Consider the following 461373-nt stretch of genomic DNA (forward strand, 5'->3'; position numbering starts at 1 on the left):
GGCGTGTATAGCGGTCGCATCATTGATGCCGTCGCCGAGAAAGCCGACCGTAAAACCCCGCATGCGCAGCGCTCTAACGATCCGTCCCTTCTGCTCGGGGGAAACACGTACGAAAAGATCATTGCTCGACACCTTCTCGATCAGTGCGACTTCGGAGATGCCGTCGAGGTCTTCACCGGACATGATGCCCTGCGCCGGCAGATCGAGCTGCTTGACGAGATTGAGCACGACCGGCGCGGCATCTCCTGAAATGATTTTTACCGCGACGCCCGCGCCTCGGAGCTTTGCGACGGCCGCCGTCGCCGAGCTTTTGGGGGGATCCAGGAAGGACGCGCAGCCGACAAAGGTCAGGTCCGTTTCATTCTCAGGCCGGGTCGTCGTGCACTCTGGACCAACGTCGCGCCGGGCGACACCGAGCAATCGCAACCCTTGGTGAGACTTGGCTTCGAATAATCGATCAAGCTCGGACCGGCGCGCTGCGTCGAGCGGATGCACCGTGCCGTCCGCAAGCTCAACTTGCGAGCACCGCGCCAATAACATCTCGGGCGCGCCCTTGGCGATGATTTGAGGTTTGCCATCGTGCGCGACAAGCACCGATGAACGGCGGCGCTCGAAGTCGAATGGTGCATCATCCAGAAATGTCCAGCTTGCGTCGGCAGGCGGCAGAGCGGCTATCACCGCGTCGTCGAGATTGCTCCGAACGCCGCTGGCAAATTGGCTGTTGAGTCTGATGAGCTTCGCAGCAGCCTCGCTGTGGCTGCCATCGATTCCGATGCTCTCGACCAACGCGATCTTGGCTTCTGTCAGCGTCCCGGTCTTGTCCGTGCAAAGCACGTTCATGGCGCCGAGATCGTGGATGGCTGAAAGCCGCTTGACCACGACCTTTTGCTTCGCCATGCGCAAGGCACCGCGCGCGAGCGTTACCGTCATGATCATCGGCAGCAGTTCCGGCGTCAGCCCGACGGCGAGCGCTACCGCGAACATGAAGCTTTCGAGTGACAGCCCGTGCAGCACCAGCTGCGTCAGGAGCACGAAGAGCACCAGAAATGCCGTCAGTCGGAGAATGAGAGTCCCGAGCCGATGCACGCCGCGTTCGAACGCCGTCATCGGTTCGCGTGCCTCGACCGAAGCTGCGATGGCGCCAAACATTGTCGCCCCGCCGGTTGCCATCACGAGCATTGTCGCCTCACCCGAGACAACACTGGTTCCGGCAAATAGCGCGTTATGCGCTTCCGCGATCAGCACGCTCGTACATGTGGCAGCGCACTTTTCACACGGATAGGGTTCTCCCGTCAGACTGGCTTCGTTCGTCAGAGCGTTGCGGCTGGCAATAACGATGCCGTCGGCCGGCACAAGGTCTCCAGCGCGCAGCTTCACGACATCGCCGCGAACGATATCCTTGACCGGCATCTCAATCGGCCGCCCGTCGCGCAGCACGGTCGCCGTGACGGCAACAGACTTCTTCAACGCGTCGATGGCCCTCTCGGCTTCGCGCTCTTGATAAAGGTCCAATGCAATCGACAGCGCGACAATCAGAACGATGATGAAAAAGCTTTGCCAATCGCCGGCCGTTCCGGAGACCGCCGCAGACAGCAACAGAATGGCCGTCATCGGTTCGCCGACGCGTCGGAGTGCTTTCACAAGGAGGCTTGGGTGGCCGCTGATGCCGATGAGATTTGGACCGTCCTTCGCCAAACGCTCTGCAGCTTCGCCAGTGTGAAGACCTGTCGGCCTGCTCGCCAACGATTGGATTGCCGTTTCGACCGGCTCTGTCCAGAAAGGATGAGGGCGAGTTGGAACGCTCATATTTGCGAAACTCTCACTGTAGCGCATCGCAGATCGCAAGCGCACATGGTGCAGGGCTTGCGGGTCTTACGCAGCACCGTCCATGCGGACAGAGATCTACATCGTCAAACTTCGCTTTCTCCAACTTTGCGCAAGGTCAATGTTGCCCCATGCAACTTGCGGCGATTGTGATTGTGCACCGAGCCGCGCAGAGCCGAGTGCCTGCCGCTTCTAATAGTAGATAGCGGCAACTAACTTGAGAGTTTCACCCACAGCGACGCCGCCTCCGCGTCGGCTGACACTGAGCGGGCGCCTCGAAGTCCATCCCCCGGCCGAGGCGCCTGCATTTTTGCGAGGAGCAGGCAGTGACGCTCGACGAGTTGCAGAGAAATGAGCGTTTGCTGATGCGATTGGCCTTCGAGAGGGCCTGTGCGATCGCTGGCCTGTCTCTGAATGTGGACGAACTACTTGATGACGGCGCCTACGCCCGCGTGGCGGCGGCCGTCCAAATTCAAGTCGAGCGCGGCGTTTCCGATCTCGACATCATCGCGGGCAATGCGGCTGTCGCTATGGCGGAAAATGATTCAGGAAGCGCCGCCCGGGCGGGGGATTGACACCAGCGAGTTTCGACCCTGCTCGACGCAGCCTCGCGAATCACGTTTTGTGGCATGTGAACGGGACTCGGCGCAGAGCAGGGATTTTTGCGCGTTTCCGGACGGGGGAAGGGCGACGAATTATGAAGATATTTCAAATACTTATAGCGGGAATTTTTTGTCTTCTCGGCGCCTCCTCCGCCTATGCCGGCGGTGATCTGACGGACTATGCCTATACGCCGCCCCCGGCTGCAAACTCCTGTGGCGGCCCTTTCTCGGGCTTCTATGCCGGCGGCCTGATTGGCTTTGGCGGTGCAAGCACGAAGACCAACGTGGGCATCGAGCTCAAGGACAACGATAGAGGTTTCACCGGCGGCGGCGTCGCCGGCTATAACTGGCAGTGCAACGGTTGGCTGCTCGGCGCTGAAACCGACATCAACTATTTCAACGCCGATATGACCACGGGCATTACGTGCCCGACGTGCGGCGGGTCACTGACGTTCGGGTCGGAAATCAATTGGTACGGCACGGTGCGCGGACGCGTCGGCTTGGTCGGTAACGAGAACTTTCTCATCTTCGCGATGGGTGGTTTGGCCTATGGCGGAGTCGATCATTCCATCAACAGCAATGCCTTCAATGGCGTGACGTTTTCCGGAACCCAAAGCGATACCGCGGTTGGCTGGACCGCGGGCGGCGGTATCGAATACCTCCTCAACGACAACTGGGCCTTCCGCGCCGATGCATCATACATTGATTTCGGCTCTACGGATGACACGTTTACGGCTAATGGCGGCGGCTGCGTAGGGACCTGTACGGCGCGTGTCGGTTACGACGACAGCTTCTGGGTTGCGCGCGTCGGTCTGACCTACCTCTTTGGTGCGCCAGCAGCTGCTCCTGCTCCTGCGCCTGCTTACGAGCCGATAAAATAAGAATTCGTCGATCTTTGAGACGATCCCAGCCGGGGCTTCACACCGTGAGGCTCCGGCTTTGTTTTGCGACCTGTCCAATCCGATAATTACGTATCTACAAGCTCGATCTTAAATTGGTTCTCACGGACCAGAAGCTTTCATGCGTCCGTATTTCCGAGCTTGTCAGAATGGCGAAGCACGAAAACGCTGCGCCACAGAGCAAAAACGATACGGCATCGCCGACTGCTCGTCCGACGATCCAACCTGGTCTTTGCCGAACGACATCATCGCTTTAAAATCGATGTCCGGCACATACTGAATGAGCGGGCCACTCGTTGACCCGCTCATGTTCTTTTCGCGAACTTTCGGATATTGGCCGATTAAGCCGCCGTCGCCGGCGCTTCCGGAACTTCCTCTTCGCATTTGGCGACCGCGAAGGCGGCAGCTGAAAGGCTGCTCAGATACGTCGTCGACGCGTGCCCTGACTGGAACAGGGCATCGACCGCAGCGGCCTCTGCCATCATCTCGGCAATGTCGTCCGCCGAAAGATCCGCATAGATCTCGGCAGGTTTGATGTTCGAAAACTCGTTACTCATGACGCACTCAACCCCGATTGAGAAATGTGTTCGCCGTCCCTGCGTTTTCGCTTTTTGGGTGCCGGCGCGTATCCAAGGGTATGAGCCTGAATTCCTAAAAATTGCGGAGTTTCAAAGCGCTGGCTGTTGTTCTGCTTAATATGCCGTTAGCATCGGCTCGTATTGGAGCATTAACGCTGTTTCAACGTCCGATTCCGCGCGCGGGCCTGATCGGCGTCAGGCCGCTCCGGCATCGAGTGCGGCTTCCAATCGGTTAAGAAAATCCATTTGGCTCTTGAGAATTTTTCGGCGCGCGGTCGCGAGATCGAACCAATTCGCGCGATCAATCTCCGGAAACGTCGCGGTCCGCCCCGAGCGCGGCGGCCATTCGATGCTGAATTGATTGCTAACAAGGAATGCCGGATCCCAGTCATTTTCCACGGCCCAGACGTAAACCAGCTTGCCGCCGCTCTGCCGCAGCGAGCCGAGCGAAAGTGTCTTGCCGTGGGGACGCAATCCGGTCTCTTCTTCGAATTCCCGGAACGCCGTCGCGTATGGATCTTCTTCGCCGTGAATTTCACCTTTTGGAACGGTCCAGGCGCCGTCGTCCTTGTTCCGCCAGTAGGGACCGCCCGGATGTGCAAGAAGGACTTCGAGGTCTTGCTGGCGGCGATATAAAAGCAGTCCTGCGCTCTCCGGCGTTTTCACGTGGGCTCTTTCGACGTAAATGGAATTGTCATGTCGCCTCCGAAAACACCTCTGCTCACCGTCGATTGTGTCGTTGTCGATCCCGCCCGCGGTGTGCTTATGGTTCGCCGGAAAAATCCGCCCTTCAAGGGAGAATACGCTTTGCCGGGAGGTTTCGTCGAAATCGGAGAGACTGTGGAGGACGCAGCCAAGCGCGAGTTGATGGAAGAAACGAGCATCAACGCCAAGACGCTGAGTTTGGTCGGCGTCTATTCCAAACCGGACCGCGACCCCCGCGGCCACACCTGTTCCATCGCCTTTCTCGTTCGTGCAGAAAACCAAGAAGCCAAAGCCGGAGACGACGCCGAGGCCGTGGCCTGGATCAAGAATTTCGACGGCATTGAAATCGCCTTCGACCATCGAAAGATTATCACTGACGCGCTGAACCTTATCCGATGATGTGAGAGCCAATGGAATTCAAGGACTACTACAAGATTCTCGGCGTCGAGCGCGGCGCAACACAGGACGACATCAAGAAGGCTTATCGTCAACTCGCGCGCAAGTTCCATCCCGACATCAACAAGGAAGCGGGCGCTGAGGCGAAGTTCAAGGAAATCGGCGAAGCCTATGAAGCGCTCGGCGATCCTGAAAAGCGCGCCGCATACGATCAGCTTGGTAAGGACTGGAAGGCGGGGCAGGAATTCAGACCGCCGCCGAATTGGGATGCCGGTTTCGAATATTCCGGCGCACCCGAAGGCGCAGATTTCAGCGATTTCTTCAGCAGCATCTTCGGCGCGGCGGCGCGCGGCGACAGAGCATCGCGAGGCGGCCGCACGCGCACCACTTTCAATATGCGCGGCGAGGATCACCACGCGTCGATCGTCATTGATTTGCGTGATGCGCTGGAAGGCGCCACGCGGACAATCACGCTGCGCATGCCGGAGATGGATGACAGCGGACACGTCCTGGTTCGCGATAAAAACCTCACCGTGCAGATCCCGAAGGGCGTGACCGAAGGCCAGAGCATTCGCCTCAAGGGGCAAGGTTCTCCGGGCATGGGCGACGCGCCGGCGGGAGACCTTTATCTCGAAGTCCGCTTCAAGGCTGACGCGCTTTATCGTGTCGTCGGCAAAGACTTATATCTTGAGCTTCCCGTGGCACCTTGGGAAGCCGCGCTCGGCGCGAGCGTCAAGATGCCGACGCCGTCCGGCGCCATTATGCTGAAGGTGCCCGCGGGTTCGGCCAACGGCCGCGAGCTTCGCATCCGCGGACGCGGCATTCCCGCCAAGGAACCGGGCGATTTGTACGCGGTACTCAAGATCGTCTGGCCTCCGGCGACGGATGAAAAGGCCCGCAAGATCTATGAAGAAATGGCGAAGGAATTGGCGTTCGATCCGCGTGCAGGTCTTGGAGTTTAAGCGATGATAGAGAAAAGCACCGGCGCGGTATCGGCAGAAGAAATCGGCACCGAACCCATCTATTCGCTCGAAGAGCTGACCGGCATCTGCAAAGTCGAAGCCGCCTGGGTCGTCGAGCTCGTTGAGCATGGCATCATCGAGGCACGCGGCGCCAGCGTCTCCGAATGGCGCTTTTCGAGCGTCAGCGTCGTGCAGTTGGCGAAAGCCAAACGCTTCGACCGTGATCTCGGCGTCAACCCGGCTGGCATCGCCGTAGTCTTCGACCTCTTGAATGAGATTGATCGGCTCAAAGCCCGTCTCCATGTCTTGACGAGCGCGCACTCCTCGCTCGTCGACCGTTCGAGCGACGATACCCGGTAGACCTGCTTCCATACACAGTGAGTGATGCACATGGCCGGCAAACACATCATTGCCGTCGGACACGCGGCGCTCGACTACGTCTACCGAATAGACGCATTTCCGAAGACGGCAACGAAACTGCGGGCGACCGATCATGTCGCGAGCGGGGGCGGCATGGCTGCGAATGCTGCCGCCACGATCGCGCGTCTCGGTGGAGAGGTATCGCTGTGGGCGCGGATCGGCGATGACGCGGCCGGGGGAATTATCCGGCATCAGCTTAGAACTGCCGGCGTCGGGATAAGCCACGTTCGTGCCTTCGAAGGCGTTTCGTCGGCGACGGCCGCGGTGATCGTCGACAAGCGTGGCGAGCGCCTCGTCATCAGCGAGGACGATCATGAATTTCCGCTCGCCGCCGATTGGTTGCCGGTCTCGCATGTCGAGACGGCACATGTGGTCCTCAGCGATTTGACGTGGCTTGAAGGCACGCTGGCGCTGTTCCAGGCCGCGCGTGATCGCGGCGTGCCGACCGTGCTCGATATCGACTTGAACGGCGGTCCACTGCTCGACAAGGTCATCGGCTTGGCCGATTACGCGATCTTCTCGGCCCCCGCATTTAAGCAGTTCACCCATGGCGGCAGCGACGAGGACCGCTTGGCACGGCTGATCCGATCGGGCATTCGCCACGCTGGCGTAACGAGCGGCGAACGCGGGTATCTCTGGGCATCGCAGAGCGGAGAGCATGGCCGGCAACCCGCCTATGCGGTCGACGTAGTCGATACGACGGGCGCGGGCGATGCCTTCCACGGAGCGTTTGCCTGGTGCGTCGCGCGGAACGAGACGGACGCCGACTGCGCCCGGATCGCTTCGGCCGTAGCCGCATTGAGCTGTACGGGTCTCGGGGCCCGCGCCGCTCTTCCGACGTATGATGAAGTGGAAAGCTTTCTTTCGCAGCGACCACGGCAGAGAAATTGAACGTCGCGAGCAATCGAGAGATTTCTTCCTTCAAACCGGGCCGTTTTGAGAAAATCCGCGTTTTCTGCTGCACCGCCGTAGGTGCAGCGCAAAGAAATCCTGATCGGCTGTCGATCAATCCTTGAGACAGCACGCTCCCTTAATGCCGTGTACGGACTGGTCGAATTGGCATCGACCCGCATGGCGGGCCAGCTGCTCCATTTTGTGCGGCGCGAACCCAGATGCAGATCAGACGTGTATTTGCTGCAGGCGGTACTGGCATTCCGGCGAATATCGGGGTCTCATTGAACAATAACAAATAAGAGGATGTGCAATGCCCGATTCTGCTTACACCATGATCTTCGCCCTTGAAGGGCTCCTCATTTTGGGAGCCGTTGGAACGGGGCTGCTGCTTTTCTATTCCAGCCGCCACCATCGCAATAACAGCAAGCTTACAAGTCGCAGCGAATAGCCTTCGCCGGAAGCAGAACCACACGAAGAAATGTGCGCCGATAGCTCTATCCGGCGCACCTCCTCACGCGCATCCTGTCATCTCTGGCGGGAAATTTTTGCGTGTGCCTAAACTTAGGTTTAGCCGGTTAACCGAACGCAGAGGCCCATAAATGGGCGCTGTTCGAAGTTCGCATCGCGGCTCGTTCCCGATTTCATCGGTTTGATCATACCCACAGATAATGGGGCCGGCCACGACAGGCGCCTATCTTTGTGGTGCGGCTTTCAACAAGCGCCGCCCACACAAACGGGGGCTGCCGGCGCAAAGAGATGAATGGAGAATGACAATGAAGATCGCTGTCCTTGCTACGATGTTGCTGGTTTCTGGCGTCTCTGGCGCATTCGCTGCTCCTGCCTGCACGGGCAACTTCAAGACTGCTGGCGCTGCTTGCGACGTCACGAAGTAATAAATCAATCGTAAAAAAGTTCGAAGAATGGGGCGCCTCGCGGCGCCCTTTTTTTGTGCCGAAAAACGAGCAGCGGATTTTGTGGGCAAGGCATCGAAATGACGTCACCCAGAACTGCGTTTCAATCACGACACATTTTCAAAACGCTCGAAACGCCAGGAAATACGGGCATTTTTCGATGTAACGAATGTCTTGCCCACAAACGGATTGGCCATCTCCTCATACCTAGAGATGAAATGTTTTGTGGGTCGAAGAGCGTATGTAGTGCAGGCGGCTTTCATTAAGCGCCGCCCTGAAAACCAGGGCTGCCGCCGGTGCAAACGAGATGAATGGAGAATGACAATGAAGATCGCTGTCCTTGCTACGATGCTGCTGGTCTCTGGCGTTTCGGGCGCGTTCGCTGCCCCGGCCTGCACCGGTAACTTCAAGACCGCTGGCGCCGCTTGCGACGTCACGAAGTAAAATAAATCAATCGTAAAAAAGTTCGAAGAATGGGGTGCCTTGCGGCACCCTTTTTTTGGAAAACGCAAGCTGAAGAATTTTGCGAGATATCGAAATGATGTGTGACAGCTCTGCGTTTAAATCACGACATGTTTTCATGCCGCGCGAAACACCAGAAAATGCGCGTGTTTTTGATGGTTCGAGCGCCAAAGACGTAAACCGATAGGCCACGAAAACATACTTAGAGATGAAATGTTTTTCGGGTGAGAGAGCGTATCTACCTTGTGCGGCTTTCAATAAGCGCCGCCCTGAAAACCAGGGCTGCCGCCGGTGCAAACTAGATGAATGGAGAATGACAATGAAGATCGCTGTCCTTGCTACGATGTTGCTGGTTTCTGGCGTCTCTGGCGCGTTCGCTGCCCCGGCCTGCACCGGTAACTTCAAGACCGCTGGCGCTGCTTGCGACGTCACGAAGTAATAAGTCGAGCGTTAAACACGCGAAGAATGGGCGCCCCGCGGCGCCCTTTTTTCGCTGGAGCCGATCGTTTACCAGCTATGGAAATAGTGACGTCCTGCTTTGCGTGCTGGTCAAGGCACGAGCGCGATTGATCGGAAATTCACCGGTTTCCAGCGCATTTCAACGGCGGAAGCGCCAAAACGTCCTGCCGCCAGATCATACTTTCAGATAATGGTTTCGCTCCGCGTTCTTCATATCTAATCGCTCCTTCGATGGAGCAGCCTGCTTTCGCGCATTTCGCCAAGCGGGCTCATGGAGATAAGTGATGAAACTCGTAGCTCTCAGCGCGCTAATTTTGGTGTCGGCCAGCGCTTCGGCATTTGCCGCGCCTCACTGCAGCGGTGACTTCAAGTCTACCGGCGCCTCCACCAGCGTGGCGTGCGCGATAACGAAATAACGCCGACCACAATCGTCAAATTGAAAGAAGGGCGTCCGCAAGGGGCGCCCTTTTTCATTTGTTCTTCCCGCGGGCACGCCCACTCAGCAGAGTGTCGGTACTGAGATTCTTTTGTATCGTTCGGCCGCACATCCATCGATCGATTGAAGCGATAGGAACCAATCAAACATCGCGTTGGAATGATAACTTGGCGGCGCCCATTCTCTTATCAGCTCTTCAAGACAAGCCGCTCACGGGAGCGGAGGTGAAGACAAGATAAGGAGAAGAAAAATGAGAAAGTCTGTAATGGCCCTCTCGGCGATCCTGCTCGCAACCGGCGCAACGGGCGCCTTGGCGGCTCGCTTAAGCACTCCCACACACAGTCGAGCGATGGAACGTGCTCAAACCGAGATGCAGACGGAAACACCGGCTGAATTCTGCCGCTGGCACGGTGCGGATACGAATTACGATATGTACTGTGCGCCGTATAATGATTAATCGGCGGTTGATACGCGCACCACGGAAAAGCGCGCCGAAAACGGCGCGTTTTTGGTTTGTGGCGAGAGCGTCCGTCAGGACAAAACAGTATGCGTCTTATCTTCCCTACAAATCGTGCTTTGTACGTGTCTGCAGACCGGACATCTAAAGCGGCGTGACAAACGTCGTATTTTTTATGCGGCGAATTGAACTCGCAAAGCGGTTCGATGCAAATCTCCGATTGCGCTTGCATAAAATCTGGCTAAACACGCGCCCCAACGTGCACGCGGGAGGAAGAACCGATGTCTTCGAATTCATATGATGTCCTTATCATCGGAAGCGGCGAAGGCGGAAAATTTCTCGCCTGGCATCTGGGCCGATCTGGCAAGAAAGTCGCCGTCATCGAGCGCAAACTTATTGGCGGCTCTTGCCCCAACACGAATTGCCTCCCGAGCAAGAACGAGATCTGGAGCGCCAAGGTCGCCGATCTCACGCATCACGCTGAAGCATTCGGGTCGATCACCGGCGCAGTCGCGACCGACATGAGAAAAGTCGTGGCGCGCAAGAGAGAAATGGTCGATGGCCTCATCAAGATGCATCTCGAATTTTATAAGGACAGCGGCGCGGAACTCATCATGGGAGAAGCTCGCGTCGTCGCGCCAAGAACAGTTGAGGTTAAGCTCAACGACGGCGGCAACGCCACGTTCAGCGGCGATAAGTTGGTCATCAATATTGGCACGCACGCTTCTATTCCGAACATTCCGGGTCTCGTTGCGGCAAAGCCGATGACGAACATCGAACTGCTCGAGCTTGAATATTTGCCGAGGCATCTGATCGTATTTGGCGGCGGCTATGTCGGTCTGGAACTCGCGCAGAGTTTTCGTCGCTTCGGCTCGCAGGTCACCATTCTCGAAGCGAGCCCGCAGATTGCAGCTCAGGAAGACCCTGACGTCGCTGCCGAGATCGCCGATGCACTTCGCGCCGAAGGTATCGCCATCGAGACGGGTGTCACGATTACAAACGTCGAGGGCCGCTCCGGCACAAACGTTATCGTGATGACATCCGGCGGCCGCTTCGAAGGTACCGATCTGCTGGTGGCCGCCGGGCGCACGCCGAATACGAATGCCATCGGTCTCGATAGCGCGGGCGTAGAACTCGACGCACGCGGTTACATTGTCGTCAACGATCGGCTCGAAACGACCGCGCCGGATACGTGGGCGATCGGCGAATGCGCGGGCAGCCAGCAATTCACGCACGTGTCGTTCGACGATTTCCGCATCATTCGCGATAATTTGGCTGGCGGATCGCGCAGCAAAAAGGATCGCCTCGTTCCCTATTGCATGTTTACCGACCCTCAGCTTGGCCGCGTAGGGCTCAGCGAGAAACAGGCAAAAGCCAAGGGGATCAATGTGCGCATCGCAAAGCTGCCAATGGCTGGCGTTTTGAGGTCTCGCACAATTTCCGAGACGCGCGGATTCATGAAAGCTCTAGTGGGTGATGACGATCGCATCGTCGGCTTTGCGATGGTCGGCCCGGAGGCAGGAGAAGTGATGGCCGTCGTACAGACGGCGATGCTCGCCGGTCTGCCATATACAGCTTTGCGCGACGCCATCATCGCGCATCCGACAATGGCGGAAGGTCTAGGCCCGCTTTTTACACGTGTACCCGCGCGCTAAACGGTTCGGCAGTTGCCGCCTACGATTGCGCTTACTGGCGCACAGGTCGGCGCCGGTCGCGGAACCACGAGCGATAGTCCTCCATTTTTGCTTGCTGAGCGGACGAAGCGCGCCGCTTGCACGTGGAGGCTTCATCGCTCTTGGGGTCAGCGCCCCAGCGAATCTCGACGCAGTCGTTGACGTTGTAGGCCATTTCCAGTCCTTTCGAACGGTCCAGGACGTCTTTGAGTGTCAGCGTCCATTGCGAGCCATCACTCCGAGTGTAAGAGAATTTCCGCGACGCGATTTCTGTCGTGAGAGTTTGGTTGAGCGCGGATTTCACGTCGGCGATGCTTTCGCCCTTCGGCATCGCATAACGATCGGCACGCCGAGCGACGCGATCCGGAAAACCGCGAACAACGTCGATTGCGATCAACAATCGCAAGTCGCGCGATGGCGTCGCAAAGTCTTCCCACGCGCCTGTCGTTTCGAATATCGACGGTCCCGACGGAATAGCGACGTCGGCGCCGCCGCTGTTCTGATATTTTCGTCCGTTTTCGACAGACGTAACGCGCGTCTTCACCTGTTCTTCGAGGGCGGTGATCGTTTCTTTCATGGCGCGCTCCGGATCGAGCGGCTCGGGCGACATCACGTCGTCCATGCGATCATAGAAATCTTCGACGCCGAGCTTCGATTGCTCGAGGGAGAAATCGCCGTAATCGGGACTTTTCGTGATTTCGGCGTTCGTCAATCGCCTCAGCGTACCATTATTGTCGGCGACGATCGGCCGAAAGCGCTTGAAGCCCGGACTGCCGAGCGAAGGATCTTGGGCGAACAGGAAATTACCGCGCCAGAAGCGCTTCCGGGCCACCGTTCCGTCCGGCTGACCGTCGACGGCAAGGAAGACACCCGCCGAATCGTTCGTCTGCGCAACGCGTTTAACGAGCACGAGAACGTGGCCATAAGGGTCGGCATAAATCGTCCCCGGTCGCAGCGTCTCGGCCGTCAAAGGTACGGGATAATAATCAGTGTTGTTGTCTGCTGCAGCGGTTCGCCCAGAACCGGAATGGACGGCGTTGGCGACGACAGTGCGGATGTAATATCCAAAGCCCGGCAGAAGCGCCTGAGGCCGGGATGAACTTCGCTGCGCCGACTCAGAAACGGACGCGGAGTCAAACACGCCGAAAAGTGAATTGCTCGCGCTCTGGATAGGCTTTTGCTTCGCCTCCGCTTGCGGACTGTCTTCTTTCTGAATGTTGAACCACTGCGGGCAGCGTGGCGCTTTCCCGCCACCGCCGCGCGTACATTTGGAATAGCCGAACGGCAACCCGGTCTTGAAGGCGAAGTACGCGCGCAGAAAATACGGAAGGTCCGCGCAGTCCGGCTTCATGATGAGTTTCTTGCTGTCTTCACCGAGCCCCATGGCGTTGAAGAGCATGTTGCGCGTCGGATCGCGCAAGACTTGGTGCAACGCAGGCCACGATGGCTGGGCGTCGATCGGATCGTCGAAGAGCTTTTCGATCCAGGCGGAATAGAGGTTTTCGGTCTCGCGGGTCCACGCGCCGCGGATCGGCCATACGCTCTTTGATGTCGCGCGTGGCGGAGCGCCGGCCGTCTTCGCCACGGCGAACGCTCGTTTTACGGTTGCACATTCTGCGCTCGCGCCATCGCGCGTCAGAGAAGCGGTCCAGGTGCCGGCCGACGGCGATTGCACATCCGCATACCAGAAGTAGGGCGGGCCGCCGTGCCGCTCCTTGGACGTGACTGCAACCTTGCCGTCGGGAGAGGTGAGGGAAAGCACTCCATCAAGCGGCTTCTCGGCCGTGAAGATGATCCGCAGCGGCATGCCCGTCCAGGGGGAGATCGGCGACGCGAGAACCGCGAGCCCCGCCTCCGCGTCACAGGCAGAAAAGGCATCCTTGGCGTGGGCGACAGACGGCGAGGCGGTAGCGGAGATCGCCACTGCCGCGAGGATTATCGCAGGCGCAATTCGGCGCAATCGGTATTGGGGAAACAAGCGACTAACCCCCGTTTTGTGCTCCCTAGATTTGGAACACTACCGCGAGAGCCTTGCCCAAACGATGGCAGAGCCGGAATTCTTTGCCGCCGACTGATGATAAAAATGCGGAGTTTGCCGAATTAACCGGTCAATCGTCCGAGTAACGCTGTTCTTTCCACGGATCGGCTCGATTGTGATAGCCGTTCACTTCCCAAAATCCCCGCGCATCGCTCGCAACAAATTCAATGCGTTTCAGCCACTTCGCGCTTTTCCAGAAATAGAGGTGCGGGACCACGAGGCGAACCGGTCCGCCATGCTCACGCGTCAACGGCTTGCCCTCCCAGCTATGCGCGACGATGGCATCCTCGGACGCGAAATCCGCGAGCGTAATGTTTGTCGTGTACCTGTCATAGCTATGCAGGATGACGAATTGCGCCTCAGGCGTCGGCATCACGAGATCCAGCAGGTCATGTGTCGAAACACCGGTCCAGCGGTTGTCGTAGCGCGACCAGGTCGTGACGCAATGGATGTCCGACGTCTTGACGCTGCTTGGTTCGCGCTGAAACTGTGCCCAGTCGAGTGTCGTCGGATGTTCGACGGCGCCGTCGATGATCAACCGCCACTGATCGAGCGCGATCTCCGGCTGTTGCCCGAGGTCAAGCACCGGCCAGTCGCGGACAAGATGCTGGCCTGGAGGTAACCTCTCCGAATTGGGCCGAGAGGTCTTTCCTGTCAGGAAGCGTCCTTCGCGCGCCCATTTCTGTTTCGTCCGCGTCAGCTTATTGGCTTCCGGCAGGTCGTTGCTGTCATCGCTCATCGAGGCTCAGGTCTCCGGGCACAATTGGCGCCGCGCGTCGGCATTCTGCGTATCGGCGATGATCTCGAACGAACGTAGCCGCAACGCGTGATCGTAGATGTCGGAGACAATCATAAGCTCGTCGGCCGCCGTTTCGTCAATGAGCGCCTTAAGGCCAGCACGAACGGTCTCGGGTGAGCCGACGACAGAGCGTGCGAGCATAGACGTCGCTTGCGCCTTTTCGCGTGGTGACCAGTAGGTCTCGATGTCGTCGATGGGGGGCTGGCTAAGCTGCCGCGCACCGCGGGCCAGATTGGCGAATGACATTTGCTGTGTCGTCGCGAGACGCTTAGCTTCGCGGTCGGTCTCCGCTGCAACGACATTGACGCCGACCATCGCATACGGGCGGTCGAGCTGCTGAGACGGCTTGAAGTGCGAGCGATAAATTTCAAGCGCGGACAGCAATTGTTCCGGCGCGAAGTGCGAGGCGAACGCGTAGGGCAGGCCAAGCTCGGCCGCAAGATAGGCGCCATACGTGCTGGAACCCAAGATCCACAGCGGCACGTTCGTTCCTGCCGCTGGCACCGCTTGGATTCGCTGTCCCGCCTGCGCCGGCGCGAAGTAGGATTGCAGTTCTACAACGTCTTGTGGGAACGTATCGGCGGCCGCAGGCTGTCGCCTCAAGGCTCGGACGGTGAGCGGGTCGGTGCCGGGAGCTCGGCCCAGCCCAAGATCGATTCGGCCCGGAAACAGCCGCGCCAGCGTTCCAAACTGTTCGGCGATAATCAGCGGCGCGTGGTTCGGAAGCATGATGCCGCCCGCGCCAACGCGAATGGTCTTCGAGCCAGCCGCGATGTGACCGATCACCACCGACGTTGCTGCACTCGCAATGCCCGGCATATTGTGGTGTTCCGCCACCCAGAACCGGCGATAACCCCATTTTTCAGCATGAGCGGCAAGATCGCGGGCGTTATCAAGCGCAACGCGCGCATCCGTGTTTTCCGTAACGCGAACGAGATCGAGAATGGAAATGGCCGTCATGACGTCCTCCGGGCTGACGCATGATGTAGGTTCGCGCCTGCAAGAATGCCAATCCGGGGCGATTGCTAGAAATTAATAGTGTCGCGGATGCGATACCATGCCTCAACGAACGGCACCGCTCGCCGGGCAATCGGATGCGCCGGAAACGGCGGAAAAGCCAAATCGTCGAAGGCCGTGCGCCCCTCCGGCTTTTCGAGCATCTGCAACGCAATCCTATTGCCGAAATAGGTCGCGCGCGAAACGCCCGTACCGCAGTACCCGAGCGCATAATGGATGCCCTTCGGAGTCCGGCCGATGTGGGGGATCTCGTCGTAGGTGTAGCCGATCTTGCCATCCCAGGCATGCGTGATCGGCACGTCTTTGAGGTCCGGAAAGACACGCAGCATGTCGCGCGCCAGATGCCCGAACGCTGACGGCGAGGTATTCGACGCGAACCGCCCTACGCGTCCACCCCAGATAATGCGCCGCGCGTCCGGCGCTCCGCGAAAGTAATAGAAGACGCGATTGCTGTTGCCGTAGACCCGGTTCTTCGGCAGCAGGCGGTCGTAAAGCTGCTGCGGAATCTCACCGGTTGCGATAATGCCAGAGCCGACGGGAACGATCCGTCGCCCAAGTTCTGGCACGAAACCCTCGGTATAGCCGTTGCTCGCAACAACAACGTTTCGGGCAATCGTCTCGCCGCGAGGCGTTCGCACGCGAAAACCGCCCGATACCGGCTCGATATGGGCGACCGCCGTCTGATCTAAAATCCTGCCGCCAGCCTCGGCCGTCCGCGCCGCCAAACCGGCATGGTAGAGCCCGGGATGCAGCGACGCGTCGTTCGGCAAGACCGCACCGCCATAAAAAATATCGGAGCCGATTTCCGACGCTTGCTCTGATCGTGGCACCATGAAACTTTCGACGCTCGCGATCGCCTTGAGATCCTGCATGTCGGCAGCCATCGCATCATAGTGCTCAGGTCGGATGGCCGCGCGAAAGCGGCCGCAGCGGCGAAAATAACAGTCGATTTTCTCACTCTCGATCAGCGACGCGATATGGTCGAGCATACGCGTGCCCTCGCGCAGCATGTCCTCGGCCTTTCGCCGTCCCCGCAATGCGATGAGCGTCTTGACGCGGAATTTCTGGTTGCCGCTGCCGATTTGACCACCGTTGCGGGTGCTGGCGCCAAATCCGGTTCGTCCCCGCTCGAAAATCACGACGTCCCGCCCGGCGCGCGCCAAAGTCAGCGCCGCCGACAATCCTGTGAAGCCGGACCCGACGATTGCCACATCGCATTTTTCCGGAACAGGCTTTTCGCCGCCGTTATCTTCCGCCGGCAGCGCATCCCACCAATACGGTCGGAAGATCAGCGTTTGTGATGAGCGAACTTTTCCTTTCGCCAGCGCCTCGGCTGAAGGAAAGGCCGACGAAAAAGCATCGATAGACCGTGTCACGAGCGTCCTCATTTGAGAGCGAGGCGCCGTCTTTATCCTGCTTCCTGGCTTTTTGCACGAGCGCCATAGCGCCCATCCCCCCCGGCTGCGGTTCCGTCGTCAAGCGTAGGCGCTTAGGCTATTTGAAAATCGCCTCGAACCACGATTGCGGCAAATGCTCCATCCGATAGACGAGCCCCGGCTTCAGAATGAATTCTCCGGCTCCAAGAGCATCGAGATCAAAATCTCCGTTCGTCCGTCTCGGTGCCACGCCCGCAAAAGTATAGCGCCGGCCGAAATCGTCGGCGACGGAGGCAGGAATATCGCTGTTGGCGTAAATGCCGACGGATGGCCCTGTCGGTTTGGCATCATGCAATAAAAAATACTCGAGGTGCCGGATGCGTTTCGATCCCGCCGATGACATTACGTCCTCCCCATAAAGGATTTAATGCCGATAGCCCGGCTAACCACCGGCGCCCGGCTGTGCGTTTCACGTCTCCCTTGTGTGTGGTCCTCGGCGTCGTGCGGAATCGGCCTCGTTGCCGTTCGATGTCGCTGAATCAGACGACGTTTCTCCGGTGTGCTGGCCATCTCGGTGAATTGTGTCTGGCTGGTGGTCGGAGGCCGTAAGCCGTTGAAACTCGGCGGCGCTATCGCCGTTATCGGCGTCGAGATAATCCGAGAGGCTCACGGGACGCCGCCGAAGCGGCGATTTTTGTCCATCGCTTTTGACGCTTGAACGCATCGCGGCCTCGCGAGGAAAAGATAAACCGGATCACGAACCTTTGTGGCGACCACGAAAAATACGTGATCCGGGCATGGCTTGCCGCACATCCGTGGCTCGTCGGTGCACGGCTCCATGGGCCATAACGACACCGTAGTCGGCAGGATGATGCAATTCTGGGCAAGTGCGCGAGTAGTGAATCGCTGGCGATCGAACTAGAGTAACTCTACGGGGGCCGGCATGGGGTCGCTCCCAAAGGGTGCGCGGAATGCTTCAGGCGTTGACGCGAGATACGGTCATCGGCATGCCGCCGCCACGGTATGTCGCGCTGGGCGCCGCATATCTTGCAGCATACGTCGCACTGGACTGGTTGAGCTTCGTCGATCCCCTGAGCGCGTTCGGGATAACGCCCTGGAATCCGACGACAGGCGTCAGCATCGCGTTGGTGCTGATATTCGGCCGTTCGTTCATCCCCTGGCTGTTCCTTGCGCCTTTAGTGGCAGATGGTCTCTTGCGCCAATTTCCTCTGCCGCTCGGCGCCGAAGTCTCAGTGGTCCTCATCATTGGAGGCACCTATTCGGCCGCCGCTTGGTTTCTGACACGCGAGAACGGCCCATTTTCAGGTGCGCTTCAATTAAGGCAGGATCTGATTTGGCTGCTGGGGACGGCTGCGGTTGCGGCGGCGGTGGCCGCTACAGTCTGCGTGACACTCCTCGCGATGATGTCGATCATCAGCGTCGATCAGATCGGACGAGGAATTCTCGGCTGGTGGGTCGGCGACATGATCGGCATCACCGTGATGACGCCATTTCTGCTGTTTCTCTTTGCAGGCCGCACGATCCTCCCGCATTCGGCTGAGCTTTTACTGCCGTTTGCAGTCATGGTCGGTGCGCTCTTCCTGATTTTCGGAACTGCGACGAGCAATCCGTCTCAGCTTTTCTATCTCTTGTTTCTCCCGGTCATTTGGATTGCCGTGCGTTTTGGATTGGAGGCGGTAACGGGCGCACTGGTTGTGACGCAAGTGCTGCTGATTACCGCGATCCAGCTTACCGGACACAGCGGCGTGAGCATCACAGCGCTGCAGACAATGTTGCTCGCATTGGCTTTGACGGGACTAATCGTCGGCGCGCTCGTCACCGAGCAGCGCAACACCCAGCGTGAGCTGTGGCTGCATCGCGAAGCCCTTGGCCGTGCGTCTCGCGTCGGAGCACTGGGTGCGCTGGCGGCGGCAATCGCACATGAAATCAATCAACCCTTGGCCGCCATCGGCAATTACGCGCGCGTGGGTCGTCAGAACCTGAAACGTGATGTCGTCGATCAGGCCGCCGCCGTCCGCACGACCGAACAAATTATTGAGCAGGTCGATCGCGCAGCTGCTGTCATCCGCTGGCTTCGCGATTTCATTGGTGCGGGCAGTTCGCGCTTCGAAGTTGTCTCGGTGCCCGATCTCGTCCGACGAGCGGAATCGGTTTGCCGCGCAGACCTGGAAGAGCACGGTATCACGTTAGATACGATCGTCCCGCGCGATTTGCCGAACGTTTGTGTGGATCGCCTGCAGATCGAACAGGTCGTCACGAATCTCGTCAAGAACGCATCCGAGGCAATCATGGCCTCGTGCATTGCAGATGGTAAAATCCAGATAGAAGTCGCCGACGACGGACAGGTCTTCATCGTCATTTCCGTCATCGACAATGGCCCAGGTTTCGAGCCAGTTTTATTGGAACGCCCCATCTCACCCTTCACCACGACCAAGCCCGACGGCATGGGGCTTGGATTGTCGCTGAGCCGTTCGATCATTCAGTCGCACGGCGGACGGTTGAAGCTCGGCGGGAACACAGCAGGCGCACGCGTATCTTTCACGCTGCCGAAAGTCGGCAAGGAGGCAAAGAGCACGACGACATGAAGATCGCTATTATCGACGATGATTTTGCCGTTCTGGATTCGTTGGGTCAGCTCCTTCAAGGCGCGGGGCTTGACGTCTGTTCCTACCAGTCCGCCGAGGCCTTCATGTCGGAGGCTGATGAGGGCGACATCGGCTGCGTCGTCTCCGACGTGCGCTTGCCCAACATGACGGGGATCGAACTGCATCACGAGATCGCGCAGCGCTATCCGAGTCTGCCCGTCATTCTCATCACCGGTCACGGCGATATTTCTATGGCCGTGACGGCGGTCAAGAACGGGGCGCTCGATTTCATCGAAAAGCCGTTCTCGGACGAACGGATCGTCGCCAGCATCCGCCATGCTGTCGATGTCGGCGCGCGCAAAAAGGTTGATGCCGACATGCGCGCCGAATTTCAAAATCGCGTTGCCGAGCTTTCACCGCGACAGAAGCAAGTCATGGACCACCTTGTTCTCGGGCTCTCCAACAAGGAGATTGCGCTGAAGCTCGGCTTAAGCACCCGCACCGTCGAAAACTACCGAGCGTGGGTGATGGAAAGAATGCGCACACGCAACCTCGCCGAACTCGTCAGACTTGCAACTTGGCTCGACGGCACCCATTTACAGGATCATTGAAATCGCTGACTTATGCGAACGGCCAGCCCCTTTTTCTGTGCCGATAGAGTAATTGTACTCTGGTATCCTCTCCCTGCTATCGCTCCCAGGACTCTGGTGCAAAGCTGCAATTGCTTCGGTGTTCAGTTTCGAACGCTGATCTGGCGCAGGGGGTGGCATGCAGAGGACGCGCATGCGTTTGAGCATTGACGGCGCAAGCCGGCAAGTTCCGCATCCTCGTGGCGCTCCATCACCCTCGCGGGGAGTTTCATCCAAAATTCGGCTCTCTTCCGCGCCTGGTCGGCAGCTTCATGTGGGGAGACAATCATGGACGATCAGAGTGCGTCAGGCGTCAGCTACGAACGCGTAGGTGACGAATACTTCAAGGCCCGCGGCCTTCAGCGATATGCGGGCATCTGGTCACTGTGGGCGCTCGGCGTCGGCGCGGTGATCTCGGGACACTTCTCCGGCTGGAACTTCGGCTTCGGCACCGGTGGCTGGGGCGGCATGCTGGTCGCTGGCGGCATCATCGCCGTCATGTACCTCGGCCTCGTGTTTTCCATCGCCGAAATGAGCCCGGCGCTGCCGCACACGGGCGCCGCCTACTCCTTCGCCCGCTCGTCGATGGGTCCATGGGGCGGCTTCATCACCGGCCTTTGCGAAAACGTCGAATACGTGGTCACGCCGACGGTCGTCTGCTACTTCATCGGCTCCTATCTGAACGGAATCCTTGAAACCGCGGGGATAGGTGCTCAGCCAGAGCCACTTTTATGGATAGCGACGTTTGTCGTCTTCCTCGCACTCAACATCTTCGGCGTCGCGCTGTCGTTCCGCGTGACCCTGATCGTCACGCTGCTCTCGCTCGCGATCCTGGTCGTGTTCTGGATCAGCGCCATTCCGAACATGGACTTCAACCGCTGGGCGCTCAACATCGCGCCTGACGGCACGGAGCTTCCGAACGGCAACGGCCCGATGTTCCCCTATGGTTGGGAAGGCGTTCTGAAAACTTTGCCGTTTGCGGTCTGGTTGTTCCTCGCCATCGAACAGCTTCCGCTCGCGGCTGAGGAATCGGTCGATCCGAAGCGCGACATGCCGAAGGGCATCATCCTTGGCATGTGTACGCTGATCGTCTCGGCCTTCATGATCGTGCTGCTGAACCCGTCGGTCATCGGCGTCGGCGCTTTCAAGCTGTCGACGTCGGGCGAACCTTTGCTCGATGGCTTCCGTGCGATCTACGGCAGCGGCGCCGTCGTGCTGCTCGGCATCATCGCATTGACCGGTCTGATCGCGAGCTTCCACACCATTCTCTACGCCATGGGCCGGCAGGTCTATTCGTTGAGCCGCGCGGGCTACTTCCCGACGGCCCTTTCGATCACGGGGCACAAGCTCAAGACGCCCTATGTCGCGATGCTTACGGGTTCGGCCGTCGGCCTGATCTTGATGACGATCATCTACTTCATCAACAAGGATCAGATCGGCACGACGCTGCTCAACATGGCGGTGTTCGGCGCCATGTGCTCCTACATGCTGCAGGCGATTTCGTTCATACTGCTGCGCATCAAGATGCCCGACATCGAGCGTCCCTATCGCAGTCCGCTCGGTATTCCCGGTGCCGTTCTGACGATTATCATCGCCGCCGTTACGCTGTGGTACCAGCTTGGCGACAGCACCTATCAGCAGGGCATCTACGGCGTCATCGCCTGGTTCGCGGTCGGTATTCTCTACTTCGCTGTAATCGGCCGCCACAAGCTCATCCTCTCACCTGAGGAAGAGTTCGCGCTTTCCAAAGGTACGGCCGAATATAAGACGCACTAATCGGCATCAACGGGCAGAAACGCGTCGCGCCGCTCGGGATCGAGCGGCGCGATTTTCTATTGGAACCGGCAGAAAATTATTCGCCGAGATCACGCCAACCCTTGCAGCGCGCAACTGCGTCATGAAAACGCCGCCGCGTCGCCGAGCTATCGGCAACTCGGGGATGGAAGCTTTGAGCGGTGCTCTTGGCATTCGGCAGCGATATGCCGGCGCCGAGCGCCGCGAGCTTAGCCGTTCCGAACGCCGTGCGCTCATCGAAATCCGCGACGATAACCTCGCGCCCAATCATGTCGGCCAGGAATTGTGCGAAGTACCGGCTGCGCGCTAGGCCGCCGTCGATTGCAATAGACCCGCCGATCGGGACGTGCGCGTGCATGGCTGCGATGACATCTGCAGCGCTCAAGGCGATACCTTCGAGCAGTGCCTGCTGCATGTCTGCCTGTGTCGTCGCCGCCGACATGCCCAGAAACAACGACGCCGCAGTCCGGTCCCAGTGCGGGCAAGCAAGGCCTGAAAGCGCCGGAACGAACACGACGTCACGGTCGATGGCGGGCTCGGCGTCGAACCATTCGAGATCCTTCTCGATGTCTGCGATCAGTCCGATACGCCGCGCCCACTCGACCGCCGAACCAGCGTCGTAAACGCCGCCGTCGATCGCATAGGTCATTGTCCCATTGATCGACCAGGCGACGGTCGGCAGTAGCCCCTTTTCAGGCGCATGAGCGATCTCTTCGCCCGTCACGGCCAGCGCAAACGCCCCCGTCCCGAATGTGATCTTCGCATCTCCCGGCTCGCGGCAACCGTGACCGAAAAGTGCAGCCTGCTGATCAACGACTGAGGCAGTGACGGGCACATCATTGATGCGGCCGAAATTTGCGACCGTCGGTCTTATCTCCGGCAACGCCGAGATCGGCACACCGAACAGATCGCAAAGATCGGTGTCCCACTTGCCGGTTTCGAGGTCCATCAATGACGTCCGCGATGCGGTCGTCACGTCGGTCGCGAAAGTTCCAGCGAGACGATCGAGAAAAAATGCGTCCGTCGTGCCGAGCCGCAAACGTCCTGCCGCCAGGGCATCCTTCGCCACCGGAATATTGGCGACGATCCAGGCAAGCTTCGATGCAGAAAAATAGGCGTCGAGCGGCAACCCCGCACGCGAGAGTGTCAGTGACGCTGCGCCTTTATCTTTCAAGCGCCCGACAGCATCGGCAGTGCGATTGTCCTGCCAGACGATAACGGGTGATAGCGCTGCGCCGGTTTCGGCATCCCAAGCAAGGCAGCTTTCGCCTTGATTGTCGATCCCGATGGCATCGACTTCGCCTGCCGCATCGAGACAGCGCCGGATGTTTGTCAGCAGCTCCTCCGGATCGTGCTCGACCCAACCGGGATGCGGATGGAATTGCTGATGCGTCACCGAGGACGCAATCTCAAGTCTCCCATCCGTGTCGGCGACCAGCACACGCGTCGACGTTGTCCCTTGGTCGATCGCGGCTACTCGCATGTGGAACGGCTCCGAATGTCAGTGGCTTGCATTCCCTCGACACCGATGGTGATGTCGGAATTGGCATTCTCGAATGCCGAGATAGGCGCCAGGATTCGCCGCTCCGGCGACGAGGTCAACGGTTGCTTGCAGATGATCTGGCCGTCGGCCATCGCGACCAGCGATCCCGAAACGCTATCCGCCGCACGCAACTGAAGATGCGACAGGCCTTCGCCGCCGGGAACGATCCGTTGAGGCACGACATACCGAATGCCAGGGCCCGGTTTCAGGCGAATCGCTTGATCGGCCGCGGGCAGCCTGGCGTTGAGATCATCGGCGATGAAGCCGCCGACGCGCCGGCCCTCGCGCCACGACCAGCCGGCCGTTTCGACGGGATGCAATATATTCCCTGCCGCAAAGATGCGCGGCTCACTCGTGCGCGCGAATTGGTCGATGACAGGGCCACCTGTTCCCGCGTCGATATCCAAACCCACAGAACGGGCAAGCGAGGCTTCCGGCTTGAACGACCCCGTAAACAGCACACCGTCACATGCGATGTCTTCATGCGTCCCGTCCGGGCACAGCAGCGTAACGGCTTCCACGCGTGACCGACCCTTGATGTCGACGAGATGTGTTCCATAGCGAACGGGAACACCGAGCAACCTCGGCAGCCACATGGAAATAGGTCGCACGGTCGGTTGGTTCCGGCTCTCGATCATCGCCACGGGTTTCGCGCCGATGTTACGGCATGTCAGCAGACTAGAAACAGAGACGAGCTCCGTCCCGACGATCAACGGGCGTCGAAATGGAATGAGCTTCTGCAGATAGGCGTATTCCTGCAGCGCGCCAGTGTTGATGACGCCGATCGGCCGTTCGCCGGAAACCAGCCGCGCCGAGCGAGGCCGTTCGCGAACGCCCGTAGCGATAACGACACGTTTCGCAACGACTGTGAGCGGGCCGCGATTGCTGGCGCATGTGACGACAAGATCGTCGGCATGGTCGATCGAGACGACCGTGCAGCCAAGCTGAAGCTCGACACCGGATTTCACCGCCCGATCGACGAGCCGCCGCGCGTAAGCAGGTCCTGTCATGACCCAACCGAATTCGCGAATGCCGAACGGCGGGTGGCCGCAGTGGCGCGGAATGCCGCCGCCCATCGGTTCGCGCTCTACCACCATGACGTGGGCGACGCCGAGCTTGCGAAGCTGTGTCGCTGCGGACAGTCCAGCTGGACCCGCGCCGATGATAAGAACATCGGCGCTTCGAACTCCGAATGGCGCCGACATCACCCTGCGTCTCCGACCGCGAGAGGCGATGCGAAACAGCCCGCCGTTAGAAGCGCGAGCTGCGCATTGCAGTAAAAGCCCTGGCAACGTCCCATGCCGCAACGCGTGCGCCGCCGCAGGCCGCCGAAATCGCCTGCCGGGATCGACCCTGACAAGGCTTTTTCGATTTCGCGCAACGTCACCATTTCGCAATGGCAGACGATCTCGCCGTATCCGGCGGTCTGCCAATCCCTCGGCCGATGCTCGGCGAGATTGGGCACGCGCGGCATTATGGGGTCGATAATGGCGGCGTGCTGATGTCCCATATCGCTATAAAGACCATAGACATGCCGCGCGATGCCGAGCGATGCCGTGAGCCCCGTCGAGCGGATGCCGCCGACCGTGATCCAATTGCGATCACCTCGCGCGTTGATGCGATAGCCTTTTTCCTCGGTCGCCGGACGCAAGCCCGCATAAATCGCCGTGACGTCGACGGTTGCCAACGCGGGGACCATCTCTTCGGCTTTGGCGAGCAGGCCACGCAGCGCTTCCTCCTCGACGGTCGCGCGATCACGGTCGTCCTGTTCTTCCGCAGTCGGTCCGACGAGCACATTGCCGAACACGGTCCGCGTCAGCACGACGCCTTTGGTCCGCTCCGACGGAACCGGGAGAATGATCGTCTTCAAAAGCTTTGACGCCGCCTTGTCGAAGACAACGAATTGGCCTTTCCGCGGCTTGATCTGAAATGACGCCATCCCGAGCAGCGTGGCATCGAGCCGATCGCCGTAAAGACCCGCGCAATTGATTACGGTCCGAGCCCGGCGCGCGCCACGCGTGGTCTGAAGCGTCCAGGTCGTTCCATCGAAGGCGCCGGAAACGACCTCTGCTCCGAATACGATTTCAGCGCCGTGCGCTTCCGACTGTTTCAGATACGCCAGAAACGGCGACCAGGGGTCGATCACATGCTCGCCCGGCACCAGCAGCGCTTCGAGTGCGCGCGGAGAAAGTTCGGGTTCGCGGGCTCGAATTTCTGCTGCCGTCAGGCGGCGGACGTCATTGACGCCGTTTGTCTTCGCTTGTGCCTCGATGCCATCGAGTGCCGCGCGCTCGGCCTCTGACCAGGCGACGACCATCGCGCCCGTCTCCAGCAGCGGCAGGTTAAAATCATCACGGATTTGGAGATATTCGGCATAGCCGGCTTGCATACAACTCAGCTCGACGCTGCCCGGAGGCGCATCGAAGCCGGTATGTAGAATGGCGCTGTTTCCCTTGCTGGCGCCGGAAAGCAGGTCGGCACCGCGCTCCAGAAGGATGACGCGCGCGCCTTCGAGAGTAAACCGCCGCGCCATCGCACAGCCTACGGCGCCCGCACCAACGATGGCGACGTCTGCGACCGACATGACCTTCGTCCTCTAAGCTTCGGCGTCCGCGCCGAAATGAAAATAGAAAAGCCGTGGGCAAAGCCATGCCCACGGCCGTTGTCGTGACGTAATTAGGACGACTCGCCCACAGCACGCTCGGCGGCTGCAATCTCCGCCTGACGCTTCGCGATTTCCGCACCGATCGGCGGGCCCTTGAAGCGGCGCGACTCGAGGCCGAACCACAGAACGACCAGCAGTACGATCAATCCGATCGCGTAGTTGATCAGGATGTCGAACGGAGGCTGGATACCGGCGTACATCAGGATAAATGTGCCGATTATGACCAGAACCGCCATTGGCTTCGAAAACACGCCGAGCCGAAACGGCCCAAACTCGGTCCACGTCTTTCCTTCAGCGAAGAGACCGGCGGCGACCGGCATAGCGTACGACACATAAAGGAAGAGGGCGCACCCGGCCGCGAGTGCAGCAAAGGCCGGAGAGTAGAGCGTGGCCGCAATAGACAAAATCGCAGCCAGCCAGATCGCCGGAACGGGCGTGCGCCATTGTGGACTGACCCGCTTCCACAAGCTTGAGCCGGGAAGGCCGCCGTCACGCGCAAACGCGTAGATCATGCGTGACGTCGAGGTGAGACCGGCAAGTGCGCAGATGAAGTTCGCCAGCACGATACAGATTGCGATGACGTCCTTAAGCGGCGTCGGAGCCGGAAGATTATTGAAGAGGTTGAACCACGCTGCGGCGCCATCCTTCGCCGTTGTTGCAAGGTCTGGGCTCGCCACGACAAATGACACGGCCATTACGAAACCGAACACCAGCGACCAGAATACCGAGTGAATCATCCCGCGCGGCACTGCACGTCGAGCGTCAGTGGTTTCTTCTGACGTATGTGCCGAAGCATCGAAGCCGGTGATTGTATAAAGCGGATAGAGCAAGCCGACCAAGAATGCGATAATCGCCGTCCGCGCCGCCGGAACGTATCCGCCACCGGCGTCGCCAGTGTTGTTCGTAAATGTGAATGCGTGCGAATAGTTACCCGCGCCCCAGACGAAGAACATGACAGTCAGCACCACCGCGACCACCAAGATGAGGTAGCCCGAAAAGTCGGTCAGCAAGGTCGTTAGCTTGATGCCGAAGTGGTTCACCAGCGCTTGCACGATGACGATGGCGCTCACCGCCGCCACCTGCACGTAGTAGGCATGAGCATTATTGGCGTTGACCTGATCGAGCGTCATTCCGGCAGGAAGCGGATCGGTCGACAACGCAGTCCACGACGTCACATCGACATGGAACACGCCAGCTACGACGAGGTCGCGGAAGAGCTGCCAAACGCCGACGTCGACAGACGCCACGACGAAGATGAGACCAAGCAGGTTGATCCAAGCCGTGGCCCACCCCCAGCCGCGCCCGCCGAGAATCGAAGACCAGTGATAAAGCGCGCCTGCCGTCGGATAGGCCGAAGCGATCTGGCCGAGACATGCTGCAACCAGCATCGCGAACAAGCCGCCGACGATCCAGCCGATCGTCGCCTGGAACGCACCGCCCGTTGCCATCGCGAGCGGAAACGACGTGATACCGCCCGCAAGGATACAAATGATCGAAAACGAGATAGCGAAGTTCGAAAACCCGCCCATACGCCGCGACAGTTCTTGCGCGTAGCCCATTGAGTGCAGGACCTTAGTGTCTTCGTCGTGAGTCATGCTCAACCCCCAGTTGCGAAGTGAATCGGGATCTATGCGAACCAAAATTTGCCCATTCGGGCACTTTATTTGTTTGTATGGTCCGACAGAATAGTTGAACAGTCAAATAGAATGACCGAACGGGCAAGGCGAAATGCGACCTACAATTAGACGGGAACGAATCGAACAGGTCGTTCGCGAGCGTGAGCGGGTAACGGTCGATGCTTTAGCCGAACTCCTTGGAACCTCACGGGAAACCATTCGCCGGGATCTGACCGATCTGGCCGAAAGGGGGCGTGTACGGAAGATTCACGGCGGCGCGACGATCTCGGAGCCACGACTTCCCGACGCTGACATCGAAGGATCGTTTCAGGGCAGACTGTTGGAAAATGCCGATGCCAAGCGCACCGTCGCCCGCCGTGCGATCCAGCTTTTTCAACCTGGAGATACGTTGTTCGTCGACACTGGAACGACGACGCTGTGGTTCGCCGAAGAGCTTTCGACGGCGACCGGACTGACGATCATCACCAACTCGGCAGCTATCGCTGCACTCGCGGCGCGAGGCCCATCGAGTTCGACGTTTCTGGTCGGCGGCGAATACCGCGCCGACGGAACCGAGAACCTTGGTCCGCTCGCGGTCGAACAGATCAGTCAGTTTCACGCGGTCCACGCGGTGTTGGCGGTCGGCTCCATCGAGACGGTCGGGATTCTCGATTATGATGTCCGGGAAGCGGATGTTGCCCGGGCGATGATCGCGCAAGCTAAATCCGTGACGGTGCTCGCTGACGCGACAAAATTCGGGCGCGGCGGCTTAATCAAGGTTGCGCCGCTCGATGCCGTCTCGCGGGTTGTGACCGAAGCGGAGCCACCCGACGATATCGCAGCTGCTCTGAAGGATGCCGGAGCCGAAATCATTGTGGCCTCGTAACCCAGCAGGCCCGTGCATAAACGTTAGTCCTTGTCGAGAAGCCGCCCGGAGCCGCGAACGGGCCGGACGTGCACCGTCGCCCCGGCGTCGAACGTTTCGGTCGATCGGCGGCGCCCCATGTCGATCATCAGCTTCTGGCCGGCATTTGTTTCGACGAACAGCCGGAGCGTCGGACCATAGAAGACAGTCGATAGGATCTGCGCTGCGACCGTGTTGTCCATTGCATCCGGATGAGCGGTCAGCTCCTCCGGCCGCACACATACCAATACCGGCCCGCCTCGGCCTGGCGTAGCGCGAATGCATTCTGCTGGAACTTCGAGGATCATCGAACCCGCAGCGACGCGCACGCCTGTGGTTGTCGTTTCCACGATCTCGGCGTCAAGAACATTCATGCTTCCGATGAAATCCGCCACGAAGCGCGTCGCAGGCGCATCGTAAAGCTCCGATGGCGACGCAATCTGCTCGATCCTCCCGCAGTTCAAGACGACGATGCGGTCCGAGATCGACAGTGCTTCCGCTTGATCGTGCGTGACCATCACGAACGTCGTGCCGAGACGTGATTGCAGCCGCTTCAATTCGATCTGCATCTGCTCGCGCAGGTTCGCATCGAGCGCCGACAGCGGTTCATCGAGAAGAAGCACGCGCGGCGAGCACACCAGCGCGCGCGCCAGTGCAACGCGTTGGCGTTGACCGCCCGACAGCATCGAAACGCGTGCGCTGATTTTGTCGGCAAGCCCGACCAGATCCAGCGCCTCGGCGATTTTCTGTTTAGCATCACCGGCCGGAAGCTTTCGCAGCGATAACCCGAACCCGACGTTCTCCGCGACGTTCATATGCGGAAACAGGGCGTAGTCTTGGAAAACGGTATTAAGCGGCCTGTCATAGGGGCGAAGCGCCGTGATGTCTTTGCCATCGAGCAGGACGCGGCCACTGGTCGGCGCTTCAAAGCCCGCCATCACGCGCAGGCTTGTCGTCTTTCCGCACCCTGAGGGGCCGAGAAGGCTAATGAACTCGCCATGAGCGATGTCGAGCGTAACGTTATCGAGACCGACCGTGCCACTATCGAAAACTTTGGAAACCCCGTCGAGGCGCAGCAGTGAATCAGTCGCCATTACGAATCTCTGTCGTCTTTGTCGTGTTGATCCAAACGATCTCGCACCGCTCTTTGCCGCCGTTGTGGAACGAATGTTTCAGCGTGCTCTTGAATGCGAAACTGTCGCCAGCCTTAAGAAGATAGACGACGCTATCGATCGTCAACTCGACCTGGCCTTTTTTGACGAGGCCGAACTCGTAGCCCGCATGACTGTAGGACTCCCCCGTCCCGCCGCCCGGTTCGACATGAACCAAAAGGCCCGTCAGCACCGAACCCGGCGGAGACAGCAACTCCTTACGCATGCCCTGCGATCGAACCGGCACTTCCTTTCTCTTCGTCGCACGGACGACGTAAAGATCGCTGCTCTTGTTCTCGTCGTCGCCAAGCAGGCTGTGCGGCTCGACACCGAGTGCAGCGGCCAACGGCCAGAGCACGCGAATCCTCAGCGAGGTCAAGCCACGTTCGATTTGACTCAGCGCGCCGACGGAAATTCCGGCGCGCTGGGCAACATCAGTGATGCCGAGCTTTCGTTCGAGTCGGAGCGCACGAATGCGGCGGCCGAGGCGAATGTCCGCCTCGGAGGGGGTCTGATCGGAAGCCTCGTCGCGTGCTTCTTTTACCTTCATCCGCGCCACAGTCGTGACCCTCTATCTGAAAAAGAGCTGCATCTTTTGTCTTCGATTGGCGCGCGATCAGCCGCCAGCCTTGATCTTCTCGAACATCTTGGCGAGCTCGTCGTTCTGCTTCATCGGTCCAGTGAAAACCGTGCTCTTCAGAACGACGTTCGGATCGGCCGGAAGCTGCAGACGGTCAAGCTCTTCCTTCGGAACGAGATCGAATGCCGCCTTCGAAGCGCTGCCGTAGCCGTACTGCGTGATGAGCTCTTTGCCTGAGTCGCCCTCTAGGCGGCTGTTGATGAAGTCATAGGCGAGATCGATGTTCTTGGCGTCCTTCAGCATCACGAACCCGCATGCCCACGTCAGCATGCCTTCCTTCGGCTTCATAAATTCGACCTTCACGCCCTGCTTTTTAAGGGCGGTCGCCGAAGCGTTCCATGTCATCGCCGCGACAAGCTCGCCGCTGGCGAGAGATTGTTCGACCGAGGTCATGTCCGTCGTGTAGGCCCGCAGCAGCGGTCGCTGTTCACGCAGCTTCGCAGCGACTTTTTCGAGGTCGGCTGGCGACATGTCGAACGGATTGACGCCGGCCATGATGGCCGCGACGACAGGCGTATCGTGAACCGCGTCGATCGTCGCAAGGCGTCCAGCGTATTGCTTGTCCCACAGCAGGTTCCACGATGGAGCGGGATCTTTCACGAGATCGGTACGGTAGAGGACAGAGGTATTGCCCCAATCCCAAGGTACCATCCAGACCTTGCCGTCACCGGCTTGAATATCGGGAAGGTCTTTGAAGACCGGGAAAATCGTATCCCAGTTCTTGATCCGCTTCGTATCGATCGGCTGCAGCAGGCCCTCCTTGTTCCAGCGCGCGATCTTGTCGTAGCAGGGATGCGCGAGATCGGGATGAAAACCGGCTTTCACTTTCGTGAAAGCTTCATCGTCATCGCTGAAGACCGACGTTTCGACGCCGTCCGGATGTTCTTTCAGGAAGCTCTTGTTGAAGGCGGGCAGTTCATAGCCCGACCATGTAAAATAGGTGAGCTTGTCGGCGGCAAGCGCCGGTGTTGCGATGGCCGCAACCAGAGACGCCAGGCCGACGGCCTTGCGCAGCGTGTTTCGTAACGTCAATCCCTGCATAACTTGATACTCCCTGTTCGCGTTCAAGAGCTCGGCACACTTCATTTGAAAGAGAGGGGAAGTTCGGTCGCGGATGCGCCGCGCCGCCGGATGATCTCGGCGGTTGTCGCAATGACGACCGAAGCCAAAAGAATGACGGAGCCGAGCGCCATGACGCTCGGAAGCGATTTCGGAAAGCGCAACTGCCCCCAGACGTAGAGCGGCAGCGTCGGCTCGGTTCCGGACAGAAAGAACGCGACGATGAATTCGTCGAACGACGTCAGAAACGACAGCATGAACGACGATGCGATGGCGGGGGTGGCGAGCGGCAGAATGATGCGCCGGAAGGTCGTCCATTCGTGCGCGCCGAGATCCATCGCGACTTCGCTGTAGCTTTTCGGCAGCGACAGGAACCGGCTCCGCATGATGACGACAGCGGTCGGGAGCGCCACGAGAGTATGCCCCAGCACGATGGCCGTGCGCGAAGGGCCAAGTCCGGCGAGATTGACCAGAATGAGCAGAGCAATGCCGACGATGACGCCTGGAATGAGAATGGGCAGCCGCGCCAGCGCCGATATCGCGCGCGAAACGCGATCGCCTGCCGAAATTTCCATGTAGGCGACCGTCATGCCAATAGACGTCGCCAGGAACGCCGCGGAAAATCCGACGATCAGACTCGTCTCGAAGGCGCGGTGAAGATTTTCGTTGTTGACGAGGCTGCGGTACCATTCGAGCGTGAAACCCGACAGCGGGAACGCCGCCTGGATCGAATTGTTGAACGAAAAGATCGGAATGATCGCGATCGGCAGATAGAGAAAAAGCACGTAGGCAAGGATATAACCCTTGAGCCACGTCGCGTTTTTCGAACAAGCCGCGCCCGCGCTCATGTCCGGCTCCCGAAGTGCTTGTCGGCAAGCCGCACAGCCACGACAACGGCAAGGATCACCAGCATCACGATCACCGCAAGCGCCGCGCCAAACGGCCAATCGTTCGCCTTGCCGAACTGCGCTTGGATCATCGAGCCGATCATCGTGCTGTTTGGTCCGCCGACGAGGGCTGGCGTAACGTAGTCACCAACGGTCGGCACGAACACGACGAGCGCCGCCCCCATGACGCCTGGCATCGAAATCGGCAGGATAATCTTGCGGAAGATTGTGAACGGCCGCGCACCAAGATCCTCTGCGGCTTCGATCAGAGAACGCGGCACATTCTCCAGCGCGACGTAAATCGGCAGGATTGCGAACGCCGCATAGGCATGTGCCAGCGTTACGACGACAGCGGCCGGCGTATTGAGAAACGCGAGGATCGGTTCCGACGTGAGCCCGGTCGTCAGCAAAACCGAGTTTAGAACGCCGTTGTACGCCAGCACGACTTTCCACGCGAAAACGCGCAACAGGTAGCTGGTCCAGAACGGCAGCGTGACGATGAAGAGCAACAATCCGCGATGCTTGCCGGCGTGAAACGCCAGATAGTACGCCACCGGATAGGCCGTCACGACCGTCGCAAGCGTAACGAAACCGGCAATCGCCAGCGATCTGAGGATGATCGTTGCGTAAAGTGGATCGGACAACGTGTCTGAAAAATTGCGGAGCGTGAACGCCCCGCCGAGCAGAGAGCCATCATTCGTTCTGAAGCTCAGAAACAGCACCACGCCAAGCGCAAAGAGAACGAGGATGGATGTCGCCAGCGCACCCGGCGCCGACATTCCAAGCTGGAATAGCCCTCTGTGGCGCGCAGAGGCCGCCGGTATTGCGTGGTCAGTTTCGGCGGAAGCGTTCATCAACTCGCAATCCTGAACTGGCAGGATAGTTTTTCACATTTGCGAAAATGTCAATCGCTGTATTACTCAGCGCTCCAGCATGTCGATCAGCCGGTACCACGCGATGGCTGCACCGATGCCGATGTTGCGAAACGCGTGAAACGGGATCGGATTTATCGGCGTGATTGGGAGCGGAATGCATTCGGGATCACGTGACGCGAGATAGTCGACGAGACGCGGAGCGAGCGCCGTCATCAGGCCGACGCCGCGCCCTTGGCATCCCGCGGCGACCATCAAGCCGCGCTCCGGTTCGTGAACATGCGGTAAGTAATCGAGCGTGACGGCGACGCGCCCATACCAGCGCTTTTCGATTTTTACATCGGTGAGAGCGGGATAGAGCCGCTTCAGCGCATGTTCGAGGTGCGCCCAGGCTTTCGGGCTCGTTGGCTCCGCCATCGAGCCGCGCCCGCCGAGAAGCATGCGATTGTCCGGTCCTCTGCGGTAATAGGTGACGATGCGGCGCGAATCCGAAACGACCTGGCCGCCGGGAAGAATATTTGCGAGCACCTCGTAGGGGAGCGGCTCGGTTGCAATCTGGAATGAGTGCAGCGGTAACAGCGTGCGCGCGAGGCCCGGAATAAGACCGTCTGCATAGGCGTTCGTCGCAACGATAACGGATTTCGCATGCAGCGTTTTTCCATCTGCTGTCGCAAGCGCCCATGACGAATTTTCGCGCCGCAACCGCGAAATTCGCGTGTTTTCCGCAATGCGAACGCCGGCTGCCACGGCGATGCGCGCAAGCTCGCGTGTGTACGTAAAAGGCTGGATCGCTCCGCCGCGCGGATCTAGCCAGCCACCGAGATAACCCTGCGCTCCGGTCATCTGTGTCACGTCATCGGCGGTAAGAATTTTTGCCTGCACACCGCGCGCGATCCACTGCGCCGCGCGATCTTCCGCGGCCTTCAATGCCGTTTCAGAATGCGCAGCTTGGATCCAGCCTTTGGCTTGTCGTGGGACGTTAAGATTCTCGCGCTCGATGAGCCCAAAGACGGCATCGGGCGTCGACGCACCGAACGACACCAGTGCTGATCCTCGCTTGTCGCCGAAATGCTCGATGAGCCAATCAGGATCGTACTTAAATCCCGCGATGACCTGCCCACCGTTGAGACCCGAAGCGCGGTCGGCAATCCGCGCCGCATCGACAATACGGACAGCAAGTCCTTGTCGCGCCGCATGAAGGCCAGAGCAAAGTCCGAGAATCCCGCCACCGATGATCGCAAGGTCGCAATGTTCGTCGGGCCGCAGCGGATCGTCGGGAAGCGCCCCTGAAGACGTATCGGCCCATGCCGAAGCGGTCGTGAAAGCTGTCACGAGATGTCCCCATCCTTCCTAAATGAAGAATGGCGAAAGTTTTTCATTTATATGAAAGCTTGTAAAGAACCTGACGGGCCCGCGAACATTCGGTCGCGGGCTATTGGGCCGAAATTTCCACCCGCATCAAATCCGCCGAGCCGAGTTGGCGCGCCGCGCCCTCGGAAAGATCGATAATCCGTCCTTTGACGAACGGCCCGCGATCCACGATCGTCACCGTCACGCGTTTACCGTTCGCCAGATTTTTTACTGTTACGCGAGAGCCAAACGGCAGAGAGCGATGAGCAGCGACCAGCGCCGTGCACGGATAGGATCGTCCGCTGGCGGTGCGCGATAATTCGCAAAATTTTGAGGCGATGCCGACTTGTCCTGCGCAGAGGGAATCTGAGGAAAATAGAATAAACACAAGAAATAACGTCGCTTTATACATGGCCGCACTCCTTGCGACCGAAACGCCGTGCCCGCTTGCTTGTTCCGAGAAAAATTGGATCCCCGGCCCCGGAATGGTCAGCCAACAAATTAGAGCTGATGTTTCATGCATGCCCCGCGAGGTGCTTTTCATTCCACCAACGGCGGGCACGGCCGCGGGAACTTTTAAGATTGGTCAGTCGTCTTCATCGCGGCTTTGTTGTTCGGAGCAGGGAAGTGCAACGGTCGTCTGCACGCGAGTTTTCAATCGAGAGGCAGACGAAGCCAGAACTTGCGGGCGCTCACCTTTGGCCGCTGCTCGCCGTCAATTTCTTTATGGCGGATTTTCAGGCCGGGATCGGTCCGTTTCTCGGCGTCTATCTGCTCGGGCATCACTGGCAAAGCGGACTGATCGGCACTGTGATGACGATTGGTGGCATCGCCGGAATGCTGATGGTCATCCCCGCAGGCGCATTCATCGATCGCACGCATGCCAAACGAGCATGGGTTGTCGTCGCCGGGATCAGCACGATAGCGGCATCGGCGATCATCTTGCTGTCGCAGGAGTTCTGGGTCGTCGCGACATCGCAAGTCGCAACAGCTATCGCCGGAGCCGCAATCGTTCCAACCATGAACGCCATTACGCTCGGAATTGTCGGGCAGCGCGGATTTAATCGCCAGAATGGAAGAAACCAGGCTTTCAACCATGCAGGCAACGTCATCGGCGCCGCCTTGTCGGGTTATCTGGGCTGGAAATTCGGCTATGGCGCCATCTTCGCGTTGGCCGCCGTGTTCGGTGTGCCGTCGATAACATGCATCATGCTGATCCCGCCGTCCTCGATCGACCATGCCGCCGCCCGCGGAATGAAGGAAGGTGAAAGCGACTCGTCGGCAAGCAGCCTTGCCGTGCTGCTCGAATGCAAGCCGCTTCTTATTCTCGCGGTCGCTCTTTTGGCTTTTCATCTCGGCAACGGCGCGATGCTGCCGCTTTACGGTATGGCCGTCGTCTCGCACGGACAAGTAAGCGGTCCGTCGTTCGTTGCGATGACGATCATCGTCGCACAAGCCAGCATGATCGTTGCTTCGATTGTCGCGATGCACATGGCTGAAGGCGGCGGGTATTGGCCGGTGCTTTTGATCTCGTTCTTGGCATTGCCGGTGCGGGGCGTCATCGCTGCACAGCTGCTGACGCCTTGGGGCGTCTACCCTGTGCAAATCCTCGATGGCATTGGCGCAGGTTTGCAGAGTGTTGCCGTCCCGGGATTGGTTGCGCGCATATTGAATGGCACTGGCCGCATCAACGCCGGTCAAGGCGCTGTGATGGCGACACAAGGCGTCGGCGCCGCGCTCAGTCCCGCGATCGGCGGGTGGATGGCACAACAATTCGGTTACGCCGCGATGTTTCCCACGCTGGGCGCTTTCGCCGTGCTGTCAGTCGTACTCTGGCTGAAATTCCGCACGGAACTCGTAGCAGCCGAAGCCATCCGCGAGTGATGGCAGGCTATGCAAAGAAACGCCGGGGCTTTCGCTCCGGCGTTGTGTCGATCTGGCGGTCATGCACAAAGGTTTTGCAGCCTTGTTACTTGATCAAAAATTCGTTCTGCAGAGGGAGCGATTTTTTCCAGAAGGGCTGCTTGTCGGAGTTTGTGAGCGAAGCCCACAAAGATGTGCCCGCTGGCAAATCTTTATCGAGCTTGACGCTGAAGTCGTTGTGCGCGCCGGCATCGAGTTTCACACTGCCGACGATCGAGTCATTGGCTTTGCCCGAACCACTCGATCCGTAAATCACGAAGTGCCCAGCCGACGGCATAAACGCATACGTGACGTTGATTTGGCCGTCCTTGGGTTTCTGGTTGAACACAATCACTGAAGGCGGCGTTTGCGACATAGTGCTAGAAGGATTCTCTACGAGGGCGTAGGCCGACATCGGTACGGCGAACAGCATAAGAGTGGCGGCGGCGATTCCACTGCTGATTTTCAGACGAGACATAGGGGATCTCCATTCTGGCAAGTTGGCTTCGGCGACTCGAAAACCTCCCCGCGCCCCGTCCGAGTTGCGCGAGCGGGAATTTAAGATCGCTATGTTTGACGTATGGTGCCCGCTGCAGAAAAAAAGTAAGCCGCTTGGCCATATCGGTTCACGTTTGTTTGAGTCCGGCGTGACCCTCTTCGTGGGCCCTAACGCATCATTCTTAAGCTGCGCTTGTGTCGATCATCGGCTAAGTGCCGTCGACCTCGTGGCGGTTAGAAGACCTACATGAGGCCACCATCGGAGTACGAGCGACGTGCTGACGCCGAAGAGATTGCTCGGCGCGTCCGCCTCGACATCATTTTTCTGTGCATTTTTCATTGTCATCAAACTGACATATTAGAAAGTGAATTAGGCATCATTTTCAACGCGTTAGTGAAGATAAAACACTTTTGATCTAATGCCGGCGCCGGTCCAACTGGCAGCATAGATTCTCATGAAAGTGCCTATCGTTTTCCGCTTCGGCATCGCCGCCAAAGCCGCGGTGCTCATTGTCTCCCTTGGGGCGCTATCGGCGCTCGCTAACTTCTTCGTGCTTGAAGGGGCGCAAAGTCTCGATCGGGTCAATCGCGCAATGATTGAGCGTGTTGGACCCGCACGCCTCGCGTTGTCCGATGCCAAGGCGGCCCTGAACGATGTCGGCTTGGCTGTTTATAAAAGCATGTCCGCATCGGACTTGGACGATGCGCGGATGGCCAGCCGCGAAGCCATCAATCAAATCGCAGCTGCACGCCGCTGGATCTCCGCCGTCGCCGATTATTTCCCCGCGCGTGGCGCAGATTGCGACCTCATCCAGAGCAAGCTGCGATATCTCGAAGGCACCGTACGTCCGCTTCGCGATGCGATCCTCTCCAGCGACAAGAAACGTCGTGCTGATGAAATGCTCGATCTCCGTTTCGATGCGGCGCTCGACGACGCGCTAGGGCAGATGAACCGGCTGACCAATCTCCTCGGCGCTGAATCCCGTGAGGTCCTTGCCCAGGCGGAAGCCGAGCAGAACGCGATGCTTGAGGTTATCATCGCGATCTTAGCAATCGGCACGTCGTTAATCGTTTTATTGGCGTTGGCGCTCGTTCACTATTCGCAGGCGCGTCCCCTTCGTCATCTCAGTGAAGCTGCGCTGCGAGTTCGAGAAGGCGGGGCGATGTTACTGGATCTCGATGAGGATCTGCTCCGCCGCTCCGACGAGATCGGAACGCTTGCGCGTTCATTCCAATCAATGCTGACGAAGCTTGCCGAGGCCCAACAGTCGCTGGCTGTTCAATACGCCCGTGTCGATGCTGCGATCAACAACCTGCCTCAGGGTCTCTGCATGTTCGACGCTGAGCAAAATCTCATCATCTGCAACCGGCGCTATGCCGAGCTCTACGGTCTGAAGCCAGAGCTGACCGTCGCGGGCACGCCCCTCAGATCGATATTGCGGGAGCGCCGTAAGAACGGCCATTTCTCGAAGTTTCAGGAAATGGCTTTGGTCGATCATATCGAGTCGGCATCCGGCCGCGATCCAATCTATCGAATCGAAGAACTGACCGACGGCCAGGTCATCGCCATTTCCCATCAGCCGATGCGTGACGGTGGCTCAATCGCTATTCATGAAGACATCACCGAGCGGCGCAAGATGGACGCCAAAATCGCCCACATGGCGCATCATGACGCTCTGACCGACCTTCCCAACAGAGTGCGGTTCCACGAGGCTATGGAAATGGCGCTCAAGGGCGCCGAGCACGGTCGCACCGTCTCAATTCTTTGTCTCGACCTCGACAACTTCAAGACGGTCAACGACACGCTTGGGCATCCCGTCGGGGACGCTCTGCTCCAGGCGGTGGCGGATCGGCTGCGCGCCTGCGTCAGAAAACATGACATCATCGCGCGTCTCGGCGGCGACGAGTTTGCAATCGTGCAAATCGATGCCGATCAGCCTCTCGGAGTCACGATCTTAGCGCAGCGCATCATCGCCGAATTGAGTGCGCCGTTCGAAGTGCTCGGGCACCAGGTCGCGGTGGGTGTTAGCATCGGTATTGCAATGGCGCCGACGGACGGCAACACCGTGGATCAGCTGATGAAGAACGCCGATATGGCACTCTATCGCGCCAAAGAAGCGGGTCGTGGCATCTATCACTTCTTCGAGCCTGGCATGGACGCCAAGCTGCAGGAACGCCGCGCGCTCGAAATTGATCTGCGCAAGGCAATTGACGGTAACCAGCTCGAACTCTTTTACCAGCCGCTAATTTCTCTCGACACGAACGAGGTCAGCGGCTTCGAAGCGCTCGTGCGCTGGCAACACCCGACGCGCGGAATGGTTTCTCCGGTGGAATTCATCCCGCTCGCCGAAGAGATCGGTTTGATCGGCGCAATCGGCAACTGGGTGCTGGATCGCGCCTGCGCAGATGCGATGAAATGGCCATCAGACGTCAAGGTCGCCGTAAATCTTTCGCCGCTGCAGTTCAAGAACAATGCGCTCGTTCTTCAGGTTGTCGGTGCGCTGGCGAAATCAGGCCTGCCTGGGTATCGCCTCGAACTTGAAATCACCGAGACGGTCCTGCTGCGCGATACGGATGCAACGGTTGCGATGCTGAATGAACTGCGCGCCCTCGGCGTCCGCATCTCTATGGACGATTTCGGCACGGGCTATTCGAGCCTTGGTTATCTGCGGAAGTTTCCGTTCGACAAGATCAAGATCGACCGGTCGTTCATTCAGGATCTCGAGGCCAATCCGGATTCCATCGCTATCGTGCGTGCCGTTGCAAGCATCGGCCATGCGCTCGGCATGGCGACGACGGCGGAGGGGGTCGAAACGGAAGCGGAGCTGCTACAGCTTCGCCATGAGGGCTGCACCGAGGTGCAAGGCTATCTCTTCAGCGAGCCACGGCCGGCGGATGAGATTCTGTATCTGATGGCGCATCGGACACCGAAGCTGGAGAAAGAGGCTGTCTGAGCGGCATCTCTCGCGAGATCGCTGCCTTGTCGACTGCAAAAGCAGGACTGGACAGGGCGGCTATCCTGCTGTAGAACAAAAAGTGAACAATCATGTCTGAGGCTCTTTCTCTTTTGCCATGCTGCCGCTCTCGATTTGCGCCCCCTCAGCCCCTGTCATTCTTCGCGAAGTCGTCGCCGGGCCGGGGCATGCCGCTGCGGCTGTCGGCTTCGGCCTGACGCTGGCGGCCCAGACGAAGGCAGCAGCGCCGCGCGATGCCATGCTGTTGTGGGTGCGCGAGGCAGCGGCAATCGCGGAAACCGGAGACGCCTATGGTCCGGGCTTGGTCGCGCTTGGCCTGTCTCCCGAGAGCTGCATCGTTGTGGAAGCGCGTTCTTCCGTTGACGGACTGCGCGCCGCTCTTGAAGGCGTGCGTTGCAGTGCGCTGCATGCCGTCATCCTGGAGACGGCCGCTCCGATCGACCTGACGGCCAGCCGACGATTGAAACTTGCTGCGGAGAAGTCGGGAGTCGAGATCGTGCTCATTCGGCACGGTGGCCGCATCGCCCCCAATGCCGCGCAAATCCGCTGGCGCGTGCAGGGTGCACCTCAGATGAAGCCGAACGGCCAGCGGCGGGCAGCCTTCGACGTGTTCGTGCTGAAAAGCTCGTCGGGTCTCGATGAGAGAAGCTGTATCTTGGAGTGGGATCATGAGCGGCGATGTTTCGCGCAGACGGTATCTGTGCCTCTGGATGCCGTTCCTGTCGTCGGATCGTTGGCAGCGTGACAACGGCGGCGGCGCACCTCTGCCGCTGGTCTTCGTTGCCAAGGTCAAGGGCGTCTCGCAATTGGCCGCCGTCGATTCCCGGGCTCTAGCCGTCGGCCTGCGAGCTGGAATGACGCTCGTCGACGCGCGGGCGCGGATGCCGCGATTGCGCGCCATCGAGGCCGATCCCTCAGCCGATACCGCTTTCGTTGCGTATCTTGCCGATCTGGCGCTGGCTTTTACGCCCTCGGTCACCTTGGATCCGCCCGACGGTCTCGCACTCGATATCACAGGATGCAGCCATCTCTTCGCAGGTGAGACGATGCTTGCCGCGCGCCTGCAGAAGGTTTTGCAGACGGCCGGCATCTCAGTCGCGAAACTTGCCGTCGCTCCGACGCCTGATATGGCGCGCGCACTGGCGCGCTTCTCTGACGTCAATCCATGCTTTGTCGAGGACGCTAGGCTTGTGCGGGTACTTCCTGTCGCGGCGCTCGAATGCGCGGAAGAAGACGCAACTGCCTTGAGGCGCGCCGGGCTGAGGACTGTCGCCGAGATTGCCGACCGGCCGTCCTTGCTGTTCACCGCCCGTTTTTCGTCGGCTTTCACGGCCAAGCTCGCCCGCGTGCTCGGAGAGGAAGACAGACGAATCGCGCCTCGCCGCCAGCCTGCGCCTTACAGGGCCGAGCAGCGCTGCGCCGAGCCGGTTGCGAGCCACGAGGTCATTGCCAACATGCTCGCCGATCTGGCTGCGTCCGTCTGCGATCAATTGGCAGCGCGAAGCGTCGGCGGCCGCATCTTTACGGGAACTTTTTTTCGGGCTGACGGCGTCGTCCGCCGCATCCGCGTCGAGACCAGCCGCCCGACACGCGATCCTGAAGGGATCTTGCGCCTCTACCGCGACCGTCTCGATGGCCTCGCCGACCCGCTCGATCCTGGCTTCGGTTTCGATCTCATTTGCTTCGAGGCGACGCGCGCTGAACCGTGGACTGAGAGCCAGTGCACGTTCAATGCGCAAGACGACCAGCAAGACAAGGTCGCGCAACTCGTCGACCGGTTGAGCATCATGTTCGGACGCGAGCGCGTAATGCGATTGCAGCCGGTCGATAGTCATATCCCGGAACGGGCGCAGGCTGCGGTTCCGGCAGCGCTTCCCGCATCGCCACACGAATGGGAGCAGGAGACGATCCAAAGCAGGGCGGGTCTGCGTCCGCCACTGATCTATGCGCGCCCGCATCCGATCGACGTCGAAGCCGATAAAGATGATAGGCTGGAAAGCATCCGCTGGCGCCGCGTTACGCATCGCATTGCGAACGCGATCGGTCCGGAGCGCATTGCCGAAGAATGGTGGCGCCCACAGTTAGACTATGGTGTGCGCGACTACTATCGTGTCGAAAGCTCTGAAGGGCGGCGCTTCTGGATTTTCCGCGCAGCCGTAACGGCGGCCGATGGACAGCCTCGGTGGTTCCTGCATGGAGTGTTTCCATGACGCCCTATGCCGAACTTGCTACCACCACGAATTTCTCGTTTCTGCGCGGCGCCTCAAACCCTGAGGATTTCGTCGCGCGCGCCGTCCTTCTTGGCCATACGGGGCTCGGCATTGCCGACCGCAATACACTCGCCGGCGTCGTCAGAGCTTACGGCGCTCTCGAAGACTTGCGGAACGAAGGATTGCCCGCTCCGCAAAAAGTCCGCGAAGGCTCCGGCCCCGGCGAATACGCTTGGATCGACGATGCGAACGCCGACGATTGGGCCGGCATTTCAGAAGCCGTCAAAGCTCGCGCAAAAAATTTCAAGTTGCTCGTCGGCGCACGCCTCGTCTTCATCGACGGCACCCCGGATATCATCGCCTATGCCGAAAATCGGGCCGGTTGGGCGCGGCTCTGCCGTCTGCTCAGCTTTGGCAAGCTAAAGGCCAAGAAGGGCGAATGCAGTCTGCAACGCGAAGATTTGCTTTCGGACTGCGCCGATCTGCAATTGATCCTCATGCCGCCGTCGGTGCGCGGTGGCCTCGAAGCGCATGTGCAAATTGTTTCAGAAGCAGCGCCCGGAAAAACATGGCTTGCCGCTGCAATGCATTTGCGCGGAAACGATCGGGAAGAGCTGCATCATCTGATGAGCGTCGCTGCTTTAACGCATGTGCCGCTGATCGCCACAAACGACGTTCTGTACGACATACCGGAGCAACGGGAGGTGCAAGACATCCTGACGTGCATCCGCGAAGGCTTGCGCATCGAGACGGCGGGCCGGCGCCTCGAAGCCAACGCAGAGCGCCACCTCAAGCGACCCGCGGACATGGCGCAGCTATTCCGCGACTGTCCTTCCGCCATTTCCGCCACGCAGGAACTTCTTCAGCGCATCGACTTTTCTCTTGGGCAGCTTAAATATGAGTATCCCGACGAGCCCGTTCCGCCCGGCTGGACACCGCAAGGGTGGCTTGAGCATTTGACGTGGCAGAAAGCGCACGAGCGCTATCCGGCAGGCATCCCGGATAAAGTGCGAAATCAGGTGGCGGACGAGTTGGCACTCATCGCCAAGCTCGAGTATGCACCGTACTTTCTCACCGTTTACGACATCGTCCGCTACGCCAATGAACAAAAAATTCTGTGTCAGGGACGAGGCTCAGCAGCGAATTCCGCCGTTTGCTACGTGCTCGGGATCACGTCGGTCGATCCTGAACGCAATAACTTGCTTTTCGCCCGTTTCATTTCGAGCGAGCGGCGCGAGCCGCCGGACATCGACGTCGACTTCGAGCATGAACGGCGCGAAGAGGTCATCCAATACATCTATAAGCGCTATGGACGCGAGCGCGCGGGCCTCGTGGCGACGGTGATCCGCTATCGCCCGCGCAGCGCTATTCGTGAAGTCGGCAAAGTTCTGGGCTTGAGTGAAGACATCACCAGCCGCATCGCCGGAACCGTGTGGGGAAGCGGGGGATCGAAACTGTCCGAAGCGCATCTCCGGCAAGCCGGCATTGACCCGCGCAATCCGGTCATCGGCCAGGCGATCGCATTTGCGACACGTATTCTCGGTTTTCCGCGCCATCTCTCGCAGCATGTCGGCGGCTTCGTGCTGGCTCGGGGACGGCTGGACGACATTGTTCCCATCGGCAATGCCGCGATGGATAAGCGGACCTTCATTGAATGGGACAAGGACGACATCGATGTTCTCGGTCTGATGAAAGTCGACGTTCTCGCGCTGGGCATGCTGACCTGCATCCGCAAGGCGTTCGACCTGATCCGCACGCACGAAGGCAAGAGCTTCGATCTCGCCGACCTTCCTGCCGAGCAGTCGGATGTCTACGAAATGCTGCAGAAGGGCGATTCAATCGGCGTCTTTCAGGTCGAGAGCCGGGCGCAGATCAACATGCTCCCGCGCCTGAAGCCGAAAGAGTTCTACGATCTCGTCATCCAGGTCGCGATCGTACGGCCGGGGCCTATCCAAGGCGATATGGTGCACCCCTATCTGCGCCGCCGCAAAAATCCGGAAGAGATAACCTTTCCATCGCCCGCGCCACCGCACGATCCTGATGAGCTTCGCAACGTGCTGTCGCGAACGCTCGGCGTTCCGCTGTTTCAGGAACAGGCGATGCAACTCGCGATGGTCGCGGCAAAGTTCACTGATGCCGAGGCCAATCAGCTTCGCCGCGCAATGGCGACGTTTCGCAATGTCGGCACGATCCATAAATTCGAATCGATGCTTGTCGAGCGTATGGTCGAGCGTGGCTACGATCGCGATTTCGCACAGCGCTGCTTTGAGCAGATCAAAGGCTTCGGCGAATATGGGTTTCCCGAAAGTCACGCCGCCGCGTTCGCCAGGCTCGTCTATATCTCTGCCTTCATAAAATGCCGCTATCCGGCGGCTTTCGCGTGCGCGCTTCTGAATGCGCAACCTATGGGATTTTATGCCCCGGCACAGATCGTGCGCGACGCGCGCAATCATGGCGTCGAAGTCTATCCGGTGGACGTCAACGAAAGCGACTGGGACAATACGCTGTGCGCTGGCGCCGACGGCAAAACGGCGCTGCGTCTCGGTTTCCGGCTAGTCGACGGCTTGTCGGAGGCGTGGTGCAAACGGCTGATTGAGCTGCGCCGAAACGGATATGCCGACCTCGATAACCTGGCGCAGCGCACCCGTCTGCCGCAACGGGCGCTTCGCGTGCTTGCCGATGCCGACTGCTTCCGCTCTGTCGGTATTCATCGCCGAGACGCGTTGTGGGCGGCGCGGCGTTTGCCGGAGGCAGACGAACTGCCGTTGTTCGCTGCCGCGCGCGAGCCGGATCTGGGTGACGAGCCTAATGCGCAATTGCCGTCAATGTCGCTCGGAGAAAACATCGCGGTGGACTACCAGACCGCCCGTTTGTCGCTCAAAGGCCATCCGATGGAATGTCTGCGCGACATCTTCCGGAGCGAAGGCATTGCCACCTGCGCCGAGCTTGCGGCTCAACGTGACGGCAGCCGAGGACGCGTCGCCGGAGTTGTTCTCGTGCGTCAGCGCCCGGGCAAGGGCAATGCCATTTTCATAACTTTGGAGGACGAGACGGGAATTACGAACGCCGTGCTTTGGGTGCGTACGTTCGAGAAGTTCCGCAAGGAGGTTATGGGCGCCCGGTTGCTGCTGATCGAAGGCAAAGTGCAGCGCAGTCCCGAAAACGTTATCCATCTCATGGCGGCGCGTGTCATCGACCGGACGGCTGAGCTTTCTCGCCTTTCAGACGCCTACGAGCCGACGATCGAATTATCTAATGCCGACGAATTCGTGCATCCCCAGCATTCACGTGCGGGCCATCCCCGCAACGTCCGCATTCTGCCGGGCTCTAGGGATTTTCATTGATCGAACGCCCCTTTCAACGAAGGACTTGGTCTCTCAAGATCACAGCCGCAGGCGCCATGAAACAGGCAGGACCATGTGGCTCGCCGAAATCAAGTACGTGTCGGAGAGCAAGACGCCACCGCGGATCCCCGAAGTCGTGACCCAGTTGCATGCCTCGACTGCGAACGAACACACGCAGTCTTCGGCAAGTGGGCAATGTGGAAGCGACATTTCGATTCACTAATCTGTTCACTGAAACCAAACTGCCACACTGCATCCGATAGGCGCCATCGCCTCGGCCATGCGTATTGCATCCCCGCAACTTTCAACATAGTCGTTCGGCTATATCGTTTGCGTAATTGGAGTTGGGGGAATTAGCGAATGTGCCGGCGAAAAGTTCGTGTGTTAGCGTTCACTGCCTTTGCGATGTCATCTGCTGGAAACCTGAAAGCCCAAGAAGCCGCACAAAACGTTCAGGATGCATCGTCCGTCGCCTTGCCGCCCGTCGTGGTGGCAGCTCCGAAACAGCTCATTTCGCAAAAGCCCAGCAGCACATCCGCGGGCATCGACGACGGCAAGTCAAAAGGTACAGCCAGCAAATCTAAAAAAGCCGACGGCGGCACCGATACCGCAGCATCCAGTCAGGGCCTGCCAGGATCCGCAGGCGTTTTTACCCTCGGCCAAATCGATATGGTCGGCGGCACGGCGATCACGAACGACGCTATGTGGACGTTCTCGAAAGCGACCTTGGATCAGTCGCTGTCTCTGGCTCCCGGCGTCGCCGCATCGAATTCAGGCGGCACGCGCAACGAACAGCTGATCTTCGTCCGCGGCTTTGACCGCTGGCAGGTTCCGATCTCGATAGATGGTATCCCGATCTATCGTCCGGCCGATAACCGCATCGACTTCTCAAGCTTCCTGACAGCCAATCTGTCCGAAGTGCAGATTGCGAAGGGTTACACGTCGGTTCTCAACGGACCCGGCGGCATGGGTGGCTGGATCAATATGGTGACCAAAAAGCCGACCAAACCGTTCGAAGGCCAGATCGAAGGCGGCATGATGTTCGGCGGTGACGGACAATACGAGGGTTATAGAACCTACGCGTCGTTCGGAACGCGGCAGCGCGGATACTATGCGCAGGTCAGCGGCTCTGTGCTTGATTTGGATGGCTGGTACCTGTCGGACAATTTCAAGCCGACGTCGGTCGAAAACGGCGGCGAGCGCGATCATTCCAACAAGAGCAATTGGGAAGCCAACGCCAAAATCGGTTTGACCCCGAATGCGACCGACGATTATTCGATCAACTACGTGCGAATGAACAATTCCAAGGGCGCGCCCTACCACGTAACGGATCCCGTCTCGACGCAGCGCTATTGGGATTGGCCGGACACCACGCAGCAAAACATCTATTGGCTTTCACATACGAAACTCTCTCCGGCGTCGTTCGTCGAAACCAAAGTTTACTACACGACTTTCAGCGATAACCTGATGAGCTACGACGATGCGGCTCAGACCACGCAGAAGACTCCAAAAGCCTTCGATAGTATTTATAACGACTGGGCGGGCGGCGGCAGCATCCTGTACGGCCTCGACATCACGCCGTGGGACACGCTGAAGTCAACCTTCCTTTATCGGCGCGATAACCACACGGAATCGCAAGGCTACAACGTCAAGGGCGTATCTTGCGGTAAAACCACGCCCTGCTTCTGGGAACCTGATCAAACCGATCTGGAAGACACCTATTCCGTCGCCTTCGAGAACACGCTCCGCGCCACCAATCGCATCGATATCGTCTCTGGCATCAGCTACGACTGGCGCAGGCTTTACGAGGCCCAGGAGTTCACGACGACCGACGGTCTGTTCGAATATCCAAAGAAAGATACCGACGCGCTCAATTGGCAGTCGGCCATCGTCTATCGCTACAACGATACCGGCACGGTGCACGCGAGCGTTTCCGACCGCACTCGATTCCCCACGATTTTCGAGCGTTTCAGCTCACGCTTCGGCGGCGCCACGTCGAATCCGGGTCTTCAGCCTGAGCGTTCGATCAATTACGAAGTGGGCTGGGCCAACAATTTCGCGCGCAACAGCCAGATGTCGGCTGCTGTGTTCTACAGCGATGTCACCAACCTCATTCAATCGGTGCCGTTCATCTATGATGGGCAGGCAGTGACTCAAAGCCAGAACGTCGGCGACGGCCATTACTACGGCATAGAATATTCAATCGATTATGCAGTGAACGACTCGCTGCTCGTCGGTGGCAACATCACCTGGATCCGCCGTGACGTGCATAATCCCGACAACCCATCATTCGAGCTGACCGGCCTGCCGGCGGTGAAGGGCATTGCCTACGCCACGTACAAGATCACCAACGCCTGGAGCATCACGCCGAACGTCGAATTCGCCACTGATCGCTGGACGGTCAACACCGCCGGCACCGTGTATTACGAAACTGGGGCATTCGCGCTCGCGAACTTTCAGACCGAATACGACATCAACGACAAGACGAGCCTTATCTTTAACGCTCGCAACTTGACGGACGAGAACTACACGCTGACGGACGGCTATCCCGAGCAGGGACGCAACTTCTACGTCGGCATGCGCACGCAATTCTAGGATCACGATCTCAACATATCGCCGGCGCTTCGATAGCGCCGGCCTTCGATAAGGAATAGAGATGTCGCGCAATTTTCCATTACTGAAATCTCTTTTACCGATCGCGGCCTTGGTGGCGGCGTTTTCCGGAGTAGCCTCCGCCGAGACGTGCACCGGTTTTCAATGGTCCGTTGCGACCGAATTGAGTTGGGTCGCCGCGCCGGACGCGGAAGCGGTGGCGACAGGCGGCAAGATCGTGTCGATCCCTGATAAGGCGATCGAGCTGACGCTCGAACCCTCGCCATCAGTCAAGCTACCGGCGACGCCTGGCATAAAGAAACAAGCCTTACCGAAAAACAGCTTTTCCGGCTGGTTCTCGATTGCCGATGTGGGCAAGCCCGGGCTCTATCAAATCACGATTCCCAGCCACGCCTGGGTTGATGTCGTCCAGAACGATGCGTTGGTTTCCACGGTCGCATTTTCCGGCGACAAGAATTGTAAAAGTTTGCGCAAGAGCGTGCAGTACGATCTTGGCGCTGGGCCTGCGATCATTCAGATCAGCGGGGCGCCGGATAAATCCTTGAAGTTGACCATCCATGCCGCGGAAAAAAAATGAAGTGAATGCGTCCCGCAGCATAGCCATGGCTTGCAAGAGCCGGCGGTGGGCCTTCATCGGCTTCTTGGCGGCCACATCAATCGCGACCGCGGCAGCATTCCGTCCTGTCGAGGCCGCAAGCTTGCGTACGCCGATCGAACTTGGCCGGGCGCTTTTCGCAGATCGAAACCTTTCGTTCAGCCGCAAGCAGAACTGCGTAAGCTGTCACTCGCCGGAGTTGGCGTTCACCGATCCGCGTGCGCTAGGAGACGTGCAAGGCGCGGTTTCTCGTGGAGGAGACGGTCACTCGCTCGGCGATAGAAATTCGCCGACACTCAGCTACATCATGATGACGCCACCGTTTCATATCTCGGCAGAGCACACGGCGGCAGGCGGAATGTTTTGGGACGGCCGAGCGCGAACCATAACGGATCAAGTGCGCGACCCAATCCTCAATCCAATAGAGATGGGCATGCCAGATGAGGCAAGCGTCGTCGCGCGGCTTCGCGAGAGCGCGGATTATCAAGCGGCCTTTCATGCAATTTTCGGACCTAGCGTCTTGGACGATACGCCAAAGGCATTCGCGGCACTTCAGACCGCATTGGCGGCCTATTTGAAGACGTCCGATTTCGCGCCGTTCGATTCCAGGTATGACAAGTCGCTCCGAGGCGAAGCGGCGCTCTCGCAAAACGAAGCCAGGGGACGCGACTTGTTCTTCGCCGCGAACGGGGCGGGTTGCTCCCGCTGTCATTCGAGCACGGGCGTCGCAGATTCGCGCAACGATGCATTCACAAACTTCCGGTACTATAATCTGGGAGTTCCGGAAAATGTTGCGGTTCGCCGTCTGAACGGAAGCGCCGCTCAACGCGTCGACCATGGTCTCATGCAAAATCCTGCAGCGCATGACCCGACCTATGACGGTGCGTTTAAGGTCCCGACGTTACGCAATATTGCCGTCACCGGCCCTTACATGCACAACGGCGCCTTTCAGGAGCTGCGCACCGCCGTCCTATTTCACTTGAGATTTTCAGACGGCAGCGTCGGGAAGATTAATCCGGAAACCGGAACAGCGTGGAACGCACCGGAAGACGGCACCAATCTCGCAACCTCCGATCTGAAGGCGCGACCGCTGTCAGACGCCGACGTCGATGCTTTGATCGCATTCCTGAAGACGTTGACGGACCGGGCTTACGAATCTCTCGTCGACAACTGAAACGAAATGGCCATCGCGCGGAAATCCGTGCGATGGCCTTGTTTGATCCGTTCTGTCGTGCGAGAGCGGCAGCGGTCACGCCGCTTTAGTAGCGGCGGTAGCCGAGGAACTTTCCGGACATGCCGATTTTCACCCGGTCGCCCTTCTGGTCGGGCTGACGTTCCAGCGTCATATCGAAATCGATTGCTGACATGATGCCGTCGCCGAACTCCTCCTGAATGAGTTCCTTCCACGTCGTACCGTAGACCTGAACCAATTCGTAGAAGCGGTAGATCAGCGGATCGGTCGGCGGCACTTGCGGGAGCGATCCGCGGTAGGGAATTTCCGTCAGAATAATCTTCGCTTCCTCGGGAAGATCCAGCAGCCTCGCGGCACGCTCGGCTTCCTCAGGCTCCAGACGCATCTGTCCGAGAAGGGCTGCGGTGACGACGATCGGTGAGGTCGAGACCGACACGGTTTGCTGAATCTCTGCCCACGTCAGGCCCTTCATCCGTTTTGCGGAAAGCACAAGTTCGGTCACTTCGGCGCGGTTCATGCGCGTCACTCCTTTTGGTTTGGATGGCTAAAGAATTCGGTTCAGGCTGTTACGGCAGCGCGGTCGACGACGGCCGCGGCTCCATCTTTCTCGGCATCGACCCGCACAGGCTTTGCAGTCGGGCGCACGATGGGAGGCCGCATGGGATCGTAGGCCTTGCCCGCGATCTCCTTGTCGAACGCCTTCGAGCGACTGACGAGAAAATCGAGAAGATGGTTCCGCATCGGATAGTAATTGGCATGCCGATGCATCGTCGCCGGTTGCCGGTCTTTCGGCAGCGTATTCTCAACGATCTCCGCGATCTTGGCATGCGGACCGTTCGTCATCAGTACGATCTTGTCAGCGAGCAATAATGCTTCATCGACGTCGTGCGTAATCATAAAGACGGTCTGCTGCGTCTCGGTGCAGATGCGGCGGACTTCGTACTGCAACGAGCCGCGCGTCAGTGCATCGAGTGCCGAAAACGGTTCGTCCATCAGCAACATCTTCGGCTCGATGGCGAGCGCGCGGGCAATGCCGACGCGTTGCTTCATGCCGCCCGACAACTCAGCTGGTTTCTTCTGCTCAGAGCCTTTGAGATGGACAACATCAATATACGTCTGACAGTGCGCAAGAATTTTCGCCTTGGGCCAATCGGGATGACGGGACTTCACCGCGAACGCGACGTTCTGCTGGACTGTCATCCATGGCAGCAACGAGTGCCCCTGGAAGATGACAGCACGATCGAGGCTCGGTCCCGATATCTCGCGGCCGTCGACGATCACCACGCCGTCGGACGGTTTGTCGAGGCCCGCTAGCACGTTGAGGATTGTTGTCTTGCCGCACCCCGAATGCCCGATGAGGCAGACGAATTCGCCCCTCGCGATCGGCAACCAGATATTTTCAAAGACGGTTGTTTCGCCGCCTCCGTGCTTGGGATAGCGCCGAGCCAGGGCTTCGATGGAGATCAGTGGCTTTTCCATGGCGTCCTCGTGTTCGGGCCTGGGTTGAGTTATTGCAATCTTCCGCTGGCGTACGTCATTCCCGGTAGGCGACCAGCCGCGCCGCGCGCGCCAGGATGACGTCCAGCGCCATGCCGGTCAGACCAATCAGCAAGATCGCGGTCAGGATGTTGGAGATCGAGAGATTGTTCCACTCGTTCCAGACGAAGTATCCGATGCCGGTACCGCCAACGAGCATCTCGGCTGCGATAATGACGAGCCACGCGATGCCGATCGAAATTCGCATGCCGGTCATGATCGTGGGAGCGGCCGCGGGCAATATGACCTGAAACGCCTTGCGCAACGGGCTGACCTCAAGGGTGGCTGCAACGTTCAGCCATTCCTTACGCACGCTTGCGACGCCGAAGGCGGTATTGAGCAGCATGGGCCAGAGCGCACAGATGAAGATCACGAAGATCGCTGAAATGCTGGAATCCTTGATCGTGTAGAGCGCGAGCGGCATCCAGGCCAAAGGCGAAATCGGCTTCAGGATCTGCATGAAGGGATCCAGCGCGCGGTGGATGAGCGGCGACATGCCGATCACGAATCCCAGCGGAATCGCGACTATTGCCGCAAGAAAATAGCCAAGCAGCACGCGTCCCAGCGAGTAGCCGAGCTGAATGCCGATGCCTTGGTCGTTGGGGCCATGAACGTAAAACGGATTTTTGATTTGGCCCCAGAGCGTCGACGCAAAGTCGGCCGGCGTTGGAAAGCCGGTCTTCTGTCCTTCGGCGGCGGCACCTGAAACAAGAGCTGCGTATTCTGGGTCGACTGACGTCGCGGTGCTAGCGGCCGGCGTCGTTGCGAGCTGCCATACCCCGACTAGCAGGAGGAGGATGACGAGCGATAAGCACGCTGCGCGGATTGCCAGCGGAAACTTCGGCAAGCTGCCGCGCTCTTTGCGCCGGAGGGATGCGCCTGAGGTGGTGATATCTGTCGTGGCCATCTTCAAAGTCTCCGTGAAAGTTCCGGCGCAGTATGAGCGGGAGATCACGTGGCTCCCGCGAGCGGCAACATCATGCAGCGAGCTTGGCAACGCGCTCGGTTCCCACCCATTGCTCCATGATCAGCGCGCTTGCATCGTCGCGCAGGATGCGCCACTCGCCATAGGCCGAGATCCAGCCTTCGAGCACGATCGGCGTCGATCGCGTCTTCAGGCGAACGGTCGGCGTTTTATGAGCGTAGCCCTCGTGCTCATGTCCGAGGATGGCTTTGGCAATCGCCTCGGCCTGGCCGCGGATCGGCTCGATGTAGCGGCATGGTGCGCCGCCGATGGTCACGCAGTCTCCGAGCGCGTAGACGTGCGCGACGCTCGTTCTCATCGTTTTCGGATCGACGATGATGCCGCGGTCGAATGCAATGCCGCCGCTGCGTGATAGCCGCTGCTCCGTTGCCAAGCCGGTAGCCGCGACGACATGGTCGGCTGCGATCGTGTCGCCCTTCATGGTCGCAACGAGCAGTTTACCGTTACTTCGCGCGACGCGCTTTACATTCTGTTCGCCCTGGAACGTCACGCCGACGCTTTTAAGTCCAGCGGCAAGCCGCGCGGCAGCGGGCACGGGTAAAAAGGGCCGCATTGGCAGCTTGTCCGGCGCCAAGAGTGTGACGTGATGGCCCGCACGCGCAAGATCTTCGGCCAATTCGCATCCGACCATTCCAGCGCCAACGATGACGATACGTTGAGGACCGGTCGAGAGCGCACGATAAAGCCCGCTCCACGTGGTAAGATCGTTGATGCGCCAAACGAGCTCGGGCGGCAAGCAATCGGGCGCCGCTGAGCGCGCCCCTTGCGCGAGAACGAGATTGTTAAAACGCAGCGTGCCGCGCGTGGTCCGCAGCATCCCGAGATTTGGCGACAGACCGACCGCATACGTCTGCGGCAGCAACTGAACGCCAAGGCGCGCGGCCGCCTCGGTGCCGGTTTCTCGCGTCAGGCTTTCGGGCGTCGCACCACGCGTCAATGCAATTGAAAGCTCAGGCTTATAATAGACATCCCCGCTGCAACCGGTAACGACGGTAATCGGAAGCGTGCCGTCGTGGGCGCGAATGGCTTCCGCCGCTGCCCATCCGGCAGCACCCGCGCCGACAATGACGACGCCTGTTTCGCGCGACCGCACCGCCGTCGATACGGGCATATCCGTAATGGCACGCGGCACGTAGGGATCGAAATCGGCCTTGGTGACGTTACAGATTGGGCATTCCCAATCGTCTGGAATGTCCTCGAAACGCGTGCCCGATGGAAGTCCGCTGTCGATGTCGCCTTCGGCTTCGTCGTAAATCAATCCACAGACGCGGCAGATGAAACGCTTCCACGGCCCGCGGCCGTCGGTTGGTTCGATCAATCGTGTTTTGGTGCTCATGGTTGCGCTTCCGTTGGCTGCACGTCTTTCGACAGGCGTTCCATCTCGCGCCTCAGATGCTTGATCGCCGGGGTGACGATAGCAACGAAATGCGCTTCCCGGATGCGGCGCTGAGGCGCGGCCGACATCAGATAGCCGCGCGCGCCCTGATGCATCAGCGCCGACTGCGTCGCCCGCAACGCTAGCTCCGCCGCTTGCGCGCGGACGTCGATGACATCCAGAAGAAAATCTTTCGATCGTTCGAATGGGGTTTCGATAAGCTTCGATGCGCGGGTCGAAAGCTCTTGGAACTCCGCTACGATGTCTGCCGGACGATCGGCAAGATACTGATTGACGTGACCAAGCACGCCTTCGACGTCCAGCATCGACTCGATTGCGCCGTCGATGATGCCGAGCGCCATTCCGTACTGTAGAAGAATAAACGCGCCTTGAATCTGACCGATGAACGGCCGCGCCGGATCGGCAATCAAATCCGACTCGTCAATGAAGACGTCGGTCAGTCGCACACTCCACGTGCTCGTGCCTTCCATCCCCGAAAATGCCGGGCACTCTCGCAACTCGACGGGCTCGTCGCAGCGGAGCACGAACATGATCTCGTGCAATGGGGCACCAAAACCATCGAAGACTTGCGCAATCGCGCCAAAATATTGGCCGCGCCCGATATGGCTGACCCACGGCAGGGTGCCCGAAACGCGATATCCACCAGGAGCACGCACGGCCTTCAACGCCATTGGCTCAATCCCGGCGAAGGCCTTCATGGGGTTCGACAGGCCGGTGCCACCGAAGGTCTCGCCCATCGCGTGGGCGGCAAGCATGCGGTCGGCCAGCGATCGGTTCGGCGACTGATCGAGATAGAGACCGAATACGTCGTGACACCATGTCAGAAAGCCGGTCGAGCCGCACGACTTGCTGACGGCCCGCATCGCCTCGATAGCGACGCCGAAGCGCTCACCGCCGCTTTTGAGATGCGCCGACAGGGCTCCGGCCTCGCCCAAGGCGCGCATCATGTCGAGAGGATAGTGTCCTTTGTCGATGGCGTTGGCCTGGTCGCGCAAAGGGCCTTCGGCAATCGTGCGCGTGCGCGACAGAATCTCCTCGTCTGGCCGGGCACTGACGGGCGGAGCTGCATCGCCGCTCGGCGCGTTCTTTTTAAACGCGAGGACAGTCTGCATGGTGGAACTCCCGCTGAGGAAATGGGGAAGAGACCGGGGGTCGGTCTCTTCATCGGCAATCAGTCGGCGACTGCGATCTTGAACGGGATCGGATTGCGCATCGTGTTGGCGACCGGCGAGAAATAGTTCGCATGACGCACGATTTCCGCGAGTTCTTCGCGGCTGGCGTCGCCCTCGACGTCGACCGTAACGCGGATTTCCTGAAAGCCCATCTGCGACGGTTCACGCTCAGCGCCGCCTGCACCCCATGCGGCAGGGTTGCCGATGTCGCCTTCAAGTTTCAGCTCAAGTTTCGACAGCCGCACGTTCTTCCAGGTCGCGACGGCCGTGATGCCGACGGCAAGGCAGCCGCCAAGCGCTGAGAGGACGATCTCGCCCGGAGCCGGAGCGGTGTTCTGACCGAAGAGATGCAGCGGCTCGTCGACGACGACCGGCGTGTGGTCGCCGACATAGCTGAGCGTGCGGTATTGGCCCTCGCACACCGTCTTGACGACGTTGGTGCCGCGGGAGCCGGGGTTGTTACGGCCCTTTTCGGCGAATGCCATCAGGCCGTCGCGGTCGATCGGCCGAAGATAGGTTTCGATGGTCTTGGTCTGGGCAGAGGCGGTCATGCTGTTTCCTCGGTTCTCATGGATTGACGGTCTTTCCGTCGCCTTCGAGGGGATATCCGCAAGCCGCGTGCCAAGACCTCAAGCAATCGTAAACAACCAAAAATTCATAAACATATTCAATTTGTTAGATTGACTGTGGCGCCATATCGGGCGCATTTCGAATGCGGCTCTCTCGCCAACAATTTGTCGACAATGTCGACGGTCTTTTTTTGCTTGGCGATTGGGATGCGAGAGGAGTCCTAGATGGGCTGTCCTAGCCATGGCGAAGGCACTGACAAAATGTCGACGAAAGTCGACAAGAGGCGGGGACTGGCCGCTCTGTCACAGCGTCGCGCTTACGTAGTCAATTGATTCTGCGCGTCTATTTCAAAACTCCAGGCCTTGGCACAGCTGTTGCGAAGCGCCGATCCATGCAACAACTGGGGTGCGATATGGATAAAGACAAAGTGGCAGGCGGTCGAAGCGGATGTTCGTGCGGGGGGCACGACGATCAAGCCGCGCATGACATTGCGACATCGGGTCAAGCCAGCGCCCTTGAGCGAGCGACTGAGCGCGCACTTTTCAGAGCTGTGTTTCCCAATCCGCTGGAGCGGCGCAACTTCCTGAAAGCTGTCGGCGCGACGACAGCTGCGGCCGCACTCAATCATCTCTTTCCGGTCAAGGCAGCGGCCGAAGCGCTGGAAGAAACCGGCAAGCCAGAAAAGACCGACCTCAAGATCGGATTTCTTCCGATCACCTGCGCGACGCCGATCATCATGGCGGCGCCGATGGGCTATTACACCAAACAGAAGCTCAACGTGCAGCTCATGAAGACGCCGGGTTGGGCCATCGTCCGCGACAAGACGATCAACGGCGAATATGACGCAGCGCATATGCTGGCGCCGATGCCGCTCGCGATCTCACTCGGACTCGGATCGACGAAAGCGCCGTTCGTTTCGCCCGCAATCGAGAACATCAATGGTCAGGCCATTTGTTTGGCCAACAAGCACAAGAACAATCGCGATCCGAAGAACTGGAAAGGCTTCAAGTTCGCAATACCCTACGATTTCTCAAATCATAACTATCTGCTGCGCTACTATCTGGCGGAGCACGGCATTGATCCCGATACCGACGTGCAGCTTCGTTTGGTGCCGCCGCCGGAGATGGTCGCCAACCTGCGCGCCAACAACATCGACGGTTTCTTGGCACCCGACAACCTCGTCCAGCGCGCCGTATACGACGGCGTCGGCTTCATTCACATTCTCTCCAAAGAGATTTGGGACGGTCACCCTTGCTGCAGCTTCTCGCTGTCGCGCAAGATGATCGCTGAGACGCCGAACACGTCCGCGGCGTTGCTGCGCGCCATCATGGAGGCGACGGCCTATGCGCAGAAGGCGGAAAATCGCAAGGAGATCGCCGCGGCCATCGCACCAACGAACTATTTAAATCAGCCGCTGACTGTGGTCGAGCAGGTATTGACTGGGACTTACGCTGATGGTCTAGGCGGCGTTAAAAAGGACCCGGCTCGCATCGCATTCGATCCGTTCCCTTACGAAAGCTTCGCCGTCTGGACGCTGACGCAGATGAAGCGCTGGGGCCAGATCAAGGGCGACGTTGACTATCAATCGGTCGCGCGCGAGGTCTACCTTGTGACGGACGCGGCGAAGGCCATGAAACAAGCAGGTTTGACGCCGCCACAAGCGACGACAAAGACGTTCAGTGTCATGGGCAAGCGATTCGATCCCGCCAAACCGGACGAATATCTGAAGTCCTTTGCAATAAGTCGCGCCGGGTGACACGCTCGATCCGCGATCTTTCGGCACTGGACGCCCGCGCCGCATCGTCGGCGCGGGCGATTTCGCGTTATGAAAGGTCCGGAGATGCAATCGAAAGCGTTATGACGGCGAGCGAGAAGAAATCACAACGCGAGAGCAGCAATTTCTGGCGGGCTCAGGAGCTTTATCTGATTCAGGAAGTCGCGAACCTGATCGGGAAGGGTCTCTACTTCGATCAGGTTGCGCGCGGGGTGCTGCACCTGCTTTCGGAGATGCTTGGGCTGAACCGCGGCCGCATCGTGCTGAAGTCGCCTGATGAAGACATCTACCGCATCGCTTATTACTACGGGTTGACGTCCGCAGAAGCTGCGCGCGGCCGATATGCACTCGGCGAAGGCGTCACAGGTTACGTCATTCAGACCGGCCAACTCATTATCGTCCAGGATATCGATAAAGACCCAAGCTTTCTTGGCCGCGCGGTCGAACGCAGCAAGTTGCCGGAAGGCGTCGTCTCGTTCTTTGCCTGCCCGATCCGCGTCGAAGACCGCACCGTCGGTGCGCTGGCCTGTCACAGGATACGCCATAGGGATCGCCCGCTGCAGGACGATGTTCGCATTCTCAAAATTCTCTCTGCGATCCTCGGTCAATTTCTAACGCTCAACGATCGCATTGATCGGCGGATGCGGGCCATCGAGGCGCGCGATGCAGCGTCGGCACCGGCCGGCGACAAGGCAACACAATACGGCATTGTCGGACGCTCGCCGGCCCTGCTGCGTGCGATCTCGCAGATCGAGCAGGTCGCGGACGCCACCGCGAGCGTTTTGCTGCTTGGCGAGTCGGGAACCGGAAAAGAGCTTTTCGCCCACGCGCTGCACGTCGCCGGGCCGCGAAAAGACAAGCCGTTTATCAAAGTCAATTGCGCAGCCATTCCCGAAACGCTGTTTGAATCGGAACTTTTTGGGCACGAGCGCGGCGCCTTTACCGGCGCGAGCGAAGCCCGCATGGGTTGGTTCGAGCAAGCCAACGGCGGCACGATCTTTCTCGATGAGATCGGCGAGATGCCGCTGCTCATGCAGACTAAGTTGCTGCGTACGCTGCAAGAGGGGACAGTCGTCCGCTTGGGCGGTAAGCGGGAGATCAAGGTCAACATGCGTGTGGTGGCGGCCACCAATCGCGATCTTGCCGGAGCGGTCGAGAGCGGCGACTTTCGCGAGGACCTTTACTACCGTCTCAACGTCATTCCCATTCTTCTACCGTCGCTGGCGCAGCGCCAGAGCGATATTCCCGAACTCGTCCGTCATTTTTTGAGCCGCGCGAACGTTGCGAACAAGCGGGAGGTCGCGTTGACGGCCGACGCGATGCACTATCTCGTCGAACAGCCATGGCCGGGAAATGTCCGTCAACTGTCGAACTTCATCGAACGTCTGGTTCTTCTCGCGAGCGCACCGGTTCTCGGACGTGTCGAGGTTTCCGCCTTGCTGACCGATCGCGTCTTCGATATCAGTCCGCCGAGCGAGCACCATCAGACGCGGCAACCGATGTCATCCGTGATGCCTGTTCGCCCCTATCTTCCGGCGGCGTCGCACGGACCCGACGATCTTAAGCGTGCTCTAGAATTTTCCGGCGGCAACAAATCGCGAGCCGCGCAACGGCTCGGTTTGACGGAGCGGCAGTTCTCGTATCGGCTTCGCAAGTTCAAGGCCGAAGGTACGAAATTCTAAGTCGACAAACTTTGACATTGTCGACACTTTGTCTTGCGTACAATGCCGGCCATCGCGAAAAGCTCACTGATAAGCGCCTGAATTCAAGCGTTACGAGCTGCCGCCGTTTCTGCCAAAATTGGCACATCGATTGCAACCTCCCTCTCTCAGGCGACGGATGAACCGGGGGGTACAGCATGAACGCCATCACAGAGATCACCGCTCTCGATAGCCGAGAGTCGGTTGATCGCCCGCTACTGCCTCTCGGCAACGAGCGGATAATCGACACTGCCGCCAGACACAAATCGAAGCATGGAATCTGGACGCGGAGTCGATCATTGAAACGAGCTACCGAACTTCTTTGCATTGCTGTTGTCGCAGGAGTGTGTGTTGCTGCGGCTACCCCGTCTCAGGCGGCTGACCTTGGCGGTGATTGCTGCGCGGATTTGGAAGAACGCGTTGCCGAGCTTGAAGCAACGACGGCGCGCAAAGGCAATCGCAAGGTCTCGCTGACGATCTCGGGCTACGTGGCTCAAGAGATGACCTGGTGGGACGATGGCGCTGAAAGCAACGTCTACCTGCATGGCCTCGGCCCGACGCAGGCCACGCATGTGATCTTCAACGGCAAGGCCCAGATCCTGCCCGGATGGACCGCCGGCTACCTGCTGCGCATCCAGAACCTCGCTGATAATCCGTTTGGACGCAACGCCTCGACCGGCGCGGCGATGAACCAGAATTCGGCGGACTTCAACCAAGGCCTCAATGTCCAGATGTCGTTCTGGTATTTGAAGAGCGAGCAGCTCGGCAGCTTGAGCGTCGGCCGTCAGGCGAACGCCTCCAAAAGTGCGGCCATGTTCACGGACAAATCCGGCACGCAGGTCATCGACAACTACACGTTCTTCGACGGCTTTCCGCAGTTCAAGCTGCGCCAGAAGGGCGGCGGCTATGCACCAGGCAACATGACTTGGGGGCAGCTGTCTTATTGTTATTCGCAGGATGCGCCGATCGGCGGCGACTGCGATGGCATCGTGATGAACGCGGTGCGCTATGATTCACCTGTGTTTGGCGGCTTCTCAGTCTCGGCGAGTTGGGGCGAAGACGACGACTGGGAGCTTGCAGCGCGCTATGCTGGCAAGTGGAACGACTTCAAGGTCAATCTTGGCGTCGGCTATTCTGAGAACTCTGATGAGCGCATCAGCGGCACGGCCGTGCTGACCTCGAAGGACAGTCAATACTTCCAGGCCGGCGGCTACATCGAGCATATGCCGACGGGTCTGTTCTTCCACGGCGCGTACGGCCGTGAAGACAACAACGACGCCAAGCTTGTGAACGGTGCGACCGCACCCGACAGCCATCACTGGTACATCAAGTCGGGTATCCGCCGGAACTGGACGCCGCTGGGTGCGACGATCGTCTATGGCGATTATGCCGAATACGATGACCAGCTTGGACCGGCTGCGCTGGCGCTTGGCGCGACGGGGAGTTCGTTCCAGCGTTACGGCGGTGGCATAGCCCAGGAGATGGACGCAGCAGCGATGACGGTCTACGTCAAATATCAGCACTACGATGCGGATGTGTCGGGCGTGTCCAGTCTATCCGACCTCGAAGGCCTCGACCTCGTCAGCTTTGGTGGGCTGATCAATTTTTGATCGAAGCTTCCTTCCGCAACTTCGGCGGAATGCCAGCGAGCAGCTAAATCCCGGGCTGCTCGCTGGCGCTTGATGAACTCCAGGCTATCAGGTCATCGCCGTATGCGCGATCTTTCACTCCGATAAGTGCAGCTCAGTTTGCCTTCACGACCTCGGGCGGGCTCCAACTCCCATCCAGAATCGAAGGGCTCGTTTCCTTAGGCCAATACATCCGCAGCATCGGCAGGAATGCACCTTTCGGAGCCGGGAGCCAATTGGATTCCTTATCGGCACCCGGCGATTCATTCTGAAAGTAAAGCGTAACGGAGCCGTCGGGATTGGCTTTCAAATCGTTGCGCGGACTGACCGTAAATTTGTTCAGCGCATTCGGTACGAACCACCACCCCTGGTCGATTTGGTACATCGTGATCGACCAGAAACCGTTGACCGGCGGCTCCTGGCCCTTAGCAAACGTCAGCGTATATTTGTCCGCGCCGCTGAGCGGCTGTCCGGCGCTGTCGACCTCCGTATAGGGATAGACGGCGTCAGCCTGCAAATTGGCCGGCCATCCAAAAGCCGCGACGAGCGCGCGCTTCATGTAGTCGGTGCCGTATTCACCAAGACCCTTGGTGAAGATCCATCTCTTGACCTCCACTCCCATCGCAGCCTTGTTCGCTCCGATTTTATCGAGCGCCTGCTGCGGCAACGCTTTCAACGCTGCCTGAACATCAGGATCGAGATGAGCCAAGCTGAATGTCTTGCACGGTTCAATGCCGATTTTCGCCATCTCTGCGAGGATAGGTGCGTCCTCAGTCGCCGGGGGCGCATCCATGCACATCAATCGCGCCATCATATTGAAGTAGCCTTCGGTTCCAAGGCCAAGAATGACGTCCTGTGGTTTGTCGGTCATGGAGAAACCCGGATTGGGATCCACCGGCGGGGCCACATACGTGTAATCAGCGCCGACCGCCGAGAGCGGCCGGAGGTCGTACTCAGCCTGCAGAGCATTCACGGCTTTGTAGTCGGCCTCGCTTCCGTCTGCGTACGTCCGTCCGAGAATCAGCATGTAACGCGTGGGAGATTTGATCTCCGTCATGCCGGACGGCACCTCGCCTTTCCATCCCGGGCCGGTCAGCAGGAATTTCTCTGCTGCGCCGCCCGTCGTGCGGGTGCCAGGAGAATGGATCACAGGCATCCAAAGACTATACATGGGAAACAGATAGTATCGCTTACCCATATCCGGATGAGAGAAAACGGTCGGACCTTTTTCCAAATCTATCCAGGCGAGCGAATAAAGCGTATCGGCATTCGGCGCTGATACGCCGCGATAGTCCGCAGGCGGATAACGCGGAATATTAACAAACTTGCCCATTGGCCCCCGCGTGCCGTCGGGCTTGTCGACGTTCGTCATTTGAACGCGCGTAACTTCAGTAGTGATGAGAGAATAACCATAGATATAGGCATCCATCGCAATCGCTTTGGATTCGTCCACCGTCAAGGCGTGAGCGGCGCATGAAAAAAAAGCGGCACTCATGTGAGCCGCCGACGCAATTTTAAATTGTTTTTTTATTACCACGCTGTCTCTCCGTTTCACATTTTTGCGAGAGAATACGATGCAGGCGGAGGAATAATTCGCTTTATGCGCCAGACGGTGTAAAATAGCCAAGGTTCGCTTGTTTGTATCGCTATCGCTGCTCGCATGATCTCAAGCTTTCCCTTGGTGCGCGCGTCCGATATCGCGCCGTTCGTTCGATGGGTTCAAAAAAACGGACGGTCGCTCGACGACGTGCTCGCGTGCGGAGGGCTACCGGCCCCGCCTTGGGACGCGACCGCCCGCCCGATTTCCCTGATCAAAGCTCTTTCAGTGATGCGGATGCTGTCCCTGCAGGAAGGACCCGACATCGCGACGCGCGTAGTGACAGACACGAGCATTCTCGATCTCGGAGAGCTGGGTCAACTCATGCTTGGCGGCAGGACGCCGCGCGAGGCACTCACTCTTGTCTGTGAAGCGATGCCCCGTCATTGTACACACGAATTTCTATCGATCACGCCGGCCGCCGCAGGCGCGTTCATTCGTGAGGAACTCACTCTCGATGTGGACGATGTCACGCGGCACACTGTGCAGCAATACGTGGCCGCACTGATCCGTTCGCTCTGTAAAATGACGGGTTACGCAGGCGAGCCGCTCGGCAAAATTGAGCTCACGCCGCATCCGGAATTCGGCTTGTCGCACCTCAACGGGAGCCTCGGACCAGAGCTGACGCCGAGCGCCACGAACGCGCTCACGGTCTTTATATCCGATGATGTTCTGGATCGGCCGTTCCCCAGTTCCATCCGGAAGTTCGGAGGCGATTGGCCCAAAGATCATTGGGATCCGCTCTACAGTGCAAACAGTTTCGCGTGTACGGCGCGGGCATTCATCGATTTCATGCTCGATGATGGCGAGCCGACCGTTGAGCGATTTGCCGAGGCGAGCGGCTTCAGCGTGCGAACATCGCAGCGGCGACTTGCGGCCGAAGGCACGAGCTTTTCGGATCTTCTGGATGAAGCGCGAAGGGCCCGCGCGCTCGTTGCGTTGAGCGGCTCTTCGAAATCGATCACGCACGTTGCCGCGGATCTGGGTTATTCCGGGCAGCCCTCTTTCGTCCGCGCCGTCCGCCGGTGGACGGGCGTATCGCCGCGACGGTATCGGAACGGCGCCGTTTGAGCAGAACGGCCCGGCGCGAATTTCCATGCAATCAACGGTCCGTCGTCCGACCTTGTCGCGACCCTAGTTCCGGCCCTGAGCACTTGCGGGCAGTTGACCGAGCGCGGAAATCGTGTACCCGAGACAGTCTTCTTGGTGGACACGGGCATGCACGCAGGGCCGAAACGACTTTCCATCTTGGTCATAGATGAAAACCGTCTGCGCGCCTCGGTCATCGAAGCGGGCCTGCGGGAAGCCGGCTATGATCACCTCACCGTCGTCCACGACGTCGCGGGAATTGCGCGCCGTATTTCCGAGATTGAGCCGGACGTCATCGTTATCGATCTCGAAAATCCCAACCGCGATATGCTCGAGAACATGTTCCAACTTTCTCGTGCCGTGAACCGCCCCATCGCGATGTTTGTCGACCGTTCGGACAGTGCATCGATCGAGGCGGCGGTCGAAGCGGGGGTATCGGCTTACGTCGTTGACGGACTGAAGCAGGAGCGCGTCAAGCCGATCCTCGAGATGGCGATCAGTCGCTTTAACGCCTTCTCGCGCATGACCCGGGAACTTGAAGAGGCGCGTTCGGAGCTTGAAAACCGCAAGCTCATCGACCGGGCGAAGGGCATTCTCATGACTACGCGCGGTCTCTCCGAGCCCCAGGCTTACGCCTTGCTACGCAAGACTGCGATGAACCAAAATAGAAAGCTCTCCGAAATCGCCGAAAGCTTGATAACGGCAGCCGGGCTTCTCGCCCCACCCGACGAGGAGGGATGACGATGGCGAGCCTTTACCAGATCACTGCCGGGTTCATGCCGCTTCTCGACAGCGCGGTTCTCGTGACTGCAAAAGAAATGGGCTTCGCCGAGGCCGAAGGCGTCGATTTGGTGCTCGTCCGTGAGATGTCGTGGGCCAACATCCGTGATCGTCTCGCGGTTGGACATTTCCAGGTCGCCCACATGTTGGCGCCGATGCCGATTGCCTGCAATCTTGGCCTGACACCGCTGGCTGTTCCAACCATCGTTCCGATGGCGCTCGGTCTGGGCGGCAACGCCGTTACCGTGTCGAATGCCCTGTGGGACGCGATGGCAGACAACGGCGCAAAGGCCGACTTCGATCCTGCGACGAACGGCAAGGCTCTAAAGGACGTCGTTCGTACGCGCATGGCCCAAAACAAGATGCCGTTGCGGTTCGCTGTCGTCCATCCACACTCAGGGCATAACTACGAGCTTCGCTATTGGCTGGCCGCCTGCGGCATTGACCCATCGCGCGATATCGAGATTGTCATCGTGCCCCCGCCGTTGATGGTGGACGCTCTCGCGAGCGGCACGATTGACGGCTATTGCGTCGGCGAGCCGTGGAATTCTGCCGCGGCTCTCCTGGGGCACGGCCATATAGCGACCGTGAAGGCCGCCATTTGGCGGTCGAGCCCCGAGAAAGTTCTCGCCGCCGGCGCGCACTGGGCGCAAGAGAATCCTGAAGCGCTGTCCGCCTTGTTGCGCGCGTTGAATAACGCCGCCCAATGGTGCGCCGACGCGCACAATCGTAATGATCTGGCACGCATTCTGGCCGAGCGGACGTATGTCGCTCAGCCTGTCGAATGGATGCTGCCTGCGCTGCAGGGCCAGTTGCCCGTCGGCAATGAACACGCCGTCGCCGTCTCCGACTTCTTTGTACCGTTTGCCAAAGCAGCGACGTTCCCATGGAAGAGTCATGCGCTCTGGTTTTATTCGCAGATGGTTCGCTGGGGGCAGGTGCTACACAGCGCGGAGAACGCAAAAATTGCGCGCGAAACGTATCGGCCGGATCTTTACCGTGCCGCGCTGAAGCCGTCAGGCATTGCGCTCCCGGTGGCGAACGCGAAGGTTGAAGGAGCGCTCACGGCGCCCACTCCGGTCGGTTCATCCGGCGCGAGCCTGGTGCTTGGGCCGGACGGTTTTTTCGACGGGGGCTTGTTCGATCCCGACAAGCTCGACGCCTACATCACAAGCCAGAAGCGGTGACGATCCCCGACCTGCGTCAAACGTGCACTGCACAAAATTTGCGCCGACGGGTCGTGAAATTGCTAAATGTTTGGACTTGCGAAGCGTTCGCTACTGCCGCAATCCTGGCAGGGACTCGAGTTGAAGGTTTGTAATTTCAGCTCGCCTAAGCTGCGTGATTTCCGCGCTTAGGGTTTCGTCCGCGTCCAATGACGGGCGCTCAATAGGCAAAGCTGCCGTTCAAGCCTTCCTACCCTCTTTGCCGAGGGTGTGAGCGCTTGGCCGGCAGCTTTTTTGTTTTTAGCGCCACGACCGGGAGCAATCGATGCGCACACAGGAAAGTTCGGGATTATCGCTGTCCACGGTTGAAGGGCGCGCCCTTTGGATTTCGACGATCGCTTTCACGGCCTGCTTCGCAGTCTGGACGATCTTCGCAATCATCGGCATTCGCATCAAGGCGCAGCTCGGATTGAATGAAACCGAGTTCGGTCTGCTGGCGGGAACGCCCATTCTGACCGGCTCGCTCGCCCGCATCTTCCTCGGCATCTGGACCGACCGCTACGGCGGACGGGTCGTGTTCACGCTCAACATGATCGCTGCAAGCATCGCGACGGCGCTTCTCGTTTTCGCGCACACCTATACGCAAATGCTTGTTGCGGCGCTTGGAGTAGGTCTCGCGGGCGGCTCATTTGCGGTCGGTATTGCCTATGTCTCGCGCTTCTATCAATCCGGACAGCAGGGCACCGCACTCGGTATCTTCGGCGCCGGCAACGTCGGCGCGGCCGTCACCAAATTTCTTGCCCCGTTCGCACTCGTTGCCTGGGGCTGGCATGCCGTCGCGCTGATCTGGGCGGCTGTACTGGCGGTGATGGCCATCGTCTTCTGGTTTACGACGACCGACGACCCGGTCACCGCTGAGCGCCGCCGCACAGGCGAAGCGCCAAAGGCGTACGCAATGGAACTCGCGCCGCTGAAGGATATCCGCGTTTGGCGGTTTTCCTTCTACTACTTCTTCACGTTCGGCGCTTTCGTCGCCCTCGCACTCTGGCTGCCGCGTTACCTGATCGGCGTCTATGGTTTCGACATCGAAACCGCTGGCATGATCGCTGCCTCCTATTCGATTCCGGCGAGCATATTCCGCGCTTACGGCGGCGTGCTGTCGGATCGCATCGGCGCCCGCGCTGTCCTGTACTGGTGCTTCGGCGTCTCCGCCATCGCGACGCTAGCTCTGTCGCTGCCACCGACCGATTACGTCATGCACGGCACGCACGGACCGATCTCTGCGCACTTCGAGATCAGCCCCTTAATATTCGTCGGAATCGCGATGGTGCTCGGGTTCTTCATGAGCATCGGCAAGGCCGCCGTCTATAAGCACGTCGCGACGTACTACCCGGACAACGTCGGCTCTGTCGGCGGCCTCGTCGGCATGATCGGCGGCCTGGGAGGTTTCGTTCTGCCAATCGCCTTCGGCTTTCTCAATCAGGTGACGGGCCTTTGGACGAGCTGCTTCATGCTGCTGTTCGTCATCGTCGTCGCTCTGTTCGTCTGGATGCACCTTTCGATCCGAAGCATGGAGCGCGATGACGCCTCCCCGAAATCCGCAACCAATACCGACAGCGCCCTGGCCCAAATCGCCGGCCAGGCATGAGAGCGGGAACAACAGTCATGACGGAAAAACTCGTCATAATCGGCAATGGCATGGCGCCTGGGCGGATGCTTGAGCATCTGTTCGAGACATCACCCGGCCGCTTCGCCGTCACGATTTTTAACGCCGAGCCGCGCGTCAATTACGATCGCATCATGCTCTCTCCCATTCTGTCCGGCGAGAAGAGCTATGAGCAGATCATCATTCACGGCGACGGCTGGTACATCAAAAACGGCATCACGCTCTATAAGGGCCACAAGATCGTCGCTATCGATCGCGACGCCAAAACCGTGACGTCCGATCACGGCGTCGTCGAAACTTATGACAAGCTCGTCATCGCGACAGGATCGGTGCCGTTCATTCTGCCGGTGACGGGTAACAATCTGCCGGGCGTCTTGAGCTATCGTGATTTGGATGACGTCAACGCCATGCTGCTTGCGGCGCAGTCGCGGGCCAAGGCGGTCGTTATCGGCGGCGGCCTCTTGGGATTGGAAGCTGCGGCAGGTCTTGAAGCACAGGGCATGGACGTCACTGTCCTGCATTTAATGCCGACGCTGATGGAGCGCCAGCTCGATCCCGCGGCAGGTTATCTCTTGCAGCGCGCGATTGAAGATCGCGGCATCAAGGTCATCTGCAAGGCCAACACGAAAGCCATTCTCGGCGACAGACGTGTCGAAGGTGTCGAGCTTGCTGATGGTCGTATCATTCCAGCGACGCTCGTCGTCATGGCGGCCGGTATCAAGCCGAATGCCGGGCTCGCAAAAGAGGCTGGTCTGGCCACCAATCGCGGCGTTCTCGTCAACGCCGGCATGCAGACATCCGATCCTGATATTTATGCTGTCGGCGAGTGCGCCGAAGTCGGTGGGCACGTTTACGGCCTCGTCGCACCGCTTTACGAAATGGCGCGCGTGGCAGCGGCCCACCTCGCAGACGAAAAAAGCACGGCGGCGTTCGTCCACAACGACACGCCGACGAAGCTCAAAGTCACCGGTATCGAGCTTTTCTCGCTCGGTGACTTTGCTGACGGAGAAGACCGGCACGAGATCGTCCTGCGCGATGCCTCGGCCGGTGTCTACAAGCGCATCATTCTGAAGGATAACCGCATCATCGGTACTGTCCTTTATGGGGAAACCGCCGATGGCGCGTGGTTCAACGACCTGAAGAAGAAGCAGGTCGATATCTCCGACATGCGCGACACCTTGATCTTCGGCCAGGCCTATCAGGGAGGAACGCCCCTCGACCCTATGGCGGCCGTTGCAGCCTTGCCCGATGACGCAGAAATCTGCGGCTGCAACGGCGTATGCAAAGGCAAGATCGTCGGTGCCATTCAGGTGAAGGGCCTGACGTCGCTCGATGACGTCCGGGCTCACACCAAAGCTTCTGCCTCGTGCGGCTCGTGCACGGGCCTCGTTGAGCAACTCATGGCTCTGACGCTCGGGGATACCTACAACCCGACCGCCGTGCAACCGATGTGTGGATGCACAACCCTGGGCCATGACGATGTTCGCCGATTGATCAAGGCGAAAAGCCTCAAGAACATTTACGCCGTCATGCAGGAGCTTGAGTGGACGACGTCGTGCGGCTGCGCCAAGTGCCGCCCGGCGTTGAATTACTATCTCGTCTGCGACTGGCCCGGCGAATACGCCGACGACTATCAATCGCGTTTCATCAACGAGCGTGTGCACGCGAACATCCAGAAGAACGGCACGTATTCCGTCGTGCCGCGCATGTGGGGCGGCGTTACGAGTGCAAATGAGCTGCGGGCCATCGCCGACGTCGTCGACAAGTTCAACATTCCGACCGTGAAGGTGACCGGCGGCCAGCGCATCGACATGCTGGGCGTGAAGAAAGAAGACCTGCCCGCGGTCTGGGCCGACCTCGGCAAAGCGGGCTTCGTATCGGGTCACGCTTACGCGAAAGGTCTGCGAACCGTGAAGACGTGTGTCGGCACCGACTGGTGCCGCTTTGGTACGCAGGATTCGACCGGCTTCGGCATCCGCATCGAGAAATTCATGTGGGGCTCGTGGACGCCCGCGAAGGTCAAGATGGCCGTTTCGGGCTGTCCGCGAAACTGCGCCGAAGCAACTTGTAAGGACGTCGGCGTGATCTGCGTCGACTCCGGCTACGAGGTTCATTTTGCAGGTGCGGCCGGTCTCGACATCAAGGGCACGGAAGTTCTGGGTCTTGTCAAAACCGAGGACGAAGCCCTCGAAGTCATTGTTGCGCTCGTACAGATGTACCGCGAGCAGGCGCGCTATCTCGAACGCATCTACAAATGGGCAAAGCGCGTCACCATCGACGAGATTCGTCGCCAGGTTCTCGATGATACCGAGAAGCGCCGCGGCTATTACGACCGCTTCGTCCATTCGCAGAAATTCGCACAGGTTGACCCGTGGTCGGAACGCGTTTCCGGCCTGCACAAGCATGAGTTCAAGCCGATGGCAACCATCGGCATGGCAGACGCGGCGGAGTGATGGACATGAGCTGGGCATTGATAGGCAGCATCACCGATATTCCGCGACGCGGTGCGCGCTGTGTCGAGACGCCGCAAGGCAAGGTCGCGGTCTTCCGCACGGCGGAAGATCGCATCTTTGCAATCGAAGATCATTGTCCGCACAAGGGCGGGCCGCTGAGTCAGGGCATCGTCCACGGCGCCGCCGTAACATGCCCGCTTCACAACTGGGTCATCTCGCTCGAAACCGGCAAAGCGCTCGGCGCCGATGAAGGCAGCGTGCGGACGATACCGGTCAAGGTCGAAGGCGACCAACTCTTTATTGCCTTGGCTTCCGAAGCCAAAGCCCATCGCGCGGCGTAAGGCAAATAGAGATGACCATGCCTCAGCCAACCAAGACGACGTGTCCGTACTGCGGCGTCGGCTGCGGTGTGCTTGCAGAAGCGTCGGCTGACGGCACGGTCGCGGTGAGCGGCGATCCGGATCATCCGGCAAACTTTGGCAGGCTGTGCTCGAAGGGTTCGGTGCTTGGCGAAACCGTCGCTCTCGATGATCGCCTGCTATATCCCGAAGTCGGCGGTCGGCGCGTGAGCTGGAACGCGGCGCTCGATTTCGTCGCTTCTGGTTTTTCCAAGACGATCGCCGAGCACGGCCCGGACTCGGTCGCGTTTTATGTCTCCGGCCAGCTTCTCACCGAAGACTATTACGTCGCCAACAAACTGATGAAGGGCTTCATCGGCTCGGCGAATATCGACACGAATTCGCGGCTGTGCATGGCGTCGTCTGTTGCGGGGCACAAGCGCGCATTCGGCACCGATACCGTACCTGGCTGCTACGAGGATCTCGAATGCGCGGATCTCATCGTGCTCGTCGGCTCGAACCTCGCGTGGTGTCATCCGGTTCTCTATCAACGCATCGTCTCGGCAAAAGAGAAGCGGCCGAGCATGAAGATCGTGCTGATCGATCCGCGTCGAACGATGACCGCCGATCTCGCTGAGATGCATTTGCCGATCAAGCCTGATGGCGACGTCGCGCTGTTCGTCGGCTTGCTCAATCATCTGGCTGATGTGGGCGCAATCGACGACGCCTTCGTTTCCGCACACACAACGGGGTTCGAAGGCACACTCAACACTGCGCAATCTGTCGATGCGCTGACCGTCGTTGAGCGAACCGGACTGTCGCACGCACGGCTTAAAGACTTCTTCGATATCTTCGCGCGCACGGAAAAGGTGGTCACCATCTTCAGTCAGGGTGTCAACCAATCGTCCTGCGGCACCGACAAGGTCAACGCCATCATCAATTGCCACCTCGCGACGGGCCGCATTGGTAAGCCAGGCATGGGGCCGTTTTCCATTACCGGCCAGCCAAACGCCATGGGCGGTCGCGAAGTTGGCGGTCTGGCAAACACGCTCGCCGCTCATATGGAATTCGACAGGGTAGGCGACGGCGACCGCGTCCAACGCTTCTGGCAATCTCCGGTGATCGCGGCAAGGGCCGGCCTCAAAGCCGTCGATATGTTCCGCGCCGTCGCCGATGGACGCATCAAGGCGATCTGGATCATGGCGACGAATCCCGTCGTCTCGATGCCGGATGCAGGCGACGTTGAAGACGCCTTGCGCAACTGCCCGTTCGTTGTTGTCTCGGACGTCATCGCGAAGACAGACACGGTGCGCCATGCTCATGTCACGCTTCCGGCCGCGGCATGGGGAGAGAAAAGCGGCACCGTCACCAATTCCGAGCGGCGCATCTCGCGACAGCGCAGTTTCCTACCGCTACCCGGCGAAGCACAACCCGACTGGTGGATCATGTGCGAAGTCGCAAAGCGCATGGGATTCGGCGGCGCCTTCGCGTTCCAGTCGCCGTCAGAGATTTTCGCTGAGCATGCGGCGCTCTCCGCATTCGAGAATAAAGGCACCCGCGATTTCGATATCGGCGCATTCAGCAATATTTCCGGGGACGATTTCGACGCACTCGAACCGTGTCAGTGGCCTCGCCGGATAGGCGAGAGTTCCCGCATCCGCTTCTTTGCGGACGGAAACTTTTTCACGCCTGATCGCAAGGCACGCTTCGTAAACACTAGGATCGGCAGCGGTCGGCGCGAACTTTCAGCTTTTCCTCTGACTCTCAATACCGGTCGCATTCGCGATCATTGGCATACGCTGACCCGTACTGGAAAAAGTCAGCGTCTGTCACAGCATTACGGCGAGCCGTTTGCCGAGATCCATCCCGAAGACGCAAGTCGTTACGGTATCGCGGACGCAGATCTCGTTCGCGTTTCGACTGGGTCTGCGGCTGTCCTGGTGCGAGCGCTGATTTCGCCGCGCCAGCAACGCGGCTCGATATTCGTTCCGATGCATTGGACGGATCAGTTCTCCTCGAAGGCTCGCGTCGATACTCTCGTGCCGTCTATTGTCGATCCGATCTCGGGTCAGCCGGCTTCGAAGAACGTCGCTGTTCGCATCGAGCGCTTCGTCGCCGAAACATATGGCTTTGCGGTTCTTGCCCGCAAGCCAGAGCACATCGACGCTGAATACTGGGCGCTTGCCAAGTGCAACGGCGGCTGGCGCATCGAGCTTGGCTTTGCGTCGGCGCGCGAAGATTGGGCCGCGTTCGCCAACGCGCTTTTCGGTTCGTCGTCCGACGCCGATACGATCGCCTTTCACGACCGCCAAAGCGCACGCTACCGCTTCGCTTGCTATCGCGATGAAACGCTGTTGGGCGCTGTTTTCCTCGCTCCCGAGCCGGTGGCCGTGTCCCGCGATTGGGCTGTTGCACAACTCGCGGCGGCACATCAGCGCGCTGCTCGCTTTAGGATCATCGCTGGTCGTCCGGGCGCTGGCGGTGCCGATAAGGGCGCAACGGTCTGCTCGTGTTTCGGGGTCGGCGCCAACGACATCGCTGCTGCTGCGCGGCGCGGCTGCCGTACCGTGGCAGACATCGGCGAGACGTTACAGGCCGGAACAAATTGCGGCTCATGCCGTGCCGAAATCAAAACCATTATCGAAGCGCAGAACCTTCAGGCAGCGGAGTGAATCTTTGAAGCGAGCAAGCAAATATCTTTCTGTGATGCTGGCGTTTGGTGCGTTGCCGAGTTTCTCTACCCCGTCTCAGGCGGCTGACCTTGGCGGTGATTGCTGCGCGGATTTGGAAGAACGCGTTGCCGAGCTTGAAGCAACGACGGCGCGCAAAGGCAATCGCAAGGTCTCGCTGACGATCTCGGGCTACGTGGCTCAAGAGATGACCTGGTGGGACGATGGCGCTGAAAGCAACGTCTACCTGCATGGCCTCGGCCCGACGCAGGCCACGCATGTGATCTTCAACGGCAAGGCCCAGATCCTGCCCGGATGGACCGCCGGCTACCTGCTGCGCATCCAGAACCTCGCTGATAATCCGTTTGGACGCAACGCCTCGACCGGCGCGGCGATGAACCAGAATTCGGCGGACTTCAACCAAGGCCTCAATGTCCAGATGTCGTTCTGGTATTTGAAGAGCGAGCAGCTCGGCAGCTTGAGCGTCGGCCGTCAGGCGAACGCCTCCAAAAGTGCGGCCATGTTCACGGACAAATCCGGCACGCAGGTCATCGACAACTACACGTTCTTCGACGGCTTTCCGCAGTTCAAGCTGCGCCAGAAGGGCGGCGGCTATGCACCAGGCAACATGACTTGGGGGCAGCTGTCTTATTGTTATTCGCAGGATGCGCCGATCGGCGGCGACTGCGATGGCATCGTGATGAACGCGGTGCGCTATGATTCACCTGTGTTTGGCGGCTTCTCAGTCTCGGCGAGTTGGGGCGAAGACGACGACTGGGAGCTTGCAGCGCGCTATGCTGGCAAGTGGAACGACTTCAAGGTCAATCTTGGCGTCGGCTATTCTGAGAACTCTGATGAGCGCATCAGCGGCACGGCCGTGCTGACCTCGAAGGACAGTCAATACTTCCAGGCCGGCGGCTACATCGAGCATATGCCGACGGGTCTGTTCTTCCACGGCGCGTACGGCCGTGAAGACAACAACGACGCCAAGCTTGTGAACGGTGCGACCGCACCCGACAGCCATCACTGGTACATCAAGTCGGGTATCCGCCGGAACTGGACGCCGCTGGGTGCGACGATCGTCTATGGCGATTATGCCGAATACGATGACCAGCTTGGACCGGCTGCGCTGGCGCTTGGCGCGACGGGGAGTTCGTTCCAGCGTTACGGCGGTGGCATAGCCCAGGAGATGGACGCAGCAGCGATGACGGTCTACGTCAAATATCAGCACTACGATGCGGATGTGTCGGGCGTGTCCAGTCTATCCGACCTCGAAGGCCTCGACCTCGTCAGCTTTGGTGGGCTGATCAATTTTTGAAGCCTGAAATTTGGATCGGCGATGGCTGAGGACTTCTCCATGCAATCTGATGCGACGACGTTTTCGCAGCCGGCGGCAAGTTCAGGGCAGTTGTCATTGCTCCGAATGTTCGGTTTGGCATTAAAGGCCGCCGTGGCGCCGGTTGCCGCAATGCTGAAGGGTTCGGCAGCGAAGATCGGCTCGACAATAAAAGGCGACAAGCCGCGCGGTTGCGTTACGCTGGTCGGCGCGGGGCCCGGTGATCCCGAGCTTCTGACGATCAAGGCGTTGCGCGCCATAGAAGCAGCGGATGTCATTCTATTCGATGCGCTTGTCTCCGACGCCATACTCAAAATGGCATCGGGAAACGCCGAGCTGATTTGCGTTGGCAAGAGAGGTGGACGGCCGAGTTGCCGCCAAGACGACATCAATCGGCTGATGGTCGAATACGCCAGCGCGGGCAGTCATGTCGTTCGCCTGAAAGCCGGAGATCCCGCGATCTTCGGAAGGGCAGGAGAAGAAGTATCGTATCTCGCAGCACAAGGTCTGGAGGCACGAATCGTGCCCGGCATCACAGCGGCATCGGCGATGGCTTCCGCGTTCGGAATTTCGCTGACGCATCGCAATCACGCAAAATCAGTACGCTTCGTGACCGGGCATTCGAAAAACGGCGGCCTGCCGGAAGATCTCGATTGGCAAGCGATCGCCGATCCTTCGGCGACGACGGTTTTCTATATGGGCGCGCCTCTCGCCGCAGAAATTTCTGAGCGCCTCATCGCGCTCGGGATGTCAGAGGATACACCCGTTGGTGTGGCGTCTTCGCTCAGTCGTCAAAATCAGAAGGTTGCGAGCTGTCAGCTTAAAGAGCTTGAAAGTGTTGTTGCGAAGTTCGATCGTTCGGAACCGCTCGTACTCGGAATCGGATCAGTATACGCGGGAACCGAAACCATAGCCGCGCATTGCCTGCCGCAGAGTGGATACGCGGTTGTTTGAGCGTGCGCTTTGCGCTGCGGTTTTTTGAGGGATATACCGCCTGCAGAACGACCCACCCTGCGACGGAGACCCCTTTCAGCCTGCATGCGAAGGCGATCGAGACGCTGTTGGAGACCTGCCTCAGCCAAAAGCAGAGGTAATAGCAACCTACCGCACTCCGCAGCGCCCTTTCTAGTTCGTAAGGTGACCCAGTCTGCTCAATCGCACTAGTCGCATTGAGCGAAAATCCTACTCTTGGCCCGGCAGTTGGGGTCGCAGCCGCCGCGTTGGCGGAGGCGGATAATCTCATGCGGGAAGACGATGACTGCGAAGGGCGCGCTGCCTCGTCGGAGGAGGAGTTATCCCGCCGGGCAGTGCAACCGACCAATCGTATTGCGTCCGGACACTAGCAAATTTCGGAGTTGGCCCGGTGGATCGCCGTAGCTTTGTCCATATCGTGCTTCCGCAATAATGGCACAAGCATCGGGACGCGCTGACGGTAGTGATTATACTCGTCGCCAAAGAGTTCGCTCAAGTCTCGCTCCTCGAGTGCGATGCCCACCAGGATGTAGGCGGTTGCCCCCACGGCGAAAAGCAGATGCCCCGCTGTCATCAGCGGCGTTGCCCACATCGCAATGACAAAGCCGAGATAGAGGGGATGTCGGACAATTTTGTATAGCATAGGTGTCCTGAATTGAGGCTCCGCTTGACGTTGCCCCGTCAGATTGAGAAGGACTTGCCGCAAGCCAAACAACTCTAAATGGCTGATCAGGAACGTGCTGGCGAAGACGAGCAACCAGCCAAACAATGACAGCCCAAACAAGACTATCGCCAGAGTTGGTTCACTCACGTGCCATACAACGTGAGTAATCGGTCGCCACTGCCAGAACAGCAGAATGAGCGCCAAACTGGACAAGAGAACGTATGTGCTGCGCTCGACTACAGAAGGAATGAACTGCGTCAGCCATTTCTTGAACGGCTTCCTGGCCATCACACTATGTTGCACAGTGAACACCGAAAGGAGAAGAATGTTCACAATGAGTGCTTCACTGAGAGGCGCAGCTTGGCCGGTGTCGATCGTCTTTGGAACGCCAAAACCGCTAACGAAGCCGATAGTGTACAAGATTGTGCCAAGGAACGCGCAGTAAGATGCGAGTCCATAGGCGAAGGTAATTCCTCGACCCATTGAGATTCCTCCTCGTTTGGGGCAGGCCGAATTTGTCGGCCGAGTAGGCGCATAGCCGTCTCCTCGGAGACTGGTATAGTTGAAGCCCCGTTGGACACCTATGATCAGTTCACCGAACGTCTTGCTCAAAACGCCGGAATATGTTGCTCGGCAATGGATGCGCTGTCAGATGTCCTGAGAGTTGTTCGGCTACGAGGCGGTGTGTTCTTGCACGCCGAGTTCGCTGCGCCGTGGTGCGTCTCCTCTCATCTCGGCGAAGAGGAAAGGCGAGTCTTGACCAAGGGCGCGGAGCACCTTGTTCTCTACCATTACGTCGTTGAAGGACGCTTGCTAGCACAGGTTCCGGGCGAAACTCCCGTAGCTATCGAGGCTGGCGAGGTTGTGATCCTCCCGCATAATCACATCCATGTCCTGGGCAGCACACTAGATCTGCCGCCCGTGCCGACACGGCAGGTAATGAACGTTACGCCTGGTGGCGGGTTTTGGACGGCTCGGCACGGTGGCAATGGCGAACGCACACGCATTGTGTGCGGCTTCCTGGGTTGCGATCGCCTCGATGGCAATCCCTTAACGGAGAGGCTTCCGCCGTTGCTTCGCTTCGACATCCGACAGGGGAGCGCCGCGGCCTGGATGCGAAGCTCGCTCGAGTTCGCGGCCGACGAGGTCGCAGCCAACAGAGCTGGCTCCGAGACAGTGTTGGCAAAGCTGTCGGAACTCCTTTTTATCGAAACTCTGCGGAGGTATGTCGAAGGTCTTCCCGACGAACACACCGGATGGCTCGCGGGCTTGAAAGATCCATTCGTATCGCGTGCTCTTTCCTTGCTTCATACTCAGATCGCCGACGAATGGACCGTTGAGAGCTTAGGGCGCGAGGTCGGCCTTTCCCGCTCGGCGTTAACGGACCGCTTCGTCCGCCTAATTGGTGAGCCACCAATGCGCTATCTAGCGCGCTGGCGAATCCAGGTCGCCGCGCATCACCTGCGCAACAGCGAAATGTCATTGGCGCGCATAGGTGAGCAAGTAGGATATAAGTCCGAAGCTGCCTTCAACAGAGCCTTCAAGCGCAGCCTGGGGCTCCCTCCGGCCACGTGGCGCAACAACCTTTATAAGGTCGAATAGGAACGGCCGCTGCAACGGCTGAATTAATTTAGCTTTTTGGAGTGGCGCGCCGGTGATGATGAAGATGAGAACTTTTGCGTCATTGTTAAGGTTGCTTGAAACAGCCTGACCCGCTTCAAGGCGCAGCTTCGGTGACGGGCTCGTCGGCGGTAGGCGTCTTGTAGCTCTGCAGCCCAGCAGCGCGCGTCGTTTTTCCGACATATATTAGCTCGTGCCGGGCTGCTGACCCTTCAGGCCGTTCTGCCCCACAACTGCGCGAGGACACGTCCGTGATCCTCAATACGTCATTCGTCGCGCAGACTGGAAAGCACGGGATTTCGTTGACAGCAGCCGCGAAAGCCGCACTGCGATCGCTTGTGCGCAGCTGATCGTTCGAGTTCCTCGATCGCAAGATGCGTGTTAATGCCCACGTCAGGAAAGGTGTGCTTCATGATCGCTCGTGCCCCGTTGCGGACGTGCGGTAGCTTTATGGCAACGTATTCACTCAAGACGCGCCGTAGCGTAATCCATCGACAAGGAGGGCAACAATTCGTCGAGCGCGCGCCAAGCCCTCCTTTCCCTCGGCGGACATGCACAGGCTCGGAACCGCGCGCAGCAGATCGTCCGGCTCTTCCCCCGCTCGGATCTCGCCTGCTCTAACCGCATCATCCAGCAGCGCGCAAAGCGCGGGCTTGAGATGCTGGTCAAAATATCCTCTCAGCGGCTCGTAGGCCGGATCGCCCGAGTGGAGTGCGCTTGCCAGGCCCCGCTTGTTCGCAACGAAATCGACGTAACGCTGCATCCAACGAGCCAATGCTTCGCCCGGCTTGTGCTTGGCAGACAAAGTCTGCGCGGCCTCTGCGCAGGCGTCGATCTCACGTTGCATGATTGCGACGATCAGATCAGATCGCTGAGGAAAGTGTCGGTAGACGGTGCCGAGGCCGACGCCGGCTTTCTCAGCAATCTCTCGAACCGGCGCGTCTACTCCTGATGTCGCGAAGACTTCCTTAGCGGCTTGCAGCAACGAGTCGACGTTGCGCCGCGCATCTGCGCGCTTCGAATGTTCCGATCCCTCTTCGCGATGCGCCGGTTTGTCCTTCACATGCGCCTCTTGCTAATCGGAACATTGTTCCATATAAACGGAATCGTGTTCCGCTTGATCTCTATAGCGTGGCACGCTTGAGTTGACCACATCGGAGCAAAGAACCAGCAATGCAATATCGCTCATTGGGACGAACAGGCATCAAGGTCAGCCCATATTGCCTGGGTGCGATGATGTTTGGAAAACTTGGAAACCCCGATCACGACGATGCTGCCCGCATCGTCCACAAAGCGCTGGACGCTGGCATCAACTTCATCGATACCGCCGACCGTTACAGCGCTGGCGAGTCCGAAGAAATTATCGGCAAGGCGCTGAAGGGACGTCGAGATAAGATCGTGCTCGCGACAAAAGTGCATGGGCCGATGGGCGATGACCCAAACATGCAGGGCAATTCGCGGCGCTGGATTACCCGCGCGGTTGAAGACTCGCTTCGCCGGCTGCAGACGGACTACATCGACCTCTACCAGATTCACCGGCCTTCACCCGATACCGATATCGAGGAGACGCTTTCCGTGCTCACCGATCTGATGCGCGCGGGCAAGGTGCGCGCGATCGGCTCCTCGACCTTCCCCGTCTCCGAGATCGTTGAAGCGCAGTGGGTGGCAGAGCGGCGCGGCCTCGCTCGCTTCCGTACCGAACAACCGCCTTACTCGATCCTCGACAGGGGAATTGAGCGGGACATGCTGCCGACATGTCAGCGCTATGGCATGGGCGTATTGGTCTGGAGCCCGCTTTCGAAGGGCCTGCTCACCGGGCGCTACCGCAAGGGGCAGCCGCTGCCTGATAGCCTGCGGGTGAAAGTGTTTCCGAAACAGATGTCGGATGAGCGGAGCCTGGATGCCGTGGAGGAGTTGATTCTGCTTGCGGTCGAAGCAGGGCTATCACTCACCCACCTGGCGATGGCGTTCGTGATGGCGCACCCGGGCGTGACGTCCGCCATTCTCGGGCCGCGCACGATGGAGCATCTCGACGATCTCCTCGCCGGTGCAGAGTTGCGCCTCAGCGATGATCTTCTCGACCGAATCGACCAGATCGCCCCGCCGGGCAACGATATCGCTGTAAACGGGGCAGCCTACAATCCGCCGGCAATCTTGAAAGCCGACCTGCGCCGCCGGCCCGCGGTCGAACGCGCCGCCGTGTAGATCAGCGGTATCGCCCGACAACCCAGACAATTCGTAACTTCGAAGGAGAATGGCTACGCACGACAAACGCGACACCCAGGTCACCGGCGCCAATCAGGGGAACGGCCTCCAGATCGCAAGGGATCGTTGACGATGCTGGCGTCCGGCAACTCTTCGTTCAAACTTGTCTTTCTTTCCGTTGGATGAAATTTCGCTTTGGCCCGAGCGGAATTGGTCTTCGGCGTTTCGCGCAAACGCTTTTTGGTCAGAAAGCAGATGTTCTGCCAACTTCTTCCCGAGCCGTGATTTGAGTGGTGGTCGACTGCGGCCCTCTCGCCATATGGCGCGCCGGACAAGATGAAAGTACGAACACTTATGTCATTGAAGTTTCATTTTAATTTCGACGCCTTCGGTGACGTTGAGTTCGGATTTTTAGGCTGCTACCTCGGCGGCTTGGAGCGTAGGGACGCAGTGGAGTTCCCACGCGATGTGGGTTCGCACGCTGTGGTATCCCTTCAAGCTAATGGCAGGCAGGTTGAAACGCCTGTTGCTCGCCTCAGCTAATTTTCTTGGTCAGAGGGCTCAATTTTAGTGTAACTTGTAAAATCCGAAATCAATGGTTACTTAGTGGGTTGAAGTTTTTCTTGAAAGTCCATGACAACCAACCGTCCGCCCCCGTTTTTCATTGCTGACAATTTGGGATTAGACTTCCTGAACTCTATCGCCGTTCCGGTGGACGAGAAGGTTGAGTGGCTTGGCTCTGGGGAGGATCTTCTCGCTTGGCTTAAACAAGGTGGATTGGTCCCCGAGGACGTGTTGGAGGCTTTTCGGAAGAAGTCGGCTCCCCGTGAACTCGATGCGGTTGCAGCGCAAGCTCGCGACTTACGGGATTGGTTCAAGCGGTTTGTTTATAAGCACATGGGCAAGCCCCTCGACGCGCGAGCGCTCCGCGAACTCCAGCCTCTTAATCAGCTTCTTGCGCGCGATGCAGAGTATGGTCAGCTGGTAGTTCGCGGTCGATCCCACGGCAGAAATTCGGTGCACGGTCACGATGTTGCGCCGGGATCGGGTTTCATGTGGCGACCACAGAGGCGCTGGGAAGCGCCCGACTCGTTGCTGTTTCCGTTGGCGCGATCTCTGGCTGATTTGATCTGCACAGAGGATTTCACCAACCTAAAAGCTTGTGAAGGGCCAGCCTGCACGCTTCTCTTTGTCGATCGGACGCGAGCTCGCGGCAGACGGTGGTGCAGCATGGCTGTCTGTGGCAATAGGGCTAAACAAGCTGCACACCGCGAGCGGACGCAAAAGGCACGAGATCAGCGTCATTGATATACGCTTTACGCCGTGCCGCTGCGATTTGCGTCCGACAAACAGCGAGAAAACGATCAGTCCAATAGGGACGTTTCGAGGCTCTCAAGTTTTCCCAAAGAGTGGATCGCCCGGTATTCCATCGGATCTATGCCGTAGATCGCGCGAAACGCACGGAAAAAGCCACTTCGGTTCTTGTACCCGACCGCGCTTGCAATCTGTTCGACAGAGCGCACGTTGGCCTCCAGAAGACCGGCCGCTTTCTTCATTCGAAGTTGCCGCAATACGACCAGGGGCGGGGATCCGATAAGTTTAGTGAAGCGCTGCATGAAACTCGATCGGCTTAAACCAGCTGTGCGCGCAAGCGATTCTACGGTGTGAGAGGCTCCCGGTTCGGCGACCATCCCGGCATATGCGCGGGCGATTTGAAAATCATTCAAGATTGGAAAACGTTCGATCCAACGTTCACTAGACGTAAACGACCGCCGTAAAACTGCGATCAATACCTGTTTGATCAATGATGCCGTCATCGCTCGCGCTCCGACCTCATGGCCGATTAGCTCGCAGAGCGCCATTTTGAGGCTGAGATCAAGTCGATCGCAGGCACCGAACTGTTCGACAAGCGGCGTGGGTAAATTGCCGAGAATGTCAAGCGACGTCCCGTAAACCGTACGGATAAAGCCGCAGATCAGAAGGATTTCCGGCGCGCCGTTACCCGCAACATAACGCGTTAGCTCTGACGGGGCGGACTGCTGCACGTTCACCTGTTGGTACGTAGTTCCGTTTGACCCATTCGCTTCAATGCGAAAGGGCGTCATCGGCGGTAGGATGACCAACGTGTGCGGAGCGAGGGGAATGGGGGGGAAAGTCCCGGCAATCATTCTTCCATGACCGGCGAGATTGTAGTGCATGCCGGCGAATTCGCTCGGGGGTAACGATAATGCCCAGCCTGGCGAAACGAGACATTCAGTCAAGCTGACGAAGTCGACTTCAAGACCGGATATCAACCGGTCGAGATCCGAAACCTCGATTTTTTTTGGACGATCGGCAACCAATTTTGGACCCTCAGATCAAGTCATCACTCTAATGCCAGTGGGCATTCGGGAGGTTCTTGAGGTCATTCCTGACATTCAAAGTCCATTTCGCAGACCGGAGACGATGGCACCCATGCTCTGCGTTCTCCGGCGCCGTTGCGAAATTTCTGCACGCTGACTGATAACCTCTAAAACTTAACTTGACAAGTTACGCAACCATAAAGTAACCGCTAAAATAAGATTATAGAAGTTAGCTCCGGAGAACGGAAATCCGATGCTATTTCGCAAGACAGGCCATGATCGAGGGCAACGTGAGTAAATCGAGCGGTTGCGCAACAGTGATTATGGTTCATGGCGCTTGGGCTGACGGCTCAAGCTGGAATCAGGTCATCGCACCGTTGCAGGCGGGAAGCCTCGATGTCATCGCCGCACCATTACCATTAACGTCGTTGTCTGAGGATGTGACGGCACTCGAGCATGCCATCGAGCGGACGCAAGGTCCCGTGGTGTTGGCAGCGCACGCATATGCGGGGGCCGTGATATCCGCCACGCGGAATGAGCGCGTGAAATCTCTCGTTTACGTATCGGCGCTTGCACCGGATGAAGGCGAGACGGTCGCGGATGTCTTCTATCGTGAACCGCCACATCCCGAAGCGCCGCAGCTGGTGCCGGACGAGCATGGTCTCATCTGGATGCCGGCGGATGGGTTCGCATCAGCATTCGCTCAACATGCTTCGCCGAAGCAGAATGCGCTGTTCGCTGCAACCCAAAGGCCGATCGCAGTTGCCTGCATTCAGGAAGGCGTACAGCGCCCCGCCTGGAAAGAAAAACCGTCTTGGTTCTTGATTGCGGAAGAGGATCGCATGATCAACCCGGCAACTCAGCAATTCATGGCTGAACGAATGGGCGCGAAAATACACTCCGAGAAAGTCGATCACATGCCTCTGGTCACGGCGCCAGAACTCGTCGTGGAAATCATTCTGGAGGCGATGGGGCCCGCGCGCCCCTAACGCCAAAAATTTCCGGCAATCGCACTCCGACAACTATCAAAGCGCGTTTTCATGTCACTTTGAGGTTCCCCATGAGCAAGGTCAGCTACAAGAAAGCCGATGTCGATGGCTTCAACATCTTTTACCGAGAGGCAGGTGCTAAGGATGCGCCGACCATCCTTTTGCTTCACGGGTTTCCAACCTCCAGCCATATGTTTCGAGACTTGATCCCGCTGCTTGCGGATCGCTTTCACGTCGTTGCGCCAGATCTCCCAGGCTTTGGTCAATCCGATATGCCGTCGCGAGACACGTTCGCCTACACGTTTGATAACATCGCAGCCGTGATGGATCGGTTTACGGAAGTGATCGGCCTCCAGCGCTTCGCGATTTACGTTTTCGATTACGGCGCGCCAACCGGCTTCCGAATTGCCGCAAAACATCCCGATCGTATTACCGCGATTATCTCACAAAATGGTAATGCATACGAGGAAGGGTTGAGCGATGGCTGGAACCCCATTCGCGCTTATTGGCAGGATGCTTCTAAAGCCAATCGCGATGCGCTCCGGGCTTTTCTGAAACCGGAAACGACGATGTGGCAGTATACGCATGGCGTGACCGAAGGATCATCGGTGTCGCCGGACGGATATACGCTGGATAATTTTTACCTCGCGAGGCCAGGCGCCGACGACGTCCAGTTGGATCTCTTCAGCGACTACAAGAGCAACGTCGCACTTTATCCGGCCTTTCAGGAGTATTTTCGGGCGTACACGCCGCCTTTTCTTGCTGTTTGGGGCAAGAACGATCCATTTTTCCTGCCCTCGGGCGCCGATGCATTCAAACGCGATATCCCGAATGCAACCGTGAAATTCTTCGACACTGGCCACTTCGCTCTTGAGACACATGCTTCCGAGATTGCGTCGGCAATCCGGAACTTCCTCTCCTGAACACAACCATCGCAGCCGTGGACCGCATCATCGTAGGTGCGACAGAGCGGCGTCCTGGAGGTTCACTATGCGCGCGATCGTTCTCGAAAAATTCGGCGGCCTCGACAGTCTTGTCTACAAAGACATTCCTGAGCCGAAGCCGATGGCTGGTCATGTCGTGATTCAGATCAAAGCGTTCGGTATCAATCATGCCGAGATGCACATGCGGCGCGGCGAATGGCCCGAAGCTGCCGAGGTCAGTGGCATTGAGTGTGTTGGTATCGTGAAGTCCTGTCCCGGCGGCGAATTTCCCGTCGGAGCAAAAGTTGCTGCATTAATGGGAGGTCTCGGACGCACGATCAACGGCAGCTATGCGGAGTTTACGCGTGCGCCCGTATCAAATGTCGCGTCGATTGAATCCGAACTTCCATGGGCAGAGCTTGCTGCCATTCCCGAAACCTATGCAACCGCGTGGACCTGCCTCTTCCGCAATCTCGACCTGCAAAAAGGTCAGTCGCTTCTTATTCGAGGCGCGACCTCGTCGTTCGGCCAGGCGGCCGTCAACATGGCGGTCAACGCCGGCGCTCGAGTCATCGCTACCACACGCAGCAAAGAGCGCTTTGCCAAGCTCGAAGCTCTTGGCGTCCTGCGTTGTGAAATTGAAGGGCCAAATATGTCGGCCCGTCTGCCGGAAACCAAGAAGCTCGATGCGGTGCTCGATCTTGTTGGCAACAGCACGATCGTCGATTCGCTCAACATGCTTCGGCGGGGCGGCCGTGCTTGCCTCGCTGGATGGCTCGGTGGTCTTGATCCGATCCACGACTTCAACCCGCTCCTCCAAATGGCGAGCGGGGTCTATCTCACGTTCTTCGGGAGCTTCGTTTTTGGAACTCCGGGATTTCCTTTGTCAGACGTGCCGCTTCAGGACATCGCACGGGACGTGGCGGAAGGAAGGTTGCAAGCGAAGCCGTCCCGCATCTTCAATTTCGAAGACATCCGTGAAGCACATCGCGTTATGGAGGCAAATCAGGCGAACGGAAAAATGGTCGTGGTGCACGCATGAACGGAGCTGTGTTGAGAACCGCTGCAATTTTTGCCGGCACCGAGATTCGAACGGATATTCGGTTCCAAATCAGCCCTGCGATGTGATTTGCGCAGCTCAGTAAAAATCCAAAGAATTTCGGAATACACCGAAACACTGCAAGTGCAATCGCTATGCTCGCTCTTGTTTTCGTTGCGCGTTCTGCGGCTGCGGAAAGTAGCGGTCTTTCTCCTTGGCAGGAGAGCTTTACCGGCCGGCTCGAGGCTCTAGCGGTGCTCGAAACCTTGAATGCAGATCTTCTCAGTCACGACAGCGCAACGCTAACTCTAGACCGCTGGTGTGATGGCCACCATCTTGCGTCTTCGGCCCACGTCGTCGCCGAGCTTATCCACGGCACGGACAAGGCGCCAACAGCAGAGCAACGCCAGCTGCTCGGCGTGACGCCCTCAGAGCCGATCCGCTATCGCAAGGTGTGTCTTAGCTGTGGTGACCACGTCCTCTCGGAAGCGGACAACTGGTGCGTGCCTAGTCGGCTGACACCAGACATGAGCCAGCAACTCGATCACACCAGCATTGCCTTTGGACGCGCAGTGCACGCCCTCAATTTCCGTCGGCGGACGCTTTCAGCGAAGCTTCTCTGGTCGCCTTTGCCTCATAACTGGGATATGGGAGAGCCAATTCCGGAGAGGCAAGAGACTAGCTTGCGGTGCCGCATGCGGTTTTGGAGCACCGTGCCATGCTGACACTACCTAATGGGATTCCGTTCAGCCAAGTGGTCGAGACCTACACTTCGGAGGTGCTCGCCTTTCCGCAGCCGCAGGGCGCGGATCAGCGATGACGTAACGATGTCGTCGAAGCGTCAGCGCTCGTCGCTCGAAAATCGTGACTGGTGTGCTGTTTCGTTGAGGGAAGGCCCCGCAGATTCTCCGCAGGGCCTCTATAATACTAACCTTTGTGGTTTGCCGGCACGAACCGAGTGCCCGCAATTTCTTGGCATTTGGCTGCAGTCATTTCTTTGAACCCCAGCCCCTTGCAGGCGTTCTGTCCCTTGCAAGCGTTCGAGGCAGACTTGCAAGCGCTTTGGCCCTTGCAGGCATTCGCGCCGAAGCATTGGCCAGCGGCTGCAGCATGAGCAGAGGGAGCAACGACCGCTCCAGCAATAAAAAGTGCTGCCGCTGCTGTGGCAATCGTGGCGCCGGAATTTACAGAAAATTTCATTCAATCCTCCAAGAGTTGCCATTAGCCCGATCGACTAATGCGTTGAGCCCGACATTTTCTCAAAACGTCGGGCGGACGCGGCTCCTACGTTGATAGAAAGCACGCCGTTTCAGCTCGGCTGAAATATGTCCCGGCAAGATTGAGCCGACAGCTTTTTTGAGATGTTTTGTCCAGGCCTATCGTCGGGGGCCGGCCTCTGCTCCCGGATCCTGATATTCAGCGTCAGTAATGAGTTTATTTTTGAGGTTATGAAACGCATCGAATTGGATAGGCGAAACCTGTTCTCGAGCGATCGCAAGAATGAGCGACCTCGCGCAACTTCGCAATCTGATTTGGAGTTTCATCATGTCTGTCTTTCTTAGAATTGGCGTCGCGGCTATCGCATTATCTATAGCGGTGAGCACTTTGGCAGTTGCGGGTGGGCATGATGACCCGCGTGCTTGCAATGACCATGCTTTCAGACATTGCCGGTAAAATTTATCTTTGATGCCGATCTTCTTGCCAGAGGCGTTGTCGAAACTATTAAGCGAAACAGGCCATTTCGCCGGCCAAATTGGCGTTAGTGCTCGGGGAGCGGTCAATTCCCGCTGCCCGAGCTTTGAAGAAATGTGCATTTCAGTAGAGGAAGCTGACGTCAATTTAAGAATTGCGATATTTGGCCCAGTTGATCGCCCGCGTGGAAACAAAATCCGAAATTTTTCGGACGAACGGCAACCGATTTCGGACCTTCAGCTTTCATCCTGATCTTATCAAATGGCTATTCAGTTCGAGAGAGTTATCGGACCGATTGTTCTCATTGAAACAGTGCCGCTGGCCCCGTTGTGAGATGAAAAGGATCGAAAGCAAGAAATGCATCCTGTCATCGATATTGCCAATATGATGCGGGTACCGATGACGGCAACCACTGCTCCGATCATCGAGTCGAGAAAGGATTCTGGTAGCTGGCGCTATCTTCGCCAAGCCTCAGAATCCGGCGACCTCTCTTCACGAATGAAAAACATGCACGCCGATGATGCAGCTAAGGTCATCGCAGCTCAGCTACGTCGCCAAGGTGTCGCTTGCACGTTTCCGCGACACGCCCACAGGAACTCCGAAAATTCAGCGGCTAATCAAGTCGTTTGGACTTTGCGCTGCGATGAAGCCTCCTACAGGGTCCAACTAATTCCGCATATAGGAGCGCGCGTCATGACCGTAGAAGAGGATCTCAGCAGGCCTCAGGGCGGGCAGAATGGTGATATGGAGAACTCGCCCCCGGCTGTGAAAAGTCAGCCGGCGCGCTAGCGAGAAACCCCAGCAACTTCCTACACCGCGTGTCGAGCCTGCCGGTTCGACGTCTCAACTACGGATCCGACTAAAGAGGATCGCTTATGAACTTCCGCCTCCCATTCGTTATGATCGCAGCTTGGTTGGCTGTTGCCAGCTGTCCTGCGCAATCGGCGATCGAGCCTAAGGATCCGGACCACGCACCAATCGCATCGGTCGACCGCTTCGGCGACAAAGCCGGAACTCTTTTACGGCGGTCGGCTGATAAACGTCTCCCTGGGCCGAACGAGCCGATCGACTTCGACACCCAGCCGTTGAACGCGCTTGGGTTATCTCCCCAGGGTAAGCCAGCGCTTTACTATCATCTGGATGTGCGAAGCACCACGCCGGCGCCGGTCTATATCTTGTATCGGGACGGTGAAGACACGCCCATCGCCGGGCAGCTCGATATCATAGACACGTTGCCGGGTGATCAGGGCTACAACGATTTCCGCCAAGTTTCCAAAGTGTGGGTGCCGAAGGAATACGTGCCCAATACGATAGTGGACGCAGCGTCTTTGCTGCGAGCCGGCTACAAGATGGAGAAGACAGGCACGCTGCTTAACATGGCGGTCGTGCCCGATAAATCGGTCGCGCGCATGCGCTTTAAAGGCGGAAAATCCGAGTTACAGCGCGCTTGGTATCGGGGCGAGGTCGCGAAATATTTCCTTTTCGACGAAGCGCCGCTGTCGGTATCGGACGGCGAAGTCCCAGTGTCGCCAATATACGATGGCTTCACCATTAATCCCGGGCAACCGAATGGGGGAGAAGTCTTCCACACCGAGCCAAATTCGAAGCAGACGCATAATGTCGTCGCTACTGCGCCAGGCGATGAAGGTTACTCGCCACTGTGGCTACGGGTTGTCTACGATAGCGCAGCCTGGCCGTCGGTACACGACCTCGACTCAGCGCTCAAGGCGAAGGTAGTCCCCGCCGAAACGCTCTTGATCAACTGCCCAATTGTATCGGTTGGGCAATAGCGAGCGGAAGGTGGTGGCCTACCCCAGGCATCACCTTCCACTCTGTCTCCGGGAGATCCGGAAATTTCACGGCACTTCGCCATCTCTGAAGAATTTCAATCACTGATCGAACATATCTAAGAGGATTTAATGGCAACGGCCGAGCACTTCGAAAACCTAATTCTCGGTAGCGGACAGGGAGGGAAATTACTCGCTTGGCATTTGGCGCGAGCAGGACAACGCACGGCCGTCGTGGAGAAACGCTGGATTGGAGGTTCCTGTCCTAACGTCGCGTGCATGCCTAGCAAGAACGAAGTTTGGAGCGCGCGGGTCGCTCATTTGGTGAAGCGCGGCGCCGAGTTCGGCGCAATGACAGGACCGGTCACGGTAGACATGGCCAAGGTCCGGCTGCGCAAGCGAGCCATGGTTGCCCATGAGATCGCATTGCATTTGCAGAACTACGAGCAAAGTGGCGCTCAACTCATCATGGGAAGCGGCCGGCTTATTGCAGAAAAAACGCTTGAGGTCCGCCAGAAAGATGAGAGTACACGTCTGCTCACAGGCGATCGCATTTTCCTCAACGTCGGGACGCATGCCGCTATTCCAAATGTTCCCGGCCTCGAGGCTGCTCGACCCCTCACGCACATTGAAGCTCTCGATCTCGACTACGCGCCGTCTCATCTGATTGTTTTGGGTGGCGGATATGTTGGGCTCGAAATGGCCCAAGCCTATCGACGATTTGGCAGTCGCGTCACCGTCATAGAGGCAGGTCCGCAAATCGTCGGGCGTGAGGATTCGGACATCGCAGACGCTCTGCAGCAGATCCTAAGTGATGAAGGCATTCAATTTGTGCTCGGTGCCGAGTCCATTCGCGTGAGTGGCAAATCGGGCCGGGAAGTCAGCATCGTTGTTCGAACGCCCTCCGGTGATCAAACGATAGACGGTAGCGACATCTTGGTCGCAATCGGCCGCGTTCCGAACACAGCAGGTATCGGGCTTGAAGATGCGGGTGTCGAATTGGATGCAAACGGCTACATTCGAACGAATGAGCGATTGGAGACAACGGCACCCGGTGTCTGGGCGATTGGTGAAAGTGCCGGTAGCCCGCAATTTACGCATGTTTCCGTCGATGACTTCCGAATTATCAAAGACAATTTAGCTGGCGGCGCTCGCAACACCGGGGATCGGCTCATTCCGGCTTGCGTGTTTACCGATCCTCCATTCGCCCGCGTTGGATTGAGCGAAGGTGACGCCAAACGGCAACGACTTTCGGTCCGCGTCGCGGTGCTGCCAATGAGCGCCGTGCTCAGGACCGCTGCAACGGATGAAACTCAGGGCTTCATGAAAATACTAGTCGATAGGAGTGACCTCATCGTTGGATTTGCAATGGTTGGCTCGGATGCCGGCGAGGTTGTGGCAGCGGTGCAAACAGCGATGTTAGCGAAGCTGCCATATCCAAAGCTTCGGGACGCTGTGATCACTCATCTGACGATGGCCGAAGGGCTCGGACCACTCCTAGGCAAGGTTCCATCCTATCAGAGCGCGAGCCGCAAGGCGGATCATGATAGCAGTGAGATTTCACTTTAAATTATGCGAACGAGCGTTGAGCTATGGCGAACGCCGATGTTTTTGATGAGGTCGATGCAGAGCTTGAACTTCGACGTTCCACCTCCCCAAAAGAGTCCCACACACTGACAACCCCGCTAAGAGACTCAATATGGGAAACTCAAAGACGCCAAGAAGCCCGCTGCTCGACCTTGATGCGCAAAGGACTTGCGGGTGACGAAGCGGCCTATAACCAGCTTCTTACAACATTGTCGGTCCGACTGGGTGCCATTATCCGATCCAAGTCGCGGCGCTACCGAATGGCGGCAACAGACATTGATGATATTCTTCAGGAAACCCTTATTGCGGTCCATACTCAGCGGCACCGTTGGAATCCAACGTTACCTCTAATGCCCTGGGCGGCAACAATTGCAAGAAACAAAATTATCGATGAGATGCGGCGTCGCAACCGGAACCACTGTACAGCGACCGGCGACGTTTCACAAATTTTCAGCGGCGCATCCTGCGAAGAGGCAAATGCTCTTGCAAAATACGACGTAGAGCGCCTTATCAAATGCCTGCCGGAGAGGAGTCAGGAAATAGTTGCAGCTATTGCATTGAATCAGAATTCCGCGCGCGAGGTCGCAGCTCGCTTGGGAATGCTCGAGGTTACGGTCCGCGTAACCCATCACCGAAGTCTGAGGTATCTCGCCAAGAAGTTCGCAAATGGGAAGTAGCAAACTTGCCGCCGAAGCGCTGGGGCCGTCGAGTATTTTCTCTCGCGGTGGATCGAAGGCGTCACTTCGGGTCTCGCTGGACTTCGCAAGGGTACGAACGGTGCGATGCGGTTCCGCTGAGGGGATCGAGTGTCTCGGTGCCGATGATTAAATTAAGATTGGCGCCGTCACTGGTGAAAGGATTATAGCCAGGCGCACCTATCTCCTGACAAGATTGCCACCAACCATGCTCTCCGACAACCACGCGAGGATCAAGCTTGTCGTTCAAGCGCGCGTGGGCATGCACGCTGCCTTCGGGTGTGAAGATTGAGACCCAGTCGCCTTCAGAAATACCCCGTGATTTTGCAGTGTCGGGGTGCAATTCGACCTTCGGGTAAAACGCATGCTTGCGGAGGCTTGGCACCGCGCGGTGCTGCGACTGGCAGAACAATGAGTGTTTGGCGCTCGTGAGAATCAATGGGAAGCGTGCCAGAAAATCTGAGCGTGCAACGCGCCCGATCTGCGGTTCTTCGAATTCGGGCAGCGGTGCGTAGCCATGATCGAGGAAGGTTTGCGAATAGAGTTCGATTTTGCGCGAGGGCGTTGCAAAGCCACGTGCCTCACCGCACGCACCCCTCTCGGCATATTTGGCATAGCGGGTCTGCAGGGGCAGGTGGACGCCCCTTGGAGCGGCCCGCAGTTGTTCCACCGTGATGCCCGTCGGACCAAGTTGCTGGCGATAAGCGCCCTCAATTTCGCCGTTCCAAAACTGCTGGGCCAAGCCTAGATGCGAAGCAATCCCAAAGACGATCTCCGTATCTGAGCGGGCTTCGCCGGGCGGAGATACCACGGCCTGACGCAACTGAATATGCGATTGCGCCCCAGAGCTGATTTCGAATCCGATCTTGAGCGCTTCTCGTTCGAAGCACGAAGCGGCCGGGAGGACGATGTCCGCAAGTTCGGCAGTCGGGGTCATGAACAGATCGGCGTGTGCGTAAAATTCCAATGCGCTGAGAGCTTTTCGTCCCGTCCTGCTGTCCGCGTGCGCCAATAGCATATTTGATCCGAAGCCGATCAAAGCGCGGATCGCATACGGTTTGTTCTCGAGAATAGCTCGGTAGAGATCATGGGTGGTGACGCTGCCCCATCGCGCTGGTCCTAAAGGACGTTCGGTTTGGCCGAGGACATCAGCCATGGGTTTGTTCGAAATCGATTCCACACGATTAATCGGCGCCGCGCCAACTGTTGGCAAGATTACGTTCCCACCCGGCGCATCGAAATTTCCGGTAAGCGCATAAAGCAGCGACATCGCGCGTGCGGTCTGGGTGGTGTTGGAATGCTGTTCGTGTCCACTCCAGGCGTAGTAGGAAACCGGACGCGAGTGCCAGATAAGCCGTGCAGTTTCCTCAACTTGATTGGCTGGAATACTTGAAATCGTTTCAACAATTCCGGGCGAATAGCGTCGACAGAGCCGAGCATAAAGTTCGAAAACGGTGTGGCAGATGACATGACCGCCAGTAGCCTTGACGCGATACTCGCCCTCTAGAGCGACATCAGCGGTATCGACTTTGTAGCGACCGGTCGTCGTGTCGTAAGGCACCAATCGCTTCGCCGATCTGTTCCATGCAAAATAGCGATGTGCATCTCCACCTGGTGTCACGTCGCGTTCAGTGAGCAGCCTTCCTGTGTCGGCTCGAACTAGGAGCGGTCCATTGCTCCAAGCGCGGATGAACTCGCGATCGTACCAGCCGCGTTCGATCATCACATTGGCGATTCCGAGCGCTAGGGCGCCATCACTTCCAGGTCGCACGCGGAGCCAGAGATCCGCCTTGCTGGCGAACCCCGCATGGCGTGGATCTATAACGATCAGTCGCATGTCGCGCTTAAGCGCTTCGGTAATAGCGGTCGCGTGGGTTAAACGGGAGAAGCTAGGATTGTAGCCCCAAAGGATCATGCAACCGCTTTTTGATATTTCCGGCATGGCACCGCCGAGTGCGCCGGCACCAAGACTCCCGACGCCGAAGGTGTAGCTCGTTGCCAAGGCGCGGCCCCAGCCGCATAGGTCGATACTATTAACTGCATTCGGACTGCCGAAAGCGCTCATCAGTCGCTGGACAAAAGCGTATGAATCCGCGAGCGCGGTCGTCGAGGGCGAAGATAAACTGAAGGCAACTGACTCCGGTCCATACTTCTCGGAAATTCCCGACATTGCGTCGGCTATCAATCCGAGTGCCTCATTCCAGCTAATTTGTTGCCAGCGAGGATCGGCCTCCCCTTTCGGGGTCGTCCGCCGAAGTGGGTATTTTAGTCGGTCCCGATGATAGACGAGCTCGGGCGCCGCGCGGCCCTTCGCACACAGAGCTTGGCCGGTCGGATGTGCGGTATCAGCTTCCAGAGTAGTGAAGCGACCGTCTTCGACCACCGCCATTGCACCGCATCGCGCGACACATAGGCTGCAATAGATGGGGACGCGCCGTGCATTCTTAGCCACGATCTTTCGCCTTAGGACAAATCCGATATCAATTATTCGGGAAAAGCTCCGTTGTTGCAGGTTGGTTTCAATATTCAAGGGTCGGAACGCGGAGGCACTTCAGGACTATCGGCACCAACTTCAGGACTCTCGGCTGAAGCCAATATTTTAAACGTGAGAAGCATTTCGGGCTCGCGGGCCAATAAAGTCGATGCTCTCGCGCGAACTCACATTAGGGCGGAATTCAAGGTCGTCGGCCCCGTGCGTTCAACTTCCCGATATAACCATTCGCTTAGGGAAATAATATGAAAATACCCTACAAAGTAGCAATAGTTTTTGCCTGTGTGGGTGCGGTCGGCGCGCTCTCGACGGTGTCTAGCAGCCAGGATGCTACCTCAAATAAGACGGAAGCTCTTGTCGACAACGCCGGTAATTTGAAGGTCCCGTCTAATTACCGCGCGACTTACGAATATCTAGGAAGCTGGGCAGTTGCTGACGACAAGGGCCAGGAAGGTTCGAAGCAGATCCATACAGTTTACGCATCTCCGGGAACGATAGAAGCGTATCGAACGAGCGGCAAATTTCCGGACGGCTCAGCGCTAGTGAAGGAGGTCTTTGCCGCGAAAACCCAGCCGATGACGACCGGCACCGTAAGCCATGAGGATAAGTTGCAAGGTTGGTTCATGATGGTCAAGGACGATAAAAACGCTCACCCCGAAAACAATCTTTGGGGAGATGGTTGGGCGTGGTCGTGGTTCGACGCCAGCAATCCTAACAAGACAACGTCGACAAATTACAAAAACGACTGCAAGTCATGTCATGAGCCCGCGCAGGCGACAGACTGGGTTTACACGAACGGCTACCCATCACTGCAAAAACAGTAAACTTCTTAGAAGGAAGTCTCCTCGTTCATTGCCCGGAGAAAGCCGCCGGTCTGAGAGATGAGAAGCACAGTGACTATCAGTGCCAGAGCGGCAATTGCAAGATAGACGCTGCATAGCGCTTTGACTGCTTGGTCTTTAGCAGGCGACGACTTGGCTCGTAATCGATCGCTCCGCGAAATTTGCTGAGATCGTTTGGACGCAGTTCCGCTGGCAAACGCCTCATGTCGGAGCCCGGCCATTTTTCTTTTCAAGCCTGTTCCGCTGCGCTGCCCAGGCGGCGCGGATCGGCGCCTTCGTTTCAACAGGAGAACACTATGAACTTTATCGTCGATGCGCTTAGCCGTTCGGGACTGCTCCGGCGCGATCTCGATTATCACCTGCTCCGTGCCTCGATGGTGATTATCTTCGCGTGGTTCGGATATGATAAATGGTTCGAATCTGAAATCAGAGGACTACTTCCATTGATCAGCCACGGCCCTTTTATCTCCTGGACGATTCCAGTCTTCGGCATTCGAGGCACCAGCTATTTTCTAGGAATGTCCGAATGGATCTTCGGTTCGTTACTGTTATTGGGGTTTTGGAATAAGAAATTAGGCGTGCTCGGGGCTCTCGGTTCTTGCTGCACCTTCCTTGCTACCTTGACGATAATGCCATTCGCTCCTGGTGCGTGGGACCCCGCTGCCGGAGGTTTTCCAGCCATGACAATTGTTTCGGCCTTTCTTTTGAAAGATCTCGTTTTGTTGGCTGTCTCTGTCTATTTGCTGAAGCAGGATGTCTCGCGGGAGCTCGCGGCGCGCGAAGAGGCCTAGTGATTTGCCCGCACCGTTGAAAGGAAACTCAGGCGAGGGTGCCAAGAGAATTAACATGGCTCGAGCCACCCTTCCTTCGGGCATCGTTATACCTGTCTTGCTCAGGACCTCGTCGGCTCGCTCGAACTCGGCCAAGTATCTCGCGATTGCGGTATCGGTCGCGCCTAGGCGTCGCAACAGCTTCGGCGAGATCGCACAATAGTTCGCTAGATCGGAGGAATTTTCACGCAGCCACTCTGCAAAGCGACGTCAACCGTGTGGCGGCGAGTTACTTGTTCGAATCCCGCTCGGTGACATGGCGCACCCGAGAGGATTCGAACCTCTGGCCTCTGCCTTCGGAGCAATTTGACCTGGCTATCCGAAATGCACGCCAGGACACGCTACAATGCGATATGCAATTGAATTCACTAGACAATTTCAATTTTCGCGCCGAATTGTCTATCCGAAATTTCGCTCCGATATCCATCCGGTTGCTTCCGTGGTGCTTCCGCGGAAGCAGCCCCTCATCAGCGAGGGGGCCGCGTTATGAGCAAGCTAACCAAGCGGATCGTGGATGCTGCCGAAGTCCGCGAGAAGGACTATTTCATCTGGGACGACGAACTGCCCGGCTTCGGCCTCCGCGTGTTCGCTTCCGGCAAGCGCAGCTACCTCATTCAATATCGCGCTGCTGGACGCACGCGGCGCTACACCATCGGCCTACATGGCGTGTGGACGCCGGAGACAGCCCGGCAAGAAGCGAAGGCGCAACTGGGACGCGTCGCGCGCGGCGACAACCCTTCGGAGGAACGTCAACTCGATCACAAGGCTATCACGGTCAAGGAGCTTTGCGCCCTCTATACCGCTGACTTGAACGCTGGGCTCATCCTGGGTAAGGGCGGGCGGCCGAAAAAGCCGACCACCATCGTCACCGACACCGGCCGCATCGAGCGGCACATCATCCCGCTGATCGGCGCGCGCCGGGTCAAAGATCTCACCAAGGCCGACATCAACAAGGTCTTGAAGGACATCATGGCGGGCAAGACGCGCGTCGCCGTCAAGACGAAGAAGCTGCGTGGAAAGGCCATTGTCCGCGGTGGCGCCGGCACCGCCACGCGCACCGTCGGGCTATTGGGTGGCATCCTCACCTACGCTGTTGATGCCGGGATCATCGAGGTCAATCCGGCGCACGGCATCAAAAAACCAAAAGACAATGTCCGGAATCGCCGGCTGACCGAGGCGGAGTACCGCACTCTCGGGCAAATGCTTTGCGATGCCGCGGCGAACGAAAAATACGCCATGACCGTCGATATCATCCGGCAGATCGCGCTCACCGGCTGCCGCCGCTCGGAAATGATCTCGCTGATGTGGATCGAGGCAGATACCGACGCAAGTTGCATGCGCCTGGTCGACAGCAAAGAAGGCGAGTCCATTCGTCCTATCGGACTGCCTGTCGTCGAGTATCTGGAGGAACGGCGCAAGTCAGCGGCGGGCACCTACGTCTTCCCCGGTCAAGGCGAGGACAATGCGTTCGGCAGCTTCCCTAATCATTGGGAACAGATCTTCAAAGACAGCCCGCTCGCGGGCGTCACCCCACACGTCCTGCGTCACAGCTTCGCCAGCATCGCCAACGATCTCGGCTTCACCGAGGTGACGATCGCCGCGCTAGTCGGCCACTCCAAGGGCTCGGTGACGAGCAAATATATCCATACGCTCGATACCGCCCTTATCATGGCTGCCGACACCATCTCCGGCTATGTTCAGGGGCTGCTCGACGGGATCGAATTCAAACAGACGGCTTACGCATTGGATCGCGATTCCCGTAGGGCGGCACTCGATCGCTTCCTGACCAAAGCAGTTGGGCAGCAGTCGGATGAAATCGAAGAGGAGACCCGCCTGGCCGCATGAGGTCTATGACGAGGCGGTCGCGTATTGAACGAAGCGGATCAGTCATATGGCTTTCAAATCGGTCGAGAACATTCTTCAGCCTGATCCGCGTTTCGCCGATCTCTGTGTCATTGAGAACGGTGCAGCCCGCCGAATGACGCTCGCGGACCACTATGGGGCGCTGGCTCGCCTCGGCCTCAAAGGCGCCGCGCCGGCGGACGTAGTGGCGGCTTTTGATCGTGCGCGAAACACCATCATCTACGCCTTCTTCGACTATGACCTGTTCGTCGTTGGCGAGGTGCAGGCATTCGGTGCGTTCGAGTTGGCGCTGAAACACCGGCTCAACGGTCACGGCGGCGCCGCTCGCGGCACGCTCCGCAATCTCGTCGACAGAGCGAGGAAGGCTGGCGTCCTACCGGCGCTCGTGCCGGGCGCTACTGCGTTATCTGACCCTATCGAAGCCCTGATCGCGCTGCGAAATGGACTGTCTCATGGCACAACCGACATTCACTCGCCGGGAATGGCGCTCGACGTCGTGGCCGCCTGCGCTTCGTGGATCGATCACGTATTTCCGTCGCGGACCTGACCGGCACCCTACGCCGATCGAACGTCCTCCCCTCGAACGGCTCGCACAAACTCATCGCGAGTGAGCGCGCAGATGGCAAATTCGCCACGCTTCAATGGACTGCCGAGGCGAGCGGCCGCTCCGGGACCGGCGAGGTAGAAGATGTACGGACCGGCATGGAAGAAGACGTGTGCCGCAGCGCGCTTCCACTTCTCAATGAACTGCTTGTTCGGTCCCATCCACCGCATGGTCGCAAACTCCTTGCCGTCGAGATTAACGACGCGGGATTTGAAATCGAGCGACATGCCGAAATAAGTCCCCAGGAACGAGCTTTCGCTATGGATGTGGACGAGCCAGAACATCCGATGCCCGCGCCGATAAAAAGCTTCCCGCGAGTTGCGCTCGTCCTCGCTGATTGAGGAGTGCTGCAGCTCCAGCACGGTCGCCATGGGGGTGCCGCTACCGACCAGAACATCCGCGCGATGCAATTCTCCGGTCGCCGGATCGCGCAAAGCGATCTCCCGACACGACATGTCGAAAAGTTCTTTCCAGCCGAGATGCCAAGGCCCCTCGGGCTCGCTCCAAGGATCGCAGTCGCCCGCCTTGTGCCGCCAATGGGGCGTGTTCTCGACGGGCATGACAGCGGTGAGCAGGCCTCCGCAATCTCGACAGGTGGTCCGTTCTCCCTTCGCGACCGGAGCGCGTTTCTGGTCGCCGACCCAAGCATAAAGCATAGGCTACCGTTCCCTTTTACGTATCGGCCGTCGGCCAGCGCAGCTTCCCGCGGCCAACACGCAAGGCCTCCACTAGCCTGGTGCCGCCGGGCAATCGGCCCGAGAAGAGGCTGGGCTTGGGATCGACCGCTGGCTTCTTGAAGGCAGCGACCCGCTGATAGTCGGGCGTCGTCAGCCAGGTCCGCCCGTCACCCTCGTCGGTGACGATCCGATAGAGGCCGGCAGGCGGGGCGGCCGCGACGTCCAGCAAGCGCTTGTAATGTTCGACTGACCACTTCTGGATGCCGCCGCTGAGGGCTTCGGTTCGGAACCGTGCCCATAGCGCGGCGGTGTCGGGCGTCGGCCAGTCGCCGGCATCCGTGTAGGCTGTGATCTGGTCGGATTCGAGCCAGACCCGCATCTCGGCGGGCGTGACGAAGATCGGCTTGGCATCCTCGATCGCCGCCATGGCCGCGCGCCGTGAGGGGAGACCCGCGCGGATCAGCATCGACATCATGAATTGCGGGACGCCGGTTTCGACCGCCGCCGCCGCGCCACCCGCCACCGTCTCCGGCGTCCAGCCGAGGGACATGCGGCGAGTGCGGACAGCTTCCAGCGCCCAGACCAAGCGATAGGTGAAGGCCTCTTCGACGGCCCGCATGTTCTGCGGTCCGATCTTGGCCACATCCTCGCCGGACACCCAACTGCGCAGGATGGCCCTCCAATTCGCCGGTAACGCGTTCGCCTTATCGGGAATGAAGGGCCGCATGAACAGCAGTCGCTCACCGAGGCCGCCGAGCGCATCGACAAGTTCGTCGATGTCACCGCCCAGCGCCGCGGCGTCTGCCCGGTCGAGAAGTTCGGCCAGCTCGTCAGCCATTCCGTCGATGGTGAGGCCAGCTTCAAGCCCGACGCCCATGGCGAAATGTCCGCGCCGCTCCTGCGCCGTGGTGGTTTTCCAGATAAGATCGGCGCGCGCCTCGAACACCTTCTTATGCAGCGGCGCGACATCCTCGTCCTCGCGCGCGATCTGGCGCGCCCAAAGCGATCCCTTGAGCGCCTCGTCCAAAAGCTTCGGCAAATCGGCGCGGTCGGAATCGAGCGCCTCGATCAGCCCGAACACCGTCGCGTCGAGGCGTTCGACAATTTGCGAAAGCGGCTCCTCGTCAATGGTCTCCTCCTCGTCGTCACCGCCGCCTTCGTCGTCATCGCCATCAGCGTCGTACTCCGCGCCAGTCGCCAAGCGCTCGGCGACCGCGGCTTCCTCTTCGGGCGATCTCCACGCCTCACGGGCATTTGCGAGATATTCCCATGCATCATCGCGGTCTAAGACACCTTCGCGGGACAGGCGCTCAAGGATCTCGGCGACGATCTGGATGAGGCCGCTCTTCAGCGTGCGGGCCTTGGCGGAAGCGACCAGTTTCCTCCATTCCTTCTTTCGCCAATCGACCTTATCGAACATGACATGGACGATGAGGCCCTCGACATCCACGAAGGCACGCCCGGCGCGGCCGGCCACGTTCGCGAACTCCTCGCCTTTGATTTTTTCGGACGCCCGATACAGCGCCGGCACCAACAGGACGGCGGCATTGAGATTGAGGCCCTGCGACAGCGTCGGCGACGCGACGATGACCTTCAAGACGCCGTCGGACAACAAGGCTTCCAGCTCGCGCAGGAATGGACTCGGCAGCCGGCCGTGGTGGATGGCAACGCCGGCCTTCAGGCAGGCAACGGCGGGATGGTTCTCGCCCAACCACTCCTTGCCCACCTCCAGAGCACGCGCGATCAACGCCTCATCCTCCAGCAGCGAGTCGAGATAGCCCCGCTTGCAGAGCTCAACGACCTGTTTGCCGTAGCTCTCGACCCAATTCGCCTGGGTGGAGAAAATCAGGGTCCGCTTGCCCTGGCCTGCAAATTCCCATGCTGCGAACAGCGCGAGGTGCGAGTTCTTGCGCGGATAGGGGTTCTTTTCTTTCCCACGCGCCGGTTTCTGCAGGACGAACTTGTCGAGGAACGGACCATCGTCGTCGAGGTCTAGTCGGAGACGAGCGTCCTTGCCCCGCCAGGTGAGCACCCCGAACCGCTGTCGTGTAGGGCGCCAGTCGGAACGCACCGGCTCACCCGGTGCGTCGGAGCGTATCCAGGCGGTGAGATCGTCCAGTTCGTCGCCGCTCGGTAGGATGGCGGACAGGCAGACGATCCGGCGTTCTGCCGCATCCGCGCGGCGAAGCAGGCGCTGCACCAGTGTCTCATAGCGGATTTCGCGCTCGCTCGGCCCGATCATGTGGCCTTCGTCAAGGACGATAAGGCCGACATCATCGATCAGCGACGGGTCACTTCTCAGCGCGAAATCGAGCTTCTCTGGCGTCGCTATGATGATCTCGCGGCTGCGCAGCGCGTCTTCATCACCAGCCGAAAGACCGCTGGCGCCGTAAAGCGAGGAGACGCTGAACCCGAGGGGCGCGAAGGTCTTTCTGAAGGAGCGCTCGGTCTGCGCGGACAGCGCGCGCAGCGGCGTGACGATCAGCACCCGGCGCGCCGACGACAGGGTCATCAGCGCGGCGATCTCGGCCACCCGAGTCTTACCGGCACTGGTCGGCAAGGCGACGACCAGATCGTCGGTGACGTCCGTGGAGCGCTGGGCAGCTTCGCGCTGCGATGGCCATAGCTCCACCTCGGACGTCTTGCGGGCGTAGAGCGACGAGATGAACAGTCTGCGCAGGTCCGGATATTTTTCCTCTGTCCCCTCAGGCGGCTCGGTCGGCAGGTTCTCGTGCAGCGAGTGCTGCCAGAGGTCATCGATCAGGTGACGGCAAAGGTTCGAGATCCACCACAGCGGAACATTCTCAGCATTGTCCGCCAGACTGACCGCGGTGCCGAGCAATGCCCGCGCGGTCTCGATCGGCTCGGCCTCGCCCGTCTCGAGCGCGAAGTCAAAATGCGCCAGAGCCCGGCAGATCGTCGTGTTGAGGATGGTCGACAACGCCTCGTCGATGTCAGGCTCCTCGCCGGTCAGCGTTTCAGCGATCCGCTCGTCGCCGTGCGCCCCATCGTCAAACCACGCACGAACGAAGCCGCGCAACTGGCCGAGATCGCGCAGGATCAGATGCCGGATCGCCGTTTCGCCCGGAGAAGCATTGAGGTCGTCCCCGGTCTCGTTGAAGAGCGAATAGGCGACGGCCGAGAACCCGGCCAGGTGGTAGGCCGCAGCGGCAATCGTGCGGCGGAAACCGCGGTCGGGCGACTCCGGATCGCCGTTGCGCACCAGGGCTTCGAAGGCGTTGGCGGCGCGCTCAAACGCCTTGCTGGTCAAATCCGACGCACCAGCCTGAGCGCGCAGGGCCATCGCGCCCCGAAGCAGGGCGAAGCCGTGTTCGGCAAGATCGGTTTCGATCGTCGCGCCGAGCGGCGGCGCATTCGCCGGCAACACGCCTTCCTCGCGCATCAGCGACCAGGCGGCGCCGCGATAGAGGAGGCGCCCAAGGATGCCATCGACGGTCGCGGTCGCAAGGAACGCGGTCAGTTCGTCAATCGTCTCCAAGGTCTTCCGCCTCCTGGTACATGGCCGCGATGAAGTCCTGGTGATCTTCGACGTGAATGTTCACGACGTAGTGGTCCCGGTTAGTCCCCGCTGCGTCGAGGTCCGCCTTCAGCGAGGCGTGCGGCCCGTTGCCCGACACAGTGAAAAGCATATGGTCGATGCGATCGGCGCGAAGGGACTTCAGACCCACCTCGTCACGGAGGCTGCGGCCCAATTCGTTGTCGCCTGGGTCGTTGCTCTCCAACAGACGGTTGGCGACGAACAGCAGAGAATCGGGCGTGCAGCGTCCATTGTCACGGTCAAGTACCTTGCGGGCGCTCGTGACCGTGGCCTTGCCGAGCTTCTCGTTGCTCTTGGCTTCACCTTTCAGGAGCCAGAGCTTCTCGCCGGCCCCATCGTATCCAGCGCCGATGAAGTCATCGCCACGCATGGCCATGTTGCGGCCGTCCTTGTAGCGAAGGCGGCGCACAGGGACGCGTAGGCCGATTTCTTCTTCCACCAGCTCTGTCGCAAGAATCTCGCCCAGATCGCCGGAACGGCCCTTGGGCATCTGAGGCATTGCCTCGCTGAGGATCTTCGCGGCGACCTTGTAGCCGAGCCGCTCCACGTCTTCGGCTATGCGTTCGAGCCGGTCGTAATGCGAGCGGATCGTCTCGGCGAGATCATCGCGAATCTCGTCGCGACCGCCGTCCTTCTCGACATAGGTCCAGTAGCGCTTGCGCTTGTTCTTTTCCTTGGTGGCGTCGCACCACTCTTTATATAGCCCCACGCTTTCCCCAACTCCTATTATTCCGCCGCGCGGTTCACCCGTTCGGCGATGTCTGCGCATCGCTCTATCAGCGCCTCAAACGGCTCAGCGTCTTCGAGCAGCAGCCCATCTTCGACCATGCGTGCATAGTCCGTGGCCAACGCCGAGCGCGCTTCACCAGCCGGTGCGAGCTGCAGCTTTCCGCTGACGGCGGCTTGATAGTCGATGGCCTCGCCATCGGCCGCCTTCTCGGCGAAGAACATGCTCTTGTGGCGAGCAACGGCGTTGGCGAGGTCGCGGTCAGCCAATGCGGCGGTGGCGACACCGGCATCATCCAGTCGAACAACATCGTGCCAGTGGCGCGCGAAGCGCTCGCCACGCAACCGTTCCTGCAGACAAAAGACGTGCATCGCCGTCGCCTTCTCCCAGAAGGTTCGCTCGGCATGCATCACCCGCGGGCGTGCCGTCGGAAATTCGACGCCCTCGATCAGTCCGGCCGCTTCACACACTACATCGCGCGAACTGGCCGGCTCGCCGGTCGAGCGCGCGCCGAACTCCAGCATCACGCTCGGAGCCACATAGCCCGACCCTGTTGAGATCGCTTCATAGTCGACGAACAGTTTGTCACCATCGACCCGGAGCGTCGCGGGCAGCGATTGCGCGTCGATCGCGCCGGAAAGAAGAGATTGGACTGTTCCGTCCACCCACTCGGGCAGGCGGTGCCGGACGGTCTTCGACCACCGCTTCTCCTCGCTGCGGTTTTTCGGCAGGGCCTCGCCGTTCTCGCCCACCAGATCGGGGGCGATGGCGCGAATGTCGTAGGTGAGATCCACATCCTCGGAAAAACGTCGGATAACGCGGTAGGCTTTGGACAAGGACGTACCGCCCTTGAACACGAGATGCTCGCCAAGGTTGGACCCGAACAGCGTCGCGAGGGTCCAGACAACCCACACATCCTTTTCCAGCAGATGGAGCGGGCGGCCGGATCGATCGGCGGCAACAGCCAAAGCCTCGCGCCGATCGCCGGCCGACAATGTGAGGAAGGCTTCAGCCATGCGCGACCTTGCCCACCGACCTGGCGAGCCAGCTCGGGAGCTGGGGCGCGGCTGCGACGAGCTCGCCGAACGTGGAAGACGGCAACTTGCGCTTCAACGTCTTCAGGGCCGCTTCCGCCTTCTCCGGCCCCAGCCAGGCCAGCGCGCGCACCGCCTGTCCGGCGGGCCGATCGGCCAGCGCCAATTGCCAGCGTGGCGCATGCCGCAACTCGACGATCTGCTGGCCCAAATTCATCGTCCGGCTACGGCCCGATGTCAGATACACGGATCGGACCGGCACTTGGGTTGTCAGGCCGAGCGCGTTGGCGGCAGCAGCACCATTCGGCACGATGACTTCACCCCGCTGAAGCGCGAGGGCTTCGACGGCCTTCTCGACTGAGGGGGCTCGAATACCAAACCGACTCGAAACCGGACGCAAATAGACGCCGCGCCCGGCACGCATCAGCCGGCCACGTTCAACGAGTCGCGACAACGCCTGGTCCACCGCAGCGCGATTGCCGAGATGGAGTAGGCCTTTCGCCGCAATCGGAGCGCCTTCGGGCAGGCCCTCAGTATGCGCCAGAATCTGTTCGGTTAGCCGCTGCACAATAAACTCCTGTCAGAAATATACGCGGTTTTCTGACACTCTTCAACCCGCTTGCCCCATAGTGTGGGCTAGGGTGCCCCCCTGAAGGAGAAAGACCGCGAAGCCTGCGTCGCCGGATTGGCCGCCAACTCCGAAATCGGCCGTTTGGGAGTCAGTGTCTCGCCAATCGGGAATCACGAAGCCACAATCTTGGAGGCCGGGAGGGGAAAGCTTTCCCCTGCGGCCGAGCCAAGGTCTCGGCCGACCCCTTCTGCGGGGACACCCCCGCAACGCCCCTGAAAGAGAGTGAGAGTGCTGACGCGATTTCCGTGACGGGTTGAGTGTCGAGAGAGAGGCTCTCGGCGCCCGTCATGGAGTTTCGTCCCATGAACATGCAGGTTCTCGACGCCCGCCGCGATATGAGCGGCGGCTACAAGGTGGATGTCAGCCGCGGTGAGCGGATCGGCCGCGTTTCCTCGGAGTGGTTCTCACGCCCCGACGATGAACGCTATCTGTCCCTTTCCGAGCTGGCGGACTCTGTGCGCAGCCGCTCGGAGCGCAGCCGGACGCGCGTCGTGGAAACCGCGCTGATCCATGTTGAGGCGAGCCGCACCGACCCGGAGCGGTTGTCTCTCATCCTGCCGGGTTCGGACACGCCCGTCGCGCCGACGCATTGGAGCTTCGGCCAACTCGCTGCCCAAGTCGGCGCGCCCGCCGCCTATCTGCGCCAACTCCCGGCCGCGCTCGCTGGCATCAATCTGCAATACGGCCTGACCTCGCACCGGGCGGAGCAGATCAAGACACTCGAAACCGACAACGGCAGGATCGAGCTGCGCGCCGTCACCGGCCCTGACTATGGCCGGATCTACGACCACGAGCTGGTCGAGGCGGTGCAGCGCATTGCGGGCAACGGCACGGGCGATACGAGATGGAAGGTGCCGGGCGTGCTCGACTGGTCGTCGGGCGTCTACAATCCCCGTGTCGACATCACAAAGGACACGACGACGCTTTATGCGTCCGATCGCGACGTGTTCCTCTTCCTCGTGGACGATCTCAACCCGATCGAAGCCGGTCGGCTCCCCGATGGATCGCCCGACCTCTATTTCCGCGGCTTCTACTGCTGGAACTCAGAAGTCGGCGCCAAGACGCTCGGCATGGCCAGCTTTTACCTGCGCGCGGTCTGCCAGAATCGTAACTTGTGGGGCGTGGAGGATTTCGAGGAAATCACCATCCGCCATAGCAAATACGCGGCGTCCCGCTTCGCGCATGAAGCCGCGCCGGCGCTGCTGAACTTCGCGAATTCCTCGCCGATGCCTTTCATCAACGGCATCAAGGCAGCCCGCGAACGGATCGTTGCGAAATCCGATGAGGACCGCACCGAATTCCTGCGCAAGCGCGGGTTCTCGAAGGCGGAGACCGGCAAGATCATCGAGACCGTCCTGGCCGAGGAAGGCCGACCACCGGAATCGATCTTCGACTTCGTCGCGGGCATTACCGCCGCTGCGCGCGAGAAGACCAATCAGGATGCGCGGCTCGAACTGGAGGGCAAGGCCAAGAAGCTGCTCGACCGCGCCGCCTGATTGCCGTGGAGCCGGAAGCACGGATTTCCGTGTCTCCGGCTTTGCGCCTTCGTGTCTCTCCGTTCCTTCGTATCCGTGGCGCTGCCCTCCAAGAGTGAGAGGGTGGCGGTTCGCTTCGTGACGAGTTTGGGTTCGAGAGAGAGGCTCTCGGCGCTCGTCGCGGAGTAAGGAACATGGCAACTGCCGTTCAGAAGATCACCCTGTCGTCCGCGCGCGACATTCCCTTCAACAAGCTGGTGCTCAGCCAGTCCAACATCCGGCGGGTGAAAGCCGGTGTCTCGATCGAGGATCTGGCCGCGTCGATCGCGCGGCGCGGGCTCATCCAGAGCCTGCATGTCCGCCCGGTTCTCGATGGTAAAGGCGAGGAGACCGGCATGTTCGAGGTGCCCGCTGGCGGCCGCCGTTATCGCGCGCTGGAGATGCTGGTGAAGCAGAAGCGCCTCAACAAGTCCGCGCCGGCGCCCTGCGTCGTCGGCGCGACCGACAGCGGCATCCTGATGGAGGAAATCTCGCTCGCAGAGAATGACGAGCGCGTGCCCGCCCATCCGCTCGACCAGTATCGCGCCTTCCAGGCGATGCGCGAAAAGGGCATGACCGAAGAGGACATCGCCGCGGCGTTCTTCGTCGACGTCAATGTCGTCAAGCAGCGGCTGCGCCTCGCATCCGTTTCGCCCGTGCTGCTCGACATCTATGCCGAAGACGGCATGGAGCTGAAGCTTCTGATGGCCTTCACCGTGTCACAGGACCATGCTCGCCAGGAGCAGGTCTGGGAGACGATCCGCAATAGCTGGCAAAAGGAGCCCTATCACATCCGCCGCATGTTGACCGAGACGACGGTGCGCGCCTCGGACAAACGCGCCGTCTTCGTCGGTATCGACGCCTACGAGGCGGCCGGCGGCGTCGTGATGCGCGACCTCTTCGAGTCCGACGACGGCGGCTGGCTTCAAGACGTCGGTCTTCTCGACCAGCTCGTGTCCGAGAAGCTCACGATGATCGCCGACGAAATTGCGACACACGGCTGGAAATGGGTCGAGGCCGCCGTCAGCATTCCCTACGGCGTCGCCCACGGTCTTCGCGAGATCAAGGGCGTTCCGCTCGACATCGCTGCGGAGGAGAAGGCTACGCGCGATGCCCTGCAGGAGGAACTCGACCGCTTGACGACCGAATACGAGGACGCTGACGAGCTGCCGGACGAGGTGGATACCCGTTTGGGCGAGATCGAAGCGGCGATCGATGCGCTCGACAACCGCCCCGTCCGTTACGATCCGGAGGACATCGCTATCGCGGGTGTGTTCGTCAGCATCGATGCCGATGGCTCGCTCGCCGTCGATCGCGGATACGTCCGCCCCGAGGACGAGCGGCCGGTCGAGGCTGCCGATGAATCGGTGCCGGAGGACGATGTCGACCCCGAAACTGGCGAAATCCGCACGCCTGCCGTCCAGCGCACCGTCATCACCATCGGAGGCCAGCCCGTGCAGACCGAAGAGGAGGACGAGGACGACGGCCTGAAGCCGCTGCCCGAGCGGCTGGTTATCGAACTAACCGCCCATCGCACGCTGGCCCTCCGCGACGCTGTTGCGACCAACCCGCAGGTCGCCCTGACGATGTTGCTGCACAAGCTGGTCAGCGACACGTTTCGCCACACCGCGCCGACCGGCTGCCTCGAAGCCTGGGTCAAGCACCTCTATCTCTCCGGCCAATCCGAAGAGATGAAAGCCAGTCCATCGGCGCAATCGGAGAACGCGCGTCACGAAAGCTGGGGCGACCACGTTCCCGCCGATGACCAGGCCCTCTGGGATTGGCTGGAACAGCTCGATGACGGCACCCGCCTCGACCTGCTGGCGCATTGCGTGAGCTTCGGGATCAATGCTCTGTTCGAGCGCCCGAATCCGCACGCCGCGTCCGGCATCAGCCGTCACGGGCTGGATGTGCGCCTGGCGCAGGCCGACCGGCTCGCCCGTGCGACGGGCATGGACATGGCGGCGGCCGGCTGGAAGCCGACGGTCGGCAACTATCTCGGCCGCGTGACCAAGACCCGCATCCTTGAAGCCGTGCGCGAGGGCGCCGGCGAGCGGGCCGCGCAGCTCATCGACCACATGAAGAAGGGCGATATGGCCAAGGAGGCAGAACGCCTGTTGGCCGACACCGGCTGGTTGCCCGAACCGCTGCGCATGGCCTCCCTCGACGGCGATCAGCCGATCGAGCGCGAGAAGGTCGACGCGGGCGAAGACGCAGCACTGCCCGACTTCCTCACCGAAGACGGCGAGGACGACGATGCTGCCGGCGAGGACGAGCAAGCCCTGATGGCTGCCGAATGACGAGCACAGCGGGGGCCAGCTTCGGCCGACCCCTGCGCCTTTCCAAGGAGATCATCATGCCCGTTCATCAGCACACCGCCGATCGCCGCGTAGTTTTCCAATACCTCGTCCCGGTTCATGTCGAGGTCGAGGACGGCTGCGTGACCTGTGTCACCGTCATCGACGAGACGCCCGTGCGCGATCCCGTCGTTGTCGAAGGCGATGCGACCTATCTCGCCACGGCCGTCGCCGCATCCGACGACGGTCAACCATGGCCGTCTTGGCGGTTCGGCTACTGACCCGTCCGCTTCCATCCATCTCTCACAAGCCCGGCTTCGCGCCGGGCTTTCTCGTTTTGAGGAGCCTGACATGGCTGACTATTTCACCCATTTCTCATGCCTGCTCGATGTCGGAACGCCCGACAACGCGGCGCGGGCGCTCGACCTCTACAACAAGCTTTCTGAGGACGGCGCATCGGAGGAGCCGCCTTCCGATGGCTTTCTGCTGTCGATCCAACCCGAACACGGCGGCACCAAGCTCTGGATGCGCGATGATGTCACCGGCGATCCCGAGCGGCTGATCCAGTTCGTGAAACGCTGCGCCACGGAATTCGGTCTCACCGGGCGTTGGGGCTTCCAATACGCCAACACATGCTCGCGCCCGCGCCTCGACGGCTTCGGCGGCGGGGCGGATGTCCTCGATCTCGCCACCGGCGGGACGATCGACTGGACCTATACCGATGGCTGGCTCGCCGAGACACTATCCGACGATGGAGAGCGGACATGAGCATCCCCGATCATGCGCGGAGCAATTTTCAGACGCTGTTGCGTGCGGCAGCGGACGGCAACCTCGCGCTCATGGAATGCCTCGACGCCGAGACTGGCACCCTGCGCTATGTCATCTGCGCCGTGGGACGCGATAGCGGTGATTATGTCTTCACCCCCTTCGGCCACCTGGCCGACGGGAATCCCTACGACGCCTATCTGCCGCCAGACCCAGACGATCCAGGCGGCTTCCTGCGTTCCGAGGCACCAATGTAGTTTGGAGCGACCACGCCCTCCGCTCGATCTCCAGAGCGCCCCGCCTAGCGGCCGGGCGCTTTTTTCATGCCAACCGGCTGAGAGTGAGAGGTCCGCCGGGACGGGATGAGTCCGGGCGGTTCGAGAGAGAGCGCCGGTCGGGCTTTTCTATTCCCGCTCTCCCGAGGATCTCCCGATGACTGTCCTATTGCCCGTGGCCCCACCGGCTGCGCCCGTCGCGTTCGCGCCTGCCATCCTGTCGGCTGCCCAGAGCTTGCTCGCCCATCTCGAACGCGGCGAACGCATCGACACGTCGCTCCTGCGCGCGACGATGTCAGTCGCGTTTTGCGGCTCCGATTCTGCCGGCGCGTGGGACTGGAAGGCCGGCTATGAGGCCTGCGAGGTCGCTACCGTCCTGTTCCTGCGGAAATACGGACGTGCGCTTTTCCGTAAATCCGCATCGCCGGCAGCACGGCTCGCAACACTCATGAAGGTCGCCGTGCTTCTGCCGACCCATACCCGCCGCTCGGAGGAGAGCCAGGCGCTTCAGCAATTCTCGACGCCGGTCCCGCTCGGCCTCGCCGTGGTGACGGCCGCGGCGATCGCGCCGACCGACATCGTACTGGAGCCCTCGGCCGGCACCGGCCTGCTCGCCATTCTCGCATCGACGGCCGGCGGCACGCTGATCCTCAACGAACTGGCCGACGTCCGTGCCGACCTCCTGTCGTCCCTCTTTCCCGCGCTTGCCGTCACGCGGTTCGACGCCGCGCAGATCGACGACCATCTCGATCGCGCGGCCGTTCCGTCCGTGGTGCTGATGAACCCGCCGTTCTCGGCGATGGCCAGCGTCTCCGGCCGTGTTGTCGACGCCGGCTTTCGTCATATCGCCTCGGCCCTGAACCGGCTCGTGCCCGGCGGCCGGCTCGTGGCGATCACCGGCGCCAATGTCGGTCCCGACATGCCCGACTGGCGCGATGCCTTCGCGCGCCTGCAGGAGCGAGGCCGCGTCGTCTTCTCCGCCGCAATCGCCGGCTCGGTCTATGCCAAGCACGGCACCACGTTCCCCACCAGGCTGACCATCATCGACAAGCTGCCGGCCGAAGATCCGGCTGCGTTTCCGACATCGCCCGGCATGGCGCCCGATGTCGCCACGCTGCTCGGTTGGATCGAGCGCGACGTGCCGGCCCGTTTGCCCGTCACCCTTCCGGCGATCTCCGCACCCGTCGCGGTCACGCCCCCGAAATCCGTGCGGGGCTATATCGCCCGCGCGGCCTCCCCGCGTTCGCCCACATCGGTCGCCGAAAATCCCGCCGGTGTCGCGCTCGCCTATGAGACGATGGACTGGACGCCCGCCGAGGGCGCGCACCTGACCGAGGCGATCTATGAGGAATACGGATTGCAGTCGATCCGTATTCCCGGCTCGCAGGCGCACCCGACCAAGCTCGTCCAGTCGGCTGCCATGGCGAGCGTCGCCCCGCCGAAACCGAGCTATCGGCCGTCCCTGCCGGCGAACATCCATAATCTGCTGTCCGATGCCCAACTCGAGACGGTGATTTATGCCGGTGAGGCGCACAGCGACTTCCTCGCTGGATCATGGACGGTCGACGAGACCTCCGATGTCGTGAAGGCCGCACCCGCCGACGCCGCGGGCGTCGTTCGCTTCCGCCGTGGCTTCATGCTCGGCGACGGCACGGGCGCCGGAAAGGGCCGTCAGTCGGCCGGCATCATCCTCGACAATTGGCTTCAGGGCCGCCGTAAGGCGGTCTGGATCAGCAAGTCCGACAAGCTGATCGAGGACGCGCAGCGCGATTGGTCCGCGCTCGGCATGGAGCGCCTGCTGGTCACACCGCTGTCGCGGTTCCCACAGGGAAAGTCCATCGCGCTGTCGGAAGGCGTCCTATTTGCAACCTACGCCACGCTGCGCTCCGACGACCGCGGCGAGAAGGTTTCGCGCGTCCGTCAGATCGTCGAATGGTTGGGCTCCGACTTCGACGGAGTGATCATTTTCGACGAGAGCCACGCGATGCAGAACGCCGGCGGCGGCAAGGGAGAACGGGGCGACGTTGCCCCCTCGCAGCAAGGTCGCGCCGGCCTGCGGCTTCAGCACGCCCTGCCGAACGCTCGCGTCGTCTATGTCTCCGCCACCGGCGCGACCACCGTCCACAATCTCGCCTATGCCCAGCGGCTCGGCCTCTGGGGCGGCAACGATTTCCCGTTCGCCACGCGCGCGGAGTTCGTGGAGGCCATCGAGGATGGCGGTGTCGCGGCGATGGAGGTGCTGGCCCGCGACCTGCGTTCGCTCGGGCTCTACACCGCCCGTTCGCTCTCCTACGACGGTGTGGAATATGAACTGGTCGAACACCAGCTCACCGACGAACAGCGCCGCATCTACGATGCCTATGCCGGCGCCTTCGCCATCATCCACAATCACCTCGACGCTGCGATGGAGGCCGCCAACATCACCGGCTCGACCGGCACGTTGAATCGGCAGGCCAAGTCCGCCGCCCGCTCAGCCTTCGAATCCGCGAAGCAACGCTTCTTCGGGCATCTGCTGACGTCGATGAAGACGCCGACCCTGATCGGCTCGATCGAGAACGACCTGGCGGCAGGCCATGCCGCTGTGGTGCAGATCGTGTCGACCGGCGAAGCCCTGATGGAACGGCGCCTGGCCGAGATCCCGACCGAAGAATGGAACGACGTGCGCGTCGACATTACGCCGCGCGAATATGTCCTCGACTATCTCGCCCATTCCTTCCCGGTACAACTCTACGAGCCCTTCACCGACGGCGAGGGCAATCTGTCGTCGCGTCCCGTCTATCGTGATGGCCAGCCCGTCGAGAGCCGCGAAGCCGTCGCGCGTCGTGACGAGCTGATCGAGCGCCTTGCGTCGCTTCCACCCGTGCCGGGCGCGCTCGACCAGATCGTTCAGCGCTTCGGCACCGACATGGTGGCCGAGGTAACGGGCCGCTCGCGGCGGATCGTCCGTAAGGGCGACCGCCTGGCTGTCGAGAACCGCGCACCATCGGCGAACCTTGCCGAGACCGCCGCCTTCATGGATGACGTGAAGCGCATCCTCGTCTTCTCGGATGCCGGGGGCACCGGCCGCAGCTACCATGCGGAGCTGTCGGCGAAGAACCAGCGCCTGCGCGTCCATTACCTGCTCGAACCGGGCTGGAAGGCGGATGCGGCGATCCAAGGGCTCGGCCGCACGAACCGGACGAACCAAGCGCAGCCGCCGCTGTTCCGCCCGATTGCGACGGACGTGAAAGCGGAAAAGCGCTTCCTCAGCACGATCGCGCGCCGGCTCGATACGCTCGGCGCCATCACGCGCGGGCAGCGCCAGACCGGCGGCCAGGGCCTGTTCCGGCCCGAAGATAATCTGGAATCCTGCTACGCGCGCGACGCGCTACGCCAACTCTATCTCCTCATCTTGCGCGGCAAGATCGAGGGCTGCTCGCTGCATCGCTTCGAGTCCGCCACCGGCCTGAAGCTGATGGACGACAACGGGATCAAGGACGAACTGCCGCCGATCACGACGTTTCTCAACCGGTTGCTGGCGCTCACCATCGAGCTGCAGGGCATCCTCTTCACCGCCTTCGAACAGCTCCTCGATGCGAAGGTGTCGGGCGCGATCGCCAGCGGCGTCTATGACGTCGGTCTCGAAACCCTGACAGCGGAAAGCTTCGTCGTCACCGACCGCACGACGATCTACACCCACCCGGCGTCGGGCGCGCAAACCCGGCTGCTGACCATTACCCAGCGCGAACGTAATCGTCCGCTGTCGCTCGACGACGCGCTCGGCTGGCTTGATGATCGCGGTGCGAAGCTGCTGGTGAACGAGCGATCCGGGCGAGCCGCCGTGCAGATCCCCGCGCCATCGCTCATGCTCGACGACGGCGAGATCGAACGCCGCGTTCGGTTGATACGGCCCATGGAACACCACCATGCTTCGTTGAAGGCGATGGCCGAAAGCCATTGGCAGGAGGCCGACCGCAGCACCTTCGCTGCGGCTTGGTCCCGCGAACTCGGCGATGTCCCCGCCTTCAGCGAGAGCACGATCCACATCGTCGCGGGCTTGCTGCTGCCGGTGTGGAAGCGACTGCCGAACGAGTCGACCCGCGTCTATCGGCTGCAAACTGACGACGGCGAGCGCATCATCGGTCGTCGCGTCTCTCCGGCCTGGGCCGCCAACGCCGCATCAACCGGCACGGCAAACCTGACGGCTGACGCTGCCTATGCCGCCCTGATCGACGGGCGGACGATCCTCGACCTCGCGGAAGGTCTTCAACTCCGTCGCGTGCGTGTCATGGGCACGAACCGCATCGAGCTGTCCGGCTTCACCGAAGCGATGCGCGACCGCCTTCGCGCCTATGGCCTCTTCACCGAGATCATCTCCTGGTCGCTGCGGTTCTTCGTGCCGATCGACAGCATGGGACCGACGGTGCTCGGCAAACTGCTCGACACCTATCCGGTGGCTCGCATTGGCGAGCGGGAGGCAGCCTGATGGCCCGCCGCGACGCTTCCGATCTCGCATCCCGTCTCGGCCGGCAGGCCGAGGCGGTGTGCAAACGCTATCTCGGCGCCGGCCGCAGGCAAGGCAACTACTGGCAGGTTGGCGATGCGCGCAACACGCCCGGCCAGTCAATGTTCGTGCGCCTGAAGGACACCGCCAAAGGCCCGGCGGGCAAATGGACGGATGCCGCGACGGGCGAGCATGGCGATCTGCTCGACGTGATCCGTGAATCGCTCGGCCTCATCGACTTCGCCGACGTCGCGGAAGAGGCCCGCATCTTTCTCAGCCTGCCGCCCGATCAAGAACCAGCGCCGAAACAGCACGCGCGCACGCCAGCACCATCGGGGTCTGCTGAAGCCGCACGTCGGCTCATCGCCATGTGTCAGCCGATTGGCGGCACACTCGTAGAAGCGTATTTGCGTGGACGCGGCATTACGGCTTTGCACGGATGCGGAAGCCTAAGTTTCCATCCCCGGTGCTATTATCGCCCGGACGAGCACAGCCCGACCGAGACCTGGCCGGCCATGGTCGCCGCCGTCACCGATCTCTCCGACAGGATCACCGGCGCACATCGGACCTGGCTCGCCCCGGACGGCACCGGCAAGGCGCCGATCGAGATCCAGCGTAAGGCGATGGGTGACCTTCTCGGGCACGCGGTCCGCTTCGGGCTCTCCGGCGACGTGCTGGCGGCCGGCGAAGGCATCGAAAGCGTGCTATCGGCCCGTGAGGTCATGCCCGGCATGTCGGCGGCGGCGGCACTTTCCGCAGCACACCTCGCTGCCATCCAGTTCCACGATGCACTGCGCCGGCTCTATGTCGTCCGCGACAATGACCGTGCCGGGGATGGCGCGCGAAACACGCTGATCGAACGGGCGAACGCGGTCGGGATCGAGGCGATTGCCCTGTCATCCATGCTCGGGGACTTCAACGAGGATCTCCGCACCTACGGACGTGATGCACTGATGGCGCATATCCGGGTGCAGCTCGCACCGCAGGACGTCGCCCGCTTCATGCTCCTGGCGGCGTAGACCGGCGGCGGAACGGTGGCGGCGTGCGGCCGCCACCATGCTCACATGGATGCCCGATCCTTTGGAGAGGACCGCGCCTCGGCCTTCGAGAGGGCGATCGGCCCACAAGCGGCTCGGACAGGCAATGCCTGCGGCCGACTATTTTCCGGCGGCGGCCGACCACCCCACGCGACAGGTCGCGTGGGGGCCCCGGATCACCGCCTTTCCATCGCGAAACAAAATAGCCGGCCTCCGGCATCCTCCGCATTCGCTCCGGCCCGGTGCTGCGCGCCGGGTGCAGGTCCGCTCCGCCTGTAGGCTCCGTCGCCATGAAGGCCGCGACGGTCGCGGTCCAGCCAAAGGAGCATTCCATGACCGAGCACGACGACTACGAACCCCACCATGAATCGTCACCCACCGATCACGTCCTCAACGAACTCCAGCTCTACGGCTACCGTCCCTTCGCCGATGAGCCCGACCAGCGTCTCCTGCCAGATGGCAATCAGGTCGCAGGCGCTGTTGCCGACATCTTCGACGCCCTGATCTCGACCCTGGAGGACACGCGCCTCGAACCCGACCTCGACGATCTCCTCTGGTCGACCGTCAACGTCTTCCACCGCGCCGCCGAGCGGATCACCCGCGAACTCGACGACAACGAGCAGGCGCAGAAGCGGTCGCAACGGCAGCAGGACGGCAGCGAGGTGAAATCGGTCGAACTTGAGCGCCAGATCGCCGAGGGCAAGACGCTCATCGAACGGCAGAACGCTTTCGAGCTGATGCGCGACCAGGCCGCAGAGCACTACGAGCGCCAGATCGGCAAAGCATGGCTCCCTCGCACCGGCTCAAAGGTCAACCATCGCAACCTGACCTCCGCGATGATCGACAGCCGCGACTTCCTCATGGCAAAGAAACGCGTCGAGCAGGAGGTCCTCCTCCCTCCCGGACCGAAGATTGTCGTCACCGGCGGACTGGACTTCAATGACCACTTAGCTGTCTGGGCCAAGCTCGATCAGGTCCACGAAAAGCACCCCGATATGGTGCTGATCCACGGCAAATCCCCGAAGGGCGCCGAAAAGATTGCCTCGCTCTGGGCAAAAAATCGCAATGTCCCGCAGATCGGCTTCGCACCCGACTGGACGAAGCATGGCCGCGCCGCACCGTTCAAACGTAATGACGAGATGCTCGACATCGTGCCGAAGGGCGTGATGCACTTCCCCGGCACGGGCATCAACGACAACCTCGCCGACAAGGCCAAGAAGCTCGGCATCCCGGTCTGGAAATTCGGCGGCGCGTGAGCGCCGCCCTCAACTTTACTCCGGGCAAGCTTCGCTGTGCTACACGACCGGCAATCTTCAAAAAGGATGCCGAAGGATCGATGAGCAAGATTAGCGAAGAAGACTTCAAGCCACATATGGAAGCGGCCGCGACCGGAGGTTTTGCAATAGACCCTCCGGGCTATGAGCGCCTGAGGCAATGGACGCACATGCTGATGAACCTCCCCAGTGCGCGCAAAAATTTCGAATGGATGCGGGACGAACCCGCCGATCTTGGCGACGTTGATAACGTCATTCGAACGCAAGCATATTTTGTCGCGGGACTTATGGCATACGGTCGCTGCTACGCATCGTCCGGCCCCGGCATTCCGACGCTCGACGCGAAGAAGGTCTACAATGGCTCGGCGGACGGCATAGAGGTGCATCGCCGACTCATCGAGCTTCGCAACACCATCGCGGCACACACCGACAAGTCCGATCTGGTACGCCTGACGCTAGCGGCAAAAGATGAGCCGGATCGCGTCATCATTCGTCATCTGAGCACATCGGCCCTCCCACTCGATGAGCTACCCGACTTCCTGGAGGCCGTCGCGCACACTGAGCATTTCGTCACCGTCAGCTTGAACAAGCAGCTCGATCATCTGGAGACGCGGATCGGGAAGAAAATCGTCCTCGACTGACTCACCGGCGGAAAGTCGAAGGCATGTGCGTCGGGACAGCGTAACCGGCGAGCATGCGGTCGGAAAACCACCCCCGCTTATCTGCGCTGATCCTTGGTCCAGCCGATGGCCTGACGCCATCAACCCGCAAGGGGTCGGACTACGCAAAGCGTGCCGCCGCGCCGGCTTCGCCCGCGCGGTGATTGCGGCCATCCGCCGGACATATCGGGCGCCTGTCAGCGGGGGATGGTCCTCCGCCCCAGCAGGAGCCGGATCGATGTCCTTTCCCGATGCACACGCCTTCGCCTTCAGCCTCGCGGCCACCCTGATGGTCGCTATCGTGATCTTCCGCGCCGGCGACGGGACGCTCTCAGTGGTCCCCGCCACCGAATACGATGGCGATGACGCTGAGATCGTCGGCGAAATCGACCCCTTCGCCTCATGACGAGGCGAAGATCATGTCCGCCGACGCGAAAACCTCAGCGGTTTTCGCGTCGGCAGGCACTCATTTTTTGCTATGGTCGGCGTTGCGCCGCGGTGGTGGTGGAAGGCGCAGCCGCTAGAGCTTTCCTATCGGAGACACCACCATGATCATTCTCGGCATCCTCGCCTGCATAGTTGCAATCGGCTTCCTCTGCTGGTTGCTCTTCACGCTCGCAGTGTTCGCGCTTCCCTTCTTCGTCGGTGTGACCACCGGCATGTGGGCGATTAATTCCGGCGCAGGATGGCTTGGCGCCATTCTTGTCGGAGCACTGGCCGCTGGGTTCACCTTCGGCGCTGGCCAACTCCTGCTTGGAACCGTTCGCCCGCTTTGGGCGAAACTGGCGATCGCGCTCGTCTTCGTCGCGCCAGCCATTGTTGCCGGCTATCACGCCACCCACGGCATCGCGAAACACCTCATGCCCTCAGAGGGATGGCAGATCGCTTTCTCGATCATCGGCGCGGTTGCCGTCGGCACTGTGGCCTTCTTGCGGATCGCTGGAATGGCAGGCGACGGCCAATCCGGCCGGGGCCTTGTTCAGGCTTGAGATCGCAGCTCGTCGTAGGCGGATCAAAAAGAGGCGGAGGCTCGGTCCCGTGACGGGGAGGTACGGACACTGCGCGATGATGGACCGTATCACCGTCAAGGCCTATGTCAGCGGCCGCGAAGCACTTGGTTGCACGAGCAGGCCGTCTGGCGCGGCGCGAACCGACAGTGTCTGGAGTGCATGTTCTCCCTAGGGGCAGCGGGCGAAGCCAAGCGTCTGCGCCAAGGACATGGGTGAAGATCGGCGGGAACATCGTTCCGGCTGGTTTCAGGCGAGGATGATCACCAGCTCCTCCGTCTGCCATCCGTTCAGCGAGCGCTCCAAACGGCCTCTCCAATGGGCTGATCTGGCCGAAGGACGGCTGACGCCTCGACCGCCTATGCCGCAACAGCGCGTCTCGACTTTCTTCCCCTGCCGGCCAAGGCCGTCATTCCTCGCGAGACAAGAAAGTCGATTCTGCGCCGTCCTCCGCGTTGCTGCGGTCGCGAGCGATGCGTCGTCGGTCGCCTCCGGCCCACCGATCGCCATCGAGGCCGCATGGTGCGGTCTCGGGAACGGAAAACGGAGAAATACCATGGCGACCATCGGCACCTTCAAGAAGACCGGCTCGAACGAGTTCACCGGCGAAATCGTCACCCTCAGCGTCCAGGCCAAGAACGTGCGCATCGTCCCCGACCAGCGCGCCACCGGCGAGAACGCCCCCAGCCACCGGGTTCTGGTCGGCCGCGCAGAGATCGGCGCCGCCTGGTCCAAGCGCTCCAACGAGGGCCGCGACTATCTGGGCCTCAAGCTCGACGATCCGAGCTTCAACGCCCCGATCTACGCAAACCTCTTCGACGAGGAGGAAGGCGACACCTTCTCGCTCATCTGGTCCCGCCCGAACGGTCGGCGGGGCGACTGAGCCCCAACCAAGGCCCCGGCCGGATCGGCCGGGGCCTTTGCCATTTGGGCGATCGACTGGATCACCGACTAGCGACATCATCCGCACATTCCACACGACGCACGTCGAACTAGCAGCGACCGAATCGGTTCAGCACGGCGCCTGGCAACCCACGTCCCGCAATCATCATTTTTGCTCGCACTTTACACAGAGAACGACTAATATAGTCGTAGTTCTAGCAAGTGGGTTCGCGTCGGTGGGAGGTGATCATGCATGATCACCGCCCGACAATCACGGGCCGCACGCGCGCTGCTGGGATGGACACAGGAGACGCTCGCTGACAAGGCCCGGACATCGCTGACCGCACTCAAGCGCCTCGAATCCGAAAGCGGATTGGAGGTTTACGAATCAACGCGCGATCAGGTTCGCAGGGCGCTCGAAACAGCCGGCATCGTGCTGCTCTCCACAGACAAGGGCGAAGGGGTACTGCTGCTCCATGATCAGGACAATCGACCAGCAAAGCGCTAGCCGCCTCCGGATCACCTTGCAGGCACTGTCCGAGCTTGTTGTCGCAAGACGACCATGCGAATGGGTTAACGAATAGTCTCTGAGAGAATATAGTCGTCCTATGGGATCAGCCATACCGCCGTTTCTTGACGAGCCACCCACCAGCCAATCGCTCACGACCTACGATCGCGAGCATATGGTTCTCTATATGCGCCTGCTCGACTCGGCACGCGATGGCGCGGACTGGCGGGAAGCCGTCCAGGTCCTGTTCGGTCTCGACCCTGAAAACGATCCTGCGCGATGTCGGCATGTCCACGAATCTCACATGGCGCGCGCGCTATGGATGACGGAGCAAGGTTATCGTCAGCTGGTCCGTGAGAGCCAGCGCTCATAACCTCAGTGATGCAGCAGGGGCATCACCTGTTGCCTGAAACCGGTCTTCCAAAAGGCAACCAGAGCGGGAACTCTGTTCCTTCCGCAAATCTCCACCCAAGACGACGGAGGACAGATTGACGTCGGACGCATCAGAGTGGCGTTCCTCGGCAAGCTATGATCATGTCGAGGAACTCACTGCATCAGGACTCGCCTGGGAATGGCTTCGCCGCAACGAAGCCTATGGCAGGGACTTCAGGGCGGTGATGGAACGCGATGTCGATCCGACGCGGCTGATGCACATGATTTGGAAAAATTGGGGGTTGCGATTTCCCGGTGGATCCGTGCCGGGCGCCTCCAAATGCTCCCGTCTTCTGGCTCCCGCATGAAGACACGAGCGTCGTTGTCCTCGCAGCTGAACCGGAAGTCCTGACAATCGGGGCAGAAAGCCATTCGCCCCTTTCCAACCTAAGCTCGATTGTCGATGGGCAAGGCGTCCACAGCCTTTATGACCTCGACACGTTCCAGAAAATCCAAATCCTACGCGTAGACACAGCTGTTCGTGACGCTCCACTAGCTGCGGTTGTGCCCCTCGACATAACCGGCTTCGATCGTCTGGAGGCCGTCAGCCGGCTCCTTGCCGTGCTGCATGGGCGCGCCATTCCGCCCGACACACGCCTGACCCGTCAGCAGCGGGCGAGAGCGCGGCGCATGCTGCAGGCCTTCGACGGTGCGCGCGAAGGGGCGAGCCAACGGGAAATCGCACAGGTAATCTTCCACGTCGGCCCCATTTCGCGCGACGAATGGCAGGCATCATCAACCCGCCATGCCGTCATGTCCTTGCTGCGCGATGCACGCGCCTTGATTGCCGGCGGCTATCGCAAGCTTCTGCGTCATCGCCATCGCCGTTAATCCCAGCTGAGTCGCGGTGGTGTGGAATTATGGGATCCCCCAACTTCCCACTCCAGCTCGCCGCTTTCGCTTCGCCATCGTGGCCTTCGCCCGCCGATGATCTTCGGCGGTCCTCGCGAACTCCACGGAGGCCCGATCCATGCGACCCGAACTCGCCGTTTTGCCGCCGCGCTTCCTGCGCACCAAGGAAGCGGCCGAATTTCTGAGCCTTTCCGCTCGCACGCTGGAAAAGCATCGCACCTACGGCACCGGCCCCGCCTATCGGAAGCTCGGTGGCCGCGTCGTCTACGCCGTCGACGATCTCCAGGCTTGGGCCGAGCGCGGCGCCGTCACCTCCACCTCCGATCCGCGCGGCAGCGTGCTCCCGGCCAAGCGCCAGACGCCCCAGTCGCCGGCCCACGCCGGCCGCCACACGCGCTGACCGGATTTCAGAATGGCGGCGCGACCCCGGTCAATTTCGGAGCGTGGACAGCTCGACCTGTTTCGAGCGCTCCCCGGCGACTTCGCGCCACGAGACGCGCAGGATCTCATGGCCTATCCGTTTTTCTCCCTCTCCAAATCCCATCGCGTCGCCCCGATCGATTTCGCGGCCGGCAACGTATCGATCCGTGTCGAGGCGGTGCCCGATCACGGCATGGCGACCATCTGGGACGCCGACATCCTCATCTGGGCCGCCAGCCAGATCGTGGAGGCCCGCGACGCCGGCCTCCGCACCTCTCGGCTGATGGCGGCCACGCCCTACGAGATCCTCATGTTCGTCGGGCGCGGCACCAGCCTGCGCGACTATCAGCGCCTGAAGGCCGCGCTCGACCGCCTGCAATCGACCACCGTCTCCACATCGATCCGTCAGCCTGCCGAAGGCCGGCGCCATCGCTTCTCCTGGATCAACGAATGGCAGGAGCGGACGGATCGCGACGGAAAGCCGGCCGGGGTGGAGTTGATCGTACCGGACTGGTTCTACCGAGCCGTCCTCGACGACGCGCTCGTGCTGACGATCGACCGGGCGTACTTTGATCTTACCGGCGGTCTGGATCGCTGGCTCTATCGCCTGGTCCGCAAGCATGGCGGCCGGCAGCGTGATGGCTGGCGGTTCGACTTTCGCCACCTTCACCAGAAATCCGGCAGCCTTTCGCCCTTCAAACGCTTCGCCTTCGAGTTGCGCGACATCGTCCGCCGACAGCCTTTGCCGGGCTACACGCTATTCCTCGAAACCGAAATAGGTGGCCGCGTTCTTCTGGCTTTCGAGCCTTCTGTGGCCTGTGGACAAGCTGTGGATAGCCTCGTGCTATCGGGAACCCGGACTATCGTGCCATCGGGAACCCGAGGCTCGTGCTATCAGGAACCCAAACAGGGTTTAACCCACGGAAATCGAAGCCGGAATCGCGCCCTTAACTTAGAGTCTAACCAAGAATCTAACTTTGAAGAGCGCGCGCGCGATGTGCAAAAGCTCATTCGCGACACCGCGCGCGGCCTCAGCACGGCCGCCAGGAAGAGCGGCGAACCCGCCTCCGACTCCACCCGAGATACCTCCGCGCCCGAGCTTCCGCTTCGACCGCAGTCGGGAGGTGCGCGATGATCATTGCGCTCCTCAATCAGAAAGGTGGTGTCGGCAAGACGACGCTCGCGCTGCATCTTGCCGGCGAATGGGCCGGCCGCGGTAAGCGCATCACGCTCCTCGACGCCGACCCGCAGGGCTCATCGCTCGATTGGTCGCAACAGCGCAGCCGCAGTGACCTTCCGCGCCTGTTCGGCGTCGTCGGCCTGGCGCGTGACACGCTGCATCGCGAGGCGCCCGAGCTGGCGCGCGACGTCGATCACGTCGTCATCGACGGACCGCCGCGCGTCGCCGGGCTGATGCGCTCTGCGCTGCTAGCCGCTGACCTCGTGCTGATCCCGGTACAGCCATCACCGCTCGATGGCTGGGCCTCGGCCGAGATGCTGGCGCTCCTGTCGGAGGCGCGCATCTATCGGCCAGACCTTCGCGCCCGTTTCGTCCTCAATCGCTGCGGCGCGCGCACGGTGATCGCGCGCGAGACCGCCGAAACGCTGGCCGATCACGACCCGCCCGTGCTGCGCAATACCATCGGCCAGCGCGTCATCTACGCCGATGCGGCACAGTCCGGTCGCCTCGCTTTCGAGATCGACGATGACGGTCCCGCCGCGCGCGAGATCGCGGCGCTCGTCACCGAGATCGAAAGGATCGCGCCATGAGCGAGCGATCCGAGCGGCGCGGCTTCGCATCGCGCCCGACCAACCCCGACGCCTGGATCAAGGCCGCCGAGGTTGAGCCGGCGCGAACCGCCGATGCTGCTAGCTTCACCGCCCGCCTGACCATCGACATCACGCCGGAGCTGCGCGGGCGCATCAAGATCATCGCGTTCCAACGCGGCGTCACCGTCGCCGACATGCTGCGCGAACTGCTCGCGCGCGAATTCCCGCCACCCCAAGGAGACACACCATGACCGGCATCGCGCTCTCCCGCATGCGCGGCGGCCCGTCGCCGGCCGCGCTCCTGCACGACACGCTCACCCACGTCGAGCTGACATGGGTCGAGAAGAAGATCGAGAACTGGGTTCGCTTCGGGACGCACGCCCACGAACAGATCCTCGACCGTCGACGGCGCATCCTGTCTTTCCGTCCCGGCACCGTCTTCGCGTTCGTTCGCTGGGCGTCGAACGATTTCGGTACGATCATTTCCAGCATCGACATCGTGCGCGCCGTGTCGCGCGGTGAAGCCTATCAGACGCTACCTTTCGTGCGTCCGGGCGGCGACATCCTGCTGAAAGTCGAAAGCTGGCCGAAGGTCGAGCGCGTGCTGCAGGCGATCGACGGGATCGAGCGTCTTGGCATCGACCCGGAAGCGGTCTCGCCCGATCACTGGCGACACGTCCACAACCGGCTCGCCGCCGGCCATGAACCGCGAGCCTACACGCTCGACCATCACCGCGCGTTCCTGCTGCGCCGAAGGGCCGAGCCGTGAGCCGCGCCGGACTTCTCTTCGCCACCACGCTCGCAGCGCTCGGCGTCGGCTATCCCGGCCTCACGCCGATGCCGGTCAAGCTGATCTGGAACGCATCTGCGAGCGCGCCGATCGGCTTCTACACGATCGATTTCGACGGCCCGTTCGAGGTCACCGATCTGGTCGCCGTCGATGCGCCCGAACCGCTTGCGACCTTCCTCGCCGAGCGCGCCTATCTGCCCAAGGGCGTGCCGCTGATGAAGCGCATCCTCGCGGTGTCCGGACAGACCGTTTGCCGCTCGAACCTCACCATCACGGTAGATGCCGTCGAGGTTGGCGCGGCGCTCGAACACGATCGCGCCGGCCGCAATCTCCCCGTCTGGCAGGGCTGCCGCCGCGTTCAGACGGGCGAAGTCTTCCTCATGAACTGGCAGGTCCGCGACAGTTTGGACGGCCGGTATTTCGGCCTGATCTCGACCGACCAGATCATCGGCCGCGCCGTCCCGTTGTGGACCGACGAAGAGGGCGCCGGCCGCTTCGAATGGCGCGCGCCGACGCGCTGACCGCTTCCCCATCGGTGGGAGCGGTGCTCGCCGACGGCTTCTTCAACCTCACCGCCAAGGAGACTGACATGCCCCAGATTGGCGAATTCACACGCGACGAGGCCGGTTTCATCGGACACCTCGGAACGCTCCTACTGCATCAGGATATCATCATCGTCGCCGCAGAGCCGACCGACGCTGAGAACGCGCCAGATTATCGCGTTCACCTCTTCGACGGCATGAGCAACGAAACAGGCCCGGAGGTCGGCGCGACCTGGAAACGCACCGGCGAGAAGGCCGGCGAATACATCGCACTGCTGATCGACGATCCGGCATTCCAGCATCCGATCCGCGCCAACCTGTTTCGCGACGACGATGCCGGTAAGGCCTGGTCGCTGCACTGGTCGCGCCCGCGCGACCGCGCCGAAAAGGATTGAGCGATGCGTGGCTCTCGTCAGCCGATGAGCCGTTCGACTGCGTCCGGGCCGCGCCGCGCTGCCCGGCGCATGGCTCGCCTTCTCCTTTCCGGCCTTACCATCGGGAGCGTGATGCCGGCGATCACGATGGCGCAGGACGCGCCCGTTGTTCGACCGTCGCCACGTGATGCTTATGCCGACTACATCGCCGAGGCCTCGCGGCGCTTTGGCGTCCCGATCGCATGGATCAGGGCGGTGATGCGCGCCGAAAGCGCCGGAGAGTCGCGCGCGGTATCCTCCGCCGGTGCAATGGGCCTGATGCAGATCATGCCCGCGACCTGGGCCGATTTGCGTGCGCGGCACAGCCTCGGCCGCGATCCCTACGACCCGCACGACAACATACTTGCGGGCGCAGCATACCTTCGCGAGCTGCACGATCGCTACGGCTCGCCGGGATTTCTCGCGGCCTACAATGCCGGACCCGGTCGCTACGAAGCATCGCTCAATGGCCGCTCGTTGCCGGCCGAGACGCGCGCCTATGTCGCCTTGCTCGCGCCGATCGTCGATGGTTCGGCCGACACGAATGCGACCGTCGTGGCTGCGATCGACCGATCGGCCTGGACACGCGCACCGCTGTTCATCGCGCAGTCCGGTCGCACGTCGGCCTCCGTCCCTGTGCCGGCCGAGCGACCAAGGGATGACGCATCCAATCCGACCACGGTGCGCGATGTTTCCGCCATCGTGCCGCAGTCGAACGGACTGTTCGTCGCGCGGGCCTCCTCGGAAGAGCCGCGATGATGGCAAACGGCGGCAATCGCAGCATTTCGCATTCCAGCGCATTCGAGAGGGCGCGGAGGTGGGAGGCAGGCGCCACAACCGGACGATGGCAGGATAAAAGGCCGCGAGGTGCGGCTTCGGCCGGTTGTGGTTTTTCAATAAGTTATGAGGCGATTTCGCGAGGTGCGGGTTTTCCCCGCACCTCGCGGCAATGCCGATTTTCCCGTGATTACTTGCGCTTGGCGCGCTGTGCGGGGCATCGGCCATGACCGGAGACAGTGATTTCCGCATCAGGCCGGGCCGCATCCGTTCGTCCCGTGCGCAGCAGGCCCGTCCCTTCATCGCGCAGGCCCTCGCGGCGGCGAAGAAAGCAGGGGCCGGCGTCTCGCGCTCCGGCCGGATCGTGTCCGGCAATCGCTCGCGCTTTGGGCGTGGCCAGCGTGCGAGCATCCAGGCGAACCGGCTGCTCACGGCCCGCTCGCGTGGCGCCGTCATCAAGGCGCGCGTCGTGCGCCAGACCTCGCGCTCGGCGCCGCTCGCGACCCACCTCAATTATCTGCGCCGCGAAGGCGTGACCCGCGATGGGGAGAAAGCCCATCTCTTCGGACCCGGCGGTGACGACGCCGATCCGAAGGCCTTCGCGGAACGGTGCCAGGACGATCGCCACCATTTCCGGTTCATCGTCTCGCCCGACGATGCCGCCGATATGACCGATCTCCGATCCTTCACCCGCGATCTCGCCGCGCAGATGGAAAAGGATCTCGACACCCGGCTCGATTGGGTGGCCGTCGATCACTGGAATACGGAGCATCCCCACGTCCATCTGATTGTGCGCGGCGTTCGCGATGATGGGCAGGATCTCGTCATCGCGCGCGACTACATCAAGGAAGGGATGCGCGACCGGGCGCGTGACCTCATCACGCAGGAATTGGGGCCGCGCTCCGATCTCGACATTCAGCGCAGCCTGGAGCGTCAGGTCGGGGCCGAGCGCTTCACGCAGCTCGATCGGCAACTCGTCCGCGACGGCCGCGCCACCGGCGTCATCGACATGGCGATCGATCCGAGCGTCCGGCCCGACGAATTTCACGCGCTAAAGGTCGGAAGGCTCCGCAAGCTGGAAGCACTCGGCCTCGCCGAACAGGTCGGCCCCGGCCAATGGACGATCGACCCGAAAGCCGAGGGGACGCTGCGCGAACTCGGCGAGCGCGGCGACATCATCAAGCGGATGCACAGGGCGCTGACGGAACGCGGCATCGAGCGCGGCTCGGCGGGCTATGTGCTCGCGGCCGAGAGCCTCGATGCGCCCGTCATCGGCCGACTGATCGATCGCGGTCTTGATGACGAGCTGAAGGGGACGGCTTATGCGGTGGTCGATGGTGTCGATGGCCGCACGCATCACGTCAAGCTGCCCGACCTCGATGCCGCAGGCGACAGCGCGCCGGGCTCGATCGTCGAGCTGCGCAAGTTCGATGATGCTCAGGGGCAGCGGCGGGTCGCCATCGCCGTCCGCTCCGATCTCGACATCGATCGTCAGGTCACGGCAACCGGCGCAACCTGGCTCGATCGGCAGAACATCGCCCGCGAACCGGCGGCCCTGTCCGAGGGCGGCTTCGGCGCCGAGGTACGGCAGGCACTGGACCGGCGCGCGGATCATCTGGTTGGGCAGGGCTTCGGCGAGCGGCACGGTCAGCGCGTCACGTTCAACCGCGGGCTGATCGACACGTTGCGTCGCCGCGAGTTGGACGCCGTTGGCGAAAAGCTTGCCGCCGAGACAGGCCAGCCGTTCAATCGTGCGGGCAGCGGTGAGTATGTCGCGGGCACCTATCGCCAGCGCCTGGCGCTCGCGTCAGGCCGCTTTGCCATGCTGGACGACGGCCTCGGCTTCCAGCTCGTCCCGTGGTCGCCCTCCCTCGAAAAGCAGCTAGGCAAGCACGTCTCGGGCGTCGCTCGCGACGATGGCGGCGTCGATTGGAGCTTCGGCCGCAAGCGGGGGCTCGGCCTCTAACCTCTTTGCGAAAGGACAGCCGTCATGTCGGCAACAAAAATCCTCTGGGGCCAGATCCTCACCGTCTTTCTGATCGTGCTCGCCACCACCTGGGGCGCCACCGAATATGTTGCGTGGAAGCTCGGGTTTCAGGCTCAGCTCGGCCCGGCCTGGTTCTCGATCTTGGGCCGGCCGTTCTACTATCCGCCCGCCTTTTACTGGTGGTGGTATTTCTACGACGCCTATGCGCCGTCGATCTTCGTCGAGGGCGCGTTCATCGCCGCGTCGGGCGGCTTCATCTCGATCGCCGTCGCCATCGGCATGTCGGTCTGGCGGGCGCGCGAGGCCAAGAAGGTCGAAACCTATGGCTCGGCGCGTTGGGCCGAGAAGAAGGAAGTGGAGGCGGCCGGTCTTCTCGGTCCTGATGGCGTCGTGTTGGGGCGCTACGATCACGCCTATCTGCGCCATGATGGGCCGGAGCATGTCCTGTGCTTCGCGCCGACCCGATCCGGTAAGGGTGTCGGTCTGGTCGTGCCCTCGCTCCTGACCTGGCCGGGCTCGGCCATCGTCCACGATATCAAGGGCGAGAACTGGCAGCTCACCGCCGGCTTTCGCGCCAAGCATGGCCGCGTGCTGCTGTTCGATCCGACCAACACGAAATCCGCAGCGTACAACCCGCTGCTCGAGGTGCGCCGCGGCGAATGGGAGGTCCGCGACGTACAGAACATCGCCGACATCCTGGTCGATCCCGAAGGTTCGCTTGAGAAGCGCAACCATTGGGAGAAAACAAGCCACGCGCTGCTTGTCGGCGCGATCCTCCATGTCCTCTATGCCGAGGACGACAAGACGCTCGCCGGCGTCGCCGCCTTCCTCTCCGACCCGAAGCGGCCGATCGAGTCGACGCTGGCCGCGATGATGAAGACGGCGCATCTTGGTGAGGCTGGGCCACATCCCGTCATCGCCAGTGCGGCGCGCGAGTTGCTCAACAAATCCGACAACGAGCGCTCGGGCGTGCTCTCCACCGCCATGTCGTTCCTCGGCCTCTATCGCGATCCCGTCGTCGCCGAGGTGACGCGGCGTTGCGATTGGAGGATCACGGACATCGTGGGCGACAAGCGGCCGACGACGCTCTACCTCGTCGTGCCGCCCTCCGACATCAACCGCACCAAGCCGCTCATCCGCCTGATCCTCAATCAGGTCGGCCGCCGACTGACCGAGGATTTGCAGGCGAAGGCGGGACGCCACCGTCTGCTGCTCATGCTAGACGAGTTCCCGGCGCTCGGCCGCCTCGACTTCTTCGAGAGCGCGTTGGCGTTCATGGCCGGCTACGGCCTGAAAAGCTTCCTCATTGCGCAGTCGCTCAACCAGATCGAAAAGGCCTACGGCGCAAACAATTCGATCCTCGACAATTGCCATGTGCGCGTCAGCTTCGCCACCAACGACGAGCGTACGGCGAAGCGGGTATCGGATGCGCTTGGCACCGCCACCGAGATGAAGGCCATGAAGAACTATGCCGGCCACCGACTGTCGCCCTGGCTCGGCCATCTGATGGTGTCGCGCTCGGAAACAGCGCGGCCGCTGCTCACGCCGGGCGAGATCATGCAGCTTCCGCCGGCGGACGAGATCGTCATGGTCGCGGGCACGCCGCCCATCCGGGCGAAGAAGGCGCGCTACTACGAGGACGCTCGCTTCAAGGAGCGCCTGCTGTCACCGCCGTCCCTTGTTGTGCCGACGCGAGGGCGGCCGGACGACTGGACGACGCTGCCGCGGCCCGCACGCCCGAAGATGCTCGAATCCAAGTCCGTCTCCGATGCCGCCGACGAAGATCCAACCGAGTCGGAGCGCCGGCACCAGCCCGAACTCAACCGCGTAGCGCCCATCGAGAAAAAGCCGCCTGTCGAGAACGAATTCGAGATTGATGTCGAAGGCGACGAGGATGAGGACGCCGCTGCCCGTAACCGCCGCATGACGCGGATGATGCAGGGCGTGGCGCGGCAAGTCTCGCTCGATCCGAATGACGGCATGGAATTGTGAGGCGCCCATGTCGAAATCACTCCGAAAACAGCGCCTGTCGGTCTATCTCGATCCTGCCGTAATGCGGCGCCTCACCGAACACGCCGCGCGTCGTGATCACTCCCGTTCGCTCGTCGCAGAAGCGGCCATCGAATCCTTCTTGTCGCCCGATGCTGCCGAGCGACAGGAAGCAGCCATCACCAAGCGGCTCGATCAACTCGATCGTCGCATGACACGGATGGAGCGCGACGTCGGCATCTCGGTCGAGATGCTTGCAGTTTTCGTGCGCTTTTGGGTCGCCACCACGCCCGCGCTGCCGGAACCCGCGGCGCAGGCTGCGCGGGCCAAGGCCAGCGAACGCTACGATCAATTTGTCGCCGCGCTCGGTCGCAGACTCGCAAAGGGACCGAAACTGAGACAGGAAATCACGGAGGATGTCGCCACGCCGACCGACTAGCCTGGCGAGAAGGAAGTGAGTTCAAAACTCTCTCGATCCGCCACAATCTCCCATTTTCTCTATGGTCCGATATTGCGGCCGATCACCGCATCATCACCACGTGGCATAGCAAACTGCCGTCTTCACACTTAGCTCGGCATCCCTTGATTGGTCCTGAGCTCGTTCAAAGCCACGATGGCAGCGTTCGATCTGATTCAGGCGATCTTATTGCCTAGCCCCGCGCACCAATTGTTCGTCAGTTCTCGCAAGCTCTCTTGACCACACGATATATGATCCATATACATTTCGTATATTCTCCGGCTTCGATGGTTATCCATGGGTATCGTAAAAATCGACGAAGATCTGCATGACGAGGTTCGTCGAGCGAGCACGGTCATGTGCCGTTCCATCAATGCACAGGCGGAATTCTGGATGAAGATCGGTATGCTGGCCGAGGCCAACCCAACCCTTTCCTTCAACGACATCGTGAAGATGCGGTTGGAAGCGGCAGACGCCCGCCCGAAGGGTTCGGTAGCTGCCTGACATGGTCAAGATGCCTGATGAACTGGCGCTCATGAGGGTGTCGGGCAGATTGTTGGCCTCAGCCTTCGAGATGTTGGACGAGCAGGACCTCGCCGGCATGTCGACACTACAGGTCAACGATCTTGTCGACCGCTTCATCACCGAGAATCTCGCCGCCCGTCCCGCCAGCAAGGGACAATATGGATTCGAGTATGTCCTGAATTGCTCGATCAACCATGTCGTCTGTCACGGGGTGCCCGATCCGGCCGAGATCATCCGTGACGGCGATATCGTCAACTTCGACATCACGCTCGAAAAAAATGGCTTCATCGCCGATTCGAGCAAGACCTACTTGGTCGGCAATGCTCCGCCCGCCGCGAGGCGGCTGGTACGGGTCGCCCAAGAGGCAATGTGGAAAGGCATTAAGCAGGTGCGCCCCGGAGCGCATCTCGGGGACATCGGCTTCGCGATAGAGCGGCACGCGAAGAGGAATGGCTATTCGGTTGTTCGGGAATATTGCGGACATGGCATCGGCCGCGAGATGCACGAGGAACCGCAGGTGCTCAATTTCGGGCGACCGGGAACCGGCTTGAAGCTGCGCGAGGGCATGGTTTTCACCATCGAGCCGATGGTGAACCAGGGCACCCGCAAGGTTTCCACTGCTGATGATGGCTGGACGGTCGTGACCAATGATCGGAAGCTCTCCGCCCAATTCGAGCATACGGTTGCCGTCACAGGGACCGGCGTTGAGGTCCTGACGCTGCGCCACGACGAAGCAGCAATGCTGCAAAGCGGAGCGTGACGTTCCAGATGCTCGCTTTGACGCATCAACTCCTTCCAAGCGCGACAGCGTGCTTTCCGCCCGGGAATGCTATTCGCCCGCTGTTCCTTTTTCGAAGTTCATGGACGGGCATAGCGTAGACATAGCGTCCCGCTTCATCGTTCTCGGCTCACTTTAGCCTCTCCGGAATCAAACGGGCCGAAGGGTGCCAGTGGCGTACCGATACCCGTTCAGTCCAGTGCCTTAAGCGTTCCCATGCGATTTTACCCGGGCAGCTGGACAACGGGAGCAACAAAGCGTGATACCGAGTCGGTCTGCCGGCTCACAGAACTTACGTTCAACGGTCTTTCTCCTCCCCAATCTCAACCGCCAATCTCCTGTATTTGCACGCTACGCTACTACGCCGATGAATCCTTGTTGAATCGGCCCAAAATCAGGCCCTTTTAATCATCCCCGTCCGGGGAAGGTCTGTCTCAACCCCGTTGGAATCGGGGTTGCATGGCGGCGTCTCACCAAAATTCAGAAGGCTTTGCTCGCGGCGCGCGGATGCTGCGCACCGCGCTCGGTCCCGCCATCGCGCGCTATCTCGACGACGCCAGCATCGTCGAGGTGATGCTGAATCCTGATGGGCGGCTCTGGATCGACCGTCTTTCCGAGGGCCTGTCAGACACGGGCGAGCGGCTGTCGGCAGCGGATGGCGAACGCATCGTCCGTCTGGTCGCCCATCATGTCGGTGCTGAGGTTCACGCTGGAGCCCCTCGTGTCTCCGCCGAGCTGCCCGAGACGGGGGAGCGGTTCGAGGGGCTGTTGCCACCCGTCGTGGCCGCACCGGCCTTCGCGATACGTAAGCCTGCCGTCGCCGTGTTCACGCTCGACGACTACGTCGCGGCCGGCGTCATGTCGGCAGCTCAGGCTGCCGCACTTCGCCAGGGCGTCGCCTCGCGCGCCAACATCCTCGTTGCCGGCGGAACATCGACCGGCAAGACCACCCTCACCAACGCGCTGCTCGCCGAGGTCGCCAAAACCGCCGATCGCGTCGTCATCATCGAAGACACGCGCGAGCTTCAATGCGCCGCGCCGAACCTCGTCGCCATGCGGACGAAGGATGGCGTCGCCTCGCTCTCCGATCTCGTGCGCTCGTCGCTGCGCCTCCGCCCCGACCGTATTCCGGTTGGCGAGGTGCGCGGCGCGGAGGCGCTCGACCTGCTCAAGGCCTGGGGCACTGGACACCCCGGCGGCGTCGGCACGATCCACGCCGGCAGCGCGATCGGCGCGCTGCGCCGCCTCGAACAGCTCATTCAGGAAGCCGTCGTCACAGTCCCGCGCGCCCTGATCGCCGAGACGATCGATCTCGTCGCGGTCCTGTCCGGCCGCGGGTCGCAGCGCCGGCTCGCCGAACTCGCCCGCGTCGAAGGGCTCGGCCCCGACGGCGACTACCGCGTCACCCCCATCACCCCGAAGCCCCAAGAAGGAGAATCCGCATGATCTCGCATGCCCGTAGCTTGCCTCGCCGCCTGACGATGACGGCATCCGCCATCGTCATGAGCATAGCGATGGCGCCCGCCGCCCACGCTTCCGGCTCTTCCATGCCGTGGGAACAGCCGCTCCAGCAGATCCTCCAGTCGATCGAAGGTCCGGTCGCGAAAATCATCGCGGTGATTATCATCATCGTCACCGGCCTGACGCTCGCGTTCGGCGACACGTCGGGCGGCTTCCGCCGGCTCATCCAGATCGTGTTCGGCCTCTCGATCGCCTTCGCCGCGTCAAGCTTCTTCCTGTCCTTCTTCTCGTTCGGCGGCGGAGCGCTCGTCTGATGGCGGGTGTCGTGGATCAGGCTGGCGAGGTGCCAGGCTTCACGGTTGCGGTCCACCGGGCGCTGACCGAGCCGATCCTGCTCGGCGGCGCCCCGCGCGCCATCGCCATCATGAACGGCACACTCGCCGGCGCCGTGGGCCTCGGCCTGCGCCTCTGGCTCGTCGGCATCGCGATCTGGGCGATCGGCCACGTCGCGGCCGTCTGGGCGGCGAAACGCGATCCGCTCTTCGTTGATGTCGTGCGGCGACATCTGCGCATCCCCGCCCATCTCGCGGTCTGAGGGAAGCCGCGCCATGATGAACCTCGCTGAATATCGCAACCGCAACAGCCGGCTTGCCGACTTCCTGCCCTGGGTCGCGCTCGCGGGTGCCGGCATCGTCCTCAACAAGGACGGCAGCTTCCAACGCACGGCGCAGTTCCGCGGTCCCGATCTGGACTCGGCCGTTCCCGCTGAGCTGGTCGCCGTCGCCGGCCGCCTCAACAACGCCTTTCGTCGTCTCGGCTCCGGCTGGGCGATCTTCGTGGAGGCGCAGCGTCACCCTTCGAACCACTACCCCGACAGCAAATTTCCCGACGCCGCCTCCGCCCTGGTCGATGCCGAGCGCAAGGCCGACTTCGAGGAAGCCGGCGCACATTTCGAGTCGAGTTACTTTTTGACCTTCGCTTGGCTGCCGCCGGCCGAGGACGCGGCGCGTGCAGAAACCTGGCTCTACGAGGGCCGCGAGACGTCGGGCATCGACCCGCGCGAAGCCCTGACCGGGTTTGCCGATCGCACCGACCGCATCCTTCATCTGGTCGAAGCCTTCATGCCGGAGTGCCGCTGGCTCGATGACGCCGAGACTCTGACCTATCTGCACGGCTGTGTTTCGACCAAGCGCCATCGCGTCCGCGTCCCCGAAACGCCCATCTATCTCGATGCGCTGCTCGCCGATCAGCCGCTCGTCGGCGGGCTCGAGCCCCGGCTTGGCGATCAGCATGTCCGCGTCCTCACGATCACCGGGTTTCCGACCGCGACGACCCCCGGCCTGCTCGACGAACTGAACCGGCTCGCCTTTCCCTATCGCTGGTCGACGCGCGCGATCCTGCTCGACAAGACCGACGCGACCAAGCTGCTGACCAAGATCCGCCGCCAATGGTTCGCCAAGCGCAAGTCGATCGCCGCGATCCTCAAGGAGGTGATGACCAACGAGGCGTCCGCCCTCGTGGACACTGACGCGGCCAACAAGGCCGCCGACGCCGACATGGCGTTGCAGGAACTCGGCGCCGACTATGCCGGCATGGCCTACGTCACGGCGACGGTGACGGTCTGGGATGCCGATCCACGCGCCGCCGACGAGAAGCTGCGGCTGGTCGAGAAGGTCATCCAGGGCCGCGACTTCACCGCGATGGTGGAGACCGTCAACGCCGTCGACGCCTGGCTCGGCTCGCTGCCCGGCCATGTCTACGCCAATGTTCGGCAGCCGCCGATCTCCACGCTCAATCTCGCCCACATGATCCCGCTTTCGGCGGTATGGGCGGGACCGGAACGGGACGAGCATTTTGCAGCTCCCCCACTGCTCTTCGGCAAGACCGAAGGCTCGACACCGTTCCGGCTTTCCATTCACGTCGGCGATGTCGGCCACACGCTGATCGTCGGCCCGACCGGCGCGGGTAAGTCGGTGCTGCTGGCGCTGATGGCGCTTCAGTTCCGCCGCTATGCGCGCTCGCAGGTCGTGGCCTTCGACTTCGGCGGCTCCATCCGCGCGGCCGCGCTCGCCATGGGCGGCGACTGGCACGATCTCGGCGGCGATCTCAGCGACGGCGCATCCGACAGCGTCAGCCTTCAGCCGCTCTCGCGCATCCATGATGTGCCCGAGCGGGCGTGGGCCGCCGACTGGCTGGTCGCGATCCTAATCCGCGAAGGCGTGACCATCACGCCGGAAGTGAAGGAGCATCTTTGGACGGCGCTTACCTCGCTCGCCAGCGCGCCGGTCGAGGAGCGGAGCCTGACGGGCCTCGCTGTCCTGCTCCAGTCGAACGACCTGAAGCAGGCGCTCCGGCCGTATTGCGTCGGCGGTCCCTATGGTCGCCTGCTCGATGCTGAACATGAATATCTTGGCTCAGCCTCGGTCCAGGCATTCGAGACCGAAGGGCTGATCGGCACCGGCGCTGCGCCCGCCGTCCTCGCCTATCTCTTTCATCGCATCGATGACCGGCTCGATGGCTCGCCAACACTGATCATCATCGACGAAGGTTGGCTTGCGCTCGACGACGAAGGTTTCGCCGGCCAGCTCCGCGAATGGCTGAAAACGCTGCGCAAGAAAAACGCCAGCGTCGTCTTCGCCACGCAGTCGCTGTCGGACATTGACGGCTCGGCCATCGCTCCGGCCATCATCGAGAGCTGCCAGACCCGGCTCCTGCTCCCCAACGAGCGGGCGATCGAGCCGCAGATCACCGCGATCTATCGGCGCTTCGGTCTCAACGATCGCCAGATCGAGATCATCGCACGGGCGATGCCCAAGCGCGACTACTACTGCCAGTCCAGACGCGGCAATCGCCTCTTCGAACTTGGCCTGTCCGCCGTCGCGCTGGCGCTCTGCGCCGCCTCCGCAAAGACGGATCAGACGGCCATCGCCCGCATCGTCGCCGAGCACGGCCGCGATGGCTTCCTTACCGCCTGGCTGCATCACCGCGACGTCGGCTGGGCGGCGGATCTCGTTCCCACCCTCACTACCCAGGAGAATTGACATGAAACTGCGCCATTCCCGCGCAGCGCGTTTTGCTGCCATCCTGCTGACCGCCCCCGTCGTGCTTTCGCCCATGCTGGCGACGCCCGCTCACGCCATCTTCGTCTTCGACCCCTCGAACTATGCGCAAAACGTCCTCACGGCCGCGCGCTCGTTGGAGCAAATTACCAACCAGATCACCTCGCTCCAGAATGAAGCGCAGATGCTGATCAATCAGGCGCGCAACCTGATGAGCCTGCCGTTCTCCGCGCTCCAGCAGTTGCAGCAGTCGGTTCAGAAGACTCAAGCGCTTCTCAGCCAGGCGCAGAACATCGCTTACGACGTCCAGAAGATCGACCAGATGTTCCAGCAGAAATACGGGAACGTCTCGATGTCGGCATCCGACCAGCAGCTCGTATCCGACGCCCGCTCGCGCTGGCAAAACACGGTCGGCGGCTTGCAGGACGCGATGCGGGTGCAGGCCGGTGTTGTGGGCAACATCGACACCAATCGCGCGCAGATGTCGGCGCTTGTCGGCCAGAGCCAGGGCGCGACCGGCGCGCTGCAGGCCGCGCAGGCTGGCAATCAGCTCCTGGCGCTTCAGGCACAGCAGCTCGCCGATCTCACCGCCGTCATCGCTGCGAACGGACGCGCGCAGATGCTGACTGAGGCGGAGCGCACGGCCGCGGCCGAACAGGGCCGTGAACAGCGCCGCCGCTTCCTGACACCGGGCGCGGGCTACCAGCCTGGCAACGCCCAGATGTTCAACAACCGGAACTGAGCGGGGGGCGATTTCATGGACGGCAAAACGTTCGCCCGGCTTGGCGCCGTCGTCTTCGTCGGCATCGCCATCACGGCCACCGTCATCGAGATGACCCGGAAAGAGGAAGCGCCGGAGGTCCGCACGCTGGTCCTCCGGCCAGGCCTGGAAGCCGCTACCCTGCAACGTCAGCTTCGTGGGTGCCGGGATATGGGCGAGGCGGCGATCCGTGATCCGGCCTGCCTCAAGCTCTGGGCCGCCAACCGCAACCGCTTCCTGGGCCAGAACCCGGCAGCGCCGCGGACGGCCTCGCCGGATGCACCGACGCCGACTGCGACGATCGCGCCAGCGCCCACGCCGGACTCGATCGTCAAGGAAATCGCGCCGGTCATGCAGCCGGAACCTATGCGTCCGGGGTCACACTGATATGGGCGGCACCGGCGTCATCGACAACTTCCTGGGCGTCTTCACCCGCTACATCGATTCAGGCTTCGGCCTGCTCGGCGGGGAAGTCGCCTTCATCGCCACCACGCTCATCGTCATCGATGTGACGCTGGCCGCCCTGTTCTGGAGCTGGGGCGCTGACGACGACATCATCGCTCGCCTCGTCAAGAAGACGTTATTCGTCGGCGTCTTCGCCTATCTGATCTCCAACTGGAACAATCTCGCCCGCATCGTCTTCGAGAGCTTCGCGGGCCTCGGGTTGAAAGCCTCGGGAACGGGCTTCTCCGTCACCGATCTCCTGCGTCCCGGCAAGGTTGCTCAGACCGGCCTTGATGCCGGTCGCCCGCTGCTTGAATCCATCTCCAACCTCATGGGCTGGGTCGCGTTCTTCGAGAATTTTATCCAGATCGCGTGCCTGCTTTTCGCCTGGGCGCTGATCCTGCTCGCGTTCTTCATCCTGGCGGTTCAGCTCTTCGTCACCTTGATCGAGTTCAAGCTGACGACGCTCGCCGGCTTTGTGCTGATCCCGTTCGGCCTCTTCGGCAAATCTGCCTTCATGGCCGAGCGCGTGCTGGGGAACGTCATTTCAAGCGGCATCAAGGTGCTGGTGCTCGCCGTCATCATCGGCATCGGCTCCACCTTGTTCTCGCAGTTCACGCAAGGCTTCGGTGGCCAAACCCCGACGATCGACGACGCCATGGCGATCGTGCTCGCAGCGCTCTCGCTGCTCGGTCTCGGGATCTTCGGTCCTGGCATCGCCAACGGCCTCGTATCCGGCGGTCCGCAACTCGGTGCTGGCGCTGCAGTTGGTGCAGGCATTGCGGCCGGTGGAATGGTCGCGGCCGGCGCTGCGACCGTCGGCGCCGTCGCCTCCGGTGGCGCTGCTCTCGCCAGTGGCGCAGCCGCCGCTGCTCGAGGCGGCGCGGCCGTCGCTGGTGGCGCTTCCACCGCCTATAGCCTCGGCGCAGCCGGGCAGTCTGGTGCGTCGGGTGTCGCGTCCGGTCTCGGCAATGTCGCGAGCACTGGCGCGAAGGCCGCTGCCTCGCCGCTGAAGCGCGCCATGACGCGCGCGTCCGACGGCCTCAAATCCAGTTTCGATGCCGGCTCCCGCGCGGCGGCCGAGATCTCCGGTGGCGGCAGCGAGGGCGGAGCGACCGAATCCGCGCCGACCGCCGCATCGGCTCCCGCTGCCGGTGGCCCGCCCGCCTGGGCCAAGCGCATGAAACGCTCGCAGCAACTCGCCCACGGCGTCCAGGCCGTAGCCCATGCCGTCAAATCCGGCGACAGCCACGGCGGCGGCTCCTCCATCAAGCTCTCCGAAAGCGACTGATCATGAACTTCTTCAAACGACCATCGACCCACTACGGAAAAGCCCCCCAACCGGAAACGCCGTATCAGCGCGCTGCGCAGGTCTGGGACGACCGGATCGGCTCCGCCCGCGTGCAGGCCCGCAACTGGCGTTACATGGCCTTCGGCTGCCTGGCGCTCTCCGCTGGCCTCTCTGGCGGCCTCGTCTGGCAATCGGCCAGCGGCACCATCGTCCCCTGGGTGGTGCAGGTCGACAAACTGGGCCAAGCCCAGGCGATCGCGCCCGCGGTTGCCGACTATCGGCCGTCCGATCCGCAGATTGCCTTTCATCTGGCCCGCTTCATCGAGCAGGTCCGCTCGATTCCGGCGGACCCGATCATCGTGCGGCAAAACTGGTTGCGCGCCTACGAGTTCACCACGCAAGCCGGCGCGCTCGCCCTCAACGATTATGCTCGTGCGAACGACCCGTTCACCAAGGTCGGCAAGCAGCAGATCGCCGTCGAGGTTTCGAGTGTCATCCGAGCATCGCCGGACTCCTTCCGCGTCGGATGGATCGAGCGCCGCTATCAGGACGGCTCGCTTGCCGCAACGGAGCGTTGGTCCGCCATCCTCACCATCGTCGTGCAGACACCGCGCGACGCCGAAAAGCTTCGAGCCAATCCACTCGGAATCTACGTCAACGCCATCAACTGGTCGAAGGAGCTTGGACAATGACGCCTGCCTTCCGCACAGCCGGAAAGCCGGCTCTCCGTAAATCGTCACTTGCGCTTCTGCTGCTTTGCACGTCTGCGCTCGCCGGCTGCGCGACCAACACGCCACCGCCCGAGATCAGCTACGACAACGCGGCACCCGCCGTTCAGACGGTCGATCCGCCGTCGCCGGTGCGCATCGTCGAGTTGCCGAAGCCTTTGCCACTGCCTGGCCAGATGAAGCCGGTGGATGGGACACGCCAGCCGGCCGAGGCCGCCGATCCCGCCGTCCGCGTCAATCAGGCCAACGCGCAAGCGCGCGTGCAGCCGGTGCGCAATGGCTTCATCAACTCCATGCAGGTCTATCCATTCACCCAAGGGGCGCTCTATCAGGTCTATACGGCAGTCGGGCAGATCACGGACATTGCGCTCCAGCCGGGCGAGCAGCTCGTCGGCGCCGGTCCTGTGGCTGCCGGCGACACCGTGCGTTGGATCATCGGTGACACCGAGAGCGGCGCGGGTACGGCAAAGCAGGTGCATATCCTGGTCAAGCCGACACGACCCGACCTGATGACGAATCTCGTCATCAACACCAACCTGCGCACCTATTACATGGAGCTTCGCTCCACCTCGTCGACCTACATGGCGTCAGTATCCTGGCAATATCCGCAGGATCAGCTCATCGCGCTGCGCCGACAGAACGCGCAGGCCGAGGCTGCGCAGCCTGTCTCGACCGGCATCGATCTCTCGCGGGTGAATTTCCGCTACGAGGTGACGGGGGACCGCGCACCGTGGCGACCGCTCCGCGCCTTCGATGATGGAAAGCAGGTGTTCATCGAATTCCCGCGCGGCATCGGCCAGGGCGAGATGCCGCCGCTGTTCGTCGTCGGCCCGGAGGGCGCGACGTCCGAACTGGTGAACTATCGCGTTCGCGGCAACTACATGATCGTCGACCGACTCTTCGCCGCCGCCGAGCTGCGCTTCGGCGCTGACCGCAATCAGAAGCGCGTGAGGATCTCGCGTACCGACGGAAGGCCGGCGTCATGAGCGAGATCGAACCCGGAAAAGACAAAGGGCCGGAACCATCCGGTGAGGACGGCGCTCTGCCGCTGACCGGCGAGCCGGCCGCGCCGATGCGCCTGCGCCCGGAGCCGCCGCGTGTAACGCGGCTGTCGCGCAAGGTTCTGGCCGGTCTCGGCCTGGTTGCCAGCGTCGGGATCGGCGGCGCGTTGATCTACGCCCTGCAAATCCAAGGCGGACGCAAGGGCAACGAGGAACTTTACGCGACCGACAACCGCGCAACCCCGGATGGTCTGAATAGCCTGCCGCGCGACTACACCGGACCGGTGCTCGGCCCCCCGCTGCCAGGCGATCTCGGCCGACCGATCCTCAACGCGCAAAACGCCGTGTCGCCGCCGTCGATCGCGACACCCAACCCCGGCGTCAGCGCGGAGGAGCAGCGTCGACTTCAGGAGCTGGAATCGGCGCGGACCGCGCGGCTGTTTGCATCAACTGAGACGCGGACCGCCGCGTCGCAGCCTGCCGCGCCCGCCACGACTCCCGCGATCCCCACGCCTGATTTGACCAATCTCGGCCTGGCGCCGCAACCCGCGACACCGACCGCCCAGGATCGCCAGTTCGCGTTCCTCAACCAAGCCCCTGATAAACGCACGGTCTCTCCTGATCGTGTGGCCGCACCGGCATCGACGAATGTGCTGCAAGCCGGCGCGGTGATCGCGGCGGCGCTGATCACCGGCATTCGCTCCGACCTTCCTGGCCAGATCACGGCCCAGGTGACGGAGAACATCTACGACAGCCCTACGGGCAAGATCCTTCTCGTACCGCAGGGCACGCGCATTATCGGCCAGTACGACAATGGCGTCGGCTTCGGGCAGCGCCGCGTCCTGCTCGTCTGGAACAGGTTGATCTTCCCGAACGGACGCTCGATCGTGCTGGAGCGCCAGCCCGGCGCGGATGCGCAGGGCTATGCCGGTCTCGAGGATGGTGTCGACTATCACTGGGGCGAGCTGTTCAAGGCGGCTGCCCTGTCGACACTGCTGAGCATCGGCGCGCAGACCGGATCATCGGGGGAGGAGAGCGACATCGTTCGGGCGCTGCGACAGGGAGCCGGCGACAGCATCAGCCAGACAGGCCAGCAGATTGTCAGCCGTCAGCTCAACATCGCCCCGACACTGACGATCCGACCAGGCTTCCCCGTCCGCGTCATCGTTACGCGCGATCTTGTGCTCGAACCCTACGGAGGTTGATGTGGCAAAGCTGAAACTCGGCCCGCTTGCGGACGATAAGCCGGTGAAGGTGACAGTGGAACTGCCAGCGACACTCCATCGCAACCTCGCAGCCTACGCCGAAATCCTCGCTCGCGAGAATAACCATGCTCCGACAGATCCTGTGCGGCTGATCGTTCCTATGCTCGAGCGCTTCATAGCCACTGACCGTGAGTTCGCGAAGGCGAGGCGCGCGACAGTCACAAACCGGGATAGATGACCGGGTACGGGCCCGTTCGTACGGCGCGTGCCCCCAAGAACTCAGTGAATCACGCCTTTAGTGATGTGCAAGCCGAGAGCAACGAAAATGAGCCACAGCGCCTCATCCCAATGATTGAATCCCTCCCGCTGCACGGGACGCTCCTTCAGGAGGACAGCAAAGCCAACGCAGAACGCAGAGTAGAGCCCAATCCAGAACGAGACGGCGGTCAGGTAGGATACCTTGCTGTAGGTTCCTATCACCGCGGAAATTGCAATTTTGGTACAGAAGCGACGGATCGTCAGCCGCGATTCAGCATTGAGACGGGAAAGCATGAATTAGTTAGTCCGGCGCGATGCATACGGCTCTATGTATCGAAAACCAAATAAAGACCGCGTAATATTTTACATTGAGATCGAGCGGCCGCTCGTTGTGAGGAACGCGCTTCCAGCTCAGCCGAGCGATAGCGTCTTCCTTCTTCGTTCCACTTGGGCGAGCAGACGAAACACTACGCCATACTGATACCTGCGGTGATACTGGCAACAGTCACGGCATTCGGCACAATTGTAGTGGCGCGGCTCCATGCTGAACAATGACAGCTTTCCCAAAGACCAAATGTGTAATGGATGGCAACAGAGTTGCAGTTTCCAGAACAGCACCAGCAATAACACGACTATTGTCTCGCGCTGGGTTCAGCCGGTACCGCACTTTTCCTCACCAAGCCAAAAGCCATTCCTGCGCGAATGCGGTCGCATCGGGCGATCGATTGAAAATTGGCTTCGATGTCTGATTGCAACGTTAGGTAGGGCCAAAACAAGGCGCCTCAGTCGCGAACTTATGCTGAGGGGTGTACGCTATAGTCAGTCAACTTACGAGCACCTCTCCGAGTCACGGTGCAGCCCACCGGGTACAAGCCGGGACTCATGAAATCAATAGAAGAACCTTGGGACGATCCGACCCGGGTCGTTACCTGAAGCTAGCGCTTGGACCAGTTCAAAGGAGGACGAGCATCTAGAACTGCTCGTATGAGAATTGACAGAATCATCTCTACCAAGCGTCCTGTTGATCGATCCCGATCGTACTGTCCATAAATTGTTGCGTCGAGACTTAGCCGGACAAGGATATAATTTGCTGATGGCGTCCAATGCGCAGCAGGCTCTTGGGTTGCTGCATATGGAGCCAGATCTTGCACTTGTTGAAATAAATCTGCCTGACGGAAGCGGCCTTGACCTTATTGGGCGCCTTCGAGAAAGAGGCGAGGGGCTTCCAATCATTGCGTTCTCAGCGAGTGCCGATACTGACACCAAGGTCCAAGCGTTCGAACTCGGTGCCAGCGATTTTCTGATGAAGCCGTTCGAAGTCAAGGAATTGGCGGCCAGAATACGAGTCAACTTCAGGCGGCAATTCGAATATCGCGTTGAGCGCCCTGTATATCGGCTTGATCAACTAGAGGTCGACCTACGGCGTCGCATCGTTAAATTTCGCGATGCTGACGTTATGCTATCTCCAAAGGAGTATGACCTCCTCCGCCTGCTCGTCCTGCATGCTGGTAAAGTACTCACCCATCAATTTCTGATGGGTGAGCTTTGGGAAGATAAGGTTGATACGCAATTCCTGCGAGTTTACATACGCCAGCTCAGAAATAAAATCGAACAAGATCCAGCAAATCCGCAATTGCTACTTACCCAACTGGGTGTCGGCTATCGTCTCAAGCCGTCCGATGAGGCTCATATCGGGAAAAGATAGGGCCGGGGACTGACCCTAGGATCGCCATGGATGGGTCCAGCATGCGCTTGAAGCGCATCACATCCCCCTAGGGGATTCGAGTGATTCAGCGTTGCGGCGTACTACGGTGTTGCCGCCATCGTTATATTGAGCCAATCCACCTCCGATCCATTCTTCAAGATGTGTCAGCGGTTATATGCGCGACACCGCAAACGGTCTGACCAACAACACGTGTCGAACTCGGCTCACTGAGGAACACCACTGCAAAGAGGACGAAGATGGCTGTGTAGAGCGCGGCGAGGGCATTCGCTCGCATGCCGACCAGATTCTGCGTCAAGGTCATGTTCCCGCTGGTTGTCGATATACCGTTCTTATGCAGACCGCGAAAACGATACACCACCCTGACATTTGCAATGTTAACCATCAGCCGACGATGATCGTCAAAACGATCTAGAGACAACACCCAAAAGGCTGGCTTCCCGCGCCGGTAAGGCGTTCAATGTATATGCGGCGAGAGATTAACAGGCTCAGATGGCTACGACTGCTTCGTAACCTCGACGACCGCTCGCGGATTCATCTTCGTTTGTTTTTTGGACAGGTCGCATTTGTCATCCTCTTTAGCGCTCCAACGCTATTGATCGATCAGCACAGACCCATCCTGTTCCTCTCTCTCATTCATGTAATGTTCGGGCTTTCGGCGCTTGTCGTGCTCGTCGCCGCCCTCGTCAAACGGCGGCCGATCTCTCCTTCGAGTCTATGCGTGTGGGATCATGCCTTTGCGCTTCTATTACTGATGCTCGGCTGTTCCGCCGCTCTTCGATTGCTGGCGTAGATAGCAATGCATCTACAGTCAGCAACACACGATTGGACGGCCATTGATCAACGCGATATTTCGCCTGCCCCGACGCAAAGGACGGCGGCGCCAGCAAGCTCGTCTGCGCCCACTTTAACAGTCCTTTCACAGGTCGAAGAATTCCCAAGCGGGAGCTTGGTGGTTAGATGGCCGCAGGTGGCTCTTGACGGCTGCGCAGCAGTACCGGTTGTAGCCTCTGATCCTGCGATGCGGCGCTATATAGCGCGCATTTTGCAACGACACGGATATAAGGCAACCAGCTTTGCCGAGCCGCAAGCGGTGCTCGGCTCGCTGGCACAACACCAATACGATGTTGCGGTGATATCGGGACATCAGGAAAATCTGACTTGGTGCTCCATGCTCCATGAAGTGCGGCCGCACCTTCCGATATTGCTTATTCTCCAGGGCGGCGATTCGGACCTTGTCGGTCGAATACTTGATGCTGGTGTCGATTGCTTCGAGGCTCCGTTCCTGGAGGCGGACCTCGTCGCGCGCACCAAGCTGCTCTTCCGCGCTGCGTGGCGCCAATATGGTCTGGCTGTACCTGGCGGTTATAATCGCTTCCGTCTTGATGTGGCTCGATCGCGTGTCAAAGTCGGAGACAGCGAAATCACACTGACAGACGCGGAATACCGCACGCTCTGGTTTCTGGTGCAACGCCCGGGCGCAGTGTCGCAGTTTAGCGATATCGAGAAAAGCGTCTGGGGCGAGTCGGGCACTAGGCGTCGCATAGCGCTCCGCGCCGTTATTCGAAGCTTACGTCGAAAGCTCTCAGGGCGCTCGGACGATCAATCTCTCTTGAGGACCGAACGGTGTATCGGATATCGGCTGTCTCGTGAGTTCTGACAGGCGGGGCTGAACGCGCCGCGGATACTATTTGGCCCGACCACGCCAATAGTCACGATCCATTTCGCCGAAAGATAGATTGTCCGCGAAACGATGAAGCTGTCAGCACGCTTTGTCGCGCTGCCTCGTTCGGAGAGTAACACGTTGCGCTGGGTCGATTTCACCTTGGGAAGCCGAATTGCTCGCTCCATACATTTCCAAGTAATCTCGCTGCGGATCACGAAAACCAATCGTTGGATCGATCGGTAGTCTGGCGTCGGCTCGTCTGCAAAGTAGCGCGAGGCCCATGAGGGCCCCGGCTGCAACCAAAACGGCAAGAATGCAAAGCCAGCCTACCGATCGCTCTTCGTAAACGCTGGTCAGCGGCTCACTGAGTGCAGCGTAAGCTTTGGTTGCCGCTGTCGCTGGTCGGATCGACTTGCGTGAGCCAGCTTCCGACCGATCAGAAGCAGGTGGTTGGCATGATCGCTGTATTCTCGATTGGCGGCGAAGCTCTTCTCCAGTTTCGCAAGTTCCCGTGCGAGCGCATGGGGAAGATCATGTCCTTTCGGGTTCCATCTTGGATCGGCCGCGAAGCGTCCATGAAAGAAGTCCAGCCCTTCGATCACTTCGATGTCGAACATGCCTTCGAACAGTGAACTCATTTCGTCGGTGGAAAAGAGATGGAAGCTGAATGCCGTAAGACAGCCATCTGCCAGTTCAACCTCGCACCAGTTCCGTTGCTGGTCATGCAAGAGCCGACGAACCTCGTCGATCGAGGCAACCAGCGCGGACGGCATGCTGCCGACTGGTCGGACGGTTGTAATGAGGCAGCCACGTGTCACGCGTCCGAGCTCCCTGGCAACTAACGGAAGGTCAGCAGGGGCGATGTGGCTGAGCACGCTGTAGAGACATAGCGTGAGATCAATACTCTCGTCAGCCTCAGGAAGCGCCTCGGTGAGGTCGCCGACGCTAAATTCCAATCTAATGCCGGGAAGAGATGAGAGGTCGCGGCAGTTTACGCGAGCCCGCTGGATCTGCTCGGCGGAAACGTCGAAACCGCGAGCGGAAATTTCAATGAAGCCCATCTCCTTGGCCGTGACCACCAGGCGCTTCAGCCAGGTGCCGGGGCCACACCCAGCATCGAGAACGCTCAAGCGCGTAGCTCTTGATAGGCGGATCTCAGATAGCTTGGCCATAACGCATGCCCAGACGTGATGATCGGCGTAGCCATGTGTGCCGCTGAAACGGAACAGATCGGACGTGTCGCCATCTGCGTAGCTGCCATAGGTAGCGCCGGACAGATCATACGCCTTCGCCACAGGAGAAATGCGAGGTGCGTTGCCAATTGCGAGCATTTCATGCCGCCTTACGATAGGCGGACAACCCGCCGTTTGATGAATCGTTGTGAAATGCGATCTGCGTGAATGTCAGCGCACTGGCTTCAGGAAGTTCGATGAGCAGATCAGGCCGATGTCCATTCTCGGCAAGAGCGAATTTCCGCGCCCATTCTCGGTTGATGAAATAACCTGATCGGCGACCAGCCTGGTCTTGTACGATCCAATGCCCTAAGGGGTCGGGCGCCATGAAGAACCGCTGTAGTGGCTCACTGTCAGGTTCTTCCGACTTTTCAGAACTCATAGCCAATCTCCTTTGCTTCGAGGAAAGAACCGAACGTCATGGTCGGCACGGTGCCCAAACCGCGCCGATCAATCGTTTCAGAAGAGGATTCCGGTCTCCAGTAAGGCGCGCATCTGATCGCGCCGGTTCAGGTCGCGGCCGAAACCATAGCCTGCCTCAAGATTGCCAACGCGCGAGTAAGACAGCTCGCCCCGCGCAAAAAACACGCCTTTCTGGTAAGTTGGCGTGATGGTAAGCGACCATGCGTTGCTCTTTGCGCCGTAGAGGAGGTTGGTTGGCGTGCAGGCCGCGTCCGCACCGCACGTCCCCCCCGTCGTCTTCAGATATTCGGCGCGAGCGCCAAGCGACCATTCCGTATTCAGTGCATATTTGACGAGCAGCGCACCACCGTAGGTATCGGCGGAGCGATTGATCCCAAGTTGGTCATCACGCCCGACGTGGCTGTATTGCAGATACGGGGTAAGCGTTAGCGGCCCGCTGGTGTAACTGTATATGAGGTTGAAGATGCTGCTATTGTTCTGTGCTAGCGGCGTAGCAGATGAGGATTTGTCGTTGCGAGATAGGCTTCCTGCCCCGACGAAAGTCAGCGAGTTGGAGGAATCCACTGCATAGGAAATGCTACCGGATAGCCAATTCAGCTTGCCTGAGAAATAACCGTCATTCAGCGAGATCGCGGCGGAAAGAGGACCGCGTGCATAGTTGATCTGGACGCCGCGACTAATCGCCGGTTCCTGATTCCAAAGGAGCCCGCGTTCGATATTTATGTTTTGAAAAGTGAATGTCGATTCTGCCCCGACCATTGTCGGCAGAAGGCCGGCCGTGACCGATAACTCCGGCGTGATCACGGCTTTGGCGTATGCAACGGGGATGGGGCCGAAGAGTTGGTCCGTCGCCTTGGTCGCTTGCAGATAGGATGTGCCCAAGGACGGTAGTGAATATGCGCCGCCCTGAACATAGAACTGCAACGGGCCTTGGTTGGTCTGGATCTCGATCTGCGCGTTGCTCAGATCGACGAACCCGGTATTATTTCCAATACCGCCGGCATGGGTAGCGTTGCTTTGGAGCGCGCCAATTCCGCTGATCTGCCCGGTGATGTAAATCGGTCCAAACGGCCCAGCATCCAACGACAGCGGATTGGAGTTCGGAGTAAGTGGGCCGGAGAAGCTCGGCGTAGGCAGGGGATCCGCGTGGGCCGCCTGGGCACCAAAGAGCAAGCTACAGACACCGAGTAGCAAAGCGGCTCGTCTGGCGTGCATGCCTGATCTGAGGTTTTTCGCAGCCTCCGCAACACATGGTGAATGGCGGGGCGGCAACGGATTGGTCATGGGTGCATCCCTTTGTCTGAAAGGTCAATGCACGCGAGAGGTAAGAGTATGTACGTAAAATCGGCGTCTTATATTCTGGAGGCCCGTAAAGATCATGTAAAAATATGGGCGATGTGAATGTTTCGCGTATCCGACGCGGCTCGCAATTTCGCCTGGGCGTCAATTCGGACAAGCAGGAGATGGGCCGACCTGCAATCGAATTTTTGTAATAGCAAATACTGAGAATTTATTCTGAAACTTGATGCGCAGAATCCGACGCATGAACTTCGGCACTCGCTTGCGCATGCGATAGTATACTTGCCATGCTCAGGAAGCGACGAAGCGCGGGATTATCGTTGCCATCCGACCATATCCCACAAAAGGGGAGCGAAAATCCGGCAAGCCGTCGGTATACTACGCCTGCGAACTGCGCTTCGACGATAGACTCGCTGGCCAATGTGATCCCCCGCCCGAAGGCGACGAGCTGCATCAAGGTCTGCCGAGACACGCGATCACGCTGAATATCCGGGCGAAGGCCCAATGCAGAGAGATTGCGGAAAAGGAAGGCTTCGATTTCTCGACCTGGCGCGGCCTCGGTAACGATAAAGCGGCGACGGCGTATATCGTCCCACGAAATTTCCGGCTTTGACGCAAGTTTGTCAGCTTCCGGCAGAACGACATAGATTTGCTCAGTCCACAGACGGAGCGAGCTGAAATTCTCGACCTCCGATGGCTCGAGGAGGAAGGCAATATCAAGATGACGTCGACGGATAGCGGGAATCAGTTCAAGATGATCGCCCTCTAGGAACTCGAGCTGCACCTCCCTGTGATCCGCAATGAACCGCTCGATCAGATTTGCGACAAATCCGGTCGCCAGGGAGGAAAAAAGGCCGATACGAATGATGCCGCGACTTCCGCGCCCAAATGCTCCAACATCGCGGATCGCAAAATCGATCTGCATGAGGGCGCATCGGGCTCTCTCAGCGAAACTCTCCCCGGCTTGAGTGAGTAGGACTCCGGAGCGTCCTCGCACGAAGAGGCTGGAGCCTAGCCCATCTTCCAATTCTCTAATCTGCCGACTGATGGTCGATTCCCGCACGCCCAGTTTGGCGGAAGCCTTTCGGAAGCTTCCTTGCTCTGCAGCTGTGACGACATAACGAAGATGCCGAACCTCGATATTGCATTTGGGCGTGACCACAACGCATAGACCGGCGGTTAGATGGTTAAGGTCGCGCGAAAACCTCCGTATATGCCGGTCTAGCCTCCAACATTAGACGATTTTCGACACTTGAGTTCGTAAAGGTAGGCTCAACGCTTAGGCGATTGAGTGTAAGCGTGGGATATAGTTTTTATCCATATATATAAAAACGCTGTAAGAAATCCGTCGCCTCACTTGTCCGCGGCGCCATAGTCATCACTTGGTGATCCGACCGATCTGGCGCGATCTGGAAAAATCAATTTTGGCCGCGAGACAGTTATTCTGAGTTCTTTACACCGTCCTTATGCGTGCGCGTAAAAACTCAGCACTACCCTTACATGCGACGCAGTAAATGCCTGCCGGCAATCCAACCTCAAAATGGAGCCGGTATGCATGCTGCACAATCATCCTACTCATAGATCCGGACCCCAATCACGCGGGCCCGTAGTCGACGAACGCGCGCCGATCATCACGGCGCGGCCCCCGATTTGCCGGTCAGTTGGGAGGGGGCAGCCATGACCGCATCGTTCATGACCGGGCTCGCCGGGCTCTGCGCCATCGGTCTTTTCGCCTATCTGTTCTACGCCCTCGTGAAGCCCGAGCGCTTCTGAGCCTGGAACGGACATCCGCAACAACAAACACCAGGTAGCAAACATGGGCGACCTCGCATTCGTAGCCGTGACGCTCGTCTTCTTCGCAATCACTGCAGGGTTCATCGTAGCCCTGGATCGAATTTGAGGACGCTCGCATGACACAAGACATCACTCAATTCATCCTCATCCTTGCAATCATGACCGGCTTGGTTGTGGTTCTGGGCAAATGGATGACGCATCTATTCACGAGCCCAGGCCACAACACCCTGGAGCGCGGCACTTATGGTATTCTCGGTGTCGACCCCGAAGAGAAGATGTCCTGGAAGCGCTATGGCATGGTGCTGGTGCTCAGCAATGCCGCCATGTTGCTCCTGGGCTATTTTATTCTCCGGATACAGGATTTCCTGCCCGGCGATACGCTCGCGCGCGCCGCACAAACGCCCGATCTGGCTTTCAACACGGCGGCGTCCTTCACGACCAACACGAATTGGCAAGCCTACTCCGGGGAGTCGAGTCTCTCGAACTTCTCGCAGATGGCCGCCATCACCTTCCTGATGTCGATCAGCGCTACGACAGGTGTTGCGGCGGCCGGCGGATTCATCCGGGGACTCAGCCGAAAGACGACCGCTGATATCGGCAACTATTGGGTCGACTTCACCCGTGTTCTCTATCGCCTCTTCCTCCCGCTCTGCTTTCTCATGGCTCTCGTCTACGTCTGGCAGGGCATGCCGCAAACGCTGAGCGCGGATGCGATCGTCACGACCCTTGAAGGAGCCAAGCAACAGCTGATCCTGGGACCGGTGGCGAGTTTTGAAACGATCAAGCACATCGGTACAAACGGTGGTGGCTTTTACGGGATGAACGCCGCGCATCCCTTCGAGAATCCGACACCTCTCACCAACACGCTGCATATCCTGAGCATGCTGTTGATCCCCTCCGCGCTCACTTACACCTTCGGTGCCATGATCTTGCGGCGGCGTCAGGGTTGGGCGTTTTTTGGCGCCTTCCTGGTGATGTTCGTCGGCTTCCTGACCCTGGTCTACAGCTCCGAACAGGCTGGCAATCCGATGCTGGCTTCCATGGGGGTTGATCAGGCCCAGACAGCTTTCCAGGGTGGTGGCAACATGGAGGGCAAGGAGCTTCGCTTCGGCATCGCTCAGACCAGCATGTTTGTGACAACGACAACGGCGGCGACGACCGGCTCCGTCGATTCCATGCACTCATCGCTGACACCGCTTGGTGGGTTCGTTCCTATCGCGCAGATGATGTTGAACAATGTGTTCGGCGGTGACGGCGTCGGTCTCATCAACCTCGTCACCTACGCGATCCTGACAGTGTTCCTGGTCGGCATGATGATCGGACGGACGCCGGAATTCCTCGGCAAGAAAGTCGAGGCGCGCGAGATGAAGTACGTGATGATTGCGATCCTCGCGCATCCGCTGAGCATCCTGGGCTTCACTGCACTCGCCTGCGTGTTGCCTTCCACGCTCGATAGCCTTGCCAATATGGGACCGCACGGCTTCAGCGAAGTTCTCTACGCCTACACATCGGGCACGGCTAACAACGGCTCGGCTTTCGCGGGCCTCAACGCCAATACGCCGTTCTTCAACACGACGATTGGTCTCGCGATGCTGATCGGCCGCTTCTTCACCCTCCTGCCGATGCTGGCCGTCGCCGGCGTGATGGCGGCCAAGAAGACGGTGCCCGAAGGACCTGGCACGCTGTCGACCGCAACTCCCCTGTTCACCGGGCTTCTGGTGTTCGTGGTGTTGGTTGTTGGCGGACTGACCTTCCTGCCGGCGCTCGCGCTCGGCCCGATCGTCGAACATCTGCTGATGCTTGCTGGCACGACATTCTGAGGATCCATTCATGCGCAACGAACAAACCATCATCCACTCACCCGCGCCAGGGTCGCAATCGGCGTTCAAGGGTATTACGCGGCCGGTTCTGGCCTCCGCCGCCTTCTTCATGCTGGTAACCGGCGTCGCCTATCCTTTGGCGACGACCGGCGTCGCCAACATCCTCTTTCCCGATCAGGCCAAAGGGAGCCTGATCGTCAGAGACGGAAACGCCGTCGGCTCGCGCCAGATTGGCCAGTACTTTACCAAACCAGAATATCTGCACGGCCGGCCGAGTGCGACATCGGGAACGGACCCCAGCGATCCTTCGAAGACCGTTGATCAGCCGTACAACGCCGCCCTGAGCGGAGCGAGCAATCAAGGCGCAATCAGCAAGAAGCTGCTCGACGCCGTTGCCGAACGCGCAAAGGCTTATCGGGAGGAGAATGGGTTGGCAGCCGATGCTGCGGTGCCTGTCGACGCCGTCACAGCGTCGGCCTCCGGGCTTGATCCTGATATTTCTGTCGCCAACGCCCGTCTTCAGGCGCCGCGCCTTGCCAAGGCCCGCGGGATGTCGACCGAGCAGATGCTGCAATTCGTGGATCAACACACCACGGGGCGACAGTTCGGTGCGCTCGGCGATCCCAGGATCAACGTTCTCGAATTCAATCTCGCGCTTGACGCGGCTCATCCAGCCCGCCCTGCCGCTCAATAAGACATAGGTGTCATCATGTCCTTAGTAGAGACAAACGCGCCGCAAGGCGCAGGTGTGGGCGGAACCCTCAAGCCCGTCTCCTGGGCCTCTGTCATTGGCGAAGCGTTCAGAAAGCTGTCGCCGAGCGTCCAGCTGAAAAACCCCGTGATGTTCGTGGTCTATCTCGGCAGTATCGTTACGACGCTGCTATGGATCCAGGCGTTGACCGGAAAGGGTGAGGCTCCCGCGGCCTTCATTTTTGCGATCGCCGCCTGGCTCTGGTTCACGGTTCTTTTTGCCAATGCCGCAGAGGCACTCGCTGAGGGACGCGGCAAAGCGCAAGCCGATGCGTTGCGGGCAACGCGCCAAAGGGTGATTGCCCGCGTCTTGAAAGAGCCGAACCGGCAGAGTGAATCCTGGCCTTCTCCGAGCGACGAACTCGCTCTTGGAACCTACTTTCTGGTCGAGGCCGGCGAGATCATTCCCGCCGACGGTGAAGTGGTTCAGGGGGCTGCCTCGGTCGACGAATCGGCGATCACCGGCGAATCCGCGCCAGTGATCCGCGAGGCGGGCGGGGATTTCTGTTCGGTCACCGGTGGCACGCGCGTTCTCTCCGACTGGATCATCGCGCGCGTCACGGCAAAGCCAGGCGAAGCCTTCCTCGATCGCATGATCGCCATGGTCGAAGGCGCCAAGCGCGGCAAGACCCCCAATGAGATCGCCCTGACGATCCTTTTGGTGGCGCTCACGCTGATCTTCCTTCTTGTTTGCGTGACGTTGCTGCCGTTCTCGAGCTTCGGCACAATCATCGCTGGAGGAGGTTCGGTCGTCACGATCACGGTGCTTATCGCACTGCTCGTCTGCCTGATCCCGACCACCATCGGCGCATTGCTGTCGGCGGTTGGCATTGCAGGCATGAGCCGAATGATGAAGGCGAATGTACTGGCGACCTCCGGCCGGGCCATCGAGGCGGCGGGCGACGTCGATGTGCTGTTGCTCGACAAGACGGGCACCATCACACTCGGGAACCGGGAGGCCACCAAATTTCTTCCCGCCCCCCGCATCGACGAGCGCGCGCTTGCCGACACCGCCCAGCTGGCGTCGCTTGCCGACGAAACGCCGGAAGGCCGATCGATCGTGGTGCTGGCCAAGAACGCTTTCGGCATCCGCGGTCGTGAGCTTCACGGAGCCGAAGCGATCGCATTCAGCGCTCATACGCGGATGAGCGGCATCAATATCGACGGTCGCCAGATTCGCAAGGGCGCAGCCAGCGCGATTCGGGCTCATGTCGAGTCAATGGGCGGCGTGTTCCCCCAGGAGGTCGCAAGAATCGTTGACGAAGTATCCCGGCGAGGCAGCACGCCGTTGGTCGTCAGCGATGGGGTCACCGTCCTCGGCGTCATCGAACTCAAGGATATCATCAAGGGCGGGATCAAGGAGCGCTTCGCAGAACTGCGTGGCATGGGCATCAAGACCGTGATGATCACGGGCGACAATAAGCTGACTGCGGCCGCCATCGCGGCCGAGGCCGGTGTGGACGACTATCTCGCCGAAGCCACGCCCGAGGATAAACTCCGCCTTATCCGCGAGTATCAGGCGGAAGGACGGCTCGTCGCGATGACCGGCGACGGCACCAACGATGCTCCCGCACTGGCGCAGGCTGACGTCGCGGTGGCCATGAATAGCGGTACCCAAGCCGCCAAGGAGGCCGGCAACATGGTCGATCTCGACAGCAACCCCACAAAATTGCTGCGGGTTGTCGAGGTCGGCAAGCAGATGATCATGACCCGCGGGGCCCTGACAACATTCAGCGTCGCCAACGATCTTGCCAAGTATTTCGCCATCATCCCGGCCGCCTTCGTTGCGACCTATCCCCCGCTTGCGACCCTGAACGTCATGGGCCTCCACAGCCCGGCATCGGCGATCTTGTCCGCGGTGATTTTCAACGCGCTGATCATCGTGGTCCTGATCCCGCTGGCGCTTAAGGGCGTCCAGTACCGGGCCGAACCGGCTGCGCGCCTGCTGAGCCGGAACCTGCTGATCTACGGATTGGGCGGGATTATTGTGCCGTTTATCGGTATAAAGGTGATCGATATGCTCATCACACCCTTCTTTTGACGGGTCACTCGTAAAAGGCAAGAAACTGGCTTGAGGTTAGGCGCTCAATCATGGTGGATCAGCGACCCGATCCCGACGATCTGCTGGAGGTCGTGAAGGATCAAACCCATCGTTCCAAACGCGGACAGCTGAAGATATTCTTCGGCGCCTGCGCCGGGGTGGGCAAGACCTTCGCGATGCTTCAGGCGGCACGCCAACTCCAGTCCGATGGCGTCCCGGTCGGTATCGGGATCGTCGAGACGCACGGTCGCAAGGATACGCAAGAGCTCCTGGAGGGCCTTCCTGTTCTGCCGCGCAAAACCATGAGCGGCAATGGCAGGCCCACCACCGAATTTGATCTCGATGGCGCCCTGGCATCGGGATACAAGCTCCTGGTTGTCGACGAACTGGCTCATACCAATGTCGCCGGCAGCCGCCACGCCAAACGCTGGCAGGACATCGACGAACTGCTCGATGCAGGCATCGACGTCTATACTGCTCTGAACGTCCAGCACCTCGATAGCCTGAATGATATCGTCGGTGGCATCATCGGGGTTCGGGTGCGGGAGACCGTTCCCGACCGCATCTTTGATGCAGCGACCGACGTCGTCCTCGTCGACCTGCCGCCTGATGACCTGCTGGCGCGCATGAACGCGGGTAAGGTCTATCTGCCGGTCTCGATAGAGCGTGCGCGGCAGAATTTCTTCCGGCGCGGCAACCTGATTGCCCTGCGGGAACTGGCGTTGCGGCGCGTCGCCGATCGGGTCAACGCCGATGTGCGGACCTACCGTGTCTCGCATGCGATCAAGTCCGTCTGGCCGACCCAGGAAATGCTGATGGTGTGCGTCAGCGCCGACCAATCACAGGAGCGGTTGGTGCGCGAAGGCGCGCGGCTCGCCCAGCGCTTGCAAGCCAAGTGGATCGTCGTCCATGTCGATAGGCCCTATCAGGGCGACGATACCAGCTCACGAGAGTCACTCTTGAGCATTGCCGCCGTTGCCCAGGCTGCCGGCGCCGAATTTGCCAACGTGCCTGGACAGGATGTCGCCGAAACCCTGCTGGACTACGCGCGCAAGCGCAATGTTACCAAGCTTATTGTCGGAAATCCGCACGGTTGGCGATTCATACCCTTCCGGTCGCGGCTTCAGGAGAGGATCGCCCGCGCAGGCCCGGAAATGGGTGTGATCCTCCTCAACCTGGATGATGTTCCACGCGCGATCAAACGCAAAGTCACGGATCAGCCAGACGGCTATGCTCGCGGGCTTGTCATTGCAACGCTCGCCTGCGGCGTGACGGCGGCGCTCGCGGCCTGGCTGCTCCGGGTCTTCGATCCATCCAACGTCGTCATGTTGTTCCTGATGACAGTGATTTTTGTCGCGATGCGTCTCGGTCGCGTCGCCGGCGCCTGGGCAGCCCTGTTGTCTGTCGCGTGCTTCGATTTCTTCTTCATCGAGCCTAGGTTGTCGTTTGCGGTGACGGATACTCAGTACCTCTTCACCTTTGCCCTGATGCTTGTCGTGGCCGTGGTCATCAGCCAGCTCGCCGCGCGCATGCGCTCCGAAGCCAGGGTTGCTCGCGCTGGTGAACGCCGCGCCTCCGCACTCGCCCGGATCGCGCGTGAGCTGTCCAGCGCCATCAAACTCGAACAGGTCGTCGCGATCTGTCGCGATGCAATCACGCCCCTGTTCGGCGCGCAGGTGGTTCTCCTCGTACCAAATGAAAAGGAAAGACTCGTTGCGACACAGGATGCGGGCATCATCGACCTGTCTGTGGCTCAATGGACCTTTGACCACGCTCAGCAAGCAGGGCTCGGGACGCAGACCTTAAGCGCTGCCGATGCCCTGTACCTCCCGCTGAAGGCATCGATGGCCACCCGGGGCGTGCTCGCCATCCTGCCAAGCGGTTCCCCGATATCCAACGATCCGGATGACCGCCGCCTGCTGGACGCCTGCTGTTCAACCATAGGGCTGGCCCTGGAACGTATCCACTTCGTGGACGTCGCCCAGGACACTCTGGTCCGCATGGAAGGCGAGAAGCTTCGCAACACACTCCTTTCGGCGGTGTCGCATGATCTCAAGACTCCCCTCACTGCGATCCGCGGCCTAGCCGAAACCCTTGAGCACGCACAGGGGCTTCCCGACGAGGATCGCAGCGACCTCGCCAGATCCATCAGAATGCAGGCCGATGAACTCAAACGGCTTGTAAGCAATTTGCTCGACCTGGCGCGGATGCAGAGCGAGGGCGTGCGCCTCAACAAAGAATGGCATCCGCTCAGCGAAATCGTCGGCAGCGCACTTGCGCAGTCGACCTCTTTTCTAAAGCCGCGGACAGTGCGGACCAATTTGCCGGTCAACCTGCCGCTCGTCGAGGTCGATGCGACCCTCATCGAGCGTGTCCTGATTAACCTCTTCGACAATGCCGCTAAATATACGCCGCCCACGACAACGCTGATGGTTCGAGGAGGAGCATCGGGCGATTCAGTCTATTTGGTGGTCGAAGACGACGGCCCCGGCCTACCCACAGCCAATCCGGAGGGACTTTTCGAGCCGTTCGCAAGGGGGCAGAAGGAATCGTCCATCGCTGGGGTCGGTCTTGGCCTGGCGCTGTGCCGCAGCATCATATCCGCCCATGGAGGCACTATTCGGGCGCATGCGCGAAAACCGCACGGAGCGGCTTTCGAGATCCAGTTGCCGTTAGGTACGCCTCCCGAATTCGAGAGTGAGATAGTGAATGATCAAGCCACGTATCCTGATCGTTGAGGATGAAGCCGATATCCGTCGCTTTGTCCGCATGGCGTTGGAAAAGGAGGGCATGAACGTCTTCGAGACGACCACAGCCGAGGAAGCGCGTCTGAATGCGGGAAGTCGGAAGCCGGACCTCATGATCGTCGACCTCGGCTTGCCTGACGGGGATGGCAAGGCATTGATTCGCGAGGTTCGAGGTTGGATCTCTGCTCCAATCCTCGTGCTCTCGGCTCGCGAGCAGGAATCGGAGAAGGTCGAAGCGCTGGACGCCGGAGCTGACGACTATCTGGTGAAGCCCTTCGGTGTGCCCGAGTTGCTGGCACGTGTGCGCGCGCAATTGCGTCGCTCGAGCACGGTATCAAACGGAGCAGGCGCTTCTCCGGTTGCGAAGTTCGGCAAAGTCTCGATCAACCTCGCAACCCATGAAATCACCCGGGCCGGCGAGCCTGTTCACCTGACGCCGAATGAATTCCGTCTGCTCACGGCGCTGATCCGGGGACACGGCAAGGTGCTCACGCACAGGCAGCTACTGATGGACGTATGGGGACCGGGCTACGCAGAGCGTTCCCATTATATCCGCATCTATATGGCGCAACTTCGCCAGAAGCTGGAGGAGGACCCCTCACAGCCAGCGCATCTCATCACCGAGTTGCAGGTCGGCTATCGTCTCTCCGGTCTGGAGATTCCGGAGGCTGGTTAGGCGCCCCACGGCATTGATTCGATCCCCCGATGTGGGGATCTGACAAGCGGGGAAACGTCATGAATGCGGGGGATCGTCGCAGATCTCGACTGAGGAATGTTGTGCTTCAGGCACTCAATTCTGTCGCCAATTGTCCACCCCCCACAAACAATGGCGGATCCAAATCGGTCGCTTCTACGGCCTTTACAAGTTTCGATAAAACAGAACGCAACCCTGACATCGCCGTCTCTATGTTTCTCGTTGCCAAACTGATTAAAGGCAGGAGAATTATGATGTTTTCACGCCTCGGGCTATTTTACTACATGAACCCTCAGGCCCAACAGCATGATATACCCGAACTCAAAATGCTGGCTCGCCTGGGAGTCGTGATTGCTGTCGCAATCGGCCTGGCGGTGGCGATAATCCATTTTTCGGCTTGATCCGCATCCCGGCGCAATGTGATCGGTCAATGGCTCGATGCAGAATGTCAATGGCGCACCAGAAGCTGATGGTAGAGTTCCGAGATGACCGGAAATCGTCGCCCTTCGGAGATGATGATCCGCGCCAACAATTCGACATCGGATGTGAAGACTGTCGCATATAAACGCTCGATGAGTAATGTCAGGAGGTCCAAGGTCGAGCCATCGTAGGAAACGACCACCTGATGGAGTGTTTCGAAAGCAGGAGCGATGCCCGAAGACATACTCCCCGTGAGATAGTGTCGCTTAGTCGGATGGAGGTCGTCGAGGCCGGTCACCAAGGTGACCTCGAAAATATCCGCTATCGTTAGCCCTGTTACATTAGCCTTGTAGGTCGATATCCGCTCTCGTCGGGTTAGGATCAGAAGCGAAGCCCGGCCAATAGTAGGCGTTGCCAGTCGGACGAACGCCGAAAATGGCCCGTCCAACTCGCACTACGTTCGCGCCTTCCTCGATGGCGACCTCGAAATCCCCCGACATGCCCATAGAAAGCCGAGCCATTTCGGGTTGGATGGAGACGGCACGGTCGCGCAGGTAGCGGAGCAAACGGAAGCAAGTCCGCACGCGCTCGATATCGGCACTGAAGATCGCCAGCGTCATGAGACCGCGCGGCTTGAGCCGGGGAAATTCGGACAGACGTTGGACAAAGGGAATGATGTCGTCGGGATGAAGGCCGTACTTGCTGGCCTCGCCGGAGGTGTTGACCTGCACGAACACGTCGAGGTCACGCCCCTCGGCTTCCAGGCGACGGTTCAGCTCCTCGGCCAACCGGAAGCTATCGAGCGCATGGAACTCAGAAGCAAACCGGACGAGATACTTCACCTTGTTTGTTTGGAGGTGGCCGATGATGCTCCAGCGGATTGGTAGATCGCCGAGGATGGCCCGCTTGTCGCGGGCCTCCTGGAGCTTGTTTTCCCCGAAGTCGGCGATGCCGGCGGTGTATGCGAGCCGCAGGACACGGGCCGGAACCGTCTTGGTGACGGGCAGAAGGCGCACATCATCAAGGCTCCGCCCGCTACGATGGCAGGCGGCTGCGATGCGCTCCTGAACTGCTTTCAGGTTTGCGGCAAAGGCCGCGACGGGATCGCTGCCGAAACGGGCAATCTCGTCCGGCGAGAGTTCGACGGTGGAAGGGATGGTCATCGCGGCCCGTCCCCGATCAGTAAGGCAGCGGAAAGCGCGCGACGAGCTGGCGCACGCGCTCGTTGATCCCTTGCCGATCCGCGTCGAGCGTTTCGGCGCGGACAGCATGAAGCGTATCGAGAATGAGCGCGGCGATCTCACGATATTCGTCCACGCCAAATCCGCGCGAAGTGCCTGCCGCCGTCCCGACGCGGATGCCGGACGTCACCATGGGCTTTTCCGGATCGTTCGGGATCGCATTCTTGTTGAGCGTGATGCCCACCGACTCCAGAGCCTTCTCAGCGACATTGCCGGTCGTGCCGAAGGGACGCAGATCGATGACGGCCAAATGGCAATCCGTGCCGCCGGAAGTAATCTTCAAACCGCCATCGGAAAGAGCCTGCGCCAGCACACGACAATTCTCGACCACAGCTTGCGTATAGGTCTTGAATGACGGTTGCAGTGCTTCGCCGAACGCCACCGCCTTCGCGGCGATGACATGCATGAGCGGTCCGCCCTGAAGGCCGGGGAACGTCGCGGAATTGATCTTCTTCGCGATCTCGGCATCATTGGTCAGAACGAAGCCGCCGCGAGGCCCGCGCAGCGTCTTATGCGTGGTCGAGGTGACGACATCGGCGAAGGGAACCGGCGACGGATAGACGCCGCCCGCGACCAGCCCCGCGAAATGCGCCATGTCGACGAGCAGGACCGCCCCAACATCGTCCGCGATCTGGCGGAAACGCGCAAAGTCCATGACGCGCGGATAGGCCGAGCCGCCGGCAATCAGGAGCTTGGGCCGGTGTTGGTGCGCAAGCGCGGCCACCTGATCCATGTCGATGCGATGGGTTTCCGGATCGACGCCATAGCTGACAACATTGAACCAGCGGCCGGACATGTTGACCGGAGCACCATGGGTCAGGTGTCCGCCGGCCTTCAAATCCAGGCCGAGGATCGTATCGCCGGGCGTAAGGAGCGCCAGAAACACCGCCTGATTAGCCTGGCTGCCCGAATGCGGCTGGACGTTGGCGTGCGCGCTGCCGAAAAGCCGGTTCACGCGCGCAATCGCCAAATCCTCGACAACATCCACATTCACGCAGCCGCCATAGTAGCGGCGGTGCGGATAGCCTTCGGCATATTTGTTGGTGAGAACGGAGCCCTGCGCATCGAGAACCGCCTGGCTCACGAAATTTTCCGAGGCGATCAGTTCGATGGACTCGCGCTGGCGGATCGTCTCATTGGCGATCGCAACAGCAACGGCGTCATCGGCGAGCGACAAACCGGCAGCGCTCACGCCTGCGTTTTCGATCTTCTGAACTGCGTGCGGCGCTCGCGATGTGGCCATTGCTGATCTCCTTCAAGATGCTGATTGATTGGTTTCTCTGTGCAGGTTTCGAGCGGCAGTGTCCGTCAGCACCTATCACGGGCGTGGTCTGCTGTTCCCTTCCACTTTTAACGGATCGTTCAGACCATTCAGCCAGAGGCAGAACCGGGCCAGTCTATGGCTTCGTCACCGCTCGAAGCGCATTCGCCAGCTTCTTGACCGCTACTTCGATTTCGAGAGGTGTGTAGGCGGCAAAGCCCATCAGGAAGCCGGCCTTCGCATCGCCGGCAGCATGCAGCGCCGACAAGCCCAGAAGCTCGATCCCGACCCGTCGCGCCGCGTCGATGGCCGTGCGCTCCGAGAGATCACAGGTCAACACGCAGGGCATTTGCAGCCCGCCAACAGGAACACGCGGCTCGACGAAATCCGACAGATGCTTGCGGACGAGACGAACAAGCACGTCGAGCCGATGCGCGTAGATTCCGCGCATGGTGCGAACATGCGCGCCGAAATGTCCGCCTTCCATGAAGCGGGCCAGCGTCAGTTGCGCCATGGGGGCCGTATGGCCATCCAGCAACGTGCGCGCGACGGTCATCGGCTTCACGAGCTGGGGCGGCAACACGACATAGCCAATCCGAAGGCCTGGAAAGAGCGATTTGGTGAAGGTGCCGATGTAGATGGTCCGGTCGTGCGGATCGAGACCTTGCACGCAAGCGGTCGGCTTGCCTGCGTAGTGGAATTCGCTGTCGTAGTCGTCTTCGATGACCCACGCCTGGTGCCGCGCAGCCCATTCGATCAGGGCCAGACGGCGGTCCAGAGCCAGTGTCGCGCCGGTCGGGAACTGGTGGGATGGCGTCAGGAACACCGCCTTGGCCCGGCCCGGCTCAGCCATGATCTGTTCAATGACGAGCCCCTGCCGATCGACACGGATCGGAACGCAGTCCAGCCCCGCCGCATCGAACGCCTTGCGTGCACCGTAATAGGCCGGGTCTTCGATGAAGATCAGATCGCCGGGATCGAGCAGCATGTTCGCGCAGAGCGACATGGCCTGCTGCGAACTGGTCAGCACCAGTACCCGGTCAGCCGTGGCGCGCGCGCCGCGTTCAAGATTCACATAATCGGCAATGGCGCGGCGAAGCGGCTCGGTTCCCTGCGGGTCGCCGTGATGCAGTGTCTTTGCGCCAAGCTCCTTGCGAACCTGCCGTTCCAGACGCTCCCAGAGTTGAAGCGGAAAGGTCCGCGTCTCCGGCACGCCATGGGCGAACGGCCGCGGTGAAAGCATCTCGCGAACGCCGCCGCTGCGGAACATGGCCGCTCCCCGCTTGCTGAGATTGGGAGCCTGATTGCGCAACAGCGTGTCCCGCTGGGATAGACGACGACCGGGAGTGAACTCGGTCATCTTCGCGACGAAGCTGCCGCTGCCGACCCTCCGGTCGATAAAGCTTTCCGCGTGAAGCTGGGCATAGGCCGCTTCGATCGTATCGCGCGAGACCCCCAGCGATTTGGCGAGCGCGCGTGAGGCGGGCAGCGGCTTGCCCGGCCCGAGGGCGCCGTCGACGATCAGTTGGCGGATCGCCCGCTGAATCCGTGCGTGAAGCGGCATCGCCGCATGGGCCGGATGGGCAACCCATGCCTTCACGGATTCGAGTTGGGAGTGCTTGAACAAATGGTCTGAACCTATTGAGGAAAGTGGATGGGCTAATCAGGCCATTTATTGGCTAAATGTCAATGCGCCTTGTTCGCCGCGCGCCCTAACCACAGGAGACTCCTCAGGATTATGTCGTCCCGTTCCTCGCCTTTACCCATCCGCTTCAACGATCTGACCCATCCAATCGTCGCGGGCCTGATCTCCGTCATCGTCAACTATGGCGGCACGTTCATTCTGGTCTTTCAGGCGGCGAAGATCGCAGGGCTAAGCCCGGAACTCACGGCATCCTGGGTCTGGTCGGTTTCTATCGGCGTCGGATTGACGGGACTATTCCTGAGCCTGCGCTATCGCGAACCGATCATCACGGCATGGTCAACGCCGGCAGCGGCGTTTCTGGTCACCGCGCTTGCGACGACGCCCTATGCGGAGGCGGTCGGCGCTTACATGATCTCGGCGGCAGCCTTCGTCGCGCTCGGCATGTCCGGCTATTTCGAGAAGGTCATTCGCCTGATCCCGCCGGGTATCGCCTCGGGCTTGCTGGCTGGTATTCTGCTGCAATTCGGCATCGGGGCCTTCGGGGGCGCGAGCGTCGATCCGCTGCTGGTCGGCTTGCTGATCGTCGCCTATGTCGCGTTGAAGCGCTTCTCCGCCCGTTACGCTGTGGTCGGTATTCTGGTTCTCGGACTCGCCTTCCTGCTGACGCAAGGTCGCGTCGATCTGTCGGGGCTGAAACTGGAATTCGCGGCTCCGGTCTTCACCATGCCGGCGTTCTCGCTGAACGCGCTGCTCTCGGTCGCATTGCCGCTATTCCTGATTACGCTGACCGGCCAATATATGCCGGGAATGCTGGTCTTGCGGAACGATGGGTTCAAGACCAGCGCCAATCCGATCGTGACCGTGACGGGTCTCGGCTCGCTCATCATGGCCCCGTTCGGCTCCCATGCCTTCAACATCGCGGCCATCACGGCAGCGATCGCCACGGGCAAGGAAGCACATGAAGACCCATCCAAGCGCTGGATCGCCGGCATCGCGGCTGGCTGCTTCTATGTGCTGGTCGGTGTGTTCGGCGTGACACTGGCCGCCGTCTTCATGGCGTTTCCCGCGACGTTCATCACCACGCTCGCCGGTCTGGCGCTCCTTGGCACCATCGGCGGCAGCCTCGCAGGGGCGATGGCCGACCCGACCTCCCGCGAGGCAGCACTGATCACCTTCCTCGCGTCCGCCGCCAACATCAAACTGCTCGGCATCGGCGGGGCGTTCTGGGGACTGCTGATCGGCCTCGTCGCCTACCTCGTCCTCAACGGTCGTCTGCCGCGCCGCGCGCACACCGACCTGACCGTCAGCGAGGGAGCCGCGAAGTGACACGCCGGACGATGCCCATGACGACCTCCATCATCTCGATCCAGAGCCAGGTCGTGCATGGGCATGTCGGCAACAGCGCCGCCGTTCTGCCCATGCAGGCGCAAGGGTTGAACGTCGCGGCGGTGCCGACCACTCTGCTTTCCAACCACCCAGGCTTTGAGACCATGCGCGGACGGGTGCTGGAGCCGGAACTTGTCGGCGACCTGTTGCGCGGAGTCGAGGAGCGCGGGCTGATCGAGACGAGCCGCTATATCGTCTCCGGCTATCTCGGCTCCCGCGCCAACGGCGAAGTTGTGGCCGCGTTCGTCAAACGGGCACGGCAACTCAATCCCGACATCACATACATCTGCGATCCGGTCATGGGAGACGCCAATCTCGGGGTCTTCGTATCCGATCAGGTAGTGGAATGCATATGCGATGAGTTGGTCCCGCTGGCCGACCTGCTGACGCCCAACCAGTACGAGGTCGGGCTGATCGCGGGCAGCCAGCTATCGACATGGCGCGAGCTTGAGGCGGCCGTTCTGAAAATTCAGGAACAGCGCGGAGCGCGATTTGTCGTCACCGGCTGCACACTCTCCGATACGCCGGACGGCTCGCTGGAGAATATCGTCTTCGAGGACAAGTCCTGCACGCGGCTGACATCGCCGCGCCTGCCGATAGTGCCGGTCGGGACAGGCGATCTCTATACCGGCCTTCTGACCGCCAACCTCGCGCGGGACCTCACGCTGGTGGAAGCCGCCCGCCGCGCCGCCGCCATCGTACTCGACATTCTCGGGCGGACGATGGCTGAGGGCGAACACGAAATGCAGCTCGCCAGCGTCATCGAAACGCTTGGTCCCGCCTGCAAGGAGCCCTCTCAATGACCCTGTTCAATTATCGGGATTTCTTCACCAACGAACTGTCGCAATTGCACCGGGAGGGACGCTATCGCGTCTTCGCCGATCTTGAACGGGAATCGCAGAGCGGCATTCATGCATTTGATCATCGGGCTGGCAGGCGCGTTACGATCTGGTGTTCGAACGATTATCTGTCGATGGGCGTGCACCCGGACGTCATCGGCGCAGCACGCGACGCATTAGAACAATATGGTGCGGGCGCGGGCGGCACGCGCAACATCTCCGGCACCAGTCATAAACATGTCCTGCTCGAACGGGAGCTTGCCGACCTGCACAGCAAGCAATCCGCCTTGCTGTTCACATCGGGCTATGTCGCGAACGACGCCGCACTTTCATCGCTCGGCCGCTTCTTGCCCGGATGCGTGATCTTTTCCGACGCGCTGAACCATGCCTCGATGATCGAGGGTATGCGCCGCTCGGGCCCGGAAAAGCGGGTGTTCGCGCATAACGACTGGCGTGATCTCGAACGGCAACTCGCCTCGGTCTGCAAATACCGGCCGAAGCTGGTCTGCTTCGAGAGCTGCTATTCCATGGATGGCGACTTCGCGCCGATGGAGGCGATCTGCGATCTCGCCGAGAAGCATAATGCGTTCACCTATGTCGATGAGGTCCATGCCGTCGGTCTTTACGGCGCGCGCGGGGCCGGCGTCGCCGAGCGCGATGGCCTGCTTGACCGCATCGACATGTTTCAAGGGACGCTCAGCAAAGGTTTCGGTTCGATCGGGGGCTACATCGCCGGCAGTCGTGACGCGGTCGATTTCGTTCGCAGTTTTGCGCCCGGTTTCATTTTCAGCACCGCATTGCCGCCGTCCGTCGTCGCCGGGATTCGTGCGGCCTTGCATCACCTGAAGGAAGACGGATCGTCCCGGCTAGCGCTTGCAAGACGAACGGCATCGCTCAAGGCGAAGATGCTGGCGAATGGCATCCCGGTTCTGCCGAGCCCCAGCCACATCCTGCCGGTGATGATAGGCGATGCTGCGCTGGCAAAAACGATCACCGACCAGCTCATGGGCGAATACGGCATCTACATTCAGCCGATCAACTACCCGACCGTTCCGCGCGGAACCGAACGCCTGCGCATCACGCCAACCCCGCTCCATACCGACGAGGACGAGAATGCCCTTGTCGCGGCGCTCGTCGCGATCCGCCAGGCATCTCCGCGCTGGCGGGAACTGGCTGTGGCGGCGCAGCAGCATAGTCCTGTCGTCACTGCGGGGGGCGTGGCATGAGCAATGCGCTTCTTCCCGTGTTCCAGCCGGCATCCATGCTGTTCGACCATGGCGAAGGCGCATGGCTGACTACGGCGAATGGTGAACGCTATCTCGATTTCGGCGCCGGCATCGCCGTCAATGCACTTGGCTATTCGCATCCGCATCTGATCGGAGCGCTGGAGCGCCAAGGCCGCAAGCTCTGGCACCTGTCCAATGTCTACCGTATTTCTGAAACGGAGAGACTGGCCGAACGTCTGACGGCCGCCTGTTTTGCCGACGTTGCATTCTTTGCGAACTCCGGGGCCGAGGCCAATGAATGCGCGATCAAGATCGCGCGCCGGCACCACGACGCACATGGCCATCCAGGCCGCTTGCGCATCATCACCTTTGAAGGCGCGTTTCACGGTCGAACGCTGGCGACGATGGCCGCTGGCGGGAACCGAAAATATCTCGACGGCTTCGGCCCCACGGTCGACGGGTTCGATCAGTGTCCGCTCGGAGACATAGAGGCTGTCCGCGCCTGCATCGGGTCAGAAACCGCCGCCATCATGATCGAGCCTATTCAGGGCGAGAGCGGAATCAGGTCGGTCCGTCACAGCTTTCTGCGCCAGCTCCGCGAGCTTTGTGACGAACGCGGCCTTCTGCTGATCTTTGACGAAATACAGTGTGGCATGGCCCGCACGGGTTATCTCTTCGCGCATCAAGAATCCGGCGTTGTTCCCGACATCATGAGTCTGGCCAAGGGACTCGGCGGCGGCTTCCCGATCGGCGCATGCCTCGCCACCCGCAGCGCAGCGTTCGGCATGACGCCTGGCGCCCATGGTTCGACCTTCTGCGGCAATCCGCTTGCCGGGGCCGTCGCCAACGCGGTGCTCGACATCGTGAAGGATGCCACGCTGCTCGCGGAAATCCGGCGCAAGGGCGCTTTGTTACGCGGTCTGCTGGAAGGCGTTGCCGTTCCGCGCTGTCACTGATGGCGAGGCCGTCAGCGGCAAGTTCACGGGGACCGTCCAGCTATCCAGCGGCAAGTTCGCCATCATCGAGAAGAGCCACGAGTTCACACTTGTCCCGTGGCGGCGGGTCATCGACCGCCAGCTTGGCCGCGAGGTCATGGGCGTTATGCAGGGCGGTTCGGTGTCGTGGCAGCTTGGGCGGCAGCGGGGGGTGTCGCTGTAGTCTCCGCCGCTACTCCAGCGCCTGCTGTTTTCTGCATGGCCATTGTCCTCGACATACAGCACATTGTCCGGATGCTGTTGATAGGACATTAGAGGTCGGAACGATCATAAGCTCGCCTGCTTTCCTCTATGCGTGGCAGGTTGTCCCATATCCAGAAGTTAAGACTTTCAAGGGCAGACAAGATTCCTGCACCCATCTCGGTCAGTTCATATTCGACACGTGGGGGCACTTCGGGAAAATAGTGACGCACCACCAAGCCGTCTCGCTCCAAATTTCGCAAAGTAAGTGTCAACATGCGCTGGGTGATCCCATCAATCTCGGACTTGAGCGCCGAGAACCGAAGCCTTCGCCCACTGGCGAGCGATAGGTGCCAAATCACTTGAGCGGTCCACTTGTCTCCAAGTCTTCCACAAATTCCATTGGATGGGTACGGCTTGAAGCGTCGCCCATCATCAGTTTGTTTGCTAGTTTTGCCAACCATCGTCTCTTCCAAAACGTACATCCTTGTGCCTGAGGCTACGAAATGTGCTGTCTTCCGACCTAGCCAGAATTGTATATATGGATAGCCCTTGTTCAACACGAGGGTGTCCCATGATAGATGATCGACTTCCAATCTTGGTTTTCGGAGCCACTGGCCGGCAGGGCGGATCGGTTGCCAAAGCGTTGCTAAAGGTCCGATGGCCCGTTCGTGCCATTGTGCTCAATCCTTCAGAACCCGCGTCTATTGCGTTGCGGGATGCAGGCGCCGAACTCGTGCATGGGTCATTCAAAGACGCCGATGTAATCGCCGCCGCGATGAAGGATGTACATGGCGTATTCAGCGTGCTGCCAGCCAACCTGTCGGCGGAGGACGAGGTCCGTTATGGAACATCCATCGCTGATCTGGCCGCAAAGAGCCGCATCGATCACTTCATCTATTCCTCGGGCGCAAGCGTTGGCAACAAGCTGACGGGCGTTCCGCGCTTCGACGCCAAGCCTCGTATCGAGGCACATGTCCGCGAATTGCCGCTCACGGCAACCGTTGTCCGGCCCATGATCTTCATGGAGATGCTCGTGCGACCCGGCTTTGGCCTGGACGAAGGACGGCTGATTTCCCTGATCCGCCCCGATCATTCGATACAACTCACCGCTGTGGAAGACATCGGAAAAATTGTTGCGGCGATGTTCGCCGACAAAGCTCGGTTTGGCGGTGTGACGTTAAAGATTGCTAGCGACAGAGTTACAGGCCACGAGTTGGAAGCCGCCCTCACCGAAGTCGCCGGCAAGCCCATCACCTATGCCCGGTTTCCGGATGAGGTCCTGGCAGCCAATGTTGACCTAGCGCACATGGCTTCGAGCTTGGAGGATGGTCCGCTTGCAGAGCATGTAGACCTGGACGTCATGCGTGAGCTTAATCCAGAGCTGCTCTCGTTCAGGTCTTGGCTTGCTGGCGGAGGCCGCGAGGCGCTCAATGCCGCGCTCAGTAAAGGGGGCGGGCAATAATGATCAATTATAGAGCCCCCTCTCACCTCTGCGCGAGGCCGTGGAGGTGCTCAACAGCGCGTTCATTGGCAACCTTAAAGTGCCCCACTCCTATCGTGAGATTCCTGGGGCCGATGGTATACTCGTGGTGAGTTACCAGGATGCGGAGATATCTTAAGAATACTTCCAGTATCGGGCTGTCATCGCCGTTGCTACGCCGCCATATCCCGATGGTCGCCCTGATCCAGATGCTCGCAGTCGCGGAATATCTCAGTTTCCACCGTGCCGCTCTTGCGCTCGACACCAGCCAGTCGAGCGTCAGCGCCCGGATCAAGGCACTGGAAGAAGACCTTGGCATCGTCCTCTTCGACCGCAATACGCGCGGTGTTCGGCTGACCGAAGCCGGGCGCCGTTTCGTCGATCAGGTCGAGAACGCCATGGAAATCCTTAATCATGCGATCCAAACAGCCGAGGTACAGGCGCGCGGCGAGGAAGGTGAGTTGCGCATTGGTGTCTACGCTCTCACAACAGGGTGTTTCCTCGACCGACTGCTGGAACGGTTCCACGGCAACCATCCGAGCGTCCGTCTGCATATCACCGAGGGCACGGCACGCGACGCTCAAATCATGCTGCGGGAAAGGAGGGTCGATGTCGCTTTCATGGCCCAGACCCACCAAATTCCCGACCTCCATTCCAGGGTGATCTGGCGAGACCGACTGATGGTTGCGCTACCGGCAAACCATCGATTGACGGCACAGGCAGATGTCGAATGGCGGCAGCTTGCGGGGGAAACCTTTCTTGTCCGGCACAGCGGCACCGGCCCGCAAATTCATGACCTGATCGTGGCGCGTGCGGCTGGAAGATGGCTGACACCGACGATCCTCCGGGTAGATGTCGTCCGCAGCACGTTGCTGTCGATGACTGCGGCCAAGCATGGCGTTTCGCTTTTCGTTGAGGAAGCTGCAGCAGCGACTACAGCGAATGTAGCGTTCTTGCCGATCCGCGACGAGCCTGAAACCATCGCCTTCTCAGTCGTCTGGTCGCCCTCCAACCGCGATCCCGCTCTTATGAAGCTGCTCACTCTGGCGACAGAATTGCGCTGATCTTTCCCACAGACTGATTAGCGGCCCTTACTCCGGCACAGTGCCGGGATCGTACCGTCACCCACCCATCCTATTCGCCGCCGACCGTATCCGGCAGCCCTCCGGCCTCGACTTGCCTATTGCACCTCGCGAAAATGCCCATTCTCTGATCGGCTCCGACAATTTTGACGATTGGAACCCTTATGCGTGGTGGCCGAATACTCTGGGCTCAGGTCGCTATCGTCCTGACCATCGTTCTGGTGATGACCTGGGCGGCGACGCAATGGACTGCATGGCGGCTCGGCTTTCAGGCGCAACTCGGAACCCCATGGTTCGAGCTGATCGGCTGGCCGGTCTATTATCCCCCGGCATTCTTCTGGTGGTGGTTTTCCTTCGACGCCTATGCGCCGTCGATCTTCACCGAGGGGGCGTTTATCGACGCGTCCGGCGGCTTCCTCGCCATCATCGTCGCCATCACCATGTCGATCATGCGAGCGCGGGAGGTCGGAAACGTCGCGACCTATGGTTCGGCGCGATGGGCTGAGAACAAGGAAATCCGCTCCGCCGGTCTGCTCGGTCCCGATGGCGTGGTGCTCGGCCGCTATGATCGCGACTACCTACGCCATGGCGGCCCGGAGCATGTCCTGTGCTTCGCGCCGACGCGCAGCGGCAAAGGTGTCGGCCTTGTCGTGCCGACGCTGCTCACCTGGCCGGGAAGCTGCATCGTCCATGATATCAAGGGCGAGAACTGGACGCTGACCGCCGGATTTCGCGCCCGGCATGGCCGCGTCCTGCTGTTCGATCCGACCAACGCGCAATCGTCGGCCTACAATCCTCTGCTGGAGGTCCGGCAGGGCGAATGGGAAGTCCGGGACGTGCAGAACATCGCGGATATTCTGGTCGATCCGGAAGGCAGTCTCGATAAGCGCAACCATTGGGAAAAAACCAGCCACAGCCTGCTGGTCGGCGCGATCCTGCATGTCCTCTACGCGGAGAAGGACAAGACGCTGGCCGGCGTCGCCAACTTCCTGTCCGATCCGCGCCGCCCGGTCGAAGCCACCTTGCGCGCGATGATGGACACGCCGCATCTCGGCGAAGCCGGGGTTCATCCCGTCATCGCATCGTCCGCCCGCGAGCTGCTGAACAAATCCGACAACGAGCGATCGGGCGTGCTCTCGACCGCCATGAGCTTTCTCGGCCTCTACCGCGATCCGGTCGTGGCGCGCGTCACGGCACGGTGCGATTGGCGGATTGCCGATCTCGTCGGGGGCAAGAAGGCGGTCAGTCTTTACCTTGTCGTGCCGCCGTCTGACATCAACCGCACCAAGCCGCTCATCCGCCTGATCCTCAATCAGATCGGTCGGCGCCTGACGGAGGAGCTGACCACCTCCGGCAAGCGCCATCGGCTGCTGCTGATGCTTGACGAGTTTCCGGCGCTCGGCCGTCTCGACTTCTTTGAATCGGCGCTCGCCTTCATGGCGGGCTACGGCATCAAGGGTTTTTTGATCGCGCAGAGCCTCAACCAGACCGAACGTGCTTACGGTCAGAACAATTCGATCCTCGACAATTGCCATGTGCGGGTGAGTTTCGCGACCAACGATGAAAGGACGGCGAAGCGGGTCAGCGATGCGCTCGGCACGGCGCCGAGATGTGCGATTCCACCAACTATGCAGGCCATCGGCTATCGCCATGGCTCGGCCATCTCATGGTGTCGCGGCAGGAGACGGCGCGGCCGTTGCTGACGCCCGGTGAAATCATGCAGCTTCCGCCCACCGACGAAATCGTCATGGTGGCCGGAACGCCGCCGATCCGCGCCAGCAAGGCTCGATATTTTGAGGATCGGCGGTTGCAGGAGCGCATCCTGACCCCGCCCGACCTGGCGGCAGTTCCGGCCAACCCGTCTGCATTGGACGATTGGTCCGCCCGCGTCGTCGCGGCGGCGGGATCGTCCATGAATGCCGCTGGCAACACCGATGGTGACCCGGCCAATGCCGGCATCCGCCGCGATCCGGAATTGCCCGAGCATGAGGCAATCGCCAAGGCGCCGCCGTCGTCGGCACAGGAGTTCGACCTTCTGGACGACGAACCCGATGTGGACGCCGCCAAGGCCAACGCGATGCGCGCCCGGATGCGCATCGTCGCGCGGCAGGCGTCCCTGGACCCAGGTGACGGCATCGAACTTTGAGGAACGCGCCATGACGACCCGCACCCGCATGAATGTCTATTTCGACCCGGCCCTTCTGAAGCAGATCGAAGCCCTGTCGATGCGCCGGAAAGTCTCGAAATCCGCCATTGTTGAAGCCGCTGTCGCCTCCTTCCTGTCGGGCGATACGAGCGAGAAGCTGGAAGCGGCCATGTCGCGCCGTCTCGACAAAATCGGCCGCCAGATCGATGGGCTCGACGAAGATCTCGCCGTGCTCGGTGAAGCCGTCTCGTTGTTCATCCGCTTCTGGATGACCATCACGCCGCCATTGCCGGAATCCGCCCAGGCGTCCGCGCGCGTGAAAGGCACGGAGAGGTTCGAGGGCTTCATGCAGACGCTCGGCAAGCGACTCGCGACAGGTTCCTGAAAGAGTTGTCGCGTGATATTAAACCTGCTGTCATGGATAAGTCGGAAGCGGATAGACAATCTGCGTGAACACGGCACTTTTGGGGCGTTCAAACCTTCGCTTGCCAATACTTTGTGATATTGAGCACTCATGGAAAATGCAGGCGAAATTCTCATTCTGACCGGCTCTCCCGGTTCAGGAAAATCAACAGCAGCGCAAGCTATCGCAAACCACCCGGGGTCGCCCAAAGTTCATCTTCACGCGGATGATTTCTGGCACTTCATCAAAAATGGAGCAATCCCGCCCTATTTGCCGGATGCACACGAGCAGAATGCTGTAGTGATGGATGCGCTGGCGACGGTTGCAGTTCGATATGCCAAAGGTGGCTATTTCGTAATCGTGGACGGCATCATCGGTCCGTGGTTTCTTGCGCCATTCAGGACCATAACCGTGCCCCTTCATTATGTGGTCCTGCGTCCTGCATTGGAAGAGGCCATTCAGCGTTGCCAGGCGCGTGGCGGTGAAACACTGAATAATCCAGAGATTATCGCAGATCTTTACAGTCAGCTTTCTTCCCTTGGAGAACTAGAGCGGCACGTCCTGCCTATTGATGGGAAGACCCGCGACGAAACAGTAGGTGTCGTCACGGCTTCTGTTCAAAATGGAGCGTTTCGTTTGTTGGCATAGCTTTCTTGTGCGTTGTGGTTTGCAATTCTTCCGTTGCCCGTCCTATTCGCCGCCAATGGCCGCCGATGCCCGCACACGGCTAGATACTTGTTGAACAGGCCTGATTTCAGGCTCTTTTAATCGACCCCGATCCGGGGACTGTCTTGCGCGCCCCGCGAAGAAACGGGGCCGATATGACTGCCAGTCACAACAAACCGGAAGCCATCGCACGCGGCGCGCGGATGCTGCGCACCGCGCTCGGCCCCGCCATCGCCCGGTTTCTGGAAGAGCCCGCCGTCGTCGAGGTGATGCTGAACCCGGATGGCCGTATCTGGGTCGATCGGCTGTCCGAAGGTCTGGCCGATACCGGCGAGATGATGTCGCCAGCCGATGGCGAACGTATCGTGCGCCTGGTCGCGCATCATGCCGGCGCGGAAGTCCACGCCCGGAGCCCTCGCGTCTCAGCTGAATTGCCCGAGACCGGCGAACGCTTTGAGGGGCTGTTGCCGCCTGTCGTCGCAGCACCGGCCTTCATGCGCACCAAGGACGGCGTCGCCACGCTCTCCGATCTCGTCCGGTCCTCACTCCGCCTGCGGCCTGACCGCATCCCCATCGGCGAGGTGCGCGGCGCTGAAGCGCTCGACCTTCTCAAAGCGTGGGGCACCGGCCATCCGGGCGGCATCGGCACGATCCATGCCGGAACCGGCATCGGCGCGCTGCGCCGTCTCGAACAGCTCATTCAAGAGGCCGTCGTCACCGTCCTCTCCGGCCGCGGTTCCGCGCGGCGGCTCGTCGAACTCGCCCGTGTCGATGGGCTCGGCGCCGACGGCGACTACCGCATCATCCAAGCCATCCCCACCAGCACAGGAGAATCCGCATGATCCGCACCACCATGCGTGTGCGTCGCACGATCGCGACCGCCACCGCCTTCACCTACGTCAACCTGATCCTCATCCCGGCAACCCACGCCTCCGGTTCGTCCATGCCATGGGAAGCCCCGCTCCAGAAAATCCTCCAGTCGATCGAGGGGCCGGTCGCCAAGATCGTCGCCGTCATCATCATCGCGACCGGTCTGGCGCTCGCCTTCGGCGATACGTCGGGCCGATTCCGCAAGCTGATCCAGATCGTCTTCGGGCTGTCGATCGCCTTTGAGGCCAGCTCATTCTTCCTGTCGTTCTTCTCGTTCGGCGGCGGGTCGCTCGTCTGATGGCGGGCTTCGAGCAACTGGACGTGCCGGGCTTTACCGTGTCGGTCCACCGGGCGCTGACCGAACACATTCTGCTCGGCGGCGCACCGCGTTCCATCGCGATCCTGAACGGGACGCTGGCCGGGGCCGTGGGACTCGGCCTGCGCCTCTGGCTGGTCGGCCTGCTCATCTGGGCCGTTGGGCATTTCGCGGCGGTCTGGGCGGCAAAGCGCGATCCGCTCTTCGTGGAGGTCGGCCGCCGTCATCTGCGCATCCCCGGTCATCTGTCGGTGTGAGGGAGGCACAATCATGATGAACCTTGCCGAATATCGCCTCACCAATCGGCTTTATGACGCCATCGAAGCCGGTCTCGCTGATCTCAACGATTCGGTACTGAAAGAGCGCATGGTTGGTCTCAAGGCGATTCGGGATCAGGCCACGACCGACGCCGAACGCGCCCAAGCCACGCTCGACACCACCGGCAATCAGGCGGTCACGCCGGAGATGATTGAGGGCTTTGCCAATGTCGCTCGCGAAAAGCTGCGGCTTGAGGGAGGGGTTATCGGCGGGATCACCTGCGCGCACTGGCGCAGCGCGTCGAGGTCGCCGATACCGAAGTTCGCATCATGGGATCGAAATCGGAACTCTTGCGAACGCTCGTGGCCGCTTCAAGCGTGAAATTGGCGGTTTCTGGCGTTCATAGTTCTGTACTGAAATGGCGCGCCCGACACGATTCGAACGTGTGGCCTCCACCTTCGGAGGGTGGCGCTCTATCCAGCTGAGCTACGGGCGCATCGATATTCAGTTAGTGTCTGAGATCGACCGGGGTCAATCCCGAAATCAAAAAACGAACCGGCTTAAACCACGCGGGCTGCTGCCTCGCCGTTTGTCGCCATTCGTACTCTACAACCTCCTTCTCATTTGCTTCCGTGGTGCTTCCGCGACCCCAAGAGCATTCTGCTTGCTTCCGTCGAGTTTCTCCAATCGCTTGGTATCTCTCGATTTTTTCAACGCCCATAAACTCCATGCTTGACTTACGTCTGCCTTCGGAGGGCAGCGCTCTATCCAGCTGAGCTACGGGTGCTTCGGGCGAGACTGATAGCCCATTCGAAGGTCGGCCGCAAACGCCATGCTGCGCAGCCCAGGCCGCAGAACCGGCGATCCTCGGAAAATTGAGGTGAGGCGGGACGCCTCACCCGGCTTCCTGCCAGAGCGGCGCGAGCTACAACCCGGGAGTTCAGGCGCCGAAGCCCTTCGTCACAAACCCTCAATACTGGCCGCTCAATACCGGCAAGGCTTGGCGACGACGACACACTTGGCGAGCAGGATCGCGCCCTTCTTGCAATCCCATTGCTTGTTCTGGGCGTTGTAAAAATCGGCATAGCGGCGGCCATAGAGACGGGCGACCGTGTACTTCCAATTTTCCCGCGCCTCGATCCGCGCTTTCTCGGTACCGGCACCTAGGATGCCGGTCGCAGATGCCGTACCTTCGACCGGGGGCCGGCAGCGCGGCAGGGCGCTGGCGTCGGTGGCCGCAAGGCCGGACGCCATGGCTCCAGCAGTGACGGCGAGGGCAGCGAGTTTGACGGTCGTGCGCATGACAAATACTCTCCCAAGAGCGACGATTTGCAACTTTGCCGGCCGGTATTTAGATAAGGACCGGCGGACTTCAGCCATGGGGGCGACCCGCTGTCAACGGACGTCTGACCCAAGCAACAGAATGTTCCGATAGCGTGGGAAAATGGCCGCGATTTCGCGGCGAAGCGCATATTCCGAGGCAATTCGATAAACGACGCGCAACCGCAACCGGGCGCTTCCGCCATGGCCAACAGAGAAACAATGCAGCAAACGAAAATTGAATCTCCTTCAGCTTCAGAACTGGCCGAGACCGTACCGGTCGCCAAAGGAAGCCACGTCTATCTGATCGATGGATCAGGCTACATTTTCCGTGCCTTTCATGCCCTACCGCCACTGACGCGACCGTCGGACGGCTTGCCGGTCGGCGCCGTCCACGGTTTCTGCGCCATGCTTTGGAAGCTGCTGCGCGAGACGAAAATCTCTGAAGCGCCGACGCACTTCGCGGTCATCTTCGATGCCGGGCGCGAGACGTTCCGCAACGCTATCTATCCCAAGTACAAGGCGCAGCGGCCGCCCCCGCCGGAAGAACTGTTGCCGCAATTCCCGTTGATCCGCGATGCCGTCAAAGCCTTCAATGTCGCTTGCATAGAGCGCGAGGGCTACGAGGCCGACGATCTGATCGCGACTTATGCCAGGCTCGCCGTCGATGCCGGTGGCGACGTTACGATCGTGTCGTCCGACAAGGATCTTATGCAGCTCGTGCGTCCTGGCGTCACGATGTTCGACGGCATGAAGTCGAAACGCATTGGACGAGACGAGGTGATCGAGAAATTCGGCGTGCCGCCCGAAAAGGTTATCGATGTCCAGGCTCTGGCAGGTGACTCGGTCGACAACGTTCCGGGCGTGCCCGGTATCGGCATCAAGACGGCGGCCGAACTCATCACCAGCTACGGCGATCTCGATACGCTTCTGGCGCAGGCCGGCGAGATCAAGCAACCGAAACGGCGGGAAAAGCTCATCGAGTTTGCCGAGCAAGCCCGCATCTCGCGCCAACTCGTCTTGCTGAAGGACGACGTTCCGCTCGATACCGTCATCGAAGGGCTCGGCGTGCGCGAGCCGCATTCGGATGCCCTTCTAAGCTTCCTGCGCACGATGGAATTCAACACGCTGACCAAGCGTATCGCCGAAGCGCTGGGCACCGAAGCGCCGCCGCCTCTTGCCGTATCAGTCGGTGCGAGCGTGAAAGCTAAGCCGCAAACGCTTTCCGACAAGATCGAAGATTTAGAAGAAGAAGCTGCATCGGAAGATGCCACGCCCGCCGCTGCAGTGGCGGCCGGTAGCGCGCTTGCGCGCGGCGCGCAGGTCGACCGGTCGCGTTATCAGACCGTCACAACGCGCGCCGAGTTGGAAACATGGATCGCCAAGGCGCAGAGCGCAGGCCGCGTCGCCTTCGATACCGAAACCTCGCGGCTGAGCGCGACGGAAGCTGATCTCGTCGGCTTTTCGTTGTCCGTGACGCCGGGCGAGGCTTGCTACGTTCCCGTCGACCACCAGTCCGGCGGCGGCGATCTCTTTGGCGACGGCAAACGTCCGCCTCAACTCGCCGTTGCCGAGGCGGTCGCGCTGATGAAGCCGCTGCTCGAAGACCCATCGGTTTTGAAAATCGGACAGAACATCAAATACGACGTGCTGGTCCTGAAGCGTTATGGCGTCGAGGTCGCGCCGTTCGACGATACGTTGCTGCTCTCTTATGCGCTCGACGGCGGGCGCGGCCAGCACGGTATGGACGTTCTGTCGGAACGCCACCTGGGCCACACATGCCTGTCGTTTTCCGAAGTCATCGAGCACGCGCCCGGCGCCAAGAAGGCCGACAAGTCGTTCGCCGGCGTTCCAATCGACAAGGCAACCGAATATGCGGCCGAAGACGCGGACATCACGTTGCGTCTCTGGATGGCACTGAAGCCGCGCCTCGCCGCTGAGCACATGGCAACGGTGTACGAGACGCTTGAACGACCACTCGTCCCCGTGATCGTCGCGATGGAGCACGCAGGCATCAAGGTCGATCGCGATATTCTCGCACGACTTTCAAGTACATTCGCGCAACGCACTGTGCAGCTCGAAGAAGAGATCTACGGCCTCGCCGGTCACAAGTTCAATCTCGGGTCACCGAAACAACTCGGCGAGTTGCTGTTCGATCGCCTGAAACTTCCCGGCGGCAAGAAAACAAAAACCGGCCAATGGGAGACGCGCGCCAACCTGCTCGATGATCTCGCCGCCAACGAAGACCTTCACGGCGACGCCCGTCGCCTCGTCAACACGATGCTCGAATGGCGGCAGTTGATGAAGCTCAAGTCGACGTACACCGACGCGCTGCCGACTTATATCAATCCAGAAACGGGCCGCATTCACACCAGCTACGCGCTCGCCTCCACGACGACTGGGCGCTTGGCATCGTCCGAGCCGAACCTGCAGAACATTCCGATCCGCAACAAGGAAGGCCGCGAAATTCGCACGGCTTTCATTGCAGAAAAAGGCATGAAACTCGTTTCGGCGGACTATTCGCAGATTGAATTGCGCGTGCTCGCCCACGTCGCCGACATTCCGCAGTTGAAGAAGGCTTTCGCTGACGGCCTCGACATTCACGCCATGACCGCGTCAGAAATGTTCGGCGTGCCCGTGAAGGATATGCCGGCCGAAGTTCGTCGCCGCGCCAAGGCGATTAACTTCGGCATCATTTACGGTATCTCGGCCTTCGGCCTAGCGAACCAGCTCAGCATCAGCCGCGAGGAAGCAGGCGATTACATCAAGACCTACTTCCAACGCTTTCCCGGCATTCGCGACTACATGGATGCCACGAAGAAGCAGGCGCACGCGCACGGCCATGTCGAAACGATTTTCGGACGCCGCATCCATTATCCCGAAATCAACACCAAGAACCCGTCGATGCGTGGCTTTCTTGAGCGTGCCGCGATCAACGCGCCGATCCAAGGTTCCGCCGCCGACATTATCCGCCGGGCGATGATCCGCATGCCGAATGCTCTCGAGGTGGCAAATCTGTCATCAGCGCGCATGCTGCTGCAGGTCCACGACGAACTGGTCTTCGAGGTTCCGAAAGATAAGGCTGAGCTGCTGATCAAGACCGCACGCCACGTGATGGAGACCGCAGCCGAGCCTGCGATCAAGCTCTCCGTTCCGATCCACGTCGATGCCAAGGCCGCGGACAACTGGGATGAGGCGCATTAATCCCCGTCGCGCGACTTGAACGTGTCCTCCTCGGGCTGATCGGGAGGATCGTCGGGCTTTGTCCAAAAGCGCGATCCAAGGAAGTCGAGGACCAGCACTGCTATCGCAAGCGCGGACGCGGCAACCGCCAATTGCAGCTCGCCGAGGCCGCACAACAGGCCGATTGCGGCCGTGAGCCAAATCGTGGCCGCCGTCGTCAGCCCTTTGACGTTCCGGATCTTGTCGCCGCGTTGAAGAATGACGCCTGCGCCGAGAAAGCCGATACCGGTCACCACGCCCTGCGCGATACGGCTGAACGCTGCTGTGTCACCCGTGCGCTCACCGGCGAGGGTAGCGATGCATGCACCGAGACTGACGATCGCCATCGTCCGGAATCCTGTTGGCATGCGTCGCAGGTCGCGCTCGAGGCCGATGACGCCGCCGCACAGAACAGCTGCTACCATGCGCCATACGACTTCATAGTAGTCGAGAGGGGTTGTCAGAGGAGTTGTCATGTGAATCCCATCCGAGACAGAGATGAGGTCAGCACGACATGACTGACCTTAAAGCTATTCGCCGGCGGAAGCAGGCGAATGCTGGCCATTCACCTCATCAAGAACGCCGTTCGCCTTAGCTCGCCAATCGGGCGCGACGTCGGGCGTATCCTTCAGCGCGCGATAAGGTCTCGGCATCTTCGTGCTCTTGCCGCCGGTCAGCCGCTTGTAGTTGATCGTGCGGATGAACTCGCGAATGCGTGGCTGGATTTCGGTGCGCCAGCGTGTGCCGTTGAATACGCCGTAATGCCCGACGCCGGACTGCACATAATGAATTTTCTCGTCCGTCGGTACGCCGACGCAGAGATCGTGCGCCGCCTCCGTTTGTCCTAGTCCGCAAATGTCGTCACGCTCGCCCTCGACCGTCATGATCGCGGTCTGGCGGATCGCTGCGCAATCGACGAGCTCGCCGCGGTGCATCAGTCTCCGATCAGGTAACAGATGCTCTTGGAATACGATCTGGACTGTCTGCAGATAGAACTCGGCCGTGAGATCCATCACTGACAGATATTCCTCGTAGAACGTCTGATGCTGCTTGACGCTGTCGCAGTCGCCTTTGACGAGGTTGTTGAACAGATCGACGTGCGCATTCATATGCCGGTCGAGGTTCATCGTCATGAAGCCGGTGAGCTGCATGAAGCCCGGATAGACGGGACGCATGAAACCAGCGTGCGGGAAGGGCACCGTCGAAATGACGTTGTTCTCAAACCACGCAAGCGACTTTTGTGCCGCCAGATCGTTGACCTTCGTCGGATTGCGCCGGGTGTCGATCGGCCCGCCCATAAGCACCAGAGACGACGGCTGACACTGCTCGCCGCGCGCCGCCATCACGGCCGCTGCGACGAGTGCCGGAACGGCCGGCTGACAAACCGCAATGACGTGCGTGTTGGTGCCGATAAAACTCATGAACTCGATCAGGTAATCGACGAAATCGTCGAAATCGAACTGGCCGGAGGCGAGGGGAACGTTCCGCGCGTCTGACCAATCGGTGATGTAGACATCGTGCTCGGGAAGCATGGCTTCGACCGTGCCGCGCAGCAGCGTTGCGTAGTGGCCCGACATCGGCGCTACGATCAGCACCTTCGGATCGTGGCGTTTGCCGGTGACCGTTTCGTCGCGCACAAAATGGATGAGGTTGCAGAATGGCTTGGAGAGCGCGATTTCTTCGCTGATCGGGACTGTAAGACCCGCGTGCTGCACATTCCTGATGCCGAACTCAGGCTTCCCGTAGCGGCGCGTAATGTTTTCGAACACCTCGCACGCAGCGATCATGTTTTTGCCGGCAGTCGTATACCCCATTGGATTTAGTGGCCATCCAAGCGTCTGCCTCAAGGCCTGGACGCCGAATCGCACCGGGGACATGAACGCATGGGCCATTTCATAGGCGTAATAGTTCATATCAATCCCAACCCTTTGTTTTATATGGTCTTTGGGGGCTTCGACCACGTCGCAGTGCAGCGCGTTGTTGCTGCATTGCATAAGTATAGAACGATTACACATCGTCACAATCTAGAAATAGTTCATGAGCCTAACGATTAAGCACCCCGTGCATAAAGGGTACACTTGGTGCTTCACGATTGCGGTGCACCAATCATAAAGACGCGCGCCCTTGATTGATTGTTCCGTTTTAAGCAAAGACCGTACCATCGTCGGTACCGCGGGGAACAATGCTAACAGAACAGTCTGGGTCGCCGCGGCTGTGGTTGCGCCGTTTCGTTAATGTTCGGCCTGACGAGGTGGCGGCACTTCTCGCGTCCTTCGCGATGTTTTTCGCGTTGCTGTCCGCCTATTATGTCATCCGCCCGGTGCGCGATGAAATCGGCGTCGCCTTAGGTAAGGATTCGCTCCACCAGCTTTTTACCATCGTCTTCTTCGTGATGCTGGCGCTGGTGCCGCTCTTTGGCTTTATCGCTGCCCGCTTTCCGCGCCGCTACGTGCTGCCCGCGATCTATGCATTCTTCGTCGCCAATCTGGTTGCCTTCTGGCTGGTGCTGAGAGCGGCACCGGAAAATCACGCGGCGCTGGGAGCGTTTTTCGTATGGGGCAGTGTCTTCAATCTTTTCGTCGTGTCGCTGTTCTGGAGCTTGATGTCGGAGCTCTGGTCGCACGACGCGGCGAAGCGGCTTTACGGCTTCATTTCAGCCGGTGGCACCGCAGGCGCGCTGGCCGGTCCTCTCATTACGCAAGGGCTCGTGCGCATTTTCGCGCCCGTCGATCTGATGCTCGTTTCGGCGGTCTTGCTGTTGGCCGCGATGATCGCGAGCCTGCTGTTGCGCCGTATCAAACCGCCGGAAGCGACGGGTGGTGAAACCGAGCCCGCTGGCGGCGGCATTCTCGACGGCGCCATCAAGGTCTTCACGACGCCGATGTTCGCTCGCATCGCGCTTTTCATTTTCATCGCGAACGTCATCGGTACGTTCTTCTATCTGGAGCAGGCGCGCCTCGTGGCAACGTCGATCTCGAGCAACGCCGACCGCGTTCTATTTTTCTCCGGCCGCGATCTTGTCGTCAGCATCGTGACGTTCCTGATCGAAGTGTTTGGCACGGCACGCATTCTGAAACGCTTTGGCGTGACGGCGGCATTGCTTGCATTGCCGGTGACGGGCGCGATCGGTGTGCTGATGTTGTCGTTCGATGCTGCGCTCGGCATCGTCGCCGCCGTCATGGTCGCCGAGCGCATCGTGGCGTTCGCGCTCGCCAACCCCGCGATTAAGCTGATCTACACGCTCGCGAGCCCGGACGAGAAATACAAGGTGCAGAATTTCATCGACACCGTTGTGTTTCGCGGCGGCGACGCAGCATCAGGCTGGCTCTATGCGTTGCTCGGCGGAGGCCTTGGCTTTGCCGGAGGCGCAATGGGCGCCGTCGCCGTTCCGCTTGCCGCCGCTTGGTTGTGGATCGCGCAGCGCCTCGGCGCAGATCACAAAAGACGGGCCTCCGAGATCGTCACTCGCGCCTGAGCAGCGCTTCGGGGCCGTCAGTAGATAGACGCTGCGTCGCCGTGATGACGGTGCAGCCGTTGGTCTTGATTAGCGTCCGCCGCGGCGCGGAGGTCCGCCACTCGTGCGCGAGGCGCCAGAAGCATCGCCCATCGGCGGGCGTCCGTCCTTGTGACGGAAATTGATGCGGCCCTTGGTCAAGTCGTAAGGCGTCATCTCGACCGTCACGCGGTCACCAGCGAGAATGCGGATGCGGTTCTTCTTCATGCGACCGGATGTGTAGGCAATCACTTCATGCCCATTGTCGAGCTTCACGCGGCAGCGGGCGTCCGGCAGAACTTCGTCCACCACGCCTTCGAACTCGAGCATCTCTTCTTTCGCCATTCGATCTCCGAACGTTGTTTGTTTTCAGAATAAGAAAAGCGGGGAGCAGACGAGCTGCTCCCCGCATGAGTGGAGTGGTTTCGAAAACCTTAGAGCGGACGCAGGTTCACGGCAGCGATTTTGCCGTTACGTCCACGCTCGGTTTCGAAGTAGATCTTCTGGCCTTCGCGGAGCGACTGAAGGCCTGCACGCTCAACAGCGGAAATGTGGACGAACACATCGTTCCCACCTTCTTCCGGCTGAATGAAGCCATAGCCCTTCTGACCATTGAACCACTTCACAGTCCCGTTCGACATCAATTGCCTCCAAAGCAAACATAAATTCCCCGGTTAAACACCGGAGGCTAATCAAATCGCGCGATGGAGACGTCTTAGGGCAGGCGGTAGCGCTGGTAAGAGTAAGCCAAGGCGTGTTCGACGGCGACTTATATGCCTTGGTCCTGTGAGAAAGGCAAGATCGTCGCAGCCTCCGGGCACCCCCTTCCGAGATCAAAATAGCTTTGAAATGCGGGGCGTTTCCGATCGTCTTCGCAAACCATATGCGGCGCCCGGAGGAAAATCAGGCGGGAAACCATATTCCCGCCTTCAACCTTTAGCTGCGCCCGCTGGCGGCATTGAGCGCCACGAACCGAGGCCCGACGTCGACGTGAATATGGTCCATGTCCCGGTAGGTCATGACGCCCCCGTTCCGGTGGTTGGCGATAAGCCAACGCACGACCTCAGCCTTGCGGCCCGGCACGCGGAAATCGATCGCCTGCCCCGAGGCATGACGGGACGGCCGTCCCGTACCGGCAATGCGAGCGCCCGGCCGGCAGGTGGAGACGATCTGGACGTTGCCAAACTGTCCGCGGATACGCGCGAGGAGGTTGCGAGTCTCCGATGTCAGACACGCAGTCGATGTACCGGAGCCGCGCGCGATCTTGCGGCTCGTCATGGCCCGATCTCGATAGTGGTCGCCGTCGTCGCTGTCCGGCCTAGCGTCGGCTACACCCGACGTTGTGGCGGCAAGTACAAGAGAAAGCGCGGCAATCGTTCCCTTACGCATGGGAAGTCCTCGTTTGGTTGACTGATGGGAAAAAGCCCAATCGGGGTCCGCTCCGCGTCGGTGCGACGCGGCTCTGGCGAGCTCAAGGCTCGAACGGCCAAGCGATTGGGATAAGCAGGGAACCGCGAGCGCCAGCCCCCCGACGCGCCGCCCCCGTTTCAAATCTCATTCGAGATTGCGGTGCCCATCCTGTGGATAAGCGGCACCTCTTGTGCGGCGCGCACTGAAAGCCGTAGCGAATAGGCGAAAATGAGGCCGTTCGCGTCGCCGAGGCCGGAACCGTTGCCGCATGCGGACAATGCCAGCCCGAAATCCGCATTTTGAGCATCGGACAATGGATTTGGCCGAACAAGCAGAGTAGCAAGACAGTGTGGGGAGCGTCACACGTAAAAAGGGGACATCTGGAAGGGGGACACGGCCATGAATGTCTTGAAGAGCTTGGGTTTGGGCTTCATCGCGGGAGTGATCGCCGCCGCGACCGTGCAAGAGGCGATCAGCTGGTTTTTCGTTCACTACTGGACCGGGTGGGATGCCGAGCCTTGGAGCCTTCGGCCGATGCCGAGCCTCCTTATTCCTTCGGTTGTGCTGCCTTGGATGATTGGCAACGGCATCACCGCCGGGCTTTGGGGCGCACTCTTCGGTTTTCTCCTGGGTTGGAAGCCGATCGGCATGATGACGATCCGCGGCGCCATCCTCGGCCTTTTCGGTCCGGCACTCATCGGCGCATTCATCGTCGTGCCGTACCTCGCCGGAAAACCTTCGCCGCTGCTTGAGGGTGACGTCAGTCAGATCGTGCCCATCCTGTGCATGTCGGCAGGATTCGGCGCGGTCACGGCGTGGTTTTACGGCCTCTTCAGCTGGGGCAGACTGCCCTAGGCAATTTCGGCGCGGCGGCTGTTTATCCGTCGCGCCAATGCTTACCTCCGGTGCGGCGCGGTCCCGTTTGTGACGTGCGCCGCGCATTTTAAGCGAGGTTGGGCATGCGAGGATTATCGATTGCACTAGCCGCTGCCGTTGCAGCTTTTGCCGTCTCATCACCGGCAGAGGCGACGCATAAGCCGCGCTCCAAAACCAAGCACACTTGGCAGAAGCCCGCGCCCCGCGGTGACCGTGATTGCGTGCCGATCAATGGCCGCTTTGGTTATTATGGCAATCCATGGTGCGACACCGGCTCGTCACGGCCTCCCGACATCGAGTTCCGCGAGCGCCAGCGCCTGCAAAAGCAACGTTGAAGAAGTGCGTTAGCGATCGGCCGATGGCTGCGCGCGCGCTTTGAGCCGCTCCAGCAACCAAACGCGCACGGCGCTCGAAAGCCCGGCTTCACCACGCGTTTTGTCTATGGAATTGATGAGACCTGCGAGCGTCATACCGTCTTCCGCCGCGGCTTCCTTGAGTGCGACCCAGAACGCGCTCTCCAGCGAAATCGACGTGCGGTGGCCCTGGATCGAGAACGAGCGCTTCTCAGGCCTCATTACGAGGCGGTGCTGGGATCGAAGTCGTCAGCATCTTCCGCCGGACTGTTATCGTCGCGCCGCGCGCCGTCGAGTTCGCCTTGCGTTTTGCGCTGCTGCGCATCGGCGAGACTGCGTTCAGCCTTCGATTGCCCGTACTTAAGCCGGTTCTCGTGCGCCTCCCGTTCGCGGTCGGCGCGCTCGCGGGCTTTACGGACCTTGTTGAGATTGATGATCTCGGCGGTCATAAAATGCTCTCCGCATGGGATGCAAATCGCATCCTGGCTTCGCGCTATTTTAGGAGCACCTGCGCAAAGTCGTCAAACACTCGCGCACATTTTATTGCGCGAGTGCCGTTCGGTCGCAACGCGTTTCGGTTTCAGCATTCGTTCAGAGACGTCGCCGGTGCGCCTTAGCGGACGCACACAGATAGAACGATTTTAAATCGTCACTCCGGTCCGATCATTTTTTCCGGACGCACGATGGCATCGAACTCTTCGTCTGTTACATAGCCGCCGCCGACGGCTTCCTCGCGCAGCGTCGAGCCCTTTTTGTGCGCGGTTTTCGCGATCTTGGCGGCGTTATCATAACCGATCTTCGGTGCGAGCGCCGTCACAAGCATTAACGAGCGCTCGAGCCCCGCCTTGATGTTGTCTTCCCGCGGTTCGATGCCGACGACGCAGTTGTCGGTGAACGATACCGCTGCATCGCTCATCAAGCGGACTGATTGCAGGAAGTTGTACGCCATCACCGGATTGTAGACGTTGAGTTCAAAATGACCCTGGCTGCCGGCGAACGAGATCGCGGCGTTGTTGCCGAAAATCTGAATGCAGACCTGGGTCAGCGCTTCGCATTGCGTCGGGTTAACCTTGCCCGGCATGATCGACGAGCCCGGCTCGTTTTCAGGTAGCGACAACTCGCCGAGACCCGAGCGCGGACCCGATCCGAGTAGGCGGATATCGTTTGCGATCTTGAACAGGGACGCCGCAACCGTGTTGATCGCGCCGTGCGTGAAGACCATAGCGTCGTGCGCGGCGAGCGCTTCGAATTTGTTCGGCGCCGATTTGAACGGCATGCCGGTGATGGTCGCAATCCGCTCCGCAACCATTTCCGCGAAGCCCTTCGGTGCATTGAGCCCGGTGCCGACGGCGGTGCCGCCCTGCGCGAGCTCCATCAGCTTTGGCAAAGTTTGCTCGATGCGCTCAATGCCGTTTTCTACCTGCTGGGTATAACCGGAGAATTCCTGACCGAGTGTCAGCGGCGTCGCATCCTGCGTATGTGTACGCCCGATCTTGATGATCTTCGCCCACGCGTTGGCCTTGTCGTCGAGCGCGCCTTGAAGCTTCTTGAGCGCCGGGATCAGCCGGTTAACGACTTCCTCCGAGCACGCGATATGCATCGCAGTCGGATAGGTGTCGTTCGACGACTGGCTCATATTGACGTGGTCGTTCGGATGCACCGGCTTCTTCGAGCCCATCTCGCCGCCGAGCATTTCGATGGCGCGGTTCGAGATCACCTCGTTGGCGTTCATGTTCGACTGCGTGCCAGAGCCCGTCTGCCAGACGACGAGAGGAAAGTGCTGGTCGAGCTTGCCGTCGATGACTTCCTGCGCCGCCTTGACTATAGCGTCGCCGATTTTTTGGTCGAGCCGGCCGAGCGCCATGTTCGTCTCGGCTGCAGCGCGCTTGACGATGCCGAGCGCGCGGACGATCGGGGCCGGCTGCCTTTCCCAGCCGATCTTGAAATTGCCGAGACTGCGCTGGGCCTGCGCACCCCAATATCGGTCCGCAGCAACGTCGATGGGCCCGAAGGTGTCGGTTTCAATGCGCGTCTTGGTCATGAGATCGGTCCATTCTTCGTTCGGATGCCGGAAAATGCGTGCTTCGTCGCGCATGGAAGCCGCTTTGTCGAGTTGTTTCGAATGCGACTACGGGGTTAACTTCTCCAGTCGTCGCTTTTCCCGTAAGTCGAGCCGCCAGGGAGAATAGCGGAATGCTGGAAGGATCCTGTCACTGCGGCGCTGTGCGCTGGACGTTCGATGGCGTCCCGCAGGATGCCACCGCCTGCAATTGTACGGTCTGCCGCCGCTACGGTGTACTTTGGGCCTACGACTTCGAAAATGAGCGCATCCGCGTCTCGGGCCAGACGAAAGATTACGCCCGCGGTAAGGCCCTCGAATTCCACTTCTGTCCCGAGTGTGGATGCGTGGCCTATTGGCGCGCATGTTTCGCCCAAGAAGACGGCCGCCGCCGCATCGCCGTAAACCTTCGCCTCACCGAGCCTGACGCAATCGCCGCGATCCCGATCGATCACTTCGATGGTCTTGTGAGTTTCGATGACCTTCCGCGCGACGGACGCTGCATCCGCGATATGTGGTTCTAGCGGCGGCGACGCGGCCGGAAGGTATCATCAGATTGGCGCTATTCCGTTTTCGCGAGCACGCTGTCGAGATTGTCGAAGAACTTCGACCAGCCGAACTTCGCGCCTTGATACGCCTGCTGCTGATCCGGCCGGAAGCCCGACTGCTCCATGCGCAGACGCGTCCCCGTAGCCGTCGGCGTGAGCGTCCACGTCACGACGCTCTCAAGACCGTAAGCTGCCCAGGTGTACGACAACGACGCATCCGGTTCGACGACCAGAACCTTGCAATCGACGGCACCCCAGTCAGCGCGAAGATGGAAGCGATGATCGACCACCGGCACGAAGTCGTTCTGCATTAGCCACTCTTCGATTAGATGCGGCTGCGTCAGCGCCCTCCAGATCTTTTCCGCCGGATAGGGAATATCGCGCTCGATGACGACGGACAGCGTTTCGCTCGCAGTCTGCTTCATGGGGCGTCCTCTCATTTTCTTCGTTGCGATGCGTGTCATTGAAGGGCATTGGCCCTCCGGCGTGATTTCGCCATGTAAGGCAGAGCGAACATGTAGAGTCCGCTAAACAGCAGCAAAAAGAGCGGTGGCAATGGCGAATAAGTAATCCACGCCGGAGGCTCGCCCCAAATCCGCACAACGAAATTGGCGATGACCGTCAGAGTGAATGCAATCGACAGCCAGCGGTGAATTTGCCGAACCCACATGTTGAGAGTCATTGGTCCATCCTCTTCAGCAGGTCTTCGAGTTGATCAAAACGGCTCTGCCAGAAGCCGGTCATCTGGCTCGTCCAGTCGATGAGCGGAGCAAGCGCGCCGACCTTTGCGCTGTAGTGCGTCTGCCGGCCTTCATGCCGGTCTCGCACGAGCCCGGCATCTCTCAAGATGCCGAGATGTTTCGAAACGGCCGGCTGCGAAATCCCAGCTTGCGCCGTCAGCACACTGACTGTTTGCTCTCCATTGCGGCACAGGCGCTCGAAAATGGCGCGCCGTGTGGGATCGGCGAGTGTGCGAAAAAGAATGTCGTGAGTGCCCTGCATCGCAATCCATAACCCATTGGCTATGAATAGATCCATATCTGACCAGTTATGTATTAGTCAAGCGCCAAAGGAGGAGGAGTGATCAATGACATGAGAAGATGAGAGAGAGGTTGCGCAAGCCAGTGCGCACACGGAACACATGTCGTGTTACAGGATCGTATGACCGATGACCTGATTTTGCCGCCAGGAACGGCAATTCCTCCTGGCGTCATTTTGCAAAACCGTCTCGGGGCAATTCAAAAAGCATGTCAGACGAAATCGTCGGGTTGGCCCAAGCCAAAGGTTGGCGCGCGCTGCGTCTTCCGCTTCTCGCTCAGCATTCAAAGAGAATATTCAAACTGCTAGCCCATCGCAGCGATGCGATAGTCCTCATCATCGTCCTGGCGCTCATCGTCTCCGTGCCGCAAGCGCTCCTTCACGGATATCACTACGTCGAAGGACTAACCGTCACCGTGGCTCAAAGCGCCTTGGATGACGGGAATTGGTTTAATCAGCATATGTACAATCTGCGCTGGATAGAGCGGCCTATGCTACTGTCCTGGGTTATTGCCGCGCTGAGTACGCCGTTTGGCCAAGTGTTCCCATTTATCGCGCGTCTGCCCGTGGTGCTTTCCCTCGTCGCGGGCACCGTTCTGATCTGGCGCGCAGTACGACCGAATGTCAGTCCTGAAGCTGCAGGCTTTGGGGCCCTGTTGTTTTTGGCCTGCCCGCTTGTCATGAGATATTACGTGACGTCCGTGGCGGACCTTCCGCTAGCGGCATTATTGTTTGGCGCTTTTCTGGTGTGGTGGAATGCATATGTCGCCGACCGGCTAACGGTCGGTCGCTGGATTATCATTGGAGCTATCTTAGCGATCGCCGCCCTTATGAAGGGTCCGCAACCGACGGCATATTTCTTTCTCGGTATCTTCGTCTTTCTCTCGTTGACCTCAGGGTGGCGTCAACTTCCTGGCCTCATCCTCGCCGGCTTTATCGCAACGGTTCCAACTGCGTTGTGGTATGCCCATGTTTTCGTCGCCGGAGATCAAGGCGAATGGCTGCGCTACACGCGGCTTTCGTCCAACGGCGTTGTGTGGCCTCACCCGTTTGCGAACGGCGCCGATTTCTTTTTTGAATGTTTGCCGGCTGCAATGCTGGCGGCGGCTCTTCCGTTTGCCGACTTCAGCGCTATGGAAACGAAACCTCGCCGGCACTTCATCCTTGCTGTCAGCTGTTATGGTCTGACGTGCACTTTGGTCGTTCTGTTCTGGCCGGCCGAAGTTAACCCCCGTTACATCTTGCCTGCGGTGCTACCCTTGTGCGTTCTTGGGGGCGTTGCATTTGATGCCTTGTCGAAACGAATGGCGCCGTTTGTTGCGACAGCCGGTGTGCTCGTCGCCGCTCTGTTGGGATACGCGATTTACCACTCGATGAGCGACGTGTTCCTGACGCCGGGATATATTCGTTCAAAAGTCGACGGCGCGAAAATCGCAACGCTCGTGAAGGAAGCGCCAGGCCCAGTCTATCGAACGGGCTGGCATGTGGCCTTGAACGAACTTCCGTATGTGCACGTCCCGGTGATGACGATAACGCCCAATCAAATAGCAAAGATTACGAGACCGGCTTGGCTTGTCGCGCCGGAGACTGATGCGCGCGCCATGCTCGCTCGAAGCCACGGACTAATGACATCGGTTCTCGCGTTTAACCACTTCGCGTTGCTTCGATTGAACTAGCAAGAAGCCGGCATCGACCGACGAAATGGGAGCATCAATCCGATGCTCTTATCGGCTGCGGCTTGCTCGTTTCGAACGATAATCGAGAGCGGCCGTCGAAGACGGCTCACTTCTTCCTGAACTGATCCAAGCTCAGAATTTTTGCGCCGCCGCTTTCGGGCTGTTTATCCGCCCCATCTTCGTCGCCGTCGCCCGGCAGGTTTTCTCCGGCGCGCGCTGCAGGCTCCGGATTGGGCGGCAGCACTTCCACCGGTTCGACTGCCGTCAGCGTCGAGACGTTTTGCGCATCCTTTTCGGCGGCGCGGGGCTTGCGCGGGGCGCGCGGCTTCTTCGGACGCGGCGCTTCGGTGCTCGCGTCATCGTAAGTTGCGTCGATGGCGCGAGGCGAAGAGGCAGCCTCCTGCTCGTTCGTTTCTTCATCGAACTGCAGGCCGTAGCGTACGCTCGGATCGATGAAGACCTTGATCGCCGCGAACGGCACGACGAGACGTTCCGGAATGCCGTCGAACGTCAGCTTCACTTCGAATCGTTCGTCGGAAACGATCAGGTCCCAGAAGCGATGCTGGAGGACGATCGTCATCTCGGTCGGATATTTTTCCTTGAGCCGCTTCGACAGGATCACGCCCGGAGCCTGCGTTAGGAAGGAAATATAAAAGTGGTGTTCGCCGGGGAGTCCCGTCTTGACGACCCGTTGCAGAACGGCGCGCACGACCCCGCGCATCGCCTCCTGCTGCAATTTCCCGTAATCTATGGACGGCCCCGATGCCATGCCTCAGCCTTCGATCCTACTTGAATTCCATCTGACCTCTGAAATCAGATTTCCCGTCCCGTCAAGCCCGCGCCGTCAAGTTTACCTCGGCGCACAGGCGGAAAGGTGGAGGGCTTCTGTTGCCCGGTGCCCTCCGGACCGCGCCTTACCCTGCTAGGGGCAAGGGCTTCAAGTTCAGGCTAGTCGCGCTGCATTACGCAGCGAGAGCGGCCTCAGCATAGTTGTCATTGGCAACTATTCTGTATGACCCGATAACGGTGGTATCATGCCGGGCAAAAGCTAAGTCCTTTACACCTTCGTCGATCCTATTTCGCCCCCATAACAGCTGGGCCTTACGGCCGGTGCTCGCCGGGAAACCCAACGAGATCACCGGGCCTTGCGGCCGGCTCCCCGCAAGGGGAGTCGCAAGGCCCAGCATAAATGGTGGAGGCGCCGGGTACCGCCCCCGGGTCCGATCGGCTTATTACGACCGCGTTTATCGCCATAGCTGGCAGAGCCAGCACCATTGAATATAGGGGGCAACGCTTACGAAAAAAAGCGTTTCGGTGACCTAGTTTCGCTCGCCCTGAAAACCTGTTACCCGCTGTGACGGCTGGGTGACGATCAACCGGCTCAGGCGGACCCCCCCGGATGCCGTATTTACGTGGGTGTTTCGATGCGACCGCCGCCGGAAAGAAGCAGATAATCCCCCGTGGAAAACATAATTCAGACCTGGAAAGGTGTGGTCGTCACGGCCGTTCTGGCTGTCGCGATCATCGTCCTGGCCACCGGAGCCGGGTATGGAGCAGCCTGGCTGTTCGACGTCTGGGCTCAAATTCATGAGCCTCGCGCATTTGCCGCAGGCGAGCTTGAGGCACTGCTGACCGGCCGCGTCGCGTCTTCGCTATTCGCCTTCCAGGTGGTGACGGTCGCCTCGGTCCTGATGGTCAACGCCTACGGACGCCGGACGACGGGCGCCAGCGCGTTGAGCTTTGCCATGCCGCGCGGCGGAATCTGGACGCTTTTTCTCGCCGTCATTGCCCTAGTCTCACTGGCGACCTGTTTCGCCTCGCTCGTCTTCGTCTTCAATCCGGATGCGCTGCGCCACGATTTGCAGCCGTTTTCCGAGATGATGAAGTCGCGGACCTGGTGGCTGATCTTGCTGGCCGCCGGCATTGGCGCACCGTTGGCGGAAGAATTGCTGTTTCGTGGCCTGATCTACGGCGCGCTGCGGCAATCGCCGCTAGGCTTCGTGGGGGCGATGGTCATTACAGCGGTCGCGTGGGCCTCCCTCCACGCCAACTATTCGCTTTACGGTCTCGGCGCGATCACGCTCATCGGTCTTTACCTGGCGTGGCTGCGCGAGCGCACCGGCAGCCTGCTGACCCCGATGGTGTGCCATGGGTGCTACAACTCATTGATCATTCTGCTTATGGTCTTGGCGCCCGATAGTGCGCTGACTACGGGCTGAAGGTCGTCTCAGAATCGCATAAGTCTGACCCCATGCAGCAATACCTCGATCTCCTGCGCCGCGTGCGCGACCACGGTACCGAAAAGACTGACCGCACCGGCACCGGTACGCTGTCAGTCTTCGGCCATCAGATGCGCTTCGATCTGGCTGAAGGCTTTCCGCTCGTCACGACCAAGAAGCTCCACACCAAGTCGATCATCGTCGAACTGCTGTGGTTCCTCGCCGGCGCGACCAACACGCAATATCTGAAAGAGCACGGCGTCAGCATCTGGGACGAATGGGCGGACTCGGAGGGCAATCTCGGTCCCGTCTACGGTAAGCAATGGCGCAGCTGGGAAGCTGCCGACGGCTCGACCATCGACCAGATCGCGAATGCCGTATCGGATCTGAAGCGCAACCCGGATTCGCGCCGCATCATCGTGACGGCGTGGAACCCGGGAGACCTCGCCAAGATGGCGTTGGCACCGTGCCACTGCCTCTTTCAATTCTACGTCGCCGACGGCAAGCTCTCCTGCCAGCTCTATCAGCGATCGGCCGATATTTTTCTGGGCGTGCCGTTTAACATCGCGAGCTACGCGCTGCTGACGATGATGATGGCCCAGGTGACCGGACTGAAGCCCGGCGAGTTCGTGCACACCTTCGGCGATGCACACCTCTACCTCAATCATCTCGAACAGGCCGATCTGCAGCTTTCGCGTGAACCGCGCCCGCTGCCGACGATGACGATCAACCCGAACGTCAGCTCGATCTTCGATTTCAAATACGAAGACTTCACGCTGTCGGGCTACGACCCGCACCCCCACATCAAAGCGCCCGTCGCGGTTTAAGCTATCTCCACATCGTCATGCCGACGAAGAGCCTGCCCCGGCGAAGGCCGGGGTCGGCACCCAGGCAAGCATCAGCAGACGCTTGTTTCGAGTTGACTGGATCCCGGCCTTCGCCGGGATGACGTTGCTGGTCTCCGTCCACGACGGCCGGCTAGACGAATGAGAGTCGTCGCGACAAACGAAAAGCTCGGCCGGCTCCCCGCAGGGGAGTCGCAAAGAGCAAACAAATAATGCTATGCCCCGCCGATGAATGACACATGCATATCCCTGATCGTCGCCGTTTCCGAAAACGGCGTCATTGGCCGTGACGGCGCACTGCCGTGGCGGCTCTCGTCCGATCTGAAAACATTTCGCCGCCTGACCATGGACAAGCCCATCGTCATGGGCCGAAAAACGTTCGACTCGATCGGCAAGCCGCTGGACGGCCGCGATAATATCGTCATCACGCGCGATCCGGCTTTCGAGGTAGCAGGCGTCTCGACCTGTGAGTCCGTAGCCGACGCGCTGACGCTCGCCCGAGTGCTCGCCAAAACCCGCGGCGCCGACGAGATCATGGTTATCGGCGGCGTTCAGGTATTCGAGGCCGCGCTTCCCGTTGCAGATCGAATTTATCTGACCCGTGTTCACGCCGATGTCGAAGGCGACCGCCATTTCGGCGCGCTCGATGCAGCCGAATGGCGCGAGTTAAGCCGCGAGCCGCTGCCCCAAGGCCCGCGTGACGACCACGCCGCAACGCTCATTGTTTACGATCGCCAAAAGCAAGACGCCTGAAAAGCCTGGCCGCCCTTGAAGGCGCGTGCCGAGGCCCCAAATTGCGATTAGCCAAACCAACGGGAAATTTGCGAACGTCGGGGCCCTGCCCTATAAGCTGCGCAAATCCCGGTTTTATCTACGTTGCTCAGGCCTTTGCAGTGCGTGTGTTTACATCCGGCGTCACCACGGTGCCGCGACATCTCGAAAAGGCCATTGGGGGGCACGATTTTAATCTTCAGCTCAAATTCGAAAGAGGCCCTGATTTATGCCCTGGAGTAGTCAAGGCGGTAGCGGCAGCGGTGGGGGAAACGGCGGCCGCAAAGGCGGTGGTGGTCCGTGGGGCCAAGGGCCATGGGGACCGCAGGGCGGCGGTGGCGGCGGGAAAGAACCGCCGGATCTCGATGAAATTTTGCGTCGCGGCCAGGATCGCATGCGTCAGGTGATGCGCGGTGGCGGCGGCAACGGCAGTGGCGGCGGTAGCTTCGGCGGCGGCGTGCCCAAACCGTTCCTGTTCTTTATTGCGATGCTCGTTCTGGCGGGCGTCGTCTTCTACGGCTTTTTCTTCCGCGTGAACCCGGACGAGCAGGGCATCGTCCTCCGCTTCGGCAAGTATGAGCGCTGGGTCGGACCCGGCCTCAATTGGCGCTTGCCGTACCCGATCGAGGAAGTGCGCCTGCCGAAGGTTACGCAGCAGCGCACCATCGAAATCGGCGCCGGCCGCAGCGTCATCGGTGCGCGCGACAGCGGCTTGATGTTGACAGGCGATGGCAGCGTCGTTGACGTCCGCTTCGTCGTCTTCTGGCGCATCAGCCCTGACAAGAATGAAGCCAACGGCCAGACAGGCGTTGAGGAATTCCTGTTCAACATCGCACAGCCGGAAACGACGGTGCGCGAGGTTGCTGAAAGCGCGATGCGCGAAGTCGTCGGCCAGTCCAATCTGCAGCCGCTGCTGACCGGCGGCCGTCAGGCGACGCAGGAAGCCGTGCAAAAGCTCATGCAGAAGACGCTCGATTCCTATGGGGCCGGCATCAAGATCGACCAGGTTCAGCTGAAAGAGGTCGATCCGCCGGAAGAAGTCATCCGCTCGTTCCGCGAAGTTGCAGCCGCGGCTCAGGAAAAGGAAACGCTGATTAAGCAGGCGCAGACCTATGCCGATCAGGTGGTGCCGCGCGCCCACGGTGATGCCGATCGCATCATCGCCGCCGCCGAGGGCTATCGCGATCAGACGGTCGCGGAAGCAACCGGTCAGGCCGCCCGCTTCCTCAAGGTCTACGATGAATACAAGAAGGCGCCCGACGTAACGCGCGAACGGCTCTATCTCGAAATGCAGGAGCGCGTGCTCTCCGGCGCCGACAAGATCATTCTGGACCAGAAGAGCAACGGCCAGGGTGTCGTGCCGTTCTTGCCGCTGGAGCAGCTCCAGCGCCGCCCGAGTGACGATCAGACCAGCACCGATACGGATGGAGCGAAATAACATGCGTGCGTTCTTCGCTTTCATTCTCGCCGTTATCGGCGTCGCAGCGGTGGTGCTCTATTCCTCCGCGTTCATCGTCCACCAGAACGAGCAGGCGCTTGTCCTGCGCTTTGGTAAGGCGCAACCCGCGATCACTCAGCCGGGCCTGCATTGGAAGATGCCGTTCATCGATACGGTCGAGAAATTCGACAAACGTATCCTCGATCTCGACACGACCGAGCAGGAAGTGACGGCGTCCGATCAGCAGCGTCTCATCGTCGACGCTTACGCCCGCTATCGCATCGTCGACTTGCTGAAGTTCTATCAGAACGTCCACGACGAGGATCGCGTCCGCGAAGTTGTCGGCCCGCTGATCGAATCTGAAATCCGCCGTGTGCTAGGCTCGGCGACCTTGCAAGAGGTCGTGAAAGACAAGCGTGAATCGCTGATGAAACAGATCGCGGATCAGGTGAATACGGAAGGCCGCGACTATGGCCTCGAAGTCGTCGACGTCCGCATCAAGCGCGCAGACCTGCCGCAGGAAAACCTCGTGAAGGTTTATGACCGCATGCGGGCCGACCGTGTTCGCGAGGCGACTGAGCTTCGCGCCCAGGGCGAAGCCGAAAGCAACCGCGTTCGCGCCAACGCCGACAAGGATGTGACGATCATCAAGGCGACCGCCACGCAGAAGTCGGACGAAATCCGCGGTGACGGCGAGGCCAAGCGCAGCCGCATCTTCGCTGAAGCCTTTGGCCAAGATCCGGACTTCTTCCGCTTCTATCGGTCGATGCAGGCGTATACGACGGCCCTGAAGCCGAGCGACACCCGCATGCTGTTGTCGCCCAACAGCGAATTCTTCCGGTACTTTGAGGATCCTAACGGCAAGCCTCCCACTGCGGCTGCTCCCGCGCCCCAGCGATGAACGACCTCCTGGCGGGACTGGGCGTCGCCCTTGTCCTTGAGGGTCTCTTATGGGCCGCCGCGCCCCAGTTTGCGCGGCGGACCGTTGAAGAGATTGCGAATTTCTCCACCGGCCGCATCCAGATCTGCGCGGTCGCCGCAGTGGCCGTTGGCGTATTTGTAGTCTGGCTCGCGCGGGGATAGGCAACTTATCCCCGCATGCTGGCGATATGCTACCTTGCCATGTTCACGCTTTGATGTTGGGCGAGCTAGCATAGGTCCGCGGCGGTCCTCGGGTGCCGGTCAGACTTGGAGTTCCTTGCAATGACGAAGAAAGTTTCGGCGCTTCTTCTCGGCTTGAGTTTGAGCCTGGGATTGTTGAACGTGCCAGGCGCCTGGGCTGAGACGTTCCAATACGGTCCCGCGTCTGTTGCTCCGCTGGCCAAGAAACTCTCTGATGCCGTCGTCAACATTTCGACGTCGCAGACCGTGAAGGGGCCGGCAGGCGTGCCGCTGCCGAAGGTGCCGAAAGGTGCGCCATTCGAAGACTTCTTCGATGATTTCTTCAACAAGCGCGGCGGCGTTCCGCACGGCGACCGCAAGATTTCCTCTCTCGGGTCCGGCTTCGTCATCGACGGCAAGGAAGGCCTGATCGTCACCAACAACCACGTCATCGAGGGCGCGGAAGAGATCGACGTAAATTTCCACGACGGCTCGAAGCTGGTCGTCGAGAAGGTCATCGGCCGCGATACCAAATCCGACTTGGCGCTTCTGAAGGTTTCACCGAAGAAGCCGCTGGCAGATGTGAAGTTCGGTTCCTCCGACGCCATCGAGGTCGGCGACTGGGTCATGGCGATCGGCAATCCGTTCGGGCTCGGCGGCTCGGTGTCGATGGGCATCATTTCGGCCAAGAGCCGCGACATCAATTCCGGTCCGTATGACGACTATCTGCAGACCGACGCAGCCATCAACAAGGGCAACTCCGGTGGTCCGCTGTTCAACATGAACGGCGAGGTGATCGGCGTGAACACCGCGATCATTTCTCCGACCGGCGGCTCGATCGGCATCGGCTTTGCCGTGCCGTCCGACACTGTCTCGAACGTCGTCGAGCAGTTGAAGCAATACGGTGAGGTTCGCCGCGGTTGGCTCGGCGTCAAAATTCAATCGGTGACCGACGAGATCGCCGAAACGCTCGGGCTTGATGAAAACGAAGGCGCGCTGGTCGCGGCCGTCACGCCGGACAGCCCCGCCTCGAAAGCAGGTTTGTTGCCGGGCGACGTCATCTTGAAGTTCGACGGCAAGGAAGTGACGAGCATGCGCGGCCTGCCGAAAATCGTATCGCAGGCGCCCATAGGTAAGGCCGTCGACGTCGAGCTGCTGCGCAAGGGCAAGCAGGAGAGCACGAAGGTGACGGTCGGCCGTCTCGAAGACGATGACGATAACGCCAGCGATCTCAAAAACGACGACGGCACGGAAGACGAAGATCCGAAGGGCTCGGCCATTATCGGAATGCGCCTGTCGCCGCTGACCGATGAACTGCGTAAGAAATATGGTTTTGACGCCAAGATCGCTGGCGTCGTCATCGAAGCCGTCGATCCGCAAAGCCCGGCCGCAACGAAGGGGCTGAAGGCAGGTGACGTCATCGTCGAAGCGGCCCAGGACACCGTGTCCGATCCGCAGGATGTCGCCAAAAGCATCGAGAAGGTGAAGAAGTCCGGTCGCAAGGCCGTGCTATTGCGCGTCGAGGATTCGAAAGGGGATCTTCGTTTCGTCGCCGTACCGGTGTCGTAACGGGCGTGCTATCGCCATCTGAAAATTCACGCCAGGAGAGAATTGGTGTCTGAGGGTCACGGCTTACTCGATACGATCTTTGACCAGCTTTCGCCCGTGCATCCCGATGGACACAAGTTCATCGCGATCGCCGCCGCGGTGACGCTGCTGTTCTTTTTTCTTTATCCACCGCTCGGCTGGCTTTGCGCCGGCATCACGGCCTGGGTCATCTACTTTTTCCGCGACCCGCTGCGCGTGACGCCGCTTCGGCCCGGCCTCGTCGTCTCGGCCGCCGACGGAAAGATTTCCGGCATCGAGAAAATCATTCCGCCGGCAGAGCTTGGTCTTGGCTCCGAGGAACGCGTCCGCATTTCGACGTTCCTGTCGGTGTTTGATGTTCACATCAACCGCTCGCCGGTCGCCGGCCGCATCATTCGCTCGCTCTATGTTCCGGGCAAATTCCTGAATGCCGCCCTCGACAAGGCGAGCGAGGACAACGAGCGGCGCATCCTCGTCATCGAAACGCCGACCGATGGCGATGTCGGCGTTGTCCAGATCGCGGGCCTCGTCGCGCGGCGCATTGTGACGTTTTCGGATGTCGGCGACGCCGTCGGCGTGGGGCAGCGATTCGGCCTGATTCGCTTCGGTTCGCGCGTCGATATCTATCTGCCGCCCGGAAAAACGGCTCTTGTCAGTATAGGCCAACGTGCAGTTGCGGGCGAAACCGTTTTGGCGGATCTTCACTCGCCGGAGCCGGAACGGGAGGCGCGTCGCGCCTAGAGGCTGGACGATCGCGTCGTTGACGAAAAGCGATGTCAATTCGGCATGGGGGCAAGGAGGCTGCCATGGAGAACGATGAGCCGTTTATCGAAACCGAAACGCGCCGCCGCAGACGCCGATCGCTGTTTCGCCATCGGCGCGTTCCGGTGCGGATGCTCGTCCCGAATTTCTTCACGCTGCTCGGGCTATGCGCTGGTCTGACGTCGATCCGCATGGGCATCGAAGGCCGCTGGGATCTCGCCATCGCCGCGATTGTCTTCGCCGCCTGCCTTGACGGCATCGACGGCCGCATCGCGCGCCTGTTGAAAGCGTCTTCGCGCTTCGGCGCCGAACTCGACAGCTTGGCCGACTTCGTCAACTTCGGCGTCGCGCCCGCCTTCCTCATTTTCAACTGGGGCCTTGGCGATCTCAAAAGCGCGGGCTGGATCTGCGTGATGATTTTCGCTCTGGCCTCCGCTCTGCGTCTCGCGCGCTTCAATGCAGCCCTCGATGACGATCGGCCGAAGTGGCAGTCGAACTATTTCATGGGTATGCCGACGCCCGCCGCCGCCATTGCGGTGCTGCTGCCGGTCTATCTCTTTCAGCTCGGTCTCGATGAAACGAAGTCGCAGTGGGCGCTGAAAATCGTGCTCACCTACACCGTCTTCATAGCCTTCATGATGGTGTCGAACATTCCGACCTATTCCGGCAAGCTGCTCGGAGAGCGTGTCCGCCGCGAATGGGTGTTGCCGATCTTCATCGTCGCTATCGGCGTCGTCGCATTTCTCTTCACCTATCCCTACGAGACGTTGACGGTGCTGACGTGCCTTTACCTCGGCTTCATCCCGCTGAGCTGGCGTGCATTCCGCGACAAGTGCGAAGGTGAGGGGGCTGCGTCGGCTGCCGCTGCTTCTCCGGATGCATCTCCGCCGGGAGACACATCGGGAAAGCCTGAGACGACGACAGGCCGCATCTTCGCGTTCCGTCCGAACGATCCGGGAAAATAAGAAGTTTTTCGAGCGCGGATATATCCGCGCTCCGCTACTTCGTCTCTTCGGGCTGGCGATTGTAGATGTCGTCGGTGCGCTGAATGTCGTCCTCGCCGAGGTACGACCCGATCTGCACCTCGATGATCTCGACGGGAACCTTGCCGGGGTTCTGCAGCCGGTGCCACTGCGTCGCAAATATGTAGACGCTCTCGTTCTCGCGAACGAGCTGTTCCTTATCGCCGATCGAAACCTGCGCCGTGCCCTGCACCACGATCCAATGCTCGGAGCGATGATGATGCATTTGCATCGACAGCTTGCCGCCGGGCTTGACGTGCAGCAGCTTGACCTGGAAGCGCGGTCCGATGTTCAGCGTCTCGAAGTAGCCCCACGGCCGATAGTTCCGCAGGTGCTGTTCCTGCTCCTTGCGGTTCGACAGCTTCAGGCGCTGCACGACTTTCGAAACGTCCTGCGTGCGGGTCTTGTCGGCAACGAGCAGCGCATCCGGCGTGTTGACGATGATGAGATCGTTGAGCCCGATCGTTGACACGATCGACTTCTCTGAGTGGACATAGCAGCCGGATGTATCTTCCAGCACGGCTTCGCCCTTGATGAAGTTGCCCTTGTCGTCGCGCGGCGCGATATCCCACAGCGACGACCACGAGCCGACGTCGTTCCAGCCGACATCCATCGGCAGGATCGCGGCCTTGTTCGTCTTCTCCATCACCGCGTAGTCGATCGAGATGTTCGGCGAGGCCGCAAAGCTCGTTTTATCCAGCCGCAGGAACCCGAGGTCTTCGCTGGCGCCCGCGAGCGCCGCGCGCGCGGCGTCCAGAATGCCCGGTTCGTAGCGTTCGATCTCGGCGAGGAACGTCTTGGCATTGAGCGCGAAGATGCCGCTGTTCCAGAAGTACGAGCCATCAGCCAGATAATCTTCGGCGGTGGCGCGGTCGGGCTTTTCGGCAAAGCTCGCAACCTCGAAGGCGTCGCCGTCAAATCCTGACAGCGCCGCGCCGCGCTTGATGTAGCCGTAGCCGGTGTGGGGCTCCGTCGGCGTGATGCCGAAGAGAACGAGCTTGCCCGTCTCGGCCACGGCGGCGGCCCGCCGGATGTTCTCCGCAAAGAGCGCCTCATCGCCGATGACGTGATCGGACGGCATGACGGCGAGGATCGCACTGGGATCGTCACGCAGCGCGATCAGCGCCGCAACTGCAATCGCCGGCGCCGTATTGCGCGCGATCGGTTCAAGAATGATGGCCTTGGGCTCGATGCCGGCGCGGTCGACTTCCTCGCGCACGAGAAAGCGATGATCGTTGTTACACAGCAGGATCGGCGCCTCGAAACCGGCCTTCTGCGGCAAGCGCGCCAATGCCGAACCCAGAAACGACGTGTTCTGACCATTAAAGAAGCGAATGAATTGCTTCGGATACATCGAGCGCGACAGCGGCCAAAGCCGCGTCCCCGAACCACCCGACAAGATCACTGGATAAATGGTGCTCATGGAACAGTCTAACCCCGGTTAAGAGAAATAAATTTAAATCTCAATGGCTTGTTGAACAAGGCACCAAGATAGCGCGGAAACATGACAGTTTCCAAGCGGTTCATTTTGGATAATCGACCGGGAACAGCGTTTTCGGACGAACGCGATATCAGGAGCGCGCCAGCCGTTCGCGCAACGATCTGAGCGTATCGAACGTGCTCGCCGCAGATGGCGCCATCGGCTTAGCTGGCGGTGCGGAAGATGCAGCGTTGTGCATCGGCGCAGCCCCTTCAGACGGCGCTGCCGAAGTCTCGCGGCGGACGATCGAGCTGTTCGGACGCGTCGTTGACGCCGAACCGGGATAGGGCGGCGGCATCGTGGCCGGCCGATATCCGGCGGGTTCCGGAGCGAGTTCGTGGGCGGGCGCTTCCACGGGCTGCGCGCCATGAAGACCGAGAGCATCGGCCATCATCGCAAGCTGAGACGACGCGCCGTCGGCCGTCACCGGAATGGCCGATGCGCGCCAACGTTCGACGATTTGATCGAGGAAGCCTTCGTCGTTCAGCGACGTCTGCCAGCGCTTCGAGAAAACTGCGGTCGAAGATCGCGGTAGTCCGTGCTTCGGCAATTCATCGAACTTGATGCGGACAGGCAGCGCCATACCGTCACCGAAGGCGATGGCTTCGCGTTGCCCGAGCGACGGCAGGAATTCCAGCAAGCCCGAGCCGGTGTCCGCGACAGCCGATTGCACGATCGCCTGGTCGCGGTCGTTCGACATGCGCAGCGCGAACACGGTATTGCACTGGGACAGGATTGTCGGATCGATTTCCGCAGGGCGCTGCGTGACGATGCAAAGCGACGCGCCGTACTTGCGGCCTTCCTTCGCGATCTTCGCAATCGAGCGTTTGCACGGCTCGAACCCGAGCGCCGAGTTCGCCGGAACGTAACGGTGGGCTTCCTCGCAGACGAGCGTCACCGGCACCTGGCCTTCGCTCCACAGCGCGAAGTCGAAAGTCATGCGGCACAACACCGACACGACAACGTTGACGACTTCCGACGGAATGCCGGTCAGTTCGAGAATGGTGATGGGTTTGTCGTTCACCGGCACGCGGAACAGGCGGCTCAGCACCTGTGCCATGGAATCATAGACTGTCCGCGAACCGAACATGAAGGCGTAGCGGCCATCCTGCGACAGCGTCTCGATGCGGTTTTTCAGAACGCGGTAAGGCGCGAGATCCTTGCGATTTTCGAGCTTGCCCATCCGTTCGTCGATGAGTGATAGCAAGTCCGAGATGCGATAGGGAACCGGCGTATCGACCGTATAGCGGCTCGCGTCTCCCAGTCCGCGTCGGCCGCGCGGAGGCTCTCCGGCGCGCCCCGTCGCGTAGCGCGTTTTTGCGATCGGGATGAGATCCTGCAGCACCTCGATTTCGGTCTTGCGATCGCCATCGCCGACTAGAACCTCCACCATCTCCTCGAACGTCAGGAGCCAGTAGGGCAGCTGCATGTTGCGCGGAGAAATTACCTCGGCCCACTCGCGGAATGCGGTCGCGTATTCGTTATGCGGATCGAGCAGAACGATATGAGCCGCCGGGTTCTTTTCGACGATCGAGCGCAGGATGAGCGCCGTCGTGCACGATTTGCCCGTGCCCGTCGTGCCGAGAATGGCGAAATGCTTGCCGAGCAATTCGTCGACGCGCACCATGGCCGGAATGCTGTTGTCCTGGCGGATGGTCCCGACGCGCACCATGGCCGAAAGATCGCCACAGAACGTCGCCTCAAGCTCCGGCTTTTGGGCCAGCCGCACCCGATCGCCAAGCGCTGGATATGCGGTGACACCCCGGTTGAACGTCGTTGAACTCTCGGATTTTGCACCTGCTAGCTCGCCGACGAGTCCCAATTCCGCAATCCACACCTCGCCTTCACCCTCGCGCTGCGAGGGCACCGGAACGCTCAGCGCAGAAACAATAGCAAGAACAGTCGTGCGCGACGTATCGATGGCAAGAAGGGTGCCCATTTCAGGGCGGTGCTCCGGTGAGCGGAAGCGAAGATCGCCGCCCCCGTCAAGCAGCACGATGGCTTTCGAACCGGTGACTGAGACGATACGGCCGATCGAGAGGTCGGTGCCGCCGTTCGTGGAAGTCGGGGTGCTGATGCTTGGCATTCAGGATCCGGAGGTCAGGGGGACGAAGCAGCGCTGAAAGTCGATTGCGACGAATCTACGGGGCTGACGCTGTCGCTCGCCGGGAATGCCATGACGACATCTGTTCCCGAGCCCTTCTTCGACCTGATCTCGATGACGCCGCCGTGCAACTCGACGAGAGCCTTGGCGATCGGCAGACCGAGGCCGACGCCTTCGCGCCAGCGCGAGCGGCCACTATCGACCTGCCCAAATGGCGTCATCGCGATATCGATTTCTTCGGCCGTCATGCCCAGCCCGCTGTCGCGGATGGCGATGATCGTGCCGCCGCTCACACTGCGATGGGCGATCACCTCGACGATGCCGGTCGCCTGCGTGAACTTCAGCGCATTCGAAATGATATTCATGAAGATCTGGCGCAGCTTTGTCGCGTCGCCGCGAATGGCCGGCAGATCGGCGGAGATATCCGAGCGAAGGTCGACATGCGCCTCGCTCGCCATCATCTGATAAGCGTTGACGCAGCCCGAGAGAATGCTCCCGACGTCGATCTCTTGCGCCTCGAGCGTGTACTTGCCGCTCTGCATCTTAGAGATGTCGAGTATGTCGTTGATGACCGAGAGCAGGTGCCCGGCCGCGTCATGAATGAGGTTCGCGTAATCGACGATGTCTTTGTCGGCGAGCTTGCGCTCATCGTGCTGCGACAGCAGCTTCGAAAAGCCGATGACGGTATTGAGCGGCGTCCTGAGCTCATGGCTCATGTTCGCGATGAATTCGGATTTGATCTTGCTTGCGAGTTCGGCCTGAATGCGGGCCGACTGCTCTGCGGCGCGGGCACGATGGCGCAGAACCGCGTCGCTCAAGAGCGAGGCGTACTCGTCCATCAACGAGTTGGATTTGACCTGTCCAACCGACCCAAACATCATCGACTGAGCTCAACGCGATTACAATTGCTCGGCTCAACTTATCGGCGACTGCCTAACTCAAGGTTAATCACAGTCCTCAGCGCGCAGGCGCGCGAACGAAATCATAAAGATTGCGTAAAATTGTAGGCATCGCGCAGGCGGGGATTCGAGAACGCCGGCCGGCGTTACCGCATGATGAATTTGAACGGCTGCGTGAAGGCGAGCGGCTTGACGCTGACATCCGGCGGGATCGGCGGGAACGGCGCAGCGCGATCGAGCGCGTCGGTCGCCGCGTCGTCAAGCTGCTTGAAGCCCGAGCTTGTCGCGATCTCTTTCGACAGGATGTGGCCATCGATGCCGATCGTGTAGCGGAGCACCACCGTTCCCGATGCGGGAACGCGCGGGTTGCGCTTCGCCTTTTGAACGCGGTCGTTGATTTGGCTCATGTAGCGTCCGAATGCCTTGGCGTTGCCGCCGGACGCTTGCCCGGCGCTGCGGACTTCAAGAACAGCGACTTGGGCCGGCTGCGTGATCGTTTGCACCACTTCCGGCGGCGGAGGCGGCGTATCGGGCGGCGGCGGTTCTTCCGTCTTGACGACTTGCTGCTCGACCGTGCCCTCGGGTGACGAGATGACGTCGCGCAGCTCGTCCGGCTTCTTTTCTTCCGGCGGCGGCGGCGGCGCAGCCTGCATCGCAGCGATTTCGGGGATCTCGCGCGTCTCCGAAGAATCGCCCTTCGTAACGCCCTCGTTCGAGTCGGCGCCCTGGACCAGCATCACGTCCATGCCCTTGCCCATGTCCATGGCAGGCGCACTGGTATCCATGAGATGCGGAAGCATAGCGTAGCCGACCGCCCCGTGAATGATCAGGGCAAAGAGTATGGCGGCAATTCGCAAATACATCCCGGGCGGCTCTCGTCGTCAGTTGTTGGCCGTGGCCCCCGATGGGGGGGCACCCGATGCGGCGGACGACGACGATGGCGCCGGTTGAGACAGCAGCGACACTCGGGCGTAGCCCGAATCACCGACGCGTCCCAAAAGCTCCATCACGTCGCCGTAGGGAATCTTCCGGTCGGCGCGAACGTAGACGACCGCGTCGCCTTCCTGAGCCTTGATCTGCTCAAGCCGCGGCACAAGCGTATCGCGCGTCACTTCTTCGTCGCGAATGTAGAGCTTGCCGTCCGGCGCCAGCGAAACGACCATCGGCTTTTTTTGTGCACCGATCTTGGAAGCGGTCGTTTTCGGCAGTTCGAGCGGCACGCCCTGAACCATCAGCGGTGCAGCGACCATGAAGATGATCAGCAACACGAGCATGACGTCGACGAACGGCGTGACGTTGATTTCGGCAAGAGGCTTATAGCCTCCGTCGTCATCACCCCCCGAACCATTGCCAACAGCCATTCCCATTAGTTCGCGCCCTCCAGGCCGCGCCGGGACATTGTCCGCGCGATACCGACGATCGCCGGCATGACCCGATCGGACGCACGTCCGAGCGCGACCGTGATCTGGTTATAAAAAATGACCGCCGGAATGGCGGCAGCAAGGCCGACCGCGGTGGCAAATAGCGCCTCGGCGATACCCGGGGCCACGACAGCAAGGCTCGTGTCTTTCTGCTGCGCGATCGCCGTGAACGAATTCATGATGCCCCAAACGGTGCCGAAGAGACCGATGAAGGGTGCAGCCGAGCCAATCGTCGCCAGAAATGGCAGTCCTTGCTCGATGCTCTTGAGCTTGCGTTTGACGGCGGCGCGCATGGCGACTTCGAGACGGTCGCGTACTTCGCCGGTGGAAGCATCGTTGCCGGCTTCGCTCCATTCGGTGCGTGCCGCTTCGCCAACCGCACCGATCAGGCTTGACGCCCGCGCTTCCGGCAATTTAGCGGTCACACCGCTCTTTTCGAGCTTGGTGATCTCGCGGTTGACCATCCACACGCGAATGAGCTTCTCGAACGCCATGGCCCAGCAGATGACCGAGGCGGCCAGCAGGCCGAGGATAATGCATTTCACGACGATATCGGCGTGATGAAACAGCCCCATGATCGATAGATCTTTGGCGGCGATTTCCGCTGACATCACATATAAGGGGTTCATCGCGTCACTTCGAAAGTTGAACTTTTGTCAGGGAAGTCGTCTTGAGCTGATCGAGACAGCCGGAAACAGGCCCTGACTCGGCCTTGCACTCCATGACGTCGTTGATCAGAAACGATCCGATCTTGTCGCACTGAATCCCGTCGATCTCGAACAGCTTGACGGATTTCTTCTTTGCCCTGAGCGGCGCCAGATCGATCGAAAAGCGCTTGCCGATCACGCCATCGGTCTGAAACAGAACGAGGTCGATCTTGTACGACTTGTACGTTGTCTCAGCAGGGTTATCGACCACGATATAGGCACGACAACCCTTCGAGGAAGCTTCGAGCTTATTCAATTCTACGTGGACACCGGCGCTCGGGGCTGCGGGAGCTTCTTCCGCATGCGTCGTCGAAGCGGGAGCGGCATTGGGATCGGCATTTGCAAGTGTCGCCCACAGACATGCGGGAAGAACAAGCAGGCAGGAAAGCGAGAAACGCTTCAGGGTTCTGATCACGCTAAGGTTTCCATTGCGTTTAAATTGAAATTCCCCAAACGCGTGTAGCCACTTTGGCCCGTTGTTGCCAGTGTGAAATTCGTAAGGCTGGCCAGTTCCGTCAACGCGATGAGTTTTCGATTTAGAACAATTTTCAGATGCGGCAGCGGCCTAAGCGAAGCGCGATTTTTGTCGTCGCGGCGCACCAAGAATTTTTCCCGAATTAACACGGGAAAAGCTCCCGCGCGGCGATTTGAGCTGTTATGTGCGCGCCGTCCCGTTGCGTTGGAACTCTGCGATTTGAATGCGAGCATGATCGCCAGCGCTTCGCGCACGACGTCGGGCGATTTCAAGCGGCGTGGGCGACGGCAGGCAGCCGAGCCGCGCGGCGGATCTCGTTGAACATGGCAGCGAAGGTCATGAAGCCGGCGTCGCGGTCATCCGAAATATCGGCGAGCACCGCCCCCGCGATCTTGCGCTGGTTCGCTTCGAGCAGCGCCACGGCCTTCTTGGCAAGCGCGCGCGGTGTCCGGTGCCAGGCCGTGAGGAACACGATCTGATCAGCGAGATCGGCCAGAATTTGCGCGTCGTCCGCTTCGAGTAACGGCGGCGCCGAGATGATGATTGTCGGGAAGCGTGCCTTGAGGTGCTGGAATGCCGCCGTGAACGCCACCGAACGAAGTGCAGACGGCATCGCCAGCGGGATCGGTGCCGAGCCACACGATGGCAGGAAATGCAGTCCCGTCAGGTTGTCGCGCAGAATGACGTTCTCGACCGGCGCATGCGACGCGATTTGATCGAGCAGCCCTGGCGGCGCATGCGGGGTCAGCTCGCGGCTGAGCACCTTGGCGTGAAAATCGCAATCGACCAGCAACGTCTTTTGTCCGTCGACCGCCAGATGATGCGCGATGTTCGATGCGAATGGCTCAGCGCCTTCACCGGTCAGCGCCGATACCGTGAGGATCACGCTCGGACCGTCACCATTGGCGCGCGCCTTGAGCGCGTCGCACGCCGCACGAACGGCTTCCGCATAACGGCATCCGGGCTCAGCAATGATCAATCGCGCCCGGCGCATCGCATGCGTGGCTTCGTCGTCGTGCGTCACCGCGGGAAGCGACGTCATATGCGGACAGGCGAGCATCTGCTCGACCTTTCGGGTACGCAGTCGCGTATCGCGTTCGAGCAGAACAGCAAGCATCAGCATGAGCAGAAGCGTTGACATCGCCACCGTCTCAGCGATGCGGACGCGTTTCGGCCCCGCTGGCACATCAGGTATTTTTGCGGCCTCAACGATCCGCGAGCCCGTCAGCGTCCGCGTCAGTCCATAGCGATCGAGAAGGGAAGCAAAAACCTTCTCCGAAGCGGTCGGTTCGGCCGATCGTTTCTCTGCGCTGCTGTTCGCGGTTGCTTCAGAAAGCAGCTCGGCGATGTAGCGCGCCGCGACGGCATTGGCGATTTTCGCCGCCTTCGCCGCATCGTGCGATGAGATGCCGATATTGATCAAAGACGAATTGTGAACCCGTCGAACCGACAGCCGCGTTTCCAGTGCTTCGCGCGCTATAGCATGTGGATCGGAGTTATCGAGGGGCGACATCAGCCGCGAGAGCCAGGACCGCGATTGGAATTCCGGATCGGCCGTCAGATCCATCGCCGTCACCACGTTATCGAGCAACGCAGGCGAGGTCATTCTCTCGATCTGTTTCTCGACCTCGCGGCGTTCAAGTTCGAATGCCGCCGGTGGAGACGTTTTCGGCTCATCAGCCGATGGCATCGCCCGTCCAGGATCGACCTGGATCAATACGAATGCCGCATAACGGTCCGGAACGAACGCCACGACGGCCCAGGCGATCAATCCTATCACCAACGGGAAAAGCGCCACGGCCTTTGCCCGCTTGACGACAGCCACCTTGGCATCCGCAAGGGCGGACCGAAAGCGATGATGGTCGGCGCGTGCGCTGTGTTCGGCCATGGCCTCAGTTCATTTCCCCACAGCGCCGACGCACCCCATTGCCGAACGCTCTCGTGATCGGCGAAGCCGACTCACTCCGTCATTGTCACGATCAAAGATGAACAGGATGTTGTTGGTTAAAGGGTGCGCAGTGTATCTGCATGCCTAAAGCTGCTGCCAGTGCGCCTCATCCACCGCCATCCCGCCGCAGGCAGGGATAAGGTCGAACCATAGCGCGTCGGAAGATCGCCCGGCTCAGCGCGCCGCTAGCGAAAGCGTCGCACTGCCCTGGCGAACGTCATAGGCACACCGCGCCGCGCCGCCCGTCGAACTCAGGATCAACTGCGGATCGCGAAAACGCTGGTTCCACCGTGGGTTCTGCGTATCCCAGATCGCGACGTCGATGTCCGGATTGCCTATAACGGCTTCGGCCTTCGATGCCGTACCCCACGCAGAAACGCCGTCCTCGCGCGCATCCGTGCCCCGCTTCAGCGCCATCCGGCGACAGATCTCGATGGCATGGTCGCGATAGGCATCCACCACGGCATCGCTCATGGCGACGCGATAGGTATGGTCCTGGAACCAGACCTTGCCGACTGCCAGCAGGATCAAACCGAACAAGACCGTACGCATGACAACGCCCTGGACGCGAAAACCTAAATTTCCCTCGCGGCCGATCATGCCTCCGTTATGGTGAAAAAAGCGTTGTCCAGCGGCAGGTTGCGGTGCAGCGGAGCGACTTGCCGGACTTGTCAGTTGCGCTTTGGTCGGGCACAAGCGTGCCGGCGAAAAACATCCGAATGTCCGGGAGGACCCCTCACGTCATGTCTAAGAAGAAGATCCTGATTACGTGGCCTCTGCCCGAAGCCGCCATGGCCCGCGCCCGCGAGACCTACGATGTCATCGCACATGGAGATAATCCGAAGATCACCGTCGACGAGATGCTCGAGACGGCGAAAACGGTCGATGCCATCCTTCTCACCCTCAACGAGAAGTGCCCCGCTGCGGTGATCGAAAAGATCCCCGAGAACATCAAGTGCATCTCGACGTTCTCGATCGGCTTCGACCACATCGATCTCGAAGCCTGCAAGAAGCGCGGCATCAAGGTCGGCAACGCCCCGCACGGCGTGACGGTCGCCACCGCCGAAATCGCGATGCTGCTGCTTCTGGGCTCGGCGCGCCGCGCTTCCGAAGGCGAAAAGATGATCCGCACGCGGTCGTGGCCGGGCTGGCAGCCGCTGCAACTCGTCGGTCAGCGCCTCGACAACAAGAAGCTCGGCATCTACGGCTTCGGCAAAATCGGCCAGGCCCTCGCGCAGCGCGCCCGCGGCTTCGACATGGAAATCCATTACTACGACATCTACCGCGCGAAGCCCGAGGTGGAAGCGAAGTACAACGCCACCTACCACGACAGCCTCGACAGCCTCTTGAAGATCTCGCAGTTCTTCTCGATCAACGCTCCGTCGACGCCGGAAACGCGCGGCTTCTTCAACAAGGCAACAATCGAGAAGCTGCCGCAGGGCGCCATCGTCGTGAACACAGCGCGCGGCGATCTCGTCAACGACGAAGACACGATTGCAGCATTGAAGTCGGGCCGCTTGGCATACGCCGGCCTCGACGTTTTCGCCGGTGAGCCGAAGATCAACGAAGGCTATTACGACCTGCCGAACACGTTCCTGTTCCCGCATCTGGGCTCGGCGGCGATCGAAGCACGCAACCAGATGGGCTTCGAAGCGCTCGATAACATCGATGCGTTCTTCGCCGGCAAGGAGATGCCGTTCAAGCTCGCTTGAGCCTGAACGCTCGCAAATGTTTTTACGAAATGGCCGGGCTCACCCGGCCATTTTGTTTTGCATCATGCTGGCGATTCCGTTGCCTCCATCTCCGTCATGCCGACGGAGGTCGGCACCCAGACACCGATCAACATGCGCGGTGTATCGGGTTGGCTGGATCTCGGCCTGCGCCAAGATGACGACAGAGGACGAAACCGGCGCGGCAATTTTCGGGAGCAGTTCGCCTACGCTCTTTGACCGCGCTCTTTCATCATCCACGACGCAACGCCGAGCAGGCGTCCGCTGTCCCCGCGCGCGCCGACGAGTTGCACGCCAAGAGGCATTGCATCGACTGTCAGCAGTGGTAGCGAGATGCACGGCAGCTTGAGATAGGTCCACAGGCCGTTGAACATTGGGCTGCCCGTGCTCTGCAGTCCGACCGGCGCGATGCCGGGGGCTGCAGGTGTCAGGATGGCGTCGTTGTGGACGAAGATCGGTCGCAGCGCCTCGCACAGAGTTTCCTGCTTGCTGCGCGCGTCGTCGTAGCTTGTCGCCGAGAACGACCGTCCCTCGGCGATCACTTCCTTGAGCTTCTCCGACACGCGGTCAGGATGCGCATCGGCGATCGGCCCGTAGTTGCGCGCGATATCCGAGAACTGCACGATCTGCTGTAGGCGGATGATGTGCTCGAAGCCCGCAGGCAATTCCGTTTCGGTGACCTCGATGCCCTGGAAAGTCGAAGCGAACAATTCGATCGCGGCGCGCATCTTCTCGTCGCCCTGCGCCCAAGCTGGCGATTTGACGAACGCCAGCCGTCGCGGCGCCCGTGATTTCGCGTTTTGCATCGCCGACATCAACTGCGGATCGTGGCCGATCATATCGCGGTCAACCGTATCGAAACCGCTGATGCAGTCGATCAACAGCGCCAGGTCGTCGACCGAGCGCGCATAGCCGCCGATCGTGTCGAGCGGCGCCGACTGTTCGAGAACGCCGGTGCGCGACACGTATCCGAACGTTGGCTTGTAGCCGATGACGCCGCAATAGGATGCGGGCCTGATGATCGACCCGGCCGTCTGCGTGCCGAGCGCGATCGGCACCTGAAAATCGGCGACGGCAGCGGCCGATCCGGACGACGAGCCGCCCGGCGTTCGTTCGAAATCGTGCGGATTGCGCGTTTTGCCCGGACCGAAGAACGCGAATTCCGTCGTCACCGTCTTGCCGAGAATAATCGCCCCAGCAGCCTTCAGTTCGGAGACGACGAAAGCATCCTCAGTCGGCTGACGGCCTGCGAAAATCTCAGAGCCAAGCTCCGTCGGGAAGTCCTTGGTGTCGATGATGTCCTTGACGCCGACCGGGATGCCTTCCAGCGCCCCCAACGGCTCGCCGCGCGCCCGCCGTTGGTCGCTCGCACGGGCCGACGCCAGCGCAGCGGCGCTATTGAGATGTGCCCACGCGCCGATTTCCGGCTCACGCTCGGCAATCCGCTTGAGACAAGCACCGACAAGCTCTTCCGATGTCAGATCGCCTGCGGCGAGCGCCTTTTGCGCCTCGACCGCCGTCAGACGGACAAGACTGCCTGGTTCACTTGCATACATTTCAGTATTTCGCCCCATGTCCGGGTGACATGCGCCCACCAGCGCTTCGATGCAAGTGGCGCGCCTCCGACGTGCTTGTTATTACGGGAAAGAACCATTTTTTCCTGTTCAAACAGTCACCAGGACAAAATGCGCAGTACAGGCGCGAAAATCGGTCTTCGGGCCAATTGTATCCGGAACGGTTCGGTACTAGGACACCCGCGGAGACGAACAATAATAAGACTCTTTGAGGACTACGCGAATGTCGACAAGCCACCGCCGCCCCGGCCGCCACTTTTTGCAGATCCCGGGGCCGACCCCCGTTCCGGAGCGGATTCTGGCCGCGATGGCGCGTCAGGTTCTCGATCACCGCGGCCTTGAGTTCGGAGAACTCGGCCGCCGCGTGCTTGGGGGAATCAAGGGACTGTTCAAGACCCAGGGCCACGTCATCATTTATCCCTCGTCCGGTTCGGGCGCCTGGGAAGCGGGTCTCAGCAACACGCTGTCGCCCGGCGACAAGGTGCTGATGTGCGAGACTGGGCAATTCGCCGTGCTGTGGGAAGCCATGGCGCGCCGGCTCGGTCTTGAAACGGAAGTCATCTCGACCGACTGGCGCATTGGCGCCGATGCCAACGCCATTGAGAAGAAGCTGCGCGAAGACACGAACAAGAAGATCAAAGCCGTCTGCGTGGTCCACAACGAAACCTCGACTGGATGTCTGACGCGCCTCGATGAAGTACGCAAGGCGATCGACGCCGCGGGCCACCCCGCGCTGCTGATGGCCGACGCGATCTCCTCTCTGGCCGCCGCCGACATCCGCCACGACGAGTGGGGCATCGACGTCACGGTGTCCGGCTCGCAAAAGGGCATGATGCTGCCGCCGGGCCTGTCGTTCACCGCGATCAGCGCCAAGGCCATTGAGGCGTCGAAAACCGCCCAGCTCAAGAAGTCCTATTTCGCATGGGACGACATGCTGTCGATGAATTCGACTGGCTACTTCCCGTACACGCCGGCGACGAGCCTCCTCTATGGCCTCGCCGAAGCGATCGACATGATCAACGAGGAAGGCCTGGAAAACGTCTTCGCGCGTCATCGCCGCTTGGCAGAGGCAACCCGTCGCGCCGTCCGCGCCTGGGGCTTTGAAATTCAGTGCCGCGACGCGAAGTATTATTCGCCCGCCGTCACGACGGTGCAGATGCCCGAAGGCCATAACGCCGACGCGTATCGCAAGATGGTGCTCGACAACTTCAACATGTCGCTCGGTACCGGTCTCAACAAGATCGCTGGCAAGGCGTTCCGCATCGCGCATCTCGGTGACACCAACGAGCTGACGGTGCTCGGCGCGCTGACCGGCGTCGAGATGGGCTTCGAGTTGGCCGGCGTGCCGCACAAGAAGGGTGGCGTTGCAGCGGCGATGAGCTACATCGCCGAGACGGCCAATCCTGCGGAAGCCGCCAAAGCCGCCGCCGAGTAAGCGATCACCTCAACAAATGTCATCCTCGGCTTCCTGCCGAGGATGAAACGTTTTTATTGCCGTCCGCCTGGCGCAGCCGGGATCCATCCAAGCAAGACACACCAAATTTTCTGACGCGTGTCTGGGTGCCGACCTCTGTCGGAATGACGGAGTAGATCGGGCCGCCCGCATATTTACGCGAGATGCGATCGCTCTGCAGCCGTTGCACCCCCGATCAACCGCAGCACACTTTCCAGCGTGTCGGCTTCGGTCGCGGGTTTATCCCAACGAATGCGATGAATCCGCGGAAACCGCATCGCGACGCCTGACTTGTGCCGCGTCGACGGCTGTACCGCATCGAACGCCACTTCGAACACCAACTGCGGCTCGACCGCGCGCACCGGACCGAACGCTTCCGTCGTATGGCCTCTGATCCATTTGTCGAGTTCGAGCAGCTCTTCGTCGGTAAAGCCTGAATAGGCTTTACCAACCGGAACGAGTTGCTTCTCGCCGTTGTCGTCCGTCTTCCAGACGCCGAACGTGTAATCTGAATAATACGACGACCGCTTGCCCGATCCGCGCTGCGCGTACATCAGCACGCAGTCAAGCGTCAGAGCCGCGCGCTTCCACTTGAACCATTCGCCCTTGACGCGGCCCGCCTGATAAACGCTCGCGCGCCTCTTCAACATGAGGCCTTCGATACCTTCCGCCCGCGCCGACGCCCATAGCTCGCCGAGTTCCTCGAACGTCTTGAACGCCACGAGCGGCGACACATCCGTCAGCGGCGGATGATGTTTAGCGTGCCACGCTTCGAGCCGCGCGCGCCGGTCTCCGAACGACAGCCCGCGCAAGTCTTCTGCTCCATCGAATAGCAGATCGTAGAGCCGCACATGCGGCGGATACATCTGCATCATCTTCGCTGTCACGGTCTTGCGGTTGAGACGCTGCTGCAAGTCGTTGAACGGCGCGATGTCGCCGTCGCGCATAACAAGCAATTCGCCATCGACGACGCAATCGTGCCCCTGAAATGCGCTGCGAATTTCGGGAAACGCGCCAGAGATGTCATCGCCCTGGCGAGAGAACATTTTCACCTCGCCGCCACGCGCCGCGATCTGCACGCGAATACCGTCCCACTTCCATTCCGCCGAAAAATCTTCCGGCGAAAGCCGCGGCCAATCTTCTTCCTCGATCGGATGCGCAAGCATGACTGGCCGAAAGACGGGCTTTGAGCCAGGATCAGGCCGCTCTGCTTTGCCGTCGAGCCATTGGAAGAGATCGAGATAGGGCGGCGTCAGCGCGTGCCAGATCTCTTCGATCTCAGAGACGTCGCGCCCGTAGCATTCCGCCAAGGCCGTTCGCGCCAGACGCGCAGATACGCCCACGCGCGGCGCGCCGCCGATGAGTTTCAAAAGCGCCCAGCGGCCGGTCGCGTCGAGCTGATCGAGGAGGTGTCCCAGGCGCTCGGTGCGTTGCGCAGTCGTACCGTCCGCCATCGCCTCAATGACCGCGCCGAGGGCAAGCTCCGGCGGCTCACCGGAGTTATGTCCCGCTTCACCCCACCCCCGACCCCTCCCCGTCAAGGCGAGGGGAGAAGTGGGAACGCCCATCGTGGAGGGCAGGTAAGAGTTCCCGTTGTTACTCTCTCCTTCCTTTACGGGGAGAGGCCGAGGCGCGGAAACATTCGGCGACGGCTGCCCCTCCCCCCAGCCCTCTCCCCGCACGCGGGGCGAGGGAGAAGTGAACGATTCCCCTCCCCCTTGCGGGGAGGGGCTAGGGGTGGAGGACTGACGAGCGGTGGGGGTGAGATCCAGAACAAGCTGCTTCGGCTTTTCCGGCACGTCATCTCGGGTTTCGACAGCCTCTGAAACGTCCGGCGTCGCAACGACAACCCGATCATCCGGCCAGAGCAGCGACACCGTTTCCGCCGTGTCGCCGACGTAGTCACGCGACAGGCGGTAAAGCACCGGATCGACGAAGCGCGAGACGAGATCGCTCAGCATGCGCCGCAACGGAATGCGGATCGGCACGCCGTCCGTTAGCGCCGCGAGCGCCCAGCCGCGATCGGGATCGGGCGCGTTGCGAAAATAATGCCCAAGCAGCGCGACCTTGCGATTACGGCTCTGCGTATAGACAAGACTATCGAGCAGGCGGGCGAACGCTTGCATCGCTATTCCGCCTCCTCGCCGTATCCGACGAGCGCCAACGCGCGCGCCTTGCGCCCGATGGAGCCGAGATAATGCACCAGCGCATCCTCGCGTCCGTGCGTCACCCAAACATCTTCTGCTTCCGTTTCGATGATCGTCTGGATCAGCTCCGGCCAATCGACGTGATCGGACACGACAAGCGGCAGCTCGACACCATGCTGACGACCGCGCCCGCGCACGCGCATCCATCCGCTCGCGAACGCCGTTACGGGATCGCCGAACCGGCGAGACCAGCGATCGCCAAGCGCCGACGGCGGACACATCACGATGCCGCCGCGGATCGCTTTCGCATCTGTCTCCGATACAAGTTGAAGGTCGCCAAGATCGATGCCGAGCTTCTGATATAGCTCCGTCAGCGCCGCGACTGCACCGTGCAGATAGATCGGCTTGTCATAGCCCTGATCGCGAACGACGCGGATCATGCGTTGGGTTTTGCCAAGGTTATAGGCGCCGACAAGATGCGTGCGGTCGGGCTCGGCCGCGAGCGATGCCAGCAGCTTCTGCGCTTCGTGCGCGGCCTTCTCATGCCGGAATACGGGTAGCGCGAACGTCGCTTCGGTCACGAACACATCGCAAGGCACGAGTTCGAACGGTGTACACGTAGGATCGCTGGCGCGTTTGTAGTCGCCCGAGATAACCGCGCGTCGTCCGGCCCATTCGATGACGACTTGCGCCGAACCGAGAATGTGGCCCGCCGGTACGAGCCGAACTCGGACGCCGTTGATTGAAATCGTCTCGCCGAGCGCCAACGCCTGGAACGAACCGGCGCATTCCTCGCCGTAGCGCACCTTCATGATGGCGATGGTTTCAGCCGTCGCCAGAACGGCGCGATGCCCGGAGCGGGCGTGGTCGCTATGGCCATGGGTAATGATGGCGCGATCGACCGCCCGACCGGGGTCGATGTAAAAATCGCCGGGTTCGCAATAAATTCCGGATCCGACCGGATAAAGCCAGGTATCGACGGCGGGTGAGGGCGAGGTCATGAACTCATAAACGCGCGGGAGCTGCAAAGCAGCCTAGCGCGAAACGTCGTTCACGCAATAATGTCCGGAAGGAGCTTGTCCTCGATCTGGGTTATTCGATCTTTCAGGACGAGTTTCTTCTTTTTCAGCCGCTTGATAAGAAGTTGGTCAGCCGAAGGGTTACCTTCAAGGGCAGCGATTTCGCTGTCGAGCTCGCGATGCTCGCCGCGCAACGTGACCAACTGTTCCCTGAGCTCGCGTTCGTCGCGCCGCTCCATGCCTATTCCCTGTCGCTACCCGGATCGACTGTCCATCGCTTTTGGGCGATTGCCTCCCATCTGGCAAGCCTTCCAAAGCGCGGACCTGGGCGACCTTTCTAATCGTCTGAATTTATTTTACGAATCACTAATAGCCGCAGCTATGACGGCAACAGTAACAAAAATCAAACATCCAAGCTCAGACCTAAGACGCGTTGGACAACGTGAGAAACGTGTGGCACGATTTCAACGTCGGCAATCTCCATAGGAGGCAACTGATGACGATCACGGCTCATCTCGCGGAACTCGCAGAGAAGCACCGGGCACTGGAACAAAAAATTAATCAGGTAGCAGTCAGCCCAGGTTCGGACGACATCGAAGTCCGCAGGTTGAAGCAAGAAAAGCTGAAACTCAAAGACGAAATCGAGCGGCTGCGTAGAGAGACGCGCCACTAGCTCAGGAACCAAAAATCGAATTCATGGTCTAAGCCCTGCCACCGGCGACAGCCGGGCGGGGCTTTTATATTTTTGGAGTTTTCTACCGTGCGTCGCTGATTCGCGAGACGTTCAAACGGTGGTCATCCCGGCCCAAGGCTTCTGGTAACAAGGCCGGGATGAAAAGGAATTGCCCTTGGGCCCCTTACGGCGCCGCGCGGCGCGAGAACGAGACCGCGTAAGCCGCCGAACGCATCGGGAAGATCTTATCGTTCTCCGGCCCGTCGATGCCGTCGGTCACGTTGGTCGGATCGAAGATGCCGGCATCGCACGTCTTGTCGTCTTCGAAGCCGGTGATCGAGAGTGTGCCGAGCGTCAGTGTTTTGCGCTTGTCTTCCGGCCACATCGCCGTCGGATCGTCGGTCGGATCGCCGGGCTCACCGAGAATTGCGATCAGCTTGAACTGCGCAGGGCCTTTGGCCAGCCGATCTTTCAACTCCGGACGATAGAAGTCGGGATCTTTCTTTTTCGCTTCCTCATCCGACAGGCCGACGTCGCCCGCGACCGGAACGAGCTTGTACTTGAAGACCTGCTTCTTGCCTTCCGCGTTCGTTGCAGTGAAAGCATGAACGCCCCAGTAATCGACGGTCGCGAAGCTCGCTGGTACCGGTCGTGCGTTGAGCCATGCGACTTGCCCAGTCGAATTCGGGTTCTCCTTGAAGAATTCGCCGATCTTCGCCTTGTCTTTCGTCGCGACCGTTTGCAGCAGCTTCAGGAATTGATCCGGATCGCGCGCAACAAAAACGGGTGCCGAGATCGTCACGAGGTCGGTCGTGGTGTCCTGTCCGAGATCGAAATGGATCGCAAAGCCGCGTGCGTTATCTTTCTGAGCGTCGGAAGCATCCGGGCTGCCGCCTGCCATCGAAAAGCGGGCGATGACGCCGACCGGCGTCTTCGAATTGAAGTGCTGAGCTTTCGTCAGCGTGGCAGCGGCAGGGTCTGCCACGAAGTTGCCTTTGACGCAAAAGCCATGCGGATGCGCCGCACGCAGACCTTTGTGAGCGCCGAAGACGGCGTTGAGTGCGTTGACGAGGCTTTCGGCATCGGCTTCTTCCGCGTATGCGCGGGAGATTGGGACAATCGCAAGCGCAGCGACAAGCATGGCGGCAGCTACACGCCGTTTGAAATTCATGGAAGCTCTCCATTGCAGGTTTGCAGAAAGAGAGCGGAAATCCCGCCGAACGACACCGCTCTCCTAACGCCGTCATTGATAGAGAACAATTATTGCGGGGAAAGCACTGTGTACGCGGCCCTTAGCCACGTAAAGCCCAATCGAACTGATCGAAAATAATGATGTAGGGCCGGACATCGGTTTTGTCCGGCCCAGTGAAACGGCATCGGCTCATTTATGCGGCGTCCCGGCGCCATTCAGGGAAAGGATCGGGTAGCGATCGCCACGCCGAGACGTCGAGCGGCTTATTCTCAGCAACGGGGAGCAGGCAGGCATCGAGATCGGCTTTGATACGGTCCTGGTCCATGTCGCGCATGCCGATGAAGACGATCTCTTGGCGGCGGTCGCCCCAGACCTTGTGCCAACCCTTGTCGATCCGCTCGACGAGGCTGGCATCGGCGGGCCAGTTCTTTTTCGGCACCGCCGCCCACCAATAGCCAATTGCTTCATGCCGCACGACGGCGCCCGCTTGGCTGACCTCGCCAACCCATTGCGGCCGCGAAGCCAGCCAAAAGAAACCTTTCGCCCTGACGACACCGGGCCATGCCGTATTGAAGAACGCATGGATTTTTTCCGGCACGAATGGCCGCCGCGCGCGATAGACGAAGCTCGTAACGCCATATTCGTCCGTTTCCGGCGTGTGCTCCTTGAAGCCGTTGAGCTCCTTCAGCCAGGTCGGATGGCGATGAGCATGCTCGAAATCGAAAAGGCCGGTATCAAGAATGTCCCAGGTATCGACGCGCGCATGGCTCGTTTCGATGATCCGCGCATCGGCATTAAGGGAACGGAGGATCATCCGTGCCGCTGAGATGTTCTCCGGCGTCGCGATATCGACCTTGTTGAGAACGATCACATCGGCGAATTCGATCTGCTCGACGAGAAGCTGCACGAGCGGTCGCTCGTCGTCTTCGCCCGCAACCTCGCCGCGATCTTTCAGAAAGTCGCGGGACGAATAATCTTTCAGCAGATGTGCGGCATCGACCACCGTCACCATCGTGTCGAGGCGCGCGACGTCCGAAAGGCTGCGGCCTTCTTCGTCGCGAAACTCGAACGTCGTCGCGACGGGAAGTGGCTCGGCGATACCGGTCGACTCGATCATCAGGTAATCGAACCTGCGTTCGGCGGCGAGGCGGCGAACCTCTTTCAAGAGATCATCGCGCAGCGTGCAGCAAATGCAGCCGTTCGACATCTCGACCAGTGTCTCGTCGGTTCGCGAGAGGTTGCTGCCGCCCATTGCGACGAGATCAGCATCGATGTTGACCTCGCTCATGTCATTGACGATGACCGCGACCTTCAGGCCCAGCCGGTTATTCAGGACGTGATTGAGCAGCGTCGTCTTGCCTGCGCCGAGGAACCCGGAAAGCACCGTCACGGGCAAGCGCCCGTCCTTCGTGGCGGCGGTCTTTTTCAAATGCGTGATGATGTCGGAATCCATAGCCAATCTCCCGGGTTGAGGATCGACCCTATATTCGGATGTTATAACATCCGTCAAGTGACGGACGATGACTCTTTGGTCCTCGCCATCTCGGTGAATGCCGGCCCCAGTCAAGCGGGAACAGTCCACAAAAAAAAGCCGCCGGGAATTCCGGCGGCTTTCAATCCTCTGCGCGTAAAGGCTACGCAATGACGATGATATCAACGACCTCGAGCGTGTCGGGATCAACGATCGCAACGTGCGAGTCGTCGATCATGAAGTACTCGTAGCCGCTATAGTCGGGCGCGATCGTCACGATGGTAGGCGGCAACGGATAGAAATGCACCGACCGCGGCACGACTACGCCGACCCGCACATCGACCCCGATATCGCGGGCGGGCGCCACCCGATGTCCGGAAAATGCCGCGCGCACTTTCGTCTTCTGCTCCGGGCTGATGTTCGTCAGCGAACCTTTTGCCCCTGCCTTGCCTTCCGTGCCCTCGCCGGCGCCCGTCGCGCCCCGATCCGGCCGGGAGTTGTCCCTGGCCTCATTGGAACGTGCACGGTCGTTTCGATCGTTCGTATCAGCACGGTTTTCGCGTTTGCCACTACCATTATTGTCCTCGGCTTGACGATTGTACTGGTGAGCATTCCGCTTGTCGTTGGGGCTATTCTCGCTGCGTGCGCTGTCATTCCTGTCGCCGGAAGACGCAGACCTGTCCGTCGCGTCGCGATGGCTCTCCTGTGCCTCGCTACGGTCGCTTCTCATTTGGCGGTCGCCAAGGCTTTTCGCTTGGCCCGCCTCGCTGCCCTTCATTGCCGGGCCGCGATCTCCCATACCGCGGTCACCTAAACCTCCGCCTTTCAGATCGCCGCCGGAGCGCTCCATCGCGCCGCCGCCCGGACCGTTTCCGCCCCCGGGCTTGCTCATGTTCGGGTCCGCCATCGCAAACGTCGACGTCGCGACGAGTGCGAGGGCAGTGAGTGAAAACTTCAGCATTGAAACACCTCCATACGTTGTCCATTGAAGCGCGACTGCCCCTCGCGTTCGGGTAATCAACGTGTTGAATGGTGTGCCGTTCCAATTCGCCGAAATGGAACGCGTGCTGAGAAGTGCTTTGCGTTCGATCGCATTGACTTGCGGCAAACGGCTCAAAAACCACTGCGCTTATTGCAACGCAATCGCCGCGTCGCAAAAGGATTGAGCGCGTTGAATCGCCGTAAAATATCGCGAGAGTTGCCGAACTCTTCTTGTGTCGCAGGGGTTATCATCATACGATTCAACTATTCAAATGAACCCACGGTGATTGCGATGACTGATACCGCAACAGTGGAACGAGAAACGGCCACTGAGACACGCGACCTCACGAAAGCCGAGGTCGATAAATTCCTCTTCGGAAAGCACATTACGGGTTGCCCGGTCTGCGGACGCTTTCGCTCCAATTGCGACGTCGACATTCACATGCTGACGTGCGAGCGGAAATCGTCATCCAGCAACGCACCCGTCAACGTGCTGATGATCGTCTGCCAGAATTGCGGAGCGATCCAATTTCACGATCGGTCCGTTATCGCTAAATGGCTCGATTGCCAGCATAAAGTCTGGGTGAAATAGAACGGCCCGGCGCTTCCTTCGAGTGTGCTCGCTCGGTCGGAGAGAACTCGGACGCTGCCGGGCGCGACAGCGACGTCACTTTCGCGTCGCCGCGCCGCTATTCCATCGATAGGATAAAATTCTTCACGACCGGATAAATCTCGCGTTCCCACCGTTTGCCGTTGAACGTGCCGTAGTGGCCGACATTGGCTTGCAGGTGATGGCGCTTCAAATGCGGCCGAAGCGAATGGCAGAGATCGTGCGCGGCTGACGTCTGCCCCAGCGAGCAAATGTCGTCGCGTCCGCCCTCGACCGTCAGCAATGCCGTTCTCAGAATCTTGCCGGGATCGACCTTGCGGCCGTGATAGGTGAAGTCGCCAGTCGCGAGTTGCGCTTGCTGAAAAATCCGGTCGATCGTTTCGATGTAGAATTCTTCCGTTAGATCGAGCACCGCGAAATACTCGTCGTAGAAGGTCTTGATCTTCTGCGCTTCCGCGATTTCGTTGTTAGCCAGATGCTCGTAAAGCTTCTGGTGCTGCGCCCGGTGACGATCGACATTCATGGCGACGAAGCTGAAGAGCTGCACGAATCCCGGATAGACGCGGCGGCCGCGCCCCGGATACCGCGACGGCACCCGCGCCGTGACATTCGACTTGAACCACGACAGCGGCTTGTCGTTCGCGAGCTTGTTGACGGCCGTGGGGCTTTCGCGCACGTCGATCGGACCGGCCATCAGCGTCATAGAACGGGGCGTCGCCGGGTTCTTATCCTCCGACATGACGGCAACGGCGACGAGCGCCTGCACGCACGGCTGGCAGACGGCGAGCAGATGCGAGTCGGGTCCGAGTTCTTCAAGAAAACGAATGACGTAATCGACGTGCTCATCGACGCCGAAACGCCCGGCATCCAGCGGCACGTCGCGGGCGTTCGCCCAGTCGGTGATGTAGACGTCGTGGTCCTGCAGCAGGGTCTCGCACGTCTTGGCAAGGAGCGTCGCGAAGTGTCCCGACAGGGGTGCGATCACGAGCACCTTCGGCTGCGGCGCGTCGATATCCTTCTTGAAGCGCAGGAGATTCCCGAACGGCAGGCTGAACGCCACTTCTTCCGTCACCGGCACGTCGCGGTTGCCGACTCGCACCGTCGAAATCCCGAAGTCGGGTCGCGTATGCGTAAGTTGGAACCGGGAGATCATCTCGAAGCCCGCAGCCAAATGCGACTTCAGGGCGTCGACGGTTGGAAAAAGCTCTTTTTCTATCGCGGCTTTCGAGTTCTTGGCGACTTCGCGGAAAGGAGCGAGCAGGTCGTCTTGAAACTGATAGGCTTGGTAAAGCATTCGCGAGAAAGTCCCCCCGGCAGTAACCGTAAAAAACCATGCGACTGAAAAACGTAGTGCATTCTTCGTTGCACTGCGAGAGGATTGTTTAGGCAGGGTTAGGATGCGACGGAGCTGATCGTCTATGGCGAACGCGACACTGACGATATCGTCGAAGAACTATTCATCTTGGTCGCTGCGCGGCTGGTTGCTGTGCCGGATGGCGGGCCTCGATTTCGACGAGGAGATCGTGACGCATGACGATCAGGAGATTCGCCAGGAGCTTCTGCTGCTCTCACCCTCGGTCCGGGTGCCACGGCTGATCCACGGCGCTGTGACGGTCTGGGACACGCTCGCGATTGCCGAATACATGGCGGAGATCGCGCCCGACGCCGGGCTGTTGCCCGCCGACCAGGCGACGCGCGCGCACTGCCGTTCGATCTCGGGCGAAATGCATTCCGGTTTCTACAACCTGCGCTCGGCTCTGCCGATGAACCTGAAGGCCCGTCACCAGTCCTTCAAGATCTTTTCCGGCGCCCGGCCGGACGTTGAGCGGATCAAGACTATCTGGCTGGAATGTCTCAGCAAATACGGTGGTCCCTATCTCTTCGGCGAGACGCCGACCGTCGCCGACGCGATGTACGCTCCCGTTTGCACCCGCTTCCGCACCTACGCCGTGCCGCTAGAACCGGAACTGTCGGGCTACTGCGAAACCATCTTCCACTGGCCGCTGATGCAGGAATGGACGCAAGGCGCGCTCGTCGAACCCGACGAGATCGTTGAACTCGAAGTTGAGTTTTAACCGCCGCTAGTATGTCGTCTCGGCTTCAGGGCTAAGGTCCTTTTCTCGCTTCGTATTGCGGCCCGATGGCGTTTGATCGGCGTGTCATCCCGGCCGAGCCCGTTCGCGAGACCTGGGACCAAAACCTCCATGCCAAATTTTGATGCATTGAAGCGCTTCGGACGCCACCGATGGCGAAAGCAAGGCGCGAAAGACCACACTGTGGCATTTCTGAACGCCCATTGAATGCTGCGACGGAAGACGAGAAATAAATCGTTTGAGAGCCGGTCGACGAATGACGATAGTGCGGCCGCGCCTTGGTCGTGCGCACCGGAATTCGGAAGTCTTCTGAGGGTTCATGAGCGCCATTGCAAAGAAGCCGGCTTGGGCCGTCGCGGGGAACCGCGCGCGTGCTTAGCCATTCAGCCAAGCCGGGCGAAGGCTATCGGCCGGATCTCGATGGACTGAGAGGCATCGCCGTCGCAGCGGTCGTGGCGTATCACCTCGACCTGCCGTTCGTGACCGGCGGCTTCGTCGGCGTTGATATTTTCTTCGTTCTGTCCGGCTTTCTGATTACCCGATTGATTGCCGCCGAACTGAGCGCCGGGACATTCAGTATCGCGCGTTTTTACGAGCGCCGCATCCGGCGCATCGTGCCCGCCCTTGTTTTCGTTTGCGCCTGCACGACGGTCGCGGCGATGGCGTTTCTTCTGCCCGACGAGCTGCAGCGTTACGCGTCGAGCCTGATGGCGGCAGCGCTGTCCTACAGTAACGTCTGGTTCTTCCAGCATTCCGGCTACTTCGATCCCGGCAGCGGCACCCAGCCGCTGCTCCATACCTGGAGCCTCGGCATCGAAGAGCAGTTCTACGTCGTCTTTCCGCTCGTGCTGATGGCGGTTTTTCGCTGGTGGCCGCGGGCGCTCGGCGTGACTGTTTGGCTGGCGTTCGCGGCATCGCTTGTCGCCAGCGTTGTCTTCCTGCCCGCGCATCCGATGGCGACGTTCTACCTCTTGCATTCCCGCGCTTGGGAACTCCTCGCTGGCTCCATCGTCGCGCTCGGGCTTTTGCCGCGCCCGACTTCACGCCTTCAAAGCGAAGCGGCGGCAGCGCTCGGCCTGACGGCAATCGCCGTCGCAATTTTTGCCTACACGTCTAAGACGCCGTTCCCCGGCGCCGCAGCCCTTCTGCCATGCGTCGGTACGGCGATGGCAATCTGGGCCGGCGAAGGGAGAAGCGGCGGCCCCGAAAGCGCTTTCGGCACGCGCGTGCTGACATTCCGGCCGCTGATGCTGCTCGGCCTTATCTCGTATAGTCTCTATCTTTGGCACTGGCCACTGATCGTCTTCACCAAGGTCCTGACAGCCGAACGCCTCTCCGGCATCGAGCAATTGGCACTCGCGACCGTCGCGATCGGCCTTGCCACCGCGACGTGGTATTTCGTCGAGCAGCCGTTCCGCAGCCGCGGCTCTGCGGGCTATTCGCCGAGTGCGATTTTCAAAGGCGGCACGCTGGGCCTTGGCGCGCTGACCGCCTCGGCGGCGATCCTCGTTGGGCTCAACGGCATGCCGCAGCGTTTCCCCGACGCCGTCCTCCAGATCGCCGCTGCGCAAGCCGATGCCAGCCCGCTGCGCGAGAAATGCCATTTCCACGGCGACGGTAAACGCTCCTTCGACGATACCTGCATCATCGGCGATGACGTCGCGCCAAGCGTCATCGTCTATGGCGACAGCCACGGCGCCGAATTCAGCGCCGCGCTGGGCGAGTTTGCGAAAGCCCGGCACGCCAGCGTCCGCCAGATCACGGCCTCGGGCTGCCCGCCCGCTGCCGGTTTCACGTTCCCGGCAGACGATCGCTGCGAGCACTACAACTCCGGCATCATCGACCGGCTGACGGCGATCTCTCCGGCGACCGTCGTGCTGGCAACCTATTCGCTCGCCTGGGATCGCGAATATCCCGATCAGTTCTGGCCGAGCTTCGAGCGCACCATCGCGACGCTGCAAGCCGCCGGGCATCGCGTCGTCGTCCTCGGCCCTGTGCCTGACCTACCTGAAGCATCCGGCATCCCGGCAGCGGTTGCGCGCTGGACGGCGAAGGGCCGCGACCCGAACGACTTTTCGTTCAAGTATGGCGCCAAGCAAGTCCATGCCGTCGAGGCGCGTCTGAACGCCATCGCGACGGAGCATGGAGCCGTCTTCGTTCCCGTGTCATCGGAGCTGTGCTCGGACAAACGCTGCAAGCCCTACACAGACGGCGCGGTGCTCTACTTCGACAACAACCATCTGTCGATGAGCGGCGCACAATTGATTGCCAGTCGCTTACTCGTGCCGGTGATCTGGCCCGAGCCCGATATTTCGCACCTCGGCACCGGTCCCGTGCCGTACTGACGGCGTCGGTCTGCGTGGGTCTTACATCTTCTCTTTGATGCCCGCGCGGATGAGCCACCAGTTCGCCGGAAAGCTGGTGACGAACCCGGCGACCATCGCGATCTGCATGGCAAACCAGAATACCGGACTGTCCGGCTTCGCCTGTTGGCCGAACGATGCACTGAAATAGCGTTGCGCCAGAAACATCAGTCCATACATCCCGATTTGCCAGCAGATCAGCGACAGCGCATCCGCCTTGAAGGCTTCGCGCAGTCCTTCGAGGGGCGCCAGCTTCCGCATCGGCACGATGGCGAAATATTGGAAGACGATGCCCAGCCCGAATGCGAGCACGAAATCGAGAATCCAGACGGCATACGTCTTGTCGGCAAAAATCGTTTTCCAGCCGAACAGAATAGCGATGGCCGGAAAGAGGAATGCCAGCGTCTCGGCAATCACGTCGCCGAGCGTGCAGCCCGCGCCGCAATGGAGCGTTCCTTTCGCCACCATGATCGGAAACGGCGTCTCCGGCGCTTGGCTTTTTTCGCTGTGAAGCGACGGCTCGGCGTTGCGTCCATACTTGAAATAAAGGGCCGCAACCAGCACCGTGCCGAACAGCGCCGTCACCGGCCACACCACATTCATGATCCCCATATGCTGGGGAAAACGCGCCACATCGACCAGGATCAGCGCCGCACATCCGACGCCCAGATAGAGCGCCGACCACGACAGAATGATCAACCAGTCGGGAAACGGTGCAGCGGCAGGCAACAGAACTTCCCTTCGCAACGGATACCTTTGAAAGCATCGCGCGCGACGGAAGTTCCATGCAGATAGGCGCTCACGCCTCCTTTGCCATCTCGCGCAATTTGAATTTCTGGATTTTGCCGGTCGACGTCTTCGGCACTTCTGCGAACACGATGTGGCGCGGAACCTTGTAGCGCGCGAGGCCCGCGCGGCACCACTCGATGATCTCATCGGCGGTCGCCGTGGTTCCCGGCCGCAGCTCGATGAAGGCGCACGGCGTCTCACCCCACTTCTCGTCGGGCTTTGCGACCACGGCGCAGAACGCCACCGCCGGATGCTTGTAAAGCACTTCTTCGACCTCGATCGACGAGATGTTCTCGCCGCCCGAGATGATGATGTCCTTCGAGCGATCTTTCAGCTGAATGTAGCCGTCCGGGTGCATCACGCCGAGATCTCCGGAATGGAACCACCCACCTGCGAACGCTTCATCCGTCGCCTTCTCGTTCTTGAGATAGCCCTTCATCACGATATTGCCGCGGAACATGACTTCGCCCAGCGTCTCGCCATCGGGCGTCACTTCCTGCATCGTCTCGGGGTCGCGAACGCTTAAGCCTTCGAGCGCCACATAGCGCACGCCCTGGCGGATGCGTTTGGCGCTGCGTTCGGCCGGTGGCAGGTCATTCCATGATGCATCCCATTCGTTGATCGTCGCCGGGCCATAGGTCTCCGTCAGCCCGTAGAGATGGGTCAAATGGAAACCGGCGTCCGTCATCGCCGCGATCACCGAAGCAGGCGGCGGGGCGGCCGCGTGATTGAACGCGACGACATGCTCGATCTTCTGCTTTTCGTCGTCCGGTGCGTTGAGCAGCGTCGCCATCACGATCGGCGCGCCGGAAAGATGCGAAACCTTGTGCGCCACGATGTAATCGTACATCGCCTTGGCGCGCACCCAGCGAAGACACACGTGCGTGCCTTGCACCATCGTGATCGTCCACGGGAAGCACCAGCCGTTGCAGTGGAACATCGGCAGTGTCCACAGATACACTGGGAAGCGTGTCATACCGGTCGAGATCGCGTTCGCGTAGCACATCAGCGCCGCGCCGCGATGATGATAGACGACGCCTTTCGGATTGCCCGTCGTGCCGGACGTATAGTTGAGCGAGATCGCTTCCCACTCGTCTTTCGGCCAGCGCCATTTGAAATCCGGATCACCCCCTTGCAGGAACGCTTCATAGTCGATTGACGAGAGCGCCTCGCCCGTCTGCGGGAATTCGAGATCGTTATAATCGATGATGATCGGCTTCACCTTGGCCATCGCCAAGGCCGGCTTCATGATGTTTGCGAACTCGCGGTCCGTGATGAGAACTTTCGCGCCGCCATGATCGAGCTGGAACGCGAGGATCGCTGGGTCAAGACGCGTGTTGAGTGTCAGCAGAACTGCGCCGAGCATTGGCACCGCGTAGTGCGCTTCGAGCATCGGCGGCGTGTTGGCGAGCATGACCGCGACGGTGTCGCCCGGTCCGATGTACTTCTGCGCCAGCGCACACGCGAGCTTTTTGCAACGGGTGTAGAAGTCCGCGTACGAGATGCGTGTGTTGCCGTGAATGATGGCTGTGTGGTTCGGCGCGGCGATCGCCGACCGCGGCAGGAACGAAAGGGGCGTTAACGGCTGATAGTTTGCCGGATTCTTATCGAGGTGGTGCTCAAAAGGGTTCGACACGATTGCTGCCCTGCTTCTTCCTGCACGCGAACGCTCAGACTTTCAAAGCCGAAAGCCGGTCCGAGCATGGGCCGACGCTAGCGAATGCGCCTTGAGCCGACAATGCCGGATTTCAGCTTGATCCACCAATGCGAGCAGCCGCGAGGGACGAGGGCAATCGTGCCATTGATCTAGATCATGTTTCAAATATTCATCTTGATGTTTAAAGCATCAATACTTAGGCATAAAGCGTTAGAATCGGCACAGGGGGTTTGCGCTTGATCACGGCCTCGCAGATGCGTGCAGGTCGCGCTCTTCTCGGCATCGACCAGCAGACGCTTGCCGACCGGGCTGGCGTCTCGCTGCCGACGATCCAGCGCATGGAAGCGAGCAGCGGCAATGTTCGCGGCGTCGTCGATACGTTGACGAAAGTCGTAGCAGCGTTCGAAGCCGCGGGCGTCGAACTCATCGGTGAGAATATGCCGAGCACCGGACAGGGCCGGGGCGTTCGTCTGAGGGAGCAGCAGCCCGTGAAGGCCGCGCCCCCGGCGCCGGGCCACGGCCGAGGCAAAAAGGGGAGCGTCTGAGTGCACCGGCACTTCTGAACGCCCGCAGATCTAAGCTTTCGCGACGACGACCGCCGACAGTGCAGCCGACGATCTCGCCGCTCCTTGTCAAAATGGGAGACGGAGACATGGACACTTCGGTAACCGGTAGATCCGCACGCGGACGACCGAGCTGGGCTGACCTGTTCACGCCCAAGCTCGTGACGGTCTTGCGTGAGGGATACCGCTGGAATGACCTGCGCGCCGATACCGTCGCGGGTCTGACCGTCGCCATCGTGGCTCTGCCTTTGTCGATGGCCATTGCCATAGGTTCCGGGCTCTCCCCGGAAAAAGGTTTGTTCACGGCCGTCGTCGGCGGCTTCCTGATTTCGGCGCTCGGCGGCAGCCGCTACCAGATCGGCGGCCCGGCCGGTGCCTTCATCGTGTTGATCGCGACCATCGTGGAACAGCGCGGCTATGACGGCCTGGTCTTGGCGACCGCGATGGCGGGCCTGATCATGATGGCGGCCGGCTTTCTGCGCCTCGGCACCTACATCAAGTATATCCCGTTTCCGGTGACGGTCGGTTTTACGGCTGGCATCGCCGTCATCATCTTCGCCAGCCAAATCAAGGATCTCCTGGGCCTCAATCTCGCGCATGAGCCAGCCGCGCTATTGCCCAAGCTCGCGGCGCTCGGTTCCCATATCGGAACGCTCAATCCGGCGACCATTGCAATCTCTATATTGTCGATTGCGTTGATCGTCGGCTTGCGCCGATGGAGGCCGACCTGGCCGGGAATGCTGATCGCCGTGGGCGTGACCTCTGTCCTCGCCTGGGCGTTGGGTCTCGACATCGCGACCATCGGCTCGCGGTTTGGCGAAGTGCCGCGCACGCTGCCCGCGCCGCATCTGCCGGCGTTCGATATTGCCAAATTACAGGCTGCGCTACCCGACGCCATTTCGATTGCACTGCTCGGCGCCATCGAAAGTTTGCTGTCCGCTGTCGTCGCCGACGGCATGACCGGTCGCCGTCACCGCTCGAATTGCGAACTCGTCGCGCAGGGCGCGGCCAACATTGCGGCCGTCACGTTCGGCGGCATGTGCGTGACGGGAACGATCGCGCGCACCGCCACGAACGTCCGCGCCGGAGCGCACGGCCCCGTTTCGGGCATGCTGCACGCGGTCTTCGTCCTGCTGTTCATGCTCGTGGCCGCGCCGCTCGCGGCCTATATTCCGCTTGCGAGCCTTGGCGGCGTTCTCGCGATCGTTTCCTGGAACATGGCGGAGAAGGCGGAGTTTGCTGCGCTGTTACGCTCCTCGTGGGGCGACGCCGCCGTTCTGCTCGCAACCTTTCTGCTGACGATTTTGGTCGATCTGACGACGGCCATTGCGGTCGGCGTGACGCTCGGCGCCTTCCTCTTTCTTCATCGCATGGCGGAAGCCGTCGAGATCGAAACCGGCGCGCCTCTCATCAGGGACGATGTCGCCGATGTCTCCGATACCGAGCAGCCCGTGGATCTCGGCAACGACGTGATGGTCTACCGCATTTCCGGCGCGTTCTTCTTCGGAGCGACCGCGGCCGTCGGCACGGTGCTGGACCGCGTTGGCGCCAGCCCGAAACTTTTCGTTTTGGATTTCGCGGACGTGCCGCTCGTGGACAGCACGGCGGCGCGCACGCTGGAGGGCTTTGCGCACAAGCTTACGCGCTCTGGGACGAAGCTTTATTTCACGTCAGCCAACCGGAACGTGCGTCGCACGCTCCTGGCTGCCGGACTTCGCACGCCGCTCGTGCATTATGCGGCGCAGATCGAGGATGCGGTCGCTTCGTACCGGAGCGGAAAGACGATCAAGTAACGGCGAACAGCCGTTACTCGTCTTCGGACTCGTCCTTGGGTGCAGACGACATTTCCTTGAGCTTGGCGAAAACGCGAGCCTGCTCTTGCTCGGGCGTCTCTTCAGATTCTTCAGCAGCCTTCGGCGCCAGAATTTCGGCTCGAGCCGTCGTCTCGGCGGCGGGCAGCAGCGTCCCGGCGCGTTCCAACTCTTCGCCGCCAGTTTCCTTGCGATCTCGCTCCGTGCGGCGTGCAGCCTTCTTCACCTCGGCATCGAGATCGATCTGCGAGCAAAGGCCGAGCGTCACCGGATCCTGCGGCGTCAGCTGTGCCGAGTTCCAGTGCGTGCGGTCACGGATTTGCGCAATCGTCGGCTTCGTCGTCCCGACAAGGCGCATGATCTGGCTGTCTTTCAATTCCGGATGGTTACGCAGCAGCCAGAGCACCGCGTTCGGCCGGTCATGACGGCGCGAAACCGGCGTGTAGCGCGGTCCCTTGCGCGTTTGCGGCATCGGCGGCAGCTCGACCTTGCTGACGGCAAGCTGGAGCTTATGAGAAAGGTTCTTTTCGCCCCGCGCGATTTCTTCGCGCGTCAGCTGCCCCGTCGTCACGGGGTCCATGCCTTTGATCCCCTGCGCGACTTCGCCGTCGGCGATACCCTTAACCTCAAGCGGATGCAGGCCGCAGAATTCGGCAATCTGATCGAAGGAGAGCGCCGTGTTCTCCACCAGCCAAACGGCGGTGGCTTTCGGCATTAGGGGGCGGCGGTCGCTCATGATGTCCTCGTTCGGTCCTTCGCAACGGGTCGCGAAGGGCGGCTAAAACGGTAAATTAAAGGGGAATGGTCCTTTATAACGCCTCCAACCGCCTCGATGCAAGGCTCATTGCCTTAATCAAATGCAACAAGGCCGCAGCCATAACTGGTCCAGTATGGTTGCAGCCAGCGTTTGTAGCGGGTTAGTGTTCGAGAAAAATGGCTTGGTCCAATGATCTGGCTCAATAACATGCAGGGACGTCTGAATGCTCGCAACAGCCGGCCGAACCAAATATTTCGAAGACTTAGAGGTCGGTCAGGAAGCCTCGATGTCGCGAATAGTCAGCGAGGCGGATATCGTTGCCTACGCGGCGCTGTCTGGTGACTACAACCCGGTCCACCTCGACTCTGAATACGCCGCCAAGACGATCTTTAAGGAACGGATTGCGCACGGCATTCTGTCGGCGGGCTATATCTCGGCCATTTTCGGCATGAAGCTGCCCGGTCCCGGCGCCATTTACATTTCCCAGACGCTGAATTTCCGCGGCCCCGTCAAGATTGACGACCGCGTCGAAACCCTGGTCCGGCTCGTCGAACTCATTCCCGATAAAAAGCGCGCGCGCTTCGAGTGCTTGTGCTCCGTCGCAGGTAAGCCGGTGCTGACCGGCGAAGCGGTTCTGATGGTTCCTGGCCGGCCGAGGTAAAGGCAGTCTAGCCCGCGATCGTTTTCCCTTAATAGGTATGCCACCGGGAACTCCGACGAGGCTGCGCCGAATGCACGTCATCCATGGATACAAGCACGTTCCGCCGGAATATCGCGGTTCGGCCGTCGCCATCGGCAATTTCGACGGCGTCCATCGCGGCCATCGGGCGCTGATCTCGGAGGCAAAATCGCGCGCTGCCGAAAAGCACGTCCGCGCATCGGTGCTGACCTTCGAGCCTTATCCGCGCGAGTTTTTCCAGCCGAACGAGGCCCACTTCCGGTTGACGCCGCTCAGGCGCAAACTCGAGATCTTCGCGGGCCTCGGTCTCGATATTGCGTTTGTCGAGCCGTTCAACGCCGAAATCTCCGGGCTGACTGCCGAAGACTTCATCCAGCGCGTGATCGTGGCGGGCCTTGGCGCCAGCCACGTCGTGATCGGCTACGACTTTTATTTCGGCCATAAGCGCAGCGGCAATCCGGAGATGATGTTGCGCGCCGGGGAAGAACTTGGATTTGGAGTGACCGTCATGCCGCCAGTCGCCGAAGCGGGCGAACCGTTCTCTTCCTCGGCCATCAGGCTCTATCTGGCGCAGGGCGACGTCAAAGGCGCCGCCCACATGCTGGGTGAGGCTTGGCGCGTTGCGGGCAAGGTCGTCGGCGGCGCCAAGCGTGGCACCGGCATGGGTTACCCGACCGCCAACCTGCCGATGCCGAAGGGGACGACGCTCGGCCATGGCATTTATGCTGTGAAGGCCTATTTCGACGGCGTGCCGCATGACGCCGCCGCCTATCTCGGCACCCGGCCGACGTTCGACGACGGCATGCCGGTGCTGGAAGTCTTCCTTTTCGACTTCAACGGCGACCTCTATGGCCGCGACATGGAAGTCGAATTCATTGATTTCATTCGCGCCGACCGGAAATTTCACACGGTCGAAGAGCTGGTCGCCCAGATGGCCAAAGACATCGCCGCCGTGAAGGCCGTTCTGGCCAAGTCTTAACCCTAGTCATCCTGGGGGCTCGGCCCGACGATGCATAGGGCCGCGAAGCAAGTGGATAAATGGATCCTCGGCACAAAGCCGAGGATGACAGGCTGAAAACATCCAATCTCATCACCCCAGACGGAGGTCGGGGCCGAGCCAAGCCGGATACAAAGGCGATTTCCAAGGCTTGTCTGGATCCTGGCCTGCACCGGGACGATGTCAGATAGCGACAGGGTGGCGGCCGGGCACAGGATGACTTGGCGGGCGCACCTTGCTAGAACCCGCGCTGATTTCCTTTGGAATTGAAAGCTCAACTGATGTCGAAAGACGCCAAGGCCGCCGACAAGGCAGGCGCAACTCCTGAAGCCGCCGCCGGACGCGACTGGGGCAAAACGCTGTTTCTGCCGCAGACCGACTTTCCCATGCGCGCCGGGTTGCCCGAACTCGAACCGAAACTGCTGAAGCGCTGGGACAAGATCGGCCTTTATGAAAAGTTGCGCTCGCAGTCGAAAGGCCGTGTGAAGTTTACGCTGCACGACGGCCCGCCTTACGCCAACGGCAACATCCATATCGGCCACGCGTTAAACAAGATCCTGAAGGACCTGGTCGTTAAATCGCACCAGATGCTCGGCAACGATTCGAACTACGTTCCGGGCTGGGACTGCCACGGCCTGCCGATCGAATGGAAGATCGAGGAGCAGTATCGCGCCAAGGGCAACGAGAAACCGAACTTCTCCGATCCCGTAGCGATCAACGCCTTCCGCGACGAATGCCGGAAATTCGCGGCCCATTGGATCGATATCCAGCGCGAGGAATTCAAACGTCTCGGCGTCATCGGCGATTGGGAACGCCCGTACCTGACGATGGACTACCGCGCCGAGAGCATCATCGCGCGTGAGCTGATGAAGTTCGCCGCCACCGGTCAGCTCTACCGCGGCTCTAAACCCGTCATGTGGTCCGTCGTCGAGAAGACGGCGCTGGCTGAGGCTGAAATCGAGTACCAGGATTATCAGTCCGACACGATCTGGGTGAAGTTCCCAGCGAAGGCGCTCCCGGAACTCGACTACATCTCGCAAGCCGATCTGCCGCCCGAACTCCATCCCGAGTGGACGCCGGACAATCTACTTGGCGCCTCCGTCGTCATCTGGACGACGACGCCGTGGACGATTCCCGGCAATCGCGCGATCAGCTTCTCCTCGAAAATCACCTATGGGCTTTACGAGGTGACGGCTGCGCCCGACGGCAACTGGGCGAAGGTCGGCGACCGTTACATCCTGGCCGATAAGCTTGCCGCCGACGTGATGAAGGCAGCCAAGGTCGAAGCGTACGAGAAGCGCGAAACAGTCAGCGCCTTCGAGCTGCGCCATCTCGTATGTGAGCATCCGCTGCGCGACCTCGGCTATGCCTTCGATGTGCCGATGCTCGACGGCGATCACGTCACCGACGACGCCGGTACGGGCTTCGTCCACACCGCGCCAGGCCACGGCGCTGACGATTACAACATCTGGATCGCGAACCAGAAGAAGCTGCGCGATCGCGGCATCGACACCGAAATCCCCTTCACCGTCGACGCCGACGGCATGCTGACGAAATTAGCACCCGGCTTCGAAGGCAAGCGCGTGTTGAAAGAGAACGGCGATAAGGGCGACGCCAACGACGCCGTCATCAAGGCGTTGGCCGAAGCCGGAAACATCATCGCCCGCGGACGCTTGAAGCATCAGTATCCGCACTCGTGGCGTTCGAAGAAGCCGGTCATCTTTCGCAACACGCCGCAGTGGTTCATCTCGATGGATAAACCACTTTCCGCGCTTGGCGGCCGGCTCCCCGAAGGGGAGTCGCCAAGCGCCAACAAAAGAGGACATAATGCGCCAACGCTCCGCCAGCTTGCACTCGACGAGATCAAGCGTGTCGCGTGGGTGCCGGCAGCAGGTGAGAACCGCATCACCGGCATGATCGAGAACCGGCCCGACTGGGTCGTCTCGCGCCAGCGTGCGTGGGGCGTGCCGATCACCGTTTTCCGCAACGTCGAGACGGACGAGGTCATCCCCGGCCCGGGCTTCGAAAAGTCGGACGAGCTGATCGCTCGCATCGAAAAAGCCTTCTACGAAAAAGGCGCCGACGTCTGGTTCGAGGAAGGCGCGAAAGATCGCTTCCTCAAAGGCTTCATCTCGCCGAAAGACAAGAACAAGTGGGAGCAGGTGAAAGACGTGCTCGACGTCTGGTTCGATTCAGGCTCGACGCATGCCTTCACGCTTGAAGATCCGACGGCTTTCCCCGGTTTCAAAGGCCTACGCCGCAAGCGCGAGGGTGGCCAGGACCGCGTCATGTATCTCGAAGGCTCCGACCAGCATCGCGGCTGGTTCCATTCGTCCCTGCTTGAAAGCTGCGGTACGCGCGGCGACGCGCCCTACGACATCGTGCTGACTCACGGCTTCGTGCTGGATGAGAAGGGGCAGAAGATGTCGAAGTCGCTCGGCAATGTCGTCGCGCCGCAGGATGTGATGTCGAAGTCCGGCGCCGATATTCTTCGCCTCTGGGTTTCCGCGTCCGATTATTCCGACGATCTGCGCATCGGCTCGGAAATCCTGAAGACATTCTCGGAAACCTACCGCAAGCTGCGGAACACGCTACGCTGGATGCTCGGCGCGTTGGCGCACTTCAAGCCCGAAGAAGCCGTGCCGGTAACCGCAATGAAGCCGTTCGAGCTTGAGCGGCTCATGCTGCATCGTCTTGCCGAACTCGATCACGAGATCCGCAAGGCCTATGAGCACTACGACTATCGCAAGATCATCGGCCTGCTCTCGCAGTTCATGAATACCGAGCTGTCGGCATTCTATTTCGACATCCGCAAGGACACGCTCTACTGCGAAGCGCCGTCGAGCCTGAAGCGCAAGGCGGCGCTCACCGTCATCGACAAGCTGTGCGATGCGCTGATCCGCTGGCTCGCGCCGATCCTGTCGTTCACCGCAGAAGAGGCATGGCTGCTCTACAAGCCCGATGAAGCCGAGAGCGTGCACTTAATGCCATTCCCGAAGATTCCGCGCGAGTGGCGCGACGACAATCTGGCTGCCAAGTGGGATCGCGTGAAGGAAGTCCGCAGCGTCGTGACAGGCGCGCTCGAAATCGCCCGAGCCGAAAAGAAAATCGGCTCATCGCTCGAAGCCGCGCCCGACGTGTTCGTCACCGACGCGGATTTGATGTCGGGTCTTGACGGCGTCGACATGGCGGAAGTCTGCATCACGTCGGGCATTTCGATCTCGGCCGATGCGCCGCCAAGCGGTGCCTTCACGCTTCCGAACGAGCCCGGCGTTGGCGTTGTCGTAAAACGCGCCGAAGGGAAAAAGTGCGCGCGTTCGTGGCGCATCACGAAGGACGTCGGTTCCGATCCGGCGTATCCGGAACTGTCGGCGCGCGACGCCGCCGCCATGCGCGAGATCGACGCCGGAGCAACGGTATGACGGATATAGCGTCCTCGCGAAGCATCTTCTGGAGCCGCTCGGCGCCGCTGGCGTTTGCCGTCATCGTCCTGACGATGGCAATCGACCAGTTCCACAAGTGGTGGATGCTGCACGTCTACGACATCGAAGCGAAGGGCCGCGTCACGGTCGGTCCGTTCCTCGATCTCGTCTACGTCAAGAACATCGGCATCAGCTATTCGCTCTTCAATCAGGCGAGCATGACCGGCCAATATTTGCTCGTTGCTTTTGCCGTAGCCGCCAGCTTCGGTCTGTGGCTTTGGCTCAACTGGAGCCGTGGCAGCCGCCTCATGGCCTTAAGCCTCGGACTGATCATTGGCGGCGCGCTCGGCAATGCCATCGATCGGCTGCATCTGGGCGGTGTTGCCGATTTCTTCTCGTTCCACGCCTACGGTTTTCACTGGTACGTCTTCAACATCGCTGATGTAGCCATCGTTGCCGGGGTAATTGGCTTGTTGTATGAGTCCTTCAGGGGCGAGTCGCATTAGCGCCGCAAAGTCGGCCTAACTCGGCTTCGGGGGCGTGTCGGTGGGACACGGACATAAAAGCATGTCGTTGAAAAACGGTCCGAAAATCAGTTTCTGCGTATCGGCGCTGACGCTGGTTCTGGCTGGCTGCGGCGGAATTGACGGCGTGCAATTGAACGGCAAGGTCTTTGACGCTGTTGGTTTGAACGGCCCGTCCACCCCGGAAGGCGATCCCAAAATGGCCGTCCGCCAGCCGCTGACGCTGCCGCCGACAGACTCGCTGCCGCCACCCGGAAGCGGAAGGGCCGACCAGCCGTCGCTTGCCTCCATTCAAGACCCCGATCGAAAGAAGGTTGTCGATCAGGCCGCGCTCGAAAAGCAGCAGGCGGAATATTGCCAGAAGAACTACACGGAGCCGATGCAGCGGGGCGACTCGTCTGCCGAATCCGCGTCGGGTCCGCTTGGCTCATGTCATCCGTCGATTTTCACGGCCGTTCAGAAGTGGACGCAGAAAAAGCCCTATGAGGACACCGGCGGCGAAGACACTTCGTCGACGCAGTGATCGCCCCAAAAGCGCAATAACCAAATATTTCCATCGCCGTAAAAATATTGATCGGGGCGGGGTTTGACGCGCCTTGAGATGAACGCCTTGTCATTTGACTTTGATTGCCCATCTGCCGCTCACTGGCACGGCTTCCCGCTATCCGGCGTCCGCGCCTTCTCGCGAAAGTAATCCCCGGCTCTGCAGTTTGGGGTAGGATCAAAAACGCTAGGGAGCAAACTACTGCATTCGGTTCGAAGGATCGCCATAATGCGTCTAGCGACGTGCTCCCGTATTAGCCTCTTAACCGTATTGGCCACCCTGATGCTCGCAGTTACCCCACACGCCCGCGCCGCCGACGGCAGCACCCGTGCTTCGGAATTCAAGCTGTCGAACGGCATGGAAGTCGTCGTCATTCCGGATCATCGCTCTCCGGTCGTAACCCACATGGTCTGGTATCGGGTCGGCGCCGCAGACGAAGTGCTCGGCAAGTCCGGCATCGCTCACTTCCTTGAGCATCTGATGTTCAAATCGACCGACAAGATTCCGGTCGGCGAATTCTCCAAGATCGTCAGCCGTCTCGGCGGCCAGGACAACGCTTTCACCGGCAACGACGCGACCGCCTATTTTCAGCGCGTCTCGAAAGACCGTCTCGGCAAGATGATGGAGATGGAAGCCGACCGCATGGTCAACCTGCGGCTCGACGAAAAGGAAGTGCTGACCGAGCGGAACGTCATCCTCGAGGAGCGCCGCTCGCGCATCGATAACAATCCCTCTGCGTTGCTCGATGAGCAGATGAACGCCGCGCTCTATCTCAATCACCCGTATCATAAGCCGGTGATCGGCTGGTATCGCGAGATGGCGCAGCTCTCGCGTCAGGATGCGCTTGATTTCTACAAGCACTATTACGCGCCAAACAACGCCATCCTGGTCGTCTCGGGCGACGTCACCGATGCCGAAGTGAAGAAGCTCGCCGAAGACACCTATGGCAAGATCCCAGCCAATCCGGCCGTCTCTTCCGTTCGCCATCGTCCGGGCGAGCCGCCGCAGCTTGTCGCGCGCCGCTTAGTGCTGAAAGATCCCCGAGCGGGCAATTACCTGATGCAGCGTTACTATCAGGCGCCGAGCTACGTAACGGCCAAGCCCGGCGAAGCCGAAGCGCTTGACCTGCTGATGAAGATCGCAGGCTCGGGCTCCACCAGCCGCATCTACAAGAAGCTCGTCGTCGAGCAGAAAATCGCCTCCAGCGCCGGCGGTGATTATTCCGGCTACGGTCTCGACGGCGGCACGATCTCGCTCTACGGCATCGCCGCCGATGGCGTGCCGCTCGAAAAGGTCGAAGCCGGCATCGATGCTGTCCTGGCCGACATCGTCAAGAACGGCGTCACCGACGCAGAGCTGACGCGCGCCAAGAACAGCTATCTCGCCGACTACGTCTACGACAGCGACAATCAGGCGACGCTCGCGCGCCGCTATGGCTGGAACCTCGCCGTCGGCCGCACGGTCGCCGAAGTCGAAGCGTGGCCCGACAATATCTCCAAGGTCACGACCGACGACGTGAAGAAAGCCGCTGCTCAGTACCTCGACATCAAGGATTCGGTGACGGGTTACCTCGTTCCCGACCAGTCGGGCGTTGCCCAGGCCAACGACGATCTTCCGCCCCCGTCCGCAGGCGGCGTATTGAGGTGATATTGATGACAGTAATCTCACGCGCGGCTGCAAAGGTCGTTCACCATGCAGCCCGCCTCGGCATCGTCTCGGCCCTTCCGGCCTTGGCTCTGTTGTTCACCGCATCCGCCAGTCAGCCAGCATCAGCAATGAATATTCAGAAAATCAAATCTCCCGGTGGTATCGAGGCATGGCTCGTCGAAGAGCACAGCGTTCCTCTGCTGTCTTTGCGTTACGCATTTGACGGTGGCAGCAGCCAGGACCCGGTCGGCAAGGAAGGCCTCGCCAACTTCCTCACCGCGATGATGGACGAGGGTGCCGGCGACATCAAATCCGAAGACTATCAGGAGCGCATGGAAAATATCGCCATGCGCATGAGCTACGACGACAGCAAGGATTCGCTCTACGGTTCGTTCGAGACGTTGACGAAGAACCGCGATAAGGCCGTAGAGCTGTTGAAGCTTTCCGTGCAGAAGCCGCGCTTCGACACCGATGCCGTCGAGCGCATCAAGCAGCAGCTTCTCGCCAACCTCGCCTATGCCGATAAAGATCCCGACAAGGTCGCAATCCGTGAATGGTACGCGCAGGCTTTCCCGAACCATCCTTACGGCCGTTCGGCGACGGGCACGGCCGAAACCGTCTCGAAGATCACGCGCGATGATCTCGTCGCCTATCACAAGAACAACTTCGCGCGCGACAATCTGAAGGTCGTCGCGGTCGGAGATATCAACGCTGCCGAGCTTGGCAAGCTGCTCGATGATGTCTTCGGCGGCCTGCCCGCCAAGGCCGATCTGGCGCCCGTCGCCCAGACTGCGCCGGTGAAGGGCGGCAGCCAGAAGATCGTCGAAATGGGCGTGCCGCAATCGGTCGCCGTGTTCGGCATGGGTGCCATGCCGCGCAAGGACCCGGATTTCATCACCGCTTTCGTCGTCAACCACATCCTCGGCGGTGGCGGTTTCTCGGCCAAGCTGATGGAAGAGGTCCGCGAAAAGCGCGGTTTGGCTTATTCGGTTTACACCTATCTGCAGCCCTATCAGCACGCATCGATCCTTGTCGGCAGCGTCGCGACCAAGAACGCGTCGATGGCTGAGAGCCTCAAGATCATCCGTAGCGAAATGAAGAAGATGGCCGACAACGGCCCGACAGCGGAAGACCTTCAGGCGGCGAAAGATTATCTCACGGGCTCTTATGCGTTGCGCTTCGACACCAACTCGAAGATCGCCTCGCAGCTTCTGGGCCTGATGCAGGAAGGGTTCGGCCCCGACTACGTAGAGAACCGCAATGCGATGATCAACGCCGTCACGCTGGCCGATGCCAAGCGTGTCGCTGCTCGCTTCCTGCAGCCCGACAATCTGGTCGTCACGATTGTCGGTAAGCCGGTGGGCATGAACTCCGCTGCAACACCGCCGGTTCTACAACCCGCGGTCGCCGCCCCCACCCGTGGCTGACAAAAAGCAAAAATGCCATCTTTGGATTTAATCCGAGGATGGCATTTGTGACCCCGTTTCCATTTACATCGTCCTGGCGGCGGCCGGGACCCAGCCAAGCAGAACAACTGCGGTGCCTGACCGGGGCCGATACGGCTCGCGCAGGCTCTTCGTCGGCATAACGGCCGGTCTGTCCCGCGTCTTTGCGGCACATCTCTTAGGCACATGTCCCATAACTGTTGGCACGCCGGTTAACGCTCCCCTTGGCATAACGCGAAGCGCACTTGGCCGCACATCCGAAATCGGTTAGGCCGGAACGGATTTAGGTAGGGAGCGTTGAAGCGGCCATGCAAGACGGGCAGCGACACGACGGGAATATGTTTCAGCAGAATATTGACGGGTGCCTCGAAAACGCGATTGGCCAACACGGTCTCGCGCCTCAGGCTTACGCCTCTTGGCTCGACAGCATCGGGCCGCATGTCGAAACCCTGAAAGACGACTATCGCAAGGACCGTCTCCCGCTTCTGCGCATCGCCGAGGAGGAGCAGGACATCGCTGACGCCGAAGCGGCGCTCGCGAAACTTTCCGAAGGCGCCAAGACGCTCGTCTTCTTCGGCACCGGCGGATCGAGCCTCGGCGGCGAGACTTTCGCGCAGATCGCAGGCTGGGGCATTTACGGCGTCGCGCTTCCGGGACAGGGCAAGCGTCCTCGTACGCGCTTCTACGCCAATCTCGACGGCGGTACGCTGCAAGGTGTTCTCGACTCGCTAGACCTGCCGACGACGCGCTTCATCGTGACGTCGAAATCTGGGGGCACCGCCGAAACACTGGCGCAAACGATCGCCGCGTTGACGGTGGTGAAAGCCGCGGGTCTCGAAGCGCAAATCCCGAAAATGTTTCTCGGCATCACCGAGCCCGACAAGCCCGGCAAGACGAATGGCCTGCGCACGCTTCTGTCGACGTTCGGTATTCCCATGCTCGAGCATCACACCGGCATCGGCGGCCGCTTTTCGTGCCTGACCAACGTCGGGCTGATGGCGGCTCTCGCGCGCGGTCTTGATGCGCGCGCCATTCGCGCTGGCGCCAAGAGCGTGGTCGACGCGCTTCTCGCCGCCAAGTCCGCGGCTGATTTCGCGCCGGCCGTCGGCGCCGCCACAGCCGTCGCGCTGTCGAAGGAAAAAGGCATCGCCACGCTCGTAATGATGCCCTACGCCGACAAGCTCGGCCGACTCTCGGCGTGGTTCGTGCAACTCTGGGCAGAAAGCCTCGGCAAGGGCGGCGAGGGGACGACGCCGATCGGCGCGCTTGGCCCCCTTGACCAGCACAGCCAGCTCCAGCTTTTCATGGATGGTCCGCACGATCACTATTTGACGATTCTACGTGTCGCGAGCGAGGGCGTTGGCCCCAGGATAGACCCGGAACTCGCGCGAATCGCTGGCGCCGAAATGCTTGGCGGCCACACCGTCGGCGATATCGTCTCCGCCCAGTCGCATGCTCTGCCTGAGGCTTTGGCGCGCGCTGGGCGTCCGGTGCGAACAATCGACATTGCAAAACTCGACGAAAAGACCATCGGTGCGCTGCTGATGCATTTTATGATTGAAACGATTCTCGCGGGGCGCTTGCTCGGTGTCGATCCCTTCGATCAACCGGGTGTCGAGCTTGCGAAGGTCCTGACGAGAGAGCGCCTCGCGAAAGGCGCTTAGGCGCCTTTTGACTGGGGGAACGTTCAAGGTGGCGATCCGGCAGCTATCGCCAGAAACGATCAATCGCATCGCCGCGGGCGAGGTGATCGAGCGTCCGGCGAGCGTCGTCAAAGAGCTTGTCGAGAACGCCATCGACGCCGGCGCAACGCACATCGAGGTCGTAGTCTCGGGCGGCGGGCTGTCCCTCATCCGTGTGACCGATGATGGCTCCGGGATGAGCCCGGATGATCTCGCGCTCGCCGTCGAACGTCACGCGACTTCGAAGCTCGACGAAGAAGATCTGTTCGACATCCGCTCGCTGGGTTTTCGCGGCGAAGCGCTGCCGTCCATCGGCTCAATCGCGCGGCTGGAGATACGTTCGCGCACGGACGGCGTCGCGCAAGGTTCGGCCATTGCCGTCACACGTGGCGCCAAAGCACCCGTAGCGCCGTCGGCAGTCAATCGCGGTACGGTCGTCGAGGTCCGAGATCTTTTCTCCGCGACGCCTGCGCGCCTGAAGTTTCTGAAATCCGAGCGCGCCGAAGCGATGGCCGTGACCGACGTCGTCCGCCGTTTGGCGATGGCGCATCCTGACATCGGCTTCACACTGCAGACGGGCGAAAAGCGTCCAACGGTTTTCGCGCAAGGCGATCGCTCCTCGGCTGCCTGGCTCGAACGTATCGGCGCCATCATGGGGCGCGAGTTCATGACAGACGCGCTCGAAGTCTCGGGCGCGGCGAGCGGGGCGTCAGCTCCGATGCGCGTCTTTGGCTTTGCAGGTCTGCCGACGCTGCACCGCCCCGACAGCACGCAGCAGTTTCTGTTCGTCAACGGCCGCTCAGTGAAGGACAAGCTGCTGATCGGCGCGGTCCGTGCAGCCTACGGCGATCTCATTCCGCGCGGACGCTCGCCGCTGCTGGCGCTGTTTCTCGACGTCGCGCCGTCGGATGTGGATGTGAACGTGCATCCGGCCAAAGCCGAAGTGCGGTTCCGTGATTCTGGCCGCGTCCGTGCCATGCTCGTGCGTGCGCTGGCCGACGCATTGGCGACTGCGGGCCATCGTGCCTCCGCGCAAGGCGGTGTGCTGACGGTCGAGAGTTTCGAGACGGGCGTTCTGCCGAATGTCGCGGCTCAACAGTATTCCCCTCAGATGCCTTCGGATTACGCCTGGATGCCGTCACCCGCGCGTCCACCGGCTTTCGCGGAAACCACGCCGTCACCGTTCGCCGTATTCGATGCGCCAAGTGCTAATGCGCCGGTCATGCACGCGCCCCCCGTCGCCGAGCACACGATCGACAAGCCGCTCGGCGCTGTTCGCGCGCAGGTGCACGAGAATTACATCGTCGCGCAAACGCGCGATGGCCTCGTCATCGTCGATCAGCACGCCGCGCATGAGCGTCTCGTCTATGAGAGATTGAAAACCGCGCTGGCGAATGGCGGCGTCGCGACGCAAGGCTTGCTCATTCCGGCGATCGTCGATCTCGATGCCGACGACGCTGCGTTGTTGGCGGATCACGCCGACGAACTTGCCGAACTAGGCCTTGTGTTGGAAAGCTTCGGGGAGGGCGCGGTCGCCGTGCGCGAAACCCCTGCACTGTTGGGCGATACCGACGTCGAAGGCTTGGTGAAAGATCTCGCCGCCGAAATACGGGCGGATGGCGCGCCGCGCGCTTTGAAGGATCGCCTCGATAGCGTGGCCTCCCGCATGGCCTGCCACGGCAGCGTGCGCTCTGGGCGAAGGTTGACTGTCGAAGAGATGAACGCGCTGCTTCGCCAGATGGAAGCGACGCCCTATTCCGGCCAATGCAACCACGGCCGCCCGACCTACGTCGCTCTAAAGCTTACCGACATCGAACGCCTGTTCGGCCGGCGCTGAGCGATACCAAGCGTCATCCCGGCGAAGGCCGGGATCCAGTCAACCATAAACGGCGCAAGTGCTGCCAATGGCCTGGATGCCGACCTCCGTCGGCATGACGGTGGTGTGGATGCAAAGTTTGTCATCCTCGGCTTTATGCCGAGGGGTCCATCCTGCATCGAGGTTGGTGCGAAATGGATCCTCGGGACAAGCCCGAGGATGACAAGTGGGAAGGTATGCGCTTGCGGCCGGCGCGCGGAACGCGTGTCGCAAGCGCCAAATTATCAGTGATCGTCGTCGCTTGCGGGCTCAGCGTTGAGCTGGCCGTAGTTCTCGACGCCAATCTTGGAGAGAAGGTCGAGCTGCGTTTCGAGGAAGTCGATATGACCTTCTTCGTCTTTCAGAAGATCCTCAAACAGCAGCATCGTCACGTAGTCGCCGACATCGCGGCAGATTTCGCGCGACTTTTTGTAATGATCGCGGGCGATATTCTCACCCTTGAGATCGCATTCCAGAACTTCCTTGAGGTTCTCGCCGATCATCAGCGGTGCGACGTGCTGGAGGTTCGGGTGGCCGTCGAGGAAGATGATGCGGTCGATCAGGCGATCCGCGTGCTCCATTTCCTCGATCGATTCCTTGCGCTCTTTCTTGGCGAGCTTCTTGAAACCCCAGTTGTCCAGGAGGCGATAATGCAACCAGTACTGGTTGATGGCGCCCAGTTCGAGCTTCAATGCCTCATTGAGACGGGTGATGACGTCTTTATTGCCCTTCATGGCGCCGCTCCGTGCCGAATGTTGTCTCTGAATGCTTCCGTCCTGGAAATCCAGAAACATTCTAAAGTAGACAACTAACGGATTAGAGCGAGTTTAACCAGAGGCTTGCGAGATTTCTCGCGCCTTCGCAAAGGCACCAAATTTTTCAGAGTGTTACGCGATTGCGCGGCGTCTGTGGGCACGACGTTCTGCAATTTCCGCGTCGATCCGGCGCTGGCGGCGCTCACGGCGCTCTTCGATGCGGATGAGGCGTGCGCGCGCTTCAGCCAGTGCAAACGGACAGACGCGCGTGGTCGTCTCAAGCCGGTCCATGGCGGCATAAATCGCCGAAACCGTCAGCGGCGCGCAGCGGCAGCAGTTCATCTTCTTGTTGAGATGGCGAAAAACCACGCCAGGAGTCGGCAGAATGGCCGGACCTGTGCTCATGATTTCGGAAACCGCAACATCAATGTCGCGATCAGTGATTACGGCGCACGAACAAACAATCAATTGCGGCTCCAATCAAACGGGGTTCAAGGCCCCGGCATCGGATACCCAGTCGGGTTATCGGCTAGTAGTTTTCAGAAAAAGTATACTTTCGTCAAGCGCCCTTTTTCATGCGTTGGACATAGTACGCCAGTTCGCGAAAATCAAAAGCTTCCGTGCAGAAATGCGTGCATTTTCGCGCTTTCGATAGGTGCGGCGCCGCGTCGCCGGATCTGCTAACTTTGACGAGAAAATGGGGATTCTCAAGCTGCTAGCATGTCTTAGCGCTACGCCCCTGGTGAATGGCGTCGGCGCAGCAAAAGACGGCCCTTGGAGTGGGATTTGAATAATAGGGGTCCGGAGATATCCCCAGACAGCACTGGCGGCGTCAGAGGTATCCTGACGATCGGCCTGCTGTTCTTCATCTTCGGGTTCGTGACGTGGCTGAATGGCCCGCTCATCACTTTCGTCAAACTCGCCTTCACCCTCGACGACGTCAACGCCTTCCTCGTGCCGATGGCGTTCTATCTGTCGTATTTCTTCTTGGCGCTGCCCGCGTCCGCCATTCTGCGGCGCACGGGAATGAAACAGGGGATGGCGCTTGGCCTCTACATCATGGCGGCGGGCTCGGTGCTGTTCGGTCAGTTCACGATGATGCGCGACTATCCCGGTGCGTTGGCGGGGCTGTTTATCACCGGCGCAGGCCTGTCTCTGTTGCAGACGGCGTCGAACCCCTACGTCTGCATCATCGGTCCGCATGAAAGCGCCGCGCGACGCATTGCGGTGATGGGCATCTGCCATAAGCTCGCGGGCGTCATCGCGCCGTTCATCTTCGCGGCGCTCGTGCTGAAAGACGTCGAGACATTCGACACCGACGTCGCCAAGGCGCCGACACATGAGGCGCGAGAAGCCCTTCTGGATGCCTTCGCCGCGCGCGTCCACGCGCCCTATCTGTTGATGGCGCTGATGCTCGCGCTGCTTGGCGTTTGGATTGCGCGCTCGAAATTGCCGGATGTCCGGCCGGAACCCGCCGTCAACAGCGGAGAGATGCGAAGCGTCTTTGCCGTGCCGCATCTCTGGCTCGGCGTCGTGTGCCTGTTTCTCTACGTCGGCGTCGAGGTGATGGCGGGCGATGCCATCGGCCTCTACGGCGCGGGCTTCGGCCTGCCCATCTCGGCGACGCGGCTGTTCACCTCATACACGCTCTTTGCCATGCTGATCGGTTATGTCGCCGGTCTGCTCGTCATTCCGCGCTTCATTTCGCAGCAAAGCTATCTGGCGGTGTCTGCTGCGCTGGGCGTCATCCTAACGGTCGGCGCGTACCTGACCAGCGGGTACACGTCCGTCACCTTCATTGCCGCGCTGGGCTTCGCCAACGCCATGATGTGGCCCGCGATCTTCCCGCTTGCGATCCGCGGTCTCGGCAGCCACACCGAAACCGGCTCGGCCTTCCTCATCATGGCGATCTCGGGCGGCGCGCTGATGCCCTACGCGTTCGGTCTGCTGAAGGAGTATGTCGATTTTCAGCTGGCGTACCTGCTGCTGGCCGTGCCGAGCTATCTCTACATCCTGTTTTACGGTGTGGCCGGATGGCGGGCGAAATCCGCAGCGTCATTGGCCCAACCCATTTAATTTTATCCGGGTATATTGACAGCGGTTTTAATCCGGGTAATATTGATCCCAATCACAATTGGGAATACCGAAATGACCGACTCCTTCAGCGCCTTCGACGGCAGCCACCGCTTTGCGTCCGGCACGCGCGCCTGCGTAATCAAAGCCATCAAGAAGCACCTCGAGCGCCAGCCGCAGGCGTCGTTGCTCGTCTTCGATGATGCCACCGGCAATCAGACTGATTTGGATTTGCGCGACAGCGGCGAGCAGCCCGCTGCAAGTCCGCCATCAGCACCGGCGTCAGACGTCAGCCGCGGCCCGGGCCGCCCGAAACTCGGCGTCGTCGCCCGCGAGGTGACGCTGCTGCCGCGGCATTGGGATTGGCTTGCCAAACAGCCGGGCGGCGCGTCGGTTGCAATCCGCAAGCTCGTCGACGAGGCGCGGCGCACCACGGCGGCCACCGAGACGCCGCGCGTCGCACGGGAGCGAGTCTACCGGTTCATGTCGGCGATGGCGGGCAATCTGCCGGGCTTCGAGGAAGCCAGCCGCGCGCTTTTCGCTGGCGACGCAGAGCGCTTCGCGGCGCAGATCGAAAGCTGGCCCAAAGACGTCCGCACGTATGCGCTTGGGCTGGCCGAAGGCGCATTCGCCTGACGGATCACGCCGTCGCTGCGAACTTCAAAAATCGCACGTCGGTGTCGCCGTAGGTCCGCGTATCGAGCAGTTCGAACGCCGCCGGAATAACGACGTCCGTTCCGGCGCGTTCTTCCAGCATGCAGATCGCGCCGGGCGTCAGCCATTTGCCCTCGGCAAGTCCGGCCAGCGCTTTCTCGCCAAGGCCTTTGCCGTAAGGCGGATCGAGAAACGCGAGCTCGTACGGCTCCATATTGCCGGCTGGCCCAAGATCGGTCGCATCGCGCCGGAAGATGCGCGTCTCGCCCGTGAGGCCCATGGCTTCAACGTTCTTGCGGATCAGCGCCCTGGCGTCCGGTGCGTCCTCGACGAACAGGCAATACGCTGCCCCGCGCGACACGGCCTCGATGCCGAGCGCGCCCGTCCCGGCGAAGAGATCAATCACGCGCGCGCCGTTCAGCGAAAAACCCTCGATGCCGTGGGTCAAAATGTTGAAAACACTCTCGCGCACCCGGTCGGACGTCGGACGAATGCTCATATCGTCCGGTGCCTGCAAAGCCCGGCCTCGAAACCGTCCGGCGACAACTCTCATCTGTCGTCGGCCTCGCTCGCCGCCTTGCCGCGTGCGTGGCGTTCTTTGCGCTGTGCCTGGCTTTCCGAAAGCCCGAGCGCTTCGGACGTGCGCGGTCCAAGCTGTGCGATCAGCACCTTGCGGCGAACGGCTTCGACGGCCCCCGGCTGTAGATCGAGAAGCTGAAACGGCCCGAACGAGACGCGGATCAGTCGGTTCACCGTCAAGCCCAGATGCGCAAGCACGTTGCGCACTTCGCGGTTCTTGCCTTCGCGGATCGCAATCGTCAGCCACGTATTGGCGCCCTGTATGCTATCGACTTGCGCTTCGACCGGACCGTAGTTCACGCCGTCGATGGTGACACCGTCCTTAAGTTTGGCGAGATCGTCGGGAGAAACGCGGCCTTTGGCGCGGACGCGGTAGCGCCGCACCCAGCCATTTGCCGGAAGCTCCAGATGCCGCGCCAGCGCGCCGTCATTGGTTAAGAGCAGCAACCCTTCCGTATTGAAATCGAGCCGCCCGACGGAGATCACGCGCGGCATCTCGGGCGGCAGCTTGTCGAACACCGTCGGGCGGCCTTCCGGGTCCGAATGCGTCGTGACGATGCCCTTCGGCTTGTGGTAACGCCAAAGCTGCGGCGGCTCGGCCGAAGGCAGCGGCTTGCCGTCGACGATCACCTTATCGCCGGGTTTGACTTCAATGGCCGGCGTCCTCAGCAGCTTGCCGTTGACGCTGACGCGCCCATCGGCAATCCAGCGTTCGGCCTCTCGGCGCGAGCAGAGCCCTGCGCGCGCCATCGCTTTTGCGATGCGCATCGGCCCGTCGCGGTTCGCGGGCGGAGGCACGGTGGCCGGTTCCGGCGGCTTGGAGCGCTTTGGCCCGGATTGTCTCGGGCCAGACGCTTTTGGGCCAGACGGTTTCGGTCCGGAGGGTTTGGGCCTGGATCGTGGTGCGTTGGACATCATCAGATTCGAGCTATGAGGAGCGAAGCGAGCTTATGACATCGAAGGACGCCGTAAGCCATATGGCACGCGCGCTTTCCGAAGCGGAAGCGGCAGCTGCCCGCGGCGAGGTGCCGATTGGGGCCGTCGTCGTCGCGGCAGACGGTCGGATTCTCGCCAGCGCCGGCAATCGCACCCGCGAGCTGAACGACCCGACCGCTCACGCTGAAGTGCTCGCTATCCGCGCCGCCTGCGCCGAATTGGCCGATGAACGCCTCGTTGGCTGCAGCCTTTACGTCACGCTCGAACCCTGTCCGATGTGCGCCGCCGCGATCTCGTTCGCACGCGTGAAGCGGCTCTATTACGCCGCCAGCGACCCGAAGGGCGGCGGCATTGAGCAGGGCCCCCGCATCTTCAGCCAGCCGACGTGCCATCACGCTCCTGAAATCTACCCCGGCTTGGCCGAAGCCGAGGCAAGCGCGCTGCTGAGAGATTTCTTCGCTGCCCGGCGGGATTGAGGCGTCTTTTGCCTCCATACCCACCGTCATGCCGACGAAGGTCGGCACCCAGTCAACTATCCGCAGGGCGGTGTCTCGATTTGTCTGGATCCCGGCCTGCGCCGGGATGACGGTGTTGAAGCGAGCTTTACTGCTGCCCCTTGCGGCTACGCGGCAGCAGGCGGCGTTTTCGCCGTTCGGGACGCTGGATCGTGCGCACCTCGATGTCGCTGCCCTCGAGCACCGGCAGCGTCTCGACCGACAGCACGCGCGAAAGCTGTTGCTTAAGACGCTCTTTTGCGGGCTCGGCGGCAGTAAGGATATCGTCGCATTTGAGGAAATCGAGCACCTGGAACTGGCTCGTTCCCGAATAGATCAGAATGTCCGGCTGCCGCGTCTTGAGCTTCTCTTTGATGATCGTCCGCTCGAACAGAAACGCGCTCGAAAAGAGCGCCGAGAACGCGGTCGGCGCCACGCGCCTCGGATCGGGCACAGGCGCACCCGAAACGTCAATGGCAACGACGATATCCGCTTCAGGCAGCAACAGATCGAAGGGCAACGGATTGGTCAGGCCGCCGTCGATCAGCGCACGGCCTTCCTGAATAACTGGCTGGAAAATAACCGGCAGCGCCATGCTCGCCGCAACCGCCGGACGAAGCCGCCCATCCGTGAAGACCTTCTGTTCCTGATCGTAGAAATCGGACGCCACGATCTTCAGCGGGATTTCGCATTGATCGAACGTTTCCTTCACGTCATTCGGAAGGATCATGTCGAGCACGGCTAGCGGATCGAGAATGGCGTTACGCGCGCCGAAAAGGCTCAGAAACTGCGAGAACGGCTGCGCGCGACGCACGAACAGATCGCGAATGAGTCCGAACCGCTGCGACAAGATATAGCGCGTATGCTCACGCAATTCGCGGCCTCGAATGCCCGACGCGTACGCCGCGCCGTAGACCGCGCCGATAGATGTTCCGGCGATGACGCTCGGTTTGATCCCCAGTTCATCGAAGGCTTCGAGCATGGCGATATGGGCAAGACCGCGCGCCCCGCCGCCGCCAAGCGCCAAACCGATTGTCGGCTTGTGCGTCGGGAGCTTGCCGTTGCCCGCAGACGTTTCCTGTGTCCTCGCCATGCCCAGCTGTTGTCCGATAATCCCGCTTACGTCTTCTGCCGTTCCAGCGCGCGCCAGCCGATGTCCTTGCGATAAAAGCCGCCTGGCCAGTCGATCTTGGCGATCGCCGCATAAGCGGCATCGCGCGCGTCCTTCACCGTCTTGCCGCGCCCCGTGACGTTCAGAACGCGGCCGCCATCGGCGATGATGCGGTCCCCGTCGCGGCGCGTTCCGGCATGGAAGATTTCGACATTCGGGACGGCTTTCGCAAGATCGAGCCCTTTGATCTCAGTGCCTTTCTGCGGCGTGCCCGGATAGCCGTTTGCAGCCATCACGACCGTCAAGGCCGCGTCGTCGCTCCAACGCATGTCGAAGGTTTTGAGCACGCCGTCCGTCGTCGCAAGAAGCGCCGCCAGCAGATCGGATTTGAGCCGCATCATCAGAACCTGTGTCTCGGGATCGCCAAAACGCACATTGTATTCGATGAGCTTCGGCCCCGTTGCGGTAATCATCAGGCCTGCAAACAAAACGCCCTTGAACGGCATGCCGCGCGCCGCCATTTCCTTGACCGTCGGGTTGATGATCTCGGTCATGACGCGTTCGGTCATTGCAGCCGTCATGACGGGCGCAGGCGAATAGGCCCCCATGCCGCCCGTATTGGGTCCGGTGTCGCCGTCGCCGACACGCTTGTGATCCTGCGCCGAGGCGAGCGGTAGCGCCGTGACGCCATCGCAGAGCGCGAAGAAGCTCGCTTCTTCGCCGACTAGAAATTCCTCGATGACGACTTCGGCGCCCGCTGCACCGAATGCGCCTCCAAGACACGCTTCGACGGCCGCCTCAGCATCGGCGCGCGTTTCCGCAATGACGACGCCTTTACCGGCAGCAAGTCCGTCCGCTTTGATCACGATCGGAACGCTCTGCGATGCGAGATACGTTTTCGCCGCGTCGAGATCCATGAAACGGCCATAAGCCGCTGTCGGAATACCGGCTTTACGGCAAAGATCTTTGGTGAAGCCTTTTGACCCTTCGAGTTGCGCCGCGCTTTTCGTCGGCCCGAAATACCGGATGCCGGCATCACCGAGCGCGTCTCCCAATCCGGCCACGAGCGGCGCTTCCGGCCCGATTACCACGAGCTCGATGCGCTCATCGCGGCAGAATTCAATGATGCTGTCCTGGTTCGCAGGATCGAGCGGAATGCATTGCGCCACCTCGGCAATTCCGGCGTTGCCCGGCGCGCAGAAGAGTTTCGTCAAGAGGGGGCTCGCGCTCAACGCCCAGGCGAGCGCATGCTCGCGGCCGCCGGAGCCGAGAAGAAGGACATTCATCAGGTCGCCTGTTGCAATCCGGTTGTCAGTGTAGCATCCCCGTGTAGCATCGGCGGCGAAACAAGCAAGACCGCCAAAGAGAACGGTAAACTCTTGAATTCCATTCCAAACACGCGCGAATCCCGTTCCGGCGCCAATGCGCCCGAATTTTCGGTTTCCGAGCTGTCGGGCGCCATCAAGCGCGCGCTGGAAGACGGTTTCGGCTATGTGCGCCTTCGCGGCGAAATCTCGGGTTACCGCGGGCCGCACGCGTCCGGCCACTGCTATTTTGCCCTGAAGGATGACAAAGCAAAGATCGAGGCCGTCGTCTGGAAGGGCACGTTCGGCCGCCTGCGTTTCAAGCCTGAAGAAGGCATGGAAGTCGTCGCGCAGGGCAAGATCACAACGTTCCCCGGCTCATCGAAATATCAGATCGTCATTGAAGCGCTGGAACCGGCCGGCGCTGGCGCGCTGATGGCGCTCTTGGAAGAACGCAAGCGCAAGTTCGCCGCTGAGGGTTTATTCGACGAAGACCGCAAGCGGCCGCGTCCGTTTTTGCCGAAGATCGTTGGCATCGTGACGTCGCCGACCGGCGCCGTCATCCGTGACATGCTGCACGGCTTCAACGAGCGTTTCCCGACGCGTGTCCTGCTTTGGCCGGTGCGTGTGCAAGGCGAAGGCAGCGCCGCCGAGGTCGCCGCCGCTATTCGCGGATTCAACGCGCTCGAGGCCGACGGCATTATCCCGCGTCCCGACGTGCTGATCGTCGCGCGCGGTGGCGGCAGCCTCGAAGATCTCTGGAGCTTCAACGAAGAGATCGTCGTCCGCGCCGTTGCCGAAAGTACAATTCCGCTCATCTCTGCGGTCGGTCACGAAACCGATTGGACCTTGATCGACCTCGTCGCCGACGCTCGCGCGCCGACGCCAACGAAGGCCGCCGAATGGGCGGTGCCGAAGTATTCCGAGCTGATCGAAAACGTCGAAAAGCTGATGCTGCGCAAGCGAACGGCTGTGCGCCGCGCCATCGAAAGTGCCCGTACGCATCTGAAGGCTTCGGCGCGTGGCCTGCCGAAGCTTCAGGATCTGGTCGCCTTGCCGCGGCAGCGTTTCGATGCCGCCGACCGCCGATTGTCCCGCGCGCTGCTGGCCAACACCCGCGCCCATGCAACCAGGCTCGCCCGCGTCAGCGGCCGCCTGTCGCCCTCACCGATAGTTCAGAAGCATTCCAGATGTGCCGAGCGGCTCGATGGCCTGGAGCGCCGCGCCGGACGGGCTTTACTCAATCGCGTCGCGGTGAGCCGCCGCGTTCTCGAAGGCCGTGCGGCGCTGCTCAAGTCCTTGGGCTATCAGAGCGTTCTGTCTCGCGGCTTTGCCCTCGTGCGCAATGAAGCCGGGCATATGGTGCGTCAAGCCGCCTCTCTCGCGGCTGGCGACGTTTTGAATATTGAGTTTTCCGACGGTCAGGTCGGCGCCACGGTAAACGGCTCCGACGTATCCTCCGCAACGCCTGAGGTTTCCAATCCGACGTCGAGCAAAGTTAAAACGCCGCGTCAAAAGTCGAGTGGGCGAGGCGGGCAAGGCTCACTATTTTAAAAGGCTTGAAGTAGATTATAGTTCGCATCCGCCCGGATTATCCGATTGCAGATGATAGCGGCGGCAGAACGGGATTACGGCTCGGAAACGAATGAACCGCATCGAGAAATTTTTTGGTCTGCGCAACGAAGCTAAAATTCGCTACCTGGATGGCGAATTCGAAGTCCTGTCGCCTGGCGACTTCGTGCGCTGCGCCGTGACGGGCCAGCCGATCACCCTGCCGGATCTGCGTTATTGGAGCGTCGACGCCCAGGAAGCCTACGCGTCGCCGGAAATTTCGGTGCAGCGCTACCTTGAACTGAAAGCCAAGGAAAACGACGACGCCCAGCCCGGCTGAGCCAGCTTTCCAGTTTCTCCCCCGTCGTCCCGGCGCAGGCCGGGATCCAGGCAAATCGAGACTCTACGCATGCGGGTGCTTGACTGGGTGCCGACCTTCGTGGGCATGACGGAACCGAAGTCAGCAGACTTTAACATCACCGCCCGAGCGCAGTGCGCAATGATTGCTGTAAAATTTCAAGGCCGTCGCCTTCGATCACCGTCGCAATGGCCAGCGTTTCCGAACGCTTTTTGAGATCGGCACAAAATCCTGAGCGATTGCCAATCCGGGCGTGATCCTTTTCCGTCGTCACGAGCATCGCGCCGAGACGCTCGGCATCATCGAGAAGGCCGCGCGCCTCTGCCTCGCTGAACGGGTGATGATCGGCAAATGCCCGCTTCGCAACGATATTCGCGCCCGTCTCTTCCAGTGTCGAAAAAAACCGTTCCGGATTGGCAATGCCAGCGAAGGCCACGACCCTTCGACCGCGAAAGCGGGCGGCGGTTTCGTCAGCTTGCGTCCGTGCGGCGATGATCGGCACTTCCGTCAGCTTGCGGATCATTCGCACGGCGGGATTGTCGGCGTCCGCCGCGCCGCCCATCAGCATCACCAACTGCACCAGCGGTGCTTGCACGGCCAGTGGCGCGCGCAGCGGTCCGGCCGGAATAACGCGGCCGTTGCCAAACCCCCGTTTGGCATCGACGACAGCAATCGAAAGATCCTTCGCCAGCGCCGGGTTCTGCAACCCGTCGTCCATGATGATGACGGCGTTGGCGGATGCCATCGCTTCAATCATCTTCGCGCCCTGACGGCGGTCGCGGGCGATGACCGCCGGAAATGCGCGCGCGAGCAGCAACGGCTCGTCACCGACGTCTCCCGCGCTATGATGTTCCGGATCGACGCGAAGCGGACCTTCAAGCTTGCCGCCGTAGCCGCGCGACAGAAACCACGGCTCTCGGCCTTCCGCGGCGATGATGTTCGCCAGCAACAGCGCGAGCGGCGTCTTGCCTGATCCACCTGCCGTGAAGTTACCGACACAGATGACGGGCAGGGACGAGCGGTAAGGCCTGGCATTAAGAATGCGTCGCCGCGCGATCGCGCCGACGATGGCGGCGATGGGGGAAAGCAGCGATGCCTTCCATGTCCCGCCCGCCTCGTACCACCATCTCGGTTCCGAGACGGGCACGGCTCAGGCCTGCTTCTTTTCGAGCAGGGGCTGAATGGCGCCGACCGTTTTCGCCAGCGCGCCGCTCAATGATTGCAGCGCAAGGTCCGCGCCGTGGCGCATGCGTTTCGCCGCCGATTGATCTTCGAGCAGCATTGTCACTTGCTTTGCGATGTCATCGGACGAACGGACCTCGACCGCACCCCCTTCGCGGAACAGAGCGGAATAAGCATCACGGAAATTATAGACGAACGGCCCCGTCAGCACACACGAACCAAGCCGCACGGCTTCAATCGGATTTTGGCCGCCATGTTCCACCAGCGATCCGCCGACGAGCGCCACCGGCGAAATCGAATAGAACGCGCCAAGCTCGCCGATCGTGTCGGCAATATAGATTTCCGTGTCGCTCTCTGGTGCCGCCGAGCGCGTGCGAAGTTGCGTCCTGAGGCCAAGGCCGCCGAGCGTAGCGGCAAGCCCGCTGCCGCGCTCGGGGTGCCGCGGTACGATGATCGTCAGTAGGCCGTCGATCTCGCGGCGGATCAGCGAATGCGCCGCGGCGATCATCGCGTCTTCGCCCGGGTGCGTGCTAGCGGCGAGAAACAGCGGTCGTTGCCCGACAGCGTTGCGCAACGACGCCAACGTGGCGGCATCGACAGGCGGCGGCGGTGCATCGATCTTGAGGTTGCCGGCCGTGATGACGTTCGGCGCGCCGAGCCATTTCACAGCGCGCGCGATCTGCGAGTTCTGCGCCAGCACGGCAGCGAAGCGCGAGAACAGCGGCCGTCCGACAGCGGCGTATTTCCGCCAGCGGCGGATACTGCGCGGCGACATGCGCGCATTGACGAGCACCAGTGGAATATGACGCTCCGATGTGCCCAGAATGAGATTGGGCCAGATGTCCGATTCCGTGAAAATCGCCAGCGACGGCTTCCAGTGATCGAGAAAGCGCTTCACGTATTGCGGCACGTCGAGCGGCACGTATTGGTGCACAGCGCGCTCCGGCAGCCGGTTGGCGGCGATCTCGGCCGACGTCCTGGTGCCCGACGTCAGAAGAACATGAACGTGCGGATTTGCCCCGAGAATGCTGTCGATCAACGGCAGGATGGCGTTCGTCTCGCCGACGCTCGCGGCATGTATCCACACGACCTGGCCTTCGGGCCGCGGCCTGCCCGCGAAGCCCAGCCGCTCGCCGCGCCGGTCCGGATCTTCCTTGCCGCGCTTGCCGCGCAAGTTCAGCAGCATTGGCACGGCCGGTCGCAACACCGCCGTTCCAAGGCGATAGGTTTTCAGAGCCATCCCCGGCGCCGGAGGTGTCTCCGCAGCGAGCACATCGAGTGGCGTTGCCCGTGTGATATCGGCCCCCGCAAGTTCGTAAGCCCTCAGAGTAGCGGCATTGAGCGCAGTCTCAAGTTCGAGACGCTTGGCTTCCACATCCTCGGCCGTCGCTGTGCTCGGAACAGTGATGGGATCACCGGCGACCGCTGCTAACCGCGAGAACGGCAGATTGATCGTCAGCCTGCTCCAAGTATCGAAGGATGCGAACCGATTCGTCGCAACGGCAACAGGCACGATCGGGCGTCCCGACATTTTCGCGATCGCGATGATGCCGGCGCCCGCCTCCCGCGCCGGTCCCGGCGGCACGTCCGCGGTCATGACGACCGATGAGCCTTCCTCAAGAGCTTGCAACGACGATCTGAGCGCCGATGCTCCGCCGCGATCCTTTTTTCGGTAGCCCGCGCCTGCGCCGCGAATTAGCTGAACGTCGATGGCCTGGAGCGTTTCGCTAATGATTTCCGCGTCGCCGTGGCGTGCCACCATTGCGGCAATTTTCACATTCTCCGGCCGCAGCGTCGCTACCATCATGAACTGGCCGTGCCAACACGCCGCAATGCACGGATGCGCCTCGCTAAGACGCTTCATCAGGTCCGGCGGTTCGTGGATAACGGTCGAGGATTGAGCAACGAGCCGAATGATACGAGCAGCGGTTTGTCCGCCTAGCCGCATAAGCTGCTTATTGATTTTGGCCATGCGAGCAGGGGCTGCCTTAATTGTGAGGTAAGCGGAAGGTTGTGCGCGACGCAGGACGTGGTTCTTCAAGCCCCTTGCAGCACGTTGCTATAGCGAATAACTAGCAAGTTCAATTGCGAACGGGCGTGGCTTTTTATGGCGTTTTGTAAACGAACATGACCCCCCGAGCCGTCGCTGGTGAAATCATAGCAGAAGGGCTGCCCGCTAATCGGGAGCATCGAGACAACTCCTGATGGCAAGCCTCCTTAAGCAGGCAAAACGCGGATTGCGACGCAAGAGCGGTGCGCTATTGCATAATGCAGTGCACGCCTCGCCACCTTGGATGCGTTCTAGATTTGCGCCAGCGCTTTGTTACGCTGAGATGCTATTTATCGATTATGGCATCGTTCGCATCCTATATAACAATCGCCATCATATCTCCAAAGACGTCTGGCGTTCCGCACAACCTGCTCCACATCACATTTCCTGGGCCGCGCGGCGAGGAATCCGAACCGTCGTCAATCTACGCGGGCCTGAGCAGTCTTTCGGGACGCGCTGGCTGGAGCAGCGGGCGTGCACGCGCCACGGCATCGCCCTCGCGGACTTGCGGCTGCGTTCGCGCGCCGCGCCGACGCGCGCCGAGTTCCAGTCGATCAAGGATCTGCTAGAAAAGGTCGAATTTCCGATTCTGGTGCACTGCAAGTCGGGTGCCGACCGCGCCGGTCTGATGAGCGTCATGGTGCGTCATATCCACGACGGTGTTCCGATTCGCGAAGCCGTTGACCAGCTTTCGTTTCGCTACGGACACATCCGGAGTGCCGACACCGGAGTGATCGATGCGGTCTTCGATCGTTATCTCGAAGCCGAGGCACAGACAGGCATCGGCTTCTGGGATTGGGTCAACACTGTTTATGACGCCCGCGAGGTCAGCACGACGTTCAAGGCGCGCGGGTGGGCCAACCGCCTCGTCAACGGCATCCTTCGCCGCGAGTAACTTCGCGCCGGCTGGCATCGGCATTATGCGATATCAATTGGCGATCATCGCCTGCGGACCACTCGCCGAGCGGTTAAGCCGCGCATAAGAACCGTTTCGCGCAATCAATTCCGAATGCCTGCCGCGTTCGACGATGCGGCCGCCGTCCATCACGCAAATGACGTCGGCATTCTGTACCGTTGAAAGCCGATGCGCGATGACGAGCGTCGTGCGCGAGCGGGTGAATTTCGCCAGCGCTTCCTGCACGAGCTGCTCGCTCTCGTTATCGAGCGCGCTCGTCGCTTCGTCGAGCAGCAGGATCGGCGCATTCTTCAGGATCGCGCGCGCTAACGCCAAACGCTGACGCTGTCCGCCAGAAAGTCGGCTGCCGCGATCGCCGATGATCGTCTTGTAGCCGTCGGGCAGCGTCATGATGAAGTCGTGCGCGGCAGCGGCCTTCGCAGCTTCGATGATATCGGCCTCGCTCGCGCCGAGCCGCCCGAGGCGGATGTTCGCTTCGATCGTATCGTCGAAAAGCGTGATGTCCTGACTGACGATCGCGATCTGATCGCGCAGCGATTTGAGCGTGACATCCATGACGTCCTGGCCGTCGATCAGGATCTGCCCTTCGGTCGCGTCAAAGAGCCGGGGCACGAGGTTAATGATCGTCGATTTTCCGGCACCGGAGCGGCCCACGAGCGCGATCGTCGATCCGCCCGGCACGTCGAGCGTGAACCCATGCACGGCCCGTTCCTCGGACGTCTTGTCGTAGGCGAACGAGACGTTGCGGAACGCGATTTCGCCTTTTGAAATAGCAAGCGTCTTGGCGCCGGGCTTGTCCGTGATCGACGGCAGTTCGTCGATCAGGCCGTAGAAACTTTCCGCGGCGGCAAGGCCTTCCTGCAGGCGCCCCGTTAGATTGCCAAGCGATTTGATCGGCTGCGCGGCCATCATCAGCGCCGTCACGAAACCCATGAAATCGCCGACTGAGGATATGCCCTGCGAAATGCGCAAATATGCGAAGCCCACGACGCCCGCAATCGCGATGCCGCCCAGAACCTCAAGGATCGGATCCATCCGCGCCCGCGTCCGGACGGACTTCATCCGCAGCGAATAGATCTGCTCGAACATCGAATCGAGCCGGTCAGCGGCATAGTTTTCGAGCTGAAACGATTTGATCAGCCGGGCGCCGGAAAGCTTCTCAGTCAGCAGCGATGTCATGTCGCCGAGGCCGCTTTGCGTCTGCTTGGCGACGCGACGCAGCCGATGACTGATCGAGGCAACGGGAATGGCGGCCAGCGGATAGACGCCCAGCACGATGAGCGTCATCGCCCAGTCGAGATAAAGCATCGCAATGACGAGCGCGATGACCGAAAACGTATCGCGGAAGATCGAGTTCAGCGTCGCCGTCAGCGCGCTCTGAATGAAGCCGATATCGTTCGTCAGTCGCGACATCAGCCGTCCCGGCGTCTCGCGAGAGAGGCGCGCGAAATCGGCGTTGATGAGATGTCGGAACGCCATCTTCTGCATGTCCGATGTCATGCGCAGCACAAACCGGCTTGTCGCGACCGCCTGCAGAAACAGCAACGTTGCACGCGCGAGCGTGATTCCGACGATGGCAACCAGAACGTAGGGTAGGGCGCCGGGCTTGCCGCCCATCAACAGATCGAACGATTTCTTGATGACGCCCGGATAGCCGCCCGTGACGGCGGCAAGGCAGGTCGTGAGGAAAAGCGTCCAGGCGAGCTGCCAGCGACGCGGCCATACCCAATCGCGCACGAACCGCGCAAGCAGCGCGCGCGAAGCGGCATCGAGCCGGAGCTTCGGCCGCGGTTTCTTCTCGGCTTTCTTCAGGAGATCCGTCACGTCGCGGCAGTTGTCGGCTGTGAGAAGTCGAGCATCCGATGCAGCGGAACAACGAAATAGCGCATCATGGCGTTGTCGACGGAGCGCTGGGCCGCGCTTTTCCACGCAGCATAAGCTGACGGATAGTCGGGGAAGATGCCGACGACATCCAGACTGTCGGGTTCGCGGAATTCGTGGCCGTTGAGGGTTTTCAGTTCACCGCCGAACACGAGGTGCAGAAGCTGAGGCGCAGACTCGGGTGAAGATGTGGACTTGGACATGGACGGCTGTCGACTCCTGAAGGTTGCTCCCGCGAGATTCCTAGAAACCGCGTCGTTCCAGGACCGTCAACGGCGCAAACCGTCCGCCATGGCCCGGGAAAGTCGCGAATTCAGAATAAGTATTTGTTTACGCTATTTATTAAGCCGATCGGAAGAAAATTCTGCCAGGATGACAATCAATGCCCGTCTTGAGCGGCTCGAAAAGTCAACAGTGAGACCGAATAGCGCGGCGTGAGGTGTCCCTTCTCACGCCGCGTTATTTTTTTGCATTCAGCTAAGGCCCGCGAACCACGATAGGGCCATATCCGCGACAAGCCCCGCGAGCAGCGCCAGCCCGACGTCGCGATTGGACTTGAAGCGGCGCAGGCAATTGGCCGGATCGTCGATATCGAGCGTCGAGACCTGCCACGACATCTGCAGGAAAACCAAAACCACAGCGAGGAAGTAAACGAGGTGAGCGCCCGCGAGCGCACCCGCAACGAGCCACATCACGCCCGCCAGTGCATACATGCCGCCGACGAAAGAAACCGTGTCCTCGCCGAACTTCAACGCCGTCGAGCCCAGCCCGAGGAGCGCGTCGTCTTCCTTGTCCTGATGCGCATAGATCGTGTCGTAACCGACCGTCCAGAACACGCAGCCCGCATAGAGCGCCAGGGCGGGCAGCCCGATCGAACCTTTGATCGCCGCCCAGCCGACGAGCGCTCCCCAGTTGAACGCCAGTCCGAGAACGATCTGTGGATAAGACGTCACCCGTTTCGCGAACGGATAAACGGCAACGATCAGCAGCGACGCGATCGCCAGCCAGATCGTGAAGCTATTGAACTGCACGAGCACGGCGAGGCCGACGAGGGCCGAGATGATGATGAACGCAAGCGCAGCCGCCGGTGAGATCTGCCCGGACGCCAGCGGCCGGCTGGCCGTTCGTTGCACGCGGGCGTCGATATCGCGGTCGACGTAATCGTTATAGGCGCAGCCCGAGGCGCGCATCGCCAGCGCACCGATGGCGAACAGCAGGACATAGGTGAGATCGGGATAGTGGTCGCCTGAGTTCACCTGCGCCAGCGCTTGCGACCAAAGGCAGGGGAAAAGCAGCAGCCACATGCCGATCGGGCGATCGAATCGCCCAAGCCGAAGGAACGGCCGCCAGGATTCCGGCGCCCAGCGATCGACCCAGTTTTTCGGCGGTGCATCGGCAACACTTGCTGGCGGCTCGGGCGAAATCGCGGCACCCATCGTCAACTTCAGTTTCTCCTTAGCCTAATCCGCAAGACCTATCCGGCCTCCGTCATCGAAGCAACACGACCATCCGATTGCGATGAATTTGACTGCGCGCGCGGCTTCGATAAGACCGCATCATGGCCATCAGAGACTTGACCTCAGAACGACTGTTTGTTGACGCCGATCTCGCCCCGGGCGGGCGCGTCGAGCTGGAGCCCGCGCAAGCCCATTACCTGACGGCGGTATTGCGGCTGAAGCTCGGCGCCCGGCTCTTGGTCTTCAACGGCCGGAACGGTGAGTGGGTTGCGACCCTCAGCGAAACCCACAAGCGCGGCGGTGCTCTGACCGTCGACGATCAAGCGCGGCCGCAGGAAAGCGGCCCGGACGTCGATTATCTTTTCGCTCCGCTTAAGCGATCCCGGCTCGATTACATGGTCCAGAAGGCAACCGAGATGGGGGTCGCTCGGCTGCGGCCTGTGATCACGGAGCGGACCATCGCCGAGAGGGTTAATGGCGAGAGGATGCAGGCCAACGTCATCGAGGCGGCCGAGCAGTGCGGCGTCCTTCGAGTACCCGAAGTTCAGACGCCAGTCAGGCTCGACGACGTTTTGGATGCCTGGGACGCCAGCCGACGCATCGTGTTTTGTGATGAGCAGGATCAGGAAAACGACCCTATTGCCACGCTGCAAAAGCTTGAACAGGGTCCGCTCGCCATCCTGGTCGGTCCGGAAGGCGGGTTTTCGCCGCGCGAGCGTGAGCGCCTCGTCAGCAAGACATTCGTGACGCCGCTGTCGCTCGGCCCGAGAATCATGCGCGCCGACACCGCTGCCGTCGCAGTTCTGGCGCTTGTCAATGCCACACTTGGGGATTGGCGCCGCGACTAGGGTGACGCAGCCGAACCTATTGCCGTCCCCCTCGCACCTCGCCATAAGGCTCAAGCTGCGGGTCTGCCCGCGTCGGAATAGGAAGCTGGGCCGCTCGGGCATGTCGACACGAGAACAAGGTGCTGCCAGCGCGGCGATTGAGACGCGCGACGATCTCGTGCGCTGGATCGCGGCGGGCGAGAAGCCGAAGGTCGATTGGCGTATTGGCACCGAGCACGAGAAATTCGTCTTTCGCACCGTCACGCTGAAGCCGGTGCCTTACGGCGGTTCGGATGGCATCCGCGCGCTGATGGAAGCGCTCATCCAGCGCTATGGTTGGGTCGCCATCAAGGAAGGCGACAACATCATCGCCTTGAAGCGGCCTGAGGGCGAGAAGGGTGGCACGATCAGCCTGGAGCCCGGCGGCCAGTTCGAGCTTTCGGGTCAGCCGCTCGAAACACTGCATGAAACCGCGGACGAAACGGACGAGCACCTGCGCGAAGTCCTCCGCGTCGGCGAAGATCTCGCTATCGGTTTTCTCGGTGTCGGCTTCACGCCGAAGTGGCGTCTCGATGAGATCCCGATGATGCCGAAGAAGCGCTATCAGGTGATGGCACATTATATGCCAACCGTCGGCAGCCGTGGTCTCGACATGATGTTCCGGACCGCGACCATTCAGGTGAACCTCGATTTCGCCTCCGAAGCCGACATGGTGAAAAAGCTGCGCGTCTCGCTGGCGCTACAGCCAATTGCAACGGCGCTATTTGCGTCTTCGCCCTTCACCGAAGGCAAGCCGAACGGTTATCAGTCGATGCGTAGCGCCGTCTGGCTCGATACCGACAAGCGGCGCACCGGCATGCTGCCCTTCGCATTCGAAGACGGTATGGGCTACGAGCGTTACGTCGATTATGCCCTCGATGTGCCGATGTATTTCGTCTACCGCGACGGCAATTACATCGACGTCGCTGGGTCTTCGTTCCGCGATTTCATGGCGGGCCGCCTGAAGGGCTTCGAAGGCGAACTGCCAACCATCGACGACTGGGCGGATCATCTCACCACGCTTTTTCCGGAAGTTCGCCTCAAACGTTTTCTAGAAATGCGTGGTGCGGATGGTGGACGCTGGGGGACGATCACCGCGCTTCCCGCGTTCTGGACCGGAATCCTTTATGACGACGACGCGCTCGATCAGGCCTGGGAGCTGGTTCGCGATTGGAGCGAAGACGAACGCGAAGCTCTGCGTGTCGGCGTCCCGAAAACAGGGCTCGCGACCCCGTTTCGTACCGAGACGGTAAGGACGTTGGCGTTGCGGGTATTGCGCATTTCGCGCACCGGTCTCAAAAATCGGCGTCGCATCAACGCTAAGAATCAGGACGAAACGATCTATCTGGCGCCGCTTGAGAAAATTGCCGGCAATGGCCAGACGGTTTCTGATGAGCTGCTTCGGCGCTATTCGGGGGAATGGCAGAACAATATTGATCATATTTTCGAAGAGCTTGCGTTCTGACCGCGCGCCTCGACAGCGTGCGGTTCAGCGCGTGTTCATGGTCGCCGCATTAGCCTCCCCGGTTTGCTTAGGACCAGCCGCCCAGCACCTAGGCCAGGTTTGAGGAGGCGGTACGTGTCGCGGTTGCGGTTGGCATCGATGAGGATGGGGGGGATGGCTGTTCTGGCTGTCCTGATCTTCTTCGCCTTTGCCGGAAACGCAGCGAAGGCCGACCCTTGTGCCATAGCGTGCCGCTCGCAGCACAACGCCTGCCGCATGGCGACCAAGCTTTTGTATACGCCGCGCTGCGATGCACAACTGCAGGCCTGCATCAGTCAGTGTTTCTCGGCCGGGCGGTTCAATCGTGGCATTCGCGAAGGCCGCGGACTTGGCGATTTCCGTGATCACCGTGGCCCTCCTCCGCCGCCGGAAATGAGGGAGCCGCCAGAGCGACGCGGCCCGCCACGCGATTTCCGCGACCCGAGAGGTCCGCGCTGGCTCGGCGGAACCGGGCGTTGGGGCAGCTTTCGCTGACCCATCAATGGCTGTGGTCGCTGGCGTGCGGCCATATTGCCGGTCGCGGACACACGTGCGAGGATGCTTAACGCTGTTGAGCGGCGCCAAAGGCTGCCGTCCGCGACCTCGAAACAGCACCCTGAAGACCAACGTGGAGACGAACGACGATGCCGCATATCGAGCTGCCTGAGCCCGATGCCGGCGTCATCCGCCGCTTGCCGATCCTGGTGGAAGGCTTGAAAGCGCGCGTCGGCAAAGACCTTCTGATCCTCGACGAGGAAGGCCGCCGCGCCTACGAGACGGATGCCTTCACCGCCTACCGCCGCGTGCCGATGCTCGTCGTGCTGCCGCGCACCACCGAGGAAGTCTCCAAGATCCTGAAGTTCTGCCACGAGAACGACGTCAAAGTTGTTCCGCGCGGCGCCGGAACATCGCTCTGCGGCGGCTCGCTGCCGACAGAAGATTCTATCGTTCTCTGCATCTCGAAGATGAACCGCGTCATCGAGATCGACGGCGCCAATCGCATCGCGCGTGTCGAAGCCGGCATTACCAATCTGCAGATTACAGCGCAGGTCTCCAAGCAAGGTTTCTTCTACGCGCCGGACCCGTCGTCGCAATTGGCCTGTTCGCTAGCAGGCAATATCGCGATGAACTCTGGCGGTGCGCACTGCCTGAAGTACGGCGTCACGACGCACAATATTCTCGGCGTGAAGATGGTCCTGATCGACGGCACTATCGTCGAGATCGGCGGCACGACGCTCGAACGCAACGGCTATGATCTGTTGAGCTACGTCATCGGTTCTGAAGGTCAGCTCGGCGTCATAACAGAGGCGACGGTGAAGCTCGTCCCCGCACCGGAAGGCGCTCGCCCGATGATGATCGGCTTCCGCTCGCCGGAAGCGGCAGGCAGTTGCGTGTCGGCCATCATCGCCGCCGGCATCATTCCGGTCGCCATCGAATACATGGATCGCGCGGCCATCGAAGTTTGCGAAGCATTCGCGGGCGCTGGTTACCCACTCGACGTTGAAGCTTTGCTCATCGTCGAAGTGGAAGGCTCCGAAAGTGAAATCGGCATCCTCTTAGGCCGCGTCGCCGAAATCGCCGCGCGCTTCGATCCCAAGACCGTGAAAATCAGCGCCGATCCCGAGCAAAGCGCCCGCATCTGGGCGGGCCGTAAGGCGGCGTTCGGCGCCATTGGCCGCGTCGCCGATTACCTTTGCATGGACGGCACCATTCCGCTCGGGCAGCTTCCGCACTGCTTGACGCGTATCAACCAGATCTGCGCCGAATACGGCCTGAAGGTTGCCAACATCTTCCACGCCGGTGACGGAAATCTGCATCCGCTCGTTCTCTACGACGCCAACGATCCCGAACAGGCCGACAAGGCCGAACTGGCGGGAGAAGCTATCCTGAAGCTCTGCGTCGAACTCGGCGGCTGTCTCACGGGTGAGCATGGCGTCGGCATCGAGAAGCGCGAGCTGATGGCGACGCAATTTTCGCAGACGGATCTGATGGTCCAGATGCGCGTTAAAACCGTCTTCGACCCGACGTGGCGGCTCAACCAGGCGAAGGTTTTCCCGCTCGCCTATACCGACGTCATGCGCACCGGAAATGCCGCAAGCGCGCCCGAGGCCGCCTAGGAGATCATTGGCTGTGAGCGAACTTTGGCGTCCCGCCGCCGAGTGGGAATTGCAATCCATGATCGCCAAGCTCGTGCGCGAGCAGCGCGGCATCGAAGTGGTAGGTCATGGCGCGCTTCGCAACACCGGCCGCGTCGCGAAATCCGATGTCGTACTGACGACGTCGGGCCTGAAAGGCATCACGCTCTACGAGCCGACCGAACTTGTCATGTCGGCGCGCTCCGGCACGCCGCTTTACGAGATCGAAGCAGTGTTGGCAGCGCGCGGCCAGATGCTGGCGTTTGAGCCGATCGACCTCGGTCCGGCGACGGGGGCTCCAGGAGGCGCGCTGTCGATCGGCGGCGTCTTCGCTACGAACTTCTCCGGCTCTCGCCGTATTTCGGCTGGTAGCGCGCGCGATAACCTCTTGGGCGTGCGCGCCGTCAACGGTCGCGGCGAGCTGTTTAAGTCGGGCGGACGCGTGATGAAGAACGTCACAGGATTGGACGTCGCGCGCGGCCTAACCGGAAGCTGGGGCACCCTCGCCGTTATGACGGAACTGACGTTTAAGGTCGCGCCGATCCCGCAAACGATGCAGACGTTGGCGTTTGTCGGCCTGCCTGACGATCTCGCCATCGAAGCGCTGAACGTCGCGCTGAATACGCCGCTGGAGGTTTCCGGCGCCGTCCATCTTCCGAAGAACTGTGCCGCGCGCCTCCGAACGCCGAAGCTGAGAGGCCTTGACCAGTCATTGACGCTGCTGCGACTTGAAACGTTTGCGGCCACCATCGACGAGCGCAAGGAAAAGCTGAAAGCTGCGCTGAAGGTCTACGGCGCGCCAGTCGAACTCGATTCCGAACATTCGTTCGGTCTCTGGAGCGAATTTCGCGCGCTGTCGATCATGCCTTTCTCAACCGAGACGGCGTTGTGGCGCATTTCGTCATTGCCCACGAAAGCCGCCGAGATCGTCTTCGCGATTCAGAAATTCATGCCAGCCGTTGCCTTCTACGATTGGTCGGGCGGCATGATCTGGCTCGAAGTTCCAGCCGCCGCGGACGCAGGCGCTGCCGACGTGCGCCGCGCCGTCGCCGTTCGCGACGGTCATGCAACCTTGATCCGTGCCGAACCCGAGGTTCGCAGCAGCGTCGATGTGTTCGAACCGCTGAAGCCCGAAATCGAGCGATTGACACGTGGCATCAAGTCGGCGTTCGATCCGGCAGGCCTTCTCAATCGCGGCCGCATGTACGCCAGTTTCTAGAAAAATAAGCCCGGCAGTCAGGCGCGATGCAAACCAATTTCAAGCCAGAGCAACTCAACGATCCGGATGTGAAGGAGGCCGAGCGCATCCTGCGCCGTTGCGTCCATTGCGGTTTCTGCACGGCGACCTGCCCGACCTACGTCGTGCTGGGCGACGAGCGCGACAGCCCGCGCGGCCGCATCTACGCCATCAAGGACATGCTTGAGAAAGGCCTCGACGCGAAGCCCGAAATCTCGACGCACATCGATCGCTGTCTTTCGTGCTTCTCTTGCATGACGACCTGCCCATCGGGCGTCGATTACATGCATCTGGTTGAAGTGGCGCGAAAGCATATCGAGAAGACAGGGCATCGTAGCCTGAAGGATCGCCTCATCCGCCGCGCCTTGACAGAAATCCTGCCGCATCCGCGCCGCTTCCGCTGGGCGTTACGCGCAGCCCCGCTCGGCCGTCGTCTGGCGCCAACGCTGCGCAAGTTGAACTTTCCCGAACTCGCCGCGATGGTCGAACTCGCCCCTCAGCACAGCCCGAATGCCGGACGCTTCAAAGGTCCCGGTACTGCGTCGCCGACAGGCGTACGAACCGGCCGCGTCATAATGCTCGCCGGCTGTGCCCAGCAGGTGCTGCGGCCCGAGATCAACGACGCGACGATCCGGCTGTTTGCGCGTGGCGGCGTCGATGTCGTCGTCTCAGCGGGCGCGGCGTGCTGCGGCGCCTTGAGCCAGCACATCGGCCAGGAGGAAAAGGCGATCGCAGCGGCCAAGATCAACGTCGATGCCTGGAGCAAGGAAATCGCCAAGGGCGGCGTCGACGCCATCATCATCAACACGTCGGGCTGCGGCACGACGGTGAAAGACTACGGCCACCTGTTGAAGCACGAGCCCGACTACGCCGAGCGGGCTAAAACCATCTCGTCGATGACTAAGGACGTGACGGAATTCCTAGATCAGTACGACATCGGCGCTCCGAAGCGTTGGTCGAGGCTTAAGGTCGCGTATCACGCCGCCTGTTCACTGCAGCACGGTCAGCGCGTGACGACGCAACCGAAAGCGCTATTGAAGAAGGCTGGATTTACCGTGCTTGACGTTCCGGAAGCGCATCTATGTTGCGGCTCGGCGGGCATCTACAATATTGTTCAGCCGGAGATCGCAGGCGCGCTGCGGGATCGCAAGGCCGGTCACATCAAGTCGTTGAAGCCCGACGTTGTGGCGGCCGGTAACATCGGTTGCATCACGCAGCTCGGGACGGCTCTTGAGGTTCCGGTCGTGCATACGATCGAGCTGCTCGATTGGGCGCATGGCGGCCCGGTTCCACCAGGCCTCGAAGCGCTTGAGAAGTATTCGACAGACGTTCCGCAGCCGAAGAACACAGTTGAGGATTATATCGGCGCATGACCCCCGCACCCCCAGTTACCAAGTCCCGCGAGCTTTTAAGCGACAAGCTGAAGGCCCACATCCGCGGCAAAGCCAAGCCGGTTGGCTCGCTCGGACGGCTCGAAGAGCTCGCCCTGCAGATCGGCCTGATCGCCGGATCGACGGCGCCCGATCTCGGCAATGCAAAGATCGTGGTCTTCGCCGCCGATCACGGCATCACGGCCGAAGGCGTGACGGCATATCCCTCCGTCGTCTCCCGCGAGATCGCGAAGTTCGTTCTCTTGGGCTCCGCTGGCGTCAACGTGCTCGCGCGCGCGGCTGGCATCGGCGTTGAACTCGTCGATGCCGGACTGCTCGAACCGCTGCCGCCGCATGAATTATTGACGGAGCGCCGCATCGGCCCCGGCACGAAAAACGCGCGCCGTGAACCCGCTATGTCGGTTGAAGAATGCACCGCTGCGCTCGACGCAGGCCGCATTCTCGATGCACGCCTAGGCACCGAAAATGTCGGCATCGTCGGCTACGGCGAAATCGGCATCGGCAATACGAGTTCGGCGTCGCTGATCGCACATGCCCTGACAGGCCTCGATCTCCGAACATTGGTCGGCCCCGGCGCAGGCGCGCCCGCCCTCGGCCTCGATCACAAATATCAGGTGCTGAAGGAAACGATTGATCGCACCGCCATCGCACCATCGACTGAAGCGGGCCGCACCTTCGAGGTCCTCCGGCAGTTCGGCGGTTTCGAAATCGTCATGATGGCAGGCGCCATGACCGCGGCGGCACAAGCCGGCCGCGTCGTCGTTGTCGATGGCTTTATCTCGACGGCAGGCGCCATTGCCGCGGAAGCGCTTTATCCGGGCACGCTCGACAACTGTGTCTTCGCCCATTGCTCGGCTGAACCCGGCCACGCTGCATTACTCCGTCATCTGCACGTTAAGCCGCTGCTCGAACTGGAGATGCGGCTTGGCGAAGGGACGGGCGCGGCCCTTGCCGTGCCGATCATTCGCGGCGCGGAATTGATGCTGCGCGAGATGGCCGATCTACCGGGCGAACATCCCGAATGATCGCGCATGAGGTTCGGTTCTTCCTCATCGCTCTGCAATTTCTGACGCGCATCCAGGTAAAGCAGATCATTCCTTTTCCCGAGGATTGGCTGCCGCGCTCGGCGAAATATATGCCGCTTGTCGGCGCGCTCATTGGCGCGACCGTCGGCCTTGTCATGCTCGCGGCTACTGTTGTCTTTCCCACATCGGTCGCCGTCGTCATCGGCCTCGTCGCGTCGGTGCTGCTGACCGGCGCGCTGCATGAAGACGGACTTGCTGACACGGTCGATGCTTTCGGCGGCGGGTCGAACGTCGAGCGCCGCCTCGAAATCATGAAGGACAGCCGCATCGGCACCTATGGCGTCCTCGCGCTCATTGCCGTTCTCGCACTGAAAGGAACGTCGCTTGCCGCCATCGGGCCGGTCGCGGTTATCGGCGCGTTGATCGCCGCTTATGCGGGTGGCCGCCTCGCCGCGGTGCTAGCGCTGGCATTTCTCCCCTATGCCGGCGGCGATAACGTCAAGGTCAGCCGCACGCCGGTCCGGATGACGCGCGGCGAACTCATCGTCGCGATCGTGACGGGTCTCACCGTCGGGCCGTTCGTTATGAGCATCGCAGCTTTCCTCGCGGCAACCGTTGTCGCTTTCGCCGCCGCGGCCGTGATTGCGATCCTCGCGCAACGCAAGATCGGCGGTTATACCGGCGACGTGCTGGGCGCCGTCGAGCAGGTTTACGAGACTGCGTTCCTGGCTGTTGCCGCTGCCGTAATCGCAGGCGCCGGCTGATCGTCTTGTCCGCCTCGCGCAGAACTGCTGATCCAAAACGGCACGAGGCAAAGCCGCAGTTCTCATTTAAATGAATGTCGTTCACACGGCGCATTCTCGCCGCGATGGGGGGCGAGTATCCGCTCGCAACGCCAAGAGTGTAGTGCGTAATGGCGACGGCAGAAACGGGGAACGGCGTTTATCTGAGCGCCGGAGGGGAACAGGCGCGGTCGGCGACGCCGGGCGAAAGCCGCTTTGTTGCCGAAATTTTTGACGGTGCCGACGACGCGCTGGCAGCGCTCGAAGTCATTGAAGGCGGCCTCGTCGCAACGGGCTTTCAAACGCTCAACTGGCTTACCGTTTTCTATGACGAAGTCGCGCACGCGCACCGCGCCATGCCGCGTCTTGCTGTCGTAACCGACAGCGAAAGCGATCAGGTTGTTCTGGCTTTGCCGCTCGTTGTCGCGAAGGAAGGTCTGTTGCGCGTTGCGAGCCTCGCCGCTCTCGAAGCCGTGGGCCAAGGCGCGCCTCTTCTTGGGCCCGAGCCGTTGTCCGATCCCGACCGCATTCGCGATATTTGGCGGGCGTTGCGTGCCGCCATCCGCGACGTCGATCTTATCCGCCTCGAACGTATGCCCGCCGAGATTGGCGGTTGCCCGAACCCACTGATTGATCTGTTCGGCAGTTCCACGTCACGTGCTTCGGCGCACCGCCTCGTCATAACGGGCAGCTTCGATGATTATCTGCAGGGACTCGGCAAGAGGTACCGCAAGGACGTGGAGCGCTGCCATCGGCTCTGGCAGAGCGAGGACAATCCGCGCCTCGTCTGTGCCGAGACCGATGATGAGATCGCGCACGTCTTTGCGACGATGGAGGAGCAGCAAGCCGTGTGGCACGCTGCTCGCGGAACCAAGGACATTTTTGCCGAGAGGTCCAATCGCGAATTTTTCGAGCGTCTGGCGTTCGACGGCGCCGACGCCGGGGTGACCTCGCTGTTCGCACTGGAAGCGGGCGGCCGGATCGTTGCCACCCTATTCGGCCTGACCCATGAGGGCGCCTTTTCGCTGCTCTCAATTTCGACGGGCGGCGAACAATGGAGCCACCTTTCCCCCGGCCGCCTCGTTGTGCTCGAAATGGTGAAGCATCTGGTGGCCCAAGGTATCCGCCGCTTCGACTTTGGCATTAACGCCAATCCGCTGAAGCACGGGTTCGGAACCGAGGAAGTCCCTCTTTACGATCTCGTCGTCGCCCAAGACCTCGCGGCGGTGCCGAAAGCACTCGTTCACGAGCTTGCCGTCCAGCTACGCGGCACCTCGCGCCTCACGTCGGCGCTCAAGAGGGCGCTGCCCCGCTTCCGAAGCTGAATTTTGGGCATTTCTGCCCGACTTTCCTCATGCCGGTCGATCCGATATAAGGCGGGCTCACACGCCGGACGCCCGCCAGGGTGTCTCGGCAACTTTTTTATTTGGCCCTGGTTCTCCGATCCTCGTCATGTCCAAAGCAAATACCAACACGCGTCCCAAAGCGCGCCTCGCGAAGGGTTTTCGCGATATCGAAGCGCCCGAGCTGAAGGCGCTCAATGACATGATCGCGAAGATCCGTGACGTCTATGAGCGCTATGGCTTCGAGGCGCTCGAAACTCCTGCGATCGAATATACCGACGCGCTCGGCAAGTTTCTGCCCGACCAAGATCGTCCGAATGCAGGCGTCTTCTCGTTTCAGGACGAGGACGAGCAATGGATGAGCCTGCGCTATGATCTCACCGCGCCGCTCGCTCGTTATGTGGCTCAGAATTTCCAGACCCTGCCGAAGCCGTTCCGCCGCTATGCGTTCGGCAACGTCTATCGCAACGAGAAACCCGGCCCCGGCCGCTTTCGCCAGTTCATGCAGTTCGATGCCGATACGGTGGGGGCGAAAAGCGTCGCAGCCGATGCCGAACTCTGCATGCTCGCTGCCGATACGCTTGAAGCACTTGGGCTGAAGGGCAAATATGTCATCAAGGTCAACAGCCGCAAGGTGCTCGACGGGATGTTGGAGACGGTCGGCGTTGATCTTGCCGACGACACGCGCCGCTTAGCAGTCCTCCGTTCACTTGATAAGCTCGATAAATTTTCTAAGGACGAAGTCGCGCTTCTTTTAGGCCCTGGACGCAAGGACGAATCCGGCGATTTCACCAAGGGTGCTGGACTGAAGAAAGAACAAATTGATGCGCTCTTGGATTTCGTGAGTCAGCCGGCTCTCGAACAGGCCAGCCCTGGCATCGCAGCAAAGCGCACCGGAGGCTTCGAGCCGTCACAGCTCTACGTCGATGGATTGGCCGATCTCAGCGAACTCAAACGCTTCGTGGAGAAAGCCGGATATGAGGGCAAAATTCGAGTTCCCGATTACTCTGTCGTCCGCGGGCTCGAATATTACACCGGCCCGGTCTTCGAAGCCGAGCTGACATTCGAGATCAAAGCCGACGACGGCAAACCCGTGCGCTTCGGTTCTGTTGGCGGCGGCGGTCGCTACGACGATCTCATCGCGCGCTTCACCGGCCAGCAAGTTGCTGCCACGGGCTTCTCCATTGGCGTGTCGCGCCTGCAGGCTGCGCTGTCACTCATCAATGAGAGCAAGATCCAAGCGCTCGGCCCAGTGGTCGTTCTCGTCATGGATAAGGACGCCGACTCGGTCGCCGGTTATCAAGAAATGACGCAAGTGCTCCGCAACGCCGGTATCCGCTCCGAGATGTACCTCGGAAACGCAAAATCATTCGGCGACCAAATTAAATACGCCGACAAGCGCAACAGCCCGTGCGTTATCATCCAAGGTTCGGATGAGCGCGCCAAGGGTGAGGTGACGATCAAGGATTTGATTGAAGGCGCGAAAGCCGCTGCCGCGATCAAGGACAACAAGGAATGGAAAGAGGCACGCCCGGCTCAGTTCTCTGTTTCCGAAGCGCACCTCGTGCAAGAAGTTCACAATCTCATCAAGCGGCACCAGGAATAGCTATGACCGCCCAGACGGTCCAAAATCTCGAAGCGCTGGCAAGCCAAGCGCAGACGATGATGTCGGTCTTTATCAAGGCTGGCTATGACGCCGTCGCGCCGCCGATCATCCAGCCCGCTGACGTCTTTCTCGACGTCATCGGCGAGAGCCTGCGCGCGCGAACATACGTCTTCGCCGATCAGGACGGCGCCGAGCTTTGTCTGCGGCCCGACATCACCGTGCCGACCTGCCGCCTGCACTTGGAGCGTCATGCTGATCCGATGACGCCCGCGCGCTATTGCTACAACGGCCCGGCGTTCCGCTTTCAGCCGCAAGGCGCAACCGCCGCGCACCCGCGCGAGTTCCGCCAAGCCGGTATCGAGCGCTTCGGCGATAAGTCGCGCGAAGTGGCCGAAGCTGAGACAGTCGCGATCATCATCAAGGCCATCGAGAAGACGGGCTTCAAGGACTGGACGATGCGCCTTGGAGACCTCGGCTTGTTTTCGAGCGTGCTCGATGCCGCGGGTCTATCGCCGAACTGGAAAAAGCGTCTCGACGACGCATTTCTTCGGCCGCTTTCGTTCCGAGAAGCCTTGAAAAGTTATGCGGCCAGCGTGCGTCCCGCGTCTTCAAGCATTCCGGAAGAGGTTCTGTCGTCACTCAGTCGCGATGACATGGAGGCAAGCGAAGCTGCCGTTGCCGTCTACCTCGAAGAAGAGGCCATCGAGTTGATCGGCACGCGCTCGCTCACCGACATCACGACGCACCTCATCGACATCGCCGAGGATCGCCAGGAGAAGCCGCTCGACACGCAAACCATCGAGCTGATCGAGCGTTACATCAATGTCTCCGGTCCGGCGATCACGGCGGGCGAAAAGATCTCTGCGCTGATCAAGGAAGCGCCGAACGGTTCTGGCTACGCGCTCGAAACCTACGACCGCCGCCTGGCTCTCCTCGCCAACGCCGGCATCGACCTCGACCGCGTGACGTTTTCCGCCGAGTTCGGCCGCACACTCGCATATTATACCGGCCTCGTCTTCGAGGTGAACGCCGCGGAACTTGGCGCCAAAAGTCCGATCGCCGGAGGTGGTCGTTATGACGGTTTGATGCGCGCCGCGGGCTCGAACGAAGACATTCCGGCCGTCGGCGCGGCGGTTCATTCCGAGCGCTTGCTGGCAGTCCGGGGAGGCAAAGCATGAGCAAGCTGACGCTCGCTATCCCCTCAAAGGGTCGTCTGATGGAACAGACGACAGACATGTTCGCGCGAGCTGGTCTTGTCGTGCGCAAGGTCGGCCACGTTCGCGGCTATCGCGGCGAGATCGAAGGCCTTCCCGGCGTCGACGTCGCGTATGTGTCGTCGAGCGAAATCGCCGAAGCCTTGAAGTCCGGCAGCGTCCACCTCGGTATTACCGGCGAGGACTTGATCCGCGAGAACATCTCCGACGCCGCTACGCGCATTCGTTTCCTGCACAAGCTTGGCTTCGGTTTCGCTGACGTCGTCGTTGCAGTGCCGACGTGCTGGATCGATGTTTCGACCGTGGCCGAACTCGAAGAGATCGCTATTCCGTTTCGCCGCAAGCACGGCCGCTGGCCTCGCGTCGCGACGAAATACATCAACCTGACGCGCCGCTTCTTCGGCTCCAAGGGTTACGGTGATTATCGCATCATCGAAAGCGCCGGCGCGACCGAGGGAGCCCCGTCATCCGGCATGGCGGAGCTGATCGTCGACATAACGACGACGGGCGAAACGCTCCGCGCCAACGGTCTCAAGATTTTGGACGACGGCGTGATCCTCAAATCGCAAGCCAACCTGTTCGCGACGAACGCCGCGCCATGGACGCCGGAACTCGAAGCGCTTTGCGCTGAACTGACGGGCAAGCTGTCCGCCTCGATCCCGGAGAAAGCGACGGCGCGGTAGTTTAGCCGCGAGAGTTGATGGTTGCCGTGGATGGCCGCCTGCGCCGCCATGACGTTGAGAGGCGAGGGTGTCTCGCCGTTTGTCATTCCCGCCGACGTGCAGCGGCGAGCCGGGAACCAGGACGGCACGCGAGATTTACACGCTATCCGCAAGCAGGCATTTCAAGATGCCGTAGTCGTACTGCCCCTGCAGCGCCGCGAAGGCGGGGCCGAGCTTGCCGGTGTCGCGCGTTTCGCATCGCTCGAACGCCGCTTCGATTTCGTCGCGCTCGGCCGGGTCGAGCTTCAGCGCATCGTCCGCAGTGATGAGGCCCGCCTCGATGGCTTCCGCCAGATGACCGTAAACCGTCGACACCTCGATCCCGCGATCCGCTGCGATCGCTTCGGCATCAAGCCCGCGCAGGTGCGCGGCAAGCGTTACGTTGACCGTCGCCGATAAGCGATTGTTCAACGCCGGATGCTTCTTGAATTGCGAGATCACCTCAAGAAACGCCGCGCCGTAGCGCGCGATCTTGCTGGCGCCGAGGCCCATGATGTCGTGCAGAGCGCTTTCCGTCGTCGGCCGCTTCTCAGATAACTCGATCAGCGTCTTGTCCTGCGCGACCACGTAAGGCGGCAGCTTCGCAGACGCCGCAAGTTTCTGGCGCATCGCGCGCAGTGCGTCGAACAGCGGCTGGTTTTCGCGCGCGACTTTGGGGCTCGCCGATGCCGAACGCTTCGACGATTTCGCGCTCTGCCGCGTCACGCGCAAAAGGAAACGCTCCTCGCCGCGCAGCAAAGGCCGCGACCGTTCGGTCAGCACGAGCGAACCGACGCCCTCTTCGTCGATCGAGAGATAGCCGAGCGCGGTGAGCTGCCGGTAAAGCCCTTTCCACGTCGCCTGCGGCACGTCCTTGCCGATACCGTAGACCGAAAGGCGATCATGGCCGTTACGGATGATCCGCTCATCGACGCCGCCGATCAGAACGTCGACGAGATAGGTAACGCCGAAACGCTGCTCGGTGCGATAGACGGCCGAAAGTGCTTTCTGCGCCAGCACAGTACCATCTTCAGTGTGCGGCGGATTGAGACAGTTATCGCAGTTACCGCACGGTTCCGAACGCGTCTCACCGAAATAAGCAAGCAGCGCCTGGCGGCGGCAGCCCGGCATTTCCGCCAGCCCGATCAGCGCGTCGAGCTTCTGCCGCTGCACCTTCTTGAAGGCGTCCGAACCTTCGGATTGATTGATCCATTGCCGAAGCTGCACGATATCCTGGAAGCCATAGGCCATCCATGCGTTCGCCGCTTCGCCGTCGCGCCCGGCACGGCCCGTCTCCTGATAGTAGGACTCGATTGACTTCGGCAGATTGAGATGCGCGACAAAGCGCACGTCCGGCTTGTCGATTCCCATGCCGAACGCGATCGTGGCGACGATAATAAGCCCGTCTTCCGTGAGAAACTTCGACTGCGCCGCTGCACGCAAGTGTGCATCGAGGCCTGCATGATAGGCGAGCGCCTTGCGCCCCTTCGATGACAGCCACGCAGCCGTCTCTTCGACCGACTTGCGCGAAAGGCAGTAGACGATGCCCGCGTCCGTCGGATGCTCGCTCTCGATGAACTGCCACAGCCGCTCGCGCGAGCTGACGCTGCCGAGCTCAGCAATCGTGTAGCGGATGTTCGGCCGGTCGAAGCTTGCGATGAATGCCGCCGCGTTTTCGAGCGACAACTCCGAGATGATGTCCTGCCGCGTGCGCTCGTCCGCCGTCGCCGTCAGCGCCACACGCGGCACGTTCGGAAAACGCTGCGCCAGGATTTTGAGCTGCCGGTACTCCGGCCGGAAGTCGTGTCCCCATTGCGAGACGCAGTGTGCCTCGTCGATGGCAAAAATCGCGATGTCGCTGCGTTCCAGCAGATTGAGCGTGCGCTCCTGCACGAGCCGTTCGGGAGCGACGTAGAGCAGGTCGAGCCCACCGGCAGCGAATTGCCGCTCGATCTGGTCTTGGGTTGCGCGATCCTGCGTCGAGTTGAGGAATGCCGCCTTCACCCCGAGATCGCGCAGGGCATCGACCTGATCCTGCATCAAGGCGATGAGCGGTGAGACGACAATGCCGGTGCCGGGTCGGACGAGGGCAGGGATTTGATAGCACAGCGACTTGCCGCCTCCGGTCGGCATCAGCGCCAGGCAATCGCCGCCGCTGAGGAGCGTCCGGATGATGTCGCTTTGGTGAGACCGGAAACCCTTGTAGCCGAAGACATTTTCAAGGGTCGCGCGAGCGGCCTCCATCTGGCTGTCCGTGGTTGGCGCAAGCGGAAGGGAAAGCGGCGCGGCGCGGGCCGGCATTCGAAAACCTTTGAACTGAACGATCGAAGCCGGAACGCTAATCTGATTCGAGGGCCGGGGTCTCCGCTCATGGCCCGTGCAACTCAAAAAGTCGTTGATTCTATTGAGGGCTTCCCTGATGCCGAAAGGTTGCGACTATTTAACCCTGCGTTCAGGATGAGTTCATGTTTTCCCGGCTATGTTGCTCCTCAAGCTGGTGTCGACACCTCCCCCCGTGCGCACCAGATGCTGCTGAGCCCGACCGAGCCCCAAGACATCCCCCCGTCTTCCCCGCTTGGTCGGGCCGCAGCCTAATCCCCACGGAAAATCAGAACCTTAGGCCTATGCCGAAGCCGGTGTGGCGGCTGTTGCATCCTTCGCGCCGAGGGCGACTCCTATAATGTCGAGCACTGCCGCTCCGGCCTCATCCATGGTGATGGCTCCGGCCGAACCAAGATCTGCAGGAATATGGACGAAGCCTACCGCTCCTGACCCGCGCGCTTCTGCGCTCGCGAGCGATTGATAGAGCACGGCATTGCAGAGATAGCCGCCGGCGTCGTCGGAAACCGTGCAGGACGTGCCATGTGCCCGCAACGCGGCTGCAATCGCAACGTTATCGATGCTGGCGCGGCGTTCCGACGGTCCGCCGGCACACAGTGAGGTCGCGAGCGGTAGCAACCCCGCAGCATCGGGTGCGGCCCGGCACATATTCCCCGCGCATGTCTCAAGCCGAATGCCCAGCTCACCCGATGCCACACCGATATGCAGCGTCAGGCTCGGACGAAAGCGATGCTGTAGCGCCGCGACAAGTTCAGGCGCGCGCCGCCATTCCGTCGGCAGCACCGCAGCGACGAAATGAAATGCCGGAAATGCCCGGCGTGCACGGCGAACGACAACCCTGACAACTTCTCCAGACACATTAACCGGGACACCCGGAAATGGGCCAAAACCCGTCAGCAGGACCGTCGGAGATGAAGCGAACTCGTCGGAATTGGGCATCTGCCGACTATAGCGGCTGTCCGTTACCCCTTGAACGGCCTGGATCGCATGTCTCACGCCTCACCGACGGGCGTCTCACGGCGTCTTCGGAGGCTCCTTGCTGAACACCAGTCGGCCCTCCTCAGCTTTGTTGAAGTATTGGCTCGCGATGAGCCATCCCTTGAGTGGGCGCAGTGGCGGAATGCACGTCAGCAGGATCAACGGCAGGCTGGTGACGAGATGCACCCAGTACGGAGGAGAATGCGCGACCTCCAGCCAGACCGCGAACAAGGCGCTCGGAATACAGGCGAAGCACATTACGAAAAACGCCGGTCCATCGGCCGGATCGGCAAATGACAGGTCCAGTCCGCACACAGGGCAGGCCTTCTTGAGCGTCAGGAATCCGTCGAAAATCTTGCCCTTGCCGCAGCGCGGGCAAAGGCCCCACAGCCCCGTTTTCGTCGGGGGAAGTTCCGGCCATTGATGTTCCGCACACATGATAACAATCCCTTTTTAGTCAGTTTCAGACCACGTGCACACATAATGTATGGCTTATGGGCCGGACATTATAGCTATTGTATGGTTCATGCGTCATTTGGTCTAAAAGGCTTCAAAATACGACAAGATACGAGTAAATAGCTACTTTCGTCAGACTCGGAAGTCAACGTTGGCGAAACTGTATGATTTGCGCTTCCGTGTATTTGCCATACATGATAGAAACATGTATGGCTTCTGTATTCAAGGATATCGGAAATGTCTTGGAAACCTTGGCTGGTTGAAGGTAGCCAGCTCAAATACCGCGGCATTGTCGAAGCCATCGAGGCGGACCTGAAGGAAGGGCACATTCAGCCCGGCGATCGGCTGCCGCCGCAAAGAACGATCGCCGAGGTGCTGGGGGTCGACCTCACGACGGTTACGCGTGCGTTCAACGAGGCGCGGCGGCGTGGACTTGTGGAAGCCAATGCCGGACGCGGGACGTTTATTCGCCGCCGCATTGATGATGGCCGCATGTTGGGTCTCGGATCACCGCCTGCCGTCGATCTCAGCATGAATATTCCCCCACAGCCGACAAGTGCGAATCTCAAGCGCCTGATTCCGGAGACCGTCGCCAATCTCCTCTCCGAAGAACATGGAATGCTCCACCTGCACTATCAGGAGAGCACCGGCAGCGACACCGATCGCGCCGCGGCGGCAACATGGCTTGGGCGTCGCATCAATCAGGTTCGGCCATCGTCGATCGTGTTGGCGAGTGGCGCCCAGAGCGCGCTCTTCGCCATTTGCGAATGCGTGCTCGCTCCAGGCGATACGATTGCCGCCGGCTGCGTCACCTATCCTGGGCTGAAGGCAGTCGCACAGCAGCGCGGGTTTGCTTTGTATCCGCTGGCAATGGATGACAAAGGTATCGTTCCGCAGTCGTTCGAGGCCTGCTGCCTGAAACGGCCGCCGAAGGCGCTCTATGTCATCCCGTCCATCGACAACCCGACGACGGCAACCCTTCCCGAAGAACGCCGCCGCGAGATCGTCGCCATCGCCCGACGCTACGGCGTGACGATCATTGAGGACGATCCTTATTCGGCACTGCAGTTCGAGCCGCTGGCACCGCTCGCGGCTTTAGCGCCGGAGTTGACATGGCATATTGCGACCTTGTCGAAGTGCGCAACACCAGCGCTGCGTATCGCCTACGTCGTTGCGCCCGGCGCAGCCCAGGCGATGCGGCTGGCGGGCGTCATCCGCGCCGTCAACTTGATGGTGCCGCCGATCAATGCCGCCGTCGCTTCGCGTTGGATTTCGACGGGCATCGTCGACGATCTGACTGTCGCCATTCGCGATGAAAATATCGCCCGTCAGCGTTTGGCAAAAACAGTCCTCGGCGACGCCAATATCGCAGCCGACCGCTGCGGCCATCACATCTGGCTGAAAATGCCGGTGCATTGGCGTGCTGCGGATTTCGCCGATCACGCAGGCCGATCAGGAATTTCCGTTGTCCCGAGTTCCGCTTTTGCGACGGGCACCGAAGAACCTGAAGCGCTGCGGCTCTCGCTTGGCGTCGCACCCGACCGCGAGTCGCTGGTCGAAGCGCTAAAGCAGGTCGCGACCATCATCTCGCAACCGGCAGTCGCCGTAAAGGCGATCGTCTGAAATTTGAAAGCAAGGTTCGGGGTGTATTGAAATGGGCCTCGCGCTACGATGCGCGCACCATGACATCCCGAACCGCAATGGCCCGCAAAGATAAAGCTCCACAGAAATCCGCTGAGACGGCCGACCCGGATGCGGAGCGCTGGGCCGCCGTCCTTGCGCGCGATAGATCTGCCGACGGAGCGTTTTTTTTCTCCGTCAAGTCGACGGGCGTCTATTGCCGGCCGTCATGCCCATCGCGTCGCGCTAAGCGAGAGAACGTGGCATTTCATGCAACGCCGGCGGCCGCCGAAGCCGCAGGCTTTCGCCCCTGCAAGCGTTGTCGTCCCGATGAGATGTCGCTGGTCGCGCGTCGCGCCGAAATCATCGCTGCCGCATGCCGTGCGCTGGAGGACGGCAGCGATGTTCCAAACCTCGACGAACTGGCGAAGGCGAGCGGCCTCAGCCGGTTTCACTTCCATCGGATCTTCAAGGAGATCGTCGGCGTGACAACGAAAGAGTATGCGCTCGCGCATCGCCGCAAAGCCGTTCGCAAGGAATTGCAGAGGAGCACGTCCGTGACAGAAGCAATTTACGATGCTGGCTTCAATTCGAGCGCTCGCTTTTATGCGAACGCCTCCGAGTCGCTTGGCATGTCGCCGAAAACGTTCCGTCGCGGCGGCAAAAACGAGGTGCTGACGTTTGCCTATGGACGCAGCTCTCTGGGAGATATTCTGGTCGCCGCAAGCGCTAAGGGAATAGCCGCCATTCTGATCGGCGACGGCCGCGAGCAACTGATCGCAGACCTTGAAGCTATTTTTCCCCACGCCGAACGCGTTGCCGGAGATCGCCAGTTCGAAAAAATCGTCTCGGACGTCGTCGGTCTGGTCGAGCATCCGCAACAGCCGGTTGACCTGCCGCTCGATATTCGCGGCACGGCATTTCAGCAGCGCGTCTGGAAGGCGCTTCGGGACATACCGCTCGGCGCAACTGCCACGTACACGGAAATTGCTGACCGGGTCGGCCGTCCCAAAGCTGCCCGGGCCGTCGCGAGGGCCTGCGCAACCAACCCGTTGGCGATTGCCGTTCCCTGCCATCGCGTCGTTCGTGCCGACGGCAGCCTGGCTGGTTACCGCTGGGGCGTGGAGCGTAAAAGCATGTTGATCGCGCGCGAGGCGGGTAGCGCCAAAAAGCCAAAGCCGCGCGGTTAATGGCGCACCGAAGGTCGATTGAACCTCATGTGTCGCGTATCCCGGCGACGGCCTTTAGGAGTCGAAGTTTGAACTAAGTCTGGATTATGCTTCCAAACGACCCGTTGCAAACGCTCCCGCCCTAGATATCCTTGCGACTATATCGCAATCGATCATCAGGGTGGGTCTGGAAATGCTCGCGGCGTCGATTCTGTCACGTCTGTCTCTGCGTATCGCCCTTGCCGGCCTCATGCTGGTTTCAACGCTTTGGGCCGACGCCCAGGCGCAAAACACCGGTACATCAACCATCACTATCTTCGCCGCAGCCAGTCTGAGGAACGCACTCAACGACGCCGCCAAGGCCTATGAGAAGAGCACCGGCAACAAGATCGTCATCTCTTACGCGGGTTCATCGGCGCTCGCTAAGCAGATCGAGCAGGGGGCACCTGCCGACATCTTCATTTCGGCCGATCTCGACTGGATGGATTACGTCCAGAAAAAAGATCTGATCAAGACCGACACGCGCTTCAACCTGCTTGGCAACCGCCTTGTCCTGATTGCTCCAAAAGACAGCACGGTCTCATTGAAGATCGCGAAGGATTTCCCGCTCGCCGCGACCCTGGGCGACAATCACATCGCGATGGCGAACGTCAAATCGGTGCCGGCCGGCAAGTATGGACATGCCGCACTTGAAAAGCTGGGCGTTTGGAAGGATGTCGAACCCAAAGTCGCGCAAGCCGATAATGTCCGCGCCGCCTTGGCGCTCGTTGCGCAGGGCGAAGCACCACTCGGTATCGTCTACGAAACGGACGCTGCTGCGGAGCCCAAGGTTAAGATCGTCGACGCGTTCCCCGCCGACACGCATCCGCCGATCATCTATCCCATTGCGATCATCGCCGCATCGAAGAATGCAGACGCCGATACGGCCTTCGTCAGCTATCTGAAGACGCCAGAAGCACACGCATTCTTCACGAAGCAAGGCTTCACCGTTCTCAACAAATAGCGAAACGATCCGCGAAATTGCGAATGAAAGGCGGCTAGGGTGCTAGGATTTTCCCCCGACGAATGGACGGCCATTCTGCTTAGCCTGCGCGTCGCAACGGTCGGCACGCTTGTCGGACTGCCGATCGCGCTTTTTCTGGCCTACGTTCTCGCGAGGTGGCGGTTTCCAGGGAAGGTCATTCTTGACGGGTTCCTCCACTTGCCGCTCGTCCTGCCTCCCGTCGTTACCGGCTATTTTCTGCTGCTGACGTTCGGCCGCCATGGGCCGGTGGGCAGAGAGCTCTATGACCTTTTCGGTATCACCTTTTCTTTCCGGTGGACGGGCGCCGCGCTCGCATGTGGCGTCATGGGCTTTCCATTGATGTTGCGCGCGATAAGGCTGTCTTTTGAAGCCATCGACCGCCGCCTCGAAACAGCGGCGTCTACGCTCGGCGCCAATGCCTGGTGGACCTTCACACTTGTGACACTGCCGTTGGCGCTGCCCGGAATCCTGGTCGGCGCCATTCTCTGTTTCGCGAAGGCGCTCGGCGAATTCGGCGCGACGATCACCTTCGTTTCCAACATCCCAGGCGAAACACAAACGATACCCTCGGCGATTTACACCTATACGCAGGTGCCGGGCGGCGACTATCAGGCTCTCCGGCTGGCGGCAGTCTCGATTTTCATCGCCATGATCGCATTGATTGTGTCCGAAATGCTGAACCGCCGCATCCAGAAGCGGATTGCCGTATTCGAATGACGAGCATGGAGCCGGCACTCAGCGTCTGGGCGTTTCAAAAGCGAAACGGATTTACCCTCGACATCGCCTTCGAGAGCAATTGTCCGCTGACGGCGCTTTTCGGGCCGTCCGGCTCGGGCAAGACGTCGGTCTTGAATATGATCGCTGGCGTTCACAGGCCTGATAAGGGCCGCATCGTTGTTTCAGGTCACGTGCTGACCGATATCGAAGCCGGCATCTTCGTGCCGCGCCATCGCCGCCGCGTCGGGCTGGTCTTTCAGGACGCCCAGCTTTTCCCGCATCTCACCGTCCGGCAGAACATCAAGTTCGGGCAATGGTTCAGGCGGAGCGAAGGCAACGCTTTGCCCGAAGATGCAATTATCGCCGTGCTTGGCATCGGCCACCTTTTGAAGCGCCGGCCCGCAACGCTTTCGGGCGGCGAGAGGCATCGTGTGGCTATAGCGCGGGCGCTTTTGTCCTCGCCGCGCATTCTGCTGATGGACGAACCCTTGTCGGGCCTCGATGACGCGCGACGCATGGAAATCATGACCCTGATCGAGCGCGTCCGCGATGAATTTAAGGTGCCGATCGTTTTTGTGACGCACAACACCGACGAGGTGCGCCGGTTGGCGTCGCGCGTCATTAAGATTGCAGATGGTCGACTAGTCGCCGTAGGCACGCCCGCCGAGGTGTTGAGTCGCTAGCTCGCGATCACGTCCGCGCTGGCTGCGATCCTTTTTTCGGTGGCTTGGCTTCTGGCTTTTCGACTTCCGCCAGATGTTTCTCCATTGCCGAAAGCGGTTTCGCAAAGACGGTCAGCGCTCTGGCTTCCATCTCCCGGTATTGACGGACCAACTCGGCGCCGAACGGGGTGAGCTTCGCGGCCCCACCGCCCTTGCCGCCATGCTGACGCTCGATCAGCGGGTCGGCAAACATCGAATTGAACGCGTCCATCAAATACCAGGCTCGCTTGTATGACATGTCCATGGCCTTCGCGGCCTTGGCGATGGAGCCGTGCTGGCCGATCAGCTCCAAGAGCTGAATCCGGCCATGACCGATGTAGCGGTCGTCGTCGAAGTCGATCCGGATCTTAATGACTGTCATTTCGCACCGTGTCGTATTTTCGGAGAGGCGCTGAAGCTCGCCGGTCTTTCATCCTATCCGGCAGGAAGCACGTTCCGTTAAGAGCGCATTGGTGCACTCTACGTGACAACCAATTGCGACCACAGGACATTTTCGCATCTGCTCAGCAAACGAGTCGCTTCAGGCCTCTCTGGCGTGTCCGAAAATCCTGAACTAACATCCCTTCCGGTATAACCCGGCGAAGAGGTTTGGGCGGCTCTTGGTGCCCGCTGCTTCGTCGCGGCGTGCAATCGGAGGAGTAAGCACACATGACGCCCACCCGGAAGACACTAGTAGCATCGTCAGCGATTCTTTTGTTGGGCAGCTTCTCCGCTTGGGGCGAGCCTTTGAAGTCCATCGGACCGGGCGAGGGTGAGGTCGATATCGTCGCTTGGCCCGGCTACATCGAGCGCGGCGAGTCCGATAAGAACTACGATTGGGTCACGGGCTTCGAAAAAGAGACGGGCTGCAAGGTCAACGTGAAGACCGCAGCGACGTCCGATGAAATGGTCACTCTGATGAACCAGGGCGGCTTCGATCTCGTCACGGCATCGGGTGACGCTTCACTTCGCCTCGTCGCAGGCAAGAAAGTCCAGCCGATCAACATCGACCTGATCCCGAGCTGGAAGACCATCGACCCGCGCCTTCAGAACGCGCCGTGGCATACCGTCGACGGCGTCCATTATGGCGTCCCGTACCAATGGGGGCCGAACGTCCTCGCCTACAACACGACGGTCTTCAAGGAAGCGCCGAAGAGCTGGTCGGTCGTATTCGAAGAGCAGACGCTCCCTGACGGCAAGAGCAACAAAGGCCGCGTGCAGGCTTACGATGGCCCAATCTACATCGCCGATGCCGCACTCTATCTCAGCAAAAAGAAGCCCGAACTCGGCATCAAAAATCCATACGAACTGAACAAAGAACAGTACGCCGCAGCCATTGCGCTGCTGCAGTCGCAGCGCGCCTTGATCGGCCGCTACTGGCACGATGCCACCGTTCAGGTCGATGACTTCAAGAACGAAGGCGTCGTTGCTTCGTCGTCGTGGCCGTATCAGGTCAACCTTCTCCAGGCCGACAAGAAGCCCATCGCCTCGACCATTCCGGAAGAGGGTGCCACGGGTTGGGCCGACACGACCATGATGCATGTGAATGCCGCCCATCCGAACTGCGCCTACAAGTGGATGGAGCACTCGCTGAACCCGAAGCTGCAGGGCGATCTGGCGTCCTGGTTCGGTTCGGTCCCGACCGTTCCCGCCGCCTGTAAGGGCAATGCGCTGCTGGGCGACAAGGGCTGCGAAACGAACGGCTCAGAAAACTTCGAAAAGATCTGGTTCTGGCGTACACCGACTGCGAAGTGCGAAAAGGAAAGCTCTTGCGTCCCCTATTCGCAGTGGGCGAAAGATTTCATCGCGATCCTCGGTAAATAAAGGTTACACGTCCTGCGGTCGGCCATCTGACGGCCGGCCGCATGACCCAAAAGAGTTTCATGTCTCCAGCAGTCCGCTTCCAGAACGTATCGCGTCGCTTTGGCTCCGTGCGTGCCGTTGACGGCGTCTCGCTCGACATTGAGCCGGGCGAATTCTTCGCGCTCCTGGGCCCATCGGGCTCTGGCAAGACGACGTGCCTCCGGCTGATCGCCGGATTTGAGCAGCCTGACGACGGCCACATCGAAATTTTCGGCGAAACCGCTGAGGGTGTTCCCCCCTATCGGCGCAACGTCAACACCGTCTTTCAGGACTACGCACTTTTCCCGCACATGACCGTCGGCGAGAACGTCGCCTATGGCCTGATGATCAAGGGCGTTGCGAAAGCCGAGCGCGAGGCGAAAGCCAAGGATGCGCTCGCCCTCGTCAAGCTCGCAGGCTACGAGACGCGCCGCACGGCACAGCTTTCCGGTGGTCAGCGTCAGCGCGTCGCTCTGGCCCGCGCCCTCGTGAACGGCCCGAAGGTCCTGCTGCTCGACGAACCGCTCGGCGCGCTCGATCTGAAACTGCGCGAGCAGATGCAGGAAGAGTTGAAATCCCTGCAGACGAGCCTCGGCATCACGTTCGTCTTCGTCACGCACGACCAGGGCGAAGCCCTCTCGATGGCGAACCGCGTCGCGATTTTCAACGAAGGCAAGATCGTTCAGGTCGGAACGCCGTCCGACGTCTATGAGCGTCCGACAACCCGTTTCGTCGCCGATTTCGTTGGATCTTCGAACGTGCTGCCGCCAGAATTCGCGATCGCTCATGGCGGCACGGCGTCCTGGACGAGCCTCCGTCCCGAACGGGTCGACGTCGTACCGGAAAGCGCCACCGTCGCTGCCGACTATGCCTCCGCTAGGGGCACGGTCAGTGCCGTCAGCTATCAAGGTGCAGTGACCCGCGTCACTGTCGTCACCGAGAAACTACCGCTGATCGCCACGATCCCGGCAGGCGCATCGCTCCATAAAGACGAGCGCGTCATGCTCGTGTGGCCGAAATCCGCAATGGTCGCGATGGGAGATGGCGCGTGACGATTGCGGCAGAAAGACCGCGCGGGATCGCAGGCGCTATATCGGACGTCTTCTTCGCCCGCCCGCAACTGTTGACGTTCCTGCTGCTGGCGCCGCCGTTGCTCTGGATCGGCATCGTCTACGTCGGCTCGCTATTTGCGCTTCTTCTGCAGAGCTTCTATTCGCTCGACGACTTCTCCGGTCTCGTGATCCACGAGTTTACGCTCTCGACCTACGAGCAGCTTTTCGATGGTTCCAACGTCCAAATCATCTTGCGCACCGTGACAATGGCGGCGCTGGTCACGATCGCGAGTGCGTTTATCGCTTTTCCGATCGCCTATTACGCTGCCCGTTACGCGCGCGGTTGGATGAAGGCGCTCTTCTATTTGGCGGTGATGATGCCGCTGTGGTCGAGCTATCTCGTCAAAGTTTACGCCTGGAAGCTCATCCTTGCCAAAGAGGGTGTCATCACCTGGTTTGCTGGGATTTTGCATCTCAATTGGCTGCTGGACGGCATCTTGGCGTTGCCCATCATCGGCGGCCCGTCGCTATCGTTTAGTTATGTCGGCACATTTCTGGTGTTCGTCTACATCTGGCTGCCGTACATGATCCTGCCGACCCAAGCCGCGCTCGAACGCGTTCCGGCGAATTTTATTGAAGCTTCCGCGGACCTCGGCGCCGAACCTGGGCAGACCTTCCGCACGGTGATCTTTCCGTTGGCGCTTCCCGGGATCGTGGCAGGCTCAATTTTCACGTTTTCGCTGACGCTTGGCGACTACATCATCCCGCAGATCGTCGGCAATTCACGCCTGATGATTGGTCAGGCGGTCTACACGCTGCAAGGCACCGCCGGCAACATTCCCCTGGCAGCTGCCTTCACCGTCGTTCCGATGGTAATCATGGCGTTCTATCTCTGGATGGCAAAGCGCATGGGGGCGTTCGATGTCCTCTAACGGCATAACGAAATCGCCGATGGGCTTGCGCATTTCTGCGACGGCGGGACTGCTGTTCCTGCACCTGCCGCTGTTCTTCATTTTCCTCTACGCCTTCACGACCGAGGAAAAGAGCTTTGAGTTTCCGCCGCCGGGGCTCACGACCAAATGGTTCGGCGTCGCCTGGAATTCGCGGCCCGATATCTGGCCGCCGCTTTATCTGTCGCTGCAAGTCGCCGCAATCGCGACCATTCTCGCGCTGATCTTCGGAACGCTCGCCGCTGCGGCGCTCTCCCGTGCGAAGTTCTTCGGCCGTGAAACGATCTCGCTGCTGTTTGTGCTGCCGATAGCGCTGCCCGGTATCATCACCGGCATCGCGTTGCGTTCCGCTTTCGACATCATGAGCATACCGTTCTCTGTCTGGACGATCATGCTGGGACACGCCACGTTCTGCATCGTCGTCGTCTATAACAATGCGGTTGCGCGCTTCCGCCGGCTGTCCGGCAATCTGGTCGAGGCGTCGATGGACCTTGGCGCGGACGGCTTCCAGACATTTCGCTATGTGATACTGCCGCAAATCGGCACCGCGCTGCTAGCCGGCGGCATGCTTGCATTTGCGCTGTCGTTCGATGAGGTCATCGTCACCACATTCACGGCCGGACAGCAGACGACGTTGCCGATCTGGATGCTGTCTGAACTGATCCGCCCGCGGCAGCGACCGGTGACGAACGTCGTCGCCGTCTTCGTCTTTCTCGTAACGCTATTGCCCATTCTCGCGGCCTACTACCTGACGCGGGAAGGCGAACACACTGGCGGCTCCTCGAAGTAGCGAGGCGCCCGAGCGACCATTGGAGGAAACCATGCTCGAAACCAATATGCTGATCGGTTCGGACTTCGTCGCCGGCACTGACGCTCCGGAACCGATCGTCAACCCGAAGACGGAAGAGGTCATCACCAATCTTCCTGACGCGTCCGTCGCGCAAGTGGATGCGGCCGTCAGCGCTGCCGAAAAGGCCTTTAAGACCTGGTCGCAGACGACGCCCGCCGAACGCTCGACCCTGCTCTTGAAGCTCGCCGATGCGGTCGAAAAGGAATCGGAAGCCTTCGCAGCGCTCGAAGCGCTGAATACCGGCAAGCCGCGCATCCGCGTCCTGCAGGATGAAATGCCCGCGATCGTAGATTGCTTCCGCTATTTCGCCGCCGCCGTCCGCAATATGCACGGCCCTGTTGCGGGCGAATACCTCGCCGGTCACACCTCGATGATCCGTCGCGATCCAGTCGGCGTCGTCGGTTCGATCGCGCCGTGGAACTACCCGCTGATGATGGCGGCTTGGAAGCTCGGCCCGGCGCTCGCAGGCGGCAATACCATCGTGCTGAAGCCCTCCGAGCAGACACCGCTGACGCTGCTGAAACTCGGCAAGCTCATCGCCGACATCTTCCCCGAAGGCGTCGTCAATATCGTCGTCGGCAAGGGCGCAACCACCGGTTCGGCGCTCATCAACCATCCGAAGGTTGCGATGGTTTCGCTGACCGGCAGCATCGGGACCGGCCAGAAAGTGCTTCAGGCCGCAGTCTCAAACATCAAGCGCACACATCTCGAACTCGGCGGCAAGGCACCGGTCATCGTGTTCGACGATGCCGACATTGCTTCCGTTGTCGAAGGCGTGAAGATCTTCGGCTTTTACAATGCCGGTCAGGATTGCACCGCTGCTTGCCGCATCTACGCCGGTAAGAAGGTCTACGACAATCTCGTCGCCGACCTCGCCAGCGCCGTTAGCAGCCTGAAGTTCAATCAGCCGAATGACGACGACAACGATCTCGGCCCGCTGATCTCATCGGCTCAGAAAGGCCGCGTGCAGGGCTTCGTCGAGCGTGCGTCGCAGTTGAACCATGTCAGCGTTGCGGCTGGCGGCAAGGCGCCAACGGGCAAAGGCTTCTTCTTCGAGCCGACGCTTATTGCCGGTGCGCAGCAGGAAGACGAAATCGTGCGCAAGGAAGTCTTCGGCCCGGTTGTTTCAGTCACGCCGTTCGACGACGCCGACGAAGCCATCGCCTGGGCGAACGACAGCGACTACGGCCTCGCATCGTCGGTCTGGACGTCGGATATCGGCAAGGGCATGAAGGTCGCCTCCCGCCTTCAATACGGCTGCACCTGGGTCAACACCCACTTCATGCTTTGCAGCGAGATGCCTCACGGCGGCCTCAAGATGTCGGGCTACGGCAAAGATCTGTCGATGTACGCGCTTGAGGATTACACCGTGCCGCGTCACGTGATGGTGAAGCTCTGATACCGTAAATATTGCGCGGCAGCACGATGCGCTGCCCTGTCAACTGCGGCGGCGAAGAGGTCAAGTCCTCTTTGCCGTCGCTTCTTAGTGTGCTCTCAACGGAAATTGGTGTGGTCGACGAGTCGGATCGCACGGGAACACACGGGATTTCGAAACGAAAATGACGGGTGCCGACGAACTAACCCACGAAGAGCTGCTGCAACGCCTGCAAAGCGTTGCCGAACGCTCGGTAAAGAGGTTTGGGCTGCCTGACGGCGTCCCCGTCAAACTCATCAATGTATCCGAAAACGCGACGTACAAAGTCGAAGACGGCACCGGCCGCAAGTGGGCCCTGCGCGTCCACCGCGAGGGATATCATTCGCGCACGGCGATTGCGTCGGAACTGGCCTGGCTTGCGTCGCTGCGCGAAACCGGCGGCGTTGCCACGCCGGTGCCTGTCCGCGGACTTGACGGTGAATACATCCAGACCGTTGCAGGCGAAGGCCTGCCCAATCCGCGCAATGTGGTGCTCTTCGATTGGGAAAATGGTGCCGAGCCCGAGCGCACGGACGTCGCAGGGTTTGAGCTTTTGGGTGAGACGGCCGCGCGCATGCACGCCCACGTCCGCAAATGGCGCCGCCCTGTCTGGTTCGAACGTCATTCTTGGGATTTCGAGACCAGTCTCGGCAGCCGCCCGCATTGGGGCTATTGGAAAAACGGCATGGGCATGACGGCGGAGGCGATGGAAGCCTTCACCGAAACGGTCGCCCTGATCGAGCAGCGCCTTGAAGCATTCGGCAAGTCGCCAGACCGCTTCAACTTGGTCCACGGCGACATGCGCTTGGCCAACCTCCTGATGGACGGCAGCACCGTCAAGGTGATCGATTTCGACGACTGCGGCTTTTCTTGGCTGCTTTACGATTGCGCGACCACGGTCTCTTTCTTCGAACATACGCCGGAAGTTCCCGAGCTTCTGCAAGCCTGGGTGCGGGGATACCGCCGTATCGGGACCTTGAGCGCTGAGGAAGAGAACGAAATCGCGACGTTCGTAATGTTGCGCCGCCTGCTGCTCGTCGCCTGGATCGGTTCGCACTCGGAGACAGAGTTGGCGCAGTCTATGGGAGTCGACTACACGCGCGAGTCGATACCGCTTTGCGAAAAATATCTCTCAGCGTACGGCCGGCCCAACGTCAGCACGGTTGCGGCGCCAGTCCCCAAAAAAGGCGTTCTTGGTCGCCTGTTCGGCTGATTGCTGCAGCGCAATTGTGCAGTTGCTAGTATTGAATGCCGAATAATTCAGCGTGCGCGCCGGTTGACCACGCGGTGGCATCTGATAGCCTTTTTCTCTTCGAGATAGGCATCTTCTCATCAGGAACCGATGGGAACCGGTATTGGCGATATAATGGCGTCGGACGCCGGCAGCGCGATTGGCAGAGGTGCCGATCCCTCGGTTCTTGCGTCCGCCGCAACCGGCATCGTCAAGTTCATCGAACGCCAGCGCGGCGACGTCGATCGCATTTTCGGCAATGCCGGCATCTCGCCGGAAATGGCCGGATCGCCGACGCTTCAGCTCAGCCTCAGTTCCTATTGCCGCCTGTTTGAGGAAAGTGCGCGTATCACGCGCAACGATAACTTCGGACTGTGGTTCGGCCACGCTTTTGATCCGCGCGATCTCGGTCTCTGGGGCTACGCCTCGTTGTCGGCGCCGACGGTAGGCGCGGCGCTCGAAACTCTCGTCGGTCTCTTTCCGCTGCACCAGCAGTCGTCCTCGATGGCGCTCAAGATGTCGCCTGAAGGCCTGATGCGGCTGGAATACCGGGTGGATGCTCCTCAAATTGTCGAGCGCCGCCAGGACGCCGAGCTGTCGCTCGGTATGTTCCTGAATTTCATTCGTGAGGCGATGGGCCAGAGCTGGGCGCCAGAAGAGGTTCATTTCGAGCATCCCAAGCCCGAACAATGGCGCGAGCACGAACGCGCTTTCGCGGCGCCTGCTTTCTTCGCCCAGCCGACAAACGCCATCGTCTTCCGCCCGCAGATCCTAAGGCATATCATGCCGGCCGCCGATCCGCGGCTGATGTCGGCGATGAAGCTTTGTCTCGAACGGCTTTCCGAACGTCAGGACGTCCGCTTCAGCGTGACCGATCGCGTTCGCAGCGCCGTCCGCGCCAAGCTGCCTGAAGGGTTTCCGCCGATTGAAGGCGTCGCTGCCGAGTTGCGATTGCCGCTCTCGACCATCCAACGCGAACTTCATTACGACGGTCTGAGCTACAGCACGCTGGTCGAGAACACGCGCCGCGATCTAGCGCTGTCTTATGTGCGCCAGCGCCAGCTGTCGTTTTCAGAAATCGCTTTTCTGGTGGGATATTCCGAGCTTTCCGCTTTCAGCCGTGCGGTCCGCCGCTGGACGGGGCTGTCGCCGCGAGCGCTGCGTGCCGAGGTTCTCCGTAACCACGGGTGACCTTCGACGACGTGGCGCTCGCGGCGCATGATCTATGCCTGCACCATCTTAGGCTTGCGCCAGGGCGTCCATGCTCTCTGGCAGGATTTGGCCGCCATCGACGATGATCGTCTGTCCGGTGATGTAAGCGGCCTCCTTCGAGGCGAGGAACAATGCCGCATAGCCGATGTCTTCCACCGTGCCGAGCTTGTTGAGCGGGATCGATGCTGCCATCGACTTCTCATAGTCGGGTCCGAGTGCAGCCAGGCCTTCCGTCTTGATGTTGCCCGGTAGAACCGCGTTGACGGTGATGCCGTATTTCGCGAACTCGAGGCAGGCCGTGCGCATGAAGCCGAGCTGACCGGCTTTCGTTGCACCGTAGTGCGCCCAGCCCGGAAAGCCGGTGACCGGCCCGGTGATCGACGACGTGATAACGATCCGCCCCTGGTCCGATTTCTTGAGGTACGGCAGGCACGCCTTGATGGGCAGGAACGTGCCCTTGAGGTTCGTCGAGGAAACGAAATCCCAGTCTTCCGGCGACAGGTCCTCGATCTTTGTCTGCGGGAAGATGCCGGCATTAGCGCAAAGAATGTCGATGCCGCCGTGAGCGCTGGCAGCCGCTTCAGCGAGCATCTGCATGTCGCCCATGCTGGTGATGTCGGCCGCGAAGCCTTTGGCCGTCCCGCCGGCCTGGCGGAATTCCTCGGCGGTCGCCTCCGCCTCGTCGAGATGGCGGGACACAACCAAGACTTTGCCGCCGTTCTTCGCGAACACGCTAGCGATGCCTTTGCCGATTCCTTTGCTGGCACCGGTCACGATGACGGATTTGCCTGCGATAGATGTGAGCATTGGGCTTGCTCCCCTTTTTCGTGCGGTTATGTGATGAAAAGGCGGGCGCCGGTTTCAGCGTCCGCCTTCTGGGTTTTGTTTTATATGAGCGTATAGGCTAATCGTTCAGAACCATGCGGCCGATGCGGGCGTGGGCGGCAGGCGAGATCACCCGTAGCGCCAGACCCCAGACCAGACCGACGCCAAGAATGATGAAGGCGATCAGCGGAATGCGGCTGCCGAAGCCGCCCGTCCCGCCGAAGGTCTCGAGGTTCACGACCAGCAGGTACACAAGGTAGACCTGCGAAAGGAACGCGATGGCGGGTGCAATCAGGCCGGCGAAGACATTGACTTCACCTGGATGGTTGGCCCGGAAGTACACGATGATCGCAATCGAAACGACAGCCTGCAGGATGAGCAAGAGCATCGTGCCGAGAACGGCGAGCATCGTGTAGACGCCGAGATAGGCCTGGGCGTTCGGGTCATTGGTTCCCGTGAAGTAAGCGAACAAGATGATCCACAGGGCGGCAAGCAGCGTCTGGACGACGGATGCCACGTGCGGGCTCTTGTGCGTCGGATGCGTCTTGCCGAGAACGCCCGGCAGCACGCCCTCACGGCCGAGTGAATACATGTAGCGAGAGGCCGTGTTGTGGAACGCCATGCTGCAAGCGAAAGAGCTGGTCAGGATCAGAAGAGCCATCGCTTCGTTGGCCCACTGTCCGACAAACTCCGTCAGCGGCGACAGGAAGAAGTTGCCCGAGTCGCCAACCGCTTTCGCCAGCATGTCGCCCTCGGTCGGATAGGCCGCGATCGCGCACCAGCTCGTGATGATGTAGAAAATGCCGAGACCGATAACGGAATAGTACAGCGACCGCGGGATGATATGCTTTGGATTGACCGATTCTTCCGCGTAGTTCGGCGCCATCTCGAAGCCGACCCACGACCAGAACGCCATGAATACGCCGACCGCCGCCGCGCCGGACGCGATATCGACCGTGCCGACTTTCTGTGCTGCTACCGGGGTCATGACGTGGAGAAGGTTGAGTGATTCAAGATTAAACGCGCCGGGGCCTTTTGCGACGAACACGCCGACGTCGAAGATCGTCAGCATGATGACTTCAAACACCAGGGCCGCTCCCAAGACCTTCACCGACAGCTGCACGTCCTGATAGGAGAGGATCGAGGTCAAAACGACGACGAAAAGCGCGAGATAGAGCCACGGCACGTTGATGCCGAAATGCGTTTGAAGCCACGAGTTGCCGAAGAAGGCGAACAAGCCGGTAAGGGAGGCTTCGAAAACGCTGTAGGACGCCAACGAGGCAATGCCTGCCGCCATGCCGACGTCGCGCCCCAGGCCCATGCTGATGAAGGAATAAAAGCCGCCAACCGACGAAACCTTGCTGGCCATCGCGGCGTATCCGACCGAGAAGATGGTGAGCACGATCGTGGCGAGCAAGAACGCCGCCGGAACGTAGATGCCGTTGCCGAAGCCCGCTGCGAACGGCACGTTGCCGAGCATGGCGGATTCGGGTGCAGCGCCGGTCACCGTCAAGAATAACACGCCAATCAAGCCGATGGCCTTGGCGTGCAACTTGTCGACCGACCCATCCTTACCTACATCGAAGCTCTCTGTGGCTTCGAGAGTACTGGTGTTTGGTGATGTCACGTTGGCTACTCCCCCTGGGTTGTGGTCAGCCGAACATCCAGGATCTGTTCGGCGCGATATTAAATCGTACACGTACTATCCGGCGGTGATTCACGGCGGATCGCCATGCATCAGGTATTCCAGGCAGTGCGCACATAGTCGACGAGCGTATATGTGCGGCGCAGTGCAAGGTTTGACATTGCGCTGTCAAAACTTGACCTACTTCAGTCCAGGCCCATGATCTGTTTGAGTTCCGTGCTCGACATGACGTGGCAGTAGATCATATTTATGATCTCGAGCTCCTTATGGTGAAGCTCGTCCGAGCCAGCCGCGCAGCAGTCCTCGACGACGACGACAGCGAAACTTTCATCCGCCAAGCTCCTCACCGTCGATGAGACACATTGGTCGGTAAAGATCCCGCAGCATACGACGGTCTTGATCCCGAGGTTGGTAAGGATAAGGCGCAGGTTCGTTCCCGTCAGTGCGCTATCCGTTGTCTTCGTCACGACGATTTCATCGCCGACGGGGGCAAGGTCCGGCACGATCTGCGACGGCAGCTCGTCCTTCGGCAGTAGCAGGTTGTTCCAGCCCGGCATCTTCTGCGATAGCGACCGGTCCCGACCGTCTTTGGTGTGGCAGGCGATGCGGGCGAACAGGCATTCGATGCCGTTTTTGCGAAAGGTAGCGAGCAAATCCTTGGTTCGCGGCAGCACGGTTTGATGCATGCGGTCGTGGAAAGGCGTCCAGGCGTCGTACCGGCGTTGGTCTTCGGCCGAAAGCGACGCCCGGTCCGGCCGTTCGAGGTATGTGTTCTGGACGTCGATGATGAGGAGGGCGGTGTGGGCTTTGGAAAGGTCGGGATCGGCTGGCTCCGGCGCGCCGTCGTAATAAATGGACCGGTAGGCTGTCTTCCAGCTCATGCGTGACCTTTCAATATCGCTTCTTGTAGAGAGAGCGGCGCTCATAAACGTCTGCGGCTTCCTCGATGAAGGCCGCGACGCCGTTGGCGCCGTAGACCTCCCGCAGCTCCTTGGCGGCCGCCAGCAGTTCGTCCTTCGACCCCGCTCGGCCGGGGCGCAGCAGCTCGTAAGTCCGCATGATTACGTCCTGCGGCACGTCCACAAGCTCGGCGCCACGCTCGAAGTTGGCCGCCAGTGTCGGCCGCCCGGCGGCTTTCGCGACCTCGGCCTGCTGACGCAGCGCCCGATCCGTGATCCGTAGATCTTCAAGCCCGACCTTGTCAGTCAAGACTGCGTCAAGGCTGATATCCTCGAGCGTTTTGCCGGTTTTCGTTTCGACGATGTCCGGGCGTCGTTCGGCCAGCGGATAATCAGCAACGGAAAGAGGTTTGTCGCTCATGCTGCCGCTCCGAGGAATTTGATGTCGATCTCCTCGGGCTCGGCGCCTTCCGATGTCATCTCGGTTTCGATGGCGTAAATCATCGAAACGCGGGCGTGGTAGCGGGAGCCCATGGCCTCCCCGCGCGTCGGCACGATCACGGGTTCCGGCATTTCGCCGCGCGCATAGGCGGCCGCGTTGAGGCCCATCCGCTTGTAATGGTCGAGCTTGGTAATCGGCGAGTTCGAGAACAGTTCAAGGTTGTTATGCGGCAGCCGGTCCTTCTGGTGAATGACGGCCGTGCCCTTCGCCTGAATCCCGATCCCGACGCCGGACCCCGCCAGCCGAGCCGCGCTGAGGCCGAGAAACGATGTGTCAGCGGTATGCAGCATCCGCACGACCCGTGCCGTGCAGCCGCCTTCCGTGATTCCGGCGATCAACACCCGCAAAATGGCCGACAGCGGATGGCCCGCGACCGTCTGGAACAGCTTGACCCCGAATGCCGGGCTGATGCCGATGACGACCTCGCGTGGATTGCCGGTCACTGCCGCCGGTCCGACCGGACGATAGGCGATGCGGGTCACTTCGGCCGGACGATATTGTGCTTCGCCGCGGAGCACTTCCTGCCGGGTCAGCACATCGCGGATGGCGACCAGTTCCTCGCGCCGGGCCTCGCTGACGCGGTAGCCCGTGCCTGGTCCCTGGTACTCGTTCGGATCATTGACGGCGCTGACGATCTTGCCGTCGCGGACGACAGCCGAGGTCTGCAGGTAGTCGCCTGAGACCCGCAGGCGCACCAGCTTTAACAGGTTTTCCGCTTCCTCGCGGAACCCGCGGGCCGCCAGCGCCTTGATGACGTCGATGACCGTGATCGACCGCGCAAAGATCGTCTCGCTGATCTGCCCGACTTCCCGGCCGGAGAACGTCCGCGTCTCGTCCGAGCCGGATGCAGCAATAACGCTCTGCTTCATGTCGGCGGTTGGCTTGGCGAGGCCCAGCTCTTCAAGGACCGCACTGATGGCGTCCACCGCTCGGGCGCGCAGATCCATGATCTGCGCTTCGCCGACGGGCGTCAGCCCGCCGTCGGCCTCGAAGTCCCGCTGCAGAACCAGATAATCCTCCAGCTCTTCGCCGTTGAGCAGCGACGGGTTGAACGAGTTGTCGTACTTCAGGATCGAGCCGAAGCCCGAGCAGATGAGATCCGACCCCGCAATCAAGTACGGCAGGATTTTCGCCCCGACGCGAATTTCGGATTCGGTCGCCCGCGCATCATTGCCCGAAGCACATTCGAGGTCGAGCCAGACAGCGATCAGGTTCTCAGCCATCAGTTCGCGCATGCCGCCGGGAACCGTGCAGGTCACCGGCGCGCCATCAACGCCACCGTTCTGCGTGCCTTGCACGCCCATGGCGCGCTGGAGGCAGAGACAGCGGGCTTCGAGATAAAGCAGGGACTTGCGCTCGTGAAATCCCATCAACAACTCGGACCCGGCGCCGGACGTGCATCGCATCTTGATACCGCGCGACGCGTAAGCCGCAGCCAGAAACGCCTTCGACCAGGGCGTATCGTCGCCGTCGATGAAGCTCTTTTCAGTGCCGTAAACCGACAGCGTTTCCGCATACGAGGTGAAGCCCGCCATGCCGATCTTCAGCTCTTCGGCTTCCTCGCTCGAACACTGAAACAGCGTGCCCCAACGCCCGACCGACGCTCCGACCGCGCAGGCCACGGCATTCGACCACGAATTCCGCGCCACCCGCATCGTCGTCTCGATCTCATCGAAGCCGAACGCGACGGCCGTAGCGGCATCGGCTGCCATTTGCAGCGGGTCGTCCTTGGCGTTCGTGACGTGCGCCTGGTTACCGGGCGTCTGCCGCGCCCGCATCTTGCCGTAGGCGAACGCGATCTCCAGCGACGACAGATGCGCAACGACTTCGGCAAGCTTAGCGGGCGTCATGCCGTGCGCCAGCCTGACGAGCGTGCTGCGCGGCACGTTCATATCGACCAGCATCCGTGCCACCTCGATCGAAGGCATCGCCATCGCTTCCGGCGCAATTTCGGGATCGAGATGATATTTCGATATGAAGATGTCGATCATATCGAAGTCGCGGACGGCAACGCCATCCATGGACTCGACGACGCCTTTCCCCATCGCAATGCCTGGCTTGGGATCGTCGGGGCTCTTGAAAGCGGCAAAGCCGCTCGATGCGTCCTCGATAGCGAACTTGTCGAGACGCAGCGGCCGCTCGTCCCAGTCGGAAAACCGCTTCCAGCGATTGGCGCGAACGTGCGACTCTTCGGTCATGGCGTCTGTTCTCTGCGATGGCGGCATCGAATTGAATCGCAGTCACGATACCCCGGTATCCGTACCGGGATTTGACCCCAGCCGCCCTGAAGTTGACGTATTGCGCGCAAGGCCAATGGCGACCGAGCCGGCAAACTGAACAGACAATGCAATTGACGGTCAAGCTGCAAGACCGCGGGGCGCCTATATAGCCATTGGGAATGTGCCAAACAGCACCGCATTATGAAGGAGCCTCTCCGAGGTCGGCATGGAAGTCACAAAAAAAATCCTCGAGCTCAACGCCTTCGACATGAATGCAGCCGCGGGGCTCTCGCCGGAGGTGGTAACGCTGATCGGCCGACGCCGGGCGACCTTCGGCCCGACCTCCATGTTGTTCTACGAAAAGCCGCTCAACCTCGTGCGCGGCGAAGGCGTGTGGCTTCACGATGCCGACGGCACGCGTTACCTCGACGCCTACAATAATGTGCCGTCCGTCGGCCATTGCCACCCGCGCGTCGTTGAGGCAGTTGCCCGCCAAATGGGCACGCTTAATACCCACACGCGCTATCTCTATTCGAACGTCTACACCTATGCGGAGCGGTTGCTCGGGACGATGCCGGCCGCCGTCTCGAATATCGTCTTCACCTGCACCGGAAGCGAAAGCGCCGACTTTGCCCTTCGTGTCGCCCGCGCGGTGACTGGTGGAACCGGCTTCATCGTTACCGACAACGCCTATCACGGCAACACCTCGGCCGTGACGGAAATCTCGCCATCCTCCGCCAGCGCCGAGCCTCGCCCGGCGTACGTTTTCGTCGTACCCGCACCCGACACGTATCGCGAGATTTCCGAAGCCGTCGGGCGGCGTTTGGGACGAGATGTTCGCGCGGCCATCGCGAAAATGAATACCATCGGCATACGCTTTGCGGGCTTCATCGCCGACAGCATCTTTTCGAGCGATGGCGTCTTTCCCGGCGAACCCGGGTTCTTGAGAGAAACGTTGGAAGCCGTGCACGCAGCGGGCGGCGTTTACATTGCCGACGAAGTACAACCGGGATTTGGCCGCACGGGCGAAAAAATGTGGGGCTTCGATCGGCATGGCCTCGTGCCGGACATGGTCGTCATGGGCAAACCCATGGGCAACGGCTTTCCGATGGGCGGTGTCGCCATAAAGCCCGACCTGCTCAAGACCTTCGGTGAGACGTCCGGCTATTTCAATACGTTTGGCGGCAATCCGGTCGCAGCAGCCGCGGGACTGGCCGTTCTGGATGTGCTGAAAGACGAAGGCCTGCAGCAGAACAGTTTCGAGACGGGTGCCTATCTGCGCTCGGAAATTCGCATCGTCGGTTCCGAGGGGGGCTGCATCGGCGACGTTCGTGGAGCCGGGCTCTACATCGGCGTCGACATCGTCAAGGATACGCAGACGCGCGAACCCGATCGCGACACCGCCGAGAAGATCGTCAACGGCATGCGTGACCGCAACATCCTGATTGGCATAGCAGGCGGCCATGGGAACGTCTTGAAGATCCGTCCGCCGCTCTGCTTTAATCGCGAGCACGCCGATATCTTTCTCGACGGATTGAGGGGCGCGTTGGCCGACGCATCCTGACGCCCCGCCGTGTTTCGTTTCAAGCAGGAGCCGTAATGCAATCGAAGCTTTTCATCGACGGAAAGTGGACCGACGCCCGTGAGGGCGGCACGCTCGACGTCATCAATCCCGCCGATGAGCGCGTGTTTCACAAGTGCGCGGCCGGAACGGCTGCGGATATAGACGCCGCAGTCGCCGCTGCCAAAGCCGCAATGGCCGGCCCTTGGTCACGCACCTCCGGCCATGATCGCGCGGGATATCTCCGCGCCATCGCAGCGAAAATCGAAGAGCAGAAGCAGGCTCTGGCGGAAATCGAAGTCCGCGACAACGGCAAGCCGCTGCCCGAAGCACTTTGGGACGTGGGCGACGCCGCTTACTGCTTCAATCTCTATGCAACCTATGCCGAAGAGCTGGATGGTCGCCAGGGCGAAGTCATCGGCGTGCCGGACGAGCGCTTTCAGTCGCGCGTGAAATATATGCCGGCCGGCGTCGCGGGTCTCATCGTTCCGTGGAACTATCCGCTGTTGATGGCCGCCTGGAAAGTCGCGCCCGCGATTGCCGCCGGCTGCGCCGTTGTCTTGAAGCCATCGGAATATACGCCTTTAACGGCGCTGGAACTCGGCCGTATCGCCGCCGAAGTCGGCTTGCCTAACGGTGTGTTGAATGTCGTGACGGGTTACGGCGCTACCGCCGGCGCACGGCTGTCAACGCATCCAGACGTGCGCAAGCTGGCCTTTACCGGCTCGGTGCCGACCGGCATTGCCGTGGCATCCGCCGCGGCGCGTGATGTGAAAAGCGTCAGCCTGGAACTCGGCGGCAAATCGCCCATCGTTATCTTTAATGACGCCGATATCGAGCAGACCGCCGAATGGGTGATGTTCGGCATTTTCTGGAACCAGGGACAGGTTTGCAGCGCGACCTCGCGTATGATCGTTGAGAAAGGCATCGCGCCGAAACTCATCGACCGCCTTTCGGAAGAAGCCAAGAAGATCACCATCGGTGATGGCATGGCGCCTGGCACGCTTCTGGGTCCGCTCGTCAGCAGGACGCAATACGACAAGGTCCTGAACTACATTGACGTCGGCAAGAACGAGGCGACGCTCGTGACGGGCGGCGCGCGGCCGTCGCATCTCAATGAGGGCTACTTCCTTGAGCCGACGATTTTCGCCGACGTGCCATCCAGCGCGCGCATCTGGAACGAAGAAATCTTCGGCCCCGTCCTCGCCGTTTCGACGTTCGAAACCGAAGACGAAGCCTTGAAGCTAGCCAACGACAGCGAGTTCGGTCTCGCCGCCGCCGTCATGTCGCAGGATCACAAGCGCGCCGAGCGCGTCGCCGATGCGTTTGAAGCGGGAGTCGTCTGGATCAACTGCTCGCAGCCGAATTTTCTTGAGCCTCCATGGGGCGGCGTCAAGAAAAGCGGCATCGGCCGCGAACTCGGCACGTGGGGCCTTAACAACTTTTTGGAGCCCAAGCAGATCACGAAATATCTGAGCAGTGATCCTTGGGGCTGGTATCTGAAAGGCTGACGGCTCTCGCCGTCACGCCTTCAGGCGATAGCCCGTCCTGAAGATCCACCAGACGATGCCCATGCAGATCGCGAGAAACACAAAGATCATCAGCACGCTGACGCCGACATTCACATCCGAAATCTCATAGAAGCTCCAGCGGAAGCCGCTGATGAGATAGACGATGGGATTGAAAAGCGTCACCGTCTGCCAAGCGGGCGGCAGCATCTTGATGGAATAGAACGTGCCGCCCAGAAACACGAGCGGCGTGATGATGAGAAGCGGCACCGCTTGCAGCTTCTCGAAGCCGTCCGCCCAGACGCCGATGACGAACCCCAGCATGCTGAAGGTCGCGGCCGTCAGGATCAGAAAGCCCAGCATCCAGAACGGGTGCGCGATATGGATCGGCACGAACAGGCTCGCCGTCGCTAAAATAAGCAGCCCCAGCAGGACCGCTTTCGTCATCGCTGCGCCGACATAACCCAGCACGATCTCGAACGGCGAGATCGGCGCTGAGAGATGCTCATAGATCGTCCCGGTGAAGCGCGGAAAATAGATGCCGAACGAAGCGTTCGACGTACTTTCCGTCAATAGCGACAGCATCATCAACCCCGGCACGATAAACGCCGCATAGCTGACGCCCTCGATGTTCGATATCCGCGAGCCGATGGCCGCGCCGAATACGATAAAATAGAGCGAGGTCGAAAGGACGGGCGAAATTACGCTCTGCATGAACGTGCGCTTCCACCGCGACATCTCGAAGGTGTAGATGGCTCGAACGGCTTCGATGTTCATCGCTTTTCCTTCACAAGATCGACGAATATGTCTTCCAGCGAACTTTGCGTCGTCGACAGATCCTTGAACGTGATGCCGGCCGCGCGCATGTCGTTCAGCAGCGCCGTGATGCCGGTGCGCTCTGCGCGTGTGTCGTAGGTGTAGATCAGCTCGCTCTTGTCGGCTCCGAACTGCAGGCCGTAAGCACCGAGCGTTTCCGGAATAACGTCGACGGGAGCGGAAAGCTGCAGCTGAAGCTGCTTCTTGCCGAGCTTGCGCATCAGCTCGTTCTTTTCCTCGACAAGAATGATCTGCCCCTTGGCGATGACGCCGACGCGATCGGCCATCTCCTCGGCTTCTTCGATGTAGTGCGTGGTCAGGATAATGGTGACACCCGCTGCGCAAAGTTCACGAACGATGTTCCACATTTCGCGGCGAAGTTCGACGTCGACGCCGGCCGTCGGCTCATCGAGAAAAAGAATGCGCGGTTCATGCGCCAACGCTTTCGCGATGAGCAGACGCCGCTTCATGCCGCCGGAAAGCGTCATGATGCGCGCATCCTTCTTGTCCCACAGCGACAGGTTACGCAGCACCTTTTCGACCAACGCCGGATTGCGCGGCTTGCCGAACAGGCCCCGGCTGAAATTGACGGTCGCCCACGGCGTCTCGAACATGTCGGTTGAGAGTTCCTGCGGCACCAGGCCGATCATCGCGCGAACGGCGCGATAGTCCGTGACGATATCCTTGCCATCGACGGTGATCCTCCCGGCTGACGGATTGACGATGCCGCAGATCGTGCTGATCAGAGTGGTCTTGCCTGCGCCGTTTGGACCGAGCAGAGCGAAGATCTCGCCCTGCTTGATCTCAAGATTGATATCTTTCAGGGCCGTGAAGCCGGAGGCGTAGGTTTTCGAGAGATCGGCAACGCGAATGATCGTTGTCATATTCAGGACTGTTCTGCTCTTTTGGCTGCGAGCGCCGGGAGGGGATCGCAGCCCAACCAGCATGTTGTCAATGGTATCCGCCTGCGACCCGGATAGTTTCGCCCGAGACCCAGCCGGAATTGTCCGAAGCGAGGAATAGCACGACTTTTGCGACATCATCGGGTTGTCCGATCCGGCCGAGAGGCGTTCCCGCAACCATCTGTTTCTCTAAATCGGTGCCAATGAGGCCGAGCGTATGAACACCTTCCGTTTCGACGGGGCCGGGAGCGATGCCGTTGACACGGATTTTTTTCGGACCGAGTTCCGCGGCGAGCACGCGTGTTACGGCGTCGATCGCCCCTTTAGTCGCCGAATACGAAACAGTCGTCGGCATTGAGGAGGTGCTCGCAACAGAGCTAACGTTGATGATGCTGCCGCCGTTCGGACCGAAATTCTTGAGTGCTTCTCGCGCTGCCAAGATGGTGCCGAGGACATTGGTGTTGAAGAGACGATGGAACTCGTCTTCGGTCAACGCGTCGAGTGGTTGGAACGCGTAGACACCGGCATTGTTGACCAGAATATCCAGAGAACCGAACGCTTTTTTCGCCTCGGCGAAGATGTGCTCAACATCGGCCGCTTTCGCGACGTCGCCTTTGATGGCAATTGCTTTGCCGCCTTTGGCAGTAATGTCCGCGACCACGCGATCAGCGCCTTCTTTGCTCGATGCGTAGTTGACTGCAACCGCCGCGCCCGCTTCTGCCAATGTTCGTGAAATTTCAGCGCCGATGCCCTTCGACGCGCCAGTTACGATGGCCACTTTGCCTTGCAAGATGCCCATAGGGGTTCTCCTTCTATTGCTTGTTTGATTGTGAATCTTCGCGCCAATTATTTATTCAGCCGGAACGGGTGGGGCGTGACCGTGCGATTGGTGTGAATGCGCCACCGGAGCCGAGACATCGCCCGTATGCTTCAGCGGTCTGTTGCCGCTGAGCTTGCGCAGGATGACGTAGAACACCGGCGTCAGGAATATGCCGAATACCGTCACGCCGATCATGCCGGAAAACACGGCGACGCCCATGGCACGTCGCATTTCCGCGCCCGCTCCGATGGAAGTGACAAGCGGCACGACACCCATGATGAAGGCCATGGACGTCATCAAGATCGGCCGCAGCCTGAGCCTGCTTGCTTCAATCGCGGCCTGCACCGGATTGCGTCCGGCAAATTCCAGCTCTCGCGCAAATTCCACGATGAGAATGGCGTTCTTCGCCGACAAGCCCACGAGCACGATCAAACCGATCTGCGTGAAGACGTTATTGTCGCCGTGCGAAAGATAGACGCCCGTAATCGCCGCCAGCAAACCCATCGGCACGATAAGGATGATCGACAGCGGCAGCACGAGGCTTTCGTACTGCGCCGCAAGTACCAGGAAGACCAGGAACACAGACAGCGGGAAGACCCAGATGCCGGAGTTGCCAGCAAGAATTTCCTGATACGTGAGATCAGTCCACTCGAAGCCGATGCCTTTGGGAAGCACCTGTGCAGCAATGCGCTCGACGGCAGCCTTCGCTTGCCCCGACGAATATCCGGGCGCCGCGCCGCCATTGACGTCGGCCGTCAGGAAGCCGTTGTAACGCATGGCGCGTTCCGGTCCGGCAATCTGCTTGATGTTGAGCAACGCCGAAAGTTGAATCATCGCGCCGGAATTCGAACGGACTTTCAGCAAGCCGATGTCTTCCGGCCGCGCGCGATACTTCGCGTCTGCCTGCACGCGAACCGAATACGTGCGTCCGAACTTGTTGAAGTCGTTGACGTAGAGCGATCCGAGATAGATCTGCATCGTATCGAACACGTCTTGCACAGCGACGCCAAGCTGCCGCGCTTTCGTGCGGTCGATGGCGGCGTAAAGCTGCGGCACGTTCACCTGATAGGACGTGAAGATTCCCGCAAGTTCCGGCGCTTTGTTCAAAGCCGCCGTGAAATCCGTCATCGCCTTGGTCAGCGCGTCGTAACCCAAGCCTGCGCGGTCTTCGACCTGCAGCTTGAAACCGCCGATGGTTCCGAGCCCCTGCACCGGCGGCGGCGGGAACATGACGATGAACGCATCTTTGACGACCGCATATTCCTGATTGAGTTTACCCGCGATGGCCGGGCCGCTGAGATCGGGCGATCGCCGCTCGGCAAAGGGCTTCAGCGTCGCAAAGACGATGCCGGAGTTCGAGCTGTTGGTGAAGCCGTTGATCGACAGACCAGGAAACGCCACCGCGCTTTCGACACCCGGCGTCTTCAACGTGATGTCGCTCATCTTGCGAATGACGTCTTCCGTCCGATCGAGCGTTGCGCCATCGGGAAGCTGAGCAAAGCCGACGAGGTACTGCTTGTCCTGTCCCGGCACGAAGCCGCCGGGGACGGACTGGAACAGACCGTAGGTTACGCCGATCAGGCCGAGATAGATGAAAAACGCCAACGCCTTGTGGCCAAGGATGCGTTTGACGCCGCCGCTGTAGGCATCAGAGCCCCAGCTGAAGGCGCGGTTGAAGCGTCGGAAGAACCAGCCGAATGCGAAGTCCATGCCGCGCGTCAGCCAGTCCTTCGGCTCATCGTGTCCTTTGAGCAGAACGGCGGCGAGAGCAGGGGAGAGCGTCAGCGAGTTGACGGCCGAGATCACCGTCGAGATCGCAATCGTCAACGCAAACTGCTTGTAGAATTGCCCTGTCAAACCTGTGATGAGCGCCAGTGGCACGAACACCGCGACGAGCACAAGCGCAATGGCGATGATCGGTCCGGACACCTCGCGCATGGCCTGAATGCTCGCGTCGCGCGCGGACAGGCCGTTCTCGATATTGCGTTCGACGTTTTCGACGACGACGATCGCGTCGTCCACCACAATGCCGATGGCGAGCACCAGCCCGAACAGCGTCAGCGCGTTGATCGAAAATCCGAACACATGCATCACCGCAAACGTGCCGATGATCGACACCGGAACGGCAATCAGCGGAATGATCGACGCACGCCACGTCTGCAGGAACAGAATAACAACGAGAACAACCAGCGCCACCGCTTCGAGCAGCGTGTGAATGACGGCCTCGATTGACGCCCGCACGAACTGCGTCGGATCGTAAACGATCCGGTAATCGACGCCTTCGGGCATGTACTTCTTCAGTTCCGCCATTGTCGCGCGGACGTTGTCTGAGATCTCGATGGCGTTCGAGCCGGGCGACTGGAAAATCGGAATAGCGACAGCCTGCTTGTTGTCGAGCAGCGAGCGTAACGAATAATCGGCGGCGCCAAGTTCAATGCGAGCAACATCGCGCAGGCGCGTCACCTGATTGTTATCACCTGCTTTGACGACAATGTTGCCAAACTCCTCTTCCGTCGTCAGGCGTCCTTGCGCGTTGACGGAAAGCTGGAAATCGAGGTTCGGAAGCGACGGTGATGAGCCGACGACGCCTACGGCGGCTTGCACATTTTCGGCGCGCACGGCGTTGACAATGTCCATCGCAGAAAGGCCAAGCTCCGCAGCCTTCGCCGGATCGACCCAAACGCGCATCGAATAGTCGCCCGAGCCGAATAGCTGTACGTCGCCGACGCCGTTGATGCGCGCCAGGCGATCCTTGACGTTGATCACCGCGTAGTTGCGCAGATACGTCATGTCGTAGCGGTTGTTTGGCGACAGCAGGTGCACGACCATCGTCAGGTCGGGCGAACTTTTTACTGTTGTGATGCCGAGCGCGCGTACGTCTTCAGGCAGGCGCGGCTCCGCCTGTGCAACGCGGTTTTGTACCAGCTGTTGCGCCTTGTCGGGATCGCTCCCCAGACGGAACGTTACCGTGAGTGTCATCAAACCGTCGGTCGTCGCCTGGCTGCTCATATAGAGCATGCCTTCGACGCCGTTGACCTGCTCCTCGATTGGCGTCGCAACGGTCTCCGCAATCACCTTTGGGTTGGCGCCCGGATAGTTGGCGCGCACCACGACCTGCGGAGGGACGACCTCCGGATATTCCGAGATTGGCATTGCCGGCAGCGAGATCAGGCCGCCGAGAAAAATTAACGTCGACAGCACGCCCGCGAAGATCGGACGGTCGATAAAGAACTTCGAGATATTCATGACAAGCGTGCCTGACGAGGTTGGTATGAAGCCTTGCTGTGTTGAGGCTTATTGTTGAGGAATGTCCGCGGACGCGTGCTCTTCCGTCAGCGGCTGGCCGTTCATTGCCACTGACTCCGGAGCCACTTCGTCGCCAGGCTTCACGTGCTGAAGACCCGCAACGATGATGCGATCGCCCGTATTGAGGCCTTTCGTGATGATGCGCAGATCGTCCGTCATCGCGCCGAGCTTCACTTCGCGATAGACAGTCTTGTTGTCCGGGTTGACGATCATCACGTACTTTTTGTCCTGGTCCGTTCCGATCGCCCGTTCGCTGATCGCGACCACCGGCGCGGGTTGGAACCGGGCCAGCCGGACGCGAACGAATTGCCCGGCAATCAGCCGCCCATCGCTATTGTCGAAGCGCGCGCGCAGGCGCACGGTGCCGCTCCCGACGTCGACTTTATTGTCGACGAACTGAAGCGCGCCTGGCTGCCAGACGCCTTCGTTGATGGCAGTCGACATCTGGACGGCGATCTTCTCGACGTGCGCCGTCGCGTTGGCTTCCGGCGAGAGCGTCGCAAGGGCGCGCGCGACGACGTTTTCATCGGCGTTGAAGCTCGCGTAGATCGGATTGACAGACACGAGCGTCGTCAGCAGCGGCGCGTTTGGCCCAGCCTCGACAAGATTGCCGACTGTAATCTCTCGACGCCCCACGCGCCCGGAAACCGGCGCGCGCACTTCCGTCCATTCGAGATTGAGTTTCGCGGTCCGCAGCGCCGCTTGCGCGCTTTTCAGATTGGCGACGGCCGCATCGTAGGCATTCGCGCGCGTATCGAGTTCGCGTTCGGAAAGCGCATCGCCGATGATCTGCCGTGCGCGCGCAACGTCGGCCTTGGTGAAGACCACCTGAGCTTGTGCAGCCGCGACGACGCCGTTCAGCCGGTCCACCTCCGCTGCATAAGGCGCCGGGTCAATCGTCACCAGCGAGTCGCCAGCCTTCACCATCGCGCCTTCGCGGAAGTGAATGGCGACGATCTGCCCGGCGACGCGGGGGCGCAGATCGACTCGCTCGACTGCTTCGAGGCGACCTGAGAATTCATCCCAGACGCTTGCCTCGCGCGCCTTGACGGTTGCGACCGAAACGGCGACCGGGGCGTGAGCCGGTGCCTCTTGCGCGAAAGTCGCGTCGAACGGCACGCCGACGAGTGCTATCGCGACTGCTGACGCCGCTAGGCCGTTCAAAAATTTGGATCGTGTTTTGCTGCTCATGATCGTCGATCTCTTCGAGGTTTGCTGGTCGCACGGCCCCAAGACCGACCCTTGCCGGACCGGCCGTGCGCGCGAAAATTTGGGGAGCGAGAACGCCAGCCGCTGCGCCGGCTGCCGTTCTCGAACGGCTTCAGGAGAAATTGTCGAGGCTGAGCCCCGGATGCCAACGGTCGTCACGCTCGCTGAATTCAGTCGGTGTCGGCGCCTGGCGATATCCACAGGCGGATACAACAAACGGGACGTGATCCTCGTCGGCCATCGTATCGCCGCCGCGACCGGCAAACCATCCTGTCAAACCCCGAAGGGCCGCTGCGGTCGTAAAAGTGAGAGAGCTTTTCATGACGAGCGCGTTCCCTACATATATACTGAGCGGTACGGATATAGGTCGCGGTAAGGTGCTGTCAACTACTATTTGTACTGATGAGTACGTAAATGTATAGTGGGTCGGCGAAGAAAACGAAGTTCGGGAGAGAAGCGGTGCAAAAAGAAGCGGTGCATAAAGGCCGCCCGCGCGAGTTCGACGTCGAAAAGGCGCTGGACAAGGCGCTCCACGTCTTCTGGCAGCATGGCTATGAGGGCGCCTCTCTGTCGGACCTGACGGAGGCCATGGGCATCAGTCGCCCAAGTCTCTACGCGGCCTTCGGCAACAAGGAGGAGCTTTTTCGCCGCGCTCTTGACCGCTATGCCGAAAAGGGCCCGGGCGCGGTCCAGTCGGAAGCCCTAGCCGAACCGACCTCTAGAAAGGTCGTCGAACATCTTCTGCATTCGGTCGTGATGTCGCTGACCGACCCCTGTAATCCCGCCGGATGCCTGGCCGTACAAGGCGCACTGACGTGCAGCTCGGCTGCGGAATCGATCAAGCAGGAGCTTTGCAAACGCCGTTCCGAAGCTGAGGAAAATCTCCGCTGTCGCTTTGAGAAAGCCAAGGCTGAGGGCGATCTTGGCGCCGATTCAGATCCTGCCGCTCTCGCGCGTTATGTCTCGACCGTGACTCAGGGCATGTCGGTGCAGGCCTCGGGTGGTGCTTCTCGCAATGAGCTGCTCGCCGTCGCGGAGATGGCCCTGAAGGCCTGGCCAGCCTGATGGCGGACATGCCGAGAACCGCGCTTGCCTGCGGCGGCCGGGTCTTGTAGGTCGCGCCAGGCACGGCCACGTCTCTTCACAACTGAAAATAATCTGCGGAGCATGCGCTTATGGCGAATGGCTTGATCACGCGTCTTGTCGGAAACCGATCTCGCCGAGTGGGTTTCAACGCAGCAGCTTTCGTCCTAGCCACGCTGGCGATATCGCCGCTGTCGGCAGTCGATCGCGCGCGGGCCGACGAAACCTGTCCTGACGGCAATGCGGGCCTCAAGTTGCCCAGGGGATTCTGCGCCACGATTTTCGCCGACAATGTCGGCTCGCCACGCCACTTGGCCGTTTCCGCTGATAACGTCGTTTACGCCAACAACCAGAAATCATTGCTCGCGCTCAAAGACACGAAGGGTGTGGGGCACGCCGATGTCATCGAAAAATTCGGACCGCCCGGTGAAGGCGGCACGGGCATCGGCGTTTACAGGAATTGGCTTTATGCCGAGATCGGTGATGAGATCGTTCGCTATCAGTTGAAACCCGGCGAGATCGTTCCAACCAGCAAGCCGGAGGCGATTGTTTCTCAATTGCCTATCGACGGCGATCACCGGCCGCGCCCGTTCGCAATCACGCCTAAAGGCGAGATGTTCGTCGATCTCGGCTCGGCGACGAATTCTTGTCAGGAAGAGAACCGCACCAAAGGGTCTCCCGGCATCGACCCGTGCACAGAGCTTGAAACGCGCGCCGGCATTTGGCGTTTCGATGCCGATACGCCGGGCCAGATCTTCTCATCCGCTCAGCGTTACGCGACAGGTCTGCGAAATGCCGAAGGCATCGACTACGGCGCAGACGGCCGCCTCTACGCCACTCAGCATGGGCGCGATCAGCTTTATCAAACTTGGCCGAAGCTTTACTCATCCGAGCAAAGCTCCGATCTTCCGGCCGAAGAACTCGTCGAAGTGCGCGATGGCGGCGACTACGGCTGGCCGTATTGTTATTACGACGGTTTTCAGAAAAAACTGGTTCTCGCACCGGAATACGGCGGTGATGGCGGCAAGGCCGTTGGGCGCTGCGCCGACAAACTCCCGCCGGTTGCCGCCTACCCAGGACACTGGGCGCCGAACGATCTGAAAATCTATAAGGCGAAGCAGTTCCCTGACACATATCAGGGCGGCGCATTCATCGCCTTCCATGGTTCGTGGAATCGGTCGTCCGGCGGCCAGCAGGGCTATAGTGTCGTCTTCCAGCCGTTGAAGGATGGCAAAGCCTCTGGCCCGTATATCATTTTTGCTGATGGCTTCCGGAACGGAGACGGAACAGGCGTCGAGCATCGCCCGACAGGGCTTGCAGTCGGTCCCGACGGTGCGCTTTACGTTGCCGACGACGCTGCCGGTCGCATCTGGCGTATCGTCTACAAAGGCTGACGTTTTAGATCGTATTCGCGAGCGGGGCGCGGAGACTTGGCAGCAAAAGACATCGCGTTCCTGACAGGCGCTTCGGGCTTCGTCGGCTCGGCCGTCGCGCGCAAACTTCTCGACGAAGGGTTTGCGGTGCGCGCGCTCGTTCGTAAGAGCAGCAATCGCGCTAATCTCGCAGACATTCCGCTCGACGTCGTCGAAGGCGATATCCGCGATGCGGCTCTCGTCGAAAGGGCCATGCAGGGCGCGCGTTACGTCTTCCACGTCGCCGCCGACTATCGCCTGTGGGCGCTCGATCCTGAGGAGATCGTCAGAACTAATACGGAAGGCACGCGCGCCATCATGAGTGCCGCGCAGAAGGCCGGCGCCGAACGGATCGTCTACACATCGAGCGTCGCTACCCTGCGTTTGGCGGGTGATGGCACGCCGTCGGACGAAACGATGCCGCTCAAGGCAGAAGACGCCATCGGCGCCTACAAGAAAAGCAAAGTGCTGGCCGAGCGTCTCGTCGAACGCATGATTGCCGACGACGACCTGCCGGCAGTTATCGTTAATCCCTCCACACCGATCGGCCCCCGCGACGTGCGGCCAACGCCGACCGGCCGCATCGTAGTCGAGGCTGCGGTCGGACGGATGCCCGCCTACGTCGAGACGGGCCTGAACCTGGTCCACGTCGATGATGTCGCGGACGGTCACGTTGCCGCCTTGAAGAAGGGGCGAATTGGCGAGCGATATATCTTGGGGGGCCAAGACATGACGCTCGGGCAAATGCTCGCTGAAATTGCGCAACTCGCCGGACGCCGCGCGCCGACGATCAAGCTGCCCCGTGAGCTGATCTATCCGATCGCCTATGGCGCCGAACTCGCCGCCCGCGTGACGGGCCGCGAGCCTTTCGCGACTGTCGATGGCTTGCGCATGGCGAAGTACAAAATGTTCTTCTCCTCTGCGAAGGCGGAGCGCGAGCTTGGCTATCGGGCGCGTCCGGCACGCGAAGCTTTGGCGGAAGCCTTTAATTGGTTTCAGCGCGCGGGGTACCTCAAGTGACCGCGCTGACCGTCATCGCGAGTATCGGCCTCGCCGCGTGGCTCTATCTTCTACTTTTTAACGGCGGCTTCTGGCTGAGCAGCGAACGCGAGGAAGCTGAGCAGAACAAATATCCTGAACCCAAAGTTTGGCCGCGCGTCACGGCCGTCATCCCGGCGCGCAACGAAGCTGACATGCTGCCAGGCTCTCTGACGTCGCTCGTCAAGCAGGATTATCCCGGCGCCTTTTCGATCGTCCTTGTCGATGACCAGAGCACCGACGGGACCGCCGACGTCGCTCGCGCCATTGCCGCGGCGTCGAACCGCGAGATCACCATCGTCAGCGGCGCACCGCTGCCGCCACGCTGGACCGGCAAAGTCTGGGCCATGCATCAAGGCATCGCGACGGCATCGGCAGGAGACGCGCAGCCGGAATACCTGCTCTTGACGGATGCCGACATCGGCTATCGTCCCGATGTTCTGAAATCGCTGGTTGTTGGCTCGACCGCGAAGGGCCGCGCCATGACGTCCGTGATGGCCAAGCTCAAATGTGACAGCCTCGCCGAGCGGTGGCTGGTCCCCGCGTTCATCTTCTTTTTCGAGATGCTTTACCCGTTCCGTCGCGTCAATCGGCGCGCTGATCGCACCGCCGCCGCAGCGGGCGGCTGCATGCTTGTCGAACGGACTGCACTTGAGCGCGCAGGTGGCATCGCAGCCATCCGCGGCGCCCTTATCGACGACTGTGCGCTCGGAAAACTGTTGAAAACGCAGGGCCCGATTTGGCTTGGACTTTCCGACCGTGTCCTGAGCCTCAGACCCTATGAGACCTTCGAAGATATTCGCCGAATGGTTGCGCGATCGGCCTATGCCCAGTTGCGTTATTCGCCGGTTTTGCTGGTCGGAACGGTCCTCGCGATGCTCGCAATTTATGTTGCGCCGCCCGCTCTGGCTGTACTCGCCGCCTATCCGGCGAATATGCTCGCTGCCGTAACGTACCTATTGATGTTTATCGCATATCAGCCGACGTTGCGCTTTTACAACCGTTCGCCACTTTGGGGCTTGGCGCTACCACTTATTGCGACGGTGTATGTGGGTTTCACGTTAGATTCGGCGTATCAGCATGTACGGGGTCGAGGCGGTCTGTGGAAGGGCCGCGTTCAAGCCGAAGTAGGGCGGCAATGACAGTCGATACGAAGTACAAATCCGGCAAGTCGGAGTGTGACGAGAACTTTCCCGTCGCTTCGCGTATCGTCGCTGCGCGCCATCGCGCGCCGATCCTGGCGTTCTACCGTTTTGCTCGCGCCGCTGACGACGCCGCCGACCATCCGACGCTCGATCCGCAATCGAAGCTTTCGATCCTTGATGCACTTGAAGACACGCTGCTCGGTCGTTCCGATGCTGCAACGGATGCGATCGCGCTGCGCGAGCAGCTGCAGCTTCGAAACCTCAGCTCGCAACATGCGCTCGATCTTTTGAAAGCCTTCCGCCAGGACGTCACGAAGCTCCGCTACGAGACGTGGGAAGAACTTCTCGATTATTGCCGCTATTCGGCGATGCCGGTCGGCCGCTTCGTGCTCGATGTCCACGGCGAGTCCAAGTCGACGTGGCCGGCATCGGACGCGTTGTGCGCAGCACTGCAGATCATCAATCATCTGCAGGACTGCGCGAAGGACTATCGCAATATCGACCGCGTCTACATTCCGCGAATGGATCTCGCCGCGCATGGTATCGGTGTCGAAGCGTTGGCGGAGCCGCAGGCATCTCCCGCGCTTCTGGCGTGTATCCACGCTCTGGCCGAGCGAACCGAGACGCTGATGCCCGATGCCGCGTTGCTTCCGCCGGGCGTTTCCGATCTTCGTCTTGCCGCCGAGACGTCTATCATTGTTGAACTCGCGCGCAAGCTGATTGCCATTTTGAAAACGCGCGATCCACTGTCGGAGCGCGTGCATCTGTCAAAATTGCAGGCGGCGATGGTCGCTTCACGCGCCACAGCTGCTACGGTCGCGAGCCGGGCTCTTGCACGTTTCGCGTTTTCGAAGTCGACGGGGATGATGCCGCATGAGCGCTGAAGTTGATACCTTGAGTGCCGAAGACGTTCCGGCAGCGGCAAGCAGCTCATTCTATGCCGCGATGCGGGTGCTCCCGCGCTCGCAACGGGATGCGATGTATCACGTTTACGCCTTTTGCCGGGCGGTCGATGACGTCGCCGACAACGGCGGCTCGCGCGAGGTGCGCCACGCCGACCTCGAACGCTATCGCACCGACATTGAGCAATTGTACGCTACCGGCCGCACGACGCCGCGCACGCGCGATCTGCTCGTGCCGATCCGGCAATATGGTCTTCTGATGGACGATTTCATCGCCGTCATTGACGGCATGGAAATGGACATCCTCCGCGATCTACGCGCGCCGGAATGGAAAGTTCTCGATCTCTATTGCGATCGCGCCGCCTCTGCGGTCGGACGTCTGTCTGTGCGCATTTTCGGAATGGATGAGAAGCCGGGGATCGAGCTGTCGCACAATCTCGGCCGCGCTTTGCAGTTGACGAACATTCTGCGCGACATCGACGAAGACGCCGCGATGGGCCGCCTCTATTTGCCCAAGGAGGCGCTGCGTGATGCCGGCATCGACGACACATCGATTGATGCCATTCTTGCCAATCCGGCATTGGATCGTGTCTGTCGCGGTATCGCCGAGATCACACGGAAATACTACGATCGCTCCGAAGCGATTATGGCCGCCGCGCCGCGTCGCGCTGTGCGGTCGCCGCGCATGATGGCGACGGTCTATCGCGGCATTCTCGAAAAGCTGATCGCCCGTGGCTGGAAAGCGCCGCGCGTGGACGTGCGTCGTTCGAAGCGCACCGTCATCTGGGCGGTTCTGCGTGACGGCATCTTCTGAATGACGAGCGGCACCGTTCACATCGTCGGGGCCGGTCTCGCCGGCCTTTCGGCGGCGGTTGCGCTGGTCGGTCAAGGACAAAAGGTCGTCGTCCACGAACTCGCGCGCCACGCAGGCGGCCGCTGTCGATCCTATTTCGAGCCGGCGCTCGGAATGACGATCGATAACGGCAATCATCTTCTGCTGTCGGGAAACGCCAGCGCGCTTGCCTTTCTCGACAAAGTCGGCGGCAGGCATCTTCTCGATGAGCCGCAGCACGCCGAATTCCATTTCTTCGACCTCGCTGCCAAAAACAGCTGGGTGCTGCGGCCGAACGACGGCCCTGTGCCGTGGTGGATATTCAGCAAGGACCGCCGCGTGCCGCAGACGCGGGCGAGCGACTATCTTCGTCTCGGCCGCCTCTTGAAGGCCGCACCATGCGAAACGGTCACGGAAAAGATCGACTCGAACTCGGTGCTCTATAAGCGGCTGATGGAGCCGGTACTGCTTGCGGCGTTGAATTGCGATCCTAAGGAAGGGTCGGCGCAACTCGCAGCTGCCGTCATTCGCGAAACGCTCGGGCGGGGCGGCAAGGCCTGCCGTCCGCTGTTCGCCGCCAATGGTCTCGGACCCGCGCTCGTCGATCCAGCAATTGCATTCATCGAGAAAAACGGTGGCGAAGTACGCTTCGATCATTCTCTCCGCACCATCGAATTGCAGGACGCGCGCGCTCGCGCCCTGCAATTCGACGACGGCCGGGTCGAGTTTGGTCGCGACGACCGCATCGTCCTCGCCGTACCGGCCTGGGTGGCGAAAACGCTTGTCCCCGAATTGCGCGTGCCGACCAAATACCGTTCGATCTTCAACGCCCACTTCGCGTATCCATCGCCGAAAGGCGTGCCGAAGATTACCGGCGTCATTAATGCCACGACGGAATGGCTGTTTGCCTTCGACGACAGGCTATCGGTAACGGTTAGCTCAGCCGATCGATTCAACGAAGCCGAGCGCGAGCCACTCGCCCGCCGCATCTGGTCCGAGGTTGCGACAATCGCCGGGATCGACGCCAACCTTCCGCGATGGCAGATCGTCAAGGAACGCCGTGCGACTTTTGCGGCAACGCCGGACGAGAATACCTTGCGACCTCGCGCGCAAACGCACTGGAAAAACCTTTTTCTTGCCGGAGATTGGACCGCCACCGGCCTTCCCGCGACAATTGAGGGCGCGATAAGGTCAGGCGAAACCGCTGCCAAACTGGCGATGGCGACACAACTCTGATACGACGCTCGGACTTCTGGAGAGCCCGAAATGACTTTCGAATCCACATCGCAATCTACGCGCTTGGCGTCTGAGATCACGGCACGTGAGTTGACGCCGTCGGAGATCGAAGGCGCGATCGCGGCGGCAAAAAATGCTCTCCTTGCGCTCCAGCGCGATGACGGCCATTTCGTCTTCGAGCTGGAAGCCGACGCGACGATTCCCGCCGAATACGTTCTGATGCGCCACTATCTTGCTGAGCCGGTCGATGCCGTGCTCGAAGGCAAGATCGCCAACTATCTTCGCCGTATCCAGTCGGAGGACGGCGGCTGGCCGCTGGTTCACGACGGGGCGTCCAACATCAGCGCCAGCGTCAAGGCTTACTTCGCTCTGAAGATGATCGGTGTCGGCATCGACGAGCCGTACATGAAGAAAGCGCGCGGCTGGATCTTGTCGCAAGGCGGCGCCTCACACAGCAACGTCTTTACGCGCAACCTGCTCGCTCTTTTCGGCGTCATTCCGTGGACGGGCGTTCCGGTGATGCCGGTCGAGATCATGGTGCTGCCGCGCTGGTTTCCGTTTCACCTCGACAAGATTTCCTATTGGGCCCGCACCGTTGTCGTTCCGCTGACGGTCTTGAATGCCTTGAAGCCGAAAGCGCGCAATCCGCTTGGCGTCGGCATCGCCGAGCTTTTCACCATTCCGCCGGACGAGGTGAAGGTCTGGCCAAAAGGGCCGCATCAGAAATCGCCGTGGTCCGAAATCTTCGGCGCCATCGACCGCGTCTTGCGCTTCACCGAACCACACTTCCCGAAGTCGCTACGCAAGAAGTCCATCGATAAGGCTGTCGCGTTTGTCGATGAGCGTTTGAACGGCGAGGATGGGCTCGGTGCGATCTTCCCGGCGATGGTCAACGCACTGCTCGTTTACGATGCGCTCGGTTATTCCAAGGATCATCCGAACTATCAGACCGCGCGCGGCTCGATCGAAAAGCTTGTTACCGTCAACGACGATGAAGCCTACTGCCAGCCATGCCTCTCGCCGGTTTGGGATACGGCGCTGTCGGCCCATGCACTGATGGAAGTCGGGGACGCCGAAACCGAGGCTGCCTCCGACCGCGCGTTGCAGTGGTTGAAGCCTTTGCAGGTACTCGACACCGTGGGCGACTGGGCAGCGACGCGTCCGAACGTCCGTCCCGGCGGCTGGGCCTTCCAATATGCAAACCCGCACTATCCCGATACCGACGATACCGCCGTCGTGGCAATGGCGATGGATCGCACGCTGGGGCGTACCCAGCAGCCTGACACGACGTATCGCGAAGCCATTTCGCGTGCCCGCGAGTGGATCGTCGGCATGCAGAGCAAGAATGGCGGCTGGGGCGCATTCGATGCCGATAACACCTACGAATATCTGAACCAGATCCCCTTTTCCGATCACGGCGCGCTGCTCGATCCGCCGACGGCAGACGTCACCGCGCGCTGCCTCTCCATGCTGGCTCAACTCGGTGACCGTCCCGGGAACAGCTACGAACTCGATAGGGGGATCGCGTATCTCAAGTGCACCCAGGAAAAGGACGGCAGCTGGTACGGCCGCTGGGGAATGAACTATATCTACGGCACGTGGTCAGTGCTGTGTGCGCTAAACGCTGCCGGTGTCGAGCCGTCTTCGAGCGTCGTGCGCAAGGCCGTCGATTGGCTGCTTGCTATTCAGAACAAGGACGGCGGCTGGGGCGAAGACAGCGAAAGCTACAGGCTCGATTATCGCGGTTACGAAGCGGCGCCTAGCACCGCGTCTCAAACTGCCTGGGCGCTGATGGGTCTGATGGCCGCCGGTGAGATCGACAACCCGGCCGTGAAAAAAGGTATCGCCTATCTCACGTCGACCCAAACCTCGGACGGCTTCTGGAATGAGAAGCGTTTTACGGCGACAGGCTTTCCCCGCGTCTTCTATCTCCGCTATCACGGCTATTCGAAGTTCTTCCCGATGTGGGCACTAGCACGCTATCGTAACTTGAAGGCCTCGAACGCCAAGCCCGTGCTCGTCGGGATGTAAGGTGGCTCTAGGTTTCGTCATCGCCGCAACGGGATTGAAGGCTGAGGCGCGCATCGCCGAGCAGCCGGGACGCGTGAAAGCCGTTATCGGTGGTGGCCGCGAAGACCGCCTCGCAACGCTACTTCAAGAGGGCCTGTCGGAAAGCACGCGCGGCCTTATCAGCTTTGGCATAGCGGGCGGGCTCCGGCCCGGACTGAAGCCCGGCACAATCATCGTCGGCACGTCGGTGCTGCACAGTAGCGGCAGGATCTATCCAGCAGATGTGCGCTGGAGCGATCGGCTGTTCGAGGCTCTACCGAACGCCGAAAGCGGTCCGGTTACAGGTTCGAGCACCATCATCGCCAATCGCGACGAGAAGCACGCGATCTATCTCAAATCTGGTGCCTTTGCGGCCGATATGGAAAGTCACGTCGTGGCGCAGATGGCCGCCGAGAGGGGACTACCGTTTGCGGTCCTGCGAGTGATAGCCGACCCGTCGACGCTGAGCCTGCCGCCCGCAGCCGTCAACGGTCTCAATCCGGACGGCTCGCCGAACATTCCGGCCGTTTTGAAATCGCTCGCGACGCAACCGAGCCAGCTATGGGACATCATCCGCATAGCCGGCGCGACGCGTCGCGCGATGAAGAGCCTACTCCGCTGCCACCGGCTTCTGGGCCCGGGCCTCGGCTGCGCTGATCTCAGCTAGCTTGTTCTCGACATGCCGTGAGAACACGAACTCAGCTGGACGCTGCCTGTCGAGTGCGATTTCGGGCGCCATCGGACCGTCCGTCTTGACGCCGCGAAGCGCAACCGCCGCGATCTTCCACGGCTTCTTGACGGCATCCATGACCGCAGTTGCTTCGAAGCCCGAATGCACCATGCAGTCGGCGCACTTCTCGTAGTTGCCGGTGCCGTACTTGTCCCAGTCCGTGCTTTCCATCAGCTCCTTGAAGGTTTTCGTATAACCTTCGCCAAGCAGATAGCAGGGCTTCTGCCAGCCGAACACCGTGCGCGTGGGGTTGCCCCACGGCGTACAATTGTAGGTCTGATTGCCCGCGAGGAAGTCGAGGAACAGCGCCGACTGGAAGAACGGCCAAGCGCGTCCGCCCCTGCCGAGCTTGAAGATGTCGCGGAACAGTTGCTTCGTCTTCGTGCGGTTGAGGAAGTGCTGCTGATCGGGCGCGCGCTCGTAGGCGTAGCCTGGCGAGATCGTGACGCCGCCGATATCGAGCTTCTTCATCTCGTCGAGGAAACTCGCGACCTGCTCGGCCTTGGCGTCGCTGAACAGAGTCGTGTTGATGTTGACGCGGAAGCCTTTTGCCTTGGCAACCTTGATCGCTTCCACAGCGCGATCATAGACGCCCTTTTGGCAAACGGAACGGTCATGCATCTCCTTGTCGCCGTCGAGATGGATCGACCAGTTGAAATTCTTGTGCGGCTTGTAGAGATGAATTTTTTTCTCAAGCAGCAGCGCGTTCGTGCACACCGTGACGAACTTGCCCTTCTTGAGCGCACCTTCGACGATCTCCGGCAGCTCTTTGTGCAGCAATGGTTCGCCGCCAGCCAGCACGACGACCGGCGCGCCGCATTCGTCCATCGAATGCAAAGCATCGGCGACGGAAATGCGCTGGTTCAAAATCTTGTCGGGATAATCGATCTTGCCGCAGCCCGCGCACGCGAGGTTGCAGCGAAAGAGCGGCTCGAGCATCAGCACGAGCGGATAGCGCTTGTTCCCCCTGAGGTGCTGTCCGATGACGTAGGCACCCACAGACAAAGCTTGGTTTAGCGGAATTCCCACCCCAACGGGCTCCTTCTAGTGAGGCTCGAACCAGCACGCGTCCCGGTCATGATGCTTCGAGCAATTCAGGTGGCAGGCGGAAGGTTATCTTCTCTTCGACGCCGTCAAGCGTCTCGATTTCGATTGGCCCCGCCTTACCTATCGCAGCTAATACGTCCTGGACAAGGACGTCGGGCGCCGAGGCACCCGCAGTTATGCCGACCGTCGCAACTCCGGCGAGCCAAGCCAAATCGACTTCGCTGCCGTCGGCGACGAGATAACTTGGAACCCCACATTCCGACCCGATTTCCCTCAGGCGGTTCGAGTTCGAGCTGTTGCTCGCCCCGACCACCAGCAAAAGCTCGACATGCCGACAAAGGTCCCGCACTGCCGTCTGCCGATTTTGCGTGGCATAGCAGATGTCACGCGTTTCCGGCCCAATTACGTCCGTGAACCGCTTTTTGACGGCCTCGATCGTCGATCTGGTATCGTCGACGCTGAGCGTCGTCTGGGTGATGTAGGCGACGGGGGTATCATCCGGAATATCGAGTTTCGCGACATCCTCGCCGTTTTCCACAAGGTAAACGGGACCGGAGATGCGCCCCAATGTCCCTTCGATCTCGACGTGCCCAGCATGCCCGATCAGGATGATCGTTCTGCCCAGTGACGAATAGCGCTGGCCCTGCTTATGGACCTTCGAGACGAGGGGGCAGGTCGCATCGACGACATTGAGACGGCGAAGGCGCGCCTCGTCCTCCACGGAATGGGAAACGCCGTGAGCACTGAAGATCGTGACGGAGCCGTTCGGCACGTCCGCTAGGTCCTCGACAAAACGGGCGCCCTTGGCTTTCAGATCTTCGACGACGTGCCGGTTGTGGACGATTTCGTGGCGCACATAAACAGGCCCATCACGATGAGCAAGTGCGCGCTCGACGGTGTCGATCGCACGAACGACGCCTGCGCAAAATCCCCGGGGCTGTGCCAGAATCACTTTCATGCAGAAACCCCCCGTTTTCTGCCAACCGGGCATCGCCGTCGCGGGCTTCAGCCTTAAATCCGTACGTCAAAGACTGATAACTTTGACGTGCCCACCCTCTAATACTTCTGACATTACGCGCGAACGCTGTGCGGGGCAGCAAAGCCAGCGTCGCGCCATTCACGCTGGCGGTATGACGTGTCTCAAAAGCAACACAGATCGCATGCTCCTCCCCCTAGCGGCTCGACATGACGGCCGTCCGGAGTGCAGTGGTTGGGAGGGATGCCCTTTGCTTACGAATAGGAAGAGCCGCCGCAGAATGGCCAAACACGACACTCCGCGATGCCGCCCAAACGTGACGGTGCTCGAAGCATGATCGAGCGCGTCGTTGCCGGCGTTGTTGCAGCCTCCGTGCGGCTGTCATGGCTGACGATTTTGCTTGGCCTCGCTGTCTCTGCGGGTGCGATTTATTACGTCGTCAATAATTTTGCGATTACCACCGACACGAGTCAGCTGATTTCGCCGGAGCTTGATTGGCGTAAGCGTGAACGCCAGTTCGACGCGGCATTTTCCCAGCACACGGACACGATCGATATAGTCGTCGACGGTAAAACCCCGGAGCTGACAGAGAGCGCCGCCGCCGAACTCGCAGCCGCTCTCAGCAAATCAAAGCCGGACCCGTTCCAGATCGTGCGCCGACGCGATGGCGGACCGTTCTTCGACAAGAACGGCTTGCTCTATCTGTCGCTGGCCGAGGTACAAGACATTACGGCAGGCCTCATCAAGGCACAGCCGGTGCTCGGCACGCTATCCGCTGATCCGACCCTCAATGGCCTGGCGAAAGCATTGGCGCTCGTCCCGCTCGGCATCAAAGAAGATCGGGCGAAGTGGATCGATTTCGAGAAGCCTTTGGGTGTGATGGCCAATGCCATGGACGGCATGCTGGCCGGCAAGCCGACGTACTTTTCATGGGGGCAGTTGCTGACTGGCGGCGCGCCCAGCCCGTCGGAGCTACGCCGCTTCCTCGAAGTAAAACCGGTTTTGAATTATTCCGATCTCGAACCCGGTGCCGAAGCGACCGATCTCATTCGCGCTACGGCCAAACAGCTGGGGTTGACCCCTGAGAATGGCGTTCGGGTCCGTCTCACCGGCTCAGTCCCGATGGCGGATGAGGAGTTCGGCACGGTCGCGGAAGGCGCAGCACTCAATACTACGCTTACCATTGCTGCCGTGCTGGTCATTCTTTGGCTGGCGTTGCGATCCGGTAAAATCATCTTTGCGGTGCTCGTCGGACTTTTTTCCGGCCTCGCAATTACAGCGGCGCTGGGTCTCTATCTCGTCGGCGCGCTGAATCTCATCTCGGTTGCTTTTGCGGTTTTGTTCGTCGGCATCGGCGTCGATTTCGGCATCCAATATGCCGTTCGCTATCGGCACGAACGCTATAGCCGCCAAGGCCTGCGCGAGTCGCTTGTTGCGGCAGGACGCAATGCCGGCAAGCCCTTGGCGCTCGCTGCCGCGGCCACGACCGCAGGATTTTATGCCTTCTTGCCGACCGATTACGTCGGCGTTTCCGAACTAGGTCTCATCGCCGGTAGCGGCATGATCGTCGCGTTTTTAACCAGCATAACGCTGCTTCCGGCGCTTCTGGAGGTGCTGAACCCACCCGGTGAGTTGCACGATGTCGGCTACCGCTCGCTGCAGCCGGTCGATCGCTTCATGGCCCGGCATCGCAAGATCATTCTTGCGCTCACGGCAATTGGCGTGATGGCTGGATTACCGCTGCTCGCAAAGCTCGAATTCGACTTCAATCCGATCAATCTGCGCAGCCAAAAAGTCGAATCCGTCTCGACCTTCAATGACCTGATGCGCGATCCGAACACCGCGCCGAACACGATCGAAATTCTGACACCGAACCTCGCCGACGCCGAAAAACTCGCGACGAAACTCGACAAGCTGCCCGAGGTCGATCGCACCGTAACGCTCGCAAGCTTCGTTCCCGATCATCAGGATGAAAAGCTGGCGCTCATCCGCGATTGCTACGATTTGATCGGCCCGACAATCGAGCCGGACGAAGTGGCAGACGCCCCGACAGACGCCGACACGAGGCAGACGCTTCTCGATACTGCCAAAGACTTCGAGGACGTCAGCAAATTGCCTGGCGCTTCGCCGCTCGCTGCGCACATGGCAAGCACGCTGCGCAAGCTCGCTGACGCAACCCCTGATGTCCGCGCCAAGATCGGCGCCGCATTGCTCGACGGCATGAAATTGCGCCTGACACAGATCCGCGCCGCTCTTAAAGCGGAGCCGATTACGTTGAAAAACCTGCCGCCCGAAATCGTCGCCGACTGGGTGACAGCCGATGGCCGTGCCCGCGTCGAGGTCGGCCCCAAGGGAGACGGCAACGACAACGCCAATTTGCGCCGCTTCGCATCTGCTGTTCTCGCCGTCGATCCGAACGCAACTGGCGTCCCGATCCTGATCCAGGAATCGGCGAAGACGGTCGTTCGTGCCTTCATTCAGGCGGGGCTGCTGGCGTTCGTTTCGATCACGATCATTCTGTTCGTGGCGCTGCGCCGGGTGACGGACGTGCTGCTGACGCTCGTGCCGCTGCTGCTCGCAGGTGTCGTAACGCTGGAGCTTTGCGTGCTGCTGAAACTGCCGCTCAATTTCGCAAATATCATCGCGCTGCCGGTGCTGCTCGGCGTCGGAGTGGCGTTCAAGATTTATTATGTGCTGGCGTGGCGTGCGGGTGAAACGAGCCTGCTTGCGTCGCCGTTGACGCGCGCAGTCATGTTCAGCGCGATGACGACGGCGGTGGCGTTCGGAAGTCTGTTCTTTTCAAGCCATCCCGGCACGTCAAGCATGGGCGAATTGCTCGCCCTTTCGCTGCTGACGACGCTCGCCGCTGCCGTTCTATTCCAGCCCATATTAATGGGCCCGCCACGTGCGGTAGCGAGCCCTAAGGACAACAAAATTCCAGAGGCCGTTGAGCCTTAAGTGAGCTCTAAGCGGCGGCGCTGCGGCGCTCACGCAGGAACTGGAAGAATTCCACGCCCTCGCGAAGGCGGCGCTTCATCATGTCGGGCTGTGTCACCATCTCGCCGACGATCGCGGCGATCTTCGGCACCCGGAAGTAGAACTTGCGATAGAAGTCCTCAACCGAGTTGAAGATTTCGGTGTGCGACAGGCCGGGATAGTGCAGCGGCGCGATCTGGATGCCGTTGTCGTTGATGAGTTCGGCGTTGTCGACATCGAGCCAGCCGTTCTCGGACGCCTGCTTGTAAAGGAACGTCCCCGGATAGGGCGCTGCCAACGAGACCTGGATCGTATGCGGATTGATCCGCGTCGCGAACTTGATGGTCTCCTGGATCGTTTCCTTCGACTCGCCCGGAAGACCGAGGATGAAGGTGCCGTGGATCTTGATGCCAAGCTCGTGGCAGTCTTTGGTGAACCGCTCGGCAACTTCGACCCGCATACCCTTTTTGATGTTGTGCAGGATCTGCTGATTGCCGCTCTCGTAGCCAACGAGAAGCAGACGCAGGCCGTTGTCCTTCAGCACTTTCAGCGTTTCGCGCGGCACGTTTGCCTTGGCATTGCACGACCACGTAACGCCGAGCTTGCCGAGTTCCTTCGCAATCGCTTCCGCGCGCGGCAGGTCGTCGGTGAAGGTGTCGTCGTCGAACATCAGCTCTTTCATCTGCGGGAACGCCTTGAGGATGTATTTCACTTCCTCGATGACGTGCCCAACGGAGCGGGTCCGGTAGCGATGGCCGCCGACCGTTTGTGGCCACAGGCAGAACGTGCAGCGGCTTTTGCAGCCGCGACCCGTGTAGAACGAGATGTACGGATGCTTGAGATAGCCGATGAAGTAATTCTCCATCACGAGGTCGCGTTTGTAGACCGGCGTAACGAAGGGAAGCGTGTCCATGTCGTGCATCACGGGGCGGTCTTCGTTGTGCACAATCACGCCCTGCGGGTTGCGATAAGACAGGCCCTTGATGTCGCTCCAGGCCTGGCCGTCGGCGACGTCTTTGATGGTGAAGTCGAACTCGTTACGCGCCACGAAGTCGACGATCGGCGCGTCCTTCAAGCTCTCATCGGACTGAACTGCGACCTTAGCGCCGATCAATCCAACCTTGAGGTTCGGGTTCGTCGCCTTCATTGCCTCGATGACCTTGACGTCGGAATCGAATGATGGCGTCGAAGTGTGCAGCACCGCTAGATCGTAATCGCGAACTTGGCTGAGCACGTCCTGAAGACTTGTGCGGTGAGGCGGCGCATCGATCAGCTTGGAGTTCTCGACGAGCGCGGCGGGCTGCGCCAGCCAGGTCGGATACCAGAACGATTGGATCTCTCGGCGCGCCTGATAGCGCGAACCGGCTCCGCCGTCGAAGCCATCGAACGAAGGGGCCTGCAGGAAGAGTGTGCGCATCTTGGCGCCTTTCATATCGGCGTGACGGTTCCATCGGAGCCGACGCTATAGCGACGGCCTCTCCAGTTGACGGCTCCGGGCATGAAGCTCGCGACGAACACCGCGAAGCTCAGCAGATCCCTCAGCGGACTGAGCCACCACGTGCTCTTGCCCCCACCCGCCAACTTCTCAACTTGTATCGGAACAAAAAGGCGGCAGGCAAGCGTTCCTGCGAGGATCATCCACGCTATGGCGCTGAAGCCACTGAGCGGCAACGCTGCCAGTGCAAAAGGCAGGGGATGCGTCACGATGGATCCTGCGTACCCCATGGGGTCGACAAGACGAATCGTCCGCGCCCAACGGAGTTCATGCGCCCAAAGCTCTTTAAACGACGCTTCCGAAAACGTATGCCCGACCGTGAACGGGGCAATTTCGACCTTCAGACCGAGACGGCGGACGGCGTCCCCCATCGCGTAATCATCAGCAAGAGTATCAGCGAAAGCCTCGAAGCCGCCGATTCGTTCAAGCGTGCTTCGCCTCAGCGCGATCGTTGAACCGAAACAGGGCTTTGCCAGTCCAACGGCGAGGCCGACAAGCACACTCGGAAGAAAGTGCTGATCGACGGCCGAGGCTGCCATCCGCGACCAAAAGCCTGTGAGCGCCGTGCCGCGGTAGAGACACGTGACGAGCCCAACTCCGGGTTGCTGCAAGATCGCAGAAACGTGCTGCGCATAGTCGGGAGCGACCCGCATGTCGCTGTCACTGAGAATAAGAAAATCATGCTTCGCAGCCGGAAACATGTTGGCGATGTTTTCGACTTTCGGATTTCCCCCGCCGCGTCGCTTGCCGACAACCAGTTCAAGGTCGCGCGACGGGAACCGCCGTTGCAAACTGTGGACAACTGCGATGGCCGGATCCGCCGGGTCCTGGACCCCGCACAGCATCTGCAGATCGCTGGGGTAATTCTGCGCGCAAAAGGAGGCGAGACTCACGTCAAGGCCGGTTTCTGCACCGTAGAGCGGCTTTATCAGCGTGACATTTTCGAAGCGTTCCAGTTTAGGCTTGGGTTCACGGGCAAATCGTGCCACCAAAAAAGTCGCAAACAGGGCGTAGACGCAGCCGATTAAGGCAATAAGGGTGCATACAAGCCACAGACAGGACGTCATTCGGACGTTACTTTCTGGTTTGAGTTGGGGGCAAGCCTGTCGGTAGTGGCAGGGAGGCTAGCGCCTAGTGCGCGATTACGGTAGATCTGGAATTGCTCGGCTGGTGGGGCCAAGCAGGGGGAATATCGGGACGTGAAAGTCAGCGCCATCCTAAATTGGGTCGGCTGCGTTTTCGTTGGTGTGGGCCTTTCGGCTTGCGCCAGCACGTCACCGCCTGCGCTGGAGCCCCAGCATCTTGCCGCCACCGGCGACGACACCACACCGAAGCCGGTGTCTGATCCGAACGAGGCGTTCAACCGCCAGATGTTCGACAATAGCCAGGACTTCAACCACAACGTTCTTTATCCGGCGGCGGAAGCTTATAACAACAACGTACCGGAAAGCGTCCGTGATCGCATTGATGCTTTCACGACGAACCTTTCCGAGCCGATGACGTTCGCCAACAACGTGCTGCAGCTTCGCCCTGGGGCCGCAGTGACGACGCTTGGGCGTTTCGCGCTGAACTCGACATTGGGCCTGGGTGGCCTGTTCGATGTCGCGGCTGAACAGGGCATGACGCATCAATCGGGTGACTTCGGCCAGACGATGTACGTCTGGGGGTATCGCGACAGCGCCTATGTCTATCTCCCCGTTCTGGGTCCGACGACGGTGCGAGATGCGATCGGCAGTGGGGTTGAATTCGGTGCGTCCTTACCTGCTGCGGCTTTGATCCCGACGAAATTCGCGACCCTCGCAAGCCGGGTTGATCTCGCCGGAACCGTGACCAGCCCGCTCTCGAACCTCAGCAAGGCTGAGGACATGAAGACGCTGGAAGACAGCTCGATCGATTTCTATTCGATGCTTCGCAGTGTCAGTCAGCAGAAGCGGCAGGCCGACCTAGATGAAGCCATAAACACGAGCGTCCTGACGAGCACCAACCCGCCGGTCCGCGATCCCAATGCGATCGAACCGGTGACGGAACTCGTCTCATCGCCGATGATGCTCGAAGATCGCCGCCGGGTCACCGACGTTCCAAAGATGACGCGTACCGCCGACCGCAGGCCGTTCGTCGTTGTCGGACCGCCGACCGCCGTTCAGGCGTCTCCCGCCGAAGAAATGTCTCCGGCGCAAGAACAGCCGTCTCCGGCCGAAGAGCAAAAATCGCCTGCCGAAGAATAATCGGCGGTCGATCGTGACGCCGCGCGTCGCGATCTCGAAATCCGTACAGTCAGACGATTTGCCATCGCACGAATGATTCGGGCATGGCACGATAGCCGCGAATGAGCGCCCTGTTTACGTGCCACGAGATCCGTGAAGCTATGGGCTTGATCCGCCGACGTGGGCTCCTATAGCGGCTTTCACCCTGTCAAAAAAAATTAAGGGCGCCGATTGCTACGGCGCCCTCAAAATATCCGAGCTATCGAGAGGCGTGATCTCTCTCAGCTGCCCGAGAGCAGTTTGTCGCCCTGCTTCTTCAGCGACGCAATGAGCGCATCCGGTCCGCCGGCCTTCAGGATGGATGAAAACTCAGAGCGCCGGCTCGCCAGTTCGCTGATGGTGCCGTCGAGATAGATGTCGACGATCTTCCAGTCCGGTCCCGATTTCCGCATGAGATAGTTGATCGCCACAGGCTTGCCGTTGCTCTGGATGATCTGCGTCTTGACCATCTTGTCAGCCGCGCCGCGGTTGGAAATCTCGACGATCCGGAAGCTTTCTCCCGAGAATCCATCGAAGCGCTTCGCGTAGGTCGCGATCATCATGCGCCGGAACAAATCGATGATTGACGCCTGCTGTGCAGAAGGCAGAGATCCCCACGTTTGGCCCACCGCCAAGCGCGTCATCAGCGGTGTATCGTAAATCTTCGACAGTACCGGTGCGAGCGCTTGATAGCGCCCTTGCACGCCCAGGGACTGAGCCTGCTTCATGGTGTCCAGAAGTGCCGTGTTGAGGCCGTCAATCGTCGCTTCCGGAGAATCGGCCGCCTGCGCCGTCGTAAATGACGCAGCCGCGACGGATACCATCACAAATGCCGCCAACGATAACCCAAACGCCTGCAATTTCCTGATCAGGAGCATTGCCCCTCCCTCGATATCTTCAATGAATGCCTTAGCCCCGCCATTATCAGCGTTTCGGCTATAAGGACCTAGGCAGTTACAATGGCGGTATTTAGTCGGCCATCCTTCTAATTTGTGAGGCTTGGCTGCAACACATCCCCGCAGAGTCCACTCTGCGCTGTATGATCCATTTTTTGCGACGTGTCATAGGTTCATAATTTGCCATCGAGCTCGGGACTCGAGCGGCAGTTGGGGGAGTTCGGTCATGGATGCAAGGGTCACTCGGCCATCCAAAACACCGCTTTTGGATCAAGTCGATACGCCGGACGATCTCAAGCAATTGTCCGAAAGCGAACTACCGCAGCTCGCGGACGAGCTTCGCACGGAATTGATCGAAGCCGTTTCGCAAACGGGTGGCCATTTGGGCGCTGGTCTTGGCGTCGTCGAGTTGACGGTTGCTCTGCATTACCTCTTCGATACGCCGCGCGACCGTCTGATCTGGGACGTGAGCCACCAGTCTTATCCGCACAAAATTCTCACCGGTCGCCGCGATCGCATTCGCACGCTTCGCCAGCCTGGAGGTCTTTCCGGTTTCACGAAGCGCACCGAGAGCGAATACGATCCGTTTGGCGCCGCGCATTCCTCGACGTCCATTTCGGCTGGCCTCGGCATGGCCGTTGCCCGCGAGATGTCGGGCGGCACGAACAACGTCGTTTGCGTCATCGGCGATGGCGCAATGAGTGCGGGCATGGCCTACGAGGCGATGAACAATGCCGGCGCGCGCAGCGAACGGCTGATTGTTATCCTGAATGACAACGAGATGTCGATTGCGCCGCCGACAGGCGCGTTGTCGTCCTATCTCGCCCGCACGACATCGAGCGATTCCTATCTCTACGTTCGCGATCTCGCGAAGCAGCTTGCCAAGCGCCTTCCGAAAAGCTGGGGAGAGCGCGCCGCGCGCGTCGAAGAATATACTCGCAGCCTCTGGCACGGCGGCGCGTGGTTCGAAGAACTGGGTTTCTACTACATCGGCCCGATCGACGGTCATGATCTCAGCCAGCTCGTGCCGATCTTGCGCAACGTCCGCGATGCCGAGCAGGGGCCGATCCTCGTCCACGTCGTGACGAAAAAGGGTAAGGGCTACGCTCCGGCTGAAGCTTCCGCCGACAAGTATCACGGCGTGACGAAGTTCAACGTCGTCACCGGCGTGCAGACGAAAGCTCCGGCCTCGGCGCCGTCATACACGCGCGTGTTCGCCGATAGCCTCATCGACGAAGCTAAGAAGGACGACAAGATCGTCGCCATCACCGCGGCCATGCCGGACGGCACGGGTCTCGATGTTTTTGGCCGCGCATTCCCGGATCGCACGTTCGATGTCGGCATCGCCGAGCAGCACGCCGTGACATTCGCAGCCGGGCTCGCAACTGAAGGTATGAAGCCGTTCTGCGCGCTCTATTCCACGTTCCTGCAGCGCGGCTACGACCAGGTCGTGCATGACGTCGCGCTGCAAAGCCTGCCGGTGCGCTTCGCCATCGACCGCGCTGGTTTCGTCGGCGCTGATGGCGCGACGCATGCGGGATCGTTCGACCTCGCGTATCTCGGCTGCCTGCCCAACATGGTCATCATGGCTCCGGCCGATGAATGCGAACTCAAGCACATGGTCGCCACTGCCGCAGCGATCGACGACCGTCCAAGCGCGTTCCGTTATCCGCGCGGCGAAGGTACAGGGGTGGCGCTTCCCGAGACGGGCATTCCTCTCGAAATCGGCAAGGGTCGCATTTTGCGCGAAGGCTCGACGATTGCGCTTCTCTCGCTCGGGACGCGCCTTCAGGAAACACTGAAGGCCGCCGATCAATTGGCTGCGCTGGGTCTGTCAGCCACGGTTGCTGACGCGCGCTTCATGAAGCCGCTCGACACCGATCTTATCCGCCGTCTCGCCGAAAACCATGACGTGCTGATCACCATCGAAGAAGGCTCGATTGGCGGCTTCGGTAGCCACGTGCTCCATTATCTGGCTGAAAATGGCCTGCTCGACCGTGGTCTCAAAGTCCGCTCGAAAGTGATGCCGGATGTGTTCGTCGATCAGGACAAGCCTGAAGTGATGAACCAGCGCGCAGGGCTGTGCGCCCAAGGCATCGTGGAGACGGTCTGCGACGCTATTCAGCTCGAAAGAGCGCCCTCGAAGACAGCCGCTCGCGGCCACGCCTGCTGATTTGGCAGCCCATCACGCCGCCATTTCCATGATCTCGGTCACGCAATTGGCGGCGGTTTTATTTCTTTGAGCGCTTGCTGCTCTTTTTGTCCTCGTCGTCGCCCGCGATCACCTTACGGCACTCGGGGCTGAGCCGATTGATATTCTTATTGAGGCACGCGACGATCTTATCTTCGTTAGGGATCTGCCAAAAGCAGAGGCTCAGAACGTCGGGCGTGCAGGCAGATTGTTCTTCGGCAGTTCCGCTGTGAGCGGACGCGCCGTGCGTGCTCGCAATCACGAAGGCAGGCGCCGCAAGCCCGGCCAGCAGCATCGCTCCAAGTCGAAATATTCGTTGCACGGTCTTGAACCTCACAAGAATTGGTTGGCGTCGCGATCGGGCTTAGTGCTTCTTGCGCGCATTCGCTTTGGGCTTGTCGCCTTTCATCACGTCACGGCAAGCAGGGCTGAGCTTTGCCATGTTCTTGTTCAGACAGGCAACGATGCGCGTTTCGCTTGGGATCTGAGCCGAGCAAAGTCGAAACACGTCTGGCGTGCAGGCCTGCTGCTCATCGGCCGTGCCGCTGTGCGCGAAGCTCGCTTCGGCGCTGGCGCAAAGGAAGGCCGCGATAAGCGCGCCTACCGATGCCATGCGCGTCCTAGAAAAGTTTCCGATGATCACGTTTGCTCGCTGACAGAAGAATTGATGTGTTACCGCCCGCCGATATGACGATGCGCAATGGTGAGACTAAGGCACGTCCATAAAAGTCCGCCAGCCTATCGTCTCTGATGCGCGTTCGCCGACGGATCATTTAAGTTAACAACGCCAAAAAAGAAGCGCCGCCGTCGCATAGGCGTCCGGCGGCGATAGATTTCAGGGTTTCGGAAACCGTTCAGGCAACGGAGATTTTGCTGGGCGTCACGACCGGAAAGTCGACATCGGTCTTGAACGTCTCGTTGAAGAAGTTCGTCCACACGTTGAGTGCGACGTGCTGAACAATCTCAATGACCTGGCCATCGTCGTAGCCGGCAGCTTTGACAGCGGCCAGATCGGCGGCGCTCACATGTCCACGTGCCTCCACGACTTTCACCGCAAAGCGAACGGCGGCATCGGCTTTCGGATCGTTCGAGGCGCCGTTGCGATTGGCCGTGATTTCAGCGTCGTCGAGCTTGGCGAGGTTCCGCCCAAGGTAGGTATGCGCTGAAAGGCAATAGCTGCAGCCGTTAAACTCTGCGACGGCCAGCGCAATGCGTTCACGGGTCTGCGGCGGCAGCTTACCCTTTGCCAGCGCGCCCGAAAGACCAAGGTAGCCCTCCAAAGCGGAGGGGCTTGTTGCGATCAGCCGAAACATGTTTGGAACGGTACCGAGCTGTTTATTCACCGCCTCTAGGAGCGGCTGTGCAACGGCGGGAGCATCAGCAATGGTGGCGGGGGTCGGGATGCGGGACATTGGCGTCTCCTACTCTCTTCGGGCCGGGATTGGCCGACGCCCCTGAATTAGGTCCTTTCATTTTCACGAAATAGTCGACAATATTGGCAGCCACCCTACCGAATTATGAGAGTCAAAAATGGACCGCTTCGACGCCATGTCGGTTCTTCTTGCCGTAACGGACGCTGGTAGCCTCTCGGCTGGAGCGCGCAGGCTCAGCATGCCGCTAGCAACGGTTAGCCGGAAGGTGTCCGAACTCGAAGCCCATCTCCACACCAAGCTCTTGAATCGCGGCAGCCGTCGATTGGAACTGACCGATGCCGGGCAATCGTACGTCGCCGCCTGCCGCAGAATTTTGGAAGACGTCGTCGAAGCCGAGCGCGCCGCCTCCGGCGAATATCGCGCGCCGCGCGGTGAGTTGGTCATTACGGCGCCGATCGTTTTCGGTCGCCTGCATGTGCTGCCGATCGTCGGCGCGTTTTTGAAGGCTTACCCCGATATCGACGTGCGCTTAACGTTGGCCGACCGTGTCGTGAACATCCTCGAAGAGCACGTCGATGTCGCGCTTCGTATCGGCGAACTCCCCGATAGCAGCCTGATTGCGAGCCGCGTTGGATTGATTCGCCGTGTTGTTTGCGCGAGCCCTGATTATCTCGAAGCACGCGGAACCCCTGCCGATCCGAACGATCTCGAATCGCACGATTGCGTCACCTTCGAAGGCCTGATGTCGTCGCGTTCGTGGACCTTCTGGAACAATGGCGTGCCCCAGGTTGCCGCCATTCACTCCCGCCTCGTCGTCAACACGGCGGAATCTGCCGTCGACATGGCGGTCGCCGGACTTGGGTTGACGCGCCTGCTTTCCTACCAGATCGAAGCACCGCTTGCAGAGGGAAAGCTCACGGTCGTGCTGGAGCGGTTCGAGCCACCCCAGGTCCCGGTCAGCCTCGTTTACGGCAGCAGCGGACTGCTGCCGCTGAAGCTTCGGGCATTTCTCGACTTTGCGATGCCTCGGCTGAAAGCGAAATTGGCCAAAGCCTCTTCGCCCGCCGAGAGCAGCTAGAAATTAAGGGTTTGTGCTCGGAGCGGCAGGCGTTGTCGCCTCGGCCGGAGGCGTCGTCGCTTCGGCAGGTGCCGCCGGCTCGCTCGGTGCGGCTGCCGGTGCTGCGCTCTCTTCGGTCGGCGAAGAACGGACTTCGCACAGCGTCGCGGAATCGAGCGACGCCTTGTTCATGAATGCCCAATTCGCGAACGCGATGTAGCAGACGGCAACCGTTTCCTGCTTCTGTAACGTGACGACGACGTTATCGGTCTTGACCTTTTCCGTGACCCTCTTGGCGACCTCGAGAGGAATGAGCGTCACAGATTTGACTTCGTAACCTTTGCCGACGAGCGCAGTGAACGAAGATTGCAATCGCTCGTCTGCAGAGGCTGGAGCCGAAATCAAAGCTGCCGCTGTGGCGAAGGCGAGTCCAAGGCTGATGCTGCGCATCCCGTCCCCTCTCAAGTTATCGAAGCCCTCAGGCTAATCAACAAAACGTCACTACTACGGCGCGCCGAGGCTCTCAACCCAGCAACGGACGGCTGCGGTCATGAACTGGGGACAAGAGCGACTTTCCGAGCGCGATAGTGCGTTTTGCCTAGGTTTTATTAGGATAAAAGATCGCGACCGGGCCAACATAGTCGGGCGGTGCCAGACTTGGAGCGATCTCCTCGCCGGACTTCAGGAACTCGGCAAGGAAATGGGTATGCGCGCCATTGGGCGACGACTCACCAGGGCCTGGAATTCTGGAAAAGATTTCGATGCGCGCTGCAGCGCTTTCAACGATGCGATGCGGACTCACGGCGACAAATTGATTGAGCATGACCGGCATGAAGTCCGACCAATGCCGCCGATCATGATCCGATAGCGCAGATGTCAGCGTCTCGTCCCGCGTGCGAACGCAGAAGCGGGTATATCGGCGCCCAATTCCGAGATCGAAAAGTTCGTCGCCGCGATACGTCTCGTCGATTGCGCCGGCATCCAGCCCAACAGCTTGAAGTGCCGAACCAGATTGAATGGCGGCGCGTCCTCTCGGTAGTCCGAGCACAATCGGGCCGCCATCCGTGAACGCGAAAGCACGAACCTTGTCGTTGATCGCGATACGAAACGCGGCATCTGCACGCCGCGCAGTTATCACGCCGTCCTCGACGTGCAAATCAATCGGTGTGTTATCGGCGCTGGGAAACTCCGCGACAGCGCCCGGCACGCCGACGACCCACGCGCCTTGCCGAGCAACGAGGGTGTCGCGGACCCAGTTAATCAACTCGTCGCGAACCCACGGCAACACGCGAACGCGCACCGAGAGCTGTGCGAGCCGTTCTGGCAGCTGGTCCCAGACGGAGTCGCGCTGAGCTTCGCTCATCGCCATCCAGTCGCCGATTTCAGCGGCCGTGCGCGCGCAGCCGAGGCAAAAGCCCGTCCCGTCGTCGAGTTTGCAGATACCTATGCAAGGCGAGTGGCGTGCCACTAGCAGACAGCCTTTTCAGGATGTTTGGCGATTGCAGGTCAGATCGCAGCAGCAAGCGCAATGCGATCTGGCGGTATTTGAGCGGCGCGTGCGCCGTTCAATGAGCGATTTTCTCGTTCGATCTGTCGACCAGCATTCCAAAGATAATGCCAATCGTCATCCACAGGATGCCCTGAATGCCGAACGACACCACACGGAACTTCCAAAGCAGATCGGCAGGAAAATCATTTGGAACTTCGTTGATCGGCGGTAGGAAATAGCCCGCAAGCGCCGTTAGGGCAATATAGACACCGCCTCCGATCAGGATAGCGTTCCAGCCGCCGACCTGAGCGAAGAACTGCCGTCCAGCGCTGATCGCGATCGCCAACGCGGCGAGAGAGAAGACGATCATTCCGAAGTAGAGCTGCGTTCTGTAGCCGATCGTTTCCGGTGCCCCGACCGCAGGTGGGTTGGCCGGATACTTGATGTTTGGAATGAAGTAGATCGCAAGAAAGCCAAGCGCTGCTATGATGATAGCCGTGGTCCGCGGCGACATGCCGACGAGAAGTCGGCCATTGAAGAACGCAAAGGCCAGCGCAAAAAGACCGCCCATCGCGGTCCCGACGACGGCGACGCCGGTGAACAGCCCGAAGCTCGCCTGCACTGCGCGGCTGACGATTTCGGGTTCTTCCGGTTCACCGCTCGCTTTTGCCATTTGCTCTTCGAAGCCGATCGCCCGATCGACCTGAGGTTCGCCGAAAACCTTCGCAAAGCCAAAAGCCAGAATACCAGCGAGAAGCCCGGCAATCATGCCGCGCACAAGAAGAGATCCCATATTTGAAATTCTCCGCCGCAGTTAGTGGCAGGGGAAGCCGAGAAGGTGACGGGCGTCATGCACATACTCGTGCACGTACATTCCGTTGAAGATCGCCATGGCGCCTTCTTCGACGCCGATGAAATACATGGCGAGGAGGAACAGCAACCCGGCGAAGATCGCCCAGGGGAGAATCTGCCGAACCGGAATAGGCGTAGCGAAGCCGCCTTGAGCGCCGAGAGATTGTGCGACGATAGAAGAATGAGCCATTTTAAAGAGCCTCCATGGGATTACGCGTCCCGTTTCAAGGTGTGCTCTGATCACGAGGAGGGTCTGACTTTCGGTGGACGCTTGAAGCGACCCACGATTACAGTGGCGCGACCGTTCCGGAATTTCACCGGCTTCCTACCCGTGAGGATGCACGTCTCACCATAGGGCGGGCCGGGCATTTGTCAACGCAAGCCATTGAGCCAAGATGCCGCCACGCCTGACCTTTGTTGCCAACGCCTCGACCCCCGCGGCGAGGGCCGCGGCCTTTCCTCTTGACGAAGGAATCGACGATTTTGGCCGGCGGGACGCATCCGCAATGGCCGGCGAATTTCGCAATTCCACCATCGTCTTCTCCAGTCCCGCCCGGCGGGCGCTGGAGACTGCCGCTGTCTTAGGACTTTCCCCCCGGATTGACCCGGCGCTGAGGGACATTGAACTTGGCGACTGGGCAGGCCGCACCCTGAGTAGCATTGCTCAATCTGACGCCGACGCATTAGCAAGCTGGCTCTCCGACCCGGGCGTAGCGCCTCATGGCGGCGAAACAGTTGAGGCGCTCATCGCCCGGACGTCGGTCTGGATGCAGACGATTTCGGAGCGTGAGGGACGCATTTTGGCCGTGACGCATCCGGCGGTCATGCGCGCGGCGATTGTCGTCGCAATCGAGGCGCAAGCGATCTCATATGCGCATATTGATGTTGCGCCGCTTTCCGTTGTCGAACTGACATCCAATGGACAACGATGGGCGCTTAAATCCATACGAAGCTAGAACGCGCCGATATTGCAGCCGCGAAAGACAATTCGCATACATTTCATTTTGTATTTGCTGGTCCTGGTCTTGCATTTGTGGTTCCGCGCCACGTTGTCTCGGAATGCAAAAAGCGACAATGGATTTGATACTTTAGAAGTGTTCACCCTATTGCCGGGAAAAAATCGGGGGTGCACTATGCCAATGTCAGACAACGGATCTGACGCCCCCCACCGGTATTGGCGGCCGGTTTGAACTTCAAGTAAGCGAGGACAACATGGTCGGTATAAAAAGCCGCGCGACCGCGGCGGCGCTCGCAGCGTCGCTTGCGTTTTCCGTATTTGCTCCCCTCGGCGCTCAGGAAATCGAGCACAAATCCAAAGAGGCGATCAAAGGAGCTCCTGCGCGAGCGGTTACGCAGGAAGAATTGTCAAACGCTGCGAAAGATACCAAGCAGTTTCTCCACACCAACGGCAATTACGACCAGACAAGGTATTACCTGGGCAAACAGATCAACGCCGGCAACGTCGCAAAGCTTCGTCCGGCGTGGATCTTTCAGATGGACGTAAAAGAGTCTCTAGAGACGACGCCTATCATCGTCGGCGACGTGATGTACGTGACGACATCGTTCGATCATGTCTATGCGCTGAACGCCAAGACCGGCGAGCAATACTGGCACTACAAGCACAAGATGGGGCCGATCACGACGTATTGCTGCGGCCCGAACAATCGCGGTGTCGCGGTTTACGACGACAAGGTTTACCTCGCGACGCTTGACGCTAAGCTCGTCGCGCTCGACGCCAAGACCGGCAGCCTCGTTTGGGAAACGGAAATCGCCGATCCCGAAGACGGCTATAGCGAAACGATGGCGCCGACAGCCGTTAACGGCAAGATCATCATCGGCACCAACGGTGGCGAATACGGCATCCGCGGTTTCGTCCGCGCTTATGATGCCAAAACCGGCAAGCAGGTTTGGAATTTCGACACCGTGCCGGAAAACACGGTCGGCGTCTGGGCCACGAAGGATGCCACGGGCAAGGATCTGCACCGCGACATCGAAGCCGAGAAAGCTCAGTTCGCCAAGACTGGCGATCCCTACAAGACGTTGGGTGGCGGCGTTTGGCAAAATCCGGCGGTTGATCTCAAGCTCAATCGCTTGTTCTTCGTGGTCGGCAACCCGTCGCCGGACCTCGACGGTTCGCTGCGTCCGGGTGACAATCTCTACACGGACTCGCTCGTATCGATCGATCTCGATACCGGCAAATACGTCTGCCACCTTCAGTATATCCCGCACGACGTTTGGGACTTCGACGCTGTCAGTCCGCCGATCTTGGTCGACGTCAAGGACAAGGACGGCAAGGTCGTTCCGGGGGTCATCCATGGCGGCAAGACCGGTTTTGTCTATGTTCACAACCGCAAGGATTGCAGCCTGATCCGCTTCTCTGAGCCGATGGTCGCGCAGGAGAACATGTGGACCTTGCCGACACCGGAAGGCGCGCGCATGCTTCCTGGCGCAAACGGTGGCGTTGAGTGGTCGCCTATGGCGGTCAACCCGAAGCTCGCTCTGACCTATGCCGTCAACTTGCACCAGCCGATGACGTATCAGGTCCAGTCGAGCCCCTATCCCGATGGAAAGCTGTGGCTTGGCGGCGCCTTTAAGGTCATTCCGACCGAGGCTTCGTTCGGAAACGTCACTGCGGTCAACTACAACACCGGCAAAATCAAATGGCAGGTCAAAACACCTGAGCCGATGATGGGCGGGGCACTTGCAACCGCAGGCGATCTCGTTTTCACCGGAGAAGCCAACGGCTGGTTCCGCGCCTACAACGCCGAGAGCGGCAAGATCCTGTGGTCGTTCCAGTGCGGCGCAGGCGTCAACGCTCCGCCAGCGGCGTATTCGCTCGACGGCAAGGAATACATTGTCGTCGGCGCAGGCGGAAACACGCAGATTGACTTCAAGCGCGGCAATAACATCATTGCCTTCACGCTCAACTGATGATGTGGACGTCGGAAAGGAGCGCGCATGCTCCTTTCCGATTTTATTTTAATCGCTCGTCGAAGACCGGGAGTTTCGATATGCGGCAAGCAGTAATTGGATTGGGGTTGCTCGTTGCCGCAATCTCGACCGGCAGTCATTCGGCATTTGCCGACGAGATCGCTGACAAAATTCAGCTTTGTGCAGGATGTCACGGCGAAAACGGCATCCCGCAGCAAAAGACGACCCCCGTCATCTGGGGCCAGAACCAGGGCTACCTCTATATCCAGCTTCGCGACTTCAAGAGGGGTGCACGCAAGAACGATCAGATGTCGGCAGTCGCCGAGGGGCTCAGCAAGGACGACATGAAAGCGCTGGCCGCGCATTTCTCTGGCCTGAAGTGGCCGAACATTCAGCAGCCGTCGCCGTCGAAAGACGTCACCAAGCACGCGCTCACCGTGATTGGCTCCATTGGCTGTACGTCGTGCCATCTCGATCAGTATCAGGGTGACAGCACGACGCCACGGCTGGCCGGTCAGCAGGCCGCTTATCTCCTAAAAACGATGACGGATTTTCGCGATCACAGCCGGGCGAACAATCCCGGCATGTCAGATCTCATGAATGCAGCCCAGCCAGCCGATCTCGATCCGATCGCGCAATATCTCGCAAGTTTGACGGTGATTGGTGGCGACGGGCAGTAGCCGCTCCCGCCTGCACTAACTCGCCGCGAGCCTCTTCTTGAGTTCGTCGTTTGAGGCGAGGTCCGCCGCCGTTTTTCCCGACTTGTCACGCAATGTGCGGCTCGCACCGTGTGCGAGGAGCACGTCGACGGCGCGCTCGTGACCAAGCGAAGCTGCAATCATCAGCGCCGTCCGTCCACGATTGTCGCGATCGTCGAGATGCGCCCCGCGCGCGATAAGCAACTCCAGCACGTCCGCGACATCGCTCGTTCCTGCACCATCTTCGTGTCCAGCTGCCCACATCAATGCCGTCAGGTCATTGCCGTACCGGGCGTTCACGTCGACGGAGTGATCGAGCAGAATGCCCGCAACTTTAGCGAATCCGCGGGCGGCCGCATAGCAGATCGGTCCCTTTCCTGTCGCGTCCGTGCGCTTGGGATCGGCGCCCTTGGCCAGCAAGAGCATCGCGATATTTTCATTTCCCATGTAAGCGGCGGCTTCCAACGGCGTCAGTCCGCTGCGGCCTGCGAGATTGACGTCTGCGCCATGTGCAACAAGGGATTCGACGGCCGGTTGGTTGTCCTGTTCCGCCGCCAGGAACAACGCGGTCGATCCATCGAGATTGCGCGCATCGATAATGGCGCCGCGCGCAATGAACAGATTCAGTATCTCGGTTTGTCCCGCCTTCGCCGCGTGCGACAGGGGCATCGCGCCTTGTCGGTCGCGTGATCCCAGTGACGCACCGTCGTCAAGAAGGCGCTGAGCGAGCTTCACGCACCCTTTATCGGCAGCAGTTGACAGCGCGGCGTTGATCTCCAGTGGCCCCGCCGATGGTTTGATCTCCTCGTAATGCTGGCTTTGTTCTTGGCAGATGCGCATCTTCGCGGCGGCAGCGTTCGTCGCCGCGATCGTGCAGAACGCTGAGCCGACAATGGCAACAGCCGAAATACGAGCAGGATTAATCAAGCATCGGCTCCTTCGTTATCGGTCATTCTAAGCCGATAATCGAGGATTTCCATAGGTACGGAAGTCCGACGCGGCGCGAAGTTCGTGCCTATCAGAACGGACGGACGTCGTGGAACGACGCGAAAAAGAAGACCGTCCCGAGCACGAAGACCGCCGCCGAACTGAGGACGCTGGCGCCCCGCGCGACGAAGTTGCCCCATCGGCTTTCGGCGCCCGCCAAGACAATCGCAAGATTACGCGAGCCGACCGATACCGCAGCCAATGCCGATACGGTTAAGGCCGTTCCAAACGCCATCGCGAATGTCGCCAGAATGCCGGCCCAGATCATCCCCTGCGTCGCAGCGAAGATAATGACGAGCAAGGCCCCGGTACATGGCCGCATGCCGATGGAGAACGCAATGGCGAGCGCCCGGCTCCACGACAGCTTGCCTCTCAACTCGTCTGGACCCGGTAGATGGGCGTGACCGCAGTGCTCGTCATGAACGTGATCGTGCCCACAATCATGAGAGTGATCGTGTGAATGATCGTGTCCGCATGACGCAGGCGCGCCTTGGCCGTGGTGATCATGGCTGCATTCGTGATCGTGCCCATGATCGTGATCGTCGCCATGCAGTTGATTGGCGCGAACAGGCTGGCGCCGGGACGTAAACACCGGCCAAAGCTGTTTGAACATCAGCCAAGCCCCGAGCAACGCCACCGCGCCCCAGCTTAACGTTTCAAGCCAGGCCTCCGCCCACTTCGTCTGCAGTCCCGTGGCCAGGGCCGCCACGTACAGTCCGCCGATCAGCGTAATTGCGGACAGCGCTTGGATCAGGGACGATAGGAACGCGAGGAATATGCCGCGCCGTAGCGTCTCCTTGTCCGCCAGCATGTAGGATGAGATGACCGCCTTTCCGTGTCCCGGCCCGACAGCATGAAGGATGCCATAAATGAAGCTCGCCACGACAAGAGCGCCAGTTGCGGCCATGACGTTGGTCGTCGATTTCAGATTGCGCACCGCGCCGGTCATGTTTTGAGTAAAGCGATGCTGTTCGAAGAGAAGGATGGACCAGGCGGCGTCCATGGCCTCCGTAATCATCGAAGGTTCGCGAACAGGCTGCGCCTGCATCGCGCCGGCGAATCCGAATGCGGATTTCGGTCCTGTGGGCGCCTCGTTAGCGTGCGCAGCCAAACCGAGCGACATGACCATGGTGAAAATTCCTGCAGCCCAGGCCGCGGCCCATGCGGCTCGTTTGCCAAGCCGATGGCTGGCCGTACGGCTGCTTTTCCAATGTCCCATCGGACCCCCCGAAACTGCAATGCGTGAATGTAACTTTGGCCGCTTGATGCGTATGTTATATTATTGGATAGACACCGTATGATTATGACCGGACCGAGGCGGCCGCAGTGCGCGTCGGATTGGCCGCAATCAAATCCTTCGGAGAATGGACCATCGCCAACATGAATCGATTGAAACTTCTTGCGCGTCTTTGTGTTATCGCGCCGGCCCTGGCGTTGGCGGGCGTTTCCGACGGGGGCCCCACCGCTGAAGAATACATCGGCTATACAAACGGCTCGGCATATCTCGTCCCCGTCGGCCAACTCAGGCTCAAGGGATATCGCATCCAATGCGGCGACCGTCCGACCGTAATTGACGAGAAGCTTGACGATTATGGTGCGGCCTATCCAGGCTTCATCATTCTCAACACGCACTTGCTCGATAAGCTGCCGCGCCCAGTCGAACTCTGGATCTATTCGCACGAGTGCGGACATCAGTTCCGCGGACCCGATGAGCAAACCGCCGACTGCTTCGGCGTGCAGCGCGGACGCAGGGAAGGGTGGCTAACGGAAGACGGATTGAATCAGGTGTGCGACTTCATCAGCGCCGCTAAGGGCGACAATATGCACTTTGCCGGGCCGCATCGCTGCGAAGCCATGCGCGCCTGCTACACCGACTCCAACGTGCACTAAAAAAAGCGGCGAGCTTTTGAGGCTCGCCGCAAGATCGTTGGAGGTTGGTTTTCGCTGCCGCTCAGGTTCCCGCGAAGGCCTTCGACAACTGATCGACGTTGTAGTGAAACATCTTTGCGTAGGTCGGGGCCGGGCCATCGGCCTTCGACAACGACTCGACATAAAGCTCGCCGCCGGGTTGCGCGCCCGTGGCCTTCGCGATCTGTTTGACGAGGCGAGAGTCGTTCGAGTTTTCGAAGAAGTACGTTTTGACCTTCTCGGCCTTGATCTGATCGATCAGCTTGGCAACGTCGGCGGCAGATGCTTCAGTTTCGGTCGAGAGGCCAATAGGCGAAAGAAACGTCACGCCGTATTCCCGTCCGAAGTAGCCGAATGCATCGTGGCTGGTCAGGATCTTGCGCCGATCCTTCGGCACCGTCTCAAGAACCGATTTAGCGTACGTATTCAACGCATCGAGCTTCTTGGAATAGGCCTTAGCATTGGCCTTGAAGTCGGCAGCGTCGGCCGGGTCGGCCGAGGCAAGCGCCTTCTCAATATTGACGACCCAGATCTTGACGTTGACCGGGCTATTCCAGACGTGCGGATCGGTGACGGTCTTGCCATCCTCTTCCATGGTTCGTGTCTTGATGCCGTTCGATACAACGATTGGCTTGCCATTGTAGCCCGATGCCGTCACCAGCTTTTCGAACCAGCCTTCGAGGCCTTCGCCGCTGATAAAAGTGATGTCCGCTTCTTTCAGAGATTTCGCATCGTCAGGCGAAGGCTCGAATTCATGTGGATCGCCATTCGGCGGGACAAGGCTTTTCACGTTTACGTGGTCGCCGCCGACTTGCTTCACGACGTCGGCGAGCACCGTAAAACTGGCCACGGTATTCAGCGTCTTTGCCGACGCGGCCGCCGAGAAGCCGACGGCGACGCCGGAAGACACCAGTAGTCCGAGGACGAGGTTAGAAACCCTCATGATAAATCTCCTGTCTATGCTTTGAGGTGAGGACGCGAATAGAGACGCCGCGCCATGCCCGAAGGGCTGAGAATGAGCGAGACGCCATAGATGCAGCTTGCGGTAAGGATGATCGTGGGGCCGGAGGCCACGGCGAAATGGAACGACGCGACCAAACCGAGATAGCCTGAGACGACCGCCGTCCCCGCCGCGACTGCGAACATGGCCGGAAGTGATTGTGCCCAAAGACGCGCGACAGCCGCGGGGAGCATCATCAGGCCAACGGCCATAAGCGTTCCAAGCGCTTCGAAGCTCGCGACCAGATTGATCACGACGAGCAGCAAAAACAGAAAGTGAAAGAGCGAGCCGTGACCTCCCACAGCCCGCAGAAATCCGGGATCGAAGCATTCGGCGACGAGTGGCCGGTATACGACCGCGAGGATAATGATTGTCAGCGAGGCAATGCCGCCGACGAGATAAAGCGCATTCGAGTCGATCGCCAGGATCGTCCCGAACAAGACATGCAGCAGGTCGATGTTCGAGCCTCGCAGCGAAACGATCAAAACGCCGAGGGCGAGCGATGTCAGATAGAAACTAGCGAAACTCGCATCTTCACGAAGCGAGGTCGTCCTGCTGATAACGCCGGATAGAAGCGCAATGCTCAATCCTGCCACCAGGCCGCCGAAACCCATCGCCGGCAGAGAAAGACCGCCGGCAATCAAGAAGCCGACCGCCGCGCCGGGAAGGATCGCATGGCTCATGGCATCGCCGACAAGGCTCATGCGCCTGAGCATTAAAAGCACGCCGACAGGCCCCGAGCCGAGCGCCAGGGCGAAGCACGCAATGAGCGCGCGGCGCATGAAACCATAATCGACGAACGGCGAGATGAAGATGGCGTGCAGGCTCATGCGGCGGCCGTATCCTTCTCGCAAACCTCAGCGCCTTCGTCCCAGCTTTCCGCCATCGCTCGGGCGCGCAGCAGGTTCCGCGACGACATCGCGACACTTGTTGGCCCCCACCCGATGGCCTCGCGGGCGAGAAGGAGAGTGTCGGGAAAGTGGGCGCGGACCTGATCGAAATCGTGCAAGACGGCGATGATCGTCCGTCCCTCCTTGTGCCAGCGGCAGACGATATCCAAGAGGTCGCGCGTGGTGCGTGCGTCGATCGCCGTAAACGGTTCATCGAGAACGATGATCTTCGCATCCTGAAGCAATAGCCGCGCGAATAGCACGCGCTGGAACTGCCCTGCCGAGAGCGAGCCTATGATGCGGCCGCCAAAGCCGTCCAAGCCAACAGCCGTCAACGCTTTTCGTGCTTTCTCCATCGCACCGGAATCAACGCGTCGGAATGAGCCGCTTCGGTGCCAGGCTCCGAGCATCACCGTATCGGCGACAGACATCGGAAACTGTCGGTCGATCTCGGCGGCTTGCGGCAGATACCCGAAATCGCATGCTGCAAGACCACGCCGCTCGATGGCGCCTTCCGCTAAAGGCAGCTCACCCATGATCGCCTTTAACAGTGTCGACTTGCCCGCGCCGTTAGGGCCGGTTATCGCCGTCATACTGCCTTGGTCGAACGTCCCCGATACATGATGGAGCGCCGGGTGACGCGCATAGGCCACCGTCACGTCTCGAAGCTTGATCAATGGTTGCCTCATGGAAGAGCCACCGCCCAAAAAATTGCGATCCACAGCACAACCAGGATGCCGCCCGCGCCGATCAGCCGTCGGTAAGCGGGCTGCGCCATCAAGGAGCGCTCGAATGGATCTCTGTTCGACATGGTTGTGATTTATCCGCCTAGTAGAAAATGTATAATATAACATTTAATGTGGAATGACTACGGCGGAATTGTGGGTCGCGGATTTGGTTGGGTGGATATTAGGAGGCGAGGTTGCCGGCATGACGGAGACGGCGCCGGTCAAGGCGCGTGCGGCCGTGCGAAACTGCCGTCGCCGCGCGATAAGGTCGTGGGGATTTGAGAGCGTGGTGCCGCTCACACGAAAAGGAAAGGCACTGGCTTAGCCAAGTGGCCTATGCCGCCCGTCACGCACGGCAAACATTGCGAAAAATTGATTTTGATCAAGGGCGATTGCGACATATGGAAACTTGATTTTAGAAGTCAAGTTTCCTATTTCAGGCGGCAATACCCTGAGACCAAAAGTGAAGGGAAAGAGAGCGTGCTCGCTCCGTTTCTGATCATGCTTCGCGAAGGCATCGAAGCAGCGCTCATCACCGGTATCGTTGCAACCTATCTCGCTCAGACGGGGCGATCCGAATGGATGCCTGCGGTGTGGATGGGTGTGCTGCTGGCTGTAGCCATCTCTCTTTTCGCCGGCGCCGCGCTTCTGTTCGTCAGCGCCGAGTTTCCCCAGAAGGCGCAAGAGCTGTTCGAGGCGATCGTTGGCTTCATTGCCGTCGCGGTGCTGATCTCGATGGTGTTCTGGATGCGCAAGGCCGCACGCTCTATCAAGAGCGAGCTGCAGCATTCCGTCGAAGCGGCCTTTCATTCGTCGCACGGCGGGACGTGGGGGCTCATCGGTCTTGTATTCTTCGCCGTCGCTCGCGAAGGGCTCGAGTCGATCTTTTTTCTGCTTGCGATCTTTCAGCAGAGCAACGGCCTGGAAGCTCCGCTTGGCGCTCTTGCGGGTATCGCGGCCGCTGTTGTCGTCGGCTTGATCATCTATGTCGGCGGCGTTCGGCTCGATCTCCGTCGCTTCTTCCAATGGACTGGCGTCTTCATCATTTTCGTCGCCGCCGGCATCCTCTCTTCATCGGTTGGCGCCTTGCATGAAGCCGGACTTTGGAACGGCCTGCAGCAGCCCGCCTACGATATGAGCGCGGTCTTGCCGATCTCGAGTGTCCTTGGAACCATTCTTTCTGGCGTTTTCAGCTATCAGGAAAATCCGACAGTCGGCGAGGTCATCGTCTACCTCGGGTTCCTTGCCATCGTTCTCTATCTCTATTTGCGGCCTGTTCGTCCGGGCAGTGTCTCAGTCGAAGCATACCAGGGTAACAATAAAAATGTCCGCGCCTGAGACCCGCCAAGGAAAGCCGAAAGCCCCATCGTCCGGCATTATGTATCTTGGCGTTGCCGGGGCGACGGTTCTCGTACTCGTCGCGGGTGCTGCGTTTTACGCGGCGACCAAGCAAACCCGTCATGACAACGTCGCGGCCGTGCCCGTTGCCGTGACGTCGAAAGCATGTGAGCCCAATTCGCTTTCGGTCCCCGCCGGCGAGCGGACGTTCGAGATTTCGAACAAGTCGGAACGTCCCGTTGAATGGGAAGTCCTTGACGGCGTGATGGTCCTGGCAGAGCGGGAAAATATTGCGCCGGGTTTCAAGCAGACGCTGAAAGTGCGCCTTGCTCCGGGCACCTACGAAGTCACCTGCGGGTTACTGTCGAATCCGCGCGGGACTTTGCTTGTCACCCCATCGCAGGAAGCGAACGCCGAGCCTCCGAAGGCGACGATGCGCGCGCTTCTTGGGCCGATGGGCGAGTATAAATTTTATCTCGGCCGTCAGAGTTCGGCGGCATTGCGCGATGCCCAGGAACTTGCCGACGCCATCGAGGCCGGCGACCTCGCCAAAGCCCAGGCTCTCTATATCATAGCGCGGCAGCCCTATAAGCGCATCGAACCGGTCGTGCATCGCTTTGCGGATTTGCAGAATGCGATCGACCCGGTCGCGGACTATTTCGAGAAGCGCGAGAACGATCCGGCATTCGTCGGATATCATCGCATCGAACGTGGGCTCTTCGTCACGAAAAGCCTGGATGGTCTTAGCCCCATTGCCGACCGTCTCGTCGCCGATCTGACGACGCTCAATGAGCGTCTGAAGGCGATGAAAATGACGCCGGGCATTCTCATCGATAGCGCCGGCAATTTCACCACGCAGCTATCGCGTGATCGCCTGCCCGCGAAAAACGACAGCATTGCCGAAACCGACATGACCGATCTCGAAGCCAACCTTGATGGCATCGACAAGATCGTCGGTTTGCTTCGGCCGGTTGTGAAGCCGGTCAATCCGGACCTCGCTCACAAGATCGACGCTACTTTGACCGCCACGAAAGACGAAGTCGCCAAACAGAAGAGCGACGCCGCGACGGCCTCTTCGACGTCTGCCAGCCCGAGTCAACGCAAGGAGCTGACGGCGGCTTTCACAAACCTCGCGGACGCACTCAACGAATTACCGTCCGCTATTGGGATGAATTCCAATGGTACATGATCAAAAAAAACCGGCTGATCGGCACGGATCCGTAAGCACCGACCGCCGGAAAATTCTGCTCGGTCTCGGCGTTGCAGCTGGCGGCGCGTTGACATCGGGCCTCGCCGTTCAGGAAGCACGCGCGAACGACAAGCAGGTGACGGACGCGCCCGAAAGCCATCGCACAGACGTCGAGCAGAGAGTTCCGTTCTACGGCATCCACCAGGCTGGCGTGGTTACGCCGCGGCCGGCCAATGGCATGTTGGTTTCACTCGACGTCATCGCCGATACCCCGGCCGACTTCGAGAAAATGATGCGTAAGCTGACCGAACGCATCGTGTTCCTGACACAAGGCGGCACCCCACCGGAATTAGACCCCAAACTGCCGCCGGCCGATTCAGGCATTCTTGGTCCTGAAATTCAGCCCGACAATTTGACGATTACGGTCGGCCTAGGCAACTCAATGTTCGAGACGCGCCCCTGGCTCAGACGACTGAAGCCGCGTCATCTGCAGCAGATGACGCAATTCAAGAATGACGCTCTCGACGCTGAGCTGTGCCACGGCGATCTCTCGCTACAGTTCTGCTCGAACACGGCCGATACGAACATTCATGCGCTGCGCGACATTCTGAAAAACATGCCCGAATACCTCGTACCGCGCTGGAAGCAGGAAGGCAGCGTTCCAACCGTGCTGCCCGAAGCTGACGGCTCAGTGCCGAGCGCGCGCAACTTCTTGGGTTTCCGGGACGGCTCGGCCAACCCGAATTCCAATGACAAGCCGATGATGGACGAGATCGTCTGGGTCGGCCAAGGTCACGACGAGCCTGAGTGGGCTGTTGGCGGCACGTATCAGGCCGTCCGCATCATCCGTAACTTCGTGGAACGCTGGGATCGCACGCCGCTTGGCGAACAGCAGCGCATCTTCGGTCGCAAGAAGATGTCCGGTGCGCCGATGGATGGTGTCAAGGAGACCGACGTCCCCAATTACACGAAAGATCCGGATGGAAAAATCACGCGCCTTGATGCGCACATCCGGCTTGCCAATCCACGAACTTCCGAAACGCGAAAGAACCTTATACTACGCCGGCCGTTCAACTATTCGAACGGCATCACCAAGAACGGCCAGCTCGATCAGGGGCTGCTGTTCATTGCCTACCAATCAGACCTCGAAAAGGGGTTCATTGCCGTGCAGTCGCGGCTCGATGGCGAGCCGTTAGAGGAATACATCAAGCCAATCGGTGGCGGTTATTTCTTCGTTCTTCCAGGGGCGCGGGAAGCTGGCGACTATCTGGGCCGAAAGTTGGCCGAGGCCGCGACGGCGGATCCGTCGACACGTTCCTAGAAAACCCCCTTACCCAACTAAGCACCGGAGGGACGACCGATGAAACGACACTTGTTGGCTGCGACCGCGCTCGCAGCGGCGTTTGGATATGCTGGCTTGGCATATGCCGAAGACGACGATTCAAAACTCGTTGAGCCGCTCGCCGCGTACAAGAGCTTTGTGGCCGATCATACAGAGAAACTTCTCGAAAACACGACGAAGTTCACCGAGGCCGTCAAGGCTGGCGACATAGCCAAAGCCAAGGCGCTCTACGCGCCGACGCGCATGGACTATGAAACGATCGAACCGATCGCCGAACTCTTCTCCGATCTCGATCACACGATCGACGCTCGCGCCGATGACTTCGAGGCCAAGGAAAAAGATCCGAAATTTTCGGGCTTCCACCGCATCGAATACGGCCTTTGGGAACAGAAAAGCACGAAGGACGTCGCCCCTTATGCCGATCAGCTTCTTGCTGACGTCAAAGATCTCAATCACCGCATCGAGAATCTGACGTTCCCGCCGGAGACCGTTGTCGGCGGTGCTGCAGCCCTGATGGAAGAGGTAGCCGCGACCAAGATTTCGGGCGAAGAAGATCGCTACAGCCATACCGACCTGTGGGACTTCAAAGCGAACTTCGACGGCTCGAAGAAGATCTACGATCTTGTCCGGCCGCTCATCGAGAAGGATCACCCTGACTTCGTGAAGAAGGTCGACGGTGACTTCAAGGTTGTCGACGACACGCTGGCGAAGTACAAGACGGCTGACGGCTACGAGCTGTACGACAAGCTGTCGGACGAAGACCGCAAGGTTCTGTCAGCCAAGGTCAACGCTCTGGCGACCGAACTTTCAACGCTTCGCGGCAAGCTCGGTTTGAACTGAGAAGCGCCGGTCGCTTTGATCTGACTACGGCCTCGGTCGACGTTCGCCTCGTGCGGATTTGCGACCGGGGCCGTAATTGCATTCATTTCTGCGAAACGCGACATGTTTGTCGCTGAAAAGACACAACTAAACGGCGTCTTATTGTTGACTAATAATGTAGACTTTCATATTCTCATCGTATACCCGGCAAACGTCGGGATCTTCATTGCGATCACCTCCGGGGGAGGGTTTCGCGAAGAGGAGGCAAGCCCGCCGTTGTGCGCTTAAGCGCCTAGCCAGCCAGCCCCGTATCAACACGGAATAACGGGGGTCGATAGGATGGCTGTGCGCGGCGTTGATGATTCGAGTAAAGCGCGTTTGATCGCGTTGGGATTGCATCAGGTTCCCGCTTGCAAAAGCTTTGGCAAGGCGGCCTTGGCGCTGACCGTGTCGGCCGCAGCGCTGACGTTGGCCGGAACTGCATTCGCACAAGAAACACCGCTGCCGGGCATCGACGTTCAATCCGCGCAAGCGAAGAAAAGCAGCGCTCCGAAAAAGAAGCCACAGGCTGCTCCAGTCCAGGAGACTGCTAATTCGGCAACGCCTCCGCCGACGGCGAGCGAAGGAGGCAATCAAGCCGGATTGATTGACTCGCCCTATAGCACGCCGGCTGGTGTGAGCGTCGCGGGGCAAAGCGAAATTCAGACATTCGGGCAGACCAATCTTCAAGATGTGTTTCGTTCGATGCCCGGGGTCTCGACCGGCGACGATCCGAACAATCCCGGCATCGCAGTCAATATCCGCGGCTTCGAAGGCGAAGGCCGCGTGAATATGACAATCGACGGTGTGCGCCAGAATTTCAGGTTCACCGGCCATACGGCATCGGGTTTTGCCTATGTCGACCCATTACTTCTAGCGAGCATCGAGGTGCAGCGCGGTTCGGTTTCGACAGCTGGCGGTGCAGGTGCTCTCGCCGGTACAGCGGACATGCGGACGCTTGATGTCGATGATGTGCTGAAGCCGGGCAGCAACTACGGCGCGACGGTACTTTCCTCGTGGGGAAGTAATGGCGTCGGCTTTTCAGAGATGGGTGCGGGAGCCATCCGCAGCGGGGCGATCAGCGTCATCGGCGCCATCAGCAAGCACGATCAGGACGATTACGATAATGGCTTGGGGCAACGCGTGCCCTACACCGATCAAGACCTGATCTCTGGTTTGGCAAAAGTACACATCCAGATGGATCCGGAACAGCGGTTGTCGTTTGGCACTGTGCTCTACAACAACGACTTCACCGCAAATTCCTACAATCAGAATATCGATTCGAAGATCTACACTGCCCAGTATTCCTACGACCCCATCGGCAATGACCTCGTGCATTTTCGCGCCAATTTCTCTGGCAGCGACCTGACGATGAAGTACGGGAGCGGTATCGATGGCGCTTCTGCTGCCGAAGGCCGTAAGATCAATGATCTTGGTCTGGGCTTCACCCTGCAGAATACGTCGCTATTTGATCTTGGTGGTATCCACGTCAAATCGAACTACGGCTACGAATACTTTCATGACAAAGTTGACGCCTCAAACGCGCTAGATCCGAGCGCTGGTGGCGGTGTCAATCCGTCCGGTAATTCAACGATCCGTGGTGCGTTTTCTGAAACAACCTTCTCAAAAAGCATCTTCGATTTTATCGTTGGTCTGCGCTACGACGACTATAACTTGAACGGCCACGGGGACGTGACGGAGCCCCATATTCCGCCATACTTGCTTCCCTACCTGCCGCCCGGATATACGCCGGCGCTGCCGAATGGTCTTTCGCTCGGACCGTACCAGGTCGACAAAAGCGACGGTGGTTTCAGTCCGAAGTTGACGCTTGCCGCAAAGCCGGTCGAATGGTTCCAGCCGTATGTGACCTGGTCGAATTCGTTCCGCGCTCCAACCATCTCGGAAACGCTTCTCGACGGCACGCATCCAGGCAGTGTCTTCGAGCCCAACTTTTTGCCAAATCCTCTTCTTCAGCCTGAATCACAGAAGGGCTGGGAGTTTGGCTTCAATTCAAAGATTAACAATATCTTCCAGTCCGGCGATCAGTTTCGCTTCAAAGGCGATTACTACACGATGGACGTGGACAACTACATTACGGCCGCGTGCGACGACTTCGGAATTATCTGCACGTTCATAAACAACCAGGGTACTTCGAAAGTCGAAGGTGTCGAACTGCAAGGCACGTACGACGCGGGTTACCTCTTCGCGGGCCTGAGCTACAGCCATAACCATACGACGCTTCCATCGCAGATGGATGGCCTGGGACTGCACAGCTACCTGCCTGGCGATCTTGCGACCGTCACCGGTGGCCTTCGCTTCTTTGCTGAGCGTCTGACGGTCGGTGCAAGAGCGAATATCGTTTCCGACAGTCAGAAGGCTGATGTGAATGTCGGTTCCGACGGCGTGCTGACTTACGAGGGCTATACGACCTACGATCTCTTCTCGAGCTACAAGGTCACCGACGACATCGACGTCTCTCTCAACGTGACAAATCTCACGGACGTCGCCTACACGCCCGCCCTCAGCGCTCCTGCCACTGGCGATGCGCCGGTCGAAACAGGTCGTGGCCGCACGTTCCTGCTCACGACAAAGGCGAGGTTCTAGACCACAGCGCGTGATCGCACGAAGAAGAAGTTCGAGCGTCGGCGGAGGAATTCGCCGACGCCATCATGACAAAAGCCAGTTTGTTGTAAACCGGAGGCGAGCGAACGTGACGCTCATCGAACGCAATGACCACCCGCGCCGCGATGAACGTTCGCGAACGCCCGGGGGCCGCGCGCTCGATGCGTCGGCCGGATCCAATATCGTCGCGTTCGACTTTCCCAAGGCGCTCAATCGGGCGGCAAACATCGCCGGACGAGCGGTTGTGCTTCCGCCGTTCAAGATCGAAACGCCATTGGACACCGCAAAGAATGCTTCCCAAAAGCTTCTCTTTGTAGCCATCGCAATTTCGGTTGCATTGCACGGTGGAGTCATTGCCTCGATGTTTATGGGAAAATCTGGCGAGCAATTCGGCACGCTTTCCGATAACACCGACACCTTCAGCCTCTCAATGGAGCAGTCGGTCGTTCTCGAGTCGATCTCGACGGAAAGCGTGCAGATGGCATCAGCCTCTGCAGCGGCGTCTCAGGCCGGGAGCATCCAAGCTGCGGAATCGAAACCGCAAGAGCTTGCGGAGTTAGAGAACGATCCGCTCTCAGATGAACCGCCGCCGAAGCCGATTGATGTTGCCGACGTCACTCCGGCCGCGCTGACGCCGACGGACGATCCGCTGCCGGTTATTCGCGGTGGGGGTATCGAGCAAGCGGTAAGCGAGATCAAGGCCCATCAGATCGCTGAAACCGAGGTCACGGAAATGCCGGAGGCGGTCGAAACGAAGGAAGACAGCCCCGCGAAGGCAGAAAAGAAAAAGGAAGTCGAAAAAGAAAAGAAGACCCCGCAGCAGGAGTCGCATGCTCAGGTGGCTGGCAGTTCCACGTCGCGTTCTAATGCATCTCAAGCTTCGGTAAGTGGCCGGGTTTCGGCGAGCCGGGGAAATGCTTTGAGCTATGGTGCGCGTGTCCGCGCACAACTTACACGCAATAAGCCAACAAGCATTGGCGTCCGCGGCACGGTCCGCGTTTCATTCGGTATCGCCGCCGACGGCGGCATTCGATATCTCAAGATTTCGGAGTCTTCAGGCAGCGCGACGCTCGATGCCGCCGCGCTGACTGTTATTCGTAAATCGGCGCCGTTCGGCGAGCCGCCGGCGGATTTGACGCCAACGCAGCTCGCCTACGTCATTCCGTTTTATTTCCGCTGAGCCGATCCTTTGGCCGGCGCCGTCTGCGCACGAGCAGCGGCTGAATCTTCCATCAGCTCGTACCACATGGCGTTGAGGACGGCGAAAGCGGCTGCCAGCGGAAGGCCGAGAAGCCAAGCGAAATACCACATGATAGTTCTCTCCTTTCTAGTGGCTTAGTAAGCGTGCCCGTGGCCGTCACGGATCGCCTTCTCGTCAACTTTTCCCCACATCACGTGATAGACCCACGTCGTGTATGCGATGATAATCGGCACGAAGATCACCGCGCAGACGAGCATGATGAAGAGCGTCAGGTGGCTCGACGATGCATCCCAAACCGTCAAGCTCGACCGCGGGTCGATGGAAGACGGCAGAAGAAATGGGAATATCGAAACGCCAACCGTCGTAATGATTCCGGCGATGGAGAGTGACGACGCCAAAATCGTCGCGATTTCCCGTCGGGCGTTCATGAAGACGTAGGTAGCGCCGGCGCCGATTATTCCGAGTACGGGCGCTAGGATCGTCAGCGGATACGAGCCATAGTTAGTGAACCACGCACCCGACGCTTTGGCGACAGTCTTTGCCAGCGGGTTAGACGGTCCTACCGGGTTGACCGTGCTCGTGATCTGATAACCATCGATTCCGAGCCACAGCACGACACCGCCGATAACGAAGAGTGCGATGGTCGCAAGAGCGGCGACGCTTCCAAAGCTGCGGGCACGGTCAGCGACCGGACCCTCTGACTTTAATATGATCCACCCGGCCCCGTGCATTACGAGCATGGCGACGGAGACCAATCCGCAGAGCAGGGCGAACGGATTGAGAAGCTCGAACAGCGTCGTGCCGTCATAGAAGATCCGAAGATCGCTGTTGAAGTGGAACGGCACGCCGCGCAGGACATTGCCGACCGCGACGCCGAAGATCAACGCCGGAACGGCACCGCCGACAAACAGCGCCCAATCCCACGTTTCGCGCCATCTGGTACCTTCGAGTTTCGAGCGGTACTTGAACCCGACCGGCCGCAAGATCAACGCGAACAGAATGGCGAACATCGCAAGATAGAAGCCGGAGAACGAAACCGCGTAGAGCGGCGGCCAAGCGGCGAAGATTGCACCGCCTCCGAGGATCAGCCAGACCTGATTACCTTCCCAAGTCGGTCCGATGCTGTTGATCACCACACGGCGTTCGACGTCTGTTTTGGCAACGAACGGCAACAGAGCCGCGGCACCGAGGTCGAAACCGTCCATGACGGCAAAACCGATCAGCAGAATGCCGAGCAGCAGCCACCAAATGATACGGAGCGTGTCGTAATCTATGAACTGATGCAGGATCATTGATCTACTCCGCAGCGACGAGATTGGGAGAAACAAGAATGGCTTCCGGATTGTCGTCGGGTTGGGGACCGGCGCGAACCGCACGAACCATGAGGCTCATCTCGACGATGAAGAGAACCGAGTAGAGCGCAATAAAGCCGAGAAGCGTTAGGAGTACGGTGAATGCACCGAGGCTCGAAACGGCGGCGGCGGTCGGGAGAATGCCCTCGATGATCCACGGTTGCCGCCCGAACTCGGCAACGACCCATCCGAGTTCCGCCGCGATCCACGGCAGCGGAATGGCGAAGGTCGCGATGCGAAGCAGCCAGGGATAATGGTCAAGCCGCCTGCGCGCCGACAGGTAGAAGAACGTCGCCATCAAAACGATGAAGAAGAAGCCCAAGCCGACCATAATGCGGAACGCCCAGAACAAGGTCGGCACGCTCGGTATCGTATCAATGGCGGCTTGTTCGATCTGCGCATCGGTCGCTTTGCGAGGATCATCGACATAACGCTTCAGCAGAAGCGCATAGCCCAGATCGTTGCCATTCTTCTCAAGTGCGTCGCGCGCCGCCGGAGGAATCGTGGACGGATCTCCAGCCGCACGTATTTGCTGAAGTGCATCGTATGCCAGGATGCCGTTGCGGATCCGCGTTTTGGCGCTGTTGACGAGTTCGTCGATGCCCGGAATTTGCGTCGTCAGTGAGCGGGTGCCGATCAGGCCCATGACCCACGGGACACGGACGGCGTAGTGCGTCTCACGGGTTTGCTGGTCGGGGAAGCCAAACAGTGTAAAGGCTGCGGGCGCAGGTTCCGTTTCCCACATCGCCTCGATGGCTGCGAGCTTCATTTTCTGATGTTCGCTCGACAGGTAGCCGCTTTCATCGCCAAGCACGACGACTGAAAGCGCCGCCGCTAGGCCGAACGAAGCAGCGACCGTCATGGATCGCTTGGCGAGCGCGACATGGCGACGATTGTATAGGTACCAAGCGGAGACACCGAGAACGAAGACGGAAGCCGTAACGTAGCCGGCCGAAACCGTGTGCACGAATTTCGCCTGCGCCACCGGATTGAACACGACATCGAAGAAGTTCGTGACTTCCATACGCATCGTCTGCGGATTGAACGATGCGCCGACGGGATTCTGCATCCAGCCGTTTGCGATCAAAATCCAAAGCGCCGAGAAATTCGATCCGGCCGCGACGCACCATGTCGCGACGAGATGGCCGACCTTCGACATGCGATCCCAGCCGAAGAAGAAGAGACCGACGAATGTTGCTTCCAGGAAGAAAGCCATCAGACCCTCGATCGCGAGAGGCGCGCCGAAGATATCGCCGACGTAATGGCTGTAATAGCTCCAGTTCATTCCGAACTGGAATTCCATGACAAGGCCAGTCGCAACGCCGACCACGAAGTTGATGCCGAACAGCGTGCCCCAGAATTTCGTCATCTGTCGCCAGATATGGCGACCGGTCATCACATAGACCGTCTCCATGATCGCGACGATGATCGAAAGTCCAAGCGTCAACGGGACGAACAAGAAGTGATAAAGCGCCGTCGTCGCAAATTGCAGGCGCGAGAGCGCCACTATGTCAAGTTCCATCTGCTTTCCCGACTCCCGGTCGGCCTCCTTCCGAAATGACGGCGCTGAAGAAACGCCGCCGGAACAATTGTCGTCAGTCCTGTCTCAGGGTCGAGAGCAGGGCTTCGAATTGAGAATCTCCGCGCGACGCTTGACCGATCACCCGCCCGTCCTTCATTGCAATAAGACGATCGGCGATTTCGGCTTCCCTGCGGATATGCGTCGCAATGAGCAGTGTGCATTGTGCCGCGTTTGCCGACAGCCGCCCAAGGACGTCACGTGCCGTCGCGTCATCGAGGCCTTCGGTCGGTTCGTCTAAAAGCCAAAGTGGCGTTTCCCGAAGAAAAAGCCGCGCCAACGCCAAGCGGCGTCCCTCGCCGCCCGAAAGCCCGAGCCCGTCCTCGCCTAGGCGCGTGTCGAGGCCGTCCGGAAGGGCGTCGAGATAAGGCTTTAGTCCGGCGGACATCATGGCGCGTCTCAGGCAATCATCATCGGCGGTAGCATTCGCAAGTCGAAGATTGTCACGAAGGGTATCGGTGAAAAGCTCGGTGCGTTGTGTGAGAAGCGTCGAAGGGACACTTCGAACTGCACCATGATCGGGAGAAAGTTCGCCCGCTATGACGAATATCAAAGTCGATTTTCCAGATCCGCTGCTCCCGATCAGAGCAACGCGTTCGCCAACCCGGAGTGATAGGGTGATATTTTGGATCGCAGGCCGGTCCGCATGCCCGTAATGGACCGAGACCGCATCCAGCACGCATGCAATGCCTGACGGTGGCGATGTCACAGAAGCATAGGCAGGCGGTTCGAGGCGAACTGCAACACGGCGCGCGGCAACGCAGGTCCGTCCAAGCTCGATGGCACCCCGACGCAAGGCGGAGAAGGGCTCAAGCGCGGCGATCGCGACAAGGACAGCGAGCGCCATTATGGGCGCACCAATTTCGGCATGCCGGGCAAGCAAAAGCGTGACGAAAAGCGCCGAGGCGATGAGAGTGGCGCTGACGATGCCAAGCGCTGCACCGGACGCGACCTCAGCGAGATTAAGCTCGCTGTCGGCATCCGAGAGCTTCCGATCCGCCTCGGCGATGGCACGGCGCTGTGCTTCAATCCGCCCGGACATGACAAGGTCGGTTTGTCCCGAGACCAAATCGATAACGCGAGATCGTAGTGCTTCAAGCGCAAGAACGCGCCGTTGTGCGGGGCGTTCGGCAACCCGCGCAGCGATCAGCGGAATGCCGAGCCCGGCAATGACGAGAAACGCCCCAAAACCAATGCCGGCGGCAGGGAGTATCGCGCCGAAGCACAAGCCGATGGCCAATGCGGCGGCGATGGCAGCGGCGGCCGGAACGAACACGCGTAGATAAAGGGAGTCGAGCGCATCGATATCGTGCGTTAGACGAAACAAGAGCGCCGCGGGGCGCATACGCAAACTTTCCGCCTCCCGCATGGCCGCTGAGCCGCGAAAGAGCCGTTCGCGAAGTTCCGCCAAAACGCTGAGCGTCGCGTCGTGCGTAACGAGGCGTTCGCCATATCGGCTGACCGTCCGCGCCAATGCGAAGAACCGGATGCCGGCAGACGGCGAAAAGACGTCGAAGGCCAAAGCGGTCGCTGCACTCAGTCCAGCAATCGCCGTTGCCGTGATGAACCAGCCTGAAAGACCAAGCAGCGCCAGACCGCATAATGTGGTTGCAGCGCTGAGGCCCAAGCCGAACAGAAGCTTGCCACGCGGTCCACGCCAGAAAAGCGAAAGTATAGGCGCTAGGTCCCGCGAAACTCTGCTCATGCCGCTCTCTCCAGCGGCCGGTTACCCAAGCGCACGATGCGATCCATGCGCCGCGCCAATGTCAGATCATGTGTCGCGAGGATCATTGTCTTGCCGCGACCAAGTGCGATCAGGCTGTCCGCTATGTCGTTTGCTGTTTCGGCGTCGAGATGCGCCGTCGGCTCGTCGGCAAGGATAATCCCGGCATTAGGGCGAGCGGCGATCCTGGCAATGGCGAGCCGGAGAGCTTCGCCGCCGGAAAGGCCGACGCCGTTCTCGCCGATGGCATGTGCGCCCCGCGCGACGGCGAGCGCGCCGAGCTTTGCGAATTTCAATGCGTCGGCGATGCGCGCCCTATCGATATTCCGGCCAAGCGCGACGTTGCTTGCAAGCGTTCCGGCGAAGATGTGCGGCCGCTGACCGATCCAGGTCATACCGGAGCGCAGGTTTGCGGCGGTATTGTCGGTAAGACTTTGGCCGTCGATCAATATTGTTCCTGCTGCCGGACGCGCGAGGCCGGCTATCAGCGCGAGGAGTGTCGACTTTCCGGTGCCGCTCGGACCGAGCAGCGCCACATGTTCCCCCGGTGCGATGGACAAGTCGAAGCGATCGAAGACCAATCCATCGTTGTCGCCGTACCGAAATGACAGTTTGTCGATCCTAATGGCGGGAGCGCTGGTCAGATCTGCCACCGCGGCTTTCGAATGGGTGATCGAACCAGGGATCGTACGCCCGGATGTCGACAGTCGGTTAAGTTCGTCGATCGCGGCGCGCCCTGCAGCGCGATCGTGCCAGACGGCGGACAGCTCGCGAAGCGGCTCGAAGAACGCCGGCGCCAGAAGCAGAATGAACAAGCCTCCGCTCAAGCCGAGATGCACACCCCACGTGCCGAAGCTCAGCTGCCCGAGGAGATAGAAGCCGATGTAAACGGCAACCATCGCCACGCCGAGCGCCGCAAACAGTTCAAGCACGGCTGAAGACAGAAAGGCGATGCGCAGCACGGCCATCGTCCGCGTGCGCAAGTCTTCGGCATTGGTGCGAAGCCGTTTCGCCGTCGCGTCGACTGCTCCAAGCGAGCGGATCGTAGTGATGCCACGCAACCTGTCGAGAAGGAAGGCATTCATGTCGCCTGTCTTCGCGAGTTGCGCTTCGCTCGCTTCCTGCGCGCGCCAGCCGATCAATGCCATGAAAACCGGAATGAGTGGCGCCGCGAACAGCAGCACGATGGCAGCCGCCCACGACAGCCACAGGACGACAGCAAAAAGCACGATGGGCACGACTACGGCGCGCAGCTTGGCAACCTCGAAGCGCGCAACGTAAGGCACGATCATCTCGGCTTGCTCGGCAATAACGCTCGCAGCTTTGCCAGCTTCAGGACGTTCGATATCGAGTGGTGAACGTTCGGCGAGCGCAGTGACGGCCTGTTGCCTCAGTCGGCTCGCTACGCGGCGCCCCGCACGAAAGGCCATGCGGCTTCCAAGGCTATCGAGTACGGCTCTTAGAATTCCTATCGCGAGAACCCCGAAAGCTGCCCACGCACTGCTGGTTGATGCGTCTCCGTTCGCCACGTCGCCAATGGTCATGGCAATAAGGGCGGCCTGAGGTACCCACAGCAGCGAGGCCGCAATCTGCAGCGCCGCGCTTTTTCCATGGACGGTCGTCTTTAAGCGTGCCGGCTGCGCCGATTGACGCGCGTTTTCTGCAGCGACGGCGGCTTCTGACGCCATTCCTTTGGTCTTTCCCCGGAAAAGTATCTCGATCAATAGAGTGCAATCAGGCGACGATAATTGACTAATATCAAAACTTGGCTACCAGATTTTACATTCAAAAAAACCTTTATCGACGAGAATATCTCTTCTGGAGCCGCCAATGAAAGCGGTCCTCGCCGCACGATCGCAATTGAGCTAAAATTTACATCGCTGATTGACGCGCCAGTTCAAACAGTCTGCTAGCGTCATAAGAGATCAGTCGGAAAAGAAGAACGATTTAGAAAATGCGTCTAACGAGCGTGCGCACCTTTGCAATTGCACCCGTGATACTCTCGATGATATCGGCGGCATCAGCCCAGGAACCGAATTTTAGCGCTTATGCGCAAGCCGCATTTCTCCCGTTTTTGAACGCAAACGATGGAGAACTCCGCCGTTCGCCGTCACTGGGTATTTCATTTGGAGAGCGCTTCCATAGAGGCACGTTGGATACCGGATCTACAGGTGTGGTCGTTGGCGCGACTTCGATACCAAACATTGATCAGCTACCGAGAATTTCAGATGGCCAATTGACCTACACCAGCTCGGGCCGCATCATGCGAGGCCATTGGGTTCGCACCGCATTTACGATCGTGGGAGGCCGCGATAGCGCCATTCAAGTGGAAGCGATGCCGGTGCTTGCCGTTGAGCGCGTTGATTGCTTGCCGCGGGCAAGAGATTGCGATCCAAACGAAGATGTCAGCCGAATTGCAATGATCGGTATTGGCTTTGCGCGCGAGGGAGACAGGCAAAGTCAAAGTACGCCAGACAAGAACCCGTTTTTGCATGTCGTCTCGAACAATTCCAGGCAACGGCATGGGTATGTTTTGACGGCCAGTGGCGTCTACGTTGGTTTGTCGGCCGTCAATACAAGCGGCCATTTCGAGTATGTAAAGCTCGACCGCAACAAAGAAGATACTGATTGGTCGCCGATACCGGCTTGCATCTCGATTAATGGGAAGACGCCGCCGGCTTGCGGACCCCTTTTAGTGGATAGCGGGGTTGGTTCGGCATTTATGACGTTGCCACCGTGGCAGTCATCCCAAGCGAAGCTTCAGCCCGGCGATCAGGTTGCCGTCGCGGTTCCGCGCGGAGAATCCTCTCTACCGCTTTACAGTTTCAAGATTGATGATGGTCATCCGCTTACTCCCGAAAAAGTTCACCTGAGATTGTCGCCGGATCGCACGTTTCTGAACACGAGTTTCCATTTCTTAAACGGCTTCGATTTTCTCTACGACGCTGACGGCGGCTATGTTGGATTTCGCCGACGTAGCACCGGAACTCAGGCAATTCGGTAGGCGAGGAACCATAAATGGGTGTGATGCATCGTTTCAGCTACGCTTTGATTTGTTCGGCTTGGGCGATTATTCCGCAGATCGCTCTGGCGGACACCAGTCAAGTGATCAAATCCTGGTGGACAGATGCAGGATGGTTGACAGAACTGCGTCAACACGCCGATGGGGCTCGCGTGTGCGCGACCGGAAAAGCCTTCAAGGAGGGCCGACCCTTTGGTTTGTCGATTGTCAAAAGCGGTCCCGTGACGCTCATCACGTTGGTAGATGAAAAGCAGCCGCCGAGCCGTGCGGGCAAGATGACGTTCTCCGATCAGGGTACGACATTTGGAGATTTATTCGTTACGCCTGCGGGTCCCGCTTTCGCAACGACGGAAGGCGAGAGCGAGCAGACGTGGAATACCATTAACAGGCTTCCAGCACAGCCGCTGTCGATCGGCATAGACGGTAGCGAGTACTCAGCAGATCTTACCGGCATCGACCAAGCGCGCGAGCAGCTCAAAGTATGCGAGACGGAAGCATCGCGTTGAACTGCGATGGCGTCAGTCCAGAACAGCCCAACGCTTGAACCAGGACGTCATCTGCTTCCATGCATCCTTGGCGGCATCTGGCGTATAGCTCGGGCGGTAATCGGCATGAAACCCATGTGGCGCGCCGGGATAGATCTTGAACTCAGCTGTTTTTCCGGCGGCAGAAAGTGCGGCCTTCATGGTTTTAACCTGCTCAGGCGGAATACCCTGGTCGGCGCCGCCGTAAAGCCCGAGGACAGGGGCTTTCATTTCCGACGCAAGCTCGATTGGACTTTTCGGCCAGATCGCTTTTTGCGCGGCAGGATCGACAAGTGAGCCATAGAAAGCAACCCCGGCTTTAACGTTCGGGTTCGTCGCGCAATAGACCCAGACCGTTCGTCCGCCGCGGCAGAAGCCGACGATGCCGAGGCGAGAAGTATCGCCGCCCTGGCTCTTCGCCCAGCGGACCGTCGCGTCGAGATCGGAAATGAGCTGCCCGTCAGGCTTTGAATTGACGAGCGGGATCAGAGCATGGATGTCGCTGATTTTCGCGAGATCCCCCAACCGGAAATAATAGTCGGGTGCGACCGCGAGGGCGCCGAGCTTCGCCAACCGACGGACGACATCCTTGATGTATTCGTGCAGACCGAAGACTTCCATCGCGACCAGAATGACGGGTGGATTGGCAACGCCAGCTGGCTTGGCGAAATATGCGGGCATCGCGCCGTCCGCTGTTTCGATCGTTGCGGCTCCGGCGTCGAGGCCTTTAGTGTCGGTAACAATCGCGGCAGCACTGACCGGGCCAGCTGCGAGCGTGTAACCGGCGGCAGCGGCGGCCGACGTTGTCATGAAGCGGCGGCGGGAGAGCTTCGCGCGCCGGATGAGCCCGATTATGTCGGATGCAAGATGATCGCTGACGCGCATGATGGCCTCCCTATCGAGATGCGACGGCCCGATGGCTCGGTGTCGCGATGATATATCGATCTCGATGAAGGGGAAACGACGTCCAGCGCCACGGCTATCGGCTTATTTCTGTGCCGTGTCGCGGGGATGCTTGCCGTCTTCCGGCGTGATCACAACCGTCGACGTCCGTCCGGCGACCAGACGGACGCCCTCTGGCACGTGGTCAAGTGCAATGCGCACGGGAATACGCTGCGCCAAACGAACCCAGCTGAATGTCGGGTTGACGTCGGCCAGCAAGTTCGAGCCGGCACTACGGTCGCGATCCTCGATGCCTCCGGCAATGCTCTGGACATGGCCCAGGATCGGTCTGTCCTCACCCATCAGGTGTACGACGGCTTTGTCGCCGACTTGGATGAGCGGCAACTTAGTTTCTTCGAAGTAGCCTTCGACGCGCAGGGAATCATTGTCGATCAGGGCCGCCACGCCCTTGCCCGCGGTGACATAGTTGCCGGGCTGCAGGTCGAAGTTCGTGATCGGGCCGTTGACCGATGCGCGGACTTCCGAACGCTCCAGGTTGAGCTTCGCGAGGTCGCGATCCGCTTCGGCTTTATGTAAATCCGCTGCAGCCTGAGCCTGCGTAGCGATCACCTGTTCGACCTTCTGATCCGAGACAGAAAGATTCGTCAGATTTTTATAGCGCACCAGATCCTTTTGCGCGGCTTCGAGTGCCGCCTTGCGGCCCTCGACATCGGCTTCAGCCTGCCTCAGCGCAAGAAGATAACGGTCACGGTCTATCTGAAACAGAACGTCGCCCTTGTGGACGATCTGGTTGTCGCGAACCATCACTTTGGTCACGAGCCCGGAAACGTCTGGTGCAATCTCGACGACGTCGGCGCGAACGCGGCCGTCGCGTGTCCAGGGTTCGAGTTCATAATGAACCCAAAGCAGCCAGCCGGCGAATACGGCAGCCCCGACGAGCGCAAGTGTCGTGCCGTAGCGTATGAAGGTTTTTAGGCGTGGGTTCATGACTGAGCCTGAAAGAGGAAGAGGACAGTCGCGCAAAGAATGCAAACAAACATTGAAAGATTGAAGAGCGACCTATGCCAGATGTACTGATATGCGCCGACGGCGCGGAGGACGCGCGAGACCGCCACCATAACGACATACGAGATGACGGAGCACGCGAGAACGGACGGCACGAAGATGCCGAACAGACTGATTTCCTCGTTCATTGCGCAGCCTCGAGCAAGACCGGAGCGTGGGGCAAATGAGGAGGCGAGCGGTCCGGGAAGAGGCTGCGCCGCAGGCCGACGAGGCCAAGCAACGCCGAGCGCGCAGACGCGCCATGCTCGTTTCGAACGACCGCCAGCGCGCGATTGACCGCAGCAAGAAGCAAGTCCGGCGCCGGCACCGTGGACTTGTTCTGATAATAGCGCTTCAGCATGAGAAGCACGGCATCGATGCGCCGCCGCGAGTAAGGCGTAAGCCCGATACGCGATCGCCGGAGATCAAGGATGTTGAAACCTTCCCGCAACTCTCCGATCGCGCCAGGAATCCGGTGTTCTGCAGCTTTTGCTCGCGGTGCAAGAAGAACAAGACGGTCGAGCATGACGCCGGTCAGCCGCGCCTCGTCGCGTGCGGTCTGAGCATCTGCGATCTCCGCCAGCGTCTCCTTGTTGGCGACCGCGAGTCGGCGAATACTCCATTCGGCGCCAAGTGTACGCAGCATTGAAGCCGTCGTCGCGGCAAGGATGACGCCAACAGACGTAGCGATGCTGCTGTTCCAGAACGTCGACGTGTCGACCTTGAAAGTCACCTGTAGGCCCATCATCGCAGCCACGCAGATTGCCAAAGCGAGCCCCATGAATAACGTTTCGGGTTTCGAAATGCATAACCCGAAAAAGATGAGAGCCGGAGCCAGCACAAGCGCGAGCGTTTCGAAATTGTGAACGTGAGGAAGAATGCCGAAGACGTATAGCGCCGCAATCCCGATAGAAACGACGGAGCACTTCGCGAACATGACGATAGACGGCACCGGATTATCTTGCGCCGAGAACAGATTGCCCGCCACGGCAGCCATCAACACCGCATAGCCGCCCTCCGGCCAGGACAGCAGAATCCAAAACGTGCAGCAGATGGAAATCGTCGCGAAGCTGACGACCGCTGACAACATCGCAAGGCCGTGATCGTAATGATGGACCAGGGCAGCCCGCTCGGCGATAGGATAGGTATACGGTCTCGATATATGATTGGACGCCTGCTCAACGCTCTTTAGAATGTCGAGGCAATCCGATCGGATCGCGGCAAGGTCGCCCAACCGGATAAGAAGGCTGAGCTCCACCAGGTCGTGCCAGCTGCGATGAGCGCGGGTTGAGTCGACGCAGGCTTCGATATCGCTTCTCAAGCGATCGAGCTCTTCGGCATCGGTTCCGCCGGCCGCAAGCCATTTATCCATCCGATCGACGAGCTGCTGTGCCGCGCGCGATGGGCCACCTAGCAAGGAAAGCTCATGAAGTCGGTCCGCGATCGAGGACAGAATGGGAATAAGCATCAGCATGCGCGGCCGGACATCACGAATGAGTCGCAGGAACTCCGGGTGGCCTCCCGCATCATAAATGAGGTGCGTGCTGAGATTTTCGATTTCGCCTGTATCGCCTGCAAGCTTCAGCCGATGCCGGTCGGGCTCGGCTCCGGTCCGCAACTGCAGCGCATCGCGGGCGCTCACGTCCGCGTTGGCAAGCCAAGCTTTGAGTCGCAGTGCGATCACCGGCGCAACAGGGCGCGGCAAGATGATGCTTGAGACGACGGCAGCACATAGAATGCCGACGATGATCTCTTCGGTCCGCGCCAGCGCCACGTCGAAAATCGTGCCCGGTACGTCCACCGTCGGAAAGCCGATCAGCGCTGCAGTGTAGCCTGCAAGCATGAAGATGTAGCTTCGCGGCGTGCGGTCGAGCATGGCGATATAAAGACAGCCTGCGGACCAAAGACCCAGAGCGATGATCAGCAGGATCGGGGTGTTGACGAGATTGGGCACCATCGCGATAGCGGCTGATGCACCAAGCAACGTACCGATGACGCGAAAGATAGCTTTGGATCTCGTCGCGCCCGATAGCGGGTTTGATGCGATGTAAACCGTTGCGATCGACCAATAGGGATTAGGCAGCGGAAGCCACAGTGCGATCAGCAGCGCCAGTAAGGCGGCAATCGTCGTCTTAAACGAAAAAATCCACTGCTGTAGAGCCGGGAAGGCCATCGCACATCCTGTTTGAGAGCAACTAAAACGAGGTTTGACGAATTTCGATCTTGAACATTGCCCTCAACTAGGTATAAATGACTTCGCGGTCACTTTTGTCAAGACAAACGCTCAACGCTGATAATGCGTGGGGCGCATAGGTATCCATCCAAAATCGAGTGCGTGGCCGCATAAGCCGATTCACGAAGTGAGGCGACATGCAAAAAAGTACACAATCCGCCGTCACCAATCTTGTCCGCAACGACCCGCCGGTCATTCGCCGACGCGGAGCCAGCCCGGAAAAGACCGCCATGACGCGACAGTCAATCGTCGATGCGGCGCTGGCGGAGTTTCTGGAAAAGGGGTTTGCGAACACCACCATCGAGACTGTGGCGAAGCGCGCAGGCGTCGCAAAGGGCCTGATCTATCGCTATTTCATCGCCAAGGAAGCACTGTTCTCGGCCGTCGTGCAGCAAGAAATTGTAAACGCTCACATCGATACGGACGACGCCAAGCGCGCGCCGAACGAGAGTGTCGAAGATTTTCTCCGCCGGACGCTCGTCGTTTCGATCCACCAGATCGAGAAGAAGAGCCGTGCGGATATCGCCCGTATGGTCATCACGGAGGGTGTGCGTTTTCCGGCCATTGCCGAGATCTACCGGCGCGACGTCATCGAGCCGCTCCTTCAGAAGGTGAAGCGGCTGGCCATGGCTGCGCGGAAATCAGGCGAACTCAAGGATGATCGTCTAGTCAAAAACCCGTACTTGCTTTTGGCGCCGGTCTGGGCCGGTATCGTCATCAACAAGTTTCTCGATCGGGCGCATCCGGTCAATATCGGTGAATTGTTCGAGACGCAGCTCGACTTGATCTTCGCGAAAGAGGCGGCTTGATGAATAGGGGCCGCCTTGCAGCGTTGTGTTAAAGAAGCGACCACTGTCCGGCGACTACCGCCCACGTGAAAATGACTGCATTGGTTGTCATGTGTGCCGCGATCGCGTCGCCGATCCGGCCTCGGCGGATCATCAACAGCGCGTAAAGCGTACCGGCTAATGCTGCCGCAAGCCACCGGTCGTGCATCAGACCGAACAAGCTTGAAGAGACGACGAGAGCGACAAGTCCGAATGCCCTAAAATCGACTGTCTCGAATTTTGCCGCTTGTAGGACGCGGTAGAGATATCCGCGGAACGCCAGCTCTTCCGCGATCGGAACCATGATGATGGTGCCGATGCCTCTGAACGCGAGCCAGAGAGCGACCACGATCGGCGAGAATTCCGAAAGCGACTGCTCCAGCGGCGTGTGGCTGCCAGCGCCTGGGTCGGTCGCGATCCACAGCACGCCCGCAATCCCGCCAATCAAAACCGAGGCAGCATCCGGAGTGCCCAGCAGCTGCTTATAGACGTTCCGGAAGGCATACAGCGCCGCAAATACCGCAATGACTTTAATAGGATAAAGCAGATAGTCGTGAGGCGCCGCAATGCGAGTCACGATTTGACCGGCCATCAGCGCGATAAACGGTGCAAGAAAGATAAGCGCTGGATTGGAATCGGCGGCTTGTCGAGCACGCGCCGCGTTTGCTGCATTTGACATCGCCGCTGCCATGATCGGTGATCTCTTACCGAAGAAAGCGAGCTTCTGCGCAACCGTCATGATCGTGATTGCGATGAGTAAGAAGCTGATCCAGCCGAACTGCGAATGAAATCCTCCGAGAGCGATATCCGGCGAAAAGTTCGCTCCAATGAAGACCAGCAGGGCAATCCGCAGGCTGTTGAGGAGCCAGATTGCGCCCATCGCCAACGGGAACAGCAAAAGGACGTTGGGAAATTTCAGCGAGCGACGGAAGATCACGATATATCCTACGACGAACACTGCGATCAGCATCATGCCTTCGTAACCGGAACATGCCGCAAAGATCCTGACGCTGAAATCGCCGGCGCCGAGAACGCGCGTAGCCGGGTCCATGAAAGCGCTGTGATCGAAGTGCTTGAGGATCCAGTACGACAACTGCAGGGTGGCGTCAGAAAGCTCAGCCCAATTGTCTTCCGATAAAAAACTGCCGCGCTCTCTATCGAGGGTTGCGCCAGTGACATATCCCAAGAGACCCAGTCCGAGCGCCAGCATCAGTTCCGGTTTGCAAAACGTTACGATCTCTCGCCAAAAGCCTAGCGGCGCAGCGACAAGGACGAGCGACGTTATCGCCGTCAGGAATAACGCCGAATAGAGATAAGCAAGAAAGGCATCAGCGCCTGGAGGAGCCTGGGCGAGGAGTCCGCGCGCGAGAAAAGCGGCCAACATCGCAGCCGCGCTGATTGCGGCTGTCGCTGATATCTGCACCGGGTCTGCATCTTGATTGAAGGCTGCGAGGATCGCGCTGCGCTTGGACCAGCCGACAACCACAAAAATTGCGGCCACTAGCAGAAGTATTTTCGGAACAGCTTGGACAACGCCGACAACTGGCCAGATGCCCCAGACATCCGGAAGAGGTGTAAAGAGTCGGATCGTCAGCAGTTCGACGATGACAAGCGCCATCGTCGACACAATTCGAACCGAGGGCCAAGCGGGATGAGAGGCAGCTTTCAACATGCGAAGCATGCCTGCCATGCGATGGCAGAGGCTGCCAGATTATCGCTACTGTGTTTGCTGCATGCGGCGATAGACAATGGCGCCGACGCTAAGGAGAAGCGCGATCGCCGCGACACTGCTGGCGGCATTGATTTCCGGAGCCGGGTGCGGGCCTCCGGGATCGCCTGCACCGCCACCGCCGACGCAGTGCCAAACGACGATGAAACAATCGACCACAAATTGCATGGACGTCTCCTACGCAAACACATGTTGAAGCGACTAAAACGGGTGCCGTGGTCCATCAAGAACAACGTAAACAGGTGGTTAATGTCGCGGCGGAATTGTCCCATGATAGGAGTCTCGACGTCGCCTTCGCTCGTTGAAATCCGCCGCTGCATTGCACAAGAACTCGTTCCGAAAGGGCCTGAATGGAAATTGGCGTAGACAGTTTTGCAGCAATCATGCCAGAGGCTGCGACCGTCGGGACTTTGTCTCCGACAGACCGATTGGCGAATTTACTGGAAGAAATTGAAGTCGCGGATCGCGCAGGCCTCGATGTCTTCGGCATTGGTGAGCACCACCGTCCCGAATTTCTCGATTCGGCTCCCGCGATCATCCTTGCGGCCGCCGCATCTCGTACCAAATCGATACGACTGACCAGCGCCGTAACAGTGTTGAGCGCCGCCGACCCCGTTCGCGTGTTTCAGGAATTCGCCACGCTCGACCTGATATCGAAGGGACGCGCCGAACTCGTCGTCGGGCGCGGGTCCTTCGGAGAAGCCTATCCGCTCTTTGGGATGCTCTTTGAAGATTATGACGCTCTTTTTGCTGAGAAGATTGAACTGCTTCTGAAGATACGGGAGAGCACGAATGTAAATTGGTCGGGAAAGTTTCGCCCGGCGCTTTCCGGCCAAGGCATCTATCCACGCCCCCACCAAGATGTGCTGCCTGTGTGGATTGGCGTCGGCGGTACGCCGAGATCGTTCACCCGCGCCGGAGAACTCGGTCTGCCGTTAATGGTCGCTATCATTGGTGGCGAGTTTCGTAGATTTCGCCCGCTCATTGATCTTTACCGCCAAGCCTACGCGCGCGCCGGCCATCCTCCACAACATCTGCGTGTCGGCGTCCATGCGATGGGCTTCGTTGCGGATACCGCAGACCAAGCGAAAGATACCTTTTTTCCGGGTTGGGCGCGGATGTTCACGGACATTGGACGGGAGAGGGGCTGGTCACCGGTTTCGCGCGCGCAGTTCGAGGCGATGTGTGGACCGGGCGGCGCTTTCCTGATTGGTGATCCGGCCACTGTCGCAAAGAAAATCGTCGAGGCGAGCGAGGTCCTCGGTCGCGTCGATCGTTTCACATTTCAAATGAGCTCCGCATCGGCGGAATACGTTGCGATGAGGAAATCGATCGAGCTTCTCGGGACGGAAGTTGCGCCGGTGGTTCGTACCTTACTCGCGAAGCAAATGTGATTAAGCGTGGTCGCGATGGTGTGCCCGCGTTCGTTGAAGACAGTGAAAAAATGAAAGGAACGCCCTTTGATCAAAGTCAGCGTCATGTATCCGAACACGCCAAATGCCCGGTTTGACCACGACTATTATCGCGACAAGCACATGCCCATGGTGAAAGCAAAGATGGGCGATACCTGCAAGTACTATACGGTCGATAGAGGCATTGCTGGCGCAGCTCCCGGTACGCCGCCCACCTACATCGGCATGTGCCACATTTTCTGTGACTCCGTAGAGGCGTTTCAGTCAGGCTTCGGGCCGCATGCGCGTGAAATCCTGGCGGATATTCCCAATTACACCGATCTCTCGCCGGTTCTGCAAATCAGCGAAGTCGAGGTTGGGTAAATAGCGCCAGCGGCGCGGGCTTTCGTCAGTAAGCGTCCTTGAAGACGTCCGAAAGCGAATTCGGAACCCACGGCTTGTTTGCCGGTGGTGGGGCTGGCGGCGGCGCCTTGGTCGCCGCTGGCGCAGCTGACGGCGATGTCTGCACCGGCTGTGCAGACTGCGGCGGCGGCGCTCCAAGAAAAAACAAGATAGGCGGCGGCGGCAGATTGGGTTCCCCAGGAACGCCGGTCGGTTGTGGTGCCGCGGCCGCCGTCATCTGATTGTCCTGGGGTGCTCGCCGTTTCTGCGCGACGGCTTTCTTCCGCTTTGTGGGCTTGTCCTGTTTTACTTTTGGTGCCACTGCGGCTGACGCATCCTCATTCTCGTTCTCAGCGATGCTGGCCCGATTGCTTCTGTCAGTCATGACATCCGACATCGCGAGTTCGGCACGAAACGAGCCGTCTGGCGATCGAGGCAGGCTGCCAGTAACATAGGGCTGGCTATCGAATGGGAAACGCCACTTCGCATCGTCATCGGCAGCGATTTGTGGAACTGCCATCCTGCTCGTCTCTTGATCGCCGCCAACAGTTGGTGTTTCAGATTGCTCGGCCTCGGTTGAAATTTGGCGGGCGTCGCGATCGATCGGTAAAGGCGCGAGCGTGGGCAAAGGTGCAAGAGCCGGCGTCGCCGTTTGCATGCTGAGAGTGATGGCATTCGAGAGCAGCCTATCGCGAAGGTTCTGTGCAAAGGCGAGTCTTTGATCGAGGTCGAATGCCGGTGGTGGCGGCTCCGGTGCGACAGCTCTAGCGTTCTTTATTGGCTGTTGCGGACGGTCGAGCGTCGAAAGAAGAGCGAGCGAGACGAGGAATGCGGCGACCGCGAGCTTTGTAATTTGTTCTTTGACGCTATCGCGCCGCCAAAGAGCCGGAAGATCATAAAGATGTGTGCGAAGGCCGACGAGGTGAGCTTTGATTGCGTTGGCGTACGGTGCCAGCGCTGCAGCCGATTGTCCATAAAGCAGCGCAAGCTTGGCGCGGAAGTCGCGCTCGGGTTCAGGCTCTTCCGTAAGCTCTGGAAAGCGCGTTGGGTTGACGAGAAAGACCGGCAGATCGTTCGTGTGCACCCCAGTCGCCCGCTCATTCTGATGCCGCAACAAACGCGTCTTACGCAATCGTCGCGCCGCAATCGCAATATCATGCGTTTCGCCAACCACGATCGAGGCGTCCCCAGTTTGATATAAATGCTCAATTCGTGAACAAATTAGGAGAAAATTCGAGGCTCTCTCTTCAGCCTTAGACAGACGAATTCTCTTGCGCAGACGAAATCTCGAACAAAGTTGATGGATCGTTTCTAAACGTCCGACAAAGATCGCACACTAATTTGAAGCGTTGAGTGTCCAGCGTGTAGCAATCTTTGGTCGCGTATTTTTTTAAACCCCAAATAGAGAAAGGTCCTTCGGGGCCGAAGAGGGAAATAGAAAAACGTACACGGATAGTATGTATTGTATATATTTGTTTTGCGAGGCTCGATTCATCGACTTGGTAAATGCGGTCGGGTAGCAATGTTCACCAGATGCGATCTCGACATATAGCGATAGCGACGCAGCATATGCGCCGCGATAACTGGTAAATTGGTAAAAAAATCGTTGACGCTGGGCGCGACGCTCTGCACAAGTGCATTTGCAGGCGCGGTTCGCGTTCCAGCGATTGAAACGGCCGCTGCCAGTTTTCTCTGTCAGGTGAAGCGATTCACCCGCAGTTCGGTAGATTTTTCCCTTTCGCATTTCGAAGCCGCCACCAGCTTACCCGCTGGACGCGATTTGATGCGTGCGTTTCTCTCTCTCCATCTCAAACATCGAAGAGACCCGCGATTTCGCCAGCAGATCGAATGCCGCGTTTGCTCGTCCTCGAAGCAGGGCGCGCTGAGCGCAACTATTGGTCCGACCTTTGGCATTATCGCGAGCTGTTCGCCATCCTAGCGTGGCGCGATATCGCGGTCAGATACAAGCAAACCGTCATCGGTATTGCTTGGGCGATCATTCGTCCACTTTTGACGATGATCGTTTTCACCGTTGTGTTTGGAAAGCTGGCAAAGCTGCCGAGCGACGGAGGCGTTCCTTATCCGATCCTTGTATTCGCCGGAATGCTGCCCTGGTTCTTGTTTTCGAGCGTGCTGAGCGAAGCATCGAACAGCCTGATTACAAGCGCGCACGTTATCAGCAAAGTCTATTTCCCGCGGATGATCGTTCCAGCTTCCGCCGGAGTCGTGGCACTCGTTGATTTTCTCGCTAACTTGATAATCCTGTTCTTGCTGATGGCTTGGTACGGCTGTCTGCCGAATTGGCACATTATATTCCTGCCGTTCTTCATGCTTTTTGCAATTGCCGCGAGCCTTGGACCGGCGCTCTTGATTACGGCACTCAACGTCAAATACCGAGATATGCGATACATCATTCCGTTCGTCATTCAATTCGGACTCTATGTATCGCCGGTTGGCTTCTCCGGTGAGGTAGTGCCCGAGAGTATTCGCGTTTGGTACAGTCTCAATCCTGTAGTTGGAGTGATTGACGGCTTCCGATGGTGCCTTCTGGGCGATGCCAGCAGACTTTACCTCCCAGGCCTGTCGGTAAGTCTCGGTGTTACCATGCTCATGCTTTGGATCGGCATCCGATACTTCCGCCGGACCGAGCGCTCATTCGCTGACCTCGTCTAAGATCGCAGGAAGAACTCCAGAGATGAGTGATGTTGTCATCCGTGCCGAAGGCCTCTCAAAAAAATATCTGATCGGCCATCACCGGCCGGAGCGCTACACGGCCCTGCGCGATGTCGCCGTAAAGGTCCTGAAGCATTGGGCGCGGACAGGAATGGATGTAGCGCGCGGGCGGCAGCTCGTTGCCGGTGATCAGGTCGAGGATTTCTGGGCACTAAAAGACGTCTCGTTCGAACTGAAGCGCGGCGACGTCGTCGGTATCGTCGGGCGCAACGGCGCGGGGAAATCGACACTGCTGAAAATCCTGTCGCGGATCACCGAGCCGAGTGCAGGAAGAGTTGAGATCCGAGGCCGCGTCGCAAGCCTCCTTGAGGTGGGAACGGGCTTTCATCTTGAGCTGACGGGGCGCGAGAATATCTATCTGAATGGCGCCATCCTTGGCATGAAACACGCCGAAATTCGCCGAAAGTTCGATGAAATCGTCGCCTTCTCGGAGGTTGAGAAATTTCTCGACACACCGGTAAAGCGTTACTCCAGCGGTATGTACGTTCGTCTCGCATTCGCCGTCGCGGCGCACCTGGAGCCGGAAATTTTGGTGGTCGACGAAGTTCTCGCCGTCGGCGATGCTGAATTTCAGCAGAAGTGCCTCGGTAAGATGAAGCACGTGGCTGGACAAGGCCGCACCGTTCTCTTTGTCAGTCACAATCTCTCAGCGGTCAGGGCATTATGCAATCGCGGCCTGTTGCTCGAAGGCGGAAAGATAACAAGCGACGCTTTAGTAGAAGTCGTCGCTCGGCGTTACATCAATGCCAGCAGCGTGGCTGACTCGATTTCCTTCCCCGCAAACCTCTCGCGTCCCTCGATTACTTCGATCATCGTGAACCGAGAGACGCTCGTTGACGGCGAACTAATCGTTGACATCGGCTTCATTTCGCCGCGACCGATCTCGAAACCGGTCGGTGGTGTCATGCTCCGCGCCGACACGGGCGAGCCGCTTTGGGGCTCGGACAATCGCTTCCACGCATCCAACGAAGTCACAAAGGGAATGACTTCGGGAACGCTCCGATGCCACGCACAGGCATTGCCGATCCGGCCCGGAACATACCATCTGTCGGCGTCGCTTGCAGATTGGCATGAAGAACTCGACGCCAAGCAGGATGTTCTGAGCATTCAGCTTGGCGACGAAACGGCCGATGTTCTGCGTCCGTCGGCTTCAGCCGTGGGCCACGTGGAATGGCCCGCGACGTGGCAGTCCTATCCGGTTGAAGACGCATCGGCGGCTTAACCTATCTCCTGCGCCCGTGTGTCAGAGTGGGGGGGTCAGGTACAGCGAAACGCGCAGGCCGCCGTGCGAGATTGGCCCAATCGGTTTCGAAAATGCCAGACCGGTCGCTGTCGCGAGCGCCGCTTCGTTCGTAATGACGCCCACGCGCCAGCCATTAAAGCGCGCCTTCAATATCTCCCCCAGCGATCGATACAATGCGTGCAACTGTTTCTTATTGCCGATGCGGTCCCCGTACGGCGGATTGACGATAACGAGTCCGGGTGGCCCGACTGGCACTGTGAGATCGCTGATCACCTGCTGACGAAATTCTGTGAACTCTGAAACGCCCGCGCGCTCGGCGTTGGCGCGGCTCATGTTGATCGCCCCGGCATCGCGATCGCTACCGTAAAATTTCACCGTCGGCACTTTCGGCTTTCGCGCGTCGCGCAGTTTCTGCCACGTTGCGGCGTCGAAGTTTGCCAACTCTTCGAAGGCAAAATGACGTGTGCGTCCGGGCATTAGGGCCGCCGCAATTTCCGCCGCTTCGATGACGAACGTGCCCGATCCGCACATGGGATCGACGACAGGTTCACCTCCATCAAACCCGCAGAGTCGCAAGAACAGCGCCGCGAGCGTCTCGCGCATCGGGGCCTTGTTCACGGCCTGCTTATGTCCACGTTTGTGCAGGAGATCGCCCGAAGTATCGACGCCGATGGCGCAGATATCGTTTTCGATCCGCGCTCTGACGCAAACGGCGGCATCGCGATCGAATGGCGCGCCGAGTTCCTCGCGGATTGCGCGTTCGATGCGCTGTTCGGCAGCACCCGAGTGGTAGATCTTCGAACTTTTGCACGAGGCTTCGACGCGGAAAGGCCGGTCTCGGCGCAGGACACCGCCCCACGCCACCTTACGCGCACGCTTATCAAGCTCGGAGAGGTGCGAAGCCCTAAACGTCGCGATGCGTGCGATAATGCGCGTTGCGCCTCGGAGTTCGAGATTGGCGCGCCAGACGTCCGGCCAACCGCCCCGCACGGTCACGCCGCCTGACGTGATTGCGGCCTTCTTGAAACCGTTCGCCCGCGCTTCGTCGCGCAGTGCGGCCTCAAGCCCAGGGGGGACGACAAGGAAAATTTCGAAATCGCTGTCAAACGCCGTCATGCGGCCTCATTATCCGGAAGCTGTGAGCGTATCGACATATTTTTGAGACCTCGGAAAGTTTCAGTACGACCCTTGGGGAAAACAACGCCGGATGGGGGACTGGCAAAATCGCTGAGACCCCATAAATTCAGCATTAGCCGGCGGCCCTATCTCGACAAGGAGATGATTGGGATGAGCGATGTTTCAGAACAGATTTGCCACCTTGTGCGCCCCGACGATACCTATGACGGCAAGCAGGGTCTAACCTACTTCTGCGGCATAGCCGCCGAGACTGTGGGCTCGAAAAGCATTTGCATGCACCTGCTGACCATTCCGCCAGGCGGCCGGGCCAAGGCCCACATGCATGCCAATCATGAAACGGCGATTTACGTTCTGGAGGGTGAAGCCATCGCCCTCTATGGCAACAAGCTTCAGTATCAGGCCGTCACGAAAGCCGGTGACTTGTTCTACATTCCTGCGGGTGTTCCCCATCTTCCGATCAATCTGAGCAACAAGCCCATATCAGCGGTCATCGCCCGCACCGACCCGAATGAACAGGAAAGCGTTGTGCTTCTCCCGGAGCTTGAAACGTATGCCGACGCGGCGATCGCCCGCCTCATGCATACATCGCCAGCGGCTGAGTGAATCGGCAAGCCGATGGACGGCTAAGCTTCTGGCCGCAACGGCGCCGGTGGGTGGCTCGGTTCTTTGTGAAAGTATCTGAGCGTAACATAGGCGCCGATCCACGACCCGACGACGGCGAACGCGACATACACCCAATTGTTCGTATAGCTGATGACCGCGAACGACGACAGCATATACCAGATGCCGCTCCAGTTGGCCGCGGAAAGCGGTCGACGCGAGACCACCGACGCCGTGAACATGACATAGGCGGCGTCAGTCGCGGCCGTCGCAAGTAGAACCCCGGCGCCGATCCATAAATCGATAGTCATCGAAAACTCCATGCGAGCGAGGGAGGCTGGCTAGTCGCTTATACACCCGTTCAGAACAACATTTTTGTGGGGAAGCGGCAAATGGATCGGAAATCGCGCGAGAGGCTTTGCGGTTAAGCTTTATCGATTTGGCTACGATGGATGCGACGCTCTTCACCGCTATCGCCGGAACGTTGCTTGGTATCGGCTTCGGCCTGACGATTCCACTCGTCAATCACATGACCGTTGAACACAGCTCCTATGCGCGACGCGGACAAAACCTCGCGTATCTTTCGGTCGCGATATTCCTCGGTCAGTTCTTATCGTCATTTGTCGATGTGGTTGTCGGGTCCGCAGCTACAGCATTTCTCCTCGCTTCCGGTGCGGCGTTCGCTGCGGCTGTCGCGGCTACTACCAGCGGGATAGCGGAGCCGGCATGAGAATTTCAGCGGCGGCAATTTTCAACGTCATAAAAGAACACCGGCAGGGTGCAGAACGCACCTGCCGGTGTTTGATTTGCCAAAGTCGCGGCCAATGAGAATTGTGGATGGCGTTAGTTGCCACCATACGAATTGCCGCCGAATGCGCCGTGGACTGAGAGAGAGCTGTTATCAACGGGCGAAGCAACGGCTGCGGTGCTGATTGCCGAAACTGCAATGACGATTGCGAGTGTGATGGTCTTCATGATGATGCCTCCAGTGGGGGTGCTAAGAAGATTTTCGGATTGTGAGAGCAGCGCTCTCGGTGTTTCCGAAATTCAATTCGCAACGACGCTGCGAAACGTTACCCGCGACAAACCGACCGCGTCAGCGCCGACCGATGTTCATGGCGCGATGCGCACCGCGAAGCCGGCCAAAATTTAAAGCTCCTCGAAGGCCAACATTCAAATGCGCGGGCTTGCGGGTCCCGGACTTTGCTGTTGGCTCGCTCCATCCGGACGGCGCGCATCCGCTAAAGGCGGTTCGGCAGAAATATCGCCATAGCGATTCGCCTGCGCATCAATAGTGATCACCGATCGCGTGAGGTCGAAGATCGGCAGCTACATCTGAACAGTTGGCGAAAACACACACCCACCTACAACCTATAGGCGAATGCCAGCTTTTGCTGCGGGAGAAAGCGCCGCGTGTTTTGGGTGGGGTGATGCACAGAAATGACGGTGCATAATCACTGTTGCGCGGAAGCCTCGTCAAATTTCAACATGGCGCGACAACGTGATAAAGTCACTTTATAAGGGCTCACCCGAAGTTGGCAAAAAGAGGATGACCGAGCGATATGAGCGGTCACACAAGAGACATGAACCCATCTAACCGTGGTCAGGAAACACCCGAAGTGCTTGCTACATATCGCAATCGTTCAACACGCTCACGTCTGTTTAAGTTTGCCCTGATGTCATCGATGTTGGCGCTCCCGTTCGTCTGGGGACCGCACGCGGCCTTGGCTGATTCGGTAGAGGATGCCGCCGCGGTCTGTTCGGGCTGCCACGGCGAAGCCGGCGTTCCGATGGACAAGACGATACCGAACATCTGGGGTCAACGCCGCGAATATATCTTGAAGCAGCTTTTGGACTTCAAGGACGGCCACCGCAAGAACGACACGATGTCGGCAATCGTTGACTCTCTGACGAAGACCGACATGGAAGCTCTCGCCACCTATTTCTCGGAAAAGAAATGGCCGAACCTCGGTCAGCCGGCTGCTTCCGGCAACATTAAAGACCAGGCGATCGACACCATCGTCCAGTTGAACTGCAAGGGCTGCCATCAGGAGCACTTCCAGGGCGACTATGTGCGACCGAGACTTGCCGGCCAGCAGGAAGAGTACCTGCTGAAGACGATGACGGACTTCCATACCGGCGAGCGTGCAAACTTCGCACCGATGGAAGCGCTGATGAGATCGCTGAGCGAAGATCAGCTGAAACCCGTAGCTGCCTACCTCGCTGGTCTAACCGAACCCGCGACAGTCGGACAGAAATAACGCCTCGCTGATATAAGACTTAAGTGCCTCGGCGCTTAAAGAGAGATCCACATTGGGCTCGCCGCAAGGTGGGCCCGATTGTTTTTGGGCGGCCGTTTTCGGGATGTTGCCATGTGACTTAGGTCAAGGGCCAGTCCAAAGGTGATCGTACCTTGCGCGCCATCATTGATGGAAAGCCGAGTGGGTACACAGATGAAAGCTCTTGTTTACAAAGGCCCAGGCCTGAAAGCCGTCGAGGATCGTCCTATCCCCGAAGTACAAGCCGCAACCGACGCGGTCGTTAAGATTTCGAAAACTACGATTTGCGGTACAGATCTGCACATCCTGAAAGGCGATGTCCCGACTTGCACGCCTGGACGAATTCTCGGACATGAAGGCACGGGCGTTATCGAGAAAGTCGGCGCCGGCGTCACGTCCTTCAAACCGGGAGATCGCGTGCTGATTTCGTGCATCTCAGCATGTGGCCGCTGCGAATATTGCCGCAAGGGAATGTATTCGCATTGCACGACGGGCGGCTGGATTCTCGGCAACTCTATCGATGGTACGCAGGCCGAGTACGTACGCATTCCGCATGCCGACACCAGCCTTTATCTGCTCCCCGAAGGCGTCGACGAAGAAGCATTGGTGATGCTCAGCGACATTCTTCCGACCGGCTTCGAATGCGGCGTTCTCAATGGCAAGGTCGCGCCGGGAAGCACGGTTGCGATTGTCGGCTCGGGTCCGATCGGAATGGCAGCGCTATTGACCGCGCAATTCTATGCCCCAGCCGAGATCATCATGATTGACCCTGACAGCAAGCGGCTGGAAGTGGCCAAGCGTTTCGGCGCAACCAAAACGGTCGCCGCTACGGGAAGCAGTGCGACGGAAGCCGTCATGAAGCTCACCGGAGGACGCGGTGTCGATACGGCAATTGAGGCGGTCGGCATTCCGGCGTCTTTCGCGACCTGCGAGGAAATCATCGCGCCGGGCGGGTCGATTGCAAACGTCGGCGTTCACGGAACCAAGGTCGACCTTCACCTGGAACGCCTTTGGAGCCAGAACATCAGTATCACCACACGTCTCGTCGACACTGTAACGACACCGATGCTTCTCAAAACGGTGGAAGCCAAAAAAATAGATCCGACCAAACTCATCACACATCGTTTCAAACTCGGTCAGATCCTGGACGCTTACGACACTTTCGGCCATGCTGCCCAAACGGGCGCCCTGAAGGTCATTATCGCCGCTTAACGGCATCTGAAAAAGGTAGAAGACCCAAGGATTGAAAAGGGCGCCTTAGGCGCCCTTTCCATTTTTATTATTTGCCGTTGTTCTCGTTATTATTCGGAGTGCGATCGGAAGTACCTTCCGGTGTCTGCGCACCTCCCGCTCCTGGAGCACCGGCCTTCGTAGATCCGGGCAAACGATCCGGTGACGCGTCTCCAGGCGTGCGGTCGGAGGTTTTTCCTTGCTCGCCCGTCGATGCACCACTCGATGCACCAGTGTTCATGTTTAGGTCGGATTTCATTTTGCTCGACTGTTGGTCGGCGATTGCCGGTCCTGCCACCGCAGCGAACGCAATCGCACCGGCCAACACTGCTGAGACTTTCAAGTTCATATTCGTTTCTCCTCGAGGCTATTGTTTTGTTTGGCGGGCTTTCGCCTGCTATCGAGGAAGACTCTCGCGTGCCGTATGTTCCCGCAGTTGTGGTCAAAGTTTACCGCGGGAGGGAATGACTCGCGAATTTGTGATGATGCGCCCGGCGAGAATGGAAGCGGCGCCGTTCTCGTTTCGCAGCAGCTTGCCTAGCGTTTGCTGTCTTGAGCGGAGGCTGGCGTCGTCCGGCTGTCGATCTGAACAGTCGCGGTAAGACCTGCGACCAGCATTACGCCGTCCGGAAGCTTATCAATTTCGATGCGCACCGGAACTCTTTGCGCCAGTCGCACCCATGTGAAGATCGGATTGACCGTCGCCAGTCCCTGCGAGCCGGGCTGTGCATTGGGAATGTTGATGCCGCGTGCCATTCCATGAACGCGGCCCTCGATGATCTGGCTATGACCCATCAGCTTGATCTGAGCGCGGTCGCCTTCATGGATGGAGGCCAGAACATTCTCGGTGAAGTAGGCGTCGACCCAGAATGAATCGGCATCGACCATCGTGATTTCGCCTTGCCCGACGTTGGCGTAATCACCGAGCTGAGCCAACAGGTTCGTCACCCAGCCGTTGACGGGAGAGTGCACCTCTACGCGCTTGAAATTGGCTTCGGCTTGATCGAGTGCCGCTTTGGCTTGCGCAAGCGAAGCGACTGCGCTGCCGCGCTGGGCGGTTAAAGCATCGATCTGCCGTTTGGAAACGACAAGGGCTGCTTCAGCGTTCTTAAGAGACGCCTGGCTTTGACGTAGTGCAGAAGCGGTCTGCTGCGCCATCTGCACACTGCCAAACTCCTGCTGAGCAAGTTCACCATATCGCGATGCTTGTTGTTTTGCGAACGCGAGCGCGGCCCGGGCGTCGTCAACTTGCGCTTGGCTGGCACCGATCTGCGCCTGTTGGACCGAGATCTGGCTATCCACATTCTGGATGTTGGCTTGTGCCTGTTGCACGGAGGCCTTCGCGGAATCGACGGCGATCCGGTAATTGGTCGGGTCGATCACCATCAGCAAGTCGCCCTTATGAACGAACTGATTGTCGGTGGCATGCAGTTCGACGATCCGTCCGGCGACCTCCGGCGCGACCGTCACGACGTAGGCGCGTACAGTTCCGTCGCGGGTCCACGGTGTCTCCATGTACGCGACCCACATCTTCCAGCTTAGCGGTAATGCGATCGCGACGGCAATGAGCGTGAGCAGATAGGGCACGAACCGCGGATGCAGCTTGGCGCTGTCGCCTTCCGACGGCGGGGCTGCATTCGCAAACACCTCGCCGCGATCGTCTGTGCGCGTTTTCAATTCGTCGCTGACGTTCGACATAAAAATTTCACCGATCGGCGATCAAAATCATGGACGATAGGATGATCATGTAGATAGCAAATACGAAAAGCGCAGGATGCCAAACATAGCGCAAGCCATCATATTTAACTGCGAGCCTGCGAACGCCGATCATGAGAAACCACGCCGCGATCATCATCAGAGAAATCGGTGCCACATAGACGCCGAGGATGTCGATCTCGCTGAACCTCATGATGCGGCACCAAAGTAAGAGGGATGTTGGTTAAGCGCGCCTGCTATCGCAAGTATGCAACTTCGGGCGCGCAAGAAATCAGGCTGTAAGCCGTTTTGTGCCGGAAGCAATTCAAAATGCCGATCCACCTCACCCCACTGCTGTATAGTCTGCCCGATTTCTCCGCGCGCCAGATGACCCAGAGCGACGTCGAATTGGTGCCGCGGGCCATGGGCACCGACGATATGGCAAAGTTGGATAATTTGCTCTCCCACAGACAGCGCCGCAAGCAATCGCGCCCTCTGTATCGGCTCTGCCGCGGACGGCATCGCGACGAGGCGCGCATACATGCGCCGATCCCAGTCATCCGTTTCGCCTGGCACTCCAAGACGCGCCATGCGGCGAAGATCGTTCAAGGTCAATGCTAGTAGCCGTCGTGTTTGCGTGGCGGGGGCGAGTGGTGGCAGCACACGGAAGAAAAATGCGCCAAGGCCAGTGCCACCCACAATGGCCAGCGCATTGTTGTAGAAATTGACGGTGTTGTAAGTCATTTCGTTCGCCGGCATCAGAAGCGGAATGAATAGAGCGACGACCGCAACCAAGACGGGCGATTGCCACTTTGACATCGCAGCGCCGGCTGGCACCAGAAAGAGGCCGAGAACGACACAAAGCCCTGCGAACGTGTCGATCTGAGGCAGGATAGCGAAGGCGATGATCGCAGCAAAAATTGCACTGATCACAGATCCGATCATGAAAGCCATGACGAACGAATAGGCTTCCTCGGCCCTTGGCGCAAAAATCGTGACGGCAACCGCCGCCCAAGTAATTGCCGCAGCGCCGTTCGGCCAGGATGTTGCAATCCAGAAGATCGCGATCGCCATAATCGCGAGAAACGCGCGGGCGCCGTTGATCAACGCAGGCAACCAGTCCGCCACAGAAACGCGAACCGCCTTGCTTTGCTCGTTTCGTCGAGGAGCGGCAACCAGAAGCGCCAAGCCGCCGATGGCTTGGCCAATTCCAAAGAAGGCTTTCGCTGTCTGATCGGCAATCAATCGCGTCGACGGCGTGTCGAACGGCGAGGAGCGAAGCGTTTCTCCTACGCCGCGATACTGCCGCTGCATATCCACCGGGTCGGAAAGCCAACCCCCGGAGCGGCCCTGCTGTGACATGTCGCGAAGCTTGAGTGGAATTTCATTCAGCACCGCATCAGCGTCTTTCCTGGCTTCTGTTTCGGGGGCGTTGGCAAGACGAACTGCAATCCCACGCCAAGCGGACAAAGCGGCAAACATGCCGACCATAGTTCCACGCAATACCGATGAGTGGTAACGAAGCCCAGCCGACTCCCCGATCGCCTCGTCGATCACGGGATCTAGCGCAATAACGCGCCGTGTGAGATCTCGCCGGATCGGCTGGAACGGCAAATTTTGTGCACCGGCCCTCAGTGTCGAGTCGATGCCGGTCGCGATATCTGCCGTCAACGATGCTAGCGACGCGGCAAGACGCCTGCGGGCGCCACCGAAATCTGTTGCTGCGAGAATGACACCAGCACAAACGATGCCGAGAATGATCTCGGTCGAGCGCTGGATAGCCAGCATGAACGCATCGCCGTTGAGGCCTCCGACAGCGCCGAGCTGGTCGGTGGCGATGACGGCTGCGGTAAAGCCGGCCAGCGCCGCCGCGTAGGAAGCAAAATTGCGTAGTAGTGTCGCCACGAATGCTGAGGCCCCGCACCAAAGTGCGAGTGCGGAGAGGAATGCGATCCGTTCCTGTGGGAACAGCGCTGTCAGGATAACGATTGCCACGGCTCCAACCAGCGTGCCCAGCATTCGGAACCACCCCTTACGGAGCGAGGCGCCAAGATGCGGTTGGCAGACAATTGCAGCGGTGGTTCCGGCCCAAAATGCGTTATCCAGCTCCAGTCGAAACGCGACATACAACGCCAGGCACGTCGATGCCCATAAACGAAGCCCAAAGAGGAGCGCAGGCAATGACTCGCGAGCGAGGTTCTCCGTTTGCGTAACGATCTGTGACGAGTGTCTGCGGAAATGAATGAAAAGGGGATGAGAGAACCCGGCAAACACTGAGGAGACCTCTGGTCACATCCGCCAAGAAATAACCGTCATGGAACGTCGCGACATTATGCTTTTGGGAGCGTGCCCGTAAACGGCTTATTGGCGGCAGGATGGAGTTTGCCGTGCGATTGCGAAATGCGGGGCTTCGGCCGTGCCCACTGCTGGCTCGGGTCGGCTGCGCTTTGTTATGAGAATGCACGAGGGCGCACAGGATCGGTCTGCTGATGGCGGTGGGCGCCGTGCATTTGGCAAGCCGATAGAGGACGGTTGCAATTGATTATGACGCGCGCCTGAGCGTATGTTGCGATCCAGATGAGACGCATCCTCGCTCCCGAGTTTCGGGGCAAAATTTGTAGGTGCCTTGTCCTTCCCTCGCTGAGGGCGGGACCGAGCGTCTTGATCATAGTCTTCACCGCTTTTGTCGCCGCTGAACGGGGATCGGATCGCCCGTTCGCAGCAGATTGCGCTGTCAAGCCAGTGCCGGCGACAACATGCTGAACATGGACACCGCTTTACGAAGTGCTGGATGCACAAAGGAGTTCAACCAATGGTTCTGTCTCGACGCGACGTTCTGAAAGCCGGCGCTGCAGTCTCAGCCATCGCAGCGCTGCCGAGTTGGCCCGCGCGAGCTGGGTTCGCACCGCAAACCGGAAAATGGCGCAAATTCGAATTATCGACACGGTTGGCGATTGAGAACGCCTCTGGCGTAACGCAGGCGTGGATTCCGCTTCCGGCATTCTCCGAGCCGTCCTGGATCAAGCCTGAGGGCAGTAGCTGGAGTACGAACGCCGAAAGCGCCGAAATCGTAAAAGATCCGAGATACGGTGCCGAGTTCCTGCACGTCGTGTGGAACGAGGGCGAGAAGGCCCCGTCCATCGAGGTGAGCAGCAAGGTTGCAACTCAGAACCGCGCCGTCGATCTCTCCAGACCGCTCGGAACGCAAACGCTATCGGACACTGAGCGTCATCTTTATCTGATGCCCACGGATCTCATCCCGACGGACGGCATCGTGAAGGAGACGTCCGATAAGATAGTGGCCGGCGCCAAAAGCGATACGGATAAGGCGCACGCAATCTATCAATGGATCGTCGAAAACTGCTATCGCGACGCCAAAACCCGCGGATGCGGTATCGGCGATATTGCCAACATTCTCAAATCCGGAAATTTTGGTGGTAAGTGCGCGGATATTAATGCGCTGTTTGTCGGCCTCGCCCGCGCCGCGGGGCTGCCGGCCCGCGATCTTTATGGGCTGCGAGTGGCGCCGTCGGCGTTCGGCTACAAAAGCCTCGGCGCCAAGAATGATATCGTTACCAAGGCTCAGCACTGTCGCGCCGAGGTCTTTCTTGCGGAATTTGGCTGGGTCCCCATGGATCCCGCCGACGTGCGCAAAGTCATGCTCGAGGAGCCACCGGGAAATCTACCGCTGACGGACGAAAAGGTCGCCGAAGCGCGCAAGACGCTGTTCGGCGCGTGGGAAGGGAACTGGCTCGCGTATAACACAGCCCATGATTTGGCGCTGCCGGGTGCAACCGGACCCAAGGTCGGCTTTCTGATGTATCCGGAGGCCGAAGTCGCAGGCGAGCGGCTCGATTGCCTGAACGCTGACACGTTCAAATACGTGATTACGGCGCGCGAACTCGCCGTTTAACCGCAATAAATCGTCGGTCGTCCGATGCTCTTGTTCGCTCCATCGTGTGGTGATGGAGCGGATGGGCATTGGCCGTTTTTATCTATCAGTTTTTCGAAAATGCGGCGCCGACAACTTTCCCGCTTACTTCCAACATGTGCCGCGAGACAACCAGAACCGTGCAGCCGCCGCAAGTCGTTGTTGCCAGAGGCATCATGGGCGACAATAGAAGAGGGGCGCCAGCAACGATGCGAATGTTCCGGCTGGCACGCCCGAGGGGATACGCTGACAACAATTAAAACACCTAGACAGATGGGGGCTAATCCGAATAACGAATCGGATAGAATGCCCCTACAAACAAAAAACCCGCGGATGAGCTTCGATTAAATAGCGAAAATGCGTATTTGCAGAAGTCATGATCGAGGGAGGAGCTTTAATCGCCGGCGCCACGCGCTCGTCTCGGCAGCATTCGCGCTGCTGAGTGTTTTTCATTTTGCATCTCTTCTGCCTAACCATGTTGTCTCCGAACTCCGGCACTTTCTGTTCGCAGCCGATTACGGCAGCTTCGCCGATTTCATCTGCGAAAGCGGCAAATCCCGCTCTGAACAACCAGGCGGCAAGACGTCGAGCTGTCCGTTTTGCAAAGGTCTAGCTGCGTTCCAACTCGCAGTGACCTCGGCGCCCACAATCGTTCGGCCGCCCACTCAGAAAAGCCAAAAGATCGCCGCGAGCGAAGCGGTGCTCCTTGCGATTGTTTTCCTTGTAAACGCCCGTAGCCGCGGCCCCCCACCGCTTGCCTGATAGCGATTGGATCGCTCTGTATATCTGCGATCCGACACCAATCATTCACAACGTATATCAGTTCCAGTGTTGACCAGCGTCGTCGCTGCGCGATGACCCGCGGTCAAATGGGGGAGCCTTTATGTTTCGTAGTCAGCGAATGCAGCTGCTGGGCGCTGCGGCAACGACCGTCCTTGTGCTTGGATCGCAGGCACAAGAGAGCTTTGCACAGGAAACGCCAAACGGGGATAATTCGATGCCGCCCGTGGTTGTTCAGCGTGAAAGCCCTGAAAACAAGCCTGAGACGGCGAAAACCCAGAGGTCTATCGGAATGAATGGCAAAGGCGATGAGGTGCGATCCTCGCAGCAACAATCAATTCCGGTTGCCATGCCGATCGAGATGGAGAGCGCCGGGAGCAGCACAAAGAGCTTGGCCCAGCCCCTTAATTCCACGCGCCTATCTCGCAATCAGATCCAGTCGCAGCTTCCGTCTACGAGCGATACGGCTCAGCTTTTGACCACGGTTCCAGGCGTCAGCGTCTATACGTCGGGAGGGATTTCAAGCTTGCCCGCGATCAACGGGCTGAACGGCGACCGGGTCAAAGTGTTGGTCAACGGCATGGTCATCTCGCCCGCATGTACCAACCAGATGAACCCACCGCTTTCATACATCGATCCATCGCAGGTCGCCGTCGCGGAGGTAATCGCCGGCATAACGCCGGTCAGCAAAGGTGGAGACAGTCTCGGGGGAACGGTGATTGTGGATTCGCGTCCGCCAGAATTCGCGGTTGCTGAAGAAGGCGTGCGCACCTCGGGGAGCATTTCCGCCTTCTACCGCAGCAATGGCGACGGGGTCTCAACTTCCGTGCACGCCGAAGCGGCAACGCAAAACGTCAGCCTCGGTTACTCGGGCGCTTGGACAAAGGCTGATGATTACGCTCGCGGCGACGACGGAGCTATCGTTCGCTCGACGCTTTATCAAGCTTACAATCACGCTCTCACGCTCGGCATAAGGAACGGCGCCGATATCTTCACATTTCAGGGTATCTATGCGTCCGTCCCATATCAAGGGTTCATGAACCAGCGGATGGATATGGTCGACAACGACGCGTGGCTCTTCAATCTGCGCTCCTTCACGCATCATGATTGGGGAACGCTCGACTTCCGTGCGTATTATCATCAGACCGCGCACCGTATGGATATGCTAGCGGATAAATCCGGCGCTATGCCGATGAACGTCGATGGAACGGATGCGGGTTATTCAGTCAAAGCCGAAATCCCGTTGACCACCGTCGATATCCTGCGCGTCGGCAACGAGTTCCATCGCGAGACGCTGAACGATTGGTGGCCGCCTGTGGCCGGCATGGAACCGATGATGGGACCGAATACGTTCATCGATATCAATCATGGCACGCGTCAGCGACTTGGCACATTTGCCGAGTGGGAGCATCGCTGGGATAGCGCATGGAGCACGTTGATCGGACTCCGCAATGACATGGTCTGGATGGATACCGGCGATGTCCATGGCTATAGCACCATGTATGCAGCTGATGCTGCGGCGTTCAACGCGCAAGACCACGATCGCATCGATGCCAACTTCGACGTAACGGCGCTCGTCCGCTATCAACCGTCCGCAAATGAAACCTACGAAATAGGCTACGCGCGCAAGACACGCTCGCCCAATCTCTACGAGCGCTACGCCTGGAGCACTGGCAACATGGCGGCCGACATGATCGGCTGGTACGGTGACGCCAACGGCTATGTCGGTAACCTCGACTTAAAGCCCGAGATTGCCAACACCGTAAGCTTCACGGCAGGCTGGCACGATCGGACGCGGAGCGCGTGGGATATCAAGGTCACGCCTTACTACACATACGTGCAGGACTACATCGATGCCAATTTCCTGAAGTCGCAGAGCAGTATGGGCGAAATGGGCGGCATGAACATGGGGGGCATGGCGATGCCGTCCAGCGAGTTCGTGACCTTGCAGTTCGCCAACCACGCCGCCCAACTCTACGGCGTCAACGTGTCGGGCAGCCTCGATCTGTGGAATAGCGCCGTCTATGGCCAGTTCGGCATCGCCGGCATTATTGGTTACGTCAATGGCGAGAACCTCGACACCGGCGATACCCTCTATCATATGATGCCGCTCAACGCGCAGTTGACGTTCAGCCATCAACTCGGCAATTGGTCGAACGCGGTGCAATTGACGATGGTCAACGCTAAGGATGACGTCAACGCGTTGCGACACGAGCCCACAACGCCGGGCTACACGCTTGTCGATTTGCGGTCCAGTTATCAGTGGCAGAACGTTCGCTTCGATTTCGGCATCTCAAATCTTTTCGACAAGCTCTACTACCCGCCACTCGGCGGCGTCGATTGGGCCGACTACGCTGCCGAAGGACAAACCGGTTTGATATCGCCTGTTCCCGGACAAGGACGCTCCTTCAACGCTGGCGTCACCGTTACCTTCTAGTCCGTGTGATGCCATGTCGGCCGGTCATCGAGTTGATGGCCGCGCCGACACTTCAGCCTGCCGGGGTGAAAATGCCAGCTAATGACAACAAGGTTCTAAAAGCTCACCCGATGCGCTCAACCAAGGCTTGGCGAGGCTCGTTGACCTCAATTTGTGCAGCAGCGATAAGCCTGCTACAGCCAAACTGATTTTTCCAACGTAGGATTACGAATTATCGTTGCGTTTTCGGAGATGGGGGTCTCGGAATGCGGACGAAAATCCAATTTGTTGTTTGCATTTTGCTTTCTGCCTCCGCGGTAACAGAGGCGCATGCTGACGAATATGGCTTCTCCACTTACGGACTGGGAAGCGCCGCATTCGGGGCTGGCATCACTTATAATTTCGAGAACACGGCCAGGGACTATTAAAGCGGCACAGATTTTCACTACGAGTGCGCCGCGAGGCCGCGAAGGGATTGTTCATCGGCGTCGTAGCCTATGAGTATCGCCAATTTCAGGATCCGGCGCCCGCCTAGGTCCGCTTGAGGGCAGCGTCGACGCGATTGGCGGCGGTGTTCAATATACGACGATCGTGAACGGCACCGTCCTGATTCTCAACGCTCGGCACTATGACAAGTACAATGTCGAGAAGCGTTGGGATGGAAGCATGACGATAGTTTCTGGCACCTTCCGCTATTGATCCGACTATCGAATGACCAACCTCTTATCATTCGAAATAGGATTTTAATCAGTACGCAGCAGTGATTTTCATTCTGTCCTAACGCAGCGCAGCGACGTATTCGTTTGACTATCGGCAAAAGCCACTAGACAGTCCGCGCTGGGTAGGCGGTCACTACGCGTCAGCGAGCGGCTGGTTATGCTTAAGCAATTTTTGGCTAACTTTGTTCGAACGCATTTTCGTTCCCGCGCGCGATAGCTATCATACGCCTCCAGCTTTGTTGGCAAGAATTCTCCGTCGCACGGGGAGACGATGATCGTTCATCCGGACATCTACTCGAGACCTCAGGCTGAAGTCCCGACGGAACGACCGGGTATGGTCTTCGTGCCCGGCGGGACATTCCGAATGGGGTCGGACAGGCATTATTCCGAAGAATCCCCGAGCCATCGCGTAACTGTCGATGGTTTCTGGATCGACGAGACGCCTGTGACGAACGCCCAATTCAAGAAATTCGTCTCGGAAACTCGCTACACGACGTTTGCCGAGATCCCCCCCAAGGCCGAAGATTATCCCGGCGCGCTTCCTCACATGTTGAAAGCCGGTTCTCTCGTCTTTACGCCGCCGAGGCATGCGGTCGACTTGAGAGATTGGAGCCAGTGGTGGGATTTTCGCTTCGGCGCGAATTGGCGTCATCCGTATGGAAGAGGTTCGTGGACGAAAGGGCTCGATGAGCATCCGGTCGTCCATGTCGCGTATGCTGATGCGGAAGCCTACGCGATGTGGGCCGACAAAGAACTCCCGACCGAAGCTGAGTGGGAATATGCAGCACGCGGCGGTCTCGAAGATGCGGAATTTGCCTGGGGGGACGAATTCACACCTCAGGGTCGGCACATGGCCAATACCTGGCAAGGCATGTTCCCGCTCGAAAATCTGAAGGAAGACGGTTACGAGCGTACCTCGCCAGTCAGAGCCTTTCCCGCAAACGGCTTCGGCCTATACGATATGATCGGGAACGTCTGGGAATGGACATCTGATTGGTACTCGACGAAGCATGCGGCCGACGCTCCAAAAGCCTGCTGCGTTCCGGTTAATCCGCGCGGACCGGCGAGAGAGCAAAGTTTCGACCCGTGCCAGCCAAACATCCGTATTCCTCGCAAGGTGTTGAAGGGCGGGTCGCACTTGTGCGCACCAAACTATTGCCGCCGCTATCGCCCTGCGGCGCGCCATGCCGAACCAATCGACACGTCAACCAGTCATGTCGGATTCCGATGTGTCGTTCGAAAACGTCCTGACGAGGAATAAGCGTTGCGAGGAAAAATGAGAATACTCTTGAAGACTTGTGTTGCCTTCCTAATGCTGTCTGTTGTTGTGCCGGCTGCCTCTTATGCCGATGAGCAGAAGTTTTCCAAGCAGCAACTCGACCAGATGCTGGCGCCAATCGCGCTTTATCCAGATGATCTTCTGTCCAACGTTTTAATGGCGTCGACCTATCCCCTGGATGTCGTGGAAGCGGCGCGATGGCGCAGCGATCCTGCCAACGCCAAATTGCAAGGTGATGCGCTCGTCGATGCCCTGAAAAGTAAAAGTTGGGATCCAAGCATTAAGGCGCTCGTCCAGTTCCCGGACGTCTTGAACATGATGAGCAATCAACTCGACTGGACGCAGAACCTCGGTGACGCATTTCTTGCACAGCAAGACGCTGTCATGAATGAGGTGCAGTTCCTGCGTCAGAAAGCCGATTCAAGTGGCCATCTCAGAAGCAATTCCCAGCAGACCGTCACGCAGGACGATGGATCCTACGTCATCCAGCCTGCCGAGCCCGATACGGTTTACGTGCCGGTTTATGAACCGTCGGTGGTCTACGGGCCGTGGTGGTATCCGGACTATCCGCCGTATTATTGGGGGTATCCGGACGCGACGTTCGTGGACGGATATTTTTGGGGGGCGGCCGGTGTCGCCATCGCCGGCGGCATCTGGGGCTGGAACCACTGGGATTGGCGTCACCGTCGCATCGACGTTAACGTGAACCGCTGGAATCGTATCGACGACAACCGCCGCCGCATCAAGAGCAATGTCTGGAAGCACGACGCGCACCATCGTGGGCATGTCGTGCGCAATAAAAATTTCAACCGCGCCAACGTCGAACGACGCCTCAAAAATACCGACCACAGGGCGCTCGACAATAAGGTCAATCACGGCGCGCAATTGCGCCATAACGGCCGCAATTTCAATAAGGCAAGAGGCGGCAAAAACAGGGCAGCACATGTTCAGCGCTCAACGGGTGGCAGGAAATTCGTAAAGCCGAACCGGCCGCGGCACATGCGCGCTCGTCCTCATGCGAAGCGACCAGCATTCCACGCTCATCGCGGCGGCGGGAGGCGCGGTGGTTTCAGAAGGCGCAGATAGCGTTCTGATTCCGAGGCGGATTGAACAAAATGATCGATGAGAGACTGTAACGAGTTCAGTAACTCCTAGAGCCTCACATGATAGTTGCGGTGGCACGCACACACATCGGCTGGATGCTGGGTTTCCTGGCATGCATGCTCGTTGTCTCGGTCGCAGCCAGCGCGCTATCCGATCCATTGCCCTCCTGGGAGGAAAGCCAAGCCAAGCGGCAGATCCTCGACTTCGTTGGAAGGGTGACGGCGAGGGGCGGAGCGCACTTTGTGCCCGGGACGCAACGCATCGCTGTCTTCGATAATGACGGGACGCTGTGGGCGGAGAAGCCGATTTACGTCCAGGCACAATTTGTCATCGACAGAATTCGAAGTCTCGCCCCGCAGCATCCCGAATGGAAGGATAAGGAGCCGTTCGCCTCGATCCTGAAAGGCGATATGAAAGGTATCGCTAAATCCGGAGAATCCGGCGTTGCGGCGGTTATGGCCGCCACGCATGCAGGGATGACGACGGACGAATTCGATAAAATCGCCGAAGACTGGATTAGCACGGCCAAGCATCCGACGATGGGCCGGCTTTACACCGATCTAGTCTATCAGCCGATGCTGGAATTATTATCCTATCTCCGCGCCAACGGTTTCAAGACGTTTATCGTCTCCGGTGGCGGTATCGAGTTCATGCGGCCTTGGACGGAGCGCGTCTACGGCATTCCACCGGAGCAAGTCATCGGCAGTTCTGGTGGGCTGAAGTTTGAAATGCACGACGGCAAGCCGTTGATCGTGAAGTTGCCGACTCTCGTCCTCAACGACGATAAAGACGGAAAGCCGGTCGGCATCGAGCGCCACATTGGCCGGCGGCCGGTCGCCGCGTTCGGTAATTCCGACGGCGATCTTCAAATGCTCGAATGGACGTGCGATGCGCCGGCCACGCGGCTTTGCCTGCTCGTGCATCACACCGATGCCGAACGCGAATGGGCCTACGATCGCTCATCTCGCGTCGGCAAGCTCGACAAAGCACTTGATGAAGCGACCGCCAAAGGTTGGACGGTTGTCGACATGAAGCATGACTGGAAGACGATCTATCCCAAGGAGGTCAAGCCATGAACCAGGAAAAACGGGGTTCTCACAGGGCCCCCCGCGCCAATTTGAGCTCATGCCATTGGCCATGGCACGCCCGCACCGCAATAACAAATTACGTTGACTACTGAATGATCTCGCAAGACAGTCTCGGTCGTAGATGGGAGGTCGCTACGCGTTCCCGGATGCCGGCTATGCGTATGTATTTGTTTGCACGATCAAAAGCCGCTCGCTGCCCAGAAACTGGCGGGCGATCTCGATTTTTTTGGCGCAGGAGCCAATTTTCTCTGCCCAGCGTTACCCTGAAATTTTAGCGCTGCTGGAGAGGATGGGCGATGAGTATCGCCCGTTCGCGAAGTCGCCTGGAAGCAATTCAAGAATCTATTTCAAGCAAATATCTCAACGCATCTCGTCAGGGAGCGCCATAGATGACCAGCCAAACCTCATCTGGCTCAAGCGTCCTGGCGCAAGCCGTGGTGCTGGCGTCCGCGGCACTCATCCTGCTCGGCTTGTTTTGGTACGGCGTGTCGAGCGAGGTTTTTAAAAGACAATGGCAAGACTTTACGGGGCGGCCCAGCGGACCGATGTCATTCCGCTTTATTTTGCAGCCGACGATGGCGATGATGGCTGCCCTGCACGATGGCATCAATGACGCGCGTCTCGGCCGGTCCCCTTATTTCTGGACGGTACTCACGAATGCTCAAAAACGTTCGGAGCGGCTACGCGAAGGCATCGTTTCTACGGCGCGTATCATTCTTTTGGGACTCGTCATGGATGCGATCTATCAGTTCAAGGTATTGGGAACTTTCTATCCTGCTGAGGCCGTTATCATTGCCGTTGTTTTGGCCTTCGTCCCGTACCTGCTGATCCGAGGGCCTGTGGCCCGCATTGCGCGGCTATGGTGCGCTCAGAAATCCCGAGAGGCATGATCAGCTATGGCGCGCGATCCAAAATCCGGCATCACAAGTGCATCTGCGTCGGACGATATTTCGGTCGAGCTTTCGCTACGTCGTACTGGTATGTCGTTTCAACGCACGCGTATGAGCGCCGACCGGACGTTGATGTCTGTCATCCGCACCTCGCTATCGCTCATCAGCTTCGGATTCACTATTTTTCAGGTGTTTAAGAAGCTGCGAGATCAGGATGTGATCACGCATGCCGGAGCATCCAGAAATTTTGGTGTGGCGCTCGTTCTGCTCGGCATTATCATGTTGGTCGTCGGCATCATCTATCACGTGCAATTCATGTTGGGCTTGCGCCAAGAGCGCGAGATGATGCGCCAGGCCGGACTGGTCCACGGCGAGAGCCGCTTTCCTCCATCCTTCACACTTATCACTGCAATCGTCCTTTTGCTGATCGGCATCTTTGCGATCGTCAGCATGCTTTTCCAGATCGGACCATTTGGCTAGCGCCAACAACAGGAGGCAAGATGGATACGTAGGACGCAATCAGTACGGGCGAAGCGAATTTATTGGGAAATACCATGGAGGGAATAGCAGAAACCAAAAGGAGCCTAACATGGCCAAGGAAGCGAAAGGCAGCAGCGGCGCACCCCGTAAATCCGACAAGCCCAATATCCTCGTCATCTGGGGTGACGACATCGGCATCTCGAATTTAAGTTGTTATTCGCATGGATTGATGGGCTATCAGACGCCCAACATCGATCGTCTCGCCAAAGAAGGCATGATGTTTATCGACGCTTACGGTGAGCAATCGTGCACCGCGGGGCGCTCTTCTTTCATCACCGGCCAAAGCGTGCTTCGCACCGGCTTATCGAAAGTCGGCATGCCTGGCGCGCCGATCGGCATGAACGAGAAGATCGTAACGATTGCGGGCGCATTGAAAAATCAAGGCTATGCGACTGGTCAATTCGGAAAGAACCACCTCGGCGATCTTAATCACATGCTGCCTACCAATCACGGCTTCGACGAGTTCTTCGGCAATCTCTACCATTTAAACGCCGAAGAAGAGCCGGAGATGTACGACTATTTTCCTGAAAAGGACTTCCCAAATTATCGCAAGAATTTTGGACCTCGCGGCGTCATCCATTCTTGGGCGACCGATAAAGACGATCCAACCGAAGAGCCGCGCTGGGGGAAGGTCGGCAAGCAGAAAATAGAAGACACCGGTCCATTGAACCGTAAGCGTATGGAGACCTGTGATGACGAGTTCGTAGCCGCGGCGAAGGATTTCATCAAGCGCGCCGAAGACGCGGGGAAGCCGTGGTTCGTGTGGCTCAACACCACTCACATGCACCTTTATACTCACCCCAAAAAAGAAAGCCTCGGTCAAGCCGGTCGTTGGCAGTCGCCGTATCACGACACGATGATCGACCACGATAAGAACATTGGCCAGATGCTGGATTTTCTCGATGAACTCGGCATCGCAGAGAACACGTTCGTCCAATACTCAACCGACAATGGTCCTCATCGCAACTCCTGGCCGGATGGCGGCATGACGCCATTCCGTTCCGAGAAAAATACAAACTGGGAGGGTGCCTTCCGAATTCCTCAGTTGGTGCGGTGGCCGGCAAAGATAAAGCCGGGACAAGTCTCCACGGAGATAGTTCAGCTTCACGACTGGTTTCCGACGTTTCTCGCAATGGCGGGCGATCCCGACGTCATGGACAAGCTGAAAAAGGGTTATCAGGCTTGTGGAAGGACGTACAAGAACCACATCGATGGCTTCAATCTGCTCCCGTTTTTGACCGGCGAACAAAAAGAGAGTCCACGCAAGCTGTTCGTCTACATCAGCGACGATGGCGATATTCTCGCGTTGCGCTACGACAATTGGAAATGTGTCTTCATGGAACAGCGCTGCAAGGGAACGCTCCAGGTTTGGGCGGAGCCATTTACGCGATTGCGCGTGCCAAAACTCTTTAATCTACGCACTGATCCCTACGAATTCGCCGATACAACGTCGAACACGTACTATGAGTGGTTCATTCGTCGCGACTATATTGTGTTCGCGATCAATATGGTTGCCGCAAAATTTGCCGAGACGTTCAAGGACTTCCCGCCGATACAGAAGCCCAACAGCTTTACGATCGATGACGCGATCGAAAAAATGAAGGCAACTGCGGTGGCTGGCGACTGACGCGCTATGCATGAGAGGGCGGCGAGGATCTCGCCGTCCTATCGCGCTTCAATTCAATCGCCTAGAAGCCGCGTGCGTGGGTAAGATTGATGACATGGGCGAGCGAGACGAAGGGCCTGCTGCAGGCTTCGTGATATTTGCCAGTCAAGCCACGAAAGCCGTGCGGATCGTTGCTGAAATGGACATGACGGACGCGTTGTCCATCGACCAAAGGCTCGTGGCAACTCGCACAGCGCGGTCCGCGCGGTTCATCCTCGTCACGCATTCCATCGAGTGGCATGAGACCTTCCCCCGAAAAATCCCCAGTCAGCATTCAGGGTGGCACGACATCGGGAGCGCTTCAAAGTCGAATTTGGTCGCAGCTTGTGGGCAAAGTCGTCAAATCTGTGAAGAGATGAAAAAAGCCGCGGTTATCCTTTTGGGAGGTCGTGATGCGTTTTTCGCCTGACGGCAAATACTTTTACGTCAATGGCATTGGTTTTCCGCTTTCACATCATTTGGTCCTGACCGCCATCTTCCTTGCAGGACGGGCGTTGCAGCAGCTGAGGGCGGAGTCGTCGACCTCTTCTACAAGCCGGTCAACGAAACACCTCGACAATGAAATGCTCAGCTTGCCCTGCGCCTGCTCGCCCGACCTTGAAGCGCAAACCCTTGCGTCGACTTCGGATGCGAGGGAACCGCCCTGAATCCATGTCCCTCGCTATTGATGCAGCTTTTCGAGATACGAAGCGATCGCTGCCGCGTCTGTGGTCTTCAAGCCCATATCCGGCATGGCGTTCCCAGGGGCGACGGATTGTGGGCTGGCGATCCATTTGGTCATGTTTTCGATGTTGTTCTGCAATCGCCCCGCAATGAAAACGCGGTCGCCAATTCCCGCGAGCGGCGGGCCAACGCGCCCGTCGGCGTTATCGATGCCCGGAATCGTGTGACACGATCCGCATCCATAGTGTTCTATGAGCGCTTTGGCATTTGCGGGTGCACCGGCGGGCTCGGCCTTAACAACGGAATATCCCGATGAGACGGCGGAGAACGAGCACGCCAGCAGTCCGGCTCTCGCTAAATGTGTTACGGTTCCGCGACGTTCAGCATTCTGGAGCGATTTGACGAACAACCAAGCAATCGGAGCCAGGAAAAAAATTCCGGCAGGGATCCACATGATCAAGCCCGCGATTTGCTGATCTTCAAGCGGCGTCATTCCCCATGCATACGGCGCCATCCCGTGAGCCTTGAACAAGACGACCGGCGACAGGATCATCAGAGCGCCGGGGAGACCACTGAGAACCGCGATGGCGGCAACAAACAGCATGCTCGGAATAAATTCCATTCGACGCCGACCCGACGGTTCGATCACAAGCGTCCAGAACATGAATGAGGTGATGACGAAACTCAAATGCTCGAACGTGTGTACCCATTCATTCTGAAGGCTCCAGGCGTAGGGGCGAGGCAGATGCCAGAACGAAAAAGTTCCGAGGAAAAGCGCTGCCACCGACAACGGGTGCATCAGATGCCAAATACCTGATCGCAGCCAATGGACCGTAATGGAAGTGGCGACCTGCTTCCGGAAGCTGCGCGGCAACCCCCAGATCATTACGAGGATCGGGCGACTCCAGACGAGCAAAGGGGGTACGACCAGCATCAGGATCAAATGCTGACCCATGTGCGCCGAGAAAAGCGCGTCGGTGATTTCGTCAACTTGTGGGGACAGGACGATGACGAACAGGGCCATCGCGATTGCAAATGCGATAGTTTGCGACGCGGTTACGACGCGGCGCGCACCAACTTCTCGCCGTATGCGAATGATGCCCGCTGCATATGCTACGACGGCGACTATGATAACGATTGTTTCGAGGTATCTGATCGTCTCAGACGATTGAGTGTCATTGGATACGGCGTGTGCGCTTGCTGCCGTAGCGCAGAAGGTCGTCAGCAACGGTAAAAGAGCGCAAAGTCTTTTCAGCATGGCGGCCCCACAATAGATCCCAGGGCATCAACTGCGATTGCGAACCCGAAAAGCGTGCTCGTTAGAACTCCGCACATGGCCATGAAGCGCGTTCGACCTTCTCCGGCATGGACGAGTGCGCGCGCCTCTCCCACTTTTTCGTTTTTCGTTTTATTCCAGAGAACAAAAGCGACGTATCCTGCCGACACCGCAAACGCGAGCGAGGCGATGTCCACGAGAAGAATCATGGCCAGAGTTCCCGGCGGACCACGTAAAATGTCTTCCCGAGCTACGGCGCCGATGCAACGTTGGCCTGCGATCGAATAGTTGATGAGCAGATGCAGAACCCACGCAATTGGTGCGGAAAGAAGCCCGAATGCCAACGCCGACAGCGGGGCCTTCTCTCGGTGAGGGGCTGGATGGGCTGAGCCCGATATGGTTGCGCCTTGATGCATCGCTTAGCTCAAGTAAGGGGTGATGTAGAAAGTGAAGAATACTGTCAGCCAGACGGCATCGACGAAATGCCAATAGAGCGCGCCGATTGAGAGCGCGATGCGCCGGCGATCCGAAAGGAGCCCCGCGGCCATCCAGGAAATCAACGCGACGATCATCAGCAAGCCGGCAACGACGTGTGCCATATGAAATCCTGTGATCGTGAAATAAAGCGATCCGTACGGGTCGGACGAGACCGTGAAGGTCTTATTGTGCCATTCCAAAAGTTGAATGCCCAAGAACAAGAGACCTAGAAATGCCGCGAGCGACATGCCGAGGAACGCCTCTGCGCGGCGCCCTTGTTTGAACTGACGCTCGCCCCACCAAATCGCTACGCTGCTGGCGAGAAGAATGATCGTGTTCGGCAATGCCAACTTCAATGAAGGCGGATGTGTGGGCCACGTCGAATGTATTTCTATGGCCATGTAATAATAACTGAAGAGCAGATAGGCGAAGACCGCGGCTTCCGTCGCAATTACGAACAGCATTCCCCACCAGCCCGATGACCGATGAAGTCCGGCAGCGGGAAGGTGCTCATCCGGCCGAGAGACGACAAGATCAGCCATGCGACACCTCAACGGGCCGGAACGTCACGCGCGTGGGCCAAAGCCACAGCAGTATCGAGAGAAGAATGGCGACGATGGAAAAAGCGCCGCCGGCGAGCGACTGCGCGAGCATGGAGACGAAAAGCGCGCTGAGACCTAACGCCAAGAATAACGGCGCATAGCTATCGTCAGGCATTTTTAGGATAGCATCAGGCTCCGCGTCGATCGTGGTTGTGGCGATCGTCTCGCGGCCATGGTCGAGCGCCAAGCCGCTATTGATCGAAGAGCGCTCATCGGTTTCCTGGAGGATGTCTTCCCATAAAGGATGGCGACTTGCGACGATTGGAATGACTGCGAAGTTGTAAGCTGGTGGTGGTGAGGACGTCGCCCATTCGAGCGTCGGAGCGTTCCACGGATTTGGTCCTGCGAGGGCGCCCGAACGCAGACTGATGGCGATGTTGATGAGAAATAGCAGTATTCCGAAAGCGAGAATGAAGGCGCCGATCGTTGTGATCATATTCAGCGTCGTCCAGCCGAAGTCGGGTCCATAAGTGTAGATGCGGCGCGGCATTCCAAGAAGTCCGGTCAGATGCATCGGCAGGAACGCAATATTGAAACCGATGAAAGTTAGCCAGAAATTCCATTTGCCCAGGCGCTCGCTCAACATGCGCCCCGTCATTTTCGGGAACCAGTAATAGAGCCCTCCGATAACCGGAAAGACGTTGATACCGATCAGCACATAATGAATGTGGGCGACGACAAAATAGGTGTCGGTCAGCTGCCAATCGACCGGCACGGCTGCGGTCATGAAGCCCGACACGCCGCCGATAACGAAAAGAATAATGAAGCTAGAGAGGAACAAAAACGCGGTTGTCATTTGTGGACGTCCCATCGCGATGGTGGCGATCCAGGCGAAGACGGCAGTCGCGCTCGGAATAACGATGACGAACGAAGCCGCACTGAAGAAGGACATGCCGATGTTCGGCAGACCTGTCGCAAACATGTGATGGACCCAGACGCCGAAGCCGAGAACCATCGTCAGGACAGTAGCCAGCGCAACGAAGGTGTAGCCGACGAGGGGACGCCGGCAAAAAACAGGAAGCGCATCGGACACGATGCCCATGGCTGGAAGCACGATGGCATAGACCCAGGGATGCCCAAACATCCAAAAGAGGTGCTGCCATAGGAGAGGTTGGCCCCCGGCTGGGACGTCATAGAAATGCGTTCCAAATCGCCGGTCGAGCCAGAGAAGAAAGAACGCCAGACTGACAGCGGGAACTGCCAGGATATTTCCGGCCGATGCCGTCAGCGTTCCCCACACCATGATGGGTAAGCGATTGATCGACATCCCAGGAGCGCGCGTGCGCAGAAGCGTCACGACGAAGTTGATCGCGCCCACCGTCGTCGAGATCCCTAGAAAGATCAGCGCCATCGCGTAAATGTCGATGTTGATGCCGGGATTGAAGTCCTTTGACGCATACGGCACGTAGTCGAACCAACCGGCGTCCGGGGCAACGCCGCCGACGAAACTGCCATAGAGGAAAATTCCGGAGAATAGATAAATCCAGTAGGAAAGGGCGTTGAGCCGCGGGAACGCCATGTCGCGAGATCCAAGCAGCAACGGCCACAGGTAGTTGCTGAACCCAGAGAGAATTGGCGAGGCGTACCAAAAGATCATCGACACGCCATGCATCGTGAAAAGCTGATTATATTGTTCGGGAGTCAGCAAATGCTCGTTGGGACCGGCGAGCTGGAGACGCATAATCAGCGCTTCGATGCCGCCGATGATTAAAAATGCAAAGGCCGTAACGATATAGCGAATGCCGATCGACTTATGGTCGACGGTCGAGAGCCATCCGAGGAATCCCGGGCGCGTCTCCCAAATGCGTTCGAGCTTTTCAGCAAGTGCAGGCGTCGCATCGACGGTCGGGATCGCGGTCGTGTCTGCCATGCGTGTCCCTCCTAGTGCAACGTTCTGAGGTAGCTCGTGACGGCTTGAAGCTCGTCGCCCGACAGAGAGACCCGCGGCATGCGGCTTGCCGGTTTGATGTGCTGTGGGTCGGCAATCCATCCCGCGAGATAGCCGCCGGCGTTAGGGACCGTTCCATCCGCGAGTGTCGCACGAGTCATAAGGTGCGACAGATCTGGCCCATAGATACCGCCGGCTTCCGTCCCGCGAACGGTGTGGCAGCCCGCGCAACGCCGCTCGAACACGACCAGTCCAGCTTTCCCGTCGTCCGTAGCTGGCGGCGCTGCGGGTTTCAGCTGATCGTTTCGCCATGCCTCGAATTTGTCCGCGGGTTCCGCAACAACGCGGATTGCCATATGGGCATGCTGAGCGCCGCAGTATTCCGCGCATTGCCCGAGATAGGTGCCCGGCTTTTTTGCTTCGATCCAGGTGGTGTTGATCTGCCCTGGAATGACATCCGTCTTACCTGACAGTGCGGGTACCCAAAATGAGTGGATGACGTCCGCAGATCGCAGCGTCACTTTTATCGGAACGCCCGCCGGGATGTGAATTTCATTGGCTGTGGTGAAAACTTGAGATGGCTTGTCGCTCAAATAGCGAATACCCCACCACCACTGATGTCCCGTGATCGCGATCGTCAACGCAGGCTTTTGCGGCGGCTCGCCAATGGCCGCAAGCGTTACCATTGTCCAGACGACGCAGCCAACAAGGACAAGCGTCGTGATGCCGAGGCCCCATCCAAAAATGTTGAAATTGTTTGGTCGATGGCCGTCAGGCTGTATGCCGTTGTCCAGATCAGACGGGGAGCGCGACCGGAATACAGCCCATAAGACCAGCCCAGTCATCAAAATCACAACGATGATCGAAATCGCCAGTAGGCCCCAGGTCAGCGCAAGGATGCTGTCGGCCTTAGGGCCGGAGGACTGAAGAAAATTGAGAGGGGCAGCGGTCGCGAATGCCCGGGCAGGAAACAAGGCGCACAAAGAGAACGCCGGAGCAGCGTTCGCCGTCACTTTCACTAGATCGTGCTGCGCGCTTCTCATTTCTTTTCTTCTTGAGCGGCTGTCTGATTGTGCGGCGGATGTGATAGCGAGCGGACATAAGCGGCGAGCTGCCAAATCTGTTCGTCTGGCAGGAATCCCCGGAACGACGGCATGCCATTCGGGCGGCCTTCCCGGATGGTGGCGGCAATGTTTTCGATGGAATCGCCATAGATCCAGACGTTGTCCATCAGAGGCGGCCCCATGCCGCCGCCGCCATGGAAATGGCACCCGACACAGTTCATGGCCGTGAAGAGTTGCTTCCCTGCAGCGATTTGCTCGGGATCGTTTTCGATGCGGCGGCCTTCGGCGCTGTGATCGACGACGGGCTTGCCTGCTCCAGGCGTTAGCGGCACCAGGGCGACGCGTGGCTCTTCGTTCGATTGAGTAGAGCTTCGCTCAGTCGCTTGGTCGCCTTTGCTTTCTTGCGCTTTGCATGCCGACAGCGACATCGCCAATGCGGCGCACGCCAGAAAGGAAAATATACGCGTCACTGTTCTTACTCCGCAGTTGCGGATTTCTGATCCATGGAAGGCGTAATGTTGTAGTCAGCAAGAATTTTTCTGATGTCGTCGCGTCTCCGGTCGATAATTCGGTTGATCTCGTTCGCGAGTTCTTCATCTTGCTTGCGAACGCCCATGGCGATCGAGAATGACATCAAGCGCCCCGTCGTAACCGGCGTTACGCGCAATGGAGGTATCTCGCGTGCGGCGTAATAGTCGGCGATAGGTCCCCACACGAGCGCGATATCGATATCGCCGTTCGAGACTGCGTCGACGATCGGCGCCAGCGGATTTGGCTTCGACCAATCGCCATAGACCATGAAACCCTGGACATGCTGATTGAGACCACGTCGCGCAAGCTCATCCATCGGCGGCGTATTTGCGCCGTCATTACCGACGAGTTGGACACCGATGCGTGAAGTCTTAAGTCGCTCATCGTCGAAGGATGTTACTGGGCTCGCCCCTTGCCGCTGAACGAAGGCATAGCTCGCCGTATAATAAGGTTTTGTTGCTCGAACGCGCTCAAAGCTCGTCGGTACGCCGGGAACGACGTCGCAAAGCCCGGCTTTCAGCCCTTTACGGACAAAGCCGCGCCATTCTGGCTTCCAGACGAACTTCGCCGTTGCGCCCATGTCGGCGGCGACCAATTCGGCGATCCGGTTTTCGAAACCTTCACCTTTCGCGTTGGAATAAGGCATATTGTTCGGATCGGCGCAGACCTTGAGTTCGCGTGAGATTGCGGGAGAAGATGCCAGGAAGACGGTCGCAACGGCGCCGCATGCGAGGCTAAGGAAGCGCGAAGACATTGAGCGTTCCTCCTTTTGTCGTGGCCTCTGGCAGATCCTTCATCGCATTGACGAAGCCGAGCGCGGCGGTTCCGTCACGCTTGTCAAGGCCGCCGGCAACGATGGCGCCCGCCCATCCGCCGACCCCCGATAGAACCGACACATACTGTTTACCGTCGGGGCCGCGCCATGTTGTCGGCTGGCCGATAATTCCCGACGAGGTTTTGTGCTGCCAAAGGAGCTTGCCGGTTTTAGCGTCCACCGCCTTGAACCAGCCATCCATCGTTCCGTAAAAAACGACATCGCCAGCCGTTGAGAGAGCGCCGCTCCAGACGGGGAACTTTTCGTTGATGCTCCACACCTTCGTCCCGGTCTTGATATCCCAAGCGTCAAACTCACCGCGATGGCCGTCGCCCGGACCTGCTTTCATCTTGATGTTGGCGCCGACGTAGGGCGTCCCCGCGATGTAGCCGACTTCGCCCTCCTCGATATCCATGCACAGATTATTGTGTGGAATGTAGAGCAAGCCCGTTGAATTCGAGAACGAGGATGGCTGCCAATCCTTGCCGCCTGGTGGAGCGGGACAGACGTCTTTGACGACTTGATCGACCTTTGGCTGCTTAGCCGCGTTATATTGAATGCGCCCGGTCTTGAGGTCGACGCCGGTGCTGCTCGTTATGGGGGCGAAAGGCTTCGCCGATAGAACTTCGCCCGTCCCGCGATCGAGAACGTAAACGTAGCCATTGCGATCGGGATGAACGAGGAGCTTTCTTGGCTTTCCGTTCCAGTTGGCATCGACGAGGATCGTCTCGTTCACACCATCGTAATCCGACATATCATGCGGACTTGTCTGATAGAACCATCGCGCCTGCCCGGTATTGAGATCGCGAGCGAAAATACCTGCCGTCCACATATTGTCGCCAGGCCGCATCGACGAATTCCATGGACCCGGATTCGACGTGCCGTAGTAGACAAGATTGAGATCGGGATCATACGCAACCCAGCCCCATACGGTACCGCCGCCATGTCTCCACATATCGGCAGGCCACGTCGATACGCCCAGGTCTTTGCCTTTGTATTGCGGGTAGAATGGTTTGAAATCCGAACCGATCAGCACCTCGGAATCGGGGCCGGTGCTGTAGGCTTTCCAGTCGACCTTACCGGTGGCCTGGTCGAGTGCCGCAATCCAGCCGCGCACGCCCATTTCGCCGCCTGAATCGCCGACGAGAACTTTGTCCTTGGCGACAAGCGGCGCCATTGTGATCGTTTCGCCGTGCGTGATATCGCCGAGCTGTGTTCGCCAAATCTCTTTTCCACTTGTCGCGTCGACGGCGATCGTATCGCCGTCCAACGTGTTGAAGAAGACGCGGCCGTTCGCATAGGCGGGACCGCGATTGACGACATCGCAACATGCCACGCCTTGCGACGCGGCCAGAGGGTGGGGTTTGTAACTCCACTTCAAAGGCGCACCAGGTTTCGAAAGGTCGAGCGCGTACAGGATATTGGGATACGGCGAGACGACATAGAGCGTATCGCCTATGACGAGTGGCGCCGCTTCCTGTCCGCGATCAACGCCCATCGAAAACGTGAGGACACTCGTCAGCTTGCCGACGTTTTGCGCATTGATGTCCGAGAGCGAGCTGTAGCGCGTGAGCGCCGTGTTTGCGCCAGGCATAGGCCATTCGTTGCCTCCAGGCGTCGCGAAGGCGGGGCCCTGCGGTTTTGACGCATCGGCCCCCGCATTTTCTGGATTTGCCGCCGTGCCGACCACCGCGGTCTTGATTTGAGGCGAGGATGTCTGGGAGAAGGATGCCTGGGGGATCAATACCGGCAACGATAGAGCTACAAAAAAAGAGAGAGGCGACCCGAGCTTTTTCATCGGCGGTCCCTGATGCGAGTTCTTTGCGCGCTTAGCAAAATCGTTGGCCGCTCGGAAAGGCGACCTAAAAGTTGGCTACTATTCGTTGCTCGCTAGAACCGTATCAGCTGGTCATGGTTCCGAAATTTATCGATCTTTTTGTGCTCGCTCTTTTGCAGCACGGATAAATACGGTGAGCGTCGGCAAACCGTCTCCGTCGGGGGGAGACATGAAATACGGTGCCCTGGTGTTCGAAGGCTATTCAGCCCGACGTTCCAGTTTTTCGTTCGATTACATCGACGATTTTATCCGAGCGAGCCGCTGCCTTTTCCTGATGCTCGCGCTCGGCCTCGCTTTCATTATAAAGCTCTTTCGTAGCGCGGTCGGTAATGTCACGAGAATGGGGTATCCTATCTTTTTCGCGCGTTGTTTTCATGCCGTAGAGGTAAAGCAACGCTAGAACGACCGGACCGCCAACAACAGCGGCGACAAACATAAGATTGCTGAGCGTGGACATGGATCCGTCCTCCTTATCGTGGCAACAGACCGCCTGCTCCTGAGTTCCGAAATCTCGCGCTTTTGTAATGGGTGACGTTTCGATCAGCTGAAAATTGTCTTCGACGAGAGTCTCCTTGTCATTCTCGTCGATGTAGAGCGTCGGCCACGACAAATGAATCCAATCGCAAGGTGTATTACGACATCGATATCGATCGGGCCCTCCTTCGCGAAGCTCCAGTTAGGCCAACTTTCCGAAGATGGCGAAAAGTCGCAATGTTGCCGATTGAACCCACGGCCTGAGCGTCTTGCACGTTGCCAAGCGCGATCAGATTGATACATTACAATAAAAGTATACAAATGAGGGCAGGACCATCCGCGCCCCCTTGCAATGACGCGTGTCGTTCCGGTCACGAGTGGAATTGGAATAGGAGTTTCAGGTGTACATTGCTTGGCGTGCCGTTTGCGCGTGCGGATTCGTATGTTCTGTCCTCACACTGTCTCAAGCTTCAGCTCAAGAGCCGACGCAAGATTTCACGCAGGCGCCTTCCGCTGATCCAATTCCGATGCCACAGATCACCGTCGAGGCCGAAAAAGCCCAGGCTGCTAAGAAAGTACCTTCCAAGAAAAAAGTCGCGGCTACGAAAAAGTCGAATTCAGCACCGCAAAGCGCAGGTGCGGTACAGCCTGAAACAGCCGCCGCTGCAGCAACGATGCCGGCAGCCAATCCGCTGTCCACGCTGACGCCGCCGGTCGCCTACGCAGGTGGTCAGGTTGCGACAGGCGGCCAGCTCGGCATGCTTGGCAACCGAAGCGTGATGGATACGCCTTTCAATCAGACAAGCTTTACGGCGAAGACGATTCAGGACCAGCAGGCACGCTCGGTTGCGGACGTCTTGTTGAATGATCCGTCGGTGCGCGCAAACCAAAGCGCGAGCGCGGGCTATGGCCAGGATACGTTCTACATTCGCGGCTTCTACTACGATACCGGCGAAATGGGCTTGAACGGGCTCTATGGCATCGCACCGACGTATACGACACAGCCCAATTACGTCGACCGTATCGAAGTTTTGAAAGGACCGAGCGCGCTGCTAAACGGCATGCCTCCGGGCGGCGCAGTTGGCGGCAGCATCAATCTCGTTACGAAGCAGGCGCCTGACGATCCGGTTACGCAGGTCACGACGACCTTCCAATCGCAGGGGCTGGTCGGTACTGAACTCGACTATGCGCGACGCTACGGCCTGAACAAAGAATTCGGCGTGAGGTTCAACGGTAGCTACGGCTCCGGCGACACCGCTATCGACGATCAGCACAACGAGTTGGGCGACGCCGTTCTCAATCTCGATTATCGCGGCGAGCGGCTGCGCCTCTCTGCAGACGTCGGCTATCAGGCGAATGATTTGACAGGCGTCCAGCGGTTCATCACCGTGGTTCCTTCATCATCTCCTGGGTTGGTGCAGCCCGTTCCCCCCTTCCTGCCGCTCATGAACGGAAAAGTTCCGCCAGCGCCGGATGCCTCATCTAACTATGGCGGCATGCCTTGGGGGTATTGGAATACGAACTCGACATTCGCGATGGTCCGCGGCGAGTACAAACTTACCGATCACGTGACGGCTTACGGTGCCTACGGCTGGAGTGACAACAATCTCGACTATCTTTTCGCGTCGCCTGGCCTGCTCAATGCCAGCGGAGACTTTATCACTTACCCGCTCAAAGGTGGCTCTCTAACGCAAAACTGGGCGGGCAATGCCGGTATCCGCGCCGACTTCGATACCGGTCCGATAAATCACCTATTCAATGTCGATTATTCTAAGACCGTAAGGGACAACGTCGGTAGTTGGCGCACCGGTAACGCCGCGTCTTGCTTGCCGCCCTACCCGTACAGTATCTGTTCGAACATCTACGATCCGGTTCCCATCCCGAAGCCGACGTCCTTCGGCCCGCAGATCGCGACGTTGGCGGAAACCAACCTGTCGAGCGAGGGCGTGTCGGATACGATGTCGATCCTGGACAATCGCATCCAATTCACGATCGGCGTCCGTCATCAGGATGCGGGTGCCGACAACACCCGTACTACTGTTACAAGCACCGAGATCTCGTCGACGGACGCGTCGGTCTGGAGTCCTGCTTACGCCTTGGTGGTAAAGCCGCTCCGTAACGTTTCGCTATACGCGAACTACATCGAAGGCCTACAAATGGGAACGACGGTTGGCCCAACCTATGCGAATGCCGGCGAAGCGCTGCAGCCGTCGCAAACCACTCAGAAAGAGGTGGGAGTTAAGGTCGATTTCGGGTCCATCAGCACAACGTTCGCTGCTTTCGACATCGCGCAGCCGTCGCTCATCGCAATCAACAACGTTCTCGGTTATGACGGCGAGCAGCGCAATCGTGGCCTCGAGTTCAATGTCTTTGGTGAGCTTACGCCTACGCTGCGGCTCTTGGGTGGCGTCGCTTTGATTGACGGGCGCCTTGAGAAAACTGCTGACGGCACCAACGACGGCCACAAAGCGCAAGGTGTTCCCGATACCAGCGTCAATATGGGAGCCGAATGGGATACGCCGATCCAAGGCCTGACCTTGAACGGTCGGGCGATCTATACGAGCGGCGTCTATATCGACGCGGCAAATCATTACTCCATTCCCGATTGGACACGCTACGATGTTGGCGCCCGCTACACGTTCGATAATCCTTGGAACGGCAAGCCGATGACTGTTCGTTTCAACGTCGAGAACGTTCTAGATACGAACTATTACGCATCATCATATAGCAGCGACGGCATCATAACGGTCGGCGCGCCACGAACCTATCTGGTGTCCAGCACGGTCAACTTCTGATCGTTAAGTCTTCGCGATTGTAGTCCAAGCGCGGACGCTCATAACTGGATGTATGTAAGTTCTAACTTCGAAGAGGCCCGCAATTCCTTCGCCGTCCTTCATGCTGACAGTGCTGCCGGCGCTCATTTTTATGGGTGCCGGTCTCTTCTTACTGCGTGCCAGTTGGCTCAGCGATCGAAGACCGCATTTGCCATGGGTAGTCGGCGGCTGGCTGTCTCTTGTCGCAAGCGTCGCCTTCCTGATGCGCGAAATGAGCGGCGAGGTCGCGCTGGCCTACGCTCTGCTGGCACTCGCCGTCATGGCCTATGTCGCCGTCGCGATGACGGTCGAAGTGCGGGGCAGACGATCTCCGGTGATGATGTCTCTCGCGCTTGAGCCGGAAGCTCGGCGCACCGACTGGCGACGCGCGGTTGCCAAAAGTCTGTTGGCTATTGTGCTCGCGGGTGTCGCTGCAATCGGCATCGGGGTCGCATTCGCCGTCGCCATGCCGCTAGGCGTTCATGACCGCATTGTTATAGGCGGCGTGCTGGTGCCCGTGCTGTGGGGCGGCGGCATGGCGTGGACGCTCGCGGATGCGAAGCTCGCGCGGGCGACGATCATTCTGCTTGGCGTGTCGGCCGCAAGTTACGGCATTGCTTTTTTGCCAAAAGTTTTGATGTGATGACGAGTCAAAAGCCGATTGTGCAAGACATCGCGAGAAACCGGAAACGTCCGCTGCTGCCGCCGAAGTTCGTGCAAGCAATGCTCGCGGGACACTCGGCGCTGGGGCTCGCGTTTGCCGCTTTGATTTATATCGTATGCCTGACCGGCACACTCAGCGTTTTCCTGCTCGAGTTTCACCGCTGGGAACAGCCGAATGCGCCGCGGGTCAGCGGTCCGGTCAGCGCTAAGGCCATAACGGAGGCGACTTGGGCAGCACACGGGCAAGCCCTGATCGATGACGCCAGCCAAAATGTCGTTCTGACATTTCCAAGCGCGATCAATCCCCGATTCACCGTCAACTATTTCAATGTGGCTACAGGAAAAGACGGAGAATGGGTGGCGGATGCGGATGGCCGATTGGTCGTGCGTACCGTAGCTCCATTCGCCGATTTTCTCGGCGAACTGCATACGCGGCTGCATCTGCCACGGACCTGGGGGTTCTTCATTGTAGGTTTAACCGGGGTCACGCTGCTATCCTCTCTCATATCGGGACTGCTCGCACACCCGCGAATCTTCAAAGATGCTTTCGCGTTGCGCTGGGGTGGATCGAAGCGATTGCAGGAAGCCGACCTTCATAATAGGTTGGGTGTCTGGGGACTGCCGTTTCATTTTATTGTTTCGCTGAGTGGGGCGCTTCTTGGTCTTTCGACGCTGATCGTCGGAGTACTGGCTTTGGCTGCGTACGACGGCGATTCCGACAAGGCGTTGGCGACCATTCTCGGTCCAAGAGCAGTGGCGACGGGCAAGCCCGCTGCGATGCCGGACATCGCCTCTATGATCGCCGACGTGCGGCGCGAGAAACCCGACGCAGAACTCGTATCTGTTCAATTTCAGCAGATTGCGACGAGCGGCCAAATGGTGCACTTGCGGATGCGGACACCGGGACATCTTGCTTTTGCAAATACCTATTACTTTGACAGCACAGGCAAACGCATCGGTGATGGCGGTCTTGAAGAGGGCGGGATCGGGCAGCAGATCCTCGGAGTGCTGCAGCCGCTTCACTTCGGCTGGTTTGGTGGCCTAACCGCAAAAATTCTCTACGCTATTCTAGGTCTGGCGCTCACGATCGTCACGCAGAGTGGAGTTGCGATCTGGCTGGCTCGCCGGCGAGACAAAGGGCGGCCGGCTGAGCGATGGGAAAGGGTCTGGTCAGGTCTGGTGTGGGGACAGCCGCTGGCACTCGCAATTGTAGCGGTTGCGGCGCTCTATGTGCAGGATGGGCTCATTGCTGTTTATCTGACGGCGACCATCGCGAGTCTTTCAATCTCATTCGTGCTTTGGAACGCAGCGCTCGTTACGAAAGTACTGCAAGCGCTGACGGGCGTTGCCTTGGCGTGTGTCGCCACGCTTCACTTCTGGAAGTGGCGCGGATTGGCGACCGATCCAGCGTCATCGTGGATCGATGTCGGATTGCTGATCATGGCGGCAGTTATTCTAATTCTAGCCGTTCGGACTTCGTACACGGCGAGAACGCCGAATATCTCTGCCGCGATCCCATGATGGCCAGTCAGCAGAGATAGCGATCGGAGCGTTAGCTGCGTGGCAGCCGCACTGTCGCCACCAAACCACCGTCATGAGGTGAACTGAGTGCGATCGTTCCGCCCTGAGCAGAAACGATATCTCGGGCAATGGCCAATCCAAGTCCTACGCCGCCCGTTTCTCTGTTGCGAGATTGTTCAAGCCGGTGAAATGGCTGAAAGGCTGCCTCAATCAGATCGTCCGGAATGCCGGGACCGTGATCCTTTACAGTGACAACGACGTGCTCGCCATTTAGCTGAAGCCCGACGCGTGCGGACATCCCGTATTTCACCGCGTTATCGACAATATTCATGAACGCTCGTTTGGTTGCGAGGGGCTGGCAGACAGTAAGCAGATGATCCGGACCTTGGTAGTCGACGCATGCGCCTGCATCCAAAAAACTATCACAAATCGTGATAAGCAATGCACCGAGATCCACACGCTCGGTCTTTTCGCGTTTCGAGTCGTCGCTTGCGAAAGCGAGCGTCGCGGAAAGCATCTGCTCCATCTCCTCGACATCGTTGACGAGCGCATTCTTGCTCGCGCTTTCATCTAGTTCCTCCATCGTCAACCGAAGTCGGGTCAGGGACGTTCGAAGATCGTGCGATATGGCGGCGAGCATATGCGTTCGCTCATCGACAAAATTCTTGATGCGTTTTTGCATCTCATTCAGTGCGCGTCCGACAACCGCAAAGTCTCCCAGCTTCCGCGTATCGACCGGGGTGGCGTTGCGATCGATCCCAAGGCGTTGCGCCGCACCAACAAGGTCATCGATCGGAGTCAGCGTGCGCTTGGCCGTCCATATGGATAGGAAGGAGATTAGAAGGATCGCGGCGGCGGCAGTGATCATCGGGGGACTAAAAAGCGGACCTAATCGTGGTGGGCGGCGCGGCTCAATGTGTAGCCAGCTTCCATCAGGTCCTTGGACCAAAATGCTGAAGTCGCCGATAATGGGAATATCCGGCTCGTTGGTCGTCAAGGCACCTGTCGGCAAATGTTGCTCAAATCCTGCGGGCACAAACTGTGTGTTCTCGCCGCCTCGCGGGAATGGCGGACCCCCGCGCGGTTCCACCGAGACGCTCCTGATGCCCCCGCCCAGGCTTTCACGAAGCGAACGCTCCAGCCGCATAAAGAACCCGGGCGCAACGCGCTCTGGGCTTGGCGGCTCCATACGCATCTCGTCCCACGAAATGAAAAGATGCAGTTCGTTGCTGAGGGCTTTTGCGACTTCTTTGCGATGCGTCGTCTCGACGTCGAAGATTTTCTTCGTTGCTTCGCTCGTTTCAGAAATCAGCCAACGCGCGCTGTAGATCGTTTGTGTGGGCGGCGGCAAAAAGAAGAATGTCACCGCATTGAGCCCCTGCAAAAGAAGAAGTGCGGTGAGCATCGTGAGTGCAATGCGCGTGCTGAGACCGACCCGAAATTTTCGCATAGGGCTTGCTTTCAATCGCGCGTCGCTTCGCTGTCGATCGGGGCAGTGAAAATATAACCGCCGCTGCGAACGGTCTTGATGAGCGTCGGTTGCGCGGGATTGGATTCGATCTTGCGTCGCAGTCTGCTGAGCTGGACGTCGACTGTGCGATCAAAGGGCGTACTGGAGCGTCCGCGCGTCAGGTCGAGAAGTTGGTTTCTGGTCAGGACTTGCTGGGGCCTTTCGACAAACGCGAGCAGCAAATCGAATTCTCCCGCTGTAAGATCGACGAGGACATTATCCGGATTTCTCAGGACCCTTCTCACAGTATCGAGATGCCAACCGTCGAACACGTAGATGCTCTGCGTAACCGGCTCTTCTTTCGAAAGAGCGTTCTGCGTTCTGCGAAGAACCGCACGGATACGCGCAAGAAGTTCGCGCGGACTGAATGGCTTTGTTACGTAGTCGTCAGCACCGATTTCCAGACCAATAATGCGATCCGTCTCGCTCGACATCGCAGTCAGCAATACGATCGGGATCGGCCGGGTCGCTCTTAGTCGTCGGCAAAGAGACAAGCCGTCCTCGCCCGGCATCATGATATCGAGAACGATAAGATCGAATTTCCCCACCTCAAGCGACTTCCACATCGCAATATCGTTTCCGGCTTCTGTGACGCGAATGCCGTTCGAGACGAGAAAGCGAGCTAGGCCGGAGCGTATCTGTTTATCGTCGTCGACTAGAAGAATATGGGGAGATGCAAACAACTTATCGCCTTTATGGTTCTAACTGGCATCCTATCTTTATTGCTTGGTCAGCCACACAACAATCTCATTTCTGTAACGGACCGTTACAGTTCGAAGTGTCCCCGAAATCCAAACCTCCCTTCGCTCTGTTAGATACGGCGCAACCGGTGATCGCGAGAGCTTTGAAAGCTGTTGGTGATTCGCCCTGAAGCTGAGGAGGTTGTCGTGTCCAGGAATAAACGATCCGTCATCGTAGTGACGGCTGCCGCCGCAATGTCACTCGTCTGTGGCGCCGCCATCTATTCGAGTGCGGCCGCAGAGCCAACCAACAAAATTCCGCCGCAGAAGCAAATGCCGATGGGGCCCGGTTTCCATGGAATGGGCGACAAATTCCCGGGCTGCGGAATGTTCGGTTCCATGCCGCCGCCCCCGCCGCCGCATGGTCCTCGTCCCTTGGCTTCGCTTCTGTCCGAAGCTGAGACCGAGATCGGCATTCGTGTCGAACAACTTGATGCTTGGCGCGACTTTACAGACGCGTTGCTGAATGTCGCCAAGCCGCCTCATCCCGGTAAGAAAGAGCCGGAACCGGCGGCGGGTGATCAACAAAAGCCCTTCGCGTTCGCTGAGAAAATGGCAGATGACGCGGTCGCGCGCGGTCACGATGCAGAAGCCCTCAAGAAAGCTATCGAAGCTCTTCGGGCAAAACTCACGCCCGAACAGTTGACCAAAGTTAGTGCAATAGAACAGCGCATCATGCCTCCGCCGCACGACGGACCGATGCCGCCGCCGCCTTTCAATCTCGTTCCGCCTCCGGGTTTGGGTGGCGGGAACGGACCTGACGGTCCGCATCCCGACCCGTTGTGAGCGGAGATGCTGGGCGCGGAGTTTCCTATCTCTTCGCGTCCAGCACATTTGAGGAGACGGTGATGACACGCTTTTACGAAATCGGATTGCTGCTCACACTGGCGTTTCTGTTCTTTGTTATCGCAGTGACGAGTGCACACGTCTGATGTCATTTGGCAAAATGAATATGGAACCAAAAAATATGAATCGGCAGTTGTTGCCAGACATTCAGCCTCAGACGGCGTCCGAGCAATTGGCTCTAAGCCTCATACGCGACGGTGCATTGAGGGAAGAGGAGTTTTTGGAGATGTCGGCGCTGTACCCGAGATGGCAGGTCTATTTGTCGTTGCGCTTAAGAAGGCTCGCGCATTCTTGGGGCTGGAATTGAGGTTTTATCAGCTTGATCTTCAGTTTAGGCCACGGCGGGCGAACTCCGGGCGGCTGCGGTTTCAAGCCGATGTGTTAGACGGAGCGGCGTACGTGGATTGCTGCTCGGCACTGCGGCCATCAATCTCGTTGAAAAGCCAACTAAAGCCGCTGATAGTTCACCCGTTGGCTAGCCGGGAGAGTGCACGCTTTTCCCCAAGAGATCGAAGGACCCTACTATTTCGATCGAAAACTTATTCGCTCCGATATTCGTGAAGGATGGACGGGCTTAAGCACGATCATGCTGCTCATTGTGATCGATGCAACGACATGCAAACCAATGACCGGCGCTCGTGTCGAGGTCTGGCGTGCCGATGCGCGCGGCGTCTATTCGGGCTATGCGCAAGAGAAATGGTCGAAACGGTTCTTGAGATTGACGGCGAGCGGTGGCGCAAAATTGTTCTTTGATAGCGTCGAAGGTCGCGGAGGGAGGGCCATAGAATCTCTTGATCGCATATTTCCGATTCTGGCGATTTGGTATTCGGATGAAAAGTTTTATGGCTGCCCGTTTGTCAATGCTGCGACTGAAGACGCAACGCACGATAAATTTCTGAGCGGGTACGGGCTGAGAGCGGGGAGTAGTTCAAGGTGATCGACAAGTGGTGTTGAGCCAACCTATGGTGAGTGCGGTGCCTGCCGTGCAGAGCATGCAGACATGGGGCGCGACGACCGTTAAATGCAAATGCTACCGCAATAGCATCTGCTGCAGACCCATAAGCAGACGTGGACTAAGATGTCCTTGTGCGTCCCATCTTCTCTCCATTTTCTTTTGTGTCGGTATCCCTTCGCTGGCGATCCCTCACCTCTTCGAGATCTCGTTCGAGAAAGAAGTTCAACATCGTACGAATGAGCGCAACAGCGGCCAGACGAGCCACGGCTTGCCAATCCGTTGTGATGGATGTTTCGATTATGTCGGCGGCTAGCTGAAACGTGAGTCCAGCAACGAGCCATCGCGCATAGCGCAACCACACATCGCGACGTTCGTGTCCTGTCCGGGATCCCAACAACACAAGACTACCGTTCACGAACGCCTCAATCGTTCCAAGGACGATGACCAGTAGCGCAACCGCATCGATGAGCAGAACCGCGGTCTTTCCGGCTTCAACAAACCAGGCCTCCACGACACACTCCAAGTATTTGCGAGCAGCAAAATGCTTCCTTGTTGCTCAAAGCTAGCGCCGCTTGGCGATGTTGCCGATCCAAACCGCAAGTTTCCTGTAAGCTCAGTATCCGCGACACCAGCAAAGATTCGACCCGCAGCCGTAGGCCGAAGCTGGAAGCCGCTAGGGGAAGGATGTACCCTTGCATAAGATCAAATTTTCCTTCCGCACGCCGTTGGTGTGGAATAATAGCATGATAATTTGATAGGTGCGGCCTAGATAATTGAAGTCGTTGATATTCTGAAAGCGAGATAGAACTGCACCGTCGAGAACACGTCGAGTGGGGTGGGGTTTTCGCTTTTTCGCACCCGATATCAGCCTAGATGGACGCGGCGCGTGTGCGCAACGCGGGGATACTCAGCCGCTAAGTGGTAGATCGAGCTGGGCGGGCTCACGTTGCTGAAAGCTTGAAACCGAAACGCCGACGAGACGAATGCCGGTAGAAACAGGATAGGTCGATCGTGTGAGCCCGAGGCTGAGTTCGCGGAGAAGCTCGCGGGAATTTATGAGGCCTGCGATCGTCCTGCTACGCGTAATGATGCGGAAATCGGAATACTTAATCTTGACCGTGACGGTTGAACCGAAACTCTGGTTCTTGTCGCACCATTCCCACACATCATCGGCCATTTCTAGCACGCCTGCTTCGATATCGGCTGGCGCGAAGCGGTCTTCGTGGAACGTGGTTTCAGAGCCCGAGGATTTGCGCTGCCGGTTTGGCTGGACCTCGCGGTGATCTTCTCCGCGAGCGATTGCGTAGTACCATGATCCGGACTTGCCGAAGTTCTGTTCGAGAAAATTGAGCGACTTGGCTTTAAGGTCGGCTCCAGTGAGAATTCCAAGCGCGTTAAGTTTCTCTGCGGTCACTTTGCCGACGCCGTGGAACTTCGCGACAGGCAATCCTTCTATGAACTCGGCACCTTTCTGCGGAGGGATCACGAACTGGCCGTTTGGTTTGCGCATGTCGGACGCGAGCTTTGCGAGAAACTTATTGTAAGAAATGCCCGCCGAAGCCGTGAGGCCCGTCTCGTCAAATATCCGTCTTCGGATTTCTGCTGCCGTGTCGGAGGCCGTGGGTAGTCCCCGCAAATTTTCAGTCACATCGAGATAGGCTTCGTCGAGCGAAAGCGGCTCGATGAGAGGCGTGTATTCCGCGAAGATATTGCGGATCTGATTTGAGACGGACTTATAAACATCGAAGCGCGGCCTCACGAAGATAAGGTCCGGGCAGTTTCGCATCGCCGTGGTCGATGGCATCGCAGAGCGTACGCCAAACTTCCGGGCTTCATAGCTCGCGGCGGCGACAACGCCGCGTTTCGCGCCGTGACCGACAGCAACCGGCTTCCCACGCAGCTCGGGGTTATCCCGCTGTTCGACGGACGCATAAAAGGCATCCATATCGACGTGAATGATCTTGCGGGTGACGTGCTCTCTCATCGGGCCAGCCTAGCGGAATTGCGTGCGCTCGGCACGAAGTTCTGCGCCAGCCGCGAATGGACACCGGCCGTAGACGACACTTCCGCGCTGCGAGGTTTGATAATTTCGATTGGAAGCAGTGCTCAGATGGAAGGTGGCGCGCGAGGACCGTTCAGCGATTGATCCAAATGGTGCAGTGGCAGTCGATCTTACTTCGGAACAATGAGGGGCAGGATCGTCACTCCCGACTTCGCCAGCAACCCGTCTATCCAATCAAAAGCCGGTCAACTTCTGCACAATACGCGCAAGCTTGCTGTGAAATCGCATCGGTCCTTCCAATGCGATTAGGCATATGCAGTCTGTTCCTTCCGCGGCGACGGGGGCGTGCTCGAAGCCCTCGCCCATCTCGACAACATCACCAACTTCATACGATCCGAATTCATCGCTGAACGCGCCTTGAAGCACGAGGGTCAACTCCGATCCGGAATGTCCGTGATCTGGCAGTTTAAGGCCGGGGCCGACCTTAATGAGCCTGAGTGACGATTTGGAATGTTTTGCCAGTGGAATAGGAAATTGCCAGATCCCGGGAGTGACGCGTTTCCATTTGATGTTTTCAAGCCGATTTCCAACGAATTTTCGGAGCGGTGCTGGAACATCGCATTTAATCGAATTTTCCGTGATTGATATGGGCTGCTCGACCGGAACGTTGGGAGACGGCATTTTCATAACGAGCGGCATGGGTGACACGTCTTCAAGAAGTGTCGCACCGACCGAGCCCAGGAACGTAAGCTCCTTTTGGCAACGAGGACAAATGGTCATGTGGCAGGCCATGACAGCCGCCAAAGCTTCCGGCATGCTGCCAGCCGCACAGCTCACTAGATTTTCGGGGGCGGGGTGGCGTCTGATCGTCATTGTTCCGGTTCCCCAACCGCGTTACGAAGTTTCAAATACGCCAAACGGATACGCGACTTGACCGTGCCAACCGGCAAATTAAGCCGGCTGGCAATGTCACGATGTGGCAAACCTTCAATGAAAGACAGAATCACCACCTGTCTTTGCTCCTCAGGCAGCGCATCGAGAGCTCTCCTTATAATCGAGCGTTGCTGCTTGCCTGAAACGGCCTCATCAGGAGACGTATCCGAACTCGCCTCCTGAGCGTAGTTATCCGGCAATTCGACCCACGTCTTTTCCTTACGTAGGTAATCAATCCTCAGATTACGTGCGATCGCAAAAATCCATGTGGCTACGCTGCCCTTGTCCTCGGAGTAGAGCGCGGCCTTGCGCCAGACGCTCAGCATCGTCTCTTGCGCGAGCTCTTCTGCCGTGGCGGCGTCAGCTCCCTGCCGCATCATGAAAGCTTTCACGATGGGTCCGAATTTCTCGAACAGCGCGCGATACGCTTGGGCATCCTTTTGAGCAGCGATCCGTTCGAGCTTCTCGATGTCCGGCATTTTTGTTTCAAATCTTGAGGAAGTCGGGCCGCCGCCGCGAATTAAAGCGTCCATCTAATAGTGATCGCGGCACCGCTTAACAGCTTTTGTACACCTTGTAACGTAAATCAAGATGAGGCCGCCGATCCAAACGCGATGGCAAGAAACCATAAATGCTATCGCAATTTGTTGTCGTAGGCGCTTTCCGATACCGCCGCGCACGCGCTTTCGCCGCTGTGATCCGAACTCTTTGGTGGTGCGTAATCTTCGCAAGTTCGCCTTTCAATCTGGGCGAATGTGCCATTGTCAACTTGCGGGGTCCATCTTGCCACGGCCCCGCATTTTTCCTTCCGCGCGGGATGCGTCTCTAACTCGTATCTCTCCAATACACATCACCGTGAGATGTGATCTTTGAAAGGCTCGCTCACGTAGCTTTGCGAAATAAAAGGGAGCGCCGCCATGCTTGCCATTTTTGTTTCCGCCTGCCTTGTTCGCGACCCCAGCGTCTGCCGCGAATTCAAGATCCAAGTTGATGCGGGTATCGATTCGATGACCTGTGTGGTCCAGGCGCCGTTGCAGTTCGGCTTCTGGGCCAAGGAGCATCCGGGCTGGCAGATTTCTCGTTGGCGGTGCGGCGCGGCTAGCGAAAACAAAATATGAGAGTTGCTGCGGATTAGAGCTGTGTGACTGTCGTCGCCTGAAAACGATCCGGATAGAATTTGATACTGCTTACCGGAACGAGGCGATTGGTGAGAGATCCAAATGCGCTTTTGGTGCGTAATGATTGCTTAGACCATTCGTGGATGTCGGTATGCCTATCGTCTCGCCGATGCTTTTCTTGGGTGCAGTCGCCATCTTTGCGGCAGTTGAGCGGTTCCGCTCTTCGCAGACGCAGCTAGCCACAAGAACAAGCGTGACGGCTTTATTGAGGAAGATTGTTGAACGGCATTTTGACTGAAGCAACGGTTCAATACAGGTCGCCATGGCTTTTCTGACTGGCTACGTTGTGTTCCTCATCGTTTTCGGACTGATGGATTTCGTTTGGTTGAGCATCACGGTTCCGAAACTGTATCTGCCTGTTCTCGGAGATTCGGCTTCGACGACTGTGAGGCTAGTTCCTGCGATCGTTTTTTATCTTTTCTACGCGGTTGGCGCAGTCTTCTTCGGCGCGTTACCGGGACTGTCGTCGGGTCCACGAACAGCGTTTTTGTGCGGATTGTTTTTTGGCGCGGTTGCGTATGGGACGTATGACCTCACGAACTATGCAACCTTGCGGAACTGGTCGTTAGCGCTGACCGTCGTCGATATGTCGTGGGGATCGTTGGCGACAGGTGTTGCCTGTCTTGCCGCGTATTTTGCAATGAACCACTTCTCAGCTTGAACAATTTAAGCCGCGTTCAACGCCCTGCGATGAGCGCGCGATAGCGTCTTTAAGAACGGCGCCGATGCGGACCTGGGAAAAAGGCGTTGGTGCCTGCTTGATACTTGCGGAATTCGTCGCCGGAGCGGGTGAGCATGTGCTGTTCGAGAAGTGGTATCCCCGAAACATGAACGAGCAGCCAGTACATCACGACGGGCCCCAGGATCGCGAGCCACCCCCAAGGATATCCGCCACTTAGATCAACGGCGATGATGGGGTACGTGAGCCAGCTTACCCACTCGAAGAAATAATTGGGATGCCGTGAGAACTGCCAGAGGCCCTGATCGCACACCCGCCCCTTATTCGCGGGGTTGCTGCGAAATCGCGCGAGCTGCCAATCCGCTAGTGCTTCTCCGGCGCAGGCAAAAATCAGTACGACGGCACCCAGAAGATCCTGAAGATGCAGCCCTTTCACGGGATTCCAGGCCGCGATCAGGATCGACAGTGTCAGCGGGATGCTTACCCACGCTTGCTTTTGCGCGAACCAGAACATTTGACGCTCGGCGTCCGGCTCCCATTCCGTAATCAGCCGCGCGTATCGCGGGTCGTCTGTTGAGCCGTTGGTTCTCACTCCGATATGGAGGGCCAGGCGGCCGGCCCACAGGCAAACCAATAGAGCAACCAGTGCGGAGCGTTCAGTAAACCCGCCGCCCACCAAAGCGCCTGCGATCGCCGTCAGGCCCACCCCGAGTGTCCAGGTTGTGTCAATCCAGCCGGAGTTGCGCGTCCCCCGCCAAACTAGCCATCCAACTGTCATGGCCAGAGACAGAGAGCCGAACGCATATGCCACTGCGAACACGAAGGATAAATTCGTCATCAGCTTCCTGTGGGCGCCAGCCTGGGGCTCGTAAGGCGCTACGTCAACGTATGCGACGACAATGTCCCGCCGAAAATGAGTTGGGCGATTGGATAATGCTTACGCGGCCTGCCCGAATATGGATCACGCCCCGGTGATCCAAGATCTACGAGCGCTCGTATTCGTACTAAGCGCTAGCCTGACCGTTTCCAGTCCCTGCCGAGAAATATTTTGATGCATCACACTGCTGGCGAGCCGTTGCTGAGGATTGCTGTTGTTGGCAGTGGCATTTCGGGGCTGTCGGCGGCTTGGCTTCTGAGCCAGAGGCACATTGTAACGCTATACGAACAAGACGAGAGAATTGGCGGGCACTCAAATTCCGTGTCTGTGCCAGGCTCTGGTGAGTTCGTTGATACCGGATTTATCGTATATAACGAACTGAACTACCCAAATTTGACGGCACTATTCAAGCATCTCAACGTTGCAACGCAGCCCTCGGAGATGTCTTTAGCAGTTTCTCTTCGAGGCGGTCGGCTTGAGTATTCAGGGACCAACCTACGTGGCCTGTTTGCGCAACGACGCAATATCGTCAGCCGGCGATTTTGGTCGATGCTGTACGATCTGCGCAGGTTCTACAAAAATGCTCCAGTGGATCTTCCAATACTCGAGGCCCGACCTATCACGTTAGGCCGGTATCTGGAGGAAAATGGATACGGCGAGGCCTTTCGGGATGACCATCTCTTGCCCATGGCGGGCGCGATCTGGTCGTCGCCGCCGCACGCAATACTCGATTATCCTGCGGCGACCTTTGTTCAATTCTATCATAATCACGGACTGCTGAAATTGAGCGACAGGCCCCCCTGGCGCACGGTAACGGGGGGCAGCAGAAATTATGTAGCGATGTTGACGTCGTCCTTGCGAAAGAACATCCGTATCGGCACGTCGATTGCGCAGATCAAATCGAGCGAACAAGCCGTGTTTGTCCGGGATGCGCAGGGCGGCATCGATAGCTTCGATCACGTGGTGGTCGCGACCCATGCTGATCAGGCGAGGGGGCTTATCGTGGCCCCGAACATCGCGGAGCGCGCCACACTCGGAATGTTCCGATATAGCCGAAACCGGGCCGTCTTGCATTCCGATGCCTCGTTCATGCCGAGGCGGCGCGCCGTCTGGTCAAGCTGGAATTATATCGAGAGGGGCGAAGGCGTTGGTGAAGTACCGACGATCAGTTATTGGATGAACCGGTTGCAGAATCTTCGGACGGAACGGCCGCTTTTCCTCACCCTCAATCCGATGTCCGAGCCGCGTGACGCCCATTATGAGACCTATTACGAACATCCCCTCTTGGATCGTGCTGCGATAGTCGCGCAGAAAACGCTATGGTCTCTGCAGGGACAGCGGCGACTTTGGTTCTGTGGCTCCTACTTTGGATATGGCTTTCACGAAGATGGCTTGCAGGCTGGGCTGGCGGTAGCCGAACAAATCGATCCGCGTTGTCGGCGGCCTTGGTCCGTTGAAAACGAATCCACTCGCATCTTCATTCGCGCCAAATTGCGATCGCCCGAGGCAGTGGCATGACCGTTGGCTCTGCTCTCTATTTAGGCTCTGTCATGCATCGCCGCGTTCGCCCGGTGCTTCATCTCTTGCGTTATCGCGTATTCTGGCTTCTCCTCGACCTGCGCGAAATTGATCAGATTTCAAAGTCGTTGCGGTTGTTCTCGCGAAACCGCTTCAACGCACTCAGCTTTTTCGATCGAGATTATTGCGACGGCGGAGAGACGCCCCTTGGCGCCCAAATCCAAGAGCATCTGCGAAAAGCCGACGTTCCAGCCGACGGCAAGATCCTTCTGCTGTCGATGCCTCGAATTCTCGGATACGTCTTCAACCCACTGAGCCTGTACTTTTGCTACGATGTCGGCGACCGGCTAAAAGCCATCGTCTATGAAGTTCACAACACGTTCGGTGAACGCCACAGCTATGTCCTTCCCGTGGAAGGGGATGGAAAGACGATCAATCAGCAATGTGAAAAGGCGTTTTACGTGTCGCCTTTCCTCGGGATGGATTTGCGGTACGAGTTCAAAGTCACGCCTCCCGGCAACCGGCTTAGCGTTGCGATCCGCGGCTACGACAGCACGGGTCTCGTGATCGCGACCTCTCTTTCCGGGTCCTTACGCCCGCTCACAGACCGTGCGTTGCTTTCGGCTCTGGTAACGTTTCCATTCCTGACATTGAAAGTCATCGCTGCAATTCACTGGCACGCGCTGCGGCTCTATCTGAAGGGCCTTAAAATATATGAGCATGGTCTCGCAACTGCTGTGGCGAGAGATATTCCATCCAGGAAATATAAATGAACGATACAGCAGCACGCCTGAGTTTGAGCGATAGTTTTTCGACGCGCTCGCACTTGGCGAGGCTTATTGCTCGACGCATTCCGCCGATTGACGCGGGCGCATTGCAGCTTTCTCTTCCCGATGGCGGAGAGATTATCCGGCGCGGTGATGCGCCGGGCCCGGAGGCCATTATCAAGGTCTGCTCGTGGCGGGGGCTCGTGAGAGTACTGATCGACGGAGAGCATGGGTTTGCCGATGCTTATCTGGCGGCCGAGTGGTCGACCCCAGACCTTAGAGCGGTACTGGCTTGGGCAATACTTAATGAAGCCGCGCTTGCGCGCGCTGGGTCGGGTTCATGGTTCACACGCGTGCAAAACAGGGTCAGCCACCTTCGGCGCAACAACACGCGAAGGGGCAGTCGCCGTAATATCGCTGCTCACTATGACCTGGGAAATTCTTTTTATCAGGCTTGGCTTGATACGGGCATGAACTATTCGTCGGCAATGTACGTGCGCGGCGACACATTAGAATCCGCCCAGACGCGAAAGATAGAAAGAATAATCGATCTCCTTAGTCTAAAAGGGGGCGAGCGGGTTCTTGAAATCGGTTGTGGTTGGGGCGCCCTTGCCGAGCGTATCGTCGGCAAAGGTTGCGATTTCACGGGCCTAACACTCTCTCGCGAGCAGCTTTCGTACGCCCAGGGTCGAATAAGGGCCGTTCGACAAGGGGCTGCTAATTTACGGCTTCAGGATTACCGCGATGTCGTAGGATGTTATGACCGCGTCGTCTCGATTGAAATGATCGAAGCGGTGGGGGAGCGGTTCTGGCCGGCCTATTTTTCAAAAATACGGGACGTTCTCAGGGAAGGCGGCAGTGCAGTCTTGCAAGCTATAACCATCGATGAAAAGCGTTATAGACATTATCGCAGAAATCCCGACTTCATTCAGCGCTATATCTTTCCAGGCGGTATGCTGCCGACGCGGACACTTCTTGTCGAACTGGCTGCTTCTGCCGGATTAAGACTCGTGCATGAAGAAGCATTTGGAACGAGTTATGCGCGGACACTGGCCGAGTGGCGGGAGCGATTCCTGTCTGCATGGCCGCGGATCGAAAGCATGGGTTTTGATCAGCGGTTCAAGCGCATGTGGGAATATTATTTTGCCTACTGCGAGGTTGGGTTTTACGTTGGTTCTGTCGATGTGAGGCTCTTTAAATTTGTTCGATGATGATGCGCTGGCTACGAGAGTTAAGTTAGGGAGCCTCTGAACAACCACTCGACCATGGCACACTGAGGTCATTGATTCGAGGGGGCAACGGATGGCTGACCAGTTGAGCTTTGCATCGCTCGAGTTTGCAGCGAAGAAGAAGCGCACGAAGCGGGATGTATTCCTGGCCGAGATGTCGGCCGTGGTGCCGTGGGCCCAGCTCGAAGCGCTGATCGAGCCGCACTATCCCAAGCTTGGCCCGCAGGGCGGGCGCCGCCCGTTCCCGCTGCCGACGATGCTGCGCATCTACTGCCTGCAGCAGTGGTACAACCTCTCCGACCCTGGCGCCGAGGAGACGCTTTACGACATCCAATCGATGCGCGCGTTCGCCGGTCTCGAACTCGGCCGCGATGCGATCCCCGACGAGACGACGATCCTCAACTTCCGCCATCTGCTCGAACGGCACGAGCTGACGAAGGCGATCTTCGAGAGCGTGGCCGAGCACCTCGCGGCCAAGGGCGAGTTGCTGCGCGGCGGCACCATCGTCGACGCGACGCTGATCGCCGCCTCATCCTCGACGAAGAACAAGGAGCAGAAGCGCGATCCCGCCATGTCATCGTCGAAGAAGGGAAACCAGTGGTACTTCGGCATGAAGGCGCACATCGGCGTCGATGCGGAAAGCGGGCTCGTGCACACGGCCGGCGTGACGACGGGCAAGGTTCACGATGCGAAGGTGATGGCCAACCTGATCCGCGAGGACGACACCGCGGTCTACGGCGACAAAGGCTACGCGAGTGAGGAGAAGAAGCGCGCTGCCGAAGACGCCGGTGTGCTCTGGGCGGTGAAGGAGAAGGCGAAGCCCGGCCGCGATCTCACGCAGCGCCAGCGCGCGAGGAACCGCCGCTTCGGCAAGGTGCGCGCAAAGGTCGAGCACGTCTTCCGTGTCCTGAAATGCCAGTTCGGCTATCGCAAAGTGCGCTACCGCGGCATCGCCAAGAACGGCGCACAGGTGTTCGCGCTCTTCGCGCTCGCCAATCTCTACCTCGCTCGCAGTCGACTTGCGTCTGCTTGAGCGAGGAATGCGGGCCGAACGGCGCCGTAGCGGCATCTGCCAGCTGCTCGAACGCCCCCAAAAAGCGCGATGAACGTCACTGCCGCCCCTGGCCGAGCGTGCTATTCAGAGGTTCCTTAGCTATCGCTCTAGGCCCAACACTACGGCGCTCTTGAGCTGAAGTATCTCATTTCGCCTGATCATTATCGGGACGTCGCCGGCATCAGGCTTCATCTCCGAGACAGCGGTCCGCGGGACGCTCCCTCTGTCATATTCCTGCACGGCTTTGGTTCCAGTCTCCATACCTGGGAACCCTGGGCACGCTCGTTGTTGGATAAGTATCGCGTGGTTCGATATGAACTTCCTGGATTTGGGCTAACCGGGCCGGATCCAACAGGCGGTTATACAGACGAACGCGGCATGGCTATTCTAGCCGCGCCTGATGGACAAACTTTCAATTCAAAGGGCAAGTCTTATCGGAAATTCGATTGGCGGGAGGCTCGCATGGCGCTTTGCTGCTCGGTATCCCGGCAGGATCGTCAAACTGGCACTCATTTCCCCGGACGGCTTTCCCAGTCCAGGATACGAATATGGAAAAGTACCTGAGGTGACGTTGTTCGTCAGGATGATGAAATATGTGCTGCGTCGCGCTTTCGTTAGGGCGAATTTGGCTCCGGCATATGCCTATCCGCGTCGGCTCTCCAACGCGACGGTGGATCGCTATTATGAGCTGATGTTGGCGCCCGGCGTACGTGGCGCCATGATCTCGCGGCTGGAACAGACCAAGCTGGAGCCGCCTGAGCCTTTTCTTAAATCAATAGAAGCTTCGACGCTCGTGTGTGGGGACAACAGGATAAACTGATCCCCATTTCGAACGCAGGCGGTTACATGAAGGCGATGTCTCATGCGAAGTTAGTCAGCCTGCCCAATCTGGGCCACGTACCGCAAGAGGAAGATCCAGCATCGTCGCTGACACCAGTCCGCGCATTTCTCGATGAATAGCCCGCAAATTTCGACGCGGGTTCAAGGCTTGGGAACGGAGAGATTTGGTTCAACGGATGGACGGCGGCCCGGGATTGGGTGGATCAGTGAGTGGCGCGCGGCGGTAAGGGCGTTTGATCCCCGCGTGCGAATACGCTGTGCCGAACTTCAGCGAGGTTAAGGAGCCAGGTCGCCCCTGCCGCGCGCATCTCGGCTAGGTCGACATCGCTGTACTGCTCGCAAGGCGCGAGATCGGGGTGATGAGGCTCGGGACGAGCATGGTCCCCGGTTTCCCTGGTTTGGAGCTGAGACAGGGTTTCGATCAGGCTGAGGGCTTCGCGGGCGACAAGAACCTTGGCCTTTGCGCAATCCTTTGTTCGCAGCGAGATGCGAATTTCGCGGCGGCCCGTCCGCGCCGTCATGCCCTTCCGAAGCACCACCCGGAAGTAGTAGACGCCATGTCGGCTCATCGAAAGATAGGTATGCCTGATCACGCAGTGCCACCCTTCGCTTGATCACTCCATGCTTCAGGGCCATCGCCGCGCCTTAACGCGTTGATTGTCTGGGAGACTTTTGAGCGTGGCTGTGCAGGCAGTCTGACGCGAACAAGTCTCTAGGTGGATTTTCCGTGTTCACCCCCGAAAAACACGGAAAATGCGCAAAAATACACGGAATTGGCGCGATTGATCGCTTCAAACGCCCGATATCATAGGGCTTTCGCGAATTTGCCGATGAAACCAAAACACGGAATCATGGGTGGTGAAGCACGGATGCCAGTACGGGGATCGCGGTTACGGCCCGGCGTCGCTTGAGGCCGGGCCAAGCTATGTTCGAGGACGTTGACGGCGACTTCGTCGAGCGCCACGCCGTCATGGGTTGAACTCACGACGGCTTTCGGTTCATGTCCTGCAAGGACTTCGGTGGAGGACGCTGGTGAAGAGCACGTTGGTCTCGGAGCAGGAACGCGTGCGCAAGCTCGAGAACGTTGAGAAATTGAAGAGCGATGACTTAATGGACGTCGCGCACCACCTGCGACAGGTGCTCGACGACAGACCAGACGAGTTTCTTACGATCGCGAAGCAACTCGGCATCGCCAGGCGCAAGGCATATTATTATGTCGAGATCGATCGGGCCTTCACGGAGCTCAAGGTGGATAGCCGTCGCTTGAACCGGATCGGCTGGACCAAGCTGCGTCTCATCTCACCACATATTAACGTTCGCAACTGCGAGCGGCTCCTGAAGCTCGCCGAGGAAAATTCGACCTACGGTCTTGCCCGTCTCGTGAATAATGACGGGGCAGATCCAGGTGCCAAGGTGCATGCCGTGCTCCTTCATCTAACGCCGGAGCAATACGACGTCTTCCGGGACGTCCTCGAGGCTCACGGCGCCAAAGCTACAGGCGGTGGCCTTTCCGAGAAGGAGCAGGCCCTGACCAAGGCGCTCACGAAACTCCGAAAACGATAGGTCGCGAGCAGCAGTTGACATCGACGGCACGTCCGTGCAATTAAAGTGCACGGACGAGGGCCGGCACACCTTGTGGCATGTGCTGATCGGCGAGATCGGACATGGCACGTCGGCTCCCACCCAACTGAATAGCACTTAACTAGCCCAGAGTGTGAACTTAAAGTGCCCACGTTTTTGAACCGCTATAGCGGTCAGTCATCTCACTTCGGAATGTGTTTCGAGCGTTAAGCATGTCAGCCAGAGAGACGATCAACTCACGAGCTTTGAAAAAGCAGCTTCAGACGGCAACTAAGAATCGCCGCTCGAACAACCATGATGAGACGCGGATCAGCGCCGCGCTCCATGGCCAAGGTCGCAATGATCCGCAACCGGCGCTCACAACTGTCTTTAAGCCTATCAACTCGCTCCGTCCGTCGGCGAATAGGACGCGCGAGACGACAGCGCAGCTCCTCGAAAGCGTGATCCGATCCATCATGAAGTTTGGGATGGTGCTCCCGATCCTGATCGACAAGAACGGCACCATCGTTGCAGGGCACGTCCTGTGGGAAGCGGCGGTCCGGCTCGGCCTCGAGACAATCGAATGCCGGGTCGTCGACCATCTCAACCCGCTTGAGCTGGAGGCCCTCAGTCTCGCGCTCAATCGCATCGGTGAGATTGGCAAGTACAACCTCGATAAACTCCGCGACCGGATGATCACAATCGAGTCGCACGGGATCGAGCTGATCTCGACCGGCTTCACCTTGCCCGAGATCGATCAGATCAAGCTCGAGCCGCTTCCGAGCGAACGCAATTCTGAGGAAAGTGAAGGCGCGGCTGATACTGTCGTTGTGCCGATGAGCAGGGCCGGTGACCTGTTCCGTCTTGGCCGCCATCAGTTGCTCTGCGGTGATGCTCTTGATGAAGCGTCGTATAAGCGTGTGCTCAGCGGGAGCGCGGCGCACGCGGCCTTTTCCGATCCGCCCTACAACTGCAAGATCGAAGGTTTCGTCGGAGGTCTCGGCAAACACAAGCACGAAGACTTCGTCATGTTTGCGGGGAAGGAGAGCGAGGCCGAGTTTCGGCAGTTCCTAAGAACGTATCTCAGTCTTTGTCGGGCATCATTGTTACCGGGCGCTGTCCTCTTCGCCTGCATGGACTGGCGTCAGATCGAACTCTTGCTCGATGGGGGGCGTGAGGCCGGCCTGGATCGCATCAATGTCGCTGTCTGGAACAAAGGGTCGGGTGGCATGGGCGGGCTCTACAGATCGTGCCACGAGCTTGTCGCCGTGTTCTGCAACGGGAAGTCGCCGGCCACAAATAATGTGGCGTTGGGTGTTTTCGGGCGAGATCGCACCAACGTCTGGACCTATGCGGGCGCTAACCGGCGGGGATCGTCGGCCGCGCTGGCACTTGCCGACCATCCGACCCCGAAGCCTGTGGAACTTGTCATTGATGCGATCGTCGACGTGACCAATGTCGGCGAAGTGGTGCTCGACCCATTTTCGGGGTCGGGCACGACGATCATTGCCGGCGAGCGCTGTGATCGCGAGGCCCGCTGCATCGAACTCGATCCCAAGTATGTCGATCGTGCGATCCGGCGCTGGGAACGACTGACCGGCGATCGCGCCGTGCATGTCGAGACGGGTTTGACCTTCGCGGAACTCGTCGAACAACGTACTGACGACGGGCAGGGCAGCCATGAGTGAGGAGAAGAAGCCTCCGAAGTCCTCGAAGTGGGGCAAAGGCAAAACCGACCCCGAGAGCTGGTGGAAGAAGGGCGGCCAATCACCCAACCCGAAAGGCCGACCCAAAGGGTCGAAGAACCAGAAGACGCTCTACCAGGAGGCATTCGGAGAAAAAGTCACCGTCACCATGGACGGTAAACAGAAGACCATGTCAAAGAAAGAACTGGGCTACCATCAGGTCGCCCAGCAAGCCGCTGCAGGCAACCTAAAGGCTTTTCAGATCCAGAAAGAGCTCGACGAGAGGTACGACCCGCCGGAGGCCGCGCCGCCATCGCCAGATGAGTCCGCCGCGGATTTTGCGACGCTCGATGCGTGGATCGAGCTTCGCGAGAAATTTCACGTCTTCAAGAAAAAGGATGATGTCGATGGCTGACCCGTTCGAGCTGCGAAGGATCGTCGATGACTTGTGTCGCCGCGAGTTCCGTTCCTTCGCGATCCGGGCCTTTCCAGTGCTCGAAGGAGGAATGCTCGAGCTGTCTCATCACATCAGCATCATCTGTCGGTTGCTCGAGAAGGTTTATGATGGCGAGGTCCCCCGCGCCCTGGTTTGCATTCCACCACGCTATCTGAAGACCTATCTGATTTCGATCGCCTACACAGCGTGGCTGCTCGGCAGGAACCCTAAAACACGCATCGTTTGCGCATCCTATGCAGCATCGCTCGCCGAGAAGTTCAGCGGAGACACGTTGAAGCTGATGCGATCTCCTTTTTATCGGCGACTGTTTCCAGGGACGATTCTGGATCCCAAACAGCAGAACAAGACCGAGGTTGGCACAACCGCGGGGGGATATCGTCTCGCAACGTCCGTCGGCGGCACGGTGACTGGCCGCGGCGCGCATTTTTTTATCGCCGACGATTTGCTCAAGGCCAGCGAGGCGCATTCGCCGACGGCTCGGGAGAACTGCATCAACTGGTTCAACTCGACGATTCACAGCCGCTTCGACAAACCGAAAAAGCGCAGGATCATTGTTGTCGGACAGAGACTTCATGCCGAGGATCTGCCGGGCCATCTCATCGCGAAAAGCGGCTGGGAAGAATTGATCCTGCCGGCGATCCACTCCGAAAAGAAAATATACGACGTTGTCGCCGGAGGATGGAACGTGTGGCTCGGCCCGGGGCACATTCTTCAGCGTTCCCGGCACGACAAGGAGGATCTTGAGCAGCTCAAGAAAGACATGGGCGAGCATGATTTTGAAGCCCAGTATAATCAGCGCCCGTTGCCGCCGGGCGGCTATATCTTCAAGAATGCCTGGGTGAAGCGCTATCAGAAAGCTCCTGGTCCAGCGAAAGTTGAAGCAGTGATCCAATCGTGGGACACTGCCTATCAAGGTGACGAAACCAACTCCTACACGGTCTGCACGACCTGGGCGAAGTGTCCCGACGGGTATTATTTGCTCGACCTCTGGCGCGACCGCCCCAACTTCGTGGACCTCGTCAATCAGGTCAAAGTCCAGAAAGAGAAGTGGAACGCCAAGCTGGTCATCGTCGAGAAAAAGGCCAGCGGCATCAGTCTCATCGAGTACTTCAATAAAACGGGCAACCAGCCGTGGCTGCTCTCGCGGGACCCTGAAAAGGGTAAGGTCGAGCGCGCGCAGGAGCAGACAGTGAAGTTTGAGCAGGGCCTCGTCTGGCTACCTGTCGAAGCGCCGTGGCTGGCAACTTATGAGGCCGAGATCTTCCAGTTCCCACATTGCAAGTTCGACGATCAGGTTGACTCGACTGTCCAATTTCTTGGTTCTACGGGTTTCGCGCTCTTTCGTAGCCGACTTCGTTCGCTGGTTTGACAGCCATCCTTCGCTCAATTGCGCACTCGCCATTGGCCGAAGACGACCCTCGACTTCTGCCGATCGGGTCGCTGTAATTTGATACAGGCTCGACCGCTCGATGGCTGCCAATTACCCTAAAGACATAGGGGCCTCGAACTCGATCCACGCTATGTCGACGTCTTCCTGCGCCGCTATCACGAGGTCTCAGGCGAGCAACGAATTCTGCACGATACCGGGGAAACGTTCCAGAAGCTAGTGTTCCGTCCCGGACACAGGATTCCCACGGCCTGGCAAATCAGTCATTCTCGGGGACATGCGAGCAAACATATCCTTCAAGGTGAGCGCGGCTGAGCGGGAGCGCCTGCAGCGCCTGGTAGCGGATCGCAACACGCCAGCGAAAGTCGTATGGCGCGCCAAGATCATCCTTGGCTCCGCGGATGGCTTGGGCACGATGGCGATCATGCGCGTGTCAACGCCGGAGCGATAGTGCAGCGGCTGGCCGGAGTAAAAGTGCAGCAGGGATGCGCAAGCAGGAAGGCCCCCTCGAGGGGGCCTTCCTGCTTGCGGCGCGTCATTCATGAGGAACGGCATCCGTCGGGTTGTCGGCCCGGTTGCGGCGTGACCGGCGCTTGGAGTGGGCGAGCCTGAAGCTGTCGCCGTTCATCTCCAGGATGTGGACGTGGTGCGTCAGGCGGTCGAGCAGCGCCCCGGTCAAGCGCTCCGAACCGAACACGGATGTCCACTCGTCGAACGGCAGGTTGCTGGTGACCAATGTGCTGCCGCACTCGTAGCGCTGCGAGAACACTTCGAACAGCAGCTCGGCGCCGGTCGGCGATAACGGCACGTAGCCGAGTTCATCGATGATCAGCAGCTTATAAGCCGCCAGCTGACGCTGCAGCCGCAACAGGCGTTTCTCATCACGTGCCTCAAGCAGTTCGTGGACGAGGGCCGACGCCGTGATGAAGCCGACGGATAGGCCCTTCTGGCAAGCCGCCAAGCCGAGCCCAAGCGCAACGTGGCTCTTGCCCGTGCCACTGTTGCCGACCGCGATAATATTCTCGCGGCGCTCGACGTAATCCGATCGCGCCAACTCCAGAACCAGCATTTTGTTCAGCGACGGCAGCGCCAGGAAGTCGAAGCTATCGAGGCTTTTGACGGTCGGGAACTTCGCCGCCTTGATCCGGCGCTCGACCATGCGCCGTTCGCGATCGATCATTTCCATCTCGGACAACCGCATCAGATAGCGCGCATGATCGACGCCCTCGGTGGCGCACAGACGGGCAACCTTGTCGTACTCGCGCAGGAACGTCGGCAGCTTCAGCGCCTTCAGATGGTGGGCGAGTAGGATCTGTGGTGTATCGGTCATGCCGCCACCTCAGCCAACAGCTCCATGTACGACCGCGCCGACGTCGTGGCCACGGTCGCTTTGGGCAGATACGGATAGATCGTCATGTCGAGCCGTGGCGGACGCCGCTCGATACGACACAGCACCAGATGCTTCACGGCATCGTATCCGATCGCCCCGCGTGCAATCGCATCGCCAACGCCGGCGGCCACGTCTTCGATCTTGAAGATCTCCATCAGCCGCAACACCTGCACGAACTCGCGCTTTCCCTTTTTGCCCATACGGGCTTCGAGTAGCCGTCGCAGGGTCGCGAACGCATTCGGCAGCTTCCAATCGGCCAACGGTGCGGCCTGGTCGAGCGCATTGGTCTTCTGCTCGATCAACGCCAGATAATGCAGAGGATTGAACACGAAGTCCTCGCGCTCATACGAACGGGGATGTCGCGCAATCACCTCGGCACCGCAGGCGATGACGACCTCGTGGACATAGCCCCGGATCAGAACTTGTCTGTGCCCGAAGGCCGTCGGCACCGAGTAGTCGTTGCTGCGATAGCGCACCAGCGACAGCGAGTTGACGCTGCCTGGCCGTTTCTCACAAGCGTCATAGGGCGCCGGCAGCGGCTTCTGGAATGCAGCACGATCCCGTTCCAGCCGCTCGCCGATCGTGCCGTCATGGCCACGCAGCCGGTCGGCCAGACGCTTGCGGCACTTGTCCAGAAGATGCGCGTTCAACGCCTCGAAGCTCTCGAACACCGGAACCGGCACAAGGAAGTTGCGCCGCGCATAACCGACGAGTCCCTCGACCTTGCCCTTGTCGTTGCCTTTTCCGGGGCGACCGAACCGGTCCGTGAACAGGTAGTGCGATTGTAACTCGCTGAACACGCGCGTGCGCTGGCGGCGGCCACACCCAAGAATGCGGCCGACCGCGATCTTTGTGTTGTCGTAGAGGATCGACTGCGGCACGCCGCCGAAGAACTCGAACGCTTTGACGTGCCCGTCGCAGAACGCCTCTGTCGTCTCGGCCGGATACGCCACGACGAAGATCGCGTCAGAGTGCGGCAGATCCATAGCCAGATAATGGATCTTGCGCTCGACGCCGCCGATGACACCGAGCGCCTCGCCGAAGTCGGCCTGGGCATGGCCCGGCGGATGCACCAGCGGCACGAACATCTCTTGGCCGCGCTGGCGCCAACCCGCCACGTAATCCTTCACAATCGTGATCCGGCCCGTGAAGCCGTGCTCATCGCGAAGCCGCTCGAAAATGCGTTTGGAGGTATGCCGCTGCTTCTTCGGCCGATCCTTGTCAGCCTCCAGGATCGCATCAATGATACCAATGAACTCTTCGAGTTTCGGCCTGAACGGCGGCTTCTGGCGCACATACCCAGGCGGCACTGAGAACTTCAGCATCTTGGAAACGGTTCGGGCGTTGATCCCAAAACGCTCCGCTGCCGCTCGCCGGCTGATCCCCTCAATCTGCACCGCGTGACGGACCCGTGCGTAAAGCTCCACCGTCTTCATCCCCCGCCGCCCTCTGCCGACGCAGGCACAAGGCTTCGTTCTGCCGCACTTTTAGTCCGGCGCAGCCGAACAAATCAGCCGCTTCTGCGAGGTAGTATTGCTCCGGCTTTTACAGGACGAGGTGCTGCTCACAGCGACGGCGCAGAATTTGAGGCGACTGGCGAAGCTGCTCTGCCGATCGCCGCCCCGAGCCACGACGGCATGTGCCGCGTAAACGTCCGGTGGCGTCAGGAGTTGGTGCGCATAAGTCGATGCGGCCGCTCTGGAGCGAGGGCGGAACAGAAAGGCCGCTCAAAAATCAAATCTGAGTGGTCGCGCCCGAGCAGACGGGTTTTGCAACACATTCTGAATAACTCCGGACATGGAAGCCATCAACACTGGCCGCCAAGGCTTGTTGGATGCGCAGTTTATGTCAACGCGACGGCAGGAGCCTTTTCGAGAGGGACCGCTGAGCTTCTCGTCCTCGACCTCGGAACCTGGACAGGGATTTGCATTTATCTTGCTGTCTCCGACCGGACGCCGCGCGCGTTTTTGTTTCAAATGGCTGGGTTCAGCGCGGCAGTCATCAGCGTTCCCTACCTCGACGATCCCGGCAACATCTTCATGGCCACGATTTCGCGTGTCGAGGAAATGAAGGTCGCTATCTTGGCGGTTACGCTCGCTTTTGGATTTTCACCCACAAGATTTTAAAATGCCGACATTTTTTTGGTAAGCTTCTGTTGGCAATCCACTCAAACTCTCACGCCTAAAGGGGGCCGCGCTACGACTTCCGAAGGAGTCTACATCAAGCAAAGTCAAGCGTCGCGTGCCCCAATCAAGCGAAAACCGCTCTAGGGTCCAGACTCAATTGAGCCAATATGCGACGAGAGCGGCGAGATGAACAGCGGCCAAGAAATTCCGGGCGAGCTTGTCATATCGCGTGGCGATGCGGCGGAAGTCCTTAAGCCTGCAAAAGCAGCGTTCGATGACATTTCGGCCTTTGTAGGCGCGTTTGTTGAAGCGATGGATGACGACACGGTTAGATTTATTGGGGATTACGGGCTTGGCGCCGCGACGAACGATTTCGCCGCGAAAGTTGTCGCCGTCATACCCTTTGTCGGCGAGGAGCGCGCGCATGGGTGGCGCGAGCGCCAGGACATCGGGCGCCGCAGCGATATCGGCATCCTGGCCTGGAGTCAGATGCAGGACGACCGGCCGGCAGAGCGGATCGCTCAGCGCATGGATTTTTGTCGTGCGGCCTCCGCGCGAGCGGCCAATTGCTTGGTTGTGCTCCCCCCTTTTCCGCCGGAGGCACACCGGTGAGCTTTAATCGAGGTCGAGTCGAGCGACAGCACAACGCCGTCTTCGCCAGGCTTGGCCAGCGCTTCGAAGATTGCGCACCATCGTCCTCGCTTGGCCCAGCGATTGAAGCGATTGTAGATCGTCGTGTAAGGGCCGTATTCACGCGGACAATCGCGCCATCGTGCACCCGATTGCAGCATGTGAATGATGCCGCTGATGATGCGCCGATCGTCGTCCCGATCCGGCCCCGTCAGTCCCGTCGGCAGATGCGGTTCGATACGCGCCCATTGCCTGTCATTCAGCCAAAACACACCAGCGCGCATTCTCTCGCCCCCGAATCAAAAACACGTAGGCAAGAGAATCACGTGGCGCTATTTAGGGAACCTCTGAATAGCACGCTCGGCCATGGCACACTGAGGTCATTGATTCGAGGGGGCAACGGATGGCTGACCAGTTGAGCTTTGCATCGCTCGAGTTTGCAGCGAAGAAGAAGCGCACGAAGCGAGATGTATTCCTGGCCGAGATGTCGGCCGTGGTGCCGTGGGCCCAGCTCGAAGCGCTGATCGAGCCGCACTATCCCAAGCTTGGCCCGCAGGGCGGGCGCCGCCCGTTCCCGCTGCCGACGATGCTGCGCATCTACTGCCTGCAGCAGTGGTACAACCTCTCCGACCCTGGCGCCGAGGAGACGCTTTACGACATCCAATCGATGCGCGCGTTCGCCGGTCTCGAACTCGGCCGCGATGCGATCCCCGACGAGACGACGATCCTCAACTTCCGCCATCTGCTCGAACGGCACGAGCTGACGAAGGCGATCTTCGAGAGCGTGGCCGAGCACCTCGCGGCCAAGGGCGAGTTGCTGCGCGGCGGCACCATCGTCGACGCGACGCTGATCGCCGCCTCATCCTCGACGAAGAACAAGGAGCAGAAGCGCGATCCCGCCATGTCATCGTCGAAGAAGGGAAACCAGTGGTACTTCGGCATGAAGGCGCACATCGGCGTCGATGCGGAAAGCGGGCTCGTGCACACGGCCGGCGTGACGACGGGCAAGGTTCACGATGCGAAGGTGATGGCCAACCTGATCCGCGAGGACGACACCGCGGTCTACGGCGACAAAGGCTACGCGAGTGAGGAGAAGAAGCGCGCTGCCGAAGACGCCGGTGTGCTCTGGGCGGTGAAGGAGAAGGCGAAGCCCGGCCGCGATCTCACGCAGCGCCAGCGCGCGAGGAACCGCCGCTTCGGCAAGGTGCGCGCAAAGGTCGAGCACGTCTTCCGTGTCCTGAAATGCCAGTTCGGCTATCGCAAAGTGCGCTACCGCGGCATCGCCAAGAACGGCGCACAGGTGTTCGCGCTCTTCGCGCTCGCCAATCTCTACCTCGCTCGCAGTCGACTTGCGTCTGCTTGAGCGAGGAATGCGGGCCGAACGGCGCCGTAGCGGCATCTGCCAGCTGCTCGAACGCCCCCAAAAAGCGCGATGAACGTCACTGCCGCCCCTGGCCGAGCGTGCTATTCAGAGGTTCCCTAAATAGCGCCACGTGATTCTCTTGCCTACGTGTTTTTGATTCGGGGGCGAGAGAATGCGCGCTGGTGTGTTTTGGCTGAATGACAGGCAATGGGCGCGTATCGAACCGCATCTGCCGACGGGACTGACGGGGCCGGATCGGGACGACGATCGGCGCATCATCAGCGGCATCATTCACATGCTGCAATCGGGTGCACGATGGCGCGATTGTCCGCGTGAATACGGCCCTTACACGACGATCTACAATCGCTTCAATCGCTGGGCCAAGCGAGGACGATGGTGCGCAATCTTCGAAGCGCTGGCCAAGCCTGGCGAAGACGGCGTTGTGCTGTCGCTCGACTCGACCTCGATTAAAGCTCACCGGTGTGCCTCCGGCGGAAAAGGGGGGAGCACAACCAAGCAATTGGCCGCTCGCGCGGAGGCCGCACGACAAAAATCCATGCGCTGAGCGATCCGCTCTGCCGGCCGGTCGTCCTGCATCTGACTCCAGGCCAGGATGCCGATATCGCTGCGGCGCCCGATGTCCTGGCGCTCGCGCCACCCATGCGCGCGCTCCTCGCCGACAAAGGGTATGACGGCGACAACTTTCGCGGCGAAATCGTTCGTCGCGGCGCCAAGCCCGTAATCCCCAATAAATCTAACCGTGTCGTCATCCATCGCTTCAACAAACGCGCCTACAAAGGCCGAAATGTCATCGAACGCTGCTTTTGCAGGCTTAAGGACTTCCGCCGCATCGCCACGCGATATGACAAGCTCGCCCGGAATTTCTTGGCCGCTGTTCATCTCGCCGCTCTCGTCGCATATTGGCTCAATTGAGTCTGGACCCTAGAGCTTCAATGAATTCTGCTCCGCGCTGGGGTGGAATGACGAACTGGCCATTGGGCTTGCGCATATCGGAGGCGAGCTTGGCCAAAAACTTGTTGTAGGAAACGCCCGCTGAAGCCGTGAGGCCGGTCTCGGAGAAGATCCTAGAGCGAATTTCGGTGGCAGTATCGGCAGCCGTGGGCAGGCCACGCAAGTTTTCCGTCACGTCGAGATAGGCCTCGTCGAGGGAGAGCGGCTCAAAGACCGGCGTATATTCGGCGAAGATTTCCCGGATCTGTCGGGTCTCGACACAGATCGCGGCAAGACCCATCTCAACGAGGCCTGCATAAATCCATTGGGATAGTGGTCCGGCCTCCAACCCGACGCGCTCAAACGGTTGATCGAGTTCGCGCAGCCGTTCGGCAATAGCGTCCGGAGCGCTCTCAACCGTCGTTTCGAGGAGAATCTGACCATTCGCGTCGAGGACACAAATAGCGGTCGTCTTCACCGAGATATTCGAGACCAGCAAACAGTGACATGACGGCTCCTTCAATATGGAATGTCGGAGCTGCCATCTCACGCCACAATCGGCGGCGGGGCGAGGGGGAGCCCGAATACCCCATCTAAGCCCCGCACGCCGACGCGTTTGCATTGAGCATGTTCGACACGAACTCCACGTCTCCGAGCGTCGCGCCTGTGCGGCGCTCGGTCAGCATCGCTCGACGCAACGCAAGGTGCCGATCGGCCGCGACGATGAAGAGCGGCTGACCGCCGACATTATCGAACTGGCCCGCCAATATGGCCGTTACGGCTATCGCAAGATCGCCGCATTGCTGAGAGATGCGGGCTGGCTCGTGAATGACAAGCGGGTTGAACGGATCTGGCGACGCCACATTCGGTCTGACTACGGCCCCGAGTTCATCGCCAAGGCACTGCGCGAATGGACACTCTTAAAGAGGCCAGGATCATCATCGAGAGTTGGAGACGCCACTACAACCGCGCATCAGAACACCCATCTTGCTATGTGATTGAAGAGAAGAGGCTTTGTTGGCCGGGATGCGATCCCGTGGGGTATCTCGGGTTCTGTCGTGCCCGTTCGATGATTGATCGGGCGGCTGATGTCGTGAGCGCGGTGCGGGCGAAGATCCACGGTCCGTCAGGAAGAGGATGGATTGCCTCGATCTCTCCGGCTTCCGCAGCAAGCCGCAGCGTCTTGGGCGCAATCTGCAGAAGCTTCGCGGCGTTACTCAGGTTGAGCCATGGCTCAATCCCATCCTCGGCGGGCTTGAACACCGGGATGCGATAGTTCGAGCGCATCGATGTTACGCGCTCGCGGGTCCATCGGTTGCCATTGCCGGTCTTCAGACCATTGCGGTTGAGGATGCCTGCGATCAGGTCGTCATTGGCGATGAGCACGAGCTGGCGCACGGCGGTGGTCACATCGGCGGATGTGCTGTTCCGTTGACCGCGGCGACGCTTGGGCAGGCGCATCTCGCTGTGCACACCGCCAATCCAGTGAACGACGAGAACGATCTCGGCGGCTGCATCGTCGATATCGGCCACCACCTCATGGATGATGGTGCGCACGATGCGCTTCTTCAGCCGCGCATCGGTCGCTGGTGCAGACCAGACGGTCTTGAGGTTCGACGCCAGCAGACCGAGCGCGAGAGGATCGATGGCGGCAACGGGCGTGGCTGCATCATGCGCCGCGATCTTGGCTTCGACCTCCGCCACATGCGTGAGCGCCCTGTTCCAGCGCGCCTCCAGTTCGCCCGTGACCAGCCGATTGGCTGGATCGGCAGCATCGTATTGCCTGAAGGCGCGGTCAGCGGCGTAGCGCGTCGCTTCGAGGTCGCGGCCGAGGGCCTCGCGCACCTGATCCCGCCGCTGGCCGGCCTCCTTCTCGGCGGCCGTGGCGGCGGCGATCGCGCCGGGACCCACCACAGTCAGCAACGCATTCTCGATGGCATCGTCAACACGCAGACCGCCGAAGGCGATGCAGTGAGGGGCGCCATTGTCCATCCAGGCTCGGCTGCAGCTGTAGCGTGGGATGCCGTGCTTGGCGCCTGTGTACTTCAGCGTCAGCTTGCGCCCGCAGCGCTTGCAGCGGATCAGCCCGGCAAGGAGCGCGTCGCCATGCTTGGGCGCGCCGTGATGCCGGCCGGTGGGAACGTTGCTGCTGACCATTTTGCGGATCGCTTCCGCCCTCTCCCAGCTTACGTATCCTTCGTGCGCATTCGGCATCAGCGCCAGCCAATCAGTCCGCGCTTTGCGACGGACCTTCACGCTGACGCCATCGGCGCTGTATCCCGATGCTGCGGCAGTCTTACCATAGGCATAGGCCCCACCGTAGATCGGATTGTCGATCATCCGGTGGATGGTGGCGTAGTTGGGACGCCGCCAGGTCGTGTCCCCGTTGTTCTGCTTCACCGGCAAATCAAGATCGTGCTCATGGAACCAGCACAGCGCCTGCCGCGCGCTGCCAAGCTCCTGCACCTTGTCGAAGACCAGCGTGATCGCCTCCTGCACACGCCGGTCTGGATCCTTCTCGTAGCGGTCGCCGGCCTTCACGAAGCCTACCGGCGCGCTGACGACAAGCTCCCCTCGGCGCGCCTTCTCGTAGCGGGCGGACAGTGAGCGCTGGCGTAGGAGATCGAGTTCGTATTCGTTGAGGCTGCCCTTCAAGCCCAGGAGCAGCCGGTCATTCCCTTGTCTCGGCGCATAGATCGTCTCCTGATCGACCAGCACGGTGTCGACCACGCGACACATCTCGATCAGCTGTTGCCAGTCCCGGCTGTTGCGGGCGAAGCGCGAGACCTCGCGTGCGCAGACGGCGCCGACCTTGCCGAGGCAGACTTCGGCAACCATGCGCTCGAAGCCAGTGCGCTGCACGCCGCCGGCGGCGGAACGGCCAAGATCGTCATCAATGACCTCGATCTCCGACCAGCCGAGCGCCGTCAGGCGGTCTCGCATGGCGTACTGCAGCGCGCTGCTCTCGCGGTTGTGCAGCACCTGATGGGCCGAGGATTGCCGCACATAAAGTAGCGCCTTGCGCTCCAGGTGATGCGGCCGGACCTTGCCAGTGATCATGACCGGCCTCCATCCGCACGGCCGGGCCGCTGATCTGAGCGTGCTCCAGGATCAGCCGCGCCATCAGGCTGGTCAGCGTATCCCGCGTCTCCTGCGGCAGGTCCTGCCATGCCGGTATCTGCGTCGGCGTTACGCCGTCGAATAGGTCGATCTGCTGGCAGCGATCGCTTTGCTGAAGCCTTCGCCGGTCGGCCGGCATCGCTGGCGGTTGCACCGGGCTTCGCATGGTCATGGGCCTCTCCCCGATTCTGATCGTGAGAGGATATGGATGCGCCAGAATGCGACGCATTCGATGACGGCAGCGGCGGCTTCAATGCCTGCCGCAGAAGATCGGACAGCGCCGACAGCGCATCCATGCTGACAAAGGGCGATGCGCTCAGCCGCGTCGGATCGAAGCACCTCACCCGGTCGAACATCCAGGCCGGCACTTCCAGCCACCGGTCCGTCGCTGAGCCGCTCAACGTGCAGCGGAAGACGACGTCATCGGCCTTGTCGACCGCCTCGTGAATCGCCACTCGCATCCCGAACCATGGATGCCAATGATAAAGCACTTCTCGAAAAACGGTCCCGTGGGCGTTCTTAAATCTTGTTGTACAACACCGTCCGGCCACACTCATCGCTCCACTACAGGCCGCCGGCTCCGGAGGCCCTGCAATGGCCGGCTACGCAACCCGAACCAGCTTCGCCGGCCACTCCAGCATTGAAGCCAAGGCCGACGATGCATTAACATCCAAACTGGATCACCTCATGGGTCTGGCCAGTAGGGACGGGCGCGCCGGAGGCTGCTAAGATTCCACGCCGTTTACGAGCCCCAATTTCAACGAGAGCCCCCCGCCCCCATGACCTCGACACGGAAGCTTCTGATTTTTGCCGTCCTCGCTGCGATCGTGGCCGGGGGAGGGTATTGGGGGTGGCAGAGGTTCTTCAACAAAAGTCTGCCCGACGGTATCGCCAGCGGCAACGGACGCATCGAGGCGACCGAGATCGACGTCTCCACCAAGATCGCCGGCCGCATCAAGGACATCCTGGTGAACGAAGGCGACTTCGTCGAGGCGGGCCAGGTGCTCGGCCATATGGATATGGAGCAGCTCGAGGCCCAGCGTCGGCAGGCGCAGGCGCAGCTCCAGCGGGCCTTGATCGGTATCGACACCGCCAAGAGCCTCGTCACCCAGCGGGAGGCCGAGCGGCGCGCCGCCGTCGCCACCATCGCCCAGCGCAACGCCGAGCTCGACGCCGCTGATCGCAAGCTCGCGCGATCGAGCGAGCTTGTGAAGACCAATATCGTGTCCCAGCAGGTGTTCGACAATGACCGGGCGAGCGCCGAAGGCGCCAAGGCCGCCGTGGCGGCGGCAGAGGCCCAGCTCGCCGCCAGCGAGGCCGGGATCAGCTCTGCCAAAGCGCTGATAGTAGATGCGGAAGCGGCGGTGGACGCGGCGCGCGCGGCCATAGACAGCATCACCGCCGACATCAATGACGGCGTCCTGAAATCACCGCGCGCGGGACGCGTCCAATATCGTGTCGCCCAGCCGGGCGAGGTGCTCTCGGCCGGGGGGCGGGTGCTGAACCTCGTCGATCTCGGCGATGTCTACATGACCTTCTTCCTGCCCACCGCCCAAGCGGGTAGGATCGGCCTCAGCACGGACGTGCGCCTCGTGCTGGATGCCGCGCCCCAATACGTCATCCCCGCCAAGGTCACCTTCGTGGCGGACGTCGCGCAGTTCACCCCGAAAACGGTGGAGACGGAGGAAGAGCGCCTCAAGCTCATGTTCCGGATCAAGGCGCAGATCCCGCCGGAGCTGCTGAAAAAATACATCCACCAGGTGAAGACCGGGCTGCCCGGTATGGCCTATGTGCGGCTCGATCCCAGCGCGAAATGGCCTTCCCGTCTGCAACAGGGACTGCTGCAATGAGCCCCATCGGAGACGCAGGTCCGCCGGTTCCTCCCATCCCGCTGGTGGTGTCGATCCGGGCTCTGTCTCTTGTCTACGGCAAAACCCGGGCGCTGGGTGCGGTGAGTCTCGATATTCCCGCCGGTCGCATGGTCGGGCTCATCGGGCCGGATGGCGTCGGCAAGTCGAGCCTCCTGTCGCTGATCGCCGGAGCGCGGGTCATTCAGCAGGGACACATGGTGGTGCTGGGCGGCGATATGGCCGACGCTCGCCACCGGCGCGCCACCTGCCCGCGGATCGCCTACATGCCCCAGGGCCTGGGCAAGAATCTCTACCCCACCCTGTCGGTGTTCGAGAACGTCGATTTCTTTGGCCGCCTGTTCGGGCACGACCGGACCGAGCGGGAGCGCCGCATCCGCGAATTGCTGGAGAGTACCGGGCTCGCCCCGTTCGTCGATCGCCTCGCCGGCAAGCTCTCCGGGGGCATGAAGCAGAAGCTCGGGCTGTGCTGCGCCTTGATCCATGATCCCGATCTCCTGATCCTCGACGAGCCCACCACCGGCGTCGATCCTTTGTCGCGGCGCCAGTTCTGGGAGCTGATCGATACCATCCGCGGCGGCCGGCCGGGCATGAGCGTGATCGTCGCCACCGCCTACATGGAGGAGGCCGCCCGCTTCGACTGGCTGGTGGCCATGGACGCCGGGCGGGTGCTCGCCACCGGCACGCCCGCGGATCTCCTGGCGAAGACCGGAGCCACCAATCTCGATGCGGCTTTCATAGCCTTGCTTCCGGAAGCAAAGCGCGCTGGGCACCAGGAGGTAATCATTCCGCCCCGCCCGGAGGGCGCCGACGGGGAGATTGCCATCGAGGCCGAACATCTGACCATGCGCTTCGGCGACTTCACCGCGGTGGACGACGTGAGCTTCCGCATCGGCCGCGGCGAGATCTTCGGCTTCCTCGGCTCCAACGGCTGCGGCAAGACCACCACCATGAAGATGCTCACCGGCCTGCTGGCGGCGACCGAAGGACGAGCACATCTGTTCGGTCAGGAGGTGGATCCTGACGACATGGCGGTGCGACGGCGCGTCGGCTACATGTCCCAGGCTTTCTCGCTCTACTCCGAACTGACGGTGCGGCAGAATCTCGACCTGCATGCGCGCCTGTTCGGCCTGGCCACCGATGCCATTCCCGATCGGATCGCCGACATGGTGAAGCGGTTCGATCTTGCCGACGTCACCGACACGCTGCCGGACGCCATGCCGCTCGGTATTCGCCAGCGCCTGTCGCTGGCGGTAGCCATGATCCACGCGCCCGACCTGCTGATCCTCGACGAACCCACGTCCGGCGTCGACCCGATCGCCCGCGACAGCTTCTGGCAGATCCTCTCGGACCTGTCGCGCAAGGACAACGTGACCATTTTCGTCTCGACCCACTTCATGAACGAGGCGGAGCTGTGTGACCGCATCTCGCTGATGCATGCTGGCAAGGTGCTGGTCAGCGACCGTCCGGCGGCGATCATCGAGAAGCGCGGCGCCAAGGATCTCGAAGAAGCCTTCATCGCCTATCTGGAAGACGCCATCGGCGCCAAGGCGGCTCCTGCCGCGCCGGCGGAGGAGCCGCAGACGGCGCCCGCGACACGCGACCTCGTGGAGGAATGGGCCGGCCAAGTGGCCTCACATGGCAAGCCCACCTTCAGCTTGCGCCGCATGTACGCCTATACCCGGCGTGAGGCTCTGGAGCTCAGGCGGGATCCGATCCGCGCGACCCTCGCCCTCCTGGGCAGCGTGCTGCTGATGTTCGTGGTGGGCTACGGCATCAACATGGACGTGGAGAACCTGTCCTTCGCGGTACTCGATCGCGATGACACCACGGTGAGCCGCGACTACGTGCTGCAGATCGCCGGCTCGCGCTATTTCACCCAGAAGGCGCCCATAACCGATTACGATGACCTCGATCGGCGCATGCGCGCCGGCGAGCTCAGCCTCGCCATCGAGATTCCCCCCGGCTTTGCGCGCGACGCGGCATACGGACGCAAGGTGCAGATCGCCGCCTGGATCGACGGCGCCATGCCCACCCGGGCGGAGACGGTGCAAGGCTACGTTCAGGGCATCCACGCGGCCTGGCTCACCCAGAAGGCGCGCGAACTCTACGGCAAGGCCGCTGCGGCCGGGGATTTCCAGCTGCAGTTCCGCTACCGCTACAATCCGGGCGTCGAGAGCCTGGTCGCCATGGCGCCGGCGGTGATCCCGCTGCTCCTGATGATGATCCCGGCCATGCTGGCGGTGCTGAGTGTCGTGCGCGAGAAGGAACTGGGATCGATCATCAACTTCTATGTCACGCCGGTGACGCGGCCGGAATTCCTCGTCGGCAAGCAGCTGCCCTATGTGGGCCTTGCCATGCTGAACTTCCTGATGCTGGCGGCCGTCGCCGTCTTCATCTTCCAGGTTCCCTTCACTGGCAGCTTCCTCACCTTCACCTTCGGCGCCCTGCTCTACGTCATCATCGCGACCGGGATGGGGCTCGTCATCTCCACCTTCATGAGCAGCCAGATCGCCGCCATCTTCGGCACATCGCTCATCACGCTCATTCCCGCGGTGCAATATTCCGGGATGATCGATCCGGTCTCCTCGCTCGAGGGGCTGGGGAAGTTCATCGGGACGATCTACCCCACCACCTATTTCGTAGTCATCTCCCGCGGCACCTTCTCGAAAGCCCTGGGCTTCGCCGATCTGTGGAGCGCGTTCGTGCCGCTGCTGATCACCGTGCCGGTGCTTCTGGGCCTGGGAACGCTGCTCCTCAAGAAACAGGCGACGTGAGCCATGCGCGCCGCCAACGTCCTCCAGCTCGGCATCAAGGAACTGCGCGGCCTCGTCCGCGACCCGATGCTGCTGTTCCTGATCGTCTATGCTTTCACGCTGTCGATCTACACGGCGTCCAGGGCGATGCCGGAAACCCTGAACCGGGCCGCCATCGGCATCGTGGACGAGGACCAGTCGCCGGTGTCGGTGCGCATCTCCACGGCGTTCTACCCACCCTATTTCACCCCGCCGCAACTCATCACGCAGCAGGAAATGGATGCCCGTATGGATGCGGGCATCGATACGTTCGCCCTCGACATCCCGCCCGACTTCCAGCGCGATCTCCTGGCCGGTCGGTCGCCCACAATCCAGCTCAACATCGACGCCACCCGCATGTCCCAGGCCTTCACCGGCGCCGGATACATCCAGTCCATCGTCACCGGTGAGGTGAACGAGTTCCTCAACCGCTATCGCCGTGCCGACACCGTGCCGGTGGACCTCGTGCTACGCGCCCGTTTCAACGCCGAACTGAACAAGAGCTGGTTCGGAGCCATCACCAACATCATCTCGTCCATCACGATGCTCTCCATCGTCCTGACTGGCGCCGCCCTGATCCGCGAGCGCGAGCACGGCACCATCGAGCATCTCCTGGTAATGCCGGTAACGCCCACCGAGATCATGGCGAGCAAGATCTGGTCCATGGGCCTCGTGGTGCTGGTGGCGTCCGCCTTTTCCCTGACAGTGGTCGTGCAGGGCCTTCTCGCCGTGCCCATCCAGGGCTCCCTCGCCTTGTTCCTGGCAGGCGCCGCCCTCCAGCTCTTCGCCACCACATCGCTGGGCATCTTCCTGGCGACGGTCGCCGGTTCCATGCCGCAGTTCGGCCTGCTGCTGATGATGGTGCTACTGCCCCTGCAGGTGCTCTCCGGCGGCGTCACTCCGCGTGAGAGCATGCCGGAGATCATTCAGATCATCATGTTCGCGGCCCCCAACACCCATTTCGTGATGCTGGCCCAGGCCATCCTGTTCCGGGGAGCCGGGCTCGACGTGGTCTGGCCCCAGTTGCTAGCCCTCGTCGCCATCGGAACAATCCTGTTCTTCTTCGCCCTCCAGCGCTTCAGAGCCTTCCTGCGGTGAGCACCGCACCCATCGGTCAGCATGAACTGATCTTCGCCCGCACAGGTGGACACCTCGGATAAGCTCCTTCGAGGCTCGAACGAACCGACGCTCTCGCAGCTAAGCATCGATCCGGAGTAGAGGGCAATGACGATTGAAACACCTCCTGCAGGCTCAAAATCACACGCCCGACTCCCCGGTGGCATCTGGGCGCTCGGATTTGTCAGCATGTTCATGGACATCTCGTCGGAGATGATTCACACGCTGCTTCCGATCTATCTCGTAACCATGCTCGGCACATCGACGTTGACGGTCGGCTTCATCGAAGGCATCGCCGAGGCAACCGCGAACATCACCAAGATATTCTCCGGCGCGCTCTCCGACTGGCTCGGCAAGCGCAAGCTGCTGACAGCCCTCGGCTATGGCCTCGCCGCTTTCACCAAGCCGATCTTCCCGCTGGCTGCCAGCGTCGGCTGGGTGGTCGCAGCGCGCTTCATCGATCGTATTGGCAAGGGCGTCCGCGATGCCCCCAGGGATGCGCTCATCGCCGATCTTGCACCGGAGGAACTGCGGGGCGCGGGCTTCGGCTTGCGTCAGGCTCTTGACACGATCGGGGCCTTTGTCGGGCCGCTCGCCGCGATCGTCCTGATGGCGCTCAGCTCCGACAATTTTCGCTTCGTGTTCTGGATCGCGGTCATTCCGGCCTTCATCTCGCTCGCGGTGATGATATTTGCAGTTCGCGAGCCCGCTCGGCATGAAGCCGACGCCAAGCCGAGGCTCCGCCTCGTGGATGCGAAACGCCTGTCCGGCCAGTTCTGGGCCGTGGTCGGCGTCGCCACCATCCTTACCCTTGCCCGGTTCTCCGAGGCATTCCTTATCCTGCGTTCCCAGAATGTCGGTCTGCCGATCGCGCTGGTGCCCACCGTCATGGTGGTGATGAACATCGTCTACGCACTTGGCGCCTATCCGGCCGGCGTGCTCTCCGACCGGATCGGAAGAGGTGGATTGCTCGCGGTCGGTATCGTCTGCCTGATCGTCGCCGACCTCATCCTCGCGCTCGGCACGGGCATTTCGCTCGTCATGATCGGCGTCGTCTTCTGGGGGCTGCACATGGCGCTCACGCAGGGGTTGTTCGCGAGCCTGGTGGCCGACACCGCCCCGGAGGATCTTCGCGGGACGGCGTTCGGCGTGTTCAACTTCGCCGGAGGCATCGCCATGCTGATCGCCAGCGTCATCGCCGGCGGCTTGTGGGACGCCTACGGTCCGGCCGCGACCTTTCTGGCCGGCGCGGGGTTCGCCGTGGTTGCGTTGATCGCTTTCGGCCTGTCGCAACGCTGGGCCAGCAGCACCTCCCCTGACCCGAGCAAGGATTGACGTGCCCCTCGCCCCGAAACTCAAGCCGTCAGCCACCCGCGCCAGGATCGCTTCAGGATCTCCAGGACGACAACCAGACCTATGGCGGTGCCGAACGCGACGGCGAGATCATCGGCATGCAGCGGCCCGAAGCGAAAAAGATCGCGCGCCGGCGCCCATGCCAGGGCAGTGCCCAGCAGGACGCCGGCCACGGCGCTCACCCACCACAGCGCGCGATTGTCCCACCGGAGCGCCCCGCGCACCGAGCTGTCGAAGGAGCGGTTGACCAGCACCAGTCCCAGATTGGCCAGCACGAGCGACACGAAGGTGAGCGCACGCACATCCCCCGCCGGCATGCCGCGCCGCAGCGCCAGCAGATAGAGTGCGGCAACGGCTGCGAAGGCGAGAACGCCCTGCAGCAGGCTCCAGAGCACGAGCCCCGACGAGAACAGACGGCTCGTCGCCGCGCGCGGCGGCCGGCTCATGATGTCCGTCTCCTCCTTTTCCGCCTCGAAGACCAACGAGCAAACGGGATCGATGATCATCTCGAGAAAGGCGATGTGGATCGGCGAGAAGATGATGGGCAGGCCGGTCAGCAGTGGCAGCAGCGCCAGACCGGCGATCGGCACATGCACGGCGAGGATATAGCCCATCGCCTTGCGCAGATTGTCGTAGATGCGCCGGCCGAGACGGACGGTCTTGACGATCGAGCCGAAATCATCGTCGAGCAGGACGAGCGCGGCGGCTTCCCGCGCCACATCGGTGCCGCGGCCGCCCATGGCGATGCCGATATCGGCGGCCTTGAGCGAGGGGGCATCGTTGACCCCGTCGCCCGTCATTGCGACGATGGCCCCCGTCGCCTTGAGCGCGCGGACAATCCGCAGCTTCTGCGCCGGCATGGTACGGGCGAATACGGAGACCGAGGCCACCCGCCGGTTCAGTTCCGCATCGCTCATCGCCTCAAGGTCATCGCCGGTGACGACGGTGTCGGCGGCGAAACCAGCCTTATTGGCGATCGCCAGAGCCGTCGCGGGATAGTCTCCCGTGATCATGATGACGCGGATACCAGCCGAGCGGCATTCTTTCACGGCCTCCAGCACTGATGGCCGCAGCGGGTCGGCAAGCCCGACAAGGCCCAGACAAGTGAACGCGAACCCTTTCGGCGATGCGGGCCACTTCTCGCCGCGAAAGCGCGCCTCCGCCACCGCGAGGACCCGCATGCCCTCGGCGGCCATCCGGTCGACGTCGCGGGCGAGCGCGCCGAGCGCTTCCTGATCGAGCCGGCAAAGCGCGGCAATCGCCTCCGGCGCACCCTTTGCGGCGACCTTGCAATCGTCCGTCCCGGAAACCTTCCAGACCTGTGTCACCGCGAGCAGATCCGGGCGTAGACCATAGCGGTGCACGAGTTCTTGTTTGTCCTCCCCGTTGCCTTCGCTGCTGCCCGCCTGCGCGGCCAAGGCATGAAACGCCCTCTCCATCGGATCGAACGGATCGGGAGCGCTTGCGAGCTGGCCCCAGTCGACGAGGCGCCGGAACCTGTCCGGCAACATCGACTCCCGTCCGGGCTCGAGACGGAGCATCTCATCGCCGGCAACGAGACAGATGATCGACATGCGGTTCTCAGTCAGCGTACCGGTCTTGTCGGTGCACAGGACCGTTGCCGCTCCAAGGGTCTCTATGGCCGCGGCGCGGCGGGTGAGCACGCGCGCCCGCGATATCCGCCACGCGCCCATGACAGTGAACACGGTCAGGACGAGGGGAAACTCCTCGGGCAGCATCGACATACCGAGCGCGATGCCTGCGAGAAGCGCCTCGAGCCAGGACCCGCGCCACAGACCGTAGAGGAGGACGGTCAAGGCACAGGCCGCGAGACCGAAGATGGCAAAGACACGCACCAGCCGGCGGGTTTCCTGAGTCAGGCGGGGTGGCGCGCTGTCGATCGCCTCCAGCGCCTGACCGATCTGGCCGATCTCGCTGCGCGGCCCCGTGGCTTGGACCCGCGCCAGTCCCTGGCCGCGCACCACAAGGGTGCCAGAGAAGACGAAAGGCAAATCGTCACCGCCTGGCCGCGCGGCACGGACGTCATCGCCGGCCACGACTTTGCGGACTGGCGCCGATTCACCAGTCAGGAGCGACTCGTCGGCCTGCACGTCGGTCGCTGCCATGAGGCGCGCGTCCGCAGGCACCCGGTCGCCTTCGCCGAGGACGATGATATCGCCGCGAACCACTTCGCGGCCTGGGATCCGCTGTCGCTCGCCGTCGCGAATCACGAGCGCACGCGGGCTGGTGAGATCCCGCAGCGCCTCGAGCACGCGCTCGCTACGGCTCTCCTGCACGATGGCGATGATGACCGAAATCGACGCGAAGACGAGAAGCATCAGCGCCTCGACGCGGTCGCCGAGCAGGAGGTAGATGATACCAGAGCCGATGAGCAGACCGAACATTGGCTCGCGCACGATTTCGAAGGCCATGCGCGGCAGCGATCGATGTCCAGCGCGCGGCAGCTCATTGTAGCCTTCTGCCGCGAGACGGGATCGCGCTTCGCCGCTTGTCAGTCCTTCCAAATCATCCCGCACGATGACTGCCTCCTTGATGTATCGGGATGGCGCCGCCGGTCGAGAGGAGCTGCGTTCGGGGTGCTGACTTGAAACGATTGATGCCCGGTAAATCGATCTCATTCCGACACTAGCCTGTAGAAGATCGCCCGCATTGCGTCGAGAGTCAGGATGGCCGTAGGCAACAGCAAAGCACCGGCGAGCTTGTTCATCCGAAGCGGCCCGAAAGGCGATGCCTCCGAATCTCGGAGACAAGCACGCGGCGGAGCGCTGTCCGGTAGGCCTGGGCGAGCGCAATTCGACCACAAGCAGCGGCAAGGTACCGTTCTGTGTCAGAGGCAAGAAGGGGTACTCCAAATGTGGCTGTCAAAGCTCACGAGGGGAGCCCTCCATGTCACAGCGGGCTGCGACGATTGAGAGTCTACCAATGGCCTTCGAGATGGTGAAGGCGATGCAGGCTGACAGGTTAGAGTGGGCGGAAGGTTATCGCCCGCTCGGCCGGCAGGCCTTTGAAGAGGCCAAGCCAGATATTATTTGCCCGGTGCACCCGCTGCGATGCTGGTGCGGATGCCGTCGAATATCTTCGTTCCGTCCTCCAGCAGATGCGACACCGACTGCTGCGCAAACGCGACATTCAGCTTAAACGCTTCAGCGGGATCGGTGCACTGGGAGACCTGTCTCAGGTAAGTTGCCTGATCCTGCAGCCTGTCTGCGGCTAGGCCCAGAACCTTCCCCCATCCGTCGGCGTAAATCTTTGCCGGCGCGTCGCTCCAGAGTTTTACCCAGTCTGTATTGCCCAGAGACGCGAATAGGGGATTGGATGCGGCCGTTTGGCTTTTCGGCGGTGTCGTTTCGGTCGCCATGACGAGGCAATCCTTTCAAGAAAAGTGGTTAACACCATTATTTTATTATCAAGGCGCCGGTCGTCATTGATTTATCGCAACGCGCGTTGACCAAAAATATGATAAAAAAACCCTGGAGTTTCTAGTTTCTGGAGTTTCTAGTTTCTCATGGCCCGACCCACCGCCGGCGCCGCAGCAGCCAAGCGCGAGCAGATCCTCGAGGAGGCGATCCTGCGGTATGAAGACACATCGCTCAGGGCGATCGCCGCCGATGTCGGTATCGATGTCGCCCATGTGCACTGCTCCTTCGGCTCGAAGGAACTGCTCTTCGCCGAGGCTGTCTGCGCAACGAGACGCCCGGAACGTTTCCTTGGCGGTCCGCCGGGCCTGCTGGCCGCCAAGCTCTCGGCCGAGATTCTTGTTCGTCAGGCGATGCATGACAACGACGAGGTCAGGCCGCTCGATATCCTCATGCGCTCGCTGAGCAGCCGTGAAGCCTCCTGGATCCTGCACGACAGCGCTCTGACCGATTTCATCGAGCCAATTTCAAAGATGACCTATCCGTCCTCCGCGCGGCGCGCCGCGATGATCGCCGCCGTGCTCCTGGGGATCGGTGTCCTCAGGGAGGTCCTCACGGTCGAGCCGCTGCTCGATACCGAGGATGGTGAGGTCCAGCAGCTCACCATCCAACTGCTCAAGGTTCTGATCGGCGCCCGTCCCTATGATGTGGCCGCGCGCGCGGCCGAGGGAGACGACCGATGACAGCAGCAGCCTCCACCACAAAGCCTTTGACGGCGGTTGTCGCGGTCGGTGAAGAGAGCGTCGGCAGCGAGGGGTTTCGCGCTATCGACCGCATGAGCGACGTGGTCGTCGCCCAGGTCACGGTCGGCTTTTCCCCGGCCTCCCTCGCGCTCGCCTTTTTCGACTGGTCAATTCATCTGGCGGCGGCCCCGGGCAAGCGCGCTGAGCTCGTCAGCAAGGCGGCGCGCAAGGCAGCCCGCTTCCTCGGCTACCTCGCCGCGGCCAGCTCCCATTCCGATACGCCGCCGTGCATCGAGCCGCTGCCGGGGGATTATCGGTTTGCGGCGGAGGGCTGGAAGAAGCAGCCCTACGCCGCCTTCGCCCAGGCGTTCCTGCTCAATCAGCAATGGTGGCACAACGTGACCCACGAGGTGCCCGGCGTCACACCGCACCACGAGCACGTCGTCTCCTTCGTCACCCGCCAACTGCTCGACCTGTTCTCACCCTCGAACCATCCGCTCACCAATCCTGAGGTTGTCGCCAAGGCGTTCGAAACCTGTGGTGCGAATTTCATCCAGGGCTGGCGCAACTTCGTCGAGGACGCCACCCGCACGGCCACCAACCAGCCGCCGGTTGGAACCGACGGCTTCATTCCCGGCAAGGATGTTGCCGTCACGCCCGGCAAGGTCGTCTACCGCAACCACCTGATCGAGTTGATCCAGTACGCCCCGACGACCGACAAAGTCCGGGCGGAGCCAGTCCTGATCGTCCCGGCCTGGATCATGAAGTACTACATCCTCGATCTCTCGCCGGAGAATTCGCTGGTCCGCTACTTGGTGAAGAATGGCCACACCGTCTTCTGCGTCTCCTGGCGCAATCCGGACGCCGCCGACCGCGACCTCACCATGGACGACTACAGGCGCATGGGCGTCATGGCCGCCCTCGACGCCGTCAACGCCATCGTTCCCAATCGGAAGATCCACGCCACCGGTTACTGCCTCGGCGGGACGTTGCTGACGATCGCCGCCGCCGCCATGGGACGGGCGGGCGACGACCGGCTCGCCTCGGTGACTCTGCTCGCTGCCCAGATCGATTTCACCGAGCCCGGCGAACTCGCGCTTTTCATCGACCACAGCCAGATGCATTTCCTCAACAGCATGATGTGGAACAGGGGCTATCTGTCCGCCGATCAGATGGCCGGGGCCTTCCAGCTCTTGCGCACCAACGACCTCATCTGGTCGCGTCACGTGCGCGAGTATCTGATGGGTGAGCGTGCGCCCATGATCGATCTCATGGCTTGGAACGCGGATTCCACCCGCATGCCCTATCGGATGCATTCCGAATACCTGCGCCGCCTCTATCTCGACAACGAGCTGGTAGCCGGCCGCTTCATGGTCGACGGCCGTCCCGCTGTTCCCCAGAACATCCGTGCGCCCATGTTCGTCGTGGGCACCGAGCACGACCATGTCGCGCCGTGGCGGTCTGTCTATAAGGTCCACCAGCTCGCCGACACCGACGTCACCTTCGTCCTGACGAGCGGCGGCCACAATGCCGGCATCGTCAGCGAGCCCGGCCATCCCCGGCGCCGCTTCCGTGTCGCCACGAAGCGCGTCGCCGACTTCGATCTCGGTCCAGAGGAATGGCTGCTCGCGGCGGAGCGGAAGGACGGCTCCTGGTGGATTGAATGGACGCAGTGGCTCGGCGCCCACTCCTCTCCGGAAACCGTGTCGCCTCCCAGCATGGGCGCTTCAGACGAGGGCTATCCGCCGCTCGAGGACACGCCGGGCAGTTACGTCTTGCGGCGATGAGGGTGTGATGACCCAGGATTTCCTCACCAATCACACCCTCGATGCGCTGCAGCCTGGGGATGCAGCGTCTCCGGTGCGCGCCGCCGAATGCAACGACGTCGACCGGTTCGAGGCGGTATCGGGAGATGTGATGTGAAGCGGGTGCTGGGCTGCCGATTCCCGGCGATCGGAAGTGAGCATCCAATATACGGGCAACTGTGGAAGGATTTGAGATTGACCTATACGGGGGCGCCTTCCAGTGCCGCATAAGAAGTACCCTGCGGAAGAGGAACAAGCCCCACGCTCGGGTCGCCCTCCGGCGCACATCGGTGGTCTCGCATCGCAAAACGACTTACCGCCCGGCCCAAGCATCGGTATCGACCATATGGTGATCGATGGAAGGCCAGTAAGCATACGAGAGCAGGGCGTGATCGAAAAGCCATTTGGCCGCCTTCTGCATTTCGAGGCGGATCTGACCGGACGAAGGCCTCCGATACTCGTCGTCGCGCCTCTCTCGGGCATGAGGGCGGAAATCCTCTACGACATGATCCTTGGAATGCTGCCCCGCCACGACGTCTATTGTCTTGCCTGGAAAGACGCTGCAGACGTTTCCGCCCGAGACGGTCCGTTCGGCCTCGAAGACAACATCACCTATGTCGTCGAGATGATCCAGTATCTCGGCGGCGCGACCCATGTGATCGGACTTTGCCAGTCCGCCTTGCCGGCGCTGGCGGCGGCGGCGATCCTCGCGGAGGACCCAGTGCGGCCCGCGACGCTGACGCTGCTGGGCGGCAAGCTCGACACGCGCATCAGCCCGACCCGCACCGATCTTCTGACACGCAGTCTGCCTCTGGCATGGTTCAAGAATTATGTCATCGCTACTGTCCCCGCCTCCCGGCGAGGGCATGGCCGACACGTCTATCCGGGCAGCACCGAGCTGATGATGCTTTCGACCTATTGTTTCCGTCATTGCGCGAGCGGCGGCGAGCTTCTCGCTAAGTTTCTTCACGACGACGGCAGCGATGCCTTGGGCCATCCGTTCTTCAGGCTTTTCTTCTCGATTGACGATGTGTCGGCGGAATTCTTCCTGGATACGGTTGCCCAGGTGTTCCACCAGGCCGCCCTGGCAGAAGGCCGGTTGGCGTGGCGGGGCACGAAGATCGCTCCTGAACGAATCACGAAGACCGCGCTACTGACCATCGAAGGCGGGATGGACGACATTTCGGGACCGGGTCAAACGCAGATCGCCCATGATCTCTGTGCGGGGATACCCTCCGAACGGCGTGGCCATTTGCTCTGCACGCACGCGGGCCATCTCGGGCTGTTCTTCGGCTGCCGCTGGCGAAAGGAGGTTCTTCCGCATATTAGCCGCTTCATTCGGGAGAATGGAAATTGAGTCCATTGGCCACGCACGTGCTGCACGAGATTCCAGACCCGCCGCCACGGAAGGTCGCCCCCGACACGTGTTCCGTTCCGGCGCGACTCGGCAATGTTGAAGGGCTCAAATTATGATGCCGGGGTTCGAGCCGGAGCAAGGGGTGTCGACGGACACTGCGGTGTCCGTCGACAACTCGCATCCCCCGCCGCGACATATCGATTTCCTGCTGGTCGGAGGTGGCGTCGCCAGCGCCGTCGCGGCCGAGACGTTGCGGGCGGAAGGGGCTGCCGGCTCGATTCTGATCCTGTCGCAGGAGGATCTGCCGCCATACCACCGGCCGCCCCTGTCCAAGCGGATGCTACTCGACGACGGCATCGGGCAGCAGATCTTCGTTCACCCCGAAAGCTTCTATCGCCAGAAGGCGATCGATCTGCAACTCAACGCCCGGGTGGCATCCGTCGATCCGGAAAGCCACACGATAACGACCGCAATGGGCGAACGGATCCACTATGGCCAGCTCCTGATCGCCACCGGCGCGACACCGAAGCCTCTTCTCGTCCCAGGCGCAGATCTCGCCGGAATCCATGTCCTGCGGCAGAGAGCCGACGCCGAGATGGTTCGTCGGGCCGCCGCCCAAGCCAGGCGTGCCGTGGTGCTCGGGGGCAGCTTTCTTGGTATGGAAATCGCCATGTCGCTGGTCGAGCTCGGCCTCGATGTCAACATCATCGAATTCGGTGACCGGCTGCTTCCACATCTCGAATCCGCCGACGTCTCCGCCTACTTCCAGCGATATGTCGAAAATCGTGGAGTCTCGGTGCTGCTGAACGACACGGCGGTTGCGCTCCGTGGCCAGGACCGCGTTCAGGAACTCGAGATGAAATCCGGGCAGCGGATGCCCTGCGAGCTCGTGGTCGTCAGCATCGGTGTCGTGCCGGCCACCGCGTTTCTGCATGACAGCAACATCGCCCTTGAGGAGGGACGCGTCGTGGTGGACGCGCTGCTTAGGACGAGCGCGCCGGATGTCTTCGCGGCCGGCGATGTCACCACGTTCTATGACCCGGTCTTCGCACGGCGCCGCCACATCGAACATTGGGACAATGCGGTGAAGCAGGGACGTCTTGCCGCTAGGAACATGGTGGGACGCCGGCTGCCCTATGACGAGGTTTCCTATTTCTTCTGCGAGATCGGCGATATTGGCTTCAACATGCTCGGCTGGCCCACGGAGGCGGAGGAACGGATCGGTCGCGGCGCGATCGAAACCCGATCCTTCGCGCTGTTTTATCTTAAGGGCGACGTGCCGCGTGCGCTGTTCTCGATAGGCAGGCCCGTCGATGAAACCCGGCTCGCCGAAGGCCTGATCCGCCATCGGGTGAATGTACGCGCGATCAAGGACCGGCTCAGTGATCCGGCCTTTCCCCTGGAGCATATTCCTGCGGGGACGGCACTGGTCCTTCAGGGCGGAGGTGCTCTCGGCGCCTTCGAGTGCGGTGTCGTCAAGGCCCTCGAAGAGGAGGAGATTTTCCCGGACATCGTCGCCGGCGTTTCGATCGGCGCGTTCAACGGCGCGATCATCGCCAGCAACCCGCGTCATGCGACGCCGGCGCTTGAAGCATTCTGGGCCGAATTGGCCGTCGCGACCGTGGAGCTGCCATTCGCCTGCGGTGAGCGAGCGGCGGCAGCGTTACAGGTCCTGACATTCGGGGTGCCGCGGTTCTTTCGACCCCGCTGGATGCTGCCGTTCAGCTCGCTCACCGAATTCCCAGTAAACTGGACGAGCTATTACGACACCGCGCCCGTGAAGGAGCTTCTTGCGAAGTACGTGGATTTCACGGCGCTCAAGACGAGCCCGGTACGCTTGCTCATCAGCGCTGTCAATGTCACCACGGCGGAGCTCGAAGTCTTCGACAGCTATGTCGACGATCTCACCCCCGAGCATGTCCTGGCGAGCGGCAGCCTGCCGCCGGGATTCCCCTGGACGGTCGTCGACGGCAATGCCTATTGGGACGGCGGCATTGTCAGCAACTCACCGCTTGATCTTCTCGTCGACCGCTGCGGTCCGGACGGCAAGCGGGTTTTCATCGTCGATCTGTTCTCGGGCAGAAGTCCGCTTCCGACCAACATGATGGAGGTGCTGCTCCGGCGCGACGAGATCGTCTATTCCGAACGGACAAGAAGCGACCTGCGCCATCGCGAAACGATCGGCGCCTATCGCAAGCTCATCGATCATCTTCTCACCCATCTAGATCCGGCGGAAACCGCCAGGATCAAACATTTGCCGGCGTATATTCAACTCATGGGCGACGGAGCTGCGACGACCATCACGCGGTTCAGGCGGCAAGGACAAGACCGAGAGCCTGCTTCTCTCGACTATGATTTTTCATACAAGACCATTCGATCGCATCAAACCGAAGGTTACGCGGTCGCCAGGAAGGTCATTCGCGGTGGCTCACCTTGAGGGAACTCGGACTTGAATACGTCGGGCTTCAACGGCTGATGCAGGGCCTCGACCAAAGCCTTTTCTCGCGCTTCCATCAGAGAGTATACCTTGCGGGGCGGGCTTCCCGTCGCCTTTCGATCAGCCCCTCGCGCCAAAGGCGATCGAGCGCCGGATAGATGGCCCCGAAGCTTGCCTCGGTGAAGTAGCTGAGCGGCCCTTCCGCAGCGCGTTTGCGGATCTCGTAACCTGTCGCCTCTCCAAAGGACAGGATGGCCAAACATAGCGTCTTGACGTGCATGTCATCAAAAGACGGGATATCTCTTGTCATGGCATTGCTCTCCTTTGTGGAATCAGCACCCCGAGCCTACCGGCTCAAGGTGGGCAAGATCGGTTCTGCCTTACGGCAGGGATCGAGGCGCTCGGCACGATGATGGAGGCGGATGTCACGGCGGCCTGCGGGCCGCGCCACGGTCGTGACACGGCGCGGCGGGCGCACCGTTGGGGCCGCACGCGGGGACGGATCGGCTTCCACGGCGGCAAGATCGAGGTCGAGCGCCCGCGGGTTCGTGGCGTGGACGGCCGCGAGGTCACGATTCCGAGCTGGGAAACGGCGGCGCAGGAGGACTGGCTCGGTCGCTGGGCGATGAACCTGATGCTGATCAACGTGTCGACGCGCCGGTTCGCCGCGCTGTCCGGCTGCCCGAGGGTGACGTGCCGGCACCGCCCGGATCGGGGGTTTCGAAGTCGGCGGCCTCGCGGAGGTTCGTCGCGCTGTCGGCGGCGCGGCTGGCCGACTTCATGACTGCCGATCTGTCCGCGCTCGACCTTCTGGTGGTCCAAATCGACGGGCTGCATATCGGCGACGATCTCGTGCTGGTCGCCGCGATCGGTGTCGACGGTGAAGGCAACAAGCATCCGCTGACGCTGGTGGAAGGGGCGACCGAGAACGCCGCAACGGTTCAGGCCCTGCTGGACAACCTGGTCTCGCGCGGGCTCGCACCGACGGTGCCAAGACTGTTCATCGTCGACGGCGCGAAAGCGTTGTCGAAGGCGATCCGCCGCACCTTCGGCTCGGCCGCCGCGATCCAGCGCTGTCAGATCCACAAGGCGCGCAACATCATGGAACGCCTGCCGAAAGAGCATCATGCGGCCACCCGTCGGGTGCTGCGCCAGGCCTGGGAGCTCGATGACGCCGACAAGGCTGAAAAATTGATCCGCAATCTCGCGCGTCGACTCGACCAGCGATGGCCCGGCGTAGCGGCCAGCATCCTCGAAGGCGTCGACGAAATCCTGACTGTCGTCCGATTGAAGCTGCCGAAGGAGCTTCGTCGATCGCTCGCCTGTACCAACATCGCCGAGAATATGATGGGCACCATTCGCCGCGTCACACGCAACGTCAAACGCTGGCGTGATGCCGGCATGGCCTTGCGATGGGTCGCGGCCGGCATGATCGAGGCCAACAAGGGCTTCCGACGATTGAAGGCGCATAAGCAATTGTCGGTTCTGCGTGCGGCCCTTCAAGCTCACCACGATCGCATGACGATCAAGCCCGTTGCCCACGTCACGAGGGCCGCGTAACATTCAGTCCGGCAACGTCGGCCCGACCTAGTGTTCCGTCCCGGACACAGGATTCCCACGGCCTGGCAAATCAGTCATTCTCGGGGACATGCGAGCAAACATATCCTTCAAGGTGAGCGCGGCTGAGCGGGAGCGCCTGCAGCGCCTGGTAGCGGATCGCAACACGCCAGCGAAAGTCGTATGGCGCGCCAAGATCATCCTTGGCTCCGCGGATGGCTTGGGCACGATGGCGATCATGCGCGCCACGGGCAAATCGAAGCCATGTGTATGGCGCTGGCAGGAGCGGTTCGCGGCGGAAGGGGTGGATGGCCTTGTGCGCGACAAGACGCGTCCGCCGGGCCGGGCGCCATTGTCGGCGGCGGTGAAGCGCAAAGTGCTCGCCAAGACCGCGAACGAAACGCCGCCGGACGCCACGCATTGGAGCGTGCGGACGATGGCGAAGGCGGTCGGCATCAGCCGCACGAGCGTCCAGCGCATCTGGGCCGAAGCCGGCCTCAAGCCGCATCTGGTGAAGAGGTTCAAGATCTCCAGCGATCCGGCGTTTGAGGAGAAGGTCACGGATGTGGTGGGGCTCTACATGAAGCCGCCTGATCGCGCTCTGGTGCTGTGTGTGGATGAGAAGAGCCAGATCCAGGCCCTTGACCGCACGCAGCCCGGCCTGCCCTTGAAGAAGGGCCGGGCGGCGACGATGACGCACGACTACAAGCGGCACGGCACGACGACGCTCTATGCCGCGCTCGACGTAAGGACCGGCCTGGTCATCGGCGACTGCAAGCCGCGACACCGTGCGCGGGAGTTCATCGCCTTCCTCAAGTTGATCGACGAGATCGTGGACGACCGTTTCGCCCTGCATCTGGTGGTGGACAACTACGGGCGCACAAGACGGCAGCGGTGAAGGCCTGGCTCGCCAAGCATCCACGCTTCCATCTGCACTTCACGCCGACCAGCGCCTCCTGGCTCAATCTGGTCGAGCGCTTCTTCGCGGAGATCACGAGAAAGCGCATCCGGCGCGGTGCGTTTGCCAGCGTGGCCGCGCTCGAGGCTGCCATCCGCGACTATCTGGCGAGCCACAACGCCAATCCAAAGCCGTTCGTGTGGAGCAAGACGGCGCACACCATCCTGGAAAAGGAACGGCGTGCCTTCAACGCACTCGAAGCCGTCAAAGCTGGGTATCAACCGTCAGAGTCGGAACACTAGGTTGACGTGCTGTGAGATGTATTCTTGCCTTGACGCTGATTTTCATTTCGACAGCGGTCCATGCTGATGCTGTTTCGGAATGCAATGACGGCTCAAATATTGCTCGACAGATTCACGGATGCACCGAAATTATTGATCATACAATGATAACCGAAAACCTGTCCATCGCGTACATCAACCGAGGCATCGCCTATGCGGGACAGAGCCAATCGGCCAAAGCCTTGGCCGACTTCAGCGCGTCCATAGCAGCTGACCGGAACAATGGTATTGCGTATTATGATCGCGGTAACATCTACTTCGATCTACAAAATTTTGAGAAAGCGGTCGCCGACTATTCGAAGGCGATTGAGCTCGAGCCCGACATGACCACTGCATATTTGAACCGTGCGATGGTGAACGAAATTCTTGGAGTTCGCGTTGCGAGTATTTCGGACTATCGGAAAGCCTTGGCCCTCGATCCCTTACTTTCGCCAGCCTCTTCAGGCCTGAAGAGGCTGGGTGCGGCGCCATAAGTTTGCGCCTTCGGCTAAACTGCGCTCTTGATGGAATATTGCGGCACGCCGGCCGTGTGCTTGCTAAGCTAATCTGGCCGACAACGATTATAACGCGAACTTTATTGCAGATAGCGAAGTCTCCCGAGCTATAGACCGACAATCTTTCATGAACGTGAGGGAGTCGCTCTACGGAACCACGACGACAACGCTAGGCGAGAGGCTCGCCACTTTTTGCGATACACTGCCGAGCAACAGAGCGGCGAGACGCCCACGCCCTCGTCTTCCAACGACAAGCATATTCGCCCCCACACTCTGGGATGCATCCAAGATATTTTGAGCGGCGTCTCCCCACAGTTGCTGGGTTTGAACAGTCTTCACGCCTTTAGCCAGCGCTCTTTCCCGTGCACGTATCAAGATCTGCTTGGAATGTTGATCGATAGCGTCGCCGATTAGCTTCTCCATGGCAGGGCTCCGCCTCACCTCGTGCAACGTCTCTTCGGGCAAGTCGCTTGCCACGTACACGATATGCAGGATGCCGCCGGTAGCTTTTGCCAACTCCGCCGCAACATCCACGGCGCGTTCTGCACTTTCGGACCCGTCGGTCGCCACCAAGATCTGTTGCATGTCTTTTCCTCACTGGTGGCCGTCGGATCCTGAGAAGGGGTGAGCGAACCTTTGAAGGCGCGGCACTAGGCGGGGGGAGCCTAGTGCCGCTTATCTTGGGTCTTTGCCTCGGATGTATCCGAAGCCCTGGCTCAGCATCACGGGGGGTTGAAGCTGAGCCACCCAATCGAGCTAGCCGGAGAGGGACACCGGTAGCCAACGACATCAAGACTGAGAGACGGGGACGAGCGCATTGATACGGGTCAACTGTTTTCCCAATACGACCCTCTCCATTCTTAACCGGATGCGCTACGAGATCTGAAAGTTCAAGGCATAGTAAGTTATTCTGACTCGTCGATGAATTGGAAAAACCCGCTCAATAATACCTTTGCATCCGACGACCGTCTAAATGTCTGGCAGGTGGGCACATATCTTGAGCACGAACCAACAGGTTTGTTCGCTCTCGGCGCATGGGCACGCATCAACCAGCAAGTCAATAAAATGAACAATCCAACAACAGATACGTACTATCTCAAAATTGGCGATCGATTGAAATTTACGTCACTCGGCCACACCATCCCATTCGGAGAATATCTGCAATCGACCGATGGCGTTGCAATCTATGACGTGAACAACACTCAAGGTGGCGCCAAGGTTATCGATGGGTCGGGGAGCACAATTTTGGGGACTCGGCGTTGCTCAGGAAATTGACGTTGCTGCCATGTTGGTTTGGCTACGCTACAGGCATCATGAAGTCGACGTCCCAGGTCGGAATTTAGAGGATGCGGACACCGTTGCCTTTGGATCTCAGATAAGTTTCTAAGTGATCGGACACAGACCATTATATCAAGGTTTATCGCGACGAATCCGCTAAGCGTCTGTGATGCGGTGATTGGCCGGCAATGACGACGAGAAGCGAAATACGCACATTCTGACGAACGAAGATTGGCGAGATTGCATTCGGTTTGTTAGGGAACCTCTGAATAGCACGCTCGGCCAGGGGCGGCAGTGACGTTCATCGCGCTTTTTGGGGGCGTTCGAGCAGCTGGCAGATGCCGCTACGGCGCCGTTCGGCCCGCATTCCTCGCTCAAGCAGACGCAAGTCGACTGCGAGCGAGGTAGAGATTGGCGAGCGCGAAGAGCGCGAACACCTGTGCGCCGTTCTTGGCGATGCCGCGGTAGCGCACTTTGCGATAGCCGAACTGGCATTTCAGGACACGGAAGACGTGCTCGACCTTTGCGCGCACCTTGCCGAAGCGGCGGTTCCTCGCGCGCTGGCGCTGCGTGAGATCGCGGCCGGGCTTCGCCTTCTCCTTCACCGCCCAGAGCACACCGGCGTCTTCG

Annotated in this window: 414 protein-coding genes, 1 tRNA gene, 1 other RNA gene and 12 pseudogenes (2 of these 428 only partly in view); 254 read left to right on the forward strand and 174 right to left on the reverse strand. The window is 59.9% G+C overall.

The features are described 5' to 3' along the window. Window positions 1-1806 carry the 5' portion of a magnesium-translocating P-type ATPase gene (mgtA, locus tag RLW55_RS08200; RefSeq protein ID WP_423416096.1) on the reverse strand. It extends 789 nt beyond the left edge of the window, so 1806 of the gene's 2595 nt are visible here — the first part of the coding sequence; its start codon is at window positions 1804-1806; the stop codon falls past the left edge of the window. Between the two features lie 344 nt (window positions 1807-2150). Between mgtA and RLW55_RS08205 the strand changes: the two genes are divergently transcribed. Beyond that, on the forward strand, window positions 2151-2399 hold the full coding sequence (locus RLW55_RS08205; RefSeq protein WP_423416097.1) for a hypothetical protein: 249 nt from the start codon (window positions 2151-2153) through the stop codon (window positions 2397-2399). Window positions 2400-2521: 122 nt separating this feature from the next. Continuing rightward, window positions 2522-3307: an outer membrane protein gene (locus RLW55_RS08210; protein ID WP_423416098.1), complete on the forward strand. Its 786-nt coding sequence runs from the start codon at window positions 2522-2524 to the stop codon at window positions 3305-3307. A 162-nt stretch (window positions 3308-3469) separates the two neighbouring features. On the opposite strand, the gene RLW55_RS08215 is transcribed toward RLW55_RS08210, so the two are convergent. From RLW55_RS08215 to RLW55_RS08225, 3 genes are all read right to left on the reverse strand, one after another. Beyond that, entirely contained in the window at window positions 3470-3634 is a 165-nt protein-coding gene (locus tag RLW55_RS08215; protein ID WP_423416099.1) for a hypothetical protein, read from the reverse strand. A gap of 32 nt (window positions 3635-3666) precedes the next feature. After that, window positions 3667-3882, reverse strand: a complete 216-nt coding sequence (locus tag RLW55_RS08220) for a hypothetical protein (protein ID WP_013949628.1) — start codon at window positions 3880-3882, stop codon at window positions 3667-3669. A 216-nt stretch (window positions 3883-4098) separates the two neighbouring features. Next, window positions 4099-4569, reverse strand: a complete 471-nt coding sequence (locus tag RLW55_RS08225; RefSeq protein WP_423416100.1) for an NUDIX domain-containing protein — start codon at window positions 4567-4569, stop codon at window positions 4099-4101. 30 nt (window positions 4570-4599) lie between these two features. Between RLW55_RS08225 and RLW55_RS08230 the strand changes: the two genes are divergently transcribed. Genes RLW55_RS08230 through RLW55_RS08245 form a run of 4 tightly spaced genes read left to right on the forward strand, consistent with a single transcriptional unit; the run spans window position 4600 to window position 7277 of the window. After that, on the forward strand, window positions 4600-5007 hold the full coding sequence (locus RLW55_RS08230) for an NUDIX domain-containing protein (protein ID WP_423416101.1): 408 nt from the start codon (window positions 4600-4602) through the stop codon (window positions 5005-5007). A gap of 11 nt (window positions 5008-5018) precedes the next feature. Continuing rightward, window positions 5019-5966, forward strand: a complete 948-nt coding sequence (locus RLW55_RS08235; RefSeq protein WP_423416102.1) for a DnaJ C-terminal domain-containing protein — start codon at window positions 5019-5021, stop codon at window positions 5964-5966. Window positions 5967-5969: 3 nt separating this feature from the next. Continuing rightward, a complete protein-coding gene (locus RLW55_RS08240) occupies window positions 5970-6326 on the forward strand; it encodes a chaperone modulator CbpM (RefSeq protein WP_414463992.1) in 357 nt (118 codons plus the stop codon). Window positions 6327-6356: 30 nt separating this feature from the next. Then, complete coding sequence (locus RLW55_RS08245; RefSeq protein WP_423416103.1) at window positions 6357-7277, forward strand: PfkB family carbohydrate kinase; 921 nt, start codon at window positions 6357-6359, stop codon at window positions 7275-7277. A gap of 1364 nt (window positions 7278-8641) precedes the next feature. Here RLW55_RS08245 and RLW55_RS08250 read toward each other — a convergent pair. Further along, window positions 8642-9085, reverse strand: coding sequence for a hypothetical protein (locus tag RLW55_RS08250; RefSeq protein ID WP_423416104.1), 444 nt, complete (start codon window positions 9083-9085; stop codon window positions 8642-8644). A 713-nt stretch (window positions 9086-9798) separates the two neighbouring features. Between RLW55_RS08250 and RLW55_RS08255 the strand changes: the two genes are divergently transcribed. Together RLW55_RS08255 and RLW55_RS08260 are read left to right on the forward strand one after the other, a co-directional pair. Further along, window positions 9799-10005: a hypothetical protein gene (locus RLW55_RS08255; RefSeq protein ID WP_409561118.1), complete on the forward strand. Its 207-nt coding sequence runs from the start codon at window positions 9799-9801 to the stop codon at window positions 10003-10005. A gap of 281 nt (window positions 10006-10286) precedes the next feature. Further along, a complete protein-coding gene (locus RLW55_RS08260) occupies window positions 10287-11660 on the forward strand; it encodes an FAD-dependent oxidoreductase (RefSeq protein ID WP_423416105.1) in 1374 nt (457 codons plus the stop codon). Between the two features lie 31 nt (window positions 11661-11691). Here the strand turns inward: RLW55_RS08260 and RLW55_RS08265 are convergent, their stop codons facing one another. The 5 genes from RLW55_RS08265 to RLW55_RS08285 all read right to left on the reverse strand — a co-directional run bounded on the left by RLW55_RS08265 (window position 11692) and on the right by RLW55_RS08285 (window position 17311). Continuing rightward, a complete protein-coding gene (locus tag RLW55_RS08265; protein WP_423416106.1) occupies window positions 11692-13656 on the reverse strand; it encodes a hypothetical protein in 1965 nt (654 codons plus the stop codon). A gap of 130 nt (window positions 13657-13786) precedes the next feature. Then, a complete protein-coding gene (locus RLW55_RS08270; RefSeq protein ID WP_423416107.1) occupies window positions 13787-14455 on the reverse strand; it encodes a sulfite oxidase-like oxidoreductase in 669 nt (222 codons plus the stop codon). Window positions 14456-14461: 6 nt separating this feature from the next. After that, window positions 14462-15475 (reverse strand): LLM class flavin-dependent oxidoreductase, encoded by a 1014-nt coding sequence (locus tag RLW55_RS08275; RefSeq protein ID WP_409561114.1) that lies wholly within the window; start codon window positions 15473-15475, stop codon window positions 14462-14464. Window positions 15476-15540: 65 nt separating this feature from the next. After that, complete coding sequence (locus RLW55_RS08280; protein ID WP_423416108.1) at window positions 15541-16908, reverse strand: NAD(P)/FAD-dependent oxidoreductase; 1368 nt, start codon at window positions 16906-16908, stop codon at window positions 15541-15543. A gap of 118 nt (window positions 16909-17026) precedes the next feature. Further along, the gene (locus RLW55_RS08285; protein WP_409561112.1) at window positions 17027-17311 is read right to left on the reverse strand and encodes a hypothetical protein; all 285 of its coding nucleotides are present in this window, start codon (window positions 17309-17311) and stop codon (window positions 17027-17029) included. 568 nt (window positions 17312-17879) lie between these two features. On the opposite strand from RLW55_RS08285, the gene RLW55_RS08290 reads away from it, so the two are divergent. The 3 genes from RLW55_RS08290 (at window position 17880) to RLW55_RS08300 (ending at window position 21919) form a co-directional block, all read left to right on the forward strand. After that, entirely contained in the window at window positions 17880-19514 is a 1635-nt protein-coding gene (locus RLW55_RS08290; protein WP_423416109.1) for an MASE1 domain-containing protein, read from the forward strand. Continuing rightward, entirely contained in the window at window positions 19511-20125 is a 615-nt protein-coding gene (locus RLW55_RS08295; RefSeq protein WP_409561110.1) for a response regulator transcription factor, read from the forward strand. Before RLW55_RS08290 ends, RLW55_RS08295 begins: the two co-directional genes overlap by 4 nt. Before the next feature lie 306 nt (window positions 20126-20431). After that, on the forward strand, window positions 20432-21919 hold the full coding sequence (locus tag RLW55_RS08300; RefSeq protein WP_409561109.1) for an amino acid permease: 1488 nt from the start codon (window positions 20432-20434) through the stop codon (window positions 21917-21919). A gap of 76 nt (window positions 21920-21995) precedes the next feature. Here RLW55_RS08300 and RLW55_RS08305 read toward each other — a convergent pair whose 3' ends face one another. From RLW55_RS08305 to RLW55_RS08320, 4 genes are all read right to left on the reverse strand, one after another. Next, a complete protein-coding gene (locus RLW55_RS08305; RefSeq protein ID WP_423416110.1) occupies window positions 21996-23420 on the reverse strand; it encodes an FGGY-family carbohydrate kinase in 1425 nt (474 codons plus the stop codon). Then, a complete protein-coding gene (locus RLW55_RS08310) occupies window positions 23411-24685 on the reverse strand; it encodes an NAD(P)/FAD-dependent oxidoreductase (RefSeq protein WP_423416111.1) in 1275 nt (424 codons plus the stop codon). The genes RLW55_RS08305 and RLW55_RS08310 overlap by 10 nt, the downstream gene beginning before the upstream one ends. Then, a complete protein-coding gene (locus RLW55_RS08315; RefSeq protein WP_423416112.1) occupies window positions 24685-26064 on the reverse strand; it encodes an NAD(P)/FAD-dependent oxidoreductase in 1380 nt (459 codons plus the stop codon). The genes RLW55_RS08310 and RLW55_RS08315 overlap by 1 nt, the downstream gene beginning before the upstream one ends. 92 nt (window positions 26065-26156) lie before the next feature. Further along, window positions 26157-27740 (reverse strand): amino acid permease, encoded by a 1584-nt coding sequence (locus tag RLW55_RS08320; RefSeq protein WP_409561105.1) that lies wholly within the window; start codon window positions 27738-27740, stop codon window positions 26157-26159. A 133-nt stretch (window positions 27741-27873) separates the two neighbouring features. Here RLW55_RS08320 and RLW55_RS08325 point away from each other — a divergent pair, with 133 nt between their 5' ends. Then, a complete protein-coding gene (locus RLW55_RS08325) occupies window positions 27874-28647 on the forward strand; it encodes a DeoR/GlpR family DNA-binding transcription regulator (protein WP_414463979.1) in 774 nt (257 codons plus the stop codon). Between the two features lie 23 nt (window positions 28648-28670). Here the strand turns inward: RLW55_RS08325 and RLW55_RS08330 are convergent, their stop codons facing one another. The 7 genes from RLW55_RS08330 to RLW55_RS08360 all read right to left on the reverse strand — a co-directional run bounded on the left by RLW55_RS08330 (window position 28671) and on the right by RLW55_RS08360 (window position 35168). Then, complete coding sequence (locus RLW55_RS08330) at window positions 28671-29759, reverse strand: ABC transporter ATP-binding protein (protein ID WP_423416113.1); 1089 nt, start codon at window positions 29757-29759, stop codon at window positions 28671-28673. Next, window positions 29749-30366: a cupin domain-containing protein gene (locus tag RLW55_RS08335; RefSeq protein ID WP_409563308.1), complete on the reverse strand. Its 618-nt coding sequence runs from the start codon at window positions 30364-30366 to the stop codon at window positions 29749-29751. The genes RLW55_RS08330 and RLW55_RS08335 overlap by 11 nt, the downstream gene beginning before the upstream one ends. Before the next feature lie 66 nt (window positions 30367-30432). Continuing rightward, window positions 30433-31497 (reverse strand): ABC transporter substrate-binding protein, encoded by a 1065-nt coding sequence (locus RLW55_RS08340; protein ID WP_423416114.1) that lies wholly within the window; start codon window positions 31495-31497, stop codon window positions 30433-30435. 41 nt (window positions 31498-31538) lie between these two features. Further along, window positions 31539-32363 carry an ABC transporter permease gene (locus RLW55_RS08345; protein WP_423416115.1) on the reverse strand — a complete coding sequence of 275 codons (825 nt, stop codon included), beginning with the start codon at window positions 32361-32363 and terminating at the stop codon, window positions 31539-31541. Further along, the gene (locus RLW55_RS08350) at window positions 32360-33256 is read right to left on the reverse strand and encodes an ABC transporter permease (RefSeq protein WP_409561100.1); all 897 of its coding nucleotides are present in this window, start codon (window positions 33254-33256) and stop codon (window positions 32360-32362) included. Before RLW55_RS08350 ends, RLW55_RS08345 begins: the two co-directional genes overlap by 4 nt. A 66-nt stretch (window positions 33257-33322) precedes the next feature. Further along, complete coding sequence (locus tag RLW55_RS08355) at window positions 33323-34606, reverse strand: NAD(P)/FAD-dependent oxidoreductase (protein WP_423416116.1); 1284 nt, start codon at window positions 34604-34606, stop codon at window positions 33323-33325. A gap of 100 nt (window positions 34607-34706) precedes the next feature. Beyond that, entirely contained in the window at window positions 34707-35168 is a 462-nt protein-coding gene (locus RLW55_RS08360) for a septal ring lytic transglycosylase RlpA family protein (protein WP_423416117.1), read from the reverse strand. An 83-nt stretch (window positions 35169-35251) separates the two neighbouring features. Between RLW55_RS08360 and RLW55_RS08365 the strand changes: the two genes are divergently transcribed. Next, window positions 35252-36508, forward strand: coding sequence for an MFS transporter (locus RLW55_RS08365; protein ID WP_423416118.1), 1257 nt, complete (start codon window positions 35252-35254; stop codon window positions 36506-36508). A gap of 85 nt (window positions 36509-36593) precedes the next feature. On the opposite strand, the gene RLW55_RS08370 is transcribed toward RLW55_RS08365, so the two are convergent. Continuing rightward, on the reverse strand, window positions 36594-37004 hold the full coding sequence (locus RLW55_RS08370; RefSeq protein ID WP_409561096.1) for a DUF7282 domain-containing protein: 411 nt from the start codon (window positions 37002-37004) through the stop codon (window positions 36594-36596). A 475-nt stretch (window positions 37005-37479) separates the two neighbouring features. On the opposite strand from RLW55_RS08370, the gene RLW55_RS08375 reads away from it, so the two are divergent. The 7 genes from RLW55_RS08375 (at window position 37480) to RLW55_RS08405 (ending at window position 49935) form a co-directional block, all read left to right on the forward strand. Next, on the forward strand, window positions 37480-39978 hold the full coding sequence (locus tag RLW55_RS08375) for an EAL domain-containing protein (RefSeq protein ID WP_423416119.1): 2499 nt from the start codon (window positions 37480-37482) through the stop codon (window positions 39976-39978). Between the two features lie 118 nt (window positions 39979-40096). Then, window positions 40097-40744: an ImuA family protein gene (locus RLW55_RS08380; RefSeq protein WP_423416120.1), complete on the forward strand. Its 648-nt coding sequence runs from the start codon at window positions 40097-40099 to the stop codon at window positions 40742-40744. Next, window positions 40668-42209: a Y-family DNA polymerase gene (locus tag RLW55_RS08385; RefSeq protein WP_423416121.1), complete on the forward strand. Its 1542-nt coding sequence runs from the start codon at window positions 40668-40670 to the stop codon at window positions 42207-42209. The genes RLW55_RS08380 and RLW55_RS08385 overlap by 77 nt, the downstream gene beginning before the upstream one ends. Further along, complete coding sequence (locus tag RLW55_RS08390; protein WP_423416122.1) at window positions 42206-45553, forward strand: error-prone DNA polymerase; 3348 nt, start codon at window positions 42206-42208, stop codon at window positions 45551-45553. The genes RLW55_RS08385 and RLW55_RS08390 overlap by 4 nt, the downstream gene beginning before the upstream one ends. A 381-nt stretch (window positions 45554-45934) precedes the next feature. Further along, the gene (locus RLW55_RS08395) at window positions 45935-48148 is read left to right on the forward strand and encodes a TonB-dependent receptor (protein WP_409561091.1); all 2214 of its coding nucleotides are present in this window, start codon (window positions 45935-45937) and stop codon (window positions 48146-48148) included. A 214-nt stretch (window positions 48149-48362) separates the two neighbouring features. After that, entirely contained in the window at window positions 48363-48743 is a 381-nt protein-coding gene (locus tag RLW55_RS08400) for a hypothetical protein (RefSeq protein WP_423416123.1), read from the forward strand. Then, window positions 48724-49935 carry a cytochrome-c peroxidase gene (locus RLW55_RS08405; protein WP_423416124.1) on the forward strand — a complete coding sequence of 404 codons (1212 nt, stop codon included), beginning with the start codon at window positions 48724-48726 and terminating at the stop codon, window positions 49933-49935. Before RLW55_RS08400 ends, RLW55_RS08405 begins: the two co-directional genes overlap by 20 nt. An 85-nt stretch (window positions 49936-50020) precedes the next feature. Here RLW55_RS08405 and cynS read toward each other — a convergent pair whose 3' ends face one another. From cynS to RLW55_RS08435, 6 genes are all read right to left on the reverse strand, one after another. After that, complete coding sequence (cynS, locus tag RLW55_RS08410; protein WP_414463965.1) at window positions 50021-50470, reverse strand: cyanase; 450 nt, start codon at window positions 50468-50470, stop codon at window positions 50021-50023. Between the two features lie 41 nt (window positions 50471-50511). Then, window positions 50512-51432: an ABC transporter ATP-binding protein gene (locus RLW55_RS08415; protein WP_423416125.1), complete on the reverse strand. Its 921-nt coding sequence runs from the start codon at window positions 51430-51432 to the stop codon at window positions 50512-50514. Window positions 51433-51487: 55 nt separating this feature from the next. Next, window positions 51488-52396, reverse strand: a complete 909-nt coding sequence (ntrB, locus tag RLW55_RS08420) for a nitrate ABC transporter permease (RefSeq protein WP_423416126.1) — start codon at window positions 52394-52396, stop codon at window positions 51488-51490. 70 nt (window positions 52397-52466) lie between these two features. After that, complete coding sequence (locus RLW55_RS08425; RefSeq protein WP_423416127.1) at window positions 52467-53810, reverse strand: FAD-dependent oxidoreductase; 1344 nt, start codon at window positions 53808-53810, stop codon at window positions 52467-52469. Continuing rightward, window positions 53807-54982: an acyl-CoA dehydrogenase gene (locus RLW55_RS08430; RefSeq protein ID WP_423416128.1), complete on the reverse strand. Its 1176-nt coding sequence runs from the start codon at window positions 54980-54982 to the stop codon at window positions 53807-53809. Before RLW55_RS08430 ends, RLW55_RS08425 begins: the two co-directional genes overlap by 4 nt. A 59-nt stretch (window positions 54983-55041) precedes the next feature. Further along, window positions 55042-55593, reverse strand: coding sequence for an OsmC family protein (locus tag RLW55_RS08435; protein WP_013949582.1), 552 nt, complete (start codon window positions 55591-55593; stop codon window positions 55042-55044). Between the two features lie 431 nt (window positions 55594-56024). On the opposite strand from RLW55_RS08435, the gene RLW55_RS08440 reads away from it, so the two are divergent. From RLW55_RS08440 to RLW55_RS08450, 3 genes are all read left to right on the forward strand, one after another. Beyond that, on the forward strand, window positions 56025-57368 hold the full coding sequence (locus tag RLW55_RS08440) for a CmpA/NrtA family ABC transporter substrate-binding protein (protein WP_423416129.1): 1344 nt from the start codon (window positions 56025-56027) through the stop codon (window positions 57366-57368). Window positions 57369-57469: 101 nt separating this feature from the next. Next, window positions 57470-59068, forward strand: coding sequence for a sigma-54-dependent Fis family transcriptional regulator (locus RLW55_RS08445; RefSeq protein WP_409563307.1), 1599 nt, complete (start codon window positions 57470-57472; stop codon window positions 59066-59068). Window positions 59069-59385: 317 nt separating this feature from the next. Then, window positions 59386-60696 (forward strand): porin, encoded by a 1311-nt coding sequence (locus RLW55_RS08450; protein WP_423416130.1) that lies wholly within the window; start codon window positions 59386-59388, stop codon window positions 60694-60696. A 133-nt stretch (window positions 60697-60829) separates the two neighbouring features. Here RLW55_RS08450 and RLW55_RS08455 read toward each other — a convergent pair whose 3' ends face one another. After that, window positions 60830-62209 carry a DUF1254 domain-containing protein gene (locus tag RLW55_RS08455; RefSeq protein WP_423416131.1) on the reverse strand — a complete coding sequence of 460 codons (1380 nt, stop codon included), beginning with the start codon at window positions 62207-62209 and terminating at the stop codon, window positions 60830-60832. Between the two features lie 165 nt (window positions 62210-62374). On the opposite strand from RLW55_RS08455, the gene RLW55_RS08460 reads away from it, so the two are divergent. The 9 genes from RLW55_RS08460 to cobA all read left to right on the forward strand — a co-directional run bounded on the left by RLW55_RS08460 (window position 62375) and on the right by cobA (window position 74762). Then, window positions 62375-63382: a helix-turn-helix transcriptional regulator gene (locus RLW55_RS08460; RefSeq protein WP_423416132.1), complete on the forward strand. Its 1008-nt coding sequence runs from the start codon at window positions 62375-62377 to the stop codon at window positions 63380-63382. A gap of 147 nt (window positions 63383-63529) precedes the next feature. Then, complete coding sequence (locus tag RLW55_RS08465; protein WP_414463954.1) at window positions 63530-64141, forward strand: ANTAR domain-containing response regulator; 612 nt, start codon at window positions 63530-63532, stop codon at window positions 64139-64141. 2 nt (window positions 64142-64143) lie between these two features. After that, the gene (locus tag RLW55_RS08470; RefSeq protein WP_423416133.1) at window positions 64144-65367 is read left to right on the forward strand and encodes a CmpA/NrtA family ABC transporter substrate-binding protein; all 1224 of its coding nucleotides are present in this window, start codon (window positions 64144-64146) and stop codon (window positions 65365-65367) included. Between the two features lie 304 nt (window positions 65368-65671). After that, entirely contained in the window at window positions 65672-66994 is a 1323-nt protein-coding gene (locus RLW55_RS08475; protein ID WP_423416134.1) for an MFS transporter, read from the forward strand. A gap of 17 nt (window positions 66995-67011) precedes the next feature. Beyond that, complete coding sequence (gene nirB / locus RLW55_RS08480) at window positions 67012-69465, forward strand: nitrite reductase large subunit NirB (RefSeq protein WP_423416135.1); 2454 nt, start codon at window positions 67012-67014, stop codon at window positions 69463-69465. Then, window positions 69465-69806: a nitrite reductase small subunit NirD gene (gene nirD, locus RLW55_RS08485; RefSeq protein WP_409561076.1), complete on the forward strand. Its 342-nt coding sequence runs from the start codon at window positions 69465-69467 to the stop codon at window positions 69804-69806. The genes nirB and nirD overlap by 1 nt, the downstream gene beginning before the upstream one ends. 11 nt (window positions 69807-69817) lie before the next feature. Continuing rightward, the gene (locus RLW55_RS08490) at window positions 69818-72475 is read left to right on the forward strand and encodes a molybdopterin-dependent oxidoreductase (RefSeq protein WP_423416136.1); all 2658 of its coding nucleotides are present in this window, start codon (window positions 69818-69820) and stop codon (window positions 72473-72475) included. 4 nt (window positions 72476-72479) lie between these two features. Further along, the gene (locus RLW55_RS08495; RefSeq protein WP_423416137.1) at window positions 72480-73790 is read left to right on the forward strand and encodes a porin; all 1311 of its coding nucleotides are present in this window, start codon (window positions 72480-72482) and stop codon (window positions 73788-73790) included. Between the two features lie 39 nt (window positions 73791-73829). Next, window positions 73830-74762 carry a uroporphyrinogen-III C-methyltransferase gene (gene cobA / locus RLW55_RS08500; protein ID WP_423416138.1) on the forward strand — a complete coding sequence of 311 codons (933 nt, stop codon included), beginning with the start codon at window positions 73830-73832 and terminating at the stop codon, window positions 74760-74762. 385 nt (window positions 74763-75147) lie between these two features. Here the strand turns inward: cobA and mddA are convergent, their stop codons facing one another. Then, the gene (mddA, locus tag RLW55_RS08505) at window positions 75148-75927 is read right to left on the reverse strand and encodes a methanethiol S-methyltransferase (protein WP_423416139.1); all 780 of its coding nucleotides are present in this window, start codon (window positions 75925-75927) and stop codon (window positions 75148-75150) included. A gap of 153 nt (window positions 75928-76080) precedes the next feature. On the opposite strand from mddA, the gene RLW55_RS08510 reads away from it, so the two are divergent. Continuing rightward, window positions 76081-77046 carry an AraC family transcriptional regulator gene (locus RLW55_RS08510; RefSeq protein WP_414464570.1) on the forward strand — a complete coding sequence of 322 codons (966 nt, stop codon included), beginning with the start codon at window positions 76081-76083 and terminating at the stop codon, window positions 77044-77046. Window positions 77047-77530: 484 nt separating this feature from the next. Here RLW55_RS08510 and RLW55_RS08515 read toward each other — a convergent pair whose 3' ends face one another. Further along, complete coding sequence (locus RLW55_RS08515; RefSeq protein WP_409561071.1) at window positions 77531-78127, reverse strand: TetR/AcrR family transcriptional regulator; 597 nt, start codon at window positions 78125-78127, stop codon at window positions 77531-77533. Window positions 78128-78237: 110 nt separating this feature from the next. Between RLW55_RS08515 and RLW55_RS08520 the strand changes: the two genes are divergently transcribed. Then, entirely contained in the window at window positions 78238-79269 is a 1032-nt protein-coding gene (locus tag RLW55_RS08520) for an aldo/keto reductase (protein WP_423416140.1), read from the forward strand. A gap of 633 nt (window positions 79270-79902) precedes the next feature. After that, window positions 79903-80577, forward strand: coding sequence for a CGNR zinc finger domain-containing protein (locus RLW55_RS08525; RefSeq protein WP_409561069.1), 675 nt, complete (start codon window positions 79903-79905; stop codon window positions 80575-80577). Window positions 80578-80633: 56 nt separating this feature from the next. On the opposite strand, the gene RLW55_RS08530 is transcribed toward RLW55_RS08525, so the two are convergent. Continuing rightward, window positions 80634-81611 (reverse strand): AraC family transcriptional regulator, encoded by a 978-nt coding sequence (locus RLW55_RS08530; protein ID WP_423416141.1) that lies wholly within the window; start codon window positions 81609-81611, stop codon window positions 80634-80636. A gap of 323 nt (window positions 81612-81934) precedes the next feature. Between RLW55_RS08530 and RLW55_RS08535 the strand changes: the two genes are divergently transcribed. The 7 genes from RLW55_RS08535 (at window position 81935) to RLW55_RS08565 (ending at window position 90305) form a co-directional block, all read left to right on the forward strand. Beyond that, window positions 81935-82600, forward strand: coding sequence for an alpha/beta fold hydrolase (locus RLW55_RS08535; protein WP_423416394.1), 666 nt, complete (start codon window positions 81935-81937; stop codon window positions 82598-82600). A 71-nt stretch (window positions 82601-82671) separates the two neighbouring features. Beyond that, window positions 82672-83523: an alpha/beta fold hydrolase gene (locus tag RLW55_RS08540; protein ID WP_423416142.1), complete on the forward strand. Its 852-nt coding sequence runs from the start codon at window positions 82672-82674 to the stop codon at window positions 83521-83523. Window positions 83524-83590: 67 nt separating this feature from the next. Then, window positions 83591-84565, forward strand: a complete 975-nt coding sequence (locus RLW55_RS08545; protein WP_423416143.1) for a zinc-binding alcohol dehydrogenase family protein — start codon at window positions 83591-83593, stop codon at window positions 84563-84565. Between the two features lie 152 nt (window positions 84566-84717). Beyond that, window positions 84718-85287 carry a hypothetical protein gene (locus RLW55_RS08550; protein ID WP_423416144.1) on the forward strand — a complete coding sequence of 190 codons (570 nt, stop codon included), beginning with the start codon at window positions 84718-84720 and terminating at the stop codon, window positions 85285-85287. Between the two features lie 1842 nt (window positions 85288-87129). Then, window positions 87130-88044: a hypothetical protein gene (locus RLW55_RS08555; RefSeq protein WP_423416145.1), complete on the forward strand. Its 915-nt coding sequence runs from the start codon at window positions 87130-87132 to the stop codon at window positions 88042-88044. Between the two features lie 129 nt (window positions 88045-88173). After that, on the forward strand, window positions 88174-89610 hold the full coding sequence (locus RLW55_RS08560) for an FAD-dependent oxidoreductase (protein ID WP_414463938.1): 1437 nt from the start codon (window positions 88174-88176) through the stop codon (window positions 89608-89610). Window positions 89611-89633: 23 nt separating this feature from the next. Further along, entirely contained in the window at window positions 89634-90305 is a 672-nt protein-coding gene (locus RLW55_RS08565; RefSeq protein WP_423416146.1) for a sigma-70 family RNA polymerase sigma factor, read from the forward strand. Window positions 90306-90366: 61 nt separating this feature from the next. Here the strand turns inward: RLW55_RS08565 and RLW55_RS08570 are convergent, their stop codons facing one another. Then, window positions 90367-92775, reverse strand: a complete 2409-nt coding sequence (locus tag RLW55_RS08570; RefSeq protein WP_423416147.1) for a molybdopterin-containing oxidoreductase family protein — start codon at window positions 92773-92775, stop codon at window positions 90367-90369. A gap of 284 nt (window positions 92776-93059) precedes the next feature. On the opposite strand from RLW55_RS08570, the gene RLW55_RS08575 reads away from it, so the two are divergent. The 4 genes from RLW55_RS08575 to RLW55_RS08590 all read left to right on the forward strand — a co-directional run bounded on the left by RLW55_RS08575 (window position 93060) and on the right by RLW55_RS08590 (window position 96896). After that, complete coding sequence (locus RLW55_RS08575) at window positions 93060-93638, forward strand: cytochrome P460 family protein (RefSeq protein ID WP_423416148.1); 579 nt, start codon at window positions 93060-93062, stop codon at window positions 93636-93638. 314 nt (window positions 93639-93952) lie between these two features. Further along, on the forward strand, window positions 93953-94447 hold the full coding sequence (locus RLW55_RS08580) for a YkgB family protein (RefSeq protein WP_423416149.1): 495 nt from the start codon (window positions 93953-93955) through the stop codon (window positions 94445-94447). A gap of 525 nt (window positions 94448-94972) precedes the next feature. Then, window positions 94973-96331, forward strand: coding sequence for a tyrosine-type recombinase/integrase (locus tag RLW55_RS08585; protein WP_423416150.1), 1359 nt, complete (start codon window positions 94973-94975; stop codon window positions 96329-96331). A gap of 46 nt (window positions 96332-96377) precedes the next feature. Further along, window positions 96378-96896 carry a hypothetical protein gene (locus RLW55_RS08590; protein ID WP_423416151.1) on the forward strand — a complete coding sequence of 173 codons (519 nt, stop codon included), beginning with the start codon at window positions 96378-96380 and terminating at the stop codon, window positions 96894-96896. An 8-nt stretch (window positions 96897-96904) separates the two neighbouring features. Here RLW55_RS08590 and RLW55_RS08595 read toward each other — a convergent pair whose 3' ends face one another. From RLW55_RS08595 to RLW55_RS08615, 5 genes are read right to left on the reverse strand one after another with little or no spacing between them, the layout of a single operon-like run. Continuing rightward, window positions 96905-97609: a competence protein CoiA gene (locus RLW55_RS08595; RefSeq protein WP_423416152.1), complete on the reverse strand. Its 705-nt coding sequence runs from the start codon at window positions 97607-97609 to the stop codon at window positions 96905-96907. 16 nt (window positions 97610-97625) lie between these two features. Continuing rightward, window positions 97626-101129: a DEAD/DEAH box helicase gene (locus tag RLW55_RS08600; protein ID WP_423416153.1), complete on the reverse strand. Its 3504-nt coding sequence runs from the start codon at window positions 101127-101129 to the stop codon at window positions 97626-97628. Continuing rightward, a complete protein-coding gene (locus RLW55_RS08605; RefSeq protein WP_423416154.1) occupies window positions 101116-101898 on the reverse strand; it encodes a HamA C-terminal domain-containing protein in 783 nt (260 codons plus the stop codon). The genes RLW55_RS08600 and RLW55_RS08605 overlap by 14 nt, the downstream gene beginning before the upstream one ends. Window positions 101899-101915: 17 nt before the next feature. Next, window positions 101916-102932 carry a nucleotidyl transferase AbiEii/AbiGii toxin family protein gene (locus tag RLW55_RS08610; RefSeq protein ID WP_423416155.1) on the reverse strand — a complete coding sequence of 339 codons (1017 nt, stop codon included), beginning with the start codon at window positions 102930-102932 and terminating at the stop codon, window positions 101916-101918. Next, window positions 102925-103518 carry a DUF6088 family protein gene (locus RLW55_RS08615; RefSeq protein ID WP_423416156.1) on the reverse strand — a complete coding sequence of 198 codons (594 nt, stop codon included), beginning with the start codon at window positions 103516-103518 and terminating at the stop codon, window positions 102925-102927. The genes RLW55_RS08610 and RLW55_RS08615 overlap by 8 nt, the downstream gene beginning before the upstream one ends. Window positions 103519-103883: 365 nt before the next feature. Here RLW55_RS08615 and RLW55_RS08620 point away from each other — a divergent pair, with 365 nt between their 5' ends. The 40 genes from RLW55_RS08620 (at window position 103884) to RLW55_RS08815 (ending at window position 140201) form a co-directional block, all read left to right on the forward strand. Next, window positions 103884-105077, forward strand: coding sequence for a DUF932 domain-containing protein (locus RLW55_RS08620; protein ID WP_423416157.1), 1194 nt, complete (start codon window positions 103884-103886; stop codon window positions 105075-105077). Between the two features lie 173 nt (window positions 105078-105250). After that, window positions 105251-107395: a ParB/RepB/Spo0J family partition protein gene (locus tag RLW55_RS08625; RefSeq protein WP_423416158.1), complete on the forward strand. Its 2145-nt coding sequence runs from the start codon at window positions 105251-105253 to the stop codon at window positions 107393-107395. A gap of 56 nt (window positions 107396-107451) precedes the next feature. Beyond that, window positions 107452-107673 carry a hypothetical protein gene (locus RLW55_RS08630; protein ID WP_423416159.1) on the forward strand — a complete coding sequence of 74 codons (222 nt, stop codon included), beginning with the start codon at window positions 107452-107454 and terminating at the stop codon, window positions 107671-107673. A gap of 70 nt (window positions 107674-107743) precedes the next feature. After that, window positions 107744-108160, forward strand: a complete 417-nt coding sequence (locus RLW55_RS08635; RefSeq protein ID WP_423416160.1) for a hypothetical protein — start codon at window positions 107744-107746, stop codon at window positions 108158-108160. Beyond that, window positions 108157-108414, forward strand: coding sequence for a DUF6117 family protein (locus tag RLW55_RS08640; protein ID WP_423416161.1), 258 nt, complete (start codon window positions 108157-108159; stop codon window positions 108412-108414). Before RLW55_RS08635 ends, RLW55_RS08640 begins: the two co-directional genes overlap by 4 nt. A 175-nt stretch (window positions 108415-108589) precedes the next feature. Beyond that, window positions 108590-112897, forward strand: a complete 4308-nt coding sequence (locus RLW55_RS08645) for a strawberry notch-like NTP hydrolase domain-containing protein (protein WP_423416162.1) — start codon at window positions 108590-108592, stop codon at window positions 112895-112897. Beyond that, complete coding sequence (locus RLW55_RS08650; protein ID WP_423416163.1) at window positions 112897-113934, forward strand: DUF7146 domain-containing protein; 1038 nt, start codon at window positions 112897-112899, stop codon at window positions 113932-113934. The genes RLW55_RS08645 and RLW55_RS08650 overlap by 1 nt, the downstream gene beginning before the upstream one ends. A gap of 350 nt (window positions 113935-114284) precedes the next feature. After that, window positions 114285-115208: a DUF2493 domain-containing protein gene (locus RLW55_RS08655; protein ID WP_423416164.1), complete on the forward strand. Its 924-nt coding sequence runs from the start codon at window positions 114285-114287 to the stop codon at window positions 115206-115208. A gap of 80 nt (window positions 115209-115288) precedes the next feature. After that, window positions 115289-115867 carry a hypothetical protein gene (locus RLW55_RS08660; RefSeq protein WP_423416165.1) on the forward strand — a complete coding sequence of 193 codons (579 nt, stop codon included), beginning with the start codon at window positions 115289-115291 and terminating at the stop codon, window positions 115865-115867. A 256-nt stretch (window positions 115868-116123) separates the two neighbouring features. Beyond that, window positions 116124-116291, forward strand: a complete 168-nt coding sequence (locus tag RLW55_RS08665; protein ID WP_181418944.1) for a hypothetical protein — start codon at window positions 116124-116126, stop codon at window positions 116289-116291. Between the two features lie 142 nt (window positions 116292-116433). Then, window positions 116434-116874 carry a hypothetical protein gene (locus tag RLW55_RS08670; RefSeq protein WP_423416166.1) on the forward strand — a complete coding sequence of 147 codons (441 nt, stop codon included), beginning with the start codon at window positions 116434-116436 and terminating at the stop codon, window positions 116872-116874. 574 nt (window positions 116875-117448) lie between these two features. Further along, window positions 117449-117775 (forward strand): DUF736 domain-containing protein, encoded by a 327-nt coding sequence (locus tag RLW55_RS08675; protein ID WP_423416167.1) that lies wholly within the window; start codon window positions 117449-117451, stop codon window positions 117773-117775. Window positions 117776-118027: 252 nt separating this feature from the next. Further along, window positions 118028-118282 (forward strand): XRE family transcriptional regulator, encoded by a 255-nt coding sequence (locus tag RLW55_RS08680; protein ID WP_024343469.1) that lies wholly within the window; start codon window positions 118028-118030, stop codon window positions 118280-118282. Window positions 118283-118382: 100 nt separating this feature from the next. Next, window positions 118383-118655, forward strand: a complete 273-nt coding sequence (locus tag RLW55_RS08685; RefSeq protein WP_423416168.1) for a DNA -binding domain-containing protein — start codon at window positions 118383-118385, stop codon at window positions 118653-118655. A gap of 115 nt (window positions 118656-118770) precedes the next feature. Then, window positions 118771-119022: a transcriptional regulator domain-containing protein gene (locus RLW55_RS08690; RefSeq protein ID WP_423416169.1), complete on the forward strand. Its 252-nt coding sequence runs from the start codon at window positions 118771-118773 to the stop codon at window positions 119020-119022. Beyond that, window positions 118970-119545, forward strand: coding sequence for a DUF2285 domain-containing protein (locus RLW55_RS08695; protein WP_423416170.1), 576 nt, complete (start codon window positions 118970-118972; stop codon window positions 119543-119545). The genes RLW55_RS08690 and RLW55_RS08695 overlap by 53 nt, the downstream gene beginning before the upstream one ends. Window positions 119546-119684: 139 nt before the next feature. Further along, window positions 119685-119966, forward strand: a complete 282-nt coding sequence (locus RLW55_RS08700; RefSeq protein WP_423416171.1) for a helix-turn-helix transcriptional regulator — start codon at window positions 119685-119687, stop codon at window positions 119964-119966. A gap of 12 nt (window positions 119967-119978) precedes the next feature. Beyond that, complete coding sequence (locus RLW55_RS08705; protein ID WP_423416172.1) at window positions 119979-121121, forward strand: replication initiator protein A; 1143 nt, start codon at window positions 119979-119981, stop codon at window positions 121119-121121. Next, window positions 121118-121756, forward strand: a complete 639-nt coding sequence (parA, locus tag RLW55_RS08710; RefSeq protein WP_423416173.1) for a ParA family partition ATPase — start codon at window positions 121118-121120, stop codon at window positions 121754-121756. Before RLW55_RS08705 ends, parA begins: the two co-directional genes overlap by 4 nt. Continuing rightward, entirely contained in the window at window positions 121753-122007 is a 255-nt protein-coding gene (locus tag RLW55_RS08715; RefSeq protein ID WP_423416174.1) for a hypothetical protein, read from the forward strand. Before parA ends, RLW55_RS08715 begins: the two co-directional genes overlap by 4 nt. Beyond that, window positions 122004-122525 carry a DUF2840 domain-containing protein gene (locus RLW55_RS08720; protein ID WP_423416175.1) on the forward strand — a complete coding sequence of 174 codons (522 nt, stop codon included), beginning with the start codon at window positions 122004-122006 and terminating at the stop codon, window positions 122523-122525. The genes RLW55_RS08715 and RLW55_RS08720 overlap by 4 nt, the downstream gene beginning before the upstream one ends. Then, window positions 122522-123067 (forward strand): S26 family signal peptidase, encoded by a 546-nt coding sequence (locus RLW55_RS08725; protein ID WP_423416176.1) that lies wholly within the window; start codon window positions 122522-122524, stop codon window positions 123065-123067. Before RLW55_RS08720 ends, RLW55_RS08725 begins: the two co-directional genes overlap by 4 nt. 68 nt (window positions 123068-123135) lie before the next feature. After that, window positions 123136-123483 carry a DUF736 domain-containing protein gene (locus RLW55_RS08730; RefSeq protein WP_423416395.1) on the forward strand — a complete coding sequence of 116 codons (348 nt, stop codon included), beginning with the start codon at window positions 123136-123138 and terminating at the stop codon, window positions 123481-123483. A 3-nt stretch (window positions 123484-123486) separates the two neighbouring features. Next, complete coding sequence (locus RLW55_RS08735; protein ID WP_423416177.1) at window positions 123487-124260, forward strand: lytic transglycosylase domain-containing protein; 774 nt, start codon at window positions 123487-123489, stop codon at window positions 124258-124260. A 244-nt stretch (window positions 124261-124504) separates the two neighbouring features. Continuing rightward, window positions 124505-126244 carry a relaxase/mobilization nuclease domain-containing protein gene (locus RLW55_RS08740; RefSeq protein ID WP_423416178.1) on the forward strand — a complete coding sequence of 580 codons (1740 nt, stop codon included), beginning with the start codon at window positions 124505-124507 and terminating at the stop codon, window positions 126242-126244. A gap of 24 nt (window positions 126245-126268) precedes the next feature. Further along, entirely contained in the window at window positions 126269-128257 is a 1989-nt protein-coding gene (locus RLW55_RS08745; RefSeq protein WP_423416179.1) for a conjugal transfer protein TraG, read from the forward strand. A gap of 7 nt (window positions 128258-128264) precedes the next feature. Continuing rightward, a complete protein-coding gene (locus RLW55_RS08750) occupies window positions 128265-128693 on the forward strand; it encodes a ribbon-helix-helix protein, CopG family (RefSeq protein ID WP_423416180.1) in 429 nt (142 codons plus the stop codon). 315 nt (window positions 128694-129008) lie between these two features. Next, a complete protein-coding gene (locus RLW55_RS08755) occupies window positions 129009-129215 on the forward strand; it encodes a ParD-like family protein (protein WP_423416181.1) in 207 nt (68 codons plus the stop codon). A 1-nt stretch (window position 129216) separates the two neighbouring features. Beyond that, on the forward strand, window positions 129217-129996 hold the full coding sequence (gene map, locus RLW55_RS08760; RefSeq protein WP_423416182.1) for a type I methionyl aminopeptidase: 780 nt from the start codon (window positions 129217-129219) through the stop codon (window positions 129994-129996). A gap of 477 nt (window positions 129997-130473) precedes the next feature. Continuing rightward, window positions 130474-131460, forward strand: coding sequence for a P-type conjugative transfer ATPase TrbB (gene trbB / locus RLW55_RS08765; protein ID WP_423416183.1), 987 nt, complete (start codon window positions 130474-130476; stop codon window positions 131458-131460). After that, a complete protein-coding gene (locus RLW55_RS08770; RefSeq protein WP_423416184.1) occupies window positions 131457-131789 on the forward strand; it encodes a TrbC/VirB2 family protein in 333 nt (110 codons plus the stop codon). Before trbB ends, RLW55_RS08770 begins: the two co-directional genes overlap by 4 nt. Further along, window positions 131789-132070 carry a VirB3 family type IV secretion system protein gene (locus tag RLW55_RS08775; RefSeq protein ID WP_423416185.1) on the forward strand — a complete coding sequence of 94 codons (282 nt, stop codon included), beginning with the start codon at window positions 131789-131791 and terminating at the stop codon, window positions 132068-132070. The genes RLW55_RS08770 and RLW55_RS08775 overlap by 1 nt, the downstream gene beginning before the upstream one ends. A 13-nt stretch (window positions 132071-132083) precedes the next feature. After that, complete coding sequence (gene trbE, locus RLW55_RS08780) at window positions 132084-134516, forward strand: conjugal transfer protein TrbE (RefSeq protein ID WP_423416186.1); 2433 nt, start codon at window positions 132084-132086, stop codon at window positions 134514-134516. Between the two features lies 1 nt (window position 134517). Beyond that, window positions 134518-135276: a P-type conjugative transfer protein TrbJ gene (gene trbJ / locus RLW55_RS08785; RefSeq protein ID WP_423416187.1), complete on the forward strand. Its 759-nt coding sequence runs from the start codon at window positions 134518-134520 to the stop codon at window positions 135274-135276. A 15-nt stretch (window positions 135277-135291) separates the two neighbouring features. Beyond that, window positions 135292-135681, forward strand: coding sequence for a putative entry exclusion protein TrbK-alt (gene trbK-alt, locus RLW55_RS08790; RefSeq protein WP_423416188.1), 390 nt, complete (start codon window positions 135292-135294; stop codon window positions 135679-135681). A 1-nt stretch (window position 135682) separates the two neighbouring features. Beyond that, window positions 135683-137029, forward strand: coding sequence for a P-type conjugative transfer protein TrbL (gene trbL, locus RLW55_RS08795; RefSeq protein ID WP_423416189.1), 1347 nt, complete (start codon window positions 135683-135685; stop codon window positions 137027-137029). A gap of 2 nt (window positions 137030-137031) precedes the next feature. Next, window positions 137032-137721, forward strand: coding sequence for a conjugal transfer protein TrbF (gene trbF / locus RLW55_RS08800; protein ID WP_423416190.1), 690 nt, complete (start codon window positions 137032-137034; stop codon window positions 137719-137721). Then, on the forward strand, window positions 137718-138743 hold the full coding sequence (gene trbG / locus RLW55_RS08805) for a P-type conjugative transfer protein TrbG (protein WP_423416191.1): 1026 nt from the start codon (window positions 137718-137720) through the stop codon (window positions 138741-138743). Before trbF ends, trbG begins: the two co-directional genes overlap by 4 nt. After that, on the forward strand, window positions 138740-139963 hold the full coding sequence (locus tag RLW55_RS08810) for a TrbI/VirB10 family protein (RefSeq protein WP_423416192.1): 1224 nt from the start codon (window positions 138740-138742) through the stop codon (window positions 139961-139963). Before trbG ends, RLW55_RS08810 begins: the two co-directional genes overlap by 4 nt. 1 nt (window position 139964) lies before the next feature. Beyond that, entirely contained in the window at window positions 139965-140201 is a 237-nt protein-coding gene (locus tag RLW55_RS08815) for a DUF2274 domain-containing protein (RefSeq protein ID WP_423416193.1), read from the forward strand. A gap of 41 nt (window positions 140202-140242) precedes the next feature. On the opposite strand, the gene RLW55_RS08820 is transcribed toward RLW55_RS08815, so the two are convergent. Continuing rightward, a complete protein-coding gene (locus tag RLW55_RS08820) occupies window positions 140243-140515 on the reverse strand; it encodes a hypothetical protein (RefSeq protein WP_423416194.1) in 273 nt (90 codons plus the stop codon). Between the two features lie 727 nt (window positions 140516-141242). Between RLW55_RS08820 and RLW55_RS08825 the strand changes: the two genes are divergently transcribed. Continuing rightward, a complete protein-coding gene (locus RLW55_RS08825) occupies window positions 141243-141926 on the forward strand; it encodes a response regulator transcription factor (protein ID WP_423416195.1) in 684 nt (227 codons plus the stop codon). A gap of 988 nt (window positions 141927-142914) precedes the next feature. Beyond that, on the forward strand, window positions 142915-143604 hold the full coding sequence (locus RLW55_RS08830; RefSeq protein ID WP_423416196.1) for a response regulator transcription factor: 690 nt from the start codon (window positions 142915-142917) through the stop codon (window positions 143602-143604). A gap of 359 nt (window positions 143605-143963) precedes the next feature. On the opposite strand, the gene RLW55_RS08835 is transcribed toward RLW55_RS08830, so the two are convergent. The 5 genes and pseudogenes from RLW55_RS08835 to RLW55_RS08855 all read right to left on the reverse strand — a co-directional run. Then, the gene (locus tag RLW55_RS08835; RefSeq protein WP_423416197.1) at window positions 143964-144905 is read right to left on the reverse strand and encodes a class I SAM-dependent methyltransferase; all 942 of its coding nucleotides are present in this window, start codon (window positions 144903-144905) and stop codon (window positions 143964-143966) included. 37 nt (window positions 144906-144942) lie between these two features. After that, the gene (locus RLW55_RS08840) at window positions 144943-145224 is read right to left on the reverse strand and encodes a hypothetical protein (protein ID WP_423416198.1); all 282 of its coding nucleotides are present in this window, start codon (window positions 145222-145224) and stop codon (window positions 144943-144945) included. 77 nt (window positions 145225-145301) lie between these two features. Then, window positions 145302-146549, reverse strand: coding sequence for an outer membrane beta-barrel protein (locus tag RLW55_RS08845; protein WP_423416199.1), 1248 nt, complete (start codon window positions 146547-146549; stop codon window positions 145302-145304). A 226-nt stretch (window positions 146550-146775) separates the two neighbouring features. Next, window positions 146776-147489 carry a LysR family substrate-binding domain-containing protein gene (locus RLW55_RS08850; protein WP_423416396.1) on the reverse strand — a complete coding sequence of 238 codons (714 nt, stop codon included), beginning with the start codon at window positions 147487-147489 and terminating at the stop codon, window positions 146776-146778. Between the two features lie 42 nt (window positions 147490-147531). Continuing rightward, a pseudogene (locus RLW55_RS08855) lies at window positions 147532-147726 on the reverse strand (LysR family transcriptional regulator); the annotation flags it as partial. A gap of 515 nt (window positions 147727-148241) precedes the next feature. On the opposite strand from RLW55_RS08855, the gene kdpF reads away from it, so the two are divergent. From kdpF to RLW55_RS08890, 7 genes are all read left to right on the forward strand, one after another. Beyond that, complete coding sequence (kdpF, locus tag RLW55_RS08860; protein WP_374251535.1) at window positions 148242-148337, forward strand: K(+)-transporting ATPase subunit F; 96 nt, start codon at window positions 148242-148244, stop codon at window positions 148335-148337. A 137-nt stretch (window positions 148338-148474) separates the two neighbouring features. Further along, entirely contained in the window at window positions 148475-150178 is a 1704-nt protein-coding gene (gene kdpA / locus RLW55_RS08865) for a potassium-transporting ATPase subunit KdpA (RefSeq protein WP_423416200.1), read from the forward strand. 10 nt (window positions 150179-150188) lie between these two features. Next, entirely contained in the window at window positions 150189-150872 is a 684-nt protein-coding gene (gene kdpC / locus RLW55_RS08870) for a potassium-transporting ATPase subunit KdpC (protein ID WP_423416201.1), read from the forward strand. Between the two features lie 15 nt (window positions 150873-150887). Then, the gene (gene kdpB / locus RLW55_RS08875; RefSeq protein ID WP_423416202.1) at window positions 150888-152969 is read left to right on the forward strand and encodes a potassium-transporting ATPase subunit KdpB; all 2082 of its coding nucleotides are present in this window, start codon (window positions 150888-150890) and stop codon (window positions 152967-152969) included. A 50-nt stretch (window positions 152970-153019) separates the two neighbouring features. Then, window positions 153020-155707 (forward strand): DUF4118 domain-containing protein, encoded by a 2688-nt coding sequence (locus RLW55_RS08880; protein WP_423416203.1) that lies wholly within the window; start codon window positions 153020-153022, stop codon window positions 155705-155707. Continuing rightward, complete coding sequence (locus tag RLW55_RS08885) at window positions 155679-156392, forward strand: response regulator (protein ID WP_423416204.1); 714 nt, start codon at window positions 155679-155681, stop codon at window positions 156390-156392. The genes RLW55_RS08880 and RLW55_RS08885 overlap by 29 nt, the downstream gene beginning before the upstream one ends. A 101-nt stretch (window positions 156393-156493) precedes the next feature. Then, entirely contained in the window at window positions 156494-156811 is a 318-nt protein-coding gene (locus RLW55_RS08890; protein WP_423416205.1) for a hypothetical protein, read from the forward strand. A 47-nt stretch (window positions 156812-156858) separates the two neighbouring features. On the opposite strand, the gene RLW55_RS08895 is transcribed toward RLW55_RS08890, so the two are convergent. The 4 genes from RLW55_RS08895 to RLW55_RS08910 form a co-directional block, all read right to left on the reverse strand. Then, entirely contained in the window at window positions 156859-157128 is a 270-nt protein-coding gene (locus RLW55_RS08895; protein ID WP_423416206.1) for a hypothetical protein, read from the reverse strand. A 43-nt stretch (window positions 157129-157171) separates the two neighbouring features. Next, on the reverse strand, window positions 157172-157993 hold the full coding sequence (locus RLW55_RS08900; RefSeq protein ID WP_423416207.1) for a YggS family pyridoxal phosphate-dependent enzyme: 822 nt from the start codon (window positions 157991-157993) through the stop codon (window positions 157172-157174). A gap of 16 nt (window positions 157994-158009) precedes the next feature. Continuing rightward, window positions 158010-159314: a serine hydroxymethyltransferase gene (gene glyA / locus RLW55_RS08905; RefSeq protein ID WP_423416208.1), complete on the reverse strand. Its 1305-nt coding sequence runs from the start codon at window positions 159312-159314 to the stop codon at window positions 158010-158012. A gap of 154 nt (window positions 159315-159468) precedes the next feature. After that, window positions 159469-160959, reverse strand: coding sequence for a PLP-dependent aminotransferase family protein (locus RLW55_RS08910; RefSeq protein ID WP_423416209.1), 1491 nt, complete (start codon window positions 160957-160959; stop codon window positions 159469-159471). Between the two features lie 111 nt (window positions 160960-161070). Here RLW55_RS08910 and RLW55_RS08915 point away from each other — a divergent pair, with 111 nt between their 5' ends. The 5 genes and pseudogenes from RLW55_RS08915 to RLW55_RS08935 all read left to right on the forward strand — a co-directional run. Continuing rightward, entirely contained in the window at window positions 161071-162303 is a 1233-nt protein-coding gene (locus tag RLW55_RS08915; protein ID WP_423416210.1) for a benzoate/H(+) symporter BenE family transporter, read from the forward strand. 11 nt (window positions 162304-162314) lie between these two features. Then, window positions 162315-163166, forward strand: coding sequence for a pyridoxal kinase (pdxY, locus tag RLW55_RS08920; protein ID WP_423416397.1), 852 nt, complete (start codon window positions 162315-162317; stop codon window positions 163164-163166). Next, complete coding sequence (gene hemA / locus RLW55_RS08925; protein WP_423416211.1) at window positions 163163-164428, forward strand: 5-aminolevulinate synthase; 1266 nt, start codon at window positions 163163-163165, stop codon at window positions 164426-164428. The genes pdxY and hemA overlap by 4 nt, the downstream gene beginning before the upstream one ends. Then, a pseudogene (locus RLW55_RS08930) lies at window positions 164425-165363 on the forward strand (aspartate aminotransferase family protein); the annotation flags it as partial. The gene hemA and the pseudogene RLW55_RS08930, both read left to right, overlap by 4 nt. After that, window positions 165356-165586 (forward strand): annotated as a pseudogene (locus tag RLW55_RS08935) (DUF3363 domain-containing protein); the annotation flags it as partial. The pseudogenes RLW55_RS08930 and RLW55_RS08935, both read left to right, overlap by 8 nt. An 88-nt stretch (window positions 165587-165674) precedes the next feature. Here RLW55_RS08935 and RLW55_RS08940 read toward each other — a convergent pair. Next, window positions 165675-166067 (reverse strand): winged helix-turn-helix transcriptional regulator, encoded by a 393-nt coding sequence (locus RLW55_RS08940; protein WP_423416212.1) that lies wholly within the window; start codon window positions 166065-166067, stop codon window positions 165675-165677. Between the two features lie 77 nt (window positions 166068-166144). Here RLW55_RS08940 and RLW55_RS08945 point away from each other — a divergent pair, with 77 nt between their 5' ends. The 9 genes and pseudogenes from RLW55_RS08945 (at window position 166145) to RLW55_RS08985 (ending at window position 173208) form a co-directional block, all read left to right on the forward strand. Beyond that, entirely contained in the window at window positions 166145-167068 is a 924-nt protein-coding gene (locus RLW55_RS08945; protein ID WP_423416213.1) for an NmrA/HSCARG family protein, read from the forward strand. A gap of 140 nt (window positions 167069-167208) precedes the next feature. Continuing rightward, window positions 167209-168150 carry a LysR substrate-binding domain-containing protein gene (locus RLW55_RS08950; RefSeq protein ID WP_423416214.1) on the forward strand — a complete coding sequence of 314 codons (942 nt, stop codon included), beginning with the start codon at window positions 167209-167211 and terminating at the stop codon, window positions 168148-168150. A 182-nt stretch (window positions 168151-168332) separates the two neighbouring features. Further along, window positions 168333-170314, forward strand: a pseudogene (locus RLW55_RS08955) (conjugal transfer protein TraG). A gap of 10 nt (window positions 170315-170324) precedes the next feature. Beyond that, a pseudogene (locus tag RLW55_RS08960) lies at window positions 170325-170767 on the forward strand (CopG family transcriptional regulator). Between the two features lie 61 nt (window positions 170768-170828). Next, window positions 170829-171365, forward strand: coding sequence for an AAA family ATPase (locus RLW55_RS08965; protein WP_423416215.1), 537 nt, complete (start codon window positions 170829-170831; stop codon window positions 171363-171365). Window positions 171366-171538: 173 nt separating this feature from the next. After that, on the forward strand, window positions 171539-172225 hold the full coding sequence (locus RLW55_RS08970) for an ATPase, T2SS/T4P/T4SS family (RefSeq protein ID WP_423416216.1): 687 nt from the start codon (window positions 171539-171541) through the stop codon (window positions 172223-172225). After that, window positions 172222-172551, forward strand: a complete 330-nt coding sequence (locus RLW55_RS08975; RefSeq protein ID WP_423416217.1) for a TrbC/VirB2 family protein — start codon at window positions 172222-172224, stop codon at window positions 172549-172551. The genes RLW55_RS08970 and RLW55_RS08975 overlap by 4 nt, the downstream gene beginning before the upstream one ends. Beyond that, the gene (locus RLW55_RS08980) at window positions 172548-172826 is read left to right on the forward strand and encodes a VirB3 family type IV secretion system protein (RefSeq protein ID WP_174070790.1); all 279 of its coding nucleotides are present in this window, start codon (window positions 172548-172550) and stop codon (window positions 172824-172826) included. Before RLW55_RS08975 ends, RLW55_RS08980 begins: the two co-directional genes overlap by 4 nt. A gap of 13 nt (window positions 172827-172839) precedes the next feature. Continuing rightward, complete coding sequence (locus RLW55_RS08985) at window positions 172840-173208, forward strand: hypothetical protein (RefSeq protein ID WP_423416218.1); 369 nt, start codon at window positions 172840-172842, stop codon at window positions 173206-173208. Window positions 173209-173246: 38 nt separating this feature from the next. On the opposite strand, the gene RLW55_RS08990 is transcribed toward RLW55_RS08985, so the two are convergent. Together RLW55_RS08990 and RLW55_RS08995 are read right to left on the reverse strand one after the other, a co-directional pair. After that, window positions 173247-173323, reverse strand: a tRNA-Arg gene (locus RLW55_RS08990). A gap of 488 nt (window positions 173324-173811) precedes the next feature. Next, a complete protein-coding gene (locus RLW55_RS08995) occupies window positions 173812-174129 on the reverse strand; it encodes a hypothetical protein (protein WP_409561058.1) in 318 nt (105 codons plus the stop codon). Between the two features lie 240 nt (window positions 174130-174369). Here RLW55_RS08995 and polA point away from each other — a divergent pair, with 240 nt between their 5' ends. Next, complete coding sequence (polA, locus tag RLW55_RS09000) at window positions 174370-177351, forward strand: DNA polymerase I (protein WP_423416219.1); 2982 nt, start codon at window positions 174370-174372, stop codon at window positions 177349-177351. On the opposite strand, the gene RLW55_RS09005 is transcribed toward polA, so the two are convergent. Together RLW55_RS09005 and RLW55_RS09010 are read right to left on the reverse strand one after the other, a co-directional pair. Next, window positions 177348-177845, reverse strand: a complete 498-nt coding sequence (locus RLW55_RS09005) for an MgtC/SapB family protein (protein WP_414463934.1) — start codon at window positions 177843-177845, stop codon at window positions 177348-177350. The genes polA and RLW55_RS09005 overlap by 4 nt on opposite strands. 54 nt (window positions 177846-177899) lie before the next feature. After that, window positions 177900-179282, reverse strand: coding sequence for a polyhydroxyalkanoate depolymerase (locus RLW55_RS09010; protein ID WP_414463933.1), 1383 nt, complete (start codon window positions 179280-179282; stop codon window positions 177900-177902). A 269-nt stretch (window positions 179283-179551) separates the two neighbouring features. On the opposite strand from RLW55_RS09010, the gene RLW55_RS09015 reads away from it, so the two are divergent. Further along, window positions 179552-180844, forward strand: coding sequence for an NTP/NDP exchange transporter (locus tag RLW55_RS09015; protein WP_414463932.1), 1293 nt, complete (start codon window positions 179552-179554; stop codon window positions 180842-180844). 69 nt (window positions 180845-180913) lie between these two features. Here RLW55_RS09015 and infA read toward each other — a convergent pair whose 3' ends face one another. The 3 genes from infA to RLW55_RS09030 all read right to left on the reverse strand — a co-directional run bounded on the left by infA (window position 180914) and on the right by RLW55_RS09030 (window position 182251). Further along, window positions 180914-181207, reverse strand: coding sequence for a translation initiation factor IF-1 (gene infA / locus RLW55_RS09020; RefSeq protein ID WP_013949510.1), 294 nt, complete (start codon window positions 181205-181207; stop codon window positions 180914-180916). 89 nt (window positions 181208-181296) lie between these two features. Then, on the reverse strand, window positions 181297-181503 hold the full coding sequence (locus RLW55_RS09025) for a cold-shock protein (RefSeq protein ID WP_013214405.1): 207 nt from the start codon (window positions 181501-181503) through the stop codon (window positions 181297-181299). 295 nt (window positions 181504-181798) lie between these two features. Next, window positions 181799-182251, reverse strand: coding sequence for a YcbK family protein (locus RLW55_RS09030; protein WP_423416220.1), 453 nt, complete (start codon window positions 182249-182251; stop codon window positions 181799-181801). A 420-nt stretch (window positions 182252-182671) separates the two neighbouring features. Between RLW55_RS09030 and RLW55_RS09035 the strand changes: the two genes are divergently transcribed. Beyond that, window positions 182672-183127, forward strand: coding sequence for a hypothetical protein (locus RLW55_RS09035; protein WP_013949507.1), 456 nt, complete (start codon window positions 182672-182674; stop codon window positions 183125-183127). Between the two features lie 365 nt (window positions 183128-183492). On the opposite strand, the gene RLW55_RS09040 is transcribed toward RLW55_RS09035, so the two are convergent. From RLW55_RS09040 to fumC, 3 genes are all read right to left on the reverse strand, one after another. Then, on the reverse strand, window positions 183493-183723 hold the full coding sequence (locus tag RLW55_RS09040) for a ribbon-helix-helix domain-containing protein (protein ID WP_414463929.1): 231 nt from the start codon (window positions 183721-183723) through the stop codon (window positions 183493-183495). After that, window positions 183723-183950: a DUF4169 family protein gene (locus tag RLW55_RS09045; RefSeq protein ID WP_013949504.1), complete on the reverse strand. Its 228-nt coding sequence runs from the start codon at window positions 183948-183950 to the stop codon at window positions 183723-183725. Before RLW55_RS09045 ends, RLW55_RS09040 begins: the two co-directional genes overlap by 1 nt. 200 nt (window positions 183951-184150) lie before the next feature. Beyond that, on the reverse strand, window positions 184151-185542 hold the full coding sequence (gene fumC / locus RLW55_RS09050; RefSeq protein ID WP_423416398.1) for a class II fumarate hydratase: 1392 nt from the start codon (window positions 185540-185542) through the stop codon (window positions 184151-184153). Between the two features lie 152 nt (window positions 185543-185694). Between fumC and RLW55_RS09055 the strand changes: the two genes are divergently transcribed. Further along, window positions 185695-186084, forward strand: a complete 390-nt coding sequence (locus RLW55_RS09055) for a GFA family protein (RefSeq protein ID WP_409561051.1) — start codon at window positions 185695-185697, stop codon at window positions 186082-186084. Between the two features lie 38 nt (window positions 186085-186122). Here the strand turns inward: RLW55_RS09055 and RLW55_RS09060 are convergent, their stop codons facing one another. Genes RLW55_RS09060 through RLW55_RS09070 form a run of 3 tightly spaced genes read right to left on the reverse strand, consistent with a single transcriptional unit; the run spans window position 186123 to window position 187110 of the window. Continuing rightward, the gene (locus RLW55_RS09060; protein ID WP_423416221.1) at window positions 186123-186533 is read right to left on the reverse strand and encodes an SRPBCC family protein; all 411 of its coding nucleotides are present in this window, start codon (window positions 186531-186533) and stop codon (window positions 186123-186125) included. A gap of 35 nt (window positions 186534-186568) precedes the next feature. Continuing rightward, a complete protein-coding gene (locus RLW55_RS09065) occupies window positions 186569-186790 on the reverse strand; it encodes a hypothetical protein (RefSeq protein ID WP_409561049.1) in 222 nt (73 codons plus the stop codon). Then, the gene (locus RLW55_RS09070) at window positions 186787-187110 is read right to left on the reverse strand and encodes an ArsR/SmtB family transcription factor (RefSeq protein ID WP_423416222.1); all 324 of its coding nucleotides are present in this window, start codon (window positions 187108-187110) and stop codon (window positions 186787-186789) included. Before RLW55_RS09070 ends, RLW55_RS09065 begins: the two co-directional genes overlap by 4 nt. A 245-nt stretch (window positions 187111-187355) precedes the next feature. Here RLW55_RS09070 and RLW55_RS09075 point away from each other — a divergent pair, with 245 nt between their 5' ends. Next, window positions 187356-188822, forward strand: a complete 1467-nt coding sequence (locus RLW55_RS09075; protein ID WP_423416223.1) for an ArnT family glycosyltransferase — start codon at window positions 187356-187358, stop codon at window positions 188820-188822. Between the two features lie 106 nt (window positions 188823-188928). On the opposite strand, the gene RLW55_RS09080 is transcribed toward RLW55_RS09075, so the two are convergent. Next, the gene (locus tag RLW55_RS09080) at window positions 188929-189591 is read right to left on the reverse strand and encodes an SspB family protein (RefSeq protein WP_423416224.1); all 663 of its coding nucleotides are present in this window, start codon (window positions 189589-189591) and stop codon (window positions 188929-188931) included. 104 nt (window positions 189592-189695) lie between these two features. After that, window positions 189696-190132: a transfer-messenger RNA gene (gene ssrA, locus RLW55_RS09085) on the reverse strand. A gap of 150 nt (window positions 190133-190282) precedes the next feature. On the opposite strand from ssrA, the gene RLW55_RS09090 reads away from it, so the two are divergent. The 9 genes from RLW55_RS09090 (at window position 190283) to pssA (ending at window position 198510) form a co-directional block, all read left to right on the forward strand. Next, window positions 190283-191041 carry a CPBP family intramembrane glutamic endopeptidase gene (locus RLW55_RS09090; RefSeq protein ID WP_414463925.1) on the forward strand — a complete coding sequence of 253 codons (759 nt, stop codon included), beginning with the start codon at window positions 190283-190285 and terminating at the stop codon, window positions 191039-191041. A 32-nt stretch (window positions 191042-191073) separates the two neighbouring features. Further along, window positions 191074-191868: a thymidylate synthase gene (locus tag RLW55_RS09095; protein ID WP_423416225.1), complete on the forward strand. Its 795-nt coding sequence runs from the start codon at window positions 191074-191076 to the stop codon at window positions 191866-191868. 246 nt (window positions 191869-192114) lie between these two features. Continuing rightward, window positions 192115-192639, forward strand: a complete 525-nt coding sequence (locus tag RLW55_RS09100; RefSeq protein ID WP_409561043.1) for a dihydrofolate reductase — start codon at window positions 192115-192117, stop codon at window positions 192637-192639. Between the two features lie 247 nt (window positions 192640-192886). After that, window positions 192887-194095 (forward strand): FtsH protease activity modulator HflK, encoded by a 1209-nt coding sequence (gene hflK / locus RLW55_RS09105; RefSeq protein ID WP_409561042.1) that lies wholly within the window; start codon window positions 192887-192889, stop codon window positions 194093-194095. Window position 194096: 1 nt separating this feature from the next. Then, a complete protein-coding gene (gene hflC / locus RLW55_RS09110) occupies window positions 194097-194996 on the forward strand; it encodes a protease modulator HflC (RefSeq protein ID WP_409561041.1) in 900 nt (299 codons plus the stop codon). Beyond that, the gene (locus RLW55_RS09115) at window positions 194993-195178 is read left to right on the forward strand and encodes a DUF2065 domain-containing protein (protein ID WP_013949489.1); all 186 of its coding nucleotides are present in this window, start codon (window positions 194993-194995) and stop codon (window positions 195176-195178) included. Before hflC ends, RLW55_RS09115 begins: the two co-directional genes overlap by 4 nt. A 120-nt stretch (window positions 195179-195298) precedes the next feature. Beyond that, a complete protein-coding gene (locus RLW55_RS09120; protein WP_423416226.1) occupies window positions 195299-196765 on the forward strand; it encodes a Do family serine endopeptidase in 1467 nt (488 codons plus the stop codon). A gap of 45 nt (window positions 196766-196810) precedes the next feature. Further along, entirely contained in the window at window positions 196811-197524 is a 714-nt protein-coding gene (locus tag RLW55_RS09125; protein WP_013949487.1) for a phosphatidylserine decarboxylase, read from the forward strand. A gap of 65 nt (window positions 197525-197589) precedes the next feature. After that, complete coding sequence (gene pssA / locus RLW55_RS09130) at window positions 197590-198510, forward strand: CDP-diacylglycerol--serine O-phosphatidyltransferase (RefSeq protein WP_013949486.1); 921 nt, start codon at window positions 197590-197592, stop codon at window positions 198508-198510. Between the two features lie 34 nt (window positions 198511-198544). Here the strand turns inward: pssA and RLW55_RS09135 are convergent, their stop codons facing one another. From RLW55_RS09135 to RLW55_RS09180, 10 genes are all read right to left on the reverse strand, one after another. Continuing rightward, complete coding sequence (locus RLW55_RS09135; protein WP_423416227.1) at window positions 198545-199990, reverse strand: mannose-1-phosphate guanylyltransferase/mannose-6-phosphate isomerase; 1446 nt, start codon at window positions 199988-199990, stop codon at window positions 198545-198547. Window positions 199991-200138: 148 nt separating this feature from the next. Continuing rightward, the gene (locus tag RLW55_RS09140; RefSeq protein WP_423416228.1) at window positions 200139-202133 is read right to left on the reverse strand and encodes a helicase HerA domain-containing protein; all 1995 of its coding nucleotides are present in this window, start codon (window positions 202131-202133) and stop codon (window positions 200139-200141) included. A 14-nt stretch (window positions 202134-202147) separates the two neighbouring features. Further along, a complete protein-coding gene (locus tag RLW55_RS09145) occupies window positions 202148-203032 on the reverse strand; it encodes a sensor histidine kinase (protein ID WP_423416229.1) in 885 nt (294 codons plus the stop codon). Window positions 203033-203196: 164 nt separating this feature from the next. After that, window positions 203197-203913 carry an energy transducer TonB family protein gene (locus RLW55_RS09150; protein ID WP_423416230.1) on the reverse strand — a complete coding sequence of 239 codons (717 nt, stop codon included), beginning with the start codon at window positions 203911-203913 and terminating at the stop codon, window positions 203197-203199. Window positions 203914-203931: 18 nt separating this feature from the next. Beyond that, complete coding sequence (locus RLW55_RS09155; protein ID WP_024276395.1) at window positions 203932-204417, reverse strand: ExbD/TolR family protein; 486 nt, start codon at window positions 204415-204417, stop codon at window positions 203932-203934. Further along, on the reverse strand, window positions 204417-205100 hold the full coding sequence (locus RLW55_RS09160) for a MotA/TolQ/ExbB proton channel family protein (RefSeq protein ID WP_013949480.1): 684 nt from the start codon (window positions 205098-205100) through the stop codon (window positions 204417-204419). Before RLW55_RS09160 ends, RLW55_RS09155 begins: the two co-directional genes overlap by 1 nt. Before the next feature lie 4 nt (window positions 205101-205104). Beyond that, window positions 205105-205593 carry a hypothetical protein gene (locus RLW55_RS09165; protein WP_409561035.1) on the reverse strand — a complete coding sequence of 163 codons (489 nt, stop codon included), beginning with the start codon at window positions 205591-205593 and terminating at the stop codon, window positions 205105-205107. After that, window positions 205590-205907 (reverse strand): hypothetical protein, encoded by a 318-nt coding sequence (locus RLW55_RS09170; RefSeq protein ID WP_414463920.1) that lies wholly within the window; start codon window positions 205905-205907, stop codon window positions 205590-205592. Before RLW55_RS09170 ends, RLW55_RS09165 begins: the two co-directional genes overlap by 4 nt. Before the next feature lie 14 nt (window positions 205908-205921). Then, a complete protein-coding gene (locus RLW55_RS09175) occupies window positions 205922-207541 on the reverse strand; it encodes a lipopolysaccharide biosynthesis protein (protein ID WP_423416231.1) in 1620 nt (539 codons plus the stop codon). A gap of 234 nt (window positions 207542-207775) precedes the next feature. Continuing rightward, window positions 207776-208153, reverse strand: a complete 378-nt coding sequence (locus RLW55_RS09180) for a hypothetical protein (protein ID WP_409561032.1) — start codon at window positions 208151-208153, stop codon at window positions 207776-207778. A 191-nt stretch (window positions 208154-208344) separates the two neighbouring features. Between RLW55_RS09180 and RLW55_RS09185 the strand changes: the two genes are divergently transcribed. Continuing rightward, entirely contained in the window at window positions 208345-209313 is a 969-nt protein-coding gene (locus tag RLW55_RS09185; RefSeq protein ID WP_409561031.1) for a 2-hydroxyacid dehydrogenase, read from the forward strand. Window positions 209314-209537: 224 nt separating this feature from the next. Here RLW55_RS09185 and RLW55_RS09190 read toward each other — a convergent pair whose 3' ends face one another. Further along, window positions 209538-210887 carry an amidase gene (locus tag RLW55_RS09190; RefSeq protein ID WP_423416232.1) on the reverse strand — a complete coding sequence of 450 codons (1350 nt, stop codon included), beginning with the start codon at window positions 210885-210887 and terminating at the stop codon, window positions 209538-209540. A gap of 241 nt (window positions 210888-211128) precedes the next feature. Here RLW55_RS09190 and RLW55_RS09195 point away from each other — a divergent pair, with 241 nt between their 5' ends. Continuing rightward, on the forward strand, window positions 211129-212340 hold the full coding sequence (locus RLW55_RS09195) for a pyridoxal-phosphate-dependent aminotransferase family protein (RefSeq protein WP_423416233.1): 1212 nt from the start codon (window positions 211129-211131) through the stop codon (window positions 212338-212340). Between the two features lie 173 nt (window positions 212341-212513). On the opposite strand, the gene RLW55_RS09200 is transcribed toward RLW55_RS09195, so the two are convergent. From RLW55_RS09200 to RLW55_RS09210, 3 genes are read right to left on the reverse strand one after another with little or no spacing between them, the layout of a single operon-like run. After that, window positions 212514-214484, reverse strand: coding sequence for a cisplatin damage response ATP-dependent DNA ligase (locus tag RLW55_RS09200; RefSeq protein ID WP_423416234.1), 1971 nt, complete (start codon window positions 214482-214484; stop codon window positions 212514-212516). Between the two features lie 2 nt (window positions 214485-214486). Then, window positions 214487-215506, reverse strand: a complete 1020-nt coding sequence (locus tag RLW55_RS09205) for a ligase-associated DNA damage response exonuclease (protein ID WP_423416235.1) — start codon at window positions 215504-215506, stop codon at window positions 214487-214489. 50 nt (window positions 215507-215556) lie between these two features. After that, window positions 215557-215763 carry a YdcH family protein gene (locus RLW55_RS09210; protein ID WP_409561026.1) on the reverse strand — a complete coding sequence of 69 codons (207 nt, stop codon included), beginning with the start codon at window positions 215761-215763 and terminating at the stop codon, window positions 215557-215559. 257 nt (window positions 215764-216020) lie between these two features. Between RLW55_RS09210 and RLW55_RS09215 the strand changes: the two genes are divergently transcribed. Continuing rightward, complete coding sequence (locus RLW55_RS09215; protein ID WP_013949468.1) at window positions 216021-216197, forward strand: YdcH family protein; 177 nt, start codon at window positions 216021-216023, stop codon at window positions 216195-216197. Window positions 216198-216381: 184 nt separating this feature from the next. On the opposite strand, the gene RLW55_RS09220 is transcribed toward RLW55_RS09215, so the two are convergent. The 3 genes from RLW55_RS09220 to RLW55_RS09230 form a co-directional block, all read right to left on the reverse strand. Next, the gene (locus RLW55_RS09220) at window positions 216382-217368 is read right to left on the reverse strand and encodes a catalase family peroxidase (protein WP_423416236.1); all 987 of its coding nucleotides are present in this window, start codon (window positions 217366-217368) and stop codon (window positions 216382-216384) included. Between the two features lie 214 nt (window positions 217369-217582). Next, window positions 217583-218842: a zinc metallochaperone GTPase ZigA gene (gene zigA, locus RLW55_RS09225; RefSeq protein ID WP_423416237.1), complete on the reverse strand. Its 1260-nt coding sequence runs from the start codon at window positions 218840-218842 to the stop codon at window positions 217583-217585. Window positions 218843-219023: 181 nt separating this feature from the next. Continuing rightward, complete coding sequence (locus RLW55_RS09230) at window positions 219024-219821, reverse strand: DUF1236 domain-containing protein (protein ID WP_423416238.1); 798 nt, start codon at window positions 219819-219821, stop codon at window positions 219024-219026. Between the two features lie 312 nt (window positions 219822-220133). Between RLW55_RS09230 and RLW55_RS09235 the strand changes: the two genes are divergently transcribed. Next, window positions 220134-220433 (forward strand): hypothetical protein, encoded by a 300-nt coding sequence (locus RLW55_RS09235; RefSeq protein WP_050976893.1) that lies wholly within the window; start codon window positions 220134-220136, stop codon window positions 220431-220433. A 97-nt stretch (window positions 220434-220530) separates the two neighbouring features. On the opposite strand, the gene RLW55_RS09240 is transcribed toward RLW55_RS09235, so the two are convergent. Beyond that, window positions 220531-221745 carry a polyhydroxyalkanoate depolymerase gene (locus RLW55_RS09240; protein ID WP_409561022.1) on the reverse strand — a complete coding sequence of 405 codons (1215 nt, stop codon included), beginning with the start codon at window positions 221743-221745 and terminating at the stop codon, window positions 220531-220533. Between the two features lie 124 nt (window positions 221746-221869). On the opposite strand from RLW55_RS09240, the gene RLW55_RS09245 reads away from it, so the two are divergent. Together RLW55_RS09245 and RLW55_RS09250 are read left to right on the forward strand one after the other, a co-directional pair. Beyond that, window positions 221870-222526, forward strand: a complete 657-nt coding sequence (locus RLW55_RS09245; protein WP_409561021.1) for a glutathione S-transferase family protein — start codon at window positions 221870-221872, stop codon at window positions 222524-222526. A 389-nt stretch (window positions 222527-222915) separates the two neighbouring features. Then, window positions 222916-224889, forward strand: coding sequence for an acyltransferase family protein (locus tag RLW55_RS09250; RefSeq protein ID WP_423416239.1), 1974 nt, complete (start codon window positions 222916-222918; stop codon window positions 224887-224889). A 21-nt stretch (window positions 224890-224910) separates the two neighbouring features. Here RLW55_RS09250 and RLW55_RS09255 read toward each other — a convergent pair whose 3' ends face one another. Together RLW55_RS09255 and RLW55_RS09260 are read right to left on the reverse strand one after the other, a co-directional pair. Then, on the reverse strand, window positions 224911-225636 hold the full coding sequence (locus tag RLW55_RS09255) for a DUF4396 domain-containing protein (protein WP_423416240.1): 726 nt from the start codon (window positions 225634-225636) through the stop codon (window positions 224911-224913). A gap of 70 nt (window positions 225637-225706) precedes the next feature. Further along, window positions 225707-227332 carry an acyl-CoA synthetase gene (locus tag RLW55_RS09260; protein WP_423416241.1) on the reverse strand — a complete coding sequence of 542 codons (1626 nt, stop codon included), beginning with the start codon at window positions 227330-227332 and terminating at the stop codon, window positions 225707-225709. 257 nt (window positions 227333-227589) lie between these two features. On the opposite strand from RLW55_RS09260, the gene RLW55_RS09265 reads away from it, so the two are divergent. Continuing rightward, entirely contained in the window at window positions 227590-227898 is a 309-nt protein-coding gene (locus RLW55_RS09265) for a helix-turn-helix domain-containing protein (protein WP_423416242.1), read from the forward strand. A gap of 107 nt (window positions 227899-228005) precedes the next feature. Beyond that, complete coding sequence (locus RLW55_RS09270; RefSeq protein ID WP_423416243.1) at window positions 228006-229709, forward strand: SulP family inorganic anion transporter; 1704 nt, start codon at window positions 228006-228008, stop codon at window positions 229707-229709. 13 nt (window positions 229710-229722) lie between these two features. Here the strand turns inward: RLW55_RS09270 and RLW55_RS09275 are convergent, their stop codons facing one another. Next, on the reverse strand, window positions 229723-230463 hold the full coding sequence (locus RLW55_RS09275; protein WP_414463905.1) for a DUF1013 domain-containing protein: 741 nt from the start codon (window positions 230461-230463) through the stop codon (window positions 229723-229725). Between the two features lie 244 nt (window positions 230464-230707). On the opposite strand from RLW55_RS09275, the gene RLW55_RS09280 reads away from it, so the two are divergent. From RLW55_RS09280 to mutL, 9 genes are all read left to right on the forward strand, one after another. Then, window positions 230708-231145: a MaoC family dehydratase gene (locus RLW55_RS09280; protein WP_409561015.1), complete on the forward strand. Its 438-nt coding sequence runs from the start codon at window positions 230708-230710 to the stop codon at window positions 231143-231145. A 70-nt stretch (window positions 231146-231215) separates the two neighbouring features. Continuing rightward, on the forward strand, window positions 231216-232142 hold the full coding sequence (locus RLW55_RS09285) for a bifunctional riboflavin kinase/FAD synthetase (protein ID WP_423416244.1): 927 nt from the start codon (window positions 231216-231218) through the stop codon (window positions 232140-232142). 299 nt (window positions 232143-232441) lie between these two features. Continuing rightward, window positions 232442-235582 (forward strand): isoleucine--tRNA ligase, encoded by a 3141-nt coding sequence (ileS, locus tag RLW55_RS09290; RefSeq protein ID WP_423416245.1) that lies wholly within the window; start codon window positions 232442-232444, stop codon window positions 235580-235582. Beyond that, window positions 235579-236088, forward strand: a complete 510-nt coding sequence (gene lspA / locus RLW55_RS09295; RefSeq protein ID WP_423416246.1) for a signal peptidase II — start codon at window positions 235579-235581, stop codon at window positions 236086-236088. The genes ileS and lspA overlap by 4 nt, the downstream gene beginning before the upstream one ends. A 61-nt stretch (window positions 236089-236149) precedes the next feature. Further along, on the forward strand, window positions 236150-236629 hold the full coding sequence (locus tag RLW55_RS09300) for a hypothetical protein (protein ID WP_409561011.1): 480 nt from the start codon (window positions 236150-236152) through the stop codon (window positions 236627-236629). A gap of 303 nt (window positions 236630-236932) precedes the next feature. Continuing rightward, the gene (locus RLW55_RS09305) at window positions 236933-238297 is read left to right on the forward strand and encodes a M16 family metallopeptidase (protein WP_409561010.1); all 1365 of its coding nucleotides are present in this window, start codon (window positions 236933-236935) and stop codon (window positions 238295-238297) included. Between the two features lie 5 nt (window positions 238298-238302). Then, window positions 238303-239724 (forward strand): M16 family metallopeptidase, encoded by a 1422-nt coding sequence (locus RLW55_RS09310; protein ID WP_423416247.1) that lies wholly within the window; start codon window positions 238303-238305, stop codon window positions 239722-239724. A 356-nt stretch (window positions 239725-240080) separates the two neighbouring features. Continuing rightward, a complete protein-coding gene (locus RLW55_RS09315) occupies window positions 240081-241406 on the forward strand; it encodes a glucose-6-phosphate isomerase (protein WP_423416248.1) in 1326 nt (441 codons plus the stop codon). 28 nt (window positions 241407-241434) lie between these two features. Continuing rightward, window positions 241435-243261, forward strand: coding sequence for a DNA mismatch repair endonuclease MutL (gene mutL / locus RLW55_RS09320; RefSeq protein ID WP_423416249.1), 1827 nt, complete (start codon window positions 241435-241437; stop codon window positions 243259-243261). 263 nt (window positions 243262-243524) lie between these two features. On the opposite strand, the gene bfr is transcribed toward mutL, so the two are convergent. Both bfr and RLW55_RS09330 read right to left on the reverse strand, forming a co-directional pair. Next, complete coding sequence (bfr, locus tag RLW55_RS09325; RefSeq protein ID WP_013949443.1) at window positions 243525-244013, reverse strand: bacterioferritin; 489 nt, start codon at window positions 244011-244013, stop codon at window positions 243525-243527. Between the two features lie 153 nt (window positions 244014-244166). Continuing rightward, a complete protein-coding gene (locus RLW55_RS09330; RefSeq protein ID WP_423416250.1) occupies window positions 244167-244439 on the reverse strand; it encodes a hypothetical protein in 273 nt (90 codons plus the stop codon). Window positions 244440-244820: 381 nt separating this feature from the next. Here RLW55_RS09330 and RLW55_RS09335 point away from each other — a divergent pair, with 381 nt between their 5' ends. Both RLW55_RS09335 and RLW55_RS09340 read left to right on the forward strand, forming a co-directional pair. Next, window positions 244821-246110 (forward strand): sugar MFS transporter, encoded by a 1290-nt coding sequence (locus RLW55_RS09335; RefSeq protein ID WP_423416251.1) that lies wholly within the window; start codon window positions 244821-244823, stop codon window positions 246108-246110. Between the two features lie 72 nt (window positions 246111-246182). Continuing rightward, window positions 246183-246743 (forward strand): DUF2239 family protein, encoded by a 561-nt coding sequence (locus RLW55_RS09340; RefSeq protein WP_423416252.1) that lies wholly within the window; start codon window positions 246183-246185, stop codon window positions 246741-246743. 4 nt (window positions 246744-246747) lie between these two features. On the opposite strand, the gene rsmD is transcribed toward RLW55_RS09340, so the two are convergent. After that, a complete protein-coding gene (gene rsmD, locus RLW55_RS09345) occupies window positions 246748-247314 on the reverse strand; it encodes a 16S rRNA (guanine(966)-N(2))-methyltransferase RsmD (RefSeq protein ID WP_423416253.1) in 567 nt (188 codons plus the stop codon). Beyond that, window positions 247311-248108, reverse strand: coding sequence for a pseudouridine synthase (locus RLW55_RS09350; RefSeq protein ID WP_423416254.1), 798 nt, complete (start codon window positions 248106-248108; stop codon window positions 247311-247313). Before RLW55_RS09350 ends, rsmD begins: the two co-directional genes overlap by 4 nt. Before the next feature lie 182 nt (window positions 248109-248290). On the opposite strand from RLW55_RS09350, the gene RLW55_RS09355 reads away from it, so the two are divergent. Beyond that, window positions 248291-248752, forward strand: coding sequence for a nucleoside deaminase (locus tag RLW55_RS09355; protein WP_423416255.1), 462 nt, complete (start codon window positions 248291-248293; stop codon window positions 248750-248752). A 127-nt stretch (window positions 248753-248879) separates the two neighbouring features. Here the strand turns inward: RLW55_RS09355 and RLW55_RS09360 are convergent, their stop codons facing one another. Together RLW55_RS09360 and purD are read right to left on the reverse strand one after the other, a co-directional pair. Beyond that, window positions 248880-249863, reverse strand: coding sequence for a patatin-like phospholipase family protein (locus RLW55_RS09360; RefSeq protein WP_423416256.1), 984 nt, complete (start codon window positions 249861-249863; stop codon window positions 248880-248882). Window positions 249864-249889: 26 nt separating this feature from the next. Further along, window positions 249890-251167 (reverse strand): phosphoribosylamine--glycine ligase, encoded by a 1278-nt coding sequence (purD, locus tag RLW55_RS09365; RefSeq protein ID WP_423416257.1) that lies wholly within the window; start codon window positions 251165-251167, stop codon window positions 249890-249892. Between the two features lie 93 nt (window positions 251168-251260). On the opposite strand from purD, the gene xseA reads away from it, so the two are divergent. Continuing rightward, complete coding sequence (gene xseA / locus RLW55_RS09370) at window positions 251261-252739, forward strand: exodeoxyribonuclease VII large subunit (RefSeq protein WP_423416258.1); 1479 nt, start codon at window positions 251261-251263, stop codon at window positions 252737-252739. A 91-nt stretch (window positions 252740-252830) separates the two neighbouring features. Next, window positions 252831-253076, forward strand: coding sequence for a DUF2093 domain-containing protein (locus tag RLW55_RS09375; RefSeq protein ID WP_409560997.1), 246 nt, complete (start codon window positions 252831-252833; stop codon window positions 253074-253076). 136 nt (window positions 253077-253212) lie between these two features. Here RLW55_RS09375 and lpxK read toward each other — a convergent pair whose 3' ends face one another. Then, entirely contained in the window at window positions 253213-254241 is a 1029-nt protein-coding gene (gene lpxK, locus RLW55_RS09380) for a tetraacyldisaccharide 4'-kinase (protein ID WP_423416259.1), read from the reverse strand. Window positions 254242-254244: 3 nt separating this feature from the next. After that, window positions 254245-256248 (reverse strand): glycosyltransferase N-terminal domain-containing protein, encoded by a 2004-nt coding sequence (locus RLW55_RS09385; RefSeq protein ID WP_409560995.1) that lies wholly within the window; start codon window positions 256246-256248, stop codon window positions 254245-254247. Window positions 256249-256609: 361 nt separating this feature from the next. Here RLW55_RS09385 and RLW55_RS09390 point away from each other — a divergent pair, with 361 nt between their 5' ends. Next, window positions 256610-257221: a fused DSP-PTPase phosphatase/NAD kinase-like protein gene (locus RLW55_RS09390; protein ID WP_409560994.1), complete on the forward strand. Its 612-nt coding sequence runs from the start codon at window positions 256610-256612 to the stop codon at window positions 257219-257221. Between the two features lie 33 nt (window positions 257222-257254). On the opposite strand, the gene RLW55_RS09395 is transcribed toward RLW55_RS09390, so the two are convergent. The 3 genes from RLW55_RS09395 to ubiA form a co-directional block, all read right to left on the reverse strand. After that, window positions 257255-259066: an ABC transporter ATP-binding protein gene (locus RLW55_RS09395; protein ID WP_423416260.1), complete on the reverse strand. Its 1812-nt coding sequence runs from the start codon at window positions 259064-259066 to the stop codon at window positions 257255-257257. Beyond that, window positions 259063-259326 (reverse strand): DUF4170 domain-containing protein, encoded by a 264-nt coding sequence (locus RLW55_RS09400; RefSeq protein ID WP_013949425.1) that lies wholly within the window; start codon window positions 259324-259326, stop codon window positions 259063-259065. Before RLW55_RS09400 ends, RLW55_RS09395 begins: the two co-directional genes overlap by 4 nt. A 270-nt stretch (window positions 259327-259596) precedes the next feature. Continuing rightward, the gene (gene ubiA, locus RLW55_RS09405; RefSeq protein ID WP_423416399.1) at window positions 259597-260559 is read right to left on the reverse strand and encodes a 4-hydroxybenzoate octaprenyltransferase; all 963 of its coding nucleotides are present in this window, start codon (window positions 260557-260559) and stop codon (window positions 259597-259599) included. Window positions 260560-260681: 122 nt separating this feature from the next. Here ubiA and RLW55_RS09410 point away from each other — a divergent pair, with 122 nt between their 5' ends. From RLW55_RS09410 to hisG, 12 genes and pseudogenes are all read left to right on the forward strand, one after another. Then, complete coding sequence (locus RLW55_RS09410) at window positions 260682-261428, forward strand: 16S rRNA (uracil(1498)-N(3))-methyltransferase (RefSeq protein WP_423416261.1); 747 nt, start codon at window positions 260682-260684, stop codon at window positions 261426-261428. A 100-nt stretch (window positions 261429-261528) separates the two neighbouring features. Next, on the forward strand, window positions 261529-262911 hold the full coding sequence (locus RLW55_RS09415; protein WP_423416262.1) for a glutamate--cysteine ligase: 1383 nt from the start codon (window positions 261529-261531) through the stop codon (window positions 262909-262911). Window positions 262912-263064: 153 nt separating this feature from the next. Next, window positions 263065-263424, forward strand: a complete 360-nt coding sequence (locus RLW55_RS09420) for a hypothetical protein (protein ID WP_423416263.1) — start codon at window positions 263065-263067, stop codon at window positions 263422-263424. A gap of 314 nt (window positions 263425-263738) precedes the next feature. Then, window positions 263739-264968 (forward strand): annotated as a pseudogene (locus tag RLW55_RS09425) (FAD-binding oxidoreductase); the annotation flags it as partial. A gap of 91 nt (window positions 264969-265059) precedes the next feature. Beyond that, window positions 265060-266283 (forward strand): FAD-binding protein, encoded by a 1224-nt coding sequence (locus RLW55_RS09430; RefSeq protein WP_409560990.1) that lies wholly within the window; start codon window positions 265060-265062, stop codon window positions 266281-266283. A gap of 26 nt (window positions 266284-266309) precedes the next feature. Further along, window positions 266310-267674, forward strand: a complete 1365-nt coding sequence (gene glcF, locus RLW55_RS09435; protein WP_423416264.1) for a glycolate oxidase subunit GlcF — start codon at window positions 266310-266312, stop codon at window positions 267672-267674. Next, complete coding sequence (gene cobT, locus RLW55_RS09440; RefSeq protein ID WP_423416265.1) at window positions 267671-268717, forward strand: nicotinate-nucleotide--dimethylbenzimidazole phosphoribosyltransferase; 1047 nt, start codon at window positions 267671-267673, stop codon at window positions 268715-268717. Before glcF ends, cobT begins: the two co-directional genes overlap by 4 nt. Then, window positions 268714-269481, forward strand: coding sequence for an adenosylcobinamide-GDP ribazoletransferase (gene cobS / locus RLW55_RS09445; RefSeq protein WP_423416266.1), 768 nt, complete (start codon window positions 268714-268716; stop codon window positions 269479-269481). The genes cobT and cobS overlap by 4 nt, the downstream gene beginning before the upstream one ends. A gap of 149 nt (window positions 269482-269630) precedes the next feature. Further along, a complete protein-coding gene (locus RLW55_RS09450) occupies window positions 269631-270824 on the forward strand; it encodes a GNAT family N-acetyltransferase (protein ID WP_423416267.1) in 1194 nt (397 codons plus the stop codon). 127 nt (window positions 270825-270951) lie between these two features. Next, window positions 270952-272448, forward strand: coding sequence for a histidine--tRNA ligase (gene hisS, locus RLW55_RS09455; RefSeq protein ID WP_423416268.1), 1497 nt, complete (start codon window positions 270952-270954; stop codon window positions 272446-272448). A gap of 2 nt (window positions 272449-272450) precedes the next feature. Further along, window positions 272451-273626, forward strand: a complete 1176-nt coding sequence (locus RLW55_RS09460) for an ATP phosphoribosyltransferase regulatory subunit (protein WP_423416269.1) — start codon at window positions 272451-272453, stop codon at window positions 273624-273626. Beyond that, entirely contained in the window at window positions 273623-274345 is a 723-nt protein-coding gene (gene hisG / locus RLW55_RS09465; RefSeq protein WP_414463878.1) for an ATP phosphoribosyltransferase, read from the forward strand. The genes RLW55_RS09460 and hisG overlap by 4 nt, the downstream gene beginning before the upstream one ends. Window positions 274346-274480: 135 nt before the next feature. Here hisG and recQ read toward each other — a convergent pair whose 3' ends face one another. The 3 genes from recQ to RLW55_RS09480 all read right to left on the reverse strand — a co-directional run bounded on the left by recQ (window position 274481) and on the right by RLW55_RS09480 (window position 278119). Continuing rightward, window positions 274481-276664, reverse strand: coding sequence for a DNA helicase RecQ (gene recQ / locus RLW55_RS09470; protein ID WP_423416270.1), 2184 nt, complete (start codon window positions 276662-276664; stop codon window positions 274481-274483). 321 nt (window positions 276665-276985) lie between these two features. After that, window positions 276986-277642 (reverse strand): pyroglutamyl-peptidase I, encoded by a 657-nt coding sequence (locus RLW55_RS09475; protein WP_423416400.1) that lies wholly within the window; start codon window positions 277640-277642, stop codon window positions 276986-276988. 75 nt (window positions 277643-277717) lie between these two features. Next, window positions 277718-278119 (reverse strand): DUF983 domain-containing protein, encoded by a 402-nt coding sequence (locus RLW55_RS09480; protein ID WP_409560981.1) that lies wholly within the window; start codon window positions 278117-278119, stop codon window positions 277718-277720. A gap of 255 nt (window positions 278120-278374) precedes the next feature. On the opposite strand from RLW55_RS09480, the gene RLW55_RS09485 reads away from it, so the two are divergent. The 5 genes from RLW55_RS09485 to modC all read left to right on the forward strand — a co-directional run bounded on the left by RLW55_RS09485 (window position 278375) and on the right by modC (window position 283350). Then, entirely contained in the window at window positions 278375-279760 is a 1386-nt protein-coding gene (locus RLW55_RS09485) for a PLP-dependent aminotransferase family protein (RefSeq protein ID WP_423416271.1), read from the forward strand. Window positions 279761-279819: 59 nt separating this feature from the next. After that, window positions 279820-280947 (forward strand): bifunctional DNA-binding transcriptional regulator/O6-methylguanine-DNA methyltransferase Ada, encoded by a 1128-nt coding sequence (ada, locus tag RLW55_RS09490; RefSeq protein ID WP_423416272.1) that lies wholly within the window; start codon window positions 279820-279822, stop codon window positions 280945-280947. A gap of 172 nt (window positions 280948-281119) precedes the next feature. After that, window positions 281120-281929, forward strand: coding sequence for a molybdate ABC transporter substrate-binding protein (gene modA / locus RLW55_RS09495; protein ID WP_409560979.1), 810 nt, complete (start codon window positions 281120-281122; stop codon window positions 281927-281929). Window positions 281930-281968: 39 nt separating this feature from the next. Continuing rightward, entirely contained in the window at window positions 281969-282667 is a 699-nt protein-coding gene (gene modB / locus RLW55_RS09500; protein ID WP_409560978.1) for a molybdate ABC transporter permease subunit, read from the forward strand. Beyond that, window positions 282664-283350, forward strand: coding sequence for a molybdenum ABC transporter ATP-binding protein (gene modC, locus RLW55_RS09505; protein WP_423416273.1), 687 nt, complete (start codon window positions 282664-282666; stop codon window positions 283348-283350). The genes modB and modC overlap by 4 nt, the downstream gene beginning before the upstream one ends. 7 nt (window positions 283351-283357) lie before the next feature. On the opposite strand, the gene RLW55_RS09510 is transcribed toward modC, so the two are convergent. Further along, window positions 283358-283681, reverse strand: a complete 324-nt coding sequence (locus RLW55_RS09510; RefSeq protein WP_423416274.1) for a winged helix-turn-helix domain-containing protein — start codon at window positions 283679-283681, stop codon at window positions 283358-283360. A 15-nt stretch (window positions 283682-283696) separates the two neighbouring features. Between RLW55_RS09510 and RLW55_RS09515 the strand changes: the two genes are divergently transcribed. The 8 genes from RLW55_RS09515 (at window position 283697) to qhpR (ending at window position 291898) form a co-directional block, all read left to right on the forward strand. Next, the gene (locus tag RLW55_RS09515) at window positions 283697-283831 is read left to right on the forward strand and encodes a hypothetical protein (protein ID WP_423416275.1); all 135 of its coding nucleotides are present in this window, start codon (window positions 283697-283699) and stop codon (window positions 283829-283831) included. Window positions 283832-284037: 206 nt separating this feature from the next. After that, the gene (locus RLW55_RS09520) at window positions 284038-285192 is read left to right on the forward strand and encodes an ABC transporter substrate-binding protein (protein ID WP_423416276.1); all 1155 of its coding nucleotides are present in this window, start codon (window positions 284038-284040) and stop codon (window positions 285190-285192) included. 59 nt (window positions 285193-285251) lie between these two features. After that, window positions 285252-286262 carry an ABC transporter ATP-binding protein gene (locus tag RLW55_RS09525; protein WP_423416277.1) on the forward strand — a complete coding sequence of 337 codons (1011 nt, stop codon included), beginning with the start codon at window positions 285252-285254 and terminating at the stop codon, window positions 286260-286262. Next, window positions 286259-287194 carry an ABC transporter permease gene (locus RLW55_RS09530; protein ID WP_423416278.1) on the forward strand — a complete coding sequence of 312 codons (936 nt, stop codon included), beginning with the start codon at window positions 286259-286261 and terminating at the stop codon, window positions 287192-287194. The genes RLW55_RS09525 and RLW55_RS09530 overlap by 4 nt, the downstream gene beginning before the upstream one ends. Further along, window positions 287184-288002, forward strand: a complete 819-nt coding sequence (locus RLW55_RS09535) for an ABC transporter permease (protein WP_423416279.1) — start codon at window positions 287184-287186, stop codon at window positions 288000-288002. The genes RLW55_RS09530 and RLW55_RS09535 overlap by 11 nt, the downstream gene beginning before the upstream one ends. Window positions 288003-288033: 31 nt before the next feature. Next, the gene (locus tag RLW55_RS09540) at window positions 288034-289461 is read left to right on the forward strand and encodes a gamma-aminobutyraldehyde dehydrogenase (protein WP_409560972.1); all 1428 of its coding nucleotides are present in this window, start codon (window positions 288034-288036) and stop codon (window positions 289459-289461) included. Between the two features lie 160 nt (window positions 289462-289621). Beyond that, window positions 289622-290689, forward strand: a complete 1068-nt coding sequence (locus tag RLW55_RS09545) for a phosphotransferase enzyme family protein (RefSeq protein WP_423416280.1) — start codon at window positions 289622-289624, stop codon at window positions 290687-290689. A gap of 153 nt (window positions 290690-290842) precedes the next feature. Further along, window positions 290843-291898, forward strand: a complete 1056-nt coding sequence (gene qhpR / locus RLW55_RS09550) for an AraC-like transcriptional regulator QhpR (protein WP_409560970.1) — start codon at window positions 290843-290845, stop codon at window positions 291896-291898. A 48-nt stretch (window positions 291899-291946) separates the two neighbouring features. On the opposite strand, the gene fabG is transcribed toward qhpR, so the two are convergent. The 5 genes from fabG to RLW55_RS09575 all read right to left on the reverse strand — a co-directional run bounded on the left by fabG (window position 291947) and on the right by RLW55_RS09575 (window position 297988). Beyond that, complete coding sequence (gene fabG / locus RLW55_RS09555; RefSeq protein WP_423416281.1) at window positions 291947-292726, reverse strand: 3-oxoacyl-ACP reductase FabG; 780 nt, start codon at window positions 292724-292726, stop codon at window positions 291947-291949. Window positions 292727-292823: 97 nt separating this feature from the next. Continuing rightward, on the reverse strand, window positions 292824-294371 hold the full coding sequence (locus RLW55_RS09560) for an APC family permease (RefSeq protein ID WP_423416282.1): 1548 nt from the start codon (window positions 294369-294371) through the stop codon (window positions 292824-292826). Window positions 294372-294574: 203 nt separating this feature from the next. Further along, complete coding sequence (locus RLW55_RS09565; protein ID WP_414463867.1) at window positions 294575-295270, reverse strand: cysteine hydrolase family protein; 696 nt, start codon at window positions 295268-295270, stop codon at window positions 294575-294577. Window positions 295271-295280: 10 nt separating this feature from the next. Then, on the reverse strand, window positions 295281-295709 hold the full coding sequence (locus RLW55_RS09570; protein ID WP_423416283.1) for a diol dehydratase small subunit: 429 nt from the start codon (window positions 295707-295709) through the stop codon (window positions 295281-295283). Next, on the reverse strand, window positions 295706-297988 hold the full coding sequence (locus tag RLW55_RS09575; RefSeq protein ID WP_423416284.1) for a propanediol/glycerol family dehydratase large subunit: 2283 nt from the start codon (window positions 297986-297988) through the stop codon (window positions 295706-295708). The genes RLW55_RS09570 and RLW55_RS09575 overlap by 4 nt, the downstream gene beginning before the upstream one ends. Before the next feature lie 247 nt (window positions 297989-298235). On the opposite strand from RLW55_RS09575, the gene RLW55_RS09580 reads away from it, so the two are divergent. Together RLW55_RS09580 and RLW55_RS09585 are read left to right on the forward strand one after the other, a co-directional pair. Next, window positions 298236-299573: an aspartate aminotransferase family protein gene (locus tag RLW55_RS09580; RefSeq protein WP_423416285.1), complete on the forward strand. Its 1338-nt coding sequence runs from the start codon at window positions 298236-298238 to the stop codon at window positions 299571-299573. A gap of 35 nt (window positions 299574-299608) precedes the next feature. Continuing rightward, window positions 299609-301081: an aldehyde dehydrogenase family protein gene (locus tag RLW55_RS09585; RefSeq protein ID WP_423416286.1), complete on the forward strand. Its 1473-nt coding sequence runs from the start codon at window positions 299609-299611 to the stop codon at window positions 301079-301081. Window positions 301082-301093: 12 nt separating this feature from the next. Here the strand turns inward: RLW55_RS09585 and RLW55_RS09590 are convergent, their stop codons facing one another. From RLW55_RS09590 to RLW55_RS09615, 6 genes are all read right to left on the reverse strand, one after another. Next, complete coding sequence (locus RLW55_RS09590) at window positions 301094-301855, reverse strand: ABC transporter permease (protein WP_414463863.1); 762 nt, start codon at window positions 301853-301855, stop codon at window positions 301094-301096. Next, window positions 301852-302778, reverse strand: coding sequence for an ABC transporter ATP-binding protein (locus RLW55_RS09595; protein ID WP_423416287.1), 927 nt, complete (start codon window positions 302776-302778; stop codon window positions 301852-301854). Before RLW55_RS09595 ends, RLW55_RS09590 begins: the two co-directional genes overlap by 4 nt. Before the next feature lie 67 nt (window positions 302779-302845). Further along, a complete protein-coding gene (locus RLW55_RS09600; RefSeq protein WP_423416288.1) occupies window positions 302846-303595 on the reverse strand; it encodes an SDR family NAD(P)-dependent oxidoreductase in 750 nt (249 codons plus the stop codon). A 51-nt stretch (window positions 303596-303646) separates the two neighbouring features. Then, the gene (locus RLW55_RS09605; RefSeq protein WP_423416289.1) at window positions 303647-306862 is read right to left on the reverse strand and encodes an efflux RND transporter permease subunit; all 3216 of its coding nucleotides are present in this window, start codon (window positions 306860-306862) and stop codon (window positions 303647-303649) included. A gap of 48 nt (window positions 306863-306910) precedes the next feature. After that, on the reverse strand, window positions 306911-308113 hold the full coding sequence (locus RLW55_RS09610) for an efflux RND transporter periplasmic adaptor subunit (protein WP_423416290.1): 1203 nt from the start codon (window positions 308111-308113) through the stop codon (window positions 306911-306913). A 130-nt stretch (window positions 308114-308243) separates the two neighbouring features. Continuing rightward, window positions 308244-308453, reverse strand: a complete 210-nt coding sequence (locus tag RLW55_RS09615) for a hypothetical protein (protein WP_423416291.1) — start codon at window positions 308451-308453, stop codon at window positions 308244-308246. A gap of 92 nt (window positions 308454-308545) precedes the next feature. Between RLW55_RS09615 and RLW55_RS09620 the strand changes: the two genes are divergently transcribed. The 9 genes from RLW55_RS09620 to RLW55_RS09660 all read left to right on the forward strand — a co-directional run bounded on the left by RLW55_RS09620 (window position 308546) and on the right by RLW55_RS09660 (window position 318495). Beyond that, window positions 308546-309196: a TetR/AcrR family transcriptional regulator gene (locus RLW55_RS09620; RefSeq protein ID WP_414463858.1), complete on the forward strand. Its 651-nt coding sequence runs from the start codon at window positions 308546-308548 to the stop codon at window positions 309194-309196. A gap of 158 nt (window positions 309197-309354) precedes the next feature. Then, window positions 309355-310608, forward strand: a complete 1254-nt coding sequence (locus tag RLW55_RS09625) for a PQQ-dependent sugar dehydrogenase (protein WP_423416292.1) — start codon at window positions 309355-309357, stop codon at window positions 310606-310608. Window positions 310609-310644: 36 nt separating this feature from the next. Next, a complete protein-coding gene (gene hpnA, locus RLW55_RS09630; protein WP_414463856.1) occupies window positions 310645-311646 on the forward strand; it encodes a hopanoid-associated sugar epimerase in 1002 nt (333 codons plus the stop codon). Further along, window positions 311643-312806: a glycosyltransferase gene (locus RLW55_RS09635; RefSeq protein ID WP_423416293.1), complete on the forward strand. Its 1164-nt coding sequence runs from the start codon at window positions 311643-311645 to the stop codon at window positions 312804-312806. Before hpnA ends, RLW55_RS09635 begins: the two co-directional genes overlap by 4 nt. Then, window positions 312803-313693 carry a squalene synthase HpnC gene (hpnC, locus tag RLW55_RS09640; RefSeq protein WP_423416294.1) on the forward strand — a complete coding sequence of 297 codons (891 nt, stop codon included), beginning with the start codon at window positions 312803-312805 and terminating at the stop codon, window positions 313691-313693. The genes RLW55_RS09635 and hpnC overlap by 4 nt, the downstream gene beginning before the upstream one ends. Continuing rightward, window positions 313683-314525 (forward strand): presqualene diphosphate synthase HpnD, encoded by an 843-nt coding sequence (gene hpnD, locus RLW55_RS09645; RefSeq protein ID WP_423416295.1) that lies wholly within the window; start codon window positions 313683-313685, stop codon window positions 314523-314525. Before hpnC ends, hpnD begins: the two co-directional genes overlap by 11 nt. Next, window positions 314526-315779 carry a hydroxysqualene dehydroxylase HpnE gene (gene hpnE / locus RLW55_RS09650; protein ID WP_423416296.1) on the forward strand — a complete coding sequence of 418 codons (1254 nt, stop codon included), beginning with the start codon at window positions 314526-314528 and terminating at the stop codon, window positions 315777-315779. A 30-nt stretch (window positions 315780-315809) separates the two neighbouring features. Beyond that, entirely contained in the window at window positions 315810-317810 is a 2001-nt protein-coding gene (gene shc, locus RLW55_RS09655) for a squalene--hopene cyclase (RefSeq protein WP_423416297.1), read from the forward strand. Window position 317811: 1 nt separating this feature from the next. Then, entirely contained in the window at window positions 317812-318495 is a 684-nt protein-coding gene (locus RLW55_RS09660; RefSeq protein ID WP_414463850.1) for a phosphorylase, read from the forward strand. Here the strand turns inward: RLW55_RS09660 and hpnH are convergent. Beyond that, window positions 318439-319587, reverse strand: coding sequence for an adenosyl-hopene transferase HpnH (gene hpnH, locus RLW55_RS09665; RefSeq protein ID WP_423416298.1), 1149 nt, complete (start codon window positions 319585-319587; stop codon window positions 318439-318441). The two genes, RLW55_RS09660 and hpnH, sit on opposite strands and share 57 nt — an antisense overlap. Before the next feature lie 46 nt (window positions 319588-319633). Continuing rightward, window positions 319634-320563, reverse strand: a complete 930-nt coding sequence (gene ispH / locus RLW55_RS09670; protein WP_423416299.1) for a 4-hydroxy-3-methylbut-2-enyl diphosphate reductase — start codon at window positions 320561-320563, stop codon at window positions 319634-319636. 351 nt (window positions 320564-320914) lie between these two features. Here ispH and RLW55_RS09675 point away from each other — a divergent pair, with 351 nt between their 5' ends. Next, entirely contained in the window at window positions 320915-323539 is a 2625-nt protein-coding gene (locus RLW55_RS09675; protein WP_423416401.1) for an MMPL family transporter, read from the forward strand. A gap of 7 nt (window positions 323540-323546) precedes the next feature. Here the strand turns inward: RLW55_RS09675 and hpnJ are convergent, their stop codons facing one another. Both hpnJ and hpnI read right to left on the reverse strand, forming a co-directional pair. Next, window positions 323547-324974: a hopanoid biosynthesis associated radical SAM protein HpnJ gene (hpnJ, locus tag RLW55_RS09680; protein WP_423416300.1), complete on the reverse strand. Its 1428-nt coding sequence runs from the start codon at window positions 324972-324974 to the stop codon at window positions 323547-323549. Window positions 324975-324985: 11 nt separating this feature from the next. Further along, window positions 324986-326119 carry a bacteriohopanetetrol glucosamine biosynthesis glycosyltransferase HpnI gene (gene hpnI, locus RLW55_RS09685; protein WP_423416301.1) on the reverse strand — a complete coding sequence of 378 codons (1134 nt, stop codon included), beginning with the start codon at window positions 326117-326119 and terminating at the stop codon, window positions 324986-324988. A gap of 132 nt (window positions 326120-326251) precedes the next feature. On the opposite strand from hpnI, the gene RLW55_RS09690 reads away from it, so the two are divergent. Further along, window positions 326252-327277, forward strand: coding sequence for an MlaA family lipoprotein (locus RLW55_RS09690; RefSeq protein ID WP_423416302.1), 1026 nt, complete (start codon window positions 326252-326254; stop codon window positions 327275-327277). A 260-nt stretch (window positions 327278-327537) separates the two neighbouring features. Here the strand turns inward: RLW55_RS09690 and RLW55_RS09695 are convergent, their stop codons facing one another. After that, on the reverse strand, window positions 327538-328173 hold the full coding sequence (locus tag RLW55_RS09695) for an ABC transporter substrate-binding protein (RefSeq protein ID WP_423416303.1): 636 nt from the start codon (window positions 328171-328173) through the stop codon (window positions 327538-327540). 244 nt (window positions 328174-328417) lie between these two features. Here RLW55_RS09695 and dxs point away from each other — a divergent pair, with 244 nt between their 5' ends. Continuing rightward, window positions 328418-330364, forward strand: coding sequence for a 1-deoxy-D-xylulose-5-phosphate synthase (gene dxs / locus RLW55_RS09700; protein ID WP_423416304.1), 1947 nt, complete (start codon window positions 328418-328420; stop codon window positions 330362-330364). 58 nt (window positions 330365-330422) lie between these two features. Here the strand turns inward: dxs and RLW55_RS09705 are convergent, their stop codons facing one another. The 3 genes from RLW55_RS09705 to RLW55_RS09715 form a co-directional block, all read right to left on the reverse strand. Further along, the gene (locus RLW55_RS09705) at window positions 330423-330704 is read right to left on the reverse strand and encodes a hypothetical protein (protein WP_423416305.1); all 282 of its coding nucleotides are present in this window, start codon (window positions 330702-330704) and stop codon (window positions 330423-330425) included. A 42-nt stretch (window positions 330705-330746) separates the two neighbouring features. Beyond that, a complete protein-coding gene (locus RLW55_RS09710) occupies window positions 330747-330995 on the reverse strand; it encodes a hypothetical protein (protein ID WP_423416306.1) in 249 nt (82 codons plus the stop codon). Window positions 330996-331236: 241 nt separating this feature from the next. Then, entirely contained in the window at window positions 331237-331794 is a 558-nt protein-coding gene (locus RLW55_RS09715; RefSeq protein WP_423416307.1) for a carboxymuconolactone decarboxylase family protein, read from the reverse strand. Window positions 331795-331912: 118 nt separating this feature from the next. On the opposite strand from RLW55_RS09715, the gene RLW55_RS09720 reads away from it, so the two are divergent. After that, window positions 331913-332833: a LysR family transcriptional regulator gene (locus tag RLW55_RS09720; protein WP_414463841.1), complete on the forward strand. Its 921-nt coding sequence runs from the start codon at window positions 331913-331915 to the stop codon at window positions 332831-332833. A 3-nt stretch (window positions 332834-332836) separates the two neighbouring features. Here the strand turns inward: RLW55_RS09720 and RLW55_RS09725 are convergent, their stop codons facing one another. From RLW55_RS09725 to RLW55_RS09740, 4 genes are all read right to left on the reverse strand, one after another. Beyond that, window positions 332837-333262, reverse strand: coding sequence for a hypothetical protein (locus RLW55_RS09725; protein WP_013949359.1), 426 nt, complete (start codon window positions 333260-333262; stop codon window positions 332837-332839). Window positions 333263-333410: 148 nt separating this feature from the next. After that, window positions 333411-334280, reverse strand: coding sequence for a DUF1289 domain-containing protein (locus tag RLW55_RS09730; RefSeq protein WP_423416308.1), 870 nt, complete (start codon window positions 334278-334280; stop codon window positions 333411-333413). A 97-nt stretch (window positions 334281-334377) separates the two neighbouring features. Continuing rightward, window positions 334378-335094: a CbtA family protein gene (locus RLW55_RS09735; RefSeq protein ID WP_409560935.1), complete on the reverse strand. Its 717-nt coding sequence runs from the start codon at window positions 335092-335094 to the stop codon at window positions 334378-334380. A gap of 21 nt (window positions 335095-335115) precedes the next feature. After that, window positions 335116-335343 carry a CbtB domain-containing protein gene (locus RLW55_RS09740; RefSeq protein WP_423416309.1) on the reverse strand — a complete coding sequence of 76 codons (228 nt, stop codon included), beginning with the start codon at window positions 335341-335343 and terminating at the stop codon, window positions 335116-335118. Window positions 335344-335548: 205 nt separating this feature from the next. Here RLW55_RS09740 and RLW55_RS09745 point away from each other — a divergent pair, with 205 nt between their 5' ends. From RLW55_RS09745 to RLW55_RS09755, 3 genes are all read left to right on the forward strand, one after another. Then, entirely contained in the window at window positions 335549-336109 is a 561-nt protein-coding gene (locus tag RLW55_RS09745) for a histidine phosphatase family protein (RefSeq protein ID WP_423416310.1), read from the forward strand. Between the two features lie 256 nt (window positions 336110-336365). Beyond that, on the forward strand, window positions 336366-338084 hold the full coding sequence (locus RLW55_RS09750) for a pyrroloquinoline quinone-dependent dehydrogenase (RefSeq protein ID WP_423416311.1): 1719 nt from the start codon (window positions 336366-336368) through the stop codon (window positions 338082-338084). Between the two features lie 80 nt (window positions 338085-338164). Next, window positions 338165-338764: a c-type cytochrome gene (locus RLW55_RS09755; protein WP_423416312.1), complete on the forward strand. Its 600-nt coding sequence runs from the start codon at window positions 338165-338167 to the stop codon at window positions 338762-338764. Between the two features lie 15 nt (window positions 338765-338779). Here the strand turns inward: RLW55_RS09755 and RLW55_RS09760 are convergent, their stop codons facing one another. Together RLW55_RS09760 and RLW55_RS09765 are read right to left on the reverse strand one after the other, a co-directional pair. Then, the gene (locus RLW55_RS09760) at window positions 338780-339709 is read right to left on the reverse strand and encodes an ankyrin repeat domain-containing protein (protein WP_409560930.1); all 930 of its coding nucleotides are present in this window, start codon (window positions 339707-339709) and stop codon (window positions 338780-338782) included. A gap of 91 nt (window positions 339710-339800) precedes the next feature. Beyond that, window positions 339801-340988 carry a nickel/cobalt transporter gene (locus tag RLW55_RS09765; protein ID WP_423416313.1) on the reverse strand — a complete coding sequence of 396 codons (1188 nt, stop codon included), beginning with the start codon at window positions 340986-340988 and terminating at the stop codon, window positions 339801-339803. A gap of 107 nt (window positions 340989-341095) precedes the next feature. Between RLW55_RS09765 and RLW55_RS09770 the strand changes: the two genes are divergently transcribed. Beyond that, the gene (locus RLW55_RS09770; RefSeq protein ID WP_409560928.1) at window positions 341096-341659 is read left to right on the forward strand and encodes a hypothetical protein; all 564 of its coding nucleotides are present in this window, start codon (window positions 341096-341098) and stop codon (window positions 341657-341659) included. Window positions 341660-341720: 61 nt separating this feature from the next. Here the strand turns inward: RLW55_RS09770 and RLW55_RS09775 are convergent, their stop codons facing one another. The 4 genes from RLW55_RS09775 to RLW55_RS09790 are packed head-to-tail and all read right to left on the reverse strand — an operon-like array spanning window position 341721 to window position 344378. Continuing rightward, window positions 341721-342620 carry a metal ABC transporter solute-binding protein, Zn/Mn family gene (locus RLW55_RS09775; RefSeq protein ID WP_409560927.1) on the reverse strand — a complete coding sequence of 300 codons (900 nt, stop codon included), beginning with the start codon at window positions 342618-342620 and terminating at the stop codon, window positions 341721-341723. Window positions 342621-342634: 14 nt separating this feature from the next. After that, window positions 342635-343507, reverse strand: coding sequence for a metal ABC transporter permease (locus tag RLW55_RS09780; protein ID WP_409560926.1), 873 nt, complete (start codon window positions 343505-343507; stop codon window positions 342635-342637). Then, window positions 343504-344256, reverse strand: a complete 753-nt coding sequence (locus RLW55_RS09785; protein ID WP_423416314.1) for a metal ABC transporter ATP-binding protein — start codon at window positions 344254-344256, stop codon at window positions 343504-343506. Before RLW55_RS09785 ends, RLW55_RS09780 begins: the two co-directional genes overlap by 4 nt. Then, window positions 344253-344378 carry a hypothetical protein gene (locus tag RLW55_RS09790; protein WP_414463831.1) on the reverse strand — a complete coding sequence of 42 codons (126 nt, stop codon included), beginning with the start codon at window positions 344376-344378 and terminating at the stop codon, window positions 344253-344255. Before RLW55_RS09790 ends, RLW55_RS09785 begins: the two co-directional genes overlap by 4 nt. A 397-nt stretch (window positions 344379-344775) precedes the next feature. On the opposite strand from RLW55_RS09790, the gene efeU reads away from it, so the two are divergent. The 6 genes from efeU to RLW55_RS09820 all read left to right on the forward strand — a co-directional run bounded on the left by efeU (window position 344776) and on the right by RLW55_RS09820 (window position 352824). Next, window positions 344776-345633, forward strand: a complete 858-nt coding sequence (gene efeU, locus RLW55_RS09795) for an iron uptake transporter permease EfeU (RefSeq protein ID WP_409560924.1) — start codon at window positions 344776-344778, stop codon at window positions 345631-345633. Further along, the gene (efeO, locus tag RLW55_RS09800) at window positions 345620-346822 is read left to right on the forward strand and encodes an iron uptake system protein EfeO (RefSeq protein WP_423416315.1); all 1203 of its coding nucleotides are present in this window, start codon (window positions 345620-345622) and stop codon (window positions 346820-346822) included. Before efeU ends, efeO (RLW55_RS09800) begins: the two co-directional genes overlap by 14 nt. Then, the gene (efeB, locus tag RLW55_RS09805) at window positions 346812-348143 is read left to right on the forward strand and encodes an iron uptake transporter deferrochelatase/peroxidase subunit (RefSeq protein WP_423416316.1); all 1332 of its coding nucleotides are present in this window, start codon (window positions 346812-346814) and stop codon (window positions 348141-348143) included. The genes efeO (RLW55_RS09800) and efeB overlap by 11 nt, the downstream gene beginning before the upstream one ends. A 39-nt stretch (window positions 348144-348182) precedes the next feature. Further along, window positions 348183-349004 (forward strand): iron uptake system protein EfeO, encoded by an 822-nt coding sequence (gene efeO / locus RLW55_RS09810; protein WP_423416317.1) that lies wholly within the window; start codon window positions 348183-348185, stop codon window positions 349002-349004. Between the two features lie 318 nt (window positions 349005-349322). Then, window positions 349323-351626 carry a TonB-dependent receptor domain-containing protein gene (locus RLW55_RS09815; protein ID WP_423416318.1) on the forward strand — a complete coding sequence of 768 codons (2304 nt, stop codon included), beginning with the start codon at window positions 349323-349325 and terminating at the stop codon, window positions 351624-351626. Window positions 351627-351732: 106 nt separating this feature from the next. Next, complete coding sequence (locus RLW55_RS09820) at window positions 351733-352824, forward strand: TonB family protein (RefSeq protein WP_423416319.1); 1092 nt, start codon at window positions 351733-351735, stop codon at window positions 352822-352824. On the opposite strand, the gene cydX is transcribed toward RLW55_RS09820, so the two are convergent. The 5 genes from cydX to cydD all read right to left on the reverse strand — a co-directional run bounded on the left by cydX (window position 352812) and on the right by cydD (window position 359187). After that, complete coding sequence (gene cydX / locus RLW55_RS09825) at window positions 352812-352955, reverse strand: cytochrome bd-I oxidase subunit CydX (RefSeq protein WP_081741001.1); 144 nt, start codon at window positions 352953-352955, stop codon at window positions 352812-352814. The genes RLW55_RS09820 and cydX overlap by 13 nt on opposite strands. Window positions 352956-352979: 24 nt before the next feature. After that, window positions 352980-354137, reverse strand: coding sequence for a cytochrome d ubiquinol oxidase subunit II (cydB, locus tag RLW55_RS09830; RefSeq protein ID WP_409560918.1), 1158 nt, complete (start codon window positions 354135-354137; stop codon window positions 352980-352982). A gap of 4 nt (window positions 354138-354141) precedes the next feature. Next, window positions 354142-355719, reverse strand: a complete 1578-nt coding sequence (locus tag RLW55_RS09835; protein ID WP_414463824.1) for a cytochrome ubiquinol oxidase subunit I — start codon at window positions 355717-355719, stop codon at window positions 354142-354144. Between the two features lie 73 nt (window positions 355720-355792). After that, window positions 355793-357481 (reverse strand): thiol reductant ABC exporter subunit CydC, encoded by a 1689-nt coding sequence (cydC, locus tag RLW55_RS09840; RefSeq protein WP_423416320.1) that lies wholly within the window; start codon window positions 357479-357481, stop codon window positions 355793-355795. Continuing rightward, a complete protein-coding gene (gene cydD / locus RLW55_RS09845) occupies window positions 357478-359187 on the reverse strand; it encodes a thiol reductant ABC exporter subunit CydD (protein WP_423416321.1) in 1710 nt (569 codons plus the stop codon). The genes cydC and cydD overlap by 4 nt, the downstream gene beginning before the upstream one ends. 281 nt (window positions 359188-359468) lie before the next feature. Here cydD and RLW55_RS09850 point away from each other — a divergent pair, with 281 nt between their 5' ends. Next, the gene (locus RLW55_RS09850; protein ID WP_423416322.1) at window positions 359469-360503 is read left to right on the forward strand and encodes a hypothetical protein; all 1035 of its coding nucleotides are present in this window, start codon (window positions 359469-359471) and stop codon (window positions 360501-360503) included. 14 nt (window positions 360504-360517) lie between these two features. After that, on the forward strand, window positions 360518-361027 hold the full coding sequence (locus RLW55_RS09855) for a hypothetical protein (protein WP_423416323.1): 510 nt from the start codon (window positions 360518-360520) through the stop codon (window positions 361025-361027). 12 nt (window positions 361028-361039) lie between these two features. Here RLW55_RS09855 and RLW55_RS09860 read toward each other — a convergent pair whose 3' ends face one another. From RLW55_RS09860 to RLW55_RS09875, 4 genes are all read right to left on the reverse strand, one after another. After that, window positions 361040-361930: a dienelactone hydrolase family protein gene (locus tag RLW55_RS09860; RefSeq protein ID WP_423416324.1), complete on the reverse strand. Its 891-nt coding sequence runs from the start codon at window positions 361928-361930 to the stop codon at window positions 361040-361042. A 102-nt stretch (window positions 361931-362032) separates the two neighbouring features. Beyond that, entirely contained in the window at window positions 362033-362935 is a 903-nt protein-coding gene (locus RLW55_RS09865) for an efflux RND transporter periplasmic adaptor subunit (RefSeq protein WP_423416325.1), read from the reverse strand. Then, on the reverse strand, window positions 362932-363141 hold the full coding sequence (locus tag RLW55_RS09870) for a DUF1656 domain-containing protein (RefSeq protein ID WP_013949329.1): 210 nt from the start codon (window positions 363139-363141) through the stop codon (window positions 362932-362934). Before RLW55_RS09870 ends, RLW55_RS09865 begins: the two co-directional genes overlap by 4 nt. Next, on the reverse strand, window positions 363138-365165 hold the full coding sequence (locus RLW55_RS09875; protein ID WP_423416326.1) for an FUSC family protein: 2028 nt from the start codon (window positions 365163-365165) through the stop codon (window positions 363138-363140). Before RLW55_RS09875 ends, RLW55_RS09870 begins: the two co-directional genes overlap by 4 nt. Before the next feature lie 197 nt (window positions 365166-365362). Here RLW55_RS09875 and RLW55_RS09880 point away from each other — a divergent pair, with 197 nt between their 5' ends. Continuing rightward, window positions 365363-366034, forward strand: a complete 672-nt coding sequence (locus RLW55_RS09880; protein WP_409560908.1) for a TetR/AcrR family transcriptional regulator — start codon at window positions 365363-365365, stop codon at window positions 366032-366034. 28 nt (window positions 366035-366062) lie between these two features. Here the strand turns inward: RLW55_RS09880 and xrtE are convergent, their stop codons facing one another. Continuing rightward, window positions 366063-367670: an exosortase E/protease, VPEID-CTERM system gene (xrtE, locus tag RLW55_RS09885; protein WP_423416327.1), complete on the reverse strand. Its 1608-nt coding sequence runs from the start codon at window positions 367668-367670 to the stop codon at window positions 366063-366065. Between the two features lie 99 nt (window positions 367671-367769). Then, a complete protein-coding gene (locus tag RLW55_RS09890; protein ID WP_409560906.1) occupies window positions 367770-367949 on the reverse strand; it encodes a hypothetical protein in 180 nt (59 codons plus the stop codon). 182 nt (window positions 367950-368131) lie between these two features. On the opposite strand from RLW55_RS09890, the gene RLW55_RS09895 reads away from it, so the two are divergent. Then, a complete protein-coding gene (locus RLW55_RS09895; RefSeq protein ID WP_423416328.1) occupies window positions 368132-369175 on the forward strand; it encodes an LLM class flavin-dependent oxidoreductase in 1044 nt (347 codons plus the stop codon). 66 nt (window positions 369176-369241) lie between these two features. Next, window positions 369242-369556 (forward strand): EthD family reductase, encoded by a 315-nt coding sequence (locus RLW55_RS09900; protein ID WP_013949323.1) that lies wholly within the window; start codon window positions 369242-369244, stop codon window positions 369554-369556. 25 nt (window positions 369557-369581) lie between these two features. Here the strand turns inward: RLW55_RS09900 and RLW55_RS09905 are convergent, their stop codons facing one another. Beyond that, a complete protein-coding gene (locus RLW55_RS09905; protein WP_423416329.1) occupies window positions 369582-370748 on the reverse strand; it encodes a hypothetical protein in 1167 nt (388 codons plus the stop codon). Between the two features lie 674 nt (window positions 370749-371422). On the opposite strand from RLW55_RS09905, the gene RLW55_RS09910 reads away from it, so the two are divergent. Both RLW55_RS09910 and RLW55_RS09915 read left to right on the forward strand, forming a co-directional pair. Next, window positions 371423-372247, forward strand: coding sequence for an ABC transporter permease (locus tag RLW55_RS09910; RefSeq protein ID WP_423416330.1), 825 nt, complete (start codon window positions 371423-371425; stop codon window positions 372245-372247). A gap of 22 nt (window positions 372248-372269) precedes the next feature. Continuing rightward, the gene (locus tag RLW55_RS09915; protein WP_423416331.1) at window positions 372270-373529 is read left to right on the forward strand and encodes an ABC transporter ATP-binding protein; all 1260 of its coding nucleotides are present in this window, start codon (window positions 372270-372272) and stop codon (window positions 373527-373529) included. A gap of 21 nt (window positions 373530-373550) precedes the next feature. Here RLW55_RS09915 and RLW55_RS09920 read toward each other — a convergent pair whose 3' ends face one another. After that, window positions 373551-374666 (reverse strand): THUMP domain-containing class I SAM-dependent RNA methyltransferase, encoded by a 1116-nt coding sequence (locus RLW55_RS09920; protein WP_423416332.1) that lies wholly within the window; start codon window positions 374664-374666, stop codon window positions 373551-373553. A 171-nt stretch (window positions 374667-374837) separates the two neighbouring features. Between RLW55_RS09920 and RLW55_RS09925 the strand changes: the two genes are divergently transcribed. Beyond that, window positions 374838-375290, forward strand: coding sequence for a cupin domain-containing protein (locus RLW55_RS09925; protein ID WP_423416333.1), 453 nt, complete (start codon window positions 374838-374840; stop codon window positions 375288-375290). A gap of 20 nt (window positions 375291-375310) precedes the next feature. On the opposite strand, the gene RLW55_RS09930 is transcribed toward RLW55_RS09925, so the two are convergent. Then, window positions 375311-375598, reverse strand: coding sequence for a hypothetical protein (locus tag RLW55_RS09930; protein ID WP_409560899.1), 288 nt, complete (start codon window positions 375596-375598; stop codon window positions 375311-375313). Between the two features lie 137 nt (window positions 375599-375735). Here RLW55_RS09930 and RLW55_RS09935 point away from each other — a divergent pair, with 137 nt between their 5' ends. Then, window positions 375736-376017 (forward strand): hypothetical protein, encoded by a 282-nt coding sequence (locus tag RLW55_RS09935; protein ID WP_423416334.1) that lies wholly within the window; start codon window positions 375736-375738, stop codon window positions 376015-376017. A gap of 113 nt (window positions 376018-376130) precedes the next feature. On the opposite strand, the gene RLW55_RS09940 is transcribed toward RLW55_RS09935, so the two are convergent. Next, window positions 376131-376262 carry a hypothetical protein gene (locus RLW55_RS09940; protein WP_423416335.1) on the reverse strand — a complete coding sequence of 44 codons (132 nt, stop codon included), beginning with the start codon at window positions 376260-376262 and terminating at the stop codon, window positions 376131-376133. 701 nt (window positions 376263-376963) lie between these two features. On the opposite strand from RLW55_RS09940, the gene RLW55_RS09945 reads away from it, so the two are divergent. Both RLW55_RS09945 and RLW55_RS09950 read left to right on the forward strand, forming a co-directional pair. Further along, window positions 376964-377548, forward strand: coding sequence for a c-type cytochrome (locus RLW55_RS09945; RefSeq protein ID WP_414463807.1), 585 nt, complete (start codon window positions 376964-376966; stop codon window positions 377546-377548). 192 nt (window positions 377549-377740) lie between these two features. Further along, window positions 377741-378778 (forward strand): zinc-dependent alcohol dehydrogenase family protein, encoded by a 1038-nt coding sequence (locus RLW55_RS09950; RefSeq protein WP_423416336.1) that lies wholly within the window; start codon window positions 377741-377743, stop codon window positions 378776-378778. 67 nt (window positions 378779-378845) lie between these two features. Here the strand turns inward: RLW55_RS09950 and RLW55_RS09955 are convergent, their stop codons facing one another. The 4 genes from RLW55_RS09955 to RLW55_RS09970 form a co-directional block, all read right to left on the reverse strand. After that, complete coding sequence (locus RLW55_RS09955; RefSeq protein WP_423416337.1) at window positions 378846-379145, reverse strand: hypothetical protein; 300 nt, start codon at window positions 379143-379145, stop codon at window positions 378846-378848. 188 nt (window positions 379146-379333) lie between these two features. Continuing rightward, a complete protein-coding gene (locus tag RLW55_RS09960; protein WP_423416338.1) occupies window positions 379334-380494 on the reverse strand; it encodes an HlyD family secretion protein in 1161 nt (386 codons plus the stop codon). 7 nt (window positions 380495-380501) lie between these two features. Beyond that, window positions 380502-380705: a DUF1656 domain-containing protein gene (locus RLW55_RS09965; RefSeq protein ID WP_409560893.1), complete on the reverse strand. Its 204-nt coding sequence runs from the start codon at window positions 380703-380705 to the stop codon at window positions 380502-380504. Beyond that, window positions 380702-382765, reverse strand: coding sequence for an FUSC family protein (locus RLW55_RS09970; protein WP_423416339.1), 2064 nt, complete (start codon window positions 382763-382765; stop codon window positions 380702-380704). Before RLW55_RS09970 ends, RLW55_RS09965 begins: the two co-directional genes overlap by 4 nt. Window positions 382766-383303: 538 nt before the next feature. On the opposite strand from RLW55_RS09970, the gene RLW55_RS09975 reads away from it, so the two are divergent. From RLW55_RS09975 to RLW55_RS10020, 10 genes are all read left to right on the forward strand, one after another. After that, the gene (locus tag RLW55_RS09975; RefSeq protein WP_423416340.1) at window positions 383304-384404 is read left to right on the forward strand and encodes a transglutaminase-like domain-containing protein; all 1101 of its coding nucleotides are present in this window, start codon (window positions 383304-383306) and stop codon (window positions 384402-384404) included. A 901-nt stretch (window positions 384405-385305) separates the two neighbouring features. Continuing rightward, window positions 385306-387639 carry a TonB-dependent receptor gene (locus RLW55_RS09980; protein ID WP_423416341.1) on the forward strand — a complete coding sequence of 778 codons (2334 nt, stop codon included), beginning with the start codon at window positions 385306-385308 and terminating at the stop codon, window positions 387637-387639. A 969-nt stretch (window positions 387640-388608) separates the two neighbouring features. Then, complete coding sequence (locus RLW55_RS09985) at window positions 388609-389598, forward strand: formylglycine-generating enzyme family protein (RefSeq protein WP_423416342.1); 990 nt, start codon at window positions 388609-388611, stop codon at window positions 389596-389598. 15 nt (window positions 389599-389613) lie between these two features. Next, window positions 389614-390702: a DUF3300 domain-containing protein gene (locus RLW55_RS09990; protein ID WP_423416343.1), complete on the forward strand. Its 1089-nt coding sequence runs from the start codon at window positions 389614-389616 to the stop codon at window positions 390700-390702. A 113-nt stretch (window positions 390703-390815) separates the two neighbouring features. Beyond that, complete coding sequence (locus RLW55_RS09995; protein WP_423416402.1) at window positions 390816-391796, forward strand: HAD family hydrolase; 981 nt, start codon at window positions 390816-390818, stop codon at window positions 391794-391796. A gap of 401 nt (window positions 391797-392197) precedes the next feature. Further along, window positions 392198-392698: a hypothetical protein gene (locus RLW55_RS10000; protein WP_409560887.1), complete on the forward strand. Its 501-nt coding sequence runs from the start codon at window positions 392198-392200 to the stop codon at window positions 392696-392698. 6 nt (window positions 392699-392704) lie between these two features. Beyond that, the gene (locus RLW55_RS10005) at window positions 392705-393178 is read left to right on the forward strand and encodes a YidH family protein (protein WP_423416344.1); all 474 of its coding nucleotides are present in this window, start codon (window positions 392705-392707) and stop codon (window positions 393176-393178) included. A 109-nt stretch (window positions 393179-393287) separates the two neighbouring features. Beyond that, complete coding sequence (locus RLW55_RS10010; protein WP_409560885.1) at window positions 393288-394865, forward strand: arylsulfatase; 1578 nt, start codon at window positions 393288-393290, stop codon at window positions 394863-394865. A gap of 76 nt (window positions 394866-394941) precedes the next feature. Next, on the forward strand, window positions 394942-395313 hold the full coding sequence (locus RLW55_RS10015; RefSeq protein WP_423416345.1) for a hypothetical protein: 372 nt from the start codon (window positions 394942-394944) through the stop codon (window positions 395311-395313). Continuing rightward, entirely contained in the window at window positions 395297-395551 is a 255-nt protein-coding gene (locus RLW55_RS10020; protein ID WP_423416346.1) for a hypothetical protein, read from the forward strand. The genes RLW55_RS10015 and RLW55_RS10020 overlap by 17 nt, the downstream gene beginning before the upstream one ends. Window positions 395552-395565: 14 nt before the next feature. Here the strand turns inward: RLW55_RS10020 and RLW55_RS10025 are convergent, their stop codons facing one another. The 8 genes from RLW55_RS10025 to RLW55_RS10060 all read right to left on the reverse strand — a co-directional run bounded on the left by RLW55_RS10025 (window position 395566) and on the right by RLW55_RS10060 (window position 404513). Further along, entirely contained in the window at window positions 395566-396825 is a 1260-nt protein-coding gene (locus RLW55_RS10025; protein WP_423416347.1) for a cytochrome c oxidase assembly protein, read from the reverse strand. 437 nt (window positions 396826-397262) lie between these two features. Then, window positions 397263-397862, reverse strand: a complete 600-nt coding sequence (locus tag RLW55_RS10030; protein ID WP_423416348.1) for a cytochrome c oxidase subunit 3 — start codon at window positions 397860-397862, stop codon at window positions 397263-397265. Beyond that, window positions 397855-399792 carry a cytochrome c oxidase subunit I gene (gene ctaD, locus RLW55_RS10035; RefSeq protein ID WP_423416349.1) on the reverse strand — a complete coding sequence of 646 codons (1938 nt, stop codon included), beginning with the start codon at window positions 399790-399792 and terminating at the stop codon, window positions 397855-397857. Before ctaD ends, RLW55_RS10030 begins: the two co-directional genes overlap by 8 nt. Window positions 399793-399803: 11 nt before the next feature. Continuing rightward, window positions 399804-400853, reverse strand: coding sequence for a cytochrome c oxidase subunit II (coxB, locus tag RLW55_RS10040; RefSeq protein ID WP_423416350.1), 1050 nt, complete (start codon window positions 400851-400853; stop codon window positions 399804-399806). Then, entirely contained in the window at window positions 400850-401344 is a 495-nt protein-coding gene (locus tag RLW55_RS10045; RefSeq protein ID WP_409560877.1) for a c-type cytochrome, read from the reverse strand. Before RLW55_RS10045 ends, coxB begins: the two co-directional genes overlap by 4 nt. Window positions 401345-401349: 5 nt before the next feature. Next, window positions 401350-402159, reverse strand: a complete 810-nt coding sequence (locus tag RLW55_RS10050) for a quinoprotein dehydrogenase-associated putative ABC transporter substrate-binding protein (RefSeq protein ID WP_409560876.1) — start codon at window positions 402157-402159, stop codon at window positions 401350-401352. Next, complete coding sequence (locus RLW55_RS10055; RefSeq protein ID WP_423416351.1) at window positions 402140-404017, reverse strand: methanol/ethanol family PQQ-dependent dehydrogenase; 1878 nt, start codon at window positions 404015-404017, stop codon at window positions 402140-402142. Before RLW55_RS10055 ends, RLW55_RS10050 begins: the two co-directional genes overlap by 20 nt. Window positions 404018-404258: 241 nt before the next feature. Then, the gene (locus RLW55_RS10060; RefSeq protein WP_409560874.1) at window positions 404259-404513 is read right to left on the reverse strand and encodes a hypothetical protein; all 255 of its coding nucleotides are present in this window, start codon (window positions 404511-404513) and stop codon (window positions 404259-404261) included. 544 nt (window positions 404514-405057) lie between these two features. Here RLW55_RS10060 and RLW55_RS10065 point away from each other — a divergent pair. The 3 genes from RLW55_RS10065 (at window position 405058) to RLW55_RS10075 (ending at window position 409527) form a co-directional block, all read left to right on the forward strand. Then, window positions 405058-407325: a TonB-dependent receptor gene (locus RLW55_RS10065; RefSeq protein WP_423416352.1), complete on the forward strand. Its 2268-nt coding sequence runs from the start codon at window positions 405058-405060 to the stop codon at window positions 407323-407325. A 187-nt stretch (window positions 407326-407512) separates the two neighbouring features. Then, entirely contained in the window at window positions 407513-407986 is a 474-nt protein-coding gene (locus tag RLW55_RS10070) for a hypothetical protein (protein ID WP_423416353.1), read from the forward strand. Continuing rightward, a complete protein-coding gene (locus tag RLW55_RS10075) occupies window positions 407986-409527 on the forward strand; it encodes a PepSY-associated TM helix domain-containing protein (RefSeq protein ID WP_423416354.1) in 1542 nt (513 codons plus the stop codon). The genes RLW55_RS10070 and RLW55_RS10075 overlap by 1 nt, the downstream gene beginning before the upstream one ends. Window positions 409528-409558: 31 nt before the next feature. Here the strand turns inward: RLW55_RS10075 and RLW55_RS10080 are convergent, their stop codons facing one another. Further along, entirely contained in the window at window positions 409559-410716 is a 1158-nt protein-coding gene (locus RLW55_RS10080) for a sensor histidine kinase (RefSeq protein ID WP_423416355.1), read from the reverse strand. Between the two features lie 272 nt (window positions 410717-410988). Next, the gene (locus RLW55_RS10085) at window positions 410989-411720 is read right to left on the reverse strand and encodes a response regulator (RefSeq protein ID WP_423416356.1); all 732 of its coding nucleotides are present in this window, start codon (window positions 411718-411720) and stop codon (window positions 410989-410991) included. Window positions 411721-411924: 204 nt separating this feature from the next. On the opposite strand from RLW55_RS10085, the gene RLW55_RS10090 reads away from it, so the two are divergent. Both RLW55_RS10090 and RLW55_RS10095 read left to right on the forward strand, forming a co-directional pair. Next, window positions 411925-412563, forward strand: a complete 639-nt coding sequence (locus tag RLW55_RS10090; RefSeq protein ID WP_423416357.1) for a Spy/CpxP family protein refolding chaperone — start codon at window positions 411925-411927, stop codon at window positions 412561-412563. Between the two features lie 547 nt (window positions 412564-413110). Beyond that, window positions 413111-413560, forward strand: coding sequence for a hypothetical protein (locus tag RLW55_RS10095; RefSeq protein ID WP_423416358.1), 450 nt, complete (start codon window positions 413111-413113; stop codon window positions 413558-413560). 136 nt (window positions 413561-413696) lie between these two features. On the opposite strand, the gene RLW55_RS10100 is transcribed toward RLW55_RS10095, so the two are convergent. From RLW55_RS10100 to RLW55_RS10115, 4 genes are all read right to left on the reverse strand, one after another. Further along, a complete protein-coding gene (locus RLW55_RS10100) occupies window positions 413697-414089 on the reverse strand; it encodes a DUF1622 domain-containing protein (RefSeq protein ID WP_409560866.1) in 393 nt (130 codons plus the stop codon). 396 nt (window positions 414090-414485) lie between these two features. Further along, window positions 414486-415562 (reverse strand): DNA polymerase IV, encoded by a 1077-nt coding sequence (gene dinB / locus RLW55_RS10105; RefSeq protein ID WP_423416359.1) that lies wholly within the window; start codon window positions 415560-415562, stop codon window positions 414486-414488. 252 nt (window positions 415563-415814) lie between these two features. Beyond that, complete coding sequence (locus RLW55_RS10110) at window positions 415815-416453, reverse strand: ChrR family anti-sigma-E factor (protein WP_414463782.1); 639 nt, start codon at window positions 416451-416453, stop codon at window positions 415815-415817. Next, the gene (locus RLW55_RS10115) at window positions 416450-417046 is read right to left on the reverse strand and encodes a sigma-70 family RNA polymerase sigma factor (RefSeq protein ID WP_414463781.1); all 597 of its coding nucleotides are present in this window, start codon (window positions 417044-417046) and stop codon (window positions 416450-416452) included. Before RLW55_RS10115 ends, RLW55_RS10110 begins: the two co-directional genes overlap by 4 nt. 384 nt (window positions 417047-417430) lie before the next feature. Between RLW55_RS10115 and RLW55_RS10120 the strand changes: the two genes are divergently transcribed. Then, entirely contained in the window at window positions 417431-417631 is a 201-nt protein-coding gene (locus tag RLW55_RS10120; protein WP_414463780.1) for a hypothetical protein, read from the forward strand. A 322-nt stretch (window positions 417632-417953) separates the two neighbouring features. Next, window positions 417954-418352, forward strand: coding sequence for a DUF2177 family protein (locus RLW55_RS10125; protein WP_423416360.1), 399 nt, complete (start codon window positions 417954-417956; stop codon window positions 418350-418352). 49 nt (window positions 418353-418401) lie between these two features. On the opposite strand, the gene RLW55_RS10130 is transcribed toward RLW55_RS10125, so the two are convergent. Next, window positions 418402-419208: a DUF1295 domain-containing protein gene (locus tag RLW55_RS10130; protein WP_414463778.1), complete on the reverse strand. Its 807-nt coding sequence runs from the start codon at window positions 419206-419208 to the stop codon at window positions 418402-418404. A 213-nt stretch (window positions 419209-419421) separates the two neighbouring features. Between RLW55_RS10130 and RLW55_RS10135 the strand changes: the two genes are divergently transcribed. The 6 genes and pseudogenes from RLW55_RS10135 (at window position 419422) to RLW55_RS10160 (ending at window position 424635) form a co-directional block, all read left to right on the forward strand. Beyond that, window positions 419422-420765 carry an NAD(P)/FAD-dependent oxidoreductase gene (locus RLW55_RS10135; RefSeq protein ID WP_423416361.1) on the forward strand — a complete coding sequence of 448 codons (1344 nt, stop codon included), beginning with the start codon at window positions 419422-419424 and terminating at the stop codon, window positions 420763-420765. Then, on the forward strand, window positions 420762-421538 hold the full coding sequence (locus RLW55_RS10140; RefSeq protein ID WP_409560858.1) for a DUF1365 domain-containing protein: 777 nt from the start codon (window positions 420762-420764) through the stop codon (window positions 421536-421538). Before RLW55_RS10135 ends, RLW55_RS10140 begins: the two co-directional genes overlap by 4 nt. Further along, window positions 421535-422743 carry a class I SAM-dependent methyltransferase gene (locus tag RLW55_RS10145; RefSeq protein ID WP_423416362.1) on the forward strand — a complete coding sequence of 403 codons (1209 nt, stop codon included), beginning with the start codon at window positions 421535-421537 and terminating at the stop codon, window positions 422741-422743. The genes RLW55_RS10140 and RLW55_RS10145 overlap by 4 nt, the downstream gene beginning before the upstream one ends. Before the next feature lie 91 nt (window positions 422744-422834). Then, on the forward strand, window positions 422835-423794 hold the full coding sequence (locus RLW55_RS10150) for an IS5 family transposase (RefSeq protein ID WP_414463669.1): 960 nt from the start codon (window positions 422835-422837) through the stop codon (window positions 423792-423794). 249 nt (window positions 423795-424043) lie between these two features. Beyond that, window positions 424044-424178 (forward strand): annotated as a pseudogene (locus tag RLW55_RS10155) (alpha/beta fold hydrolase); the annotation flags it as partial. A 37-nt stretch (window positions 424179-424215) separates the two neighbouring features. Continuing rightward, window positions 424216-424635: an alpha/beta hydrolase gene (locus RLW55_RS10160; protein ID WP_423416363.1), complete on the forward strand. Its 420-nt coding sequence runs from the start codon at window positions 424216-424218 to the stop codon at window positions 424633-424635. Window positions 424636-424858: 223 nt separating this feature from the next. On the opposite strand, the gene RLW55_RS10165 is transcribed toward RLW55_RS10160, so the two are convergent. Continuing rightward, window positions 424859-425248 (reverse strand): DUF6538 domain-containing protein, encoded by a 390-nt coding sequence (locus tag RLW55_RS10165; RefSeq protein WP_423416364.1) that lies wholly within the window; start codon window positions 425246-425248, stop codon window positions 424859-424861. A gap of 439 nt (window positions 425249-425687) precedes the next feature. Here RLW55_RS10165 and RLW55_RS10170 point away from each other — a divergent pair, with 439 nt between their 5' ends. The 5 genes from RLW55_RS10170 to RLW55_RS10190 all read left to right on the forward strand — a co-directional run bounded on the left by RLW55_RS10170 (window position 425688) and on the right by RLW55_RS10190 (window position 430195). Beyond that, window positions 425688-426218 (forward strand): hypothetical protein, encoded by a 531-nt coding sequence (locus RLW55_RS10170; protein ID WP_414463695.1) that lies wholly within the window; start codon window positions 425688-425690, stop codon window positions 426216-426218. Between the two features lie 230 nt (window positions 426219-426448). Beyond that, the gene (locus tag RLW55_RS10175) at window positions 426449-427903 is read left to right on the forward strand and encodes a DNA methyltransferase (RefSeq protein WP_414463694.1); all 1455 of its coding nucleotides are present in this window, start codon (window positions 426449-426451) and stop codon (window positions 427901-427903) included. After that, on the forward strand, window positions 427896-428315 hold the full coding sequence (locus tag RLW55_RS10180; RefSeq protein ID WP_414463693.1) for a DUF5681 domain-containing protein: 420 nt from the start codon (window positions 427896-427898) through the stop codon (window positions 428313-428315). The genes RLW55_RS10175 and RLW55_RS10180 overlap by 8 nt, the downstream gene beginning before the upstream one ends. Then, window positions 428308-429726: a phage terminase large subunit gene (terL, locus tag RLW55_RS10185; RefSeq protein WP_414463692.1), complete on the forward strand. Its 1419-nt coding sequence runs from the start codon at window positions 428308-428310 to the stop codon at window positions 429724-429726. The genes RLW55_RS10180 and terL overlap by 8 nt, the downstream gene beginning before the upstream one ends. A 295-nt stretch (window positions 429727-430021) precedes the next feature. Continuing rightward, the gene (locus RLW55_RS10190) at window positions 430022-430195 is read left to right on the forward strand and encodes a hypothetical protein (protein WP_414463691.1); all 174 of its coding nucleotides are present in this window, start codon (window positions 430022-430024) and stop codon (window positions 430193-430195) included. Window positions 430196-430279: 84 nt separating this feature from the next. Here the strand turns inward: RLW55_RS10190 and istB are convergent, their stop codons facing one another. Beyond that, window positions 430280-431074: an IS21-like element helper ATPase IstB gene (gene istB / locus RLW55_RS10195; RefSeq protein WP_414463690.1), complete on the reverse strand. Its 795-nt coding sequence runs from the start codon at window positions 431072-431074 to the stop codon at window positions 430280-430282. Further along, window positions 431071-432570, reverse strand: coding sequence for an IS21 family transposase (gene istA / locus RLW55_RS10200; RefSeq protein ID WP_414463689.1), 1500 nt, complete (start codon window positions 432568-432570; stop codon window positions 431071-431073). The genes istB and istA overlap by 4 nt, the downstream gene beginning before the upstream one ends. 201 nt (window positions 432571-432771) lie before the next feature. Between istA and RLW55_RS10205 the strand changes: the two genes are divergently transcribed. After that, entirely contained in the window at window positions 432772-433260 is a 489-nt protein-coding gene (locus RLW55_RS10205; RefSeq protein ID WP_414463688.1) for an FUSC family protein, read from the forward strand. A gap of 153 nt (window positions 433261-433413) precedes the next feature. Here the strand turns inward: RLW55_RS10205 and RLW55_RS10210 are convergent. Beyond that, a protein-coding gene (locus RLW55_RS10210) for an IS5 family transposase (protein WP_414463686.1) occupies window positions 433414-434174 on the reverse strand; the annotation gives its coding sequence in 2 pieces (ribosomal slippage) (window positions 433414-433815 and window positions 433818-434174; 759 coding nt in all). A 119-nt stretch (window positions 434175-434293) separates the two neighbouring features. On the opposite strand from RLW55_RS10210, the gene RLW55_RS10215 reads away from it, so the two are divergent. Together RLW55_RS10215 and RLW55_RS10220 are read left to right on the forward strand one after the other, a co-directional pair. Then, on the forward strand, window positions 434294-435253 hold the full coding sequence (locus RLW55_RS10215) for an IS5 family transposase (protein WP_414463669.1): 960 nt from the start codon (window positions 434294-434296) through the stop codon (window positions 435251-435253). A gap of 172 nt (window positions 435254-435425) precedes the next feature. Further along, window positions 435426-436186 (forward strand): IS5 family transposase gene (locus tag RLW55_RS10220; RefSeq protein WP_414463687.1). Its coding sequence is split into 2 segments (ribosomal slippage): window positions 435426-435765 and window positions 435765-436186, totalling 762 coding nucleotides; the frame shifts between segments, so codons are not numbered across the junction. Window positions 436187-436196: 10 nt separating this feature from the next. On the opposite strand, the pseudogene RLW55_RS10225 reads toward RLW55_RS10220, so the two are convergent. Continuing rightward, window positions 436197-436478, reverse strand: a pseudogene (locus tag RLW55_RS10225) (DNA polymerase IV); the annotation flags it as partial. Window positions 436479-436797: 319 nt separating this feature from the next. Here RLW55_RS10225 and RLW55_RS10230 point away from each other — a divergent pair. Then, window positions 436798-437064, forward strand: a pseudogene (locus RLW55_RS10230) (IS3 family transposase); the annotation flags it as partial. A 130-nt stretch (window positions 437065-437194) separates the two neighbouring features. Here RLW55_RS10230 and RLW55_RS10235 read toward each other — a convergent pair. Then, window positions 437195-439264 carry a recombinase family protein gene (locus tag RLW55_RS10235; protein ID WP_414463685.1) on the reverse strand — a complete coding sequence of 690 codons (2070 nt, stop codon included), beginning with the start codon at window positions 439262-439264 and terminating at the stop codon, window positions 437195-437197. 264 nt (window positions 439265-439528) lie between these two features. On the opposite strand from RLW55_RS10235, the gene RLW55_RS10240 reads away from it, so the two are divergent. The 6 genes and pseudogenes from RLW55_RS10240 to RLW55_RS10265 all read left to right on the forward strand — a co-directional run bounded on the left by RLW55_RS10240 (window position 439529) and on the right by RLW55_RS10265 (window position 446438). Further along, complete coding sequence (locus tag RLW55_RS10240) at window positions 439529-439771, forward strand: hypothetical protein (RefSeq protein ID WP_423416365.1); 243 nt, start codon at window positions 439529-439531, stop codon at window positions 439769-439771. 85 nt (window positions 439772-439856) lie between these two features. Then, window positions 439857-439991: pseudogene (locus RLW55_RS10245) on the forward strand (IS3 family transposase); the annotation flags it as partial. 112 nt (window positions 439992-440103) lie between these two features. Beyond that, window positions 440104-441174 carry an HlyD family secretion protein gene (locus RLW55_RS10250; RefSeq protein WP_414463683.1) on the forward strand — a complete coding sequence of 357 codons (1071 nt, stop codon included), beginning with the start codon at window positions 440104-440106 and terminating at the stop codon, window positions 441172-441174. Continuing rightward, window positions 441171-443969: a ribosome-associated ATPase/putative transporter RbbA gene (gene rbbA, locus RLW55_RS10255; protein ID WP_414463682.1), complete on the forward strand. Its 2799-nt coding sequence runs from the start codon at window positions 441171-441173 to the stop codon at window positions 443967-443969. The genes RLW55_RS10250 and rbbA overlap by 4 nt, the downstream gene beginning before the upstream one ends. Window positions 443970-443972: 3 nt before the next feature. Beyond that, window positions 443973-445085: an ABC transporter permease gene (locus RLW55_RS10260; protein ID WP_414463681.1), complete on the forward strand. Its 1113-nt coding sequence runs from the start codon at window positions 443973-443975 to the stop codon at window positions 445083-445085. 126 nt (window positions 445086-445211) lie between these two features. Beyond that, window positions 445212-446438, forward strand: a complete 1227-nt coding sequence (locus RLW55_RS10265) for an MFS transporter (protein ID WP_414463680.1) — start codon at window positions 445212-445214, stop codon at window positions 446436-446438. 20 nt (window positions 446439-446458) lie between these two features. Here the strand turns inward: RLW55_RS10265 and RLW55_RS10270 are convergent, their stop codons facing one another. Then, entirely contained in the window at window positions 446459-448993 is a 2535-nt protein-coding gene (locus RLW55_RS10270) for a cation-translocating P-type ATPase (RefSeq protein WP_414463679.1), read from the reverse strand. A gap of 509 nt (window positions 448994-449502) precedes the next feature. Beyond that, window positions 449503-449835 (reverse strand): phasin family protein, encoded by a 333-nt coding sequence (locus RLW55_RS10275; protein ID WP_414463678.1) that lies wholly within the window; start codon window positions 449833-449835, stop codon window positions 449503-449505. 147 nt (window positions 449836-449982) lie between these two features. Between RLW55_RS10275 and RLW55_RS10280 the strand changes: the two genes are divergently transcribed. The 5 genes from RLW55_RS10280 to RLW55_RS10300 all read left to right on the forward strand — a co-directional run bounded on the left by RLW55_RS10280 (window position 449983) and on the right by RLW55_RS10300 (window position 456175). Then, window positions 449983-450576: a TetR/AcrR family transcriptional regulator gene (locus RLW55_RS10280; protein ID WP_414463677.1), complete on the forward strand. Its 594-nt coding sequence runs from the start codon at window positions 449983-449985 to the stop codon at window positions 450574-450576. Continuing rightward, window positions 450573-452363: a PHA/PHB synthase family protein gene (locus RLW55_RS10285; protein WP_414463676.1), complete on the forward strand. Its 1791-nt coding sequence runs from the start codon at window positions 450573-450575 to the stop codon at window positions 452361-452363. Before RLW55_RS10280 ends, RLW55_RS10285 begins: the two co-directional genes overlap by 4 nt. Before the next feature lie 7 nt (window positions 452364-452370). After that, on the forward strand, window positions 452371-452499 hold the full coding sequence (locus RLW55_RS10290; RefSeq protein ID WP_281380669.1) for a hypothetical protein: 129 nt from the start codon (window positions 452371-452373) through the stop codon (window positions 452497-452499). A 102-nt stretch (window positions 452500-452601) separates the two neighbouring features. After that, a complete protein-coding gene (phaZ, locus tag RLW55_RS10295) occupies window positions 452602-453738 on the forward strand; it encodes a polyhydroxyalkanoate depolymerase (RefSeq protein ID WP_414463675.1) in 1137 nt (378 codons plus the stop codon). Window positions 453739-453850: 112 nt separating this feature from the next. Then, window positions 453851-456175, forward strand: coding sequence for an FAD-dependent oxidoreductase (locus RLW55_RS10300; protein ID WP_414463674.1), 2325 nt, complete (start codon window positions 453851-453853; stop codon window positions 456173-456175). A gap of 76 nt (window positions 456176-456251) precedes the next feature. Here the strand turns inward: RLW55_RS10300 and RLW55_RS10305 are convergent, their stop codons facing one another. Then, window positions 456252-456485, reverse strand: a complete 234-nt coding sequence (locus RLW55_RS10305) for a PadR family transcriptional regulator (protein ID WP_414463673.1) — start codon at window positions 456483-456485, stop codon at window positions 456252-456254. A 3-nt stretch (window positions 456486-456488) separates the two neighbouring features. On the opposite strand from RLW55_RS10305, the pseudogene RLW55_RS10310 reads away from it, so the two are divergent. The 3 genes and pseudogenes from RLW55_RS10310 to RLW55_RS10320 all read left to right on the forward strand — a co-directional run bounded on the left by RLW55_RS10310 (window position 456489) and on the right by RLW55_RS10320 (window position 459444). Beyond that, window positions 456489-457735, forward strand: a pseudogene (locus RLW55_RS10310) (IS256 family transposase). Window positions 457736-457823: 88 nt separating this feature from the next. Next, a pseudogene (locus RLW55_RS10315) lies at window positions 457824-458932 on the forward strand (IS630 family transposase). 29 nt (window positions 458933-458961) lie between these two features. After that, window positions 458962-459444 (forward strand): tetratricopeptide repeat protein, encoded by a 483-nt coding sequence (locus RLW55_RS10320; protein WP_414463672.1) that lies wholly within the window; start codon window positions 458962-458964, stop codon window positions 459442-459444. 168 nt (window positions 459445-459612) lie between these two features. Here the strand turns inward: RLW55_RS10320 and RLW55_RS10325 are convergent, their stop codons facing one another. Next, a complete protein-coding gene (locus RLW55_RS10325) occupies window positions 459613-460050 on the reverse strand; it encodes a universal stress protein (RefSeq protein WP_414463671.1) in 438 nt (145 codons plus the stop codon). Window positions 460051-460386: 336 nt separating this feature from the next. On the opposite strand from RLW55_RS10325, the gene RLW55_RS10330 reads away from it, so the two are divergent. Continuing rightward, window positions 460387-460740, forward strand: a complete 354-nt coding sequence (locus RLW55_RS10330; protein ID WP_414463670.1) for a hypothetical protein — start codon at window positions 460387-460389, stop codon at window positions 460738-460740. Between the two features lie 377 nt (window positions 460741-461117). Here the strand turns inward: RLW55_RS10330 and RLW55_RS10335 are convergent, their stop codons facing one another. Next, window positions 461118-461373 carry the 3' portion of an IS5 family transposase gene (locus RLW55_RS10335; RefSeq protein WP_414463669.1) on the reverse strand. It continues 704 nt past the right edge of the window, so 256 of the gene's 960 nt are visible here — the last part of the coding sequence; its start codon lies off the right edge, out of view; it ends in the stop codon at window positions 461118-461120.

The sequence above is a fragment of the Hyphomicrobium sp. B1 genome, from assembly GCF_049532635.1.
Taxonomy (GTDB): domain Bacteria; phylum Pseudomonadota; class Alphaproteobacteria; order Rhizobiales; family Hyphomicrobiaceae; genus Hyphomicrobium_B.

Excerpts from the sequence above, each read along its gene's own strand:
- RLW55_RS08210 (WP_423416098.1), top strand. The coding sequence starts at position 2,522 with ATGAAGATATTTCAAATACTTATAGCGGGAATTTTTTGTCTTCTCGGC.
- RLW55_RS08215 (WP_423416099.1), bottom strand. The coding sequence starts at position 3,634 with ATGAGCGGGTCAACGAGTGGCCCGCTCATTCAGTATGTGCCGGACATC.
- RLW55_RS08220 (WP_013949628.1), bottom strand. The coding sequence starts at position 3,882 with ATGAGTAACGAGTTTTCGAACATCAAACCTGCCGAGATCTATGCGGAT.
- RLW55_RS08230 (WP_423416101.1), top strand. The coding sequence starts at position 4,600 with ATGTCGCCTCCGAAAACACCTCTGCTCACCGTCGATTGTGTCGTTGTC.
- RLW55_RS08235 (WP_423416102.1), top strand. The coding sequence starts at position 5,019 with ATGGAATTCAAGGACTACTACAAGATTCTCGGCGTCGAGCGCGGCGCA.
- RLW55_RS08240 (WP_414463992.1), top strand. The coding sequence starts at position 5,970 with ATGATAGAGAAAAGCACCGGCGCGGTATCGGCAGAAGAAATCGGCACC.
- RLW55_RS08245 (WP_423416103.1), top strand. The coding sequence starts at position 6,357 with ATGGCCGGCAAACACATCATTGCCGTCGGACACGCGGCGCTCGACTAC.
- RLW55_RS08255 (WP_409561118.1), top strand. The coding sequence starts at position 9,799 with ATGAGAAAGTCTGTAATGGCCCTCTCGGCGATCCTGCTCGCAACCGGC.
- RLW55_RS08260 (WP_423416105.1), top strand. The coding sequence starts at position 10,287 with ATGTCTTCGAATTCATATGATGTCCTTATCATCGGAAGCGGCGAAGGC.
- RLW55_RS08270 (WP_423416107.1), bottom strand. The coding sequence starts at position 14,455 with ATGAGCGATGACAGCAACGACCTGCCGGAAGCCAATAAGCTGACGCGG.
- RLW55_RS08275 (WP_409561114.1), bottom strand. The coding sequence starts at position 15,475 with ATGACGGCCATTTCCATTCTCGATCTCGTTCGCGTTACGGAAAACACG.
- RLW55_RS08285 (WP_409561112.1), bottom strand. The coding sequence starts at position 17,311 with ATGTCATCGGCGGGATCGAAACGCATCCGGCACCTCGAGTATTTTTTA.
- RLW55_RS08290 (WP_423416109.1), top strand. The coding sequence starts at position 17,880 with ATGCTTCAGGCGTTGACGCGAGATACGGTCATCGGCATGCCGCCGCCA.
- RLW55_RS08295 (WP_409561110.1), top strand. The coding sequence starts at position 19,511 with ATGAAGATCGCTATTATCGACGATGATTTTGCCGTTCTGGATTCGTTG.
- RLW55_RS08300 (WP_409561109.1), top strand. The coding sequence starts at position 20,432 with ATGGACGATCAGAGTGCGTCAGGCGTCAGCTACGAACGCGTAGGTGAC.
- RLW55_RS08305 (WP_423416110.1), bottom strand. The coding sequence starts at position 23,420 with ATGCGAGTAGCCGCGATCGACCAAGGGACAACGTCGACGCGTGTGCTG.
- RLW55_RS08310 (WP_423416111.1), bottom strand. The coding sequence starts at position 24,685 with ATGTCGGCGCCATTCGGAGTTCGAAGCGCCGATGTTCTTATCATCGGC.
- RLW55_RS08315 (WP_423416112.1), bottom strand. The coding sequence starts at position 26,064 with ATGTCGGTCGCAGACGTCGCCATCGTTGGTGCGGGCGCCGTAGGCTGT.
- RLW55_RS08320 (WP_409561105.1), bottom strand. The coding sequence starts at position 27,740 with ATGACTCACGACGAAGACACTAAGGTCCTGCACTCAATGGGCTACGCG.
- RLW55_RS08325 (WP_414463979.1), top strand. The coding sequence starts at position 27,874 with ATGCGACCTACAATTAGACGGGAACGAATCGAACAGGTCGTTCGCGAG.
- RLW55_RS08330 (WP_423416113.1), bottom strand. The coding sequence starts at position 29,759 with ATGGCGACTGATTCACTGCTGCGCCTCGACGGGGTTTCCAAAGTTTTC.
- RLW55_RS08335 (WP_409563308.1), bottom strand. The coding sequence starts at position 30,366 with ATGAAGGTAAAAGAAGCACGCGACGAGGCTTCCGATCAGACCCCCTCC.
- RLW55_RS08340 (WP_423416114.1), bottom strand. The coding sequence starts at position 31,497 with ATGCAGGGATTGACGTTACGAAACACGCTGCGCAAGGCCGTCGGCCTG.
- RLW55_RS08345 (WP_423416115.1), bottom strand. The coding sequence starts at position 32,363 with ATGAGCGCGGGCGCGGCTTGTTCGAAAAACGCGACGTGGCTCAAGGGT.
- RLW55_RS08350 (WP_409561100.1), bottom strand. The coding sequence starts at position 33,256 with ATGAACGCTTCCGCCGAAACTGACCACGCAATACCGGCGGCCTCTGCG.
- RLW55_RS08360 (WP_423416117.1), bottom strand. The coding sequence starts at position 35,168 with ATGAAAAGCACCTCGCGGGGCATGCATGAAACATCAGCTCTAATTTGT.
- RLW55_RS08370 (WP_409561096.1), bottom strand. The coding sequence starts at position 37,004 with ATGTCTCGTCTGAAAATCAGCAGTGGAATCGCCGCCGCCACTCTTATG.
- RLW55_RS08375 (WP_423416119.1), top strand. The coding sequence starts at position 37,480 with ATGAAAGTGCCTATCGTTTTCCGCTTCGGCATCGCCGCCAAAGCCGCG.
- RLW55_RS08380 (WP_423416120.1), top strand. The coding sequence starts at position 40,097 with ATGCTGCCGCTCTCGATTTGCGCCCCCTCAGCCCCTGTCATTCTTCGC.
- RLW55_RS08385 (WP_423416121.1), top strand. The coding sequence starts at position 40,668 with ATGAGCGGCGATGTTTCGCGCAGACGGTATCTGTGCCTCTGGATGCCG.
- RLW55_RS08390 (WP_423416122.1), top strand. The coding sequence starts at position 42,206 with ATGACGCCCTATGCCGAACTTGCTACCACCACGAATTTCTCGTTTCTG.
- RLW55_RS08405 (WP_423416124.1), top strand. The coding sequence starts at position 48,724 with ATGCCGCGGAAAAAAAATGAAGTGAATGCGTCCCGCAGCATAGCCATG.
- cynS (WP_414463965.1), bottom strand. The coding sequence starts at position 50,470 with ATGAACCGCGCCGAAGTGACCGAACTTGTGCTTTCCGCAAAACGGATG.
- RLW55_RS08415 (WP_423416125.1), bottom strand. The coding sequence starts at position 51,432 with ATGGAAAAGCCACTGATCTCCATCGAAGCCCTGGCTCGGCGCTATCCC.
- ntrB (WP_423416126.1), bottom strand. The coding sequence starts at position 52,396 with ATGGCCACGACAGATATCACCACCTCAGGCGCATCCCTCCGGCGCAAA.
- RLW55_RS08425 (WP_423416127.1), bottom strand. The coding sequence starts at position 53,810 with ATGAGCACCAAAACACGATTGATCGAACCAACCGACGGCCGCGGGCCG.
- RLW55_RS08430 (WP_423416128.1), bottom strand. The coding sequence starts at position 54,982 with ATGCAGACTGTCCTCGCGTTTAAAAAGAACGCGCCGAGCGGCGATGCA.
- RLW55_RS08435 (WP_013949582.1), bottom strand. The coding sequence starts at position 55,593 with ATGACCGCCTCTGCCCAGACCAAGACCATCGAAACCTATCTTCGGCCG.
- RLW55_RS08440 (WP_423416129.1), top strand. The coding sequence starts at position 56,025 with ATGGATAAAGACAAAGTGGCAGGCGGTCGAAGCGGATGTTCGTGCGGG.
- RLW55_RS08445 (WP_409563307.1), top strand. The coding sequence starts at position 57,470 with ATGACGGCGAGCGAGAAGAAATCACAACGCGAGAGCAGCAATTTCTGG.
- RLW55_RS08455 (WP_423416131.1), bottom strand. The coding sequence starts at position 62,209 with ATGAGTGCCGCTTTTTTTTCATGCGCCGCTCACGCCTTGACGGTGGAC.
- RLW55_RS08460 (WP_423416132.1), top strand. The coding sequence starts at position 62,375 with ATGATCTCAAGCTTTCCCTTGGTGCGCGCGTCCGATATCGCGCCGTTC.
- RLW55_RS08465 (WP_414463954.1), top strand. The coding sequence starts at position 63,530 with ATGCACGCAGGGCCGAAACGACTTTCCATCTTGGTCATAGATGAAAAC.
- RLW55_RS08470 (WP_423416133.1), top strand. The coding sequence starts at position 64,144 with ATGGCGAGCCTTTACCAGATCACTGCCGGGTTCATGCCGCTTCTCGAC.
- RLW55_RS08475 (WP_423416134.1), top strand. The coding sequence starts at position 65,672 with ATGCGCACACAGGAAAGTTCGGGATTATCGCTGTCCACGGTTGAAGGG.
- nirB (WP_423416135.1), top strand. The coding sequence starts at position 67,012 with ATGACGGAAAAACTCGTCATAATCGGCAATGGCATGGCGCCTGGGCGG.
- nirD (WP_409561076.1), top strand. The coding sequence starts at position 69,465 with ATGGACATGAGCTGGGCATTGATAGGCAGCATCACCGATATTCCGCGA.
- RLW55_RS08490 (WP_423416136.1), top strand. The coding sequence starts at position 69,818 with ATGACCATGCCTCAGCCAACCAAGACGACGTGTCCGTACTGCGGCGTC.
- cobA (WP_423416138.1), top strand. The coding sequence starts at position 73,830 with ATGCAATCTGATGCGACGACGTTTTCGCAGCCGGCGGCAAGTTCAGGG.
- mddA (WP_423416139.1), bottom strand. The coding sequence starts at position 75,927 with ATGGGTCGAGGAATTACCTTCGCCTATGGACTCGCATCTTACTGCGCG.
- RLW55_RS08510 (WP_414464570.1), top strand. The coding sequence starts at position 76,081 with ATGGATGCGCTGTCAGATGTCCTGAGAGTTGTTCGGCTACGAGGCGGT.
- RLW55_RS08520 (WP_423416140.1), top strand. The coding sequence starts at position 78,238 with ATGCAATATCGCTCATTGGGACGAACAGGCATCAAGGTCAGCCCATAT.
- RLW55_RS08525 (WP_409561069.1), top strand. The coding sequence starts at position 79,903 with ATGACAACCAACCGTCCGCCCCCGTTTTTCATTGCTGACAATTTGGGA.
- RLW55_RS08535 (WP_423416394.1), top strand. The coding sequence starts at position 81,935 with ATGGTTCATGGCGCTTGGGCTGACGGCTCAAGCTGGAATCAGGTCATC.
- RLW55_RS08540 (WP_423416142.1), top strand. The coding sequence starts at position 82,672 with ATGAGCAAGGTCAGCTACAAGAAAGCCGATGTCGATGGCTTCAACATC.
- RLW55_RS08545 (WP_423416143.1), top strand. The coding sequence starts at position 83,591 with ATGCGCGCGATCGTTCTCGAAAAATTCGGCGGCCTCGACAGTCTTGTC.
- RLW55_RS08550 (WP_423416144.1), top strand. The coding sequence starts at position 84,718 with ATGCTCGCTCTTGTTTTCGTTGCGCGTTCTGCGGCTGCGGAAAGTAGC.
- RLW55_RS08555 (WP_423416145.1), top strand. The coding sequence starts at position 87,130 with ATGAACTTCCGCCTCCCATTCGTTATGATCGCAGCTTGGTTGGCTGTT.
- RLW55_RS08560 (WP_414463938.1), top strand. The coding sequence starts at position 88,174 with ATGGCAACGGCCGAGCACTTCGAAAACCTAATTCTCGGTAGCGGACAG.
- RLW55_RS08565 (WP_423416146.1), top strand. The coding sequence starts at position 89,634 with ATGGCGAACGCCGATGTTTTTGATGAGGTCGATGCAGAGCTTGAACTT.
- RLW55_RS08575 (WP_423416148.1), top strand. The coding sequence starts at position 93,060 with ATGAAAATACCCTACAAAGTAGCAATAGTTTTTGCCTGTGTGGGTGCG.
- RLW55_RS08580 (WP_423416149.1), top strand. The coding sequence starts at position 93,953 with ATGAACTTTATCGTCGATGCGCTTAGCCGTTCGGGACTGCTCCGGCGC.
- RLW55_RS08585 (WP_423416150.1), top strand. The coding sequence starts at position 94,973 with ATGAGCAAGCTAACCAAGCGGATCGTGGATGCTGCCGAAGTCCGCGAG.
- RLW55_RS08590 (WP_423416151.1), top strand. The coding sequence starts at position 96,378 with ATGGCTTTCAAATCGGTCGAGAACATTCTTCAGCCTGATCCGCGTTTC.
- RLW55_RS08595 (WP_423416152.1), bottom strand. The coding sequence starts at position 97,609 with ATGCTTTATGCTTGGGTCGGCGACCAGAAACGCGCTCCGGTCGCGAAG.
- RLW55_RS08610 (WP_423416155.1), bottom strand. The coding sequence starts at position 102,932 with ATGGCTGAAGCCTTCCTCACATTGTCGGCCGGCGATCGGCGCGAGGCT.
- RLW55_RS08620 (WP_423416157.1), top strand. The coding sequence starts at position 103,884 with ATGAACATGCAGGTTCTCGACGCCCGCCGCGATATGAGCGGCGGCTAC.
- RLW55_RS08625 (WP_423416158.1), top strand. The coding sequence starts at position 105,251 with ATGGCAACTGCCGTTCAGAAGATCACCCTGTCGTCCGCGCGCGACATT.
- RLW55_RS08630 (WP_423416159.1), top strand. The coding sequence starts at position 107,452 with ATGCCCGTTCATCAGCACACCGCCGATCGCCGCGTAGTTTTCCAATAC.
- RLW55_RS08635 (WP_423416160.1), top strand. The coding sequence starts at position 107,744 with ATGGCTGACTATTTCACCCATTTCTCATGCCTGCTCGATGTCGGAACG.
- RLW55_RS08640 (WP_423416161.1), top strand. The coding sequence starts at position 108,157 with ATGAGCATCCCCGATCATGCGCGGAGCAATTTTCAGACGCTGTTGCGT.
- RLW55_RS08645 (WP_423416162.1), top strand. The coding sequence starts at position 108,590 with ATGACTGTCCTATTGCCCGTGGCCCCACCGGCTGCGCCCGTCGCGTTC.
- RLW55_RS08650 (WP_423416163.1), top strand. The coding sequence starts at position 112,897 with ATGGCCCGCCGCGACGCTTCCGATCTCGCATCCCGTCTCGGCCGGCAG.
- RLW55_RS08655 (WP_423416164.1), top strand. The coding sequence starts at position 114,285 with ATGACCGAGCACGACGACTACGAACCCCACCATGAATCGTCACCCACC.
- RLW55_RS08660 (WP_423416165.1), top strand. The coding sequence starts at position 115,289 with ATGAGCAAGATTAGCGAAGAAGACTTCAAGCCACATATGGAAGCGGCC.
- RLW55_RS08665 (WP_181418944.1), top strand. The coding sequence starts at position 116,124 with ATGTCCTTTCCCGATGCACACGCCTTCGCCTTCAGCCTCGCGGCCACC.
- RLW55_RS08670 (WP_423416166.1), top strand. The coding sequence starts at position 116,434 with ATGATCATTCTCGGCATCCTCGCCTGCATAGTTGCAATCGGCTTCCTC.
- RLW55_RS08675 (WP_423416167.1), top strand. The coding sequence starts at position 117,449 with ATGGCGACCATCGGCACCTTCAAGAAGACCGGCTCGAACGAGTTCACC.
- RLW55_RS08680 (WP_024343469.1), top strand. The coding sequence starts at position 118,028 with ATGATCACCGCCCGACAATCACGGGCCGCACGCGCGCTGCTGGGATGG.
- RLW55_RS08685 (WP_423416168.1), top strand. The coding sequence starts at position 118,383 with ATGGGATCAGCCATACCGCCGTTTCTTGACGAGCCACCCACCAGCCAA.
- RLW55_RS08700 (WP_423416171.1), top strand. The coding sequence starts at position 119,685 with ATGCGACCCGAACTCGCCGTTTTGCCGCCGCGCTTCCTGCGCACCAAG.
- RLW55_RS08705 (WP_423416172.1), top strand. The coding sequence starts at position 119,979 with ATGGCGGCGCGACCCCGGTCAATTTCGGAGCGTGGACAGCTCGACCTG.
- parA (WP_423416173.1), top strand. The coding sequence starts at position 121,118 with ATGATCATTGCGCTCCTCAATCAGAAAGGTGGTGTCGGCAAGACGACG.
- RLW55_RS08715 (WP_423416174.1), top strand. The coding sequence starts at position 121,753 with ATGAGCGAGCGATCCGAGCGGCGCGGCTTCGCATCGCGCCCGACCAAC.
- RLW55_RS08720 (WP_423416175.1), top strand. The coding sequence starts at position 122,004 with ATGACCGGCATCGCGCTCTCCCGCATGCGCGGCGGCCCGTCGCCGGCC.
- RLW55_RS08730 (WP_423416395.1), top strand. The coding sequence starts at position 123,136 with ATGCCCCAGATTGGCGAATTCACACGCGACGAGGCCGGTTTCATCGGA.
- RLW55_RS08735 (WP_423416177.1), top strand. The coding sequence starts at position 123,487 with ATGCGTGGCTCTCGTCAGCCGATGAGCCGTTCGACTGCGTCCGGGCCG.
- RLW55_RS08740 (WP_423416178.1), top strand. The coding sequence starts at position 124,505 with ATGACCGGAGACAGTGATTTCCGCATCAGGCCGGGCCGCATCCGTTCG.
- RLW55_RS08745 (WP_423416179.1), top strand. The coding sequence starts at position 126,269 with ATGTCGGCAACAAAAATCCTCTGGGGCCAGATCCTCACCGTCTTTCTG.
- RLW55_RS08750 (WP_423416180.1), top strand. The coding sequence starts at position 128,265 with ATGTCGAAATCACTCCGAAAACAGCGCCTGTCGGTCTATCTCGATCCT.
- RLW55_RS08755 (WP_423416181.1), top strand. The coding sequence starts at position 129,009 with ATGGGTATCGTAAAAATCGACGAAGATCTGCATGACGAGGTTCGTCGA.
- map (WP_423416182.1), top strand. The coding sequence starts at position 129,217 with ATGGTCAAGATGCCTGATGAACTGGCGCTCATGAGGGTGTCGGGCAGA.
- trbB (WP_423416183.1), top strand. The coding sequence starts at position 130,474 with ATGGCGGCGTCTCACCAAAATTCAGAAGGCTTTGCTCGCGGCGCGCGG.
- RLW55_RS08770 (WP_423416184.1), top strand. The coding sequence starts at position 131,457 with ATGATCTCGCATGCCCGTAGCTTGCCTCGCCGCCTGACGATGACGGCA.
- RLW55_RS08775 (WP_423416185.1), top strand. The coding sequence starts at position 131,789 with ATGGCGGGTGTCGTGGATCAGGCTGGCGAGGTGCCAGGCTTCACGGTT.
- trbE (WP_423416186.1), top strand. The coding sequence starts at position 132,084 with ATGATGAACCTCGCTGAATATCGCAACCGCAACAGCCGGCTTGCCGAC.
- trbJ (WP_423416187.1), top strand. The coding sequence starts at position 134,518 with ATGAAACTGCGCCATTCCCGCGCAGCGCGTTTTGCTGCCATCCTGCTG.
- trbK-alt (WP_423416188.1), top strand. The coding sequence starts at position 135,292 with ATGGACGGCAAAACGTTCGCCCGGCTTGGCGCCGTCGTCTTCGTCGGC.
- trbL (WP_423416189.1), top strand. The coding sequence starts at position 135,683 with ATGGGCGGCACCGGCGTCATCGACAACTTCCTGGGCGTCTTCACCCGC.
- trbF (WP_423416190.1), top strand. The coding sequence starts at position 137,032 with ATGAACTTCTTCAAACGACCATCGACCCACTACGGAAAAGCCCCCCAA.
- trbG (WP_423416191.1), top strand. The coding sequence starts at position 137,718 with ATGACGCCTGCCTTCCGCACAGCCGGAAAGCCGGCTCTCCGTAAATCG.
- RLW55_RS08810 (WP_423416192.1), top strand. The coding sequence starts at position 138,740 with ATGAGCGAGATCGAACCCGGAAAAGACAAAGGGCCGGAACCATCCGGT.
- RLW55_RS08820 (WP_423416194.1), bottom strand. The coding sequence starts at position 140,515 with ATGCTTTCCCGTCTCAATGCTGAATCGCGGCTGACGATCCGTCGCTTC.
- RLW55_RS08840 (WP_423416198.1), bottom strand. The coding sequence starts at position 145,224 with ATGAGTTCTGAAAAGTCGGAAGAACCTGACAGTGAGCCACTACAGCGG.
- RLW55_RS08845 (WP_423416199.1), bottom strand. The coding sequence starts at position 146,549 with ATGACCAATCCGTTGCCGCCCCGCCATTCACCATGTGTTGCGGAGGCT.
- RLW55_RS08850 (WP_423416396.1), bottom strand. The coding sequence starts at position 147,489 with ATGCAGATCGATTTTGCGATCCGCGATGTTGGAGCATTTGGGCGCGGA.
- kdpF (WP_374251535.1), top strand. The coding sequence starts at position 148,242 with ATGACCGCATCGTTCATGACCGGGCTCGCCGGGCTCTGCGCCATCGGT.
- kdpA (WP_423416200.1), top strand. The coding sequence starts at position 148,475 with ATGACACAAGACATCACTCAATTCATCCTCATCCTTGCAATCATGACC.
- kdpC (WP_423416201.1), top strand. The coding sequence starts at position 150,189 with ATGCGCAACGAACAAACCATCATCCACTCACCCGCGCCAGGGTCGCAA.
- kdpB (WP_423416202.1), top strand. The coding sequence starts at position 150,888 with ATGTCCTTAGTAGAGACAAACGCGCCGCAAGGCGCAGGTGTGGGCGGA.
- RLW55_RS08880 (WP_423416203.1), top strand. The coding sequence starts at position 153,020 with ATGGTGGATCAGCGACCCGATCCCGACGATCTGCTGGAGGTCGTGAAG.
- RLW55_RS08885 (WP_423416204.1), top strand. The coding sequence starts at position 155,679 with ATGATCAAGCCACGTATCCTGATCGTTGAGGATGAAGCCGATATCCGT.
- RLW55_RS08900 (WP_423416207.1), bottom strand. The coding sequence starts at position 157,993 with ATGACCATCCCTTCCACCGTCGAACTCTCGCCGGACGAGATTGCCCGT.
- glyA (WP_423416208.1), bottom strand. The coding sequence starts at position 159,314 with ATGGCCACATCGCGAGCGCCGCACGCAGTTCAGAAGATCGAAAACGCA.
- RLW55_RS08915 (WP_423416210.1), top strand. The coding sequence starts at position 161,071 with ATGTCGTCCCGTTCCTCGCCTTTACCCATCCGCTTCAACGATCTGACC.
- pdxY (WP_423416397.1), top strand. The coding sequence starts at position 162,315 with ATGCCCATGACGACCTCCATCATCTCGATCCAGAGCCAGGTCGTGCAT.
- hemA (WP_423416211.1), top strand. The coding sequence starts at position 163,163 with ATGACCCTGTTCAATTATCGGGATTTCTTCACCAACGAACTGTCGCAA.
- RLW55_RS08940 (WP_423416212.1), bottom strand. The coding sequence starts at position 166,067 with ATGGTTGGCAAAACTAGCAAACAAACTGATGATGGGCGACGCTTCAAG.
- RLW55_RS08945 (WP_423416213.1), top strand. The coding sequence starts at position 166,145 with ATGGATAGCCCTTGTTCAACACGAGGGTGTCCCATGATAGATGATCGA.
- RLW55_RS08950 (WP_423416214.1), top strand. The coding sequence starts at position 167,209 with ATGCGGAGATATCTTAAGAATACTTCCAGTATCGGGCTGTCATCGCCG.
- RLW55_RS08965 (WP_423416215.1), top strand. The coding sequence starts at position 170,829 with ATGGAAAATGCAGGCGAAATTCTCATTCTGACCGGCTCTCCCGGTTCA.
- RLW55_RS08970 (WP_423416216.1), top strand. The coding sequence starts at position 171,539 with ATGACTGCCAGTCACAACAAACCGGAAGCCATCGCACGCGGCGCGCGG.
- RLW55_RS08975 (WP_423416217.1), top strand. The coding sequence starts at position 172,222 with ATGATCCGCACCACCATGCGTGTGCGTCGCACGATCGCGACCGCCACC.
- RLW55_RS08985 (WP_423416218.1), top strand. The coding sequence starts at position 172,840 with ATGATGAACCTTGCCGAATATCGCCTCACCAATCGGCTTTATGACGCC.
- RLW55_RS08995 (WP_409561058.1), bottom strand. The coding sequence starts at position 174,129 with ATGCGCACGACCGTCAAACTCGCTGCCCTCGCCGTCACTGCTGGAGCC.
- polA (WP_423416219.1), top strand. The coding sequence starts at position 174,370 with ATGCAGCAAACGAAAATTGAATCTCCTTCAGCTTCAGAACTGGCCGAG.
- RLW55_RS09005 (WP_414463934.1), bottom strand. The coding sequence starts at position 177,845 with ATGACAACTCCTCTGACAACCCCTCTCGACTACTATGAAGTCGTATGG.
- RLW55_RS09010 (WP_414463933.1), bottom strand. The coding sequence starts at position 179,282 with ATGAACTATTACGCCTATGAAATGGCCCATGCGTTCATGTCCCCGGTG.
- RLW55_RS09015 (WP_414463932.1), top strand. The coding sequence starts at position 179,552 with ATGCTAACAGAACAGTCTGGGTCGCCGCGGCTGTGGTTGCGCCGTTTC.
- infA (WP_013949510.1), bottom strand. The coding sequence starts at position 181,207 with ATGGCGAAAGAAGAGATGCTCGAGTTCGAAGGCGTGGTGGACGAAGTT.
- RLW55_RS09025 (WP_013214405.1), bottom strand. The coding sequence starts at position 181,503 with ATGTCGAACGGGACTGTGAAGTGGTTCAATGGTCAGAAGGGCTATGGC.
- RLW55_RS09030 (WP_423416220.1), bottom strand. The coding sequence starts at position 182,251 with ATGCGTAAGGGAACGATTGCCGCGCTTTCTCTTGTACTTGCCGCCACA.
- RLW55_RS09035 (WP_013949507.1), top strand. The coding sequence starts at position 182,672 with ATGAATGTCTTGAAGAGCTTGGGTTTGGGCTTCATCGCGGGAGTGATC.
- RLW55_RS09040 (WP_414463929.1), bottom strand. The coding sequence starts at position 183,723 with ATGAGGCCTGAGAAGCGCTCGTTCTCGATCCAGGGCCACCGCACGTCG.
- RLW55_RS09045 (WP_013949504.1), bottom strand. The coding sequence starts at position 183,950 with ATGACCGCCGAGATCATCAATCTCAACAAGGTCCGTAAAGCCCGCGAG.
- fumC (WP_423416398.1), bottom strand. The coding sequence starts at position 185,542 with ATGACCAAGACGCGCATTGAAACCGACACCTTCGGGCCCATCGACGTT.
- RLW55_RS09055 (WP_409561051.1), top strand. The coding sequence starts at position 185,695 with ATGCTGGAAGGATCCTGTCACTGCGGCGCTGTGCGCTGGACGTTCGAT.
- RLW55_RS09060 (WP_423416221.1), bottom strand. The coding sequence starts at position 186,533 with ATGAAGCAGACTGCGAGCGAAACGCTGTCCGTCGTCATCGAGCGCGAT.
- RLW55_RS09065 (WP_409561049.1), bottom strand. The coding sequence starts at position 186,790 with ATGACTCTCAACATGTGGGTTCGGCAAATTCACCGCTGGCTGTCGATT.
- RLW55_RS09070 (WP_423416222.1), bottom strand. The coding sequence starts at position 187,110 with ATGCAGGGCACTCACGACATTCTTTTTCGCACACTCGCCGATCCCACA.
- RLW55_RS09075 (WP_423416223.1), top strand. The coding sequence starts at position 187,356 with ATGTCAGACGAAATCGTCGGGTTGGCCCAAGCCAAAGGTTGGCGCGCG.
- RLW55_RS09080 (WP_423416224.1), bottom strand. The coding sequence starts at position 189,591 with ATGGCATCGGGGCCGTCCATAGATTACGGGAAATTGCAGCAGGAGGCG.
- RLW55_RS09095 (WP_423416225.1), top strand. The coding sequence starts at position 191,074 with ATGCAGCAATACCTCGATCTCCTGCGCCGCGTGCGCGACCACGGTACC.
- RLW55_RS09100 (WP_409561043.1), top strand. The coding sequence starts at position 192,115 with ATGAATGACACATGCATATCCCTGATCGTCGCCGTTTCCGAAAACGGC.
- hflK (WP_409561042.1), top strand. The coding sequence starts at position 192,887 with ATGCCCTGGAGTAGTCAAGGCGGTAGCGGCAGCGGTGGGGGAAACGGC.
- hflC (WP_409561041.1), top strand. The coding sequence starts at position 194,097 with ATGCGTGCGTTCTTCGCTTTCATTCTCGCCGTTATCGGCGTCGCAGCG.
- RLW55_RS09115 (WP_013949489.1), top strand. The coding sequence starts at position 194,993 with ATGAACGACCTCCTGGCGGGACTGGGCGTCGCCCTTGTCCTTGAGGGT.
- RLW55_RS09120 (WP_423416226.1), top strand. The coding sequence starts at position 195,299 with ATGACGAAGAAAGTTTCGGCGCTTCTTCTCGGCTTGAGTTTGAGCCTG.
- pssA (WP_013949486.1), top strand. The coding sequence starts at position 197,590 with ATGGAGAACGATGAGCCGTTTATCGAAACCGAAACGCGCCGCCGCAGA.
- RLW55_RS09135 (WP_423416227.1), bottom strand. The coding sequence starts at position 199,990 with ATGAGCACCATTTATCCAGTGATCTTGTCGGGTGGTTCGGGGACGCGG.
- RLW55_RS09140 (WP_423416228.1), bottom strand. The coding sequence starts at position 202,133 with ATGCCAAGCATCAGCACCCCGACTTCCACGAACGGCGGCACCGACCTC.
- RLW55_RS09145 (WP_423416229.1), bottom strand. The coding sequence starts at position 203,032 with ATGATGTTTGGGTCGGTTGGACAGGTCAAATCCAACTCGTTGATGGAC.
- RLW55_RS09150 (WP_423416230.1), bottom strand. The coding sequence starts at position 203,913 with ATGTATTTGCGAATTGCCGCCATACTCTTTGCCCTGATCATTCACGGG.
- RLW55_RS09155 (WP_024276395.1), bottom strand. The coding sequence starts at position 204,417 with ATGGGAATGGCTGTTGGCAATGGTTCGGGGGGTGATGACGACGGAGGC.
- RLW55_RS09160 (WP_013949480.1), bottom strand. The coding sequence starts at position 205,100 with ATGAACCCCTTATATGTGATGTCAGCGGAAATCGCCGCCAAAGATCTA.
- RLW55_RS09175 (WP_423416231.1), bottom strand. The coding sequence starts at position 207,541 with ATGGCCGAACACAGCGCACGCGCCGACCATCATCGCTTTCGGTCCGCC.
- RLW55_RS09180 (WP_409561032.1), bottom strand. The coding sequence starts at position 208,153 with ATGCGTACGGTCTTGTTCGGTTTGATCCTGCTGGCAGTCGGCAAGGTC.
- RLW55_RS09185 (WP_409561031.1), top strand. The coding sequence starts at position 208,345 with ATGTCTAAGAAGAAGATCCTGATTACGTGGCCTCTGCCCGAAGCCGCC.
- RLW55_RS09190 (WP_423416232.1), bottom strand. The coding sequence starts at position 210,887 with ATGTATGCAAGTGAACCAGGCAGTCTTGTCCGTCTGACGGCGGTCGAG.
- RLW55_RS09195 (WP_423416233.1), top strand. The coding sequence starts at position 211,129 with ATGTCGACAAGCCACCGCCGCCCCGGCCGCCACTTTTTGCAGATCCCG.
- RLW55_RS09200 (WP_423416234.1), bottom strand. The coding sequence starts at position 214,484 with ATGCAAGCGTTCGCCCGCCTGCTCGATAGTCTTGTCTATACGCAGAGC.
- RLW55_RS09205 (WP_423416235.1), bottom strand. The coding sequence starts at position 215,506 with ATGACCTCGCCCTCACCCGCCGTCGATACCTGGCTTTATCCGGTCGGA.
- RLW55_RS09210 (WP_409561026.1), bottom strand. The coding sequence starts at position 215,763 with ATGGAGCGGCGCGACGAACGCGAGCTCAGGGAACAGTTGGTCACGTTG.
- RLW55_RS09215 (WP_013949468.1), top strand. The coding sequence starts at position 216,021 with ATGACGATCACGGCTCATCTCGCGGAACTCGCAGAGAAGCACCGGGCA.
- RLW55_RS09220 (WP_423416236.1), bottom strand. The coding sequence starts at position 217,368 with ATGAATTTCAAACGGCGTGTAGCTGCCGCCATGCTTGTCGCTGCGCTT.
- zigA (WP_423416237.1), bottom strand. The coding sequence starts at position 218,842 with ATGGATTCCGACATCATCACGCATTTGAAAAAGACCGCCGCCACGAAG.
- RLW55_RS09230 (WP_423416238.1), bottom strand. The coding sequence starts at position 219,821 with ATGCTGAAGTTTTCACTCACTGCCCTCGCACTCGTCGCGACGTCGACG.
- RLW55_RS09235 (WP_050976893.1), top strand. The coding sequence starts at position 220,134 with ATGACTGATACCGCAACAGTGGAACGAGAAACGGCCACTGAGACACGC.
- RLW55_RS09240 (WP_409561022.1), bottom strand. The coding sequence starts at position 221,745 with ATGCTTTACCAAGCCTATCAGTTTCAAGACGACCTGCTCGCTCCTTTC.
- RLW55_RS09245 (WP_409561021.1), top strand. The coding sequence starts at position 221,870 with ATGGCGAACGCGACACTGACGATATCGTCGAAGAACTATTCATCTTGG.
- RLW55_RS09270 (WP_423416243.1), top strand. The coding sequence starts at position 228,006 with ATGGACACTTCGGTAACCGGTAGATCCGCACGCGGACGACCGAGCTGG.
- RLW55_RS09275 (WP_414463905.1), bottom strand. The coding sequence starts at position 230,463 with ATGAGCGACCGCCGCCCCCTAATGCCGAAAGCCACCGCCGTTTGGCTG.
- RLW55_RS09280 (WP_409561015.1), top strand. The coding sequence starts at position 230,708 with ATGCTCGCAACAGCCGGCCGAACCAAATATTTCGAAGACTTAGAGGTC.
- RLW55_RS09285 (WP_423416244.1), top strand. The coding sequence starts at position 231,216 with ATGCACGTCATCCATGGATACAAGCACGTTCCGCCGGAATATCGCGGT.
- ileS (WP_423416245.1), top strand. The coding sequence starts at position 232,442 with ATGTCGAAAGACGCCAAGGCCGCCGACAAGGCAGGCGCAACTCCTGAA.
- lspA (WP_423416246.1), top strand. The coding sequence starts at position 235,579 with ATGACGGATATAGCGTCCTCGCGAAGCATCTTCTGGAGCCGCTCGGCG.
- RLW55_RS09300 (WP_409561011.1), top strand. The coding sequence starts at position 236,150 with ATGTCGTTGAAAAACGGTCCGAAAATCAGTTTCTGCGTATCGGCGCTG.
- RLW55_RS09305 (WP_409561010.1), top strand. The coding sequence starts at position 236,933 with ATGCTCGCAGTTACCCCACACGCCCGCGCCGCCGACGGCAGCACCCGT.
- RLW55_RS09310 (WP_423416247.1), top strand. The coding sequence starts at position 238,303 with ATGACAGTAATCTCACGCGCGGCTGCAAAGGTCGTTCACCATGCAGCC.
- RLW55_RS09315 (WP_423416248.1), top strand. The coding sequence starts at position 240,081 with ATGTTTCAGCAGAATATTGACGGGTGCCTCGAAAACGCGATTGGCCAA.
- bfr (WP_013949443.1), bottom strand. The coding sequence starts at position 244,013 with ATGAAGGGCAATAAAGACGTCATCACCCGTCTCAATGAGGCATTGAAG.
- RLW55_RS09330 (WP_423416250.1), bottom strand. The coding sequence starts at position 244,439 with ATGAGCACAGGTCCGGCCATTCTGCCGACTCCTGGCGTGGTTTTTCGC.
- RLW55_RS09340 (WP_423416252.1), top strand. The coding sequence starts at position 246,183 with ATGACCGACTCCTTCAGCGCCTTCGACGGCAGCCACCGCTTTGCGTCC.
- rsmD (WP_423416253.1), bottom strand. The coding sequence starts at position 247,314 with ATGAGAGTTGTCGCCGGACGGTTTCGAGGCCGGGCTTTGCAGGCACCG.
- RLW55_RS09350 (WP_423416254.1), bottom strand. The coding sequence starts at position 248,108 with ATGCGCATCGCAAAAGCGATGGCGCGCGCAGGGCTCTGCTCGCGCCGA.
- RLW55_RS09355 (WP_423416255.1), top strand. The coding sequence starts at position 248,291 with ATGACATCGAAGGACGCCGTAAGCCATATGGCACGCGCGCTTTCCGAA.
- RLW55_RS09360 (WP_423416256.1), bottom strand. The coding sequence starts at position 249,863 with ATGGCGAGGACACAGGAAACGTCTGCGGGCAACGGCAAGCTCCCGACG.
- purD (WP_423416257.1), bottom strand. The coding sequence starts at position 251,167 with ATGAATGTCCTTCTTCTCGGCTCCGGCGGCCGCGAGCATGCGCTCGCC.
- RLW55_RS09375 (WP_409560997.1), top strand. The coding sequence starts at position 252,831 with ATGAACCGCATCGAGAAATTTTTTGGTCTGCGCAACGAAGCTAAAATT.
- RLW55_RS09385 (WP_409560995.1), bottom strand. The coding sequence starts at position 256,248 with ATGGCCAAAATCAATAAGCAGCTTATGCGGCTAGGCGGACAAACCGCT.
- RLW55_RS09390 (WP_409560994.1), top strand. The coding sequence starts at position 256,610 with ATGCTATTTATCGATTATGGCATCGTTCGCATCCTATATAACAATCGC.
- RLW55_RS09400 (WP_013949425.1), bottom strand. The coding sequence starts at position 259,326 with ATGTCCAAGTCCACATCTTCACCCGAGTCTGCGCCTCAGCTTCTGCAC.
- ubiA (WP_423416399.1), bottom strand. The coding sequence starts at position 260,559 with ATGGGTGCCGCGATTTCGCCCGAGCCGCCAGCAAGTGTTGCCGATGCA.
- RLW55_RS09410 (WP_423416261.1), top strand. The coding sequence starts at position 260,682 with ATGGCCATCAGAGACTTGACCTCAGAACGACTGTTTGTTGACGCCGAT.
- RLW55_RS09415 (WP_423416262.1), top strand. The coding sequence starts at position 261,529 with ATGTCGACACGAGAACAAGGTGCTGCCAGCGCGGCGATTGAGACGCGC.
- RLW55_RS09420 (WP_423416263.1), top strand. The coding sequence starts at position 263,065 with ATGGCTGTTCTGGCTGTCCTGATCTTCTTCGCCTTTGCCGGAAACGCA.
- glcF (WP_423416264.1), top strand. The coding sequence starts at position 266,310 with ATGCAAACCAATTTCAAGCCAGAGCAACTCAACGATCCGGATGTGAAG.
- cobT (WP_423416265.1), top strand. The coding sequence starts at position 267,671 with ATGACCCCCGCACCCCCAGTTACCAAGTCCCGCGAGCTTTTAAGCGAC.
- cobS (WP_423416266.1), top strand. The coding sequence starts at position 268,714 with ATGATCGCGCATGAGGTTCGGTTCTTCCTCATCGCTCTGCAATTTCTG.
- RLW55_RS09450 (WP_423416267.1), top strand. The coding sequence starts at position 269,631 with ATGGCGACGGCAGAAACGGGGAACGGCGTTTATCTGAGCGCCGGAGGG.
- hisS (WP_423416268.1), top strand. The coding sequence starts at position 270,952 with ATGTCCAAAGCAAATACCAACACGCGTCCCAAAGCGCGCCTCGCGAAG.
- RLW55_RS09460 (WP_423416269.1), top strand. The coding sequence starts at position 272,451 with ATGACCGCCCAGACGGTCCAAAATCTCGAAGCGCTGGCAAGCCAAGCG.
- hisG (WP_414463878.1), top strand. The coding sequence starts at position 273,623 with ATGAGCAAGCTGACGCTCGCTATCCCCTCAAAGGGTCGTCTGATGGAA.
- recQ (WP_423416270.1), bottom strand. The coding sequence starts at position 276,664 with ATGCCGGCCCGCGCCGCGCCGCTTTCCCTTCCGCTTGCGCCAACCACG.
- RLW55_RS09475 (WP_423416400.1), bottom strand. The coding sequence starts at position 277,642 with ATGCCCAATTCCGACGAGTTCGCTTCATCTCCGACGGTCCTGCTGACG.
- RLW55_RS09480 (WP_409560981.1), bottom strand. The coding sequence starts at position 278,119 with ATGTGTGCGGAACATCAATGGCCGGAACTTCCCCCGACGAAAACGGGG.
- RLW55_RS09485 (WP_423416271.1), top strand. The coding sequence starts at position 278,375 with ATGTCTTGGAAACCTTGGCTGGTTGAAGGTAGCCAGCTCAAATACCGC.
- ada (WP_423416272.1), top strand. The coding sequence starts at position 279,820 with ATGACATCCCGAACCGCAATGGCCCGCAAAGATAAAGCTCCACAGAAA.
- modA (WP_409560979.1), top strand. The coding sequence starts at position 281,120 with ATGCTCGCGGCGTCGATTCTGTCACGTCTGTCTCTGCGTATCGCCCTT.
- modC (WP_423416273.1), top strand. The coding sequence starts at position 282,664 with ATGACGAGCATGGAGCCGGCACTCAGCGTCTGGGCGTTTCAAAAGCGA.
- RLW55_RS09515 (WP_423416275.1), top strand. The coding sequence starts at position 283,697 with ATGACCGATGTAGCGGTCGTCGTCGAAGTCGATCCGGATCTTAATGAC.
- RLW55_RS09520 (WP_423416276.1), top strand. The coding sequence starts at position 284,038 with ATGACGCCCACCCGGAAGACACTAGTAGCATCGTCAGCGATTCTTTTG.
- RLW55_RS09525 (WP_423416277.1), top strand. The coding sequence starts at position 285,252 with ATGTCTCCAGCAGTCCGCTTCCAGAACGTATCGCGTCGCTTTGGCTCC.
- RLW55_RS09535 (WP_423416279.1), top strand. The coding sequence starts at position 287,184 with ATGTCCTCTAACGGCATAACGAAATCGCCGATGGGCTTGCGCATTTCT.
- RLW55_RS09540 (WP_409560972.1), top strand. The coding sequence starts at position 288,034 with ATGCTCGAAACCAATATGCTGATCGGTTCGGACTTCGTCGCCGGCACT.
- RLW55_RS09545 (WP_423416280.1), top strand. The coding sequence starts at position 289,622 with ATGACGGGTGCCGACGAACTAACCCACGAAGAGCTGCTGCAACGCCTG.
- qhpR (WP_409560970.1), top strand. The coding sequence starts at position 290,843 with ATGGCGTCGGACGCCGGCAGCGCGATTGGCAGAGGTGCCGATCCCTCG.
- fabG (WP_423416281.1), bottom strand. The coding sequence starts at position 292,726 with ATGCTCACATCTATCGCAGGCAAATCCGTCATCGTGACCGGTGCCAGC.
- RLW55_RS09565 (WP_414463867.1), bottom strand. The coding sequence starts at position 295,270 with ATGAGCTGGAAGACAGCCTACCGGTCCATTTATTACGACGGCGCGCCG.
- RLW55_RS09570 (WP_423416283.1), bottom strand. The coding sequence starts at position 295,709 with ATGAGCGACAAACCTCTTTCCGTTGCTGATTATCCGCTGGCCGAACGA.
- RLW55_RS09575 (WP_423416284.1), bottom strand. The coding sequence starts at position 297,988 with ATGACCGAAGAGTCGCACGTTCGCGCCAATCGCTGGAAGCGGTTTTCC.
- RLW55_RS09580 (WP_423416285.1), top strand. The coding sequence starts at position 298,236 with ATGGAAGTCACAAAAAAAATCCTCGAGCTCAACGCCTTCGACATGAAT.
- RLW55_RS09585 (WP_423416286.1), top strand. The coding sequence starts at position 299,609 with ATGCAATCGAAGCTTTTCATCGACGGAAAGTGGACCGACGCCCGTGAG.
- RLW55_RS09590 (WP_414463863.1), bottom strand. The coding sequence starts at position 301,855 with ATGAACATCGAAGCCGTTCGAGCCATCTACACCTTCGAGATGTCGCGG.
- RLW55_RS09595 (WP_423416287.1), bottom strand. The coding sequence starts at position 302,778 with ATGACAACGATCATTCGCGTTGCCGATCTCTCGAAAACCTACGCCTCC.
- RLW55_RS09600 (WP_423416288.1), bottom strand. The coding sequence starts at position 303,595 with ATGGGCATCTTGCAAGGCAAAGTGGCCATCGTAACTGGCGCGTCGAAG.
- RLW55_RS09605 (WP_423416289.1), bottom strand. The coding sequence starts at position 306,862 with ATGAATATCTCGAAGTTCTTTATCGACCGTCCGATCTTCGCGGGCGTG.
- RLW55_RS09610 (WP_423416290.1), bottom strand. The coding sequence starts at position 308,113 with ATGAGCAGCAAAACACGATCCAAATTTTTGAACGGCCTAGCGGCGTCA.
- RLW55_RS09615 (WP_423416291.1), bottom strand. The coding sequence starts at position 308,453 with ATGAAAAGCTCTCTCACTTTTACGACCGCAGCGGCCCTTCGGGGTTTG.
- RLW55_RS09620 (WP_414463858.1), top strand. The coding sequence starts at position 308,546 with ATGTATAGTGGGTCGGCGAAGAAAACGAAGTTCGGGAGAGAAGCGGTG.
- hpnC (WP_423416294.1), top strand. The coding sequence starts at position 312,803 with ATGACAGTCGATACGAAGTACAAATCCGGCAAGTCGGAGTGTGACGAG.
- hpnD (WP_423416295.1), top strand. The coding sequence starts at position 313,683 with ATGAGCGCTGAAGTTGATACCTTGAGTGCCGAAGACGTTCCGGCAGCG.
- hpnE (WP_423416296.1), top strand. The coding sequence starts at position 314,526 with ATGACGAGCGGCACCGTTCACATCGTCGGGGCCGGTCTCGCCGGCCTT.
- shc (WP_423416297.1), top strand. The coding sequence starts at position 315,810 with ATGACTTTCGAATCCACATCGCAATCTACGCGCTTGGCGTCTGAGATC.
- ispH (WP_423416299.1), bottom strand. The coding sequence starts at position 320,563 with ATGAAAGTGATTCTGGCACAGCCCCGGGGATTTTGCGCAGGCGTCGTT.
- RLW55_RS09675 (WP_423416401.1), top strand. The coding sequence starts at position 320,915 with ATGATCGAGCGCGTCGTTGCCGGCGTTGTTGCAGCCTCCGTGCGGCTG.
- hpnJ (WP_423416300.1), bottom strand. The coding sequence starts at position 324,974 with ATGCGCACACTCTTCCTGCAGGCCCCTTCGTTCGATGGCTTCGACGGC.
- hpnI (WP_423416301.1), bottom strand. The coding sequence starts at position 326,119 with ATGACGTCCTGTCTGTGGCTTGTATGCACCCTTATTGCCTTAATCGGC.
- RLW55_RS09695 (WP_423416303.1), bottom strand. The coding sequence starts at position 328,173 with ATGCTCCTGATCAGGAAATTGCAGGCGTTTGGGTTATCGTTGGCGGCA.
- dxs (WP_423416304.1), top strand. The coding sequence starts at position 328,418 with ATGGATGCAAGGGTCACTCGGCCATCCAAAACACCGCTTTTGGATCAA.
- RLW55_RS09710 (WP_423416306.1), bottom strand. The coding sequence starts at position 330,995 with ATGGCATCGGTAGGCGCGCTTATCGCGGCCTTCCTTTGCGCCAGCGCC.
- RLW55_RS09715 (WP_423416307.1), bottom strand. The coding sequence starts at position 331,794 with ATGTCCCGCATCCCGACCCCCGCCACCATTGCTGATGCTCCCGCCGTT.
- RLW55_RS09720 (WP_414463841.1), top strand. The coding sequence starts at position 331,913 with ATGGACCGCTTCGACGCCATGTCGGTTCTTCTTGCCGTAACGGACGCT.
- RLW55_RS09725 (WP_013949359.1), bottom strand. The coding sequence starts at position 333,262 with ATGCGCAGCATCAGCCTTGGACTCGCCTTCGCCACAGCGGCAGCTTTG.
- RLW55_RS09735 (WP_409560935.1), bottom strand. The coding sequence starts at position 335,094 with ATGGGATCTCTTCTTGTGCGCGGCATGATTGCCGGGCTTCTCGCTGGT.
- RLW55_RS09740 (WP_423416309.1), bottom strand. The coding sequence starts at position 335,343 with ATGGCTCATTCTTCTATCGTCGCACAATCTCTCGGCGCTCAAGGCGGC.
- RLW55_RS09745 (WP_423416310.1), top strand. The coding sequence starts at position 335,549 with ATGCCGCCACGCCTGACCTTTGTTGCCAACGCCTCGACCCCCGCGGCG.
- RLW55_RS09750 (WP_423416311.1), top strand. The coding sequence starts at position 336,366 with ATGGTCGGTATAAAAAGCCGCGCGACCGCGGCGGCGCTCGCAGCGTCG.
- RLW55_RS09755 (WP_423416312.1), top strand. The coding sequence starts at position 338,165 with ATGCGGCAAGCAGTAATTGGATTGGGGTTGCTCGTTGCCGCAATCTCG.
- RLW55_RS09765 (WP_423416313.1), bottom strand. The coding sequence starts at position 340,988 with ATGGGACATTGGAAAAGCAGCCGTACGGCCAGCCATCGGCTTGGCAAA.
- RLW55_RS09775 (WP_409560927.1), bottom strand. The coding sequence starts at position 342,620 with ATGAGGGTTTCTAACCTCGTCCTCGGACTACTGGTGTCTTCCGGCGTC.
- RLW55_RS09780 (WP_409560926.1), bottom strand. The coding sequence starts at position 343,507 with ATGAGCCTGCACGCCATCTTCATCTCGCCGTTCGTCGATTATGGTTTC.
- RLW55_RS09785 (WP_423416314.1), bottom strand. The coding sequence starts at position 344,256 with ATGAGGCAACCATTGATCAAGCTTCGAGACGTGACGGTGGCCTATGCG.
- RLW55_RS09790 (WP_414463831.1), bottom strand. The coding sequence starts at position 344,378 with ATGTCGAACAGAGATCCATTCGAGCGCTCCTTGATGGCGCAGCCCGCT.
- efeO (WP_423416315.1), top strand. The coding sequence starts at position 345,620 with ATGTCCGCGCCTGAGACCCGCCAAGGAAAGCCGAAAGCCCCATCGTCC.
- efeB (WP_423416316.1), top strand. The coding sequence starts at position 346,812 with ATGGTACATGATCAAAAAAAACCGGCTGATCGGCACGGATCCGTAAGC.
- efeO (WP_423416317.1), top strand. The coding sequence starts at position 348,183 with ATGAAACGACACTTGTTGGCTGCGACCGCGCTCGCAGCGGCGTTTGGA.
- RLW55_RS09815 (WP_423416318.1), top strand. The coding sequence starts at position 349,323 with ATGGCTGTGCGCGGCGTTGATGATTCGAGTAAAGCGCGTTTGATCGCG.
- cydX (WP_081741001.1), bottom strand. The coding sequence starts at position 352,955 with ATGTGGTATTTCGCTTGGCTTCTCGGCCTTCCGCTGGCAGCCGCTTTC.
- cydB (WP_409560918.1), bottom strand. The coding sequence starts at position 354,137 with ATGATCCTGCATCAGTTCATAGATTACGACACGCTCCGTATCATTTGG.
- RLW55_RS09835 (WP_414463824.1), bottom strand. The coding sequence starts at position 355,719 with ATGGAACTTGACATAGTGGCGCTCTCGCGCCTGCAATTTGCGACGACG.
- cydC (WP_423416320.1), bottom strand. The coding sequence starts at position 357,481 with ATGAGCAGAGTTTCGCGGGACCTAGCGCCTATACTTTCGCTTTTCTGG.
- cydD (WP_423416321.1), bottom strand. The coding sequence starts at position 359,187 with ATGGCGTCAGAAGCCGCCGTCGCTGCAGAAAACGCGCGTCAATCGGCG.
- RLW55_RS09855 (WP_423416323.1), top strand. The coding sequence starts at position 360,518 with ATGGGTGTGATGCATCGTTTCAGCTACGCTTTGATTTGTTCGGCTTGG.
- RLW55_RS09860 (WP_423416324.1), bottom strand. The coding sequence starts at position 361,930 with ATGCGCGTCAGCGATCATCTTGCATCCGACATAATCGGGCTCATCCGG.
- RLW55_RS09865 (WP_423416325.1), bottom strand. The coding sequence starts at position 362,935 with ATGAACCCACGCCTAAAAACCTTCATACGCTACGGCACGACACTTGCG.
- RLW55_RS09870 (WP_013949329.1), bottom strand. The coding sequence starts at position 363,141 with ATGAACGAGGAAATCAGTCTGTTCGGCATCTTCGTGCCGTCCGTTCTC.
- RLW55_RS09875 (WP_423416326.1), bottom strand. The coding sequence starts at position 365,165 with ATGGCCTTCCCGGCTCTACAGCAGTGGATTTTTTCGTTTAAGACGACG.
- RLW55_RS09880 (WP_409560908.1), top strand. The coding sequence starts at position 365,363 with ATGCAAAAAAGTACACAATCCGCCGTCACCAATCTTGTCCGCAACGAC.
- xrtE (WP_423416327.1), bottom strand. The coding sequence starts at position 367,670 with ATGGCGCTTGTCATCGTCGAACTGCTGACGATCCGACTCTTTACACCT.
- RLW55_RS09890 (WP_409560906.1), bottom strand. The coding sequence starts at position 367,949 with ATGCAATTTGTGGTCGATTGTTTCATCGTCGTTTGGCACTGCGTCGGC.
- RLW55_RS09895 (WP_423416328.1), top strand. The coding sequence starts at position 368,132 with ATGGAAATTGGCGTAGACAGTTTTGCAGCAATCATGCCAGAGGCTGCG.
- RLW55_RS09910 (WP_423416330.1), top strand. The coding sequence starts at position 371,423 with ATGCCGCGTTTGCTCGTCCTCGAAGCAGGGCGCGCTGAGCGCAACTAT.
- RLW55_RS09915 (WP_423416331.1), top strand. The coding sequence starts at position 372,270 with ATGAGTGATGTTGTCATCCGTGCCGAAGGCCTCTCAAAAAAATATCTG.
- RLW55_RS09920 (WP_423416332.1), bottom strand. The coding sequence starts at position 374,666 with ATGACGGCGTTTGACAGCGATTTCGAAATTTTCCTTGTCGTCCCCCCT.
- RLW55_RS09925 (WP_423416333.1), top strand. The coding sequence starts at position 374,838 with ATGAGCGATGTTTCAGAACAGATTTGCCACCTTGTGCGCCCCGACGAT.
- RLW55_RS09930 (WP_409560899.1), bottom strand. The coding sequence starts at position 375,598 with ATGACTATCGATTTATGGATCGGCGCCGGGGTTCTACTTGCGACGGCC.
- RLW55_RS09935 (WP_423416334.1), top strand. The coding sequence starts at position 375,736 with ATGGATGCGACGCTCTTCACCGCTATCGCCGGAACGTTGCTTGGTATC.
- RLW55_RS09940 (WP_423416335.1), bottom strand. The coding sequence starts at position 376,262 with ATGAAGACCATCACACTCGCAATCGTCATTGCAGTTTCGGCAATCAGC.
- RLW55_RS09945 (WP_414463807.1), top strand. The coding sequence starts at position 376,964 with ATGTCATCGATGTTGGCGCTCCCGTTCGTCTGGGGACCGCACGCGGCC.
- RLW55_RS09950 (WP_423416336.1), top strand. The coding sequence starts at position 377,741 with ATGAAAGCTCTTGTTTACAAAGGCCCAGGCCTGAAAGCCGTCGAGGAT.
- RLW55_RS09955 (WP_423416337.1), bottom strand. The coding sequence starts at position 379,145 with ATGAACTTGAAAGTCTCAGCAGTGTTGGCCGGTGCGATTGCGTTCGCT.
- RLW55_RS09960 (WP_423416338.1), bottom strand. The coding sequence starts at position 380,494 with ATGTCGAACGTCAGCGACGAATTGAAAACGCGCACAGACGATCGCGGC.
- RLW55_RS09965 (WP_409560893.1), bottom strand. The coding sequence starts at position 380,705 with ATGAGGTTCAGCGAGATCGACATCCTCGGCGTCTATGTGGCACCGATT.
- RLW55_RS09975 (WP_423416340.1), top strand. The coding sequence starts at position 383,304 with ATGGTTCTGTCTCGACGCGACGTTCTGAAAGCCGGCGCTGCAGTCTCA.
- RLW55_RS09980 (WP_423416341.1), top strand. The coding sequence starts at position 385,306 with ATGTTTCGTAGTCAGCGAATGCAGCTGCTGGGCGCTGCGGCAACGACC.
- RLW55_RS09985 (WP_423416342.1), top strand. The coding sequence starts at position 388,609 with ATGATCGTTCATCCGGACATCTACTCGAGACCTCAGGCTGAAGTCCCG.
- RLW55_RS09990 (WP_423416343.1), top strand. The coding sequence starts at position 389,614 with ATGAGAATACTCTTGAAGACTTGTGTTGCCTTCCTAATGCTGTCTGTT.
- RLW55_RS09995 (WP_423416402.1), top strand. The coding sequence starts at position 390,816 with ATGCTGGGTTTCCTGGCATGCATGCTCGTTGTCTCGGTCGCAGCCAGC.
- RLW55_RS10000 (WP_409560887.1), top strand. The coding sequence starts at position 392,198 with ATGACCAGCCAAACCTCATCTGGCTCAAGCGTCCTGGCGCAAGCCGTG.
- RLW55_RS10005 (WP_423416344.1), top strand. The coding sequence starts at position 392,705 with ATGGCGCGCGATCCAAAATCCGGCATCACAAGTGCATCTGCGTCGGAC.
- RLW55_RS10010 (WP_409560885.1), top strand. The coding sequence starts at position 393,288 with ATGGCCAAGGAAGCGAAAGGCAGCAGCGGCGCACCCCGTAAATCCGAC.
- RLW55_RS10020 (WP_423416346.1), top strand. The coding sequence starts at position 395,297 with ATGCGTTTTTCGCCTGACGGCAAATACTTTTACGTCAATGGCATTGGT.
- RLW55_RS10025 (WP_423416347.1), bottom strand. The coding sequence starts at position 396,825 with ATGCTGAAAAGACTTTGCGCTCTTTTACCGTTGCTGACGACCTTCTGC.
- RLW55_RS10030 (WP_423416348.1), bottom strand. The coding sequence starts at position 397,862 with ATGGCTGATCTTGTCGTCTCTCGGCCGGATGAGCACCTTCCCGCTGCC.
- ctaD (WP_423416349.1), bottom strand. The coding sequence starts at position 399,792 with ATGGCAGACACGACCGCGATCCCGACCGTCGATGCGACGCCTGCACTT.
- coxB (WP_423416350.1), bottom strand. The coding sequence starts at position 400,853 with ATGAGAAGCGCGCAGCACGATCTAGTGAAAGTGACGGCGAACGCTGCT.
- RLW55_RS10050 (WP_409560876.1), bottom strand. The coding sequence starts at position 402,159 with ATGTCTTCGCGCTTCCTTAGCCTCGCATGCGGCGCCGTTGCGACCGTC.
- RLW55_RS10055 (WP_423416351.1), bottom strand. The coding sequence starts at position 404,017 with ATGAAAAAGCTCGGGTCGCCTCTCTCTTTTTTTGTAGCTCTATCGTTG.
- RLW55_RS10060 (WP_409560874.1), bottom strand. The coding sequence starts at position 404,513 with ATGTCCACGCTCAGCAATCTTATGTTTGTCGCCGCTGTTGTTGGCGGT.
- RLW55_RS10065 (WP_423416352.1), top strand. The coding sequence starts at position 405,058 with ATGCCACAGATCACCGTCGAGGCCGAAAAAGCCCAGGCTGCTAAGAAA.
- RLW55_RS10075 (WP_423416354.1), top strand. The coding sequence starts at position 407,986 with ATGACGAGTCAAAAGCCGATTGTGCAAGACATCGCGAGAAACCGGAAA.
- RLW55_RS10080 (WP_423416355.1), bottom strand. The coding sequence starts at position 410,716 with ATGGAGCCGCCAAGCCCAGAGCGCGTTGCGCCCGGGTTCTTTATGCGG.
- dinB (WP_423416359.1), bottom strand. The coding sequence starts at position 415,562 with ATGAGAGAGCACGTCACCCGCAAGATCATTCACGTCGATATGGATGCC.
- RLW55_RS10110 (WP_414463782.1), bottom strand. The coding sequence starts at position 416,453 with ATGACGATCAGACGCCACCCCGCCCCCGAAAATCTAGTGAGCTGTGCG.
- RLW55_RS10115 (WP_414463781.1), bottom strand. The coding sequence starts at position 417,046 with ATGGACGCTTTAATTCGCGGCGGCGGCCCGACTTCCTCAAGATTTGAA.
- RLW55_RS10120 (WP_414463780.1), top strand. The coding sequence starts at position 417,431 with ATGCTTGCCATTTTTGTTTCCGCCTGCCTTGTTCGCGACCCCAGCGTC.
- RLW55_RS10125 (WP_423416360.1), top strand. The coding sequence starts at position 417,954 with ATGGCTTTTCTGACTGGCTACGTTGTGTTCCTCATCGTTTTCGGACTG.
- RLW55_RS10130 (WP_414463778.1), bottom strand. The coding sequence starts at position 419,208 with ATGACGAATTTATCCTTCGTGTTCGCAGTGGCATATGCGTTCGGCTCT.
- RLW55_RS10135 (WP_423416361.1), top strand. The coding sequence starts at position 419,422 with ATGCATCACACTGCTGGCGAGCCGTTGCTGAGGATTGCTGTTGTTGGC.
- RLW55_RS10140 (WP_409560858.1), top strand. The coding sequence starts at position 420,762 with ATGACCGTTGGCTCTGCTCTCTATTTAGGCTCTGTCATGCATCGCCGC.
- RLW55_RS10145 (WP_423416362.1), top strand. The coding sequence starts at position 421,535 with ATGAACGATACAGCAGCACGCCTGAGTTTGAGCGATAGTTTTTCGACG.
- RLW55_RS10150 (WP_414463669.1), top strand. The coding sequence starts at position 422,835 with ATGGCTGACCAGTTGAGCTTTGCATCGCTCGAGTTTGCAGCGAAGAAG.
- RLW55_RS10160 (WP_423416363.1), top strand. The coding sequence starts at position 424,216 with ATGGACAAACTTTCAATTCAAAGGGCAAGTCTTATCGGAAATTCGATT.
- RLW55_RS10175 (WP_414463694.1), top strand. The coding sequence starts at position 426,449 with ATGTCAGCCAGAGAGACGATCAACTCACGAGCTTTGAAAAAGCAGCTT.
- RLW55_RS10180 (WP_414463693.1), top strand. The coding sequence starts at position 427,896 with ATGAGTGAGGAGAAGAAGCCTCCGAAGTCCTCGAAGTGGGGCAAAGGC.
- terL (WP_414463692.1), top strand. The coding sequence starts at position 428,308 with ATGGCTGACCCGTTCGAGCTGCGAAGGATCGTCGATGACTTGTGTCGC.
- RLW55_RS10190 (WP_414463691.1), top strand. The coding sequence starts at position 430,022 with ATGCGAGCAAACATATCCTTCAAGGTGAGCGCGGCTGAGCGGGAGCGC.
- istB (WP_414463690.1), bottom strand. The coding sequence starts at position 431,074 with ATGACCGATACACCACAGATCCTACTCGCCCACCATCTGAAGGCGCTG.
- istA (WP_414463689.1), bottom strand. The coding sequence starts at position 432,570 with ATGAAGACGGTGGAGCTTTACGCACGGGTCCGTCACGCGGTGCAGATT.
- RLW55_RS10205 (WP_414463688.1), top strand. The coding sequence starts at position 432,772 with ATGTGCCGCGTAAACGTCCGGTGGCGTCAGGAGTTGGTGCGCATAAGT.
- RLW55_RS10215 (WP_414463669.1), top strand. The coding sequence starts at position 434,294 with ATGGCTGACCAGTTGAGCTTTGCATCGCTCGAGTTTGCAGCGAAGAAG.
- RLW55_RS10235 (WP_414463685.1), bottom strand. The coding sequence starts at position 439,264 with ATGATCACTGGCAAGGTCCGGCCGCATCACCTGGAGCGCAAGGCGCTA.
- RLW55_RS10240 (WP_423416365.1), top strand. The coding sequence starts at position 439,529 with ATGGATGCGCCAGAATGCGACGCATTCGATGACGGCAGCGGCGGCTTC.
- RLW55_RS10250 (WP_414463683.1), top strand. The coding sequence starts at position 440,104 with ATGACCTCGACACGGAAGCTTCTGATTTTTGCCGTCCTCGCTGCGATC.
- rbbA (WP_414463682.1), top strand. The coding sequence starts at position 441,171 with ATGAGCCCCATCGGAGACGCAGGTCCGCCGGTTCCTCCCATCCCGCTG.
- RLW55_RS10260 (WP_414463681.1), top strand. The coding sequence starts at position 443,973 with ATGCGCGCCGCCAACGTCCTCCAGCTCGGCATCAAGGAACTGCGCGGC.
- RLW55_RS10265 (WP_414463680.1), top strand. The coding sequence starts at position 445,212 with ATGACGATTGAAACACCTCCTGCAGGCTCAAAATCACACGCCCGACTC.
- RLW55_RS10275 (WP_414463678.1), bottom strand. The coding sequence starts at position 449,835 with ATGGCGACCGAAACGACACCGCCGAAAAGCCAAACGGCCGCATCCAAT.
- RLW55_RS10280 (WP_414463677.1), top strand. The coding sequence starts at position 449,983 with ATGGCCCGACCCACCGCCGGCGCCGCAGCAGCCAAGCGCGAGCAGATC.
- RLW55_RS10285 (WP_414463676.1), top strand. The coding sequence starts at position 450,573 with ATGACAGCAGCAGCCTCCACCACAAAGCCTTTGACGGCGGTTGTCGCG.
- RLW55_RS10290 (WP_281380669.1), top strand. The coding sequence starts at position 452,371 with ATGACCCAGGATTTCCTCACCAATCACACCCTCGATGCGCTGCAGCCT.
- RLW55_RS10300 (WP_414463674.1), top strand. The coding sequence starts at position 453,851 with ATGATGCCGGGGTTCGAGCCGGAGCAAGGGGTGTCGACGGACACTGCG.
- RLW55_RS10305 (WP_414463673.1), bottom strand. The coding sequence starts at position 456,485 with ATGACAAGAGATATCCCGTCTTTTGATGACATGCACGTCAAGACGCTA.
- RLW55_RS10325 (WP_414463671.1), bottom strand. The coding sequence starts at position 460,050 with ATGCAACAGATCTTGGTGGCGACCGACGGGTCCGAAAGTGCAGAACGC.
- RLW55_RS10330 (WP_414463670.1), top strand. The coding sequence starts at position 460,387 with ATGAATTGGAAAAACCCGCTCAATAATACCTTTGCATCCGACGACCGT.